Here is a 461,373-nt window from a genome sequence, read left to right as displayed (position 1 = left end):
TACGTAATAAAATACTAGCTAAAGCACCAGCACCACCACCACCTAACAGTTCTCCAACCTCAATTTTTTTATTACCTGTAACTAGGGAAATCAAAGCCGCTGCACCAGCACCATAAGCTGCATCTGTGAGAATCTCACCAGTTTTTGCACCTCTTTGAACTTTTTCTGTGCGGGTAATGACATCAGAAGATGCATTAAAATTTTGCTTTTGTCCAGAGGGATACTCTATTTCTCTAGCTACAAATTGCGCTCCCTGTTGAGAAGAACGATTTGATGGCTGAATTTTCCCCTTAATTTTACTGTCGCGGGGAATCAAAATATTTCCTTGAGAGTCGGTTATGTTACTAGCCACCTTCAGTGTGATGTCTGTTGTTTCTCCCTTTGCCACTAGGATTTTGTCTTTGTCGTATGTGGTAGGAATTCTTGCACCAGAACTGATTGTGATATCACGAGTTCTATTTTGAGCAGTCCGAAATTGAGCGTTTGCAGGGGACAGTATCAACAAGGGAGCAATAGCACTTGTTGACATCATCATAGCCATCAATGTGACTGTTCCTGTTTTCAAGCGGTGAAAGCGTTTCATACTAAATTCCTTATGCATCCTTTGCTTTATTGTGAGAATGACGCGGCGCTAATAGGTTTGTTTCTGAAATTAATTAAACCTGTCTGTTGGTGTATTTCTAAAAGTAGATAACTGTAGTGGAACTGTGGCAGGTTACATGGAATCTCACTAATTGAGGGGCTTGGAAATTTCAACACAATTAACAATTCTTAATAGTACTCTTATATTTCTGTTAAGTAGTGGTTCAAATGACAAAAATTCCAGCACAATAAAAAGTATCAGCTTTAGCCAAATCTCAACCATCAATTAAAAACTGATTTGGTTAAAGTGTTACTGCGTAAAGGTTCTACAGTTTCGATTCATAATATCTCTGTGGTTTTCCGGTAGAATCATCCAAAATTTGGCATACTTCTGTGGTTTGAGGGGCTATTAACAAACCTATTAGGAATAGTGAGGCAATTTATGGATACCAATACCCTCCTAAATCGTTATGCCGCAGGCGAACGAGATTTCAGTGGAGTGATTTTGCATCAAGCTAATCTAGCAGATGCTGATTTGAGAGGTGCGAATTTTGGCGGTGCAGATCTGAGCGGCGTTAACCTGAGTCATGCTAATCTTGCTGGTTGTGTTCTCAATCGCGCCAATTTAACAAACGCCGAGTTGAGCGGGGCTAATTTAAACCATGCCAATATGAGTGATACTAACTTAATTGGCGCTCAATTAATCCGAGCTAATTTAGAAGCTGCTCATTTGATTCGGGCTGATTTACGTAGTGCTAGCTTAATTTTGGCGAATTTGACCCGTAGCAACCTGAGTGAAGCAGAATTAAGCGGGACAGATTTTAGTGGGGCAATTCTTTCTTATGCGAATTTGACTGCAACTAATTTTAATGAAGCTGAAATTATTGGGGCTGATTTAACTGGTGTAGTGATTTCTCAGATGGAAATGAGTAGTGAAAGAACCCATCCAGGTTTGTCTCACAAATGGGTAACTTGGGCTGGTTGAGATGATACCAGACGCTAACATGCGGTGTGAAGGGAAAAAGCGATCGCGCGATCGCTTTTTCCCTAACATTACTAAATTAAAATGACTTTATCTGAAGTTGGGGCTATGGCGAATTAAATTCATAAATTCTTCGCGGGTACGTCCATCTTCAGCAAATACACCGCGCATCGCACTGGTTACTGTCCAAGAACCAGGCTTTTGCACGCCGCGCATAACCATACACATATGAGTCGCTTCAACCACAACTGCTACACCTTGGGGTTTTAGCAATCCTTGGAGTGCGTCTGCAATTTGGATAGTTAAACGTTCTTGAACTTGTAAGCGTCTTGCATACATTTCACAAATTCGAGCTAGTTTCGATAAACCGATTACTTTACCGTTGGGGATATAGGCGATGTGGACACGACCAATAATTGGTAGGATATGATGCTCACAAGAACTAAATATATCGATGTCCCGAACCAATACCATCTCATTGGCATCTTCGGTAAATACTGCTCCATTTAGGAGTTCATCCAAGGACTCATTGTACCCTTTTGTCAGAAACTTGAGGGCTTTCATTACTCTTTTTGGAGTATCTATTAGCCCTTCACGATCGGGATCTTCCCCTAAACCAATTAGTAAAGTACGTACGGCTTGCATCATTTCTGCATCCGTAACTTTAGGCTGATCTTGCTGCTGTTTGGACAAAGACGAAATAATCTGATCGGCAGAGGTTAACTCGGGACGAATCGATAAAGTCATATTCGCGAATAACTATGATTTGTTGATTGTTAGGTGCTGATTCTTCAGTGGTTGATGCTATCAGACTAGTAATTTGTCAATTTCAAATTCATTAGTTTGGGTCTAAGGTGGGTGATATTGGTCAAAGTTGATTCGACAGAATACTGGTCACTAAGCAGCAACTACTAATAATTGCTTAACATTTCTTAATCATAGCAAACATTTGTAGAGCTGGGAACTTATTTGATCCCCATTTAAGTTTCTACCAATAAAGACGATCTGATTTTTTGGGGATGTAGTCCAAGCGTCCCCGTGTAAATCGTAACGTTGACCACTGAGTTGAAAAATGTGCCGTAGTTCGCTATCACTAAACCAGAGAATACCTTTAGCCCGAAAAACCTGCTCAGGCATTTCTTCCACAAGGAACGTTTCAAACTTCTGTACATCGAAAGGGCGATCGCATTGAAAGGAGAACGACACAAAACCGTCATTATCTAGGTGATTTGAATGATGTTCATGCTCATGATGTTCATGGTGAGCATCCTCATGGTGATGATGTTCATGCTTATGATCTTCATGGTGATGATGTTCATGATGTTCCGACGAATACTCATCATGGGAATTTCGGTTCACACCCAAAATCAAAGGTAATGGAACCTCACCATAGGAAGAATGGAGAATCTTTGCGCCGCTTTTAACTGTAAATATATAATCTTCCAAAGCTTTGAGCTTTTCTGTGCTAACTAAATCTGTTTTGTTCAACAGAGTGATATCAGCGTATGTAAGTTGCTTTAAAGCAGCTTCGCTGTGAAAATGTTCAGCATCAAATAGTTCTGCATCCACTAGTGTAAGCACTGAATCTAAGCGTGTTAAATCCCTTAATTCTGTCCCTAAAAATGTCAAAATAATTGGTAATGGGTCAGCAACTCCAGTAGTTTCAATTACTAAGTAGTCAATTTTTTCTTCACGTTCCAAAACACGGTATACAGCATCAACCAAGCCATCATTGATCGTACAGCAAATACAGCCGTTAGTCAGTTCCACCATATCTTGTTCAACCGAGACAAGCAGCTGACTGTCAATATTTATATCACCAAATTCATTCACAAGGACAGCTATTTTTAAATCCTGCTTATTTTTCAAGATTTGATTTAATAGCGTTGTTTTTCCACTACCTAGGAAACCTGTGATAATAGTGACAGGCATTCCCCGTTTTGGTAACTCTAAATCTAGCTTATCAACTGGTGTAGTAGTTGTATTCATATTTAGCCATAATGAGAATCGTTATCATGTTAACGCAAAAAACTCCAACTTTAACAGCCATGATTTTGCGCTCGCTCATTTGGTCTCAATTTATCCCTGTGCTCTCTTATCATTACAATCAATTACAAATGGTTCAACCTCCCAATGATGCCATTTTTGCCGATACCATTCAGCAATCATGGGACGGATCACAAACTTCGGCACGCTTCCAGATTGAACATCAATTCGTAAACATGAATAAGGTCGGTGACGATGGGAACCTTCACCATTTCGACCAACAAAAAGTTGAGACTTAGCTACCAAGCGCTCTCGTTTTTCACCCTCATCATCAAATGTTTCCGATATATCTCTACCTTCATTACGCTGACGACGTAAACTAAAGCCACTTCCACCGCAAACAATCCAATCAATATAGGAATCAGCATGTCCAGTATCAAGAGTTTGCAAATGTTCCAGGCAATGTGCATGTCCATTCAGCACTAAATCAACAATTTGCCTGTCAATTTTTCCCAAAACTTCAGCAACATCATCAAAAACACCACGTAAACGCTGTCTAACAGCCTTTGTCTGTGCCTGATTCCACTTCGTAGCTTCAGTAACGTAAGGTGGATGATGAAAAAAGATGATTCTGCCGCGAACTTCCGAGGAATTCCACGATTCAATTAACCTGTTTTTCAACCATTCTAATTGTTCGGTATCAGTTACTGTTTGCTGATTGCTGTTAAGCTGTTTTTCGATATCGACAATCATCTCTTCGATTTGCGATACTTTGGCATAGCAATCATCAAGTTGTTCAGCTTGATCTGGTTTATTTAAATCAAGTTGCGTTAAAGTTTGAAGAATTACATCTCTTTGCTGTTGAAGACTTTGACGACGTTGCTCTATTTTTTGACGATAATCTGCACCTGCCTGATTTTTTGGTATGGGATCTGGGTCGTTGAAAGTATTAGAATCAAGGGCAAAAAAGTCAATACCCCCATAACGAAAAGTATAGTAACGGTTAGGTAAACGGGTGAATTCCCCTGGTGTATAACGTAAACATCGTCCTGTATGGGTTTGACCAGTGTAATATTGATCAAGATGCTGGGTTAATTCTGCGGGTAAATTATAAGCTTTGAGATAATCAAGAAAAGCTCTAGCATAAGCATCACCTTGGTATGAGCCATGTAAACCCACATCTAAATCAAATCTAGATTGAATGAGGGGTCTAAGTGGCATAGTTATAAATGATATTATCTGCCACAAAGCAGGTAGGTCGTAGTAATCGTGATTACCTAAAACTGGTAGAATAGGCTGTTGAAAGCAGATCCTATCGTAGCGAATATCTTTGTGATTTTCACCACCAACAATAAACTCTCGATAGGGTTTAATGAAATTTTGGTGGTAATATTCCTTAGAGCCAACTAAGTAAACAACATCACCAGTGTGAATCATGAAACGGCATTCTTGGTGATGGGGAATCATTAACTTAGCAACTTCACGTTGAGGATTATGTCCTCGGTGGGAACCAGAACCGCTATCTCCAGCAACTAAAAAGGAAAATTCCGGATTTTTATTGTCACCATCTTCTAGTACCAAACTTGTTTGGTCAATTCCCCGCTCAACAATGAGCGGATCTTGCCAGCGCACACGCTGTTGCATCTTGTTTATTTTATCTGCGATCGCTGGGTCAAAAACAAGTTTCATAATTGAGCATCAGGAGTTGGGAATCTTTGATTTTGGATTAAATTCTATCTCTTGGTCAATGGTTATTTTTTCTTCTCCCATTTTTCCTCAGTTATTATCTCATAAATATCTTGTTTAACTTGGTAGAAATGCAGATCACGGATTCCCCAGAGTTTCAAAGTTCCTGCTTTAAAAGCATCAGTGAAAGTGATGTACCTGCGGTCTGGGGAAAGTCGCCACCCACAGATTTTGTATTCTACAGTTCCGTTAGCCTACGAAAGCTTGAGGCAGGGGTATTACAGCGATTCGATAAATTCCTGAATTTGAGCAATATCATCTTCTATACAAGTAACTAATTGCATCATATTTTTAGTTTGGGATGCAAAAGCTAATTGTTCAAGTTTCTCAGCAGTCAACTGTACCTGTGAAGCACCAATATTCCCTCCCGAACCTTTGATATGGTGAGCTTCCTGTTCTATCGATTGAAAGTCATCACATGCGATCGCGTTTTTCAGTGATTTAATATGAGCCGGTGCATCATTAACAAATATTTGCAAAAGTTCCAGTTCAAATTCTGAGTTATTTTCAGATAATTGATGCAGGTGTTCCCAATTGATAATTGAGTCAATCGATCTTTTTTCTTGATTCAAAGAGTTATTTGTATCAATTACTTCTGAAGAGCATATTTCATAATTTTTCTGAATAAAAGAATTCCATCGCTTCAGTACATTTGCTAGTTTATCTTTTGATACAGGTTTGCTAATATAGTCATCCATGCCAGCATCAAGACATCTTTGCTGATCTTCTTTCATTGCGTTTGCTGTCATTGCGATTACTATTGGACGACGACGAGCAGCAAATGTATTTTCTTGCCAGTTTAAGATTTCTCTAGTGGCATCAAAACCGTCCAGAATTGGCATCTGGCAATCCATAAATACTAAATCATAGGGAATTTTTTTGAGCAGTCGCAGAACCTCTTGACCATTTGCAGCAATATCAGCTTTATATCCAATATTTTGTAATTGTTTCAAGGCAACTTTTTGATTTACAACATTATCTTCAGCAAGTAAAATTCTCAGTTTAGAAGTATTTAAAATAGCATTTTCTTCTAGTAACGAAGTTTCCTTATTCTTCAAATAAGTAAATTTTTTTGACTCCAAATCAAGCTTTTTGGCTAAAATATTCATAATATTATCCAGTAGACGTGAATGCTTGACAGGCTTGACTAAATATGAATAAAATCCAATCTCAAGTGCTTGTTTGACTTCATCTCGACCATTTGTGGAAGTCAGCATAACTAATGGTATTTCTGAAATTGCTGAATCGGCTTTAATTTTTGCTCCTAATGTAATGCCGTCTATTTCTGGCATTTGCATATCAATAATTACTAGATCATAGAGAATATTCTCTTTGGCAGCAGAGTGAAGTAATTGCAAGGCAACAATTGCATTTTCAGCTTGATCTACTCGCATTCCCCAACTAGTAGCTTGATGATAAATAATTTTGCGATTCGTTGCATTGTCATCAACTACAAGTAAGCTGCAATTAGCTAAAATCTCTTCCTCTAAATTAGATTGAGGTAAGAGAGGTTGTAATTGCTTTTTAAAAGGAATCTTAAACCAGAAATTTGACCCCTTACCTACTTCACTTTCAATTCCTATTTCCCCACCCATGAGATGCACAAGTTGTTTACAGATAGCCAATCCTAAACCTGTTCCTCCATATTTACGTGTAGTTGAAGCATCAACTTGTATAAATGCTTTAAATAGCTTACTTTGATCTTTTAGACTAATGCCAATACCAGTATCTTTAATATTAAATAAAATTATTGCATCAGTGGAAGTTTGTGACACTAACTCTAAACCTAATACGACTTCACCCTGACTAGTAAATTTAATTGCATTATTAGTCAAATTGACAATAATCTGGCGCAATTTACTAGCATCACCTTGAAGAAAAATTGGTACACTAGAGTCAATTAAAGCTGCTATTTCTAATTCTTTACTATGAGCTAAAGGAGCTAAAAGGTCTAAAATATCTTCTACGCAGGTAGATAAATTAAAATCTAATGTTTCTAAAGCCATTTCCCCAGCTTCAAGTTTAGAAATGTCTAAAATCTCATTAATTAGTGTTAATAGTTCATCTCCACCAATTCTAATAGTTTCAATAAAATCTCTTTGTTCCCGGTTTAAAGTAGTTTCTAACAACAAACCAGTCATCCCCAAAATAGCATTCATTGGAGTGCGAATTTCATGACTTATATTTGCCAGAAAAGCACTTTTTGCTTGCGATGCTTGTTCTGCTTGATGACGTGCAACTTCAAGTTCTTGACGTTGATGAGTCTCTGATTCTAATAGTTCTGCTTGAGTAAGAGCAATACCAATTTGATCTGCTAATTGTTCTAATAATTCAACTTCCCAAGCAGTCCAATAACGGGGAGAATGACATTGGTGAATAATTAGTAATCCCCAGAATTGATTTTGCAATAAAATGGGAACAACTAAATTAGCTTTGACTGCAAATTGTTTGAGAAATTCAATATGACACTGTTGAATATCTGATTTATCAATATCATGAATTACACTAACCCATCCCTGTTTATATTTTTCTATATAAGTTTCTACTAAGCAAGGATCATTGATATTTTGCCCTAAAACAATAGGTAATCCAGGAACTACTACTTCTTCTATAGGTATTAAAGAATTATCCGCTTGTAAGCGTAAAACAAGGACTCGATCGGACTGTAAAAGTCTTTGAACTTCTTTTACACTAGTTGAAATAATTTCATCTAGTTTTAATGTTTGACGAATTTTATCACTGACATCAGCTAACAACCACAACTGCAAATTTTGTCGTTGTAATTCTTCCTCTGCTTTTTTTCGTTGAATAAACTGACCAATTTGATTACCGATAGAGGTAATCATCATCATTAAATCAGTCTCAGATTGTCTAATTTCCCGACAAAAAAAAGTCAAAACACCAAGTATTTTGTTTTCACTATAAATAGGAAAACCAAATGCAGTATTTAATCCTATCTGTTGTACGAATTCTTGTCGTAAAAAACCATCTTGTTGATGTAAATTTGTCATCCATATAGGTTGACTTGTTGACCAAATATGACCAGGTAATCCAATTTCTGGATAAAAATTACTTTTTAAAGTTTCAATTTTAAATTCTTCAGCTACTATAGATTCACCATGCCAAACTTCAAGACATGTAAGTATATTTTTAGACTCATCAACAATCCAAAATTCTCCCCAATCCCATTTTAAAGTTTCGCATATCCCTTCTAATATACGTCGTATTGCCTCAGTCATTGTAGTGGACTCAGCAATTGCACATGTTGTTGCATATTGTGCAGTTAGATGCTTTTCTGTACGATCCCGCTCTGTAATATCAATCCCAGTGATAGTTGTGTATTGATACCCTAGTGCGTTTTCTATATTTTCTAAAATAGCACTTGACCAAGCTATTAAAAGCTGACTTCCATCCTTAGTTACCCAATAGTCTTCCTGATTACGTAACTTATTAATATTTAATCTTATTTCTGAAATTTGTGACAAATTCTCCACTTCTTTTTTTGGTAGAAACACGGAATAAAAGTTTTTGCCTCTCACTTCATTAAATGTATAACCTAAAGCTTGTTCGCAAGCTTGATTGAAACGAATAATTTGACTGTGTGAATCCAGTACAATTACAAATGTATTTGCATTATCTAGAATTGTAGAAATAAGATGATTTTCTTGATTTAATTTATCTTCTATTAGGTTTGTTTTGATCAGCTCTTGATAAATTAAATGGTAAAAAAGGATAGGTGTTATCAAATTCAAACATATACCAAAGATGATACTTAAAACTGTATTTCTGAAACTAATATTAATATCCGCAGACTGCTTAATAATTAATTTCTTTTCTTGTTGTTCCATACCATGAATGATATTTTTAATATCCTTCAAAATATTTTCAGTGTTATTATAATATTTAAATATTTCTAATCCTAAGTCCGATTTATTTTGTTGATTCAAATCAATGATTTGATGAATTTGTTTAATTTTTATAGCGACTAGATTTTCTATAATTGCAATTTGTTTTTTCTGATCCAAATTTGTTGCAATTGCGTTCAATGCTTGAATTTGTGGCTGAATCTGGCTGATAGCAGTATTATAAGATTCAAGAAATTGTGATTGACCTGTGAGAAGATAACTATTCTTTCCGTGTTGTGCTTCTTTGATATTACTTAATATTTGCAGATGAATTTTAATTTTTTCTTGAGTTATACTGTGTTGATTATTAATATTAATAATCAAACTAATATTTTTATAAAATCCTAGACCTATCACAATCAAAATTATTGATGCAACTATAAACCAAGTTGCAATTTTTTTGAATAATAGTTTCTGAACTTTATTCTTTGCTTTCTTTATATTGCTGAAAAATCCTTGAAAATTCAACTTCCGTCGCAACTCAAGCAACTTGATTACCTGTCGGGATATTGTACGTAATGCTTCTAACTGTTCTAAAGTTAGTTCTCTCGGTTTTTGATCAATAACACAAAGTGTTCCTAAAGCTTGTCCTTCTGGATTAATTAGGGGTATACCTGCATAAAAACGGATATATGGCTCACCAGTCACTAATTGATTCTGAGCAAAACGTCCATCTTCTTTAGTATCAGGAATAATAAAGATATCTTTTTGTAGAATTGCATGAGTACAAAATGCTAAGTCACGAGATATTTCACATGTTTCTAAACCAATTTTTGATTTAAACCACTGACGCTTATCATCAACAAAACTAATTAATGCAATTGGGGCATCGCAAATATATGCAGATAATTTAGTCAAATCATCGAATGCTTCCTCTGTAGATGTATCAAGAATTTTATACTCTAAAAGTGCCTCGATTCTTTTTGCTTCATTTTCAGATTTGGGAGCAACTATCATGATTTTTTATTATTCTCTGGTAAAAGCAAAGATTCTGGCGATGATTGTCAATCTTTTAAATTAGTAACAACTATTGATCTAACATGAATACAGTAATTTTACCAGTTAGTTTTGACAGAGCAAAAAATAACGTAAATTATCGCTGCAAAGTAGTTGAGAAGGTACAACTTTGAAAAAAATATAAATACTTAAACAAAACAAACAAAATATTTTTTTATGTATACATGAACACAATCAATCTTGTTGCATAATGATTAGATAGTGTTATTTTAGTTATGCTTTCATATTATTTCTTAGCTGGCTGCCTTTAATTATATTTAGTTTAATTAAAAAAAATTTGAATAAGAAAGAAGAAAGAAGGAATAAGGGGGTTTTGAGATGGGGATTCAGACCTCAATTCAAAACTGGCGATGCATAGGCATCGGGGTATTAAACCCCCTAATCTTGATAATTAAAAAATGTACAAATATTGAAGATTGGGAAAATTTTTCTCAAATTATAGACAAAGAATAAATAAAATTAATAAATTACACACATGGTAAAAATTGTAATTATTGATGATGATCCAATTGTCAGAACCGTATTGAAACGAACCCTAGAAAATCAAGGTTATCAAGTCACGATCGCAAGCAACGGAGAAGAAGGAATTCGATATGCAAAAGAAATTCAACCAGCATTAATTATCTGTGATTGGATGATGTCTTGCATAGATGGTTTAGAAGTTTGTCGTCGGATCAAAGCAGAACCAGAATTATCAACAACTTTTTTTATATTATTAACAGCAAAAGGGGCACAACGGGGAGAAGAAGAAGATAGAGTACGTGGATTAGATGCAGGTGCAGATGAGTTTATTTCCAAACCAATTGAAATGAACGAACTAAAAGCCAGAGTTCGTGCAGGATTGAGATTGAACCAACTACATGAGGATTTAAAAGGACAAAAACAAACTTTAGAAGTATTAAACAAAAATTTGCGAGAAGAACTAGCAGAAGCTGCGGATTATGTACAGTCACTATTACCTTCACCATTAACAGGAAAAGTTAACACTGACACATTATTCATCCCCTCTGCCCAATTAGGAGGTGACTGTTTTGATTATTATTGGATTGATGATGATAATTTAGTTATTTATTTACTTGATGTTTCGGGACATGGGGTAGGTTCCGCTTTGCTGTCGGTATCGGTTCTAAATTTATTGCGATCGCAATCATTACTTAACACCGATTTTCGTAAACCTGGTGAAGTCTTAAAAACACTAAATCAGAACTTTCAAATGAGCGCTCATGGTGATAAATACTTCACTATCTGGTATGGAGTTTACAACTACTCAACACGACAACTGATTTATGCTAGTGCGGGACATCCATCTGGTGTTTTATTGCACCAGACTTCTAATCAAGTCGAAGTTAAGCGGTTAGGTTCTCTAGATTTACCGATTGGCTTTCTGCTAGATATCAATTTTGAGGAAATGAAAATTGATATTGTCCAAAATAGTAGTTTGTATATATTTAGTGATGGAGCCTATGAAATATTACAACCAGATGGTCAATTGTGGAGTATTGATGCTTTTATTGATTTATTATTAAAATCTTATCAAGATTCTTTGGATGATATTTTAGATAAGATTAAGTGGATAAATTCGCTGACAAATTTTGATGATGATTTGTCTTTACTGCGAATAAAATTTTAATGAATCAATGAAAAAATATATACAAATAAATGTTATTTATCCAGCTTTAACGGGAATAATAAATATTGATATAGGACTCATATTTGATTTCTGTTGGCGTAGCCTGCGCTTGCGCTTAAAAGCAAATTGGCTAGAAGCTTACCGTATAAAGGTTTATTTCTCAGTATACTTAGCAAGATTCAAGTACGATTCCTATAGATAAATTGTATTGGATATTCCTAATCTGTTATTTGCAATAATTATATAGTTAAAATTGTTTCTAAATATTGATGTAATTTCAATGTGTGAATTTCATAATTTACTTTTATTGTAAATAAAAAATTCATAGAAAGAAAATTATATATATTACAAACAACAAATGGATCTCCAACTTAAGCTTTGCGAACAAAAATTTATCATGTAAGATTTATGATTTATTGAATAATGTAACAACCCTATGAAAATGGACAAGGTATTCCTTATGAAGCCAGGGAATTTAATAATTATGGTGCGAATAATTATGTCTTGAGCAAACCATACATTCTTGACGGGATAGAAACCGGTTTTAAATCATTACCGAAGGTATATCCCGGATTTCTCACCACTTAGATATGCTTACTTGGTCGAGTTTTTCCCACGTATGTAGATCTGTCGCTTCGCTTGTGATAAATGCGGACTAAATACCAAAATAAACGACAACAATGGAGATTAAATATATGTCATTCACAATTGTTCCTAAGCCAGCACTCAACAAAGATGGTTATGCAAAAGTCACATTCAAAGGCTATGAGGAAATAGCTGCCCAATATGACTCGGATACAGGTGAAGAAATAAAACGAGCCTACGTCAAGTTGGCATTTGAAATTATGGATACAACCCGTAAATCACCCATCAAAGCAAATATAATTGGTGGAGCCATTACAGGCAGATTTCAAACGACTTTAGCGGTACTTGGGTTTGAACTACCGGAAGCTGCGAGTGGTGAAGATTCCGACGGTTTCAGGATAGAAATAGCAGGTCAAGAAGGAGCAGATGGTTTTGAAATAGAGGTAATAGAAGAAGAGCAAACATTAGATTTGTTACGTGAGCAACTAGATTCTGCTGTTGGTGTATCATTAATCGCCAAGGTTGTTAAGAACAAACGTGGCTACTGGGAAATAGAAACGGATACTTTCAAACCCTTGCCAATCAAATAGCAAATATTCAGCCTGACTGTTTGTGGTATGAGTAGCGTTGGGAGTAGTCAAAAATTGTGTTGCTCCCTACTAATCGATAAATAGGCATATGACGTAAGATTTTATTAGACTTATGGCACTTCCTGCTATTACACAGTACAGTTTTCTCCTTACCCCTCTCCTACTCACAGTTTTCAGCTTTGAGTATGTACCTCATAGCTACCGGAAGTGCTATAAAGTTTAAATAAAAGTTCTTTTTATTGCTACAAAATCCAAAATTTAAATTATGAATATATACAAAATTAACAAAAAGAACATTGCACCTTCCAGCAAATAAGTGCAAAATAATAATATCTATCATCTTGAGAATCATGAATTCATTGACCGATAATTATTATCGATCAAACACTTCCTTTTGAAGTGTTTTTTAATTAAATATTGCATTTGATTGTATCCACATTTTTGAGTAAGATTTGTACAAAAACCACAATACTATTACCTAGGAACTACAAATATTTTATGTCTACAAATACAAAAATTATCCAACCATCCGGAATATTGAATGCAATTGGCGGAAATCAGCTACGTCGAGATATTAATGATTGTGTTGCTACAGGAGCTAAGATAGTATTGGTTGACTTGCAACAAATTGATTTTGTAGATAGTTCCGGTCTTGGTGCATTAGTTGCCGCAATGCAAATTGTCAAATCATCAGATGGACAAATGTTTATTTGCTCGCTTAATGAGCAAGTAAAAATGTTATTTGAATTAACAAAAATGGAAAGAATTTTTAAAGTTTTTGCGAATCAAGAGGAATTTAAAAAGAATTTTTTAGCAATTGAAAAATAATATATTAATAGTCAATTCTAGTACTACTTTTTCTGAAAGTAGATGAATTTATGAACTTGCGGAAAAATGAATATAGATTTCATCAACATCAATCAAAGAATATATCTGCAAGCACCATCAGATATTACTGCTTCTGAGGAAGTTCTATCTTGGTTTGAGCAGATTAACCAGCCAGCTATTTTAGATAAAAAAGTATGGTGGGAATGCCAAACTCTCTTAATTGAAGGTTTCATCAACATTGTTGAACATGCCCACAATAGCTTACCATCTGAAACACTGATAGACTTAGAAGTAATTCGGTTCAATGAGCATATTGAGATTCGGATTTGGTCAAGGTCAAATGGTGAAGTATTTGACTTGGATAAAAAATTAAGTGAAATCTCTGAATTTGATGATAATTTTGACGAAAGAGGTCGTGGTTTAAAAATAATGTCGGAGATTGCAGACAAAGTAACTTATGAGGCTCAAGATGATAATCGTTGTTGTTTATTTATGAGTAAGAAAATTTAATTAAATATAAAATTTTTTACCAAATCCCAGATATCAAAAAAGCTGATATAGTCAATCAAATTGTTATATCAGCCTTTTTATTTGAAAATGTCACAGATATTGTGTGCAATTTTAGCTCCAAAAAAGCACAGACTCAACAGCCTATTAGTAGTCCAATTAATCCTCCCGTTTGTGTTGCTACTCCTGCGGAATAACTTTTTAGATATTCTACAAAGGATTCTTCACCTGCTTTAACGCTAAGAGCGTTTCTTGTATGCCGTAGGCTTTACGCAATGACATGCAAAAGTGGGATGCTCCCAACTACCTTGCCTTTACTTGTTTTTTAAATTATCAAAAATAATAAAGATAGGGTATTTTTCGATCTATTAAGATGAGATTTTAAAGCTAATTATATCCCTCGATGAAATTAATAATAAATTAGGCATACCTCATTTTATTAGGAAACCCCATACCAGTATTTTTACGATTTTCAATTATAATTGCAAATCTAGTGCAGTTTGGCGCAAGCAAATAAAGCTAGCATACTCTACAAGAAGCTGCTACCCTAGCGGGAACGCTAAGAGCGAACGCGTCTATAAAATGGCTAAAAAGCTTATAGAAAGATCTTTATTCCTTTTGCCTTGTTGCACTAGTAACACATATTTTTTTTACTTATTTAATGTTTGCATTGTATATTTAATTTTCATTGATAACGTTTTCATTGATTGTTTTGTTTTTAAAACAAGCACAATGATTATCTAGAAGATAAAATGCTGATATGGTGTTCAAGGAGATTGGAAAATTCTGCCATATATCAAAAATAGTTCTATTTAAAACCCTAAATTTATATAAACAAAATATCGCCTAATTCCTGTGTATTCTTGGAACAGACACTAAAATGATTCATAGACATAGACTGAAATTAACAACCAAATTTAATATCCTACTGCTCCTAATTCTAATTATCGGCTGTATAGTTAGCGGTTTGACTTTATCCGCAGCTATGCAAAATAGAGCTGAAGTGGAAATTATGGATAAAGCAGAAATGCTAATCGAAAATATGAATTCCGTGAGAACCTATACGAGCGAACAGATACAACCATTGTTATCGGATAGGCTGAAAACAGACAAAAAATTTATTTCAGAGACAGTTCCAGCTTATTCTGCACAAAAAGTTTTTGAAAATTTTCGTAAACAACCTGACTACAAGAATTATCACTATAAAGAAGCAACATTAAATCCCACAAATCCTAAAGATAAAGCTGATAAGTTTGAATCTGAATTGGTAAAACAATTTAGGCAAAAACCAAATTTAAAACAATTGACTGGCTATCGAAATATCTCTGGAGAAGATTTATTTTATATTGCTCGACCTTTAAAAGTTACTAAAGCCAGTTGTTTGCAATGTCACAGTCATCCAGATGTCGCACCTAAAAGCTTAATTGATACTTTTGGTTCTGAAGGTGGTTTTAATTGGAATTTGAATGAAATTATCGCATCTCAAACTATTTATCTTCCAGCTAAAAATGTATTTGCAAAAGGGCATGAATATTTATTGTTGGTAATGAAAATTTTTACAAGCATTTTTATTGTTTTGCTATTTGTTATTAATTTATTATTGAAACAATCCGTAGTCAACCCAATTAAAACTATAACTAAACTTACAAAAAAGCTCAAAACAGGAGAGGTTGTAAATTTTGCCTCAGAAAATAATACAGAAGCCATTGCCTTGAAATTAATTGCTCAACGTCGTGATGAGACAGGAGAATTAGCAAAAACATTTGAACACATGGCTCAAGAAGTTTTGAGTCGAGAATACGATCTGAAGCAAGCACAAAAAGAAATTAAGCGCAGTGAAGAATATTTTCGCTCACTAATTGAACAAGCTTCTGATGTAATTTTAATTCTAAATCGAGAGATGAATATTCTTTATGTTAGTTATTCAGTTAAACGTGTTCTAGGATATGAAATTGAAAAAGTTCTAAATCAAGATATTATTCATTTTATTCCTTCAGAAGAAGTGAGTAGGATATGTCAGTTTATTGACAAAGTTATCTATAGCCCTGGTATTTCAGCATCGATAGAATTAAAATTTCGCCATCAGGATGGTTCTTGGCGAACTATGGAAGGGGTTAGTAAAAATCTACTGGATGATTCGATTGTTGAAGGTATAGTTTTAAATCTACGGGATTTAACTCAGCGGAAGCAAGCAGATGAAAGATTACGCTTATTAGAATCAGTTGTTGTTAATTCTAATGATGCAATTGTTATTACAGAATCAGAACCTATTGATATTACTAATGGACCTAAGATTGTCTATGTGAATGAAGCATTTTGTAAAATGACGGGCTATAGCTTGCAAGATGTAATTGGTAAAACACCTCGGATATTACAAGGAAAAAATAGTGATCGCATTGCCTTGAAAAAAATTAGAAATGCATTAGAATCATGGCAATCAGTCAATGTAGAAATGATTAATTATCGCAAAGATGGGACAGAATATTGGGTAGAAATAAATATTGTTCCAATTGCCGATAAAAGTGGTTGGTTTACCCATTGGGTAGCGATAGAAAGAGATATTACGGAACGGAAACTAGCAGAAAAGGAATTGCGAGAAAGTGAGGCATCAATTAGAACTTTATACGAAGTCACAGCCAATATTGAACTGAGTTTATCTGTGAGAGTCCAACAGATGTTGCAAATGGGTTGTCAACAATTTGATTTAGAGGTTGGTACTCTCAGTAGAATAGATGAGGATGATATTGAAGTGATGAATATTTATTTATCAGATAACTGTCCTCTAACTATTCGTCAAGGTGACATTTTTAATTTGAACGAAACGTTTTGTTATGAAACTATACAGGTAAATACAGCAATTAGTATTGTCAATGCTAGTAAAAATAAATGGAAAAATCATCCTTGTCATGTCCATGGACAAGTAGAAAACTACTTAGGAACAAGAGTGATTGTTGGTGGTAAAGTTTATGGAACTCTGAATTTTTATGGAACTAATTCTAGATCTTCGTCTTTCAAATCCTTACAGATAGAACTTTTGAAATTGATGGCTCAGTGGGTAGGTAGTGAAATTGAACGCCAGAATTTTCATATAGCCTTACAGCAACAGCTACAAAAAACCATATTGCTGGAAAAAATTACTCAAAAAATTCGTCAAAGTTTAAATACACAAGAAATTTTACAGACAACAGTTAATCAATTAGGTCAATCTTTAGAGGTCGATCGCTGTGTAATTCATTATTATATTGAAGAGCCTAATCCCAGACTACCTTGTGTGTCGGAATATTCGACATTAAGCACAAAATCAATGCTGAATTTAGATATTCCCGTAATTGGTAATGCCCATGCAGAAAAAGTTTTAAATCAAGACAATGCTGTTGTTTCTGATAATGTTTTCACTGATCCGTTACTAATTCCATCTGCAAATCTATGTGTGGAATTAAATATTAAATCAATGTTAGTTATTCGTGCTTCTTATCAGGGACAAACAAATGGAGTACTAGCATTACATCAATGCAATTATCAACGTCAATGGCAACAAGATGAAATAGAATTACTCGAAGCTGTTGCTGCTCAAGTTGGTATTGCTCTTGCCCAAGCACATTTATTAGAACGAGAAACAAGTCAACGAGAATTATTAGCTCAACAAAACCAGGAGTTAAATATAGCTAAAAAAGATGCAGAAGCAGCAAATCGCTCCAAAAGTGATTTTCTTGCCACAATGAGTCACGAAATTCGTACTCCAATGAATGCAGTAATTGGGATGACAGGATTGTTGTTAAATACAAAATTAACTCCATCACAAGAAGATTTTGTGGAAACAATTCGTAGTAGCGGAGACTCTCTTCTAACACTAATTAATGATATTCTCGACTTTTCTAAAATTGAAGCTGGTAAATTAGATTTAGAAGAACAGCCATTTGAATTACGTTCTTGCGTTGAAGAAGCACTAAATTTAGTAGCTAATAGAGCCTTAGAAAAAAAACTAGAATTAGCATGTTTAATTGATCCAACAACTCCCAACATAATTGTGGGAGATGTCACACGCTTACGACAAATTTTAGTGAATTTACTCAGTAATGCAGTTAAATTTACAGCCAATGGAGAGGTTGTCGTCTTTGTCAATACTCGTTCTGTGAATAGTACAAATAGTAATAGCGATCGCAACCTTTATGAAATTGAATTTGCGGTGAAAGATACAGGTATTGGTATTCCCGCAGATAGGATGAATCGTCTATTTCAATCCTTTAGCCAAGTAGATGCTTCTACCACTCGTCAATATGGAGGTACTGGACTAGGTTTAGCAATTTGTAAACGTTTGTGTGAAATGATGGGAGGTAAAATATGGGTGGAAAGTGAAGCAGGAGTCGGTTCAACATTCTCCTTTAATATTTGGGCAGAAATATCAGAGAATCAAGCATTTCAGGAAGAAAGTGCCGATAACGAATTTCTCGGAAAACGAGTCTTAATAGTAGATGATAATGCTACTAATCGACAGATACTTACCCTACAAACACAGTCATGGGGAATGTTTAATTGTGCCGTAGAATCAGGCTCAGAAGCACTGAAATTATTTGATCAAGGGGTATCTTTTGATTTGGCAATTCTTGATATGCAAATGCCAGAAATGAATGGGATTACCCTGGGTGAAAAAATTCGTCAAAAGCCTAACTGTGAAAACATGCCCTTAGTCATGTTAACTTCTATTAATGCACAAGAAATTAGCACGCAAATCAATAATGTAGAATTTGCTGCTATCATTAACAAGCCGATTCAACAGAGACAACTTTATCGAACACTTGGTCATATTCTGGGTGGTAACTTAATTAAAGTTAATCAATCTACTACTCATCTTCAGAATGATCAAGAGCAGCTTTCGCAAAATCTGCCTTTACGAATTCTTTTAGCAGAAGATAATACAGTTAATCAGAAAGTTGCATTATTGACCCTAGAGCGTATAGGATATCGTGCAGATCTAGCAGGTAACGGTTTAGAGGTTCTCCAAGCTCTGCAACGTCAACCCTATGATTTGATTTTAATGGATGTACAAATGCCAGAGATGGATGGATTAACAGCAACACAAAGGATTTGCGAGCAGTTCCCAGACAGTCAACGCCCACGAATTATTGCCATGACTGCAAATGCAATGCAGGGAGACAGAGAAATATGCATCAAAGCTGGAATGGATGACTATATTACCAAACCTATTCGAGTTAATGAGTTAAGAAATGCACTAAGTAAATGTCAGCCATTAAATTATAATCTGGAGTTATTGGAACCTGTAAAAAATAATCAAATTGAAGAAGTTGAAAAAATTGAGGTAATAAAAGTGATCGATGAAAGTGTCTTACAAGAATTAAAGGATATGGCAGGAGAAGATTATGTAGCATTTTTAACTGAAATTGTGGATGCTTTTGTGGGGGATGCTGCTACAAGTATTGATGCGATCGCATTGGCAATCGAGCAAGCAAATCCAGTAGAATTAAGGGAAATCGCTCATGGACTCAAGTCTGCAAGCGCTTATTTAGGAGCAATCCAACTTTCTCATCTTTGCCAAGAACTAGAAACTTTAGGTCGCAATGGTGCGATCGCAGGTGCATTGGAAATATTCACCCAACTACAACAAGAATACAAAAGAGTTGAGACTGCATTATTATTGGAATGTCAATAGTTGTAATAATATTTACAGCATCTTTCGACAAAAACCACTAAAAAAATCAAGTTTAAAATGAATTCTAGCATTGGTTTATTTTTTATCTATGGCATGTTTAAAGGCAATTTGCTGTAGCTAGATTAAGTATATTTATGTTAGTTCAACTATGCTTCTCCAAGTAATTTTACAACAAAAGTGCAAAACATGTTAACTATTAATGAACTCAAAAATGACAGTAACTTACCAGTAGTTATTGCCAATGATCAAGGAATAGTAATTGATATCAATCATCATTTTGAAAAAGTCTTTGGTTGGAATCAAGAGGAACTTGTTGGTCAGATGCTTAGTATTATTTTGCCGTCATATTTTCGAGATGCACATCATCTAGGATTTTCCCGTTTTAATACTACTGGCAATGCAACAATATTAAATCATCCTCTTATTCTTAAAGCTGTCACGAAAGATAATCGAGAGATTGAATCAGAACATTTTATCATTGCTGAAAAACATGAAGATAAATGGATATTTGCTGCTTCTATTCGTCCAATTGCAGAATGAATACTTATCATGATGATCGACTTAAATCAGCAAATTCAGGAGTTACGTGGCACATTAGGAAAAATGGAAATTGCCCTAGGATCTGTCGATGAAGGAATTGTCTGGACAGATGAGCAGGGTAGAATTCAATGGTGTAATAGTACTTTTGATAAGTTAGTTAAAAGAATACATATTTTAATTTTAGGTCAACAACTGATAGATTTATTACCGTTGTCACAAAGTGATGTGAATTTAGATAAAAAATTACACCCTGTAATGCAAGCACTAGAAACTAAATCTAAAGGTAAAGACCAGTATGAATTCGACAATGATAATTGTCGTTTAGTTTTAGAAATATCTTGGTCATATTTACAAATACCGAGTTCTTTACAACCAGATAACTATATTAGTTCCGCAGTAATTGTTATTCAGGATATTACCGAACGCAAGGCAGCAGAAATATTTTTACAGCAGGCAAAGTATGAATTAGAGCAAAAGGTAAAAGAACGGACAGAGGAATTATTTTCAGTAAATCGACAGCTATGTGAACATAATATCGCACTTGAAGAAGCAAAAAAAATTGCAGAAGCTGCAAGCAAAATAAAAAGCGAATTTCTGGCAACAATGAGTCATGAAATTCGTACCCCTCTAAATGCAGTTATTGGTTTGACAGAATTACTATTGAATACAGAATTAGATGTAACACAAGCAGATTTTGTTAGTACTATCCAAAGTAGTGGTGAGATGTTACTCACTCTAATTAATGATATTTTAGATTTTTCTAAAATTGAGACAGATCAATTAAAACTGATTCAAGAGCCATTTGAATTAAAATCTTTAATTGAGAATAGCATTGATATTATTAATTTTCAAGCTGTAGCAAAAAAAATTAAATTAAATTATTTGATTGAGCCACCAATACCAAAATTCATTATTGGTGATGTAAATCGTCTAGCTCAAATATTATTAAATATTCTTAATAATGCCATTAAATTTACAGAAATAGGTGAAGTTTGTGTTTCATTAAAATCTAGAAAATTGAATAGTTTTAACAATAATCTACATATTTCGGAAGATCCAATTTACGAATTAGAATTTTGTATTATAGATACAGGTATTGGTATATCTAGTAAGAAAATTAATCAGCTTTTTAAACCTTTTAGTCAACTTGATACTTCCATGAGTCGCAAGTATGGAGGTACAGGACTTGGTTTAGCTATTAGTAAAAGATTAGCAGAAATCATGGGCGGAAAAATTTGGGTAGAAAGTGAAGAAGGTGTTGGTTCTAAGTTTTTTTTCACTATCATTGCTTCAGAAGCTCCACAATTAGCGATGACAAGCCTTAAAAATCAGGAAGAAGAAAAAAAACATCACCTCAATTTAGCTGGGAAACAAATACTAATCATAGATGCTAATCGGACAACCCAACAAACTATAATTCAAGAAACTCAGTCATGGGGGATGTTAAATTGTGCGGTTTCTACAGGGAAACAAGCGTTAAATTTAATCACAAAAGGAATACATTTTGATTTGATAATTTTAGATTTAGAATTACTTGATATGGATGGTGTTTCTTTAATTAGAGAAATTCGGCAGGAAGATATATTGAAGCAATCGCCAATAATCATATTCTATTCCCCATCTCAGCCAGAATTTAATATACCTAATAATTATGCCTATGGTGTAACAACTCTGAAAAAACCTATTCAGGAATCACAGCTATATGAGTTGTTTGAAAAAAGTTTTACTGAGGGGAAAATTAAACCAAACCAAATTGCTAATTCTGAAATTCTTGCAAAATCTACATCCACAAATTCTCAAAATCCATCTCTACGTATTTTGTTAGCAGAAGATAACTTAGTTAATCAGAAAGTTGCACTGCTAGTTCTCAAGAAAATTGGTTATCATGCAGATATAGCTAATAACGGCTTAGAAGTCCTTAAAGCATTACAACAACAAACCTATGATGTGGTGTTGATGGATGTGCAAATGCCAGAGATGGATGGACTAACCGCAACACGAGAAATTTGTCAAAAGTGGTCGAATTCAGAACGTCCACGAATTATTGCTTTAACTGCTAACGCAATGCCAGGGGATAGAGAAATTTGTCTTAATGCTGGAATGGATGATTACATTACCAAACCAATTCGAGTGGAAAAGTTACAAACTGCACTCAGAAAATGCTACTAAAAAATAAAATCATTTCATGAATTTAGCACATCTCCATCTTATTTATAGCTGTAGCCATTTTGATCAGGATATTTATCTGTTCCCTGTTGCCTTTTTAGATAAAAACATCGAATCTTATCCATAATCGCAGAATTGTGCCACTATATCAGTGTCTTTTCCCAGTGTATAGACATGACTCAAATTCTGTACGTAAATCCTACCAGTGGTAATAATGGTAATACTGGTAGCGAACAAGCACCAGTAAAAACCATTGCGAAAGCGCTCCAGTTAGCTACCGCAGGAGCGAAAATCCAATTAGCATCGGGAACCTATAATGCTGCTAGTGGTGAGATTTTTCCCCTATCTGTACCCCCAAACGTCGCTATAATTGGGACTGAGAATAACAAAGGTAGCGCTATTTTAATTGAAGGTAGTGGAAATTACCTGAGTAGAACTTTTGCTGGTCAAAATGTCACTTTTGTGATGGCAAGTAGTGCAGAATTACGGGGTGTTACCGTTGTCAATCAGGCTAGTCGAGGGACGGCTGTCTGGGTAGAATCCACATCACCCACAGTTGCCAATTGTACGTTTATTAGGTGTAAACGGGAAGGTTTATTTGCTACAGGAGACGCAAATCCGGTGGTAATAGACAATGTTTTTACCGAAAACGCTGCAAATGGTATTTCTATTGCCCGTAATTCTAAGGGAGATATTCGTGGCAATATTTGCTACAAGACAGGTTATGGAATTGCCATTAGTGATAGTGCAGCACCAACCCTAACTGATAACAAAATATCGGAAAACCGATCTGGGATAGTAATTTCTGGAAGTGCGCGTCCTGTACTGCGGAGTAATTTATGCGATCGCAATACAGATGACGGTATTACTATTATCTCTAGTGCGCTACCTGATTTGGGTACGAATACTTCCCCAGGTAACAATATTTTACGCTCTAACGGCAAGTTTGATATCCAAAATGCCAGCAGCAATAAAATCATCGCCATTGGCAACCAAATCGATCCTAGCAAGGTTTCGGGAAATGTTGAGTTAATTAATAATCAATCACCATCCCCATCTCCAATTCCTACACCGTCCCCAACTCCAATTCCCACACCGTCCCCAACTCCAATTCCCACACCATCCCCAACTCCAATTCCCACACCGTCCCCAAATCCTGAACCCGAACCAAATCCTGAACCATCTCCAATCCCCACACCATCCCCAACTCCCATCCCCGTACCGACACCATCACCAACTCCCACACCAGTACCTGGAGATTTAACTGATATTTCGGGGCATTGGGCAGAAGCATTTATTCGTGAATTAAATAAACTAGATATCATTACCGGGTTTAAAGATAAAACCTTCAAACCCGACGCAACCATGACACGCGCACAGTACGCGGCTTTATTAGTGAAAGCTTTTAATCCTAGTGCGAAACGTCAAGCCAGTAAATTTAGAGATGTACCTGAAAGCTTTTGGGCATATAAAGTCATTCAACAAGCATATCAGGGACAGTTCCTCTCAGGTTATCCGGATAACTCATTCCGTCCCAACGAAAATATTCAACGGGTGCAAATCCTTGTTTCCCTAGTTAACGGTTTGGGATTAACCACAGCAACCAAAACCACCAAAGCATTCGACGATCAAAATAAAATCCCTAACTATGCTTTAGATGAAATAGCGATCGCATCATCAAAGCGCATCATAGTTAATTATCCCAAAATTAGTCAACTCAACCCCACTCGTGATGCCACCCGCGCAGAAGTAGCAGCTATAGTTTATCAAGCTTTAGTTGATGCTGGACGTGTAGCAGTAATCAACTCACCATACATATTTGTCTAAGTTTATACTATGCCTACATTTTTCCTATGTAAAAACATTGTGACTCTAATGTCAACCTAGTAATCTGTCAGGCTGAAAATGACGATTGTAGAGACGTAGCATTGCTGCGTCTCTATTGGGGTATGTATGTATACATAGTGGGATTTTAACTGCGAATTCTAATGATTCTGTGGTTTTTCAATTTGTCAATTGATCAAAAACTAAACGTGACATTTGGGGAAATGCTTTTTTACTATCACCGTAAGCTTTATCATCCCCAAAAATAGCTAATATGTAGCTTGCTTTTCTATCTTTACTGACTATATAGGCAACTTCCTGTCGAGAGGTAGTAGTCCATCCGGCTTTAGAATAAAATTCAACTCGATTAGCAGGCAATTTTTCGCCAAATAAATCCCGTACAGGATCAAATTCTTCTGGATTAGGTGGTTGAGATTGCCAATATCCTAAGTCTCTTTTGAGTAAATTTAGCATCGATTCTTGAGATTCTGGTGCTACTGCTTCACCTCTAGCAATTTCATACATTAGTCTTGCAGCTTGATATGTTGTGACTTTATTCCGTCTAGGACTATTGGGATTGTCACCACGTATCTGTGCATCTGCACCTTTTGGTGCTTGAATATTATGTAGAGGAAGAGGAAAAGTTTTTTGGCTGATATTAATATCTTTATAACCAGCTTTCTGGAAAAAATCATTTAAACTTTGTCGCTGATATTTCCATGTAGCAAATTCTTGTTGTTCTAACTTTTTATCAGAAGATTTAGTATTAGTAATTGCATCTATCACATTACTAGCAGCATCGTTATCTGATTTCAACATCATTGTATTCAAATCATTATAAACTGCTGCAAATTGTACTTGACCCTGTTTAATTTTTGCTTCTAATGCAACCATCCAAAATAGTTTAGCAACACTAGCTGGGTATCTCGGCTTATCTTCTTGATATGCAGCGGTTGTATTTTTGTTTAAGTCTATTAATGTAACGGATAGAGAACTTGTAGGTAATTTATTCTCTTCAGCATAATTGACTATACTCTTGACAATTTTGTCTAGCTTTTTATCACCTTTGGTTAACTTAGGGGACGTTACTATATTATAAGTAAATTCTGAAGTATTCGATAATAATAGAGGATTAGAATTAAGGGGGACAATCCCTTGATTCTGGCTGGGAGTATTAACTGAAATAGGAAAAGCAGTTGTTAAAGTTGGTATTGCTTGCGCTGTTGGGGGAGAAGTATTTTTTCTCACTTCAGTCTTTTTTAAACCATCTCGACGGGAGAAAAAACTGCTCAAACTAAATATAGAAATAATAAGCAACACAACCGAAACTGTAAGTGCATAAAATTGGAAATGAGATAGCTGAGAAAATCTATATTTACTCATTGATACACCTTTAGTTTGATTAGTTGTCGTTTGAGGTATACGAGTAGTAGCACCAGTTAAGGAATTAGTTGCCTGTTTTTTTAGTTCAGTATTTTGGTGCTGGAGGCTAGTAATTACTTGATTTGCAAGTTTTAGCTTATTTTCAAGCTCACTAATTTCCTGTTTGTGTAAGTTTTGGTTTTGTTCTGATTTTTCTTCCACAAATCTATACCTTTTCTACTTTCTCATACACTACATGGTGAGCATTTGGAGATTATTTTTTATAAAACAATTAATCGACTCCCTATATTAATTGTAGTTAGATATCTTTACCTGTCCATCTTCATAAACTAAGTCATAACTAACTGTGGAAGTAAACAGACCAGATTGGGTTCTATCGACATTCCCTTTGCTATTTATAAGGGTACGTTGTTCTGTGACATTAACTACAAGTGTTGCTTTATCTCCGCTGGGTTCAAACCTATTTACACCATTAATCCGTTGCACCCCATAAGTCCAATGAGAGTTATTTCTAACTAACCATTGAACTGAACTTAAACAATCATCTTCATCTCTCCCAGATGCTATACAAGATTCTGGATCTGATGATTTTTCAATATTTCTTTCATAGGCAGAACCAGTTAATAATTGTCTGCCTTTATCTGTTACGTAGGGAGGGGCAAAAATTTCTCCTTTGGCTTTAATCCAACTTGTAACGGTATTAACCGCTGCTTCTTGAGAAATCAGATTATTGGTGCTTTGTATGGGTTGAGAATTGTTATTACTGGAGTTGGTAGAAGATGAACTACTTGATTCTCTTCGAGAATTGTTATTAGAGTTATTGCTATTATTCCCAGATGAAATTTCAATGGGTGTAGATATTGGTGTTGATGTAGAGGTGGATATGGGTGTTTCAGTAACGTTGTTTGTGTTTGCTTGCTGATTTCCTGATTGATGCATTTGTCCCATTACCCACCAACCACCAACGAGAATTGAACCAATTACACCACCAACAATGACAGCTTGTTGCCAAGTTCCGGAAGTGTTTTGTGTTGGTTGTGCTGGTGTTGGTTGTTGATAATAATTTGCTTGTTGCTGTCCACCTGGTTGATAGTGTGCAACTGTTGGAGGTTGCTGTTGAGGTGTTGGTGTGGAGTATTGTGTGGGTGCAGATTGTACGGGTTGTGGTGGTGGATTGTATTGCGGTGGAGTGTATTGTGGTGGGTTATATTGTGGTGGAGTATAGGGAACTGTCGGTGCAATCTGGTTTGGCACAGGTTGAAGATCTGCTAACATGTCCCTTGCGCTGGGATAGCGATCGCGTGCTACTGGTAATATGCATTTATCCAATACCATCGCCAAACTTGGACTCACATTCAAAGCATATTGTCGCCACAAAATTTCACCCGTGTGGGGGTTTGTTGGCAATTCTTGGGGAAGCTTCCCTGTAAGTAGATAAATTGCTGTTAATCCCAAGCTATACAAATCACTACTAAATTGGGGTCTACCTGCTGATTGTTCCATCGGCATAAATCCAGGTGTCCCAATCACGATGCTTCTGGCAGAGTTCCCAGAATTTGTTATCACTGTTCCCATGGTTTCTTTCACGGCACCAAAGTCAATTAAAATGGCTTTGCCGTCGAAATTGCGAATCATGATGTTATCTGGTTTGATGTCCCGATGCACTATGTGTTTGCTGTGGACATAGCTTAATATTGGTAAAATGTCAATTAAAATTGATTTAACTGAACTTTCACTCATGGAACCCTGCTGTTGCAGTCTTTGAGATAGGGTTTGCCCCTCGATATATTCTTGAACTAGGTAAAATTCTCCGCTTTCGTTAAAGTAAGCATATAACTTGGGTATTTGTGGGCTGTTTTCTCCCAATTCTTCCAAGATGGCTGCTTCTCTTTGAAACCGCTCCTGTACTAACTGATGAATTTGCGGGTTATTATTAGCTACAGGCTTGAGTTGTTTAATTACACAACGACGACCGGATGGCATTTGGGTATCTTCTGCTAAGAATGTATCTCCAAATCCACCACTACCCAGGACACTCAGAACTTTATAACGGTTATTTAAAAACGTCGGTGTGATCATAATCTTAGCCGATCGGTATTGTATTTATATACTTAGAATTAATACAGCTTTATACCCAGATATTTCGGAAACTCAGTAAATTATTTAACTTTTCGTATAGAAGTTTGGTAAAATATCAGTGTATAAAATGATTAATTTTATACTCATTTCCAAATCCATCATACCTGTCAAGGGATCAACAGTCAAAAATATAAATGCACGGCAAAGTAGAACCCCGACTTATTGAAGTCGGGGTTCTGAGGAATCTAGTTAAATTTGAGTTTAATGTACTAAACCAATAAAATGTAACAATCCTTGACCTGTCATCATCTCAATAATCAAAGCGATAAAGCCCAGCATGGCAATTCGTCCATTCCAAACTTCGGCACTGGTGGTAATTCCCCATTCCCAAGCTTCAGGGGGATACATTTTTGTTCCCTTTTTCATTTGTGCGACTTCCGACAAAGCCACTTTGGGAGATTTGCGTGCATTGACAACTAAATCAGCTAAAGCACGAATGAATGTGGGATGGGTATTGAGTGCGGGGACACGACGGAAATTGTGAATACCAGCTTCTTCGGCAAGTTCGCGGTATTCCATATCAATTTCTTGCAGAGTTTCGATATGTTCGGAAACAAAGCTGATGGGAACCACCACTAAATCCTTGATACCCTTTGCACCTAATTGCGCGATCGCATCTTCAGTGTAAGGCTTTAACCACTCCACAGGACCTACCCGACTTTGGTAAGCTAGGGTGTGCTGATTTGGGCGGTTAAGGGTACGCATGATCAATTCGGTACATTCCTCAATTTCCCTTTGATAGGGGTCTCCAGCTTCCTCCACGTAGCTTTTGGGGACACCATGAGCGCTAAAGAATATATGTGCTTCTTCAGAATTAGGAATTTGATCTAATTCTTGGGCAATTAAATCTGCCATTGCTTTGAGATATCCTGGTTCTTTGTACCAGGAAGCAATGACCGTGTATTTCACTGGTGCTAGTGCAGGATCTTCCTGCCAAAATTTCTCTAGCATTCGGAAGCTGGAACCACTGGTGCTGATGGAAAATTGGGGATACAAAGGTAAAATTACTAGTTCCTTAATTCCATCTTTGGTGATGCGCGCGATCGCTTCTTCGGTGAAAGGGTGCCAATAACGCATCCCCACATAAATTTCCGCATCCTCTCCCATTTCCCGCAACTTGTCCCGCAAAGCTTCACCCTGAGCTTCGGTGATACTCCGCAAGGGGGAACTTCCACCTATCTGTTTGTAGTTCTCTTGCGATCGCTTAGTTCTTCGGGAAGCTATAAACCATGCCAAAGGCTTTTGTAACCAAGGAAATGGCAAGCGAATAATTTCTGGATCGGAAAATAAATTATACAGAAATGGTCCGACATCTTCCAACTTATCGGGACCACCGAGATTGAGTAATAATACGCCTACACGATCCATAGCAGTTATTTTCCCCCAACCTCTTTCATGTTTTTTACTTATGTTAACAATATATCTTTAATTAAAGATACGATTTATTTGCAAGGAATAGATACAGTGGCAACAATATTGCGCGATTTAAGTTATCGCTATCAATGGCTTTACAACGGTATATCTCGCTTGGCGGCTTTGAGCGTTGGTGGCGAATCTAAATTTCGACAACTTGCTTTGCAAGACTTAACACTTTGCTCAGATACAAAGATTTTAGATTTATGTTGTGGCAGTGGTCAAGCAACCCATTTTTTAGCTAAATATTCCCAACAAGTTACAGGACTCGACGCTTCTCCACTTTCTTTAAAAAGAGCCAAAAACAACGTGCCCCAAGCAAGCTATATAGAAGCATTTGCCGAAGATACTAACTTACCTGATAGTACATTCGACGTTGTTCATACTAGCGCGGCACTCCATGAAATGCAACCCCAACAATTGCAAAAAATTCTTAAAGAAGTATACCGAATCCTCAAACCGGGGGGAATATTTACCCTAGTAGATTTCCATAAACCCAGTAATCCCTTGTTTGTTCCGGGTTTATCGGTATTTTTCTGGCTATTTGAAACCGAAACCGCTTGGGAATTGATTAAAACCAACTTGCCAGAATTATTAAAAACAAACGGTTTGCAAATTAAATCTCAAAAGTTTTATGCTGGTGGCAGCTTACAAGTAATACAAGCAACCAAGCCAAGCTAGAGTTAGGGGGTTAAGTGTGAGGTGTAAACAATATTGGCACCAAAACAATCTCCCTCAAAATCTGGTATTATCGCCCATCTCAAAGCAACATTACTGCTTTTCGGTCAGGTAATGCTGCATCTATGTCAAGGCAAAATCTACCATCGCATCGTTTTGGAACAAATGTTCAAAGCTGGACCTCTTTCTATTTCACCAGTTTTGCTAGTTAACTTATTTGCGGGGATGATTTTTACTATCCAAACAGCCCGTGAATTAGCAAAATTTGGTGCAGTAGATCAGGTGGGAGGTGCCTTTGCCTTAGCTTTTTGCCGCGAACTTGCACCAATCCTCACAGCTAGCATCATGGCAGGACAAGTGGGTTCAGCTTTTACCGCAGAATTGGGGGCAATGCGAATTTCTGAGCAAATTGATGCACTGTATATGCTCAAAACTGACCCCATTGACTATCTAATTTTGCCACGAGTCATCAGTTGCTCTGTGATGATGCCTATTTTAACGATTTTTGCCTTAGTTATAGGTGTCTGCGGAGGAGTATTTGCTGGTGCACAACTATATCGTTTGGAACCGGAGGTATTTTTGGGATCAGTTCAAGAGTTTCTCAGCATCAACGATTTGCTGGTGGTATTACTCAAAGCTTTAGTGTTTGGCATCATGGTAGCCGTTAATTGCTGTAGTTGGGGGTTAAATGCTTCGGGGGGTGTTAGGGGTGTGGGAGAAGCTACAACAGCAGCAGTGGTGACAAGTTGGGTGGCAATTTTTATTCTTGATTTATTGATTTCTTTGTCTTTGTTTGAAACGCCGGTACTTTAACGGTTAATCAGCATTTACCTTCCTAATTCAAAGGCTACAATCGCCTGTTTCTCGCCGGAGAAAAATTTGTTTTTTTTTCTGTCCATAGCTAAAATTGAAACATCTTCAATTCACTTCCTAAAGTCACTCTAAAACTGGATATTTAGTGATGCCAAAAATCTGCAAAATGTTCCCGTCCAAATCAATTATTTTATTTTTGGGTATGGGGCTAGCTCAATTTCATCCCGTCTTAATTCCAACTTCACAAGCACAAATAGTTACGGCTCAGAAACTTTCAGAAGCACCATTAGATTTAAAATTCTTAAATAGTCCTAATCCTCCCAGCGGAGTTTTGACATCGAGAACCATTAATCAAAATGGTCTGACTGCACCAAGTTTGTGGTGGATTAAAGAGAACTTTGAAAAAAAACTCATGGATAATTGGATTGCTTATCCTCAGTTAAAAAGAGTAGATGTAGTTGTTAATCAACAGTTTTGGAGTATATTTGATTATTTAGAACGCTATAACTTTATTAATAGAGTTGGTGCTAATGCCAAAAACTTTGGTTACAGCACTAGGGTTTTTAATTACCAAGAAGAACTTTTAGGAACCTACACTTGTAATTTTCAAATAGCCGATAATAGGACAAAGACTGTCAATCAAACAAACTCTTTTGAGCCAGTGGATTGTCGAATTAAAATGAACTCAGAAAATCGCTTGGGTGTAGAACCAATAGAAACGGAAAAATAGCTTTTAGGTAATACCAATTTGAAGAAATAATGCGACAGATGGGTTGGTAGGGGTAAAGCGCATTCCTCATTGGTGTCAACTTAACGCGAAACTTATAGTCCGACTGGGAATGAATTTCTTCCTATCCCCTATCTATTAACCCGTCGAAATTCGCTAGGAGAGACTCGCATAGGCTTCTCTGGGTTCCAAATTCCCTTACCCATAAGTCTCGCCCATTGTTGAGCGCGTTCGAGTTTTAGGTCATACTTATGATTAGGCGATCGCGCAATGAACAGAGCGCTACCATTACGTACCATTTGCTCGTTTAATAGTATTTTGTCTTTCCAGATGTAAGCTAAAGTCCGTCCAATTTTATCTTTTGCTTCCACATCAAATTCTAAGGTTACAGGTTGTTCAGCAATTAACGACTCCAAACTGGTTTTAGAGTCATCCCCCCAAGGACGCTGACGTAAATCGGGTGCTTCAATCCCAATCAACCGAACTTGTGATATTAAATTTGGTTGATCCCCCATACCCAAAACTTCAAAGGTTTGTCCACTGACAACTCGTACCACTTTCACTTGTAGCGGTGGAGTTTGAGCTTGTTTTTGTGGTTGACAACCCACAGCTAAAAATAGTAGACATAGTAAGAATATACTAAAAATGGTTGAAAAGTATACTTTTTGAATATTTAAAATCTGGCTCTTAACCCTCTCTCTGCACCGGGGAGAGGTTTGAAGAGGGGTTCTATATTTGAACCGTTCGGAGTATAGTTTTTGGATCATTTGGCAAAAGTCAAAATAATTCTCCCAAATCCCCGACTTTGGAAAAAGTTGGGGATCTAATGTTTCCGTTTATTTACTAATCTTCATCTAAAGGGAAACCCGCACGAACCCTACCCTTGGCAAAAAAGCGTCCGAACTGAAGTTCGTAAACTTCATCCTCATCTTGGGTTTCCACTTCCAAATCAGAGCGTGCATAGCTCACGCATAACAAAGCATAACCTTGTTTACGCAACTCTGGCGATAAACCGATGGCTTCTGGTTGGTGAATTTCACCGGAGATAACTCGTACCGCACAAGTGGTACAAGCACCATTCCGACAGGAAAATGGTAATTCAGAACCTTGGTGTTCGGCACTGTGAAGAATGTAGCGATTCTCAGGTACTTCAAGAATATGGGTTGTACCCGTAGCGCGATCGCGTACTGTAATTGTATGTGTTAGTGGCATTTTTGTATTTTTTGATGTCAAATTCAAAATTTCAGCTAAAAATGATTGCGGTTTCTCTAATTAGATTGTATAGTGAAAACTTGTGACATCTGGAGAGATGGCCGAGTGGTTTAAGGCGCAGACCTGGAAAGTCTGTTTGGGGGAAACCTCAACGAGGGTTCGAATCCCTCTCTCTCCGTTCCCTATTTCAAGCTCTCAGTAAAGGCTAGTTTCTCATCAGTTAGCTCAACCGTTTGCTATCAGAAAGCTTTTTGTCTCGAAAAAGGAAACAAAGGACTATAATTTTGACGCTTAACTGCCTTGAAAAAACGTAAAATTATATTTCCTTTAATTTAGTTCCCTGAAAGGTTACTCTATAACTATCGATTTTAAATATATTTAAGTCGATTTAATTCTCCTGTTCAATTTTGCAAATTAAATAGTCAGTAGTCATCAAGTTCATAACTTTATCTAAAAATTGATAAATGGTATACAATTGAACTGGCTCTATCACCAGTTATGAATCAATTTCCAACACCTCAAAAACCTGAAAATCAAATAAATCCTTCTGCAATTAGCTTAGAAATAACCGAGGATTTTTCTCAAAATAATCTAACGCAGCAAAAAAACAGCTATTTACATAATTCGCTCGAATCTTACGAGCCTTTTATTCAACAGCTGATGAAGGATCTTGACTTAGTAGATAATCATTCAAATCAATCAAAGAATATATTAGAAACGATTCGACATATATCGAATGCAGAATTTGTCTGCGTTCTCAGTTGCGATGAGCATAATAACTGGCATTTGTTTAGTAAATGTGACTCTACATTAGATTTGGACAAAAATTTATCCATTGAGGAACTAGTATCTAAGCTAATTCCAGACTTGGCTTTAAATTCTGTGTTCAATCCAGCTTACTGTGGTAATTACATTCGCCATCAACAGTTAGAAAATATTTCACCAAATAATATAGTTATATTGCCAGTTAAACAGCTACCTAATCCTGAAGTGATGCTGATTTTTGGCTTACCAAACAATAGTTATTTTTATACAGATATCTACGGCAAGATAATTTCCAGCTTTTATCAGGCAATCCAAAATAAAATATTAGAACCATTGTTAATTGAAGCGGCAATTATAGACGAATTAAAACAGAGTTTTGGATTTGTTTCTTCATCTTTATATGAACGCAGGCTCAAACTATTTTGCCAACGCTTACAGCAAATGGTAATTTATTTTGAACCAGTTTTGCATTTAGGTCGTGATGACATATTTATAAGTGGTTGGGAAGCTTTAGCCAGAAATCCAGAAAGCCTTAGTTCTCCTTCTGAACTATTTAAAGCTGCCGAACTATGGGGTTCAAATTATATTCTCAAATTGGATCAATATTTTTTGATAACTGCTGTCCAAAGTTACCGTCAAGCAAGAGATCAAAGACAACGCCGACCAAATGATATCGTACCTTTATCAGTAAATGTCTACCCGGAAACTCTGATCAGAAAAGAGTATTTTGAGACGTTGAATCAACTCATCCAGGAAGATGCGATCGCACCACGAAATTTAATCCTGGAAATATCAGAGAAATCAGAACTACCTCAATTTGAAAATGGAATACGTCTGGATAACCCCCTAAGCTCATTTAAAAAATGTTTAGTTCAATATGTCCAAAAGCTGAATATTCGGTTTGCTATCGATGATTTTGGCGTTGGTTATGCGTCAGTATCGCGGTTAGCAGGATTAAATCCGTCCCATGTCAAAATTGACCGCGAAATTCTACATCACGAACCTTGTCATGTCATTATTAAGTTTGTCCATGAAATGGTTGGAGTTAATAATCTGAATCCTGCAAGTGTCATAGTTGAAGGAATTGATGAAAATTCACCAGTCAGCTTACGTTTGCTAAAAAAATTAGGCGTTAGTTATATTCAAGGTCATATTGTTGGTAAATCTCAACCAGAAATATATAGGCTGACACAGGAGAAAATTGAAGAGTTAAAAAGACTAATTGTTTAAACATCTTTGTTACAAAATCAAAATCGTCGTAGATCCCTCTAAAACCATGCCACATGCTACAAGTCGGCAACCCAACCGACGCAGTGGCTCTTTTTCGTTTTCCGGAAAGCAACGGTATGGAACTGATGTAAATAAGTGTACATCTTAAAATTCAGGAATTTACCTGAGTCAGAACAATGATTGATACATCTTCAGTAAAACTAACACTTGCTTTTACAGATCCAGATTTAGCAGATCAACAGCGAGAACAGCAAATAGAGGAACTACAAGCCGGAATTGCTGATTTTGCGACAGTGAAAACAGTTGGTAGGATGACAGGTTCAGCAGTCCCCGTGGGAAGTAGAGCATTTGCCAGCTTTCTAACCGGTTTATTGATGGCAGAAGTGAATCCAGAGAACATTAAAAAGCTATTTGGGTTCTTAAGCGATCGCTTCGGCAATCAACCCCTAGAAATTAACCTAGAAAAAGCTGACGGTAGCAAACTTTCCCTCAAGGCAAATAGTCGAGAAGAATTGGAATTTTTGTTCAAACAAGCTCAAGAATTTATCAAAGGTTAATTTGCTAATAGTGAAAACCCTTAATAAAGCCAATGACTTCACTTACCGAAAATGGTATTGACTCAATCTCTTGCAACTCATTGTATGTGTTAATTTCATCCTCAGAACGATTACTTAGTTTTTTACCAAAGTTGGGATGATCGTGAATAATTAGCTCTTGAGCGCTAGAATTAGTCAATATTATTTGGGTTGGTGCTTGGAAAAAAGCCATGCGACTAGGTAACTCGAGAATCTTATCGATTTGTCTGATTTCATCGATTCTGTTTAAAGCTTCATCGAGAAGTTGGCTAAATTTTTGAATCCGAAAAAAGGGAATGCTACCGTCATTACAGGTATCTTCACTTTTGAGCATTTCCACAGCAGTACGCAAATTTTTCCGAATATTAGGTGCATCTTCAAAAGGTAAAAGAGTACCACAAGCGGTTGGTAATAATCCTTCATCACTGTCAATGCGAAAAGTTAAAACTGTTCGTCTTCTACCAATTTCTGTACTGGGAGGTTGTTTGAGTAGCCGATATTGTTGAGAAATCTGAAAATAAGCTGCTGCCATAGCATAATTCGCTTCATGATCTAACGGTCTATCAACGATAATACGGATATTTGGGGGTGTTTCGTTAAAGAATTCCCGCGAGTCTTGAGAGGTGAAATACTTGATAATTGAAGAGTCACCCATCGGACTAAGATCCAACCATTCACAAGTAATACCATCTGCCTTTAAGCCAAATCGAGAAGTACCATATAACTTTGCTCCAGTTAAGCTTGCCCCACTTAAATCTGCACCAACCCATTCGGTTTTGATTAATCTAGCTTGATGCAAATTTGCATGAACCAAAGTACAATTACTGAGGTTGGCATTACTAAGATTTGCCCCAGTTAGATCAGCACCGCTTAATTTTGCTCCAGTTAAATCAGCCCAGCGAAGATTTGCTCCAGTTAAATTTGCCCAGCGAAGATTTGCCCCAGCTAAATTTGCCCCACTCAGGTTTGCCCGACTGAGATTTGATTGTTTGAGTTCAGTATCGCGGAGATTGGCACCACTTAAATCGGTGCGAGAAAGATCAGTTTTGCTCAGATTCGCTTGTTCTAGATTAGCCCCAGTTAACAAACTGCCTTTTAAATTTACCTCACTCAAATTCGCTTGACGGAGATTTGCTTGACGCAGTGTTGCTTCTCGCAAATCGGCATTTTTGAGATTGGCAGCAATTAAAGTAGCGCGACTGAGGTTAGCACGAATCAACTCCGAGCGAACTAGGGAAGCTTTGGAAAGTTCAGCATGACTTAAATCAGCCCGAACCAAATTTGTGACATTTAGGCTAGCACCCTTTAGATTGGCATTGGTAAGATGGACACCACTGAGTCTGGCGACATTCAACTTAGCAAACATTAAATTGGCAGAAATCAGGCTAGCACCGCTGAGATTAACCACGTTTAAGTTGGCTTGACTCAGATTGATATCGTCGAGTTTGGCACCACTGAGATTGCTTTCTGAAAGGTCAATACCGCTAAAATGACGCACCCCGGCAGCATATTTTTCGAGGAATTCCTCCACCTTCATTCGCAATACCTCTTGTGTTGATAACTTGCAGAGTTGGTCATGAACGTAGAAATAATATTGTTATTAAGAAGCTAATAGTTATAGATAGAACTAATGAAAATCGGAATTGTAGGGTTGGGATTAATTGGTGGTTCCCTTGGTTTGGATATGCGATCGCATCATCATACCGTTGTCGGTGTTAGTCGTCGAGAATCAACCTGTCAAAAAGCTGTCACCCTCGGTTGTGTAGATCAAGCCTCTACAGACTTAAGCCTCCTTGCTACTGCTGAAGTGGTTTTTATTTGTACACCTATCGGACTTATTATTCCCACAATGCAGCAGCTAATCACGGTTTTACCTGCAAATACTATTGTCACTGACGTTGGTTCTGTCAAAACACCAATTGTTGAAGCCATTAGCCCCCTGTGGCACAACTTTGTTGGGGGACATCCCATGGCTGGAACTGCTGATAGTGGCGTAGAAGCAGCATTAAGTAACCTATTTGTCCAAAAACCCTATGTATTGACACCAACCCCAACCACCCCCAATTCTGCCGTAGTTTTATTGGAAGAGTTGCTCAAAGAACTTAGTGCTACTATTTACCACTGTACTCCCCAAGAACACGATCGCGCCGTCAGTTGGATTTCCCATTTACCAGTCATGGTAAGCTCTTCCCTAATTGCTGCCTGTACGGATGAAGCGGAACCACAAGTATTAAAATTAGCTCAAAATCTCGCCAGTTCTGGCTTTAGAGATACCAGCCGTGTTGGTGGTGGAAATCCAGAACTAGGGGTGATGATGGCAAAATACAACCGAGAAGCTTTATTGAAGTCACTAGAAGTCTATCGTCACAATTTAGACGAATTAAAGGATTTGATTGAACAAGAAAATTGGACAGATTTGGCAGCAAAATTGGAGCATACCCAAGCTGTGAGACCTAATTTTGTCCAATAGTAGCTATATTTTTTGGTTTCAATTTCTGTAACAGCACCAGATTTTGAATAAATTCGAGTAACTATAAAAATAGAAAAGCCTTATAGTTTGCTTTCAACGAAAAGGCAGCTACGGTATACACACAAGTCCCGTTTGCCTTTCCTAGACAAGCCCACCCTTGCAGGACGCTCTAAAAGAATGCGGAATCTGAGAGAACTTCTCTCCCCTGCTCCCCCTTACTCCCCCTGCTCCCCCTGCTCCCCCTACTCCCCTACTCCCCCTGCTCCCCTACTCCCCCTACTCCCCTACTCCCCTACTCCCCTACTCCCCTACTCCCCTACTCCCCTACTCCCCTACTCCCCCTACTCCCTGCCCCCTTGCTTCTTTTCACCACCAAGGTTTATTCACACAGATGCCATGTAATTGCAACAATATCTCCACAACCACTGTCTAAACTGAAGATAACTATAGAAATACCAGTTTATTGCAAATGTTAAACAAAGATAGTCACGATAATTTATCTAAAAATTCTTCACAACAGCCCAAACCCTGGCGGAAAAAAGCGATGAATCTATCGCTACTATTAGTGGGTTCTGGGATGACCTTTGCAGGTGGTTACATAGCTCAAAATCAACAGCAAATTGCCAATATTGCCGTTGGTTCTGCCAAAGCTGCACCCCTAGTTGCTCCAAGTGATTCCAACTATGTCACTAATGTAGTTAAAAATGTTGGTTCGGCAGTAGTTAGAATTGATGCTTCCCGAACCGTTAATAGACGAGCATCTAGCGAATTTAGTGATCCATTTTTCCAACGCTTCTTTGGTTCCCAGTCTCAATTACCGTCAAGAAGACGTGTAGAACAAGGAACTGGTTCTGGTTTCATCATCAAAGCTGATGGTAGTAGTGGGGAAATCCTCACAAATGCCCACGTTGTTGATGGTGCAGATACTGTCCGTGTCACCCTCAAGGATGGACGCAGTTTCCAGGGTAAAGTAATGGGCAAGGACGCATTAACTGATGTTGCTGTGATCAAAATTCAGGCAAATAATTTACCTGCGATGAGCTTGGGTAATTCTGATCGATTAGAACCTGGTGAGTGGGCGATCGCTATTGGTAATCCCCTCGGTTTAGATAATACCGTAACTACTGGAATTATCAGTGCAACTGGACGTAGCAGCAACCAAATTGGTGCCCCTGATAAGCGGGTTAATTATATTCAAACTGATGCCGCAATTAATCCTGGTAATTCTGGAGGACCTTTGCTAAATGCCAGTGGTGAGGTAATCGGGATGAATACTGCAATTATTCAAGGTGCCCAAGGTATCGGTTTTGCCATCCCCATTAATACCGCTCAACGGATTGCATCTCAATTAATTTCCACTGGTAAAGTTGAACATCCCTATCTGGGAATCCAAATGGTGGGATTAACTCCAGAATTAAAGCAAAATATCAACTCTGATCCTAATAGTGGTTTCAATATCACTGAAGATAAAGGCGTTTTGGTGGCTAAAGTTGTTCCCAATTCCCCTGCTGCTAAAGCCGGAATTAAAGCTGGTGACGTAATTTCTAAGTTGAATGGACAACAAGTGAGTGATCCGAATGCCTTACAAAAAATAGTGGAAGATAGCCAAATCGGTAAGAACTTAAGTGTAGAGCTGCGTCGTAACGGGCAAAGCGTAAGTTTAGCAGTTCAACCTGGTGCTTTCCCCACACAAATGTAGTGAAATTCTAACACTTCTGGTTTAGGAGTATTCCAAGTAAAAAAATGTCCAATTGTCATTGCGTAGCTTGCGAACCCAAGGTTGGAGGAACGACGTAAGCGCAAAGCGCAGGCTTCACCAACGCGTAGCGTTGGTGAAGCCTCAGCCGTCGTGAAAGCGATAGGGGCTTCTCTTTGAGTGGCAAGCTTTGTCTGTATAACGATACCCTTCCAGGGCATTGATTCAAAAAGTGAGATGTTCCCTTCGTTAGTTACCTTACTTACGAACTACTTCACGCTCTTTATCAACAACTTGATTATCTGCTTCTTTATCTTTAAACATATTACTTGCGCTCAATAACAAATCTCGAAGCAAATGTTTAATCTGGCGTTCTTTCCGTGCTAAAGCGCTTCCAGCTTCCGCTAATTTTTCATCAAGTTGTAAGTGCTTTTCTTTCACTTGTTCTACAATTACTTCCGGTTGGGGAAGGGTTTTGTTATACCATTGTTTTGCATCTTCCAAATAGCCGTTAATCTCTTCTGTGCGTCCACCATAACGTGCGCTGAGATTTGCTTTAGCTATTGCTAACTGAGATTGTAATTGGGCATAGCGTTTCTGTAGTAGGGCGAATTCTTCACTATTTTTGATGCTTTCCACTGCTGAGTCAATTGCGACCTTAGCTTGTGATGATTTTGTTTGTCCTTTTTCTTGAATTTCTCTTAAAATTTCATCTACTTCCTGATTTATATTCGCTTCTTCTGTGTCTAACTTAGATTGAAGTTGTTTGACTTCAGCCTGAGTTTTGGCAATATTTTCATGACGCTTACTATTAACGGCTTCTAAAGCTCCTTCAATCGAAGCTGTTACTTCTTCCTTAAATTCTTCGCCACGCTCTTGGAGAGTTTCAGTTACTGCTGTCACTGCATCGTTAACGATCCAGCGAGCATCGTTTGAGCCTTGTTTTAGTTCAGATATAACTCCAGAAACCGCTAATCTGACGATTTCCCGAATTCTTTCAATCCGTAATTGCCCGGTTTCTTTTACTTGCTGAAGGTCAGTTTTTATTTGCTCTTTGATATTGTTAGCCATATTGAATCTACTTCAAGTTACTATATCCTATGAACTCATGATGACTCAATGAAGATAAAATGTATTACATCGAAAGGTAGAAAGATCGTCAGCTTAAAAATATTTATGTCTTCAGATGTAGAGAAAGAATATAAAATCTTTAAACATCTGCCAAAAGGTATAGATTTTAAAAAATAAACAAAGTAATCATTTTAATTCGGAGAAACAACTTGAAAAAACTCTCACAAGTATTGATTTTAATACTGTTTATGGTGTTATTTACGGTTGTTCAGCCTGTAACAGCCGATACCTTAAACTCAAATGGGGCAAAAATATTTGAGAGCAACTGTGCAGGGTGCCATATAAACGGTGGTAACATTATTCGGCGCGGTAAAAATCTAAAACTCAAGGTATTACGAAAAAATAATATGGATTCTGTGGATGCCATATCAGTAATCGTTGCTAATGGTAAAAATAATATGTCAGCATATCAAGACCGTCTCACAGTTGAAGAAATTCAAGCTGTGTCCACCTATGTCTTACAACAAGCTGAAAATAATTGGAAGTAGAATCGGTAAAGTAATTATTCCCAAATCAAATAATTGTACCTGGAATTAGTCGTGGTCAAAAGAAGCAAGAGAGCATGGAGCAAGGGGGAAGACTGAGACGCAGAACTTCACGCATTCTTTTAGAGCGCCCTACAAGGGCGTAGCTCTCCTACCCATGCTTTGCTTCTATTCGAGACTCTGCCCGTAGCTTGCTTCCACGAAGTGATACGCTCCGCGCAGATGGGAAAAGTCAACAGCCTATCCCCTTCCCCTCTGCCTCTTCGGTGACTAAGATAAGTATCGATAATTATTTAGCTTTTTTTCGAGGGGATAGAAATCACAAACTCAGATCCATTTCCCAGGGTAGAATTACATTCAAGCTTTCCCGCATGAAGTTCCACAACATGTTGATAACTAATAGATAAACCCAAGCCTGTTCCTTTGCCAATGTCTTTAGTTGTGAAGAAGGGATTGAATAATTTAGAGCGCACTTTTTCGCTCATTCCTAAACCATTATCTCTAATTCTAACCACAACCCAATCATCATTAATAGTCTCAGTAATAATTTCAATAGTCGGTAATCTAGATTTTAAATTAATGTTTGTCTGTGTTGTTTCCAGCATTTCTTCTAATGCATCAATTGCGTTAGCAATAATATTCATAAATACTTGATTAAGCTGACCAGCATAACAATTAATCAGAGGTAATTTGCCGTAATTCCGAATTACTTCAATTTGCCTGGAAGACTCTGGGATAAATTTTAGACGACTATTCAAAATAACTAATGTACTGTCAATTCCTTCATGAATATCGATTTTTTTAAGTTCGGCTTCATCTAATCGAGAAAAAGTCCGTAGTGACTTAACGATTTTTTCTATTCTATTTGCTCCCATACTCATTGACTTAAATAGTTTCTCTAGATCTTCCTTGAGAAAAGATAGTTCAATTTTTTCAATTTTTGCTTTAATTTCCGAGGCTGGTTCAGGATAATAATATTGATATAAATCTATAAGTGTAATTAAATCTTGAAAATAACGATGAGCATGGAATAAGTTTCCATATATAAAACTAACTGGATTATTAATTTCGTGGGCAATTCCAGCAACTAAGACTCCGAGAGCAGACATTTTCTCAGACTCAATTAATTTCATCTGCACAGATTTGAGATTAGTTAGTGTCGTTTCTAATTCCTCTGTACGTTGTTTTAGAGAAACTTCAGATGCTTCCAAATTGCGAATTACACTTTTGAGGACTGATTCCCTCAAATCACTAGCATTTTCTAATTGTTGTCGATCTATTTCCGAACGTTCCAATTTTTTTTGGAGAATTCGGACGCTTTTTTCTAATTCCTTAATTCTGCTCTCGTAATCTATCGGTTCCATGGAAATCTATTTTGTTCCCAATAGCAAAGTCACAAATGTTTCTTGATGGTAGTAGGTTTCACCACCCGATTCTAAGGGTGCAAATTCACCATATGTATAAAACCCAGCAATCGGTATATTTGGGGAAACTGTTTCTCTAACTAATTGATACTCTTGCTTTGCTCTTGTACCTAGAAGCCAACGACGACAGCAGCAGGAAAAGATTAAAACTATTTCTGGTTCGGTTCCTGGATAATTTTCTAAGGCAGTTTGAAATGAAGTTTTAGATGCTGCGATAATTTCATCCCGATTAATATTGGTCATTTTGATCATTGATTGTTCGGGAACATTACCCAAAAATTTGATGCTACCGTTTGTGCGATCGCATAAGTTGGGCACTCGCATATAATAACGTTCTGGTAAGTCAGTGCGATCGCTATCTCTCTCATACACTGCTAATGGATTTTCCGCAGTCGGGGGACGATTACCTAAATAATGCTGATAAAACTCCAGTGCTGGTTTCCCATCTATCTCATACAGTGTAGTCCCCTCAGATTTGGTTATAACACCAGCAGAACCTAAAGGCTCCCAACCGCAACCAGTACCATAGGAAAATAAAATATCTCCATAAAAAACCAAAATGGGTAATGTATCGTTTAGAATTTCTGTACCAAAGAATTGATAAGTATTTTTAAAGCGATATTGATCCCCAGCAGTACCACCAATAATTGGTACCTTCTCACCTAAAGCTTGTTTTAATCCTTGAAGAATTAATTCCCCATTAGTTGTTGTCCCATCTGTAATATAGCTGGCAGGCAGAAGAATACACAATTTGGGAACATCCTGATTTGGATTTGCTTTCTCAACAGCTTGGTGAGCAGCTGCAATGGGGTCTTTACTAGCTTCATACCCGATACCAACCTCAATCCCAACATCATCTGAACAAAACAACATCAAGATTAATGAATCTTGTTGAAATCCTAAGACTGAAGACATCTCTCCATCTGTGGTACAACCAATTAAATCAAGTCCAGGAAATGCCTGATCAATTTCTTTGAGAATAACGGCATGATCAAAATCAATAGCATTAAGTAATATCCCAGCTTTAGGTTCTATTTCTCCAAGAGTTTGACGACATTGATCTAAAACATCTTCAATCGCTCCCTCAGAACTTGGATCATCGCTATGACCAATGACAACCTTCAACATATATTTCTCCGCTTTATATTAAATTAAATAAATTCAGATTACTCAGTAAGTCGGCACAAATAAACACAACTGTGTAACAAAGTGTAAATTATACTCAAAATCCTGACCAATACTCACTATTCGCTACTCACTCCCCATAACGACTATTTTTCCTACCCACCTACTTAACTTAAGTTAACAATCAGCTTCTACCAGGCTTCTGATAAAAGTCCTAAATTCCACCTATGTCTTACTTAGCAACTACTTTCTCTAGCCAATTTAAAAATATGGCTAACATAGCTTGCTGTAAATTGACGGATGATTAGAAGTTACCGAAATTTTTTGATTTACAGATATGTAAAATGAGATGCAGATTGAGGCTGCACAGTAATATCAATCAGGTAACTAACCTAAGATTGCCCATGATGCTCTGATAAATCACAATAGCTACATAAATTTGGCAATATCAATATATTAATTTAATTTTTTCTGCAAAATATATGGCTTGCGTATACGTAGTATATCTCTAGCATTAAGTTATAGATGTGAGCGCTTCTAAAAAACGAAAAGTAAGTAAATTAATACTTAGGGCTTGCTGTATAGCCCTTTCGGGCATCCAAGAAACGCGCAGCGCAGCACGGCGTAAATAACCAGGTCATTATTTAACTCTGAAAACCCCCAGTAATAAGAGGCTTTACCCCACTGCCTCGACGTACTAGCTATTTCTAATCTCCTTGGGGATATTCTTGCCACAGATTTGTAATTTCCCGCAAACTCTGATAGTTGCCATCACCTAAAATAATGTGATCCAGTAAGGGAATTGCGAGGAAATTTGCCCCCTGCAATAGTTGCCGAGTTAAATCAATATCTGCGGAACTTGGTTCTACATTTCCAGAAGGATGGTTATGAGCAATAATCAAGCGGGTGGCATTTTGTTTAATGACTTCCCGGAAGATTTCACGAGGTGGTGCTAAAGTTTCGGTAGCAGTCCCAATCGTAATAATTTGTGTTCCCAATAAGCGGTTTTTCACGTCTAGAAGTAAAACAGCGAATAATTCTTTGGTTTGCCACATCAAATCCTGACTTAAGGCAGCAGCAGCAGAAGCAGGACTATCAATGGTTGTTTTTTCACCGGGACGTGATTGAAATGTCCGTTTACCTAGTTCCACAGCAGCTAAGATTGTGGTCGCTTTGGCTGGTCCGACACCATCAATTTGCATCAATTCAGCAGCACTAACATCACGCATCACTACCAAAGCATCCTGTTGATGTTTTCCTAATTCTTGCAGGATATATTGTCCTAAACCGACAGCCGAAAGTTTTCCTGGACCTTGACCTGTGCCTAGTAAAATAGCAATTAACTCGGCTGTGGATAGTACTTTTGCTCCATGGGCTAATAAACGTTCTCTTGGACGTTCATTTTCCGCCATATCAGCAATTCTTAGGCAGTAGGTCATAGGAAAATCAGGAATAGTGGCGACAGATGTACCTCTTTTTAGTTATCTCCTGTTTTTCTCTAAAAGTAGTTTAATTTGATGAAATCTTTAATTTTGCCAAAGGTGGGAACGGGGAGTATTCAGCTTTTGCTCTCAATTTCCCTCAACTTTGGGGATACAAAACACCGGGCTTTTTTCACTTTTGTCTGTTTCCCGTTCCCTGTTGCTATTAACAAAGCTATGCCAAATATTTTCTCCAAATTTCCAATTGATTTGGAGAACCATACCAAATTCCGGGACTGCGAGGGGAGTGCTTAACCCCTTCAATGATGATATTTTCTGCACCTTCTAAGTGTGCGGCAGCGATTGGTGTGATTCCATCTCCCCAAGTATTACCGATACCACATGTAAGTTGATAACTACTATAAGCTAACCAACTACCTGGCTGTCTTTTACCAAAAATTGTCTTGCCAGCAACACAAATGTAGCGGGTATTTGTGTAGAATGCTCCAGGATAGTTTTGATTTACAAAGTCAAGATTCCAGCGTGTCCAGCGTTCCTGGCTCACATGTGGAGTTCCTAAGGTAATTAGGGTATTAATTTGGGGATGTGCTTGCCAGAGTGTGGAGTTTTTCTCTCCTCTACCAGAATAAGCTGTTTCCCCCATGTATATGCGGGATATCCATCCCCCAGCAGAATGACCGATCAAGTTTATTTGTGATGCATGATGTTCTTTTAATAGATGTTTTACAGTGCGATCAATTTGTAGAATAATTGGTGTGACGGCTCTACCCCCAAGAGTGGGAAACCAATCTTGTCTTTTTAGAGGTACTGTTAGTGTTGGGTAGCCTGATTCTTGAAGTGATTTTTCCAGCGGATAATAGGCGGCTGCACTTTCTAAATATCCAGGTACAATCACAGTAGGTAGTGGCATTTTAAGAGTTTGGTTGAATTAGGATAATTGTTTGCGGACTGAAAAATTTATTATTTGTTCCAGTTATAATTTACCGAGCTTTGAGTTTTAAATCTATAATTTACTGACCAGTCTCGAAGTATAATAGGATTAAAGATGATTAAAAAATAAAGTTTGTCAATAGTTGTCAATAAGTTTATGTATAATAATTTTTTGATGATAATAATAAGCATATACGCAAAGCTACTATATATCCGGTTTTGAAGTGTTAGGTAGGAATTATTGATTTAGGTAGTGATGTATTTTTAACTAAGATTACTGAGATATTAAGTTGAAATCGCAAAACAGTTAATTCAGTCGTTGTCGTTGTGTGGAGTGAAAGTTGAATCCTATGTCTTATATTACTGTGCTCAAGAGTGTTCCGGAAATTCTTAGTCAACCAGCGGGTATCGCGGCGATAGCATCCTTGGGAATTCACGGTGCGATCGCACTATTGCTGCCGCTAATGCCTGTGGACTCTGCTAAGTCAACGAAACAAGCACCTATTACTAAGCCACTGGGTTTGGCAGAGTTAACCCCTTTTGAGCAAAGCCGCATACCGCAGGTGGCAACGCTACAACCAGGTGCTCCCAACGCACTGCTACCTTTACCTGCCCAAGGTCAAATTTCGGGACAAACCGGGCTTCCAGGTATGCCCAATTCAACTGGTTCAACTACCCTCAATAGCTCCAATTCCTTTGTTAGCCCACCATCGGGTGCCCCATTTGTCTCTTCCACTACCCCACCTTTGCAGCCGTTCCAACAAACTACAGGGTTTTTAGTTAATCCTTTGCCCAATCAAGGAAAAGTTGTCAATTCCAGAACATCTAGACGTACAAGTTCTTCACCAGACTATAGCAACATCAACTTCAACAACTCAAAACCAGTTATACCTCCCAATAAAATGCGTGGTGTAAATCCTGGACAAGAAATTAGTTTTCCCCAGACTCAACCTATTTCTCCTACTTTTACACCCGGTAATAATGCACAAACTCAACCGATGGGTGAGGATGAAGGTAAAGGTGTTAACTTAGCGAAGGATCCCTTTGCTAATATGAATAACGGACAGCCAGCGGGTAACGCTGTAGCGACGAATCCTGATGGAACGCAGGCATTTGCACCACTGGAATCAATTAATAATCCTGAGATTAAAACTTATGGTGGAACACCTGCCAATCCTGTGGTAAGTAATCCAACAAATGTCAATAATTCTTTATCTGGCACTTATGCCAGCAATCTCAAAACTGGTGATAGTATAATCAACCAAATTACTAAGTTTAAAACACAGTACAAAGATTTAGTTACTGCTGCTCCCATTACTCTAACTTCTGATAGTAATAAGATTTCGGGGATTGTGGACGGTGGTATGGTGATCAAGAATAAAGCGGGTGAAGTTGATGCTATCGAACTTGCAGATGGTTCTCAACCACCAAAAGAAGTCAGAGATGCTGTACTTAGTTATCTGCAAAAAAGTCCGATTGCAGCAATCAACGGTAAACCAACTTATGTCTCTTTCCGAATTTCTCCTAAGTCTGGTGATGCAGCAACTCAAACGCCTGTAAAATCAGAGGATAATACAGTTCAAAAACCAGTTGTTCTGAAAAATATCACGGAAACATTAAAACCTGTTTCTAACCAGCTGCAACAACCTGTGATTCCTAGTTCTACAGTTCCAGGTACAAACAAACCTGTAGAGATTAAGCCTGTACAACAAACTAACTCGCAGACTACATCTGAAGTAGTAAAACCCATTGATAAGTTGCGTCAACGGATGCGGACGTTGAGTCAATCCTCAGAAATGGAATCCTCAAAAACACAAGTATTTACGCAGGAAACGGGCAAACCAGAATCTGAAAAAGCAACTACGAATTCTGTATCTACAGATGGAAAACCATTTTTGAATGAGTTACGCAAGTTTAGAGATCAAGAAAAAAAATAAGAGAATATTAGGACTTACGCACTGTACAAAAGAGCTATGTTGTGTATCAACGTAAATACGTTGTTTCACGCTTTCATAAATTACCCTTTCTTGGTTTTTTTCCGTTAATGGGTAATTCCTAAATATTTATTTTTAACCTCTTTCGCGGAATTCCCCATCCCTCTACAGGGTGGGGATGAATAGCGGACAAAAACGAGACCCACCCTAATCAATATCAACCGCAGGTTGTTGAGAGAGGGCTGTAGTCGAGTTTTTGTCAATCTCCAATGTTGGCAGTCGGTCAATATAGTCTTCAATTATTTGAGTCACTGTTTTTTCCTTCGTCGCGGCATAGTTTTTTAGTTTATTGAAACGCCTTTGTGATATGCGAATATGTACTTCTTTTGTTTTCATAGGCATGTCCACAACATAGGCATACTTATGCTACTATATAAATGGTTGTTGACCCACCCACACGGCTCATAACAAACGGTCACAGTAGCGGTAGTATGCGCGACCTCGTCTAAGAGCGTGAGAAAGGGGGAAAGACCTCGGTCACTGGTTCGCATCGGTTACGCCCTGCGGTAAAAAAAATAAGCCACACAGAGGTGTACGAAAAAGAAATAAAACTGCCTGCGGGAGGCGGGCGGCTGCGCGGGTTCTCCCTTGAGGAGATAAACGGTGCAAACCGAGAGACGCTGTGTAAGTCCAATCTGTACTTGTACAAGGAGGCTGCGACGAATGAGACGCGAAACAATGATGGTTGCTTTGAGGAAGCTCCGGCTTCAGCGAAGCAAGCCGGAGTACTTCACTATTTGTACCTTCACGCTACGATGAAGGTACTTTTCAAACATCCTCTAAGAATTGAGAGTTGTATCAGGTTTGACTCCGCTTAATCTCAAGACATCAGTCATTGTCGCGCAATGGTTTGGTAGTTTAAAGCTTGTGGGATTGGTGATGGGATGATAGGTAAAATGGCGATAATTCATGCAGAATCTATCCCATGCTGCCATTTGGATGCGAAATACGACGATGATAAAGTTAGCTAGGGATGTGGATAGGGGGATACGGAAACTGATTTTTTTTCCTAGGTAATGACAAAGTTCTTCGATAGCTTGGTTTGCTGTGAGTTGAGTTTGTCCTAAGACGATTTGACGTGATTCTCCAGTTTGGGGAGGGTGATCGATGAGGTGTTTAATTACTGTGGCAATATCTTTAGCATGAATGAAGTGAAAACTGCCGTCTGCTTTGAGAAACTTAATTAAATTTGCGTATTTTGTAACTTCGGTAATTCCTGTGGTTACGGGTGAGTAGGGTTTGTTGTTGTCTCCACCTATCACCAGGGTGGGAAATACTGTTGTAATCTTAGACGCGATCGCGCTTTTGGATTTATCCTGTAAACACTGATATTTGCTGCGGATGTAATCTGTTCCAATTTCTCCTGCTTCTTTGAGGGGTTGGTTGTTACTATCTAAGACGCTGGCTGTGGAGAAGTATATCACCTGTTGACAGCGCTCTGGATCTAGCAAGTTCATTAGTTGTAAGGTTTTGGTGACGTTGACATCAAAGGTGATGTCTCCTCCCCATGCTGTTGCTGTTAAAACTGCGATGTCGATTGTTTTTAGGAGATCTGATAGTTCTCCTATTAATTGCATGTCTCCTTGGATGATGGTGGTGTGGTTTGAGGTGGTTGTGTCAATTTTAAGTTTTTCGGGGTTTCTGACTAGTAAGAATAGTTCATATTCGTTTGCTTGGATGAGTAGTTCGCTAATGTAATGTCCAACACATCCACTTGCGCCTGTGATTAATATTCGTTTTTTGGACATAAAGGAATAAATTTAAGAGTTTTAACGCAGAGTGACGCGGAGTTAAGCGCAGAGTTCCGCAGAGGAGAGAGAAGAAAGAGAAGAGAGAGAAATGCAGGAGAGTTTGCGGAAGAAGCATCTCCCGCAAAGCTTCTCTCTGGGAAAAACTATACTGTGGCTAGTTTTAGCTGTTTGGCTGTTTCAAAGAAGAAGGCTACGTTTTCTTCTGGGGTTTGTGGTAAGACTCCGTGTCCCAGGTTGAGGATGTGTCCTGTGTCTCCGGCTTTGCGTACTGTATCGTATATGCGATCGCGGATGAATTCTTTTGAACCAAATAAAACTCCAGGATCTAAGTTTCCTTGAACTTTCATTTGTTTGCCTAAGCGGATTCTCGCGTCTGCCATGTCTACTGACCAGTCTACTGTAGCAATGTCTGCTCCTGATTTTGCCATACGTTCTAAGACACCGGCGCTACCACTAACTAATAAGATTAATGGGGTGTCGGGATGGGTTTGTTTTACTTTGTCAAATACCATTTTTTGGTATGGTAGGGCAAATGTGTCGTAGTCTTGAGGACTAAGTTGCCCTGCCCATGAATCAAACATCTGTACTACTTGCGCGCCGCTGTCAATTTGGTAACGGATGTATGTGGCGATCGCGTCGGCGAATTTGGTCAAGAGTTGGTGTAATATTGTGGGGTCGGAGAATGCCATATTCTTAATTACAGAATAGGTTTTGGAACCTTTGCCTTCAACTACATAAGCTGCTAAAGTCCAAGGGGCACCAACGAAGCCTAAAACGGTTGATTTATTCCCAACTTCTTGTCGCAAAGCTTGCAAAATTGTTTTGATAAATGGTAGCGACTCTTCGGGGTTGAGAGGGATTAAACTATCAACTTGGGCTTGGGTACGGATAGGTGCATGAATAATTGGTCCTTTTCCTTCCGCAATATCCATGTCAATCCCTAAACCAGGGAATGGTGTGACAATATCGGAAAACAAGATGACACCATCGGGTTGAAATGCTTTCCAAGGTTGGAGAGAAACTTCGATAGCGACATCGGGAATTTCCGAACGTTCGCGGAAAGAAGGATATTTCTCCCTTAAATCACGGTAAGCTTTCATGTATCGTCCAGCCTGCCGCATCATCCACACGGGAGGACGATCTACAACTTCACCACGAGCAGCCCGTAAAAGAAGAGGCTCATTTGCGGAAATACCCATTAATACTACATCCTATATTACTTTTTTATGCCAATTTAAAGCTTACCAGGCAGAGGTAGGGAATAGGTGATTCAGGCTAGATTATTGGCTAGATATCAGGGTTTAGCTTAATATCTCTTAACTTAATTGAGATTTTTTGAGGTTCCCAAATGCCTTGTTTGTTGATGTTGTTCTGAATACAGGTTCCCATTTTCCCTGGGACTTTGTTATATTTACGCAGTCGATTATGTGTCAAAATATTCTCACAATTTAATCAGTTAATTTTATTAAATTTATCTTGCTTCACAACAGAAAATCTGTATGCAAACTGAATCCCATGATCCAATCAACGCAGAATGTACCATTTATCTGATTCCGCGATCGCATCGACGAAAATTCTTTATTCAATTCACTGTGATGACGGCACTGGGTTGGGTTGTTGGTGGTGTTGTTAGTATTGTGTTTGATAAATTGGTGACAGATAAGCTGTTATCTACATTTACGCCACAATTACTAAATTTATGGTCAAATTGGGGTAGTTATGCCAGTTTGGGGCTATTCGCGGTCATTTTTGCCGCAGATCAAGCAATTATTCTCCGTAAATATGTCTCTGGTTGGTTGTGGATTCTAACTACTAGCTGCGGGTGGTTGATTGCTACACAGGTTTCGACTGCTTGGATTAATTATATTTCTTCACTGGCGGAGTCTTTACAAAGAAATCTTTTGCCCAAGGAGATCCTGATTATTGGTATAGTTTGTACAGGCGCGTATATAGTTTCTGGCGTTTGGATGGGATTTACTCAATGGATAGTTATTCGACGCTACACTATTGAAGCTTGGTGGTGGAATTTTCTTCCGTCGATTGCTTTTTTTGTAATCAGTCTTTTGGTATGGTTATTATCTCTAGCATATGATTTATTTCCCACAATCTACCGCGACCAAATATTGGGCTACGGTGAACAAGGTTTAACAGCTTTAACTTTGGGAATCGTTCCCGCAATTGCTTTGTGTCGTTTGAAGACAAAGGGAAAACCTACAACTACATGAAAATTACAAATATGGACTAACTAAGAATAGCTTTTGAAGCATTTTAATGAAATTTTTAGGAATTTTGCAATCTGAACTAAAAAGCAGACTTGGAAATTGCGAGTCTGCGGCAAGTCCCTTTGGATCTACTTTACATTGCAATGATGTAAATTTTGTTGATTCCGTAAGTCATAATTTTATGAGCTTTTGACTAATAGCTAATATGTCGGAGGATAACATTATTAATTAATATTATCTGGCATTTGTAGTTCTCCATTTAATCTATTAACGGTCTAATTTCTATCCATGAGTCCCAATCCTAACTTTATTTCTCCAATCGCCAAAAAAAAGCCAGAAATTCTCGAATTACATGGAGATAAGCGCATCGACAATTACTTTTGGATGCGTGATATTGAAAACCCCGAAGTTACAGCTTATTTAGAAGCTGAAAATGACTACGCGAATGCAGTCATGAAACCAACTGAAGTTTTACAAACACAGCTTTATGAGGAAATGCTTTCCCGCATCAAAGAAACTGATCTTTCGGTTCCCATTCGCAAAGATGATTACTACTATTATTCTCGTACTGAGGAAGGGAAAGCCTATGCAATTCATTGTCGCAAGAAAGGTAGTTTGGATGCACCGGAAGAAGTATTGATTGATGAAAATCAATTAGCAGAAGGTGAAGACTTTTTCAGCTTAGGTATTTTTGCAGTTAGTCCAAACCATCAAATATTAGCCTATTCAGTTGATACCAATGGTTCTGAACGTTACCAACTTTATTTCGTTAATTTAGTAGATCATAAATTCTATCCTGAAACTATTCCTGATACATATTATTCCTTTGCTTGGGCAAATGATAATCGAACAGTTTTCTATACTAAAATCGATGATGCAAATCGCCCTTTCCAGATTTTAAGCCATCAATTAGGAAGTTCTGCCGAGACAGACATATTAATTCATCACGAACCTGACAATTCTTACTTCTTATCAATCGGCAAAACTCGAAGTGATGCCTATATATTACTCAATTGTGGCAGTCAAATTACATCTGAAGTGTATTACTTAGATGCAAATCAACCCCAAGAAACATTCAAACTTTTCCATCCAAGAATACATGGAATTGAATATGAAATAGATCACCATGGGGATTGCTTTTATATAGTTACCAATGAAGACGCAATTAACTTTAAGTTGATGAAGACTTTGGTAAGTAAATCAGCTAAAGAGAATTGGCAATTAGTCATTCCCCATCGTGAAGATGTCATGCTATCAGGAATTAGTATTTTTGCAAATCACTTGGTAATTTACGAGCGGAAATTTGGATTACCTCGTGCCAGAATTCAAAATATAACTACAGGTGTCGAAAACGATATTCAGTTTCCAGAACCTACCTATGCTTTCTTTGAAGGTGCAAACCCAGAATTTCATACCAACATTCTCAGATTTACCTACACTTCCTTAATTACCCCAGCTTCGGTATTCGATTACAACATGGATACCCAAGAAAGGGAACTCAAAAAAGAAACTGAAGTGGTAGGTGGTTATGACAAAACCCAATATAGAAGCGAAATGTTGACAGCTACAGCGGAAGATGGGAGTCAAATCCCAATTTCCATCGTATATAAGCAAAATATACAGAAAAATGGCATAAATCCGTTATTTCTCACAGGATATGGTTCCTATGGATATCCTTATCCGGTGTCATTCTCTTCCAGTAATTTACCATTACTTGAGCGGGGAATTGTTTATGCGATCGCGCATATTCGCGGAGGGGGTGAAATTGGTAGAAAATGGTATGAAAATGGTAAATTCCTCAATAAAAAGAATACTTTTACCGACTTTATTACCTGTGCTGAATATCTAATCGAACAAAATTGGACATCACCCCAAAACCTAGCAATCTCCGGAGGAAGTGCAGGGGGTTTACTGATGGGTGCAGTTATTAACATGCGTCCCGATTTATTTCAAGCAGTAGTAGCAGATGTCCCCTTCGTCGATGTTATCAGCACCATTATTGATACATCCCTTCCCCTCTCAGCAATTGAATGGGAAGAATGGGGCAACCCCAACGACAAGATTTATTACGACTACATCAAATCCTACTCACCCTACGACAACGTAGAAGCAAAAGCATATCCCCACCTTTTAATTACAGCAGGTTTAAACGACCCCCGCGTTAAATATTGGGAACCTGCAAAGTGGACAGCGAAACTGCGTGAACTCAAAACTGACAATAATATACTTCTACTCAAAACTAACATGGGTGCAGGACATGGGGGAGCATCCGGACGTTACGAAAGTTTAAAAGAACTTGCATTTGAATACGCTTTTGTGTTTCAAAGGTTGGGAATTGAAATCGGGGAACAGTGAACAGTTAACAGTACTTGATACTCGACTTAACAGATGCGGCAACTCGCTGCGGTGTGAAGTTGTTCGTTGTTGATAGGGGACATGCATAGGCAGAGGTTCTCATCCTCCTGCGCTATCCTGGTAGAGGATAGCGATATTCCTACAGAACCCTAAAAGCGAACCACCTAAATCGCGCTAGCTTCGCATGATTTCTGGAGATACTCAAATTGCCTGAAAAAATTCGTTCCACTCAACCACCCCTCAAATTCCTCCCCCCAAAATTCAACCCTTTCATCCACCAACTTACCAAACTGGCTTTTCCCCTGCTTCTACGTTTTCGGTTTCGTCCCTGGTTGCCTTCGGGAATCTCTAACTTTGAGACGGAGAATGTTGTAGAATTAGTCAAACTTTATCAACAATTCCAAGCAGGTAAAGTTCGCTTTTTAATGGCATTTCGTCATCCAGAAGTTGACGACCCCCTCAGCATGTTCTACTTACTTTCCCGTGCTGTTCCCAAAGCTGCCAAGCAACACAGTATTTTCCTCCAAAAACTCACCCACAGCCACTTTATTTACGACAGAGGAATGACAGTCTGGGCAGGTGATTGGTTAGGTTGGTACTTCTCCAAGTTGGGGGGAATGCCAATTCGTCGTGGTAAAAGAATTGACAAACGTGCTTTACAAGTAGCTCGACAATTATTTACCAATAGTAACATGCCTCTAAGTATCGCCCCCGAAGGTGCAACCAACGGTCATAGTGGTATAGTTAGCCCATTAGAACCTGGTGTTTCCCAATTAGCATTTTGGTGTATCGAAGATTTAATCAAGGAAAACCGTTCAGAAGAAGTATTTATTCTCCCCATCACCATCAAGTATAGTTATCCCAAACCACCTTGGAGAAAGTTAGATTGGTTGTTAACTAAATTGGAACGAGAAAGTGGTTTAGTTACTATCTCATCCAATAATTTGACTAATCAAAATAAAGAAGAAATATACTATCAACGAATTTTAAAATTAGCAGAACACCTAGTTGTACAGATGGAAGATTTCTATCAACGCTTCTATCACATCAACTTTGAACCAATTGAAATTGACTCTGAATTCGAGCCAAATACAGAATTTATAAAACGCCTACAACGCCTTTTAGATAAAGCTTTAACAGTAGCAGAACAGTATTTTTCTGTCCCGCCTCAAGGAACCCTCATCGATCGCTGTCGCCGCTTAGAGGATGTAGGGTGGAGTTACATTTATCGGGAAGATTTAGCAGACTTAAACACCCTAGCACCCCTAACTAAAGGGCTTGCCGACTGGGTAGCAATAGAAGCAGATCAAAGAATGAAACACATGCGATTAGTGGAAAGTTTCATTGCTGTGAGTGGCAACTACATCACCGAAAAACCAACATTTGAAAGATTTGCAGAAATGACATTACTCATGTTTGATCTGATTTCCCGGCTTAAAGATAATACACTTCCCGGTCGCCCTCGTCTAGGGTGGCGACAATCTCACATCAGCGTCGGCAAACCAATTTCTGTCACCCAACGCTGGAATAAATATAGTGAAAGTCGTCATTCAGCAAGGGAGGAAGTGAGTAATTTGACTCAGGAAATATATCAAGAATTGAAAAATATGATTTAGCAACTATTTAGACAATTAAACCCCTATTTAAAACCTCTAAATCTTCCGCATCTAACTCGACAGGAATTCCACTCCTAATTAACTCCGAAAAGTCCTCATTAGGAACCATAACTGTTAATGTGTAAAGACGCGAAGAACCAGTATTTTGAATCATGTGAGTTCCTGTTGGTGGTACTAATAAGCTATCACCAGCTTTAATGACAACACTTTTACCATCACAAAGCGCAACACCTTCACCCTTGAGGATAAAAAACATTTCTACTGCCCATTGATGACGATTTGGTGGTGTTTTTCCTCCAACATCAAATATTTCAATACAGCAAGTTAAAGACGTATTAGCATTAGCTGTATCAAATACAATCGCCAGACGATTAGTATCATCTGGACTAATGCGAAATACTTGATAATCTTGCGGAGATTTGATAATAGGAATTACACAGCTTTTGATTTGCATTGGATCTCCTATTAGGATTTTAATAAATATTATCTATTGCTTTGAGCATCGCTTGAGAATCACTGACAAATCCAAAACATTGCTTAACGTTATATAAAGTTGCCTGCCAACAATATTCAGGTGAAGTTGTAGCGGTGCAATCTTGGAGTAAGATGCAGTCATAGCCTAAAAAATGAGCATCTTGCAAACTTGTCATTACACATTGATCGGCATTAACACCTGTAAAAAATAGAGTTGTACGTCCTAAGTTTTTAAGAATACTATCCAAAGCTGTATCCCAAAAGCCACTCATTCTGTATTTATCAATACATATATCTTCAGGCAATTGTTCCAATTCATCAACTACATTTGCCGCCCAACTATCTTTCATTAATACCTTTGCGCCATTTTTAGGCAAAGCATCACCTAAGCCAATTCCCTCCCCCGTTGGGTTGTAAACATGACTTGCTGCGGCACTGATATTTAGCAAATCAGGACGATTCCCCCAGTTTATCCAAATAATTGGGATATTTACCTCCCTTAGTAGTGGTAACAGATGTTTTAGTGGTGCTATTGGTTGTCTTGCTGGTGTAATATCAACACCAATGTGTGATAACCAGCCATCTGGATGACAAAAATCATTTTGCATATCGATGATTAACAAGGCAGATTTTGCTAAATCGATGCGTAAGGTTTTGGTTTCTGTTGCTAAGATAACGGGTTGTGGGTTGAGAGGAGGACGAGTTATATCTGCAATTTCGCTATTCACTGTCCAAGCATTGGGGGCAATTCCTAGTTTTTTTAAGGGTAAATCCATAATGAATGCATTAATTAATATTGATCTTGTATTTACGGCAGAATAAAGGAGTTAAACCTCATCCATGATGAAACCCCAAAGTTTTTTAGGACTTAAAGCCGTCATTGCGACGTAAAGTAGCCGCAAAGGGGCTTCTTGCACAGTAGCAATTTCGAGGTTCTTGTGGAAAACTAAGGTTCTCAAGCTAGAAAAGGTTTAGTTAACTTTAGGCGATAGTTTTATACTCTACGTACTTATTTAATTTAAGGTTAAGCATCGTGAACTTTATCATCCAGAATGCATTAGTTGCCACAAACGACAATTACACAACTCAGGATATTCAAATTGTAGATAAAAACATCAGCGTAAGCTTCGCATCTCAACTGGAAACTCCTGAAACTGTAGTCAATGGTGAAAATAAGCTGTTACTCCCAGGTTTTATAAATGCCCATACCCACTCCTCGGAAATGTGGCAACGGGGTATTATGTCCATGTTTCCCCTAGAACTCTGGTTAGCAGAACTTTATGATTTTGCCCCCCTAACTACCGAAGAAGTCTATCTGAGTGCTTTAGGGACAGCAGTAGAAACTCTCCTTTCTGGTGGTACTACTGTTGTAGATCACTTAGTATTGATTCCTGGGAAAGAATTAGAAACCATCGCTACCGCTGTACGTGCATACAAAGAGGTAGGAATTAGGGCTTTTATTGCCCCTCTAATTCAAGATGAGTCAATTGCGGCAGGGATTCCAGCGGGGGATACTCAACAAACCTATGAACCCTATTTTCGTTCTACTCAACAAACTCTTGATATTATTGAAGATGCTGTAAAACAGTTTCATAATTCAGATGCGGGGATAAATATTGTAGTTGCACCTACAGGAATTCAACTGTGTAGCGATGCTTTATTTCAAGGTTGTGCAGAATTAAGCAATAAATACAATCTTTGCCGACATTCTCACCTGTTGGAAACCAAAGCACAGGAGAAACTAGCATTAGAAAAATACGGTTGTACAGCAGTTGAACATTTACAGCGAATTGGTTATTTAGATTACCGTACATCTCTAGCACATTGTGTCCATTTAAATGATGCTGATATTGAAATTTTGGCAGAAACCAAATCTACCGTGGTTCACAATCCTCTGAGTAACCTGCGTTTGGGTAGCGGCATTGCCCCAGTTATCAAATATCGGCAAGCAGGGGTAAATGTTTCCTTTGGGTGTGACGGTGCATCTAGTAATGATTCACAAGATTTATTAGAAGCCATTAAAATTGGTTCTATTTTGCATAATGTCACAGACTTGGATTACCAGCATTGGATTACACCCCGTGATTCAGTAAAAATGGCGGCTTTGGGTGGTGCAATTGGGTTAAATATAGGTGATGTTCTCGGTTCTTTAGATGTAGGGAAAAAAGCTGATTTAGTGCTTTACGATTTGACCAGTTTATCATTGTTACCCCGCACCGACCCCATTGGGTTATTGGTTTTAGGTCGTCCAACTAATATAGTTAATAGTGCTTGGGTGGATGGAAAACAAGTTGTTGCGGATGGGAAAGTCACAACTATTGATGTGGATAATTTACGACAGGAATTATTTCAACGCAGTCACTGGCAAAGCCAGCGAAAATCGAAAACTGCCAAGGAGTTGGAAAGTCATTACCGTGCAGTGATGGGGATATAACTTATACCTAATAAAATAGCGAACTGACAAAAGCCCTTCGGGCATCCAAGAAACAGCGCTAAGTCCCAAGGGGACAGGCTACGCCAACGCTATCGCACTCCCAAACCAACCCTAGCTAAACCGCGCAAGCGATCGCATTCCTAAACCAACACTTACCAAAGCGCGAACGACTTTCGTCGCGCAAGCTACGCATAACAACTCCCATGAAGTATTACAGAGAATCCATGAAGCATACATTTATCGTAAGCTAATACATGCTGCTTACAGTGGTGCGTCTTTGAGCAATGAAAACAGACACAATTTTCTATACCCTTCTACAAAATCTTCCCAGTGTTTTATTTGAACTGTTAGAACAACCTTCAACTCTTGCGTTACGCTACGATTTTTCCTCTGTAGAAATCAAAGAATTAGCACGACGTATTGATGGAGTATTTTTACCTAAATCTGACTTTCTTGAAGAACCAATTTATTTTGTCGAGGTACAATTTCAGCCGGATGAGGATTTGTATTGGCGATTAATTACCGAGGCTGCTGTTTACTTAAATCAATATAAACCAAATCGAACCTGTCAAGTTGTAGTGCTTTGGGCAAAACGTAGCTTCGATCCTGGTGTTCCTCTGGTATATCAACCTTTATTTCCTGCTGGATATATTCGGATCATTTATTTAGATGAGTTAGCTGAAGTTTCTGGTTCGTCAATTGGTTTGGGAATTATCAAGCTGGTGGTTGCACCTGAAAATGAAGCGGTACAACAAGCAAGAAGTTTGATTGAAGAAGTTAAACAAGTAGATGCAGGAAACCGTCGCAATCTTCTAGAATTGGTAGAAAGGATGTTGGTTTACAAGTTTTCGTCCTATAGTCGTCAGGAGTTAGAAGCGATGTTTGGGTTAAGTGAATGGAAACAAACCCGTTTTTATCAAGAAGTTAGGGAAGAAACGAGACAGGAACTCAAAGAAGAAGTTAAGGAAGAAACACAGATGGAAAACATTCCCCGGCTGCTTAAAATAGGTCTAACGATAGAACAAATAGCACAAGCACTTGAGCTAGATATCGAAGTGGTACAAGAGGTTGTTAATAAGCAAAATAAATAAGGTTTCAATCGCGATCGCATTTCCAAACCGATACCTACTAAAACAGCGATCGCATTCCCAAACAAACCCTCATTACAAAGCGCGAACGACTTTCGTCGCGCAAGCTTCGCATACTCAAACCAACCCTAACAAAATCGCATTCCCAAAGCAACCTAACCCAGACAGCGAAAGACTTTCGTCGCGCAAGCTTCGCACTAATCTCAATCGAAATTAATCTAAGCCTAAATGTAATTTTAATGCAGTATCAATCGCAATCATTAATTCTGCACTTAAACTACCTACAACTTCACTTTTGATTCGCTCTTTAGAAATAGTTCTTATTTGTTGTGCTTGTACTTTAGAGACTTTTGATAAGCCACTATCTTCTGAGTTAATCAAAACCTCAAACGGATAAACGCGAGTAACATTAGAAGTAAGCGGTAAAATAGTTATCGTAGTAGAAGCACGATTATTGGCATTATTACTTACTATCAGCACAGGACGTTGCTTATCCATTTCCGAACCCATGGCAGGACTTAGATTAGCATAGAAAATATCACCACGTTTCATCTGTTAATCCATCTACAATAGTCACATCCCAAGCGCTGTCAACTTCCTGGGAAGCTAATCTATACGCTCCTTCTAGCTCTTGGTTTCGCAATAATTCTAATGCTTTCTCAACTACTTGAGAACGAGATTTGCAACCTTTTTCTAGCTTGTAGTTCTCAATAAACCCAACTAAGGATGCTGGTAAAGAAATCGATAGCTTTTCGACGTTCATATTCTTACCATTGGTAGTAAAATTATTCCTACCAATATCTTAACCTAATTAATGTATGGCGCGATCGCATTCACAAACCAACCCAACAAAAAGGGCGATCGCATTCTCCAACGAACCTAACAAAATCGCACTCCCAAAGCAACTCCTAACAAACAGCGATCGCACTTCCAAACCAACCCTTATCACAAAGGGCGATCGCATTCTCCAACGAACCTAACAAAATCGCACTCCCAAACCGACACCTACCAAAGCGCGATCGCATCTTTAAACAAACCCTAGTTAAATCGCATTCCTAAACCAACACAACCAAAACAGCGAACGACTTTCGTCGCGCAAGCTTCGCACTCTCAAACTGCAAAGCCTCCACCCAACTTACAAGAAATTGCCATGAAAACCCGCATGATTACGGTAGTCGTTCAGACAAGGTTTAAGCAGATAATTGAAATAAAGAGGATTTATGAATTATGGAAAGCGCTCTTGAGCAAACAATAGCTTTACAAAAAAAATTTAATATAGTATTTCGCGAAATTATATTCTTAGAGTCAAAAATCAACGAAAAAAGAGGATTTTGGTTTTTTGAAACTCACGTTTACTCAAAAGAAACATTATTCAATTCAGAGCATCACTCTAAAATAGATTCAATTACAGAAAAGATAGGAAGTGACGTAATTAGTTGGAATAAATTTGGGAAGCTTACAGAAGAGGGCAGATCGGTTTACGAGAATATGAAGAAAGAAGTTAATGATAAGCTAGAAGAAGTAGGAAAGATTATTGCTAATAGAGAACCTACTTGGTGGGAAGGAATAGAATCTTTCTTTGTAGAATTTATTCATAAGGTAGTAATTAATAATATGCCAGAAATACTAATAGAGAATCTAGCCTTTCCTCTCTTCAGTAAAATACCAATTTTATCTGGAGTTTTTAAGAGAATACCGAAGCTTTTAGGTGGAAGATAGAATTAAGATACTGGAAGTTATATGTTGGGTTACGCTTCAACTAACCTATAAAAAAGGATGAGCGCGATCGCACTCATCCTCAAAGCTATAAAATTCAACTATTTATTTAGCAGCTAAAAGTTTTTAAAAACCCTTAATTACTAACTTTCAAAGAATTAAGTTCCCGAAGTCCAGGAATTGCTGTAATCGATTTGATCTTGAGTCAAGGTATCAACAGTAATACCCATTGCTTGCAACTTCAAACGTGCAATTTCCTTATCTACATCCGCAGGAATCGAGTGAATCCCAGCAGCTAATTTACCTTTGTTCTTAACTAGGAACTCTGCACCCATCGCTTGGTTAGCAAAGCTCATATCCATAACTGCGCTGGGGTGTCCCTCTGCCGCAGATAGGTTGATCAAACGACCTTCACCTAGTACAACTACGGATTTACCACTCTTGAGTTTATACTCTTGGGTGAAAGGACGAACGTCTTTAACTTCTGATGCTTTGCTAGCAAGTGACTTGAGGTCAATCTCAATGTCGAAGTGACCAGAGTTACAAACCATTGCTCCATCTTTCATCACGTCGAAGTGTTCGCTACGGATAACGTGCTTGTTACCTGTAACGGTGATGAATATGTCTCCAAGTGCTGCTGCTTGTGCCATTGGCATGACGCGGAAGCCATCCATGACTGCTTCGATTCCCTTCACGGGGTCGATTTCGGTGACGATGACGCTTGCACCCATACCGGATGCACGCATTGCTGTACCTTTACCGCACCAACCGTAACCTGCTACCACTACTGTTTTACCAGCGAGGAGGACGTTGGTGGCACGAATAATGCCGTCGAGGGTGGATTGTCCGGTACCGTAACGGTTATCGAAGAAATGCTTTGTGTCTGCGTCGTTGACGTTCATTGCGGGGAATGTCAACACACCATCTTTTAACATCGCTTGTAAGCGCACAATACCTGTGGTGGTTTCTTCGGTGGTACCAATCAGGTCAGCGATTTGATGGGGACGTTGTTGAATTAATGTTGCTACTACGTCGCAACCGTCGTCAATGATGATGTTAGGACGGTGATCTAGGGCGACTTGGACGTGACGGCTGTAGGTGGCTTCGTCTTCACCTTTGATGGCGAATACGGGAATTCCGTAATCTACTACTAAACTTGCAGCTACGTCATCTTGGGTGGAAAGGGGATTACTCGCAATCAAAATTGCATCTGCACCACCAGCCTTGAGCGCGATCGCTAAATGGGCGGTTTCGGTTGTAACGTGACAGCAAGCAGAAATACGGATACCAGCAAAGGGCTTTTCTTTTTCAAAGCGATCGCGTATTTGTTTGAGCACTGGCATTTCGCGTCCAGCCCATTCAATACGCTGTCTTCCCAAGGGAGCTAGGGCGAGGTCTTTAACCTCGTGCTTTAATCGGGGAGATGTTGCAGTCATTAATATACTTCCTTAGTAAGGTCAAAGTGTTACGTAAATAAGTAAACAAATAAATATTTACGTACTCTACATAGCTTATGCTACCACTGCCTATATTAACAAAACTTGTTGATGTTAGCTTGGTGGCACTGTCAACTAGCTTGACTTTTGATGACTTCCCTGTCAATGCGTTAGTGTTTTGTTTGCGGTAACTTTAGGTTTGCAGGTTGTTAAGGCTGTAATAGCTTCATGAAAGCTTAATAATTGATCCGTATTTATTGCTAGTTTATATACTTGATAATTTTGATACCAAATAGCTGAATAAAACCAAAATTAAGGCTTTCTAAAATTTCTCTGATTTATGGTTAATTAGTTGGCAATTCAGTACATCTGTACTATAATAATATTAGCCTCTAGAAAGCCTGGTAATAGGAGGGTTAGTTCCATGATGAAGCACTATATTCTCAGTTTAAATCCCACTGCCAAGCATGAATGGGATAGATGCATATTGCGTGACCCCCTCACCGCGAAACGCCCAGATATCGCCAAAATGGTAGCAGAAGCGATTGGCACGAATGGGGGTAGTTATTTGGTAAGTGTAAATATTGAGATTAAGGTATTAGAAGAAGCATCTATGCCACAATTTGATCAGTTGAGCTTGAATATTACAGAAGTCATGGAGAAGCCACAGTTGCGGGAAGCAGCTTAGGGAAGAGGCAGCGGAGCGGGGGGACAAGGGGCAGGGGGAAAAGAAGTGTGTCGAAAATTCTTTGTTTCCTGTATAAAAAAACAGTCTGATTGCAACTATCAAAATTCTACCTCTCTCCCTCCCCCTTGCTTTACTTCTTCTCGGCGGGTGCTGGTTGCTGTTTAGCTGGACGTTGAAGGGATGCGTTGTAGAAGTAAACGCGATCGCAGTATTCCTTCTCGCTGCTACAATTGGCTTCGATGGCAACATTGGCGGCATTTGTGACATCGATTGTGACATCAGCTTGTTTTGATGGGGAAATAGTGCGTGTTTCTACTTGTTTCCCATCTACATAGATCACTACATTCACACTGGCACTCCGATTATCGTTGTCACGCATTCCAAATCCGAGGTTGAGAGTTTGGAAAATGGGTTGATTATTATCTGGTTGAATTTTACAGGTAATGGCGGCGGAACGATAGCCAGGACCAAGGTAAAATCTACTACTATATACTCCTCTACCGATAGAGACATTCATATCTTCTTCACGAGCGCTACCAAGTCCGCTGTTAACGCATTTTGCCCTTAAAAGTGAAACTGGACGTTGTGCTGTAGCAGTATTCTCGCCTCCAATGGTGAATAAAGGCAAAATTACAGCGCTAGCTAGTAATGAAGCGATGAATTTAGTATTTTGCATATCTAACAGTTATTGATACAAAGCTAACAAATAAAAGCCATGATTATCATACGCGATCGCTCTCCATCTTGAGCGACTGATTTTTGGTTGTTCTGTTTTGATATGAGGGTGTATCTCGAAATACCTACCAAATTGGATTTAAGTCCAAGGCAAAACCAGGTAAAATATCTTCTCCGCTTAAGGTTGTGGGATTTTCTAATTCTTCCACAACTGTATGAGGACGATAAACATAAACTTTGCGCTGAACTCGATCAATTAACCAGCCTAAGAGGGTACCATTTTCGATATACTCCTCCATCTTATTTTTTAACACCTTCAAACTGTCTGACGCTGACCGTAATTCAATCACAAATTCCGGACAAATTGGAGCAAATTTTTGACGTTTTTCTAGGGGAATTGCTTCCCAATTTGTTTTTTTGATCCAAGCAGCATCAGGTGAACGTACCGCACCTGATGGTAGCGTAAAGCCTCCACTGGAACCAAATCCCACACCTGTACCATCCTGCTTTGTCCAGATACCCAATTGCACAATTAGATCAAAATTACGTTGATCAGTTTCCGAACCTGTGGGGGACATAATGATGATCTCTCCATTAGCTTTACGTTCAATCCGACAATCTCGATTTAGCTGACAAAAGTCAAATAATTGGTCATCGTTGATGCTAATAACAGGATGAAACTTCAACTCTATTGGAGTAATTTCTATTTCAATCGGTAATTGTGTAGTCATATCTAACCTCGGTGATTTTTCAATGACAAAATGGCTTTTAGTGGTTAGTAGCTAGCTTTTGTCCCTGATACATTTTGACTCATATTAATTAATTGTGACGCGAAAACGCACAAAACCCACGTTTCCACCGGGAAGCACTCCCAAATTCACTAAGACTGCACCGTTAGTGTTGTTCGCAGGGCAAATATTGCTAAAGTTATCAACCGGAGTTAGGGGACTGAGATACCTACCATTGTCACCACCGTTGCCTGCACCGTTTACAGTGAGACTATTGTTGGTAAAAGTCGTTCCTTGGGGAATCAAATCGCAGAATCGGATATTTTGCAGGTTTTCGCCGCCTTCGGTAATAAAGTAAATAGTGTATTCAGCTTCGTCACCGCTAGTTAGAGGTGTGCTTAGATTAGGAACACCTCTAATTAATTGTCTTTGAGCATCATTGAGGGAATCATCATTGTTGCTATTAGGATCAGAGGTAAAAGTATTAAAATTAACACCTGTTACTGTCTGACCATTTCTCGAAGCGCCAGTAATTCGTTTGAGGAGGCGAATATTTGGTGAATCTTCAGCCCCAACTCCAGTAGATTGAAAACCAAAGTCGATAGTATCAGTGTTGGGGTTATTTTGAGTCAAATTAGCTGGGAGTGTTGTCCTAGTCGTGGGATTGAAATTATTACCTGGTCTAATTGCTTCTACAGTATATTCACCCAAGGGAATCCCAGGAAAACCATAAATACCATTGCTATTAGTTGTGGTTCTGGCGATTTCCTGGTTACTGGAATTTCGTAAAATTAAAGTCACATTGGGAATACCTACTTCCCCATTATCAGCAACTCCATTGCGATTGCGATCGCTAAATACAAAATCCCCAATAGAACCAACCTGTCTTTGATTAAATCCAAAATCAACGGTGTCTATTTTCTGTCCAGGTGTGAGGGTGACGGGGTTATTGGGGACTTGGGTTGGTGTAAAGCCGGAAGGTGGAGTATTTACTGTAACTCGATAGTTCCCACCAGGTAATTCTGTGAAGCTATATTTACCATTACTGTCGGTGGTAGTTGTTCGGGTAAAATCATCACCTGTCCCAAACTGCCCATCAGAACCTGCACCCACCAATGTCACGGGTACATTGCCAATTCCGACTTCTGCGTTATCTTGGGTGCTATTACTATTGGTATCATTATAGACAGTATCCCCAATGGAACCAGCAGGAGCACAAATAGTAATTTTGGCAACCCCAATACTTTCATCCTGAGTTGGAGTACCATATTCTTGACCTGGTTCGTAAAGGATGCGAATTTGGCTAACTGCTCCAGAGGGAACAACTTCGATATTACCATCGCTGCGATCGGGAAACGAGTTTTCGTTAATACCTTCTGCCAAATTCCCCGTAAGTCTAACTGTTGAAGGTGAACCCAAAGTTCGAGTATTTACACTCACAGGTGAACCATTATTAAAAGCAGTCACAGTTACACGATCTTGGTAAATAAAACCCAAATCACGTTCCCCATTGCGGTCAATATCCATCAGAATCAGGGGAGAAGCCAAAGTCACAGGTTGGGAGAAAGTAATATTAAGAGTAGCACCACCAGGGGCAGGAGTTTTCTGGGGACCAATATTAAAAAATAGATTTGGTGCAGGTAAACCACCATAAACACTATTGAGAATTCGAGACTCCTCAGTATCAATTACTCCCGAAGTACTCTCAGTAAATTCAAACCTAACCCCCACACCTTCAGCATTCAAACTTTGCCGCAGAAAATCGGCGAGATTGTTGCTAGGAGTCCAATTAAAGGTAGCTGGGATAGTTCCCGCTGGGCAACTTAGTTGAGTTTGGGCTAAAACTTTATTTTCTTGATTGAAACCAATTCCAGCAACCTGTGGAGCCGCAAACATCAGCACCATCAACCCAGATTTTAAAGATTTAGTCGGTAAATTTTGTAAGTATCTAAATAATAATTTCATATAAGTACCCAAATAATGAACCACACATCCACTTGGTAACGAACTCTGCGTAACTTCGCGCTTTACTCTGCGCTTCTCTGCGTTTATTTCTTACTTAATACAAAGGAAAAGCTTGACTTGAAATATCTCTCAAACAAGCTTTATTCCTTCCTATCTCCTACCCCCACGACGTTGTTCAATTTGTAAATCGCCTTCCTGTTCCTCGATGATGATTTCCACACCTCGGATATCCTTAAAGACAATTTCCGCACGGCGATTGCGGGCGTAGTCAACAATATCTGTACTATTAGGCACCTTCAACTGCGATTCTCCAAAGGAGCGAATCGTCATCCGCTCTGGTTTTACACCTTTACGTAGTAGATAATTTCTGGTGGCTAAAGCCCGTCTTCTACCGAGTGCCAAATTATAAGCATCACTAGCACGGGGGTCAGTATGACCTTGAATTTCGATGACAATAAATGGATATTGTTGGAGAACCTCGGCAATTTGATCTAAAACCTTGGCACTGGCGGGACTCACAAATGATTTATCCAAAGCAAAGTGGATATTCTTGGGAACCCGTAAAGTAATTGGTGGTGGCGGAACCTCTGGTGGAACTTCTGGTGGTGGAATCTCTGGTGGTGGAATCTCTGGTGGTTTCGAGGTACATTCGGGAGGTTTGATGGGAATAGATGGTACTGTAGCTGAAAGGCTTGTTATTGTGCCTTTCTCGCCAATTACAGCCGCAATTGCTGGCTCAGAAGTTCCATATTTGGGGTCAGTAGCGATCGCGCTCACGGCATCCCCGACTTTGATATTATTAATTTGGGTACTAAAGTTACCTGATTTATCCGTGTTTACCGTCACTATTGGTTGATTTAATGCCCCATAACCAATGTCATAAATAGCTGATTTTCCTCGTTGATAGTCACTCAAGCGGTAAATTGTCACTTCGGCACCGGGATCGGCTTTCCCTTCAATTGTTACAGTGCTACCACTAGGCGCAAATGCCCTAGTTGTAAATTCTGGAGCATTCACAGCCCCATTTCCCGTATCCAGTCGCCGATTTTGCGAATTTCGTTTCGGATTGGCACCATCACCCCGCTGAAAGTCACTCACGCCCAAATTACGCTGTGTATTCAAGTCGATACTCAAACCTTCCAAGGATGCAAATTTGTTATCACGGATGACATTATTGGCACCAACATTACTTTTCCCCACATCGTTACGGGGGAAAGCCGAAACCACCACACCAGGTCCCGCTTGATTATCAATTTCATTCCCCAATACCTGATGGTTACTACCCATCAAGTACACTGCTGCCCTTCGCAACCGCCTACCGTTGTAGGTAATTTTGTTATTTTGTAGCAGCAAATCCCCATCTGGTTTAAATAAATACACACCTGCGCCATCATTAGCACAGATTAAATTGCCTGTAACTTGGGATTTAGTTATTACACCTTCAAATCTCAAGGCATCCGGCATCCCCGCCAAGCCATTTCCCACAATTATGTTTTCTGTAACTATAGTGTTTTCACTACGAACAGAAGTAATAATTGCACTTCCATCATTATAGGAAATTCGGTTGCGGCGAATTGTTGCCCCTTGGGAATTAAATACATACACCCCAAATGCCGAGGTTTTTTCCGGCATCTTCTCATCCACCGTTAATCCCAGCCAGTTATTTTCAATGGTGATATTTTTCGGTGGTACATCTTTTTTGCCAAAAGGAAAATTCCCATTTGGTGGTTGCTGTTTACTCACATCCGGTGGTGGAAAACGGTGGGCAATCACAATATCACCGGGAGGAGTAGTTAGGGTTACAGGTTTAGGATTACTATCGTAAATCAATAAATTACCCAACTGTTGTTTGATGGGTTCAGGATTGAAACCGTAGATATTCAAACCGCGAATTGTGATGTTATCAGCCGTTACCGTCAACCCCCGCAACACATCTTTATCGGTGGTAATTGTCACCACTGGTACCGGAATCGGAATCTCCGCAGTGGCAGATTTTGTTCCGTCATATCCTGGTTGAGTTGTACCGTCGATGGTTAAACCGGGACTGATTAAATCTGGTAGCTGCTTTTGCAGTTGAATTACAGTTGCACCACTGGGCAAATTAAACTCAATCTGTGAACCGGAAACCGTTTGTGGCTGTATCTGTGCTTGTTCTGCTGGGCTGAGTTGTTCCGGTTTGAGAGTCCCATTTACAAGTTCAACAGCTTCCCTGAGAGTTAACTGGTTATCAGCTTGCACCTCCCCATCTTGGTTACTATTTACTACCACCTTAATATTGGGAATTGCTATTGGGGTGACAGTTGGTTGCTGGGCAATTGCAGCAGCTACAAAGCAAAAACCTAAGGAGATATTTAACGGTAGAAAGTAGTAATGCCAATTTTGAAAACCCTTTCCTAACCTCCCCTTCGCAAGGGTTAATTGATCGTGAGATGATATTTTCGGCAGACTTTTCTGCTTTTTTCTCAACCTTGACATTATCCTCACTCCTCCACACTTGGTACTGATTGTTTTAGCCGCTGAATCAGTTGCTGTTGACTGGTTTGATTTTCTAAAGTCTCTACATCTGTTTTCAACTGCGGCTGTTGAATCTCATTAACTTGAGTTCCGGATAACGGCAATACTGGTTGCTGAAATGTTTGCTGAGATGTTTGCTGTAAATTGCTGCCAAATCCACCAGCATTTTCTAAAAGAGGTTCTTGTGCAGGGAGAGAATGAGTATTCACCCCTGCTTCTTGTTTATCTGGTGGTGATGTTTTTTGCTTGAGTCTATCCCTTAGAGTTGGGGTTGATGGCTGAATAACTTCTGTTGTATTGCTTTCAGTATTTCCTGGCTTTCCTAACTCTGGTGATATTTGTGACTTTGGACTTTCCTTAGTAGTGGTATCTCCAGGTGTTATTTGTGGTTGGGAATTAGTTTCTGGAGTCACTGGAGTATCAACAGGTGGTGTAGTTGGTTGAAACTCAATCTGTTGACTTTCAGAAGAATTCACTGGTTGTAAAGCTGTGTTGGGTTGAGGAACTGATTCTTGTTGTTGCTTAGGTGCTGGTTTTTGTAATCCGAAACCACCCAAGAGTTCATTCAACTTCAAGCTGATATTCAGATACAAACCACCTTCAGAACGGTATCCAGAAAAATCTCGATCTCCATTCACATCAACACTACCAAAGCTATACCCAGCAGCAACTCGCAAGTCTGGTGTCACATAGTAACCACTTTCCACAGCTAATCCAAATTCGTTGTAGCCATTATTACTATTGGAATCTTGACCAATCCAGCGTCCTTCCACAGCTAAGTCTGTGCGGTAGCCAAGTTTATAGCTGGCACGTAACTGAGCTAACTTAGCTGTACCATCGAATCTATCCCCATTGAGGAAGGTGACACCATTCCGTAAAGCCATCTTTCCATATAACTCCCAGCGCCAATTAGGTGCGTATATACCCTCAGCCGAGAAAGTATGACCAGTTACAGTGGAACCAACTAACTGTGTTTCGGGGATTGAATCATAATTCTGTCGCCACTCATACTTGAGTAAGCCGTTAAATTTATCATTAGTCGGGTCACGGTATGCTAAACCAATTTTTAAGTTGGAAGTATCACCCAATTCTTGGAGACGAATTCCCGAACTGTTGATTCCGCTATCTGTAGGTAAATAGACATTCGCTTCACCAGCTTGCTGATACCGAACCAAGGCTGTCAAAGCTGGAGTAATTTTCCCGGCAGCAGCAGCAGATATGACTAAATTATTACTTTCATCACCATCACGATATTCAAACCTACCACTTGCCTGGAAATTCGGGTTGTCGGTATATTCCAATCCTAAGCTATATACAGAACCGGAGAAGAGTCCTAGTGAAGAAGCAGATTGTCCAACTGCGTAATATTGCTCGTAGCGTGGACCTGCGGCGGTAGCATTGAATAGATTCTTGAAGACATATTCATAACCCAAACTCATCCGCAATCCAGGGGAAAGTACGAGCTTCTGATTCAATCCCACTGCACCTTGTCCCTGCAACCCGTTATATGCCGATAACACCGAATAACGTCCAGTTATCGCGGTATTTTCGGATATTTTACTATCCAAGAGAGTATCAAAAGTGGTGATTGAGTTACCCCGAATCAGTTCACTACTATCAAAGAATTGGTGTCTGAGGGCGAAGGTGACACCGGGATATGCTTTCCAATCTAGCCCTAAGGTGGTGCGGTTGGGATAAAGTGGATCACTACCATCCAAATTCAGCTCATTCTGGGCGCGAAATAGGAGTGATTCTCCCAGGGGAACTTTGGCTTGGGATACCAGTTGATTCGCATCACCGTTGAATCGGTTATTGACTCGATCATCACGGGAACGATTCACATATTCCAAACTCAATTCTGGACTCTGGGAAGTTGTACCCAACCTTTGGAGAATTCCAGCCCGGAAAGTCCGCAATTTGTTACTCACAGCTTCACCGGGTCTGGCTTGGGGTTGAGGATTGAATAAATCGAAGAAATCTACAACTCTACTAGGTGCTGTACCGTAGTTTTCCTCAAAGTCGTAACCAAATCGCAAACTAGTGGTGTCGGTAACTTTTGCCAAGAGTGATGCACCATAGCGAGTTTGTCCAGGAGAATAACTAGTGGTGGCATTGTTAAGGAAATTAGGTTCTACCCCTCGGTAGTAGGCATCAGCAAAGAAATTATCGCTGAATTTTGTGGTGGCTTCTAAACGATAGGCGTTACCATTCACACCTCTACCTGTATCCAAGTCACTAGTAGAACGGGCAAATTCTCCGACAATTTTACCGTTGTTACCCAGAGAAACTAAAAAGTCAGCACCGTAAAGTTGAAAATTGCGATCGCCTTGATCTTCCGATAGGTAACTTCCCGCTAAAAATGACCGATTTTGGAAGGTGGGGGAAAAATTATATTGCAATCTGCCAGCGTATAAACTGGAGTCTTTACCCCCTTCATTTTGGTAAGAAACCACAATTCGTCTTACCAAAGTCGCACCAAAGGGGTTTAAATCGGTGGCTTGAAAGGGACGACGAAATATTAAGGTGCCTCGGTCGTAGTCTATTTCGTAATCTTGGTCACGGTATAATGGTTTTCGCTCAACAACTGTACCGGGACGGTTGATTTCCTCGGCTTCCACATACACCGTCTCACTTCCCGGTATCAACAACCGCTTGGAAAGGAAGTAATTCCCACTAGTACCGTTAGGAACAAAAGTATCCCGCTGAAACCCTTCGATGTTGTTTGCATACATCCCAGTAAATTGCAAGTTCCCAAAGTTGTAATTCAGCTTCAAACCATGCAACTGGCGGGAGGTTGCCGAATACAACTGGGATTCACGGGCAAATTCCGAAGTGTTGTAGTCACCCCACATCAAGAAGTCAGGATCAGCACCGGGGATTTTAGGCGATCGCTCAAATCGCGCATAGACGCTATCAATAGATGGGGTGGTAGGTGTCACCGTCGAACTATCCCCATACACTGGGTATTGCTGTTCACAAAATTGGGTGCTACCAAAGAGGCGATTTTGCCCTTCGCAATCTTGGTTCAAAGGACGATAACTGTTGTAAGCACCCGTAAACAGCCATTCCCCTACTTGTCCAGTGGCAAATGCCGCAGCTTTAAAATCTACCCCTGTACCGCTTCTTCCTGGTTGGAGGAAATCACTAAAACTGCCCCAGTAATCAGTTCCCCTCGCACCAATTCGCAGGTTAATTATCCCGGTTGCCAAAGATGGACGTAAAAAGGTGACAAACTCAACCTGGGTATAGGCTTCTAACGGTGAATCCACCAGTTTGTCGTAGATGGTGGTGTCATTTTGTTGGGGGAAAGGCTCACCAGGTGCAGGGTTAATACCATTTGGACGACTAGGATTAGCCCGGATTTTATCCACTGCTGCCCTAATTTTCACCTGTTGCGGCTTGATATCCGATTGTAAGGTTGCCAAAAACTCCCCATCCCTAGCAATCACTTGGAATCCACCTTGATCTGGACTTTGATCTGCCCCAACAAATTTACCAGCACTACTGGTTAATGTCACCACCACATCACCGGGAACAAGTTGTCCATTCTCGTCGGTGAGTTCACCCCGCAAGCGAATTGTAGAACGTCCATCTGCTTGGACTTGGGGGTTATCTGCGGGGGAAATATCCAGCTTGATTTTTTTGGATTTTAGAGGTGAAGTTGTAGGTGTTTGCCCGGTTTGAGTTGGAGTTAAAGGTAATTTTTGAGAATTCTCCGGAGGAAGAGAATCAATGTTGGAAAAAGGTGATATGGGAGAAATAAATTCCGGATTAGTAGGAACAAAATCACGGTTTTGGTTAGGTGTTGGTGCTGTTGGTAAATTGCCAAAATCAGCCTCGGCAACTAAAGTTTCACCATGGGAACTAGTTGAAAAAATTTTCCCCCTGCTCCCTGCCCCCTGCTCCCCTGCTTGCCTCCACCCGACAATCATACTTGGAGATGAAAGTGTGGCAGCACGGACTGGACTGGCTGAAAACGGCAAAGCGATGCCTAAGGCAGGCGAAGCGATCGCGCAAAACGCTGCGAGAACTTTTCCGTTACCTTTGCTCAACAAAACCAATATCGTAATCCAATCAATCAAACTTTGGTTTGTTTTACCCTGTAGGGTTTCACCCCTTTGACTTTTTTGGGAGTTTAACAGCAATATTCTATAAAGATAGAACTTTAAATTTCTTGTTTTCATCGCCTTTCCTCTGAAAACGCGGGCGTAACCGCAAAATTAACTCGCCCCATACTGCCAGGTGCTAACCGCACCATCCGCGAAAAACTGTTTTTCTCGATAAAATATTTATTAGGAGCTAGTGCATATCCTGGTAAACTTGTCAAGTCTAAAGTAGCTGAACGATACCCAGAGATGACATTTGATAGCGAATATAAGCCATTAGCATCGGTGATAATCCGATTACCATCGTCCATGTAAATGACGGCATTTGGCACTCCCGGCTCATTGCGCTGTTGTTCACCATCAAAGTTTTTATCGATAAAAACTCGACCAATTAGAGTTGCACAGTCGGAAACAATTCCTTTCCGAATTTGCAATCTATAACTGGCTTGATTACTACCGAGGTTCCCAGCCCTTGCTTGCGCTAAATTAATTCCATTACCTCTAACTGCATCTGGGGTAACTTCAACCGCATAAACTACATTGAGAATTTGGTTTGGTTGTAGTTCTTGCTGTGTAGTAATTGTCACGCTTCTATTTGAAGCCGGACTAATTGTTAAATCGATACTTTGATTGCCAATACTGCCTTTAACTGATTTATTGATGAGTGTTAAACCGATGGGTAACCTGTCAGTTACACTCACATTTCTAGCAACAACGTTACCAGTATTGCGAATTGCCAATCGATAAACCACCGTATCACCAGGTTCAGCTGCAGCGCGATCGCCTGTTTTAATTGTCTCTAATGCTGCCTGACCTGCTCGTAGCGTCACCGGATTAGAATCCACAACCCTGCCACCTGGAAGGTTATCAGCACCCACACGGGCAGTATTACGTATATCCGTTTGAGCAAAGGAAGGTGACAGTGTATACGTAATCACACTGAGAAAAAAAAATGGAAAAAGGAGGCTCTTATGCCTCAGCCATAAAAACATAGATGTCATTGCTAGGCATCAACTAATAGCAGAGGTTTTCTTTAAATCAAACACTTTAATATCAAAAATCAAATTCTTCTTCGCATGATGATTTTTCTCAACTTTCAGCAGTTTAAGTTACTTTGTCCTTTAAACATTTTTGCTGAATTTGATTAGTCATCTCACAGTTTCAGAGTAAGTTAGTAATTTTTCTTGATCAGAACATAATTCTCAAAAAAAATTGTTTGAACAGTATATAAAAGCGGTTTAGCTGTAATTAAAAAGAGCAAGCCTACAGTCTAAAAATATATGTCTTTAGAAAGATGTACCTCATGAATCATGAATTTTACTCGGATTCAAATAACACTGCCAGCTTATGATTGGAGTTTGTAGTTAAGCAACCATACCATCTTTTCTCTTGAGAACAGATAATGGTTGTATTTACCATATAGCTACCCATTTAGTAAATACTTATGGACTTATGGCTGAATTCTACTACAGCTAAAATCGAATCAGCTTTAGTCCCAAGTATTGGAAATAAAACCGAGGTTCTGAGTTTATGCAGATCCAAAATTTACCATACTTATCTTGAATCAGCGATAAAAATTTGGCGCTGCTTTAATTAAATTTATGAAAAAAATAAATTGCCGAGTTTAGATATTGTTGGGAATATTTCAGTAATATTACCCAGAATTTATTTTTCGGGAAAGGGGGTTACAAAAATATTTTAAGTATGTTTTTTTATATTCAGATCTACCAAAAATGAGTTATAACGCGTACGTGTATGCCCTTTAATTTTCTGATAGTAGAATATATTTTATACTGATTTTTGTGAAGAAATATTTCATATTGCAATGTTAGCTCAACTAGCTGATTTGCCCTAAATAATAGATTTTGATAAATGGCAACATGGAATTACTTGGGGTGCAACTGAGGGTTAATGATCTAAATACCCTACTGTCAGAAGCTTATACCTGTAGAGATTCCGCCAACTTTCCGTCGCATGAAGTTGAAATATTTAGGGTTATAACTATCCGCAATTGAATTAGTAAATCGGATATTGATAATTTTCAATCATCCCCTAAAACAAACGTTGTGTACAATCATACCGATTATAGACTGAAGGTTTGAGAAGCGATTGTGTAAAGTGAGGTAAATGTCAAGTATTCTAAGTTACATTAGTCATCACACCAAGCAACAAAAACCCTACTGGAAAATAATTTATCAAAAGAAAAAAAATATACAAACATCAGGACTATTGCAGAAGACACTTCCTGAAGTGTCATATTTGCAAAATGTCCCATACACCATGTATCTAGCTTTATTTATGTGTGTAAATGTATGTAAATTTATATAAATTCAACAATGTAGACATATAAACATGCCAAGTCGCCAGGTGATAGCCAATGTGTTATTGAGCAGAGATCTATCACCCGAAGCATTCTATCTCTATTTAGTTGTTAAGTTATTTAGTAAATATCATCATATTCGGGAGACTCAACACGTCTAACTTCGTTTCGAGGTGGCAAAAACTCAGTCCGACGAGTTGGAACAAGTGGAGGTGTGGGACCTGTATAAGGATGAATGACCTGAACGGTACGGCTTTGGCGTTGTTTTGGCGAGAAAAGGGCTGATACTCCAGCGACAACAATACCACCACCAACAGTTAAAGCCATTCCCCCAACTGCCCAAATAATGCCAGAAGACCACCAAGGGGTTTGTGGTTGTTGTGATTGCAACAACTGATTCTGGCTTTGATCCCTGATGGCGTTTAATTGGGCTTGGTTATTGTAGTTTTGGAGTTGGAACTGGAGTTGTTGATTTTCAGCTTTAATGCGGTCATTTTCGCGCATCAGATTGTCCATCTGCATTTTGACACGCTCATTATCGATCCGTAGTTGAGTGCTATTGGGATCTCCAGGTAACAAATTTGGCGATGTTTGACCAACACCATATTGACCTGGCTGAATTACTGGTGGTGTAACTACTTGGGGTGGCAACTGCGATGGCAGTGTAAAACCAGATTGAGCAATGGGGCTAGGATTCCCTCTCAATAGTACGAGGGCTGCGAGACCAGCGACAGCAACTCCGCCGATAAATGCCATACTCTCACTCATCGCCTTCTCCTTTTAGCTGCGATGGAATAACAATTTTCAATAACGGAAATACTCTCACACTCATATAATATACGCTTGTATCCTGTTTGACTTCACATCATAGCTGAATCTCAATTGCTTGAATCAACTGGTTACTTTTTGCCCGACATATGCTTTATACATTCAAAACGATATCCGTTAAATTGTCTACCAAGATGGGCGAGAAATAAATAGTTATTACACTTTTTATCATCTCGCTTGCCTAGATAATTTTAGCTGAGACTTTGAGGATTTCGATGATAACCCAATATTCACAGTATTGGCTGTGGCAACTGGTAATTCAGCGCTAAGTCCTTAAAGGGTAGCCTATGCCAACGCGATCGCATTCTTGATTTGATGGCAAAATTCACCAACAGCATCTAATCCTTGTGCGGGAGTACCTTCAGCCAAGCGTTTAACTACGGCACTACCAACAATTACAGCATCAGCACCCCATTCCCTCACTTGGGTAGCGTGTTCTGGCTGGGAAATTCCAAAACCTACCCCTATTGGTTTATCAGTATAACCACGAATTTGTTTAAGTATATCGGATACTCGTGTTTCAATTTGAGTTCTCATACCAGTCACACCCGTGACACTCACAAGATAAATAAAACCTTGAGAAGCGCGGGCAATGGCTTCAATTCGTTCAGCAGAGCTAGTGGGAGCAACTAATAAGGTGACATCAATTCCAATTGCCGCAGCTGGTTCTAATAGTCCCCGTGCTTCTTCAAGAGGTAAATCAGGAACCACTAAGCCAGATACCCCAGCTTGCTTAACTTGTTCTAAAAATTGTTCAATCCCACGATTTAAGATTGGGTTGTAATAGGTGAAAAGGATAATAGGCGATCGCACATCTGGAATAGTTGAGGTCAGCATCTCTAAGACCCGATCCAAAGTTGTCCCTCGCTGTAGTGCCCTTGTGGCAGCAGCCTGAATTACAGGACCATCAGCCAGAGGATCTGAATAGGGAACCCCTAGCTCAATTATATCCGCACCACTGTCATCAAGTAGGCGCAAAGCCTTAGCGGTAGTCTCCAGATCAGGATCACCAGCTGTAATAAATGGAATCAAAGCACATTCACGACGTTGTGCCAGATTTGCAAAACATTCAGAAATTGGAGTCATTACTTCTTGTTTTTGGCTAAAAATCAAAGGTCATACATCAAGAGTCACAGATACAAACTTGACTCTTGACTTTTGACTGGGGACAAATAACCAATTTACACCTGAGTTTGTCTTTCCTGTTCAATTTCTGCCTGGATTTGCGCCAGTTCTTCTGGTGTCATTTCATCCAGTCGCTTTTGCAAGAAAGCATCTTCGTATTTTCGCCGCTGTTCGTGATAGGTCATTTTATTGCCCACAGCACGGAAAATATAGGTGACAAGCCAGCCAATCAAGCCAGCCACCAACAAAGCCTGACTCCAAATTCCCGCAGATTGGCTATCTAATCCCGATACTTGGAATCCCAAGTACAGCAAACCACCTGCTACAAAAACACCCAAAGTGATTCCCAAAGCATCGATACGTCGCATTTTATCGTTATAGTCCCGCAAATTTATTAAGCTTCAATTTGTCGTCGTCGAGGTCGGAAGTTTAAAATTGGCGACAGCACTAACATTCCTGGAAAAAAGAAAAACACCAAAAAGTACATAAATGCACGCTCGAAGGAGGTAGCAGTGTACCAGCGAAACTTGAGATAGAAAATTACAAACACTGGCATCACTAAAAGATAAGTTCCAGCCAAACTCACATATAACAGCGGTACAATCATGGTTTTTCCTTTGTCTGATGGCACTTTCGGCGCTTCCTGATAATTGGTATTTCACCAAATCGCAAGAAAATAATCGCCTGTCACTTTCTATATTATGCTAGCGTTTGCGACTCAAACTCTAGCAATCACATCAGGAAATCAGGCTGATTTCTATAGAATTTACAAATGTTGAAGAAATTTCTCGGAAAAATGTTGGACAAAATACACAAATGATGTTCAAATATATGAGGGGCATTTAACTGCCTCAAAAAACCAAACAAGTCCTAGACAAGTTTGGGGGTGTGGCGGAATGGTAGACGCTGCGGACTTAAGAAATTGAGCCTTGTTGGAGAAACCTGACAAGTGGATGCTCTCAAATTCAGGGAAACCTAAGTCTTTTAAAGAGATAAGGCAATCCTGAGCCAAGCCGAAACAAATTGAGCACAAAGTTAGCTTTGCATTCAAAACTGTTCGGAAGGTGCAGAGACTCGACGGGAGCTACCCTAACGTAAAGCCGAGGGTAAAGAGAGAGTCCAATTCTTAAAGCCTCAAGTGTAAAGGTAGCAGCGAAAGCTGTAAAAGGATGAAAATCCGTTGACCTTAAAAGTCGTGAGGGTTCAAGTCCCTCCACCCCCATTTTATTTTCATAGTTGATTCAAAACATTTCGTATTCAAACTGAAGAACCGAGTTTCTTCAGATTTAATACGAAATGTTTTTGTGTTGAGTCGAGGAAAACCGGGTTTCGGTTGTTAGTTCCTAAGTACTTCACAAGGGCTAGTTTGACTTTGCTCACTTCGACTTCGCTCAGTAATCACGGCGATGAATGAGAGCTATTTTCAGCTAAGTAGACCACGCTGTAGGGGTTTAGCAACGCGCTTTACCCCTACGTTTGATGTGGTTCAAATAGCTGAAAACTGGTCTAATTACTGATTCCTGGAAACTGGCATCGCAGGAGGAGAATAAGCCGTTAGATTTGGCACTTCGACTACTAAATATAGTGTACCATCAGCACCCCTAACTATTGCTTATGGTAAAACTCCGCGATCGCGTTGGTTACAACTTGACCCATATCGAGGGTTCTGCATTTTATTAAATTGACATTCCTAAAAGTAAATTTCCTAGTTTATTGATACTGAACTTACACATTGATCGTATATTTTGCTACTGTAGATAATTTGTAAATACTTAAATAAAATATGTTTTTTGATTAATTTTTCAGTATTTATTCTGAAAAATTTTAAACAAATAATATCGATGATGGCACAATTATCAAATTTGTGTAAAATCAATGTTGTTTTTAAATATAGTGCATTGATAGTAGAGTAAACCAAGGTTAAGCTGAAAAGAAACTCACAGCAAACTGATAGGTCTTGAGAATTACAATGACCGCGAATAGTTTACTATATAGCCAGGGTGATCAGTATCTACCTAAATCACGTAAGAAACAACAAAACTTGCAGGATGCACAAGATAAAATTTACAGCTTTTTGCTGGGAATTATCAAAAGCAAACAGGCAGAAGATGTTTTAAGTGAATTCAGGCGTTTATTTATAGATTGTTTAGAATCACAATCTTCCAGTCGTAGTTTGGGAATTTATGGAGCATTTAGTGAAAATGATGAACAAGAATTTCGCTATACCTTAAAACGGTGTTGCTATATATTGATTAATAATTGGGAAAGCCATCGAAAGTATAAATATATTAATGATTTAGTTAATATTTTTACCGATTATAAATTTGCAACCGAATCAAAAGTAGTTTCCAGAAAGAATATATATAGAAGTTGGTTAGTCAAGTTCCTTAATAGTGATGACTATCAAGAGTTAAAGCTATTTGTAAATCGATATGAAGAACAGACAAAAGGACCTTGGGTAAATCGCTATAGTTCATATTTGTTGTTAGCTCAGTCTTTGAATCAAGATAATCCCCGCGAACAACAAGAAGCTGCTAGAAGGATGTCTAGGGTTCTCAAGGACAAATTTAAGTTTGATTTGGCGATGTATATTGCTAGATCGCAGTCGGGAAGTACAAATCTGTGTCGCTCTAAAAATCCCACTATTTTGGGGGATAATGTAATTCGTTTAATTAAAGCGATAGTAATTAGAAAAGGTGTGTTTAGTTATGAGAATATTGCCAATATTTTTATCAAACAAACACAAAATCAATGTTTAAAAGAATTTAAAATTAGTTTGCAAAAGTATTTGTTTTTTTCTGTTCAACAGAAAGAGATAACTGAAGCTTTGAAACAGCAGTTACTAGAGCAGCTTAGTTCATGGAAAGAAGATAATCATACAGAGACTATTAATAAAGATTGGCTACTGAGAATTTGCAATAAATTAGTAGATTCTCTAACGACTGAAAATGGACGGGAACCTTCTTCATTGTTCGTGATGTTGCTATCTCAGGGAAACCCATTAACTTTAGTGGTTATCCTCCTCAAAATTATTTTGATTAGCAGGAATTCGCGCAGTCATTTAGAGTTGCGAATAGCTGAATTAATTAGATATTACAATAATTATCCAGAAGCAGAATGTTATTGGGTAATCAATTTTATTGAAATTTTCAATATTACTTTTGCAATTTATGCTGAAAATGTTGAATATAACCTAATTAGAATGAAGGGAGAAGAGTTAGCGGTTCAGCCCCAATATCATTTAGATAGTTATCGAGTTTTTTCTCAGTTGAAATCAGAAAAAAGTAAACTTGCTTAATGAGCTTATTTTCTTGCGGGTAAATGTTGGTCAAGCCATGCAAGTCCAGCACCTGCAATTTCAGCTAGGATACTAATTAAGCGGTATAGTCCGATCGTGCTGAGGATGAGCGCAGGGGGAAAGCGATTATCGAGTAATGCGATCGCACTTGCTTCAAACACCCCTATTCCTCCAGGAGCACCGGGAACAATTAGTCCTAGTAACCAGGAAAAGCTAAAAGCACCAAGCAACAGTGGGATTTGATTCAACTCCAAAGAGCTTAAAGCAAACATAGTTAAAATAAATCCGCTTCCTCTCAACCCTAAAAAAACTAATTCACCCAGCAAAGGTATTATGGGATATCGCTCCAAGTAGAAATCACTGCTTGGTGTTTCGCTTGGGCTAGATTTTTTTGATTTTAATTTTCGTAAAAAGCTAATTAGGGGATTTAAAAATCTCGGATGAATCGCACAAAGTAGTCCAATCAAACTTAATATTTGAAATGCCCGAACGAAAGAATTATTTTGGATTGGTGTAAAGTTACTACCTAAACAAATAATCAGAATTAGACCCGCCGTAGCCATTAATAAAGGTTCTAAAAGTACACTAAAGGTTGCTGCACTGTTGGAAACTTGAGCCTCTTTCGCTGCCAGGATGCGCCCATAATAGTGCCATATATTACCAGGTAAGTACTTAGCAATATTAGTTTTGAGGTAGACTTGGATAAAATGCGTTCTTTCTACAGGTTGATTTAATCCCCGTAAAATTAAAGTCCAGATCCAACCAGCCCATATATGGGCAAATAGCGTAATGCCACATGCGATCGCTAAAATTGCCCAACCCACCTCATCAATACGAATAGCCGTCACTTCTAGCCAGTTGTCTTTAAGGGTTTTAGCCAAGAAAAATAATGTCAGCCCTAAGATTAACCATCGGAAAATATTTTTCATCTAATTCTCAAATTTTGAGTTGTCTAAAAAATAAAATTCTACTTTTAAATAATCCTCTTAAAATAGTAAATTTACTATGAGAATATATCAAGTATTCGCCGGAATTCACAATAGTTATCTAAACTTATATCTGCCCTAGGTTAGATAAAGTTACTTTGATTTCCCAAATATAATACAACTTTTGCCAGATATACATAGAGTATCTTATTTACTAACATAAATGGGTATCTTGGTTCAATACACAGTTTGAATTAGCCAGTCTCACATCAACCAATTACATGGTTGACTGACACGACTACCAAAGTTTTGGACAATCCCTATTTTTAACTTTGTTGTTCCACATCACCTGTAAATGAATCTCGTCCGTCATGAACAGTGGAGTTTTTCTATTGCGTAGAGACGCAGCGGCTTCCTGGAGGGGCGTAAGGAAGGAATTTCACGACCTGAAGTTACCAACTACAGTTATCAAAATGGACAAGGTTTATGTGGTGGGTTTTTAACAAACTTAAATCTAGGAAACAATCAACTAAATTAGGAGCGAATAATGAATAATTTTATTTCCAGAGTCAGATCTATTATTCCTGCAAAGGCTTTTTTTGCATTTATTCTTGGTGGTTTGCTATTAGTTTCTCAAGCCTGTAGCTCTGTTGCAGCAACTACTCCATATAGAGACGCAAGCAATTCAGGAACAAAAACCACTAATCCATATAATAAAGATGCTAAAGCAGAATTAAAAAAAATTAATCCATATAACGATGGTGCAAACTCAGAAATTAGAGTGCCTAAAGGAGCAGATATTAATTCTCCTTACGAAGGTGGCATGAACAACTATAGTGATGTTGATCCCCGTTCAAAAGCTGCCATCGATAAAAGCAATACGAAAGCTGAATATTTAACTGAAAATGCTAAACGTAACCTTGCAAAGGAAAAAGAATCTTTATCTGATGTTGCAGAACGTGGCGCGAAAAATTTTAAGACCACTGCTGATAACATCAAAAGTACTTTTGAAAACGAAAAAGAATCTTTCTCTGATGGTGCAGAACGTGGTGTGAGAAATCTGAAGGAAAACGCAAAGAATGCTGCTGATGCAGTCAAAGATGCCACCAATTAGTGATATGTAGTATCACCAGTTTACTGTAAATATCATCTTGATGTAGAGACGTAGTAATGCTGCGTCTCTACAATTGTTAAGTTCTAGTCGATATTTTCCAAAGATGAAAGTAGGAAGCTAATTTATTTCAGATTCACTATTTTCTAAATACCAAATGTTCTGCGCTAATCTTTGAATCTCCCGCCAGGAGATATTATGCTGACGTGCCAATACGGCACAATCTTCGTATTCTGGTTGGGCATTCGTGATGATTTTATCTCCACCTGTTCCAATCCATGCAACTTTTACAGATACTACTCCATAAGGTGTTTCTACAGTTTGCATTTCCCGCTCCAAGATTGTCCGCTGTTGAGTAGAATGACGAATACCCAAAGTTGTGGTTTCACGGAAGATCATTGTTTGACATTGCTGGATATTTTCAGGATGACAAATCACAGTCAATAATATGCCTGAGCGAGATTTTTTCATCCCTATAGGTTGAGTAAATGCATCCAGTGCTGCACCTGTAGAAAGTAAAGTTTCCAACAAATAACCAATAGCTTGGGGATTCAAATCATCAATTTGGGTTTCTAGGACAGAAATTGTTTCCACCCCCAAGTTGCTGGTTTGGCTACTTTCCTGAATTTCAGCGGCAACACCTAGCCAAAGCTGTAAAACATTGGGGATAGACAAATTGAGACTGCCAGCCCCTTGTCCAATTTGTTTGATGGACATAGGCGGAGGTGAACCAAATTCTAATCCTAGCGCGGTAGCGATCGCGCATCCGGTGGGAGTCACTAATTCTTTATCAATGCCGTTACTGTAAACCGGGCAGCCACGGATTTCCCACAATTTCAACACTGCTGGTACAGGTACTGCCATCACACCATGTGCCGCTTTGACTGTACCCCCACCGGTGGGAAATGCCGAACAATATAACCTTGGCAAACCCTGGGGAGTACTGGCAATTCCCAACCAATCTAACCCCAAACAAGTCCCAACTATATCCACAATGGCATCTACCGCACCAACCTCGTGAAAATGAACTTTTTCCGGGGGAATGCCATGAACAGCACCTTCAGCCACAGCTAACTGCCGGAAAACAGCTAAACTCCAAGCTTCTGCCCTAAGTGGCAACTTCGCTCTGAGAATCATCCCTTCAATTTCTGGCAAATGCCGTCCATGGTGGTGATGGTGTTCTTCATGATGATCATGGTGATGGTGGTGATGTAAATCCACATGTACCTTGATTGCCGTTTGTCCATGACGCTGAACCGACTCAGCCCGTAATTTATACTCATGTTCAATTCCTAGGCAATTGAGTTTTTCTGTTAGATACTCCAAAGGGACACCCAAACTTACCAAAGCACCCAGACACATATCACCAGAAATACCCGATGGACACTGAAGATAAGCAATTTTATTCATAATTTTAGATTTTGGATGAGATTTTACATGAAATTTTGGATTTTTAGGTAACGTAGTTGTGATATTGCAATAACCCATCACGGCAGGGATGAGATAATACCCCATACCCTAATTAACAAATTTCTTTATGGCAAAAATTTTTTCAATCCATCCCGACAATCCTCAAAGCCGCCGAATAGAGGAAATACATACCGAACTGCAACGTGGCGCAGTCATGCTTTATCCTACAGATACAGTTTATGCCATCGGTTGCGACTTGAATGCAAAATCAGCAGTTGAACGAGTGCGACAAATTAAACAGCTTGCAAACGATAAACCTCTGACTTTTTTGTGCCCCTCACTTTCTAACGTAGCAACATATGCGTTTGTGAGCGACGTTGCCTACCGCATTATGAAAAGTCTAATTCCAGGACCTTATACTTTTCTTTTACCTGCGACAAAATTAGTACCTCGCCTAGTGCAGAGTCCTAAACGGAAAACCACAGGAATTAGAGTGCCAAATCATATTGCTTGCTTGGCATTATTAGAAAGCTTAGGCAACCCGATTATTTCCACTTCGGCACATATCCTACTGGATGAAGAAGATGATAATTGGTCAGAATCTCCAGCAAATATGACACAGGTGGAATTGTTTGATCGCCTAGAACCCATGGTGGATCTAATTATAGATACTGGTGAGGAACCAACATACAAGGTTTCCACAATTCTAGATTTGACCGCAGAACAACCTGTGATGGTACGCAAAGGTTTAGGTTGGGAAGAAGCAGATGCCTGGATGTAGTTGTTGATGCAGAATTTTCTTTAGCATCAAGAGATGCTAATAGCTTCAAAAATCACTAGATTTTTGATAAACCCAACTAAACGCACGACAACCTTGAAATCAGTTCACCTTAGCTTGTTTTTTATTCCTAAAGCGAAAAATCTTGTCAGATCCACTTTTAAAATTGTCATACCGAAAAAGCCAGAACCTAATCCCGGCGATATAGCCACAAACCCTTTACCAGTAAGAGTTTAAAGTAATTTTAGACAGTGGTGCTTCCCCTTGTGCCACTGCCCGTTTGGTTGCGGATGAAAAAACCGACACAGTGAGGTAACTGTAACTTTTAGAAGTTTTCTACAGTCATAAATATCAGCGGTACTTGAGATGACTTGCCTATCTAAAGTCTGCCGTGGTCAAATGACCGTGGTGAGATTTGCATGACAGCCGAGGTTAGCTTAAGTATTTTTACCAATGTTTCGGTGCTATCTCCAGGAAAAAAAATCATGAAAACGAATCTTGCGAATCTACCTACCTCTGTTTCTGCTGCGAAGTCTGCTAATCGTGGTGATGACTCCGCTAATCGCTCCTTTGCTAACAAGACGCAACTAGCTCTAAATCCTGAAGTCCTACAAAATCTCCTTTACGAAGAACTACAAGCACAAGTTAAAGCTTCAGTCGGCTGTGTTCAAGCTGTGACTAATCGTATTACTAAAGAAGTTGAACGGATTTGTGATAAAAGTTCTCGGATTCAAACTTCTGGGGAAATAAATTCTTGGCAGTTAACTTTGGCACGTCATCGGATTCAGAAGTGCTTACGTTACTACCAATTGGGTTCTCAGCGGGGTCGGGTAGAATTACATAGCAATTTGGGTGCAATGGTTTACCGTCATGTTTCAACTCCTGGTACACAATTGGGATTTGATGCTCGTTACAACTTGATTGAAGATTTTTTACAAGCATTCTACATTGAGGCAATTAAGGCATTCCGCCGGGAAAATGAATTACCTGAAGATTATTCTCCCCGCACCCAGTTACAATTAGCCGAGTATATGGCGTTTACTGAACAATACGCTAAACGTCGGATCAATTTACCTGGTGGTTGCAATCAACAATTGGTCATTTTACGCGCTCAAGGGTTTAGTCGTCGTCAACCTCAAGAAACCACCGTTGATTTTGAAGCTGCATTAGAATCTTCTAGAAGTGAAGAGGGGGAAGCTTACCAACGGAGTTCGGCTGTACAACAATTGCGATCGCAGTTAGTCGCGCAAAGCAGTTTTGATCCGGCAGAAGATAGCGAACGCGATCGCGTCATCTCGGAATTGGTCGCATATTTAGAAGCACAAGGTCAAAAAGATTGCGCTGATTACCTCGTTTTGAAGCTGCAAGACCTATCTGCACCCGAAATTGACAAAATTCTCGGTTTGACCAGCCGCCAGCGTGATTACCTCCAGCAACGCTTTAAATATCACGTCGAAAAGTTCTCACGCACCCACAATTGGCAATTAGTTCATCAATGGTTAGGTGCAGGTTTAGAGCAGAAATTAGGACTTTCTTCTCAACAATGGGATAAGTTTATCAGCCAGCTAAATGAACAAGAACGTCAAATTTTACAACTCAAAGCTGCCCGTCATAGTGATCAGGTTATCGCCAAAACCGTAAAATGTACTCCTAAGCAGTTACAAAAACGCTGGACTCAACTATTGGAAATGGCGTGGTGTATTCGTAATGGTAATGCTGAAGCGCAAATTGGTTAATGGTTCGGCTATGCCGAATATTCAAGCTAAGTTAGGCTTTAATCCAAATGTTATTGCTTCTAGAATTATTCAATATATAAATTCACCTTCGTTTTCAGTCAACAGTATGTTTGGTATTTACTCCCATCAAAAAAGTTATCCTCAATTTTCTCGTTTCTGGGAAAATTGAAGGGAGACTTGGGGGAAATTCCAAAAGTTAAAAATATTAGGTGAGTATGGTTAAATTTACAATCGAAATCAATTCAAGAAACCTGGCTGATTTATCAAGCCGGGTTTTGTGTTGCTTTTAGCTACGATTTCCGAAAGTAGCCTCTTCTTACCAATTGCCAAGCTTGCTTAACAAAAGTAATTCAGTCTATTTCTTTTTCATCCTAATTAGCGATTCCCCTAATTTCCGCTTCCGATAAACCTGTTAACCCCACTACCTGTTCCACAGTCATTCCCTGCTGCAATAAATTTGTGGCAACTTGCTTGAGTCGAGATTCAGCATTATCAGCACGAAGTTTCTCTTGTTCTGCACGGAGTTTCTCTTTTTCCGCAATTTCTTCAGAACTTGGTAATAACTCTCCCTCTAAGGTTGCCCAACGCAACCAAGTTGTATTGATCCCTTTGTAAATACCTTGCCAGCGCACCAACGCTAACCCCAAAGTTTGGCTGACTAATTTACCTTGAAAATCTTCCATCAAGGGTTGATATCCACGATTTTGTAGCGAAAAACCTGCCAATTCACTGGGGTTAAAAGGATCAAACCAAAAATATTCTGGTACACGCATCTGATTTTGATAAATTAATTTCTTCTCATTTTTATCAGCAGATGCCGTACTGGCAGAAAGCAATTCAATTACCACATCAGGTGCTTTCCCTTCTTCCCAAACTACCCAACTTTTTCGCTCACCTTTAGGTACATCCAAAACAGCGAAAAAATCGGGACCTTTAAAATCGCGGTTTTTCACCTGTTCCAGGCTGTAATACACAAACATATTCCCGCCAACATAAGCATCTTCTCGCTGATGGAGCCAAAATGATAAAGTCTCAATCAGCAATTCCATCTGTACCTTATGTCTTTCGCTTTCCATCGTCGTATTGTCATCGTAGGGTAGTTCTGCCTGGGTGGGAGGCAGGGCGACGCTGGTTTCAGCTATGGTAGTTTCTGACATGGGGTTTTAGTTAGCTGCGCGTGCGAGTTTACTTATATCTATAATAATAGCTATAACTACCTTAAGCTTTGCTAACAGGTTTCTACTCTTTTAGAGAATACAAAATTCAGTTTGGAAAAATTATTTATCGTCAAGGCTTTTAATCAACTTAAGTCGGGAGGAAAAATTATCGTTGTGGGGAGTGAGTAGTATTAAGGGTTTAAGCTAAGTTTATATTTCGCTTATTTCTAACCATCTACTTATATAGTTAGTTGTTTGATTTACGCGATCGCTATCTTGCCGTAATATAGTTACGGGCATCGACGCAAGCAGCAAGTTACCAAAATTGGTAGTTGCTACCTACTCATAATTCATCATATTTGACCAAATTGCGAATTCTAGTTTTCCCTAGAATCTGTTCACAGAGCGTTCCTAAATTTATAGACATATCAAGAATTAGCAGCAATAGCTTGTGCCTGCATTAAATACATCAAGTCATTGACTCCTTTTTGCAAATATCTGGTGACAGTCATCGGACTAGTACCAATATTTTTAGCTGCATCCTTACGGGACAATTCCTTCAAAAAGACTAATTCAACAGCCATCCGAGGTTTTTCTTCCAACTGACAAATAGCACCTTGGAGATGTTGACGTTCTTCCTCATCCATTTGGGCAATTGCTGTACGGGGACAGGGGAGTGCCTCACCCAGAGTAATTTGACAATCTACATAGTGAACTACAGTTGCATCCAAACTCAAAGGCATTCGATTTTGAGATGCCAACTTAGTTTCCTGCCATTCTTGCACAGATACCTTGAGTTTACTGGCAATTTCGGCATCCTTGGGTGGACGACCAAACAATTCAGCCAACTCTTTACGAACTTTTTGACCTTCGTTGTATAATTCTTGCCAACGACGGGGAATCTTTAGTAGTGTACTGCGATCGCGTAAAAAGTGCAGCATTTCACCTCGGATGTAAGGAACTGCAAAAGAACTAAAAGCATACCCTTGACTGGGATCAAAACGCTCAATCGCTCGAATCAATCCAAAATAACCAATTTGTTCCAAATCTTCGTATGGCTCATTACATTGGTGACTGAATTTGTGTGCCATTTTACGCACCAAACCAGTATGTAACTGTACCAATTCATTCCGAAGCTTAACAGAGGGATTTTGATGATAGGAACGTAGAAGTTCCATACTATCAGACCGCACATAGGACTGACTCGTTGCCATAAAAATATCCTTATTTAGTTAACCCCTTGTTTTTCAAACACAAGAGCTGCGTAAACTTTCATTTGAGATGTCATTATTTTCCTTATTGATGCTTTTAGACACCATTCGTTGTTCTACTGAACTTAAAAGGGGTCTTACCCAACAGTCCAGTATTATTACGGATATTTTTTTTAGAGTTTTCTGTCTTAAATGGGTTTTTGAAGCGCCATGATTAACCAAATTCAGATGTTTTTGTGTGTTGAAGGAAGGTTTTAAAACCAGTCAATTATTCCTGAAGTGCTGATTATGACTTTGTTTGAGCCAGTGGCATCCTGTTTATATATTTCCTTCCTACTTGTTGTACCCAAAAAAAGACTCAACCTTGCATTTAGGGTTAAAAATCTCCAATTATTTTGAAAATATTGATGTTTATGAATGTAATACCCCCCAAAAACGACTTCAACTATTGAAGGAGACCAAAAATAATTAGACTGGTAAGGCTGATCAAATAATTTTCATCCTGATTTACCTTCTTGCTCTAGTCTTCATACATTTCTGTTCAAACATAGTAATAATACTGATATGATTTGAAAAAAAACTCAGCCTCACTGTGATGAATAAAACCCAATTGACCGAAAATAATGGGATTTAGTTATTTGCTCAACAAAGGTTAAGATATAAGTCTTCCCCAGCATCAAAATCCTCAACTTGTACTAACTCAATCAGACCCTATGGACGTTTTAGAAATTAAACGGGAAATTGAAGCGCTCTCTCGCCGCCTGGGTAAAACCCAGGACTATCTTTGACATTCCCGCACTCACCGCGAAAATTCAAGATTTAGAACAAATATCTGCCCAACCAGAATTTTGGAACGATCAAACTGAAGCCCAACAGACATTAAGAGAATTAGACGAACTCAAAGTACACTTGTCGCAATACCACGGCTGGTTATCGAGTGTAGAAGACACTAGGGCTGTTGTGGAACTACTAGAACTAGAAACAGATGAGGGGCTGTTAGAAGAAGCCACATCCACTGTCATCAGATTAAACCGCGAACTAGATCAGTGGGAACTAGAACAATTACTTTCCAACGAATACGATCATCTTGGTGCAGTTCTCACCATCAACGCTGGTGCAGGTGGTACTGATGCCCAAGACTGGGCAGAAATGTTACTGCGGATGTACACTCGTTGGGGCGAGGATCACAATTACAAAGTTCATTTAATCGAAATTTCCGAAGGTGACGAAGCTGGACTAAAATCAGCCACAATCGAAGTTACTGGGCGCTATGCCTACGGATATTTGCGCTCAGAAATGGGAACACATCGATTGGTGAGAATCTCCCCTTTCAACGCCAATGGCAAGCGACAAACTAGCTTTGCAGGGGTAGAAGTAATGCCACAAATTGATAGTAGCGTCCAATTAGATATCCCGGAAAAAGATTTGGATATCACCACCTCCAGGGCTGGGGGTAAAGGCGGACAAAACGTCAATAAGGTTGAAACTGCCGTGCGCGTTGTTCATATCCCCACAGGAGTCGCTGTACGCTGTACAGAAGAACGCAGTCAACTCCAGAATAAGGAAAAGGCACTTGCTCGTCTCAAAGCAAAGCTGTTAGTTATTGCTAAAGAACAGCGCGCTAAGGAAATTGCCGAAATCCGTGGTGATATGGTGGATGCTTCTTGGGGTAATCAAATTAGGAACTATGTGTTTCACCCTTACCAATTGGTTAAAGATTTACGAACTAATGTGGAAACCACAGCTATTGGTGATGTCATGAATGGTGAACTGGATCAGTTTATCCAAACTTACCTGCGTCAAGAAAATCAATTAGTGGAGAGTGCGTCTTAGTTATTTTTACCCATGCCAAGATGGCACTCTAAATCTCAACAAACTGTTACAATCAAAAAAAGATTTGTTAGCAAATCATCATGAGTAATTCTTCTACCGACGAACCTAAACCAAGCTACGTAAAATTAGCCATGAGAAATATGGTGCAAAAGGGAGGTACTTCTTTGAAGCACTTCGCACTTTCTGCCGTAGGACTTATGGCTGTTTTAATTGGACTTGCCTATCTCACTCGCTGATCAAGAAATTTTTAAGCTTTAGCTGTTGAAGTATTCAGGAGATTTTGTCACTGGTGCTAGTTGAACTGTGTGTGCAAGACTATTTCAATTATTCATCCCTCGGAAAAATAACTACTCCTATCACAGAAGAAACTTGGGAGGAGTGGTTTTATAAATGGTTTAACACATTGCAGCCAGATATTTCTTCAGCACCAATTTATGAAATTGGGCTGCGGTTTACTAATGATGCTGAAATTCAGGAACTAAATGCCCAATTTAGACATCAAGATCAGCCAACGGATGTTTTAGCTTTTGCTGAGTTGGAAGTTGACTGTCCCCAGGTAGCAGAAATGCTGGTTGACTTACCGCTGTATTTAGGCGATATCGTAATTTCAGTTGAGACAGCTAACAGACAGGCACAACAACAGGGTCATTTGCTATCTACCGAGTTAGCATGGTTGGCTTGTCATGGTTTATTGCATTTGCTAGGTTGGGATCACCCAGACGATGAAAGTTTAAGTCAAATGCTAGGGCGGCAAGTACAATTGCTGAAGACAATTGGTATTACTATTGACATAAAATAGTTTGGGCGACTTTGTTCAGATATGCGATCGCTCTGCAAATCTTTAAGAGTATCGGTTAATTACTAAAATAACCACTATTCCAGAAAATTTTCCCAAAATTCATCATCCTACTCCCAATTAACCCAATATATTAAATAAAGCCTATGTCCCAACAAATTTCCTCACCACCAAAGCCCAATCTAACTGAATCCGTGATTGGTAAAGAACGTCAGCTATCTTGGAAAATTGCCTCAAATATTTTCATTAGCTTCAAATATGCCTGGGCAGGAATTAGCTATGCCTTTAGAACTCAACGCAATTTTCGGATACATGTGGCAGTTTGCCTACTTGCGGTTAGCTTAAGTGTTCTTTTACATTTGCAACCTGTGGAAATCGCGGTTATCGCCATCACCAGCGGCTTGGTTTTAGCCCTAGAACTGCTGAATACCGCAATTGAATCCCTTGTAGACCTCACCGTTAAACAAACCTACCACGAGCTAGCAAAAATTGCTAAAGACTGTGCAGCAGGTGCGGTGTTAGTGGCAGCAATGGTCGCACTTATAGTTGCCTCAATTCTGATTCTTCCTCCCTTATTTGTGATCTTTGCTTCTGCGCTTTAATTATAGTTTTCACATAGTTTTTACATTTGACACTTGACATTAGTAGGTTACTTCCGGCAAAAATCAATCACAATTAAAAAAAGCGAACTAACAGCTAAGTCTGAAACTGACAGGCTATGCCGAAGCGATCGCACCCGGAGTCAACATGCTAATAGTCATAGATAATTACGACAGCTTTACCTACAACTTGGTGCAATATTTGGGAGAACTAGCAGCAGAATACCCTGTTGCATCCGAAATACAAGTCTTCCGTAACGATAAAATCTCTCTCCCCGAAATCCTCAACCTCAAACCAGATGCAATCGTCATCTCACCAGGTCCAGGTCGTCCAGAGGATGCAGGCATCTCCCTAGAATTAATCGAAAAATTTGCCTCACATCTACCAATTTTAGGGGTATGTTTGGGACATCAAAGCATTGGTCAGGTATTTGGCGGTAGAATTGTTTCTGCCCCAGAATTAATGCATGGCAAAACTTCCCTTGTATCTCATACTGGGGTGGGAGTTTTCCGAGGGATCGAAAATCCAATGACTGCAACCCGCTACCATAGCTTGGTAATCGATCGTGACACCTGTCCAGATACACTAGAAATTACTGCTTGGATCGAAGATGGCACCATCATGGGTGTGAGACACCGGAACTATCCTCACATTCAAGGAGTCCAATTTCATCCAGAGAGTGTCCTGACAACCTCAGGAAAACTACTATTACGCAATTTTCTAGAACAATTACAGGTGAGAGAGTAAGGTCATGAAACGACGACAGTTAATGAGCTATGCTGGTGCAGGAATAGCTACAGCTTTGATTACGACTTTGAGTTCTGAATCTCGCACTAATGCCCAATCTGGCAGTTCATTATCAGTTAAATGGTTGGGTCATACTTGCTTTCTTTTCAGTGGAGGAGGTGTGCAAATACTGGTAAATCCATTCCGAACTTTAGGTTGTACAGCAAAGTATCGTTTACCTAAAGTTGCAGCAGATTTAGTTTTGATTAGTAGTCAATTACTAGATGAAGGGTCGGTAGACAATTTACAAGGAAATCCGAAGCTAATTTATGAGCCGGGTGTTTATGACTTTAAAGGCATAAAATTCCAAGGAACTAGCATACCTCACGATCGTAAAGGTGGTAAACAATTTGGATTTAATGCAGCTTGGAGTTGGAAACAAGCTGGAATAAATATTGTACATTTGGGGGCACCTGCTGCACCCATTTCCTTTGAACAAAGAGTGTTGATGGGGCAGCCTGATATTGCTTTTATTCCTGTAGGTGGTGGACCTAAAGCTTACAATGCCCAAGAAGCAAAGCAGGCAATCGATGTGTTGAAACCCAAGTTAATTGTTCCAACCCACTACCGTACCGCAGCAGCTGACAGCGCAACTTGTGATATTGCCCCTTTAGATGAATTTTTGAACGTTATGCAGGGTGTTCCTGTCCGTCGCAGTCCTGGAGATACTTTGGCAATTAGTCCTAACAGTTTGCCCGCAAGTAGCACAATTCAAGTTTTTGCATATAAGTTTTAGCTAAAACAGAAAGAAGCCTCTCACCTACCTGTTCGCGCAGCGTGCCGTAGGCATAGGGAGGTGATGAGATGAATTTTTGGCGGCGACGAGTTGACCGCTAACTATTCAACTTAGCTATGTATCCGCTGATCTTTTTTTAATAAATATTCAGGGTTTAACGAACTTTGAGGGTTTAAGTCCGGTGCCTCTACAGGCAGTCCGTTTTGTTTCGGGGTGGTACGTTTGCGGAGTCGGATGAGCGCGCAAATCCGCCTTGTTAAACGCCCTTACAAAATATACTTCTTACTTCTTACTTATTCTCTAAAGGAGAGGTGATGCATCTGCGTCTTCTGGTGTTAGATAGAATCTGTCCAGGGGCGGTGATACATCTAAGCCCGAAAAAGTATCTTGAAATTGATAACTAATTTAAATAAATAATCAATCATCGAAAATGTATTATTGTTGACAGACTTTTCTCTAGATTCTGTCAATATTCGTAAAAACTGTCTCACTTTGTGGAGACAGGAGAACACTAAAAAACAAGGTGATGTCAATGGCTGAATCTCCCATTGGTCAAATGACTTGGAAAGTCCCCGGTTCAACGGAATCTGGTTTACATTTACGTCAAGATTCTTCTCAACCTTGGCGTTCCTATAAGGAGTTTCCTGAATATGTTCTCCCTGATCCTGTAGGTTTTTCTGAAGGTTATGCAACCTTCTTGGCGTTACTGAAGAAAAACTGGGAATCACTATAGGTCTTAGTTTCGAGCTTAAAGCGATCGCGTATCTTAATCACAACTGCTATACAGTTTTTAATATTAGACTTAATATTAAAATATGTTAATCTATTAATGTATAGCTTGACTAAGCACAGCAATAGTGCAGTTATCATCCTGAAAGAGGTTAAAACTTGATGGCATTCCCCGTACAAATTGCACAGAATACATCAGAATCGTTAGCGGAGGACTTTTTTCGTCATTCAGCAGGTGACTGGCGTTCTGAGCGAAGATATTACACACTCAAAAGTGGCGAAATTGAAGAAATCGTCAGTTACATCACCGTTAAATATTTGGAACAGGGAAGCATAGAGTTGGTAGAACTGGCTAAGATGCACCAGCTAGATGATGAGAAAATGATTATTGCTGGTGCCAAAAGCACCTGGGAAAGCAACTATTCCCAAGCAGGGAAAAAACCCACTACAGGCTCAACAATCTTTGGTATTCAAGGAAATATTCTATTACGCGATCGCGGTTTCGCTACACCTAAACCAGTGACGGCAAAATATAATTTCCGCGACACCAAAACAATGCATCTACGAACCGAATACAATGGTTCAGTATTTGAGGAAGAATTAAAATTAATCGGTACTAATTACCGTACCCGTCAAACCATTATTTCCCGCGCTGGGGAAGAAATCATGATTGGGCAATATTTGGAAACCAAAGTAGAAAGTTAAATGTGAATTTGGTTAAAAGCTATAGATATGGAGAGACATATGGTGTTTCTCTATATTTTTTGTGTATATGTTTAGCTGTTAATCTATTATCACTGGGTTCAGGACATGTTGACGATTTGCAGAAATTATGATATCAACCAATGAAGAGAATAGTATTGCTTTATAAATTTTCTTACGTTCTGCCTTCATGTACTAGGTTAATTACTGTGCGAGTGGTGAGTGCAGTTAACTTAATTAAACACTTGTGATATACTTTATTGGTCATAAAAGTCTGAGACTAATAACTTAACAAAAATACAGTGATAATTTGAATATTTTCTTTTTTTAAACAACATTCCCTGTGCTTTATATTACGGAATGTTGCTTTGTTTATAAGATTTGAGACGTGTTTGGTTTCAATCCTTTATTTTCAAAGGAAGAAATCATAAATAATTATCTTATGTATAAGCCGTTCCTAGAGTTTTTGGAAAAAGAACTATTTCAGCGCTTTGATTTACAAAGTCGAACTATCCCAAATGGTCTAGAAGTTAATGTTAGCGATCGCGGTCGGAGTCCAGCTACCATTAGAAGTTGGTGTTATGAATGTCCACAGCTTCGCAAAGCTCGCTACACTTACATTGATGCTGGGGAAAGCGCTCAAATTTTTAATAGCGTTATCTATCCAAGCCACCAGTATAATTTACCTTTATTGGGAATAGATTTTTTATCTTTCGGCAAAGTCAAGAACTTGATTGTACTTGATTTTCAACCATTATTCCAAGATGAAGCATATATAAAAAAATACATAGAGCCATTAAAATTTTTACATGAGAACTATCCAGATTTAGCGCAAAACTTAGAAATGAAGTTTTACGACGCTAATCAATATTTTTCTAAATATCTCTTATTTGCTAAAACTGACCCCGCAACTGTAGCTACAAGGGTATTTGCAGCTTTTCAAGATTACCTAAAGCTTTACTGGGAAATGTTAGCACGGGAGCCATTATTAACAGATCCCGAAGATATTCAGCGAGTGATCAAAGCTCAAAAAGATTACGATCAATATAGTGCCGATCGTGACCCAGCCTCAGGTTTGTTTAGCAGCTATTTTGGTCACGAATGGTCAGAAAAATTTCTTTATGAATTCTTGTTTGAAGATGCTGTTCCGCTTGCACATGCCGTCAAAACTGTCAAGGTTTAAGTTGGAAATCCCAAAAGTCTAGATTATTATGCTCTACCAGCCATTCTTAGATCACGCGATCGCTTACATGCGATCGCGTTTACCAATTTCAGCTTATCCTATTCCCCCAGGCTTTGAATCAAAATCAGCCGAAACTGGAAAAGGAAAAAACCTGGAAACAGTTCTCACCACCAGTTATGCTTTTCAAACACCAAAATTACGCCAAATTCGCGCAGCACATGTCCAGGGTGGTAAATCACTACAGGTTCTGAACTTTGTGATTTTTCCTCACCTGAACTACGATTTACCGTTTTTTGGTGCAGATTTAGTGACTTTGCCAGGAGGACATTTAATCGCTTTAGATATGCAACCTCTGTTTCGGGATAATGCTAAATATCAGGAAAAGTATACTCAACCCATCCTCCCTATATTTGAGCAGCATAAGGAAAATTTACCTTGGGGTGGAGATTTTCCCGCTGAAGCACAGCAATTCTTTTCTCCAGCTTTCCTGTGGACTCGTCTCCAAGATACCAATGTTGTTGAAACTAGCGTATTCGCAGCTTTTAAAGATTACTTGCAAGCATACGTAGATTTTGTAGATCAAGCTGAACCAATTAACGACCCAGATAGGTTAGCAGAAATTGAGCGATCGCATCTACGATATCTTCACTACCGTGCCGAAAAAGATCCCGCTAGGGGAATGTTTAAACGCTTTTATGGAGAAGAATGGACAGAAGAGTATATCCATGGTTTCCTGTTTGATTTAGAACGGCAAATGGTTCTAGCAGCAGGTCAATAATTTTGCCTCATTACGTAATTAGTACGTTAAGGCAGTAGTAAGTAGGCAGTGGGGGAAAGGCTTTTATTACTGGGCTGCTGTACTAACAGAGGGAACAGTTAACTCAAATATTAAGTTTTGCAACAGTTTAATGCGACATCACAATAATTTTTAATAAAAAATGAGCCTATTGCATTGTATAAAAATAAATTGAGGGCAAAAGTAAGGACTGGGGTTGACTAAAGTCTTGATTTTAGAGATTTTCAGGTTTTTGTCGAAAGGTAAAGTTTTGTTAAAAAGCTTTAATGTAAAAACCTAGAAGATATTAATATGTATCATAGATGTCTGTTTTGCCTTTTCAATACTGCAATTGCAGTCTGACATCGGAAAGCGGCTAGATTATTCTAACCGTAAAGCGAAACAAAATCTAAACCATGTAGATTAGGAGATTGGATAAATGTTAGATGCGTTTGCCAAAGTAGTTTCTCAAGCTGATGCGCGTGGTGAGTACCTCAGCGCTAACCAACTCGACGCTTTGTTAAACATGGTTAAAGATGGTAACAAGCGTATGGATACCGTTAACCGCATTACCAGCAATGCTTCCTCAATCGTTGCTAACGCGGCTCGCGCTTTGTTTGCAGAACAACCACAATTAATTGCTCCTGGTGGAAACGCATACACCAGCCGTCGTATGGCAGCTTGCCTACGCGACATGGAAATTATCTTGCGCTACGTTACCTACGCAATCTTCTCTGGAGATGCTAGCGTACTTGACGACCGTTGTTTAAACGGTTTGCGTGAAACCTACTTGGCACTTGGAACTCCTGGTTCTTCAGTTTCAGTAGGCGTTCAAAAGATGAAAGAAGCAGCATTAGCAATTGCTGGCGACACCAACGGTATCACCAGAGGCGATTGCAGCGCTTTGATGTCAGAAGTAGCTAGCTACTTTGACCGTGCAGCTTCCGCTGTTGCATAATTTCGCATAATCTCGCACCAGCGAAAACCTGACTTTTGTCAGTTTAAATTTCACACAAAATAACTTTCAAACAAAAAGTTTGTAAAAGGGAGATACCAAACCGATGAAAACTCCTCTAACCGAAGCAGTATCAGCAGCTGATTCACAAGGGCGTTTCTTAAGCAGCACAGAAGTACAAGTTGCATTTGGTCGTTTTCGCCAAGCAAGTGCTAGCTTAGAAGCAGCTAAAGGCTTAACTTCAAAAGCTCAATCTTTGGCTGAAGGTGCTGCTAATGCAGTGTACCAAAAATTCCCATACACCACCCAAATGCAAGGAGCAAATTTTGCTTCTAGCTCAACTGGCAAAGCTAAATGTGTTCGTGACGTAGGTTACTACTTACGCATGGTTACATACTGCTTGGTAGTTGGTGGAACAGGTCCATTGGATGACTACCTCATCGCTGGAATTGCTGAAATCAACAAGACATTTGATTTGTCTCCCAGCTGGTACATTGAAGCTTTGAAATATATCAAAGCTAATCACGGTTTGAGCGGCGACCCTGCTGTTGAAGCTAATTCATACATTGACTACGCAATTAACGCTCTAAGCTAAGAGCTTTGCTCGGAAAATTAAGCAGCTTTGCTGGCATGAAGTTAGGAGTTGCTTATTTTTCCGGGCACGTTTTTTGATAATCTAAGTTTCCGAATTATTAAATAGCTGATAAAAATTAATTATGATTTACCCAGAACCCATGTAGAGACGTAGCAATGCTACGTCTCTACATGTTTTTAGGCGATTTTGGCTGGCAAGCACTTTGTCGTATTACATATTTGAAATAGCCCTGCACTTACAACGTTCCGTTGTGTGACACTCCAATCATATTTGAGCGTACTAATGAGACTTATAGTGTCACACACCAAGCGTGATTGTGACACTTGCGTAAGTCCTAATAGTATTCTTTATTCCCGCTGTCAATTCGCTACCTCAGTTGTGGGAAGATTATGGATGGGTTACACCCAGTTAAGATATTTGATACTGTTGTGTTTGAGCCATTCCATGTTTAATTTATTAAAATCCCGACTAAAGAAGACCCTGGTTGCACTGCTATTGGTAGCATTATTTTTAGGCATGTCAACCCCTAGCAGTTACGCTGGATTGCCGTCTGGAAATGCCATCACCGATGGTAAAGCATTATTACGTTATGCTCTACCCATTGATAATAAGCCTGTACGACAGCTACAAGGTAGTTTAGAAGATATTTCTAATCAACTAAGAGCTAATAAACGCTGGAGCGCGATCGCATCTGACTTGAAAAAGGCATCCCGCGTCATCGATGCACCCGACAAATTACTAGCTAGCATTCCCGAAGCAGATCAAAGCAAAGCTAAAATTATAATTGAGCAAATCAAAACAGATATCGAATCCCTGCAACAAACTGCCGAAACCAAAGACAAAGAGAAAACTTTGATACAACGCGCTCACGCTCTGAATTTGGTTGGCGAGTTAGAACAGATGATGGTCAAAGGTTTCCCATACGAGATTCCTACAGAATATAGTAATTTGCCGCAACTAAAAGGACGTGCAACTGTAGCAATAAAAACTAATAAAGGCGATCTTACGGTAGTTGTAGATGGCTACAGCGCACCCGTTACATCCGGCAATTTCGTTGATTTAGTTAAACGCGGTTTTTATGATGGTTTAGAGTTTACCCGTTCTGAAGAATCCTATGTCCTTCAAACAGGAGACCCCGCAGGTAAAGAAGTTGGTTTTATCGATCCAAAAACTAAACAATACCGAGCAATTCCTTTTGAAGTATTAGTAGAAGGAGATAAAAAACCCACCTACGGTACCACACTAGAGGAAGCTGGACGCTATACAGATATGCCAGTATTACCATTCTCCTCCTTTGGTGCTATGGCTTTAGCACGTCCCGAACGTGATGTAAATGGAGGTTCTTCTCAATTTTTCTTCTTCCTTTTTGAACCGGAATTAACCCCTGCTGGACGCAATCTTTTAGATGGACGTTATGCGATTTTTGGCTATTTAACTGAAGGTAGAGATGTATTGGATGCACTCAAAGCCGGGGATAAAATTGAATCAGCCAAAGTTATTGATGGTTTAGAAAATCTTGTAGAACCCACAGCATAAAACAATTTTGATTTTAACTAAATCAAATAATTTTTCATTACTTAGTAGAGATGTTAAATTTAGCATCTCTACTGTATTTGTTTCTGATGATTTAAGTCTTTAGAAATGCTTGCAAATTTGATTAATTGTAATTATGAAAGTTCAAGACATCGGTGAGCAAGGACTTCTAAAAATCGTCCAACAGTTCTGTCCTCCGGAAATTATTGGTGATGATGGTGCGGTATTGGTGACAGAAGCAGAAAAATCATTGGTAGTCACCACAGATGTGTTAGTAGACAACATTCATTTTAGTGAAAATACTACTAGCCCTGAAGATGTGGGGTGGCGTTCAGTAGCTGCAAACCTCTCAGATTTAGCTGCAATGGGGGCTACACCTTTAGGAATTACTGTAGGTTTAGGATTGCCAGGTCATACCCAAGTTGAGTGGGTAGAAAAACTATACCAAGGGATGAGCCAATGCCTAAAAAAGTATAACGGTAGAATAGTGGGCGGTGATATAGTGCGATCGCCTACCACGACAATCTCAATCACAGCCTTTGGGCAAGTTTACCCTTACCAAACTATCTATCGTCATACAGCTAAAGTTGGAGATGCAATTGTCGTCACTGGAATACATGGAGCATCCCGTGCTGGATTAGAATTACTCTTACATCCCGAATCTTATGGTGATCTGAGTCAACGCCATCAACAAAAACTCATCCAAGCCCACCAACGTCCCCAACCCCGTCTTGATGTCCTTCCCATTCTCTGGGATATCATCTCCCCAGAATCAGACATCCGCATATCGGGAATGGATAGTAGTGACGGTTTAGCTGATGCTGTGGTGCAAATTTGCCGTGCTAGTCAAGTTGGTGCCACCTTAGAATGGCAAAATATTCCAACTTCAGAAATTTTATCTACTTACCTCAAGTGCAACCAGATATTAGAATACACATTATATGGTGGCGAAGATTTCCAGTTGATTCTCTGTTTACCAAAGAAATTCGCTGAAATACTAGTTCATCGATTGGGTCAAAATGCTGCAATTATTGGTAATATCACATCTGGGTTAGATGTAACGTTACAAGATCAAGCAAAAAAAATCCCAGACCAAGTTTTGACACTTAATCAAGGATTTCAACATTTTTGAATTATCAATCACTCAAAATTAAATAGGGCTTGCTGTATAGCCCTTTCGGGCATCCAAGAAACGCGTAGCGCAGCGTTAGCTGTAAAAGTCTTTTAGTGGGGGTAGGGAACACTTCGGCAAGCTCAGTGCGTCGCGGGGAACAGGCAACAGGGAAGAGTTTTACCTTTATTTTTTCGTACTCCAATAAATCTGAATGCAAGCTTTTTAAACCTCAAATCCTTATTTCCTTGCACTTTCCCCGGAGAAAAAATCCCGAAAGTGTTGATAAATAAATGTTTTATAGTTATTCAGCAAGCCCTAAATATTTTTTTGTGATGTTAAGTTTAGTTAATCGAAGATGATTGAGGTAAAACTTTGACAGCTTGTTGGGAGTCAGATATCAAGTTAGGTGTTAACTGAAAATACTTAACCGGGATTTATTCCAGAGGATTGTATACCCTCTGGATGATTACAGCTTGTGTTTTTTAACCTAGAATTAAAGCTCTAAGCCCACTTGGTGGCAACTAATTCAGCTAAATCAAGTACGCGTTGGCTGTAGCCCCACTCGTTATCATACCAAGCCATGACTTTTACCATGTCGCTACCCATGACCATGGTCAAGCTAGAATCAACAACAGAAGATTCATCGGTTCCTTGGTAGTCAGAAGAGACCAAAGGCAAATCACTATATCCCAAAATACCTTTAAGTTCATTTTGAGATGCTTGTTTGAAAGCTTCGTTCACTTCTTCGGTAATTGTTCGTTTTTCAACTTGAACCACAAAGTCAACCATCGAAACGTTAGGTGTAGGTACGCGCAGCGCCACACCATTTAATTTACCTTTTAAATCTGGCAATACCAAAGCCACAGCCTTCGCAGCACCAGTAGAAGTTGGAACAATATTCATTGCCGCAGCCCTTGCACGTCGCAAGTCACGGTGAGAAGCATCAAGTAAACGCTGATCACCAGTGTAACTATGGGTGGTGGTCATCACACCCTTAATAATACCGAATTTTTCATTCAATACCTTCGCAATCGGAGCCAAACAATTAGTTGTACAGCTAGCGTTGCTAATAATGTGATGGGTATTATGATCGTAATCGTGGTGGTTAACACCGATTACAAACGTGCCATCTTCATTCTTACCAGGAGCGGTAATTAGAACCTTCTTCGCACCTGCGTTTATATGTCTAGAAGCTCCTTCCCTAGATATAAACACACCCGTAGATTCGATTATTAAATCGATACCCCACTCTTTCCAGGGCAAGTTATCGGGGTTCCGATCGGATACACATTTAACTGTTTTGCCATTGATGATAATTGAGTTATCATCGGCAGAAATGTCAGCATTTCTTAACTTCCCAAGCATTGTGTCATATCTGAGAAGATGCGCGTTAGTTTTTGGATCCGACGTGTCGTTGATGCCAACAAGCTCGATATTGCTGTTCTCTCGACCCACCCAACAACGCGCAAAGTTACGCCCAATGCGACCGAAACCGTTGATTGCAACTCTTATCACAGCGTCTTGCCCTCTGTATTAAATACCTAAATTAAATCAAACTTATGAACCCAATCATATCGCAAAGGGGGGAGTATTTATAACTATGGAGCGTTCGTTTCTCAAAAAAATTTAATCTTTTATTCAGATTGAGTTATTTAAACTTCAATATGCCAGCTGTGCGATCGCTTAAAGTACCCAAAATCAACCTCCAGATTTTGAACCTAAGTAATTATGTACTATTGATATGGGTCGAAGTCAGTGTGAAATTTGCATCAGCAAGAGAATTTACTCGTAACTGCTTTCCACAAAATTCCATAAATAAACGGTTTTTACTATTAAAGACTATTTTTGACTTGCAGATTGTCTAACTTTAAGTTATGTTCTCACCAGCAACAGATCAAGTTACGTTACGGCATCTAGCTAAAGCAAGATTTTCGATATCCTAAATCAATTATCTCAGTAACGTCATTGTATCTTTGCAATATTAGTAAAATCAATTACCAGTAAATGGGAAGACTATTGAGGAGGAAAATAAATTCATTTCAGGTGGGGTGTAATGGGCTTAGAGATTAACATAAGTAACGCAATAGTTATTCGCCTCTAATTAGTAATGACTCTCATACTCACTACTAATACATTTCTCAGTCCAGCGGTAATTAGGAAAAATTTATACAAATTGTGCTGTTGTAACTGAAACCAGGATGCAGTTAAATTAGAAGGCTCAACTTATTTGAGGTTAAAAGACTTGCAGTTGACCACAAATACATTTATAGTCCAAGTAAAATTAATTCAAGAACACCTGATTTTTAGATATCTAAAAATTTTCAGGTCATTGAATTCAATAGTACTGATTAGGAGCAAAGGATAATCTTAGCCAAATTACGCAATTTAGCTCAAAATATGTATTTGCAACTACAATTGTTATTTTCCCGATTTTACTGAAAATATTCAGAATAAACATAATATTAAATCAGTAAAAGAAAAAACACTTGTAAAGGTACAATCTTTCCCAATAGTAAATTCTATGGAGTCCAATAAAAAAAGTAAATAAAATTTAAATCTGAGATATTCAGAATACGTGAACGCTGTATCGATAATAATCCAATACCTGTTATGATACGCGTGTTAATTATGATGATGGTGTGATGTGGTGTTAAAGGAAAAATCTCAATGAAAAAAGCAGTAGACTTCAATGGTAAACCATTCCACTTCATCGGAGTTGGTGGAATTGGGATGTCAGCTTTAGCTTACGTATTAGCGAAACGTCAATTACCGGTATCCGGTTCAGATCTACGTCCTAATCAAATTACCCGTAATTTAGAGGTAATTGGCGCACATATATTTAGTCAGCAAGAAGCAAGTAATCTGGAATTCTTCCGTCCCAATGTCAACGGAAATGAAGTCATATTAAATACTAGTAATGATGCAGAACAAAATGCATTGAGAGATTTGCCTCAAGTTATTTGTTCAACTGCAATTAATGGAAATAATTTAGAATATCAAGCAGCATTAGAATTAGGTTGTCCAATTCTACATCGTTCGGATGTGTTAGCTGCATTAATTGATGAGTATCATAGCATTGCTGTTGCTGGAACCCATGGCAAAACAACAACAAGTAGTATGATTGGTTACATGTTGCTCCAGGCAGGTTTAGATCCAACAATTTTAGTTGGTGGAGAGGTAAATGCTTGGGAAGGCAATGCAAGATTAGGAAAAAGCCGTTATTTGGTAGCTGAAGCTGATGAATCTGATGGTTCTTTGGTGAAACATGCAGCTGCAATTGGAATTATTACTAATATTGAATTGGATCATCCAGATCACTATCAAAGTCTAGATCAAGTGGTGGATATTTTCCAGACTTTTGCAAAAGGTTGCCAGCAGGTAATTGGTAGTATTGACTGTGAGACAGTACGCGATCGCATTCAGCCAAGTATCACCTATAGCTTACAAAGTAACACCAATGCTGACTACTATGTCACCGATGTCGAATATCGGGCTGATGGAACCAAAGCACTGGTTTGGGAGAAAGGTGAAGCTTTGGGTATTTTAGATCTACGTCTTCTGAGTCGTCACAATTTGAGTAATGCTTTAGCAGCAGTTGCTGTAGGGCGTGCTGTCGGCTTAGAATTTGGGGAAATAGCTCAAGGGTTAGCAACATTTGATGGAGCAAAACGACGCTTTGAACTCAAAGGTGAAGTAAATGGCATTAGCTTCATAGATGATTATGCCCATCACCCTAGTGAAATTCGTGTCACCCTTGCCGCTGCTAGATTACAAGCACGTCCAGGACAGAGAGTCGTGGCAATTTTTCAACCGCATCGCTACAGTCGGACTCTCACATTTTTAGCAGAATTTGGCGAAAGCTTCACCCATGCAGATTTAGTTATTATTACGGATATATATAGCGCTGGTGAAGTAGATACTGGAGTTATCAGTAGTGAAAAATTGGTAGCTGAAATCACCAAAAATCATATCCAGGTAAAATATCAGCCCTTGAATTCAATGTCTGAATTTTTATCTCAAACTTTGCGCTCTGGAGATTTGGCTTTATTTTTAGGTGCCGGAAATTTGAATCAGGTTATTCCCGAAGTCATTGCAACACTTTGTCAACCTGTGCAAGTCACATCCTAAACTAATGTCTGTATATTGTCGGGTGCTTCTGAATTTGATGGATGTAGTTGAATTCGGGTGAGTTCAGTTAACCGTATATTTACGGTGTAAAAGTAAAAATTATCTAAATTAAAGTAAAAATGACAATCTCCCAGACAGCAGTAAATGTCTGCGATATTTCAAAGGAAAGCGCAGACAGCCCCACAATTTTCAATTCAAGTAATAGTAATGCCATTTACTTAGGTCATGGTTGTACCATTAAACCTCATGTATCCTTAGCTAACTTCACATCATATCGAGTTGGTGGTCCGGCTGAGTGGTATGTCGCACCTCGAAATATTGATGCGTTACAGGCGAGTATTCAGTATGCCAAAGCAGAGAAATTACCAGTCACAGTGTTGGGAGCAGGCTCTAATTTGTTAATTAGCGATCGCGGTTTACCTGGATTGGTGATTAGCACCCGTTACTTACGTCACAGCCACTTTGAAGAAGATACAGGATTACTCACAGTTGCTGCTGGTGAAGCGATACCCTCATTAGCTTGGGAAGCCGCAGCACACGGCTGGGAGGGCTTAGAATGGGCAGTAGGTATCCCCGGAACAGTTGGGGGTGCAGTGGTAATGAATGCAGGAGCGCATCAAGGTTGTATTGCAGATATCTTTGTCAATGCTGAAGTGTTGACACCTGAGGGAACTTTAAAAGTTTTAACACCAGAGGATTTGCGCCACACCTACCGTTCTTCTGCTCTTCAAGGTAGTCAGTATATTATTACTAAGGCTACTTTCAGACTTCAACCAGGCGCTGATCCTGTAAAAGTAAATTCAGTTACCAAAGAGCATAAACAACACCGTCTTTCTACGCAACCCTACGATAAACCAAGTTGTGGAAGCGTTTTTCGTAACCCCAAACCCTATGCAGCAGGCTGGTTAATAGAACAAAGCGGTTTAAAGGGTTTCCAAATTGGTAAAGCTCAAGTGGCATCCCGTCATGCTAACTTTATTATCAATTGTGGTGGAGCAAGTGCTGGTGATATTTTTAGCCTGATTCGTCATATTCAACACCATGTTCAAGAGAATTGGTCTGTATGCTTAGAAACCGAAGTCAAAATGATTGGTGAGTTTCAAGCAGCATAAACTAAGCTGGATATAGCTGTGCAAAAGATTTAAAAGGGTGCCATTCAGTATTCAGATCCCCAACTTATTCGGAAAATTGGGGATCTCTAACCTTATACCGATTCAGAAAATGTTTGCAATATATCCAGAATATGAGACACAATGTATCGCGTCTCCACAAAATTTATCCCTCACATTCTTTTTTCCAATTGATGTTATGTCCTGAAACCAAACAACTATCCTATTTATTCAACCAAATCGTGTTTCATGGCAAAACGTACAAGTTGAGCGCGGTTTGTCGTATCAGTTTTCCGAAGTAAACTACTTACATATTTTTCTACAGTTCGAGGGCTGAGATAAAGTTTATCGCCCATCTCCACATTTGAGAATCCATAAGTTAGAAGTTTGAGTACTTCCTGTTCACGACGACTTAAAGAAGCTAGTACCTGAGATGTTTCAGTTTTAAGTGCAGTATGAGAAGCTGATTGCTCGGAAATCAAGACACGACATTCCGATTGTATCATTTGCGATCGCTCTAACAGATTACGGATTGCTGCGGCTAGTTCTTCCAATTCAAAAGGCTTTGGTAAGTATAAATCGCAGCCTGACTGGTAGCCCAGAATTCGCTCCTGGGTTTTTGTCCGTGCTGTTAATAAAATTACAGGTAAAAGACGAAAAGCGGGAGCCGAACGTACCCGACGCACTAACTCATAGCCATTCATTCGTGGCATCATGATGTCAGTAACCAATAAATCAGGGTGACATTCCTCAACCATTGCTAACGCCTGTTGACCGTCATCAGCTGCAATTACCCGATATCCACATAACTCCAAGTAATCACTAATTGATAGGCGAGTGCCCAAATCATCATCTACAATCAGAATACTCAAGGGCATAGGCTTTCAACCCTTTGCATGTTTATTAAACCAAAAGTTTGCTTTTACAAGCACTATCTACAACCACAAACAAAATTTGCGCCTACATTCTTAATAATACCCGACAGAAAGCGTAGAAATCTGATTCTAAAGGGAGATTATAAAATACTAACGGGTAATGTGATGTGTGCTTAATAACCATCGGCTAGATTAGGAGGTAGAATTATGTCTCCTATCTTGGCGTATATTAATATTAACTGTTATAGTGACGCGATGGCGGCAGCCACTCTCAAGGAGAGTATCGCATTAGCATTTTGTGAACGATCTTACATCACCTTCACTGCCAAGCATGGCGGATATCTGGCAGCAAACCCTAAATTGGCAACCAAATAGCCAACAACAACAATTATTTCAGCAACTTTATGAGTTGATTTTAAGCGGGAATCGGCAATTAAATTTAACTCGGATTACCAGTCCTGATGATTTTTGGGAAAAGCATTTGTGGGATTCTTTGCGGGGAATTTCCCCTTTAATGACTCAGCTTCCAGAGAATTCCCCCCAATTCAAAATCATTGATATTGGTACAGGTGGAGGTTTTCCCGGTATTCCCGCTGCTATTACATTAGCAAATAGTAGCGTCATGTTACTAGATTCAACTCGCAAAAAAGTAGCTTTCTTAGAAAACATCATCCCGCAACTAAATTTAACCAATGTCACAACAGCTACAGGTAGGGCTGAAGTCATTGCCCAAGAATTTCAACACCGTAACAGGTATGATGTTGCCCTCACCCGTGCAGTATCGACAGCTTCAGTATGTGCAGAATATAGTTTACCGCTGCTTAAACCTGGGGGTTTAGCGATTATTTACCGAGGTAATTGGACAGAGGAAGAAAACCAAGCTTTGGAGAAGACAGCGCAACGACTCAATAGTCATATCGAAAAAATTGATCAGTTTACGACACCACTTAGTCATAGCATTCGACATTGCTTGCATTTACGCAAAGGAACCCCAAGAAGTCAGGGAGGTGTTAGGCTTAGGAACCCAAACCCACTATCTGACTCCAATCAGGGTTAGTCAACAGGTAAACGTTGCTTTTGGGCTATACATTCGGAGGAAGTGGGGGACTTGCAACTCTTTTGTCCCCGATAACTTTTAACTGATAACTCTTAATTAACTATTTCGCGTAAGCGTAACGTTGGTTAATTTCGTCCCAATTGAGGACATTCCACCAAGCTGTGAGATACTCAGCGCGGCGGTTTTGATATTTTAGGTAATAGGCATGTTCCCAAACATCGTTACCCATAATGGGATATTTACCTTCGCTGAGGGGAGTATCTTGGTTAGCAGTTGTGATGATTTCCAGTTTGCCGTCCTTGCCATGGATTAACCAAACCCAACCACTACCAAAACGCTTTCCACCTGCTTCATTGAATTTTTTCTTGAAATTATCGAAGCTACCAAAACTATCTTTGATTGCAGATGCGATCGCACCATTGGGTTCACCCCCACCACTTGGTTTCATAATTCGCCAAAACATGGAATGGTTAAGATGACCCCCACCATTATTCTTGATGACTCCACGAATATCTTCGGGAATACTGTTGAGATTTTGTAACATCGACTCAATGCTTTTACCTTTGAGTTGAGGATATTTTGCTAAGGCATCATTGACGTTTTTGACGTAGGTAGCATGGTGTTTATCATGATGAAACCTCATGGTTGCTTCATCGATGTGGGGTTCTAGTGCTTCATAGGCATAGGGCAATGGTGGAAGTTGAATTGCTCCTGGTGGGTTAGCACTGATTTCTGTGGGAGTGGCTGTTGGGGTGGTGGTGCTGGTTGGAGTGGGGGCTGGCTGTTTTTCAGCCAACGCACAACCATCTAAGGCAAAGGCTCCGGTACTCACACCAAGTAAATATAAAAACTGACGACGTTTTAGATTCATATAGATTTCAATTGGTTAATTAGATTTAATTTTCTCGGATTGGGGATTTATTATTGCTCGGTTGTAATAAATGTTGGTGTTTGGGAGGAGAATAAAGGATTTTTTAACGCAGAGTGGCGCATTAGACGCTTTTGCGGCTTCCCGCAGGGTAGGAAAGCGCAAAGTTACGCAGAGAGGAAGAGAGTGATTTATTCCCCCTGCTCCCTGCTCCCTGCCCCCTGCTCCCTGTCCCCTGCCCCCTGTCCCCTGCCTCATTCCCCAAGTAACGTTTTTTGCCCTTGGGGGGACGTTGCATAACCGATGAATGCTTGGACTCCTGGGTTGGCTGGCTTTTTATAGACGTAGTAGAGGTTGCGGCGGTATGGATAGGCATTGACATCTGGGGTTAATCCGTCGATGGGAAGTACCCGGATGGTTTGTTGGTTACGAACTTGATCAAAAGTGGCGTAACCGATGCCGTCGTTGCCTAGTGCTTGGAGAAGGGGAGTTGTGGCATCTCGCTCTAGGGTTTTGATGTTGGGTGTGGTGCCAAAATTTGCGCCTTTGAGGACTTGTTCTTGGAAGCTTTTGTTGGTGCCGCTAACTGCTGGACGATTGATGACGCGGATAATACTGTTGGAGCCTCCCACAAGTGACCAGTTGTTAATTTTACCTTGAAAAATATCAGATACTTGGGTGGATGATAGCTGTTGAGTAAAGGGATTACCCTTGCCGACGACAAGTGCGATCGCATCTGTGGTTATGGGTATTGCCACTAAGCCCTGATTCTGTTCTTGGGGGTTTAGTGTGCGGGAAACAGCTGCAATATCAACGGTATTTCCTAAAAGCGCTTGGAGTCCTTTGTCGGTTCCTGTGGCTTTAATATCGATGGTTGTCCCCGGAAACTGGTTTTGAAATGCTTTTTTCAAATTTTCATTAATTGTCACCATGCTGGTGGAACCATCAACTCGAATAATGGTACCAGATGGCACACTACTGGGTACGGTAAATTGTGAGTTGTTTGATGTGTTACTTGTGGAATTTGGAACCGGATTGGATGTGGTGCCGGGATTAGATGGGGGAGGTTCAGCTACTTGGGATTGTTCTCGTTTAAAGAACCACCAGTAAGCAGCACCAGCTAAAAGTAAAAATAAAAGAATGAAAACAATTGGTGGTGGACCGCTTTTTTTACTCATAATATTCAAATAATATTCAAATTAAAATTAGTCTGAGGGAAAGTTTTTGAGTTTTTCTAAGCGCCGCGATACTTCATCATTTAACGCCATGTTTTCGATATCCGCTTGTAGTTTATCACCAGAGTTTTCGGAAAGTTCAGCTAATGCTTGTGCCGTAAAGTTGCGACGTTCTACTGCATCTTTGGCTTTTTCAAAGTCGTTCTTTGCTGAACCAATATCAAACTCATTATTTACTTTGGCGATTTCTTCTAATGCAGCGTTAACTTCTGATATGTCCCGCATGTTCTGCATTTCTGCTTTGTAAGTCTCCAATTTGAGACGTTCACGGTTCAGTTTATCTTTGGATGCACCTACTGCTCGTTCTGCTTGGAGTACCATTTCTTCTAATCTTGGCAAAATTTGTTCAGTTTGAATTGCCATCATCATGGCTAATTTTGCATCTTCTTCATCACCACGATTTTGAGCCGCAATAGCTTTGTTTTCTAAGCTTTTTAGTTCTCTAGCTTTTGCTTCGTACTTGGTTTTTGCATTTTTATATGCTGCTTCCTGTGTTGCCACAGCTGTTGCTAAACGATGTACTGCTTGCTGCATTGATTGCAATGAATCTTCGGCAACGGCAACAGCTACTTTTCCCCCAGACTCAATCGGAATCCCCCACAACCAATTCCAGGTTGCGATTATGGTGCGTCCAGCCTTTTCACCCATCAACCAGTAAACTGCTTTTTTCATTGGGGTTTTCCTTTTTCGTCTGCCAACCGGAAACTTATTTATTGTCGCCTTTTATATCTGTTATACACAATAATCTAGAATAGTCTTTTATCTAAAATTCAGCAAAAAACAATTCAAAAAAAATTGGGAACCATTACTTTGATGGTTCCCAATTTTCTATTTTGTTATGGCTCAGGTGCGACTCGAACGCACGACCAAGGGCTTATGAGTCCCCTACTCTAACCAACTGAGCTACTGAGCCAAGTTAATCTAAATCAATATTGACTATACCATAAAAATTTGGCTCTGACTAGTCACTTTCCTGACTTTCTTGGTAGATTGCCAGGTAATTGGGTGAATCACAGGGAGTAAGGAACCATCGCAAACGGTACCTTACTCGCGGATAATTCACATTTTAAGTTATTTGTCCCATTTAGCTTTGCGACTATGACTATAGACGTGCAGGTAATAAAGCTATGGGGTTAACCGCACCTTTTCCAGAAGGGTGGATTTCAAAGTGGGTGTGGGGACCAGTACTAAAGCCTGTGCTGCCCATTAAAGCAATGGTTTCACCTTGCTGTACTTGTTGTCCTGGTCTGACTAAAAGCTTACTATTATGGGCGTAACGAGTTAAGCTGCCATCAGGGTGACGGATATCAACTAAATTTCCGTAACCACCGTTATTCCAACCTGATTTTTCAACTACACCAGGTGCAGATGCGTATATAGGTGTACCTGTGGAGTTGGCAACGTCAATACCTCTATGTGCTCGTCCCCAACGTCTACCGAAACCGGATGTTAAAACACCTTTAGCGGGCCAAATATAACTGCTAGCAACACCAGGTGTGAAAACGCCGGGATTAATCGCAGGAGATGTGTTGTTATCAACCGCTCTGGGTAAATAACGATCTACTGCTGCCAAAGGAGGTAGCTGTGGTGATACAGATGTGCCTCGCATATTTGATAAAGCTTCAGAAGCAGTAACTCCAGTTGGAACGGGGATTGGGGTGCTTCTTTGGTTCCGGGATGGAGACCACTCTGGGTTAATCGGTTGAGCGGTGTAACTAGGTGCCATTGGTTTGGGAACTGGAATGGGAACCGCAAAGTTACTGGGTCTAGATTTTCTGGGAACGGTTGGTACAGAAACGGTATTTTGCTTGTATGTGGGAACGGGAATTACCACATTTTGAGTATTTCTTTGCTGTATTGATTGATTACTGGAGATACCAGATTGCTGATCACGGTATTTTTGGCGTAGTCGTTCTATATCAGCTTGTAAACTGCGAAGACCTGGATCTTCTTTGAGATTTTTGGTTTTGGCACCTCTTCTAGTTGCTTGCTGCATTTCTGCAAACACTTTAGGTACTGGTGAATCACCACCAACACCAACAGCCGGAGCCGTTGGGACTGTAGGAATTTGAATTGCGGTCAAATTACTAGCAGTAGTAGATGGTGAGGTTACATCTTTGTTTTCTCCTACTAGCTGATCCTTCACATCAGTTGTAGAAGATGCAGAAACAGGGGTATCAACAGTGGTTACTACTGTATTTTTCTCAGCAACTGGTACATTCAGTTTTTGGCTGATTTTGAGTTGATTGGGATTGTTAAGGTTATTTGCTTTAACAAGTTCGGAAACTGAAGTTCCGTAATTATTGGCAATTGTTGCTAGGGTATCCCCAGATTTGACTTCATAAACTTTCGATGCAGTAGTAACTGGCATCTGAGATTTAAGAATATTTTTTTGCTGCTCTGGTACAAGGTTAATGTTGTTGACAGTCCCTACAGATGATGATTGCTGATTGTCATTATTAGCATTAATTGTAGTTGTTTCTGATAATTCTTTGGTCTCCCCAGACCGCAACTCCGCCAGACTTGCTCTTAAACGGCTCGATTTTTGCTTCAAGCGATTGACTGCTAGTTCTTGCTGTGCTTTTAGCTGAAAATCGGCATTATCAATTGCTGGTAGTTGAGTAACTGCTGATGCTGCTACTGTTTGTTCAGTTGGTTGGGCTGATTGGATTTTAGCGATCGCGCCTGCAATCCGTTCGCCTTTTGTAGCGGATGTCGCATTAACCGCTGTAATTGAAGCAGTTTCACTGAATGCTACTTCGCTGGTGGCTACTTGCCATTTAGCTCCAAGCCCAGGTACCTGTGATATTGCTGTTGGTTCCAAAATTATTGGGCTGGGACTTTCCGGTGCTTTCACTGATGTGATGCCTGAAGATTCCAACTTGTTTTTGGTAGCAAGTTTAATTTCGGTGTTGTTGGCAGAAGTCGCAGAGGCAGTATTTTGATTACCTGCTGGTTCAGCTGCTTGGGCTTGGTCGCTTTGCCGAGTCACCAAAAGACTGGTTGCTCCCATTGATATTGCCAAGCCAATCATTGCTGCTTGTTTCCGCACTCGATGCTTGCCTGTCAAGCTAGCAATATTTACTTTTTTCACTGGGGCATCCTCGCTGGGAGTATTTTCTATCACAACCTTTACTCTCTTTTTCAATGCTCGTTTCAAAGACGACCTCCTAATGATCGCTAGCGCCTAAATGACCTGGATTTTCTCGGTCGGAACTAGTCAATGATTTAAATCACTACGAACGATAGATCAAGATCACAATCACCAGAGATACTTAGGCAACATTAACCTGGTTCTCTGATTTAGACAAGTTTACATCACTTATAAAAAATTAAGCTTTGCTTTACTTGTCTTATCACACATTACCGAATGCTAGATTCTTTACCCTTTACTTTTAGGACTTTTTATGCTGTTTTCGGGTAGATTTCTCCAAATTTTGTCTTGGTGGCTTCTAGATTTACCGAGCAGCAATCAGGTGTCCAACGTTTGCAGATGAGGTATTCATCTTCTGTAAACATATTCAAGCTTCAAACAATGAATCCGTCTTCTCACTAGGAGAATTTACGTTGATTGTTCCCTAAAAGGCAACCGTAATAACTCGTAAGGGGTTTTTGCCCCTATTTGACTAATTCATTGTTGTGGAATTGTCTAAATGCTTGATATGACTGCTTTATGATCTATTTGTTTCTAATTTTGTGTGAAGTTTACTTCATAAAAATCTATGCCTCCACTTCGGATTTTTTACATTTTTTATATATCAATTTCTTATATAAGTTTCCGAGATGATTTCTGTGTTTTCAACCAGGTTACATAGTCTAACTAGGAAATAAAGTGTACTAGCCTACATTTTTTTTGCTGAGGCTATGGCATTTTTGCTGAGGTGTTGATGTAAGCGGATTCATGCTGGATATCTAGCATCAGTGTTATTGCTGAAATACTGACTGTTTTTTTACCTAATTAGCAATATTTTTATGCTAGTTTTTACAAATAACCCAGTTGACGGCGTGATTCAAATAGGCTCACAGCAACGCTTACAGAGAGGTTCAAGCTTCTCACATTTGGTTCCTGCATGGGAATGTATATTAATTCATCGCAGTTGGAGATTGCACTTTCTGGTAAACCTGTGGTTTCACTGCCAAATATCAGCCAATCGTCGGGGAGGTATGTGAATTTGGCATAGTTATTTGTACCTCTGACACTGAACCCAAGACATCTACCTCCGCGCTGTTGTCGCTGGTTTTGGAAGGCTTCTAAGGATTCGTGACATTGTAGTTTGACATAGGGCCAGTAGTCTAAGCCAGCCCGTTTGAGATAGCGATCGCTTAATTCAAATCCGAGAGGAGCAACTAGATGAAGTTCCGTACCTGTGGCTGCACAGGTACGGGCGATGTTTCCGGTATTTGGCGGGATTAGAGGATGAACTAGAACAACTTGAGGCATGAACAAAGAATTAGGAAAGATTCAAAATAAGCAAGGTGTTTTTTTACAAATAGCTCTTAATTTCAAGTTATAGCTATAGCTTTTATTAATCATTGCCTAAGCAAACTGATTGATTAGAAATTTAAAACTAAAATAACTTTTTTTTGGTGGATTTTCATCAGAAAAAAATATTTTTTTCTTAAATAGTTTAGTTTAGCTTATAACTGTTATTTGCAATTTGCATAGGTTTCGGATAGAGGATCAGGGACTTCCAAAGAATAAATTAATCACTTCTCTTTTTCCAGGTAGCGATGCATTACGGCGTGAACTACCCACACTGACTTGGAGTACCAAGTACAGTGTCGGCTTCTGTAATCACGGGGGAATGCCCAAACCTAGACTTTCGTCCAAGTTTAGGACTGACTTCCCCTCCTACAGCAGAAACGGCTGAACCTTCCGCCTTTATCATTCTGATGCCTTCGGCTCTAATATTTATGGCTGCGTTTCCATCACGGTCATGATGAGTGCCACAATGAGGACAAGTCCACCCCCTCACCTCTAAAGGCATCTCACTTACTTGATAGAAACAATTAGAGCAAAGTTTGGAACTGGGAAACCATCTATCAATTTCAACCAACTCCCCACCTTTGCGTTCTAGCTTATAGGCTAAAAAGTTGGTAAATGTTCCCCACCCTGCATCAGATATTGATTTCGCCAATTTGTGATTACGTACCATGCCTTTGACATGAAGATTCTCTACTATGACAGCTTGGCTATCGCTGACCAACTTATAACTAAGTTTATGTAGAAAATCCTGCCTGGAGTTACTAACCCGTTCGTACACTTTGGCAACAACTTTTCTATATCTATTTCTTGAGTTACTCCCTTTTTGTTTACGGGCTAACTTTTTTTGTTTACGCTTGAGATTCTTTTCGTACTTGGCAAGGTGTTTAGGGTTATCGTATTTGGATATCTTTTCACCATCAGTTACAACAGCGAAATGTTTCAAGCCTAAGTCAATGCCGTAAATCTTTCCTTCGGTAATAGCAGGAGTTTCCCCTTCTACTTCTGTCAGGATAGATGCCAAGTATTTACCTGAAGGAGTTTTACTAACAGTTACAGTCTTTATTTTCCCCTCAATCAGCCGATGTATTTTGGCTTTGATTATTCCAATGTTGCCTGGAAGTTTGACATCACCATCTATAATCTTGACGTTTTGAGGATACTGAATAGACTGTTTTCCATGCCGAGATTTGAATTTAGGGAATCCAGCACGTTTCTCAAAGAAGTTTTTGTATGCGGTGGTTAGATTCAGTGTTGTAGCTTGTAAAACTTGGCTATAACAATCAGCCAACCAAATAGTATCTTCTGCTTTTTTGAGGGTCGGGAGAAATGCGTTGAGTGCTGCACGAGTAAGCCCTTTCCCTGTTTCTTTATAAGTCTCAATTGACTTATTTAGGGCATAATTCCACCACCAACGAGCGCAGCCAAAAGCTTGAGCTAATTGAATTTGCTGTTCTTGTGACGGATATAAACGAACTTGTACTACCTTATGTGACACTCAACATCACCTCCTTGGTATATGTATCTTACCATGATATATATTTTCTGATAACCGATGGAAATCAAATAATTGTTGATTCGTTATACATCTAAATATTTGTCTTTGCTATGCAAAAAATCAATATTAGATGCAATCCTTATCAACCGCCTTATATCCCGCCACTGATTCTGGGTACAGAATTCAGATGGGGGACTTACGGCGTAACAGTTAAACTAAGCGAAAACCAAGCTAATAGGTATATGTTGCAAGAAAACCCTTCGACTTAGCTCAGGGTAAAAGATTTGGGTCTTGGGAACCAGGACTCTTGCCCTTGGAGGGAATGTTAGACCAATAGAACTACGAAGTCCTGGAGGCAGTTCCCGATGAATTGGGAAGCTCCGTCCGTCTCACGGCGGGGTAGTTCACTTTTGAGTCCTCTACACTTTGAGTTTGACGGATTGAAGTTACACTGCTGTGGAAGAGCAAATTTTGTTTTCTAGCTCGATTTCCCGCTCGTGGATAGCGCTAACTGCCTGTGTAATCACACTCCGACTACTAACTCCCAAACTGTGTAACTGTAGCCATTGTTGGGCTTCATTACCCTCCCTGAGAATTTTTTGTAAAGGTGAGAGGAAACAAGCAAAGCCGTGGCTTTTGGCAACTCCATAAACTTGCTCATAAATCTCATTAATCCAGTCACGGGCAATAATTTCTTTGCCATCTTGCCAATGAATTAGTTTAGCATCCAAGCTGGAGGTGGCTGCGGCGATTTCGTTGGAGGTGGTGATAGCTAAGAGTTGATCATGGGTCAAATCGCTACTTAGCAATGGGTCTATTTGAGGATCTGCTATTAGCTGTAATAATCTTGCCTCTAATAGGGCAGCAATCGATAGGAGCGCAATGGGATCGGTAACTAGGTCACAAATTCGCAACTCCAAGCGATTTAAGTCGTAGGGACGGCGATCCCCATTTGGTCTGACGGATGTCCACAGGTGGCGAACATTTTGCATTGTTCCGTTTAATAGTTGCTGTTCTACCCATTGAATGTGGTCAGCATGGCTTTTAAACAAAGGTACGTTTTGGGGTGTTTGGGGGAAGACTCGCCACCTGGTTGAGTGAAAACCTGTGGCGTTACCGTCGATAAATGGGGAGGCGGCGCTAAGTGCTAGATATAATGGTGCTTCTAAACGAATTAACCGACAGGCACGGATTAATGTGTCTGGGTCGCTAATTCCAACGTTAATGTGGATACTAGCGGTGACGACCTTAGTACCGTAGGTTTGTTCGATGTAATCGTGGTAGGGATTTGTGGGGTCGGATCGAAAGAAGCGATCGCTTCCACCCAAGGATAGAGTGCTGCCAGGAATTAGTGTATAGTCCCCTAACTGCTGTAAATATTTGCGTAACTGAATCCTCGGACGTAATAAGCTACACAATAGCTGGTCGTAGCTATAAAAGGGATCAGTTACATACTCAACGTTTCTACTATCTGGTTCTTTAACAAATCCTGGCAACTCAGCAGTAATTTTGTCGGAGAGACCGACGATATTACCATTAGGTGTACCTGTATAAATCTCAACTTCAAAGCCTTTCGATAGCACCACTTTAGTTTTCCTCGGCTCTCCTTTGACTTTTAAATTGTATCCAATTAGACGATTTCTTGCCTACATATTTAGGTGGACTTTATAGATCAGTTATTCAGTTCTGCACTATATGCCTAATCAATGTTCCCTGTTCACTGATAACTGATTTAAACCTCGTCTATCTTGGGAACTGTAGTTTTCCATCAAGACATTGAGATTGCTTCCTTACGTCGCAATGACGCATTTGAGTTGCTAAAAAAACTCCGGGTTTCATTATTGACGAGGTTTAACTCCAAGCTGGATGTGCAAACAATGAAGCAATTACCCGAACACCCCGCAGCTGATTAGAAAGGGGTAAATGTCCCTTGGGTGCGCTCAGATCCCAGGTAAATTTCCCAGGGTAGCGAGTCCAATTATTCCCGTCTTTCCAATCGATTTTTGTCCACAAGTTATCCCAATTTTTACCAAGGGATAGCCAAATTTCTCGTTGGACAGAAAAGCCAAATTTACCTTCTGAATGTACTAACCACAACTTGTTAATGGTTTGTAAGTCGGTGATAGGAAAGTTATCAATGTCAGTAAAATATAGCCATTTTCTTTGAACTGCGGTGCTTCCTGCCACTTCACACATTTTTTGGATTGTCAGCAAATCGGCAGCTTGAAAATCTTGTGCGGCTAGTAATTTTTGCAATGGGGTGTAATCGACATCTCGATCTGAGTTTAAGGGAACAACACCCTGGGGGAAGTGTGCCTGTAAAAAATCTTGGGCTTTGGGCAAGTTGGATTGGTAGAGAATTTGGTATGCTTTACCGTCGATCCAAGTAGCTGCTTGGGTGCGACGATTTAACAAAAACTCCATGAAAATATCTAAGCCCCCATCACCCAGTTGCGCTAACTGTGGAATGACCTGCTGTTGGACTTTTTCAGACCCATCTATTAACTGAAGGCGAAGGGCATCAATTTCGTTGGTACTGCCTGATAGAATCATTGGGTCTGTCATTTTAACGATCTTCAAAAGCGTATATAGAAGTTTACATTAGACATTAGATTGATGTACCACCATTATGCTTCTTGTTCAAGTTGGGATATTTATCTCCGCCAGCCTCAGAGTTAGCAAATGCCCCGCTTGTCTGATAGAAGAGGTACTTCAAGGCTTTTTGCATTCGTGAATTATACCATTTTCCCGGTAAGACAATGCACAGTTGCTTGAATTATCGATAAAATCTGAATATTTGGCTTTTGGTTTAACTAGTTACCAGTTACCAGTCAAGAGTGATGTGTTTATCTTTGGGAATAAGAGTCCCCCACCATTTGCTGGTGGGCGTTGGTGGCGGGTTTAAATCCCCCACCATACCTCTTGATAGCTGTTCACTGATTTAATGGTTTTTGAGTTAGGCTAGACTCATGGGGAAGCCTCGTCCTTGTAAGGTTTTTTAATAAAAGCTGGACTTTGCCACATTAGGAAACGCTGATTGGGAAATGCTGTAAATTGTGTGAAGATAAGCGACAGGAAAATCTGCGTCATTTCTCATTAATCAAATTTAGTCCCAAATTCAAAGCTTAGGGGCTAAATCGTTGCAGCAAAGGTATCTGGAGTGTGTAATGTACGAAAAAATTCAACCCCCCTCAGCTGGGCAGAAAATCACTTTTATCAATGGTGAACCAGTGGTTCCCGATAATCCGATCATTCCTTTTATTCGGGGGGATGGTACAGGTATTGATATTTGGACTGCAACCGAAAAAGTCATTGATGCCGCAGTGGCGATCGCATACAGCAACAAACGTCAAATAAGCTGGTTTAAGGTATATGCTGGTGATGAAGCTTGCGATTTATACGGTACATACCAGTATTTACCCCAGGATACATTAACAGCTATCAAAGAATATGGTGTTGCCATCAAAGGACCTTTGACCACTCCAGTCGGTGGAGGGATTCGCTCTTTGAATGTGGCACTGCGCCAAATTTTTGACCTCTATGCTTGTGTGCGTCCCTGCCGTTACTATGCGGGTACACCTTCACCCCACAAAAACCCCGAAAAGCTAGATGTCATCGTTTATCGGGAGAACACCGAAGATATCTATTTGGGGATTGAGTGGAAACAAGGCAGTGAGATTGGCGCAAAATTAATTAAAATCCTCAACGAGGAACTAATACCTGCCACCCCAGAACATGGGAAAAAACAGATTCCCCTAGATGCTGGGATTGGGATTAAACCCATCAGCAAAACAGGTTCTCAGCGTCTTGTCCGCAGAGCCATGAAACATGCTTTAACCCTACCCAAGGCAAAGCAAATGGTGACTTTGGTACACAAAGGCAACATTATGAAATACACCGAGGGAGCTTTCCGCGATTGGGGTTATGAATTAGCCACCAGCGAATTCCGTAATGATTGCATTACCGAACGGGAATCATGGATTTTGGGAAATAAAGAGAAAAAATCTGACATTTCCCTCGAAGATAATGCCAGAATGATCGATCCTGGTTTCGATGCTTTAACACCAGAGAAAAAAGCGCAAATTGTCAAGGAAGTGGAAACAACACTTAATGAAATTTGGGCAAGTCATGGTGAGGGCAAGTGGAAAGATAAAATTATGGTTAATGACCGTATTGCCGATAGCATTTTCCAACAAATCCAAACCCGTCCCGACGAATATTCAATCTTGGCAACAATGAACCTGAACGGGGATTACCTCTCAGATGCAGCAGCAGCCATAGTTGGGGGATTGGGAATGGGACCAGGGGCAAATATTGGGGATTCCTGCGCCATTTTTGAAGCTACCCACGGTACAGCACCCAAACATGCAGGGTTAGATCGGATTAACCCCGGTTCCCTAATTCTTTCTGGTGTAATGATGCTGGAATACATGGGTTGGCAAGAAGCAGCCGACTTAATTAAGGGTGGATTAGCTAGTGCGATCGCTAACTCCGAAGTAACCTATGATTTGGCACGATTAATGGAACCACCAGTGGAACCATTGAAATGTTCTGAGTTTGCTGAGGCAATTATTAAGCGATTCTAATATCTTTGATCTCAATCCAAGATAGTGAAGTACCCCACCGTTTATACGGATGGGGTTTCTGCTGTTTAAGCTAAGGGAAATCTGTTCCACTCCCACATCACAAAATATTATTCTCACTTTTGACGGGATCAACAGCAGGCAAGTGAGCAAAGGTTTCTCCAACTAATTTCTTTGCCTTCTCATCCAACAAATTCCAATCGACTTCTCCCATTTCATCAATTAGATTAATATTGATGTCAACAACTTCTGTTCCCGGTAGGTAATCACGAAAACACAACTGATAGCACAATTCCCACAAATCTATACTCACCTGTTGATCTTGACGCTGTAGGCACAAATGATATCCTGGATGGGGTATAGGTAATTTTTCTAGGGTATCCCTAATTTCTGCAGCTCGTTGTGAAGTTGCCGTTTCCATTTCAGTAAGCAGTTCCATCACAATTGTTTTTGTCTCATCACTGGTGTCAGATGCCCAAACTAAAACATCCTGATAAGTTCCTTTCCAGGAAGAGGTATCAAGTTGTTTGCGGAAATTATCGATAATGCGGATGAAAGCTGGCTGCATCAGGATTTCAGCTTGCTGCCACAGAGAAGGATCGCTGATTTTAGGTAGCATGGGTTTGTGAAAATGAATATTGAAACAAAAATTAACAGACTATTGGGACTGAAAATCTGGATTTTTGACTAAATCTTTTCTCAAGATAGCGGATTTTACAGTGGAAAATTTGGAGATATTTATTATCACCCGATGCAGATGGGTGTAATCACTGGGGAGAAATTTCATGATTGGCAAGCTACTAGACTATCGTTATAAAGTTATCAGAGTCCTTGCCACGGGCGGTTTTGGCGAAACCTACATAGCTGAGGATACCAAGCGTCCTGGCAACCCCGTTTGTGTAGTTAAGCATCTTAAACCCGCTAGTAGTGACTCGAAGTTGTTTGATACGGCAAAGCGTCTGTTTCAAAGTGAAGCTGAGACTTTGGAGAAATTAGGCAGTCACGATCAGATACCTCGACTTCTGGCTTATTTTGTCGAACATCAAGAATTTTATTTAGTTCAAGAATTTATTGAAGGTCATACTCTGAGTGAAGAACTTGTTCCCGGTGAAAAATGGGACGAACCTCAGGCAACCTTACTTTTATATGAAATTTTAAGTATTTTGGAATTTGTTCACCAAGAAGGGGTGATTCACCGCGATATTAAACCTGATAATATAATCCGTCGCCGCAGTGACCATAAATTGGTTTTAGTGGATTTTGGGGCTGTAAAACAACTGCGTGGTGGCGCGGGATATCCGGCACGAGGTACAGTTATTGGTGGACAAGCTTCAGCTACTGTAGCTATTGGCACACCTGGTTATATGCCTACGGAGCAAGGGCAAGGTAAACCACGCCCTAACAGCGATCTTTATGCTTTAGGAATCATTGCTGCCCAGGCTTTGACGGGAATTGCGCCGATGGACTTACAGGAAGATATCCATAGTGGGGAAATTCTTTGGCAACATTTGACATCAGTAAGTCCGGAGTTTGCCGCGATTTTGAATAAAATGATCCGCTACCACTTTAAGGAGCGTTATCAAAATGCTACCCAAGCATTACAGGTTTTGCAGAGTTTGGGGGGAGTTGGAAAACCTAATCAATACGGATTAGTGTCGTCTTATCAAACTAGTTACCCCTTAGCTAGGTATACATCACTGCAATCGCGTCAAAAAACGGTTGCCGTCGCACCTGGGAATCAAATGGGTAAACCTGTAAATGCTGATGTTAAACCCATGCGTAAGGCAGCCACAGGTCCTGATTTGTTACAGATTTTTATTCTGTTACTATTGGCAGGGGGTGCGGCAGTGGTTGCACCTGCGGTTGTGAAAAATGTCCAGGGTTTAGCCACCAATTGGACAAAGGGAAATAACACTATAGTTTCCCAAAATTGCTTGGCAATGACTGACGAAAGTGCAAATATTCGTTCTGAACCCAGTTCTATTAGTGCAGACACTATATTACAAACGGTAAGCGATCGCACTGCCCTAGAAGTGACGGGAACCCGTACAAAACGCGGTTGGTTGCAAGTTCGGATGGATTCTGGCAAGATAGCTTGGGTTCATTCAGAGGTCATTGGCAATAATGAAGAGTGGGTGACTTGTCTGCGTGACAAGGGTATTGCCATGAAAACTGTAAATGATAATAACTTAATTGTTGATAATCCAACGGTTAAGCCTAAAACTAAGCCAGTTATTAATCTAAACCCATTTGCTCAAAATCCTGAACCTTTACCAACACCAACTCAGAAATCAGAAAAGCCCATAGATCCGGTTCAAGATACCCAAGTTGTTCAAGAAGCACGGGAGAAATATGAATCGGGTGATTTACAAGGTGCGATCGCACTCTTAAAATCAGTCCCAGCGGGTATAGAAGAAACTAGTAAGATGGTTTCCCAATGGCAACAAGATTGGTCAAAAGCAGAGGCTTTATTTAAAGATATCGACGCTGCCGTAGCAAGCGGTAATTGGGATCAAGTTAACTCCTATAAAGAGCATCCTGAAAAGTTACCAAATATTCAATATTGGCGCAACAAAATTGATCCTTTAGTTCAACAAGCTGCTGACAATATATCAAAGCAGGCTGAAAATTTAACTAAACAACAATTACCTAAAGTTATTGCACCAGTTAATAAAGAGAAGACTCAACAAGGTAATAGTAATCCAGAGAAAAGTAATTAAAAAATAAGTAATGAGTAATATAGCATTTCCCAATTGAGTGAAATACAACCCCACCCGCCCTAGCCTACGGTGTACACACAAGTCGGTAAATTCCTCACTCCGTCTCTTGTTGAAAATCCCAGTCTCACGGCACAAGCCCATGGAAATCGACTAAAAACCAAAAATATTCAGTCATCTTGCAGATGACTTTAGCTATTAGAGTACTCCAAGTAAAAAAATGCCCAGTTGTCATTGCGTTCGCTCTTAGCGTGCGCGATAGCGCTTACGTAACGAAGTGAAGCGTGGCAATCCCAAGATCTTGTAGATCATGCGATTGCTTCGTCGTTCCTCCTCACAATGACGGGTTTTGGATCATTTATTTGTTGGAACACTCTTAGACGGCGGTTTCAACCGTTGGCGAGCGTGGGATTATAGAAAATCTAGGGAATTCAAGACTTGTGTATACACCGTAGGCATACTTACTCTGGTTTTATCGTTTTCCCCAAACGAGTAAAGCGAATTTCAATGCGTCGTCGCTTTGGATATCAATTGCCAGTACTACGTCCCGTCCACCATGCAAACGTGATACCAAATTCTAAGCCCACTTTTTGTGCTGATGTTAGTGGTGTTGTCCCTGGAGTTACTTTGGTATTAGTCACAGAAAATACAGCTATTTATGTGTATATTTAGTTACACTTACTGAAATGATTTCAGAAAATGTAGTATTCAATCGAGAAATATGGCTTAATTATATTTAGTTAGTATTGGTCGAATAGAGCTAACATGCTTACATGTCATTATTGTATATAAATATACAAAAGTATGCACACCTGTGTGTTTAGAATAATGCATTTTTTCTAGTACAGCTAAATGATAATCAATTTAATCATCGTACTGGGATGCGATCGCTTCTAACTTTTTTTCCCAGACTTCCTCAAATTGCAATAACATAGCTGAATAAATTTACGCCATAGCTAGTTACAACAATACCCATGACCAAGGTTACATCAAAAGAAATAGCTAATTTTCGGACTCAGTTAGCAGATGACGAAACCGCCCTCGAAGCATTAGACTTAATCGAAGATTGCGAGGGTGACTTAGAAGATGCAGCAATGACATTGGCAATTAAAGCCGGACAACAACCTGAAAGCGCTAACTCAATCTGGTTAGATGCCTTAGCCAGACAATGGCGAACTATAATTTGCGAACCACAATTTCGGGAAGAAATGGAAAAAGACTCCATCAGAGGCATGATGGCATATCTCAAAAGCACTAGAGACTTTCCCCCAACTTTGGCAACACCAGTTTTACTATATGTTCTCAAGCAGGGTGTGAATGATTTTTGCTCATCTCTTGACTCAATCAAATAAAATTCCTAGAGACTGCTACCCTGGTAATTAATGAAATCAAACAGTGGAAACACATTTACATAACATCATGAATTATCTTGTTGCCGTCATGTCAGATCGAATTCAAGCTGAGGGTGCATACCTAGCTTTAGAAAAAGAGGGAATCAAATCCTCTATTTTGGGTAGAGGTTATAAAACTGCTGATGAGTTTGGCTTGATTGATCCGAAAGAAGAAGCCGGCAAACAAGCTAAATTTATGGCGATATGGCTAGTTCCCTTTGGATTTTTTGCTGGTTTCACCTTTAGCGTGATCACGGGTTTGAATACCTTTGCTTGGGCTGGCGAAATAGGTAATCATGTTGTGGGAGGATTACTTGGTGCTGTTGGTGGTGCTATGGGTAGCGTATTTGTTGGGGGTGGAGTTGGTTTAGTTTCGGGTGGTGGTGATGCCTTACCCTATCGTAACCGCTTAGATGCAGGCAAATATCTGATCGTAGTTCAGGGTGCAGAAAGTAATACCCGCGATGCAACCCGTGTTTTACGCAGGTTTGATCCTGAAAATATTCAAGGTTATGCCGACAAAATTAGCGCCTAAAAAATGAATCAAGTTTTATATATCGAAACACAGCGTCTGGAATTAATTCCCTGTTCGTTAGAGGTTGCCAAGATGGCAATTGCTAAAGATAGTCCGCTGTTAGAAAAACTTTTAACCGCATATGTACCAGAGGATTGGTATTCAGCAGATGTTCAGGGTTTTTTGCCAAAATATGTGGAAATGTTGGAAGAAGATCCGTCCCAGTTGGGTTATGGTGTGTGGTTGATGATTCGTACCCATGACTCAACATTAATTGGTGACTTGGGCTTTGTTGGCAAATCAGATGATGGTAAATGTTTAGAACTGGGTTATGAAGTTTTAGCAGATTATCGCAACCAGGGTTATGCAACTGAAGCTGTGGAAGTGCTGTTAAATTTTGCTTTGGTGCAGTTGGGAGTAGAAAGGGTGATTGTCCACATTCCCCAGGATAACTTAGCGGCAATTCGAGTTGCTGAAAAACTGGGGATGCAGAATTTGGGATTGGTGAAATTGCCGAATATACCGGGAGTAATGATGTTGGAGTGGGAGTTGGAGTTGCCTTAGAATGTTCATAATAGTATGTGAACTTATGCCGAGTGTCTTTGCTCTAACTCGTTCCTTGTCTCCGGCAAGGAACGCATATCCTTTGTCTCCCGTCTCCAGTCAGAATAAGAGGCGGAGCATCAAAGTCAAGGTTCCCAGGCAGAGCCGAGGAACCAGTCGATGACACAAAAACTGTATGAACAAAAAGCGCGAAAATGATATCAAAGTTTACAGCCTAGTACAAGAAGGCAGAAGGAATAAAGCCCATAAAACAAGCTTTTTGTCTGGTTACGATGGTAGGTTTATTTCCCCCGTGCTGTACTAGACAAAGCCTGCGGGGAAGAGTGCAAAACTGGGATGCTCCCCAAGCGATTGAATTCAAACCTGATTTCACTGATGGCAGTAAGGCAAATCTCGATGACGAAATACACAACTTATTGAGTGGATACAATCTACCTAACATTTTTAAAGCTTTCGACGCTATTATTAAACATATCTGCAAAAATAGACATCACAGTGCGATCGCGTATCTTAATATTAGTATTAACTCCCATACCTGACTGCAAGGCTATATTTTTACCATTAATAGTTAAATATTGAGTATCAAGCTCAATCTTTGCCGGAAATCGATAAAATGGATAAATTTGGTCTGGTGGCAGTGCATCCGAACCAATTGAGACTAATTTCCCCTTAATATCACCAAATTCACTAAATGGGAATGAATCAATACGGACATCCACTGTCATTCCTTCTTTCACAAAACCAATGTCTTTATTGGTAATAAATACTTTAGCAATTAACTTATCATTTGGTACTATCTTCAGTATTGGTTCTGTGGATGATGCTACGAATCCTGGAGACTTTGCCTTAAGCTCGAATACTGTACCGCTAGTGGGAGCTACAATTTCCTGATACCTCAAATTCATCTGAGTCTGACTAATTTGTGAATCAGTTTCTGCAATCTTTTTATTATTCTCAACAATTGCTTTGGTAAGTTGACTATCAATATCAGCTATTCTTTGATTATTTAAAGCGATTTTATCTAGCCAATCTTTGCGGGAACCAGCAACGGTATTTTTCAGTTTTGCCTGTCCACCTATAATTTGAGCTTCTAATTTTGCTTTTTCTTGCATCAACTGATCGACTTGAGATTGTATATTCCGTACTTCCTCTTGCTGTTTAAGAAATTGAATCTGTGATATTGCCCCAATTTTTGCTAACCCGCTAATATTATTCAGAATGCCTTGATTCATTTTCAGCGAGTCTGTATTAGAAATAATCTTAATATCATTTTGTTCAACTTGACGTTTTAGTTGTTCTATTTCCGCTCGTGATTCAGTCACTCGTGCGTCTAGTTCAATTTGACTAGAGGTAACTCTTTCTTTTTGTTCTTGAGATAATTTATTTGCAGAATTCCCATCAAATTGGGTTCGATAAACTTGATTTTCAGTTAATAATGCAGCCCGACTTTTAGTTAAGTCAATCATGGATGCTGGCACTTGTAAAGAGGTAAGATCCAAATCGATTTTATCTTTTAACTGCGATTCATAAAACTTATTTTCTTGCATTAAGCTAGCACGTACTTTTTGCAAAGATGCCAATTGAACTTTAGCAGTTGCATTGTCTAGAACAATTAGCTTATCCCCTTCTTTAATTTGTTCTCCATCTTCAACAAATACCTCTTTAACAACTCCACCAACAGGTGCTTGGACATCTTTAGTTGCACCACTTGCTTCCAGCTTGCCAGTAGCAGATACAGCCTCTTCAATCTTACTGAAATTTGCCCATGCGATCGCACCTACTGTTGAGAGGATTAATCCCCATAATATCGCCCTAGACCAGTTACGAGATTGCTTTAAGATTACAGGTTGCTCAAACTGGGAAATAGAACGTGGTACGTAATTAGGAATTTGAGGCTCAATTTCATTTTTCATAATTGTTATTTGTTATTTGTTAGTTGTTAACTTCAAATAGGTAATCTAAATAAGTAATGTTCTATTTATATATAATTAATTATTTTTTAAACATTTTAAACAATTTTACCTACAAAAATATATTGTTTAAAAGACTAAATAGCTCCAAGCCGAATTCAATATCATCACAGTCTAATACCTAGCATCTATTAGCTATTCTCCTGACAATTCTTGTTGTTGATAGAGACAATAATATAGACCCTTCATGGCAATTAGTTCATCATGTATGCCTTTTTCTGCAACTTTTCCCATATTCATCATTAAAATAGTATCTGCATTGCGAATGGTAGCTAATCTATGAGTAATAAATAACACAGTACGGTTCTTGAATGCAGATTGTAAATTTAAACAAACCTGTCGTTCGGTAGTATAGTCTAAAGCACTAGTAGCTTCATCTAAAATTAATAGAGGTGGATTTTGAAGTACAGTTCGAGCGATGGCAATTCTCTGTTTCTGTCCCCCTGATAATGCAGAACCCCTTTCTCCAACGCGGGTATTATAGCCTTGAGGTAAGTTCATGATAAAGTCATGAGCACAAGCAACCTTAGCTGCTTCTACTACTTCTTCCGGAGTTGCATCTGGCATTGTCAAAGCAATATTTTCCCGAACAGTAGTATCAAAGAGGAGGGTATCTTGCAACACCATACCAATTTGACAACGTAACGAATATAATTCGACTTTACTAATATCGTAACCATCAATTAAAATCCTGCCTGCATCTAGTTCATACAAGCGAGGAATTAATTTTGTTAATGTACTTTTACCAGCACCACTCTGTCCCACTATACCAATAAACTCTCCAGGACAAATATCTAAACTGATATTATCAAGTTGCGGTTTAGGACTTTTACTGAAGCTAAAAGTCACATTTTCATATCTAATTCCTCCGATAATAGCAGGTATTGGGATGTTATCCCGTCCAGCAATTTCTGATTCTTGAGGAGTATCAATAATATCTGCAAGTCGTTCCAAAGATAAAGCTGTTTCTTGGAAGTTTTGCCATAGTTGAATTAAGCGTAAAAGCGGACTAGTTGTATACCCAGCGATGATCCGAAAAGCTATTAATTCTCCTAATGAAATTTCTTTTTGAAGAACTAAATAAGCTCCCACCCAAAGTAATAGTAAACTAGATAACTTGTTAAGAAAAGCGCTTAAAGAACTAGCTGTATTTGAAACAATAACATTTTGAAAGCTAGCACTAATATATTTACTATAGCGATTTTGCCATTGCCACCGAGAACTAAGTTCAATATTTTGAGCCTTTACTGTTTGAATACCCGATACAACTTCAACTAAATAAGATTGTGTTGCTGCATTTTTCTCAGCTTTGATTCTTGTTTGTTTACGAATGATTGGAGCGAAAACAAATGTCAGGAGAGCGAATAGTGGTACTGTTGCTAAGGCAACGATTGTTAGCAACCAGCTATAAAAAATCATGACAGCGATATAGACAACAGAAAAAACTGCATCCAAGACTACAGTCAGAGCAGTTCCCGTTAAAAATGAGCGAATATTTTCTAACTCATTGATCCGAGAAGAAATTTCTCCCACAGGTCGCTTTTCAAAGTAACGTAAAGGTAATCTTAGTAAATGATCGATAACTTCTGACCCTAAAGATAAATCAATCCGATTAGTAGTATCAACGAATAGATTAGTTCTCAACCATGTGACAATACCTTCAACTAATGCTAATGTAACTAATAATCCGCCTAAAACATTTAAGGTGTTTATGCCATTTTGAATAATAACTTTATCAATAATTACCTGTGTAATTAGAGGGTTAGCTAGTCCTAATATCTGGATAAAAAATGAAGCGATAAATACTTCAATCAACACTGCTTTATGTTTTTTAATTGCTGGAATGAACCAGTTTAATCCGAAGCGTTGCTTAGGTGTTTCCAGCATTGTCTCCAGAAGGAGAACAGGCACTTCTTCCTCTAGTTTTTCAATGAATTTTGCTGGCTTTTCTCGAATAATACCTTTTTCAGGAATAGCAATTATTAACTCAGTTTCTGTTGCTTCATATACAATGACAAAACTATCTTGCCAAGGTAAAAGTACAGGAGTGGGAAGTTTGGAAATTGCTACCGCTGGAACTTGAACAAGTTGCGCTTTTAATCCGATTAATTCGGCAATTCCACCGCACAGTTCCATTGATACTTTTCCTGTGCGTTTGTAATTATCAACTAATGCGCGTTGAAGAACATCTCGCTTCCAAGGTATATTCCAGTAACGTGATAGCATTTGAAAACAGGCAAGAGTCCCATCAACTGCACCTTTACCATGAATATGTGGATATGCTGAGGAGAACTGCTGTTTTTTGACTTCCTTTTTAACTTCTGGTTTTTCCGGTGCAAAAGGAACCTGTTCCCAAGGATTGAGAACTATTTCTGACTCTAATTCAGTTCTCGTTTGGGAAGTTGCAGTTGTAAAAGATAAAGTAGGATCGTTCAATCCAATTAAGCGAACTTTCTTAGCTGTAGTAGTTTGGATATATTCTTGCTCACTATCAAAATTAATCTTGCTACCCACTGGATAGTTGCAACCATGACTGCTAACAAACCATAGTAGATTAATATCTAATTTATTTATTGGAGTTTTGCCTTGAGCAAGATTTAGTATAGTTACTTGAGGCAGAGCAGCAGTTGCTAATTCTTGAATGCGATCGCCTGCTAAACCGCGCCGTTGTATTTCGTGACTTAATATATCATAAACTTCTAACAAACTTGATTGATTATGAAAATAAGCAGCAATTTCAGGTTGAGTAGAAAATAAATCCTCAAAATCCTTCACAGCTAAGGTTAAACAAATTGATTCACAAGATGCAATCACAGTTTCACAAGGAAGATTTCTCAAAATTCCCACTGTCCCAATTATTGCACCTGGTTCCAATACCTTCAGTGTTTGGGGTACCTTCACACCAGGAGGGTATGCTAGTAATCTAGCTTTTCCCTGAAACAGAATTGCAATTCTTGCAGGCAAAGTCTCGTTAACGACGATAGCTTGTCCCATCCGATAGCGCAATGGTTCTAGCTGACTACAGAGTTTAGCGATCGCATCTGCGTCCAAACTGTTGAATGGTGGAGTTGTGGCAATAAACTCTTGATATGTAGTAGATGTAATTATAGTCATGCTATGGCGATCGCAGCTTTTGGTGTATCAAAAGGTGAGGAAAGGTTATTTGCAACTAATGACATTGGTGTCCGCTGCAATTGTTCGTTTAACCACTGTTCAAACAAATGATTGAGTAATGTTGTTTTCATTTCCTCGTCAAATTGTGCAGCAATTAATTTTTCTAAGCGCAAAATTACCACCCAATTTTCCAATTTCATTGGTGGTAATAAATATCCAGGTTCAATTTTTGCTAGTTTTTGAGCGATCACAGGATGAGGTTGATTAATTGCAACCGGTCCAATCAACCCCCCTGTTTGTGCTTCTGTACCTTGGGAGTACTGACTTGCACAATCAGCAAAACTTGATTCTCCTGATTGAATTCGGAAAAATAGTTCTTGCGCGATTTCCATCTCTTCAGTTCGTAAAAGAGAGTAAATAACTTTATCAAGTTGAGGTTTATGTTGAATAAAATATTGCTCTAATTTTCCTCCCCAGGTCGCTTTTTTAAACTTTTCTAGACGATATTCTTTCGTTGCTAACGCTTCTAGCTGCACCTGTGTTATGCAGTAATGCTTACTAATTGCCTCTATTGCTTCTGGTGTTGTTAATTTATGCTTGGTATAAAATTTATCTATTTCCTGATTCTTCTCAATAGTCGATAAATCAGTTGACGCGATCGCCTTTTCAATGATCAGTTCTCGGCATAACATTGGTAAAATTTGAAACTCTGCTAATTTAACCACTACTTCTGTAGCAGTCAGTATTTGGTCGCCAATTTTTAGAATGTTGTCCATCACAAATCACCAAATATAACAGCTAAAAGCTTTGCTACATCATATTCCATAAGCATACCTGTAAAATAATGCTACTTGAGCGAGAACTGAAACAATAGTAGTTATACTTAAATAAAGCTATCTGTAACTTTCAGGATCAGTTTTTATACTGATACATCTTTCAGCTTATCTCCATAAAAACAAGCTACATAGTTTACAATTTAACTACGTAGCTCGCTCCTGATGTAGCAAAATTACCTGCGTCAATCAAATTGGATATATTAAAAATTGCCAGGGCAGAATCAAGCCATGATTTGTACTTGCCGAATTAAAATAACCAGATCAAAGATGACATTAATCTGTTAACAGTGACAAATAATTAGTTAATGTACAACAAAAGGCGACACCCGGATTTGAACCGGGGGATGGAGGTTTTGCAGACCTCTGCCTTACCACTTGGCTATGTCGCCGGATTTTGATGCATACATGTTTTTGCTTATAACAAAACACATAAACGTCAATGTTAGTTAGTATAGCACAGTAACTGCTTATAATACAATTGTTGATTTAAATTTTTTTTTGAAGTCACAAAGATAAGTTTGATATGCATTGTTGACTACGAAGAAAAATTTTGGGGGTTGATAATTTATGAATTTTTCATCCCAAGTTTGCCAATTCCCCCAAAAAATACTAACCAAGTTATTACGACTATCCAATGAATCAAAACCACTAGCCACAGTGAACCTGTTATTCCGTAAATAATCGTACAGGTAGTTCCTAATAATCCAGCTAAAATCAAAAATACGGGGTTAAAAAATGTGAGCAATCCAGCTTTATAAAAATATTTAGCGTTTAGAGGATGGTAAACAATAAATAATATTAAACTGAAAGCTGCCCATAATGTCCATTCCCACCAATTTGTTGTTTCGCTTGGATGGGGTAATAGTAAAACCCGGAAGAATAATTCCTCCACAATGCTGGGTAGAAATAAGCAACGTATACTCAGTAAAGTTTTATCAACCCAATTTGCTGACCAAGTTTGAAGGGATAGAAAGCCAGATTTGAAGCCGAAAGTAATGGCAATAAGGCTATAGATTGCCAATGCGATCGCACTCGTTAAATAATGGCTGAATGTGGGAATTGATAGGGATGCTAAAATACGGTTGAGAATGATTGGCAGCGGTGATATATCGGTGAAGGGTATTTGAATTTTCCCGAAGAAAATTGTTGGTGCAATGGGTGTAATATCAGTTTGCCAGCCTCCTACCTGATTTGTTCGCAAAAAATGTACGATTGCCCCGTGTTTTAAGAATATCCTGGCGAGGTCATCATGCGCTTGTCGTGGCATCATTGTTCGCCATGTTGTCAAACCTGCCCAAATACTACCATCTTTAAATGGTTTGATGCTTTTTCCTGTTCCGGTACCTGCTAATATACTTGCTTGACTTTGCCAATCAGCACGGACTATTCCTAGGGGTGTTAATTGTCTTTCTAAGGATTGACTTAATTTAACTAGTTCTTGAAAGCGCAATGTTTGCGGATGCTTTGGGTTAGCTTTTAACCATGTTTGAATTTGCGGGTTTGTAGCGATTTTATTTTTGACAGTTAGTATCGTTACATACAATGCTTGGTTAGAATCTTGGACGCATGAAGTAGCAGGTGATACTGTTGCTCCACCAGTTCCATCACCACTACGATAACGTGCGATCCCAATCTGCAATTGTTGCTGAAATTCTTGTAATGGTGAAATTTTGACCCCATCAAAATCATAGTTTTGGGTTACGGGTTCATATTTGATTAATATATCAGATACTGGTCTTGTCGATAACCATCCACGTTGTAAATTACCCATATAGTTTGCCCATGTATGGGTTCCAGCAATAATTCCATCGGGGTTATGGGCATAAATTTGATGATATTGGATATCGAAGCGTAGTTTTTGAGTAAATTTGTCGCGGATAACTTCTGCGGTGCCAAAGGCAAAATGTCCGGTGATGGTTTCGACTACTCCCAGAGGTTCGGCTTTTTTTCCACCAATTCCACCATATAAGTGTAGTAGGATGGCTTTGTCGCCTTCTTGCCATTTTGATTGATTTGTTATTGAAATAGATACTGTATTTAAATTACCTTTATTTACTTCCGTATTTAGCCAGTTGAGTTTTTTTATATAATTCAGTCCTAATTCTTCACCTATAATCCTTTCATTTGGTTTAATTGAGAACAGGGAATAGGGTGCGATCGCTTGAACTGTAAACATATTATTTACATCATCTGCACCGTAAATATACCATCCATCTTTGCCTGCGGATGATTTTTCTATTTGTTGTGTGGTTGAAGGTGCAAAATTCCGAGTATCTCTTACTTGTTGAGGAATGCGAATTGTTTCTTCAACACCATCAAAGTTCTGGGAACTTGCATTGTAATGCTTTACTAAAAAGTAGTCATGATACTGTTTTTGTTTGGCTAATAAAAGAACTTTCGCATCTGATTTAATTCTAGGCTTTATTGGTTTTATAATTTTGACTAAACCGTAAAATCTACCAGTTATTAAAATAGGCTCACTATCTATTTTTAAAATAGATTTATCTTCACTATTAGCAATTATTGTATTGTCATTTAGCGCTACAATCGTATCATCATTTGGATTTGCACCAGCTAAAGAACGTAAAACACCTACTTGACGAACACCATTAAGTCTAAATGGGTGAATATTGCCTTGTTTTTGACTGTTGATAACTTCAGGAGTGAAATTTATATCTTTGGTGACAGCTTGAACAAGCATCAGCAAATCTTGATTTTTTTGCCATTCCAAACGTACAGTTTTTCCCAACAATTTTTCTGCTGCTGTTGGTGCATGTTCTACTTCCATCCATACCCAATCCAAACCATCTTGTAATTGTTCTGGGGTTGGTAAAATTAACCTCCCAATCCAGTTTCCAACAGGTTTGTAATTGTTTATCGAGATCTTTTGATTCAGGGGATAAAAGCTCGGCTGGTTAAAACCCTGATTTGTATGTATTGCGTAATTGCTGTTTTGCTGGACTAACTGTGGTTGTTTGCGAGATAGTTGTAACACCGCAAATACTGCGATAAATACTAGGATTATCAACACAAGCGATCGCAACTTTGTTTTTCGACCCAATTTACGTAATTATCTCCTTTTTCTAAGTCATTTTTTTGATTTTGCTCACACAGATTTTAGTTTGATGACACCACGATCAAAAACTCGATTATCAGTACCAATTCCTTGAATTTCAATTATATCTGGATATATTTCATAGCTAGCAAAGCTCAACTTTTCGGCTGAGTATTCTGTCCAAGGATTTTTACCCACTGGACGAGTTCCAGCACCACCACCACAAATTAAATAGGTAGTTCCATTAATAGCTGCTGTTCGTTCATAATGGTGTTCATGTCCATTAATATATAGTTGGACATTATATTTTTGAAACATCGGTGTAAATATTTGAATAAAGTCTGGATTACTGCCATATTGACCGGAAGCATAGATGGGATGATGTCCATAAACTATCTTCCAAAGTGCTTTAGACTTAGCTAATTCTTGCTCTAACCAAACTAATTGATTTTTCCAATCAGCATTACTATTAGTATCTAGAACAAAAAATTGGGCTTGATTGCGATTGTAGGTGTAATAACGACCTTTCATATTAAAGCCAGCATACTTCACCTGAAGATCACCATTGGCAGTGCGAATATCATGATTTCCCAAAGCCGCTCGAAACTTTACACCTTTTTTGAGCAACTTTCCGTAAGGACGTTCAAATACTTCGTTAATTTTTTCAAATTCCCCATTAGTATAGATATTATCCCCGGCTAAAACTACTAAATCATAAGGATTTTTAGTATGGTAGTTTGCCATAGCATTTGCCACAGCATACTGACCTTTAGTACCAGTTCCAGTATCAGCAACGGAAACAAATCTAAATAATAAATCTTTTCTCCGAGAGTTTGTCGGTTCCAAATTTTTTTTAGCCGTTACTGAATAGGCATAAAATATAGATGCAAACGCGCCTATCCCAGCTAATGACAAAAATTTACGGCGTTTTAGATTCATACAAATACTCGGTATGCGGGAAACTCAGCCACTTTAGTGCTGAGAGGGATGGTTCGACATGGCTCACCAGCCGCGACACGCAGCTTGCGTGCCGAAGGCAGTGGTTTTAACCACCGTGGATGTTAAAATCCAGATTTTTGATTGGAACCTGGAAACTAACTCCCTTTCGGGGTAATGTTAGCTAAGTCCCAAGGGGACACGCTACGCGAACGACCTGTTATAAGAGCTTGTTAGGCTTGCAACACTGTTCCAGTGACCTTAGAACTGTTTAATCACAAGCGACAGAGCAGGGGACTAGCTACGCATCCGCAGGGTGTCGTGACTCAAATAACGTTTACCTGTTGTCAGGTGGTCTGGTCAGTACAGCTTGCTTGATTTCTCAAACAAGCTCAGTCCCTTTAGGGCTGGGTTACTGACAAGTCTCCAAATGTAGAAATTTTAGCCGAAGTTAATCACAATAATAATATAGTCAGGCAGATAAAATATTATCCTAACTCGCAATAATTTTACTTGAGATCCTGAATAAACAAAGGGAGTGGGGGAATATTTGGATATGTTTGTGAGGATCAGGTGTTATTCCCAATTTCTCAACCGAAAGCGCACTGGCATTTTATCAGACGGATAAATTAACAGATTTTGTTGTAATTGTTCCACAGAAGAACGACCGTTGACCAATTCCCAGTCGAAGTAGCGGAGCAATAATGCTAACATCGTAGTTGACTCCAGCATTGATAGATGCTCTCCCAAACAACGATGAAGCCCTGAGCCAAAGTCTATCATTGGCAATGGACTAGTTTCTTTGCTCTTATCTAACCAACGTTCCGGCAAAAATTCCTCTGGATTAGCATAAACTTCTGGATCTCTTCCAGCAGCAAGCATCGACCATGATACTCCTGTACCACGAGGAATCTCTTTACCATCAATTACGGTGTCACGTTGAGTCTGCATCGAAGTTGAGCCTGATGCGACTGAATAAAGACGCAATGTCTCCTTAATAATTGCGCGAATATAAGCCAATTCCTTGAGGCTTTCTGCATTAATACCGCCAAAGTTGTTCCAAGTTTGATCAACAATGTCCTGTGCTTGCTGAAAAACTCTTGGATTTAAGCTCAACTCTGCGACTGCAAAGGATAAACTATGGGCTGTTGTGTCAGTACCAGCTATTAAGAGTTCAACAGATTCTGCTATTAATGTTTGGCGATCGTATTTTGCTTCTTTGGCAGCGATTTTAACTAACATTGATTCCTGGAACAAAGAACTTACCTGTGGTAAATCGGTTTTATTTTGTTGGCTTATCCGTAAAGCTAAGTCTACACGAGGAGTTATAAATTCCTCCAAATATCGCCTTGCTGCCCAATAATCTTGTGAATTTTTAGTTGGCAAATATTTCATCCATCTCTTCTCGCCAGTAGCTTGTCGTAGAAACCGATAGCCGACAACAGACATCGCTTCGTACATCTTCATCACTTCCAAGGGTGGACCTTCATTACTAGTGCTATTTTTATCCACAGGAATACCCAGCACTAGAGAAGAAATCACCCTCATTGTTAGTTCTACAAACAGAGGATCTACCTGAACTTCTTTTGGTGGAGATGCTTCCTTCAGTGTCTCAATGACTTGTTCGCAGGCTTGGCTAATAAATTCCGCGTACTTCGAGAGACTGCTAGAACTAAATTCTGGGTTCCAAGCCTTGCGTCGCCACTGCCACTCAGTCCCGGTTTCTCCGATCATAATCGGACCAATGATATCGTTCCAGGCTTGGCGCAATCGCTGAGTTCTGATTAGGCTACCATCTCTCATACCATTGACAATGGTATCTTCAATAACTTTGGGTTTACTTAAAACAACAGTTGGATGGCTGCCATTCCAAATAACATACATTGGACCTAGTTCTTGACTCCAATCAAAAAATAGCCGAAATAATTTCTTCTGTTTTACTGCTGCTAACATTTGCGGAATATTTCCTAACAACCAGTGTTGGGGAGGAGAAGGGAGTGATTGAAGTGATTTATATGTCTTCTTTTGTTTCCACCAGCGCCAACCAATTGTTCCTGCTATGCTAGTAATGCTTAGGGTTGTAGCTAAATATGCAAATGAGGAAGAATAAGCAATCTGACCAGTAATCTCTTGGAACATAAATCCACCTTTGTCCACCAAAAACTTCAGACTACCCAGATAGTACCTTATTGTTTTCCAATTCGCTCAGAGATTAGTTCTTTTCGGTCAAAATTTCATGTCACAAGGCAATCTTAACTCCCAACCTCCTAATTCTCCAGATCCGCGTCGAAAGCGCTACCCAAGACCTCAGCCATTTTGGAAGACTACAATTATCCAATTTTTGCGGGGAACAATTGGTGTTCTCGAAGTGACGGTGGATAAACTTGAAACTGAACCCAGTAGTGATGATTCTAGTGCTACAGTTAGCGGGGGAATTCTCAATGGAATCCGTTCGCTGTTACCTGTGGGTTTAGCTTCCCAACTATCAGATACTGCTTTGGGTGGAGCAATTGTGCTTGTAGCCGTGGTGTTAATATGGGGAACAACTTCTATATTTACTGGTAAAACTACTGAGATTGCTAAGGCACCAGAAATCGAACCTGTAACACCAACTATTTCTACCCCAGAAGCAACTATAACTCCCACAGTTTCCCCACCGATTGCTGTTGATATCGAACCATCACCACCAATAGTTGAAGAGACACCAGTAGTAGAAGCGACTGAGGAACCAATAGAGGAAGTACCAGAACCAATACCCACAGAGACACCAACACCCGTATTTGTCCCCCTCACACCCGAACAAACGCTAATTGCATCTATAGAAAACAGGATATCAGAAGTAAGCGATCGCGTTTCTTCAGGAATCATCAAATCAACTCAGGCAAACTTCGCTACCAGTAGCCTAGTGATTAAAGTCAGTGACCAATGGTACGATCTTAAACCTAGTCAACAAGACAAATTAGCATTGGAAATGTTTCAACGCTCTCAAGAGTTAGATTTTAGTCATTTAGAAATAGTTGATATTTTAGATAGGCTAGTAGCAAGAAACCCCGTAATCGGCACAGAAATGATCATTTTTAAACGCGATCTAAATCAACCTGAACAAGCATAAGTCATAAAATTAATTATTTCTAAAGTAATTCATCTAACTAAGTTTGATTTAGTACTATTAGTGAGTAAGTATTCGCAAAATTGGATAAAAAAGATGAAACTTAGTGCGAGAAATACACTTAAAGCTACTGTAAAAAAAATTATTCCTGGTACTGTTAATTCGGAAGTAATTCTTGAGTTGTCTCCAGGAGTTGAAGTTACCGCAATTATTACGAAAGACTCTGTTGAATCCTTAGGAATTGCCGAAGGTAAGACAGCTTATGCTGTAATTAAATCAACTGATGTGATGCTTGGTGTTGATTAAAAACGATTGCAGAACTTACGCATTGATCGAAGAAACGGAGGGGCAGGGGGTAGGGAGCGGGGAGAGCAAGCCCTGCCCTGGAGCGGAACATGGGTATCAAGCTCCGTCATTCCAGGACGCTCTGGACTGGTGGGAGTCTGAGCTTCCAATCCTCCCCTCTGCCCCTGCTAGAAAGCTTCCCTGACTTCGGCAGTGACAAAACGATCATGCCTCATTGTGGTAAACTGTGAGCCTTTTTGCGATTAAAGCGTAAATCTCTACTCCCAGTCGGAGATAATTTCTGTAACAATATGTAAAGAATAGACTTAAGAGATTTGCAGATATTGCATGGGAGCTAACGATGGCAACTTCACAAAACGAATTTAAGATCCAGAAGACAGATCAAGAATGGAAGGAAAGCTTGACACCAGAACAGTTTCAGGTACTTCGTAAACATGGTACGGAGCGTCCTCACACCAGCCCCCTAAATAAAGAGTATGGTGAAGGTACCTATGTTTGCGCTGCTTGTGGAACTCCCGTTTTTACATCAACCACTAAATTTGATAGTGGCACAGGTTGGCCGAGTTTTTATCAACCCATTGAAGAGGGAATAGACACAACTGTTGATCGCTCATTCTTCATGACTAGGGTAGAAGTTCACTGCAAAAATTGTGGTGGACACTTAGGTCATGTGTTTAATGATGGTCCAGCACCAACAGGTAAGCGTTACTGTATCAATGGTGTGTCTCTGAAGTTTGATCAACAGTAGAGATAACCGCGTATCCGCGACTTCAAACAGTCGCGGATCGGAGGCTATTTTCAGCGTCAAACTAATTATGCGATCGCTACTAGCTCAATATCAAAAACTAGATCCTCCCCAGCTAAAGGGTGATTTGCATCCAAAGTCACCAGAGACTCCTCAACCTTGGTAATCACAACTGGAATCATTTCCCCTGTAGGTTGCTCGAGTTGCAACTGCTGACCAACTTCTGGTTCTAATTCCGCTGGCATTTGTTCCCGATCGACTTCAATTACCATATCCGGATTATACAAGCCATAAGCCTGCTCCACAGGAATCTCTGCTGTTTTTGTCTCACCAGTATTCATTCCTACAACTGCGTTTTCAAATCCAGCTATTAGCTCTCCTTCGCCAAGTGTAAATTCTAAAGGGTCGCCACCGTTAGAAGAATCAAAAACTGTTCCATCAGACAGTTTCCCTGTGTAATGAACAGTAACAGTGTCACCAATTTTTGCTTGTGTCATTATGATCATCCTCGCACTTCTACAATTATGTGCTGCTGAATTTTTTACCGTCAGTATCAAATAAAATTTCCTTTCAAATATGCACCTTACCTGAAAATGATAATTAAGGGAATACAGAATTTGGTTGAAATGTGTTGAATAATAGAATAATTTGAGCTAAACTCGCGCTGTTAATGTCTTTGCGTGTAAAGTGTTTAGTAATACTACACTAAATATAAGTTGTATTGTTGTCTACTTTATTTAAGATGTCAGCTTAGATAGAGCGCAAGTCAATCTAAACCGAACGGACAAATCAACTGATAACAAACTATTCTTCTTCCTTTTTAGTTGGTACATCGTTTGGCGGTGGTTGTTGAACATTGATTACGTTTTGTACTTCAGAAATCATCACAAATTCAGTTTCTCTTTCTGCATCACTATTCCATTGATCCAAGATATCTTTGATCAGAATTTCCTGTACCCAAATTTTGGCAACTACAGTTAAAGGCAAGGCTAAAAACAGCCCCAAGAAACCAAAGAAAGTCACGAAAAACAGTTGAGAAATTAAAGTTACCGCAGGTAAAAGGGATACTTGACGAGCCATTACATACGGTGTAAGAAAATTACTTTCAATTTGCTGAATAACTAAATAAACAATGAACACAGCTAGAGATTTCCAGGGTGCATCTAATAATGCGATCGCCATTGCCGGAATCACGCTCATTGTCGGACCTAAATTAGGAATTAAATTCAAAAATCCTGCCAAAATTCCCAATGCTAAAGCCGCAGGTACACCGAGAATGGACAATCCCACCACACTCATAATTCCCACAGCACTCATAGCAATAAATGCACCAGTCACCCATCCTTCTAAAGACTCTTCGCATTTATCGAGAATGCCATCAATACGTCGGCGGTAAAATGAAGGGAATAAGCGGACAAATACTTTGCGGTAAGCTTTGGGATCTGCTAAGAACATCCCTGTTAAAACTAACACCAGTAATATTTTGAGTAAAGCTTCTAAAGAACCCGACAAAAAAGCAAAAGAACTCCCTAAAACCGGACTAATAAACCTCTGTGCTTCTTGAACCAAGCGATTAATATCAGGAATATATGTAATTAGTTGAGGAGGAATATGGGTTTTTTGTTCTAGTAACCAAAAATTCACACGCTGCAAACCTTGGGGAACTTTTCGTGTTAACTCTTGAAATTGATCAACAAATGGAGGCACAATCAACCAAAAGAATCCCACAACCAAGGCTATAAATATCAAAACAGAAATAATTACAGAAATCCCACGCTTCAATCCCAGTCGCTGGAAACGTCTAGATAGGCGATTAAGGGTAGTGGCTAGAACAACCGCAGCGAAAGCTAATAGTAAAGCTTCCCGTATCTGCCATAAAATATATGACGAAAGAACAATAGCTAATAAGCCAATCCATTGACCAAGTTTCACACCCTCAACCTCACCAGTATTAATTCAGCTAGATTAGCCGATTTCGATGATATTCGCCTGCATATTGTTAGGTAACTTTATTTGTCAATGAAGGCAGGAGGCAGGAGACGGGTTTTTGGAGGAAGCAAGAAAAGCCAAAGAACTTTTCCCCTTAAAAGGCTACGGTGTACACACAAGTCTTTTATAGTTGCGTCCCAGGCTTTTGATCCCCCAACCCCCTTACACTTGGCGTTCGCCTTTGGCGTGGCGAAGCCTCAGCCGCTCTAAAAGAGTTAGGGGGCTTTTTAAGGGGAGGCTTCCACCGGCTTTGGTCAAGAGTTTAATATCTTCAAGGATTCTTCCACATGTCCTTGAAAATTCAGCATCGAATCAAAAACATGTTTGACAACACCGTTGCCATCAATAATATAGGTAATCCGACCGGGAAATAAACCAAATAGTGACTTTGCACCATAAGCATTGCGTACTTTGTCACCTTGGTCACTTAGAAGTGTGAATGGTAACTGGTATTTTTCTGCAAACTTTTGATGAGATGCGGGAGAGTCCCCACTAATGCCGATTACTTCTGCACCTGCCGATTTAAATACTTCATACTGATCGCGGAAAGCACATGATTCTGCTGTACATCCCGGTGTATCATCTTTGGGGTAAAAATAAAGCACAACTGATTTGCCACGAAAATCTTGGAGGCTAACTGATGTACCATTTTGCGAAGGCAGGCTAAAATCTGGGGCTGCATCACCTGTTTTAATTGCCATAAAATTTCTAATTTTTTGTAGTTATTTGTTGGGAAGAATTTCAAACATCAGGGATAACTCGCTGTTTTAGGGCGAGACTTCCTCTAACTTGGTAAACAAATCTTGCGATCGCTTTACAAAATTTTATCTTAAATATGGCTCAACTATGGGTATTTTCTGTTCAATATCAGGGAAGATGAACTAAATCCAAAAATCAAATATTATCAATTAGTTTTAATCTATGCGCCTAACTTCACTGGATGTATTTCGAGGTGCCACCATCGCAGGTATGATTCTTGTGAATATGGTGAGTCTGGCAGAACCAAATGTTTATCCTGCTTTGCTTCATGCCGATTGGCATGGATGTACTTTAGCTGATTTGGTGTTTCCCTTCTTCCTCTTTATTGTCGGTGTGGCAATGTCGTTTTCGTTTGCTAAATACACCGACGTGATACCCAAGGTGGAAAAAGAAAAGGATGCGATTGGGGCTTTGCAGCAGTTTTTGGCTAAGGAAAGTTCTGCTGCTGGGGGTGCCAAACCTCCCTACAAGAAGATTTTTCGCCGTGGGGCAATTTTGTTTGCCCTTGGTTTATTCCTAAATCTATTTTGGAATAGTAAAAATTTACCTTATTTTGACTTTAGCACTCTCCGAATTATGGGGGTGTTGCAGCGCATCGCCTTGACATACTTGTTTGCTTCGTTGATTGTTTTGAAGTTACCGAAAAAAGCCCAATGGATTGTTGCCGGGGTGTTATTGGTGGGTTACTGGTTATTAATGATGTATGTTCCAATTCCAGAATATGGCGCTGGGGAAATCGGTACTCGCACAGGTAATTTTGCTGCATATATTGATCGTTTTATTATTCCAAAAGCACATCTTTATAAAGGTGATGGTTTTAATAATTTTGGTGATCCGGAAGGACTTTTCAGTACAATTCCAGCAATTGTTAGTGTTTTAGGTGGTTATTTTTCTGGTCAATGGATACGGAGCCAACCAGTAAAAACACGTACTAGTTTGGGTTTAGCTTTAGCGGGAATTGGCTGTTTAATTATTGCTTGGTTATTTGCTTTAGATTTTCCGATTAATAAGAAATTGTGGACTAGTTCCTATGTAATTTTTACTACTGGCTGGGCATTGTTGCTACTGGCTGGGTGTTATGAATTGATTGAAGTTCAAAAAATTCGGAGTTGGGCTAAACCATTTGAGGTTTTGGGGATGAATGCGATCGCTATTTTCACCGCATCTGTATTATTCATTAAAATATTGGCAAAAACCGTCATTGGTACAGGCGATACGGCGACGAACCTATACACTGTGATTTATAAAAATCTCTTTGCATCTTGGGCAGGTGGTTTAAATGGTTCATTTTTATTTGCTTTTGTTACTGTATTACTGTGGTTGGGGGTAGCTTGGATGATGTACCGTCAACGCCTATTTATCAAAATTTAGAATAGGGGTTTTTAGAGATATGCGATCGCATCTGCGATCCAATGAATGTAAAAAACAATATACCCAATCCAAGTTCAAATCCTTAGGGTTGCTTTTATTACTTAACTAAACCTAAATCATGTTTTCTCGATAACCTCCAGCATAGGTAATCACACACATCTGACGGTATTTAGCATGAATTCCAAAAGCAACTCCAGCTAATTTAAAAGCTGGATTAAAAATATTAACCCTATGACCTCGATCTGGAACTCCATCATCGATTATTAGCTGCATAATAATATCTTCTGGCATATAGGAGCCATAGCTAATATTTTCACCAGCAGTAACTAACCACTTCCCATAACGCTCCATCCGTAAAAATGGATTACTGCCATCACTGCCATTGTGACCTGTTATACCTTTTATCCCCTGATTTTTAACATGATCCTGGGCTGCTAAGGACATTCCCCTCGACACAGTTAGAGGAGGTGCTGGAGTAACTTTTTTGAGGTATTTAATTGCTTCATCCACAGCTTTAACTCCTTCCTGAGTTTGGAGATAAACATCTGAAGAAAGCCAAACTCGTTTTCCATCAAAGCGCTGTTTATAGCTCTCTAAAATTTCTATATAGGATCGGGAATGGGATGCTCCTTCATAATTACTACAAGAGCGTGCTTTGTTCATTTCAACAACCACTTGTTCCTCAAGGGGTGAAAGCCAAGGATGTGTTACAGTTTTCATCTTTATGGGAGCAAATATACGAAATACATATAGCTCCACAATCTCACAAAATATTTTCGGATATTTTTTTAGATTATTTTTGTTTGATTATTTTTTTGGATGGCAAATATGTATATGTTCAAATACCCGACTTATTTTACAATTCGGGTATCTAGTTTAGGGTATTGTTAAAGACTCAGCTACTGAGTCAGTAGTTGCACATTACTTAACTGTAATTTCCGTTTCTACGAGGACTACGGGCACCAGTAACAGCACCAGCAATTGAAGTGACTAAACCTAATATTGAGCCGAAGACAAACCACCACAAACTTTGACGAACTCCAGAGGCAAGCTCACGCGCTTGTTGAGCGCTAACATTTGTTTGGGGAACATCAAGAGCGCGTCCTTGTATTTGGTTAACAACTTCTCCCGCATTGGAAGCTGCAACACCAAATGCACCAGATACACCACTTGCTAATAGCCAAGAACTGACAGCTAAGGTTGTTGCCCAGAGGATAGCACCGTTGAGTATAGCGGTATTCCGATTCATCGGACCACAGGCGCGAGCTGTCACCCAGCCACCAGTAAATAGGGAAATTAATAGGGCGATTATTGACCAAATGCCCACACCACCAGCAACATCACCAGCAATTGTACGTGGTCTACCCGATGCTTCTATGTTACCTGCACCAATCGCTGCGAACATAGCGCTGAGAACCAGTTGAGTTGCTAATGCTACCAATAAACCAGAGATAATTGGACCCCAGCGAACCCGATCATGGTAATCTGCTACGCGAGCTACCACAGCTGGCTCGGAAATAACATCACCCTCATCCATTCTATTTACATATGACATAGAGTTTCGCTCCTTACTATTACCTAATTTTTGCTAAATAGTGCTTTTTAGTGAGTTCCTATTTGTTATACGATTAAACGCTAAATTAGGTTAGTAAATATCCATCAGTAGAAGTAATTTTCAACTCTATCTTTGGGGTGAAAACTGTTTATTTTCACGAAACAAGGGCTTTAATAATTAAAAAAACTTCATAAATGAAATTATTGACGAATTTTTACAGCGGTTCCTGTAGCTGTAATCAACATCAAGACTCCAGATTGATCGACATTAATTGTTCCAGTATCAACTGCAATCCCAATAACTGCATTTGCTCCTAAGCGTTTTGCTCTTTCTTGAAGTTCGGCTAGTGCTTTTTGTTGACCTTGTTCAAATAAGCGCTCATAGCTAACAGTTCTACCGCCAATTATGTCACGAATACTTGCTACAAAATCCCGTAGAAAGTTGCTGCCGTAAACTACTTCTGCTGTAACAATTCCCAGATAAGAATCGACAACTGCACCTTGTAATACATCTGTTGTGGTTAAAATCATATTTGTCAGTAATTTGTACTTTCTTATAGTATAGTCTGATGGTAAAGGTAATCATTTGTCGTATTTGAACAGTTGCTGGAGTCAGAAGGAGGGAAAATACACAATCAAATAATTGGAGCCTAGAATCTTAATTGAAATGCAAATTTAGTCACAAAATAGCCAAAATTACCAATATTCGTTTTTTCTGCCTAATGAGGAACTAAATCAAAAAAACATGAATCTTAGATGAAAGTGAATAGGTAGAGTTTGCAAATGAGAATATTTTTGTTTTAATAAACAAACGATTATGGAAATTTTAAAAGAAGTTGCAAAAACTTTTGGGTAATTACTGTGTACAATCGGATACAACTTATTCTTAGTATTCTTTTAGTTGGAAGCATTGCTACTACCGTGCCAACATTAGCTCAGGCACAAACACTTGTAGCACAACGCACAACCCAGGAAGTAAAGCAGATGCTAGAAGAAGGAAAAAGACTGGTGGATGCTGGCGATTATGGTGGTGCGATCGCTATTTACAAGGAAGCGGCAGCGGCAGACCCACGCAATGCGACAATTCAATCAGGAATTGGCTATCTATACGCGCAACAAGGAAATTTGCCCTCTGCACTCATAGCATATCGGCGTGCGGTAGCTTTAAACCCCAATAATGATGACTATCAGTATGCTTTGGGTTATGTGAGTGGAAATCTAGGAGATAATCGTGCTGCGAAGGATGCTTATCGAAAAGCAATTCAAATTAACCGTAACAATGCTAATGCTTATTTGGGGTTAGCAACGATTCTATTGCGCTTGGGTGAAACCAATAATGCCATGTGGGCAACTGAACAGGCAATGAATCTGGAACCAAATAACCCTCAAGTATTTGAGTTGCGAGGTACGTTCTTGATGAAACAGGGTAAATCGAAAGATGCGATCGCGCTATTCCGAAAAGCTCGTGACTTATACGAAAAACAAGGCAAGCAAGATAATGCGAACCGTGTCGAGGCAACCATCCGCAAAATTCGTAGTTAGCACTTGAGCAGGGAGCAGGGGAGGCAGGGGAAGTAGGGGAGGCAGGGGAAGCAGGGGAAGTAAAATACCTCTACTGCCTACTGCCTTCTCATAACACCTACTTACCCTAAACCCTGTTCCTGAGATTAAGTTAATCTATAACCACTGTGAGTATATTCAGAGGCTGCCAAAGCAGTCCAAACCCCAGTTGTATTATCCTGGGAGTATTTAGGTAGATAGTGGGCAAAACCATTCTCAGTAATTTGCGCGATCGCATCTATAAACCGCTGGCAATCTTCAAAATTATTAGATAGAGCAAAACTTGCCCGAATAATTGTCGGAATATTCCGAGTTATGCCCTGATCCACCTCCGCAGCAATCACTTCATCCTGTTCATCAGAAATACCCTTAAGTTTACGGATATATTCATAGGTACAGAAAGCACCTGCTCTGACACCAATTCCATATTCTTGAGCCAGAATTTCTGCAACTAAACGTCCATCAAAACCATCAATATCAAAGGGAATCACATGGGCAATACCATCACCAGCAATATGTATTCTTACCCCTGGAATAGATGAAAGTTGCTTAAAAGTATACTCCACTAACGAATGCTCATAATGAGCAATTTCTTCCCTTCCCAAACTTTCAATAATTTGGATGGACTTGGCAATAGCCACAGCACCCATCGCGTTTGGTGTCCCTGGATCATGGGCACGTTCGGTATAAAATCGCTTAATTTCTAAATTTCTGGTGATATATGGTAAATTTCCACCACCAATTTGGTAAGGATGAAACTGATCAAAAAAGTTCTTGGAACCTACTAAAATTCCAGTTCCGTAGGGAGCATACATCTTATGTCCAGAAAACGCCACAAAATCTAAATGGCACGGATCATTATCTGGTAGCATATCAACTCGATCATGCTGCACCAATTGACATAAATCTGCAAAAATTTTAATGCCGTACCGATGAGCTAAAGCCGCAATTTCATAAATTGGCGGTTTGTAACCTGTAATTGTCGAAGCTCCGGTAATAGTTAATAATTTAATTTGCTCAGTTACTGGTAAATCTTTATGCGCTACTAATATAGCTTCAATTTTAGCAATATCAACGCTACCATCGGCTTCTGTCCGATATTGAACCACCTCATTATTAACCACCCAAGGTAGTAAATTGGAAGAGTGTTCAATGTCCGAAACTAATATTTTACCGGGAATCTTTGCCCACAAAGTTGCTGCCGCGTTAATTGCTTCTGTTGTGTTTTTCGCAAATATGACATAGTTATTTTGGCTAGCACCAACAAAATTACGAATTACATCACGACTATTATCATATTCCCTAGTAGAGATTAATGATTTTTGTCCCGAACCACGATGGACGCTACCATAGCAGTCAAGCATCTCCTCAACATATCGCTTTACTGGTGCGAAGGGTGCAGTTGTTGCTCCGTTATCCAAATTGACATACCGCACTTCCTTTCCGTCTGTGGTTTTAACCTGGAAGCACAAGGATTCTTCTGTAAATAGAGGCTGAATATTTTCTTGCCAAAAATTATCAAGTTCGTTTTGTGACTTTGTAATGGGTTTGACTTGTAGTTGCATATTTCTGTCTCGATAAACTCTAAATGACTGTAAGATCCAAGTTTGATAATTGCCTAAAGTTCAGCAAGATTTTCCCTACATGCAACTACGCTAAAAATTAAATAGCATCAATTACCTGTTCATTAAATTTGACGGTTGTTTTCAGCAGTTTTAATGATTATTTATAGCCGCTGTGAACTTTGACAAACTGAGAGGATGTTTGAAAAGTCCTCTTGTGGGTAGCAAAACGTTCTAGATCCTCCCCCTAGCGCCCCTTTTTAAGGTGGATTTATGGGGATATCTAAGTAATTAAAATTACCGCTAACCACTTTTCAAACAACCTCTGAAATAAGTTTGCCGTTAAAACTACTAAACCGTTAAACCTAATAGAGGAAAATGTTGATAACTAAACTTTTGACAATTAAAAGTTGCTCCATCCTAATCAACTGCACCTAAAGATTTTTATGTACATTGATGCTTCTTTGAAAGAATATCTTGATTAAAAAAATAATCAAAAATATGCTGAGATATTAGAATGATTAATATTTTCAGCAGGCATCGTCAGAAAAATTTTAGGTATGATTGTTCTTCCACACATATATTTTCATTTTATAATCTATCCCAAAAGGAATATTTAAACAATTCCCTCTATGGTAGTTGTGAATGACAAAACATAAGTGATACTATTAAGTGTTGATAAATAATAAATATAAATAAGTGGCAAAAAAAGGCTTATAAACTTCATCAGTCCGTGATTGGGAAAATCAATTAAATATGTCGAAAATCGCTGATAATAAATGCTGATAGTTCGCCGTCAAGAGATAAATATTTTATAGACTTGCTTTTATTTGCTTCGCTTCGTGATATGTACTTCGGCGAAAACTTATGCAGACAAACACGTAATAATCTTTATTAGATGTATATTAAAATACTAAAAGATCTACTGAAATCACCAGTAGAAGATGACTTTGGTCATATAGGGCTGGAAAAAGACTGATGACTTTTGTCATATCGAAAGATTGGACTTTTTGTAAGATAATTACTAGCATATATTTATACGAATAGGACTGCCAAGTTATGGGTGCAGTGATAGATATTGACAGGATGATGTGGGCGAAATTAACTTGATTTAGTCAGCGAATATTCAGTTAAGAATCTAGCAATTCAGAATCTGGATCTTATTCAATTGTAAAAAGGCTATGACTTAGTGGCTAATTATTGCGATCGCAGAAATGAATTATGACTATCGATATCACTCAACCCAAAGATTCAACATCATCTGCCAAAATTCAGAGAAAAGGCAGAAACAACTGGCTATTATGGCTCTTAATTCTCGGTCTGTTGGGGGGAATTGGGGCATTGGTATATAGGCAAATGGTGGTTGTTCCCAAACAGGAAGCAACACAAAGAGTTGTCACAGGTTCTGTGGAGCGACGTAATCTAGCAATTGTGATTTCTGCCAACGGGACTGTGAAGCCAGAGCGCTCCATTAACGTTAGCCCGAAAAATTCAGGTATAGTCAAGAGATTATTAGTGAAAGAAGGAGATATTGTCCAGGCAGGTCAAATCATCGCCTACATGGATGATTCCAACTTCCAAGGACAACTTACCCAAGCAAGGGGACAGTTAGCACAAGCTGAGGCAAATCTGCAAAAAATTCAAGCGGGGAACCGTCCCCAAGACATTGCCCAAGCACAGGCACAATTAGAAGAAGTCCAAGCAAACCTTCAAAAAGCCCAAGCGGGGAATCGTCCCCAAGATGTTGCTCAAGCACAGGCAAGATTAACTAGCGCTCAAGCAACCTTAAATAGGACTGAAGATGACTTTCAACGCAACCAACAGCTGTATAGTTCTGGTGCGATCGCACTCCAAGTTCTAAACCAAAAACGCGCCGATCGTGATAGCGCTCAAGCTGCTGTTACAGAAGCACAACAAGCCTTAGCCCTCCAAAAAGCTGGCTCTCGTCCCGAAGACATTAGTCAACTCCAAGCTGTAGTTAGACAGAGGCAGCAAGCTTTAGCCCTCCTCAAAGCCGGAAATAGACAAGAAGACATTAATCAAGCCCGCGCTCAGGTAATTTCTGCCCGTGGTTCCCTGCAAAATATCCAATCTCAAATTAGCGATACCGTAATTAAAGCCCCCTTCGATGGCTTAGTCACCAAAAAATACGCCGATCCTGGGGCATTCGTGACTCCAACCACTGCTGCCAGTTCTGTTTCCTCCTCCCTCTCCTCTTCGATTCTCTCCCTAGCTACAGCCAACGAAGTAGTAGCCAACTTAGCCGAAACCAACATTGCCAAAATCCAACTTGGGCAACCAGTCACCATCAGAGCCGATGCTTTCCCCGGCAAAAGTTTTACAGGTAAAGTTAGTCAAATTGCCGCACAAGCAACAGTAGAGCAAAATGTCACCAGCTTTGAGGTGAAAGTTGCCCTTGATGACAAAGAGCGATCGCTACGGTCGGGGATGAACGTAGAAGCCGATTTTCAGGCAGGTGAACTGGAAAATACTTTGGTAGTGCCAACAGCAGCGGTGGTACGGCGGGAAAATTCTACAGGAGTATTTGTATCTGGAAACACTGCTCAACCAGTATTTAAACGGATTCAAACGGGCGTAACCGTCGATCGGTTTACCGAAGTCAAATCGGGACTACAAGGCAATGAAAAAGTCTTGCTGAGTTTCCCTCCAGGAACTAGAACCCAATCAACACCCAGGGGTGGAGTTCTCCCCGGTGGCGGTGGAGGCTCCCGCAGATGATCAAGCTCAAGCCGATCAACAAAAAAACTCCTAAGCCTATTGATACCCGTACAGTGCCGCTGCTGGAAATATTATCCATGGCGATAGAGACCCTGTGGAGTAACAAATTACGCACCGGGTTGACAATGCTGGGGGTAATTATTGGTATTTCCTCAGTGATTGCCATTACTTCTGTAGGGCAAGGTGTGCAAAAAGGAGTTGAGCAGCAAATCCAATCCTTGGGTACAAACGTATTGCAGGTATTAGCAGGTGCAGCCAGAAGCGGGAATAATATTAGCCAAGGACTAGGATCTAGTAGCACTTTAACCTGGGAAGACAGCAAAGCGATCGCCAAACAAGCTCCATCCGCTGAAATCGTTTCTGCTTACCTCCAACGTAGTGCTCAAGTGGTGTACGAAGGACAAAACACCTCAACCATAATTTACGGTACAGATTTAAACTACCCAGAAGCAAGAAACACCTTTACCCAACAAGGTAGATTTTTTACCCAAGAAGAATTAGATACCGCTGCACAAGTTGCAGTAATTGGTCCGACGGTTCAAAAAACACTTTTTTCCCAAGGTGCCAACCCCATCGGTGAAAGAATTCGGATTCGGGGAGAAGCATACGAAGTCATCGGAATTACAGAGGCAAAAGGTTCCCAAGGACCAATGGATCGAGATGACCAAATTTTTATTCCCCTCACCAGCATGTCAGCCAGATTAGTGGGAAATAATGCCCTAGCTGGGATTTCTGTAAACGGAATTTTAATTAAAGCCAGCGATCAACAAAAACTAGAAGCTGCTCAGTTTCAAGTGACAAATATCCTCCGATTGCGGCACAATATCTATCCTCCCCAACCTGATGATTTCCGCATCACCAACCAAGCAGATATTATTAGTACTTTTACAAATGTCGTGGGTTTATTCACAGTTATGGTAGTTGCCATTGCTGGGATTTCCCTAGTAGTTGGCGGTATTGGTATTGCTAACATTATGCTAGTTTCAGTTGTGGAACGCACAAGGGAAATTGGCATTCGTAAAGCAGTAGGAGCAACAAATTCGGCTATTCTCAATCAATTTCTAACAGAAGCAATCGTTATTTCCAGCTTGGGTGGTGGTATTGGGATTGCTATAGGAATAATCATTGCTTTTGCCGCTGCAACAGTGTTTAAGTTTCCTTTTGTCATCTCGCTACTTTCAATTATTGTTGGTTTTCTTCTTTCATTGATTGTCGGTTTAATAGCTGGGGTAATTCCAGCTAGGAACGCAGCTAAACTAGATCCAATCAACGCCCTACGCAGCGATTAAACCCCTCAATTCCTCTCCTCCGTCTTTCTTTGCGGTTTCTCTGCGTTAAACTCCGCGTTTCTTTGCGTTAAAAAAATTAATTACTACACAAACCAACCAATTAAAATGCCTACCATGATTTGGATGGAATCCATCACCAAAACCTATCAACTAGGAGAAGTTAGCGTTCCAATTCTCAAAGGAATCGAACTTGCCATCGAAGAAGGGGAATATGTTTCCATTATGGGAGCATCAGGTTCTGGTAAATCCACACTGATGAATATTTTAGGATGCTTAGATCGTCCTACAGGTGGAGACTATATATTTGAAGGTCGCAACCTCACCACCTTTAATGATGATGAATTAGCCTATATTCGTAACCAAAGAATCGGGTTTGTGTTTCAACAATTTAACCTGTTAGCACGGGCAACAGCCTTAGATAATGTAATGTTACCAATGGTTTACGCGAATTTACCCAAACCCAAACGTCGAGAAAGAGCCTTAGCAGCATTAGAACGGGTGGGATTAGCAGAGAGAACCACAAATCGTCCCAGTCAGCTATCTGGTGGGCAACAACAGCGAGTAGCGATCGCACGCGCGCTAGTAAACCGTCCAGCACTGGTTTTAGCAGATGAACCTACAGGTGCTTTGGATACGGAAACATCCCATGATGTGATGAAGTTGTTAACTGAGTTAAATGAACAAGGCATCACCATTGTGATTGTTACCCACGAACCAGATATTGCCGCCCAAACCAAGCGGATTATCCGGGTTCAAGATGGTTTAATTGTGAATTAGGAAGCAAAAGTAGAGGAAGCATTGACTCAATTTGCGGCAGGCGTGCGTGACGTAAGTCGTTTACGCGATGTTATGCTATATCCATTATAAAATAAGCTGTCCATGTAGCAATGAAGCTCGAATCGTGATCTGTTCATTACTGTGTATCTTGACATGACTTGGGAAACATTATCAGAAAACGGGGAATATAAGGTATCTGATTTTAAAGTATTACAGACAGCAGACATCCAGCATTTTTTGCCTTTGTTTAAAGAACTGACTGAATTTAACGAACGCTTTCTGCTTTCAATGCTAAGGTGGTGCGGTTATGGACGCAAACGAAATCGTGAAGTACCTGTGTGGAGCGTCTATGTGGCATTTCACTTGAATAAGCCTATTGGGGTAACAGGAGTTTACTGTGAGCAAGAAGATCCCTCTGAGCGATGTTGGTTAGGTTGGTTTGGAATCATACCCGATTACCGTCGTAAGAGAGTAGGTTCATATTTGTTCAATACAACTTGTAAAATCTCTCGTAGTAAGGGTTTCTCATCACTCTACATTTACACTGGAGGAAGCAATGAAAAAGCAATTTCTTTTTACGAGTCTATCGGTTGCAACAAGCTAGGATTTGGATACGAAGTCTTTCCAAACTCTTGTTTTGATAATTTTTCTAAAAGTAACATGATACTAGCGTTTGATTTGACCTCTACTGACAAAGTTAATTCAAAATCTTTTCCTTTGCTTCCGTTAGCAGATTCGTAGCTTAGGTGGAAGCACTTGGAGATTAGTTTTCTCAGTTACAGCACTTCCGGCTATTACACAGTAGAGTTTTGTCCTTGCCCCTCTCCTACTCATAGTTTTCAGCTTTAAGTGTGTACCTCATAGCTGCCCGAAGTGCTGTATGTTAGTTTCTGTACTCCCTGACACCGAATCTACGAGCGATTGCGTAGCTTGCGCGACGTAAGTTGTTCGCACTAACTAGGTTCTATTCTCATGAAATATCGCTCTATTTTGTGGCTTAACGGTTTATGTTTATTAATTGTCATTACTTTACTTGCCTATACCAAATATATTAATCCGCTAGCTGGTGCCTTATTCATGCCACCTCATTTTCCAAATTCTTTAACTGAGGGGCTATTAACAAATATTTTTCAGTTATTGTGCGCTGTTCCACCGTTAATTTGTGCCTTTAGCTTTATTGTTCTGAAAAAGATTGCTCCTCAAAATAAAAACAATCGATTTATTTTTTATTCTGCATTAGTAACTTTAGGGTTTTTAATGAATGAAAAATATAGAATTCATATAATATTCCTTGCAGATTTTGGCATTCCCAAATTCTTAACTATAGTGGTTTATGCTCTGATAGGTCTCTATTATGGAATTACTTTCAGGCGGGAAATAATCAAATCGACTCCTTACGTTTTACTTCTGATCGGTTTAGGATTACTAATTTCTGGTATCTTTGTGGATTTATTGCACTTAGGGAGCAGTTCTTCCAGTCCTTTGGAAGGAATTCCGAAGTTGTTCAGTGGAATTAATGTTGCACTTTATTATTGGCTTATATGTTACAAAGAGGTGGTAAATTCCTTTAAGTAAGGTTAAAATCACCACTTTTTAACAGCTTTGCGATATTCTCACCAGTGAGACTTCCGTACAAGCTGATGAACAAAATACGGAAGAATTAAAAATACTATTGATTATTTGAAAGCTATATATCAAGGCTTCTATAATGGTGATCTGCATCTCCACACTTCTGGCTTCCGACTAAAATTAACCTAGACTAAAAATCTCAAAATCTAAACCTAAACTTCTATGCGAAACTCTCTAGCTGCAAATGCTGCTCAAGCACGTCAAACTAAACAGGTATTTGCTCGACCGGAAGATCAGTTATCCTATGAATTAGGTAAGGCGGTACAGGAATTACCGCCTTTGTATACCAGAGTATTAGCAGGGACACTGAGCGCTGTAGTCTTTAGTGCGATCGCGTGGGCGTATTTTTCCCAAATTGACGAGGTTGCCACCGCACCAGGTGAATTGATTGCCTCAACCCAGGTACGTCCTGTTACATCCATCGGCAATGGTTCCATTGTTGCAGTCAGAGTTAAAGAAGGCGATCGCGTCACCAAAAATCAAGTATTGGTAGAACGAGATCCCGAATATCAACAATTAGATGTAACCCGTCTTTCCCAATCAGCCAAGTTAATTAAAGAAGATATCAGCCGTCTCAACGCTGAACGCACTGGAAATAAAGACGCTGGTAGTCAGATGCAAGACGAACTATTAAGCGCCCGCTTAAAGGATTTTGAATCCCGTCAAGCTGCCGCAGAAGCTGAAGCAAAACGCCAAACAGCCTTAATAGATCAAGCCAAAGTTCGCTTGGCAAGACTACAAGAAAACCTTACAAATGCTCGCACCAGCCAGGAAAATTCCAAAGCTAATTACGAAAACTCTCTTCTTCTTCGCACTAAAGTTGAAGAAAACCTGGCTTTAGCACAGAAGCGTGAAGAAAGTATGCGTAAACTAGTGGCAAGTAGCGCTGTACCTCGCCTAGATTATTTGGAAGCTCAAGATCGTCTCAACCGTGCCAAAGCGGAATTAACTAGGGCTGGAGACGAAATTATCAATTCCCAAAACAAAATTACTGAAGCTACAGATAAAGCCACTTCTTTAGAAAAGGACATCGCTGCCCAAGTACAGGAAGTTCGTCAAGCGCAACAGGCTTACCAAAGTGCCAAAAACCAATCTGATAGGGTGGCTTCTGAGCGTCAAAGTGAAGTTTTGACCCAAATGAATAAACGCCGCGAAGAACTCACTGATGTCAGCGGTAAGCTTGATCAGGCAAGGAAGCAAAGTGACTATGAAACTATTAAATCTCCTGTTTCCGGAACCATTTACAGCATCAAAGCAACCAAGGGACCTGTACAATCTGGTGAAGAACTCCTATCAATTTTACCAGATGGTGAGGAAATCCTCTTGGAAGTAAAAGTTCTTAACCGCGATATCGGCTTTATTCGTCAAGGCATGAAAGCTAAGGTGAAAATGGCAACATTCCCATTCCAAGAATTTGGCACCATAGATGGGGAAGTGGTCAAAATCAGCCCTAATGCAATTGTTGATAAGGAATTAGGCTTGGTTTTCCCCACCCGCATTAAGTTGAAAAAAGACAGGTTAACTGTAAGGGGTGAAGAAGTTGTATTTACTCCCGGTATGTCAGCAAGTGGGGAAATTGTCACCCGCAAAAAATCAGTGTTGACTTTTATTATGGAGCCAATTACCCGCAGATTTAGCGAGGCTTTCTCTGTGAGGTAAGATTTTCTGCAATTGCCAATTAAAATCAGTGAACAGTAAACAGTTATCAAAGTTTGAGTCAGGCATTTAACCCCCACTCAAACCTGCCACTTTTTCCCGAATGATCTGGGCAGAGAAAGCCCCTAAATTATATTTATGGGGGCTTGAAACTGTGAGTTTGCAAAAATATGTCAATTTTTGGTTAGTTCTGTATAGGTGTATTGAGCGGGTAAACTGATAGCTGTTAACTGTTCACTAATGATTACCATTTCAAAAATGCTGCTTCCGCTCCTTCTTCACGACGAATTCTTGCATCGTTTTCAAACCATTGAATAACTTGCTGCACCGTCAAATCTTCTATAGGCACATTATTCTCTTCTGCAACGTGTTTCAACAGCCTTAGAGATGAAATTGTGATTCTAGTCAAAAACTTTTCTGAGGAAGATAATAACGCAGCATCTACTTTCGCAGATTCTTCCGAAGTCAAAAACTGTGTCCCTGGTTGCTGGGGTTGTGAATCCATAAAATTTAGAAATGACGACAAAGTTTAACAATATCAGGACTTATGCAAGTATCTTGAAAAAATGAAGGAGGCAGGAGGCAAAAGGCAGAGGGCAGAAGGAACAATTGGGAGAGGATTCCGACCCCAGTGGGATCTTAAACCCTTGTTACCTTTGGTGACAGCAGAGGACAGAAAACAGTATTCTCTTCTGCCCTCTGCCTTTCCCGATAATGCGACAGATGGCTTGGTAGGGGTTTAGCACTGCTAAACCCCTACAGCTTGTTTATATGTTGCAATGATTTTTTCAATCGGTATAAGCTCTAATAGCAGATTTTTTTGCCTCCTGTTAGAATATCTACCCTGCCAAACTCTGAATCAAATGCCAATGACGGCTATGTTCGATTTCTTGCTTGATGAAGTCAAATACTTGTCGGCAGTGATTGTCAAGCTTAAGTGGTAATTCTGCACTCTTACCCACTAAAGTCATGCGTGTTTCTAAATCGGTAGCTGTGGTTTTATCGATTAAAATTTCTACCGTCACCAATTTAGGAAAATCAATACTACCAGGCGCTTCACGAGCCATGATATAGTCGGGGGTATAATATTGAACATCTAAACCACTACTTTCTAGAAGTTCTATCATTAGGGGTTGGAGATGATCAATGGCAACAGACACAATAAACGAACAAGTATAGCGAGCCATGCAAGCTCCACAGGTTTCAACACTGCGTCCATCCTATAATATTCGGTAGTAATAAAGCTAAGTCACTATAGATTAATTAAGATAGTTTTCTAATCAGTTAAGTAGGTGGGTGTTGAAAATTGTCGTTATAGCAAGGGATGTAAGTCAGTAATGGGTAGTAAAAAAGACACTTACATGTATACTGGTGATTTTTTTGATTTCGACTGGTTTGATTGACCAAAATTGTTTAAAAATCTGCTGATGAGTCCTGGATAGCCCTTAAAATAAAATTGAGACAGGAATTAGGGTTTGAAAAAGTTAAACAAATGAAAGTAGCGATCGCAGGAGCAACAGGGTTCGTAGGTAGTCGTTTAGTAGAGCGATTACACAAACAAGGTATGAGTGTAGTTGTCTTGAGTCGCAACACAACCCATGCTGAGAGGGTTTTTCCCAACACAGCATTTCCCAATGTCGAAATTGTAAATTGTGATAGTTGGCAGAACGCTATTGCCAGTTGCGATGGAGTGGTAAATTTGGCAGGTGAACCCATCGCTGAAGGACGTTGGACTCCCGAACGAAAACAAGAAATTCTCAATAGTCGCAAACAAACAACCCAAACTATTGTCCAAGCTATCAGCAACTCCAGCCAGAAGCCCCAAGTATTAGTTAATGCCTCAGCTATCGGTTATTACGGTACCAGCGAAGCCGCAACTTTTGATGAAAACAGCCCTGCTGGTCAGGATTTTCTGGCTGAAGTTTGCCAAACCTGGGAAAATGAAGCCAAAAAAGTTACAAATTCAGGGGTGAGATTAGTAATTCTCCGTTTAGGAATCGTCTTAGGGAATGGTGGGGCAATGGGTAAAATGATCACCCCCTTCAAACTATTTGCAGGTGGTCCCATCGGTAGTGGTAAACAGTGGTTTTCCTGGATTCACATTGATGATGTGGTTGGTTTGATTGTTGAAGCTTTAACCAAACCAGAAATGCAGGGAGTATATAATGCTACGGCTCCCCAGCCAGTAAAAATGACAGAGTTTTGTCAAGTAATGGGAAAAGTGATGAATCGTCCTTCATGGCTACCCGTCCCATCTTTCGCGTTGGAAGCGTTATTAGGTGATGGTGCCATCGTGGTTTTAGAGGGTCAGCAGGTTTTGCCCACTAGAACCTTGGCTAGTGGATTCGGCTACAAGTACGATAAGTTGCAATCTGCCTTAGTGGAAATAATCAAGTGAACCAGATGACAGCACTTCTATGAAATAGAAACGTTTACCCTGATCGCAGCCGTAGGGTGATCTGTCTCGTCTCTACGAGATTAATTAGTGATTACTCAAAAATTTCTTAGAAAACCAACTAATTATGCCACTAAGCAATGCACCACCCATTAAGATGCCGATAGCGGGGTTGAATAGAGGTTGCCAAAGTTGATGCCATAAATCTAAGCCGAGGTTGATTCCAGTGGCTTCACCAACAATAGCGATCGCAAACCAAATAAAACCCAGTAAAACTAGGAAAACATCAGCCACTAAAACGAGATTAAGCCAGTTTAGAAGTTTTTCTTTCATAAAATATACAAAAAATTGAAGTTAGCGAGAATTGTAGATCCCCGAATTTTTGAAGAAGTCGGGGATCTGGCTAGCTAAGATTCAAATAACCAGTTACTAACCTTCTGCAAGCTTTGCCAATCAGGTTTACGAGTTAAACCATCTTGAATACTAGCTTTAATTTCCTCGCGCCATTCTTCATTCACAAAAATTAACTGTTGAGCAAATTCCACATGTTCCCGTAAACCTTTTTGTTTGGTTTCTAACATCGCAACAGCTAGGTTTACCCTTGCTTGGGGATCTTGGGGATTGAGTTTCACAGCTTTTTGAGCAGCTTTTGTCGCAAGAGTTGCCTTATTATCCAACAGATACAGCCAAGCCAAACAAGTCCAAGCAGGGCTACTTTTGGGAGCGCGATCGCATACTTCCTGAAACACAGGAATTAAATCTGAAATCGGTTCACCTGCTTTGTAGCGCTCCAAACCTGTATCAAATAGAGTTTCTATTGTTTCAGTCATAAATAAAAATTAAATTAATCAACGGTCAATAAATAATAGTCAATGCTCTAGGGTCAATAGTCAACCCCTCGCGGAAATTCTCTAAACCCATAATCCCAGGCAACGAAGAGGAAAAGGGGCAGGGAGCAAGGGGAAGAACACCATATAGGAAAGTATAAATTTAGGGGATTGAAAAGACAGTTGGCAGTGGAATTTCAGAATCTTTCTCCCCTGCCTCCTGTGTTTTAACTTTAAACCCCGAAAGACTTACCACAACCGCAGGTTTGGGAAGCATTAGGATTAGTAAATTGGAAACCACCACCAATCATGGCATCGCTAAAATCTAACATCAAACCGTAAAGATATAATAAGCTCTTGCGATCGCAGACGATTTTGAAGCCATCATAATCAAAAACTTCATCATCAGGGTTAGTCTTACTAATATCTTCAAAGTCCATCAAATAGGACATTCCAGAGCATCCACCTTGGCGAACTCCGACACGTAAGCACAAATCTTGACCTTGTTTACCTTGCAACAATTTGACTTGTCGTAATGCCGATTCGCTTAATAAAATTCCTTTCTGTGCAGATTGTGTCTCTTGGGTTGCTTGTGTCATGTGATGATCTAACTCCGTTTTTTGAGAGAATATTACTTTAGAGGTAAGAAATCGAAAAATAACAATTTCTAATTGATATTTTCTTGCCTTTAGTCATAGACTGTAATACCTAGCTCCAGTCTTGCCCTAAATATGGCTGCAAGCACTAGCTAGCTAAAACTTGGCTTTCCTTATCCCAACACAAATTAATTTGATGCTTTTTACATATATTCTAACGATATTGGCTGCTGAAAGTTGTCAAATATAAATCTAAATACTTTGCCAAAAGCACTGCAAGATTTTTGTCCTAAAATTGGAAGACTCGCTGTGTTGCCATGTTCACCCTTGTACATTTTCTGCCATAGTTGACCAGAAGAGGTAGGGGAAAATGTGTCAGAGCTACGTCCTTCTAGGACACTTATACAAGATCTGAGTCCCGATCTTGCCACCTAAGCCTTTTCCTCTTGTTGACCAGTACAAGCAAACTTCTTTAAGTTTGTCATTTTTCCCAAATTAGTTTTTGCCAATTGCTTGTTTTGATTTAATTATATTTATGACAAGTTTTAATCGCTCTACCAGTCGTCGCTTGAAGAAATTAATCCAAATTCCTTCTGTGTGGGAGGGCGATCGTCGTCCATTGTCACCCTCGTCAAACCGTCTTGACGAAGAGGCAAAGGGCGAATGTATTCTCTGGGTTGATGGATCCCAGGGAATTGTCCGAGGGATGGATGTAGTTGCCACAGAAACGGGTCCAGAAGCAATTGTACGGACGTTGATGCGGGCAATGGAAAATCCCCATAGTCCGGCAAAACCAGGTCGTCCACAGCGAATTGTAGTCCGTGATCGGGAAATCCAATTTTACCTGCGTGGAGTGTTGCAAGATTTAGATATTGCCATCGACTATGTGCCAGAATTACCGCTAATTGACGAACTATTTCGTGGTTTTGCCGAAATTCTCGATAGCCAAGTTCCCGATTTGCCGCCAGCTTACGCCGAATTACTTCACGAAAAAGCTTATGCGATCTGGCAAGCAGCCCCTTGGGAGTTTTTGGAAGAACAACAAATCATCTCCATTGAGATTAACCAGTGGGATGTTGAGAAAGTTTATGCTTCAGTTATGGGAATGCTGGGAATGGAGTACGGGATTTTGTTGTACCGTTCTGAAGAATCCCTTAGACGTTTCCGTGCGAATGTCCTCCGTGAAGATGAATCAACCGAAGATTTGGAAGAAGCATTTTTAAAGCAGGATTGTTTATTTCTGACTTTTGAAAGCAATACAGATGATGAGGAAGACGAAGTAGGTGATTTGGCAGAATTACCTCTGGCGGAAATTGAACCAACATTTGGGAATATCCACCCCTTAGAAGGGCTAAGATCGGTATTGTATGACGAGGAAGCACAGGTAGTTTACACAGCCTTGGAAAGCTTACATCGTTTCATCGGCGATTACCGTCGGCAATTACAAAGTGATGAGTTTCCCAACCTCAGCCGTCGTTATCGCATCTCCCTCCCCGAATTGGAAGATGCAACCACAAACGTTAATGTCGTCGTTGCGACAATGCCAGAATTAGCCACCGAATTAGAAGAAATGGTGGGGGATGAAGAGGATGATCTAGACTCCGAAAACGAGATGTTTCAGTCGTTACGGGATGATTTGATCCCCGAAGATTCATTTCTCAGTTTGGGGGTAGTTTCTTGGGAAATGTTGGAATACCTCCACAAGGGGGTGACATGTCAACAAATTGGCGAAAAAATTAAACCTGTTGGGGATGGGTTGCCTGTAATTTTAGTTCAAACTTCTCGTCCTAAAGCCAAAATAGTGATTGAGAATTTAGAGCAAGCAGGTGGACTCAAGGCTATTTGTTTTAATCCTGGTGCTGATCCTTTTGGTGGAAGTCGCTACGATGTGGGATTATTGCAAACCCATAATGGTGAATTATTTTTGTTTGGTGAGTTTGAAGATGATGATCCCGTTCATGTGGAAGCGCGCAGAAAGTGGAATGAGCGATGTAAATTAACCAAAGGCTACTGCGGCTTAATTATTGCCAAAGGACTTACGGGTGCTTCGCGGGGTAATCCTCAAATGCGTGACATGATGGCTTTATTTGAAGGGCGATCGCTTGCACCAAAAGATCTAGGTATTGGGACACTGCAATTAATGCCTGAACTGCAACTTGAATGAATACACAATCTAGAAAGACGTTCCACTATAAATTAAACTAAAACAAAAGCCAGCTTTTCAATCAGTAAACAGGTGAGGCAGCATTATAAGTCGGGACTCTGACTCAAAACAGCATAATTAGTTTTTATTATGGTGGTAAAGCCTTGGCTCTAGCTGATAACTGGTAACTGATAACTGATTGAAAATCCAAGTATGACGAGGGAGTCCCAAGTGAATAGTATCGAAACCAACAACTTCCTTTACCCAGAGGACGTAATGATTCCCCAGGCTCCTCCTGAATTCAAATCAGGATTTGTGGGTATAGTTGGGCGACCTAATGTCGGTAAATCTACCCTGATGAATCGATTGGTGGGACAAAAAATTGCCATCACTTCACCCATTGCCCAAACCACGCGCAATCGGTTACGGGGAATTTTAACGACACCAGCAGCACAAATTATTTTTGTGGATACCCCAGGAATTCATAAACCGCACCACCAACTAGGTGAAGTGTTAGTTCAGAATGCCAAAGCAGCTATTGAATCAGTTGATTTAATTCTGTTTGTTGTTGATGCATCGACAGTCTGTGGTGGAGGCGATCGCTATGTGGCTGAATTACTGAATAAAAGCCAAACTCCTGTAATTTTAGGCTTAAACAAAACTGACCAACAACCCCCAGAATCAGCCGATAAAATTGATGAAAGCTATACCCAACTAGCAAGTACAAATAACTGGAAAATTGTCAAGTTTTCGGCAATAACTGGGGAAGAATTACCACAACTCCAAGATTTGTTAATTGAAAAACTGGAAACAGGTCCCTATTATTATCCACCAGATTTAGTCACCGACCAACCAGAGCGGTTTATTATGGGCGAACTAATTCGGGAGCAAATATTATTACTCACCCGTGAAGAAGTTCCCCACTCGGTAGCAATTGCCATCGATCAAGTTGAAGAAACACCCAGCATTACCCGTGTCCTAGCCACAATTAACGTCGAACGGGATTCCCAAAAAGGAATTCTCATCGGCAAAGGTGGCTTAATGCTCAAAACCATTGGTAGTTCTGCCCGTGAGCAAATTCAAAAGTTAATAGCTGGGAAAGTCTATTTAGAATTATTTGTCAAAGTTCAACCAAAATGGCGACATTCACGGATTAGATTAGCAGATTTGGGGTATCGTATCGAACAGTAGATGTCTGGGGTAGGAAACAAAACTATCGAAAGACGTGACATGTCACGTCTCTACATTATTGCCTTTGCCTCTCGGCTTCCCCAAAAAATGGGCAAATAGCACATGACATCTATAATTAAATTTGATTTGTTTTTGATCGTATAGGCGGACACTGAATTATGACCGGAAAAGGACAAGGATTTGGCTTTGGTTTAGGTAAAATGAAGGAATTAGCAGATGCCTTCAAAAAAGCTCAACAAGTTCAAGAGGGTGCCAAAAAACTCCAAGAAGAATTGGAGGTAATGGAAATTCAAGGTGAGGCTGGTGGTGGTTTGGTGAAAGTTGTAGTCAGTGGAAACCAAGAACCTAAGCGGGTGGAAATTTCTGCTGAGGCAATGAATGAAGGTGCTGATGTACTTTCTGACTTGGTGACAGCAGCGATGAAGGACGCTTATGTTAAGTCTACGGCGACAATGCGCGATCGCATGGAAGAACTAACCAGCGGATTAGAACTACCTGGGTTTTAAAACCAATCCCTTATAATCATTTGTGATTTGTCCTTAGTTTTTGGACTTGGGACAAATGACAGGTGATCAGATATCAAGATTTGTACTTTAAGATTTGTACTTTAGTTATGGTTTACAAGCTTCTATTTGTTTGCTTAGGAAACATTTGCCGTTCTCCAGCAGCCGAAAATATCATGAACCACCTGATTGAAACCAGCAGTTTAAGCGATAAAATTATCTGTGATTCAGCCGGAACAGCAAGTTATCACGTTGGTAGTCCCCCAGATGCCCGTATGAGCAAAGCTGCATTACAGAAACTGAATATTACAATGCAAGGTAGGGCACGTCAATTTCAAAAGTCAGATTTTCAAGACTTTGATTTGATCTTAGCCATGGATAAAGATAACTATGCCAATATTCTAGCTGTGGATAAAAACTCAGAATATGGTGAAAAAGTCAAGTTAATGTGCGATTTTTGTTCTCGTCATACCCTCAAAGAAGTACCAGATCCTTATTATGGTGGTACCGAAGGTTTCAATCAAGTCATAGATTTATTAACAGATGCTTGTGAGGGTTTATTAAAGGATGTTAAAAAACAAGTAATGAGTAATGAGTAATAGACATCTCCGAAAAAGACGTAGAGACGTAGCATTGCTACGTCTCTACAAGGGTTTTGAGTAACGCATAATTAATTATCTGGAGATGTCTAATGAGTCTGTTTTGTAACGGGGAGAAGTTGGCGCTTAGATGTTCTTCCCGTCAAACTAAGCCGTAAGAGGGCAGGTTATACCTTCTGGAAAACTAAAAAACTTTTTTAATGTCTCCAATCACGGGTTGAGAAGTTAAATTTTCTAAATCAACGCTCTTTAATAAACTAAACCAATCGTGAAATAAACTCCGATTTTGTGGTTGGTGGGGATAACTTTTTGCTAACTCACTAACAGCTTCATACCAAATATTGTTTTGATAGTATATGCTGAAGCGCTGTTGAGGTGTTTTAGCAATTTTTAATTTTTTTTCTATTTCTGGATTAGTTGTTGTTCTTTTAATCAAGCCTTTAACGAATATTGGGTTAGATAATTTTTGTTGTGAACAGTAAAGTTTAAAGTACCACTGATAGGTTGTATTTGTTTGTAAAGATAGGGATTTTTTTAAATCAATACTAACGATTCCTGGTTGATCTGGGGGGGTAAAATTGGTGCGGTAAATATCATTATCTTTTTCATCCTGCAAAACAAATTCACCTGCGACAATATCAGCAGATGTATAAGGAACAAAAACCCAAACATTGGGATGTTCTGACAATGTTAAAGCTTGATTATTTTCAGGAATTAAAGCAGTTAGGGGGATATTTACAGGGGGACAGTCACCACGACTGCCAGTACCTTTCCTAGTGCTTGGTCTGCCACGGCTAGAACCATCTGGTTCTGATTGCTTTGGGGATGCTTGATTAGATTGGGCAATTGATGGAATCCAGCAGATGATCCACAGGAACAATGCAAAAAAAATTGTAATTTGAGGTTTGAGACTGTTTTTGATCTGACTCATGGGTTATAACAATTTTATTCGTGTATATTTACTCTTAGCAAAAAAATAAAATTATGTATACTTTGTATTAAGTTTTATTATGATTGTTCGTAAATATCCCAGTTTTTATTGACTGTTTGATATTCGGTGTAGATTATTAGCATTGCAGCGCTTCCCAATAGAACTATGGCTGATGGAACTGAAGGTATCCAAACACCTTGAACTAATAGGAAAAGACAAGTAATATATAAAGCTCCCGATCCGATTATTAAACTGATAACTAAGTGCCATTTAGATTGAGAATAATAAGCAATTAAACAGCCAATAACAGACCAACATCCAACCCAGATGAATTCTGCCCATTTAGGCAATACCCACAACAGGGGACGATTATCTAAGGTAGCACTAAGAATCTGACTGATCATGTGGGCTTGGACGACTACTCCTGCTACTTGTTTATAGGGTAATGAGGCAGTAGTATAGGGTGTAGACCAACGTTCATCATTAAAACTTTCGGCTATTGTTCCAATTAGAACAATCCGATTTTTAACCAAGTCGGCAGTTAGTTGATTGTTTAAAACTTCTCGAACTGTAACTCGCTTGATAAATGGATTAGCAGCTCGCCAATTGAGAAATACTTGATATCCTCGACTGTCTATTTGATGATATCCACCGCTATTTGCTTGAACACTTTGAAAAACTTTTGTACCGATCAACCAGTTATCATCTGGTGTTAGCTTTGCTGTGATGTTTTGAGATTTTAAATAACTAGTGGCAATGCGATAATTGAAAGACTTATCTGTTTTGCACGCGATAGCAGGGTCGGTAGGTGGTGCCATCGCTAATAATTGCCGACGCACGATTGTATCTGCATCAGGTACGACATCGCTAAAACCTAGGCTTTGTGGGGGAACTCCTGGTGGTGGGGGAACTCCTGGTTCTGTCTCGTCTTCACCAGCTTTGCAAATCACAACGAAGCGATCGCTTGTTTGCATGAATGCCTTTAATTTCTGGTATTCTGGGGAAACAGGATTTTCGTGATAGATGTCTAAACCAACTACGCGGGGATTAAGTGGCTCTATTTTTTCGATTATTTGAGCTAAAGTTTTATCTGATAAAGATGCACCACCCCTTTCTGCTGCGGGTTGTGCTTGAACATCAGCTTCTGTAACTGTGACAAGTATAATTCGATTATCTGGTGTTTCTGCAGGACGCGATCGCATGATGCTGTCAAAGGCAGATAATTCCCATGATTGCATCCAACCTAAGCTTCGCACTCCCATCACTAGGGCAGTGATGGATATACTTGTTTGTACCCCCAAGACAAAAGCTTTTTTGCTGGGGATAAAACTTCTCTTTACTACTGCAACAGTATTCTTTGACTTCTTTCTCCAAACTAAGGGTTGGGCAGCTGGATTTTGACAAATTACTGGCAACCAACTCGCACAAGGAAACTCATCTTCCAAACCCTGTAATCTAGCTTGTGCTTCTCGCACCGAAAGATACAAAGATTCACCAGTTGCAAATGCTTGAATAAAATACTTTAAAAATGTCTGTGCGACTGCATCTGTTACAGGTTCACGCATGACTATTATTTGCGGAATGTGTAATGATGCCAAATCCTGTGCTAATCCTAAACCATCACAGGAATTAAAGATTACTAAGCCCAAACCATGAGAAACTGCTGATTTTAAGCCGTTTTTTAACTGGGAAATTTTCAGACTATCTGTTTTATTAATATAGATTTTACCGCTTTCACCATTATATTGGCTATAGCTATGTCCCGCAAAAAAAATAATATCCCAGCCTTGTTTATCCCATAAGCAATTATCTAATTCTCTACGGGTGGGTTCCACTAAAAAGAGTGTTTTTGCCCCTGATATGGTTTCCAAAATTTTCCGATCTTTTTGGATGTCAATTCCATCGCTATTTCCCAAAATCGCTAAAATCCTCATGCTACGATTTGGATTTTTTGTAGTGGTTTTGGGGTTTTCAAACTCGGAACTGCCTAAACATGCTACAGCATATTGATAATCTTCAAATAAGTCCCATAAATGCCAAGGAATTTGACGAACTTGCTCGTTTTCGGTTTCAATGATGAAGCGGATTTCATCTGATAATGCTAATTTTGTCCGTAACTTTTGTTCGATATGGATGAATGATGGAGATTTCAACCAAAGGTTAATTTGTTTTTTTAGTTCATCACACAAGTCATCAAATTCCATTAAAGATATATTCGTGATATCTTCTTCTTCAATTTCTACTTCCGATTCTTCGTCGAAAGTTACACTGTTACCTCTTATAATTGCCTCATTTAGTAAACAATAAAGTAGTTGCCAGCGTCGATACAGTTCTGGAATTTCTGAGGTTGGGGGTAAGCTAGCAAGGAGTTGAACCGGAATGCGATCGCTATTTTCCCATAACTGGACAGTAACAGTGGAAAATCCCTGTCGAAAATCTCCTTTTCCTAAATTTAATACCACTAACTTAGTCATGAAAGTTTTCCGAGAAGCTGATCTAGGATAAAATCTTCTTTTATATTCACATCTCCCAGCACCATTTGGATGCTAAAAGATTTCCCCAAAGGAAACTTAAACCTTTTTAGTTGTACATAACTATCATGGCTACGAGAAATTACCTCTTGTAGTAGCATACCCGACTGAGAAAGTAAGGCAAGCCGCATACTGGCAGGTAAATAAGATTCTTCATCTGCTGGATAAAGCTGAACCCTAATACTAATTCTATCATCTATCTCTGGGGATATTCCAACTAATAGAACTACACTTTGTTTTCCTAGTTGCATTCCCAGATCAATTAATTTAGCCCCTTTTACACGAGATTTATTTAAGGCTATATCGCTTCTAAATTGAGAGACAACAGTTTTTTTCTGCAAGTTCAATAGTGCATCAACATTTTGCCATCCTGCTGTAAACCTATTTTCTACCCATTGGCTAAAACTGACAACCTGGTGTAAGGAAAGCTGCTTTTGATGTTCACTAAAGTTTTCACATCTTCTCTGATATAATTGATTTCGTAAATTATCCGAAGAAATTAGAATCTCCCACTCCTGAAAATCGGCATATAGACGCGGTGAAACTACATTTTTACAACTTAAATTTTTCAGCAAAACTTCTGAAGATCGGATATTTGAAACATTCGATACTTTTGTTCCTAATTTATTGTTAAACATTTGTTGAGGACAAAGTTCTCGTGCTACCCACATAATATTTAAATCTGAAACTAGTTCCTCTCTATCTAAACAGTAAGTTTTATTTATTTTGTTATATTCTGCTTGATTCGCAATTTGCTGGTGGGTTGCATATCCCCATACACGTAGCCAAGAATCCTCTAAGTTTACCTGCATAGCTAGATAGTAATGCGGAGTAAATTTTGGAATATCAACCCACTCTTGGGGAATCTCAATTTTCATCGGGTGACTTTTTTCTGTGGGTACAATTACTAACTTTGTCTCCCCTATAGTGATAATTGAACCATTGACAAATCCCCAAAAATTAGCATCTTGATATTCAGGAAATGTATTTAAATCCTGCTGAAAATCTGGATCACATTTCAACCATTTTAAAAATTCATTTTGACATAAACAATTAATAAATATTTGCCAACTATTGGGATGATTTATATCAAATTGTTGAAAAGTTTTTTTCCATGCATCTTGTTTTTGTTCAGGTGATAATGTTAACCATAAATTTTCTGGATATATTTCCTCTAGTTCATTTAACTGGAATGTCATAATTTCCACCTTATTCATTTGATATAATTAATGTCATGATTATGGAGATATTCGGAGACAAACATGCCGATTTTCCGACTGACACAGCTTAAAGATTTTTCTTTTAGCTGCATAGTGGATTCTATCTCCGTTTGAAATTTATTAATTAAGTCATCGTTTAAATCTCCTAATGATAGGCTGAGATCAAATTTATGCTCTTTAATTACCTTAAATAACATATCAGTGAATATTTGCTTATTTAAGATCTGTAAACAGCTATTCATCCCATCTTTGATTTTTTCCAGATCTTTGTCATCATTAATTTGAACTTCTGGATAAATTTTTCGCCACTCATGTAAGAATTTTTTTAATAAGTGACTTGCATGTTTACCTAAATGTCGAGCCACTTGATACTGCTTTTGAATTCCTGTATATTTAAATTTGAGTACATTTGCAATTTCGGTTTGAGTTAAGTTCAAACCACACCAAAGGTTAAACATAATTTGTTCTGATTCTGCGAGTTCAAAAAATAAATTTTTAACGATTGATTTCACTTCTTTCCACTCTTCTTCCTCAATTAAATCGTCTAATAAACTTGGAGTTTTGTCTCTTAAATTGGTGTAATCATCTATTGGGTAAAATCTCTTTGTCCGATATTCACGAGCTGCTTGAATACAGGTAATTAAAATTAGTTGAATTATTTCTGTAGATACTGCTGCAACTTTCAGGTTTAGGCGATTGCATAACTGCTTATACAAAATTAAAATTTCTGATATTTGTGTTTCCGATAATTGAGAACTATCTTTATTTTTCTCGTGTTTATAATAATAAATTTCATCAAAACATTGCCAAACCAAGCAATATTCATTAATCTTAGTTTCTGGTATTCCTTTTGAAACCAAAGCTTCTTTCAATTCCTTAGCATTTAAATCTTTTAAAAGTCCATAATCAGAGAATTTTGTTCTTTTAGCTTCAATATCTTGAGCATAAATAATATTTTGTATAGAACGAACTAAAGCTACTTTCGTATAAGCTTCTATATTATATTTAGGATGTTTTAAATCAAAGCTTTTAAATAGTTTTTCCGGTTGATTAATATTAGTATTAGCAATTTGGAATAATTCTTCCAAAGGGTATCGATGTCGAAGAAAACTAAATTTTTGATAACATCTATAGGCTGCCCAAAAGGAAGCTTCTTGTAAATAGGAAGATAAATGCATTCGAGCTTGATCCAAATTAACTGATGGTGATATCTGGAGAAAATCCGCTTCGGTATGAACATAATTACCTTCATTTAGTAGCGACGAATTTGTAATATTTTTTGTCTTTGATATTTTCAGAAAATAATGTGCCCAATATTCAGATTTAGCTGCTGGTTCTAATTGAATTAAGGTTTTAATATTATGTTCTAACCTTAAATCTGTTTTCCAGATCAAGCTAGTATTTTTTCTGTTACTTTCTAACATCAAAAATGTTGAAAATTTCTGAATGATATCTTGTCGCTTCTTCATCTTATCCTCTCAGCCCATTAAAACTATCTCCGCAAGTATAATTCCTTAGAAGATATGATTTCTCGGGAAAAGTGTTCTTTCCATTTATTTTTTTATGAATAGCTATTTCTAAAGCCTTTAAAAATTGTCCAAATTTTTTTTGAGTTTTTTTCTGTGTCATACTTTATTTTGTACATAGTGTAGTTTTCAAGTTCCATAAGTAGTAGTGCAAAATTAATCATGCATTCCGAAACGCTCAAATTTTTGGGATTGCTTCATCTCACCCTACGGTTCGCAAGCTACAGAATAACAATATATATTTAATTTTGCGTAGCCACTTAGTATATATAATTAGAGAAGAGAGACTGTTTGGTACTAACTTATGCTTCCTTCCAGCCTATACTAGGCAGCGACAATATACATTGAATTTTGTATAAACACTTACATTGCCTCAAGCTGTAGTCAACTTCAAGCTTTAAAACTCTTCTTTGTAGAAAGCATAATTTTTTCATATCCTTACTAGAAGTTGTAATTGGCTAAACAATATCTTGACTTCGGCAATCTAAATAATGAAACCTAGCCATAGATATACTGTATGTCTATGGGTACTACGAAGGGATAATTATGCATATTCAGGCAATTTAATTTTGATTTAATTCAGTTTGTCCATAAAACAATGCATGTTTTGATTATTTTAATGTCACCAATACCCAGAGCCTGGAAATGAGATTTCAAGAGCTTTTTAGCTGAAGTTGACACCAATAGGCATTGCGCTTTACCCCTAGAAACAATCTGTCGTATTCTTTGTGTGAAATTGGTATTAGCTGAGAATTACAGAAAAATTTAACAGATCCGACAGCACGTCAAGCATGTCAAGATAAGAAATATAGCCTACCCTCAAAGTAGATATGCCAATTATGCAACGTTAAAGTTTTTTAGTTGACTTAAACAATTTGCCATGCAACTTCTTCCCAAAACCGAACAACCGCAGACTATTACCGTGAACACTAAAGTTATTCTTGATGTAGGGGGGATGAAGTGCGCTGGCTGTATGCGAACTGTCGAGCGTCATTTGAGTCAATATCCTGGAGTAAAAACAGCTGCTGTAAATCTGGCAACTGATGTGGCAGTGGTTGAGTATGAAACTGGAACTGTTGACGCTGATGCTTTAGCGCAACATTTAACATCAGTTGGCTTTTTAACCCAAGTTCGTCAGGGAAAACAAACCGCTGCAACCCTCAACACCAAGCGTCATCATGAAATGCGTTCGGCTAGGCAGCAATTAGCGATCGCTAGTTTATTATTAGCCTTATCGGTCATGGGTCATGTCAGTAGCATCTTAGGTTTTAGTGTGCCGTTTCTCCACAACATTTGGTTACACTTTGCCTTAGCAACTTTAGCAATTTTGATTCCTGGTCGTCCTATTTTAGTTGATGGGTGGCTGAGTTGGTGGCGCAATTCCCCCAACATGAACACCCTCGTGGGTTTAGGAACTTTGACGGCATATACTGCCAGTGTAGTGGCGCTGCTATTTCCTCAACTAGGCTGGGAATGCTTTTTTGATGAGCCTGTGATGATTTTAGGTTTCATGTTATTGGGGAAAACCCTAGAACAAAGTGCAAGGGGAAAGGCAGCATCAGCATTTAGAAAATTATTGGCACTGCAACCTCAACAAGCGAAATTAATTGGGAAACCGAAGAAGAAGCAGGGAGCAGGGGGAGAAGAATCTGGTACCATTTTCCCAATTGCCCTAAATCTCTTTGAATCAGTCGTGGAAATTCCTGCCGAACAGGTGCGAGTTGGTGAATGGGTGCAGGTATTGCCGGGGGAAAAAATCCCGGTTGATGGTGAAATCATTTATGGACAAAGCACGGTAGATGAAGCGATGTTGACTGGTGAATCTGTCGCCCTGTTGAAGCAAGTGGGGGATACTGTCACGGCTGGTACACTCAATCAATTGGGTATGCTGGCTATCGAGGCGAATCGTACTGGTGATGATACTACTATTGCCCAAATTGTCGCTCTGGTGGAAACTGCCCAAAACCGCAAAGCCCCGGTTCAGAGGTTTGCTGATATTGTTTCGGGTTATTTTACCTACTTTGTTTTGGCTGCTTCTTTAGTAACGTTTCTGTTTTGGTACTTTATTGGGGCAAATCTTTGGGGTAATATCCCGATGTCCGACGGCATGGGAATGTCACACCAGGTGGGAGTTGAGCATTCCCCCTCCAATTTGTTGCTGAGTTTGAAATTAGCCATCGCTGTTATGGTTGTAGCCTGTCCCTGCGCGCTAGGATTAGCAACACCCACTGCAATTATGGTGGGAACGGCAATGAGTGCCGAACGGGGTTTGTTAATTAAAGGTGGTGATGTCTTAGAAAAAGTACATCACCTAAAAACTATTGTCTTTGACAAAACAGGAACATTAACTACTGGTAAACCTACGGTAACGGATTGTATTTCCCTAACTTCAGAGGAAGATTCCCAGTTATTGGAATTTGCATCTGCTGCCGAAAGTGGTACTTCCCACCCGTTAGCGATCGCTATTCAGGCAGAAGCCGCAAAACGAAAATTAATCATTCCCCAAGCTGAAGATTTTTATACAGAGCCGGGACTCGGTGTCTCGGCTGTGGTGCAGGGAAAAACCATCCTTTTGGGAAATGCCGATTGGTTAAGTTGGCATGGAATTAGCTTGAATCAACAAGCCGAAACCATAACTCAAGAATTGGCACAAGCTGGTAAAACAATTATTTACTTAACAAAAAATGGACAACTAGCCGGAATTATCGCCGCAACCGACACCCTCAGAAGTGATGCCCAAAACACCATAAAACACCTACAGAAAATGGGTTTAAGGGTCATGCTACTCAGCGGAGATCGCCTCGAAGCCGTGAATGCGATCGCGCAGCAACTAGGCATCAACAAAAGCGATATTATTGCGGGTGTTCCCCCTGCTAAAAAAGCCGCCATCATTGAATCTCTCCAAAAAGGTGAATTTCATCCCAATTCTCCCCAAAAATCAATTGTGGCGATGGTGGGTGATGGTATCAACGATGCTCCCGCATTATCCCAAGCTGATGTCGGTATTTCCCTCCATTCTGGTACCGATGTCGCCATGGAAACCGCCGAAATCATCTTGATGCGAGACGAATTAACTGACGTGATCACCGCCATCGAACTCAGTCGGGCTACATTTAGTAAAATTCGCCAGAATTTATTCTGGGCTTTTGCGTATAATACAGTTGGCATACCTTTGGCTGCTGGTGTCATGCTACCAAGTCTAGGCTTTATTCTCAGCCCAGCAGGCGCAGCCCTGCTAATGGCTTTTAGTTCAGTAAGCGTGGTGACAAATTCCCTACTTTTAAGATGGTTTACTTACAAGCGCTAATTTTAAGTAGACTTGATAAAATTAGTATTGTGAAATATCTAGTTTAACTAAACTCAGGTTAGACTGTGGTGATAACAACATCACATCCAAAATATATCAAAAAATACTTAATTTTACGCTAGTTTTTCTAGTTTTCTAGTAAAGAAAATACAATGTGTGGGTACAGTCTATTGCAGCCCTAACCGCAAACCTACTTAAAAGTGGCTAAAAAGTGCCTAAAGTCGCTATTAATGCTAGGGAAAGTAAACTTCAAGTTACTTTCTTTTTCTTTAACCTATAAAACTGCTTAATTTAGCCCCCAAATCGTCTTTCAGCAAAAACTATAATTCAGAGAATGGCAGGAAAAAACAATCAACAAATTTTAGTTAATCAGAGTTCATCCGTCGTGAGCAACGATTCCTCAATGACACCAGAAACTAACGAAAATCATTTACTCATATTACAGGATGAGCAGGGACGTAAGGAATTTACCCTGGAAAATCATGTCTATTCCCTTGGTAGAAACCACAGTTGTGATATTCGCTTAGTGTCGCAATTTGTCTCCCGCTGTCATGCCAGACTAGTTAAACTTCCACGGGAAAATAATCAAAGCTACTATTATCGGATTGTAGATGGTGATGCTAACGGAAAACCCAGTGCCAATGGTCTGATGATCAATGGACGAAAGATGTCAGCACATGACTTGAAAAATGAAGACGAAATCATTTTTGGTCCCCAGGTACGGGCAATTTACTATCTGTTGAAAGATACCACCAGAACTAATCAAACGGATTCCACTGAGTACGATATTACACTCATAAATCCTGGTATGGCTGAAGACTTAGAAGATTAATTCACCACGTTTGGGTTTTAAGTTTAGGCTGTTGACTTTGATCTGATTTTCAACATACAGTTTTTGTATCATTGACTGGTTCCTAGGCTCTGCCTGGGAACCATGACTTTAAGGTGGAGCCTCTTATCTGCACTGGAGGCGGAGCCTAGTCTATTGACTTTGATGTAATTTTCACGCTTTTGATTCATATTGTCGAAGATTTATCACAAGCCTTATTTTTAGGGGGTTAATTGGACGTGTATTTTGGACAGAAAAGCTAGTACATTAGTTCGCCTTGAAAGGACTGGCTCCACACTCCTACGGAGAAGCAAACTACAGAATGATAAATTATACCTTCTAAAACTTTTCAAACATGCTCTTATATAGGTAAAATCGTGTTCATAAATATACCTGAACTGTTCATTGTTTATGTTTGCCAGAATTAACCGTTTTTTTCGTCAATTTTTTCATCGAAGCAGAACAATCAATAATGAACCATTAAATAGAGTTAGTTTGATTGTTATTGTTTTAATTGATATTTTTATCCTGAGTAATGTATTTTCTGGACTAGATGATATTAGCAGATGGCATTTTAGTCCGACTGAAGCTTATCCTTGTTATTCACAATGGCAAAATTATCGGAATGAAACCAAGAAAAATAAAGACTTTGAGATTATCAAATTAGCCTTAACACAACAAAAAGATAATCTTTCATTCCCACAGCAAGCGCAACAATCTCGTTTGGGTAAGTTATCAGAAATATGTTTGAGTTTTGATGGAATCAAAAATAAAGTTGCCAATACGGAAAACAAAAAGATTCTTGAAAATATTACTAGTAACCAATCCAAAATTAGTAATTTAGAGCAGGCAAATAGGACTATTCGTAATCAATATGATTCCTCACTCTTAGAGAAAATTGCTGGACAACCTCGGAATCAATCGATTAATACAGTTGGCGCAGAAAAAGCCAAACAAGATTTAGATAAAAATACCCGCAATATCGCTACTCTGAATCAGGAAAATTCTAATTTTCAAAATCAATTACTCACAAACCCAGATAGTTATACTTTTTTAGTATTTTTAAAAGATAACGACAAATTCACGGTAGTTGAAAAGGGCTATAATCAAGCTGCTTTTTGGTATCCTAGTATTCAACTAGCTTTGCAGTCTTTCTTTCTGCTACCACTAATTATTGTTGCTCTATTAGTTGATAAATTTGCTCAACGTCGAAGATATGGACTTGTTTCTCTGATTAGTTGGCATTTACTAGTCATATTTTTTATTCCCCTCATTCTGAAAATATTCGAGTTTCTCCAAATTGGAATAATATTCAAATTTATCTTTGATATTGTTAGCAATATTCTGGGTGGTTTGCTTTTTCTTGTCAATTATATTTATATCTTACTAATTCCCTTAATTGGTTTTGGAATTATCAAACTTGCTCAAAAATTCGTTTTAAATCCCAAATCCCAAGCAAGTAATAGAATTCAAAAATCACGCTGTGTCAATTGTGCAAAGAAAATCAGACACAACGATGCTTACTGTCCCCACTGTGGTTATTATCAATATGTTGAATGTCCTAACTGTCACAGTATGACTTATAAACATTTATCTTATTGTAAAGAGTGTGGATATTCTCAAGAATCAAATAATTCTGATTGAATTTTTGATGTTTTAAGTATCATCTAGGGTTGACGTAGAGACGTAGCAATGCTAGGTCTCTACAGGGGTTTCAGGTAATGAATGTTAATTTCAGAAAGTTCGGAAATTTCTGGAGATGTCTATTATTTGACCTTCCCTCGGAAACGAATAAATCCGTAGGAATTAATTGGTGTACCTGGTGCTGTTGCATTAGGTAAATTTCCCAAATTTACAACTACAACACCATTGGTATTAGAACCATCACATTTAATAGCAGGGTATTTACTCACAGGGTCAATTCCTGGGGCTAAATATTCGGCTGTATCACCATCCTTGGTATTGGTGAGGGATTCAGTTACACCATTATATTGCCAAACAATACCGCGATCGCTTCCGGGAAGACCACTGCTATTTTTGGTTGCGAAACTATTGAATGCAGTCGGCATAAAGGTGACATTTTCGGGAACGCGATCGCATATTAAAACTTTGCTTGCTGTTGTGTCACCTGCTGATAAGTAGTAAATGGTGTATTCGATTTCATCGCCGGGTTTGACGTTCCCGCCATTTATACCACCAATTAGAAAGGTAGTCGGGTCAAGCCAATTTTCTGTATCTGCGGGTTCTACTGGTGGATTGGGGTTAGTAATAGTTATATTGTTGTCATCGTAGGGGTTAGTATCTTGGTCTTTGTATGCTGCCAGATTATCACTACCTGAATTTTGAGTTTGGTTATTAACAGATGTAATCCGCTTCACCAACAACACATTTGGGTAAAGACATTCAGCCCCTGGTTTGACTCCAGCTGCGGGAATAGTTTTCTGTTCAAATAAACCATTAGCACCAGCAGTTGCACCATAGGGGTCAGGGTTCGGGTTCACAGTACCCCCAGCTTTATCATTACCAGGTTGACCAGCGCTGACATCGGTAGTAGGTGTTATACCTTGGAAAGCGATGTAACCACCACCACCACCACCACCGGGACCATGTTCAAAGTAGCCAGAATCCAGACCTTTTCCACCTCTAGCATTAATTGCCAAATTCGGGGTGGATGGAGTCACAGATTGAATTATTACAGTACCACCTGCACCACCGCCACCACCACCATCAGTACCATTCGGTTCTACACCCTGAAACCCATTCGCTTCAATGGTGCCAGTACCTGAAATTTTACCAGCGCGCACCATCACGATACCGCCGCCGCCACCACCGGAAGGAACATTTCCAGTCACTGAGTTATTGGAGGTACCAGCACCACCGCCTCCTCCCAGAACGATACGATTAACTGTAGTGAGGAAAGCTTGACCACCAAAACCACCTACAGGTTGACGACCGTAACCATCAGTCCAGGAGTCACCACCCTTACCACCGAAACCACGGTTAGCACCACCACCACCACCAGTGTTAGCAGAGTTCTTTTCTATGTTAGGGTCTGTGGAACCTCCACCTGCGTTACCGGGAGCACCTCGACCAAAGCTACCATTGGGATAACCTTCGTCAGGATTAATAGTTACAGATGTCGTAACATCATTTCTAATATATTTGGGTGTTCCGGCAATACCTTCACCTTTAGAACCGTGATAGGGATTAGTTGACAGACTTACATAATCTTTATTTCCTGGTAAAGCTTGGGGTGTACCACCTGTACCAGTAGTGTTTCTACCACCACCCCCTCGGAAACCTTGACCGCTAACGTCTATTTTTCCGGCTCCAGAGAATGTCAAGGTATCTGCTACGTCCACTGCCACAATCCCCCCGGAACGTCCATTCCAAGGTGCTGCTGTAACTGTACCGCTAATTGTAGTATTGCGATATTGAGGTAAACGAATTACCTGAAAACGTCGCTGTCCTCTGCTGCTGGTCGCATCAGCATTAGTAAAAGTATAGGCTAAAGATTCTTTGATTTGCAGATTACCCCCCGTTGGTGCGACAGAATTGTCGGCAACTACATATTGGTAATATCCTGATCTGTTAAATACTGTTGAACCACTACCTGCACCTCCTGGATTACTATTTCCATAACTATCGGTGTTAGTAGAGTTAATTTCCGCATCCTGCATTTGGATGATTAGCAGCTTATCTCCTTTTTTGATGGCAGAGTTGAGTCCGGTGGCAGCACCTATAGTAATTTGGGTTGCACCTATACTTGCTGATTGAGTACCGGGATAGTAAGTATTAACGACACCGCTAATAGTCGAAGTCCCATCCGAACCAGGTGCAGCACAAATACCTGCGGGGGGATTAGGTTCTGCATCTGGGGTTGGGGGATCGGGTTCAAAGCTAACTTGAGCGCGATCGAAACCAAAGTTGATATTATTAACCGCAGCAGTAGAGACGTTAACTGTTAAATCATTTGATGTGCCTAAGGTCAAGCCGTTGGGTATATCATTATCGCTAGTATCTACTTTGACTTTGTATGTACCAGTCGCTACGTTAGTAAATGTGTATTGCCCTTGGTCATTAGTTGGAATATTTGTGACTTCTTCACCTGTATCCACAGTGTTGTTGTTATTGTTATCTTTGTATAAAATAACTTTTACTGCTGCGGGTAATTTCGGTTCGCTGGCATCGAAATCATCTCCACCGTCTGTATCTTCATAAAGAGTACCGGAAACATCATAGAAGGCACAACTAGGGTCACTACCGGAGATGCTTGTGGTTAGACTACTCGCTGTAATTGTCTGATTAATACCCGTCAATCCAGGTGTTGCGCTATTAGATGTATTATTTCGTACCTGACCGTTGACAATTAATCCAGCTACACCACCACTAACATTTACAGTCGCTCCACCACCAGTTGTGTAAACTACACCACCGCCACCACCTGCTCCAGGACCATCCGTTTCTGTTGTATTATTTTCGTTTAGATCACCACCAATACCACCTGTAGCATTAATAGTTAACCCCGATGCATTTCCTGTTGCCGTTGTTACCAAGACGGTACCACCTGCACCACCTCCACCACCCGCGTCAGGTAAAGCCCCAGCAGGACTGTCAATTCCATCTGCTCCTTTAGCATTGATAGTACCTGAGCCACTAACACTTCCGGCTCGAATTAAAACCATACCACCGCCACCACCACCAGCTCCAGATGGTTTAGCTTGGTCGTTAGTATCGCCAGCACCACCACCACCACCAAATATTAAACGAGTCGGATCAGCAGCAATTGGAGTTCCTCCGAAACCACCTACAGCAGCATCAAATGTAGGTTGTGTAGTGTTACCCCATTGTGAATCCCCATACGATCGCCCACCTAATCCCCCTGCACCCCCGTTGGCACCACCACCACCACCAGAGTTGTGTTCGTTTCCACCACCACCTGCGTTCGCTGGCGCACCACGACCCTCATCACCATTGGGATAGCCCGGTGTACCCAGATCATCGGTGACTGTTGTAGAACGAACATTAAAACTACCAAAAGGTTGGCGTGCCACAAATCGGGGTGTACCAGCAATCCCTTCACCTTTGGGTCCATCGATTCCTGCTAGTGAGCCTTGACTAGTGGTTCGGAAAGTTGAAGTTGAACTACCAGAATAACCATTCGGGTTAGATCCACCTCCCCTAAAACCAAGACCATTAACATCAACTACACTGCCTGCACTGAAATTTAATCCTTCTCTAACATCCAGGGCAACAATCCCCCCCGAACCCCCATTCCATTGTGCGGCTGTTGTTAACGTACCTGTTATTGTTGCTGTTGTATATTGAGGGACTCGCACCACCTGAAATGACCGCACCCCCTCAGAACTCGTGGCGGCAGCAGTACGATAAGAATAGGTAGTACCTTTGGTCAATGGAATAACACCACCGGAGACAGGACCATTGGCTACGGCATATTCGTATCTTCCAGCGTTATTGAGGCTGGTATATCCACTTGCTGCCAAAGGGGATGGCACAATGTTTGTATTTGAATTGACATCGCCACCGACACCGTTTCCATAGGCATCAGTATTAGTGGAATTAATATCCGCGTCTTGCATTTGAATAATCAATAGCAAGTCCCCTTTGGCTATTGGCGTAGTATTACCATTAGGGTTTATAGCTCCTATGCTCACAGAAGTTGAGCCTGCATTCACTGTTCCTGTTCCTGGATAATAGGTATTGACAATTCCACTAATAGTTGCCGTTCCGTCTTTGCCTGGTGTAGCACAAATTCCTACCTGCTCGGCTCGCACTGGGGCAGGCATCACTAAAAACTGGGGTGCTATTAACGCTCCAGCAGTGAACAAAGCTACACCAGATGAATATTTATTCTTTTTCTTGACTGAGGCGATCGCGCTTAAATTTTTAAATAATGATTTCATGATTTAGTTCCAGTCAAAATACATAGTTTGTAAGTAATAATGTTGAGTTTCTAAATTTATAGATACTAAGATGAAGATTAAAGCATCTTTTCACTAGGTTTGAAGTTGATGAAAAGTCGTTATGCTATATAGTATTCCCACGGATAATGATTAATTAGTTAAGTAAAATCACGCAAATTATTGGTGTTTTTAATTTGTAGAGACGTAGCACTGCTACGTCTCTACATTAGTTTGGTTTTTACCGCTCTATTTGTAAATCCTCATCCTGTGATTCCAAAATAATTTCCACACCACGAATATCAAAAAACATCACTTCAACACGACGATTTTGAGCATGTTCAACTCTATCTCTACCAGGTGTTTTTAATTTTCTTTCCCCAAAGGAACGAAGTGTCATTCTTTCCGGTGCAATTCCTTTTTTAATCAGATAATTTCTGGCATTTACCGCACGTCGGAATGCTAAATCTTTGTTGTAAGCATCGCTAGCACGGGAATCTGTGTGTCCTTGGAGTTCAATGACAATTGTGGGATATTGCTGCATCACCGCAACGATTTTATCTAATACTTTGCCACTTTCAGCACTAATAAAGTCTTTATTGAGTGCATAGTGAATATTATTAGGAACCCGCAAACGAATTACTTCTGGTGGTGGTTCTGGGGTTGGTTCAACTGGTGGTTCAGGGACGGGTTCAGGTGGTTTGGGAGTTGTACAATTGGGAATTTCTCCTACTGGGTTTGCAAGTTCGTCTTGTTTTTCTATAAGTGCAACATTTTTACGAATTTGAGCCATTTCTTCGGGGTTGGTTGATGTCACCAAAGCCGAGTATGCTGGTTCCGAGGTACCGTATTTGGGATGAGATGCGATCGCACTCACCACAGAACCCGGTTTTAGATTTTCTAAGGTTGCTGCAAATTTGCCTTTTTCGTCTGCTTTTACGGAAGTTAAAACCTGATTTAACCCACCTTCAGCTACTTGATAAATTTGGATTTCTGAACCTGGTTCAGCAATTCCATCAATGTTAACTTTGCCGTTGATGTTTAAAAATTCTGGGGAAAGAAATTCAGGTGAATTAATTCCCGCATTCCCAGTATCTAAGCGACGATTTCCTGTATCCCGACGCGGGTTTTTGCCGTCTCCCCGTTGAAAGTCTTGGACATCAGCATGTCCTCTGGTATTTAAGTCGATGCTGAGTCCTTCGATTTTGGCAAAGCGGTTATTTTCTATTTGGTTGCGAACAGATACACCGTTGTTAAATGAACCCTTGGGAGGAAATGCTGTGACTACAACACCGGAACCTGCTTGATTTATAATTTTATTATTGGTGACTTTGTGGTCACTTCCCATCAAATATACTGCTGCACGTCGCAATCTGCGACCGTTATATCTGATATCGTTGTCTTTGATTTCCACTGCACCTTCAGGTTTAAATAAAAATATTCCACTACCATCATTTGCACAGAGTAAATTAGCATGGATTTCTGATTTATCGACTTTACCATCTAAGCGGATAGCATCTGGCATTCCTGCTAAACCGTTACCAATAATTATATTTTCGATAACCTGGGTTTTTTCTCCCCGAAATCCGGTAATAATTGCGCTACCGTCGTGGTATGATATGCGGTTATTTTTAATAATTGTCCCCACTGCATTAAATACTGATACCCCAAAAGCTGAAGGTGTCTCTGGCATTTTTGCATCGGGTGTGATTCCCAACCAGTTATTTTCAATAACTACGTTTTTGGCTGGGTTCGTATGGTTTTTGATGTCACTGGATGCGATGAAGATATCAGCAGGAGGAAGACTTGCAGTAGTTTGATATTTGGCAGTAAAGCCGTACAGACTTAATCCGCGAATGGTAATGTCATCTGCAACTATAGATAGTCCGCGAAATACTTCTTTTCCAGGTGCGGGAGTAATTGCCACAACTGGAGTTGTGGGTAATGGGGGGACAAAATCTGTTGCGTTTGCAGGTTGTGTGCTGTCGTAACCTGGTTGGGTTGTTCCATCAATAATGGTACCAGGGGATGTTAAAGCTGGTAAAATCTCCGTGAGTTGGATGGTGGTTTGTTCCGCAGGGAGGTTAAATTCAATCCGCGAATTTCCACTTGCTGGTTGAACTTGATTTTTTTCGCTCTCACTAAGTTTATCTATTAATAGGGTATTGTTGGCAAGTGCGATCGCTTCTCGCAATGTAACCCTATCATCTGGTTTAATTTCGTCTGCGTTGCTATTTACTGTGATTTTTAAAGTGTTTTGAGTTTGTGCAGCAGCGATGTTAGGAATGGAAGCGAATAAGAAATAAGGAAGAATAAATAAACTAATTCTTTCTTTTATTTTACCATTTCCCCCCTGCTCCCTGCTCCCTGCCCCCCTGCCTGTTTGTTGAACAAAGTCAGGGAGAGGTCTTTTATTTTCTTCGTGTTTCATATTCCTTTAACCTCACTTTGCAGCTGCGAAGTTGTCTGATTTTTGTGTTTTCGCAGTGCTTGCACCACGGATTCCTTCTGCTGTCTTGGTGGACGTTTTTGCATTCCAAATCCGTCAAAGAGTTCGTTCAGCTTAACTGTTAACCCCAAGTAACCACCTCCAGCAGATCTGGTACCGGAAAAATCGCGGTCATCAACTTTACCAAAAACATAGCCAGCAGACAGTCGCAAATTTGGGGTGAGGTAATAACCTGTTTCCACAACAAATCCGGTTTCGGTGTTGTCCGATTGCCCAATCCACCTCGCTTCACCAACTAAATCCATGCTGTATCCCAAGCGATACGTAGCTCTAACTTGTGCCAAATTTATACTACTACTGCCAAGTAAATCGCTTGCTAAGAAAGAACTGCTATTGCGAAGAGCATATTTTCCGTAAAATTCCCATTGCCAATTTGGTGCATAAATAGCTTCGGCAGCAAAAGTGTGGTCTTCAGAACCAGTACCACTACCTAAGAGGATTGTATCGGGAATGATGGAGGGATTTTTACGATATTCATACCGCAACAAAGCGTTAAATTTATCGTTATTGGGGTCACGGTAAGCTAAACCTAGTTTGAGATTTGCGGTGTCACCTAAAGCTACTAATTTCTGATTAGATGCATTTGCTTGTTGGTAGCGTGCTAAAGCCGTGAGTGATGGTGATAATTTACCAGTAATGCCTGCGGTAATAACTGAATTATTTCCAACTGAGGAACTGCGATGTTCGTATTTAGCACTTGCTTGGAAGTTGGGATTGTCAGAATATTCTAAACCGATGCTGTAGCTATCACCACCATTAAAGCCGATGGAGGAAGCTGCTTGTCCAACAGAGAAAGGTTGGGCAAATTGCTGTCCAGTTGCATTTCGTGCTTGGAAATTACCAAAAATATGTTCGTAAGCGAGGTTAAGACGCAAACCTGGGGAAATTGTCCATTTATTATTTAAACCAATTGCACCTTGGGTTGTAAGTTCATTAGCACCTCCCAAAATCGAATAGCGTCCAGTAATTGACGTATCACTACCAAGTTTGTGTTCTCCGTTGACGCTGAGGGATGTAATCGAGTTACCTTCAAACTGTCCCCCATGGTAAAACTGCTGTGCAAGGCTAATATTAACTCCCTGAAGTACATTCCAATTTAAACCAAAGATACTTCTGTCAGGGTAAATGGCATCTTTTTCGGAAGATAGGGTCAGTTCGTTTTGTGCTTGGAAGGTGAGATTATTAGTAATGGGGACAGTGAGACGCGATCGCAGTTGGTCTGATTTGCTGTTTAATGCGTTGTTGGGAATCCGATCTTTTCTGTCTCGATGAATCCAATCTAAATCAAAGATACTGCGACCAAATTTTTGTTGAACTCCCGCAGATATGGTAGTCAGGGAATTATCAACCTTGCTACCGGGAACAGCTTCCAAACGAGGTGCAAACAAATCTTCAAAAGTATCTAATGGTTGCGGTGCGATGCCAAAATTATCTTCATGGTCATACTGGAAGCGCAAATTTGTACTTGATGACAGTTTACCTGTTACTTGTGCGCCGTAGCGAGTTTGTCCCGGAACAAAACTAATTGTGGCATTATTGGCAAATCCTGTATCCGCAAAACGGTAATATGCACGTCCTTGAAGATTCTTAAAAATTTGTCCTTCAGCTTCCAAGCGGTAAGCATCACCACTAACATTATTCATTAGTTCCGAGCTATTACGCGATCGCGCAAACTCTGCAATGAATCTACCTTGGTTCCCAAAGGAAATTAAAGCATCTGCACCAAATAATTCAAAGTCCCGTACACCTTGATCTTCTTTTAAATAAGTTCCAGCTACCCAGCTTTCACTATTTAATCCTCGTGCCAAATTATACTGTAATCGTCCCGCATAAATATTACTGTTGGCATCTTGACTATCATATTGATAGCTAGCAACAATTCTCCGAACTAAAACCTCACCATTATTACCAATGTCAGTCCGTAGAACTGGTTCACGGAATAAAACTGTCCCCCTGTCATAATCAATATCGTAGTCAGCACCGCGATTTAACTGTTTCCTCTCCAATACAGTACCGGGACGGTTAAGTTCTTCCAACTCCAAGAAAATATTTTCACTTCCAGGAACTAGAATCCGTCGGGAAAGGAAGTAAAAACCACTAGTTCCATCAGGTGCAACAGTATCCCGTTGGAATCCTTGAACGTTATTCCCGTAAAAACCCGTAATTTGCAAATTTCCTACATTATAATTGGCTTTAAAGCCGTGTAGCTGACGTGCGATCGCTGTAAACTGTTGGGAAGTGCGATTAAATTCTTCAGTGTTGTAATCACCCCACATTACATAGTCAGATGCTGCACCAGGAATCTTGGAAGAACGTTCAAACCGCAAGAATAAGCTATCAGTGGAAGGTGTAGTTACATCAACTTTAGAACTATCTCCATAAACTGGATAATTCTGTTCATTGGATTGATAGGTTTTAAATAAACGATTATCGCAATTACAATCCTCATTCAAAGAACGGGAAGTATTCAACGCACCAGTAAATAACCATTCACCTACTGTCCCAGTGGCAAAAACAGCCGCATTGAAATCTAACTGAGTACTTTTATCTTTATCTGGACGCAGAAAATCGCGGTAACTACCAAAATAGTCAGTACCCCTAGCACCCAAACGCAAATCCACGACACCAGTCACTAAACTTGAACGTAACGCTGTTTCAAATTGTAATTGTGTATATGCTTCTAAATCATTGCTATTTGCTCGAATTCTGACAGTTTGCGCTTTCAAATCAGATTTCAAGGTTGCAGTAAACTGTCCATTTTTCGCTTCCACCTGAAAACCAGGTTCATCTGGTTTAAAATCAACACCAACAAACTCCCCAGATGTTGCATTTAAAGTAACAATTGCATCTCGATTAGAGCGATTACCATTAGCATCAACTAATTGTCCTTTAACGTTTGCAATCGAACGTCCATCCGCAGGAATACGAGCTTCAACTGTATCCAATTTTAAACTAGTTGGCGCACCCCTAACTTCAACTTTCACCGTAGATGCAGACTCAGATGTACCTACAATCTGTGCAGTAATGATATTTTCGCCTTCTTTGAGGGAAATACCATACCAAGTTTGTGTCACCAAATTGTTGCTAGAGTCAGTTTCTGTGCGTCCAATAGAGTCGCTATTAACCAACTCACCATTCACCCGCAACTCAATATTTGCATTCACAGGGAACTGCAAAACAACCGTCGCTGCGGGAATATCAGCAACTGAATCAGGAGTAGGAGAAAGGATTTTGATTTGAGTAGTGGGGGAAGATGGGGAAGAAATTGGCTTTTGTTCTTTCTGCTGTGCATCTATGGAAATTTCACTTGCGACAACAGGGAGAACCCCAGCTTCTTCTTTTTTATTCTCAGCTAATTTTTGTATACTTGCAGGTAATTTAACCTCCTTAGCAGGTTGGAAAGGCTGAATACCCTCTTTTAATGGTTTTTGATTCAGAGCTTTTTCTAGTCTTTTAGCCGTTGAGACGCTACCGGAACTAGTTACTGTAGGTGCAAACTCAACCTCTGAAAAAACATCAATGTTAGGCAAATCCTGTGATTGACTAATAAGTTGGGTGGTATCAGTTTTTTCCTCTAGAATTACCTCTTCCTTTGCAACTTTTTCAATTCCAAAATCTTCGTGTGCTTTATTAGACTCAGAACTCAATAAATTATCAGGAGAATTTATTGATTGTGCTTTCGCTATAGTGGGAGCAAAAACCAAGCCAAACGCGATCGCAAACCGTAGGTTAATCCCATTCACAAATGCTAGGTGAGAACGGTTAACTGCCTTTCTCAACTTAGACTTTGAAAGATCATTTACAACTTCAACCTGATAGCGGAACACTGGTAAATTTGTACTCTGCCTTTCCTGATCTTTCAACTCCGAAGCAGAATCAGATGTAATATGCAGTCGATGTATCATTTTCCTTCCTCCTGGAAAGTGGGGGTGACTGCAAAATTCATGCGTACCGTTCCACCTGGTTCCAACCGCACCAAACGCGATTGGCTATTACGTTCTTTAAATTTGGTATTAGGTGCGAGGGTATAACCGGGAAGACTACTTAAATCTAAAACTCCCGTATGACTCCCTGGTTTAACATTGGCTACAGAATACAAGCCATTTGGGTCAGTAGTAATACGGTTCCCATCTTGCATATAAATTACCGCATTTGGTATTCCTGGCTCCCCTGCTTGCTGCTCACCATCAAAATTTTTATCAACAAACACACGACCGATAACAGTACCGCAATCTGATGTGATTCCTGGTCTAATTTTTAACTGATGTATTGCTGGACCATCCTTAGAAGCAAAACCATTATCTGCACGTTGTGCATTGACGATTGCACTGTTCCTACCATCTCCCCGTACAGCATCGCTTGTAAGTTGCGCCGCATAGGCAATATTTAATACCAGACCCTGGGGAATTGCGGTATCAGTACGGAATGTCACCGTTGAACCTTGACGTTCTGCCGTCACATTGACAGCTTGACCGTTAATTTCGCCTCGTACCGATTTTGAGATAAAATTGAATCCCAAAGGTAAATTGTCAGTAGCAACAACATTATTTAAAGCAACATCAGAAAGATTTTTCACCGAAAGACGATAAATTGCTGTATCACCAGGTTCCGCAGTTGCTCTATCCCCAGATTTGACAATTTGCACCTGTTCTGGTTTACACATTCCCGTTGTAAATTGGAATGCTAATAAATCGAGTCCCACAGTTTCCGCATTCGGAACGAAAGCTATAGTATCCGTGAAGTTTGTACCACCAGTAGTGGTAATTGGTTGACCATCAAGGGAAGTAGCAATATATCGAACAATATTATTACCAATTCCACCTGTACTATCAACAATTTGCAGCTTGATGCGTCGTTGAGTGAAAATCGAATCTTTTGGTGGATTAACTACCAAAATATAAGTCTTACCAGGAGCAATTTGATTTTTATTAGGGTCGAATAAAAAGTTATAGGTACCTTTAGGTTCCTGGTTAGTCACAAAATAAGGATTACTATTTTCGATATTAGGTTTGAGTCCAGCCGGAACACCATTATTTTGAATATCGGGTAACTCAGTTCGCGTCAGAGGAACCAAATTACCTAACTCAGTTCCCGTCGGATCATTGGGATTTGCTTCATACATGCCGACAGAAAAACCTGTGTAATCTGGTAAAAGTTCACCACCACATCCTAAAATGCGTCCTAATGGATCAACCAAGGGTATTGGACTGGTATCTATCTGAGCAGATGTGCCTTGAAATGTAAATTTACTGGCAGGATCGCTATAAGAGTAACTGGCTTGATTATTAAGTAAAGGCAAGGAAGTTTTTGTTTCTATCTGCTGGGCGTTTGTTATACCTGTAGAACCATGAAAAACACTACCAATTAATAACGTTGTAGTTACCTTTTGCAACCATTTTCTATCGAGATATTTTCCTAAATATCTTCGTTTTTGGTGTTGCCGACGGTTCACTTAAAATTGCTCCTCAAAAATGCCATTATTCTATTAAGTAAATACACTTTTAAAACAAAATACTTTTGTTAAATAACTTCTAATTTTAGTCTTTCAACAAATCAAATATAGTAAACTATTTTTTACCCATAACCCTTGTAGAGACGTAGCAATGCTACGTCTCATGTCTATAACCTAAAAATTATTTAACCTTGACTTGATAGCTACCTTTAACAACACTCTTTGCTTCCACAGATGAAACCTTCATTCGCAGGTGGGTATAAGCATTTGCAGGTGCTGGTTTGGTTGCAACTTTGCCGTCGGGAAGAGTTACTTGCACGGTTGGATTTTCGACAAAATTACGTCCACCATCGATGCTATAAGTAACTTTTGAATTACTTTTATCATCTGCACTTGCAGACTTCAATACAAATTCCATACCTTGAGGAATTGGTTGATTAATAGTTAAGTTTTTAACTTGTTTGTCGCTGATGTTTTCGCCAGTAATTGTGTAACGTAATACATCTCCAGGCTGCACTTTAGCTTGACCCTTTAAAGCCAGCCAAGTCTTTGTTTGCTTACCTTGTTGATCTTGAGCAACAACTTGTTTCTCAGCATCAAGTTGTAAATTTACTTGCTGTTGTTTTTGAACGTTTTGCGCGTTTACACCCGACTGGAAAAAATTTTTAGCTGCGGGGACTTGAGCAATTACAGGTGCAATAGCGATGAATGCAACTGCTCCTAATCCTAACAATGAACTACGTTTCATAGAAAAACCTTTTGAAGTTGAAAAATACTTGATTCGTCGATTGCAAATTTAGATTCAGCTACCGTTTGTAAACACAACGGTAGTCAGAATCAAATGGAGAAACTGAGATTAATTAATTAACCTTGCGTTGGAAAGTAAATGTTCTTTGGATGCCAGGTGCTACCTGAACAGTAACTGTGTTTACATATTTGGTCACATCAGTACTGACTGTGGTTCCAGTTTGGTCGATACCAGAACTAGTAGCTGGATTACCACTGTAGAATTGAATCGTTGAAGCTCCAGAATCTTTCGCTGAACCAACGATATTGCTAGTATCAATTTGACCGCTACCATCGTTGTCTTTCGCCCAGTTATTCTTACCATCATTCGGGGTTGTACTCAGGGTACCATCTTCAGTAATTACAACTTTGTCAGCATTGAGAATTACGTTACCAGTTCCAGATTGAGCATCAGAAATATTTTTGTATCTGATTTGGTACTCAATGATATTGCCTGGAGCAGGTTTTCTGGCTACATCAGTAACTCCTGCGTTCGGGTCAATAACAGCGTTGGTGAGGGGATTTGTGTAACTTGGTGTAGATTCAAAGTCATCTTGACCTGCACCAACAGATGGACCAGTACCTGGCAAGACTCTTGACACTTTAATTAGTTGTAAGAAGCCAGTGTAAACGCGATCTATGGTGATGTTCCTCGCATCTGGAGCTTCAGCACCCAGACCAGGTGTCGAATCATCTATGAATGCTGTAATGGGTACGGGGAAGCCTTTTCCTGTGTCGGTAGATAATGGGGTACCTGTCGGTAAATTAATTTCCACACCGTAGTTCACGCTTGCACCTGGTGCAATATTGGGAACCGTGATGTATTCAGTAGTTGCATCGATTGGTGATTGGTCACCTTTTGTTGTTGGATTGCCATCAGCATCAAACACAAAAGTCGTTCCATTCCAGACATATTTCTTAGATTCTGATCCGTTCGTAATCGTAACTACGGTATCCACTGGTAAATCGCCAGGAGTTGCGGGTGGTGTGGGAAGAAGCGAAATACTGCTGGAGTTAGTACCGCTATTTTTAACTGTGTTGGTGAAGGCAACACCTGATGGATCTAATGTGGAACCAGGGGCTGTACCTGCTGGTACTAGGGAAGATTTGTTAGTGAAGTCATCGTTAGTTTGACCTGATGGACCGGTAGCATCTGCCTTGTTCTGAGGACCATTGAGTACTGCTGAAGCCACAGGTGCTTGAATCGTGAAGATGTTTGCTTCACCACCTGTTGATCCATCACCACTGTTGTTGTTACCTGTGTCAACACCAGTTTCAGGAGTTGTTGGTGCTACGGCATCAATGTAGCCATCATCAACGCTAGTATCAGGTAAGGTATCAGGAATACCATCACCATTGGTATCTGTTCCGGGAAAATCGATAGTAGCCGGGTTTCCGTCACTGTAATAGTTGCTAGGGCTTTGGTCACCCGATTCGTCGTATACTGGGGCGTTGGTACCAGGTGTTTGACCAAATAATTGGGCAATATTAGCAACGGTTAATGATGATGAAGTTACAGTTGATTCAACGGCTAACTGAATCGAGAAGCCATTCACCGTTGTACCGGGAGCGATGGAAGTAATAGTCGCTGGCTTATTGACGAAACCAACACGAGTTATACTTGTCAGAGTGTCAGTGCCTTTTAATGGGAAAGTCTTCCAATTAGCTGTATTAGCATCAGTTGTAAGCAAGTCGGTAGTGTAGACTGCTTGCCAACCAGGAGGTGCGGTTGGTGCTACTGCCAAATCTGTACCCGCAGGAATGGCATCAGAAACTAAGATATAGTTGGCAGGAGTTGTACTATCAACTTTAATGCTTGTACCTGTCAAAGCTGCTGGGGTAATTCCTTGTCCTGTGGGGTCAGTGGACTCAACCCGTAAACTCAAATCGTAGGTGAGTTTGTCATCTGTAATGGGGGTTGTTGTACCAGCATTGTTGTAAGCACTGCGAGTTTTAAGAATGGTGGCTAAAGCGAATGTCTTCAGCGTCGAAGCAACCTTAATTTGCTGAGTTGAACTAGCTTCACGAGTACCGTTAACTGGTGTACCATCTACTTCACCAGGGGTTTTATCAGCGTTATCTACAGTATAAATGTCACCACCATCTGGACTTCTTAGTTGGTTCTGAGCATCACCGGGGGTGTCACCTAGGGTAACGGTAATGATGTCATTGGCTTGAGCACCAGCTTGGACGGTAACTGGTACACGAACTAATACACTACCACCAGGGGCAATGGAGGGTATGATTACCTCAGCACCAGTGATATTTTGCCAAGTTGTGCCACCATCAATGCTGTATTGCAGATTGTTGGGTGTACCACCATTTGGTAACGTGCCGGAAACTGTTCCTGGACCTGTTGTTTTCGCTAAGTTAGGAACCCGGAATTGGGTTGCGTCGTTACCGACGTTGGTCAAAGTATAGGTGTATGCGAGTACATCACCAACTGCAACAGTACCACCATTGGCATCTGTGACTCCAGATGCAGTGACAGTGATACCAGCAACTTCTGCGACGCTAACAACGACTGTATTGGAAGTGGCATTGATAGTTGTCCCTGGGGTGTTGGGATCTTCGTAAGTAGCTGTTGCTGTGTTGCTGATGGATGTACCCGCAGCGGTACCTTCGGCTAATACAGGTGCAATAAATTGGAATAGGCTGCCAGCAAGTAATGCTGTTGCAACTATTGAACGGTAAGATTTTGATTGTTTGTGATTCACGTTTTGATGGTTGTTTTTTCTAGGGAGTTTTATGTCTTTTAGGTAGTTGCTCATGGGAATTAACCCCTGATTTAGTAGCAGGAGTTAACGTTGTTTGAGTCTGTGAAACCAAAATTTTAATTATCTATTATTCATAGACAAACAAACTATTAGCTAAATTTGATATGTTTCGGCTGAATAAATAGCTTGATTTTAATGCTATCAATGCTCTTATAATAATCCTAAATAATTCGTGAAAATCCTATGGATCGTAGGGCATAAATTGCTTCTTAGTAGAAGTATTGAAGTTCACCTTTCCGGATATTTGGTTTAAAAAAATATTTTTATTTTTCACAAATCATATAGGAGTTCTATATTTGATAGACATTGCCTCTTTTAAAGATGGAAGAACATAAGCTTTTATTCCTGCTTTTACTGTGTTATTCGTTACATATCTTCAGTCACTCTAGAAGATTTGGTTTTATTTTGTCTTCAGTATAAATATGGATAACTAAGATATTTCGTTCATCCATCAAGTTAATCAGGAATAAATAATTTTTTTCTCAAACAAAATATACAAATTACTGTATTTTTTTTGTATCTTACATGTTACATAAATTGTGTTTTTTGATTTGTTTGGCATGAATATTTATTGTCGAATCTAATTGAGAGCACTTATCAAAATTAACTACTGTTAACTAATAACAGAATCTTGATTGGAAAAAATCTCAGAATGTAAGTAGATAATAGATCCCTGAATGATTGAAGGAAATTGGGGATCTAATCATACTGGAGAACACTATGAATAAAAAGTTTGCAACTATTGACGGAAATGAAGCGGTTGCCCGAATTGCTTACAAGTTGAGCGAGGTGATTGCTATTTACCCAATTACTCCGTCTTCGGCTATGGGGGAGTGGACTGATACATGGTGTGCAGATAACCGTAAAAACTTGTGGGGGACAGTTCCCAGTGTGATTGAGATGCAGAGTGAGGGGGGTGCGGCTGCGGCTGCACATGGCGCTCTACAGGCTGGTTCCTTGACAACTACCTTTACCTCTTCTCAGGGGTTGTTGTTGATGATACCTAATCTCTATAAGATAGCTGGTGAACTTACTAGTATGGTAATTCACGTTGCTGCTCGTTCTTTAGCTACCCATGCACTATCCATCTTTGGTGATCATAGTGATGTGATGGCAGCTAGGGCAACAGGTTTTATACTGTTATGTTCGGCTTCGGTACAGGAAGCACATGATTTTGCTTTGATTTCTCAAGCTGCAACATTGAAAGCAAGAGTTCCATTTATGCACTTTTTTGATGGGTTTCGGACTTCCCACGAAATCCAGAAAGTGGAATTGCTACAAGATGATGAGATGAAAGTGTTGATTGATGGGCAAGCTATATTAGCACAACGCGATCGCGCTTTGACTCCAGACCGTCCTGTGCTGCGTGGTACGGCACAAAATCCGGATGTTTATTTCCAATCGCGGGAGGGTGCGAACCTCTACTATGAGGCTTGTCCAGGGATTGTACAGGGGGTGATGGATGAGTTTGCAACGCTTACTGGTAGAAAATACAAAATATATGAATACTACGGTGCTGCGGATGCCGAACGGGTAATTATTATCATGGGTTCGGGATGCGAAACAGTGCATGAAACGGTAGATTATTTAACTAGTAAGGGTCAAAAAGTCGGTGTTGTGAAGGTGCGGTTATATCGTCCTTTTGATGTGCAGAGGTTTGTGGAAGTTTTACCCAAAACTGTGAAATCTATAGCTGTTTTAGATCGAACTAAGGAACCAGGAAGTGCTGGTGAACCACTGTATTTGGATGTGGTGATGGCAATCCATGAAACTAGTTTTGAATCTCCACTTAGTAATTTAAAATCTATAGTTGGTGGACGTTACGGACTGTCTTCTAAAGAGTTTACACCTGCAATGGTGCGGGCTGTATTTGAGAATTTGGCAAACTCAAAACCCAAAAATCATTTTACTATTGGTATTAATGATGATGTTACCCATACTTCTCTAGAGTTTAATCCTAGTTTTTCCACAGAATCACTCCAGGTTGTGAGGGCAATGTTTTACGGTTTGGGTTCAGATGGAACTGTGGGTGCAAATAAGAATTCTATCAAAATTATTGGGGAAGAAACTGATAATTTTGCTCAAGGTTATTTCGTTTTCGACTCGAAAAAATCGGGTTCGATGACTGTTTCCCATCTTCGCTTTGGTTTACAGCCAATTCGTTCAACCTATTTAATTGAACAAGCTAATTTTATTGGTTGTCACCATTGGGTATTTTTAGAACGGGTAAATGTTCTGAGTAGTGCAATGGATGGGGCTATATTTCTCCTCAATTGTCCATACAATGCCGAAAGTGTTTGGGAATATTTACCAAATTCTGTTCAAAGAATAATTATTGATAAAAAACTCAAATTTTATGTCATTGATGCCAGTAAAGTAGCCCGTGAAAGTGGAATGGGGGGAAGAATCAACACAATTATGCAGGTGTGTTTCTTTGCCTTGGCTGGTGTATTACCACAGGATGAAGCTATTGCTAAAATTAAACAATCCATTGAAAAGACTTATGGGAAAAAAGGGACAGACGTTGTTAAAAAGAATTTGGATGCAGTAGATAATACGTTAGCTAATTTAGAAAAGGTAAAAATAGGCAGTTTAGATGCGCCATATGCGGCATCTATAAAAAATCCCCTAATTTCGGCACCAGAATTTATCCAGGAAACCTTGGGTAAAATTATGCTTGGTGAAGGTGATAGTTTACCTGTGAGTGCTTTACCTGCGGATGGAATTTTCCCCACGGGAACCGCGAAATGGGAAAAGCGGAATGTGGCGGAATTTATTCCTGTGTGGGATGCAGAGGTGTGTGTGCAATGCGGGAAATGTGCAATGGTTTGTCCCCACGCAACTATTCGGGGGAAGATGTATGATGAGTTGGAATTGAATCAGGCACCTGCGACTTTTAAATCCACAAATGCTAAAGATAAAGACTTTGCGGGACAAAAATTTACGATTCAGGTAGCACCAGAAGACTGTACGGGTTGCGGGATCTGCGTGGATATTTGCCCTGCCAAAAATAAAACGCAACCGGAACGCAAAGCGATTAATATGGAATTACAGTTACCTTTGCGGGAACAAGAACGAGAAAACTGGGATTTCTTCCTGAATTTGCCTAATCCCGATAGAACCAAACTGAAATTAAACCGAATTAATCAACAACAACTCCAAGAACCACTATTTGAATTTTCCGGTGCATGTGCAGGTTGTGGAGAAACACCCTACCTAAAACTATTATCTCAGCTATTTGGCGATCGCGCTTTGATTGCAAACGCCACTGGATGTTCTTCTATTTTTGGTGGTAATCTTCCCACTACTCCCTACAGTACCAATTCTGATGGCAGAGGTCCGGCTTGGAGTAATAATTTATTTGAAGATAATGCTGAATTTGGCTTGGGTTTCCGGCTATCTGTGGATAAACATGCTGAATATGCAAAGGAATTATTGCAGAGATTGGAAATTGCTGATGGTGAGTTGGTAAGTTCAATTTTGAATGCACAGCAAAATACGGAAGCTGATATTTGGGAACAGCGGGAACGGGTAGAATTATTAAAGCAATATTTGGCAACTTTAAATAACACCAGTGAAATCCAAAATCTTAAATCCCTTGCTGATTACCTCGTGAAAAAAAGCGTCTGGATTGTTGGTGGTGATGGTTGGGCTTATGATATCGATTTTGGGGGATTGGATCACGTTTTGGCAAGTGGACGCAATGTTAATGTGTTGGTAATGGATACAGAAGTTTATTCCAACACTGGGGGACAGTCTTCTAAGTCTACACCCAAAGGCGCGATCGCTAAATTTGCCGCCAGCGGTAAACCTTCGGGAAAAAAAGATTTGGGACTAATTGCCATGACTTATGGTCACATCTATGTAGGTAGTGTGGCAATGGGTGCGCGTGATGAACATACACTCAAAGTCTTCATGGAAGCCGAAGCTTACGAGGGACCATCACTAATTATTGCCTATAGTCATTGCATTGCCCACGGTATTAATATGACCACAGCCATGAGTAATCAGAAAAACTTGGTAGAATCAGGACGTTGGTTACTATATCGCTACAATCCCAACTTGGTAAAACAAGGCAAAAACCCCTTACAAATAGATATGCAGCAACCAAAACAAGCGGTGGGAGATTCAATGTATCAAGAAAACCGCTTTAAAATGCTGACAAAAAGTAAACCGGAACTTGCCAAACGTTTCCTTGATGAAGCCCAAAATGAGGTTAACGCACGTTGGCAAATGTATGAATATTTAGCAGCAAGGCAATTAAAGCAAGCTACAAAATAGAACGGATTTAGTGGCTATTTTAGGTTACGCGATCGCTTCGTGAGTCAATTGTAGCTATTTAGCGATCGCATTCACAAAAAATTCCCTCAAATTAGGCTGGAATACCGTAGTTTTTTTTGATTAGGCGATCGCTATACCCTTTGTGGTGCGGGCAAGATGCCCGCTTTAGATATACAAATTAGGCGCTTAACAGCTTACCTAAAACCCTATCACTGTCTGGGTGGGCATCTGTTAGTTGCCGATTATGGCACTCAGTATTTTACCTCTCAAACCATCCACTGTGAGTGTTGTTCGAGTCGCACCCAGAAAAACGGTACTGTTTTCAAGTGGACTCCCTCCAAAGATTTGATGACTATTTTCAAAGTCCGTCCATCGAAAGATGAGGTTATGTGTTTGTTTTTCTAGGCTAGTTACAGAAATCACAAATATTTTGACATCTGTATTAAACCTATGAGTACTCAAAAGCACCCCGAAACAAACCAGTCAGAAAGCGTTGACACAGAAATTAGAGAAGAACCCTCAGTTAAAAAAAGAAATTTGACGGCTAATCCGGGGGATAGAATTGCTGATGAACCCCAAACAATTGAAGAAAAGGCAAAGCAAGTTGCTGTAGATGTTCCTGACATTACAGGTGATCATGTAAAGGTTCCAACCTACTTTGTTGTCGAAGAACCAAATGGGGAGAAAAAAGCACTCCACCACGTTAAAGATGCGGAAGAGATTTCTGATGTAATTCGTCAAGCACGAGTTGACGAAAACGGAAATCGAATTTGGTGATAATAGTTAGAATTTTTAAGCAAACTTCAGACTCTTGGGGAACTATGGCAAGCAATCCACTGTTAACTATTAAAGATTATGGTCAAAGTATCTGGATGGATAATTTGACCCGTGATTTGATTCAATCTGGTGAACTCAAACGGATGATTGAGAATCAGGGAATCCGAGGTATCACCACAAACCCGGCTATTTTTGAGAAAGCGATCGCTAGTAATGCTTTGTATGAAACTAACATCAAAGCCGGATTTGATGCGGGTTTATCTGTTGAGAAAATCTACGAATCCTTAATCTTTGAAGATATCCGTAATGCTTGCGATCTTTTCCGTCCAATTTATGAAGAGTCTGAAGGATTAGATGGCTATGTCAGCATCGAAGTTCCGCCAACTATCGCCAATGATACCAAAATCACGATAGAGGAAGCCCAGCGCTATTATCGGGAAATTGGTCGGGAAAACGTCATGATCAAAATCCCCGGTACACTTAGCGGTGCGCCAGCCGTAGAACAGGTAATTAGTCAGGGAATTAGTGTCAACGTTACCCTGTTATTCTCAATTTCCAGCTACGAAGAAGCAGCTTGGGCATATATCCGAGGTTTGGAAACAAGAGTCAAGCAGGGTAAAGATATCACTAAGATATCCTCTGTTGCCAGTTTTTTCCTCAGCCGAATTGATACTAAGGTTGACCAGATGATTGAGGACAGAATGCACACCATCGGTACAGAAGGTTTGCAGATGGCAGCACGGTTAACTGCGGTGAAAGGCAAAGTAGCGATCGCTAATGCGAAAATAGCCTACCAAAAGTACAAGGAAATTATTCAGAGCGAACGTTGGCAAGCTCTATCACAAAAAGGCGCAAATGTCCAGCGATTACTCTGGGCTTCTACCAGTACCAAAGATCCTGCCTACAGTGATGTCATGTACGTCAACGAATTAATAGGCGCGGATACTGTCAATACTCTTCCCCCTGCCACAATAGAGGCTTGCGCTGATCACTGCGATGTTGCGAATCGACTAGAGACTAGGATCGAAGAAGCATATACCTTGATGGATAGTCTGAAGGAGCCAGATATTGATATCAATATCGATCAAGTAATGGCAGAGGTTTTGGATGAAGGTATAGATAAATTTGTTCAGCCTTTTGAATCACTGATGGAATCAATAGAGCTTTTGCAAAATAAGTTAGTAGCGGCTAAATAATATAGCTCATATCCTGCACCACAGTCACAACAACCGATAAGGGTTTAGGTGCAAGATATCAGATAGGACGCAATCTGTCGGGAAAATCAAGGTTTTGAGATTGCGACTCTCCGTAGCTTGCTTCTCCGTAGGAGTGGGAGTGAAGCCGCCGTGCGTCTACGCAATGACAGAAATGTCCACTTAAACATAGGAGATTCTACCATGGGATTTCAGGGCGTAATTTTGGATGTAGATGGGACTTTAGTTCTCAGTAACGACGCTCACGCTCAAGCTTGGGTAGATGCCTTTGCCAAGTATGATTACCAAATCAACTTTGAGGAAGTTAGGCAAATGATTGGGATAGGTGGTGATCAAATTATCCCTAAGTTTGCCCCGGGACTTTCCGACGCAGAAGGAAAGGGAAAAGAAATCATCACTTACCGAACTCAACTTATAGTAGATAAATTTGCCCCAAAGGTATCTCCTGCAAGTGGTGCGAGAGAATTGGTAGAGAAGATGCAGAATGAAGGTTTGCATCTAATTATTGCTAGTTCTGCCAAAGCTGAAGAATTGGGAGTTTTGTTAAAAGCGGCACAAGTAGATGACCTGTTGAACCAGGATGAAGCGACAACATCTAGTGATGCTAAGAATTCTAAACCAGCACCTGATATTGTGGAAGTTGCTTTGAGTAAACTGAATCTGCAACCAGAGAATGTGGTGATGTTAGGTGATACACCCTATGATGTTGAATCTGCTAACAAAGCTGGTGTTGAGGTGATTGCATTTCGCTGTGGCGGTTTCGATGATAGTTTGTTGGAGAATGCGATCGCTATTTACGATCATCCCGCAGATTTGCTCCAAAACTACGATAATTCTCCCCTCAGTAAGGTCTAAAGTTCCAGCCCTTTCAACGCGAACAAATGAACTACACTCCCCTTTTTAATGATTAGAGTTGTAAATTGCAAGAAAAAAGGTATTTTTTAGCAATTACAAATGTTTAGGCTATTGAATTATATAATCTTAGACACGAACTGATGAAAGTTGGGGAATACAATCATCGATTAAGAGATTGCAGCAGCTAAAATCATGATTTTTACAAAAAATAAGCAATAAGCTATCTCTAGCTATACCAATTTTCCACATCAGGTAAGCCAGTGTGTTTAATCGTTTTATTAATTGTGATTAACTGCTTTTTTTGTTTTGATTGTACTGCTCTAAAAGCCGAGTTGTTGAAACATGACCTTGTTTACTATCATAAATCACTGGAACTTTCGGTTTCTTTGTTCCTCTAGTCGCTTTTAAAAACTGTTTGAGATTAACACCTGTTGATAATTGTTGTAGAAGTTGTGCCATTTTCTCTCTTGAAAAAGTTTGGAACATTTCCCACTCCGAACAAGGAATTGCAATCATCATTCCCCTGTACGTGCCTTGAATTTCATCAACTAAGTAAAAATCAGATAAACCAGCTTCAATTTTATCTACTCCATGTACACCTCCTAAAACACCTCTTAAAGTTGCAAGTATGTTATAAGCAACTAATGCCATTGAAAACGAAAACAAAGCAGCTTTCGGATAAGCTAGAGTCTGAATTTCTCCATGAAAATTCTTAGTTACTGTTTGAACTAAGCTTTCTATACTCCACCGTTTACGATATATTTCAGCGATTTTTGTAGCTGGTACAGATCCTGGTAAATTGCTGAAAATCGCTATTTCCCATTCTTTATCTCGTGTTGGGACAAATAACTTTAATACGATGCGTCTTAATATTAATTCTTTTCCTTCGTAATTTATTTCGACCTTCTGTTCAAATAATTCCCCTGTTTCCATTGAACCAAGTGGTTTTAATTCTTCTAGTTCTTTAAACCCCATACCTCCATGTTGCCTAATCACAAAAAATGCTTTTTTATCTTGTATTGTAAATAAAAACTTTAATGTACAAAAGTTTCTATCTCCACACCATAAATCTTGCGGTTTTACTTTCTTTAAGACTGCATCAAACTCCGAACGTTCTTGTGCATGACCATCTTCAATTAGAACAATATCTGTGATAATTTTTGACTGCTGTTCTAATACTACTATCGCTTTTCCTGGTAGTGCAGATGCTGCCAAATTTCTAATTGCTTTTAGTCTATGGTCTGTTCCTTTCAGACAAGTCCCATCCACTACTTTTATGCAATAACCTGGTAGTATATTTTTTTGCTCTCCACCTACTAATTTCACTAATTCTGCTAAGTCTTGTCCTGTTTCTCTTACTAATGCTTCGCTTACACTTAGCTCAACACCACAAAGTTTGTTATATAGTGCTGTTGTGCTTACGCTTAAATTTTCTGCCCTGGCTTTGTATGCTGCATGAACTGATTTCTGGACTCCACACACTACTAAACTCATTAAATCTACTTGAGAAGAAAATAGCAAATCTTGTTGATACTGCACTTGTGCATGTTTTGTAAATAACCTGTCCATTCTCTCCGTTGCAAATATATGCGACATTAAGGCTCGCATCATTATGCTTACTGGACTTTCTTTTACAAATTGCTCAAAGATAAAAGACAGCATTTTCAAGCACCCTAGTACTAATATTGCCCAGGATACCTTGAATTCATCATTAATAACCTATATTGGGAGCGGGTTTCAGCCTTTATTCCAGTAGTTCATCTGTTCGCGTTGAAAGGGCTGGGGTTTAGCATTGCTAAACCCCTACAGGTTGTGATGCGATCGCGTTTATTAGGGTTGGGAATTAGTGCTAAGGTTGCATGACGAGAGTCGTTCGCGCTTTAGGCTCGTGTTCGGCACCGCTTCAGTTACAATACCATAATAGCTTTGGCAATATTTGACTTATGCTGATACAGAAGATTGTCCAAGAACTGCAAGATATTCCCGAAGATAAACTAGCACAGCTTTATGATTTAATTCATTACTTTCGACTAGGTTTAGGTCAGGAACATACACAACCCCGCACTCCTGGTTTATTGAAAGGACAACTCGGTGATGCTTTTTTTGAACCACTACCAGAAGAGGAACTCCAGCAATGGGAATGAGTTACCTCATTGACACCCATATTTTTCTATGGTGGCTCTTTAACGACTCAAAACTCAACACTAGTTGTAGAGAAATCATTCACAACTCAAGCAATCGCATCATTGTCAGCAGTGTTTCTGCTTGGGAAATTGCCACTAAATACCGTATTGGGAAACTACCCGAAGCTAAACAGCTTATTGAGGAATATTCACAGATATTACATAAAGCTAGATTTATTGAGCTTGCTATCACCACTGAACATGCACTCAGAGCAGGAAGCCTACCAATTGACCACCGAGATCCTTTTGATCGTATGATTATGGCTCAGGCTGAAATTGAAAACTTGCCTATTATCACCTACGACACAGCCTTTCACACTGGACTAATTCAGGTAATTCCCAACTTCAAGTGAATTCTACATCACGAAACTGAATATCGAAAAGACGCAGATGCGAAATTTGCGCGGCGAGATGCGAAGCTTGCGCGACGAAGTCGTTCGCGTATTTGTTGAGTTTGATAATTTAAGCGATCGCATTTATTAGGTTTGATAGTTTATGCGATCGCGTTTATGGGGGTTTGGGGAAATAGTGCGATCGCGTTTATGGGGGTTTGGGAATTAGTGCGATCGCATTTATTAGGTTTGATAGTTTATGCGATCGCGTTTATGGGGGTTTGGGGAAATAGTGCGATCGCGTTTATGGGGGTTTGGGAATTAGTGCGATCGCGTATTTAGTAGGTTTGGGATGGAATGCTAAGGTTGCATGACGTTATGCGATCGCGCTTGAGAATAAAATATGTTGAGATTGCTTTCTTACGTCGCTGTTTGACATAAATGTATAATCTGTATCCATAATTTATACCTCTTCTTCAGACTGGCGACGTTCATTAAAATATGTTAATTGCAGCTTATTTTTGTTCAATTATTTATTGTATTAATTTTATCTTCATCACCAGATTGATTTTAAGTATTATTTGTCTAAAACCCTATATAAATGTATTTTTATTCTATAAATAGGTTGTATATTTTATTATTTATATCATTAAAAAATGAGATTTTAGATATATTTAGCAATATACTTGCTCTAATTCATGATGTGGGTATATCCTAGTGGCTTGGTTGCTTAAGCCTCTACTTTGAGAAAATTTCTGTACCTGATGAACATAATCAAAAATTTATTTAATCTCTGACTAAGTTAACTTTAGCTATTACCTAAATCATTGATTACACGGTTAAATTTATATTGCTTATAAATTTAAAATATTGCGGAAATACGGAAATTTGTCTGTAAGAAGTTAATAAATTGTCCACTGATAACCGATTGCATTAATTAATTAAATATCTATAGTAAAAAGCCGAAGTAGCAGGAATTAAACCGCTGCTGAATTTGTCTTGAGGAAATGAGGGGAAATATGACTTGGGAAGAAGTAAGTATGACAAGCGACTTAGCAGTCGAACAATTACGACGCTATAAGGAGTATGGGGAATCGGTTTTGCAATATTTGAGTTTGGTTGCCGAAAATCCTCCTCCTAAACAGAGTTGGGTACATACTTCCATGGGTGAAATTCTTCAGCGATTGGAGCGTTGTGCGCGAAAAACGGTGGAAATTGCCACTTCCCCGGTAAAAATTGGGATTATGGGTGAATTCAGTAGTGGTAAAACTCTGTTGCTGGGTAGTTTAATTGGTTTTGCTGATGCTTTACCTGTGAGTGAAACCCCAACAACAGGGAATGTGACAGCGATTCGTTTGGTGCAGCAACCAGAATTGCAAACTACTAAGGTTGGAGATTTTACCGTACAGTATCTTTCCCATGAGGGGGTACGGGAGTGTTTGCGGTTTATGTTGAAGGAGGTGGAATTGCGGGGAAGTGCTGCAAGTCTCCCCCCTGCACCCTTAGCGACATTACGGAGTTTGCAACCGACGACGTTTGTAGATAGTAAAAGTATCCTCACTTGGTGTGAGCAAGCTTGGAATCAGACGCAAAGTTTGGAATTGCGATCGCTTCTGCGAGAATTAGTAGTGTTTGTGCGGACTTATGTCACTTTTGGGGTGGATATTTGCGGAAAAAGCTACCAAATTGACCAAATGACGGCAAAAAGGGGTTTAAGACTTGCTGAACCTCCGATGAATATCCTAGAACTGAGTTTTGAGCGGATTCCCAGTCAAGTTAGACAATTGGATAGTTTACCGCTTCCCAGTGCTGAGGATTTACAGGCAAGTTTTGCTTTGGTGAGTCGGATTGATGTGACGGTGGAGGTATCTCCAGAAATTTGGGATTTATCGGGGTTGCAGGGAAGTAATGAGTTTGTGCTGTTGGATTTTCCCGGTTTGGGTGCAGCAGATTCCAGTGTTCGGGATACCTTTTTATCGCTGCGGGAACTTGCGGAGGTGCAAACTATCCTGTTGTTACTAAATGGGAGATATCCAGGGGGTGCGACTGCGGCAAAAATCCGCAGTATGTTGGAGCGGGATAAGGGGGAGGATTTAAAGGATCGGATTGTTGTGGGGGTGGGAAGGTTTAATCAGTTACCTTTGAGTGCCAGTGATGAACGGGTAATTGATAAGTTGTTGGAAATGTCTCAACTCAGTAATGATACTGTTTTTTCGGTGTATGATGAGGGGTTGACGGAGGAGGAACTGTTAGAAAAGTTACCCATCCTGCAATTGAGTATTGCCAGTGCCAGCAATTTAACTACAGAAAAGAAGAATATTGTTTTACTGTCACAGATGTATGGTTTGAGCAAATTGGCGGAAATTTCCCGGTTGGTACAGGTTTCCTCACCGGAGTTTTTACCTGATTTGGAAGCACCAAATAAACCAGAGGAAGTGCAGATGCGGGAAAAATGGCAACAATTGAGCGAATTGTTACCAGCATCTAGTAATCTCCATAAACAATTGCGAAACTACGCAGATGATGGGGGTATTAGCAGATTGCGATCGCTTCTGAAGGAACATGTAGCTGTACACGGGATGAAGCAGTTGGTGGAGGATACTCAACGTTCTGTGGCAGCGTTACGGCAGGAACAGCTTAATCTGCAAAATTTACTACCTGAAGTTACCGCATATTTACCAGTTATTGAAAATCCCCATTTCCTCTCGTTACGGCAAGCGGTTGAGAATTTGGTGACTACTTACCGGGATTTTCATGAGGATTTGGAAAGACAACCGATTTTAACTAATCGTTTAGGGGTTCCAGTAAGTGAGTTGGTGAAGGATGAGTTAACTTACAAGATATTTTTTGATTGGAGTGAGTGGAATCTGCTATTAGATAGAACTAAAAATGGCACGATTACTTTGGAGAAATCGGAGATATTTTTTGAGGAGGATGAGGTTGATGATTCAATTCCCACTCAAAGTGATGATTTTTATCCGGCTTTTATCCAAACAATTCAAGAAATGCAGGGTTTTGCCCACGATTGTACGACGGAAGCTGTGAGTGATTTATTTAATAAGTTATCTCGGAATGTGGAGTTGGAGAGGAGTAAGATTAATTCGGTTTTGTTGCCGGAGATGGAACAGTATATTCAACACAATTTTGGCAATAAGCAAGCGCGTCTTTATCGGAATTTAATTAGGGCAATTGATCCAATTAATAAGTGGCAGAAGTTAATTATTGAAAGAAGTGGTTTGTTGGGAAATAATATGCCAATTAATGTGGATAATTTGTTCCCTTTAGCACATCAAGATAGTCAGCATCAATGTGGACAAATTTTTGATTGGAGTCCTCATAAGAAGTTTCCGGTGGTTCCCCGTCCTTTTAATCATCAGGTTGTGGTTTTGAGGTTAAGGCATGAAATTACGGCGAGTACTAGTTTACATTTGGTGGAGTATGTGAGTCAGTTGACTAAGGTTGTGAAGTCTTCTTTTTCGATTGCTACTAAGGAAATTAATGATACTTTGCAGGAACTTTTGAAGTCTAAGAATGAGCCGCTGTTGAGGTATATTGCTTCGGCTGAGGAGAGGACTGGGACTCCTTTACCTGTTTGGTTGGAGATTTTGACGCAGATTATTTCTATTTCTGATCCTGGATAGTTAATGTAAATAAATAAAAGATTTTTAACGCAGAGGGACGCGGTAGACGCTTTGCGGCTTGCCGTAGGCTGGGAAGCGCAGAGTTTCGCAGAGAGAGGAAGAAGAGAGGAATGTAGAGACGAGATATATCGCGTCTCTCTATGTTTTATTTATATTTTTAGGAAGTTGATCAATATGCCTGTGAAGATTGAGTTACTTAATCGCTATCAGTTGAGAATTAAGGATAGTAATTTACTGGTTTTACCGATTATTGAGATTAAGCCGACTGATATTGTTAATGTTCCCCATGTTTCTGCTGTGAGGATTGTGGTTACGGGGATGCCTTTGGATTTGGTGGCTACTATTCAAGGTGCTTATAAGGGTGCGAGTTTTGAAGGTAATCAACTTTTGAAGCTTTCGAGTCCTCAACGGTTGAAACAAAGTGATTGTGTTTGGGATAAGTTACTGATTTCGGGTGTTAATTGTACGTTGACTGTGACTGTGGAGTATTTTAATTCGGATAATTTTGGTAATGCTGATTTGTCTGTTTCTAAAACTGCAATTTCGGAGTGCAATATTTGGACTTTTTCACCGGATTCTTCTTTGTTGACTACTACTTTGATTCCTCAATTATCTGGTTCTGAATCTGTGAAACCACAACTTACTTATCCTGGTTGGTTTGCGATTGATTTTGGTACTTCTAATTCGACGATTACTCTTTATGATCCGAAGGTGATTGTGACTCCTGATACTCTGCCTATTGAGCAGGAAACTAGGTTACGCGATCGCTTAACTGCTTGGATCAATTCACGCCCTATCGATGATATCACGTCTATTAGTCGCGGTGCTTGGGATGGGGAGTGGCAAAAGTTTTTGTCGGAACTCAGTAAGGATGCTGCTAGTCATCGCCAAAATCTAGGGGAATATCTGATTCAGGGGGTGAGTAGTGTCCAGCTGTTGGAGACTGTTCGCCAAATTGAAATCTGTCTCAGTAAGCGCTTGGATTGGTTCCGTCGTGCTGCTAGTAAGCATCTTAACCAAATATATCATGAGGCTTTCCGGGTTCCGGCGATGGAATGGCAAAGTTTGATACCTGCGGAATTGGATAAGAATCGCCGTCAATGCGAGATTCCTAGCGAGTTGGAGGTGACTAGTTTGGAACCCAGTATTGTTAATGGTACGGTGAGTCAGGTGAAGGTGATTTTGGGGGAACAGGCAAAGCAGCACCGTTTGAATGCTATTAGGCATGGTGAGGCGATTGAGGGCAGGTTTTTACATTCGCCGAAGCGCTATTTTGGACAGGATAAAATGTGTAAAATTACACTAAATAATGAGACGGATACTCTCCCTGTAAATACGCTGCTACAATCGGCTTATGCCCATCTAATTGAATTAACTGAGAAGTACCGTCAAAGTAATCCGGGCAGGTGTTCTGAGGGCAAATTCTACCGGGCTGTGGTGACTTATCCCACTATCGCTTCTCCGTTTGTGCGGCGGGAAATTGAAAATTTGGTGAGAAAGCTGGATATTGCTGATGTGCAGATGGCTTATGATGAGGCTGTATCTGTGGCGATTTTCTTTTTGTGGCGAGAATTTGGTGGTGATTTGAATGTAGGGATTGAGTCTTTTAAGAGTCGCTGTCGCTATGATGGGGATAAGTGGTGGCAGAATGTGTTAGTTCTGGATATTGGTGGGGGAACTACGGATTTAGCCCTAATTCGCCTAACTTTGACGGAAATTAACCCTTTTGAACCGGGGGAAGATCGAGGGGATGGGGGACGCTATTATAAGTTAACTCCTAAGTTATTGGGTTCTTCGGGACATTTGCAGTTGGGTGGGGAGTTAATTACTTTAAAGCTGTTTTTGCTGTTGAAGGTGGCAATTGCTGACAGTTTGTTGAGTGCTGTGGCTGGTGATAAATTGGGAAAAGATGTCCTGAAAGTACATCCGGAGGAATTAAGCGATCGCTTTCTGGAAAATGGTAAGTTTATTCCTGGGAAACTCCTAGCTTGTGTTGATAAGGAGAATCGGGAAGATGAGGCTTATCGGGAAGCTTTAAATGCTGCGGAAAAGGTGATTTCTACCCGGTGGAAAAATTCTCCGGCACGCGCTCAAACATTTTACACTCTTTGGGAACATGCTGAAGATGCGAAGTTGATTTTGGGCAGGAAGAGGCAAAAGGATTCTCCTGAACCTGTATATATGTTAAATGGGCAAAAGATTTCTGAACTTTTAGCCCAAAATGATATTAAGTTACCTGCGGTGATGATTGATCATTTGAGTGTGACTCTCACTGTCCAACAATTTGAACGGGCAACTCTTCCAGTTGTTAGTGAAGCTGTGGCAATTGCCCATGGTTTGGTGGGGAATACTTTATCTGATAAGTCTCAGCAGCAAAGTCAGAAAAATGAACAGGTGGATTGGTTAATTTTATCTGGCAAAACCTGTAATTTGGATTTGGTGGAGAAGGAACTATATAGAGTATTTAGTAAGTCTGATTATTTTATTTGGAATAAGGAAAGAGTCACCTTTGAACCGGAATTTACCAAGTTAGCGACATCGGCAGGCGCTTGTTTTGCGGAAAAACTGCGACAGTTGGGTTTTTCACCGAAAGAATCGAAAGATTTACTTCGTAAAGGTGCTAATCAACTTTATATTGATGTCAAAAATCTCTTTTATTTTCTTCCCTGTTCTTTTATTCGAGAAGTGATTAGTGCTAGTCCAGAACCAATTTTTAAAGCTGGGCAAGAACTCTATCAAATTAAGTCTGGTGAAGCAGTTGCGAAATTCCGAAGTAATTGGCAAGGGATGCAATTAACAAATAATATTATTCGTCAAGATTTTGAAAATATTAAACCTCAGCTATGGGGAAGTTATAACGGTGATGCTTTACGAAAAAAATTAGATATGAGTGAGGATGAATTTAAAAATCGCATCAAAATTCAATTTGAAATCAACCAGAGATTGGAAATAGATCTATTGCTATGTCATGGAAATCCCCATTATCTAATTAATCCAAATATTCTCTATTTAGATGCCGGAACAATTCTAAATTTACCAACCATAATTGATGAAAATGGTAACTTACTAGGACATATTGCCGTCAACGTAGTAGAATCAGCCAGTTCCTTAAAAACAGATGCCCATACAGTATTATTTTCTAGTGAAGAAAACCATAGCCAAAACCTAAAAACTTTCCGTGACAATTCTGGAAATATCCAAACATCAACAACCGGATTAATTAGTGAACTTCCGGCATTTCCCATCAGCGGTAAACATCACTTCTATTTTCAATTTCACAACCCCAAATCCAATAAATGGGAATTAATTGGAGAATTACCCCAACCAGAAATTAAAAGCGAATATCCCTGCAAATATTATGTAACTCTCAGTGCCAAAGGCATCATTAGAGTACATGCATTTGAAGTTCCCTATTGGGAAAGCCTAAATTCCGAAGACTTACAACAGGAAGGTTGTGTATTTCGAGATACACTCCAAGCGCAACCCAATGATATTGAAGTCAAACGAGATCCATTTTCTGGAGAACATTAGGAATGAGGAATGAATAATGAGTAATGAGTAATGAGGAATGAGGAATGAGTAATGAGTAAAATTTTAGATGGTAGGTTTATTCGTGCCCAACTGTACTAAGAGTAGTTTTGTAGGTAAATATCATAGATTCGGTTTCTTGATATCAATATCAAACTCTGTTTTCACATCCAGAATGATGACTTTATGGCAATATGGATCAGTTTAGCAAATTACTCACAACTGAAAACTCACGTTTAGCTTGGGTACTAAAACTAGGTTTATCTGGTTTACAAACCCAACTTGAGGAAGCACTCAAAACAACAGAAGAGGATGCAGGTAGGGAAACTTGTCAAGAATTAGTCAAACAACTAGATATCCTACTGAATCAGCAAACTATTAGCAATTCTGACTCCCATAAAGATATTCTTGAACCAGTGGATGTAGAATTAAAATTACAACCCGTTGCTGAAATGCTGGAAAACGATCCAGAAACAGCCAAATATTTACATCAAGAAGAATTTCGCAGTACCAAAGACGCTGACTTATGGAACGAAATTCAGAGATTTTTGCTACGTATCCCCGAAAGATCATCTAAACTGTGGCGCGATCGCATTCTCAAATTTACCACCGAAATTGGTGCATCCGAAGATAAACTTCCGCGTAAAGTCCTACCCTTTTCCCGTAGCGAACTAATTTACCCAGGTTTAACAGGAACACTCCAAACCACCGGACTTTGTTTAAGCGATCGCATTCCCATTTCCACCCAGATTATCACAAGCAAAAACGACAGCGACCTTTACTTTCTCGCGGGAATCCTCTCAACCTGCCTCAAATTCATCCAATTCGATTCTTCCCTACACCATGCCCTTAAAAGTGTAGATCGATTTGGTATCCGTCCCCTCAACTCCACCAACGAACGTACCAAATACGTCATTGCCCTCCTCGAAAGATTCCGTCGAGTCCAAGCAACAGCCCAAAACACAGACACCATCACCACCCTCAAAGCCAGACTTGACTTTGATGAAGCCATCCATTCCCTAGTATACCTGCCATCATGCGATCGCTATTCCTGGTGGGGTAAACTCCAACAAGAAACCCGTCGCACCCTCGATTCTAGCGTCGAAAAAGCCCGTCTTGCCGGACATCAAGTACAAATTCGTCCACTTTGGGGAACATACGCTGACATCTATACTTACTCCAAAGACGACCTCCAACTCGACATTGGAGGAATTAGCGGAGAAGTATCCGCCTGCCTAAGAGTATACGCCAAAATCAACGAAGAAATCCTTCCAGGGCGCGTCCTCTTTCGAGGAATCACAAATTGAATCAAGGAACAGAAGTCTTGCAAACTTTACTCTCTTGACTTTTCTGCAACTTCTCGTAATTGTTTGGTAACTTGTTCTACAGTATCAACACTAGTGGGACTAATCAAACCATCGTGATGGAAAGTATATACTTGATTAGTTTGAACAGCTTTTAACTTATTCCAATAAGGAAGCTTTTTAAATTCTTCAGGGTTGAGATTTCCAGATTCAATCAGAAAAATTTTATCTGGATTTGCTTCCAATATTTTTTCCTGAGAAAGAGTTAAATAACCAGGAAAACGACCATTTGATTCTAAATCTGCCACTAGATTTTTATAGTTGAATTTTGTTAATAAATCACCAGCCCAACTATTTTTATTTGGTGATGAAGTGGGTTGAGGACGAGCTAAAACTAAAACTTTTTGACCATTTTGAGGAATATTATTTAAGTAAGATTCAAATTTATCTAAAATTGGTTTAGGGTCGGTTCCAGTTAGTTTTGCTATTTCTTTTGTTTGATTATTTAGGTCTTGCCAACTACGAATACTGCCAGTACGAGTCTGTATTCCTAATTCTTTTAATTTACCCAAAATCTGGTCATGGAATCCTTCTGAACCGATGACTAAATCGGGTTTTAGAGAGACAATTTTTTCTATATTAATTGCTGTATTTCTCCCAACTCTAGGAAAATCCGCAAATTTAGCTTTGGCAACTACATCTGTATACCTACCACTAGGAACACCAACCAATTTAGTTTTATCTAGTTTATAAATCAAGTCTGCTGCTAATGGTGTGAGCGCAACGACTCTTTGGGCTTGTTGAATCGGTGTTTGCGTATTAGTTAAACTTTCAGTTTTATTTATAGTTGATTTTTTGTCAGTATTGGAACAGGCAAATAGATTAATGCTAAGTAGGGCTGCAAATATCAAAATTAAAGTTTTCTGATTCATGATTTTCTGGGGTTAATGTTAATAAAAAAAATATGAATAATGGCATCTGAATATTTATTGAAGATGCCATGTTTTTCGCTAAAATAACTAAAACTTCCAACTCAATCCAACTGCAAAATTAGTACCTGGTTGAGCATACCTCCCCCTCTGTGCTGCAAATGTAGCTGACCTTGCGTCAATAGTTCTCATATCTGCATATTGATAATATTCAGTATTAAAAATATTATAAACCCCCGCAGTCAAACTCAAATTCCTACTAATATTATAGTAGCCAATGAAATCAAACAATGCATATCCATCAGGCTCATAAAAATCTGTTTTCCGAGTAGGAACACCCCCATTAACGACACTAGTTTGGTTATCAACAAGAGATAATTCTCTAGCTTTAGCAACAAAAGTACCAATGAATTCTGCACCCCATTTATCCGTAGGTGATTGATATCCTAAACCAACAACTGCTTGTAGTGGTCCAACACTTGCAAGGGTTCTATCCCTAGTTAAATCATTCCCAACTTGCCATCCCAAAGCACTCTTAATACTCAATCCTCCAGGTTTGGAACTAAAGCGATATGCTGCTTTTAGTTCTACACCATAAATTTCGACATCGGGGATATTTTGAGCTTGGAAAACCTGGAAAGGTATGCGTCTTCCTCCACTGGGAATACTACCAAAATCATTCTGATCAAAAGAGACAAATGCCGAACGTTCGATGAAATTGCTATAGCGATTGTAGAATCCGGTGACACCAAAATCAAATTGTTGGGAACGACTACGCAAACCTAATTCAAAGTTGTTACTTGTCTCTGTTTCTAGGTCTGGATTTGGTATACCTTTGTGGGGACGAAGGGGAATATCTGCTCGGAAAGCAAAGTTTAATTCATCGTACAGTGGGGGACGAAAACCACGGGAATAACGCGCAAATGTAGTCGTTCCTGGGCTAATTTCATAGGTTAAACCCAAACTAGGATTAATTCCCGATGCTGCATAATCAACAGCTGGTCTTCCTTGGTTTTTCCGGGTAAATTCAAAGTTATTTTCTGCTTGAAGATCGTACACATCAAACCGCAAACCGGGGATGATTTTAAATTTACCATCACCCAAGGCAATTTCATTTTGTAAAAATGCTCCAAAGCGAAATGTCATACTATCGGGAAAATCTTTCTGGGGAAAGTTAGGTAAATTAACTCTTGCTCCAGTTGTGACATTAAAGTTCAGATAGTTTCGTTCGTTATAGGTGCTAGAAACATCAAATCCGTAGGTAAGACGGTTATTAATATTTCCTAATTTAAAGTCGCTACGAAGTTGGAGATTTCCCCCAAAAACTTTGTCGATCAATTCTTTATCTGCTTCTTCTTTTTGGATAGCACCACGACTAATAATACTGCGTTTACTATCTTCCTGAATTTGTGCATCTTGATAGTAAATAATTGCCCTAGCAAATTGTAACCATGATTTACTATCAGGATTATTCAACTGATAAGCTAAACTAAATCTCGTCCTATCGGTGGTAACTTCTTCCCGTAATGCTCTTGTACTACCTTCAAAAGCAAGTGAAGGGAAATTATCAAGGGAAAACTTAGTATCTGCAACGTTATTAAAGTATTCTCCAGTGAACTCTAAAAAACTAGTTTTATCAAAATTGTAAGTGACTTTACCCAAGAAATTATTCCGGTTGATATCCTGATTATCTTGATATTTACTATTTCCTCCCCCAATTTGTACTTCATTGCGATCGCGTCTGGTATAGATAAACAATGTATCAAGTTTATCGAAGCGGTTTGCTTGAGTAATTGTCCCTACAACTCCGGTATCTTTACTACTGTATTGTATACGAGCATTCGTAAATGAGTCTTTTCCTAATGTATCCAGTAAATTACCAGCATTGGCAGTATTGAAATTAACAGTTCCCCCTAATGCATCACTATTCAATATCGCAGAATTATTCCCTTTGAAAATTTCCAAAGAATTTAAAGTTTCGATATCAACATAGTCACGTCCAACTCTGGTGGTTCCATAGCTATATTCAGAGGGAAGACGAATTCCATCAACTTGCATATTCACCCGGTTTCCATCCAATCCCCGCACATTTACACCCTGCAAACCACCACGGGAATCATTGGGTACAGAAACTCCAGGTTCATACCGAATTAAGTCTCGAATATCCCTTGCTTGTTGTTTCTGAATTTGTTCTCTATCGATGACTGTAATTGTTCCTGGTGCTGTTTCTTCAGGGTTTGCAGTACCTACGACAGTTAACTCTATATTTTCCTCTGTTGTTTCCTCTGTTTTTTCTGGGTTTTGAGAAGTTGTATCTTCTGTTGGTTGCGTCGGTTCCTTCGCAATAGTTACTTCAGGAATAATGGTAAAGAGTAATCCTTTGCTATTTGGAAGTTCTTCAATTTTGGGTAATTTTTTATCTCCAACAATCTTGATTTCAACTTCATTTTCACTGCTTTGGGTGACACTAACTAAATTTATTCCTGGAATCGGATTAGTTTTGGAAAAATTTCTACTACCAGAAAGCGTGAGTTTTGTATTGTTTAATTTGACAATAGTATATGTGTCATAATCAAGGATTTCCCCCTCTGGATTTGCACCCCTAACGGTGTCTATAAATAAATTTAATCCTTTTTCAGTATTAACTAGATTTACTCCGGTAATTTCCACTAACCGAGAATTTTGGGCAATTTCAAAAGAGGTATTTTTGACTTTTATTTCCGTCCCATTTGCAGTCAGAGGAACTGTCAAAGCAATGGACAAGCTGATGGTAATTATTTGAAAATATTTTTTGGACATGGATATGTTTTTAGTTAAGGTTAGCTAGAATTAAAAATCAAAGTGTTCTGTATGCTGTGAAACTAATAAATTTATTAGAGTAACAATAATCATTCTCATCATGAATATATGATTTTACTGGTTAAAAGCTTTATTTTCTCAGCTTAACTAGTTGACCTATAGAGATGACATTGCACAAACCTGTAAACCAACAGGAGTATCAATAATTAGAGCTTCAACATTAAAAACCTGTGCGATCGCATCTGGGTTTAAAACCTTTGCGGGTGTTCCCACATCCCACAGATGACCCTGTTTAAACAAAGCAATCCGATCGCTATATCTAGCGGCTAAATTTAATTCATGTAGTACGGTGACAATAGTTAATTGCTGTGTTTGGTTTAATTCTTTGAGTAATTCCAGTAATTGTAATTGATAGTTAATATCTAAGTAAGTCGTGGGTTCATCTAACAACAAAACCTTTGGTTCTTGTGCTAAAGCTAAAGCCAAAAAAGCCCGTTGTCTTTCTCCCCCAGAAAGATTTTCCACAGAGCGATCGCTAAAAGCTTCTAACTGGGTTTTTTGAATTGCTATTTCGACTTTCTCCCTATCTTCTGAAGCTAATTCCCATTGCCACCAAGGTTGATGGGGTGTGCGTCCTAAACTAACCAATTGCCTGACTGTCAAACCAGCAGGAACTGTTTGTTGTTGGGGTAATAATGCCAGCTTTTGTGCGACTACATTTGCAGGTTGGGAATGAATGATTTTCCCATCTAATAATACGGCTCCATGTAAAGGTGAAAGTATGCGAATGAGTAACTTTAAAAAAGTTGACTTCCCTGAACCATTTGCACCAACTAAACTTAACCATTCTCCAGTTTGTAAACTTAAATTCACATCTTTGACAATGGGAATCGTGGTGTAACCACCTGTTAAATTTTGAATTTCTAAAGGCATTTTTGTTTTGGATTTTGGATTAATTAGGCAAATTAGCTATCAGCAGATACATACAAGTAGTGGAAATGAATAATCACAAATTAGTTTTACGCTGATAGAGTAACCAGATGAATAACGGAGAACCAATCAGCGCAGTCACAGAACCAACAGGTAACTCAATCGCATTTAGTCGGGAAAGCAAATCTGCAAACATTAATAACCAAGCTCCCCCCAAAGCCGACAATGGTAGTAAAATTCGGTGGTCACTCCCAACCATCAAGCGAATTCCGTGGGGAACCACCAAACCAATAAAACCCACCAACCCACTGACGCTAACTGCTCCTGCTGCGAGTAACGTTGCAACCCCCGCGATTAAAAAGCGCGATCGCACTAAATTTACTCCCAAACCCACCGCTAGATCATCTCCCAATGCCAGCAAATTTAAGGAACGTGCTAACAAACACCCCCCAATCAAAGCGATAATTACATAAGGTGCTGCGGTTGTCACTTCCCTCCAACCTCTTCCATTCAAACTCCCAATCAACCAGTTCAATGCTTGTTGAATTTGTCCATCTTCTGCAAGCAAAAGTAAGGTACTTTGAACAGCACCAAACAATGAACTAACAGCAACTCCACCTAAAATCAACCTTTCCACCGAAATTTTATTACCCGAACGACCGAGAAAAATTACGATGGTTGTTGTCACAATTGCACCCACCCAAGCAGCAAGAGGAATCCAAGCTTGGAAAACCTGTAGTACCACCATCACAATTACAACTAAGCCAGAACCCGCTGAAATCCCCAAAATAAAAGGGTCTGCGAGACTATTCCGTAACATTCCTTGGAGTAATGCACCAGACATCCCTAAAGCCGAACCTACTAGAATCGCTGCTAAAATCCGGGGAATACGTAGATCCCACAGTATAGTTTGTTGAAGTTGATCGCCTTGACGAAGTAGTGCTTGCAACATCTCCTCAAAAGTCAACGGAACCGCACCTTGGGAAAGTGACAGCAACAACGTCAAAAAAAGTCCAGTTATCAGAAATCCCACTGCAAACAGTACACGATGTTTTGTGAAAACTGCTTGAATTTGCTTGTGAAAGGATGGTGACAATATATTCATTGACTGAAAATAATACCTGAAAACTTCACGATTTTATGAATAGTATAAATAAAATCTCCCTAATCGAGAGCTATTACTAGCTATACCATAAAATCTAAGTATTTTTTCGCACAATTAATACATTTTTCTGATTTGCTAATATGACAGCATGTCGTATTTTGTAGGCTTTCAGCAACTACAGATAATTTATTCAAATTTTTTTCATTCAAAATAAAGCAATAGCTTTAATAGATATTTTTCTCAATAATTTTCCTAAAAAAGCGATCAGAATTGAAGAGAAGCTAACGACTGAAAAGAATGTTTCTTCAGTTTGAATACGCAAAATTTTTGTCTTGAGTCGAAAGAAACCGGGTTTCTCGGCTAAACGAAAAGTTTTGAACAACGTCAAATCAAGCTTTTTACATTACCACCTTGAAAGGGCTAGTCATAAGGACTTACGCGATCGCTAAGGATTAACAAATGCCTATAATAAAGTGCCATTACAGTTTAAAGTCTTGCCAGGTGTCCGAGAAAAGCTCAAAACGATACCGAACGTGGCAAGACAAACTTAGGAATTATGTTGATGAGTTAATTAAAGATATTGACAAAAAGTAAGCTCTGTCTAGTTATCGGTAGAAATTAGTTAACAGTCACTAGCCCTTCTTCCGTTGAATCTCCTCCCGAATCTCCTCCAAATCCGTAAAAGAATCAGCAACATTAATCAAAGTATCACTAGTCATGGAAGTCAAACTTACCACCTCAACCTGTACCCCTTTATAAGCCACAGAATTGACAGCATAAGCCAAATCTCCATCACCACTCAACAGAATCACCGTATCGCAATACCGAGCCAAAGTCAGCATATCCACAGCAATTTCCACATCCAGATTAGCCTTTTTAGAACCATCAGGAAACTGGATTAACTCCTTACTGACAACACGATAACCATTACGACTCATCCACAGCAAAAAACCCTGCTGCTTCTCATTCGTACTATCGCAAGCACTATAAAAATAGGCACGAACCAGATTACGATCCTTAACTAAGCACCGCAGCAACTTAGCATAGTCCACCTCTAAATTTAGCTGCATAGCCGCATAAAATAGATTAGCACCATCAATAAAAACCGCTACGCGTTCGCGTCTTGTTTCCTCCTCTTCCCTTCTAGTGCGCGAAACATTTGTTTTATTAACTATCCTTAACCCAGGTTGTTCCTGGTTTTGATCAGATTCTAACTTTAAACGTAAACCGTTATTCATCTGAGGTCTTGGAAGTAGCTGCATATCCGATACCGCTCCTCAGTACATATTATTGTTATCAAATTCAACAGGAAAAATTACTATCCGGATTTAGTTCCATGGTTCGCTATAGTCTGCCGCTAAAAGCATCTATTTTGCCCATATCTAAATAAAAGCTTAAGAAAGTTAACCAGCCTTTTACCTCACTAGAATTTAATTGACGCATTTTTTAATATTTTCTTTACTTTTTACAATATTTTTCCCGCAGAATAATCATCAAAGGTAAAAAATATACTTTTTGTAATATTTGTTAACATTCTTTTTATCAAAAGTTAAAAATAAAGCTGTTAGCTGCGCCTTGCCTTAGTTACTTGCCGTGATGCTCAAATCAGAAACCGAGACTTTACCTTAAACAGCAAGAAGGTTCACACTGTACCTGTACTCAGGTCAGTGTTGAGATGCGAAAATGCGGCAAGCAGAGCTACACCGCATTTTCGCTCATGAATTGCGCGTGAGTCGAGTTGCGTAGTCTTGACGTTTTTGTAGCTTGCTTCTCGCTCTGCGAGTACAAAATATTTCTTTTTTCTGATAGCGCAATCATTTAAAAACCTGTTATCATAAATATAGAAACGCGGTAAGGTCGATACCATGTATAGAGCAATTAAACTTAGGATTTATCCCACTGATGAGCAAGAATCATATTTAGCTCAATGTTTTGGCAATACTCGTTGGTTGTGGAATTATATGCTTAATGCCACTACTGTCGCGTATAAAGAAACAGGGAAAGGATTTTCTAAAGCAGCAATGGATAAGTTGCTTCCAGGGTTGAAAAAGGAATATGAATGGTTAGGACTCGCATACAGCCAAGTGTTGCAACGAGTCACATTCAACCTTTCAAGTGCTTTTGTCAACTTTTTTGAAGGACGTACTAAATTCCCTAACTTTAAATCTAAGCATGGTAAACAATCAATTCAATATCCCCAAAATGTGAAATTGATGCCAGAGGATTCTGTGATTAAGTTTCCCGGTAATTTGGGGTTAATCAAAACCGTGTTTCACAAAGAACTGCCAATTGCAAAGTTCACAACTGTAACAATATCCAGAAATGCAGACGGTAAATACTACGCTTCTATCCTTTTTAATCAGGAAGATACGCCAGTAGTAGCAATTAGAGACGCTATTGGTGTTGATTTGGGATTAAAAAACTTTGCTATAACTTCTGAGGGTTCAAAATATGACCTGCCTAAAAAGCAATTAGCAAAGTTAGAGAAGAATAGAAAACGCAAACAGAAGAAATTGGCTAAGAAGACAGATAAAACTTCTAATAAACGTCGTAAAGCCAAACGAATAGTAGCCAAAGTCTCTAGCAAAATAGCTAGAGTAAGAGAAGACTTTCTACACAAGCTATCTCGCAAAATAGCATACGAAAACCAAGTTATTTGTGTAGAAGATTTGGCAGTAAAGAACATGGTTAAAAATCCCAACTTGGCAAAATCTATATCAGACCAAGGATGGGGGATGTTTCAAACTATGCTCAAATACAAAGCTGAGAGATTTGGTCATACCTACCAAGAAATAGGACGTTTCTTACCATCTTCTCAACTTTGTAGCAATACCCTACTACCAATCCCAATGCTACAGAAAGGATATGATTCATTGGGTGTCAGGTTTGTAGATTGTCCTCACTGCCTGAGTAAGCATGATAGAGATATCAATGCGGCAATAAATATTAGAAATGAAGGTTTGCGACTTTGGGCGTTAGGAACTAGCGCTTCTGCCCTTGGAGGGGATGTAAGACCAAAGTCTTCAGGACGTAAAAAATCCATGAAGTCCGAGGCAATCCCCTGTGAATTGGGAAGCCCACACCCTATCTGTACTCAGATGGGTGTTGGGTAGTTCACTTCACAACAGATACATCTGCTGCTAAATCTTGAAACATCGCAGTAGTTAAATATCTTTCTCCAAAAGAAGGTTGAATTACCACAATTAGTTTGCCAGCATTTTCGGGACGCTTACCAATTTGGATAGCTGCGTATAGATTAGCACCAGATGATATTCCTGAAAGTAAACCTTCTTCCCTTGCTAATCTGCGTCCATACTCCATTGCCTGGTCATCACTGACCGGAAATATCTCATCAATTAACTCAGTACGCATAATATCGGGAATAAATCCAGCACCAATACCTTGAATTTTGTGAGGTCCAGCTTTGCCACCAGCAAGTACAGGGCTATTAGCAGGTTCCACAGCTACAGCATAAAAAGTGGGTTTTCGATCCTTAAGAATTTCTGTAATTCCTGTAATTGTTCCCCCAGTACCCACACCAGCAACCACCATATCTACAGTTCCATCAGTGTCATTCCAAATTTCCTCAGCGGTGGTTTCGCGGTGAATTTGGGGGTTAGCGGGGTTACGGAATTGTTGCAACATGTAAGCATTCGGAGTGCTTGCTACCAACTGCTCTGCACGGTTAATGGCACCTCGCATTCCTTCACTTCCTGGGGTTAATTCCAAAGTAGCACCATAAGCACGTAACATCGAACGACGTTCTAAACTCATGGTTTCCGGCATTGTCAAAATTAACTTATAACCCCGTGCAGCTGCCACCATTGCTAGGGCAATTCCAGTATTTCCAGAGGTGGGTTCGACAAGAATTGTTTTTCCTGCTTGGATTAATCCTGCTTCCTCAGCAGTTTTCACCATATTCAAGCCGATTCTGTCTTTTACTGAAGCTGCGGGGTTCATGCCTTCCAGTTTGAGGACAATTCGGGCAAGACAACCATCAGCTTGGGGAATGTGATTCAGTTGTACTAGGGGAGTTTTGCCAATTAACTCAGTTACATTATTTGCGATTCGCATTTTCTCAAAACTCCTTAAATCCTAAATTTACTACATAACTATTGTTCAACAGACTTTAGGGAATTTTTCCCATCCATTTGATTGAGTACATAAAAATCAGCACCCCATCTCAATAAATCTCGTCCCCCTACCCCAAATTACCCGCACCCTTACCCCAAAAAAAAATGAGAATATCTACCAAATATAAAGGTTAGAGCGTGAGTGCGATCGCAATCAGTCTAATCATCTTAATCCACCGTTCAAAAATGAGTACTCACCAAAGCAACTGATATAACAGCTATAGGATTTACGCAGAGATTCCCCTCTACCCCTCCTCGTAAGGGGAGGGGACTTCTTACCTCCAATCTACATTCGATAAGTTAAGAGCGTCATCCCCACAAATATTAAGTTATCAAAGTACATTTATTTAACTTTATTGATTCAAGACACATCAATCAATATTCGGAAAATAATCATATCAGCAAATCAAAGGAAGTTCCTCGTCATTGCATGGCGAGTTCTATTTGAATTGCCACGATTTGCCTCAATTATAAACTACCAAAACGATAATTTCTCCCATTCAATCACTTATCGTCTCACTCGCTACAACTTATCTAGCCAGAGAGAAATAATATGAAAATTAAGCTTCAGAAAATTTTCATAGTTTGTTTAGTAGTTATAGCAGTATTTTCTCCTGGATTAATGGTATTCAATATCATTTGGCAGCGACATTTGGAGTTGATACAATCACAAATTACTACTCAGCATCTGAACCTTAGTTCTTACCAAAATTATCATGCACCCGATGACTCATCAACATCAATTATAGACCTATTTCAACAACCGCATCTCGCCATATTTATTCAATGGTTGTTTGTCGGCGTTCCCGTATCAATTGGAGTTATCCTATTTCTCTACGATAGATATTTAATTCATCGTGCGACTACCCATCAGCAAAATGTTGATATGTTAGAACGTCTGTATCAACAAAATATCAAAAGATAGAGTATTTTTTCTAATTAACTATTAAACCCAAAACCATGACCGATCAATTCTCATCACAAATCAATCAAGAAGAATCTCCAGAACAACTAGAAGATTATTTTGGACTAATTGATAAATTGTTATCTTGTCCAAACGGTCAGGAGCCAGAAATAATTAGAGAAAATCAATCTTTAATAGATGCAGATTTTATCAAAGCAGCATTAAAAGTTGCAACCATTTTTGCCCATGAAGGTAATCAAGAAGGTGCTGAGTTTTTAGTTCATATTGCGCGTGAACTATCAAAGGAATTAGGCTACTACCCTAATGTTGAAACTAAGGAGTAGAAATGCTATTAAATGCAGCAGAGGCTAGCAAAATAGCGTTAGACTTCCTTTTTGAAGAGTGGACGATTGATCCAGAAGAAAGAGATTGGTTTGCTATCATTAGTTGTCGTCCAGTTGGTGAAAGTTGGTACATAGTGGAGATAGCTGTTCAAGGATTTCCCGACCGCTGGTTTATTCAAGTGTATGACAATGGAGAATGCGATCCAAATTACACTTTCATGTCACCAGTTGATGGACTTCAGACTTCATGTGATATGCAAAATATACCCACGATTATTGCTGAAGTACTAGTGTCAGAACGCAAAAATCGTTAAATCCTAATACTTGCAGCTAATTGATCATAAATCCTCTGTCAATCAAGGTAAGAGGCGGCTTTTTGAAGGGAGCAAAAAAGCGAAAATAAAAACTTTTCCCTTAAAAGGCTAGGCTTCTGCTAGGTTTGCTATGGTCAACTATAAATATAGCAAATAGCGATTTCAGTGATGGTAAATAAAATCTGACTTCTAATTAGACTTTGTGAATTTAGCGCAAAGTCTTTTTGTTTTACAGTAACATTTTAAATAACTATAAATATTACCTTTTTAGCATTTTATATCAATAAATATATGCTATGTTTATAACGTGATAGACGCTACGGTTTTTTCCAATGAATACAGAAGACCTCCTAGCTAAAGAATTCACGCGAATAATCCAGGAATATTATCCAGCTGTCGGGGAACTTTTGGATGGCTGTTACGTGAAGATAATTACCTCATATTGGGGACGACCTCCTAGACGTTTACGATATGTCGGTATCTACTGCACAATGGATATAATGCCTTATATCCAAGCTAGAAAAGAAGTATTTCGAGAGATAGCAGATAATATGGGATTAATGCAAGTAGTGTTCTTAAATGCAACAAGATTATTACGCGATCCAAAATCCACATTAAAAGATTCTGATCCACGTTTATGGTTAGAATTACATCTAATTGCAGCATAGAAAAAATCTTAAGTGAATCTCTCTTTAAAATATAAAATATTGGTGCTAATTGTGATTCACGAATTTGATCCTTAAAAGATGTAAATTCATTTCAACCTACTGATTTTCAGTTGAGTAGATACAGCATATTTAAAGTTGATGAAATACAGTTTTAAAAAATGCTGTAAGTGCTAGCCTCAAACAAAAAATGGCTTGTAAAATGAAAAAATCAACACTTCCTCCAGATGATATGCCTCCGGCAAAAATCACACAGCAAGATAGAATTATCCAGGTGGAACTAGAACGTTCCATCGGGAGATGTGTTCTTGAATCTTGTGATCAAATAACCCAGGCATTACTCACAAATTGCCAGTGGTATATCACGACAAATGCATCAACGGTGAAAATTGTTATTGACTGTCCAGACATCATTAGCTACTGGCATATAGTTAGTAATATTCCCCAAATTGGTAAACAACTAGAAAAATTTTCAGGTGATGCCAAAATCCGCGTTTATCCACCCACTGGAAAAGGAATGCCATTTGAAATTAGTGTCAATGAAATTACAGCTTATCGTGATTGGCTGTAACCTTGAGCCAAATGCATCAAACATCCATTAAGCATCAAATTATAAGGGGTTTTATATCCCCGATTTCTTCAAGAAGTCGGGGGTATATATTTTTTGGGAATCAAGTATAATTAATCTATTAATATCATTTTTAATAATAAAAAGTATATTCTGGTGAAACAACAATCTAGCTGGATACGGATACTGGAAATAGCGAAATTTAAGACAAATTTAAATATTATCACTACTTATAAAGTTAACTTTATTGCTGTCATTATTTGCTCTTTCATGATAGTGATGCTCAAGCCTTGGTTAGGATATGCATTAATGCCAATATCCACTTATAAAAGTTACTCAATCCAAGGCTTTACAGTTCTTTTCAGCCAAGAATTACTCCAACACCAATCCCAAGCTAATGAAGCACGCAAAGAATTAAAGTCACAACTACAAAAAATTCATGATGTGATGCCAGTAAAATCATGGCACGCTTTACAAAAAGTGAAAATATGGGTTGAATGGCAGCGAAAAAGTAATAGTGCTGCTGAGTTTCATATTTCTGCTAAATGGCTTCAGCTAAATGGTTATCATCCACAAAAAGCAGGTAGTGTAGAAATTTCCAATGCAGATAATTTTGTACAATGGTCGCGTCTAGATCAGCCTTGGATGATACTACATGAATTGTCCCATGCATACCATTTTTTAGTATTAGGTGAATCCTACAATGGGATTATACATGCATATCAAGAAGCTGTGAATCATCATCTGTATAAATCTGTTGATTATGCCAACGGTACAAAGAGAAAAGCCTATGCATTAACCAATGCTATAGAGTATTTTGCCGAGCTTTCGGAAGCATATTTCGGCAATAATGATTTTTATCCTTTTACGCGTCGGCAATTAGCAGAATATGATCCTGTCGGTTTTCGACTAATGCAGCAAGCATGGGAAGAGTAAGCTATTGTTGAATGGTAACTTTCGGTAGCTTATTTTGCTGCAACCCCCTCCAAAGCCTCATCCGTTACATCATATAACTGCCGTAATTTCTCCAATTTCTCTGCATCTGCGTCCCAAAAACCCCTCCCATTTGCTTCTAACATTCTGCCAATAATATTGCGAAAAGCTTCAGGATTTGCTTGACGTAATTTATCTGCCATCTCGCTATCAAAAGCATAGGTATCAGCAGCTTGTTCGTAAACCCAGTCATCTGTAAAATCGGCAGTACCCCCCCAACCAATTAATGCTGTCATGCGCTGAGAGACCTCATAGGCACCGCCGGAACCTTGATTTACCATTGCTTCCGCCCATTTAGGATTTAGTAATTTGGTACGGTATTCCATCCGGAGTAAATCATCTAAATCACGAGGTGTTGTATCCTTGGAAAAACTTTCCACAAAGCTAGTTTTTACCTTTTTTTCACCTTGTTTTTCTGCTGCTTTCTTTAATCCCCCCGTATTCGCGTAGTATTCTTGAATATCAGTTAATCCATATTCCACAGAGTCAATTTCTTGAACTATTTGAGTTGTGGTTTTTAGTAATGTTTGTAAAATTTCTGGACGTGCTTGTCCTTTATCTTTTCTGCCATAACTAAAACCGTTACGACTTTGCCAGGTATTTCCCAATTCATCACCATTTTCCCAGTTCCCATCCACAACTTGATCATTAACTAAAGATCCAAAATCACCTGCGGGGTTAGAAAACAATCTGGCGGAAGCATTCTCCACACCTTGAGATTTTAAAGCCAAAGCATGTTTTTTAATAAAGTTCTCTGTCTCTGATTCATCTGCATTTGCTGCACGTTCAAATAAGTCATCTAATAGTTCAATAATATTCACAAAACTATCACGAAAAATCCCTGATAAATTAGCTAAAACATCAATTCTGGGATGTCCAACTTCTGCTAAAGGTTTTAATTCATATCTAACTATTCTTCCTGTTCCTTCCTTTACAGGTTCTGCGCCAACCAATTCTAAAAGAATCCCCAAGGATTCACCTTTAGTTTTGATTGCATCTAAACCCCACAACATAACTGCTACAGTTTCCGGATATTTGCCGTTAATTTCCAGGTTCTGCTGAAGGATTTTTTGAGCTATCTCCCTACCCCTTTCATATGCAGCAGGAGAAGGCATTCGGTAAGGGTCTAAAGCATGAATATTTCTTCCAGTTGGTAATACACCTGCCCCATCTCGGAGTAAGTCACCTCCAGGGGCTGGGGGAATATATTCGCCATTTAAACCTCGAAGTAAGTTGGTGATTTCATCAGTGTTTTGGGATAGTAATTGTCGAATTTTATTTGCTTCTTCCTCGTGATATCCTTCACTAAAATATGCATCTAAATATGACTGCATTGATTCTTCGTTTGGTGCTTCACCCAAGACATGTAAACCAGATGAGAATAAACGATTTTCTAAAAATTGTAGATATTCGTATAAACTTACTAAGTAATCATTAAATGCATGATTACTAAACATCTTGATATTCTCAGGTGTTAAAGCAATGCCTAGTTTCTTACCTTCGGTAAAGGGGTAGTCGGCATCTAAACCTGTGTCGAGAATTTTCTTACAAATACCTTCTTTAAGTAGGTAATTTTTTTCCGGATCTTCTCGATACTCACTAATTAAATCTCTTACAGTTAACAACTCCTTATATAAACCCGCACGTCCATAGGGAGGAACATTATGCGAAATTAATACCCCATAACCTCGACGTTTAGCTAAGATTGATTCTGAAGGGTTGTTTGCGGCATAGATATATAAATTTGGCAGATTACCCAATAAGATATCAGACCAAGAATAACCTGTATTTCCTAACGGAGAACCGGGCAACCATTCCACTGTTCCATGCATTCCAAAATGCACAACCGCATCAGCTTGGAATTCATTTTGTAACCATTTATAATAAGCCGCATATTGAGGATGGGGTGTCATATCCCGTTCAAACATCAACCGCATCGGATCACCGTTGATTCCTAAAGGTGGTTGAACTCCAATCCAAATATTTCCCAACTCCAATCCACCTACTTGTAACTCGTCTCCAAAAGTCTTTATGCCGCTTTTATTTAGAGATTGCCATTGCTGCTCAATCCGCTTAGTTTGGAGATAACCTAGCCATTTTTCCAAGGTTCTCACATTAACTGTAGTAAATTCTCCCTCATCCTTTTCCTTCACCAAGCGAATCAATTCTTCCCCATCTTCCGGCAAATTAGGGATGTCATAACCTTGAGTTTTCAAAGCTGTTAAAAACTTAATTAAACTCTTGGGAACATTTAATAAAGCTGCGGTTCCGGTTGCCCCATATCCCGGTGGAAAACCATAGAGAATAATGGCAATTTTCCGCTCACTGGGAGCTTTTCGGTGCAAATTGATCCAACTTTTCACCCTACCAATTAACCGCTGTACCCTCTCTGGTACCAAATAAATATCTTCACCTACCAAACCACCCAAAGGTACAGTATCAATTGCCCCATCAAGTTCGGGTAATGAGTATAATACGACGCTTTGTAAACCCCCAATACCTTGCCTTGTCCAGGAGTGAATATCTTGAATTAGCAGGGGTGCAGCGACAAAGTACGGAACATTCTTAGCTGAGAGAATATTTTTTGCTACTTCTACTTGTCTACCAGCTTCCATAGAACCTGCTGGTCCCCCAACTAGCGGAAAACCAATGGTGGAGACAATTGCATCAACTTTTACTGCTTGCTTGGAAAGGGAAAGAGTGGCATTATTTCCCTGAAGTCTTTGTTGTGTTTCATACTCAGTCGTCATCAAATCCCGCACTGCAACATGTCCCTCCACTCCGTTGATAAAAATGGGGAGGGGAATTAAACCTGCATCCTCGAAGTTGCGAATTAGTTGGGGAATATAAGGTTGCTTGGTAATAACATGTTTGCGGTAGAGGAGAATCCCAATTATCGGTTTTTGGTGAGGACATGGAGAATTATCCCTGTGTTGATACCATTTTAAGTAAGCTTGGGGGGATTCAAAATAACCTTGATATTCAGGGTGGAGTAAACCTATATTGGGGGTTTCTATAACTGGGGGAATATCCCCAACAGGTAAATTTAGATATTTCTCGGCAAGCACCCAAAACAAAGCTGCAACATTCTCTGTTCCCCCTGCATTCCAATAACCGTAGACAATTAGCCAGTTGCGGAGATCCTGTACTTTGCCAAACGGTAAGAATTTGAGTAATTTAGGTCCTATTTTCAGGAAACTAATATAGCCTGCAAGCTTATCCTCTTCCTTGCCATTACTAAACTTATCTAAAATAAACTTAACAGGTTTGGGCATTCCCTTGGGTTTGTCGCCAATGGCAAAAGCACCAATTTTGGTACAACTCATCAATTCTAAGGCTGATTCAAACACCAAACGTATGGGTATTTGGGAAATGCGATCGCGTAACCACATTACCTGGTCATAATCAAATAACAAACTGCCAAAAAATACATCCGCACCAACTAAAGCTTTTTCTACTTCCCCCGGTTTGCTACTAATATCCCTGTCAGTAAAGATGTGGATATCTAATTCTTGACAACGAGAAACCCCTAACTGTGCAGCTTTTCGGTACAAGTCAGCATTAAATGATTCAAAACCAGCGATTAAAACGATGCGTTTCATACCTAAAGTAAAGAAGAGTAAATTTTTCTTTACTTTTATTCTAGATGGATTAGCTGGTGGGTGCAGATTTTGGGAAATATTTGGATATTGAATACCATAGTCGGGAAGTATGTCAATAACGCGGTAAACTATTCCGCAGATTAGAGGCTATTAATTGTCGATTCAATCCCACAGGCTTTATTTCCATAACCAGCTTTATTCAGATTATTTTTCAGCTTTTCCAGGAGTAATATATCCTGGGGTTGCCAATTTACTTGTTTTTGGGAAACCACAATCGAAATTTTCTCGGCTAAATCTTCCCGCAATCGTTCTAAATCTTGGCTGGGTTGCCAAGCTTTGGTAAATACCTCTAAGGTTTTAATGGCTTCATCACGGTTAAGTTTGGTGGGCATAGATTTGGGTTTGGGTAAACCAACCCATTTCAACAGGGTTTTGCTGTCATCGCTACCACCACCAAGCAAGTAGCTAAGAAAACGCCATTGATGAAATTCCGATTCTCCGGCATAGTAGATATTATCGAGGACTACGACAAGATTATTAACTTGTAATTGTTCGATTTTCCCCAATGCGATCGCAAAACTACTCCGAACGTGAGAATGAAAACTTCTGTCTTTAATTACATTCAGGATATCTTGAACGTATGGTTTGGCTAACTTACCTAGATTTCCTAATGCTGTGGCAGCACTAGAGTTAAGATTAATGTCTTCAGTTTTATCCTTGCCAATATCGAGAATATCTTTAATGTAGGGTGTGGCTGCATCCCCCAATTGCCAAAATATATCAGCAGCACTACGGCGAATATCGAGGTCAATATTTTTATCTTTAATAATATCGACAATATCTTTGACGTAGGGTTTAACTGCATCGCCTAATTTCCCCAATTTATAGGCAGCACTCATGCGAATTTGATAATCAATATTTCGATCTTTAATAATTCCCAAGACTTCAGGAATATTAGTGCGAGTATTGCTATTAATGTTATCATCTTCGATGAAATCAGGAATATCGCTAAGATAGGGTTTAGCTGTATCTCCTAATTTACTCAATGCATACACAGCATTAATTCGGAGATTGTTATCAACATTTTTCTCCTTCAGAATATCAGCAATATCCCTAATATAGGGTTTAGCTGCATCTCCTAAATTTCCCAACGCAGATGCAGCACTAAAGCGAATTTCGTTATTAGCAGTTTTATCCTTGAGAATATCAACGATATCTTTGATATATGGTTTAGCTGTATCCCCTGAATTTCCCAACGCAGACGCAGCACTAGCACGAACTTCGTTATTAACAGTTTTATCCTTGAGAATATCAGCAATATCTTTGATGTATGGTTGAGCTACATCTCCCAATTCACTTAATGTATACACCGCACGACTACGAAGATTAGAATCGGCATTTTTATCTTTGATAATGTCAGCGATATCTTTGATATAAGGTTTAGCTGCATCCCCTAAATAGCTCAACGCAGATGCAGCATTAGCGCGAACACCAGGGTGAAAACTTTTATCTTTAAGAATATCGGCAATATCTTTAGTGTATGGTTTGACAGCATCCCCTAAATTATTTAATCCAATAAAAATATCATAGCTAGGATCGGAGTTATCAAAATCAATATTTTTATCTAGAAGGAGATTAATTGCTTTCTTGGCGAAATTATCAGCTTTCTGCTTATCTAAATCTTTAAGTTGATATTCTGCGATTTCCCGAAATCCCAAAATTTGCACTTCTGGATATCCATCATTCAGTGCTGCAACAATTCCATTGATCTGCCAATCTTGCGGTTTTATTTGTTCTGGTTCCTTCGCATTTACCCAAGGTAGGGAAAAGGAAATAACCAGGATAAATGTCAATGGGAAAAGTAGAAAGCGGTGGAATTTACAGTGTTTGTGGGGCATAACTGGGAAGGAATGCTACCAAATTATACTAAGGCTGTTGATTCAAGCTTGTAGAAAAGATACATTTTATTTAATGTTTTTCTGCAATAAATTCTGTGGGGACTGGATGTAATCTGAAAGTTACGTTTCCCTAGTTTGCGCTATGCTTAGGTGATTTATCGGACTCATATTTGATTTATGAAACATACTTAGGGGAGCCAGCACCTTATGTCGGGGAACCCGCCAACAGGTGACTGGCGTTGTGTTGTCACGAAATGTAGCGTACCATCTTCCGAATTTTGGTGCGTTAGGCTAAAGCCATAACACACCCTACATATACTTAAATTTTTAAGTGCAAAGCACAGACTACGCCAACAATAATCAAATAGGATTCGTATATATAAATTATTAAGTAAATAACCTATTAAAATAATAAGGGCAAACGGTTGTTTGCCCCTACGGTGCAATCAAACTAATAATTCCGCTTTAATAAGCCACTAAACAAATTAAATCGTTTATCGATGGCACCCACTAATTTAAATAACTCGGTTACGTTCTGGGGTGTTTTCGAGATCAATGTATCTTCTGCAATCAAGCGACTAAAATCTACTTTAATTTCTCCAGTTCGCTCAGTTTTCCCGTCTTCCTGATAAAACTTAACCCCGGCTTTCTCCATAACCTTAATCACTTCCTGCGCCAAAATCCCATAACCAATAGTTGTGGGGTGAATCCCATCTAGGGAAAATAACCCCCCTTGAGTGCGTCCTGTGGCGTTAGATTCAAACATTTGCGACGTTGGAAATGGTTTTAATTGCTGAATCTCTGGTGGTAATTTATACTCTCCTCCAACTTCGTCCCACCAATCAGGACGGGCTGTATGATCTTCGATGTAGCGGCGTGATGCCAGTCTATCTAACAATCCGGCAGTTTCTAGCAGATACCAATCACGACCTTCTAAGCGAGCTTGCCGGACTACCTCAGTAATGTGATCATTATACTGGTCGATGGCGCTATCAATTGCCCTAGTTTCGTTTTCGGTAATGCAGGGGTGTTTTTCGGGGTTAAAATCCTGGTCTTGGATCCACGGTAAAGTATAGTGGGGGAAATAACGCGATCGCTTCCGAGCTTTATCCCCCACTCCACGGGCAAAGGGGGCAATGGTAATGTGGGGTACTGTTGATAAAATTACATGTCTAGCACGAATTTTCTTAATTTCGGCAACCATCAAATCAAATTCCGCTTTAAAATGAATCGGTCGCCAAACAGTATACTTATCATTCACACTCATATCATCGTAGCCTTCGCCACTCCATGACACATTAAATGTCAAAATTGAACCGAGAGCATTATTAGAGCCAACCATTACGATTAATGTCTCAATACCTTCGGTTTCGTCGTTTCCTTCTTCACCTAAAGCAGTTGCAGCTTGTAGCGGTGTTAAGGGTGTTCTCTTGGCATCACGGGCAGTATTTAATACCCGAATTGCTGCCCGTTCATTATGATTAGTTGGAACTTGCCGCCAAAAGTCGTCCTTAGCTTGATCCTTCTCCAAGACATCAAAACATGTACCAACAGTGCGAGAAAGGGTATTTCGTAAATCCCAACCATATATTGCCAAGTTATGGTTGATTTTTCCTTGGGGTGGGTAAAATTTTTCCTGTTCACGTTCCCAATAATTTTCATTTTGACCCATTAAGCTGCGACCAAGCAACACAGCAGGAAGGAAATCCAGCCAATTTACACTTTCTCCAAATTTACCCTGCAATTGATTTGCCAAAAATTCTAAATTTAATGGCAATCCATCTCCAGGTCCATCATAAATTGGATAACGTAGCTCTCCCCAACCCATTTCCCGCGCCACTATTGCCGGATATGATAAATTCGTTTTAAAAATCGCCCCACTTTGAAAACCATGTGTCAAAGAATCCCCAATTGTGACTAAACGATTGTGGGGATTACCTATTTTCGGAACTGTTACAGCAATACCTAGGGTTGGATCTAAGATTGGTTTTCGTGCCTCAAAGCGGATCTTTACATCTGATGGCGTTTTCGGATCTACCATTGAGTCTGATAGTGCTACCATATCTTTTACCCTATATAACTATATTCGCTAAGTATCAAATAAAACTTAGAAAACACCACGATCAAAACTATTTAGCTAAAAATCAACTCAATAGCAGATCAAGATGCTCTCATTAGAACAATTGCTACTTTATTAGCAAAGCTCTCAAATTGCTAGCATATATAAATTATTGTCATATAATTTACAAAGATTTTTGATCATCCTCATGAGCAAAAAATAAGCATTTAAGCAGATATAAGTAAGGTTTGGCGGGTTTTAGCATCAAGAAAAAAAGATCAAAGATCGTATGTTTGATACTAATATTTTATTTTGCTGATTTAAGTCGGAATGAATATCAATGTATAATTTTAAACCATGTTCTTGAGTATTTTGTGAGATGAACGGATTTTATTTAATCTTGGCTCAAAACCTTACTAATCTCTAAAAGTATATTAGCTTACACATAGATTACTTAGATTTCTCTAATGAGTGACAAATTTTTCTGGAAACACAAAATGTTAAAAAAATCAATATGAATTTATAATTTTGGCAATGGCTAAACTTGAGTAAACTGATCATCATTTAATCAAAGTTAAGCTTTATTTGGTATATGTAAATAGTCGCAAGCAAAACTTTGAAGAGGATTTATTGGAATAATTTGCGACTATTCACTAGATAAGATTCAGAGAAGAACCAAGGTGTTAATTATGAGATATGGAATCGATATTGGACATAATTGTCCTCCAGATACAGGTGCAAGGGGGATAAAATTTGAAGATAATTTGACTTTAGATGTGGGTAATCGTGTTATTTCTAAATTAAGAGCATTAGGACATGAAGTTATCGAATGCAAACCAAGTAGAGCAAGTACAGTTAAAGACTCATTAACTGCTAGATGTGCGAGAGCTAATTCTAGTAAAGTTGAAACATATGTCTCCATTCACTTTAATGCATTTAATCGGCAAGCTAATGGAACTGAAATCTTTGCAGTTGGGGAGAAAGGAAGAAAAATTGCTAAAAATGTATTAGATGAATTTGTGAGACTAGGTTTTTTTAACCGTGGGGTCAAAAATGGTTCTCACTTGTTTGTGCTGCGGAACACTGAAATGACTGCAATTTTAGTAGAATGTTGCTTTATCGATTCGCAGAAGGATATGAAACTCTATAATCCAGAGAATTCAGCAAATGCAATTGTTAAGGGTTTAACCGGGAAATTACCTGAGCAAGCAGTAAAACCAATCCCTGATGAAGAAGATAATGTTGACACTTCTATTCTGCGTTTACAAAGGGCATTAAATAGACTCAAAATTACCAGTAAGAGTGGTAAAGTGCTAATTGAAAATAATATTAACGATGCAGAAACCAAGACAGCCGCAGAAAAATTACAAACTATCTTAGGATTGCAAGCTACAGGAATTGTTGGTGCGACAACCTGGAATGCAATTAACCAAATTTTAGCCAAAAGAATTATTCGACCAAATCATGCTGGAGGTCCAGTTATGCGATATTTACAATATCGTGTCAATGTACCAATTGATGGTGTTTATGGTCCCCAAACAGAGGAAGCAGTTAAAAAGTTTCAGCGGCAAAATGGTTTATTAGCTGATGGAATCGTTGGTGCATTTAGTTGGCAAAAGTTGATTGGCTAAAGATAACTTTTCACTTTAGTTTACATACATATATCATATCCCCGAATTTCCTGGTTTGAGAAATCGGGGATATTTAATTTGGAGCAAATTAGCACTTAAAATCAAAACTTTGTCAACTACCGACAGAAATAATTAAGTTTGTAATTTATAAGACCATGATATAGAATTTTTACCTCTAAAGATATAAATTCCTAAATGGAGCATGATTTGTAACAGATTATTAATTAATATCAGATAGATTATGATGTAAACCTCCGTCAATTTGAACAAAGATGAGGTTTAAAAATAAGTAATGAGTAATGAGTATGTTTTATAATGCTGATTTAACAAGGCAGCTTTGCGGGGTCATCCGACGGGAGGAAACATCCTGCCGTCCTTGATTACTGGGAAATTAAACCCTGAATATTTTTTAAGTTTAAAGAAATTATATCTTTGGCAATTTATGCTCATAATTAGTATTATACTTAAGATAATTTATAAATAATTATACTCAGTAATTTATATGTTGGGTAATTTTAGGATTGGGACGAAAATAGGTATTAGTTTTGCTGTAGCTTTGTCGGTACTCACGGGTTTAGGAATTGTTGCCTATCAAGCTACATATAATTTAATTGAAAATTCTAAATTACAAGCCCACACCTATCAAGTCATAATACAGATACAAAAATTAGTTTCTCAAATCAATGATGCTGAGGTATCTCAACGGGGTTATTTGATTACAAATGAAAAAAGGACTCTAGAAGCTTATGAAAATTCACTACCACTGATTAATAAGAGTATTGAAGACCTCAAAAAAATAACTGAAGATAATAAAAATCAACAGCGAAGATCTGAGGCTTTAGAACCAATTATTAATAAAAGATTAGATGTAATTAAAAATAGAATTTCAATTTTAGAGACTGAAGGGTTTGAATCAGTTAAAAGATCAATACAAACAGATGAAGGTAGAGCCTTAACAGATAAAATTCGCCAGATACTGGGAGAAATGGAGTTAGAAGAAAATCAATTATTAAAAAGCCGAACGCAAAAAACAGAAGTTGCTACTAGACGAGCGCTTAATACAATTATATTTGGAATTCCTTCAGCCTTTCTATTATTAATTTTAATTGGTATTTATCTAAATCGAGATATTTCTGATCCGCTGTCTGAGATTTATGCAGCTACTAAAAAGTTGGCAGCAGGAGATTTATCTGTAAAAATGTCAGTAGATGGTCGTCGTGATGAGATTGGCAAATTAAAGCAGATTTTTAATCTTATGATTAACAATCTGAGGGAAACAACGCAAAGAAATCAGGAACAGAATTGGCTAAAGTCAAATCAAGCAAGATTTACTCAAATTTTACAAGGTGAGCGTCAGTTAGAGACTGTTGCTAGGATAATTCTAAAGGAACTTGTCACTGTTGTCAGCGCTCAATTAGGTGTTTTCTACGCAGTTAGTGTGGTGGATGGGGAAAAAGTCCTAAAATTGATGGGTAGCTATGCGTATCAGAAGCGAAAAAACTTAGGAAATCAGTTTGCATTTGGTGAGGGTTTAGTTGGACAATGTGCCTTGGAGAAGCAAAAAATTATCCTGACTGATGTTCCAGATGATTATATTCAGATAAATTCGGGTTTGGGTGCTGCTAAACCTGTAAATATAGTTGTTTCACCAGTATTATTTGAGAATGAAGTAATAGCAGTACTGGAATTAGCTTCATTTCAGAGTTTTGGGGAAATGGAACTGTTGTTTTTAGACGAAGTAACGGAAACAATGGGTATAGTACTAAATGCGATCGCGTCTGACAAGCGTACCCAGGAATTACTTCAAGAGTCCCAAGCTTTAACCCAACAGCTACAACTTCGACAACAAGAACTCCAAAATGCTAACCAGCTTTTAGGAGATCAAACTAATACCCTTCAACAATCGGGAGAACTTTTAAGACAGCAGCAACAAGAATTACAGCAATCAAATGAAGAATTGCAGCAATTGAATGAAGAATTGGAGGAGAAAGCACAACTTTTAGTTTTACAGAAAAAAGAGGTTGAAGGTAAAAATAGTGCATTAGAAGTAGCAAAGATATCTTTAGAAGAGCAAGCACTTCAATTACAACGTTCGTCTCAATACAAGTCAGAATTTTTAGCGAATATGTCCCACGAATTACGGACACCGTTAAATAGTCTATTGATTTTGGCTAAGTTATTAAGTGATAATAACCAGGATAATTTAACTCCTAAACAAGTTGAATATAGTCAAACCATATATAGTGCAGGAACTGAACTCTTAGAACTGATCAATGATATTTTGGATCTAGCAAAAATTGAATCTGGAACATTGTCATTAGAGTTGCAATCTTTTAATTTGAATCAAATTGAAGATAACTTAGAGCGGATTTTTACCCAAGTTGCTCAAAATAAAAATGTAGATTTTTCAATCAGTTTAGATCCTAATTTGCCACCATTCATCAATACCGATGTTAAAAGGTTACAACAGATATTAATTAATTTGCTAGGAAATGCTTTTAAATTTACCGAAAATGGAGAAGTAAGTTTAATTGTGAATCTAGCTACTCAAGGATGGAATCCTCAACAAGGAAAATTAAATAGTGCAGATAAGGTTATTTCTTTTGCGATTAAAGATACAGGTGTTGGTATCCCTGTAGAAAAACAAAAAATAATTTTTGAAGCTTTTCAGCAAGCTGATGGTAGTACCAGCCGTAAATATGGTGGTACTGGTTTAGGTTTATCAATCAGTCGTGAAATCGCTCGATTATTTGGGGGAGAAATAACTTTAGAAAGTCAGTTAGGAGTGGGAAGTACTTTCACTTTCTATTTGCCATTACTTCCTCAGAGTTTAGAAGTCTCAAATCAAGAATTAGTTACAACTAATCAAGATTTAATGTCTCGAAATCAAGATTCAATTATTAATATTATTAGACCATCTATTCAAGATGACCGCAATAATTTCCAATCTCAGAAGTTAAGTTTATTAATCATTGAAGATGATATTAATTTTGCGAAGATTCTCATTGACACAGCTAGACAGTATGGTTTTCAATGTATTCATGCCCAAAATGGTAGTGATGGTTTAAAATTTGCCCAGCAATTTCAAGCAAGTGCTATTTTCCTAGATATTGGATTATCAGGGATAGATGGTTGGACTGTACTTGATAGATTAAAACATGATTCCAAAACTCGTCACATACCTGTAAATGTGATGACTGTTAGCGAAGAAAAACAACGTAGTTTAGAGTTTGGTGCTTATGGATATTTGCAAAAACCCATTTCCATGGCACAAATTAGTGATAATTTAGTTAAGATTAAAAGCTTTATTGAACGTCCAGTTAAAAAACTATTAGTTGTGGAAGATGATCCAACTCAAAGACAAAGTATCATCGAATTAATTGGTGGTAATGATGTGGTAATTACAGCAGTTGAAACTGGACAGCAAGCGCTGATTGAAATTACTAATGAAGCTTTTGATTGCATGGTACTGGATTTAGGGCTAAGTGATATAGAGGACTTGCAATTAATTGAGCAAATTAAGGAGAAGGAAAACGGTGAAGCATTGCCCATAATTATTTATACAGGCAGAGAGATTTCTAAAACACAAGAAACTCAACTAAAACGCATGGCTGAAACAATAATTATTAAAGATGTACGTTCTCCCGAAAGATTACTAGATGAAACGGCTTTATTTTTGCATCGTGTACAAGCACATTTACCAGTACCCAAACAAAACATCATTAAACAAGTACAAGCGAATGATTCTACTTTGACTGACAAGAAAATCTTGATTATTGATGATGATATGCGTAATATTTTTGCTCTAACAAGTGTTTTAGAACGCTATCAAATGCAAGTATTATATGCAGAAAATGGTCGAGAAGGAATAGAAGTTTTGACTAATAACCCAGACGTGAATATTGTTTTAATGGATGTGATGATGCCAGAAATGGATGGTTATGAAACTACACGTCAATTAAGACAGAAGCAGCAATTTCAAACTTTACCCATTATTGCCCTGACTGCAAAAGCAATGCCAGGTGATAGAGAAAAATGTTTAGAAGCTGGTGCATCAGATTACATTACTAAACCTGTTGATATTGAACAATTAATTTCGCTATTGCGTGTTTGGTTATATCAAAGGTAATGGAGAATGGACGATGAATTGGGAGAGATCGAAATAGATTTGTTGTTAGAGGGAATTTTTAGATTATATGGTTGTGATTTCCGAAGTTATGCTCGTTCTCATCTCAGACGTAGAATTGGATATTTGGTAACCTATTTAGAGCTAAATACTATATCAGAGTTACAAAATAAAGTTTTACATGATCATAAATATTGGAAGCAATTTTTAGCTAACTTCTCGATTCATGTAACATCAATGTTTCGAGATCCTAGCTTTTATTTGGCTTTCCGGAATCAGGTGATTCCCATTTTAAAAACTTACCCCTATATTCGGATTTGGCACGCTGGATGCTCGACTGGAGAAGAGGTTTATTCAATGGCTATTTTATTAGAAGAAGAGGGAGTATATCACCGTTGCAGATTATATGCGACAGATTTAAATGAAACGCTGTTAGCTCAAGCTCAAGCAAGGTTACTTCCTTTGAATTTGATGCAAGATTACACAATAAACTATCACAAGGCTGGGGGAAAAAAATCTTTCTCTGAATATTATACTGTGATAGGTGATAATGTTGTCATTTCTGATTTGTTAAAAAAGAATATTGTTTTTGGACAGCACAATTTAGCTATAGATGCATCATTTAATGAATTTAATGTCGTAGTTTGTAGAAATGTCTTAATTTACTTTAATACTTCTCTCCAAGGGAGAGTACATAACCTGTTTTACGAGAGTCTAGCTAAATTTGGAATTTTGATCTTGGGAAAGCAAGAAACTATTAGATTTACACCCCATGAGCAGAATTATAAAGCTTTGAACGCAACCGAAAAGATTTACCGTAAGATTTGTTAGATTTGTGATGTGAGTGAGAGTTAAGAGATTTGGGAATATGCTAATCTCGCCAGAGAGCAATCCCACCAATTAAACCGCTAATATTGGGGATAATTTTTGTATTTGCTGGAAGTTGAATTTTTACCTTTGTAGCTTCACCACCACCAATGTAAAGGTAGTCGTAATTAAATAGTTTATTTAAAGACGCGATCGCTTTCTCAATCCGACGGTTCCATTTCTTAGATCCTACCCGATTTAGAGCGTCACGTCCTAACTGTTCTTCGTAAGTTTGGTTTTTGCGAAACCGATGATGTCCCATTTCCAAATTTGGTACCAGCTTCCCATCCAAAAATAAAGCCGAACCAAATCCAGTGCCCAAGGTAATCACCAACTCCACACCCTTACCAGTAATCGCACCTAAACCCTGCATATCAGCATCATTAATTACCCGTACAGGCTTCCGCAAAATCTTACTTAACTCAGCAGCTAAATTAAAACCAATCCAGCTAGGATTGAGATTTGCCGCAGTTTCTACAACTCCACGACGCACCACCCCAGGAAAACCCACCGATACCCGTTCAAATTCTCCTGCCTCCGCAATTAATTTGGCAATGGTATTAATTACAGCTTCCGGTGTTGCAGGTTGAGGGGTTTCTAAGCGCAGTCTCTCACCTAAAGGATTTCCTTGACTATCGAGAATCATCACTTTTATCCCACTACCACCAATATCAATTGATAGTGTTCGCACTTGATAATGTTCTTCCATCTCATATTAATCTGAAGTTGATAGTAATATTTGTAACTCATAACAGATGACTTTGGGCTTTCCACTCCCTTCCTAGTTATTCCAAAGCATGGTTAAATAAGCCGTAAAACCCCCATTACCTAAAATTATGCACAGTTTTATTCCCCCAGAACGGTACTTTCCCTATCTGAGTTGGACAGATATCCAGGATTTACCAAATAAAGAGAATATTGTAATTATTCAACCAGTGGGGGCAATTGAGCAACATGGTCCCCATTTACCATTAATTGTTGATGCAGCAATTGGTGTAGGAGTACTGGGGAAAGCATTGACAAAACTCGATAGCAATATCCCGGCTTTTGCATTACCAATGCTTTACTATGGTAAGTCAAATGAGCATATCCACTTCCCTGGTACCATCACTTTAAGCACAGAAACACTCTCATCAATTTTAATGGAAGTTGGCGATAGTATTTACCGTGCTGGTTTCCGAAAATTCGTATTAATGAATTCTCACGGAGGACAACCGCAAGTAATGCAAATGGTAGCGCGAGATTTACACGTTCTATATGCTGACTTGCTAGTATTTCCGCTGTTTACTTGGCGCGTTCCCCATATCACCAAAGAGTTGCTCACACCCAAGGAAGCACAACAAGGAATGCACGCCGGAGACGCTGAAACCAGTATTATGCTGTCGTTGCTGCCTCAACAGGTCAAAATGGAAAAAGCTATTGCCGAGTATCCTCCGGAACATGCAGAAGCCACCTTGATTAGTTTGGAAGGAAAATTGCCTGTATCTTGGACTACAAAAGATATTAGTAAAAGTGGAATAATTGGAGATGCAACAACTGCTACAAAGGAGAAAGGCGATCGCATCCTAGAGTCAGTTTCTGATGGTTGGGTGCAAGCAATTAAAGATATTTATACCTTTCGATTGAATAATTAAATGTTCCATTTTAAAAGGATGGTTGTAAGATAGAACTCAATTCAAACTTGGTGGTGTGTTAACTGATTGATAGTAGATGTCTAAGTGATTGATAAAATGCTACATTTCTCTAAAATGTAAATGCATTTTAACTTTACTTGAGCATTTATGCGTTTGATAATGTAACTTTAATATCTTAGTTGAGCCAGGGTTGAAATCATGGAAAACCGTAGATTTGCTCAATTTGTTCGATTTTTAGAAGCCGATTTAGCAATACCAACGTCAGATTTGTTACTGGCATTACGCCACTCTGAGCAAAATCTCAGTATATTGCCAATGATTCTTTGGCAATATGGATTAATTAGCGTGACTCAGTTGGATCAAATTTTTGACTGGCTGTATGGCAATGTTTAAGTAGGGGTTAAGCACTTCCCTCAGCTAAAACCATGTTTCTCTCTACATCTGTGTAAAGAAAACTTATCGCTAATAATCAAAAATTGCATTAATAAAGAGAAACTATATAAACCTCGTCTATTTTCAGAACCAGCTGCTTACTGGTGCGAAGAAGTGAAGTTGCTTTTGTTTGATGCCTTAAGACTTTACGCATCTGCGTAATTACAAAACTACACTTTTGATCATGGACGAGGTTTAACTAGTTTCCTTTTGGCTTCTGAATTTCTGTGGTGCGGATATGCGTAATCAAATATAGTAAAACCGAACAACACAGTAAAAAGTCTATTTGCTAGGCTAGTTAGGGGGATGATTGAGAAATCAAAGTATCTCTGTTAACTTATGTCAAATTTATTGACATTTAGACATCTACTAAAATTTTTATTAATCATTCAACTTGAATTTAGCAATAAGTAAAAGTTATGACATCTGAAAATAATCAAAATCGTTCTTATAGCCAAGAAGATATTCAGCAGATTCTCCAGATTGCGATCGCGCACCAGGTGAAAGACGATAATAAGGAGTTCTCTTATCAGCAGTTAGCAGAAATCGCTGGGGAACTGGAAATAGCACCGGAGTTACTCCAAAAAGCTGAATCTGATTGGTTATTCAATCAGAGGGAAAATCAACAAAGACAAGACTTTAATAACTTTCGTAACTACCGATTTAAAAAGCGCTTCGTTAAGTTTGCCATAGTGAATACTGTTTTATTACTACTGGATTTAATTAGCGGCGGTGGTTTATCCTGGTCACTATATATCTTAGTCTTTTGGGGATTGGGAATTAGTCTGAATGCTTGGAATACTTTCCAGTTACAGGGAGAAGACTACGAATTTGCCTTTCAGAAATGGTATCAGCAACGTCAGCTAAAACAATCTTTTGGGAAAGTCTTCAATCGAGTTTTAGCGGCAGTGAATCGTTAAATGTATTTAGAATACATGTATAAAATCCAAAACATCCGTAGAGACGAGACATGTCGGGTCTCTCTTTATTTATGTTATTTATATTAGTTATTTATATAATTATCAATTACTTGCCAAATACTCCACCGCTGCTTCTAACTTAGAAGGATACTGTTCTGCAAACCTTTCAAACCAAAGTCCTTCCGAAGAAAGCGGATCCAAATTTTTTAACCAATCCTCAGCTTGCTTTTTAAAAACTTCTGCTTGCTGAATCTTTAATTGTTCCTTTTTAATTCTTTCTGCTTCTATTTGCTGTTTATGCTGCAATTCTTCAGCTAAATCTTTCTCTTGAAAATCTGCTTGCACCTCTGTCAAAAGTCTATCTACCGAATTTGAACCAGACTTTTTTGGTGTAGAACTAGCAGATTTGTTTTGTGGTGTCTGAGAATTTGAATTTGGTAGCTTAGGTTTAGGTTGTGAATACTCTTGCTGAATTTCTGCAAGCAGTTTATCTATCTCATCCATTTGTTTAACTAACTTTGTGAATTTAATTTTCCAGCTTTGTTACTCGCAGGTTATATATTAAGTTTAGATCAACTCCACCTGGAACAGCTTGTATTTTCAAAGGCAATCAGCATCCAGAGTTTCAACTATTTAGCTTCCTGTAGTAAAGCTCTACCATACCTGACGAATCTGAATTTGCATGAATCAAATCGAGCTTTAATTCGGGAACCAATTGATAAAGTGAAATACCTGCTCCCAAAATAATCGGAATAATAGTAATGATATATTCATCCACCAAGTTATGCTGCATGAATGCCGATGCAACTTTTCCACCACCGATTACCCAAACTCGTTGATATCCTTTCTGATTTATCTCCTTTATAACTTCTTCAATACCACCCCTAGCAAAAAATATATCAGTACGGACTGTTGATAAATTTCGAGATGTCAAAATATAAGAAGGTTTGCCAGGATATACCCAATCTCCAAATCCCAAAACTTGTTCATAGGTTGTTGAACCCATAACCAGCGCATCAATTGAGTCATAAAACTGAGTGTAACTGTTACTTTCTCCCATTACTTCAGGAGATGGTAGCCAATCTATCCCTCCATCTAATTTTGCAATGTAGCCATCAAGGCTAGTAGCAATGTAAAGAATAAACTTTGTTGCCATAGCACTTCATCAATAATTACGGGTGGGTATTCGGAAGAGATGAATTGAAAGCAAATAAGATAGATTGTGCTTCATCGTACATGCTTCCAAGTTAAGGATCGATTGCTAAATATGGCTCCTTTGTGTTTTAATCATTCACGATATTTAGAACCGATTTTTAATCAGTTATTGCATTCATTAATACTTCCGATAAACTAATATCTTCCATATCATCCATAGTTATGGTGTCGCAAATATCAAACTTTGCCCCGGCACTTTGCAATTCATCATCCAAAACTTTTAAAAAACGTGTCGCTTGTGGATCATTTCCAACTTGGATGAAAGAAATTGCTAATTCTTCATCACGTTCCATTTGGCGAGATGCTTCAATAATTACCCGCATCACTGCCTTACGATCATCTGGTTCCCCATCGGTGATAACTAATATAATTTCACCATTTGGTTTTGATTCTTTGTTGTTTTTGCGAGCAAAATAACTATCAGTAGCATGTTTTAAAACTCCTGCCAAATCTGTTGTTCCCGATGGATCATTTTCCTGAAAAATCTGTGATACTTTTAACGATGTGACATTTTCATAACGCTTAAATTTTCCTGAGAAAACGTATACTGTAATCCCATCAGGATCGAACTGTTCGCACTTACTAGCTAAAGCAAAAGTTGACTCTTGTGCAGCAGACCAGCGATTTTTACCTCCCTTTTGATCAGGAGTTGCCATGCTACCGCTTTTATCAATAATTAGGGTATAGTCACGATTTTCTAACATTTTCAACCTCAATGCTTTCTAGAGTTCATAATCTACAATTGAATCATCTTTTGTGATTGATGATTTTGTTGAATTCATTCATTAACTGACGTTCCTCTGAACTGGAAACAGAATACATCGCTCAATAATTATGGTTATTATGCTTAATCTGTAATTGCATTCATTAATATATCTGCAAGGCTCATATCTTCCATATCATCTAAAGTTATGGCATCGCAGATATCAAATTTTGCCCCTACACTTTCTAACTGATCATCCAATGCTTTAAGAAATTTAGTTGCTTGCGGATCTTTGCCAACTTGAATCATGGAAATAGCTAATTCTTCATCACGATCCATTTGTCTAGTTGCAGTAATAATGACCTCAAATACTGCTTTCCGATCATCCGGTTCCCCATCAGTAATAACTAATATTGTTTCACCATTGGGTTTAGTTGTCCCCGCAGTTTTTCGCTGAAAATAGTTATTAACTGCGTCCTGCAAAACACCTGCTAAATTTGTTGTTCCAGCAGGATCATTCTCCATAAAAATCTGTGCAACTTTATCTGCGGTGACATCCTCGTAGCGTTTAAATCTACCGGAAAATACATATACAGTAATTCCATCTGGGTCAAATTGCTCACATTTTCTTGCTAAGGCAATGGTGGATTCCTGAGCAATTTCCCATCTACTTCTGCCACCCAACTGGTCAGGAGTGGACATACTACCACTTTTATCGATAATTAGCGTGTAGTCTCTGTTACTAGCCATATCATTTCCCATAAGGTTGCTGTTGTATCGTTAAAGGATGATTTCCCTTGCTGTACTAGTGTAACCGCTAGTCAATCTAACGGCATTGAATTGGAATGGTTTTTCATAAAATTTATTCCTTGATGGTTTGGGGTTTTAGTATTCAATCTTTTTGTATATAGTCATATAGTGAGATTTCTGCAAGTTTGACAAAGCTTCTCTTTCTTAAGAGGTAGAAAACAAAAATTTATAGATCAATCTATCTGATAATTCTGATAATATCTATTTCTATCTAAAGCCAGATAATTCTATTTATCTAATTCGGGAACAAATAATTAAGCTACTATTCAATAATTAATACTTGACGGTAGAAAATAAAATCTATCGATTCTCAACGAGTGAGTATAGATAGATACTAAAAAAATACTGTCGTTTACCAAGGATCAAACAGCTTAAAATCTAATGCTTGTGAATAAAATAATACATCATCAGTTTTCATATTTTATCGTCTTAATAGGGATGATTATTAACTACCAAACACCAGCTTTAGGGAGATATTCCACTGAACAAATATATAATTCGGTAAATCCAGAAAAAATATCAAATAAACTATTCAGATTCATTCAAGATGGAAAATATGGTTTTATAGATGAATATGGAAATGTTGTTATTTCACCTCAATTTGATTTAGCTGATGGTTTTGTTGGTGGATTAGCCCAGGTGAAAATTGGTGAAAAATATGGATATATTAACCGCATAGGTAAAAGAGTAATTCCACCAAAATATCGGTCATCATCTACTTTTGAAAATGGTTTGGCAGTGGTGACGATTGATTCTAAATATGGGTATATTAATGGAACGGGAACAACAGTAATATCACCTCAATTTGAAGATGCCATGGGTTTTAAAAATGGGCTTGCACCTGTGCAAATTGGTGACAAGTGGGGTTATATTACTTCAGATGGAAAGTTCAGAATTCAACCTCAATTTGAAGCAGCATTACATTTTTATGAGGGTTTAGCAGCAGTTCAAATAGATGGTAAATGGGGTTATATTGATATTGATGGGAAAGTCGTCATTCAACCAAAATTTGAAAGTAGTTTTCGCTTTTCGGAAGGTCTAGCCGCAGTTCAAATCAATGATAAATATGGTTATATAAATACTGCTGGATATATTGTAATTCCAGTTCAGTTTCAAGATGCTGAAGAATTTTCCAGCGGACTTGCTGCGGTGCAAATTGGTGAAAAATGGGGATATATTAACCCACGAGGTGAAAATGCGATCGCATTCGAGTTTAACAGGGCTGCAACTTTTTCTCAAGGCTTGGCAGCTGTGAAGGTAGGGGAAAAATACGGATTTATCGATAAAACCGGAAAAATAGTCATTTCACCGAAGTACGAATTAGCACTCAGCTTTACGGATGGTTTAGCATTGGTTTATGTACGCAGTCGTAGTGGTTATATCAACCCTGAGGGTAAATTCGTTTGGAAACCAACTCGGTAGGTTGATTAACGTCGGGAAAACTCAATTTCTTTTTCTAAAATTTTGATGTCATAGTTACCAAAGAAATCATGACCTAATAATCCTACTTCCCCTCTGGGTGCGATCGCTACTTCCACATTATTGACTATTGCACCGTTGACAGCGATGGATTCAACTAGACCTGTTTTAAATTGAACTTGACTACCATCAGCAATACTAGCATTCACAACACCAGAGGTTTTTATTTGTAGAGATTTTGCCATTTTTTCGGTGACAAGAGTCCCACTCGCACCTGTATCAACAATCATCTCAAAAACTTGATTCCCGTTAAATGTGACATCAATTACGGGAGTTTTTCCACTGCGTCGTTTGATTGGTACCCGAAAATTCCGGGTATCTGCTGTGACTTCTCCGCAAAGTTTGCCGAGGTTGATAGTTCTACCGGAGGATGTCACCATAAAGCAACTATTTACAACTTCGGCTTCTGCTACTGATGGTAATATGGATAGGGCTACAGGGATGAAAGCGATCGCACTCAGCCAATTTTTTAGCATAACTTTCATATTTATACTTTCAGACCTGGTTTGATTTATCTATATTTAGATTACCCAGAGAAGTTCTGACAACGTAGAAAAATGTCTCTGCTAAAAGTAAAATTCATAATTCCTTTAAATTAGAACCCTGTACGTAATTAAATTACCTATCAGTAGGGTATTACAGGAAATTTTAATACCGATTTGAAAAAACAACGCGACAGATACATATTTGTAGAGACGTAGCACTGCTACGTCCCTACCGTTGCATGTGTTGCAATCATTATTTCAATTGGTATAACTTTCTAAGGTACAAAAATACTCCATCGGCACCATCACGTATCAGGAATGTACCACTTGCAAAATGCTGTATCTGCCAGACATGGTAAATTATAATGATATTTTCACTGCAATAACCCGAATCCGACGATAATCAGCTATCCATTGTCCATTTTGATAAAGTGTCGGTTTAAGTTGATTTACAGCAATTTGAATCACCTCATCTTGCTGTTGATTTGATAACTTCGATAAAAAACCACTGGCAAACATTTTCAACCAATTACTCATCCCATTTTCACCTGCTTCTAGAGGTGTAGGACGATCGAATAAAGTTGCATATATAACTTCAAAGCCGTTATTTTCTAATTCATGAGTATACTCACTAATACTGGGAAAATACCAATATTCATTCATATTTCCCACATCTAAATCTTTTGCAGCTAAAGCATACGTAACTGCTTGAGTAACTAATTTCATATTTCCTTTTCCCCCAAATTCAGCAACAAAGCTACCTCCAGGTTTAAGAACTTGGAAAATACTCTGAATTACTAAATCTGGCTGATTAATCCAATGTAATACGGCGTTAGAAAAAACTTTATCAAAAGACTTTTCTAAGTTAATATTACGGGCATCAGCAACAGCAAAGCTTAAATTTGGATAATTCAGCTTTGCTTTTTCAATCATCTTAAAATCGGCATCAACTCCGAAAACATTCGCACCAGCTTCAGCGATTTTTGCAGTTAATTGTCCAGTTCCACAACCAATATCTAAAATCTCTTCTCCTGCTTGAGGAGATAATAAGTTGATTAAATCTTCGCCATATTTCCATACAAATGCATGTTTATCTTCGTACAAATTTGTATTCCATTGATTTGTCAACATAAATAACTTTCCTTAGTAAACTTATACTTCCGAAATATCCAATTGATTATCCAGACGACGAAACAAATATATCCAAAGAGGTAACGAACAATTAATGGCAATTAACCTAACTAAATGACCTACAGTAACAATTTCAACATTATGATCCATTGTTAAAGCAACTAAAATCATTTCAGTTGCACCACCAGGTGCCGTAACTAACAAACAAGTTAACCAATCCCACGTAGTTAACTGCATTGCAATTAAAGACGCGATCGCACCTGCTGTCAAAGTCATGATAGTGGATATAATTGCATAAAATATACTCTTTTTCCCAAAAGCTGGTTTTTCACCCCAATATTCCCCAATGGTAATACCCAAAAGGGTTTGACCGATAATACTGATTAATTGTGGAGGGTGAAAGCTGCTATAACCAAACATTGGCAGCATCTCCAGCAGATTGTTAAAAAAGAGACCTACAACTAAAGCACTAAACAAGTAGGCAGCAGGTAACTTGATTTTTACAGCTAATTTTAAAACTAAGCTACAAATCAAAAATAAAACTAATAATATTGCTAAATATGCAGGTTCGATGTTGAGTAAATTTGCTGGATTAAAAATTCTCTGGGGACTTACATAAGTAACACCATATACGCGAGCTATCAATGGAATCAGCAATACTACGCAAGTTACACGAATCACCTGCACCAATGCCACCAAAGTTACATTTTTACCATAATCAGCAGCAATAGCAGCCATCACACCCACACCACCGGGAACCGTTGCCAGCATTGAAGTTAAAATATTCGTCTGACTTAACCGCGAATAAGTATAACCAATGCAACTACCACTTATTAAAAGAAATAATGTGAGGAAGACGAAAACCGGAATTCCTGAAGCAATGTGAGAAAAATTAGCTCCTGCGTTAGAAAAACCGATTGTCAAACCCACTAACATCATACCAATTTGTCGAGCATGACGATTTGGTTTGCTTGTATATCCATAAAAAATTCGGCAAGCTTGTAATATAACAATACCTGCTCCAATACCACCAAAGAGCCAGGACATACCCCCAATTTTTAGCCGCGTTAATATCAAACCGAAAGGTAACGCTAGCAGCAGTTCTAAAAATAAAACAGTTAGTTGTTTAAGTTGTATCTTGGATTTTGACGCAGAAATTTCCTGATTAATGCATTCCTTTTGAGGGGAAGCAACAGTTAAAATTGAATTTGTTAACACTTCTTAATTAAATCATTTGATTATACTCTCCTCTAAACGTAGCGCGATTATGTTCCACAAGCACCTATTATTTGTAAGATTTTGCACAAGTTTTTGCCGCTACTAGCAACTCAATTCATAGAAAAAAAGCTAACTGTCAATTGTAACCACACAATCAACAATTAGCCAGGAGCAACCAGGAACCCTGTAGTTAGGTAATTAACATTCGTCTTCAGTGTAGATGCGATGATAGCAGTCACTCTCTGTGAGAGCATTGCATTCGTAATTACCTCGAATTTCGGCATTAAAATATCTACCTATAGAATCACTTTCGTGGAGTTCCTCCCATATCTGTGGTTCAACTCCCGAAAATTGATAGGTAGCACCGTTATAAAACTCAACCTGCAAAACTTGATTTTCACTGTCATACCCCACCGCATTTGCCATAGACGAATCCACAGGAAGCATTGCTATCGGTTCGGGTTGTGATGGAAGAGTTAAAACATCCGCAACCATCTCATTGAGATGTTGCAATCCCTCAAAAGCTGCCAGTGGTGCGGGAACTGCCAATAGTTCTAACTCGTCACCTCGGTTCAACAATAATTGTAAGTGTTCCTCCGAGTATGCGATCGCAACTACACTACTTAAGTCCAGCTTCGATAACCTCATCACTTCCACTCCTATGGATTAGGCATGTACAATATGCAGCTTCGGTAAGGCTATACTTTTATCCAACACCAAGCCACCTATAAGTACAAAAGTACCATAGAGTGATTTTGTGGTCAAGTAATTTGTGATTAGAGATCAAAGGTAATATAAGTTATGGGTATGAACTTTCGTCGTTTTTTGGGATTAGGCATTGGTTTTGCAACCTTTCTAGTCGTCGCTACAGGTACTCGATACGTATATGGTCAGCTACAAAAATCACCAACACAACAAAATGCTGTCGTTACAAAAAATCATCTAGCACAGCAACCATCAACAACACCCTACCAAGTCATTGATGAAGCCAAAAATCCCAAGTACCAAGTTAATCCCAGTCAGATTTTTACTTCAGCAAAACTACCATCAACCAAAGTTAATTTTAATTCAGCAGATTTATTAACAGTTTTAGTCAACACCCGCAAGTACTATCAAGATTATTCCGGCGCAGATCCAGATATATCCCGCAAAGGTATTTTAGAAAGTCAGGGAGTTACTGTTAGCGATATCTTGAAAACTTTAGATTTTATGATCTTGGTTCTCCAAGAAGATATCAGCAATAAAAGACCAACCCGTTTGCAAGATCCAAACTTTATCAATCAAAACTTTAGAGTAATAAAATGGACTGCAAATAACCCCCAAAAACCGAACCAAAGCAAAATCAGACTAACAAAATATGCAGTGTTTAAACATGCTGGTTCTAGAAAAAAAACGAAACAATATAATATTCCTATTTATAGTTTAAAAGACAACAACCCGCAGAATAAATTCTATACAAAATACACAAAACAGGATGTTCTCTCTGGTATTTATGAACCTGGGGGAAAAGAATATGGCAAAGTTGAAGCCCTAGCCTACTTAACAAGAGAAGGACTAGAAGAAGCTTTGATGGAAGGAACAGTATTAATTAACTTTACCGATGGAACTCAAGCATATTACAATGTCGATCGAAGTAACGAAATCCCATATGTCAAAAAAGTAGCACCTCGCAATCAAAAAAGATATTGGTACTTCCGGAAAGTCGATGCCATCAAAGGGTATGGATATAAAATAGATGCGAAAATATCCATTAAACCAGGGGTAACATTTGCGGGAGACGTTTTAAATATTGGCTTAGGTAGAATAGTGATTCTTGAATATAATAAAGCGGGAAGCAAAGCTTTAAGGATGGGAATTATTAGTGATACCGGTGGTGCATTTTTACCAAGTCTATATCAACTAGACTTCCTGGCTGGAATTTTTGCTAATAAACAAGAATTCAACAAAAATATTCGGAATTTACCAGAATATGCGACAGCATATATTTTAGTAAAAAAATAACAGCAATCGAATAAACTAAAAGAATCTCAAATGACTCTAATTAATCATCCTGCCACAGTTGCAGAAGTCACAGAATTATATTTAGAATACGAAGCGGCTTTGTGTAGTAATAACTTAAAAATCATGGACGAACTGTTCTGGAATTCAGCAGATGTAGTCCGATTTGGATTAGCAGAAAATCTCTATGGAACTGAAGAAATTCGTAATTTTCGCAATAACCGTCCTAGCTTTCAACTCCAACGGCAAATTTCCCATCTCCAAGTAATAACTTTTGGTAATGACACAGCATCAGTAACCTTAGAGTTTAAAAGAATTATTGACGGAGTTGAACGTTCTGGAAGACAAAGCCAAATGTGGTATAAATTTCCACAAGGTTGGAAAGTGGTTTCAGCCCATGTTTCCTTAATTGATTAGTAGTAGTCTGTCAATTTTATTTTGACGGCTACGTACACATCCACAATCCCGTAGAGACGTAGCAGTGCTACGTCTCTACAACCATCATTTTTATCTTGACAGACTAGTAGAGATACAGAGCATCTTTTACAGCCATTTTCAGGTAAATAGACTATAATTTAGGGGTTTAGCAATGCGCTTTACCCCTACAAATGATGTGCTTAAAATAGGTGAAAATTGCTGTCAGGTTGAACATCTAATGTTAGTCTTACACTGATGCAAGCATAGACTCTAAGCTCACTCAGGGACTCTTTTATGAAGGCTTAATAACTTAAGTAGGGATAATAGAGTTACATTCACCAACAATTAATGTAGGCGGATGCTGTAAACTTTCAGACGTACATAAATATCCCTCTAATTCTTGTCCTAAAGATAGCTTTTTATTAGAACGACACCAAATAAATTCTTCCGAATCATTCTCGTTATATTTAGCGAAGAGAACAAAATAAGTTCGATCAATCTTATCTTGCGCGATGATCCGAAACCGCTTGTAAATTAAGGATAAATCACTAAAATTACGCACTGTTGCACCCAAATGTAATGGAAGTAGATTTTCTAATTTTTACATTGAATTAATTTTTAATACCTCAGTGATTTTACTCAAAGAATAACCCGTCAATTTGCTGTTAAATCGAAGCCGAAGATACTCAACAGTATTTAAACTTATAGTTTTTTTGTCTCAACAGCACTTACGTAACCGCCATGGTAAAACAAGACTTCGAGTAAGTCCAGCCAGAGCGCCTTATAAGTGGTTATACAAAATTAAGTATATATTGTCATAAAGAATAAATATTGTTAGCTTTTACACTGGATTTATCTTGACAATAGAATGACTGTAAATGGATCCAGTATTTCATCATTCTGCTTTTAGCATTGGAAAAACTATCTGTAGAAGGATACCTATATAGGTAAACTGATGTATAAATTAGGTCTTACCCAAATACATATAGTTCTCAAGGAGATAATTAATGAGATTCAAGGCAATTCTGGAGCTTTTTCAAGAAACATTTTCTGAGTGGAGTAAAGATAAAGTTTCACGTTTAGCAGCAGCATTGTCTTACTACACAATTTTTTCCATTGCTCCATTATTAATTATTGTTATTGCCATTGCGGGTGCAGTTTTTGGGGAAGACGCAGCTAGAGGTGCTATAGAAAATCAACTTCAGGGTTTGATAGGAGATGGAGCAGCAGTCATCCAAACTGCCATAAAAAACGCAGATAAGCCTCAACAAGGAACGATTGCTTCATTAGTTAGTTTAGTTGTTCTTGTATTTGGTGCTACAGGTTTATTTGCAGAATTACAAGATTCTCTGAATACAATTTGGGAAGTACAACCGAAACCTGGGCGAGCTGTCAAAACAATTATCAGACAGCGTTTTTTATCTTTTACATTAGTATTTGGTATTGGATTTTTACTCCTAGTTTCTTTAGTTATGAGTGCGATTTTGGCTGCACTAATCGGATATTTTCAGAATATCCTCCCAGGTATAGATATTGTTTGGCAAATGGTGAATATCTTACTAGTATTTGCTGTTACAACTGCATTATTTGCATTAATTTTTAAAGTTCTTCCTGATGTTAAAATAGCTTGGGCTGATGTTTGGATTGGTGCTACATTAACATCACTATTATTTTCTTTAGGTCGGTTTATTTTAGGGCAATATCTTGGTAGAGCTAGCTTCAGTTCAACTTATGGGGCGGCTGGTTCTATTGTTGTAATTCTGGTATGGGTTAATTATGCAGCCCAAATTTTATTTTTTGGTGCAGAATTTACACAAGTTTATGCTCGTAAATATGGTTCACAGATAGTTCCGGACAAAAATGCAATTCCTCTAACTGAATCAGCCCGTGTAGAACAAGGAATGAACCCGAATAGAGAGCAAAGAATCGGACGCTCACGTCGAAAAAAACAAGGTTTATTTAGTTGGTTAAATCGTTCTGCTAGTAAATCGAAAAGGAAATAATTGGAATAATTATAAGTTTTTTGTCTATAATACCAATTCTTTGTGTTAGCGTTCAGCTAGCCCTTCTGGCAAGCTGCATAGAATTTAACCCCACCCTATAGGCGCGTAGCGGCTTCTCTTTGAGTACCCTCCCCGCTTGCGAGGCTACGGTGTACACAGAAGTCTTAAAATCCTACCTGGAAGGGAGTTTTAAACTCAGATAAAATCGCTCAAAACCTGTCATTGCGAGCGAAGCGAAGCAATCCCAGCACCTTGCGATTGCTACCCTGCGGGATGCAAGCAACGTCGTTCCTCCTCGCTTCGGACAATTTAAGGGGGTTGAAATCCCTGAAACGTATGCTGAGAGTACTTGTGTGTACACCGTAGGCTTGCGAGGAGGGAACATGATTTGACTCCTTATTACTCCCTCCCCGCAAACATACATCTCTGTACAAAATCAAAATCGTCGTAGATCCCCCTTTGCGCCTGCTGATTTTGTATTTAAATTATTTATTTTATTGTTGAATATACTGAATATTTTGCGGCTAATTAAATTCTGGATTTAAAGTATAAATTAATTCAATAGGTGAGGGGAGGTGCCCCTCTAACTCTTGATGGAAAATGGGTACTATGATTTGGGATGTATCTTTAAGATCCCAAGTGTTGCGGCTGAACGATGAGGAAGCTTCTCTGCTTTCGCTACATCTCATAATCTTGGTGAGTAAATTTATACTATAATCTTTTCTTTGATTTCAACTATTTACTCAAACTAGGTTGCATTTGTTTGTATTCGGGTTATTTGTAGCCCGAAAAAATTGTACATATTGTTCTGTTGTTCCCCATTAAGAGTTACTACCAATGAATTTAATTTTGTCTAGCTGCTTAACCTCTGTGAAATTTTCTGCTTTCGCTTCATTACAAGCTGGTAATAAACTGCTGAATTAGGCTGCTCAATTTTAAGTTTCTGCAAACATTCATTGCTTATCTTAAATAAACGCAATAAAAGTTATCAAGAACACAAGCCCTTGTTTAGCATCTATTAAACTGCTATTTATACTTTTAGTGGTTATTGGTTGTATAGCGATGAAAGCATGAATTTAGGTTGCAGAATATACACAAAAAAATAAATTTATAAAATAAGAACTCTTATGAATACAAATTCACAGGAATATTTAGTTAACGAATTACGTAGTAAACTAGCTAAAAATCTCAAAAATCTCTCAGTATATCCTCAAAATCTAAATTGCTTGAATCAGTTAGCAATTACTCATGAAAAATTATTTGAGTTTGCGGCAGCTTTGGATTACTATAAACAGCTTTTAGTGGTTTCTAGAGAGATAACAGCGAAGGAGTGGCAGGAGTTTGCTCTCTATAATATTGCCAGTTGTCACCTAAATTTGAATGCTTTCCGCGAGTCGATTGATTGCTTCTGCGAGTTAGCGCAAATTACCCGCGAAACTGGAAATCGGATTTTACAGATTGCGGCATTTTGGGGACAGGGGATAAACTACCAAAATATAGGACAATACGATCAAGCGATCGCGTGTTTCCAGAATCAGCTAGCAATTAGTGATGAGATTAACGAAAAAAGCTGGAAACAAAGTGCTTTGCTATCTTTAGGTAGTACTTACCAGTTTTTAGGAGATTACCAAAAAGCCCTTGATTATGAACACAGATCGTTACTCATAGCTTTGGAATTGGAAGATGTCAAAGCACAGGGTAATTCCTTAGCCAATCTTGGTTCTATACATGTACATTTGCAGAATTGGCAAAAGGCTAGTGATTTTTGCCACCAATCGCAAGCCATCGCCCAAAGGTTGTATGATAGAGGTTTGATAATTATCAATCTACATAACCTAGCTCAGATTTACAAAGGGGTAAATGAGTATGACGAAGCTAGGAAGCTATTTTTAGAAGCTTTGAAAATTTCGCAAGAAATCGCCGAAAAAAGAATCAGGAGTGCGATTTTACAGGGATTGAGTGATGTTTGTCTGCAAACTCAACAACTAGAACAGGCAATTAAATATAACTTGGAATCTTTGAGTCTTAGTCGGGAAATTGGCAATAGGTTCAGTGAGGCTGCGGCTTTATCACGAGTAGCGATCGCATACGAGCATTTGGGTAAGCCAGACCAAGCTTTATTATATTATCAACAATCACTAAAAATTCTTCAACAATTGGGCGCAAAACAAAGTCAGCAACAATTATTTTTGAAAATTGGTACTATTTACTACGTTCAAAAATCATACCCTCAAGCTATAGGTTTTTTCCGCTCGGCTGTAGTTTTAGCCCAAGAAATGCAAACCCCCACAGAAGAAGTGAAGGCTTTACTGGGAATGGCAACAATTTTCGCAAAGCAAAACCAGCGCTGTGAAGCTGCTTATAATTACCGTAATGCCTATAAAATTTACAAACAATTAGGTGATGACAGTCACGCTGAAAAAATGCTAAATACCATACATAAATTAGGTATGGAACTATGAGAGATAGCCTACCATATCGTAGTTGCTTCTCCGTTAGGAGCACGATTGTTCCCCCAAGCATAATTTCTGGGTAATGCATATTTAATTGTTGGAAATATTTTTTCCGAGGGGAAAGAAAAATACAGGCTGAAATTTACTCCTTTGCAAAAATCATTAAATGCTGCTGCGGTAGCAATCTCTGAGTCTCTTGCCACTGTAAACCAACCGCTTGCATTTCTTGCTTCACTTGCTTCTGTGTCATTTTGTGCAGTCCCTTAATGGCAATAAATGGATTTTCTCCTCGATATTCCACCAAAGCCACTCTACCCCCAGGTTTCAACCCCTGAAAAATCCCCTCCATCATCTCGCGGGGATATTCAAATTCGTGATATGCATCCACCATAATTGCCAAATCCACACTTGTAGCAGGTAAATTAGGGTTACTAATGCTTGCTAAAATCGGTTCAACATTATTTATTTGCTTTTCTTGCTTAAAAAACTCAATAATATCTAGCATCTCTGGTTGAATATCTACAGCCAAAACCTTACCCTGTGTTAGTGTGGGAGCAATCAGAAAACTCAGATAACCTGTACCTGCACCAATATCAGCAACAACATCATCAGGTTGCAAGTGCAAAGCGTCAACAATTTTACTAGGTTTTTCCTCAACTTCTCGACTAGGACGTTCTAACCACATTGCTCCAGTATGTCCCATAACATGGGCAATTTCCCTTCCCATATAAAATTTGCCAATCCCATCGGGGTTGTGAATCGTGCGCTGTTGATAAAATGTTTCTTGGATGGTAGAGGCTTCAACACAACGGAGGTTTGTTTCTCCAACTGGTAAAAGCCAGCAGTAGCAGAAAAACAAAATTGAAATCAACAGTTTTTTAATCACAATCAAAATTAGATTTCCGATATTTAAGAAATATTCTGTGATCTTTGCAAAGTCGTTGTCAAGAATTTGGGCATTTGGGCACTTGATCTGAAATTGGATTCACTTTATATTTTTGACTCAGTATACAATATCAAAAATTACTTGTATTACCTTCAATGCAGTCATCTACTTTACTCAAAAGTCTTGCTGTTGGAGTATTCAGCTTTTCAGCATGTTTCAGTATTACTCAACTTTCCACGATTGCAGATACATCAAAGCAGATAAAAATTATTACCAAAGCCAAGCTGACATTATCAGGACATACCGCACCAGTTCGTGCATTAGCACTTTCTCCAAATCAAGAAATACTTGCTAGTGGTGATGACAATAAAATCATCAAGTTATGGGATGTAAAAACAGGAAAAAAACTATTTGATTTAACTGGACATGTAGAAGCAATTAAATATTTAGCTTTTACTCCAGATGGAACAATAGTGGCTAGTTGCGACAACCAAACAATTAAATTTTGGGATAGTAGAACTGGAAAAATTATCAGAAATCTAGTGGTGCCTAAAAGTAATATTTCATCATTTGTTATCACTCCAGATGGAAGCAGATTAATGAGTAGCAGTGAAGATAAAATAATTCGTTTTTGGGATATAAAAACAGGCAAAGTTCCGCTAATTTTAAAAGCAGAAGCAAGAGTTTTAGCAATTAGTCTAGATGGAAAAAAATTATTCAGCGGCGGTGAAGCAAAGGGCAAAGTTCGTGTTTGGGATATTGCTACAGTTAAGCAACTTCAAACTTTTTTACCACCAGTAAATAAACAATCTTCTCTCCCTGCATCTGCTAGTTTATCGCTAGCAGTCACCCCAGATGGAGAAACATTGATGAGTGGTGGTTATAATGATGATTTTCAATCTACTCCATTACAACAGACTGATGGGAAAAACCTCAAAGCTTGGAATTTAAAAACAAGTAAACTAAATTATAATACATCTGTAAATAGTCCCGGTGTCGATAGTTTAGTTATTAGTCCAGATGGAAAAACATTCTTTGCCAGTGGTTTGAATCAACAGGCAATGATTTACGACATTAAAACGGCAAAACCATTAATATCTTTACAGGGACATGCAGGGGGAATATATGCTTTTGTCTTCACACGCGATCGCACAACTGTATATAGTGGTAGTGGTGATAAATCCATTAAAGTTTGGCAGCTACCTAAATAAGCCATAAGATTACACTGGGCGCGATTGTTTGCGCCCACAATATTATATCCCAACTACTATTATCTAAATCAACTCCCATTCCTTAGAAACAGTAATTATCGAACTACTGGAAGCTGTAGTATCATTCACAAACCAAGCAAAATTCTCACCAGTTTGTCTATTACGCCAGAAAATATCAGTCTTGCCGTCATTATTTAAATCACCAATACTATACTCTAAAGCAGCATCAGTTTTTGGTAAAAATGCAGAAGTTGAAACACTGGTACCATCCATCAACCAAGCATTATTTTCGCCAGTTTTTTCATTTCTCCAGAAGATATCAGTCTTCCCATCTCCGTTGAAATCGCTAATTGTTGCTTTCCAATCAGAACTCACATTACCTAATGTTCCTCCGAAGATGAAAGTTCCATTCATCAACCAAACAGTATTTTCTCCTGTTTCTTCATTTCTCCACAAAATATCTGTTCTCTGATCACCATTAAAATCCCCAGTAGTGTAGTTCCAAAAAGTATCAACTTTCTGTAGGAAAGAAGCATTAATTTGTGTACTATCCATAATCCAAGAGGCAGTTTCTCCCGTGCTATTATTCCGCCAAAATAAGTCAGTTTTGCCATCACGGTTGAAATCAGCAGTTGTAAAAGACCAAGATAAATCAGTTTGCGTTAAATAGGCAGCAGTAGTTACTTTTGTGCCATCGATTAACCAAGTTGCATTTTCTCCAGTGGTGTTATTGCGCCAAAAAATATCACTTTTGCCATCACCGTTGAAATCAGTAATAGTAGAACTCCAATTACCATCAATTTTTTCCAAATTTACAGTGGAAAAAACATTAGTTCCATCAATTAACCAAACAACATTTTCTCCTGTTTTTTGATTGCGCCAAAAAAGATCGCTTTTACCATCACGATTAAAATCACCTAGCTGAAAATTCCAATCAGAACTAACTTGAGGTAATATAGTCCCATTTACATTAGTTCCATCCATTAGCCAAATGGCTAATTCTCCAGTTTGTGAATTTCGCCAAATTTTATCATTTCTTCCGTCACCGTTAAAATCTGCATAAGTTGAAGGACTACTAAACATCGGATTAGGATTAGGATTACTAGCAGGAAGTGCTGCTTGTTCTGATGCGCGTCCAAAATCGGATAATGTGTTTAAATCATTTTGACTATGTGGAGACGAATGAAGATAGTTGGATGAATTATTTGTAACTGCAACATTCAAGGGGTTTTCTGATGCAAACATGATGTTTACTTATTCCTAACATTTATCAAAATTTTATCTTTTCTGATAATTAAATCTGTTCTAAAATAACAAACAATTTATCCTGAAATGTATCTTATATACATATTATTTTTATATCAAAATTAAATGTTTTAAGTAGTGAGAAATATTGATAGATCCTCGATTTAAAATAAACCGAGGATCTATCTCACTCATATTTCATGAAAGCTGGAACTTATTAGTATGTTATCCATCCCTTAGGAGTAGTAACAGTATTAGTGCTGATGGGATTTCCTTGATCATCAACAGACCAGATCATGTTCTCACCTGTGTCAGCATTATTCCAGAATATATCTGCTCTGCCGTTACCATCAAAATCACCAACACTATACTTCCAATTTGATCCTAGTTGGGGTACATCTTGCTCAGTAACAGTAGCACCATTCATCAACCAAACCTTGTTTGTTCCGGTGCTTTCATCACGCCAGATAATATCAGTTTTACCGTTACCATCAAAATCTGCAATACTGTACTTCGAGCCAGCACCCATAGTTGCCAAATCTGACTGAACAGCAGCACCAGTAATATCAAATGTCCACAACTTGTTTTCACCAGTTTGGTTATTGTGCCATAAAACATCAGTCTTCAAATCGCCATCAAAGTCACCGGAAGTCAAATCCCAACCAGCACCAAAGCTTTGTAACCCGGCACCATTAACTTTGGTTCCATCCATGTACCAGATAGCATTTTCACCAGTACTCTTATTGTGCCATAGCAAATCAGTCTTACCATCGCGGTTAAAATCGCCAGCGCGGGAAGTCCAATTAGAATCAGTCTTGGTGAGCATTTCAGCAGAGGTAATAGTGCCACCATCCATCAACCAAACAGCATTATCACCAGTTTGCTTATTATTCCACACTAGATCAGTTTTGCGATCGCCATTTGTATCCGCGATACTAAAATCCCAGGCTTTATCTAGAGTTGCTACACTAGTTTGGGAAACAATATTTGCGCCATCCATCACCCAAACAACTAATTCACCTGAGTTTTTGTTACGCCAAAATAAATCGGTTTTGTTATCACCATTGACATCAGCAATTTTCATATCCCACTCAGCAGCGCTTTGTGGAAGCATCACACCATTAGGATTGCCACCATCCATCAACCAAATTGCAGTTTCGCCAGTTTGAGTATTAAACCAAATCTTGTCAGTTTTGCCGTCACCATTAAAATCTGGATTAATAGCAGCACTAGTTACATAAGGATTAGGATTAGGATTAGCACTAAATAAAGATGATTTACTGATACTAGAAGTCGTATCTAATTTATCTGTAAAACCACCAGAACTTTGAACATAAGCAGATTGTCTTGCATCCGTAGAAAGCTCTGAAGATTTGTTTGATTCAAACATAGTTTTTGTTCATTGACAATGTTCATCAACCTTTTTACAACCTATTTGCAACTAGATTTGTTAGTTAATAACATCTACAATGTTTTTGGGACTTTTTTCTAAATTTAATTAGTTAACTAGTAACATTGATTAAAATAAACAAAACTAGCTCATTTTAGTCATCAAATCCACATCATTGCTGACAAGTCTACCGTCCTCCATATAAACAATTCGATCAGCAATATCCAGTATTCGATTATCGTGAGTCACCAACAAAATAGTACAACCTTGTTCCTTTGCCAACTTCTGCATCAACTCCACCACATCCCTTCCCGACTTTTTATCCAAAGCTGCTGTCGGTTCATCAGCCAAGACAATCTTGGGACGACTTACCAAAGCACGGGCAATCGCTACCCGCTGTCGTTGTCCCCCCGACAAATTTTCTGGGTAATAATCAACACGTTCACCTAATCCAACATGTTCCAAAATTTCCACAGCAACGGCATTTAAATCCTGGTGTAAAAACTCCTCATGCAACTCCAAAGACATCCGCACATTTTCCTTAGCAGTCAAAAACATCATCAAATTGTGCGCCTGAAAAATATAACCAATATTGCGACGAAGTTGCGTTAACTCCCTTTTATTCGCACCACAAATTTCCTGACCTAAAATATTTAAACTGCCCTCCTGCGCTGAACGCAAACCACCCATCAAAGTCAATAAAGTAGTTTTACCCGAACCCGAAGGACCAGTCATAATAATAATTTCCCCCGCCTGAATCTGCAAATTGATATCAGACAAAGCCTGCTTTCTTAAACCTCCCTCCCCAAAATAGTGATTGAGATTACTAATAGAAATAACCGCCATATATTGACCCCCTTTTTATTCCTCTCTTGTATTTCCCTCTTGTATTTCCCTCTTGTATTTCCCTCTTCTCTTTCTCTTTCTCTCTTCTCTCTTCTTCTCTGCTACCTCTGCGCTTCCCAGCCTACGGCAAGCCGCAAAGCGTCTACTGCGAAACTCTGCGTTAAAACTCTTATATTAATTTCCCATCAAAAAATATCAGCAGGATCAGCACTCCTCAACTTACCCATCGCCACAAACCCCGAAATGCTACACATCACAATCGTCATCACAAACACCGTCACAGCCCTTTCAGCCGTCATCACAATCGGCAACATCGTGGCATTCGCCGCCAAAACATACAAACCAGACACCACAAAAAAACTAGGAATATAACCCAACACAGCCAACAACAAAGCCTCCTGCATCAGCACCCCAAACAAATAGCCATCGGTATATCCCATCGCCTTCAAAGTGGCATATTCAGGTAAATGATCAGAAACATCAGAATAGAGAATCTGATAAACAATCACAATCCCCACAATAAAACCCACACCAACACCAATACCAAAAATAAAACCAATAGCAGTACTATTCGCCCAATAGGTTTTTTCAATTTGAGCAAACTCTTCAGTCGTCAACACCGAAACATCTTTTGGTAGATTTGCGATCAGTTGTTTTTGTATCCTTTTAACATCGCTTCCCGGCTGTAAATTAATTAAACCCAACTCAATTTTTTCCGATTTTCTATCAGCAAAAAGGTTCAAAAAAGTGGAATCACTAGTAATTATATTTCCATCTGCGGCAAAAGAAGCCCCATTAATAAACAGACCTTCAACATTTACAGATTTACTATTCAATTCAGTTTCAAAAGTTAAAAAATTCTCCTTAGTTACTCCATAATCTGGTCTGCCAGCAATATCAAATAACACGGTATTCAATTGTTTTATTTGACCCAAATTCTGATTGACCTCTGGCATTTTGAAAGTCTTCAGCAGCGGATCTACACCCCAAACTAAAATAGTTCTTTCCAAACGGGTTTCTGGATTGCGCCATTGTCCAGAGGCAATATAAACAGGAGTAGTAGAAACAACCCCCTCAGATGCCAAAGTTTGATATAACCGTTCACGGGGAAAACTTTTCACGGCAAAAAGGGTTTGCATGTAAGGATCAATTAACACCAAATCGGCATTTAATTGACGGTGAGGCAAAATTGAAGCATCATATAATGCACTCTCAAAGCCCATTTGGAGCAGCATTAAAATGTCAGCGAAGGCAATACCTGCAACGGCAACCAAGAGGCGAGTTTTCTCCTTCATTAGTTGTCGCCATGCAAGCGGTGTTTTCTTGAATATTTTCGGTGGCATAATATAGGAAGAGAAATAAGATAATTAGATAGGAGTGATGATGCTTTGTTGATGATGAAGATGTTTTTGCCGCATTAATAAGAATACGGGAAGACTAAAAGAAATTCCTACTACTAAACAAAGTATAGGAATCCATAAGTTTCGCATTTGGATTCTTGTACCTTCGGCAAATATCATAACTATGACAACAACTGCGGAAACAAATACATCCATACCAAAAAATGTAGATATTCGATTAATAAATAATTGATGGATGAAAAGTTCCAGATTTAATCCATGTTCCACAAGGAAGGGAATAAATTGTGATATTGGCAGAGTAAATCCGAGAAGGCAAAGTAAAAAGTAGGTTAATTGCAGCATGTAATTGTCTCCTTGGAATTTTCTAAAACAAACATCCGTTATAAATAAAAGCAAAAGATCTATAATTCAATTGCAGTTTGTACTTGTAAATTAGTTAACCCAGATACACGATTCACATCCTCCTGATTTATCAAGATTTTGACTTCGATAACCCTTCTATCCATGTTTTCACCAGGTTGGTTAGCAAAGGTATTTTGACGGTTCACCTGTAATCCAATTTGTGATACTGTCCCTTTGACTTCCCCTGTGAATGCTTGTCCAGTGATTATTGCCTTTTGTCCCAATTTCACCTTGGCGATATCACTTTGATATACCTCTGCAACAGCTAGCATTTGCTGATTCTGTGCCATTTCGGCAATGCCATCATCCGAAATCTTCTCACCAGGGCGACTATGAATTTTGAGGATTTGTCCTGCCATAGGGGCGCGAATATATGCTTCTTCGGCTTCAGTCTTAGCTTGCTGCCAAGATGCAGTAGCATTTTCAATTTCGGCTTGTGCTACCGTGATATCTACATTCCGAACTTCAGCAATACTACTTAATGTGGCTTTAGCTTCAGTTACTTGTTTTCCACCTGTGGCATTGATACGACTTAGGGCAATCTTGGCTTCACTTATTTGCTTGGAATTAGTGGCATCAATCCGAGTTAATACTGTTCTGGCTTCACTTATTTGTTTATTTCCCGTCGCCTCAATTCGTGTCAAAATCGCTTTTGCCTCACTCAACTGCTGACGGGCTGTTTCCACACTCAACCCCTTACTATCAAAGAGGGAAGCGGAAATCGCACCCTGTTGGGATAACTGTCGGTAACGCTCATATTCAGCTTCGGCGTTTTTTAATTCAGCGGAAAGCTTGCCAATTGTCGCTAATTGTGCATCTCGATCTCCCACTAGCTGTGCCGCCAATCTATCAATTACTTCCTGCTGCCCAACTCTATCCCCTTGCCACTGTGCTTGGAGACGAGCGATAGTTTCTTGCTGCCCAATTTTATCACCTTGAGTTTGCGCCTGAAAACGTCCCACTGCTGCCTGCTGTGCCCGAATATCCCCAGTTTTAGCACCAGCTTTGACTTGGGCGAGTTTTGCCTTTGCCATGGCAACCTGTTTTTCGGCAACTAGGGCTGCATCCCGTAAGCGATCGCGTGAATCCAGAACCGCAATAATTTGCCCTTTACTCACCTTATCACCTTCAGCAACCATTACAGCCAGCACGCGATCGCCATCCAAGTTGCTGGGTGCAGATAGTTGAATTACCTTCATTTCCGGTTCCAACCGTCCCAAAGCTGTCACCTTTTTGATTTCTGGCAGGGTTTCTGCTTTTGGAGATGTAGCTTTGCCGATGATGCCAAACTGCGAAACCCCATAATAAATAACTCCCCCAGTAATTACTATTGCCCCAATAATTAGAGCAATCATTTGTTTATTTCCGGGTTTTGTAAATAAATTTAATGTCATCAAGATTCCCCTAGATAGATTTTGAATGATTTTTGGATTACTTTTTTAAGTTATTCACATATAAACTCAACATTTTTCCCAAAAGTTGACATTGTTCATTAAAATCAACCATTTCGTTAGCTAATATTTTTTCAATAATGATGCCATCAATAAATGAAATTACAAAATTTGCTAATATTAAATCTTCCACGCCTAATAAGTCATAAACCAACAAAACAAATCTTTGTAAAAGCCGCTCCCAAAAATCATTCTGCCTAACTTCCTCTGCATCTTGGGTTTGGAAGAAATCAACCATGATATACATCCATTTAACTTGGTAATCTTGGTTTTCAGTTAAATATCTACCCACAAAATTGAGTTTATTTTCTATTCCTTCGATTTCTTTAAACTCAGCAGATACTATTAAAATATCCCTAGTTGTCTCCTCCTCGACTAACTGCTCGAATAAAGCCCTTTTGCTAGGAAAATAGTGGTATAAGGTTCCTGTAGAAACCCCTAACCCTTGAGAAAGATGGCGCATCGTGACTGCACCATATCCCCTCTCGGCGAATATGTTGAAGGATTTGGCGAGTAATTCTTTGCGATACTGCTTATGATCTACTATTTTTGGCACAGCACTGTTTTTATTGAACGCTCGTTATTTTATAATGTTACAGATTAGTGCAGATAAGTCAATAGTTGCAAAATCAGTCCGTAAATCCCTGCCTCAATTTGGGAACAATAGATGCGAAAGGTTTAAACATTCATCAATATGCTTACCACTCAAGTCAATATTCCTGGATATCAAGTTGACAAACAGATATATAACGGTTGTAAAACCATAGTTTATCGCGGGTATCGAGAAAGTGACTCATTACCTGTGGCAATCAAATTATTGAAAAATCCTTATCCGACTTTCAGCGAACTGGTACAATTTCGCAATCAGTATACCATCGCTAAAAATATCAACTCATCCCTAATTCTGCAAACATACAGTTTAGAAACATATAAAAATAGCTACATATTAATAATGGAAGATTTCGGGGGAATTTCCCTGAATCAATGGGAAGGGAAAGAGAAAATATCAGCCAATTTAGTTGATTTTCTGCAAATAGCGATCGCACTCACCGACGCTTTAGATATTCTCTACCGCCACAACATTATCCATAAAGATATCAAACCAGCGAATATATTAATTAATCCAGATACAAAAAAAATTAAATTAATTGACTTTAGTATTGCATCATTGCTACCACGGGAAACTCAAATACCAACGAATCCCCATGGGTTGGAAGGAACACTAGAGTATTTATCTCCAGAACAAACAGGAAGAATGAATCGCGGGATTGATTACCGAACTGATTTTTATTCCCTTGGGGTCACTTTTTACGAATTACTCACCGGAGGATTACCATTTCAGTCAGATGATCCCTTGCAATTAGTCCATTGTCATATTGCAAAACAACCACCACACACAGCACATAACGGCGAAATTCCTCAAGTTTTGTGGGACATCATCATGAAATTGATGGCAAAAAACGCCGAAGATCGTTACCAGAGCGCTTTAGGGCTAAAATGCGATTTAGAAAATTGCCTATCTCAGATCAAAGAAGCAGGTAAAATAGAAGACTTTAAAATCGCGCAGTGGGATTTATGCGATCGCTTTATCATTTCAGATAAGCTATATGGACGGGAAGCAGAAATAGCGACATTATTAACAGCATTTGAGCGTGTTACCTGCGGTGCGACAGAAATTATGCTAGTTGCTGGTTTTTCAGGTATTGGGAAAACAGCAATTGTTAATGAAATTCATAAGCCTATCATCCAACAGCAAGGCTACTTTGTCCAAGGGAAATTTGACCAATTTAATCACAATATTCCTCTATCTGCTTTTGTTCAAGCCTTACGAGATTTAATGAGGCAATTGTTAAGTGAAAGTGATAGCAAAATTGAGTATTGGAAGAGTCAAATACTATCAGCTATCGGCAACAATGGACAGGTAATTATCGAAGTAATTCCCGAACTAGAACAAATTATCGGATCACAACCTATAGTTCCCCAACTTTCAACGAATGCTGCCCAAAATCGGTTGAATTTGCTCTTTCAAAAGTTGATTGCTATCTTTACAAGAAAGGAACATCCACTGACAATTTTTTTCGATGATCTACAATGGGCAGATTCAACATCTTTAAATTTAATCAAACTTTTAACCACCGAAATCACTCCAGGATATCTATTTATCATCGGAGCTTTTAGAAATAATGAAGTATCTAGTAATCATCCGTTAATTTGCACTTTAAATGAAATTAAAAATGCTGGCATAACTATTAATACTATTACTTTATTGCCTTTGAGTGTTTCCGACAATAATCGTCTAATAGCTGATGCCCTTAAATGCACTTTAGAAGAAAGCTTAGATTTAACTAAATTCATATATCAAAAAACCCAAGGCAACCCATTTTTCAATAATCAGTTTCTCAAATCTCTCAAGGAAAATGGATCAATTACATTTAATATGGATGCCAAAGCTTGGGAATTCGACATTAATCAAATTTACACATTAGACTTAAATGATGATGTAGTTGATCTCATCGTAACTCAATTAAAAAACCTTCCTCAATCAACTCAGAATAGTTTAAAATTAGCCGCCTGTATTGGTACCTCTTTTAAGTTGAAAATATTATCAATTATTACTGAAAAATCGCAAATTGACACAGCTAATGATCTCTGGCAAGCTTTAAAAGAAGGTTTTATTTTGCCTAGAAACGAAGCCTCTAAATTTTCTCAATCTAATATTGTCCAGGATAATAACAAATTAGACAATATTTTTATTTTTGAGGATTGTGAATATAAATTTTTATATGATCGTGTACAACAAGCAGCTTATTCTCTGATTCCAGAGGAAGAAAAACCAGCAACTCATTTAAAAATTGGACAATTAATCATAGAAAACAACTCTCCAGAAAATTGCCAGGAAAATATTTTTGAAATTGTTAATCAATTAAACATTGGACGGGCTTTAATTAATCAAGAATCTGAGCGAGAGCAACTAATTATTTTAAACTTGACTGCGGTACGTAAGGCTAAAGCCGCAACAGCTTATAGTGCAGCAAGTAACTACCTAGCAATCTGTATTGAATTATTACCATTTGATAGTTGGAACTCTCATTATGACTTAACTCTTAAGTTGTATGAAGAAGCTGTAGAAATTGCATATTTAAATGCAGATTATCAGCTAATGGAAGAAATGATAGAAATTGTTCTATCTCAAGCAAAGACTTTAATTGATAAAATTAAGGTTTATGAAACTAAAATCTTAGCTATTAAAGCTAAAAGCCAACTTAGAGAATCAATTGAAGTTGGATTAGAATTATTGAAATTATTAGATGTCGAATTTTCTAAACAACCAACTTCCGAAGATATTGGAGAAGCATTAACAGAAACCTTATTAGCGTGGAAAGAGATTTCTATTCCTAGCTTGCTGGGGGCAAAAGAAATGAGTGACCCCATCAAATTGGCAGCAATGAGGATTCTCACGCAATTGACACCATCAGCCTACCAGGCTTTTCCAAGTTTAATGCCATTACTAATTTTTAAGCAGATTATTTTTATAATTGCTGAAGGTAATTGCCCAATTTCTGCTTTTTCCTATGCAGATTATGGTTTAGTACTTTGTGGAATAGTTGGTGATTTAGATGCTGGGTACAAATTTGGTGAGTTGGCTTTAAATATTATCGATCGCTTTCAAGGCGATTTCTATAAATGCCGCACATATTTTATTGTTTATTCTCACATTCATCATTGGAAATCGCCTTTGAGTGCATCCCTACCTTTCTTTTTGGAAGCATATCAAGTTGGTTTAGCACATGGAGATTTAGAAAGTAGTGCATTAAACGCTCAAATGTACTGTTGTCACGCTTATTTTGTCGGAAAAGAGTTAGTTGCTTTAGCATCGGAAATGGATATTTATAGACAGGCAGTTGAGGAACTCAAACAGCAAGGAGCTTTAACTTCTCTTGAAATTTGTCAACAAACAGTTTTAAATTTATTAGGGCATTCTGACGATCCTTGTCAATTGGTGGGAGATATATATGACGAAAACGAGTCATTACCCTTACTCAAAACACTTCATAATCGTGCAGCTATTTATCACCTTTATTATCACAAAACTGTTATTTCCTACTTGCTAGGAAAATATCAGCAAGCTGCATTTTATGCATCGTTAGTTGAATCCTATGCCGATATAATGCCAGCAGCTTTTACTATACCACTATTCAATTTTTATAATTCTTTATTGTCTTTACAATTATATACATATGCAGAAACAAAACAAGAAAAAAATAACTATTTAAAGAAAGTAGTTACTAACCAAAGACAGCTAAAACAATGGTCTAATTCTGCACCGATGAATCATCTCCATAAGTTTTATTTAGTTGAGGCAGAATATCATCAACTATTAGCTAATTATCAAGAAGCAATCGAATATTATGATCGCGCTATCCGATTAGCTCAAGAAAACAAATACATTCAAGATGAAGCCCTGGCTAATGAACTTGCAGCAAAATTTTATTTGACATGGGGTAAAGAAAGAATTGCCCAATCTTATATTATTGATGCTTACTACTGTTATGTTCATTGGGGTGCAAAAGTCAAAATTGAGGATTTAGAACAGCGTTATCCACAATTACTAGCGCCGATTTTACAAAAGCAGCAACAATCACTTAATGCAAATGAGATCATCCCAATTGCTTCCTTTCACAGCAGCAAAGCTGCTACACTTGGTATCAATAGCATCTCAGAAACATTAGACTTAGCAACAATTATTAAAGCTTCTCAAACCCTATCGAGGGAAATTGAGTTAGACAAACTACTTATTGCCCTGCTGGAAGTTCTGTTGGAAAATGCTGGGGCTGATAAGTGTGTGTTGTTGTTACCCAAAAACGAACAATGGGTGATTGAGGGAATTTGTCAACTAGGACAATCCCCAATTGTCTTACAATCGATACCGATGCAATTAGGTCAATATTTACCAATATCCCTAATTAATTCAGTTAAGCATTCCCTCAAAGCATCTGTGATTTTCAATGCTGTGGCACATGCCAATCTTGCGGTTGATCCTTACGTTCTACATCAACGCCCCAAGAGTGTGCTTTGTACGCCAATTTTGAATCAAGGTAAATTAGTTGGAATTTTATACTTAGAGAATAGCCTGACAACTGGGGCGTTTACAAGCGATCGCTTAGAACTTCTAAACCTAATTTGTACTCAAGCAGCGATCGCATTAGAAAATGCACGAACGTATCAACAGGCACAAAACTACGGAAAACAATTGGAACAATCCCTAGAAGCCCTCAACGCTAGCGAAGCTCGTTTCCAAAAGCTGGCGGATAATATTCCTGGAGTAATTTACCAATTACGTTTGAATCAAAATGGCTCTTTCTCCATGTCCTATATCAGTTCTGGTTGCTATGAATTATATGAAGTAACAGCCGAAGAACTAATATCTACTGGAAGAAGTATCCGTTCTTTTGAGCATCCTGAAGATGTAACAAAAATCGATGAAGCTATACTCAATTCAGCCCAAAATCTCACCCCATTTCAGTATCAATGGCGGATTATTACCCCCAGCGGTCAAATAAAATGGATTCAAGCGCTGTCGCAGCCAGAACGGCAAGAAAATAATGAACTAATTTGGGATGGTGTAATTCTCGATATTAGTCAAAGGCAAGCGGCACTCCAAGAACGCAAACGTGCAGAAACCGAGCGCCAAAAAAAGGCAGAAGCACTGGAAACCGCTTTACAAGAATTGCAACAAACTCAAATTCAGCTTGTACAAAATGAAAAGATGTCAGCCCTAGGAAACCTTGTAGCAGGTGTTGCCCACGAAATTAATAATCCCATCGCTTTTCTTGGTGGCAATATTCAGCCTGCTTTGGAACATATTCAGGATTTGTTTGGGTTAGTGGATTTGTATCAAGAAAAATATCCACATCCAGAAGCTGAAATTGAAAACGAAATCATAGCTATTGATCTGGATTATATTCGTGAAGATTTACCTAATCTAGTTGGTTCTATGCGCGAAGGTGTGAAACGGATTTGTGAAATTAGTAATAGTTTGAGAACTTTTTCCCGCAAAGATAGTAATTGTCCCGTTGCTTGTAATCTCCACGATGGCATTGATAGCACAATCATGATTCTCAAACATCGCCTCAAAGCTTCAGATAGCCGTCCCGAAATTCAAATTATTAAACAATATGGCGAAATTCCATCCATTGAATGTTTTGCTGGGCAGTTAAATCAGGTTTTCATGAATCTGTTGGCAAATGCTATTGATGCATTAGAGGAGTCTAATATTGGATATACCTATGCACAGATCAAGGCAAATCCTAATTTAATTATAATTACAACTCAAATCGCTGATAATCCACGACAGATAATAATTAGTATTAAAGATAATGGCAAGGGAATGACACCAGAGGTCAAACAAAAGATTTTTGATCACTTATTCACAACTAAATCCGTTGGCAAAGGTACCGGATTAGGTTTAGCGATCGCTCGTCAAATTGTTGTGGAAAAACACCACGGAGCAATAGATGTTAATTCTACACTTGGAGAAGGCTCCGAATTTTTAATTAGACTTCCTTTTTAACCTGGATTTGTCGCCAAGTCATCACTTTGGTACGCGATACTCAAAGCCTCGTCGCTAGATTCAAATATGATCCTAATTTGACACACCCTGCCGCACTGACAACTCAAATCAAAACCTGATAAAAACAACACTTTCAAGCTTTTCCCTACTATAAATATACATTTTTGCAGAAAAATAGGCACCATTAGCTTATTTTTTGCGTCAATTTTCTTGTTCAATATTACATAGATAGCCAAGAGCCTGGAGAAAACAAAGTAAAGCACTTAATCAGATTTTGCTTTACAAGTTGCAACTCCTATCTGTTGCCTTCTATTTTTTCATGGCACCCAATTACTATTTCACTTTTTTGCAAGCGTAGATAACTAAGACGACATGACGATTAAATTCCATCATAACAATATGCGGTGGCTGAATTGGGTGAAAAACTCATTCCTCAAACCAGCTAAATTCAATTTCATTGTTCCATGGTGGGAGCGAACGATTCATATCTTGCCAACTTCGCTTAAGTCTATTGCCCCACTTCTGTTTATATTGTCTTTAATTTCTGTGTTGCTGCTCAACAGTTTCACACCTGTAATCGCCCAACAAAGCCGTCCCGAAATTCGCGGCGTTTGGATGACCAATAACGACTTTGATATTCTCAGAGATCGAGCCAAGGTGCAAGATGCAGTCACCAAGCTTCGTCAAATGAACTTTAACACAGTATATCCAGTTGTGTGGAATTCTGGTTATGCGATGTACCCTAGTGCTGTTGCCCAAAAAGCCGAGATTCAGCCTTTTGTATATAAAGGGACAGATGGACACGATATTATCGCTGATTTAACTAATCAAGCACATCGCCAAGGTTTATTAGTGATTCCCTGGTTTGAGTTCGGTTTTATGGCTCCCCCCACTTCGGAATTAGCCCTAAATCACCCCGAATGGTTAACTCGCAAACGTGATGGCACTGATACATCTATTAGTGCTGGTGGTGAAGTAGTTTGGTTGAATCCCTTTCATCCAGAAGTTCAAGAGTTCATTTCTAATTTAGTCCTAGAAATTGTAACTCAGTACGATGCTGATGGGATTCAATTTGATGACCACATGAGTTTACCCTATGAATTCGGTTACGATCCATACACGATAGCTTTATATACTCAAGAAACCGGAAATCCTCCCCCAAGTAATCCTCAAGATCAAATGTGGATGCGTTGGCGTGCAGATAAAATTACCACATTTATGGTGCATCTAAATCAAGAGGTAAAAGCAAGGAAACCCAATCTAATTTTCTCGGTTTCTCCCAACTATTATGACTTTGCCTATAAATTCCATCTCCAAGATTGGCTGACTTGGTTACGCTTAAATATTATCGATGAGTTAATTGTACAGGTGTACAATCCCAACTTACAAAGCTTCACCAACAATATTTCCCGTCCGGAAATGCAAGAAGCGCTGCAAAGTATCCCTACTGGCGTTGGAATTATGACAGGATTAAGAAATAGTCCGGTTCCGATTCAACAAATCCAATCTCAGGTAAGGCTGGTTCAAGAACGAGGATTAGGTGCAGTCTTTTTCTATTATGAAAGTTTGTGGGATTCTGGTTTAGAATCTGCAAGCGAGAGAAAATCAGCCTTTCAGGCACTTTTCCCTAATCCAGCGTTTCGTTCTGCAAACAGGCAGCAGTAATTTGTTTAGTACTATTTATTTACGAGAGCGATCGCTCTCGTTCTCTAATCTGCTAAACATAAGGTATGAATCGATCGGGGTAGTTTCCACAAAGGTTTCAGGGGCAACGCGATCGCGTTGCCCGAAAATGCCCTAAGGCATAGAGTTACTGTAGGAGTATGTCACGTCTTTAGATAGATTTGATTAGCTTTGGCAACATAGACACTATATATAATAATTTAGCTTTGCCTCGTAATCAGAGAGTCAAAATAGCAAGTTACTCCCAGACAAATTTGTCATAGATAGAGGCTTGAATATTATTAAAATTACTTCAAATTTAGACTTATCAAGCATTCACAAATAATGTTCCTGAAGTCTATTCACTTGATAATTCTATTTTTCTGCACTTTAATCTATTCGCACTATAATCTAGCAATTTTTGGGAATAAATCTATCATGAAATTGACGAAAACAATCACAGGAAAATTACTAATTAGCATTCTTTGTCTGGAAATAATTTCTTGCACCTCACCAACATCTGAGTCGGCAAACGCTAATAATCAGCAAGCAGAAACAACAAAACAAGTTAGTCAGCAAACTAATAATAATCAAGCCTGTACTTTAGTAGAAGATGGTTTTGGTACAGAAGGAAAGGTCAACATCAAGGTTGAAGAAGTGGTGACAGGTCTTGAAGTTCCTTGGGGCATAGCTTTTCTGCCAAATCAGGATATGTTAGTTACTGAACGACCTGGACGAGTTAGGTTGGTACGGGACAGTAAACTTGTGGAAAAACCAGTAGCTACTATAAATGTTACAGAAAGTGGTGAAGATGGTTTACTGGGAATTGCAACCCATCCCGACGTTGCCAAAAACCGACTTTTTTATGTTTACTATACTACCGATATAAATGGGTCGCAGGTTAATCGCGTTGAACGATGGCGACTATCGGAAAATGGACTTAGTGCCTCATCAGATCGGGTAATTTTGGACAATATTCCCGTAGCACAATTCCACAACGGTGGTCGTATTCGCTTTGGTGCTGATAGAATGCTGTATATAGGTACTGGTGATGCCAGAAATCCCCAAAGTTCTCAAGATGTTAATAGCCTTTCGGGAAAAATTTTACGTGTAACCCCCGATGGACAGGTACCCCAAGACAATCCATTTGCCAAAAATCCCGTGTATATCACTGGTATTCGTAACACCCAAGGGTTTGATTGGAGTGACAAATCTACACTGTGGGTGACAGACCACGGACCTAGCGGTGAATTGGGTAGAAGTGGTCACGATAAAGTCAGTGTAGCAAGAGCAGGCGACAATTTGGGGTGGCCCACCACCTACCGCTGCGAATCAGGGAAAGGACTTGTGACCCCATCTATTGTTTGGCGTAACGCTCTACCCCCAGGTGGAGCAGCAATTTATACTGGTAATTCTATTCCCGAATGGAAAGGTAACTTAATTATTTCCACCCTCCGTTCGCAACACTTACAACGTGTTGTTTTTAATCCCCAGTCACCTGAACAAGTTCAATTGCATGAGGTGTATTTGCAAGGTAAATACGGACGATTAAGGGAGGCGATTATGGGATCAGATGGTGAGTTATATATTACAACTAGTAACTGCGATGGCAGAGGAAATTGTCCATCACAAAAGGACAAAATTCTGCGCATTACCCGATAAAAGAATAGAGATAGATAAACCCTAACTTGTTTGACTGAGATTAGGGTAGTTTATTTATTTGATGATAGGGTTAATTATATAAATGTAGTTTTAGTAGTTTTAAAACTAAGAATTTCCATGCTGAAATTTTACTACAACCCCGTTTCGACTAACGCTCGCCGTGTTTGGGTTGCATTACTGGAAAAAGAAATTCCCTTTGAAGCAATTTTGGTGAATTTAGACGGGGAACAATTGGGTGATGAATTTACAGCTATTAATCCACTGCAACGTATTCCCGTAATTATTGATAATCAACTGCGGGTAGTTGAGTCTTTAGCAATTCTGGATTATTTAGAAGCAAAGTATCCAACTCGATCCCTAATGCCAAATCAAGCTGAAGATATTGCGACTGTGCGGATGGTAGAAACAATCGCAGTTAATGAACTTCAGCTGGCGACGATTCCTTTCACCTGTCAGTTGGTGGGACTGGAGGTTGACGATCGCAAAATAGAGAATGCTCGACAACGAATTATCGCTGTGATGGAATTTTATGAAAATTTGTTAGATGGGAATACTTATTTTGTTAACAACAAACTTACCCTAGCCGATATTGTTGCTGGAACCCTTGTACCTTCATTGCCTCATTTTGGCTTTTCTCTGAATACTTACCCAAATTTAACAGCGTGGTCGCAAAAGCTTCTTGAGAGGGACAGTTGGCAACAAACAGATTTGAAAGCAGATGCCATCGCGTCTGCTATTCCTAGTATTCGGGCAATTTTAGAAAGACGATCTTAGCTATACATCTCATGTGAGCTGTACGCGATCGCTATTCCTCAAGAGAGGTGTATTTATAGTTAAGTAAAGGCAAAATAGTTATATCATCCCTCCCAGGAGATAACTATGGCATCAGGAATAATGGTTGCAGGTAAATGGATAACCGATGGGAATCAGCCAAATCCAGATGGTGAGTTCCGTGAGATACCAACAACATTTCGCCATCGCATCACCGCAGATGGTTCTAGTGGATTTAAGGCAGAATCCGGACGCTATCACCTTTATGTTGCTTTAAGTTGTCCTTGGGCGCATCGTACCTTAATTATGCGGGAAATTAAAGGGTTACAAGATGCTATCTCTATTTCTATTGTTGACCCTGTGATGAGTGACAAGGGCTGGATGTTTTCCGAAGCACCAGGAAGTATTCCCGACTCAGTAAACCACGCAAAATATTTACAACAAATCTACCTCAAAGCCGAACCCAAATATACAGGACGGGTCACGGTTCCGGTGTTGTGGGATAAGCAAACTCAAACCATTATCAATAATGAATCCCGCGAAATCATGCGGATGTTGGATGTGGAGTTTGCCCAATTGACAACGCATAAAATAGACTTATATCCAGACGATTTGCAACCGCAAATTGATGAAACTATCGATTTAATTTATACAGCAATTAATGCCGGGGTCTACAAAGCTGGTTTTGCGACTTCGCAAGCAGCTTATGAACAAGGGGTGACAGAACTTTTTGAGGGTTTAGATCGATGGGAAACTATTCTCAGTCAGCGGCGCTATTTATGTGGTGATCGTCTCACGGAAGCCGATATTTGTATGTTTGTGACGCTGTATCGTTTCGATGTTGTATATTACGGTCACTTCAAATGCAATTTGCGGCGAATTATCGACTATCCCAACCTCTGGAATTACCTTAAAGCCCTGTATCAGCGTCCTGAGTTCAAAGCAACTTGTAATCTCGACCATATCAAACATGGCTATTACATGAGTATGACCGATATTAATCCTAATCGAATTGTACCCAAAGGACCAATTATCGATTTTGATGAAGCGTGCGATACCTACGGTGGTAAACCACGCTCTTGGGGTTAAGCTTTGTTTTACCGAAGTAAAGAGTCTTGAAGTGCGATACCTACGGTGGTGAACTACGCATAATTATCAGCAGTCGATCGTTATTAGTAATAGTACTCTAATCGAATATTTATTTTGATTTTCATGGAGTTGTACTCATGATTCTGCATATTTCGATCGATGCTCATAATCCATTGCAAGTTGCTACTACCCTAGCTGAGGTTTTAAATGGCAAGATATATAAATTTTTCATTCCTGGTAGTTATCTGGTGATGCCCTTTGACAACTATGGTACTCACATTGTGGTGTTTAAAGAGGGTGATGTATGGGTTCCAGGTAATGATGTCAAAGCAGCCCAGGTACTTTCAGCAGAACCAAGCAAATTAGTGGCTAACCATACAGCGATGGTGGTTCCCACAACCCAAGAACAAATCCAGCAGATCGGTAAACGTGAAGGATGGCGGGTTTTGACTCGTAAGCAAGGAGAAGGGGTTCCATTCAGTGCCATCGAGTTTTGGGTGGAAAATCGTATCCTGTTTGAGTTCTTAACACCAGAATTTGTACCCCAATATTTACAGACTATGCAACCAGAGATAATTGAGAAAATGTTTGGACTGCCAATTCAGCTGGTACCAGCTTAAAGCTGATCGCTGATAACCGGAAGAGGCAGGGGAAGCAAGCCCCGTCCCGGTCTTCCCCTTGCTTATAGATAACTCCTCGCAGTATAAAGAGTAAATAATCATGATTCATCATATTTCCGTTGCCGCTCATAACCCACAACATGTTAGCCAGGTATTAGCAGAGATACTACAGGGACAATCTGTGCCATTTCCCAGTCATTCTGGTAGCTATGTAGCCTTAGCATTCGATTCTCAAGGGACAATGATTGAGGTTCACCCATTGGGAACTACTCTATTTCCTAGTAACGAAGTCAACGAGGCTGTTGAACTTCGACACAATTCAGCCTCATCAAATCACACTGCCATCCATGCAGCTATTTCTGTCCCAGTTAGCCAAGATCAGATTCAAGCGATCGCTGATCGTGAAGATTGGCGAATGGTACGTTGTCATCGTGGTGATTATTTTGATGTGATTGAGTTTTGGGTAGAAAATGAATTGCTGTTAGAGTTCTTGCCTCCAGAAATTATCCAGCAATATCTCTCTTTTATGGAACCGCGATCGCTACAACAACAAGTAGCACAATCGGCAGCGAAATAAATAATTGCTACAAGTAACACATCACAAATTTTCAAGGGTTTGGTGCGTTACGACGTTCCGTCTTTAGCGCAGCCATGCCCGTAGGGCTATACACAACCTACAATACTTAAATTTGTAAGTGCAAAGCACAGGCTACACCAACAAAAATCAAATCGGATTCCTATATAATTTCTAAAAAGTAGTAAAAGAAATATTTATGTTACTTTTTCAACCTGGAATCGGCTGCACATATTAGGTTTCCCACTTAACTACTGGCAAAATGATCAATAGTTAGCAGTCTACAGTCAAGAATTCTCAGTTTTTAGTACAATTAACTAAAGCATGTGTGTGAGAGCGGTTGTGTCCCACGGAAACAAGAGTGCGATTCACTGCATAAATCCCGACTGTAAACGTCCGTTTCCTCAACCCTGGGGAAATCGGTTTTGTAATAGCTGTGGCGCACCGCTACAGTTGAACGATCGGTATGTCCCTTTACAAACCCTAGGTTCGGGTGGGTTTGCTCAAATTTATACAGTTTGGGACTTACAAACACAAACAGAGAAAGTGCTGAAGATTCTGGTGGAAACCTCTGTCAAAGCACTGGAATTATTTGAACAGGAAGCCGCAGTTTTACGTCACTTGCGACATCCGGGGGTTCCCAAGGTGGAATCTGATGGTTTATTCAAGCTGGAATTATGCCATCCTCAACCCCGGCAGTTGCACTGTTTGGTGATGGAAAAAATTGATGGGATGACATTGGAGGAAATTCAAAAAAAATATCCTCAAGGTTGTCCCCAGGGATTAGTGTTGAATTGGCTAATCCAATCAGTAGAAATACTGAAGCACCTGCACGAGTGTAAAATCATTCACCGTGACATCAAGCCGTCAAATATGATGTTGCGGACTGCTGCCTTTTCACGGGGGGCAGCACAAGGTGATCAACTAGTATTAATTGATTTTGGGGGAGTGAAGCAGTTTAACTCTAACATGCGCCGTCCTCCCAATTCCACACGGTTATTTTCCTCTGGTTATAGTCCACCAGAACAATTAATTGGGGGAAATGTATCCCCAGCTACGGATTTTTATGCCTTGGGTAGAACTATGGTGGAGTTACTCACGGGGAAAAATCCAGCCGATTTGGAAGATTCTGCTACAGGGGAATTGCAATGGCGACATTTAGTCACAGTCAAACCGCAGTTAGGGGATTTACTAGATGAGATGATCAAACCAGATGCGCGATCGCGTCCGGCAACAACTGCTATGATTCAAAGGCGATTGACGCAAATGTCACAAATATCGGTGGCAAATGGCAGTATCTCCCAGTTGCAACAATCCATCAGTAATGTGACTCAACAAATTACCACAGCCGTAAAAGTGTCACCACCACTTTTCTTTTCCCAAGTCTCCGCAGGGGTGATACAAGCAGCAAGGTTTGTGACTCAAATGGTTTCCACAGCAATACTTTTTGTGCTGCAAACAGTCACCACAACAGTATTAGCTTGTTTAAGTACAATTTGGGCAATGTTACTTACAGGTAGTGGCGCAGCCCTTGGTACCATGATTGGGGCATTATTAACCTATCAAACAGGTTGGGGTGAAGAATTTGCCACATTAGTTTCTAACCAACTCATGTTAGTGCTTCCTAACAACTCACCCCTAACCGCATCCGACATCTTATTATTTGCCAGTGCTGGATTAGGAACAGCTTGCGGATTCACAACATCCGGAGTATTTAACCAACAAAGACGTTATGCGATCGCATCAATCACCAGTATCATTGGTTATTGTCTCTCTTGGTTTGTCCTCCAAGGTATAGCCACAAGAAGTCTACCGGAAGCAATAACAGGATTAATTTTAGTCGCTGTCACTTTTCTTACCCTCGGCTTAGGGTTTCGTAGTCATCATATCGTCTATTCCATCATTACTGCCTTTGGGACAGCCCTCAGTTTTGCATTTTTAATTAATCTGAATCTATTTCCCATCGATATTTTTGATCCACAAACCGTAACAGTATCAAACTTAGTTCTGAAAACCTTCTTTTTCACCTTTGTTGGGGTGCTAATTAGCTTTTTTGTCGCTATTAGTCACTACACAATCATTCCCTGGTTACGTCTGCTAGGTTGGAAATAATCAGTTATCAGTGTAGGTTCTGTATAGCCTTGCGGCATAACCTACGGGAAGCAAGCTACAACAAAAGACGCACGATTACACTCCTGCTTGAACGATAATCTAAATGCGTCGTAACACACCAGATACATGGTGCGTTACGAACTTCGTTCTTTAGCGCAGTCATACCCGGAGGGCTTTACACACCCTACTTAAGATTTATTTTATAAACACCCTCTTAGCTAAAATCTAACAGCTAATAGCTCACACAAATACTCGGTATGCGGGAAACTCAGTGTCTTTAGACCTGAGAGGGAAGCGACACGCAGCTTGCGTGCCGAAGGTAGGGATTTTAATCCCCGTGGATGTTAAAATCCAGGTTTTTGATTGGAACCTGGAAACCATCTCCCTTTCGGGGTAATGTTAGCTCCGACCTGTTATAAGAGCTTGTTAGGCTGTAAGCACTGTTTCAGTGACTTTAAAACTGTTTAACTTACAGCGACAGAGCGGGGAACTAGCTACGCATTCCGAGGTGTCGTGACTCAAATAACGGCTACCTATTACTAGGTGGTCTGGTCAGCACAGCTTGCAATTTCTTACAAGCTCAATCCCTTTAGGGTTGAGTTAGTGACTATTTCCCAACATCAGCACAAGCGGAAACTGTAGGACGAGAATTAGGTCTGACAGTCGGTGCTTTATCCACTAAATATAATATGCCATCAGCACCCCTAACTATTGCTTGAGCCTCCACAATTCTATTAGGTTCCGGGTTTTTTACCATCAAACCATCAGGAATTGAACTCAATTTAGTAGTAGCATTACTCTCATCCAAAGTAGCAAGTTCTGAATAATCAATTTCACCTTGCATCAAATTTATAATGGGATTAGATGGTATGGTTCCATTTCTACCAGTAACAACAAATCTACCTAGAGGTTTTTTACCCCTACCGCATAATTGATCAATTTGATCACTTTGATCCTTTAAACCTTCACGTAACTGGATAAAACCTCGACTGGGGTCTGTGTCGGGACTGATAATTTCCACCTTACCACTTAATTCTGGACTCGCTCCGGTAGCTGTAATATCACTTTCATCTGTTAAGGAATTTCGGAATTGAGTACCAATAATGCCTTCAGCGTTAATAAATACTTTACCACCGCGAAAATTTGCAGAGTTAGCACTGATATCACTATTTTGAAGTGCGGCTAAAACCTCCGTGTTGATATTAATATTACCACCAACAACATTGCTACCAGATGCGTTAGTTGTAATTTTGGCACCTCTAAATAAAAATAGATTCTGTGACTGTATATTAATAGTCGCTTGTTCAGAATTTAGATCGGAATTTCTACTGCCAGTGTCAGCAGTCAGACTAGAACGATCCAAAATAAAAGTACCAGCATTAATATTTGCATTGCCTGCACTTCCCAAACCATCGCTAGTAACAGTTAGTTTTGCATGATCTCTAACTTCAAGACTATTTGTATTAATAGTTAAATCTCCTCCTTGACCAATAGAACTATCAGATGCATCGGCAAAAATTCCACTAGCTGAATTAATAGAACCAATTTTAATTAGCGCTTCATTCTTTAGTTGAGTTGCTGTTTTTGGCACCTTATTACCACTAGAATCAGCTAATATTTTGGCAACAACTTGTTTAAAATCTTGGTCATAGTCGGGATTAAAACCAGATATATTAGCTTGGTCTTTGATGTTAAGAGTAATATTACCAGCATCCCCTTTACCGGATGTAGTGGTAATAATTTGTCCTCCACCTATCAGTTCTAATACTTTCGCATCTACCGTAATATCACCACCCTTTCCAGGACCGCGAGTATTTGCTCGAATATGCGCTCCATCTGCTAAACGCAAAGTATTGGTAGAAATATAAATATTCCCTCCATTTCCAATTGCTTTTTCTTCGTTACTTGAAGTGACAGAACTATATATATAATTGCGTGGACGATAACCTCTTGGTATTGGAAATATACCGTTACCTGATACTTCCACAAATTCTGGTGCAATAATTTTAATTTCCCCAGAATTGCCACCTGCAAAAGAGCTAGATTTTATCTCTGTTCCATCTTGAATCATCACTGACTGACCAGATATGGTGATACTCCCTGCATTACCTAATGATGGTTGATTGACAGCAATATCATTAGCTACTTGAGTATTTATTTTACCTGTTCTTAGTAGTATGGGACCTTGCGAGGATAATGAAATATCTCCAGAATTACCGCTAACAAAACTGATTGAATTGATGGCACTATTATTTATAAGTGATATGGATCCATTCCCACGCAAGGTGACATTTCCCGCACCATTTCTACTAAAACTACTGGTGACAACATAAGCATTATCGAACAAAATTGCCCCGTTAGCAATGAGTGAAATACCTCCACCTCCGTTACCTCCAGAACGATTATAGGTAGAAATAACTTTGTTTTCCTCATCTATTCCTAGACCAATTAAAGTAATTGAATTATTGGCATTGAGAGAGACATTTCCACTTCTACCTCTACCAGAATTAAGGGCATCATTTGTATAGTTGCTTGCATCAAGTGCTGGTTTATCTTCAAGTCTTGTATCACGACCTGGCATTTTATAAGCAGGATTATTAATGTAAATATTATCACCTATAATGTTAATGTCTCCGGCATCACCGTTTCCTGATGTGCGGGTACGAATGATTCCACCAGTTACTTCTACACTGTTAGCATTAACATTAATATTTCCGGCTTTTCCATTACTACGAAAATTTGCCATATTTGCAACTATACTATCGCCACTTATCTGGAATTTGTCCGTTACATTAATGTTAATATCTCCGGGTGAGGGAACTCCTGTCAACTGTTGAGTAATACCTGCTGCAATTACACTACCTGTAGTTATTTGTAAATTTCGACCTGTTAATGCCACAGTTCCGCTACCATTTCCAGTAACATCAATCTTGGCATTATTTGTAAGAGATATATTTGCTCTTTCTGAATTGTTTGGAATGAGGCTAAATTTATTATTTTCTACCGCCAATCCAATACTTCCATTATTCTCGATTCCTGCTAATTCAATTTTTCCTCCCGGTGTTTGCAATTTGGAATTGTTTAAATTTACATCTCCACCCACCAAGAAGATACTTTGATTAGCTGGTACTGATAAATTACTATTATTTACCTGCACCTGTTGTTTCATTTGATTGAAGAAAAATACCGAAGGATTTATAGTGAGTAACTCTGATGGGGAATTAGGATTGACAGCGCTATAAAATCCCAAATTACCGAATTGTAAACTATTTGCGGTTGTAGCGAAAAATGAACCACCAATCTCTAATTTTGCACCATCCCCAAAAAGAATCCCATTGGGGTTAAGGATAAAAAGATTAGCATTGCCGCTAGTTTTTATTAACCCATCAATTGTTGATGGAGATACACCAGTAACGCGATTAATAATATTAACTATACTAACGGAGTTATTAAAGTTGGCGGAACCATTTTTAGGAATAGAAAATTGCTCAAAGCTATGAAAAAGATTATTGCCAACTTGAGTTCCCCCTGTGATATCACAGTTATTGCATCCAGGTTGAGATATTTTGCTGTTTTGGGGTAAGGTTTGATCTGGAATAATTTGCGCTTTGACAGGTTGCGTCAAAGTGAGTGATACAGCAAATGTAAATACTATTTTTCTGGCTATAATCCAATCCATAAGCGTTTTTTTAGGCTTTGATGAGAGATTACAGAAGGTCTATTGATGGGATTTTGCTAAGTATTGTCGAAGCAAATATGTCGTTAATCTGCGTGTTCTGATTGTAAAATGAATTACAGATTAAATTAGACAGTTACATAAAAATTAATGGCGACCTAATCACACTATACGGGAATTTATCACTAAATCTGGGTATTTACTGAGACTTTTACAGTATTTATGCTCAAAATTTATCCCCCCAGTCAAGTTTTTCTTTACTGAGGGGATTAATAGTTATCGGCTTATATGATTTTCGGTATAGCTCTTAAGTGATTACATCATAGCTACGCTATGTTGCTTTTGGCAGCTTCTGATGATTTATTTTATCGTATTTTCACATAGTATTCATCAGTTCTTCACTTTCGTCACATCGAACTATCAGTGATATCAACAATGGACTTTAGTAGACTGAGGAATTTCCAAGTAAATAATTCCCTAATCAATCCATTGGTGGAACAGGGTTCTAGCCTATTTTGTGTAGGCTAGAAGCCCGCACCAGATGAAGGTTTTTTAAATTGGAAGTGACTTAGCGTAACAATTATAAGTTCCCAAACTACCAATAAATTAATTTTACGATAATTTACGGGTTTTTTGCAACTTCTTCATCCGTACTTTATTCCTATTTCTTCCCGTATAAGGTCGTATATGTAAGTATGGCAATAGAAACATAGGTAATACCGAATGAACTTCAGGATTTTGACAACTGTCGCGGCACTGCTTTATTTTGGATTGGCTGGACAAGCCCAAGCAGAAAATCAACAAGACTTAGAACAACTTAAAGCCACTGGCAACTGTCCGCGCTGTGATTTAAGTGGGGTTAACCTTAGTGGGGCTAATTTAGGTGGGGTAATTTTGCGTGATGCGAACCTCAAAGGAGTTAATTTTACTGGTGCTAATCTCCGAGGTGCTGATTTAACTGGGGCAAACCTGGAAGGTGCTGTACTTAATAATGCTAATTTGTACGGTGCATCTTTAACTGGGGCAACTCTCAAAGCAGCTTCCTTTGAAAATGCCAATTTAAGTTTTGCTAGCTTGATGGGTACGAACCTAGAAGGAACTAACTTCAAGGGTTCAACACAGCAAATGACCAATTATCGAGGTGCGTACTTCCGTTTGACAACAACACCAAGCAGTGTTGTTACTTCTGATAAACCTTATGGATGGTCATTGCAACGAGATATCAAACGGGATTGTAATAAGTTTAAACTAGATGGTGCTAGTGGTAGTGTTTGTGCTACAGACCAAGCACCTGGTTCATCTATGCAACCCCCGCAGCAAGTTAAAAATTAGGTGAAAAATTAAATTAGGTAGAAGACAGGAGGAAGAAACTTAAAGTTGATTTGCCTCCTGTTATATTCTGATTCAAAAAAGTGTTGCAACACATAAACAATCTGTAAGGGTTTAGCAGTGGTAATGGGCTTTTCTCCACTGCCTACTGCCTTCATCTACTAGCCTAAAAATACCTGGTTGACAAAGTTTCCGTGTAATCCATAGGGAATATGGTGCTGGAGGTGTAATTTAGCAATTACGGTTAAGTTTTTGGCATCGAGAATTACCACATCCGAACGGTGATGTTGTGAATCGTATACTAATCCCAGTACCCAACCATCGTCTTCATTCGTTGCATTTGGACGTGGGACAAATATGGGTTCCCCAGTAAATCCTTGAGGTGCTGCACTCCAAAGTAGTTTTTCTCCGGTTTCTACATCTACTTTGATAAAAGCTTGTAATGGTGCATTACCAGTTTCTGAGTGTGCTGCACCTAGGTAGAGATAGCGATGCGATCGCGTGACGAGTTCAGGGTGTAAACTGGGAAATTCGCAAGATCTAGCTTCAAGTAATTTCCCTTGTACGGTTTGCTGTTCCAAGTTGAGATGAAAACGCCATAGTTGTCCCGGTGAAAGTGCATCAAAGTCAGTTTGACGGAAATCGCTTCCAGGTTCTACTTCGGGTAAATTTGCATAGCAAATCGAGTCAATGACGATTTCACCAGCTTTTTCAAAAGCATTAGCATGGTGAAATACAAAGCCTGATTGCATTTCTAAAATCTTAATTTCTTGATTTTTGGGATTTCGAGGAATAACTATGGCACGAGTCGGTTGATTTGGATCAAACTTAATACATTCCCCTGCACCACGCATTCCTAAAGCAAAGGGAATAGGATTAAATTTAACCGGATTTTGGAAAAAGACACAATAATTCTCGGTAATTACAAAATCATGGATAAAGCAAAATCCTGGGACAAAATGAGCGTGTTTGCGAATTACTTTACCAGATAAATCCAATTCAAATACTTTAATTGTGGTGGAAAGTCCTGGTGTAATTGAGAAATTCACCATGCAAGGATTTCCCCCATCCATTGCACAACTGGGGTCAAAATGAGGATGTGCGCTGAATGCTTCACCTTCAGATAGAACATTATTAAAGTACTCTTTTCCTAATGTTTCTAAGGTTATAGGATCCAAAATATGGGGTTCCGCACCTTCCCACAAGGCTAAGAGTTTTCCACCCCAGTAAATAACATTAGTATTGGCAATATTTTTTAATTTAAAATTAAAGATATTCGTCAGCATCCCACCTGGCTTCTGGGTACCGAATACGCCCCTATAAAGGATTTTCCCGGCTTTCTGCTCTTTGATATAGGCTTCGGTTTGGACAAAACGATTACGGAAATGGGCGCGTCCATCTGTAAATGTAATCTTACTAATCATCCCATCACCATCAAAAGGATGATGGATTTGCTGTTCATTGATATCTAATAAACCGGGACCATTTCTAAATAATGTTCCTGATAAATCTGGAGGAATTTCACCTTCAATATCTTCGATCCAGTAATCATATTCTTGCTTTAAAGATTTATATCCACCTTGCCAACTTTCAAGGCTGTAGGATTTTTCGGTGGTAGAAGATGCTTGATATGCTTGCATGTTTTAATTTGAAATATTCCTAAATACAAAGAGAGACGTGACGTGTCTCGTCTCTACAGGGTTACTGAATTTACCTGAAATTCACTATTTTTATTGATTAACGAACTTCGGGGGTTTAAAAACTCATCTCAAAATCCCCCTTCTTCCTTCTTCCTCGGTTTGGGTTGACGCAGAATTAATTCTGGGACAAATTCCGGTATTAATGATTGTTCGTGGCAATGAACAGCAGCTGGGGGGAGGTTAGCTGGATTTTCTTCGATGTCGCTACCAGGAAGCCAATTCAAAAAGGGTAAGGGCAAAAGTGTACTGAGGTTAGTAATTATTACTAGTACAGCTAGGTTATCAAAGTTACTTTCATTGATTCCCATCCAATGCATTAAACCTGCACCTAGTTCATAGGAAACTAAACTAGCTAAGTTAGAAACCGACATGAGGAGGGCAAAAAAGGTTGCTTCGACACCGGGAGGACATAACCTAGCAGCCAATACCAACACAGGCATGTAGGCTATTTGTCCCATGACGGTAAGTACTAAGCTGTCACCTAAGCTAAACCAGTGATCATCTATACCTAAGCTTCGGTTGGTATGGGTAACTAGGAGTAACATTGTCATTCCTAAAGCTGAAGAAAGTAAGATACTCCAGCCGAAGATGACGCGGAAAGAGACGGTTTTGAGGAATCTTTGGAAAATCCAAATACCGACCAAGGAAGCTAAACTAGTTACCAAACGCACACGCCCTAAAAACTCCGGTTCAAAGTGGAGTTCATTGGTGGTAAAGAAGAAAAACGCAGAATCTGCGGTAGGTGTAGCTTGCCAAATAAATACAAATGCAGTTGGAAGCCAGATGGATTTTTGCGTAATAGCTTGGCGTAACTGTTTAATTTGTTGCTTAATATCTATCGCTGTGTTTTCCGATTGAGTTTGATCTTTGTTGATCGGTGTTTCGGCAATCAACCAAGCAACACCAGAAACAATTAACGGAAACGTAGCAGTGATTAAAAAGATAGTGCGATCGCTAAAATACTGCAACAGCATTCCACTAAAGTAAGCTGTGATTAATCCCCCAACTGCCGAAGCACCCCAACACAAGGATTGGAGGGAACCAGCATCTGCTTGAGACTCACCCCTGGCACGTTCTACCACCAGGGAATCGACAATCACATCCGCCACAGCAACCGAAAGAGAACCAAGCGCGATCGCTATTGTGGCAGACACGGGACTATGAACGACAGTCGCCAGACATATCCAGGAAATTGTCCCCAACAAACCCGACAAAATCAAATAGGGGCGGCGACGATAGCCAAAAATCGGTAAACCATCGGAAATAAAACCAAACAAGGGCTTAATAATCCACGGTAAAGCCACAATTCCCAAAAGTGCTGAAACTTGCGCCGGACTTAGCCGCAGTTCGTCTTTGAGAAAGAAGCTGACGGCTAAACGCGCCAACCCCAAGATACCTTGGACAAAGTAAACAGTCAGAATGGCGATCAATTCAGCACTTGGCTCATTGCCAAAGAGAATTTTTTCCTTTACCAACTCTTTGACCTTGGAGAAACCAGAGGAGGAAACCAGCATTGATGAATAATCTTTAAGATTTATCTACTTTTATATCTTATCGAGTTTTTCGCAATTGCTGTAGATAGATGAGAGGATGTGATGACAAAGCCAGAGGGAAACTTAACGCAACTCGCTTCATCTGGTATAAATTCTGGGCTTGCAAGCAGTCTATTTCTTAACTTGGGACGTTCCTGGAAAGTAATTTTACGTCTCTAGTTTTTGGCGAATAACTCTTGGGAATAATAAATATGTGATTTTAGGCTATGTCTGATTTAACTTTTGACTTCAATTAGGCGATTTCCAACAAAGAATATACCCCAATACGATTCAGTTAACGTTCTAATCACAATATTTTTGTCTGCTGTAGAGAGGTAGCAGTGCTATGTCTCTACAAGATTTCTGGTTCTATCTGAATTGTATTGGAATATACCCAGGTTGAGCGTCATTCGACTTCGCTTAGAAGTCATAGCCGAAACCAACTCAAACGGTAGATTTATTAACCCAAATCACCTAGCACACAACGTCATATTTTCAGGTTGATAGGAAAAACTAATGTTTAAAGTTGCTACTGGTCATAGTATTGATCCTGATTCAGCATCCGCAATTGCCGAAGTGATTAAACAATGCAAACTAACTCTAGAGGGAGAATTGCCCCAAGCGGGTATTTTATTTGCGGCAATCGATTTTGACCACGCCCTAATTTTAAGCCAAATTCAAGATGCTTTCCCTGGGATTGAATTGATTGGTGGCACCACGAATGGAGAAATTTCTTCATCCATGGGGTTTCAACAAGATTCCTTAACTTTAATGGTCTTTGCTTCCGATGAAGTAGAAATTAAAGCTGGATTGGGAAAAGGAGTATCAAAAAATCCCATATCGATTACAAAACAAGCCATTGAGATGGCAAAAGCGAAGATTTCAGCCCCACCTCAATTATGTCTAACTTTCCCAGATAGCTTAAGTAATAACGGGGTTTTGATTTTGGAAGGATTAAAGCAGAGTTTGGGAGAGGAAGTCCCTATTATTGGGGGAATGACAGCTGATGACTATACGTTTTCTCAAACATACCAGTTTTTTCAAAATCAAGTTCTCAGCGATGCAGTCCCAATACTATTGTTTTCTGGCAATTTACAATTTTCCTTTGGAGTTGCTAGCGGTTGGACTCCTATTGGTAAACCTAGTTGTGTCACTAAAGTTGATGGAAATGTGGTTTACGAAATTGATGGACAACGCGCTCTCGATTTTTATCAGTATTATCTGGGTGCAGAAAAGTTTGCCGCCAACTATGCAATTCATGCATTAGCAGTTTTTGAAGATAGCGACCGCTTCTACATGCGAGCGCCGAATGGATATGATAATGAGTCTGGAAGCGTAACTTTCTTCTCAGCTATTCCAGAGGGAGCAATGGTTCAGATTACTGATGCATCCCGTGAAAATATTTTACAAGCCTCCGAGACATCCCTCAAAGAAGCTTTAACTAATTTTCCTGGCAAAAATATAACAGCAGCTTTCTTAGTTTCCTGTGCAGCTCGTCGGCGAATTTTGGGAACATTAACTAGCGAGGAGTATCAACTTCTGAAAAAGCATTTACCCCAAGTATTACCTTGCTGTGGATTCTATGCCTATGGTGAAATTGCCCCTTTAACTAGTAAAGGACAAACCCAATTTCATAATAAAACATTTGTGACACTGCTAATCGGAACAAACTAATTTATTTATGAATAGTGGAAATGATTCTGAGCGAGTTAAGGAACTAGAAAAAGCAAATCGTATCTTAGAAAAACAAATAGCTCGCTGTCAACGCGATCGTAAACAACTAGAAACCGATATTGCAGCTAAGGAATTTTTACTCAAGCAAGTAATTAGTGAATTGCAGGATTCGCAGTCAGCACTAGCAAGCAGAAGCGAAGAATTAGAAATTACCTTACAAAATTTGCACAACATGCAGTCACAAATGCTTCAAAGTGAAAAAATGTCGGCTTTGGGGCAAATGGTTGCTGGTGTAGCTCATGAAATAAATAATCCCGTTAATTTTATTTATGGAAATCTTGGTTATTTAGAAAGTTATAACCAAGATATGCTGCGATTAATTCAGCTTTATCGATGTTTTTTTCCCAATGCACCAAAGGAAATTGAAAAGCTTCAAAATGAAATTGAGATAGAATTTCTGCAAGAAGATGTAACAAAAATACTAAACTCGATGAATTTAGGAACCAATCGTATTCGAGAAATAGTTTTGTCGTTACGTAATTTTTCCCGTCTTGATGAAGCTGAATTCAAAGCCGTTGATATCCATCAAGGAATTGACAATACATTACTAATTTTGCAGCATCGCTTAAAAGCCACCTCAACACGTCTCGAAATTTTCGTTGTCAGAGACTATGCAATACTGCCAGATGTCGAATGTTATCCAGGGCAATTAAATCAAGTTTTTATGAATCTCTTGGCAAATGCTATTGATGCACTAGAAGAAGTAGATTTTCAACAGAATTTTGCCCAAATTAAAATTATTACATCAGTAGTAAATAGCCATTGGATCGAAATAGCGATCGCAGATAATGGAAATGGTATCCCTGAGTCAATTCAATCACAAATATTTAACCCGTTTTTTACCACAAAACCAGTCGGAAAAGGTACTGGAATGGGTTTATCAATTAGCTATCAAATTATTTGTGAAAAACACGGTGGTAAGTTCAATTGTTCGTCATCTATTGGTAAAGGAACAGAATTTACGATTCAAATTCCGATTAAGCAACCAAGTCATAATGCAAGCTAAGTTAACTAAACTTAAAATTTTATCTTGATTCCCTGCATTAGCGTTATTAGATTTTCAGGTTTGGCTGGAAACGCTTGCCAGTTAAGCTACTCCACCCGTTGTAATTGCGCTACTCTCGGATCAATAATTTTTGTCCCTAATGCAGCAAACTTCACCGCAACAGAAGTTTTACTGCCAGAGTCGAATACATGGGTAATTTCACCTATACCAAAGGAGCGATGTAATACTTGTTCCCCAACTTGCCAAGTTAATGTTTCACCTTCACTACTAGGTTTTGCTTTTGCTTGTTTAGTACTACCTGTTGAGGTCTTAGTATAACCTTGACGCTTACCACCCGGGGTAGCAATTAGCTCTGTGGGCAACTCATCCAGGAACTGCGATCGCATGGCTGGTTCTCTGCTACCATAGAGCCGACGTTCCCTTGCATGGCTAATAAATAATCTTTCTTGAGCACGGGTTATACCTACATAACAAAGTCTCCGTTCTTCTTCCAAGGATGCGGGATCTTGCATTGAGCGATAATTGGGAAATAGTCCCTGTTCTAACCCCACCAAGAACACTACAGGAAACTCCAAACCTTTGGATGCATGTAATGTCATTAAAGATACTGCACTTTCTCCTTCCTTCAAGTTATCTAAATCGGAACTGAGGGAGGTTTTTTCCAAGAATGATTGCAGGTTAACGTTTTCCTCTCCTTCGTTTTCCTCTTGGAATTCCAAAACTGCATTGTAAAGCGCTTGAATATTTTCGATTCTATCTGAAGCTTCATCAGTTCCCTGAGTATGCAAATCCTGGACATAGCCAGAATCTTCAATTACTCCCTGAACCAATTCGGCAACTGGAAGGGTTTCTATCTGGGTTTGCCATTTCTTAATGATTCCGGCAAAACTATTAATTGATTTTGCCGCACGTCCCGCTAATGTCGCAACTGATGTCTCATCACTCAGTATTTCCCACAAATTAGTTCCCAATTCTTGAGCTGCACGGGTTAAATTATCGGTGGTTGATTTGCCGATTCCCCGTCGAGGTGTATTAATAATCCGCAGTAAATTTACAGAGTCGGCAGGGTTTTGGATGGCTTTGAGATAAGCTAAAATATCTTTGATTTCTTTACGATCGTAAAATCTAAATCCGCCAACTACAGTATAGGGAATTTGATATTTAACCAGTAAATCTTCAAATGGACGGGATTGGGCATTTGTCCGATATAAAATTGAGAAGCTACCCCAATTTAAATTCGGGTGTTCTGTTTCCATCCGTCGAATTTGATTAATTACAAAGTCGGCTTCTACCACCTCATCATCAGCTTTAAATAAATAAATTTGCTCTCCGGCTCCCCTGGTAGGTTTGAGGACTTTATCAATCCGTTGAGTATTATTTTCAATCAGATGATTTGCAGCTTCTAAAATATTTTCACAAGAGCGATAGTTCTCTTCTAACTTCACCATTGTGCTAGTATCATCATCTGCTAAACCATCACCAAAGTCATCTTGAAAGCCTAGTAAAATAGTGAAATCAGCTTGGCGAAAGCTATATATAGACTGATCTGCGTCCCCCACGACGAAAGTCGAACGATTATTCCAATTCCAATCATTTTTAGATTGATTATTAGTGGAAAGTAGACGAATTAATTCATATTGAGTTTTATTTGTATCTTGATATTCATCAACTAATATATGGCGAAATTTGCCATGCCAATAATTTAAAAGTTGGGAATTTTGTTGAAATAATCGAGTTGGAACTAGAATTAAATCATCAAAATCAAGAGCATTATTTTCAGCTAACTTATCTTGATAAGCACTATAAACTTGAGAAATTACCCGACCCCGGTAATTAGGCTGATCTAATTCAAATTCCTTAGGTGAAAGTCCTTTATTCTTGGCATTACCAATTGCATACCTTACCGAACGCGGATCAAACTTCTTATCATCCAAATTCAGTTGTTTAGTAACTATTTCCTTAACTAAACTTTGGGCATCAGAATCATCAAAAATTGAAAAATTCTTCTGCCATTTTCGCCCATTTTCATCTTGATATTTCTCAATATCCATCCGTAAAATCCGTGAAAACAGACTGTGGAAAGTACCACACCACATATCTTTAATCACAGTTCTGTAAACACGCGATCGCAGTTTAACTTGATCGTACTCTGGCAACAGGTCAAATTTCTCCCCAAACTCCCGCATTGCCATCTGTTCAGCAAACAGCTTCTGAATCCGTTCCTTCATTTCCCTGGCAGCTTTATTTGTAAAAGTCACCGCCAAAATGTTTTCTGGATCGACACGATGTTGCAAAATTAAATTAGCAATCCGATAAGTCAATGCCCTTGTTTTGCCGGAACCAGCACCAGCAACAACAAGCAAAGGACCACAATAATGTTCAACAGCGCGGCGTTGACAGGGGTTGAGGTGACTGAGGAAGTCGATAGTTGTTGTCATGGAGCGAGGTTAGTCTCACGTTAATTAGATACGCTACACTATCCTACCGAATTTCCATCCATAAATATTGTCCTTCCCTAAGCTTCTGCCATCAGTGGCATATCCACAGTAAACACAGAACCTACTCCCGGTTCACTTTGCACCTTAATATCACCACCCATCATCTGACAAAAGTGACGACTAATAGATAAACCTAAACCTGTACCGCCATATTTTTTGGTGGTGGAAGCATCTCCTTGGGTAAAGGGGATAAATAACTGTTGTTGTTGATGGTATGTCATCCCGATACCCGTATCAATAACAGTAAAAATAATTTTTTCTACAGGAAAGTCTTTTCCTTTATCTTCTTTTTCTGTCCAGACCTTGAGAGTTACTTTCCCATTTGTTGTAAATTTAGCTGAATTACTCAGTAAATTCAACAGTATTTGTCGCACCCTTGTTTGGTCAGCATACATTGTTCCCAGTTGTGGATCACAATCAATATCCAAGCTATTACCATTTTTTTCAATGCTCGGTTTCACCGTCGAAACCACATTGTTAATTAATGTTGCAATTTCAAAGTTCTCCGGGTAGAGCGTCATCTTTCCCGCTTCGATTTTGGATAAATCGAGAATTCCATTAATCAATTCCAGCAAATGCCTGCCTGCTGAGTTGATGGTTTCCAAATCGGTGAGGAAATCTTCAGACAAAGCCAAATCAGTTGCATCGTCTTTTAACAATTGACTCAAACCAATTACTGCATTTAGGGGTGTGCGTAATTCGTGGCTCACATTTGCCAACAATTGGCTTTTTGTCTTATTTGCCGCTTCAGCCTCTTCCTTTGCCTGTTGTAGCTCTTTGGTACGTTGCGATACCCGCTCAATCAATCGATTCAGTGATTTTGCCAGCAAGCCAATTTCATCTTCAGTGGTGACGGGTGCGCGTAAATCAAAATTTGACTTCCTTGCTACCTGTTCAGCAACTTGGGTTACAGTAATCACAGGTTCAGCGATCGCACGAGAAGTACGCCATGCCACAGCAGATGCGATCGCAACAGACACCAACATACTCATCAACGCAATCAATCGCTCAACTGTCTTTGCTTGTTGAGCATCTTCAATCTTTTCCTTTTCCTTCTCTTCAGCCGATTGCAAAATATTAGACAACTTCTGACTCAGTTCATCTAACTGCATACCCGTTTCACCACGCATCACAGCCAGCAAGTCATCACGGATACCTCGAAATTCTTCAGGTCTATCTCTACCGTCCAGCGACTGCACCACAGATTCTATCTGTCCCACATAAGAATCTAAATTCTTACTATAATCTGCCAGCAAAGTCTCTAAATTTACTTGAGTTGCCGCTAAAACCTTAGGATTACTAGCAATAAAATCACTTACTTTCTGTCCTTCTCTTTTTGCCTTCTCTACATCTCGCAAAAACTCACTTTTTTTAACTTCTAAACGCTCAGGTTCCTCTACCAAAGCTACCAAATTAAAGCTATGCAGCTGCGCTCCCACAACTGCATCTCTATAATCCGAAAGCACTTGAGTCTGCCTGTGTGCTTGATCCAAGCGCACAACCTCTTTTCCGCGATAATAGTTGGCAACTACAAACCCAGTCAACGAACCAAAAAAACCAATTCCAATCGCCAAAAAGTAACCATAACCGATCTTTTGATGGATGCGCCAAGAACTCGCTTTTAACTTCCTGCTAGAGGGAAATTCGATTGTTGGGAGTTCGTCACTCACAGATTGCTCAACTGGCACTGCTCTATATTCTAAACTTTTACTCAAAGCGGTTGGGTTGTGAGTCTGCATCCCTTAATTCTCCTTGACCTACCGCGAAAATAACGGATTATACTCAGTGCTCTACTTTACCTAATCGCTAAATTAATCTTGACTTAGTTGGTACAGCTATTCCTATTTATAACAACAGCACAGTTTATTTACTATATACTTCGCAAGAGTTTCATGATAATTTAAACAGTCTAAATATAAGTTTATATTTACCTCAATTTTCACTCAGTTGACAAAAAGTTACCCTCACAATACCAAACCCTTAACTGGTTAGGATTTGGATCACCTAAAAGCCTTAATAAATCCAGAAAATAACTGCTTCTGCTCCGTAAAATTTCACCCATTCAATCCTCTAAGTATCTACCTCAGCGAATACCCAAAGTTAGAAGGTGATAAAAAAGAAAATTATTGTAGGGTGTGTAAGACGCACGACTGTACTTCTGCTTGAGCAACAATCTAAATGCGTCGTAACGTACCAGCTATTTGGCGCGTCACGACAAACTCTTCACTGTCTCAAACCCCCAAATCCTTACGTAGTCGTAACACACCTACTTAATATTTATTTAATCAAGACCCTCTTAGAGGATTTTTGAAAGTGTTTGGCTGTGGTTTTAAGCATTGAGAGATAATGCCCATCTGCCGCATTCTGATTTTTCCTCAGTACCTTGCTCCCGGTTAGAAAGCCTGTTTTCAATAAACTAAAAACCAAAAAATCGGAGCATCAGCCCTAAGATTTTACTTATGACTCACACTCCGATTTTTATTTTCTTCAAGTCATCTATACCGCAGCAGCAGCCAATTTCGCTGCATTCTTCAGCAACTCTGCTTTATCGGTGCGTTCCCAAGGTAAATCTAAATCATCTCTACCAAAGTGACCATAAGCCGCGATGTCCTGATAAAAACGTCCGCCTCTTGCACTTGGTAAGTTTTTTAGATCTAAAGTGTGAATAATACCCGCCGGACGTAGCTCGAAATTTTGCTTAACTAACTCCAGCAAAACTTCATCGCTAACTTTACCAGTACCAAAAGTATCAACAAAGATACTAGTAGGACGAGCAACACCAATCGCGTAGCTTAACTGTACTTCACACTTGTCAGCTAATTCTGCTGCCACAATATTTTTGGCAACATAACGGCAAGCATAAGCCGCACTACGATCAACTTTTGTGGGGTCTTTACCAGAGAAAGCACCGCCACCATGACGTGAGTAACCACCGTAGGTATCCACAATGATCTTACGTCCAGTTAAACCAGCATCACCTTGGGGACCACCAACCACAAACTTGCCAGTTGGATTGACCAAAAAGCGAGTCTCTGTATCAGGTTTAATCGTGATATCACCAAATACAGGTTCTACCACTGCTGTCCACAAATCTTCCTTGATTTTTACCTGCACTGCTGCTTCATCGGTAATGTCACCAATTGCTGCATCATGCTGGGTAGAAATCAAAATGGTATCGATCCCAACAGGTCGTCCATCTTCATAGATGACGGTGACTTGAGTCTTGCCATCAGGACGCAAATAGCCTAAGCCTCCATTTTTCCGAACAGATGCCAATCGGCGAGCAATTCGGTGAGCTAAACTGATGGGCAAGGGCATTAATTCAGGAGTTTCGTTACAAGCGAAACCAAACATAATACCTTGATCGCCAGCACCAATTTTGTCGAATAGCTCCTCGCTAACTAGCTCACGGGTTTCCTGAGCAGTATTTACACCTTGGGCAATATCGGGTGATTGTTCGTCCAAAGCCACTAAAACCGAGCAACTTGTCGCCGAGAAACCATTATCTGCATCGGTATAACCGATTTCAGCAATTTTCTGCCGTACCAGCTTTACATAGTTGACATTCGCTTTGGTGGTGATTTCCCCTGTAATCACTACCATGCCAGTATTTACAACTACTTCAGCTGCAACACGACTTTGGGCATCTTGCGTGAGCAAAGCATCCAAAATCGTATCCGAGATTTGGTCGCAGACTTTATCTGGATGTCCTTCGGTGACGGACTCGGAGGTAAAAAGATAACGACGTGACAATTTTGATTCCTCCTTCGTTAGCTTCGGCTGCAAAATTCAAATTTTTATCAAAACTTTATTTTGATAATTTTTTAGCAGCTTCAATCTGAGATCATATCAATATTTTTACGGTGATCACTGAGGGTTTTGTGATCTTCATGAAAATCAATCAATTACGGCTAAGTAATTTTAAGGAAAAAATAAATTAAATGATTTTATTTCTCGACAAAAATGTATGTGTACAAAAAAAAAGACACCAGGAGGTGTCTTAAAGTATCAAAAATAATTATTCATCGGAAAATAATCTCACGAATAGACTATACTTCAACCGCCATTTTTGCTTCCTGGGAAGTTAGTTGTTCATAAGTTGCCCGCATCTTCAAGCCAGTCAACACTTGGAATAAACCTGTACCGTTGTTGGAACCTGGATATTCTCGGTGTTGTAGTAATAAGTGAGTCATTTCACCTTCATACTTGGTGGATGTCTTGCTGAGGTGACTTTCAATATAAATCACTTCTTCTAAGTTATCGAATTGACCATCAACTTCAAGTACGGAAACGTAACGTCCATAGTAGACATCAGAACCGTAGTGTAACTGCATTCCAGGGTAAGAACAAGTTAATTTACGTCCACAAGGAGTCCAGTTAATGGTTGATCCTTGATCAAATAGGTAGGCTGGTTCAAAACCAGCTTTGTCTTCACGCTGAAGCATCCGGACGCGGAGAACTTTACGTTCTTTATCGTCTTTGATTAAGTTGGTAGGTAGTACCTGAAGAACAACGTCTGCGAATTCCCGTTGAGGTTCAATATATTTCTCAAAATCGGGTTTGCGAGAGTTAATTGCTTGGAGAACATCGTCATAACTGTGACCGCGTTCTGCCATGTCACGCTGAACTTTCCAAGCAATTTTAACTTCGTCACTGATATCAAAATAAACACTAAAGTCTATTAATCCACGTACACGCTCATCATATAAAGGATGTAGACCTTCAACAACAATAATGTGGTTTGGTTTAATTAATTCTGCGGGGTCAATAGCACCGGTTTCGTGGTTGTAGATCGGTTTCATGATCGATTGACCTTCTTTGAGAGCTTTGATTTGCTCATACATGAGGTCAAAGTTATTTGCTCTGGGGTCAAGAGCTGTGATTCCTGTCTCTTTGCGTTGTTTGCGATCAAGACAATGATAGTCATCAAGACAAATAACTGTCATGAACTCTTCGCCAAATAAATCAATCAGGCGACGCAAAAATGTAGATTTTCCGCACCCAGAGTCTCCAGCAACTCCAATCAATACCACGCGTTCCGGCTTGCTCGTCATAAGATTCCTCTAAATACTAATTAGTTAGTCAATCAATATTTCTTTTCCACAACAGATTTGAATCAGAACATTACCCTCTGGGTTAGTTCTATATTCGCTTTAGCTTCAACAGCACCATAAAGCATTGACGGGTAAACATTAAAGTTGTAATTTTTACCCGCCAGTATGATTTTAATTATTGCTGCTGAGTATTTAGTCCTAGTGTTATAAAGAATTTTAACAGAACGGTGTGCTCTATTCAAGGCTTACCTTGAGGAAGAATTATTCAAACCCAATAATCTTACTTAGGTTTATTGCTAAGTGGAACAGATTACAAACCCTAATCAAAATTCAAAAATTGAGCATTTTTCTTGACGATACTATAAAAATAATTTGCGATTAATCAGGTATAATGTTTAGCTCCAAATTCCCTCACTAGATCATGAATTAGACCAACCTCAAGCATTAGCTGACCTACTCTGCCAATTAGCTGGAATTACTTAAGATCTACTGAATATTCAATTCCATCAGGGGCAAATCATAGTAGTTGACAGATTTTTCACATCAAGTAAAACTTAATATTGTGGTTACTACTATCCCTAATTCATGAGAATATAGATTACTTGGACTTATCTTTTGCTGTGGAAGTCACTGCACTTAGGAAGTAGTCAAGTCAAAAATGTTCTTCGGTCGGAGTTGTAGAAGTAGCTCTAAGGAAATGCAGGGAAACAGGTGAGCGATCATAAACTCGTAAATTCGGAACAACTGCTGAGGTCGGGCTTCTAGGAGCGCTTTGCAGTTATGTACACGTCATCAATTGACGCTTCCTTCGTAAATTATGGATATTTATATCTCTTGCGGGGGAAGGCTTTCACGAAAAAAAGTTTAAATTGACTCATTATTAACATTCTCCAACAGACTTATCATCTACTTTAGAAGGTGAACAGGTGTGTTCTTTTGTAATACCTGCATGTCTTTGGCGAGTGGATAAAAAAGGCATTTATGATAATGATGCTGTTTTCCCAAAATGCTAACTGTTCAATAGTTAGCGGAATATTGGGAAAGTTTTTTAGGTAACGGTTAAGTAGATATCGGAGTGGTAAAGCGAATGAACAATCAAGGTGCTGTTGAAGGTGCTGCTAGTGCGGCATCAAGTAGCCGTATCTTCGTTTACGAAGTGGTGGGTCTGCGTCAAAGTCAAGAAAGCGCAGTTGCAAACTACTCAATTCGCAAAAGTGGCAGCGTATTTCTCAGGGTGCCTTACAACCGCATGAATCAAGAAATGCGGCGTGTCGCTCGTCAAGGCGGTAAAATTGTTAGTATTCAGACCGTTGAGGCATTTGAGCAAAATAACGGGAATGGAATTGCTAACAATCAGGGTAATGGAACAGCTACACCTGAAACAGCTAACAGTGGTGGAGAAGGCATTGCCGCAAAGCCAGCTGAGCAAAAGCCCAAGAAGACTAAAGAAGGCAATACCATGACTCAAGCGAAAGCTAAACATGCTGATGTTCCCGTAAATATTTATCGTCCCAATGCTCCTTTTGTTGGTAAGTGTATTTCCAATGAAGCTTTGGTGAAAGAGGGTGGAATTGGTTTGGTTCAGCACCTCAAGTTTAATTTGGAAGGTGGTGATTTAAGATACCTTGAAGGTCAAAGTATTGGTATTATCCCTCCTGGTTTAGACAAGAACGGCAAGCCTGAGAAGCTGAGACTTTATTCAATTGGTTCAACTCGTCACGGCGATGACATGAACGATAAAACTGTATCGTTGTGTGTTCGTCAGTTGGAATACAAGCACCCAGAAAGCGGCGAGACTGTTTATGGTGTTTGTTCAACTTACCTGTGTAATTTAAAACCAGGTGATGAGGTGAAAATCACTGGACCAGTTGGGAAGGAAATGTTGTTACCTGATGATCCAGAAGCTAACGTGATTATGATGGCAACTGGTACAGGTATTGCGCCAATGCGGACTTACTTGTGGCGGATGTTCAAAGATAATGAAAGGGCTGCTAATCCAGATTATCAGTTCAAAGGTTTTGCTTGGTTGATCTTCGGGATTCCCACATCAGCGAACATTCTCTATAAAGAAGAGTTGGAAGAAATCGAGAGTCGTTATCCCAATAACTTCCGTTTGACTAATGCCATTAGCCGTGAACAGAAAAACGCTCAGGGTGGCAGAATGTACATCCAAGATCGTGTAGCTGAACATGCTGATGAACTGTGGAACTTGATTAAGAATGAGAAAACTCATACTTATATTTGCGGTTTACGGGGTATGGAAGATGGTATTGATGCAGCACTAACTATTGCTGCGGCTAAAGATGGTGTAACTTGGAGTGATTACCAGAAGGAAATTAAGAGAGCTGGTCGTTGGCACGTTGAGACATATTAGGATTTTTGTGGGGGGAAACCCTTGTGATCCAAATTTTGTTTTTTCATGCTTTCCCTACTCTCTCAGGTTGGTTTTAGATTTGGGATGATGAATCGAAGTATCTAAAACTTGGAATTTAAGATTTTGCTAAATAATATTTAGTGACTATGTAGGGGTGTAATATATTACGCCCCTACAATTGTTTTGCTGGAAGATTTTGCTTTCTTTTAGAAGCCTGGATTAAATAAAGTACAAAAGTAGGGTGTGTAAGCGGAGCGTAACGCACCATTTCATTGTCTAGCAAAATTGCACGTTATTAAATTCCCGTTCCTTATATGCCAGTGGACATGTCCCTTACGACATAAATGTTTGTCTAAAAGGGAACAGGAAATAAGTAAATCTCCTAACAAAAATGGCTAGAGATATGTACATGTCTTGTAGGCTTATAATTGTTTTGTTGTGATGGCGTGAAATGTGAGTTTTCGGAAATATCATTATTTTGTATATTAAAGTCGAATAATTCAAGTTCTATAATTGGTGCAATTACAGTGGGAATTAAATTAGGAATATTAGGTTTAGGAACTGTTGGGACTGGTACGGTTGAACTTTTACAGGATTATTCTGGTCGTCATCCGTTGTTGAGGGAGGTGGAGATTCGTCGGGTGGGAGTGCGATCGCTTGAATTACCCAGGGCTGTAAAATTGGTTGATGGAGTACTTACTACAGATTTAGATTCAATTGTCAATGATCCAGAGATAGATATTATTGTTGAGGTGATGGGGGGATTGGAACCAGCTAGGGAATTGATGCTGAAGGCAATCCACAATGGAAAACATGTGGTGACAGCAAATAAAGCGGTGATTTCCCGGTTTGGGGATGAGATTTTTACCGCTGCAAATCAAGCCGGGGTGTATGTGATGGTGGAAGCTTCGGTATGTGGGGGGATTCCCATCATTCAACCATTGAAGCAGTCTTTGAGCGTGAACCGGATTACTGCGGTGATGGGGATAGTAAATGGCACTACAAACTACATTTTGACCCAGATGCAAACCGTAGGTAGTAGTTTTGATGATGTATTAGCTGATGCTCAAAAGTTAGGTTACGCAGAAGCAGATCCCACAGCAGATGTGGATGGGTGGGATGCAGCGGATAAAATCACAATTTTGGCATCTTTAGCATTTGGCGAACGTGTTAACCGTCAACAGGTACATTGTGAAGGAATTCGCCAAGTTAGTAAAACAGATATTGCCTATGCTGATAAGCTGGGCTTTGTGATCAAACTGTTAGCGATCGCTAAAACCAATGATTCTTTACTTTCGGTACGGGTTCATCCTACCCTAGTTCCCAAAATTCATCCCCTTGCCAGTGTGAATGGGGTGTACAACGCAGTTTTGGTGGAAGGGGAACCTTTAGGACAAGTAATGTTTTTTGGACCAGGTGCAGGTGCAGGTCCCACAGCCAGCGCGGTATCATCTGATATATTAAATCTGGTGGCTCGTCTCAAGACTGAATTGGCAGAGTCTAAAACTCGCAATTCATCCAGCGTTAATTTAGATCCCTTATTTGCTTGTTTACACGAAGGTTTTGCAGAAATTTGCCCAATTTCCGAACTTGTCACCCGGTTTTATGCCAGATTTTTAACCCAAGATGAATCTGGGGTAATTGGCAAATTGGGTACTTGTTTTGGCAAGTTTGGGGTTAGCTTAGAATCGATTGTGCAAACAGGTTTTCAAGGTGAAAGGGCAGAAATTGTTGTCGTCACCCACAATGTGCGAGAAGGAAATTTCCGCCAAGCTTTAGCAGAAATTGAGGCAATGTCGGAAATATATAGTATTCCTAGTTTGTTACGGGTTTTGTAGGTAGCGAGTTTGAAAGTCGGAACTAGCCCTTTCAAGGTGGGTAGCGACTAACGACCGAAATCTGGTTTCTTCAGTTAGAATACGAAAGATTTTTGTATTTATTCGAGAGAAACCGGGTTTCTCGGCTAAACGAAAAGTTTTGAACAACGTCAAATCAAGCTTTTTACATTACCACCTTGAAAAGGGTATTCCTAAAAGTATTCAATTTTGTCTTTAGGCAAGTCAAACAGCTAATGATGTAAGGACATTTCCCATATTTTCTCAGACTTACAAAAACAAATAGGTCGCTTTATGCAAAACTCACAGCATGTTTCTCTATTAACAAACGGACAAGATCAAGTTCTAACCATTCCTCATGAACTTGCCCTATCAAGTACAGAGGTTTTGTTACGCAAAGAAGGTAATCGCTTAATCATTGAGCCTATTCCTTCCAGTTCTCTGCTTTCATTGCTGACTACGTTGCCAGATATTACAGATAATTTTCCTGATATAGATGAGGGCTTACTTCCCCTTAATGACATCACACTTTAGTAGCAGCCGATGACCTATCAATACTTACTTGATACCAACATTCTTTCAGATTTGGTCAGGCATCCTCAAGGTCGAGTTTTTCAGCGTATTGCTGCTGTTGGGGAAGACAAAGTTTGCACAAGCATTATAGTAGCGTGTGAACTGCGATTTGGATCTGCGAAGAGTGGCTCCTCTCGTCTTTTTCATCAACTAGAATGCATTCTTGCAATCTTAACAGTTTTGCCCTTGGAGTCAGATGTGGATCACCGCTATGCTTCAATTCGTACCTACTTAGAGCAAGCAGGAACCCCAATCGGTCCAAATGATTTACTGATTGCCGCTCATGCCCTATCTCTTAATCTAACTCTGATTACAGCCAATACTCGTGAATTTCAGCGTGTTCCTGCCTTAAGCTTAGAGAATTGGCTGCTTTGATGAGTTCTAAATACCCATAACTACCCCTGTTAAGGTGAAGTTTTTTGCAACCTAAAAACAAAGGTTTCAGCTTGCGACAATTAAAATCTGATAGCAAAAAATAATGTTTGCGATCGATTTTAGGGTCAAGCGATGGGGTGTGTAACGTAAGAATAGGACTTCTAGCTAGTACATTCTTGGTACACCTTAACAGGGGTAATACCCATAACTTAGGATGGATCCCAATTTTTATTTTTCCCTAAAATAATAACCTGTCATTGCGTAGTTTACGAACCGAAGGTTGGAGGAACGAGGTTGCTTGCATCCCGCAGGGTAGCAATCGCATTAACTCGTTCTGAGTGAGAAATTTTGCGATTGCTTCACTCAACTTGGTTACGTAAGCGCTAGCCCTTTCAGGGCGGCTTCGCCTACGTGCACGCTAAAGCGTTTCTTGTATGCCGTTAGGCTTTACGCAATGACATTCAAAAAGTTGGATGCTCACGACAAAGCATGGAAATATATGTTGTAGTTTGCTAAATATAATACCATTTTGAGAACATCGCCGCATGTCCACAACGTTGTTTATCCTCGTTTAAAACAGTCCAAAGGGTAACATTATCAATTTGAAAACGTTTTCCAGTTGTAGAAGTTCTAATTCCACCATAATTTTCGACAAAACCCTTAGCAACTGCTTCTTCCAATAATGCTTGTCGTAGTAGTGTTTCTTTGTTTCCTTCTTCAATCTCTCTAACTGATTTGCGGGAAGGCATTTTGGTAAAATCTTCCCAAGATATCTCCCATAAATTTAACGCTTGGGCATTTCCATAGTTATAAATTGGATCGGCTTCCATACCATGGGAAAGCACCACAAATGGAGCTATAAATAGGTTTTCAGCCAGTTCTTCTGCTGGCATGTCAAGATTAAATAGTAATTTCCCTGTCCAATGTTGGTAACTGCACAGTAGACGTTGCGTATGAAGAATAATCGCTTCTTGTTGCCAAGGGTGAGGAATTGTATTAGTCATGGGAGGGAGGTAGAAGTCGGAAGCTAACGGTTAAACGAGAGAGAGGTTATGTTTGAAGGATAACAAAATACTACAATATTTATTTACGCAAGTCAGATTTGCCAGGAGACGATAAAATTGTGCAGCCAGATTTAATCGGTTTAGAAATCAGTAAAGGGGAACTTCGACGCTTAACTGGTTTCGATCCTGATGATGTGTTTCGTCCTTCGATTTTCAAAGACAAAAAAAAGCGATTAAGCTTTCTTGCCAATGAGGGAGTGGTAGCGGTTGCTTTAACTCCAATTATTGTAGGGTTTATTTATGCTTTCCTGATTTTGCCGAGAATTGGATCATCTATTCTATTGGGATTAATTTTACTAATTTTGGTACCAGTTGGGGTAATTTTGGGACGTTGGATGTGGCGGAAATTTACTTGTCCCCAAGCTTTGACAATGCTTTTGGATGAAGTTGACAGATATCACACAATCGTGAAAGCTGTGGATATCAATGACGAATTAACGGCTGTTGGGAATGTTCAATTGGCAAATGACCGGATAAAAGTTGTAGAAGCCTTAAAATTAATTCGGGAAGATTTGGTAAGAGCGTTAAAAACGGAACGGGTTTTACGCGATAATAAAAATTTGCTGGCAAATAATCAGGAATTATTAACGAATAATTTAGCTAACCTCCAGGCTTTACAAGTGAACAATCAAGCGAGTGAATATGCTCGACTTCTGAATCAATCTTTGCAAATTGCTGTGGATGTTCAAGCGGAATTAAAAAAAATACAGTCAAATTAGTTCTATTAAATCAAATTTGCTGGATTCTCAGATCTGCGCCTTCTTAAGTAAGTCGCAGATCTAAATGCCTAACAATCCTCAATTCCCAGGGTAAAAAATGACAACTACACCAAAAATAATTGTCCTTGATGATGATCCTACAGGTTCCCAAACAGTTCATGGTTGTTTGCTGTTGATGCGCTGGGATGTGGATACATTGAGGTTGGGATTGCGTGATAGTTCACCGATTTTTTTTGTATTAACTAATACTCGTTCCCTAACCCCAGAAGATGCAACTGCCGTCACTAAAGAAGTTTGTCAAAACCTAAAGGTAGCAATTGCTGCTGAGAATATTCAAGATTTTTTAGTTGTTAGTCGTTCAGATTCAACTTTACGAGGACATTACCCTGTAGAGACAGACGCGATCGCATCTGAGCTAGGATCGTTTGATGCTCACTTTTTAGTGCCTGCATTTTTTGACGGTGGACGTATCACCCGTGACAGCATCCATTATCTAATTGTTGATGGTACACCTACACCTGTTCATCAAACCGAATTTGCCCGCGATTCTGTTTTTGCCTACCATCACAGCTACTTACCAGATTACGTCGAAGAAAAAACCGACGGGAAAATTACCGCGAATCAAGTTGAAAGATTTTTACTAGATGACATTCGCAACGGTTCTTTAGAACGTTTACTGAAACTGACTGATAATCAATGCTGTGTGGTGGATGGTGAAAACCAAACAGATTTAAACCGCTTTGCCCAAGATATTCTCACCGCAGCTAGTCAAGGTAAACATTTTTTGTTTCGCAGTGCTGCCAGCATCCTAACAGCTTTAGCAAATTTACCTCCACAACCAATTTCCGCCGAAAACATGGCAGAATACGTTCGAGATGGCAAACCTGGTGCAGTTATTGTTGGTTCCCATGTCAAAAAAACCACCCAACAATTAGAAAAACTTCTAGAAGCAGAAGGTACGGAAGGAATTGCGGTAGATGTCAGCGAATTACTTGGTGAAGGTAGCGATCTATCTGCTACACTTCTATCCAAGGTAATGAAACAGATCGAAGAAGCATACAATGCCGGAAATACACCTGTAATCTACACTAGTCGCAAGGAAATTAATTTTGAAGATATTAAAACTAGATTAGATTTTGGCACACAAGTATCGAATTTATTGATGGATATTGTCAGGGGTTTACCCTCAGATATCGGATTTTTAATCAGCAAAGGTGGTATTACATCTAACGATGTTTTGAGTAATGGTTTAGCGCTGACTTCTGCCAGATTATTAGGTCAAATATTAGCAGGTTGTTCAATGGTAATAACTTCCTCCGAACATCCACAATTTCCTAATTTACCTGTAGTATTGTTTCCTGGCAATGTTGGTGATGAATCAGCTTTAGCTACGGTTTATCAAAGGTTAGTTAAAACAGTAAACAGTAAACAGTAAACAGTAAACAGTAAACAGTTACAGATTTTGTCTACTGTATCCGATGTTTCTGATGTAGAACGCAATTATTTTTACTTACACTCACACCCAAATTAATTATGGCTGATGATTCTGTGACTCGTGATATAGAACCAAAAGAAATAGAATCAAAGGAAGCAAATTACCATGTTGTGACTGAAGATGTCTTTTCTGATGTCGAGATTGATACTGTACTAAATTTTATTTCCAGTCCCAATCCTAATCAAGTTCCCATAGATACTAGTCCTCATTTTATTTCGAGTATCGCTAATACCTTAAGTGCTGTAGAACCTGTTTCTGAAAATAGCAATATTGCTGAAGAGGTAAACCTGAAAGCTGATAACAATATATTGATTTTTTCATCTTCTAGTTTATCAATTGATTCTCTGGAAACAAATGGTGGTGAAATAGATGTTGCAGATGTTTTTATAGATATTGAATCGGCAGCCGAAATTAGCTTGGAAGAACTTAACGAACCTGTGAAAGAATTGATTATAAATGGGAATTGGAATGCGGAAGCTGGAATAAATCAAGTTACAGAAACTAGAGAACCAGAAATCAACCCAGTTACAGAAGATATCAAACCCGATATCAAACCCGATATGAAACCTGTAGTCGCAGAAAAAAGCGAAACTAATGATTTAGTAACTTCGCTCAATGGAATTATTACAGATGATACACCCGATGCAATAGTTACACCTGCGAATCATAATATACAAGTAAAATTTCACAATGAGCCAGAAAGGCTTGTAATTACATTACCAGGTGACTCGCAATCTAGTAATATTGATTACACTTGGTCAGAAATTTGGCAACAATTGAAGCAAAGATTAAACGCAGGCGATCGCTTGCGAGTGGCGAACACCAATGTACACTTAGTAGTAGGCGATCGCTTACTGGATGCAAGGCAACTTCAAGAATTGGCAGAATCCTTGAGTGAAGTTCAACTTCATTTAAGATCAGTATCTACCAGTCGGAGACAAACAGCGATCGCATCTGTCACAGCAGGCTATTCTGTCGAACAAAACAAGCTAACACCAAAAAATTTACTTTCAGCCGATTCCAGTACTAATGTATCTCCCTTATCGGAACCGTTATACATGGAAACCACCATCCGCTCAGGAGTTGAAATTCGTCACCCCGGTACAGTTACTATCCTCGGAGATGTCAACCCAGGTGGTACCATAATTGCCGATGGCGACATCTTAATCTGGGGACGTTTACGGGGAATTGCCCATGCTGGAGCGAGGGGTAACAGCGAGTGCTTAATTATGGCACTGCAAATGGAACCAACCCAGTTAAGAATAGCTGATGCAGTTGCCAGAGCGCCCGAAAAAGCTCCAAAACATCTTAACCCAGAAGTTGCACATATTACACCCCAAGGGATTCGGATAGTCAAAGCATCTGACTTTTCTCGCAACAAGGTGAACCCCACCCCCTAACCCCCTACCTTGCGGTGAGTCCACTCGGCGGCTTGCTTCTCGCGGAGCGAGTAGTGGCGAACGCGCTTCGGGGAGGGTTAGGGTGGGGTTCTTGATTTTAATGCGATTCGAGTATTGTGTGTACACCGTAGATTGAGCGTAGTCGAAACCTGCGCCTGATCATTTGTTGTTACGTTTGATTCCCGACACTTTAAACTTTATACTTGATCCTTCATACTTTATACTACCCAAATAGTCTGTCAGCTTGAAATCAAAAAGTTGAACTACTAATTCTTGAGTCCCCACCGAGCGCTTATATTTAATCATGACTCGCATTATTGTTATTACCTCCGGTAAAGGGGGTGTCGGAAAAACGACAGTTTCAGCAAACTTAGGAATGGCTATCGCTAAAATGGGGCGACAAGTCGCGCTAGTTGATGCCGATTTTGGTTTGCGGAACTTGGATTTATTATTGGGTTTGGAAAACCGGATTGTTTATACAGCGGTTGAGGTTTTGGCACGGGAGTGTCGTTTAGAACAAGCCTTAGTCAAAGATAAACGTCAACCAAATCTAGTGCTATTACCTGCTGCCCAAAACCGGACAAAGGAAGCAATCACACCCGACCAAATGAAGCTATTGGTAAATGCACTGTCCCAAAAGTTTCAATACGTTATCATTGATAGTCCAGCGGGAATAGAGAACGGATTCAAGAACGCGATCGCACCCGCCAAAGAAGCCTTAATTGTCACGACTCCAGAAATATCTGCCGTCCGTGATGCTGACCGTGTGGTTGGGTTATTAGAAGCACAAGGAATTAAAAAACTTCATCTCATAATTAACCGCATCCGCCCCGCAATGGTACGGGCAAATGATATGATGTCGGTACAAGATGTTCAGGAACTCCTGGCTGTTCCCCTAATTGGTGTTATCCCCGACGACGAGCGTGTAATTGTTTCCACCAATCGCGGCGAGCCTTTGGTGTTATCTGATACACCTTCTTTAGCAGGTACCGCAATCGATAACATCGTCCGTAGATTAGAAGGGGAAACCGTCGAATTCCTAGATCTTGACTCACCCCACGAAAATATCTTTGCCCGCCTCCGCAAGCTGCTGTGGACAAAGATTATCTAGATTATCTAATTCCCTCAGCACCGCTTGTCGCAATGATCCTTGAACTCTTAGAAAAACTATTTTTCCGCACCAACGATACCAGTCGCAAAGAAGTTAAACGTCGCCTGCAACTGGTAATAGCACACGATCGCGCCGATTTGAACCCGCAAATGATTGAAAAAATGCGGCAAGAAATCTTAGAAATCGTCTGTCGCTATGTCGAAGTCGAACCTGAAGGCTTGGAGTTTTCCCTCGAAAGCAACCAACGTACCACAGCTTTGATTGCCAATTTACCTATTCGCCGCGTTAAAACTGAAATTCCAGAGGGGGAAGCAGTTACAGAACCCCATTAAAAAAAGTAATGAGTAATAACTAACTCGACAAAATTAAATATATATTTGTCATTGCGAGTGAAGCGTTCGCTTTTAGTGTTCCCCTAGCGTAGCGAAACGAAGCATAAGTCCTTCGGACACACTTCGCTAACGCAAGGTTATCACCTAAATCAAATTCACTCGCAATAGTATAAATATTTTTGCCTTTGGTGCGGATATCAAAACCGCAGGTACAGCTAGTTTACTTATTAGCTTACCAACCGTAATTGTTGGAGTTGCGCGTTATGCAAAATTTGGGGCTTTTATAGAGCCAGAAGTATTCGTTAATACAGTCGCGCCTATGGGTGTAGGATCAGTAATTGTTGAGGTTATTGGGGGTATGTTGATTGGAATTATTCCACCTGCTGTACTAAAAATTACCCTTGGTTTAATTTTGAATATCTCAGCATTTAAAGTTTTTCGCAAAACCCATTAAATTCCTGGAAATTATCACAAGACTATAACTTACGCATTGAAAGAAAATGCAAAATATGAGAATGGGAAAAGCCACATCCATCGTAGGGATACGTAGGGATAAAGCGCATTGTTCATACATGTCAAGTAGGGGAGGGGTTGGGCGTTAAGTTAGTGTATTGGATGCAACCGATAACCGCTATAACTTCAGTCATTATTCAAAGAATGCCTCATTTTGTTCAACCAATCCCTGATTTCATTTTTTAACCATTCACGTTCTAAAGTGTTTAAATTACAGTACTCATCGAAATTGAAAACAACCCTATTTCCATGATACATAAATAAATTTTCTTTAACGCCAGTATTATATTTATCAGAAATCATTTTGACATGAATTACCTGATTCATCTTAATTATTTTCTGACTCCATTTAAACCCTAATAAATGATGAATTACTGTCAGATATCCATCATTCAATTGTAAATGAGCGCGCTTAAAAATAGCAGCAAGAACTAGAAATAAGATAAGTGCGATGGCGCTTCCCTGCAAAAGCCAGAAAAAACCCGAAGCCAATGTATTTGTTGCTAATGCCCTATTGAGGGAGTCTAATCCTTGGCTTAAAAAAGTAATGCCAATTGCAAATGGAGTCAAACAAGAAATTAATACAATTAACCCAATTCCAAAACCTGTAGGAGGTAAAATAATTTCTAATCTATCTGACGTTTTAATTAAATTAATACTACTTCCTTGAGGTTTACTTAAAGCTGGATTTAATTCCTGTATAATCTGTCTTCTTTGTGGTGGATTTTCAATTGCATCTAGGGCAATTTGTGCAGATGTAAAGCGTTGTTCCAAACTTGGTTCTGTCATCCATTCCAACCAATCAGCAAACTTTCGACTAATATAACCAGCTTGAGGGAATTTAATCCGTAAATCTTGTTGTGGTAGTTCTGTGGGATGCAACCCAGTCATAACATAAATTAAAGTCGCACCCAAACTATACAAATCTGATGCGGGTTTTGTTCTCCCACCAAATTGTTCGGGTGGCATATATCCGTATGTCCCCACAACTGTAATTGTACCGCCTTCCTGCGCCGCAATATTTTGGACTGAGCCAAAATCAACTAAATAAACTTCACCAACACTATTCCCAGAACGATTACTAAGTAAGATATTACTAGGTTTAATATCGCGGTGAATAATAGCTGGTTGTCGCTGATGCAAATAATTCAGAATTTCTAAAAGTGATATTGCTAACTCTTTGATTTCAGACTCACTAAATCTTCGTCCAGCTTGTAACTGTTCTTCTAATGACTTTGCTCCAACATAGGTTTGCACCAATCCAAACCCTTTATCATCACTCGTTTCAAATTCAAAATAGTCAAGATAACGAGGAATTTGTGAATGTTCTAAAGTTTTGAGTGTCTCAGATTCCCGTTGAAATAACTTTAAATCTTGCCAATCAAAATCTTGTCCTAAATAAAGAACTTTGACAACTACTTGCTGTTGGGTTTGTAAATCTGTAGCTAATAGGGTGCGTCTGCCAGTTTGCCTACCCAATTCGCTGACAACTTCATATCTTTCGTTTAATATTTGCTTTGATGTATTTTCATTCATAGGTAAAATATTCAATCAGTAATCAAAAAAGTTTCGATTCCCAGCTTCTGACAATAAAACAGAGATATGATTTGACAAATTTATTTTTTTAAATACTTTTTAGATTGACCTTCCCTTTCATACCATTGAGCAAAGGATTTACTGACAGCACCCATACTCAATCCCGTAATTATAGAGGGTGCGATCGCATAAAATAATAAGGATTGAAGAGTACTGTTTGTCCCACCCAACAAGACTCCTGAAAACTGTGCAAAGTAAATGATACCAACAGCAGTACCAATAATTGTACTAGTCATACTGACAAGAAGTCGATGACGACGAGCATTTTTTAAAGGATAGAAAAATAACCTCGTAATTAACCCAACCAAAATTCCATTACCCAAACCAAGGGGAAAACCAAGCATTGCACCAAACATTCCACCTATTACTGTCCCGGCTAATGGGATGACAACACTACCGTATAACCCGGCAGACATCATCACAACTGCACCTCCCAAAAAGGTACTACGACATAGGGAAACCAGAAATAGTAACCAAGTATTTACGGTTTTTCTCGGTGTTTCTGCACTAGTTTGGGAAACTCGAAGTTGTCCGCTTTTTACGGTTATTAATGCTTCTGCTGCTGAATTTAACCTACGTTCAACACTCGGTTCAGTTAACCATTGCAACCACTCCATAAATGAGGGACTCAAACTAACCAACTTGGCAAAATCCATTCGCATCCCCTGTTGCGGTAAATCAGCAGGATGAATCCCCGTAGCTAAAGCAATCAGCGTTGCACCCAAACTATATAAGTCGGATGCAGGGGTTGCATAACCGCCAAATTGTTCGGGTGGCATATATCCGTATGTCCCCACAACAGTGACTGTTTTACCCGCCTTGCTAGCTAAAGTTTGAACGGAACCAAAATCGACCAAATAGATCTTGCCAATGCGTTGATAGCCGTTTTCGACCAAAATAATATTACTGGGTTTAATATCACGGTGGATTACTGGGGGATGTTGGGAATGTAGGTAAATGAGGATTTCTAGTAATTGGGATGCGATATTTTTGAGTGCTTTTTCATTAAACACTCGTCCTGCTTTGATGTGTTCTTCCAAGGATTTACCCTCCACGTAGCTTTGGACGAGTGCATAACCTTTACCAACAGTATCCAATTCAAAATAGTCAACATAACTAGGAATTGCTGCGTGGGTGAGGGTTTTGAGGGTTTCTGCTTCCCGCTCAAATAGCTTTAAATCTTCCCAAGCAAAATCACTACTGAAAGTCAGTAGTTTAATAATGACAGTTTGTTGGGTTATGCGATCGCTTGCTAATAGCGTTCGTCTTCCTGCCTTTTTTCCCAACTGTTGTTGAATTTCGTAACGCTTTTCCAAAGTTTGCTCATTCATCCCCAACCCCACATCATAATTGTTCTTTTCTAACAAAGTTTTCCTACAAGCTACATTGGGAAAACTACTAATTCCGTAATTTTCAAATCATCAATAACAAAATCCCGCTTTTATCAAATGTTAAAAGCGGGATCATATTTTTATATACATCAACGACAATGGATTCAGTTAGCGATAAGCAACCTGGGGACCAGCCCAAACATCTGAAACACGATTGCCAAAGGTGACAGGTTTATCTATATCAGCAGCACCTGTAGTTTTGCCTTCATCAGAGACGGTTACAAGGGGCCAATCTTCATCACCTAATTCACCAGTACGGAACATGACATGATTCGGTTGGGTTTTACTCCAGCCCAGCAAAATTGCAATTTTCTCATGTTCTTCTCCCTTACGGGTAGGCTCTACAGTATTTGTGCGATCGCGTTCACGATGCCAGATAACTGCGTAGTCAGAAATATCTGACGTATTCATTACCCCTTCAAATCTTCGCGCCAAGAAGCGATCGCCTTTTTCTGACCAACTGACGGGTACTAAAACCCCAATCGTTCCCTCTCCGTTAGCATCAGGTGCAGCTTTAGTATTCACCAACACATCGTTGTTACGTGATGTGGAAGCCACTACCCGCAATTTTTTACTTTGTTTATCTTCAATAAACAAGACGCTACTAACGCGACTATTGTATTGCTCTGGCTTTACTTCCAATTGCACGCGGCTGTAAACCCGATATCTCCCGTCAGGTGAATTTACAGGGGAACTGCGATAATAACGCACACCGCCACCTGTTGCTCCAACTGTTTCCTGAGTCTGATTAATCCACTTCATCGGAATTGGATAGGGACTATTTAAGGGATCCTCGGATGCTTGTTGCATCTCGGCATCAGCTTGATTATTATTCTCTTGGCTAAGATCTTGATCAGCTCCCCGCAGTTGGGGATCAATTTTCACTGCGTACAAATTAGTATTATTTGCTACTCTAATTTGATCTCGTGCAGCCTTAATTTTTTCAATTAAAGTTTGCTGCTGTAATCGTGAATCAGCAGTACTATTGTTTGGAGCTACTTCTACTTTGGCAAATGGATCACTTTCAGTATGAAGTTCGGAGTTCTCTACTCCTGATTGTGAGAAATCTTCCTCTACTCCCAGTAATTTCGGTTCAACTACAATAGCCACTGTTGATGGCTGAGAATTTGAGGTACTCGCTGTTAATCCGGATGTATCGCGGATTGAATCTAGGTCGCTGGCAACGCCAATTTGCGTTGAAGCAATACTTGATTCGCTCTCAACAGCCGCACTGGCAACTACTTCTGATTGTGTTGCCGAAGTTGCATGGTTACTTGCTGCCATTAGGGGAGCAATTAACATGACAACAACAACATATTTAGCAAACGGTTGTGCGTGGAACCATCCCGACAACAAAAGGGTTTTTAACATCTGTTGACTCTCTAGAAGGGGGTTGCTGTGTGAAGAGCAGTACACCTATAAATCGGATTAGGTAGATGGTGGCTACTATATGTATAACAGTGAACCTAATCTTTCAATGAGGTAACTTAAATAAATTTTGCCATCTTTAACAAAACTTACGTACTTTGGGTTACTACTTTACTTAAGTAATCCGTGATATGGTGCAAGTCTTTCAGAAAATACGACTTACTACAACAAACAAACGCTTTAAGACAACGGCTCAAAAGTTTGAAGTTATACATTTATCAATAGCGAGTGATTAGATATCACTATGCATTTACCAGCTTTACGGCTATTTGTACTTATAATTCCCTGTATACTTATCACAAACATTATCAACTACACTGAGGATGCGTGAGCAAGGTGTGTGACAGTTGTAAAAGCTACAGCGAAAAACTCTGATCCGTTAACTTTCGTAGTTTCGTAATTCTAGCCAGTATGAAATACAAGTCGAGATAAATAGGAAGACACTTAACTATAGGGATAAAAATGTGAGTTTCACTTTGCTGGTTTGAAGTTAGGTTAGTTGGTTAAAGATATACTTAAATCCAAGCTAATTTTCTGTTAACCAGTATTGGAAACGATGAGTAAGTTTTACAGATAGGTAGGCACAAAGCTTGTTCCCCACGAAACAAGCAATCGTTTCAACATCATAGCTTATCACCTTGCATTTTGCCGCATCTTTCGTCAAGATGGGTTGGATGATTTTGCTAACAATTACCTAATCTATTTTAAAAAATGCGATCGCTCAACCGCAAAAGCACCACATTTGGATATCCTTTACACCTATTCATACTTAAATAGTACAAATACTCATTATTAGCGAATTTATGAAAGTTGTTTTTTTTGGTACACCAGATTTTGCCGTACTGACATTAGAAAGATTGGTTAATCACCCTAATGTTGAAGTAGTAGCCGCTGTCACCCAACCTGATAAACGAAGGGAAAGAGGGAATCAATTAATACCGTCAGCCATCAAAAAACTCGCACTAAATTACAATATCCCAATCTTACAACCAGCACGAATTAAGAAAGATGAAGCAAGCTTAACTCAACTTCAAGAATATGGTGTTGATGCGTTTGTAGTTGTTGCTTACGGACAAATTCTTTCCCAAAGAATTCTAGATATGCCAAAATTAGGCTGCATAAACGTTCATGGTTCTATTTTGCCCCAATATCGGGGTGCTGCTCCAATTCAGTGGTGTTTACACAATGGTGAAGCGGAAACTGGAATTACCACAATGCTGATGGATGCGGGAATGGACACGGGTGCAATGCTACTAAAAGCGACTACGCCAATTAGTTTACTAGATAATACGCAGACTCTAGCCGAGCGATTAGCTCTAATGGGTGCAGATTTACTGATAGATACTCTATTCAAGTTGGAATCTGGGGAAATTATTGCTACTCCTCAAGATAACTCTGAAGCAACATACGCACCTCTGATTCAGAAACAAGATTATAGTATCGATTGGTCGAAAAGTGCATTACAAATACATAATCAAATTCGGGGTTTTTATCCCAATTGTGTGACAACTTTTCGTCAACAACCTTTAAAAGTTACAGGAACACTTCCTTTCACAGAAATTAATTGGAGTCAGCTACCCAAAGAATTACAGGAATTGGAAAATCGGGTAGCAGATTTATCGACATTGACAGGGAAAGTTGGGGAAGTAGTGAGTATTATTAAGGGAATGGGAGCAGTAATCCAAACTGGGTTAGGTCATTTACTATTGCGTGAAGTCCAACCAGCGGGTAAGCGATCGCAATCGGGATGGGACTTCGTAAATGGTGTTAGAATTACAGTGGGGGAACTTTTGGGTAGCTAGAAATGCTTCAAAACCCTAAAAGCTTTTTGTCTATGTACTATGAGTCAGAAATTTTTTCGTAATAATTGCAGGATTCACACAAACTTTCTGGATTTACAGCACACCTAAGAATCTCAGAACGAGCATTATATCGGCAAGTTGCATCACCTATTACCCAGCGTCCACTCACCAAAGTTTTTTCAACTGGACGTTGTGCTGACTGCACGTAAATAGCAATTTTATGTAGATGATAACGTCCCAATTTTAGCTGATACCGGTGTCGGCGCTCTAAGACGGCATAGGTTTTTCCCTCTAAATCGAGATAATTTCCAGGTTGTGGTGTCCAATCGAGTTGTACACTACCCAGTGACTGACGGGGGTGGGTGAGAATGACTTCAGTTGGTAAAATATTTGGATTCATAGGCTGCTATAACGACTTTGATATATCTAAATATTCTAGATACCTATTAGGATGTTAGCGCACTTGTTACGTTAACTCTTAGTCTAGCTTAATTATTATGTCCAAATTGCAGTAGTAGCAATACCAACCCAATCACCTTCTTGTGTTTGACCTATATTATATAAATAATAAACTGCCATTCCGCCCAAAACATATTCTCTTAAATTACTTAAATTTGATTCAAGGAAATTATCCAAGGATTGGTACTGTTGATGTATTTGTCTAATTTGTTCCAAAAATTCTGGATTATTCAGATAATCTTTCTCATCAAAATCTAAATAATCACTAAACTTCTTAAAGTTGCATACTTTCAGAAAACCCAGAGAATCTAATAACTTGTAAATAACATCTGACTTTGTTGCGGCTATCTCTAGAATAAAACCCTGTTTGATTTGATTTGGTTCGTAATATTCAGTCACAATAAACTTTAATTGACTTAATAACAGTTCCAATTTACTTTTAAGTTCTATTGCACTTGGAGAAATTTGCGTATTATCTGTAATTTGTATTTTTTCTGAACGTCTACTGGATGGTTCAGCCTCAATTTTGGGTGCAAATCCTAGCCAATCTCCGTTTTCAGTTTGGATGATGAATATCTGAAAAGCTTCATATTCACCAGATTCATCATTAATTTTAATCTGATAAATTTCTAATTTACTGGCTGTTGATTCAATTAAATCTATTATTTCTCGGTAAATTTGAGTAGTTTCCGGGGCAATTTCCCTAACTTTTTCTAAAACATCATCCCTATCTACCAAGTTTAAACAATTACCTGCCTCAAGAAGTTTTTCCACTGTCAACTCACCTTGAGTACTTACTTCGTGGACAAAAATATCGAAAGGATAATCACTCTCACTCACAAATGATAAATCTTGGGTTACTGATTGGAGTTGAGCAATTAATTCTGCATTACTAAGTTTGATCATTTTATAGTATCTAGAATCTCAGCTACAAGTTCACCATAGCGGGATTCAGGTAAAACCGCTACCGAGTTTTCTAAGTAAATTTCTGATTCTAAATCAATCCATGATTTACAACCACCATATTGAGTTAGATAGGGAATTTCATGGATTTTAGGTAGGTTGTAGACTTTTAACAACAATATGTATAGTGGTTGATGTGGTTTCCATTTTAAACGGTCGCATACGAAGTTAGCGCCCCAAATATGGTAGGGTTGCAATTTCTCAACCATGCCAGCATCACTCACAGGTATTATATGGGTAATTTTTGCCCAACTATGAATTTTGACGGTTTCTGGATGCCATCCGGATATAACTGACTGTACAAGCTTGGCATAATCTGGTTTTAGCAGAGAAGCTTGTTGATGTTCGTATGTCGGATATAGCAAAACCTCTGTTTGAGTAACTTCAAATTTTCCGTTTTGTTCTTTGATACCACCTTTCCGTAGCAACATGATGGTTTTTGCTGTTGCTAAAGCATCAATAACAACAGACCATTCTTTGAGTGCGTGTAGAGTCATGATCCGTAGTCAGAAAATAGTGAAGTGTACGATTCAGCAATATTTACATTGTCAATGCGATCGCACTCTGAGTATAACAGTGTTGTTTTCCCAGTATCTAAATAATTATCTAAACTATTATGGGCATTGCATATAAAGAAAAGCTGAATCATCCACTTGCTAAAAACATCAGTAAAGTTTTAATTATCGCTTGTAAAGAACAGACACAACAACTTGAAGCAGTATTTACCCAAGAAGGTTTTGAGTGTCAGGTACTCAGACAAGAATTTAAACCAGAATATGAGAACTTTTCTCGCAGTTATTTGTGCTTAATGAATCATACTCGTGCCTGGGAGATTGCTGATAAAGAAACCAAACCCACCATGATTATCGAAGCTGATTTTGTTCCTGTGATGGGCATTGGCAAGCTTCCCCTGCCATTTAACCCCAAACAAACAAACGTTGGAATCAGTTGGTTATATACCTGTGCATCCCAAGTATATAGTGTTTCTGATGAAGGCTATGCCGAAGGATTTTCCACTGCTGCGGTAGCTTATATAGTTACACCCCAAGCTGCTAAAAACCTCCAAGAACTTGCCGTAGGGATTACCGAGAAATATGGAGCAACAAATTACTCCACTTGGGATTCTACCATCGATACATTTTTACGCGATCGCAAGTTCAAAAATTATATCCCTTGGCGTAATTATGGCGAACATGGTGGCGCACCAAACCCTGAACATAAGCAAAATAAACTTGGTAACGTTCATCGCGCTGATGTTCTCTATGGCAAACTTGCATTTATGCCGATATATGCAAACAGTCAAAAAAGCCAAACCATGACTCTGTTTTTCGTGCGTTTACAAGCACGTCTTAAAGGCATTGCCCGCGTGCTTTCGGGACGTTTCCTGCGTCCCCAAGTAATTCAGGGTTCCAGCGTACCCACAAGGTTGATGAGTTTTGCATTATTGCGGCATTTTAACTGGCAACCATAATTAACAGTCAATCCTGAATATCTACAGTGATAGGATCGAAAGTGCGATCGCATAATTCTACAAACCCACAAAAGCAAATGCGATCGCACCTCACAAAAAGCACTTCAAATCAAATGCGATTATTTTAAAATAATCGCTTTGTCTTAACAATCGCGTTATCAAAATATACACCAACTGTATCATCATCTTCTCTTGCTGATATAAATCCAATTTGTCCTGAAGATAATGGGTTAGAGTTATCCTCAAACATTCCAACTCTTTGTTCATTAATCCAAGCAATTACTTTTTGCTCATTGCAAACAATTCTCAGCCTATTAATTTTATTACCTTGATGAATAACATTAGATTTTTTCCAACCGACTTTATTATCCCACTTATTAAATGAAGAGAATTTGCCCATTGCAAATTTTCCATCTCCCCGAATAAGTAAATAGTAAAAAGTGTTACCATTAGGTTTATTTTGATGATTATATCTACTAATTAAACCAAATTGCAACTTATCAGAACCATCATTTTTCTTGATATCTGCGGAAAAATTAACATTAGTCATTATGTTATCTTTCCCATGAAATATGGATGTGCTGGCATTGTTTTTTTCTGCTTCTCTATGAAATAATCCTCCATTTTGAAATCGAGCAGATTGGGATATTTCCCAATTATTTGATAGATAGTTAAAATCTTCCTGAATCAGTATATTTGAAAAATAATCTTTTTGAGGTTGAGTAGTAACTATTATACTACTAATGAATAGTAGTGATAAAACAATAGCAAACGTAAGCTTATATGTTTTAGGTAAATAAGAATGTTGCTTTATGCGTTTGAGTGCTTGAATAAGTCCTAAATTTCCACCAGCTAAACAACCTAGTATAAACCATCCAACCATTGGTTTTTTAACACCAATAATAGTAAGTGGATACACTATCAAATCAAGAATAAGAATGAAGCTTGAACCTATCAATGCAAAGATATTTACTAAAAAATTAATAATAATACCTATAATAAACCAAGCTATCAACAATAGTAAACCGATTACAGCAATCATCAATAAAAACGTTTTTATGTGATTTGTTTGATATGCTCTGCTATTACGATATATCCATTGATCTTTTAGTAATGTCTCAATATAATCATCATTATCTCTATCTATTAATTTATTGATATGACTAAAAAATAACCTTGTCTTAGCATTTAATTTTTCGTTAAATTCTTTAAATTCATAGCGATATGAAATTTTTATGATTAAATAAATAACGAAAGTTAGCACAAAGCCTAATATTGAATATGCAAATAGAACATTTGGTATCTCAGAGATTTGATTAAGAAAAATTGGTTTAAAAAAATTAGATTTACTTATTTCAGGTGGGTACGATAAAACCCAACTATCATTTAAGCCTACTGATACAACAGTATCGATAGTATAGCGAATACAGTACATAAGTAATCCAGTTGGAATACTTATTCTGGCAGTCCATTTAGCAAGTATATCCCATCGAAATGTTTTTCTAAAAGAAACTGGTACTTGAAATTCACTATTATTAATTTGTATGTGAATTATATCCTGATATAAGCCTGCTTCTAGTGATGTTGTATCTACGCTTAAAGATAGCTCTAATAAAGAGCTTTCAAAATAAGATGGTATAACTTGTAAATAAGCTTTATCAGTTGAAGCATAACCTCTAATTTTTGTATTATAATTTTCACTATTAATTTTCAATAATCCAGAGAGAGAATATTCACCATGTGCTATCTCTCCTAAATTTAGAGATGATGGTTCAATAGATACTTTTAATGGTACGACTACATATTTTATATAAAATTTAAGTTGTCGATTAATATTTTCTAATTGAATTTCTATATAGCCGTAATACTTTCCTGGATTAGTCTCAAAAGTATCTAATTTTATCTCAAATATATTATTTTGTGAATTAAAAGTATCTGAAAAAGTTATACCTGGAAGACTATTATGAAGTGTGGTATTTCCCCATGCGAAACCACGCTCTTGATTCACAACTTTTAAATTATAATCTTGTTGATATCCAACTGGTATTTCACCAAAGTCTATTTCATTCGGCTCAAAAAATATGGTGGGATATGGATTTTTTCCTATAGACTCGCACATTCCTCGTACGAATATCTCTAACCCTTTTAGATTTTCGGCTTGATATAAATTGACAATTTTTCGTGACAAATTAGCTAAATCATTCTTGCCTTCTCTTTTCAGCCATTCTTCAAAATACTCATTAAATAAATAATCTTGAGCTTCTTCAAGATATCGATCACACAATAAAATAAGTTCTTCTACCGAGGAAGCTTCACCATTTTTAAAATTAAAATTACGTGTATTAAGACGCTTTTTATCTTCTTGCATCTCCAATTCTAAGCTGGCAGTTAAAAATTGATTGTCTTCACTACTTAAGTTTTTCCCTGCTGCCCATTTTTGTGCTTGCTGTAATGATTTTCCACGTAATAAACATGAAGAATCTTGATATTGAGATTTAGCCCATGATGTTATTGCTTGATTATAAAAATCTGGACGTAAGTTAGCTAATGTTTTTGTTAACCATTCTTGATCGAATACATTTTTATAAATTTTATTATATATCGATAATTTACCTAGCTTTCTCACAACTAAACCAGTAAGTCTTAGTTCCATCTGCACCTGACTATCATCAGTCTCTAAGCTATCTTGTTTTAATATCTGTTGATACAATCCTAATCGCTGGCTGACATTTTTATCATCACTTAAAATTCGATTACGTATAGTTCTTAAATGTTCTTGTTCGTCCTGTGATTCCCAATTATTAATTATTTTGGATTGTACCAATTGTTTTATACTCAATTTTTCTTGATTATTAGTGATAAGATTACAAACTTTCTGAGTGAGAAAGGGCTGCCCACCAGTAAAATCCAAAATCTCTTGTAGTATTTTCTGGGGATAGTCTACTTTCCCCTCTAATCCTTTAGCTAATGCTTCTGCTTCTTGTAAATCAAAACCACTTAGTTCTATTGCTAGACCAATATTAAATGGCGTACGTTTTTTATCTTGAATCAAATCTGATGGAGTCGCAACCCCAAGCAAGCAAAAAGTCATACGATAAAACGTATCATTATTGGAACGTTTGTCATAAAACGATCTAACTAATGCAAAAAAATCATCTATTGAAAAATTCAGGCTAAGAACACTATCAATTTCATCAATAAAAATTACTATCTGTTTTGAAACATGAGTTAAAAGAACTTCTTCAATGAAAATATTTAGTTTTTGTAAAGGAGAAATATGATCGTGTTCCTTCCACCAACTGCGTAAATTAAACTTGTCTGCAAACTCAAAACTACTTACCAAACTCCGCACAATACCCGCATACCACTGTTCTGCTGTTATATTCTGACTACCAATACTGGTTAAATCGATCGCAGCACAAGCAACACCTTCATCCTGCAACCGCTTCATCGTCTGCACTCGCAAACTCGATTTTCCCATCTGTCGGGAATTCAACACGTAACAAAATTCCCCAGCTTTCAATGCTGCATACAAATCATCATCAGCTTGACGCTTGACATAACTGGGAGCATCAACAGGTAAACTTCCACTAAACTGATATTCATAAGCTGGGTTGACTGGATTCATTCCCTAACCTCCAGATGAAACTACTTTACAGATGGGATGAGATGGATAACGCTATAAGCGATCGCGGAAATATTGACGGTACAAATCGCAACGTGGTGTAACATCGTTACCTTGGAGATGTACCAAACCCATACTTAGCAACTGAAAGCATTGTATCGAATCCAACCTGATTGGTGTTGTCACTGTCACAATCCTTTTAAAAGCAGTGGCTAAATCTGGACGCTGTTCTAGGTTCCACAAATGACGACGCAAATGGTCTCCGTAAAGTCCTGCTTCGGTTGGTGCTGTTTGTAAAAGTTCGTTGAGGGTATTATCTCGTCGAGCAATGCGATACATGGCAACCCTGACTAAAAATGGATGTCCTCCCACCATTGCCATTAATTGCTCAATTTCGGTATGACTCCAGTTAAGTCCATGTCGTTGTGCTAAATCCTGTACTTGTTCTGGGTTCAATTCCGGTAATTCAATCGGTAAACCCACATTAAAGGGCGATTGATTGATATTCATGGGAATATAAACTTCGGTGGAATGTACCACTACCAACCGCAGTTTTTTCCAAATATCGCGGTTTTTAGCGTCTTCATGCCAAGCACGTAACAATCCAAAAAAATCAGCCGCAATTTCGGGATGTTGAAAGACTAAATCGACTTCATCCAAACCTAAAACTAGGGGTTGGTTGATTTCCGTTAATAAATATTCTTCAAAATAAGCAGTGCAATTATCTTTACTGCCAAAAATCTCATCCCAGTAATCTGCTAATTTATTGCTTAATTTCAACCTACGTCCAACACTTGCAGAAAACCACCGCAAAAATTGGTCTAAATCTGTAAAAACCTTGCCATCAGCTAATTGAAAACTCAAAGGAACAGTCAAACAACCATTTTGTGAAGCATGGTAAAGAATCCTTGCCATCAGCGAGGTTTTACCCATTTGTCGAGGTGCTTTAATGCGAATCAAAGAACCCGGTTTAATAATTGCTTCATAGCACCGTTCCTCAATGCGATCGCGGTTTACATAAAATACTGATGCTAAATCAACTTGTCCTTCTGGTAATTCGGGTTCAGCAACGGGTAACGGTGGATTCTCCAAACTCTCAATCATACAGGATTTCAAAGCCTCCCCTGTGGGGGAGAGGTTTGGAGAGGGGTTTTCCTCAGCTAGCAGCGTCAAAACCTCTTGTAAAATCTTGGCAGTGTCGGCAGAAGACTTCCATTCACGTTGTTGAATTTGATTTAAATAACCGCGTAAATCGTAGTTTAATGGCGAACTTATGGGAAAATTAACCCGAATAGGTAAAATTCCCGGTTTCTTTTCCGGACGTAAATCCTGTAATTCCTTTGCCCGTCGAACTTCCTCCGTCACCATTTCGCTGGTTGCTGACTTTGACGACAAAAGTAAGAGAAAATAATCGCAACTTTCCAATTCTCTATCAATACGTTTTGCCCAATTTTCCCCTAAACGAATGCTTTCCCCTGCCATAAAAGCTTGATGTCCAGCATTTCTAATTTCCTCATAGAAATTCTGTGCCAAACTTAAATCAGGGTCTTCACTGCGATAACTAATAAAAACCCTTTTAATCTCACTTGCTGGAAGTGGTGGGACAACAGGCAGAATATTGATAAACCGAGAAAAATTAGACCATTGCTGACTAACAGTCGATAATGGAACAGCCAAAGCACCATCAGAATTATCGTAAGCTGCGATCGCGCCAATTACTTGCTGAGTTTCGGCATTAAATACAGGAGAACCACTGTAACCCCCTTGAACCTGCTGGGAATTGGCTTTAACCCGCAACCGCAACATTGGTAAATTGCTAAATTCCAACTGGGGATTAACATCAGTAATAGTCCCATCAATCGACGCACCTTGAGGAAAATCCAAACGTCCATAACCCACAGACAAAAACCTGTCCATCGGTTGAAAATCCAAAGACAAAGGAACCGCATCACCTTGATAATGAGGTAACTTCAAAACCGCAAAATCATCGCAATTTCGATTCCCCAAATAAACCAACTCCACAGCTTCCCCATTCACCCGCACATTTTCCCACCCACCAGTCTCCTCAACAACATGGCAGCAAGTGAGTAAATGTCCTTCCTGTGAAACAAAAAAACCTGTACCCCGAACATCACCAGCAGGATTGGAGATTGCCACAGTACAAGCTTTAACTAAATCCCAACTCATTTGATTTTGGATTTTGGATTTTACAGCAGATCAGATTCCCGACTCTATTGAAAGAAATCGGGAATCTTACCCAATAAAAACTATACTTGTTCCTCCGCCTGCGGAACAGCTAAATTATGATTCTGTGGTGCTAAATTCCAAGTAATTTTCACCTTTAAAGAAGCCTGTCCAGTAGATTCCACCACATAAACCGAACCCTTAGCAGTAAAATTTACCCCAAACTCAACTTCCGCAAACGCAGGTTGAGACTCTTTCTGCAAAGCTTCAAAAGCCTGTGTAATTGGACGACAACCACGTATAATCAAATCTTTAACGGCTCCAAAACTGCTATCCACTTTCTCTATTGGGATATCACCAGGGGAAGATACTCGCCCAACGGATGTTTCCGGTACATCCACAGCAACTAAAATAGTCTTGCCGTCTCCTGCATCCAGTTCGATTAGTTTGCGTGCCATGTTCCGTTACTTACCAACATATTTAAGATAAGTTTGTGACATAATCCCACACTGACGCAAGCTTACAGTGTGGGCAAGCCGCAAAGTCAACATATATACTATTTTCTCAAACTAATTTGAGCTTTCCATCACCCCTTTTAAACCATTATTATTCAAAATCCTCAACATTTGCTCGGCATTAAAAGTACTACTAAAAGCACCAACTTGAAAGACTTCCTGTCCTTTCCAAACGGTACGAAAAGCAGTTGGGGATAAAAAGCGAATTATTTCTTCATCACGCTGATTTCCCGCTGGTACGATGATGCGATAACGCAGTTTTGCAGAAGTTTGATTGCTGCTGTATGCCAGTGATGGCATGTTGTTATTGTTGCCAGTTTGCATGAGATTAGCAGCACCACCAGAAGGTAAATTTTCCTGTTGTAATGCTGCTGAATTTGGCGATTGAGGGGCTGTAAACTCGATTGTCCCCGGAGAAATCTTGATGTAATTTAGTTGTGGCAGTTCACCTGTTGCTGTTTGGGAATTCCCTAAATTAGAGGGAGTTGAAAACAGATTATTTTTAGCGGCAGGTGGAGTCAGAATAGCTGCCTGTGGTGCTGCTATTTGGCTTTGTAAAGCTGAGGGAGAGATATTTGGCGCAATTCCTCTCGCCAGAGTTTTAGGGGTATTGTTACTCAAATTGGGAGCAGTAGGGGCAGTAAAGGTGATTTCATTTTTGAGGGCTGTTACTTCTCGACTGGGCTGAGTAGTTTGAGCGATGGGTGTGCTGCTACCACCAATTTGCACCTTCCCAGCAATGCGTGAGGCATCATTTTTGATGATGTTGCCATATGCCGAAAAAACCTGTTTGTTAGCAGTGGCATTGATATCGTAACGGGTGTTGTTACGGAATTCATTTCCCCCGGCTTCTGTGGCAGTTCCCAAATCTGGCATTGCTTGGGCAATTGCCACCAAACCATCTTCCCGATTGCCTTGAATAAGATTACTACGTAATATAGGGCGGGCATTTGCTTGAACAATCACTCCTGCCCGATTGTATTGAATTTGATTACTAATTATGCTTGGTTCGGCACTTTGGGCAATATTAATCCCAAATCCGGTTTGCTGAAAGGTGTTTTCCCGAACTTCTGGACGTGCATGTCCGGAAATTGTCATCCCATTGGCACCATTACGATAAAAATAATTTTTACTGATAATTGCCTTACTATCGCCGCTGACGGAAATTCCATCTTGGGTACTGCCAACAAAGATATTTTCGCTCACTGTTGGGTTGGTGGATTCAATCCACATTCCATAACCGCGAGGATTGGGATTTGTAATTGTGACACCTACTAAAGCAGATTCGTTAGCACCAACTATAGTGATGTTTTGTCTGCCATAGCTGCGGCTGAGGTAATCGTTTCCACCTTGAATAATAATATTTTTTCCCTTGCTAGCGGGATCACCTTGAAGTGTAATTCCAGGATGAAGTATTAAAGGGAACGACTCACCATTTTCTTGGCTGTAGGTACCCTTGCCGAGGGAAATCACAATATTGCCCTTAGCTGCCTGCAACGCCTGAGTAATAGTTTTAAACGGAGTGCGATCGCTTCCATCACCCGTCTTGTCATCTCCGATACTTGGGTTGACAAACAGTGTCTGAACCTGAGACATTGTTTTTTCACCCATAGGTGTTTGCTGCGAACTTTCAGGAGTTTGGGCAATGGCAATTTTCGGATCTAAGTTCTCCATCACCACACCGGCTAATCCCCAGCCGAGGGTAAAAAATACAACCGATGAACGCAAAACTGAAAATAACAAGACTTTGAGAAATAAATGGGGGCTACCATCACTAGCAAGCAATCTCAATGAGATCCGACTTCTTTGAAACAAACCAGAACAGGGAAGGTGAATCAATTTAACTGCACTCCAAAAGATAACAAGACTTTTTTATACCTTTACGCTCAATATGTCGAGAATATTTTCCAAATTATATTGACAAAATCTCGATTATGGGGTCTTAGTTCTTTTAATTAGCAAAATTTAAGGTTCGGAGTACCCAACCTTGCTCACGGCTTTAGCCATATTGATTAAAAAACACTTGAAATATCAAAGATATTGCCAATATGAAACAGTCTGGCTGTTACGATATAAGCACTAATGGGGTTGTTGCGATGGTCGAGCCACAAAGCCAAAAAGGGCAGATTCAGCAGATTGTTTATCGGATTTTAGATGCGAATTTAGATCGCGCCCGCGAAGGTTTGCGGATTATTGAGGAATGGTGCCGCTTTGGGTTAAATAATGCCTCCATGTCAGGAGAATGTAAGCGACTTCGACAAGAAGTTGCTATTTGGCACACAAACGAACTTAGAGCCGCACGGGATACCCAGGGTGATCCCGGAACTGAGTTGAGTCATGCCCAAGAAGAAGAACGTTCCAGTATCAAAACCTTATTGCAGGCTAATTTCTGTCGCGTGCAAGAGGCTCTGAGGGTACTTGAAGAATATGGTAAACTCTATAACTCAAATATGGGTAAAGCATTTAAACAGATGCGTTACCAAGTTTATACCCTAGAAACGAACTTGATGGGCTACGAGCGGCAGCAAATGCTGATGCGATCGCGTCTTTATCTGGTGACTTCCCCAGAGGAGAAAATCTTAGAAGTTGTGGAAGCTGCACTGAAAGGGGGATTAACCCTGATACAGTACCGCGATAAAGAGACTGATGATACCCAGCGCTTGAAAATTGCCAAACAGCTACGTCAGCTTTGTTATACCCACAATGCTCTATTGATCATCAATGATCGCGTAGATTTAGCTCTGGCTGTAGATGCCGATGGTGTCCACCTCGGACAACAAGATATGCCCATTGCCATCGCCCGTCAACTTTTGGGACCACAACGTTTAATTGGTCGCTCTACCACAAACTCCCAAGAAATGCAACAAGCGATCGCTGATGGTGCCGACTATATTGGTGTGGGACCTGTTTACGAAACTCCCACCAAAGCCGAAAAAGCTGCCACAGGCTTAGAATATGTCCGCTATGCCGCCAAAAATTCATCAGTACCGTGGTTTGCCATCGGTGGTATTGATACAGCTAACATTAACGATGTAATTGAAGCTGGAGCCTATCGTGTCGCTGTCGTGCGAAGCCTGATGCAAGCTGAACAACCCACCCTCGTGACACAATATTTACTTTCCCAACTAAATCTTGCCCCATCTGAACCGAGTCAATCCCATGTCTGAGCAAATTGACATCCATGTAAATGGTGAATCTCGTAGTTGCGCCAAACAAACCCCTTTACCCCAATTACTTCAACAACTAGGCTTTAACCCCCGCCTAGTTGCAGTGGAGTATAACGGGGAAATTTTGCACCGCCAGTACTGGGAAAGTACATTAATTCAATTAAGCGATCGCTTAGAGGTTGTAACTATTGTTGGCGGTGGTTGAAGAAGGCAGTAGGGGTGTTTTGAGATGGGGATACCCTGCGGGTAGACACGGAGTGGCTTCTGGAAGTAGCAAGCTACAGACAAGGCAGGTTTTCGCGGGTAGAAGCCCCCGAAAACCTGCCGCCCCAACTAAAAACTAGCGATGCTTCTGCATCGGGGTATTAAACCCCCTAATATTGATAAAGTGGAGACGTAGCAATGCTACGTCTCTACGAAGTTGTGAACCTAGTCCATTTCAATGGACTAAAAACCAAAAATATTCAGTCATCTTGTAGATGACTTTAGCTATTAGACGGCGAGCAGCGCGTTGCGGGGGTTCCCCCCCGTTGTAGCGACTGCGGTGGGTTTCAACCGTTGGCGAGCGTGGGATTAGAGAAAATCTCGGTAATTCAAGACTTGTGTGTACACCGTAGCTTATCCGCACTGGAGGCGGAAGCCTCCAACACATGCGCCCCCACGCAGAGGATGGGAGCGAGATTGGGCAAGGCTTGCACCTTAAGTTGACACCTATGAGCAATAGGTTACAATGTCACCGTATAAGCATCACGAATACCTTGAACTTTGGTGATTTCGGACAAAATACCATCGGGTAAAGGATCATCAATACTCAGTGCCATAACTGCATCACCGCGCACGATTTTTCTGCCTACCTGCATACTGGCAATGTTGACATTAAAGCTACCTAGAAGCGAGCCTAATTTACCGATAATCCCTGGCATATCTCGGTGTAGGGTAAATACCATGTACTTGCTGGGGGGAACGTTGATGGGAAAGCCATCCATGTTTGTGAGACGGATTTCTCCATCTCCCAATAATGCGCCTGTTACTGAATGTGTTCCCAAATTTCCGGTTGCTTCTAGGTGTAATGAACCGGGATAATCTTTGACGGCTTCGTCTCTGGTTTCAATCACACGGATACCGCGTTCTTTGGCTTCAATGCTGGCATTGACGTAGTTAACCCGTTCTCGCAAAGCTTGGGAAAGCAAACCTTTAAGTGCCGCGACAACTAATGGTTGACTCTTATTGGTGGCTAATTCACCTTGGAGTCGGATGTTGAGCAATTCTACTCGTCCACCTGCAAGTTGTCCGACCAATTTTCCGAGGGTTTCGGCTAATTGCATGTAGGGTTTGAGTTCTTCCAGGACATCGGGACCAAAGCCAGGAATGTTCACGGCGGAGCGTGCTGGTAGTCCAAGTAACACATCTCGGATTTGTTCAGCTACGTCAATTGCTACATTTACCTGAGCTTCTGTAGTGGAAGCACCAAGGTGAGGAGTAATAATTATACCTTTGCCTAGATCCCGGAGGGGTGATTCTCCTAGAGGTTCCGACTCAAACACATCCAAAGCTGCACCAGCGATTTTACCCTGTTTGATGGCATCTGCGATCGCATTCTCGTCAATAATCCCACCACGCGCACAATTGACGATTCTGACGTTGGGTTTCATCTTCGCCAACATCTCGGCGTTAATTAGATGGGTGGTTTCTGGGGTTTTGGGGATATGTAGAGTTATATAATCGGCTTGCTGCACTAACAAATCCATATCCACCAACTGACAGCCAATTTGTTCAGCCCGTTCAGTGGAAATAAATGGATCATACGCCAGTAACTTCATTCCCATCGCTTTGGCAACAGCTGCCACATGGGAACCGATTTTACCCAAACCCACAATACCCAGGGTTTTTTTATAAACTTCTGCACCCACAAAAGTTTTGCGATCCCATTCACCTCGCTTTGTGGAAGCATTGGCATCAGGGATATAACGGGATAAAGACAACATCATCGCCAAAGCATGTTCAGCAGCCGCGATTGTGTTACCTTCGGGGGAATTGACAACAACAATACCTTTGCGAGTCGCTGCGGGGACATCTACATTATCCACCCCAACCCCTGCACGACCAATGATTTTGAGATTGGTACCAGCTTCGATAATTTCCTGAGTCACACGAGTCCCAGAACGAATCATCAATGCATCATAGTCACCAATAATCTGGATAATTTCTTCCGGCTTTAAATTTGTCTTGACATCAACAGTAGCGACTTGGGAGAGAATGTCAATTCCAGCCTGGTCAATTGGATCGGATACGAGAACCTTAGACATGATTACTTGATTTTACCGCTTGAGGTGTTTAGGGCAAGATTTATCAGTTTAGAATTAAATGCTGCCAATTTAGCAGGAAAAAATTAGCGCTTATTTATATTTGCCGTGAATTTAGTGTGATTTTAAAGGAAAATGATTCGGTGATGCGCCTAAGGGATAATTCCCCAGGTAGTTAACATCATCTCTCCAAATCCTGTCAAACACAAAATCTACTCACTCGTTCAGAGAGACCTGGCTGTGAGACAACCAAGTTTTCTCTAACTTCGTCAATATAAACTATTCCTAGCCCTAAACCTCCATCTGTTCATAAAAATTTCTTTCTCGAAATCCTATGAATCTATATTCGGTGATGCTTTTTACACGAAATGTTGTGCAACTTGTATAACTAATGACAATCGCCAACTTTATGTCAGGTTGAATTTCGTAGATGCGTGGTTTACCACCGCAGGCATCGCATGTAGCTTATAATTTGTAACCATAACTATAATTTAAAAATATTTTTAAATATTTTTAAAAATATGAGATGAGCGGATAAAGAGCACCGCCATAATTAGACTGACAGTGTAATCTCTTCTCCGCTCAAACGACTTTTTATACAATAAAATAAAGATTCAATATTTCCCTGTGATTAGGGAATTTCGTTACTTCAACGGACAGATTTTTTGAATGCCTCTCATATAACAACCATCTGTATACCCTGAAGGAGCTGCAAAAGCAGGACTTGCAACACCCAACAACAATAATACAGAAACAAATAAACGTAGCTTCATAAAACATCCTTTTTCGAGTTTAAACAAACCTATAGACGTATACGAAGTATAGATTGTTCCAAAGCAAGTTCGTATTTTTAGGTTTGCAGTCGGAAATCTGATTGCTAGTACATGAAGGCAGTATTGAGTAGGGGAAAGCTGATTATTACTAAGCTTTTCAGTATTCAGATTTATTAGAATACAAAAAAACAGAAAAAATAAAAGTAAAACTGTTTGTTGCCTGTTAAGAGTTCCTTACCCCCACTAGAAGACTTTTACAGCTAGCGCTGCGCTATGGGAACAGCAGATCCTAAATAAATCTCGGCTACCTTGAGAACTGTATTTTTCGCCAAGATTTCGAGAGGGTATTTATAAAACAAATCAGGGGAATAACTGTAAAAAATTATCCCCCTGACTTTAATTTGTACTATTCAGCTTTACAAGTTTTTACTCGTTCATGTTGGAATCATTCAAGCTAGGAGTCTCATTAGCTTGTGCATATAAGTTATTCGGTTGTTCACTCGCTAACACTGGTAATGCTTCCCTTGCGTGTTCAGCAATTTCCACTGTTTTCACATCGTAGGCTTGTGTAACTAATTTAGGATACAAACCAACAGCTATGATGGGGACAAATAAACATGCAGTGATAAACAACTCACGGGGTTTAAGATCAAATGTTGCACCCTCGAAGTGTAGTTCTTCGTTTTGCTTACCGTAGAACACATTGCGTAACATTGACAGTAGATAAATTGGGGTCAAGATCACACCAACTGCACTCAACAAGACAACTACAATCTTAAAGCTAGAACTGTAGACATCGCTGGTGGTAATCCCTAAGAACACCATCAATTCTCCGACGAAACCACTCATACCAGGTAACGCTAAAGAAGCCATGGAACCCACTGTGAACATAGCGAAGGTGCGGGGCATTACTTTTGCCAAACCGCCCATTTTGTCCATCATCAAGGTGTGGGTACGTTCGTAAGTTACACCAGCTAAGAAGAATAAAGCAGCAGCAATTAAACCATGGGAAACCATTTGTAACATTGCACCGCTGATACCAACTTCTGTGTAGGAAGCGATACCAATTAGCACAAATCCCATGTGGGCAATTGAAGAATAAGCCAAACGACGCTTGAGGTTTGTTTGAGCGAATGCACAACATGCACCGTAAACAATGTTAACTACACCTAAAATTGCCAACACAGGGGCAAAATAAACATGGGCATCAGGCAACATTTCCATGTTGAAGCGAATCAACCCGTAGCCACCCATTTTTAACAACACACCAGCCAAAACCATGGAACCAGCCGCAGGTGCTTCACCGTGGGCATCAGGTAACCAAGTGTGGAAGGGGAAGATAGATAGTTTGACACCGTAGGCAATCAAGAAGCCAGTATAGATAAGTAATTCTAAGTTTCGGGGATATTCTTTCAAACCGAGTTCCACCATGTCAAAGGTGAAATTATCGCCATAGAAAGCCATTCCCAAACCTGCAACCAAAATAAAGATAGAAGCAGCGGCTGTGTAGATAATAAATTTAGTTGCAGCGTAGCGACGTTTCTCACCACCCCAGATAGAAATTAATAGATAAACAGGAACCAATTCAACTTCCCACATTAGGAAGAATAACAACATGTCTTGTGCCGCAAATACACCAATTTGGGCGCTATACATGATTAGCATCAAACCATAAAATAATCGCGGCTTGTTTGTAACTTTCCAAGCCGCGAATATTGCGAGGGTATTGATTAAACCTGTTAATAAGATTAGGGGCATGGATATGCCATCAGCGGCTAATGACCAATTTAAGCCTAACTGTGGAATCCAAGGATATTTCTCTACAAGTTGAAATGCAGAGTTTTGGAAATCGTAGTTTTGCCAGAAGGCAATTATCATCAGGGCAAAATCTGCGAAGGCTATTCCTAATGTGTACCAACGGACAGTTTTACCTTCTTTATCTGGGATTAAGGGAATCGCCAGCGCCCCAATTAGGGGTAAAGCAATTGTGGCACTCAGCCATGGAAAATGTGAAACATCCATTAATGACAATCGTTTTTCGTTTTCAACTTTAATTACATTATATGAACTGCCATTTACTTTTGTAAACGGAATAAATCCCTATAAAACTCTAGTTTGGCGATTTTTAGTCATAAATACTCACCATTTATGGTGCGAATCCATTCTAGACATTAACTTTTGTTAAGTCAATAGAGTTATGACTCAAGTCATCTTCATATATCTTTACACTTTGCGTTTTTTGAGGCTAGGGTATATCTACCAAAATGAGTATAAATGCCGTGTAAATGGTTCAGAGAGTTCCCCTGACTTCGTAAGCGATCGCGTAATGCTAACAGAGTTGATATTTGAGGGAAATTACTCTTTCTCTTTGTCGCTTATTTAATTAAGAAATATTTAAATTAAGTAAAAAAAGTTACTTTCCTTCCATATTCGGGAATTCTACCAATATGGTTCAGTTAATACTTCTTGTGTGACTTCCTAAGTAGTACGTGAACCCTATTGTGAAATTAAACACCATTGGGAGTTTTGAGAATTGGCTATGGATAAATCGATTATTCAATTGGTTGACGAGTTACCTTCGGATAATATTACCGTCAAAGTCTTAAAGGCTCTTGACTTTGTTGCACCAGGTGAATGGAATAATTCTGTTGGGTTTGATAATAGTATCCGCACTATTACAGGCGAAACCGATGCTAATGTAATTCAGAGAATTAGCGATCGCGCAACGACTCTATATAATGATCCACAACAGGGTTATCAAACAGCGGTCAAACTCTATCAGACCATTGATAAAGCTGATATGGCAATGGCAACAGCAGCTTTAGCGAGTAAAGTTGGTGAAAAAATCGGCTTTCTCTCTTTCTTAAGCAATATCACCCCCAAGGCAGATGTCACCCAAACTATTGATTTAGTCCTGAAAATTGCCATCGAAATTATTGCCTTCTCCAAACTCAATGGGATTCCTCAACCTAATCCCCAGGAATTTGCCAATTCTCTCGGCAGCCACTACCAAGATGCATCTTTAATGCGGATGGTTGCTTTGGTCTGCCTAGATGGAATTTTACCATTAGGTCCTGACTTTTTGGGCAAAATCCAATCAATTATGACTAGTGCAGATACAACTGCAATTACTAGCAATCCTCTCTTCTCAACTGTAAGCGCTACTCTGCCAGGTAGTAACCCCACCGACAAACTTGGTTTTATTACTCAGGGTTTTAACTCGGTGCAAGGTTGGATGAGTGATTTAGTTTCTAAAACAGGTGTAACACCCCAATCCATTTCTAGCAATCTTGGTAATTTTATTCAGATTGCCGATGATAACTTAGATTTTGTCGCTGCATTCTTAGATCAAACTACCAATTATTACGAACATACGGGAATCCAAACCGTAGCTAAGAAGTTGATTTTGCAAGCTCACACCTTAGTTAAAGCAGAAATTGCCGCAGCACCAAAACCCGAAGCTGATACATTTAAAGCTGCAAAATCAGATACAACCGATGCTTCTGCTACTGCTGTCAACTCAGATAGTAATAAGTATACAGTCGGACAAACAATAGAAGTTTGGAACTCAGAAGAAGAAGATTGGTATCGAGCCACAATTGAGAAAGCTTCAGAGAAACGGTTCTTTGTCAATTACATTGGTAAAGGTTCATCGAATGATGAATGGGTTGAAGAGGATAATATCCGCATTCGCGATCGCAGTTCTGCTGATGAAAATGGATATGCAATCGGTAATAAAGTCAAGGTTTGGGACGAAGAAAACGAAGATTGGTATTCGGCAATTATTGGTAAAACTCAGGGGAATCAATACTTTGTGCATTATGTTGATTACGATTCGTCTTATGATGAATGGCTTGATCTAGAAGAAATTAGCTAAATAGCTAGTCGTCATAAAATTAGGGCAAACAGCCGTTTGCCCTTACCCAATATTTTCTTTTGCACCACAGATTTTTCATGAATTCATAACCTCTAAAACCCACAGAGTCAACAGCCTAGGCAAAGTCTGTTTTCACAAGTGGGGGATCTTAAAATCAATACCTTTTGACTCCTGAATCCCATAATTTACCCCAGCCATTCCGGGTTTTTGGCAGTACTATCAAACTGGCTTGTCGTTTTAAATAATTCATATTCACCTTTGACTGCTGCCGAACGGGTTCGATTGAGCAAATCTATCACCATCTTTTGGCTCATAGGTGTAAACGTACGGACTGCCTCAAATGCTTGCTCTAAAATTTCCATACTCTCAATTCCGGTAATGACAGTTGAGGTAGGTAGATTCATTGCATAATGTAAGCATTCGATCGGTTTAACAGTCTTACTTTTGAGAATATTTTGGTCTCCCATCGATTTCATTCCCAGCACCCCAATTTGATTCTTCACCAAAACAGGGAGAACTTGCCGTTCAAAACTTCTAAAATGGGCATCCATCACATTTAGAGGCATTTGTACAGCATCAAAGCGGAAATTATTTTGGGCTGCAAGGTCAAGCATTCTGAGATGAACCAAAGGGTCTTTATGTCCTGTAAAGCCGATGTAGCGAATTTTTCCGGCTTTCTGGGCTGCAATTACAGCTTCCATTGCCCCACCCTCTGCAAAGACACGATCAGGGTCTTCCATACGGATAATTTCATGGTGTTGTAGCAAATCGATGCGATCAGTTTGTAAACGTCTGAGGGACTCGTCAATTTGCTTTGTTGCGCTTTCTTTAGTACGACCATCAATCTTGGTCATCAGAAAAGCTTTATCTCTATATCCACCCTGTAAAGCTTTACCCATACGGACTTCACTACCTCCATTGTGGTAATCCCAGCAATTATCCATGAAGTTGATACCGCGATCGATGGCAGTACGAACCAATCGTATACCTTCTTGCTCGTCTTTTGGTCTACCGATGTGGTGTCCCCCTAAGCCGATAACAGATATTTGTTCGCCAGTACGTCCGAGAGTTCTATATAACATTTCCCCTTTCCTAATTTGGTTTAAAACTGGTTTATTTTGAGCAAATGTTGGTTGTAAAAGTTCTTTCGATGCTGCTAACCCTGCTGCAATCAAACCTGACGTGGAAACAACCCTTAATACATCTCGCCGACCTATACCCATATAAAATTTTCCAAAAGCCCGAACTTGCTTTCACAATGTTGCACGGGCAGAGAATACAGTGCATCTAACTATCGAAAGATTAGGAGATGCGATCGCTTCAGTTCCGTGACGATATTAAGGTTATTTCACCTTTGCAAATATAAACGATACTTCTTTGGAAAGACGTAATCAAACTATTCGCTTCTTAATATTGTGGGCGTTAAAAAGGAACATTATTTGCTGATTGCCCATGAACGAACCAATTAAAGTTGAAAAAACACTGACGATTAATAAACCAGCAGCAGAGCTTTATCGCTTCTGGCGTAACTTTGGAAACTTACCCCACTTCATGAAGCATCTTAGAGATGTGAAGGTTTACGACGCGAAGCGATCGCATTGGACGACTAGTGGACTTTTAAATACAACTATCGAATGGGATGCAGTCATCACTGAAGATCGGGAAAACGAATTGATCGCCTGGGCTTCGGTTCAAAGTGCAGATATCGATCACTCTGGTTCTATCCTTTTTCAGCCAACCGTGAGTGATCGTGGGACTGAAGTCAAAGTTGTGATGGAATATAAGCCACCTGGAGGAGTAATTGGAGATACCATTGCCAAGCTCTTTGGTGACTCACCAAAACAGCAACTTGGTGATGATTTACGCCGCTTCAAAATGCTGATGGAAACTGGTGAGATTGCTACAACCGAAGGTCAATCGAGGGGACATAGCTAATTATGTTGCTGTTAGCACCAAATTTCAACTATCAATTCATCGATCCAAATTGATCTCAAATTGATCTCCAGTTTACGTAATATCTCACAACTAATTAACAAAGGACAAGCAAGAATGAAAGCAGTTTGCTGGCACGGTACAAACAAGGTACAAGTTGAAACGGTTCCCGATCCCCAAATTCTTAATCCCCGTGATGCGATCATAAAAATTACTTCAACGGCGATTTGTGGCTCTGATTTACACCTTTATAACGGCTATAACCCAACGATGCAAAAGGGGGATATCCTCGGACATGAATTCATGGGGGAAATTGTTGAGCTAGGTAGTGGTGTTAAAAATGCCAAAAAAGGCGATCAAAGTACATCTCTGGCTGTTGGCGATCGCGTAGTTGTTCCTTTTACTATTTCCTGTGGATCATGTTTCTTTTGTCAAAGAGATTTATGGTCACTGTGCGATAACTCCAATCCTAACGCTCCGATGGCGGAAAAAATGCTTGGTCACTCCCCATCGGGTTTATTCGGCTACTCCCATTTAACAGGGGGTTATGCTGGGGGTCAAGCAGAGTACGCTCGCGTTCCCTTCGCTGATGTTGGTTTGTTTAAGATTCCAGATGGACTTACCGACGAACAGGTATTGTTTCTGACTGATATTTACCCTACTGGATATATGGCAGCTGAAAACTGCAATATTCAACCTGGAGATACTGTTGCTATCTGGGGTTGTGGTCCGGTTGGACAATTTGCGATTAGAAGTGCATACTTGCTGGGTGCAGAGCGTGTCATCGCCATTGATCGCGTTCCTGAACGCTTGCAAATGGCGAAAGAGGGTGGAGCAGAAATTCTCAACTATGAGGAAGTCGAGGTGGGTGAAGCCCTGAAAGAAATGACGGGTGGGCGTGGTCCTGATTCAGTGATGGATGCTGTGGGTATGGAAGCTCATGGTTTGGGTTTGGAAGGCTTCTATGACAAAGCAAAGCAAGCAGTACGCCTAGAAACTGATCGCCCAAATGTGTTACGTCAAGCAATTGTCGCCTGTCGCAAAGGTGGCACCGTCTCTGTTCCTGGTGTTTACACAGGCTTTGTAGACAAAATACCAATGGGGGCTTTTATGAATAAAGGCTTGACGATGAAAACAGGACAAACACACGTTCATCGGTATTTGCGTCCATTACTGGATCACGTTGAAAGTGGGAATATAGATCCATCATTCGTAGTTACCCATAGCTTGCCGCTAGATCAAGCACCGCAAGGCTACGAAATTTTTAATAATAAGCAGGATAAATGTATCAAAGTAGTGCTAAAGCCAGGTTAAAATAACCACTCTATAGCTATACTGAAAACGGTTCAAAATTGGACTTTTCAAATAGCTATTAGCCTTTCTTGTATTAAGTTTTGGCTAATAGCTAACCCCCCAAAAGTATAAAATAAAGCTAAACAATCCGGTTGACAATTGTCCAAACTTCCCCATCAGAACGAACATAGGGGACAGAAATGGTTTTAAAGCCCGTAATAAAGGGTTTGTAATAGATTTGCCAATACAGGGGACTAAGTTCATCAGCACAAGCTTTGAGTTGCCGGATTTCGGCGGTTAACTCAGCAGCTAATTCGTTGATGAGTTTGGCATGGATTTGAGCTTCTTCGCGGGCAATTTCTAGCTGTTCTTCTTGTAAAGAGCGTTTAACTTTTACAGGCAGACGTTGTAACTGGGATTGCTTTTGTTTCAGTTGTTTTTCCAAGAATGCGATCGCATCATCGATCCCTTTAACTTCAGCGGCGAGTGCGGGGTTTTCTCTAGCTTGGCGGCGATAGGCGGCAACGATGCTTTCGAGTGAGTCGTCACTACTATCGAAGTTAACAGACGTTAAGGTTTCACGTTCTTCTAGTAAAGCCTGAATTTGGGCATTGAGTGCATTAATTTCGGCTGAAATTTGTTCCATAACTATGATTCCCCACTTTCTGGAATCACGACTGCACCTTGATTATCGATAGCAAGCGATCGCACTTCGGCTTTAACGCCTAATTTTTGCCAAGCTGTTGCCATTGCTGCCACTACATCTAATGTATAATTCGTATCAGTTAGTGCTAACAATGTTGGACCTGCACCACTAATTACCATGCCATAAGCCGCAGCATTAATAGCTGCATCCGCTACGACATCAAAACCTTGAATCAGTGACTTTCTGTAGGGTTGATGTATTTTATCTTGCATAGCTCCTTGGAGCCAACTTTTTTCACCTGTTGCCAAACCCCGCAATAATAATCCTAAATGTGCAGCATTAAAAATCGCATCAGCGCGACTATATTCGGTTGGTAACACCCTTCTTGCTTCTGCTGTGGAAAGTTCAAAATCTGGAATTGCCACAACTGGAATAATACTTTCATGCCAGGGAATATCACAAATTTCCCAACCATTTGCACCCGTTGCCGCCAATCGACAACCACCAATCAAAGCTGGGACAACGTTATCGGGGTGTCCCTCCATGGAAATTGCCAAATCCATTACCTGCTGTTGGCTTAAAGGTTCACCTGCGAGAATATTTGCGGCAACCAACCCCCCGACAATCGCCGTTGCCGAACTTCCCAAACCTCGCGCTAGGGGAACACCCAATTTAATTTCAATTTCTACAGGTGGTGGTGTTTTACCTAGATGTTGGAATAACTCTAAGAAGGCTTGATAAAGTAGATTTTTCCCATCAGTATCCACCCGTGCAGCCTCGGCACCAACGACACGAATCACCGTTTCACCTTGGTTGAGGCAAGTAAACTTAAAATCGTTGTAGAGCGTCAAAGCTGCACCGATACAATCAAACCCAGGACCTAAATTCGCAGTAGTAGCGGGAACCCTAACCGAAACTGAAGATGTAGACATCTAGAAATATATCGCTATCAACCAACTAGCATCCCATAATTTGGGTACTTTCATCACAGAGATTTTTACTAGATTGTAGCGAGAGAGCGATCGCTTGTCCTTAAATCCAGGGGTTTAGATCCCCGACTTTTTTAAGAAGTTGGGGATCTTGTTATTCACGGTGGCTTGGCTTATTTAAAAATTATCGCTATTTGGAAACAGTGTACAATTTGGACTGGCTCACCGAACAAGGTTTGATACTGTTAGAAAATGCAGATTTAGTCCAGGCAATTGAAAACCTGGAACCAGTGGGAGTAAAGAGTGAAATCATTAGATAATAATTCCCGTGAAGTTGGATTGGGTAGGTTGTGGCGGGAATTTTTACCTTTGTCCCTCAGTGATGTCACTATGGCATGTGGTGATCCGATGGTGACAACAGCCTTGGCTTATTTGCATGATGCCCGGATGAATTTAGCAGCATTGGGAATTGCCAAGTCTTTGGCAATATTTTTTGAAAGCCCAATTATTATGATTCTCCATGCTTCCAATGCCTTAGCCGCTGATCAAATATCTCGAAAAGCATTATGGCGCTTTACTTTGATTGCCGGGGGTGGACTGAGTTTTCTTTTAACCCTGCTTTCGATACCAATATTTTTTGAAGCAGTAGGAAACCGTATCTTAGGAGTACCTCCGGAATTAGCTGCTACCGTCCGCCAAGTCCTATTTTTAATGGGTGGTTGGGCTTTTGCGATCGCATGGCGGCGCTATTTCCAAGGTTTGCTGATTTTTCAAGGGCAGTCTCACGCTATCGCCAAAGCCAGTATGACACGTTTACTGACCCTAGGATTGGTGTTGGCAGTAGGTTTTGTCTCAAATGTACCCGGTGCAATTTTGGCAGGGTTAGCGTTAATTATTGGGGTCATTGTCGAAGCAATTGTAGTGACGATTTTTGCCTATCGCAGTGGTGCAACCTTGCCTCCACCCCCCACAGAAACCACCCCCACAGAAACCAAATTACCCCAGAACTTACGGCAAGTATGGCGGTTTTATTTTCCCTTGGGAAACACGATGATGGTAGTGTGGGGAGGACGCGCTTTATTAATGGGAATCATAGCCCGTGCGGGTGATGCCGAAATAGCGATCGCATCTTGGTCTGCGGCTTGGGGTTTGGTACTGGTAATTGCCAACTCAACGCGGATGATTCAACAAATTATTATTAAATATCGCGGTAAAGCCACCGATAAGCTACTGTTTTCCTTTGCTGTGATGGTGGGTGGTATTTGCTCGTTACTGTTGCTGCTGATGGCTTCCACACCTCTAGGAAATCAAATAGTACGTAGCTTTATTGGTAACGATAGTGATCTCATCGCAGCCATCAAACCTGTTTTATTGGTATGTACAGGAGTTCCCCTGATGGTGGCAATGCAAAATGCGACACAGGGCTTTTTAGTGAGCGAAGGACGCACAGGTAGCGTTAATCTTGCCACTTGGATTAGTACCGGAGTCTTATTGATGGTTGCAACTTTGGCTGTAAAGTTTGGTATTCAGGGAGCAACAGCCGCTGCAATTGCCATGGTTATCGGGATGCTAGTTGAAATTATTTGCTTGTTGTGGAAGCGCCGACTGACTTAAATCCCGTGGTAAGCTTGACCTGTTATTAGAAACAAATATCACTGATTTCCAGCTAAATTAGGGATATGAAATAACATGGAAGATGTTGAAATTGTATCCGCTCGGTAAATCGGGGTAAAAAGAAAAAATCAGAATGTCGATTGGTACACGTCTTTGACTTTTATTCTTGACAGCAATTTAACCATGACATGAACGTTCGGGTAGCGTCGCTATTTTCACCAACGATTGATGGTGCGTGACACGACAAACCCTTATTTACCTAACATGTTCACTCAAAGTGTCACACACCCTACACCTATTCACTTGGTATTCAGCTTACTCTTCCACAATCAAGCTGTGTTTCATCAAATGTCTTTGTGCAGCAATAGCTACAGCAGAAGCGCGAACGACTGCCGTCGCGCAAGCTTCGCTTACTTCCAGATTTAACTAAAACAGCATCGATAGGTACCCGAAACATCAATAATTAATCTTGGTATTGTATTTTCCTGAGGCGTTTTGTTCTTTTAGAGGTAGTTAATTGTTAATTGTGATTTGTGGTGCAACAGCCACGGGAAAATCTGGTTTGGCGATGATTTTGGCGCAGCGCTTGGGTAGCAGAATTTTGAGTGCAGATTCACGCCTAGTTTATCGTGAGTTTGATATCGGGACAGCAAAACCAAGCAAAACCGAACAAGCATTAGTTCCTCACCACCTAATTGATATCTGCGAACCTACAGAAATTATGACTTTGGCTGATTATCAAGAACAAGCACAAGGTTTAATTGAGCAAGCAGAAAAGCAAACTTTACTGGTTGGGGGTACTGGTTTATACATTAAATCTATAGTTAGGGGGATGAAAATACCAAAAGTAGCCCCTAATTATGAACTGCGATCGCATCTCGAATCAATTGGACAAATGCAGGCATATCAGATGCTGCAACAGGTTGATGCTATTGCTGCTGAAAAAATCCACTCCCATGACTCTGTACGCACATTACGCGCTCTAGAAGTCTACTACATTACCGGGATTCCCATTTCTCAGCAGCAAGGAGAAAATCCACCAAGTTACCCAATTATCCAAATCGGCTTAGATTGTGACCCCCAACACCTAATTCAGCGTATCGCTCAACGCACCAAAAAAATGATTCAAGATGGATTTGTTGAAGAAGTGAATTATTTGAGTCAAAAATATGGTAAGGATTTACCGTTGTTAAATACCTTGGGGTATCAAGAAATCAAACAGTACTTAGCTGGTGAGATTTCCTTAGAGGTAGCTGAAGAATTAATTACTTTACACACCCGACAATTTGCCAAACGCCAAAGAACCTGGTTTCGCGCAATCCCTGAAATCCAATGGTTTGATATTACAAGTGATAATTTAGTAGATGATATCTGGCAACATTTAGAGACTTTTAACTACAACAGATGATTTGAGGCTTCAACTCCCCGATTTATTAAAACAAGTCGCAAGTCGCAAGTAAGTTCATCGACTGGTTTCTAGCCACAGCCACCCCAAATGTTTCCGCTTACCCCTACTCACCATTCGCTACTCACTACTCACTCCCTACAACGACAATTTTCAACACTAAACTAACTTATGTTTACCCAATACTCCACACTTGACGGCAAACACCACTTCAAATTTACGGTTCACGCGAATTACTTACAGTATTAATTCCCATACATTAGACAGAGTAACCTTAATGAATTGACAAAGAGCCAATTGGATAGCTAGTGAAGTGTAACCGTCCAAACAAAGTTCGGGAAACCACCCTTCATAGATAGGCTACACAGGCTCAGAATTACAAAGTAAAGTATTCCCAAAAGCATTTTGCTCAGGGACAGGGGCGTTGTAGTTCACCCAGTAGGGATAAAACCTTACAAACTTAGGGCATGAGATAAATATTTATGCTTTTTGAAACTATATATATCAGCATAATTTGGGATGTATTTCCCAAAAAATGATTAACCAAAGGTTATCATGCTGAACTGGCTGCCCTCTGAACTCAGTTAGTTCAAGACCTCTAGCATTTAATACACTCATTCTTTTTTGTAGTTATACACGGAGCCAACACCCAAAATGGCAAAAGTAGTTGGAATAGACTTAGGAACAACGAACTCCTGCGTGGCAGTCATGGAAGGTGGTAAACCCACGGTTATTGCCAATGCAGAAGGATTTCGCACAACACCTTCAGTTGTTGCGTTTGCGAAAAATGGCGATACTCTAGTTGGACAAATCGCTAAACGTCAAGCAGTAATGAATACTGAGAATACTTTTTACTCAGTAAAGCGCTTTATTGGTCGTCGTTTTGAGGAAGTTGGCAACGAATCCACTGAAGTTTCTTACAAAGTGCTTCAAAGTGGTGGTAACGTCAAACTGGATTGTCCTCAAGTCGGTAAACCTTTTGCACCGGAAGAAATTTCTGCAAAGGTTTTGCGGAAGTTGGTTGAAGATGCCAGCAAATACCTGGGTGAAACCGTTACCCAAGCTGTAATTACTGTCCCCGCTTACTTCAACGATTCCCAGCGCCAAGCCACCAAAGATGCTGGTAAAATCGCTGGTATCGAAGTACTTCGCATCATCAACGAACCAACAGCAGCTTCCTTAGCGTATGGTTTCGACAAAAAGAGTAACGAAACTATCTTAGTATTTGACCTTGGTGGTGGTACCTTTGACGTATCAGTACTAGAAGTTGGCGAAGGCGTATTTGAAGTATTAGCAACTTCTGGAGATACTCACCTTGGTGGTGACGACTTCGACAAAAAAATTGTTGACTTCCTCGCAGCAGAATTCCGCAGTGCTGAAGGCATTGACTTACGTAAAGATAAACAAGCTTTGCAACGTCTGACAGAAGCCGCAGAAAAGGCAAAAATTGAACTTTCTAGCGTTACTCAAGCAGAAATCAACCTCCCCTTCATTACTGCCACCCAAGACGGACCAAAGCACCTCGATACAGTTCTGACTCGTGCTAAGTTTGAGGAAATTTGCTCCGACTTAATCGATCGTTGCCGTACTCCCGTTGAAAATGCACTTCGTGATGCCAAATTAGACAAAGGTGCAATTGACGAAGTGGTATTGGTGGGTGGTTCAACCCGAATTCCCGCAGTTCAGGAATTGGTGAAACGCGCTTTAGGTAGAGATCCTAACCAAACCGTTAACCCTGATGAAGTTGTAGCTGTTGGTGCTGCAATCCAAGCAGGTGTATTAGCTGGTGATGTTACTGGTATCTTGTTGCTAGATGTAACACCACTATCTCTAGGTGTAGAAACCTTGGGTGGTGTTATGACCAAGATTATCCCCCGTAACACCACAATTCCCACCAAGAAATCGGAAGTATTCTCCACCGCAGTTGACGGACAAACTAATGTGGAAATCCACGTTCTTCAAGGGGAACGGGAAATATCTGGTGACAATAAGAGTCTGGGAACTTTCCGCTTAGATGGTATCCCTGCTGCACCTCGCGGTGTACCCCAAATCGAAGTTGTATTCGACATCGATGCTAACGGTATCTTGAACGTAACTGCGAAAGATAAGGGTACAGGTAAGGAACAATCCATCAGCATCACAGGTGCTTCCACCCTCGATAAGACTGATGTGGAACGGATGGTGCGTGATGCAGAACAAAACGCAAACACAGACAAAGAACGTCGAGAAAAAATCGACCGCAAAAACCAAGCTGATTCCCTCGCTTACCAAGCAGAGAAGCAAATCCAAGAACTTGGTGACAAGGTTCCAGAAGCTGACAAAACCAAAGTTGAAGGTTTAGTCAAAGACTTGAAGGAAGCGGTTGCGAAAGAAGATGACGATCAAATTCAGAAGTTAATGCCAGAATTGCAACAAGCACTGTTTGCAGTGGGTAGCAACATCTATCAGCAACAAGGTGGTACACCTGATGCAGGTATGGGTACAGAACCTACTGATGGTGCTGCACCTTCCGGTGGTAGCGGAGATGATGTGATTGACGCTGACTTTACCGAAAGTAAGTAAATGGTACTTAGTAACTGCTAAGTAGGAATTAACTCCGACCTCTAAATGAGAGGTCGGAGTTTTTGTTTTTTCTCCCCAAACCAAACATAGTAGAAGTCTCCCCTTTTAAGGGGAAAAGTTTTTGCTGGGAGTTCAAGCTTCCTCCAAAAACCCCTCTACTGCCTACTGCCCTCATTGATCGAAGAGGCAGGGGGAAAAGGAGCAGGCTTCCGCCGTGAGCGTCATGGGTACAAGCCCCGCCCTTACAGGGCGGGGCTTGTCGGACGGCATACGCTCCGTTCCAGTTTTCCCCCTTGCTCCCAGCAAGAACTGCCCTTTTTCCTCTTCTTGACGCTGTTCCCTGCTTTCTACTTCTTCTTCCCAGGTGATGGACTTGCTGATTCTTGATGTGGTAGTTGTGGGTGATCGGCGGCATATTGAGAAACTATTTTGGAAGTTTCTGGACTGTATAGCCGCAAATAGTTCCAATAGTTGCCTAATACCTGACGGACATAGTTTTTAGTTTCGTCAAAGGGGATATTTTCAACGAAATCGTCGGGGTCATCCTTGGGGATAGTTGTCAACCATTTGGAGACGTTTCCAGGTCCTGCGTTGTAAGATGCGATCGCTAGTAAGGAATTACCTTGATATTGGTCATGGGTATGCCCTAAATACCAAGTTCCCAGCATGATATTATCTTCTGGTTTCTCCAGGTTGATATTCTTCATATCCTGTTTGATTTGGGGGGCAATCCATTTAGCGGTTGCTGGCATTACTTGCATTAAACCTGTGGCACCTGCGGTTGATTTGGCTTTGGTTTCAAATCGTGATTCTTGACGAATCAAAGCTGTCACCAACAAAGGGTTTACTTTGTATTTTTGGGCGTTTTTCTCCACTTCATCCACGTAGGGGAAAGGGTAACGTGCTTGCCAATAGGCGATTTTCTTGCTAAATTCCCGATATTCGGCTTCCTCTTCGGGTGTTTCTCGATCTTCTAATTTAGAAACTTTATCAATCCCAATTAGATTTTCACCCTTAGCTAACCGCATCAACCCTTCAGTATACTGTTCGGGAATAGTGGGTTGCATTTTGTTTTGAAATTCGGTTTGCCACTGCCACCAAGCATCCCGATCTTGTCCTAGCAAGTATAATTCTTTGAAGGTATCAGAACCTGCTGTGGGTAAAGGACGTGGTAATTGGACAATCAAGGGAAGAGTGTTACGCAGACTGTTAAAATTCCCTACGTTCAACCCTAAAAGACTAGCGGAACGCCAAGCATAGTAAGAATATGGAAAGTTACTCAACACATATTCATAAGCTTGCTTTGCTTGTTGATTTTGAGCCAATTTCGTCGCCCATTTCCCTACCCAAAAGCCGGCTCTAGGTGCCAAAATGCTATCAGGGTTATTGGTGGGAATTGGTTCTGCCCATTGCCAAGCGGCTTTGTAGTCTTTGGCTTTTGCTTTTTCTTGGGCAACCTTCCAACGGTATGCGGCGGCTTCTTCTGTTTTGCCAAATTTGGTAATTAACAGCTTTCTGGCGGCTTCTGCACCTTTGGCATCATTTTGAGATTGGAGAATTTTGGCTTTTTCCGTCAGTGCAACCCCGGCTTTATTGGGGAATGTGGCGACTACTTTGTCAAGTAATGGCAATGCATCTTTACGAGATTTCTGAAGTTCTGCTAGTCGTAATAGTGCGGTAGCGGTTTCTGGAGCTTCAGGAAATTCCTTGATTAGCTGTTGGTAGATTGCCACAGCTTGCTCTCGTTGTCCACTGACTTGTAAACCACGTCCAGATCTGTATACATTGCGTGCTGTAGGGGTTGCTTTGCTATAAGCTGTGGCAGCTTTACCAAATTCGCTATTTTCCCAGTAAGCGCTGCCAATTACTTCAAAATCTTCGGGTTTGAGGGTGGTATCGCTGACAAGTTGATCAAGTACACCTACTATACCCGGTTGATCATAAGCATACTTTGCCAAATTAAGTTGCAGTTGCGGTTGTTTGGGGTCTTTGTTTAAGCGTTGACGGATAATTTCCCAAGTTAGAGGGTGTGAGGGAAATTGCGCGATCGCTTTATCTTGGTATTGGGGGGTACCAATTAGATACAATGCCCTAACGGCAGCAGGTTGAGTGGGATAATCTTTGACAACCCTTTGCCTGATATCGGAAGCTTTTGCTTCTTCTTGTAGCAAGTCGTATGCTGCCGCTTGCCGTAGCAACACATAAGGTGCTAGGAGAGGATAATCACGTTCTAAACCATCCAGTAATTTGAGAGCAGACTTTGCGTCTTTTTTCTCAATCAAATCACTTGCCAACAGATAACGTGCGCGTTCACGATCTGGTGACTGGGAATTTTTGGCAAGAGCCTCTAATTTTGTCGCTCGTTCCTGGGGAGATTGCAATACCAGCGGTAAAACGGCTGATTTTGCTGTGGTTTCCTCAGAAAGTTGTTCTGGTTTGCTATTACCAGTTTTTAACCAACTACCAAAATTCCTACCAATCTCTGGTGCTGAAACCATTGCTCCAGCTAGAAAGGCACATAAACCGGCACCCGCAATTAGGGAGATTTGCTTTTTTTGCAGCTTCTTCAGCATCGATACCCGCTGAAAATCACATCAATAACTTTGAAACTGTAACACTGTTGGTGGTCAATAGAGCAACTTTTACAGGTTAGTTTTCGATTTGCTACCCTCGATTAATGAAGATTTGGGATCATCATTTGCCTGAAGTATTTATCTACACTGGATTTGAGGATTTTGAATTTTTTTCGGAAAAAAACCGGATTTTTTGCCAAATTTAATTTTATCAATACCTTCGCCAAAATCCGACACCCTTCCAGGGTGCGGCTATACGAAGATAGACGCATAGCGCCTTCCCGGAGGGCAGGCTGCGGACACAGCCTCTAATAAGTAGTCAGACAAAATTAATTACACAAAAATTTGGACTTAAGGCGTTTTACAGAATTGGCGAAGGTATTAATTTTATTTAATATTGATTTCCAGGTGAAGTGTTTGCTGATGGCAGATTTTTTAAGCAATCTCAATTAATCGCTTTCTGTTGAGCAATTTTTGGCGTTTTTCCTAATAGTCCAATCATCAGTTTTAGTGAAAATACTTTGAGTACAGGAATGTAGCGCATTGCTTGTAAACCCAAGCGACGCAACAGGACAATGGGGAGGAAGTTGTTAGAAAATACCCGGTCTAGAATATCAGTAAAACCTAAAATTGTGAGGTTTTCCAATTTACGCCACTTTTGGTAACGTTTGAGAACTTGAATATCACCAATATCTTCACCTTGGGTATGTGCTTCTTCAATCACCTGTGCTAAAGCTGCCACATCCCGAATGCCTAAATTTAACCCTTGTCCACCCACAGGATGACAATTATGTGCAGCATCCCCAACCAATGCTAAACGATTGGATACATACTTACTGCTTTGCATCAACTGCACTGGGAAGATAAAGCGATCGCCTAATAACTCCAACCTACCCATTTGGTGTCCGTAGCGGTTGGTTAATTCGACTAAAAATTGCTCGTCATTCAGTGCTAGTAAAGCTTTTGCCTCTTCATGTGGTGCAGTCCACACAATTCGGCAACGATTCCCCGGTAAAGGTAAAATTGCAAAAGGTCCACTTGCTTGGAATTTCTCATAAGCCGTTTGATTGTGAGACTTCTCAGGCTTGACAAATGCCACAATACATGATTGCCAATATTTCCAACCTTGAGTTTGAATTCCGGCATTTTCACGAATACGCGATCGCGCTCCATCGGCAGCTACAATTAAACGGCTGCGAATTAGTTGGGTTTCTTCACCGACTCTTAGTGTCGTCACTGCTGCATCTTGGTGATATTGGGTTTCCACCACCTCAGCCGGACACAAAACGGTAACGTTGGCACATTCTTTCACAAAACTTTGCAAAGGATATAACAGCGCTTGGTGTTCTGCCACATAACCCAAATCATCAGCAGCAATATCTTGGGTACTAAATTCCACCGTCCCCGAATAATCACCATCCGACAACTTTACCCGACGATAGGTTTCAATTTGGGGCAATATTTGCTTCCAGACCCCAATTCCCTGGAAAATCAAAGCTGAAAGCATATGTACAGCATAAGCTTGTCCCTTCATCGCTGCTGCCGACTCCAGCTTTGCCTCCACCAACAACACAGTTAATCCCGAATTTTTTAACGCACTAGCTAAAGTTAAACCCGCAATTCCACCACCAACTATGACCAAATCATAATCATATCCCAGCGGTTGCGTCGTGGCTGGGGGTGCTGCACTGCTTTGGGGAATTTGAGTCAAAAGTTGCATTGTTAAGAGATGTTTACAAGGTTTTAATCCTATTTTGACGCAACCTACCCGCTTTGAGCAAGTATTAGCAGGGTTTTTCACCGTGACGAGTTTACTAGGTATTCCCAACAGAAGCGATCGCTTTTGCGGGTATCGCCTGTCCCATGTAATCTAGAATTAGAATATAAGCCTTCATTTTGGGATAGTCGTTACTGGTATCCAAGTAAAATTGAGCAATAAGCAGCTATTTGAATCACCCCGATAGAGTGCAGCTTTTCAATAGCTTCCTGTTGATTTTCAATCCTACCATTAACCAAAATTTGGCTGGCATAACCTCTAATATCTACTGTTAAAAGTTCTATTTCCTCTAAAACAGTAAATTCATCCTCAGATGCAACTAACAACGAAGCAATCTTTTTTCTTTCTTCCTTCGTATTTTTATAACTTCAAAGCTTTGAGTATTCAGTTTCAACTCCAGTTTTAGAAGATATTTATGGTCTAGAATCAGAATATGTCGATTATGGCAGTTGCCAGTCCATAAATTTCATCGAATTGAATTACCAGCACTTTCCAAATTAATTACTTTCTCTGCTGCGAAGGTTAAAACCTCATCCATCCATGCATTAATACTTTTACCTGTTTTTTTGGCAGCAATAAATATTTTACGATGATTTTCGGGAGTCGTCCGAAATGGCAATTTCCCAGAAAAAGATTTATCTGGTTCCTCTCCCAAGTCTTCACAAAAAGACAAATAATCATCTACTGAATTGTAAAATTCTTCCCTGGCTTCATCAACAGTTTTACCTTTGAATGTGATGACATCATTAATATCTAATACTCTTCCAAACAAAATTCCTGCTTCTATATCAACTTCGATAACTGCTGTATATCCCTTGTAATTCATCATGGTAGTTAATTATTTATCTTCCGAGCTATTTATATCTTCTATGTCTTCTATTTCTTTTTCTACTTCAACTCCAGCTTTCAACAAAAACTCTCTAACTGATTTTACTGCTCCTCTATTTGTCTCTTTTTCGGGATGTGGTTCATGAAAAACTGCCCTAATTCCATCTAATTTAACCCTAACCCGTGAACCTTGTCCTTGTGTAACCTCCGCAGCAAGTGCTTTTAAAAGACTTTCAATATCTTTCCAAAGAATATCTGCTGGAACTGGATTTGTAAAAATCAGCTTTAATACTTTACGTTGTTTACTATTGAATTCGATGCACCGTATCTTAACTGAAAAGTATAATCCACTTAACTATGATATCATATTTTGATATCATACTTGATGACTTTGAGATCGCATAATTTCTTCACGAAGCATTTGTGACAAAAGAATGCGAGACATCGGTAGGGGTTTAGCATTGCTAAACCCCTACATATAACTGGTATGTTGCAAACATTATTTCAATCGGTATAAAAAACCTGATTTATGAAGTTTTCGGATATCTTTTTTACCAAATCACATCCAAATTCAATACAAACCCAGGCAAAATATCTTCACCCAACAAACTGCTAGGATTATCTAAAACTTCCACTTCTTTCCCAACTCGATAAATCTCAACTTGTCGCAACTTCCGATTTATCAACCAACCCAAACCTACACCATTACTTTGATATTCTTCCATCTTTTTCTGAGTTACTTTCAAACTATCACTTGGTGAAAGTAACTCAATTACAAAATCTGGTGCAAGAGGTAAAAATCTAGTTTGTTGTTCTGATGTTAATGCATTCCACCTTGATAATTTTACCCAAAAAGCATCAGGAGAACGTTCTGCACCATTAGGTAATTTAAAACCTGTAGATGAATCAAAAGCTATACCAGTATTATCTATGTCTGACCAATTAAATAATTGTTGATTAACTCTACCATTTCTATTTCCTGATTCTCCCCCAACTGGTGGCATAATAATTAATTCCCCTGTTGCATTGCGCTCAAATCTGACATCGGGATTTGAGCTACACAATTGATAAAATTGCTCGTCTGTTAATTCAATAACTGATTTGAAATCTACTGTTAAGGCTTCCATAGAGCAAACTCTGACTCAGCAACAAGGATTATACAAATTTTATGCTGACATCAAGCGAAAATGTCGGTTTAAAGCCCCATCTTAGGATTATTTTTAACTGAACTTTGAAGAGATTAGTTCACTTTTCGTTGTATGCTGCTTATTTGTGTTGCCAGATCCTCGATTTATCTGAAAAAATCGGGGATGGAATGAGAAATAATATCCTAAACTCCTATGTCCCCCATCATCGGTATTATTATGGGTAGTGATTCTGATCTGCCCACAATGAAAGACGCGATCGCTATCTGCGAAGAATTCAATATATTAGCTGAAGTTGCCATAGTCAGCGCTCACCGTACCCCTGAAAGAATGGTGGATTATGCCAAATCTGCACATGAAAGAGGCATCAAGGTTATCATTGCTGGTGCGGGAGGTGCTGCACATCTTCCGGGGATGGTGGCATCTCTCACCCCTTTACCTGTAATTGGTGTACCGATTGCTACTCGTCACCTTCAGGGTGTTGACTCGTTATATTCAATTGTGCAGATGCCAGCAGGTATACCTGTAGCCACTGTTTCCATTGGCAATGCTAAAAATGCTGGGCTTTTGGCTGTACAAATTATTGCCTGTAGTAATCCGGAATTACTCGTAAAGGTGCAAGAATATCGGAAAAATCTTTGTGACTTGGTGATGTCGAAGCAATCAAAATTAGAGGAATTGGGCTACACAGAATATTTAAAGGCTATGGAATAAAAAATCTCCAAAACATTATCTGCCATACCTACGGTGGTAAACTACGCCTAATTAATCTACAACTGACTTTACCGTTTGTTCACCAGAAAAATAAATTTACAAAACTTTACTACTTATTCAGGGTTTTAGTTACAAAGTCACGAAACCCTGATTTTACTGGCTCTATTAGCTTTGGGGACTGAGTATTATGCTCAGGAATAATAATCAAGCAAAGATAAATTGTATTTAAGATTACAGAATTTTAGAGTTTACAAATACACAATCTATACACATTTACTTGCATCGGCAAATTGTTTACTCAGGAAATACTAGCTTTTACTGAAAATAATTTAGTTTGTGCAGTTAATGTATCTTTAAATTCATGCAAGAGCCATTATTTTGTATCTAATAATACATTTATGAAATAAGTAGATAGACCTCATGTATTAAGCTCGATTAATAATTATGAAAGAACCAATCAAAAACACTCAATTACCATAGAAACTGCATCATAATTGTTTCTTAATCAACAATTAAACGTTAGGATGTTCCCAAATTTCCTATTATATTTTCACGAATTAAGAAGGAAATTGTTTCTGTGGTTTGTTTTCGAGAAGGTAATGACATAACTGACTAAAGTTTGAGTTTTTTGTTTACATGACGAGCATTTTTTAGACTAAGAACAGTTTGGAGTAAAGCGTTGAAATTAAAACAAAATCGGAACTGGAACCGAAGAAGTCATCATCACTACAAGACACCAAGCAACCATGCTGCAAAATCTAGTTTCCAACTAGAAAAATTAGCCCAAAGCATCAAAGGCTTATCTTGGGGTTGGCAAGCTTGTATTCCCCTTGCTTGCCTTCTGGTACTGGCTTGGGGCTATACTGCGTTCGCGCAAACACCAGCAGCCCCAACAACTGGGGAATTAAAAAATTCTATTGGTGATTTAAAAGTTGCCATTGACACCCTTTGGGTAGCAATCGCGGCTTTTTTAGTCTTCTTTATGAATGCCGGATTCTGCATGTTAGAAACTGGTTTTTGTCGCCAGAAAAATGCTGTTAATGTCCTCTCCAAAAACTTAATTGTATTTGCCTTAGCCACTGTTGCCTTTTGGGCAATTGGTTTCGGGTTGATGTTTGGAGATGGTAATGACTTCATCGGTTTGACAGGATTTTTCCTCCAAGGTAACGATAATAGCCCCGCAGTCGGTGATGCTTACAAAGGCGTTTTCGGTTCCCTGAATTGGACTGGTGTACCTCTAGAAGCAAAATTCCTCTTCCAACTAGTATTTGCTGGAACTGCTGCCACCATCGTTTCTGGGGCAGTTGCAGAAAGAATTAAATTTGTTGATTTTCTGATTTTCAGCGTTTTATTGGTGGGAGTTGCCTACGGTATCACCGGACACTGGATTTGGGGTGGTGGTTGGTTATATAAAGCTGGCTTTTGGGACTTTGCTGGTTCTACAGTTGTTCACTCAGTTGGTGGTTGGGCTGCTTTGATGGGTGCGGCATTCTTAGGACCCCGCATTGGCAAATACCAAAACAAGAAACCTGTGGCAATTCCTGGTCACAATATGAGTATTGCCACCCTTGGCTGCTTGATTCTATGGTTGGGTTGGTTTGGCTTTAACCCCGGTTCAGTCATGGCTGCTGACCCCAAAGCAATTACCCACATTGCTTTGACAACTAACATGGCTGGTGCAGTTGGTGGAATTGCGGCAACTGCTACTGCATGGTTTTATTTGGGTAAACCAGATTTATCAATGATCATCAACGGCATTTTAGCTGGTTTGGTGGGTGTTACAGCTTCCTGCGCTTGGGTAAGTATTCCCAGTTCCATTGTTATAGGTTTAGTTGCAGGAATTATTGTAGTCTTCTCTGTCACCTTCTTTGACAGATTGGGTATTGATGATCCAGTTGGTGCGACATCCGTACACTTAGTTTGCGGTATTTGGGGAACTTTGGCTGTAGGTTTGTTCTCGGCAGGACCTGGTGCTTATCCTTGGATGGTGGATTTAGCAGGTAAACCAGTGGGACCCCACGGTTTATTTATGGGTGGCGGATTATCTACATTGATTCCCCAGATTATTGGGATTGTTTCTGTTGGGGGAATCACAGTTCTTCTCAGTACCATCTTTTGGTTAGCCCTGAAAGCTACATTGGGTATTCGAGTATCGGCTAATGAGGAAATCGAAGGCTTAGATATTGCTGAACATGGTATGGAAGCATACAGTGGTTTTCTGAAGGAAGGTAATGTATTTACAGAATCTTCCAACTATGATCCGATGCCACCACAAGGTGATGTACCAAGTAGATACTAATTGACCTCTTTATGTCTGAAGTCATTCGCGTTTTTATATTTACAGCAGTTTTCACCTATTTGAACCACGTCAACCGGGTTTAGCATTGCTAAACCCCTACAACCTGGTCTATTTACCTGAAAATAGCTGTAACTTACAGTTTCACACCCTTTCCTTGGAGAGGGTTTTTTGCTTTTATGGTTCAGTTAATGGTGATGGATAGTGGCGTAAAGTATGCAATTTAATCATATCAATTATTTGTTTATTGCATATTTAGATACCATTTTATTCCTGTTCATAATAGGATAATGGCTCTACATCAGGTTGTTCTGAATACACAATTAATTAATAAAAACAACTGCATTAGGGATTATATTTTTATTAATCTTTCCTCAATTTCATAATTTGAGTAACTTTCAATACCGAGCGAGTATGAAAAAATACTCAAAATTATGTAAATCAGACAACACCCTTAGACTTCCAGGAACGAAAACGAAGTGTTGAAGAAAGTGACAATCGCAGTAGCGATCGCCTTGTTAGTTTTTGGCGATCCTCTGACAGGAAATGCTCTAGCTCAAACAGTTACAGCTGATGACTTGAAGAAAGTAGCAGATGCCGCAGCAGCGGCTCAATCCGCAGGAGATACAGCATTTATGCTAGTGTCATCGGCTCTAGTTTTGTTGATGACACCGGGCTTGGCTTTCTTCTATGGTGGATTTGTGCGATCGCGTAACGTCCTCAATACACTTATGATGAGTTTTGTCCTCATGGGGATAGTGGGTGTCACCTGGATTTTGTGGGGATATAGCCTTGCATTTTCTCCAGGTAATGGCATCATTGGGGGCATCCAGTGGGCATTCGGAAATGTAGGCTTGGATGTGAGTGGTTATTTGCCCCACATGGCATACGAAGATGCTCTCAAAGCTGCAAACCCCAAATATGCTGACGTGGCTTCCTATGCAGGAACCATTCCTCACCAAGCATTCATGATTTACCAAGCAATGTTTGCCATTATTGCCCCGGCTTTGATTTCAGGTGCGATCGCTGAGAGAATGAGCTTTACTGGATACTCCTTATTTGTTCTTTTGTGGTCAACATTTATCTATTCTCCTTTGGCACACATGGTATGGGCTAAAGGTGGATTTTTGGGACTGTATGGTGGTTTAGGCGCTCTAGACTTTGCAGGTGGTACAGTTGTCCACATCAGTTCCGGCGTTTCTGCCCTTGTTGCCGCAATCGTATTAGGACCTCGCAAAACCTATCCGGAACGTCTCAGCCCACCCCACAATGTACCCTTCATCCTTTTAGGTGCAGCTTTGTTGTGGTTTGGTTGGTTTGGTTTCAATGCTGGAAGTGCTTTAGGTGCAAATAGTGTTGCTACGGTAGCATTTGTCGCCACTAACACAGCAGCAGCCTCAGCAGCTTTGATGTGGTTAATTTTAGAAAAAGTCTTACGCGGGAAACCCACCGCAGTTGGTGCAGCCACAGGGGCTGTTGCTGGCTTGGTTGGGATCACCCCTGCGGCGGGATTTGTGACACCTGTTGCAGCAATTTTGATTGGTGCCATTACTGCCTTTGTTTGTTTCTACGCAGTTAGCTTTAAGCATAAAGTAAACATTGATGATGCCCTTGATACCTTCCCTGTTCACGGTGTCGGTGGAACAGTGGGAGCAATTCTTACAGGGATATTTGCCACCACAACAGTGAATGCCGGGGGTGCAAACGGCTTACTCTACAAAAACCCTCAGCAATTCTTAACCCAAATTATCGCCATTGTCATTGCCTATGTAGTCGCTGGTGTTGGAACTTGGGTAATTCTCAAGATTGTTGATGCTACCGTTGGATTACGTGTCAAAGAAGAAGTTGAATTCCAGGGTATAGATATCAACGAACATGGTGAAGAAGCTTACAATGATGAATTTGGCGATCGCATTTCTGTCGTGAATAAACAATAAAATCGTTGCCCAAATAACTAATCTAGGAGCAAGGTTTTGATTTAGTTGAAAATCGACATAAATACTGAAGTCAATTTTACTGGTAAAAAAGAATAATTGTTTATAAGGATTTTCTCAGGGTGCATCGACTACTTTCTCAAAATATTTGGATGCATTTACCACGGCTTCTACCATGTCGAAAAAATTTTATGTTCATCACTCTAACAGTGGTTTTACACTATTGGAGGTTTTGGTGACGCTTTTAATGCTGGGAATCTTGAGTGCGATCGCGCTTCCTAGTTGGCTGAGTTTTATCAATACTCGTCGTCTCAGTACTGCCCAAAATCAAGTATACCTGGCAATGCGTCAGGCACAAAGTCAAGCGAAGAAGGAAAAGGTAATTTGGCTAGCAAGTTTTCGTGAGCAAAATAATCTGATTGAATGGGCTGTTCACTCTGTGAATCAGCAACCGAGTGCTGGTATGTGGAATCAATTGGAGTCGGGTATTTACATTGATGCTGAGACAAGTTTGAGAAAAGTTAGTGTTTCACCTCAGCAATATCAAGTCAGTTTTGATTATCGAGGTCAGGTAATCCCCCAATTTGGCAGAATTACTCTAATTGGACAACATTCTGGGTACGCGAAAAGATGTGTAATTGTTTCGACTATTTTGGGTGCAATGCGAACTGGTAAAGAACATCAACAGGCTGATGATAGTGGAAAGTATTGCTATTAAATCAGCAGCTAAAAATATTGTGATTAACTCAACCCTATTTGCAACATAAGTAGGTGGGCGGGAAAATTTACAACTATGTAACAAAATGTAAATAGCTCAAAACCCTTGCGTAAAGCCTACGGCATTTAAGAAAGGCGTAGCCTGCCCGGAGGGCTTATGCTACTCTGCGAGAACGCTTTCAGCGAACGTCGTGCTTCCAACCTTCGGTTCGTAAACTACGCAATGACAAAGTATAGTTCTGTTTATTTATGCCCACCTACTTAGCCTGCTGTACAAGTCTTGTGGGGAATTTTCCCCACAAGATTGCCTAAAACTTCACTTTGAAGTTTTAGGTACTAAAGTATTTTGCTACCGGGTGATAACAAATAATTGCAGTTGTACTCTGCTCCGGATATAGTTGTTCACTCTCATCCATATACATATTCATCCTGTCAACACCTAACAAATCTAATTGCTTATGTTGATCCTGAATATTCGGACAAGCAGGATAGCCAAAACTATACCGAGAACCTTGGTATCTCTGTGCCAACATATCCCGAATGTTGTCAGGTTCACTACTTCCAAAGCCCAATTCTCTGCGGATTTTGGCATGTGTCCACTCAGCTAGCGCTTCAGCAACTTGGACAGCCATTCCGTGAAAATACAAGTAATCGGTGTATTGGTTATCAGCAAAGAGCTTTTGAGCGAATTCTGTGGCAATTTCACCCACTGTCACCGCTTGCATGGGGAATACATCAACAATTCCTGATTCTTTGGTTGCAAAGAAATCCGCAATGCAAAGACGACGGAGGGATTTTTGCCGAGGAAACTCGAAGGATGTGACTTGTTGTGAGTGATTTTCGGGGTTGTAAATATGTAATGTGTTGCCCTCTGAGTTACAGGGAAAATATCCGTATATTACCTGGGGATGTAATAGTTTTTCCTCCAAAACTCGCGCTTTCCAAGTTTCTAGAATTGGATGAACCTTTGCTTGTAGGAAAGCTTGATATTCTTCTTTACTTTGTTCCTTGGGTTTGCGAAATTGCCACTGTCCCGCGATTAAAGCTTGTAAATCCATGTGCCAGAATAATTCTTCCAAAGAAATTTCTTCTGGTTGAATAAACTTACTTCCCCAAAACGGAGGCTGTGGACGTGTAATCTCAATATCCACTGCTTCTGAACGTTTGGTATCGATTACCTTGGGTTCATCATCTTTAACTTTTTTGTCTTTCTTTTCTTTGACTTGTTTATGCCCATTTTCGCTTTCTCCCTCAGCGAATTCTCCTAAAAACCCTTGGGAATCATCCCACTGATTTGCGGATTTTGCGGGCATTAATTTGTCCATGAAATTTAAGTCGGAAAAAGCATCTTTGCCATACACAACTTTCCCTTTGTAGACATTTTGGCAATCTTCATAGACAAATTTGGGAGTTAGTGCAGCACCCCCCAAAATTACGGGAACAGAAATGCCTTTCTCGTTGAAGGTTTCTAAATTCTCCTTCATGAATGCGGTAGATTTGACCAACAAACCACTCATGGCAATACAATCAGGTTTGTGCTTTTCATAAGCTTCGATGATATTCTCCACAGGCTGTTTAATTCCCAGGTTAATCACCTTGTAGCCGTTATTGGAGAGGATGATATCTACGAGGTTTTTACCAATGTCGTGAACATCACCTTTGACGGTGGCAATAATAAATCTCCCTTTGGAATTATCTTCTCCTGATTCGTTTTTCTCCATGTGGGGTTCCAAAAATGCCACCGCTGACTTCATGGTTTCGGCTGATTGTAAAACGAAAGGTAGCTGCATTTGTCCAGAACCGAACAATTCCCCAACAACTTTCATCCCATCTAGCAAATAGATGTTAATAATATCCAAAGGTGGATATTTTTCCATTGCTTGCTTCAGTGCATCCTCTAAACCGATTCTCTCACCGTCAATTACGTGACGCTTCAATCTTTCTTCTACCGGGAGACTGACATCTAGACCCTTATCACGTTTGGTTGTGACTCCTTCAAATAGCGTGGTGAGTTCCCCTAAAGGATCATAAACACAAATGCCATTTTCAAATCTCCGGGAATCATAGATTAAATCCCGGCAAACCTGTTGATGTTTTTCCTCAATTTTGGATAGGGGTAAAATCTTATTTGGGCTGACAATTGCCCCATCCATCCCCGCTGACATTGCCTCGTTGAGGAACATGGAATTCAAGACGATGCGGGATGCAGGGTTTAAGCCAAAAGATATATTTGATACACCCAACATGAAATGACAACCAGGTAATTCTTGGCGAATGCGGCGAATTGCTTCTATGGTTGCTTTACCATTTTCGCGGTCTTCTTCTATCCCCGTGGAAACTGGGAGAGCAAGAGTATCAAAAAAAATCTCATGAGCGGGAATACCGTATTCCAAAGCTGCCCGGTAGGCACGTTGGGCAATTTGGAATTTTTTCTCGGCAGTTCTTGCCATCCCCTCCTCATCAATGGTACCGATGACGACACCCGCACCATATCGCTTGGCTAATTCCAACACCTTGAAGAAACGTTCTTCCCCATCTTCAAAGTTGGTGGAGTTGAGGATACATTTTCCCCCAGCTACCTTTAACCCGGCTTCCATTTTCTCCCACTCGGTGGAGTCCAACATTAAGGGTAAGGTGACATTGTTGACGATGCGGGAAACTAATTCTCGCATATCCCGCACGCCATCACGCCCTACATAGTCCACGTTAATATCGAGGATATGTGCGCCTTCTTTAACTTGCGCCCTTGCCATGGAAACCAATCCGTCCCAATCTTCGGCGTTGAGCATATCTCGGCATTTTTTGGAACCGCTGGCGTTGAGACGTTCCCCCACAATTAAGAAGGAATTATCCTGTGTATAATTTTGGGTTGAGTAAATAGATGCTGCCGCTGGTTCTAATCGCGGTGTTCGCAGCTTTGGTTTTAACTCCTTGGTAATTTCTGCTAGTTGTTGAATATGTTCTGGACGTGTCCCACAGCAACCCCCAATCACTTGGACACCCAAATCTTCAACAAAATGCATGAGTGACATCCGTAATTCCATCGGTGTCAAACGGTAATGTGCTTTACCTCCGACGTTTTCTGGTAAACCCGCATTGGGTACACAGGAAACCACGAAAGGTGAATGTTCCGACAAGTATTTGATGTGTGGTTTCATCAAGTCGGGTCCTGTGGCACAGTTTAAGCCAAGGATATCTATTTTGTAGGGTTCTAAAATTGTGACGACGGCGTTAATTTCTGTCCCTACCAACATTGTCCCCATGGTTTCCATGGTGACAGAAACCATTAAGGGTATTCTTTTGCCCTTTTTGGTGAATACTTCTTCCACCGCATTTAAGGCTGCTTTGATTTGCAGCACGTCTTGGCAAGTCTCGATGATGAATAAATCTACTCCGCCATCCCAAAGGGCTTCTGCTTGTTGGACAAAATCGTCCTTTAAGGTGTCGTAGTCGATGTGTCCTAGGGTGGGCAATTTGGTAGTTGGTCCCATGGAACCCGCAACGAAGCGGGGTTTTTCCGGTGTGGAAAACTCCGCTGCTACCCGTTTTGCTAATTCGGCGGCAGTTTTGTTGAGGTAGTAGGTTTGGTCGGCAAGGTTGTATTCGGCGAGTACAATTGGTGTACCACCAAAGGTGTCAGTCTCGATGACATCCGCACCTGCTGCTAAGTAGTCTCGGTGGACTTTCTCTACTGCTTCCGGTTTGGTGTGGACGAGATATTCGTTACAACCTTCGTATTCGGCACCACCAAAGTCCTCTGGAGTGAGGTTTTGGGTTTGGAGGTGGGTTCCCATACCACCATCGAAGACGATGACGGGACGTTCTGGACTATGGAGTCGTTCTAAAAACGGATGTTTCATACTTTCCCAGAAATTGAGTTGGTGAGGTGTTTTCACCTACATTTAGTATTTTCCCAAATTTCTGGTGATTCTGAATGGTTTGTGTAGTTAAATGCTGTTGAAGATTTAACCTCTTTCGCGGAATTCCCCATCCCTCTACAGGGTGGGGATGAATAGCGGACAAAAACGAGACCCACCCTAATCAATATCAACCGCAGGTTGTTGAGAGAGGGCTGTAGTCGAGTTTTTGTCAATCTCCAATGTTGGCAGTCGGTCAATATAGTCTTCAATTATTTGAGTCACTGTTTTTTCCTTCGTCGCGGCATAGTTTTTTAGTTTATTGAAAGGCCTTTGTGATATCCGAATATGTACTTCTTTTGTTTTCATAGGCATGTCCACAACATAGGCATACCTATGCTACTATATAAATGGTTGTTGACCCACCCACACGGCTCATAACAAACGGTCACAGTAGCGGTAGTATGCGCGACCTCGTCTAAGAGCGTGAGAAAGGGGGAAAGACCTCGGTCACTGGTTCGCATCGGTTACGCCCTGCGGTAAAAAAATAAGCCACACAGAGGTGTACGAAAAAGAAATAAAACTGCCTGCGGGAGGCGGGCGGCTGCGCGGGTTCTCCCTTGAGGAGATAAACGGTGCAAACCGAGAGACGCTGTGTAAGTCCAATCTGTACTTGTACAAGGAGGCTGCGACGAATGAGACGCGAAACAATGATGGTTGCTTTGAGGAAGCTCCGGCTTCAGCGAAGCAAGCCGGAGTACTTCACAGAGTCTGTACACACAAGTCTTTTAGAGTTGCCTAGCAGTCTTTTTGATCCCGCAACCCCCTAGCTCTTTTAGAGCGGCTTCGCCAAGAAAAAGGGGGCTAATGCCTTTATAAGAGGCGGAGCCTCAGAATCAGGGTTCCCAGGCAGAGCCTAGGAACCAGTTGATGACACAAAAAGGGTATAAACAAAAAGCGTGAATTATTCTAATACTTTTTCCCAGGAAAACTCAACTGCTTAATCATCGGTTTTGTCCATTTCCCTGGTTGAAAATCGTGGAGCAAAATGTACAAACAAGGAATAATAAATAGTGTCATCAAAGTGGCGATCGCCATCCCAAAGAAAACGGTAATTCCCAAGGGTTGTAAAAACTCGGAACCCTCACCGATGCCCAATGCTAGGGGAAACAGTCCTAAAATGGTGGTGACTGTTGTCATCATAATTGGTCTTAGGCGTTGGGGTGCTGCTTGGAGTATGGCAGAGATGCGAATTTCTTGGGATGAGGCTTTATGGGGATAACTTTCTTCTTCTTCTCTAATTTGGTTGGCTAATTCCACCATCAAAATTCCCGCGTTAACAACAATCCCCACTAGTAACACCACACCCACAATTACTGTGGCACCGATGGCTGTTTTGGTGATGTAGAGTCCGAAAATACCTCCAGCCAAAGCTAGGGGGACGGTAAACATAATCACAAAGGGGTCGATCAATGAGTTGTATTGTACAGCCATGACGACAAAGATGAGAAAAACCGCTAAACCACCCAAGGTTTTCAGGGCATTTTGCAGTTCTTGATTGGTTTGTTGAGCAGAACTAGGGACAATGGAGACACCTGAAGGTAATTCTATATTTTGCAGTACTTGGTTTACTTGAGCGATCGCTTCCCCCAAACTTGCCCCTTCACTCAAGTTCCCAGCAATAATAAAAACCTGACGTTGATTAATTCGTTGCACCTCACCGGGTGCTTGTCCATCTGCTATGCTGGCAATATCTGAAAGGCGAATTTGTTGATTATTTTCGGTAAATAACGGCAATCCCTGTAGCTGAGAAGGACGCTCAATTGCGTCATTATTCAGTTGTACCCGCACATCAACTAAACGATTACCTCGTTGAATCTGCGTTGGAACTGAACCTTCAATTGCCGTTTGAATGGTGTCACCAACGTCTTGGGTTGTCAATCCCAAAGCTGAAAGTCTTTCCCAATCGGGACGAATCTGAATTTCTGGTTGCAGAGGATCTGCATCTGCTCGAAATCTGGCAAATGTTGCCTTTTCATCCAAAGCTGCTAATACTTGCGTTCCTGCTTGACGTAATTTTTCTTCGTCTTCACCTTGGAGAATCACGTCAATTTCCGAACCTTGAGCGGGGGTATTACTGAGGATTAAACCCCTCACTTGTCCTGGACTTAAGCGGATTGTAATCCCGGCTAAATTTAGTTTATTAACTTCTATGGTAACTTTTTGCACATATTTTTCAACATCTGTACCTGGTTTCAGATTGATTGTACTATTTGCTCTCAGGGGGTTTTCGGAAGTTGTATTGCCAAATAAAGAACCCCCCACTGTTGTAAAAGCATATTCGGTTTCTGGTTGTTTGATTAAAATGTCATCTACAACTTGCATCACTTTCTCGGAAGTTGCTAAAGGTGTACCAGGAGGAAACTGCACCCGTAAATTGGCTTGTCCAGTGCTAATGCGGGGGAGAATTTCCTGGGGAATTTGACCTACCATGAAAAAGCTACTACCACCAAGAATGACTAAAGCTGCAACAACTACAAATAAGCGATACCGTAAAACTCCACTGAGGATTCTGCCGTAGGAGCTTGTGGCATCTGTAAAACGACGATTAAATTGTTTAATCAACCAAAAATTATTAATCCCACTAGACCAGCGAATTGCTAGCAATCGAGAAGCCAACATGGGTACAATTGTCACGGCTACAACTAGGGAAGCGGCAACTGCGAAGCCAATTGTCAGGATTAGTTCATTAAATAACAGAGAAATAAATCCGCCAATTAATAGAAACGGCACCACAGAAACCAAGTTAGCAGCGGTGGCAGCTACTAATGCTGATTCTACTTCCTGGGAGGATGCTATGGCGCTTTCGATCATCTCCTGTTTCTCGACAAATTTTTGATCAACTTTGCTATTCTTTTCGGAAATATTTTCTAAAATCACCACCGATGTATCAATTGCTTGACCGATTCCTAAAGTTAAACCTGCTAAACTAAAAACGTTTAAACTTAAACCGAATAATTTCATTAATGCGATCGCTGCTAAGGTGCAAAGGGGAATGGCGATGCTAATAATAAATGTTTGTCGTAGTGAACCTAAAAATAATAGTACCGCTGCGGCTGCTAATAATGCCCCGGAGACTGCTGAAAAAATCACATCATTGAGAGAATTACTGATGAAACGCGATTCATCTGTAGTTGGGGTCAAAGTCATGTCCGCAGGAATCAAACCTGATTTCTGTAACTGTTCAATTTTTTGCTTTACTGCATTCACAACCGTAATAGTGTTAGCATCCGGTTGTTTTTGAACTGAAAGTTTTATAGAGGGCTGACGGTTGAGATACACAGATACACGCTGGTCTTCTGTACCATCAATCACCTCGGCAAAGTCTCGTACATACACACGACGATTCGGGGAAGGATTATTACCAGAAGTGCCAGAAGTGCTGGAATTGGATTCCACAGAAAGATTGCGTATTTCCTCAGCAGTTTTAAATCTGCCTACCGTCCGGGTTAAAGGTTCCGACTCTCCTAAAATCCGACCCCCCGATATATCCTGATTGCGATCGCGTAATTCATCCAGGACATCATTTAAGCCGATTCCCAATGCTTGTAAACGTGGTAAATCAACTAACACCCGAACTTCTTCCTCCGCGCCCCCAGATACATCTACCGCTGCAACTCCCGGAACAACCCCCAATTCCCGCGATAGGGTTTCATCCCCAAATACGCGTAAATCTTTACCTGGGAGTGATGGTGATGTCAGTGCTAATTCGTAGATAGGTAATTGGGAGGGGTCGAATTTAAATAACCGTGGTTCCTCAATTGTATCTGGTAATTGCCCCCTACCCCGGTTAAATGCGGCGGTAGCATCGTTTAGAGCCTGGTCTATGTTTCCCCCAGGTTTAAAGAACAAATCAAGATTAACCTGCCCTTCACGGGTGCGAGAGACAACTTGGATCACATTTTCAGTGGCAGATAAAGCTTCTTCCAAAGGTCTGGTGATTTCATCCACTGCCACCTCTGGAGAAACCCCCGGTGCTTGTAAGCGGACACCAATTCGGGGATAAGTAATTGCTGGTAAAAGGTCAACTTGAATCGTAGTGCTGAAATATACCCCCAGTACAATTACTGCCAGGGTCAACATCAATGTACCAATATGTTGGCGGATAGCGATCGCGCTAATACTAAAACCGCCTACTTTAGTTTGCTGCATTTGGTCGCTAAACTCCAATTAAATCAGTGAACAGTGAACAGTTATCACGTTTTCAGTCGGGGATTTGACAATAACACTGAAAGCTATGACTTAAAACTTACAGAAGCTGCACTTACAAAAGTCACTCCGTGCCTACCGCGTCTACTTACTTCTGCCTTCACGGACTAGGGATTTGTGAGAATTTTCAGTCATCTACCCTTCGGGAACACTTCGTGTATAGATGACTTTTGCTATGAGAATGGGAATTCATTCCCAGTCGGGGTATGAGTTTCGCGTTAAGTTAGCACAAATGATCATTGCTAAACCCCTACGGTTGATGTGGTGCTGTAATTTACTTGTGAACTAGATTGCGTCTTTTCTGAAAGAACTGACATTCGCACAGTTTCCCCATCTTTTAATGGTTTTCCACTGCGGACTACATAGGATTCTCCTACTGCTAAACCGGACAAAATTTCGACTTTGCTATCGGCTTTTTCCCCTAGGGTGACGGTTTTGGCAGTAACTTTGGGATTACTTTCTGTATTGCTAACTACAAATATTGTGCCACTACGACTTTCTTGACTATTTTTATCTGCTTGAATCGCTGTTTGCGGTACCACTACTCGCTGTTGGGTAGCACCTTGGAAATTCACCCGTGCTAATAATCCGCTACCTATTTTGCCGTCGCTATTGGCAATGACGACTTCAACCGGGATTAAACGCGCTGTGGCATCGGCAGTAGGGGAAATCCGGGTAACTCTCCCAGTATATTTTTGATTGGCAAAGGCATCCAAACTGACTTCCACAGATTGCCCTACTTGAATATTAGAAAGTTCCAACTCCGAAACTTGAACTACGACTTTGATGCGGCTAAAGTCACCAATCTTGACAACTTCATTACCTGGTTGGAGAAGATTTCCAGGTTCCGTGATTTTCTCCGTAACTACACCGGGAATTGGAGATATTAATTTAGCATAGGAGCGGCGTTCCTTCGCCTCCGTCACCAATGCCTGCTGTGCTAAAACTCGACCTTGGGCAGCAGCAACAGCTTGTTGTTCTGTTCTGACTCGTTCCGTAGCAGCACGTAGAGCTTGGGTAGCAGTTCTGGCTTCGGTTTGCGATCGCTCTGCGGCTTGTTGCGCGATCGCACCTGCACTCAAAAGCTCTTGCTGCCGTCGGGAGTCTGCCTGCGACTGGACTAATTCTAATCTCAGCCGTTCAACCTCGGTGCGGGCATTACTGATTTGTGTTGTTGCCCTTGCTACTTCTGATTTCAGGGCTGCCAATTCAGCTTCTGCTTGTTTCAACCCTGTTAACAAGATGGCATCATCTAATTGTCCAATAGCTTGTCCGGTTTTGACGGCATCACCCACATCTACATTTAAAGATAGTACTCTGCCTTCCGCTTGCGATCGCACTGAAACAACCCGGTATGGTGTAGTTGTTCCAGTATACTCCGGCTGCTGACGTAATAGTTCAGTTCGAGCGATCGCTACATCCACTGGTGTCACTGCATTAGCACTTCTTCCAGCACCCTTAGATTCTGCTTCAGCAGATTCTTTGGGCAATGAACCGCAACCCCCGATTAATATTCCAACAGTTACCACGCAAGCAGTTAAGCTGATATGGCGACGTAAAAATAAGCTAGGTTTTGGAAACAAATAGTCTCCTATTCCACCATCTCCCTGTTTGCACATCTTACTCAGCGGCATATTTCTATCCAAAATCGAGCTATGTTTACTTTGGTTTTGAATTTGGGCTAAAACAGCCGCTTGCTATCAAGTGGTTTTTCCCTATAAAAATTAAATTTTTAGGCGATATTTTAATTTATTTGTGAGGAAATATTTTACATTCTTTTACTTAATAATTAGCTAAAATTTTCAACTATTTATTTTTTAAAATTACCAATGGGAATAAAGTTAAGTATAAATATTTTGTAACAAAAATTCACTCTGTCCGAAGTCATAAAATTTAGACTCCTAATTCATGACTTTTTTCACTTCTGTTTTAGGAGTTTAAATTGTATGTGAACCTTATCCATAATGAAGCAGAGTTAAACGGGGATTGTACCCTACTATTGAGGGAATTGTTCTCAATGTTGATTTACAGCAGTTTTCATCTATTTTAGCCACATCAGCCATAGGGGTTTAGCATTGCTAAACCCCTACTGAAAATAGCTGTAAGTGCAGCAGCGAAATACTAGAAAAAGGATAGGCAGGCACAGCTATGATTAAATTTAGCCCAGGCTTATAGGGTATTATTGACTGTGCCTACCAGATTTCGCATCTGGAAAACCAAAACTAAAAAGCAAAACACCCTGGCTTGAGTCAGTTTGTTTTGCAACTGTTGAAAATGTCCGTACATTTATGTCGGAGAGAGATCAATTCTCTTCCGATTTTTTATTCTGGTTCAGGCAGCGTTCAGTCGAATGCTGCCTATTCCACAATATTGAATCATCTTTTTTGTGGAGTTATCTTATTACTCATTACTCATTACTTATTACTTATTTTTTAATTTCCCTTACATTGAATACCTTGAGGAGTGGCATCTGGATAATAGGTGACAATGGCACCTTCTTTCCTGACAAAAACACTAGGAATAGTTGTTCCGGTTTCTATATCCTGGACTTTAGCAATACAAGCACCTTCAAAAGTTCCTTGCTGTTTAAATAACCTGGTTGTATCCACCAACATTTCCTCTGCATTGCTCAAATACCCATAACCTTTAAGAGTATCTGTAATTGTTTTATTACCCTGCTTAATTACCACACCCAAAGTGTATATTGAACCAGGAACAACCTCTTGACGTGCTTGATTATTCGGTAATATTCCCCCAATCCCTTGATTTTGCAATTGGAGATATCTTCCAGCGAAATGCAAACCCCCAATTTTTTGGGTACTTTTAATTTCTCCACAAAAAATATGCTCAAAACCTTTGCGCTGAAACCAAATATTGGTTAAATCCTGGATAAACTCCGAGTTACTTTTTCTTCCAGGACGTAATTCCCCTGCGGTAACTTCCTGAATTTTCTGTAAAATGACAGGATGCGATCGCATTAATTGTTTAAAGCGCTCTGGGCTGACATTTGTCCCAATATTACCGCAAGCTTGCAACACTGCTTGATCAAATTCATTTAGTTGTGGTGCTGCTGGTGATATATCTAATTTTTGTCCCCGTGGGTAAGCAACAGAAACTGGATTGTTCTCACTATCAAAAAAAGGAATCAGTTTCTCCCCTTGCCTTTGGGAGTAAACAGGAGATGTCAATCCTACTAAACAGATAAATAATCCAGTATTCAATAAATAAGTCAGGCGTTGTTTCATATATTCGACATAATTTGTAACAAATGACACCGTATATTATTACACCATTTTTCAGAAATTATGAATAATCTGCTGAATACTCATTGCAGCAATTTCAAATTAAAAAGCAAGCCGTTACTTATCCCTTACCCCCCTACTCCTCATCAAGGTGTTCTGCCACCGCTTGGTAAAGATGCAAAACATGACTATCATGAAGACTGTAAAAAACATTTCTACCTTGCTTACGGTAACTAACAAGCCGCATTGCCCGGAGATTTCTTAACTGATGTGAAACGGCAGATTCACTCATCTCCAATACATGAGCTAAATCCCTCACACACAGTTCTTCGGTTGCCAGTAATGACAAAATTCTTAAGCGATTTGCATCCCCTAAAAAACTAAAAAATTCTGCCATTCGTTGGGCTTTATCAGTAGTAATTAGATCTAATGACGGCTGTTGCAATTGACTATTATTAATACTATGTTTAAAACTAGACTCATTTATTTTAGTCTCAGAAACGCAGTTATGAACATGAACGGCAAATATTTTTATAGAAGACATATACTTTCAATTTTCACTCAACATCTTATGCTCTAACTCCTTCCTTGTCTCCCAACTCAAAACTGGCGATAGATAGATTTGTTTGCACGCGGATATTACAGATGAAACATGTAATAATTAAAAGCAGATTTTCAGTATCCCGATTTATGGAAAACCCCAACAGCATTTGGATTGTCACCGATGATATCCCTCAAATATCCATTCCCGACGGGAAAAAAGGTGGAAGTAATAGAAGTGGTGGAGATTGGGGAGAAGAAACAAAAACCCCCGACGCAAAAATTCCAGAAAATGCAGTTCCAGTTGATGCTGAAAAATTAGAGCAAGAAATGAGCCGTTTTTTGCTAGTTGTAGATAAAGTTTTTACCCGTGCAGAACAGCAAACCCAAGCAAAAGCAGGTGCTAAATCCGGAATGCAGCTTGATGAAATTGAATTAACAGTAGAAATTAATGGCGAAGGGCAAGTAAAGTTACTTGGTAATGGTGTCAAAGCTGGGGGGAAAGGAGGAATTAAGCTGACATTTAAAAGAAAACCAGAAGGTTAGAACAAAAATTCAATATAAAGTTCGTACTAATTACGCAAAATTAAATATATTGTAATTGCGACGTAAGGTAGACGCGTAGCATAGCATGTCGTTTTACGACATAGCGGCTTGTCGCAGACTAGCAATCCCAGGGTTTTTGACTTTTCGCAATGTACAAATATTTTTACCTTACTACATACAAGCCAAAATCTAAAATCTCAAAGGGAAATGGCAAAAAACTGGGCAATTACCATTGGCGTAAATAAATACGATTACCTGCAACACTTGAACTATGCCAAGCAGGATGCACAGTTGATGCATGATTTTCTCGGCAAAGAAGCTAGTTTTGAGCAAGTTTATTTTTTCACTGATGACTCACCCGATATAGCTGGAAAATCCACACGTCCAAATCGGGCAAATTTGCGGCACTTTTTGCTAACTCGCTTTGAAAAGCCCTTTATGGAACCGGGGGATAACTTTTGGTTTTTCTTTAGCGGACATGGAATGCGTCATGCTGACAGAGATTATCTGATGCCGAGTGATGGAAATCCTGAAGATGTGGTTGATACAGCTATTCCCATAAATTTTATCAGCGAACGCTTGCGAAGGTGCGGAGCAGATAACGTTGTTTTAATTTTAGATGCATGTCGCAACCAAGGAACTCGCGGTGAAGGATTGGGAAGGCAAACAGCCGAAGAAGCACGACAAACGGGTGTAATTAGTATTTTTTCTTGCAGTCCTAATGAGTATTCCTACGAAATCGAAGCATTACAGCAGGGTGCTTTTACCAGCGCGTTGTTAGAAGGTTTGGGGATGCAGGGACGATGTGCGACAGTGGAACGATTGAATCAATATTTAAGCTTTCGTGTACCAGAAATAGCACGTCAACATAACAAAGCCAGACAAACACCATATATTATTGCTGAACCCGTTACGAAATCCCATTTAATTCTTGTACCAAAATATGCGACTTTAGCGGATATTTCCACGTTAAAAAATGATGCTTTTGAGGCAGAAGTTGAGCAAAATATTGATTTGGCTGAACAACTATGGATTCGGGTTTTAGTTGCTTCTAGCGGAACAGATACAAAAGCAATTCAAGCGATTCAACGTATAGCAATAAATAGAAATTTGCCAAATATACATGAGCAAAAAGAACATTCAAACATTCAACAAGAAAAAATTACTCAAGAAAGTAAAGATGATGAGGATATTTTAGATGAACTAACTGATGAAAGTGATGAATACGAAGTCAACAACAATCGGATTCCAGATCAATCGATAGACTATAAACAACTACGCGAACTATTAGAATCGGGTAAATGGAAAGAAGCAGATAAAGAGACAAAACATATATTGTTGAGATTAGCGAATAGAGAAATACAAACCTACTTAAGCTTTGAAAGCGCTTATAATTTATCTAATCAAGACATATATCAGATAGATAAGCTTTGGCAACATTACAGTAGCGGACATTTTGGATTTAGCATTCAAAAGCAAATTTGGCAGGGACTTGGGTACGACATCGGTAAATATGATGAAGAAGCTTGGTTTAAGTTTGGAGAGATTGTTGGTTGGAGAAGTCAACGAAAGCATCAAATTTTATTTGCTAATTGGACTACCAGGGAATGGTCTTATTATTCAGATATTAAGTTTAGTCTTGATAGTCCAAAAGGTCATCTTCCCAGATTATGGGATGAATGGAGGGGTGGTATAGAATTATCAGTTATCTTTTCAAAAATTTAAGCATGAGGACACTCATATTGATAGTGTAGAGTTATCGTGAGTGTGTTAGAAGTAAAGCGTGATGTCTGAATAAGAAGCGATCGCATTCGCGTTTGAAGAGTGTATGCGATCGCATATAATCAGTTTGATTCGCCCTCAAAATTTAGCTTCACGTCGAGTTGACGAGAAATTAGTTGGCAGTACTGAGGTTTCGGGCAATGAAGCAGTTATTTATAAAATTACTCCAGAAGAATGGTTACTGAAGCAGATGCATAGTGACCATAATTAAAAGGATTGAGTTATGGTGATCAGACTATATCTCTGATGTTTCATTCTTAAATATATAATATGTTGAACTATCAGCTTTTCCTATTTGTAATATTCCAATGAATAAAATAAAAAATTTATCAGTTAGTAAAACATTGAAATCAACAAAAATATTAGTAATAATAGGAATTGTAACTAGTATATTAACGGTTATATTCATTCCTAAATTACAAATTGGTCATCTGAAGTTAAGTAATGAAAAACGTGTTGAACTAGAAAATGCTAATCGTAGTACTTTAGTTCAATTTTTAGGAGGATTATTTTTCTTTAGTACAGCATATTTTAGCTGGCGTAGTCTTAAAGTTTCAGAACAAAATCTAATAATAACTGAAACAAGTAATAAAGAAAAACAAATTACAGAAAGTTTTGCAAGTGCAATTAATTTGTTAGGAAATGAAAGCATTCATTCTCGTATAGGCGCAATTTATATATTAGAGAGAATAGGAGCGGATTCCAACAAAGATTTATGGCAAATTATAGAAATTTTGACTGCTTATATAAGAGAAACATCCCCTAATAATAATTCATCCTCTACTTCTACACATGCCGACATAAAAGCTGCTATTAATGTTATTACTAGACTTACAAAGAATTTTGAATTTAGTGACAAATATTTTTTGGATTTCAGTAACTCTAATCTTAAAGGTTTAAATTTATCTGGTGCTAATTTAAATTATGCTAATTTTGAAAAAGCAAATCTTTGTGAAATAAATATGCAGAATGCAAAACTCAGTAATGCTGATTTTTGTCTTGCATATGTACATAAATGTAATTTTAAAAGAGCTACATTAATTGAAGCTAACTTTAATTCTGAAGTGCCTGATGATATTGATTTAGACTATGGATTAGATTTTTTATCGGATGACGTATATACGCGTATTCTTTACTGTAATTTTGAAGAATCTAATCTTGAAAATGCTGATTTAACTTATGTTAGATTAGAAGGATGTGATTTTAAAAATGCTAATCTTAAAAATGCACAATTAAGGGCTGCTAATTTAGTACCAAATTATCCAGAAAATTGGACAAATGAAGATATTTATTCAGATACATATCATTACAGTGCAGATTTTTCTGGTGCAGACTTAGAGCAAGCTGATTTGATAAATGCTCGATTTGAAATCGGACAATTAGAAAAAGCAAAAAATTGGGAAAAAGCTATATATAATTTATCTTTAGATAATTTAGATGACGATAACTAGTGGAATCGCAATTCCTCGTAGGTTGGGTGGAGTGAAATGCAACCCAACATTTTAATTTTGATATTTATAGTAATTGAAAATTTATTAGTTTTGTCAGTTAGTTATGTTGGGTTACGCAAAGCCTCCACCCAACCTACATTAAAACCTTTGTAGAAGAGAGACGCGATATATCGCGTCTCTACATGCAGCAGAATCGGAATCTAAACTGTACAGTTTAATTCGCCAGATTTTTGTGAGAATTTAGCATTTTCCCGATAATCCACAGGACAATCAATGACTGTTGGGACATCTTGCGCTAGTGCTTCTTTTAAAATTGGCACTAAATCGGTAGCAGATTCAACTCTATAACCTTTTAATCCCATACTTTCAGCAAATTTAACGAAGTCTGGGTTATTAAAATGTACAAAAGATGAACGTCCTTTACCAAAGTGGTTTTCTTGCTTCCACTCAATTAACCCATAACCACCGTCGTTAAATACCAAGGTGACAAATGGTGTACCCACACGTAAAGCTGTTTCCAATTCCTGGCAGTTCATCATAAATCCACCATCCCCGGTTACTGCCACTACTTTGCGGTTGGGATGCACCAATTTCGCGGCTAAAGCCCCAGGAATGGCGATACCCATGGCGGCAAAGCCATTGGAAATTATACAGGTATTGGGGCTGTGGCAATGGTAGTTCCGGGCAATCCACATTTTATGTGCGCCAACATCAGATATCACGATGTCATCAGGTCCCATGACTTGCCGCAAGTCGTAAATTAGTTTTTGCGGTTTGATAGGGAATTCGGCATCATTAGCATGTTGTTCGTAGTCAGCACGAATATCTTCCCGTAAACTCAGGGAATAGGGTTTGGCTTTTCCTTGTCTGTCGGCAACTTTGAGGATTTCAAATAGTGAGTCGGAAATGTCACCCACAACTTCCACTTCGGGAATATAACTACTATCAATTTCCGCAGAAATTGCACCAATGTGGATGATGGGAATTTTTCCGTCTGGATTCCACTTCTTGGGTGAAAACTCAATTAAGTCATAGCCGATGGCAATAACTAAATCGGTATTATCAAAGCCACAATTCACAAAGTCCCGTTGTTGTAACCCAACTGCCCACATTGCCAAAGGATGCGTATAAGGAATTACACCTTTCCCCATGAAAGTATTGGCGGTGGGAATATTTAATTGGGTAGCAAATTGGGTGACAGCATCGCTAGCTTGGGCGCGAATTGCTCCATTACCCACTAAGATGATGGGGTTGACAGCTTGGGAAATGGCACCAGCAGCAGCGCGAATACTGGCAAAAGCAGCGAAGGTTTTTTCAGCTTTACCAATTTGTAGGGGTTTTCCTTCCACTGGCATCGCGGCGATGTTTTCAGGTAAATCTATATGAACTGCCCCAGGTTTTTCACTTTGCGATCGCTTAAATGCTTTACGCACCAATTCTGGTGTAATACTAGGGCGGACTATTTGTTTACTCCACTTAGTTACTGGAGAAAACATTGCTACTAAATCTAAGTATTGGTGAGACTCAATATGCATTCTATCAGTTCCCACCTGCCCGGTAATTGCCACTAAGGGCGCACCATCCAGGTTTGCATCGGCAACACCTGTCATTAAATTAGTGGCACCGGGACCAAGTGTAGATAGACACACTCCAGCTTTCCCTGTAAGTCTGCCATAGACATCTGCCATAAATGCCGCACCCTGTTCATGACGGGTGGTAATAAATTGGATGGAAGAATGTTTGAGTGCTTCTAAAACATGTAAGTTTTCTTCTCCAGGAAGTCCAAAAATATATTGAACTCCTTCATTTTCTAGACATTTAACTAATAGTTCTGCTGTATTCATAGTTGATTCTCGGTTATCAAATTATCTTTTGAGACTTGAGTTATATAGTGATGAATTAGAAGTTGAGAGTTAATTTTCAATTTCCTGACTCCTAATTTCGTTGTCCAAAGTGGCAAAAATAAGTAACTATCTCAGAATTAGGAAAAGTTACTTAATCAATAGACATCTCCGGAAATTAATTATGCGTTACCCAGAACCCTTGTAGAGACGTAGCAATGCTACGTCTCTACCTCTTTTTCGGAGATGTCTAATATTTTGAATTTTGTCCAGCCTTATTAGTCTTCCCAATTCTGAATCACTTTACCCACACTGTTTTAATATTTACAAACTCATGTATGCCCTGAATACTTAATTCTCGACCATATCCAGAGCGTTTAATACCCCCAAAAGGTAAACGGGGGTCGGATTTGACCATGGTGTTAATGAATACAGCCCCCGCTTCAATTTCGTTAATTAGGCGTTGTTGTTGGTGAGAATCGGTTGTCCAAGCACTAGCGGCTAAACCGAAGGGGGTATCATTTGCTAGCTTGATTGCCGCATCAATATCGGGGACAGGAAACAACATTGCCACCGGACCAAAAAATTCTTCTTTGGCAACGGGGTTATCTGGAGAAATATTACTAATAATGGTTGGAGAATAAAAATTACCTTTGGCTAAGGATGCATCTTCACAGGTTGCAGTACTACCACCTATGAGAACTTTTGCACCTTTATTTACGGCATTTTGTACCTGCTGATCTATTTCTTGGAGAATATTTGCAGTTGCTAAAGGTCCAATGTCGGTATCTGGTAACATCGGATCACCAACTTTGAGATTTTGGAATTTCTCTAATAATAGCTGTTCAAACTGGGATGCGATCGCGTCTTCCACAATAAAGCGTTTTGCGGCAATACAGGACTGTCCATTATTTAACATTCTGGATGCTACTGCTGTTGTGGCAGCAACTTCTAAATCTGCACTTGCCAAAACAATAAAAGGATCGCTTCCCCCCAATTCCAAGACGACTTTTTTAATTTGGTTTCCCGCAGCAGATGCGAGAGACATTCCCGCAGGTTCACTCCCTGTCAGGGTTGCAGCCATTACTCGGTGATCATTAATTAAATCCTTAACTTTTGCTGCACCAACTAACAAGGTTTGAAATACACCTTGGGGAAAACCTGCACGGTGAAAAATATCTTCAATTGCTAAAGCACATTGAGGAACATTAGAAGCATGTTTGAGTAGACCTACATTCCCCGCCATCAGGGCTGGTGCTGCAAACCTAAAAACCTGCCAAAATGGGAAATTCCACGGCATGACAGCCAAAATAATCCCCAATGGTTGATATTTTATATAGCTCTTGGTGGCATCGGTTTCTACATAACTATCAGCGAGAAATCCCGGCGCAGATTCAGCATAATAACGACAGACAATAGCGCATTTCTCCACTTCAGCGATCGCGCTTTTGTAAGTCTTGCCCATTTCCAATGTCATCAGCTTGGCAAAATCAGCTTTTTCCTGTTCTAAAATATCAGCCGCTGCGTTTAGAAAATTTGACTTCAATTCAAAACTAGTTAAGCGATAATCTGCAAATGCCTCCTCTGCTAAATCTAATTTTGCCGTAACTTCTGCATCACTCAAAGGTTCAAACTGCTGAACTAATTCCCCTGTAGCGGGATTAATGGTGGCGATAGCCATAACCTAAACTCCCGTTGAAAAATATACGATGGTGTATCCTTGTTTTAGCAAAACTTTAGTGGAAAGCCATCATTTAAATTGTAGCTACACAGCCAATAATTATCAGTTAAAGCTTAAGTTTTCGCAAAAATAAATGAAATGAAATATATTTTTTTCTAGATCATCAATGAGCATTAATACTCATGGCTATGATTTTTCTCTATCATTCAGAACTCAGGTATTGACAGAAAACACAAAACATGTTTTCACATTTGAGTCAAATATAATTTGTGATTGTTTTCGCTATTCGCTCTATAGGACAAACCTGGAGGTAATTTGTATTAATCACTCCGGTTCCTCTTGCTTCTACGCTGTGCAACGGATACAGTTACCAATAAGAGGCTTATCAGCTAACTTCTCACAAGCCCACGGCATATTTTGATATCCTGGCAAAGGTAAGATACTAAACTGTTGTCATGTTAAGAGCTGGGATTGTCGGACTGCCCAATGTGGGAAAATCAACTTTATTTAATGCCTTGGTGGAAAATGCTAAAGCTGAAGCCGCAAACTTCCCTTTTTGTACGAAAAACCCAAATATTGGCATTGTTTCGGTTCCAGACGAACGTTTAAACGTCCTGGCAAAAATTTCCGCAACTAAACAAATTGTTCCTGCACAGGTGGAGTTTGTTGACATTGCTGGTTTAATTAAGGGTGCTAGTAAAGGTGAGGGAATGGGTAATGCGTTCCTTTCCAACATCCGCGAAGTTGATGCCATCGTTCACATGGTACGCTGTTTTGATAATGACGATATTATCCATGTTGATGGTTCGGTTGACCCGGTGAGAGACATTGAAATCATTAATTTAGAGTTAGCTTTGGCTGATTTAGGACAGGTTGAAAAGCGTATAGAAAGAACTAAAAAATTAGCACGTACAAGTAAGGAAGCACAAGCAGAGTTAGTAATTTTAGAAAAATTAGTAGTTGAGTTAAATACAGGTAAATCTGTACGTCAGTTGGGTTTAACTGCCGAGGAAAGCGAAACAATTGCATTTTTACAATTACTAACAGCAAAACCAATCATCTTCGCAGCTAATGTTTCCGAGGATGATTTAGCAACCGGGAACGAATATGTGGAGAAAGTCCGCAAAGTAGCCGCACAAGAAAATGCTCAAGTTTCCATTGTTTCCGCACAGGTTGAATCAGAATTAATTGATTTACCATCAGAAGAAAGAGCCGATTTTCTCGCTTCTTTAGGTGTAGAAGAAGGTGGTTTAAAATCTTTAATTCGCGCTACCTACACTTTGCTAGGACTGCGGACTTATTTCACCACAGGGGAGAAAGAAACCCGTGCTTGGACAATTAAAGCCGGAATGTCTGCACCCCAAGCAGCAGGTGTGATTCATAGTGATTTTGAGCGCTGTTTTATTCGTGCGGAAACAGTCGCTTACGAGGATTTAGTCAGTAATGGTTCAATGAATGCTGCTAAGGGGAAAGGTTTAGTTAGGAGTGAGGGAAAAGAGTATATCGTCAAAGAGGGGGATGTGATGGTGTTTTTAACTAGCGCATAGAAATATAGCCCACGTAGAGACGCGATATATCGCGTCTCCCTAGATCAATACAGGGGTGAATAAGGTGATTATCCGACAGCAGTGGATGCGATAATCGCATTCTCCACTGCCTCCAGTGCTGTAGCCACTTCTTGTTCTGTAATAATCAATGGTGGTACAAATCGAATCACTTTTAATCCTGCTGGTACCAACAACAAACCGTTATCTATAGCAATTTTTACCACATCAGCGGCTGTTAGCTGAATATCTGCTTGCAGTTCCAAACCATTAATTAAACCCCAACCACGAACATCACTCACAACATGAGGATATTTAGCAGCTATTTGTTGCAAACCTGCACGTAACTGTTTACCCCGTGCTTCAACATTTGCCAAAATATTTTCCTTTTCTATTGTTTGGCAAACTGAAAGCGCGACACCACAAGCAAAAGGATTTCCTCCAAATGTACTTGCATGTTCTCCCGGTTGAAAAATATCACAGAACTTCTTACTAATCATTGCTCCGATGGGAATACCACCACCTAAACCTTTCGCACTGGTAAAAATATCGGGTTCCACTCCCAAATGCTCGTAACCCCACATCCTACCACTACGTGCCATCCCCACCTGCACTTCATCAAAAATCAATAAAATTCCAGTTTCGTCACAAATTTTTCGCAGCTTTTGGAAGTAAGTCACATCACCTGGACGTACACCACCTTCCCCTTGCAGTGGTTCAATTAAAATAGCTGCAACCCCATAATCACCCTCATCCAACTCGCTAATTGCCTCTTCCACCGCGTTGATATCATTGTAGGGAACGTAGTGAAAACCAGGAACTAAAGGACTAAAGTTTTTTTGATACTTCGGTTGAGCCGTAGCTGTAACGGTTGCTAATGTTCTCCCATGGAAACTAGAGTGTGCCGTGAGAATAATTGGATGTTCAATATCTAATACTGTGTGCCCGTATTTTCGCGCCAGCTTAATTGCCGCTTCGTTTGCTTCTGCTCCCGAATTACAGAAGAACACCCGATCACCACATGAATTGCGTACTAGCCACTTAGCTAATTCACCTTGTTCTGGAATGTAATATAAATTAGATACGTGATGCAACTTCTGTATTTGTCGAGTTACAGCCTCCACCATTGCTGGGTGGGCATGTCCTAAAGTGCAAGTAGCAATTCCGGCAACAAAATCCAGATACTCTCGTCCTTCCGTATCCCAAACGCGGCTACCAGCACCTCTTTCCAATGCAATTTGATAGCGTCCGTAGGTTGACATCACAGCTTGATCAAATTCATCTTTATCAAAGCTGTTGGCTGCAATTGGATCTGATGTTGGTTGTAAGGTTGCGAATTCGATGCTCACTGCCTGACTTCTCCTATAAAATCAAAATCACCACATTTGACAACCAGCGCTGTGAATAGACTGACAAAGTTGTTGTAATGCTTTCCAGCTATCCGAAAATTCCAAAAGGTTGGGAATTCCTGGTCTTTAATATTGTTTCAACTATTTTCACGATCCTAACCTAAAACCCAAGAGATTTAAAGCACTACATAAATTTCACTCAAGCTGCAATCATACTCAGAACTATATGCTTGTGAGTTTATGCCAATCTTACCGACTCAGAAGCGAGACTTTATTTAGGCTGTTGTTAACTCCGTGCTTTTTGAGAATTTAAATTTTCTTTCGTAGGTAGTAGAACGAAACCAAAACAACCTACGCCTCGCTTGAGTGGAAGATTTATGTGGAAATCAATCATGACAATCTTCTTATTGACATGCTAGAAAGTATAAACATTTACTAAATCTAAACTTTAACTACCTTGCTTTACTCACTGCTTGACTCACAATGGGTGTAAATATCTTTGGTTATCTAAACTAAGTCGGCAGGTATAAACAGAACCATTTGAAGAAGGAACAAGAAACAAGGAAAAGGGGGTTTTGAGATGGGGATTTAGGCTAGGCTGTTGACTCTGTGCCTTTTTCGGGATTTCATCCATGCAAAAAACGTGGGTAGTCACGATGGCTGAAAGCTTGATTTTGATAGGGTTTTAACAAGAGATTAAACGCCACGAACAAAAGTAGCAAAAATCGCCTAATTTTCAACAAAGTCAACAGCCTAGGCACAACCAGCCCAAATGTTTGCGCTTATCCCTACTGACTTGTAGGTGGGTGGGAAGTAGTGAGCGGTAAAAATACACATACATGTGTGCTGGTGATTTTTTTCCATTTGGACTGCCTACTGCCTTCTGCCGATTCCAATAATCAACCCCAATAAAACCTTAATAAAAATAAATTAATTTAACTATGATGCAATTATCTTCTCACATATCTCCATCACAAGATATTGTTAAAGTCAAGCTGCTTCTGTACGGAGGACACGAATACACAGTTCGTCTTAAATCAGATGAGCCTTTACTACATAAGCTTTTAACAACAATAGTTGCTCGCGCTTACAAGCAAGAACCTGTGGAACATAACTTGTTTCAAATCCCCATGGATGAAGGTAATTCTGTTTTATCTTTTCCAAGTGAGCATCTTGTTGGGGTGATTACAGAACCTCCCATGCTAATTGAGCCGATAAAACTAGAAAATTATCAGAATATTAATTCTCAAAGTCTAAATTCTCAAGATATAGAGATTTTGGATTCTTATTTTGTCCAAATAGATGACTTTTTTACCCCTCAAGAACACGAAAATCTAATTAGATACGTTCTTCAGCAAGAATCAAACTTTGTTTCTACCAAAACCTCAACCAATGAGATAGATTACCGTAGATCAATGGTTCTGTATGATTTTCCAGAATTTTCTCAGCTAATTATTCAAAAAATCAACGCCATACTGCCAGATATTAGAACCAAATTAGAATTACCAGAATTTCCCATATCTCAAATTGAGTGTCAAATGACATCTCATAACGATGGAAATTATTACAGAATTCATAATGATAATGGTGGCACTGATACCGCAACTAGGGAACTAACCTATGTTTATTACTTTTACCGAGAACCAAAAATGTTTTCTGGTGGCGAACTTGTAATATACGATAGCAAAGTTGAAAATAATATGTATGTGAATGCAGAATCATTCAAAACAGTTGAACCTCGTAATAATAGTATTGTTTTCTTCCTGAGTCGCTACATGCATGAAGTTTTAACTGTCAATTGTCCATCTAAAGCCTTCGGAGATAGCCGTTTTACAATTAACGGTTGGGTTCGTAGATAAAATACTTGAGTATAAACAGTTAAAAATATTACTTTTATCAGCAAGAGGGTGCATATCCTCTTGTTTTTTTATGCATTTAATAATCTGGAAACCCTTTGAACATCATACTTTGATTGATAATGTTTTATTTTTCGACCTTTTTATAGTATTTTTATTTCAAAATAAACTATTGCAGAAATCTGTATTTACACTGAATATATGTGAATTTTCTATTAAGATAAAGCGAAAATCTTTAAATTAAATTTTCTATGAACTTGCTACATAAACGCAAGACAAAAAGATTTTATTCTGCCAAGATTTTATTTATAAAGGGTTATCGCCAGTATTTCTTGTTCATAAAAAAAACATTTGTCTTACGATCTTAGGAGATTTTAAAAATGCCTTACCAAAATTCAAAGAAAATAATTAGCTATATCAGTATTGGCTTGTTGTCATTCACTATGGCTTTAGGAACACAAATGTCAGAAGCATCTGCAAAGAATGCCAATAAAAATGGAAATGGAAATGGAAATGGCAATGGAAATGGTAACACTACATCCACACCAGTAGCTTCTACACCTACTCCTGGCAGCACTACATCCACACCAGTAGCTTCTACACCTACTTCTGGCACCACTACATCCACACCAGTAGCTTCTACACCTACGCCAGTAGCTTCTACAACACCTGTTTTAGCACTTTCACCAGCAACCGTTGTTAGTTCTACAGCAACCTGTAGCGTGACTAACGTATCGCTTGGAGGAACTACAGCGACAGATTGTAAGGGACCTTTTCAAGGTAATGACACAGGTAATCAAAGTACGCTGCTGAGTACTTTGAATAGTCAGAATGGCAGTGGTCTGTTTGATCTTAATGTTGGTTCTAACGTTCAGTGGTCATTAGCTGGAAAATCAGACGACGGAGGGAATAGTCTTGGTTTCAAAGCAGCGAATGATTTCAATACAGGTTCTTGGAGTTTAAATAATCCTTTTACGATTAACCCAACTAGTAACTTGAGTACCTTTGTCATCAGTCTTAAAACCAGCACGGCATATAGTACTTACCTTTTTAAAGAAGTTGATTTTTCTAAAACAGGTTTAAAAGGAATCTTTGATACCATTGGTGTTGCCTTAGATGGTAGCGGCAAAAATGGTAAAGATCTATCCCATGCTTCTTTGTTTGTAGCTTCATACTATAAACCCAAGCCGCCAGTGACAAAAGTTCCAGAACCTGCTGTTAATTTGTCTCTTGCCCTACTAGCTTTGGGTGGATTTAAAATTCTGAAAAGGAAAAATTTGGAAACTGCCGAAAATTAAGCTCTTGAGGTAATTTGGAGTGCAAAGGGTATTTAGATCGAATATTTTAAATAATTAGGAGATCTAAATACTATAGGACTTACGCATTGACAGAAAACAATAAATATATGTTGCGGGAAAACCATATTTCTCGTAGGGCTTTAGCAATGCTAAACCCCTACCCCACGGTTAATTTATCGCTAAAAACAAATTGGTCAAAGTCTGAAACAAGCTATTTCGGTGAAATCATACCATGACTAATTTGTACAGTGCGTAACTCCTATACTATTAATTAATCCCAAGTTTCTAATATTTTTGCTGTAAACCTCGCCTATCTTGAGAACCGTAATTTTCCGTAAAGACCCTGGATTGATAGTGTGCGACGAGTCGCTACCCTAACGGCTAGACAGGGAGCGGCTTCTGTAAGTAGGCTAAGAAGCATATTCGTCTATTTTACCAAGACGCAAGCTACGCAATGACAAAACTCCACTTTTCATAATGGATAAGGTTAACATCCGCTAAAAGCGCGATCGCATTCTAGAATTAAAGGGCATTAAATCAAAAAAAAACAAAATATGACTGCCAAAGTTGAGATTTACACCTGGAGAACTTGCCCTTTTTGTATTCGTGCTAAAAGCTTGTTGACACGTAAAGGGGTGGAATTTACTGAGTATAGTATTGATGGAGATGAGAATGCGCGCAGCAAGATGGCACAACGTGCAAATGGAAGACGCTCGCTACCACAGATTTTTATCAATGATACTCACATTGGAGGCTGTGACGATATTCACGATCTTGAAGCTGAAGGAACATTAGACAGCTTACTGGCGTGATTATCAATAAAAATCCCTAGTACAGTTTTCTCAAAGACCCTCATCAGGAGATAATCAAAGGAGCGAATAATTTTGAAACATCCTGGCTATTGAGGCAGAAAGCGTGAAACTTGCTTTTATCATTGACCCAATTTCAAATCTCGACCCATGTCATGATACAAGCGTGGCTCTCATGGAAGCTGCGTATGTATTAGGACATGAGGTTTGGATTACCCAAGCAAATCAACTAAGTGTAGTTGCAGGAAAAGCTTGGGCTGTTTTGCAACAGGTGGAGTTAACACCAATTGAGTTGGTAAATGAGCGTTGGGTTGCTGCAAGTCAGTGGTATAAACTAAGGGAACCGACTCCCTGTTGTTTGGAAACGATGGATGCGGTATTTATGAGAACTGATCCCCCTGTCAATGTTCCATACTTATACGCAACTTATATTCTTGATTACATTGATCAAAGTAAAACATTGCTTGTCAATAATCCTAACGGGATTCGGGCAGCTAATGAAAAAATGTATGCTTTGCAGTTTACCGAGGCAATTCCCGAAACCATAGTTAGTGCTGATAAACAGGTTATTCGAGAATTTGTTGCCGCCAAAGAAGCCGCAGTTTTAAAGCCTTTGGGAAATAAAGCCGGGGAAGGAATCCTATTTCTGGAATCAAGCGATCGCAATTTCAATTCTATCGTTGAATTAAGCACCTCACTGGGTCAAATTCCCGTGATGGTACAAAAATATTTACCCCAGGCAAAAGCTGGCGATAAACGGATTATCTTACTTAATGGTGAACCCATTGGCGCACTCAACCGCCTTTCTGCTTCCGGAGAATTTCGCAACAATATGGCTGCGGGTGGGACAGTTGCCAAAACCGAAATTACACCCAGAGAGTATGATATTTGTCAACAAGTTGCCGATACTTTGCGCCGAGATGGTTTAATTTTTGTTGGAATTGACGTTATTGGCGGCTATTTAACTGAAGTTAATGTTACTAGTCCTACGGGAATTAGGGAAATTGACAAGTTTGAAGGAATTCGTTTAGGACAAAAAGTTATTCAATGGGTAGAGCAGGCAAAATAAATAGACCATTATTTAATCCTGAAAAGCCGAGTAATAATAGGTTTTCTCCCACTGCCTACTGCCTTGAGGTACTAGTTTGAAAATAGGGAACTTTTAACAGCGAATAGAAAGCATATATCAAGCAAATTAGCAACCCTACACTGTGCAAAAAGATTCAGTGTAGGATTTCACTGCTAATTTAACGCGGGGGTTGCTGAGTACGTCTGCGGAGAAAGTCAGGAATATCTAAACCTGGTTTTTCCTTGGGTTGTTCGGGTGGTTGGATTTGAGTGGGCTGATTTGCGGATGGTTGAGGCATTGGTCGCCGATTTTGGGGTGTAACAATCCTTTGGTTGGTTGTGCTTTGCTGCGCTGCCCCTTGGGTTTCTCCGGTGAAGCCAGTGGCGATTACAGTTAAGCGTACTTCTCCTTGGAGTCGGTCATCGATGACTGCACCAAAAATAATATTGGCGTTGGGATCAACTACTTCGTAGATGGTTTCGGCTGCTGCATTGACTTCATGCAATGTTAAATCACTGCCACCAGTAATGTTAAATACTACACCTCTAGCCCCTTCGATGGAACACTCTAATAGGGGTGAAGAGATTGCAGCGATCGCTGCTTCGCGCGCGCGGGATTTTCCGGAGCCAATACCAATACCCATCAATGCTGAACCTGCATCAGCCATGACTGCTCTTACATCTGCAAAGTCAACGTTAATTAATCCCGGAATCGTAATAATATCCGAAATCCCCTGTACCCCTTGTCTGAGGACATCATCAGCATAACGGAATGCCTCTTGCATGGGGGTTTGTTCGGGGATCACCTCTAACAGTTTATTGTTAGGAATAATAATTAGGGTATCTACCCGACTTTTTAGTCCTTCAATTCCTTGCTCTGATTGGCTAATCCGTCGCCTACCTTCAAAGATAAATGGACGTGTTACGACACCTACAGTTAAGGCTCCCATTTCTTTGGCAACTTCTGCCACCACTGGGGCTGCACCAGTACCTGTACCACCACCCATTCCCGCAGTGATAAATACTAAATCTGCACCTTCTAAAGCTGCTGCTAGTTCATCGCGGGATTCTTCTGCTGCTTTTTGACCAATTGCTGGGTTTCCACCAGCACCTAAACCTCGTGTTAATTTTTGACCAATTTGCAACCGACTAGGAGCGTCAGCTAATGTCAAGGCTTGAGCATCGGTGTTAATTGACCAAAATTCAACTCCATTCACATCGGAGGCAATCATGCGGTTGACTGCGTTGCTGCCACCACCACCAACGCCAATCACTTTAATATTTGCAACCCGACCGGGTACGATATCACCAATACGGCTTTCTTCAATGGGAGTTTTGCGGCTGTCATTATTACCAAAATTTAGCCCAGAATGACTAAAAGGATTGGTAGAGTTTGATGTCAGCGATAGTCCTGGTTGTCCTGGAGACTGAGAGTTTCTATATGTAAACCCTTGGTTATTATCAAGTGTCATTGGTTTGTGGTCATGTGGGTAAACGACTTTTACAGGTGCAATTCACCTAAGAGTCAACTCGAATTGGAAGTTACCATTTCGCAGATAGCATTGTTCTTTCTTTTTCGCATTACTTATAAACCTTACCGGATAGGAGATGTAAAGTTTACTATGGAATGAGTCATCCAGGAACCGCATGTGTTTGCAGGCGAACAAGCAATTACATCGCTTATTATTTAGAACTATACATAGTACTTTGATAGAGCTTTTATGTATAACTTAAACCAGACATTAATACAATTAATACCTTTGTGGCAATGCTATCTTGCTTTTTCAGTAAATCGATAGTATAATTTATTACTTAAGATACTTCATTCTGAATTAACATTTGTCGTTAATATTACATCTGAATATGTAATTTTTATAGATTTTATATAAACAATGTCTAATTCATCATATCGATCTTAGAGGTATTTATCTATCGAAACATTATTGTGCGATGTTTTTTCCAATAATGTCACTTCCGGATGAGAGAGTTTTCAACGCTATTGCTTTTAGGGAGCATCGTCCATCGCATAAAGCGAGTATCCCAGAAAAATGGTTATAAACTCCAAGTTAACTGGAGATATTTCAATCTCAGAAATTATTCTTCAAAATTAACGAGCTTTGTGTTCTGCAATTGATCAAAGTTATCATAAGCTATTATTACAACTTGATAAACTTTTATTGAGCATATCTTATAGTTCGATTGTTTTTAAGCAAATAGTTTTTCCAAATAGTTTTGATGCTATGTTCTCATTTTAATTAGAAATTAACATCGGTTTTCATTTGATTAATAACAAACTTAAAACCCATAAATTCACTAACTGGGGATAAATATCATCTATTACTGATTTACTTTGATACTTCTTTTTACAGACTCTTCCTCCATATACAAGATGAAAATATTTATTTAACTTTCTCTGACAAAAGCTTTGCAGACTTTGAACATTGCTTTATAAACTCACACTTAAGTATTCTATCTCTATAAATTTTACCAGCTTTTTGAAAATTCCTATTTTTGTGAATTTAAATTCTTTTTAGGAATTTTTTGATTCATTTGTACTAAAGGGGAGTCAGGATTTTTCAAATCTATGTACTCCATTTTATTAGGATTGACTTTGTTTGGTAGATGGCGCATTTTAGCAAGAATTTTGATTTGTTCCTCCAGACGGGGAGTTGGTGCGCCAAGATGGACTAATCCTAATTCAGTTTTTAAGATCAAATTAGATGAATCTTGATAATCAATCTCTGTGATTAAGACTTGACTTTGACTAACTGCGCGATAAAACGAACTCCAAAATGAAGCATATTGTTGCGGTGAACCGATAACTTTTAAAGTTGGCATTTTCGCATTAGGGTTCATAGTTATATATTTATCAATAGGTATCCAGGTACCATCTGCATCTAATAAACCCTTTTTGATTTTCTTGGCTTCGGTAGGATTTAAGCTGGTGTTGGGATCATTGTCAAATGCGATCGCAACTGGAACTTTCTCCTGTATCTGAATCACTAAACCTGGAGGAAATAGCCGACGAGAAACCACAGCATCGGCAATAATCGGTTGATGCTTCAAAGATTTGGTTATCGCCGATGGTTGGATACGCCACAATGAGCGAGGGTAAACCAAACCAGTCTGTAACTGAACAGCTTCAGATGAGAGTAACTGATTACCTTCTACCTCTATATCTTGGTAATTTTTCAAAACCCACATCGGCTGAATTGCCAGCCACCACAAGCCACTTGCCAAACTTCCCACAGCGAAGGTTTGCCAAATCAACTGAATAATTCTGACTCGCCTCTGGCGACGTAATTTCCGTCGTCGCTGGGCTAAATCAATACGGGAAACTGTCACCATAATTATTTCAACCCCTTTAAGATTTTGAGTTTAATCTTCAGCGCACTCCGGTTATTGAATAATCAAACTTAATTTCAGCTATCAGTAACTTTATCCTGATCTAATCTGCTTTGTTACAAAATGTAAAACTTGGTCTGGGGAAAAATGAATTGTTACAAGTTTATTGCTACTACAGTGATCCAGGAGCCATAATTTCTTAATTTTAAGGTTTCTGTTTGACAAGTTTAGCTGAACATACAACACCTCCAATTAATAGACTCCTCATTTAAAAGCACCATTTTCATCTAAATGTAGCTTTTTGACTGTGGGGTCTTAGCCATCTTTACAAAAAGCATCTCATACAAAGCTAGGAAAAGAAAAGTTTTATGGATTAGTAAATGAGAATGATTGGTATATTTTCAATTTGCGCTAATTTTTGCTAAATATTATACCTAATGAATATCGACAAAAAAAGTCTTTTGTGATATTTCAACCTTGTATTTTTGATTTAAAGATTACAATGGTAAACTCAAATCCTTATCACGACTCACTATTTGCTACTTACTACTCACTCCCCACAACGACTATTTTTCCCACTCACCTAGTTATATGGGCTTGATAAATAGCTTTAGAGTGGCAGGTGAAAAAAAACGAGTATACACTTACGTAATCAGGAATAATACTCTCTGTCCTCTAATGGCAATTACTGAAGACTCAGGATACACAGATAGAATGGCACAAAATTATTTACTGCGTTAATCTATCTTCTCTCTACTGGGTTTTAGTCAGTCAAAGTGAAAATAAAGTATATAAAAATACCAACTATCTAGCATCTACATGAAAACATCTCTGAACTTATCACGTTTTTTTAAAGCCTGTAACCCAAGTAAAACATTGGTTATGGGCGACCCTATAGATCGGCAGTACTATATTGATTTTGCAGATGTTCGTGGGTGTAAAATTGTTGAGGAATTGCAGCGAACAATCGTCCGCATTTCGCCAGATGATCCAACTTGTCAGTTATTCACAGGTCATATTGGTTGTGGTAAATCTACGGAGTTACAAAGACTCAAAGCCGAACTGGAAATATCAGGTTTCCATGTAGTTTATTTTGAGTCGAGTCAAGACTTGGATATGGCGGATATTGATGTGAGTGATATTCTGCTGAGTGTGGCACGGCAAGTTGCAACAAGTTTAGAAACAGTGGGAATCAAGACAAAACCGGGCTATTTTGGTAGCTTATTTAAGGAAATTGGCGACTTTTTACATACGCCCATTGAATTTACCGGTGAAGCTGAGTTTTCTTTGGGAATTGCCAAAATCAGCGCGAGAACTAAGGATAGCCCACAGTTGAGAACACAATTGCGGCAATATTTGGAACCTCGCACAAATAGTATTTTGCAAGCGATAAATGAAGAGCTGTTGGATCGGGCAAACGAACAACTAAAAGCCCGTGGTTATAAGGGTTTGGTGGTGATTGTCGATAATTTGGATCGTGTGGATACACGTCCTATGCCATCAGGAAGACCCCAAACTGAATATTTATTTATTGATCGTGGAGAACAGTTGCGTCGTCTCAAATGCCACGTTGTTTATACAATTCCCTTGGCGTTAATTTTTTCCAATGAATATGAAACCCTGAAGAATCGTTTGGGGGGAGGTATTGCACCCAAGGTTTTACCGATGGTGTTGGTGCGGCAACGGGATGGTAGTGATAATGAGCCGGGGATGTCGTTATTGAGACAATTAGTTTTAGCTAGGGCTTTTCCGGAAGTGGGCTTTAATCAACGATTGGGGATGATTTCAGAGTTATTTAATGAGGTAGAAACACTAGATCGTTTATGTCGAGTTAGTGGTGGACATATTCGGCATTTACTGGGAGTACTTTATAGTTGCTTACAAAGACAAGATCCGCCATTTTCCGCAGATTGCCTGGAATCGGTAATTAAGGATTACCGGGATGATTTATTACTGGCAATTAAGGAAGAAGAATGGGAATTGTTGTACGAAGTTCTGGAAAAACAAAGCCTCAAAGGTGAATCTGACTATCAGCGTTTGCTTCGCAGTCTATATTTGTTTGAATATCGGGATCCCACAGGAAGATGGTTTGGGATTAGTCCGACTTTGGCAGAAAGCGAGAAAGTTCTGACTTGGCAGCGGCAGAATTTAGAAGTCAGAATCAAGAGTTTCGAGTAATTAACGAGAACTGGGAAATGATAATTCCCAGTTATTCAGTATTTATACAGTGTTAATTTACATGCTAATGAGTGTACGGCAAAAGTATCAGTATTTATACAGTATTCATTAGGACTTGACAATGCCAAAATCTAGTTTCGTTTGTTCCGTTCATCTTTACTTCGCTGCTATTGTTATTTTCTAGACTGGTTTTGAGTTATGACAGAGTGGCAATTTACGACTGCGATCGCTACTGCAAACCAACGCTCATTACAGCGTTTGATTCGGGCGGTTGCTCTCTCTAAGGGTCAGTTTTCACTGATTCTAGTTCGGTGTAACTACGGTTATCTACGTCAACAGGTTGTAGATCATCTTCGCACCTTAACTAAAGATATTAATTTGCGGGAGGTAGAGTTATTACCTAACACCACCACAAATTTACACAACACTATTGTTTCAGAACTATATTTGGATATCCCAGCTGTCAAAAGTGATTCTTCACCTTCGGCACTGATGGTATTTGGCTTAGAATCGGTAATTGCCATTGAAGATTTACTGACTGGACTCAATCAGGGGCGAGATATCTACGCTGATACTTTTGGATTTCCTGTGGTGTTGTGGTTAAAGGATGAAATTGCCACTTTGTTATCGCGGCTAGCACCTGATTTTAAAAGTTGGGCAGCAACCACAATTAAATTTGAAATGCCGAAAGATGATTTGCTTGATTTAATTCGCAAGGAAACAGAAACTCTATTTAATAAGGTTTTAGATAGTGGGGCAGAATATTTTATTTCCAATGCGGCTTTGGAATTAGACCCCAAGTCACAACACCGCTGTGAAATTGAAGCCGCCCGCAGTGATTTACTCCGTCTGTATAATGTTCAACTGGAATCGGATTTGGAAGCAAGTTTAGAATTTGTTTTAGGGCGTGATGCTTATGCTAATGACGATATTGAGGAAGCATTAGCACACTATCAACGTAGTTTGGCTTTGTGCCAAGAAGAATTAGGCAATGGTGAGGTTACAGAAGGAAAACAGATTCAAGATTTTGTTCAAAATTTTGAATATGCAGAATTAGAAGCACTATCAACGGCGAATCTGAGTTATCCCCCCACTTCTTTAACTCCGAATTCCTTAGCAACGGTTTCCGAACCTACTATAGTTAAACCTCTGTTGCGGCAAATGCTGGTTTTATTCCATTTGGGAATGTGTTACCGACGTATGGCAGAGTTGCGTCCAGCTTTGAATCGTAGCTACTGGCAAGAGGGATTGTTTTGGTTTCAACGTTGTTTGGGAATTTTAGAAGCTGCCAATCGTCCAGATTTGCTAGCTAAGTTTATTGTTCCTACATGTGAAATGCTGCAACGTTTGCAAGCTTGGGAAGACTTGGAAGAAATGGCGCAGAAGGCTTTAGAAGTTCATGAAAAATATGGAACAAAAGCTCAGGTAGCCCAAGATTATGGATTTTTAACTACCGTTGCTGAGTCCAAATCTAATTGGATACAGGCACATGAATTCGCCAGTACTGCCCATTCCATCGCCGAAACAGCCACAGGGGTATCACGTCAGCAGGAAAGCTGGTATCTGTTATTGCTAGGTAGGGCGCAACGTCACTTAGGGGAATGGGAAGAGGCAATTAGTAATTTGGAATGGGCAAAGGTTGTTTGTGAGCTTCAATATGAACCATCACTGTATTTAGAGATTGTAGAGGAATTGCGATCGCTTTATTTTTTCGAGCGGCATGATTACGGTGAAGCTTTTAATTTGAAGCAAGAACAGATTCAAATTGAGCATCAATATGGTTTTCGGGCTTTTATTGGGGCAAGTCAACTGCAACCGCTGCGTTATACCCAACGTTATCAAGGGAATCCGTTAGGAGGAACATCAAAGTTTCCCTACATTCCGGAGGAAGTGGCACAAGAAATTGCCGCTTCCGGCAGATCAAAAGATGTGAATCGGCTGATTGAAAGGATTTCCCGTGCTGATTGTAAGTTAACCATTGTTCATGGACCTTCTGGAGTTGGGAAAAGTTCGATTCTTAAAGCTGGTTTGGTACCTGCACTTAATGATAAAGTCATCGGCGATCGCATTGCCCTGACGTTGGTATTATCTACCTATAGTGAGTGGATTTTGATTTTAGGACGTAGTTGTAATCAGGCTTTAGCACAAGCCGATTTGCCAGTGTCGGTGAAGTATACAACCACGGTTTTAATCGATAAATTACGTGCTTTAGCTGATCACAATTACACTGTAATTCTCATATTTGATCAATTAGAAGAATTTTTCTTTGCTATCCAAGATCAAGCACAGCGGATTGATTTTTATCGCTTTGTCAGTGATTGCTTGAATATTCCCTTTGTCAAGGTGATTTTTTCCTTGCGGGAAGATTATTTACATTATTTGTTGGAATTTGAACGTCTTAGCAGCGAAAACAACCAACATAGCTACGATTTAGGCGTTATTAATAAAAATATCCTTGACAAAGATATCCGTTACTACTTAGGGAAATTTTCCGTTCACGATGCCATCGGTGTAATTGATATTTTGACAGAGCGATCGCACTATGAACTCAGCAATGATTTAATCAATCAGTTGGTGCAGGATTTGGCTGGGGAAGTTGAGGAGGTTCACCCCATTGAATTACAAATTGTTGGTGCCCAACTCCAAGCTGAAAAAATCACCACTTTAGATGAGTATACCGAATCTGGTGGTTCCGAGAAGCTAGTTGAGCGATGGTTAGAGGAAGTAATTAAGGATTGTGGACGGGAAAACGAGCAAATTAGCTGGAAACTATTATTTGAACTCACCGACGAAAAAGGTACACGTCCTCTACGTACCAAGGTGGAGTTAGCCGTTGCCTTAACCAAAAATATTGCCCAAAATGGTGGAACTCATGATAACTTTGAGTCGATTTGGGAACTAATTTTAGATATTCTAGTGGGTAGCGGCTTGGTAATTAGGCTGCGGGATGAAAATGGCGATCGCTATCAGCTGGTACATGACTATTTAGTGGAACCAATTCGCCAAAGAAACAATTACGGTATTGTTGCCGAACTAGAAAAAGTTCGCTTTGAAAAAACCCGCGCTGAAGTAGCCCAAAAACTTAGCCAAGAACAACTAAATGTCATGCTGCAACGTCGTCTCAGGGAAGCCCGCATAGCTGGTACAGTTTTGGCGATGATGACAGCCACAATTGGCGGGCTGTGGTGGCAAGCTGATATGCAAAAGCGTTCGGCAGTGCGGCAAACTCGGCGGGCAGAAAGTAGCGAAAATAACTTAAAAATCAGCGCCATTAGTGCGGCAAGTGAGGCTCTATTCGCTTCCAATAAGGAATTTGATGCCCTCGTTGAAAGCTTACGGGCTTGGCGACGATTAAAATATACCAACGAAGTTCAACCAGATACCAAAATTCGAGTAGTTGCCGCCCTCCAGCAGGCTGTGTATGGGGTAAAAGAGTTAAATCGCCTGGAGGGACACACAGATGTTGTTTGGAGTACTGTATTTAGTCCAGATGGGCAACTCCTGGCATCTGGTAGCAACGATAAAACTATCAAAATTTGGCGACAAAATGGTGAACTCCTCCAAACCATTAACGCCCATGATGATGCCATTACTAACTTGAGTTTTAGCCCAGATAGTCAAAAGCTTGCCACCTCTAGCTTAGATCGCACCATCAAAATTTGGCAGCGCAACCCCACCACCGGAGAATTTGAAACAGAACCAACCCATACTTTGGATGGACATAGTGACGGGATTTTCAGTGTTAACTACAGTCCCGATGGACAAATGTTGGCATCCAGCAGTAAAGATAAAACCGTCAAACTGTGGAACAGTGATGGGAAGTTAATGCAAATTCTGCGGGGTCATAATGCCTGGGTGAACTATGCCACCTTTAACCATGATGGGCGATTTGTTGCCTCAGCAGGTGAAGATAAAACTGTCAAAATTTGGCGACGTGATGGTAGTTTGGTGACAACCTTAACTGGACATACCGATGGTGTCACCTATGTTGCCTTTAGTCCTGATGGCAAAACCTTAGCATCCGCCAGTCGAGATCAAACCATTAAAATTTGGCGACGCAAAAGTACTCAAAACTCCAGCTTTATCCTGGTGCGAACTTTAAAACAACACCAAAAAGTGATTTGGAGTCTGACATTTAACTCCACAGGTGAACAACTAGCATCAGCTGGTGCAGACAACATGATTCACATTTGGAATTCCAGTGATGGCAATTTGGAACAATCCTTTAAAGGACATAATGATGCTGTTGCCAGTATTGCCTTTAGCCCCGACGATAAAACCCTAGTATCCTCAAGTTACGACAAAAGTATCAAAATTTGGAGTTTAGAAGCACCCAAATTACCTGTACTTGAAGGACATAGCGATCGCGTTCTCAGTGTAAGCTGGAGTCCTGATGGTAAAATGCTGGCATCCGGTAGCCGCGATCACTCCATTAAGCTGTGGCAGCGGGACAACAGCACCAATGTCCCCGAAGCTAAACTCTATCGGACTTTAATTGGGCATAATGCCCTTGTATCAAGTGTCGCTTTTGACCCGATGGGTAAAATCTTGGCATCAGCCAGTTACGACAAAACCATCAAATTGTGGCGGCGTGACGGCTCTTTGCTCAAAACCCTCAGTGGACATACTGACAGTATTATGGGTGTCAGTTTTAGCCCAGATGGACAACTATTAATATCTGCCAGTAAAGACAAAACCATCAAAATGTGGAACCGTGAAGGGGAACTAATCAAAACCCTCACGGGACATCAAGGTTGGGTAAATAGCGTCAACTTTAGTCCCAAAGGGGAAATGTTCGCTTCCGGTAGCGATGACAAAACCGTCAAATTGTGGCGACGTGATGGTACTCTCGTCAAAACTTTTACCCCCCACGAAAGTTGGGTGTTGGGAGTCAGCTTCAGCCCCAAAGATCAAGTCATAGCCTCCGCTAGCTGGGACAACACAGTGCGTCTATGGAACTGGGATGGCAAAGTCTTAAAAACCTTACTCAAGGGGTACAGTGATAGCGTCAGTGCCGTTAGTTTTAGTCCCAACGGGGAAATTATTGCTGCTGCTAGTTGGGATAGTACAGTCAAACTGTGGAGTCGAGAAGGTAAATTAATTAAAACCCTCAACGGACACACTGCACCAGTTCTCAGCGCCAGTTTCAGCCCTGATGGACAAACATTAGCATCAGCCAGCGATGATAACACCATCATTCTTTGGAATCTAGATTTTAAAGACTTACTCAAACGCGGTTGCAGTTGGGCAAATGATTACCTCCAAAATAACCGTAACGTTGATTCACGCGATCGCACTCTCTGTGAAGATATTGGAAAATAACGATTGAGTTCAGCGGCGGCTATTAACCTTTGTATCGTAACCGACCGTCTTTATTCCGCAGCAGGTAAGTAGGTGGGTGTTGAAAATTGTCGTTGCGGGGAGTGTGGACTGGATAGTGCCGACACTTCCAGGGTGAAGCAGGAAGAAAATGTTAGCGTTTGTTAGCATTTTTATATCGGATTTCTGTACTTAATTTTGAACATAATCAGTTAAGTTGACAATACCCAAGCGATTCAGGTCGCGTCGTCATCAAGATGAACAGCTATAGTGCGATACGCCACCAACGCTAGAAAACGCCTTGGGTTTTAGGCGATAGTATTTATCTTCTACTCCTTGTGATTGCTCATCATATGGATAGCTCAGTATTTCTTGCAACTCTTTAATTAACGTGTAGTTGCCCTGCATGGCTTGTTGATAGGCAGGGACAACCAACCACTCTCGCCATGCGTATTTTGGGTTAGTCTGTTTCATATTTGTTGATATCTCAGCCAAATTGCCGTCCTTAATGACGAGGTTACGCCAGCTTTTTAGCCAAAATTGCCATTGTTCATCGAGTTGGGGCGAAGTTTTAACGTAGAAGCTCTTTTTCAATGCTGAAACATCGTCTGGTATATGGGATAACTCTCGGAAGAAGATGGTGTAATCTACCTCTGACTGGGACATTAACTGCATTAATTCCTGAAATAGCGTTGGGTTAAATTCAGGCAAACCAAGTTTGTCCGCCCACATTTTTTGGATTTGTTTTTGCATTGCTTCTGCAAAGCCATGGCGTACTTGGTCAAAATGTTCTAAAGCTTCGGCATCTTCTGCAAGCAGCGGTCTCACAGATTGCCAAAACATATGATAATTTGCCTCTGCTGCGATCGGCTGATTGAAGAATGAAAAGTGTTTGCCACCACCAGTCCAAGGTTGAAACCAACGGTCAAAAATTTCACAAAATCCAAATGGTCCATAGTCGAGAGTAAAGCCACCCGCAGCACAGTTGTCACTATTAAAATTACCCTGGCAGTAACCAATCCGTAGCCAATTAGCCACCAGTGAAGTCAGACGCTGGCGAAATAACTTCGCTAATTCAACCAATTGATCTGCAAAACTAAGATTTTGATCAATGTCGCTTTTATATTCTCGCTCAATTAAATGCGACACTATCATGCTCAACTCTTCTAATGCTCTTGGATGAGCGTTGCTGCGAACACGGCGGGCAAATAGCTCTAGCTGACCAATCCGCAAAAAGGATGGTGCAACGCGAGTTGAAATAGCCACAGGATTGTCCACCAAAACATCAGGGTCGATGGAGTGGGAGTCTTGAGAATACCAAGGTCGGGTAACGGTGTCAGATTTAGAAACATACAGTGTCAAAGAGCGCGATGTTGGAACACCTAAAGCCTGCATATATTCTTGCGCTAGAAACTCACGCACACTTGAACGGAGCACTGCGCGCCCGTCGGCACCACGGCAATAAGGCGTTGGTCCACCACCTTTCAATTGCATTTCCCAGCGCTGTTCATTGATGATTCCTTCAAACACAGAGATTGCCCGACCATCGCCATAACCATTGCCAGTCCCGAATGGACATTGTTGGGTATATTCGGTGCCATAAATCGACAGTGCATAACCAGTTGCCCAGCCAAACGAACGCATAGGCTCATGCGCTACAGAAATGTCACCAGAAAATAGATGGCGAAATTTTTCATTAAACGCCAACTCATCGCTCAACCCAAGTTCCTTAAAAAAAGTGCTGCTATGGGTTACGTATTCTGGTTCTGCAAGCGGCGTGGGTGTCACAGGTACGAAATGACCAGAAAAAACCTGACGGGGACGGCGATCATCACCATCGATCGTGGCATCAGGATCGGGATTTAAAGTGTTCATCAGAGAATAGTCTGCCAATTGCACAAACTCATCGAAGGTCGTTACGCAAGACTCGGCAGATGGTTTAGATGAATATGACATTGTTGCTAGCGCCCGTATTGTTGGGAAAGATTCATGTTTTAATTGAGAACCTTCTAGAGGCTAACATAATAGCTGCACCAGTTTTCAGCGAGAGTTTTAGCCCTGATGGAGAAAATTTAGCCTCAGCTAGCGACGACAACACCATCATTCTTTGGAATCTAGACTTTAAAGACTTACTCAAACGCGGTTGCAGTTGGGCAAACGATTACCTCCAAAATAACCGTAACGTTGATTCACGCGATAGCGAAGCGCTGACTAGTCAGTTCGCACTCTCTGTGAAGATATTGGAAAATAACGATTGAGTTCATCTGCGGCTATTAACCTTTGTATCGTAACCGACCGTCTTTATTCCGCCCAGTTTTCTAGAGATAGACTGGCAATGCGTGAAAACTCTCGCACATCAGCGTGACACCAAGGCTCAAGGCATGGGCAGCAATCAGCATGTCCATTGCCCCGATCACAAGTCCTCTACTTTCCAGATCGCTTCTAATTGCGCCATAAAGGGTTGCAGCAGCTTGATCAAACTCAACGATTTCTAAAGGGATTAAAAATTGCATCAAGGCACTACGATTTTTCTCTTGCTGTTGGCTCTTGCAAACGCCATATTCTAATTCCGCTACGGTGATGGAAGAAATACCAATATCTGACAAGGCGAGGGTTTAGAATCGCGCCAATACCTTGGGAGGTTTTTGCTTAATCAAATAAATACAAATGTTGGTGTCAAGCAGGTATTGCATCTAGAACGCCTCTCGAACGTCCAGGGGAGGCTGATCTCTAGTAGTCATGAAATCATCAGAAAACTGCTCTAAGCTTTCAAACAGAGATTGCCACGGATGATCTTTGGCAATCAAAACGATCGCATTCCCAACTTTTTTAATGTAAACCTCAGTACCCGCCATCTTGAAGTCTTCGGGGAGTATCACAATTTGATGGGTGCCATCGGTGCTAATTTGAGCGGTATTCATGGTAAAGATCCCTAGTTTACTTTGATAGTTATATTGGCTGGATTCAACGCTATATATTTTTCCATGGTTTCCGATTTATACTTGGGGACGTACCCGATTTTTATCGCTGCTGAGTGCGATCGCACTCAGCAGCGAAGGAATTGGTAAATAACGTTCTGCTTCATCCACCGCTAGCAACCTGTCAAACTCAACCGACTAAGTCTATACAGTCAGCGTGTAAGCAGATTGTTAGAGAAATCCACAGAATGATTGATCCAAAAGCTGTCATTGCTTAATTTCGCTTTGCTACATAAAGCCCTACGGGCATGGCTTCGCTTAACGCAATGACCATTGGGCACTTCTTTTTGTGGAGGTCTCTTATGTCCTTGGAACTAAACTAGCGAGGGATATGAAAACCTCCTCTAAATCCGTGTGTGGGATCTCGTCTAAATCCATAAGTGCATAATATCTCTTTCCCAGGGAAGTAAGTTCCATCTTTTGTGGTTCTACATTATCCCAACCTAATAATGCTTTAAAATGACCTGCTGGACTAGCTTGAACCCCTGAAGGTACAAGTCTACATCCTACAAGTCCTAAGTTATACAGTTGATATATCTCTTGCAGAGTGGAAATAGTTTCATAAGGAATAAAACCTTGAAACTCACTATAGTCATCTTCTTGCAAGACTACATCTTGCATTTTAGGCTTCTGATGAAAAAGTGAAAGAAGACATATCTGACGATACGTTAGATTCTCTATAGTTTGCAAAATATGATTTGCTTCTCCAACTTTCACATCAGGAGCAAAAGCAATACTTGCAAATACATTCGCAAATATTTTGACTTTCTTTTCTTCGTGCTCATTTTTGCTCTTTAACAAAACTCCCTCAAAAACTTCCTCAGCATCGGGGCGTGAAGCATTTTTTCGAGTCTGGAAAAAACCATCATTGCGTGGTTTTTTTCCTACATCTAACTTTCCTTTAATTTTTTCAATTGCTAACGTTGTTACAGCACCAATACGAACTTGTTCTCTATGCGATAACAATCGATTAGCAACATCTGTTAAAACTTTCGACGTTGATTTTGATATTGCTACACCGACAGCACCTCCAGCAGCAGCACCGGCAGGACCACCTAGGAAAAAACCGAGAACTCCACCAGTGGCAGCACCTGCCATCTCACTCCCAGTCGAGATAATTGACTCTATTTTATCTTGGTCACTAGCCATAAGTATTTGATACTCACTTATATCCTTTAATGCAGTGCTTATAAAAAGTAGCTGCTGGAAACAGCCGAAATTACGTAACTATTTATTAACCTGAAAGTTTCCGTCTATCATACCAAGCGTTCTAGTAAAATAAAGCATTACAGGCAATTTACTCATAATATCAAGAACTTTTCTGACTATCATCTTTTTGTATGTAAGTACAAGCTTTTCAGTAGATTTATCGCTGATATCCAGAAATTTTACACATAACATCCGAATTAAGGCATTAAATAGAATTTTCAGGATATTTTTACCGTGGAACAACGCCCAAAAAAGTTGATGGAACAGGTGCAAGATGCAATCCCGCTTAAATATTATTTATACAAAACAGAAAAAAGTTATATTGGCTGGATTCGACGCTATATATTTTTCCATGGTTTCCGATTTATACTTGGGGACGTACCCGATTTTTATCGCTTCTTAGTGCGATCGCACTAAGAAGCGAAGATATTGGTAAATAAGCTGCTACCCAGCTAAATCCTATAAATTCAAAAATCATAGCCTTTGTGGTGCGCTTTAGATATACAAATTAGGCGCTTAATAGCTTAAATGTATCTGAATCAAAATAGGAAATAACGTTGTGCCATTGGTAAAATTGTTGCAGGTTCGCAGGTTAGTAACTCACCATCTGCCCGAACTTCGTAGGTTTCGGCATCAACTTCGATGTGGGGCATAGCATCATTTAACTTCATATCCCGCTTAGTTAAACTGCGAATTCCCGAAACAGCGATCGCACTTTTTTTCAAACCCAGTTGCTGCGGTATTTCCCTTTCTAATGCAGCTTGGGAGAGAAATGTCAAGGAAGTCGCATGACAAGCACCTGAAAAGCTACCAAACATCGGACGCATATGCACAGGTTGGGGTGTGGGAATACTGGCGTTGGCATCACCCATTTGTGACCAGGCAATCATTCCCCCCTTAATTACCATTTCTGCTTTCACACCAAAAAAAGCGGGTTTCCACAAACATAAATCAGCCAGTTTTCCTTCTTCCACTGAACCTACATACTGGGAAATACCGTGAGCAATTGCCGGATTTATTGTATATTTAGCAACGTATCTTTTTGCCCGATGGTTATCAGCTTGCCCATCCCCCGTTAAGCTTCCCCGCTGTACCTTCATTTTATGTCCAGTTTGCCAAGTGCGAATGATTACCTCTCCCACCCTTCCCATGGCTTGGGAATCGGAAGAAATCATACTAAAAGCGCCTAAATCATGCAAAATATCCTCAGCAGCGATTGTTTCTCGACGAATCCGGGATTCAGCAAAAGCCACATCTTCGGGAATATCCGCATCTAGGTGGTGACATACCATCAACATATCCAGGTGTTCATCCAGGGTATTCACCGTGTAGGGACGGGTAGGATTAGTAGAAGAGGGTAAAACATTTGGTTCCCCGCAAACTTTGATAATATCGGGTGCATGTCCTCCCCCTGCACCCTCTGTATGGTAGGTGTGGATAACGCGATTTTTGAAAGCGGCAATGGTTTCTTCCACAAACCCCGCTTCATTCAGGGTATCCGTGTGAATTGCCACCTGCACATCAAACTCATCGGCAACAGTCAAACAAGTATCAATTGTCGCTGGAGTTGTTCCCCAATCCTCATGTAACTTTAACCCCATTGCCCCCGCATTAATTTGTTCAATTAGTCCCTGGGGTTGACTACTGTTACCTTTACCCAAAAAACCCAAATTCACCGGGAAAGCATCAGCAGCTTGCAGCATCCGGTACATATTCCACACACCCGGTGTACAAGTTGTAGCATTTGTACCAGTCGCCGGACCCGTACCCCCACCAATCATGGTTGTAATTCCCGATGCGATCGCTACTTCAATTTGTTGGGGACAAATAAAATGGATATGGCTATCTATACCACCAGCCGTTAGGATCATTCCTTCACATGCGATCGCTTCTGTCCCCGGACCAATAATAATATCTATATTGTCTTGAATATAGGGATTTCCAGCTTTCCCAATTTTGTGTATTTTCCCATCTTTGATGCCAATATCAGCTTTGACAATTCCCCACCAATCGAGGATCAAAGCATTGGTAATCACCACATCCACCGCACCATCAGCATTGGAAATCGGCGATTGTCCCATCCCATCGCGGATGACTTTACCACCACCAAATTTGACTTCATCACCATAGGTTGTGAAATCCTGTTCTACTTCGATAAATAATTCGGTGTCTGCAAGTCTAACTCTATCTCCCACAGTGGGACCATAAGTCTCAGCGTAAGCACGACGGGACATTCTGTAAGGCATAATGCACTTTTAGTAATGGAGGATAGAATTGAGTTTAAACGCAAAGGGTAACGCGAAGGTACGCTGATTATGGATGAGAATTAGTAAAAGGTTTCTGCTATATAGATTGGACATTACTGTCTTTTGGATACTCAGGTATGGATTTGAGAGAGGTTTTAAGCAAAATCCAATCTAGATAGAGAACGAGTAACTTCATTTTCAATAATTTACGATTGCGCTTAAAGTGAGCATCACTCAATACCCAAGTCCAGATTTTTTCTAGCAACAGTCCCAATATAATTTCAGCAGATTTGTAGAGTAATAGAGGAATTAGTGTTTCCAGCACGACAAGTACTCCAGTAAGTAATAATTTTCTTTTGCCCTTATAAAATCTCTCAAATGTTGTAATTGCTAGGCTTTTGTAATGTGTGAGTTTTGTATGATTTTGGTATAATTAGTAAAAAGTTTGTTGTTAGAATATGTCGCTACAAATTTCCCCAGAAAGAATAAAAGTGGCAAAAAATGCTTTAATTAGTACTTCTTTAACTCAGCAGCAGCTAGCTGATGTATTAGGGGTGACTCGTCAACCGATCAGCAAGTTTTTTTACCTTAAGCCGATTAAAAGTGACTTGTTTGTACGGATTTGTCAGAAGTTAAACTTAGATTGGAAAGCGATCGCGCTCGATATTGATGAACCTACTACACAGGCAAGTGCGGAAAATGTTTTTGACAGCACAGACGACAAGGAAACTGCATCTATCCGATATTTTCTAAACTTAGAGATACAGCAAGACTGTTATTTACTTCAAACGCTTCTCGATCTGGGTAATGAAGTGTATTTATCCGAAACATGGCAATCATGCTTTAGCCAAAATCGCGGTGTATGGCAAGATATGCGATCCCGTTTATCTGTAGCTCAGAGTAATAAAACATTAATACAACATATCCAATATTTTTATCAACAGTTGGATGATGTCGAAGAGGTTTGTAAAAAATTACTTACTTTTAAATCAAAAGCTTTATCTATTGAATCGAAACCAAAACGTCAAGGTGGGGTTCTTGTGTTTGGAGCAGAACCACCAGCTTGGGCTGATAAATATGTTACGCTTTCAGAACATCTAGAACTCGTTGCCATCAAAAAGATTTATATTATGAAAATCCAGAAATTAAGAGAAACTATTCCTAAATTAATAGATACTGGTAATCAAATTATTAATGAATTAAATTAGTCATGAGATTATGCGATCACGCTTTGGATAATTTAGGTTTTTGAACTTGTGCGATTTCTACGGAAGCTAAGTAATCAATCAAAAATATTTACACCTTATTCCTAATCTGGATAAGGGTTTCAATTGAAAAATCTCTGTAATTACAGCAGATTCTAGATTTATGAGGTACACAAATCAAAAATGCTGTCATTGTGTTGAATTTCTTATGCGATCGCATTTGACGTAAACTTAAACAAGACGAACGAAGTTGCTATAATGCTGATTCCAAATGCCGAGAATGCAGTCGTTGATATTCGCAAACTACGAGACTACTGTTTAAATCCAGACCATGACGAAGGGAAGCATAAAGCTAGACTATTTTCATCAATCATAGGTATGACGGCTGAAAATGCCGAAGAGTTACGCCAAATTATTCTCGAAGTTGTCAAAACAAACGCAGCTAAATTGGGACGATGTGATGAATTTGGACAACGCTACACCCTCGATTTCCGGCTTGAATGGCAAAATAGAAATGCGACCATTCGCACAGGCTGGATTATTGAGCCTGAGTTAAATATTCCCAGATTAACAACCTGTTATCCCCTTTAATATTTTAGAGGTAATCATCAATGACAACAAACACACCGAAATTACTTGATGTAGTCGCACTAATAGTTGACCTTCCTGAGTGTAACTTGTGGCGTGGACAAGTTGGTACAGTGGTCGAAGTTTTGGCTAATGGTGCTGCATTTGAAGTCGAATTTAGCGATCGCAACGGACGAACTTACGAATCTCTAGGTCTAAGGATGGAGCAATTTATGGTGTTGCATTTTGAACCAGCATCACCCGACTCGGAAAAACAGATGGTTACAGCATAAACTAGACCAATACCGAATAACTTAAGTTTGTAAGGTTTAGTGATTGTTTTAGAGCTTGTTGTACAAGTCACTGAAGAACAGATGCTAAAGTACCTAATTTTTTCTGAAAAACTGAATCATTAGAAGATAATTACATCATTTACGTATAAGCACCCAAGGTGATTATTCTTTTTCTAGAGTAAAAAGTAAATATTAATAAATATATCCATTAAATACGTTTTTCAAAAACCATGAAAAAAGCACTTCTTCTCGTGACACTGTTCAGCGTTACCATACCTACAGTTTTACTTTCTAGTCCTTCTTTGGCTTCTGTTTATATGAAATACTATAATAAGGACTCGAACAAGCATGTAATGAAAGTTCAGATGGATGGCTCAACCAAAGAAGTTACATTCAACGGTAGCACCACTGGAGCCGCAACCATACAAGGTAGTGGTAAAAATGCTGTAATTGAAACATCTTGTGGAAAAGTCGAAGTCAAAGATGATTCCAAAATCGAAATCAAAGATGGCTGTATCAAAGTATTATAAGCAAATTAAACCTTGTCTATGATGAACACAGAGTTTTTTTAAACGATTGAAATGTGTCATTACAACGTAAGGAATCAATCTCAAATTAGATTGATTGCACACTATCTTTGTAGGGATACAGCAGTGCTGTATCCCTTCCATTTGTGTGTTCATTTAAAAGAATTTGATATCGTAGTATAATCGCTATAATTCCTCGAAATCTCAAGAACCATAATTACACTTAGCATCACTAAATTGAGCAAATTTTATTCGATACTTTTCCGGAGTATAAATATCTCCTGCTTGTTGTGGTGTGATTTTCTTTAAGCAAATTAAACGATAAATTTCTAGTACTCCATAGTGGCTAATCGGATTGATTTCATTCTCTTGTTCTTTACCCTCAATTGCCATTCTTTTGTACCAAAATAAAGCTTTTCCTATATTTATAGAAGTTCCTAAACCTTGTTCGTACATCTGACCAATTTTTTTCCAAATATAAGCGTTATCACTATGAATTAGAATCGACAATGCTTCGGTATAGCGTTTCGCTTCATACAGCGAATTGCCGTATCTATTTATTATCCAGCTATCATTAGGACTTAATACATATGCTTGGCGGAGATATTCAATATAATTAGTATTACTTTTGGTAATTGATGGTAGTTTTAAGTCTTTTGCATTTGGATCACTAAAACCAACAAATTCCATGAGGATTTGTGCGAGAAGTTTTCCTGAAGATGTTTCCTTGGCTTTATGCAACCATTTACTCGCTTCATTCTCGTCTTTTTTCAAACCCATAAATCTATAAAAATAGGCATTGTAAAGAAGATATGATGCAGGAGCGTAATTAAGTCTTGCTGCTTGTTGATACCATTTTAGAGCTAATGGACGGTCTTTCTCCTTCCCAATGCCAAACTCATACCAATCGTAGGTTTTAGCTAGCCAGTAACAAGCAACTGCATCATTTTTATCTGCTAAAGGTTGCAGTTTTTTACGTAAAGCGATCGCTTTTTGGGGATTAAATTTCCCAAACTCAAAAATTTTATTGAATTCGATAATTTCTGCTGGAGAAATTTGAGTTACCAGAGGATATTTTTTGGCTTGTGATTCTACAGAGTAATTAGTTTTGGCTTGAATAGGTTGGGTAAAAGCTATTTGGAAAACTGTATAAATAACTAACCATAAAATAGCAATATATCTAAGACGAAAAAAATATTTCATATAACCCAATAAAATAGATGAAATCCCCGACTTCTTGAGAAGTCGAGGACTAGGTTTAACAACAAATGCTGTGGATGTGGAATTCTAGATTTGAAGTGAATCTAAAATCTATCTCTTCACAACTTATCAGTTGGTTCTGCAACTACACTCACTTGAGATTTGCTGAGTACAGCGGTTTGCAACATTGGTGTATTAGAAACTGAATTATTAGCCAGGGTAAAGAGTGGATTCGATAAAATCCCAGCTAAAGATGTAGCAATCAAAGTTACGATTAAACCCACTTGTAAAGGTCTAAATCCTGGTAAATCCCAACGAACATCTGGGTAGTTTTTCACCACTTCAGACATTTCTTGAGGTTCTTTGACAACCATCATCTTGACTACACGAATGTAGTAATAAATGGAAATAACGCTGGTGACTAAGCCTAGTAATACTAAGCCATAGAGTCCTGCTTGCCAACCAGCCCAAAATAGGTAAATTTTACCAAAGAAGCCTGCTAAAGGTGGAATACCGCCTAAAGATAATAAAGACAGGCTTAAACCCAATGTCAGTAGGGGATCTTTTTGATACAAACCTGAGTATTCGGCGATTTGATCTGTACCTGTTCTGAGGGTGAATAGAATCACACAGGTAAAACCACATAGGTTCATAAACAGGTAAATCAGCAGGTAAAAAACCATACTGGCATAACCGGCTTGGGTACCAGCGATTAAGCCAATCATCACAAACCCGGCTTGGGCAATGGATGAATAGGCTAACATCCGCTTCATACTGGTTTGTGCCAGGGCGACGACGTTACCCAAAATCATACTCAAGATGGCGAGGGCTGTAAAGACAAAGCGCCATTCGTCAGCAATCAGGGGGAAAACGACAGTTAGAAGGCGGATAGCTAGGGCAAAACCAGCGGTTTTGGAACCAACTGACAAAAAGGCAATAACTGGTGTTGGTGCGCCTTCGTAAACGTCGGGAGTCCACTGGTGGAAGGGTGCGGCGGAGACTTTGAACCCAATCCCAGCAATGACGAATACTAAAGCGATTACCAAACCCAAAGATTGGGAGATATTTGCCGCTTTGATTCCTTGCGCGATCGCATTCAGTTCTGTGTTACCACCAGATAAGCCGTATAGTAATGAAACCCCATATAAAAATACACCTGTACTAGAAGCCCCAATTAATAAATATTTCAAGGCGGCTTCGTTGGAGCGGGGGTCACGCTTGGTGTAACCTGTGAGCATGTAGGAGGAAATACTCAAGGTTTCTAGGGAGATGAAAATCATTACCAACTCACTTGCCCCGGATAAAAACATCCCTCCCAAGGTAGCGGTGAGCAAAATAGCGATAAATTCTGCCAAAGCTGTGCCACTCTGCTCAATATAGCGAATGGACATCAAGACGGTGACAGCGCTGGAGAGGGCAATAATACCGCGAAAAACTATGCTGAGGTCGTCACTATTAAACGAACCTGTAAAACCAACGGGATTAGTGCTATCCCATTGAAAAACGAGGGCGATTATGGCAGCGAATAATCCTGCAACTGCCAGATATCCAATCCAGCGTGATGAGGTTCGCCCCAAAATCAAGTCAACAATCAAAACCCCCATGAGGGTGACAATGACAATACCCTCTGGTAGTATCGTGCCAGCATTTAGCTGGGCTGCAAGATTTGCAAAATCCATGAGCGGTATTAGGTTCTAGCTATGAAAGATTAAGGAACCAACTTTGTTAATTCTATTGTTTTTTAGTTGACTTGCATGAATCGAATTTATCTTTATCAACAATTACATGAGATTTATCAATGGTTTCAATCAGTTCTTCAACTGAACCCAATTTAATCAGGAGCTATTTTTTATTACAGCATCTCACTCAACATGTTTGCTCTAAATCGTTTCTTGTCTCCGGCAAGGAATGCATATCTGGAGGCGGAACTTCAAAGTCAGGGTTCCCAGGCTCTGCCTAGTAACGAGAGATGACACAAAAACTGAATTATTAATTTTGAATCTGCAACTGAACAAAAACAAGCTATCCTTCGGTACATTGGTAACGATAGATAACTTGCTGAAAATACAAAAAATAATTAAATTGAGCCTAGAGGCTTATTGATGATAGGTTTAAAGACTTTAGATATTAGTATCGCCTGGAGTATCCGTCGTCTCCACCTCGATCATTCCCACGATTTCCCCAGTTTCCACCGCCAGAGCGTTGTTTACCGCCGTAGCCATCGTTCTTTTCTTCCTTTGGTCTTGCTTTGTTAACTTTCAAAGCTCTTCCCATCCATTCCGCACCATCCAACGCACTGATAGCGGCTGTTTCCGCAGCTTCGCTTTCCATTTCAACAAAACCAAAGCCTCGCACGCGACCTGTTTCTCGGTCTGTAGGTAACTGCACACGCGTTACAGTACCGTACTCAGAAAAAACTTTAGTTAAATCGTCTTGCGTGACGCTGTAGGATAAGTTACCTACGTATATTGACATGAAACTCTCCAAAATCCTGTGATGCAGAGACGTTCACTCGGAGAGCAACTTGCTACTTGGTGTAAAAACAAGAACCCTACCGTAGAACTCTATTCTCCAAAACTATCCTAGCACATCTTTATTTTGGCAACCAAGGCTAAATTTGTGCGTATGATGCAAAGATGAAATTTACTCATCATCAGGAGTTTTATGAGTCCTTTTTGCCACTTTCTTCAAATTTTATGTCCACCACAGGAAATAATTTTCCACACTGTTAGTCGCCAATCATGCAAGATATGAGTTAAAGATGGAAATAGGTTAAGCGGTAAGCTACCAACAAGCAAAACTCCTAACCCTGAATCCACCATGCTGAACTTGATAACCTCAAAACAGCTAGTTGAATCAGATAAACCTGATCTACTCCCGTCGCCCAACCTTCGCAAATTTTTTCCAACTCGCCTTTACAGGCTTCTTAACGTTAAACTCAAATCTTATTATCAAATTGCCTGAGATAACGAACTTATATCTTGACAACTAGTTGAAATTACTTCAACTTCATTTTTTAGCCTAGCAGCTTTTCTTTTTTTTGAAATTTCCATGTCAACTCTCGTCATCGTTGAATCTCCAACTAAAGCTCGCACCATTCGTAACTACCTGCCACAGGGCTATCGGGTAGAAGCGTCAATGGGACATGTGCGCGATCTTCCTCAGTCAGCTACTGAAATTCCCGCCGCTGTCAAAGCTGAAAAGTGGGCACAATTGGGAGTGAATGTAGATGCCGATTTTGAACCGCTATACATCATTCCCAAAGACAAGAAAAAGATCGTCACCTTACTCAAAGATGCCCTAAAGGATGCCAAGGAACTAATTCTGGCAACTGACGAAGATCGGGAAGGTGAAAGTATTAGCTGGCATTTATACCAAATACTTAATCCGAAAATACCAACTAAGCGGATGGTATTCCATGAAATTACCAAGGAAGCCATTCAAAAAGCCCTAAAAAATTGCCGTACCATTGATGAACAGCTAGTTCGCGCCCAAGAAACACGCCGGATTTTGGATCGACTGGTGGGGTACACACTCTCACCATTGCTATGGAAGAAAATCGCCTGGGGATTGTCTGCTGGGCGAGTTCAATCGGTAGCTGTTCGCTTACTGGTAAATCGAGAACGGCAGCGTCGAGCCTTTCGTGAAGGTGCATATTGGGATCTCAAAGCTGATTTACTCCATGAAAAAGCTACATTTGGCGCTGTCTTAACCACATTGGCAGGAACTAAAGTTGCCACTGGTAGCGATTTTGATTCCACCACTGGGCAAATCACCGCTGGACGCAATGTTGTTTTGCTTAATGAGGAACAAGCAACAGCTTTAAAGGAACGTTTAACTGGTAAACCCTGGTCTGTGAGCGACTTAGAAGAACGTCCCGTCACTCGCAAACCATCACCCCCATTTACCACCTCAACCCTACAACAGGAGTCAAACCGGAAATTACGTCTTTCGGCACGGGACACAATGCGGGTTGCCCAAAACCTGTATGAGCAAGGTTATATTACTTACATGCGTACCGACTCTGTACATTTGTCGGAACAAGCCTTAATAGCTGCCCGTGAATGTGTAGAAAAACTTTACGGTCAAAATTACTTAAGTCCCCAGCCACGGAAATATACCACCAAATCTAAAGGCGCACAGGAAGCGCACGAAGCTATTCGTCCCGCTGGTAGTACTTTCCGAACTCCCCAAGAAACTGGTTTGGGTGGTCGAGAATTTCAAGTTTATGATTTGATTTGGAAGCGGACTGTGGCTTCACAAATGGCAGATGCCAATCAAACTCAAATCACTGTCCAATTACAGGTTGAAGATGCTGGTTTTCGTTCTTCTGGCAAGCGGATCGATTTTCCGGGATTTCTCCGTGCTTATGTGGAAGGTTCCGATGATCCAGATGCTGCATTAGATGATCAAGAAGTGATTTTACCTAATCTTAAAGTTGGTGATCATCCAGAATGTAGCCAACTCACAGCAGTGGATCACGAAACTCAACCCCCAGCTAGGTTTAGTGAAGCAACTTTAGTCAAAACCTTAGAAAGTGAAGGAATTGGTCGTCCTAGTACATACGCCAGCATTATTGGGACGATTATTGATAAGGGATACACACAGTTGACAAATAATGCCCTAATTCCCACATTTACGGCGTTTGCTGTCACGGATTTGTTAGAAAAACATTTCCCTGATATTGTCGATCCGAGTTTTACCTCCAAAATGGAACAAACTTTGGATGATATTTCCACCGGAGAAGCAAAATGGCTTCCTTACCTCAAGTCATTTTATTCCGGGGAAAAAGGACTTGATACCTTAGTTAAAGAGCAAGAAAGCCAAATAGATTCGGCTCAAGCTAGAACTGTAGACTTAGAAATTCCTGATGTCAAAATCCGCATCGGTAAATTTGGTGCCTATTTGGAAACTGGGAATGGTGACGATGTTGTCACTGCATCAATTCCGAAAGATTTAACTCCAGCTGATTTGGACTTAGGAAAAATCCAAACCCTACTCAAACAAAAAATTAGCGGTCCCGATCAGTTGGGAAGGCATCCAGAAACTGGTGAACCGATTTTTGTTCTGCTTGGTCCCTATGGTCCCTATGTGCAGTTGGGTGAAAAATCGGAGGAAAATCCTAAACCAAAACAGGCTTCATTGCCCAAAGGTGTCACACCCGAAACAGTGACTTTGGAGACGGCTGTAGGATTATTGGCACTTCCACGACTCCTGGGTACACACCCGGATACGGGTGCTACCATTCAAGCTAATTTGGGTCGATTCGGTCCCTATGTTGTTCACAATAATAAGGAAGGGAAAGATTACCGCTCACTGAAGGCTGCTGATAATGTCTTGACAGTTTCTCTAGAACGTGCTTTAGAATTACTGGCGGAGCCGAAGAAAGGACGTGCTAGCAGTGGCAAGTCTAAGGCAGCCCTCAAAGAGTTAGGGGCACACCCGGAAGATGGGGAACCCGTAAATATTTACGATGGACCATATGGAGCATATATTAAGCATGTCAAAACCAATGTGAGTATTCCTGAAGGTCAAACGGTGGAGGATATGACACTGGATACGGCTGTGGAATTACTATCGAGCAAGGCATCCACCAGCAAATCGACTCGGAAAAGTAGTAAATCTCAGGGTGCAGGTGCTAAATCTACTACTAAAACCACTAAGACCACTAAGACTACTAAATCATCTTCTAGTAAATCCTCAACTGCTGGAGGTAAGAAAAAATAAGCCTGAAAACAGTGATGCGATCGCCTACGGAAATAAATCCCGGTTTTGAGGTCACGCACCCACAAATAGCTTAAAACTCAACTTCTAAAGGTCATTTAACGCCGTTTATAGATAAGCTATATTGCTATATCCCCATAAGCAGCGTTTATGACTTTTTTTGATACAACAAACTATTCCCACGGAAGATGCGATTCTATCCGTTGTTCATGTAATAATGTTAATATTAGGGGAAGAAAACACTAAAATTTAGGAAACAATCACTTGTCGTTTACCGATAAATATTGTTAGCCTATTTTTAATTAGCAAGGTGTACAGGCACCCTACCTACTCCATAGCTGTTAACCAATATTATAGGTAGATATCAGGAGCGGTCAGTTTAAATGGACTATATAGAAAAGGTGCTGGAAAAGCTCAAAGAGTTAGCTCGTAAATTAGTCGAGGCTCTGCTAGGACCAGAATGTGAACCGGAGCCAGAATTAATTCCAATTCCTGTGGATGATCGTTCACGGCGACGGCGCTAGCTATCAAGTCTGTATCGGAAATTGTTAGATGTGAAAATACAGCCTCCTTTGAGTATTTTGGTGCTACATGGACCAAATCTCAATTTGTTGGGACAGCGTGAGCCACAAATCTATGGAGCGCTGTCGTTAGCAACTATTGACAGCCGCTTAAAAGCAGAAGCGGCGCTTTTATTGGTGGATATAGTTACGGCTCAGTCAAATCATGAAGGTGTCTTAGTAGACAAAATTCATGAGGCTTTAGGGCGGCATCAAGGAATTTTAATTAATCCAGGGGCTTATACTCATACTAGTGTGGCACTACGTGACGCGATCGCGGGTGTGGGTTTACCGGCAGTAGAAGTCCATTTAAGTAATGTGTATCGTCGTGAAGAGTTTCGGCATCACTCCTACATTGCCCCAGTAGCTGTTGGGCAAATTAGTGGGTTTGGAGCTAATAGTTATTTGCTCGGTCTTCGCGCCCTAGTGTATCATCTGCAAGAAGGGCAAGGAGAAGGAAAGGAGCAGGGGAAAAGTTAAGTTCAAAAATTAAGTTCAAAAATTAAGTTCAAAAATTAAATTGTTTTTTGCAATACTCGCTTCACTAAAGCAATATGCTTGTAATTTGCATTACTTATGTATGGCAATAGGGCTAACTAGCAAAAGTTTTCTCCAACTCTGATTCTTAGATCTATAAATTTTTATGCGCTACTCTTTGGTGAATCGGTTTAGGGGTGCTTTGCTAGGTGCATTAGTCAGTGAGAAAAAACTACTTGGTGTTACTTCCCTCAGCAAAGCTGTAGTTGCCAGTTGTGAAAGTCTAGTAAAATTGGGAACCTTAGATGTAAATGTTTGGCTAGAGTTGAAGTCAGATAAATTTGTCAAAGACAACGAAGTTATTAACTACCAAGTGAAGTGGATTTTGACGACATTGCCAGTAGCATTGTTTTTCCACGAAAACCCAATTAAGCTGCGGCAAAACTTAGTAAATGTAGCGCAAATATGGGACGATGAACCGATATTACGAGATGTAGCCTTAGTTTTTGGTTATGCGATCGCATTATCCCTGGAAGCAAGATTTACACCAAGTAATTTAATTCCCCAATTGCTGACATTTTTGGGGGAAACCTCTACAGACTTACCAGAAAAGCTATTAAAAGTTCAGGAATTGTCCCTACGAAGGGCAAGTTTAGAACAGATCAAAAGCGAATTAATACGACATAATCAGCTTTCTGAGATGATAGCCATCGCACTCTACTGTTTAATCACTTCTTTGGAAGATTTTCCCACATCAGTGTTGCGAGCATCCCAAAATGAACAATTATCCCCAGCCAGCAGTATAATTACCGGGGCATTATCAGGTGCATACAACAGCATCAGCGGAATTCCAATTTCGTGGCAAGTAAATCAACTAGAACCAGATTTTAGAGAGATAATTGCACTGTCAGACCAGTTATTTGCAGCATGGTCAGGAATATATGACTTGAATAGTTCAGCAAACCATGACACAGTTGAGAAATTTGCTGTTGTATCTGCACGAATCGTAAAGTGGATCTGATTTATTCGTTCAAGAAGGCAGTAGGGGCATTAAACCCCCTACTATTGATCAATTAGGATATCGCTGACAATTCTATTGAAGTCATTAGTTGAGAACAGTACAAGCAAGTGAAGATATTATTAATACTGAAGCTCTTGATAACATTCATCCATTTGCCTCAAGTCAGAACTAAAAAAGTCTGAATTAGTTAGCTTTAGGGCAATTATTTTTTAAGCCACTACTTACCTTTATGTTGTATATTAAAATTTGACAGTCAAGTATTTGTCCAAAAATACCAGGTGACAATTGTGAAAAACCAGCTTAATGGCTGTTTTCATCAGCAATTATCTGATTTTATACTGCCAAAGTAATAACTGCGATTACAAGGAATGAAGCAAGTGCCATTTTTCGAGTCCTTGACGCAGAAATTAAAGTACTGGCAGCGAATCTGCAAATTGCGATGCCGGAAGTTTGTTTTACATGCACAGGCAGTATGGAAATCTCGAAATAAGGTTTTACAATCAGGAATCAAATTAGTTAAGACAAGTACCCAAATCAAGTCTTTTGATATCAGTCGAATAGTACAGCGCTCATCTGCCATAGCCATAATTGCAATTTTATCCCTCACCAGTGTGATGGGACACAAATTATATAATCAACCTCAACTTCTGGTTGGTAGTATTGCACCTCAAACATTTTACGCCGCAAAAACACTTACAATCGAGAATAAACAAGAAACTCAGCAAAGACGGGATATAGCAAGTCAGGATTTGGTACCAGTGTTAATGATTGATGTGATGGTCAATCAAAGAATCGAGCAAAATCTCCATCAATTGCTAGAACAAGGTGATAAAGTTCGGGATGTAGCTGGTGAATTTCCATTTTTTGACACGTTGTTGTTATCTTATCCCACACAGCGCTATCTGCGTTCTACATCGGAATCAGAGTGGCAATTGTTTGTGACAACTATTAATAATTTGCAGCAAAAACAAAAAACATCTAAAACCAAATTACCATTAGTGATTGGCAAAGACCTTCAGTCAATCCCTAGAAATGCTAATTTGGAATTTGCTACTGCTGTGAATGAAATTCAATCATATCGCCAAACAACAGCCGAGTCGAACTTTTCAGCATTAATTAGCCATATCAGCAGAATCAGGAATGGATATATTGAAGCTCGTGTCAAGCTCAAAGAGTTAATTGAACTTAACCCTAATATTCCTTACACCGATACTTCCATTCTTAATTTATCCAGTGATAACTGGAATGAAACCAAGCTAGGAATTCAACATTGTATGGAAAGAATTCTAGCTCAAGGTTTGCCCCCAGGACTCCCAGATAATATTTTACAAGATGCTGTTAACCTGCATCTACGTTCACTTGTTCCGCCAGAATCTCAAGCCTTGGCAAGTAAAATATTAACAAGCGTATTGCAACCAAACCTGAAAAACGATGCAGCGAAAACACAAATTAGGGCTCAGCAAATAGTAGATAGAGTCACACCTGTGATGGTGGTGCTGGAAGCAGGGGACATTATTGTTAATCAGGGAGAAAAAATTAACTACTTAGATTACCAAGCTTTGGAAGCTTATCATCTAATTCAGCGTAAGGCTAATTGGTGGGGTTTATTAGCCTTGAGCTTATTAATTACCACTGCTATTGGTATTTATGCGGTAGTTGAACGACAAAATAAAGCAAAATTTCGGCAACGCGATCGCTTATTGATTTTGCTCCTAGGAATTAGTACACCACTAGTATTACTAATTACTCCTTACACCAGTTGGAGTGCTGTGGGGCTATTGCTGGGAAGCTTTTACGGAGCGACTATTAGCACTACGGTGATTGGCTTATTGGTGGTGTTGTTATCTGTAAGTATGGAAATTAGCCGCATTGCCTTGATTTCTGGGGCAGCAGGAGCCTTACTTGGAGGGGTCATTGCCCACCGAATGCGATCGCGTGAAGAATTAGCGCTATTGGGAATCGGGATTGCCCTCACCGAAGGAGGACTATATCTATTACTTAAGCTTTTTTTAGGCAGAATATTTGTTCCCAATTGGTATTTAGTTTTTCAGGAATCTCTATTATTTGCTGTCTCTGGATTAATTTGGACTATTGTGGCATTGGGTTTAAGTTCCTATTTAGAACAACTATTTGATATAGTTACACCAATTCGCCTCGCAGAATTAGCAAATCCTAATCGCACCCTCCTCAAACAACTGGCATCTAAAACTCCAGGAACCTTTCAGCATACCCTATTTGTTGCCAGTCTTGCCGAGGCAGCAGCCCGTAAGCTGGGTTGTAATATCGAATTGATTCGTGCTGGGACACTATACCACGATATTGGAAAAATGCACGACCCAGAAGCTTTTATTGAAAATCAGATGGGTAGACCCAACAAACACGATACCAAAATTAAGGATCCTTGGAAAAGTGCCGCCATCATTAAAAAGCACGTAACTGAAGGGTTAGTAATGGCAAAAAAACACCGCTTACCCAGTGCAATCCAAGCATTTATTCCCGAACACCAGGGAACCATGCAAATCGCCTATTTTTATCACCAAGCGCAGCAGCTTGCCAAAGAAAATCCCGAAATAACTGTTGATATTGCTGATTTTAGCTATGACGGACCGATACCGCGATCGCGTGAAACCGCAATCGTCATGTTAGCTGATTCCTGCGAAGCAGCACTACGTAGTCTTAAAGACACGACACCGGAACAAGCCCTAAACATGCTGAATAACATTCTTCGCGCTCGTTGGCAAGAGCGACAACTTGTTGATTCTGGACTTACAAGGGCAGAAATGACCGAAATGGCTGAAATATTTGTGGAAGTTTGGCAACAATTTCATCATAAACGCATCGCTTATCCGAAAACGAAAGTTAGCAATGATTTATAAGCAATACTGATTCTTTTCACTCCCCCATGTAATAAATTTATCTAAAAAAGGGAAAACTATAATTACTTGTTTGGCAAGAGTCAAAGAATCCTGCTGCACGAGTGACATTAACGTTATTCCTAAATTAGAAAATGATTCACAAACGTTTTTTTTACCCCTTAACCTTAGGGCTTTCCCTAGTACCAGCACTATGTCTTGTAATACTAACATCGCCAAAAACTTACGCACTTCCTGGACAAGCAACTGAAGAAGTAGAAGCTTGGATAAAATCCCATCCCACCTTACTTCCTAACCCCGGTGAGCGATTTTTTATTCAAAAAAGTGATACCGCAGCACAGCGCTTTACTTTCCAAGCATCAGTTTTGGCACCTGGAAAAGCAGGATTTGTAGGGCAGCGTAATACAATTCGTAATGAGCGGATTGCCATGTATGATGCTATTAATGGAATGAGCTTCAATCGTTTACAAGAATCACTACGAATTATTTACGGCTTAGATATTTACCAAGATTTTGAGCGCGCCCAAGTCATATATGATTACCCTAACCAAAGTGCAATCAATTCAGCGCGATTAGCAAAAACACCAATTCGTGAAGCACTGCAAGGGGAATTACGTTTAGGCGATCGCTATGGGTATTGGATGGAGGTTGCCCAGCCTAAAAATGGTAAAGCATATACAGGACAAATGCTAGTTTTTCTGAAAACTGATCTTGATAAGCTAGAAGCCGAATTACGAAATCGTTAAGAAAAAACTTCTAAACCCGAACAATCAAGTCATAACCCGTAGAGACGAGACATGTCACGTCTCTCTATATTTTCACGTAAAATAACTGTATATTTATTCTCAAAGTCTTGACTTAGGCACGATTCAAGCAATCTAACTAAATTTAAGTTTGCCAAACACCAGAAAATATACTCTCACAGGCAGATGCTATTCTGAGTAAATCTTCCTTAAATAAGGGGGGCCAATCGACACCATTTTTACGCCCGATAGCAAATAATTGTTGTGCCTTTAAAGTCAGTGAGTATAAGGCATAAGCTAATTCTCTATCTATATTTGTGGCTTCTTTTAACCCTTCAAACATCACCTTTAATGCTAACAAGATGGATGTAATTTGACCGGGTATAGGGGGTTTTCCCTGCTGCATACGTAACAACAAGGCTTCTGGATTTTCATCTGTTGCTATTGTCTGATCAATTAAGATTTTGCGTGCGGTTTCGTAATTCATAAGATCTAGAGTACCGTAGATCCGTAACCGGAAGGGAATTTAAAGTAGCCGTTTTTAGTTTCCCACATAAAATACACATAGTAAGCTACAACGCATCTAATTTGTATGTAAAACGCCGGCAGGACTTCGGCGTGAGCGCTTAGTCCTTACCTCCGGTACACTTCGTTCCGACAGGCTCAGGAACCATCGAACGCTGCCTGCACTAAAATCATTTTGTGTTTTTGGCTTATATTTTGACCTATATAATTTACCGCCACATTAGCTTATAAGTTAAAAAATGACCTTTCCTTACAAATCCCCAGGAAAGGTCATGCACAAAAAGATAAATTTGTCAACTTCTACTTAAGAAGCTGCAACTTCAACAGCAGCTACTGGAACAGGATAAACGCTAACTTTTTTACGGGTTTTACCTTTTCTTTCAAAAGCCACCACTCCATCAACTAAGGAAAACAAAGTATCATCCTTGCCGATACCAACGTTGTTACCGGGGTGGAACTTAGTACCGCGTTGACGAACCAAAATATTACCAGCGCGAACTGCTTGACCACCGTAACGCTTAACACCTAGCCTTTGAGCATTAGAGTCTCTACCGTTACGTGTACTACCTGTACCCTTCTTATGAGCCATAATTTCCTCTTTTGTTCGTCTTAGTGTTTTTATTTAACTTAGCACTTAGAGTTGAGAGTCAGAAGTGATAAATACAGATTCTGACTCGATATTCCCTGCTTTTTACTCAGCAGCAACATTAGGAGTTTCTACAGGTACCTCGGTTGCTTCAGCAATCACCGAACCATTCATGCTGATAGAGTTAATCATCAACCGGGTTACTTCTTGACGATGACCACGTTTTTTACGGGTTTTCTTCTTCGGTTGCATCTTATATACTAAGACTTTGCGATCGCGGAAATGTCGCATTACGGTTCCTTGGATCGTTGCTCCTGCAACCAAAGGTTGACCAATTGTGGTCTCACCATCGTGCTGCACCAGTAACACCGCATCTATAGTAATACTTTCTTCAGGTTCGTGATGAAGTAGTTCAATGTCGTAAAAACGACCTGGCTCAACACGTATCTGTTTACCACCAGTTTCAATAATTGCGTAAGTCATGAAATCGCCTTTTGAGTTTGCCGTACAGGTAGCTGGCTAGGGTTGCTATTGGCAAAACCCAAGCAAACTTATGTTTGTCAGCCAGCTTTTGTTATGTGTCTACCTGATCCGAGCAGGAATATAGACAGACAAACTCCCATCATATTTCGCAGGGTATAGAATGTCAATCAATATTTGGGCATATATTTTAAAAGTACGATTAAAAGTACGATTAAAATTACATAAATCTATAGTCTCAAAAAAACTTAAATGCGATAGCTTGCGCTGTTTCTTGGATGCCAGAATGGCTTTTGTCACTTCGCGTGAGCGTTCCGTAAGAATATTGCGTAATTTTGATATCTGCCGTTGTATCTACAAATTGACACAGAACAGCACCAGGTTCGAGTGACTTTTAGAGTAACTCGGACTTTTTCTTTTTTTTGAGCCTAGTTGAGCTAGGATGGCGTTAAAAAAGGAAAATATCGATAATGCAACGCGTCGAAGTCGAAAAAAGAAGCATTTTGATTGGTTTAGCGGGTAGTCATGGTTATGGGTTAAATCGTCCAGATTCGGATTACGACTATCGGGGAATTTTTATTGCTCCCAAAAAATATTACTTGGGTTTCGATAATGTTGAGCAGAAAGATAGTGGATGGGAAGATGAACCGGGAATATTGCCGTTTTTGGACGGGAACAAAGATACTGTAATTTACGAACTACGTAAGGTGGTACAGTTGCTTTCCGGTGCGAATCCTAATGTTTTGGAACTATTGTGGTTAGATAATTACCCCTTGTTGACTCCTGTTGGACAGAAATTAATTGAGCATAGACAATTATTTTTGAGCAAAAAAGTAAAACATACCTACTCCGGCTATGCTTTTGCCCAAATTAAAAAAATGGAAAGTCACCGGAAATGGTTATTACATCCACCACAAGCAAAACCATTACCTGCTGATTATGGGATTGGGGAAGATGAAGCACTTAGCAAAGAAGAATTAAATGCCTTTTTGGAATATCTATATTTAATTATTCGTGGCAAAATTGAGTTTCTGGAAGAGTCAGAACAGCTATATAAGTTGTTAACGGCTGATGTTGACTATAAAGGTGTACTAAAGCAATATACTTTAGCTGATGATATCTTAGGCTATACTCAAAAACTCACCAATAGCAGGAAAGACTTTATTCGGCTACTACAAAAAAGCCAAGCTTATCAAAATGCCCTACGTGAATGGAAAGCTTACCAATCTTGGCTAACTAACAGAAATCCAGCTAGGGCAGAAATGGAGAAAAAATCAGGTTTTGACCTCAAGCATGGGATGCATTGCATTCGTTTGTTGCGGAGTGGTGTGGAAATATTGCGAAGGGGAGAAGTCGTTGTTAATAGATATCAAGCAGGTGATGCGGAAGATTTAAAATTAATCCTTCGGGGTGAACTTTCCTATGAACAAGTGATGGAAATGTCACATAATTTAATGGCAGAAATGGAGAAAGTTTATGAGGAATCAGCCCTTACCCATCGACCAAATTTAGTAGAAATCAACGAATTATGTATGGAATTAGTGGAAATGCAAGGGTGGTAAATCAGTTATTAGTTATCAGCGAACAGTGAACACCGAACAGTTATGAGTTGTGTAGGTTGGGTGGAGGCTTTGCGTAACCAAACATTTATCAATAGGCAAAATATGAATTAGTGTGAATTTTGCTTGTTGATTAAGATATTTATAGTAAGTTGAAAATTTACTCGTTTTTCCAGTTAGTTTTGTTGGGTTACACTTTGTTCCAAGCAACCTACGGTTCTATTGCGATCGCACTGCTCATTTTACCCAGTCTTTGTGTATTCACCAAAAAAGACCCCGCTGTATAACAGGATTCTACTACGATCATAATCTTCACGAGAACTAATAGCGAAATTAAGGCACAATAGAATAAACAGCGACAATCCCACGCTATTATTCATGAGCTACTGCCTGAATCCCCTTTGTCCCAAACCTCAAAATACCAATGACGGTAAATTTTGCTTAACCTGCGGCTCTAAACTACTTCTCAAAGATAGATATCGTGGAATCAAACCCATTGGGCAAGGTGGTTTTGGGCGAACTTTCTTGGCAATAGATGAAGATAAGCCTTCTAAACCCTATTGTGTAATTAAACAATTTTACCCCCAAGCACAGGGAACCAGCACCATCCAAAAAGCTGTGGAATTGTTCAACCAAGAAGCGATGCGCTTGGATGAATTGGGTGAACATCCCCAAATCCCTGATTTATTAGCATATTTTACCCAAGATGACCGCCAATATCTAATTCAGGAGTTTATTGAAGGGCAGAATCTAGCGCAGGAACTAGGAAATAATGGCGTATTTAATGAAGGACAAATCCGCCAAATATTAAATGAATTATTATCAATATTGCAATTTTGTCATACCAAACAGGTAATTCATCGAGATATTAAGCCAGAAAATATCATTTGGCGGAGAAACAATTTTGCCAGTAATAATACTTTAGTTTTAGTTGATTTTGGTGCTTCTAAAGTTGCCACCAATACAGCTTTAAATCGCACGGGAACGAGTATTGGCAGTCCAGAGTATGTTGCACCTGAACAAATTCGCGGTAAAGTTTTATTCGCTAGTGATATTTTTAGTTTGGGTGTAACTTGTTTGCATTTACTCACAGGAAAATCGCCCTTTGATTTGCATGATGCAAATACTGATACTTGGATTTGGCGACAATATTTACAAAGTCAAAATTCTGTCAGTGCAGAATTGGAAAAAGTTCTTAACCACATGACAGAAAGTATTCCGGCAAAACGTTATCAGCAAGCCGATGATGTGATTCGGGATTTAAATAAACTCACACAAATTAGTGTTAAGCCAAGTAATCATAGTCAAGCAGTCAAACCTGTTCAAATATCACCAAATCAACCAACTAATCAACCACTCAATTTAGTTGAGCAGGAATTGGAAGAGATGAAAACGGCATTTTTAACTGGTGGAAATAAGAATACTCCTAATCCTCCATCCCAGTCACCAACTGCCTTACCTGCCAACAAAAGCAAAATTGATGAGGAATTGGAAGAGATGCGAAGCAAGTTTTTGGGGAATTGATGGGTTTGGAGTTAAATTCGTAGGGCTGTAACAAATGCATAATTCGTTGATTTCTCCCGTAAAGTTAAAACAAAAACAAATTTAACAGGAGGTTATCGAGATGCAGAAAATTTTATATAGTCTAATGATCACAAGTTTAGTTGTTATAGCTCCTGGGAATATAAATACCCTAACACGCGGTCAATCTCCTGAAATATCTACATCTCAGGAAACTGAACAGTTTCTAACTAAGAATGAATTATATTTCGGCTTATCAAAACCAACAGGTGCAAAAATTTCTGAATTTGAATGGCAGCAATTTCTAAATACCGTCATTACACCTGGTTTCCAAGAAGGACTAACCGTTATTGATGCCAACGGACAGTATCTAAATAATGTAGGTAAACTCACTAAAGAAAAAACTAAGTTAGTGATTTTGATTCACGAGAAGAATCCAAGCAAAAACAAAATGATTCAAGAAGTTATAGCCAATTACAAGCAAAAATTCCAGCAAGAATCAGTTTTACAAGTGACAAGCGATGTTAAAGTATCCTTCAATAAATAGCAGTAGAGACGCGAAATTTCGCGTCTCTACAATTCAGTTAAACCCGAAATAAAGGGGGTTTTGCCAAAACTCAGTTATTTCTTCGCTTCAGTAATAGGTACCCATTCAGTATGGAAAGTACCAGCTTTGTCAGTACGCAAATAGGTATGCGCTCCAAAGTAGTCGCGTTGTGCTTGGGTGAGATTTTGGGGTAAGCGATCGCGTCGATAGCTATCGAAATAGTCTAAGGAAGCACTGAAAGCGGGAACGGGAATACCCAATTGTGCCGCAGTCATGATCACTTCACGCCAAGCAGTTTGACGATCTAGGATTGTTTGCTTAAATTCTGGCGCTAACAAGAGGTTTGCCAAAGACGCATTTTCATCGTATGCGTGTTTAATTTTATTCAAGAAACCAGCCCGAATAATACAACCACCTTTCCAAATTCGAGCCAATTCACCCAAGGTCAAATTCCAGTTATAGGTATTAGAAGCTGTACCTAATAACGCCATCCCTTGAGCGTAAGAACAAATCTTCGAGCAGTAAAGAGCATCCCGAACTTTGTTGATAAATGCCTTAGTGTCACCACTAAATTTAGCAGAAGGACCAGTTAACTGCTTCGATGCGGCAATCCGTTCATCACGGATTGAAGATAAAATACGGGCATTTACAGCCGCGATCATTGTGGGGACAGCAACACCCAATTCTAAAGCGGTTTGAATTGTCCAGCGTCCAGTTCCCTTTTGTCCTGCTGCATCCACAATCAACTCAACCAAGGGTTTCTTGGTATCAGGGTCGATGTAGGGGAAAATGTTAGCAGTAATCTCAATCAAAAATGAATTGAGTTCGTCGGTGGTGTTCCACTCAGTAAACACTTGGTGTAACTGGGTATGATCCAGTCCAGCCACGTTTTTCAATAGGTCATATGCTTCTGCAATGAGCTGCATATCACCATACTCAATCCCGTTGTGAACCATTTTCACATAGTGACCCGAACCACCGGGACCAATGTAAGTCACACAAGGACCATCATCGACCTGAGCCGCGATTTTAGTCAAAATAGGGGACAAGAACTCATAGGAGCTTTCTGTGCCACCAGGCATCAAGGAGGGACCATTCAGCGCACCTTCTTCACCACCACTAACGCCCATGCCGATGTAACGTAAACCAGTTGGTTCAAGTTCCTTAGTCCGACGGTCGGTATCTTCAAACCAAGAGTTACCACCATCGATAATAATATCGCCTTCATCCAACAACGGCTTGAGTTGCTCAATCACCGCATCAACTGGTTTACCAGCTTGTACCATCACCAAAATTCGGCGAGGACGTTCTAACAAAGCGACAAACTCCTTCAGATCATAAGCCGCTTTGACGTTACGACCCCCAGCACGATTTGCCATGAAGGCATCAGTTTTTTCTCTTGAACGGTTGTAAACGGCGATTGGGAAGCCATTTCGCTCTACGTTGAGGGCAATATTTTCCCCCATTACGGCTAAACCAATCACACCAAAGCTTTGCAATGTCATAATCTTATTGGCTAACTCTTGCGGTTCCTATCATTTTTAGGGTAGTCCGAGATTTTCAGTTCTTCCCTAAAGAAGACATTAAGAGTTTAACCGAAGTGCAAAAATAGGCAATCGATACAAATAATTAATTTTAATTTGTGTCTGAATCTACAATTAGGCTTGCAAAACCTGAGAAATTGAATTAATTAAATGGGGAAACGGGAATGGAAAGACTAAAATTACGGCTAATTTTGAGTTGCATCCTACATTTCTAACTAAGTAAGTCGGCGAGAAAAAACAACCATGTAACGAAAAGTAAAATCTCTGTATTTGCCTCGTAGTTGTAATTTAGTGCTATAGACGCGCAGCGGCTTCTCGCAGAGTAGCGCAACTACAAACCAGTGATAATTATTTACGCCGACTTACTTATTAATCGATTCCCAATTTCCCATTCCCAGTTTCCAGAATTTAGTTTCAGGAGTTTAAAATGCTTGCATATGTTTTAGCTTTGTCAGTAGGTCTTGGTAGCATAGCTGTTTATATGACGGCTTTCTTTTTTCCCGAAATTCACCGCAAAAATGATTTTATCTGGAGTGGTGTCGGTTTATTCTACGCTCTAGTGATCTGGATCTTTGCGCGGCGTATTAGTGGAGGTCTTTTACTCGGTCATGTGGCGAGTATTTCCCTACTATACTGGTTCGGCTGGCAGACTTTTAGTTTACGCCGCCAAGTGACACCAGCGATACAACAAACTCCTGTACCCAGTACTGAACAATTACAAAGTACTATTACTGACCAGGTGAACAAGTTATCGCTTCCCGATAAATTAACGGGTTTAAAATCTAGCTTTAGTCGAGTTTTTGGTGGTGTTCAAGATAAAATCAAGGATCGTACCAGTGCCTCTAAACCTGTGAAGACACCCACAACTACACCTGTTATTGTGGATACACCCACTAAGATTCTTGATGAATTGAGTGATATGGTAGCTGAACCACCTGCGGAAGTAGTGGAGACTAAGAGTGAAGAGACGGTTGTGGAAAATCCTGTGACAGATGTTGTAAATGTTCCACCAATCGTCGTCATCGACAACACTACGGCAGATGTTCCGTCATCAGCAGTGGTGGAAGAATCCCCCGAAAATGGTGATTCTAGTCATTCTTAGGGGTAGCAGTCTGTCGATTTTGTGTTGACGGTTATATGCTACTGCAAGCGGTTAGCTTTTAGCCTTTAGCTATTAAGTTTAATCCAAAGGCGCTGTAGTAATTTAGGAAGTCCACTTTCTAGCCGTTTTTGGTATAATACCAATTTTAAAAAACAATGCGACAGAATAGATATTTGTAGAGACGTAGCACTGCTACGTCTCTACCGTTGGATGTGTTGCAATCATTATTTGAATTGGTATAACTAGAAAAACTCTAGAAAGATTGTAGAGAGGTTCCACTGGAACCTCTCTACAAGGTTTGTAGCTAAATGATATGATCAGCAGTTTTCAGCTATTTGAACCACATCAACCGTAAGGGTAAAGCCCATTGCTAAACCCCTACAGGATGGTCTGAAAATAGCTGTAACTATTCTACTTCCTGGTATATCTGTGTTTGACACCTATGGGAAAATACTCTGTGTCACCATGTGCTTTTAATGTAACTTGCGGGGTTTGATATTCGGGAGGAACATAATTGGCAAACTCACTATTTAGGCGCTTGAGTTGTGTCACTATTGAAGTTGTAAGTAGTTGGATTTTTTCCTGACTTTCTTCAACTCCCGATATTAATTCCACAGTGACTGACAAAAATCGATTTTTGTCTTCGTTTTCAAGCACTTGTAAGACAAACTTTCCTGTCACCCATTCCCGAATTCCAGGTTGTTCTAAACCCACTGAAATATTCTCAGGGTAAATATTGGCACCAAAATAGGAAACGGTGAAATTTGAGCGCCCGAAAACATAGACAAAGGGTAAGGGACGAATACCCCTCTTAGATGTAGATAATTCTGGGTGGGAGATGGGATTAAAGCCCCACTGTACCAAAAATTCCAGCATGGCATCGTAAGTAATTATCCCACCACTATCCAAAATATTATACCGAATTAGGGGGATACCATTATTACCAGAAAATAGTAACTTGCCCTCCTCAACTTCAAAAAAGCGACTGATGGGGTCATACTGAAGCAAGGTTGGTAATCGTGATTCTCCAAATAAACTGCGTGCAGCTTCGGGATTTTCCGAGAGAAAGCGACGAATACAGATACTTAAGGGTGTTTCGTTTCCCAAGACTCCCGCATCTGCGGTTCCATAGAGTGATGCAAAGTCGTAACAGGGATTTTGAGAACCGATTCTTTGAGATACTAAATTTCGCCATTCTTCGCTAAATACTTCGCCCGCTGTCACCAGTTTAATGTTGTATTGCTGCCATTCCACGCCTGTTGTAATGCCTGTATCAATAACATCTTTGACGAATGGTGGATAGCCTAATAATACGACTTGCTGGAACATGGTGCCAAGTTCGCCAATTACACGTAAAATTTCAGCTTTATTATTACCAGGAGTAATGACGGTGAGGGGATAACCTTTACTAGCAAGGTAGCGACAGCAGGTAGTTGTAAACATTCCCCCCACCCAGGTACCGAGGGTAAAACAAATGACAGCTAAGGTGGATTTGGTATCGGCAAAAAAGCTGTCGTGGAAGATTTGCTCAAAACGAGTAGTAATTTCTAGTTCATCGCTGAAGCTGCGACACCAAAAAGTCGGTTTACCAGTGGATCCTGATGAGACAGCGATCGCATCACTTGTTTCAACCCTACCACTGCGACATAAACTAGGAAGGGAATGACGTTGAAGGTAGTTTTCTTTGGTTAGGGGTGGTAGGGTCTGAAAATCGTCGAAGGTTTGGATATTGCTGGAATTGATGCCGTTTTCCGTCAAAAAAGCATGGTATGCGGGTACTGTTGCCGCAACATCGTGGAATAATTCGATTACCGCTGCTGTGGGTTCGGTATCATAGTGTTGTTGCAGATGAGTATCAACGGAATTATTTAAGAAGTTGCTAAATGCAGTAAGATCATGTTGGCGTTTTGCTTCGGAATCGGTCATCATATTACACCCATTCTACTTTTTGCCGTTCTTCTATCACACGCTGATAAACTTGTTCGGTTTGGTGAGCAAGTTTTGTCCAATTGAAACGTCGTGCTAAATCTTCATAGGCATTATCAATCAACCATTGGGTATAACCGGGATTTTTCAATACTTCCAAAATTCCCCAAGCTAAGGAATCGGGGTTATTTGTATAAGTGATAATACCAGTTTTGCTGTGACGTACAACTTCTGGAAAACCACCAGTATCAGATACGACAACCGGGACGCGGGAAGCAAAACTTTCTAATGCTACAATTCCAAAGGGTTCATACAAACTGGGAAAAACTGCACAATCGGCGACTGTTTGAAATTTGTCTAAGTACTCATCGGAAATGAAGCCTGTAAAATAACAGTTGTGCCAAATTCCCAAATCCCAAGCTAGCTGCTTGAGGTTATCGGTGTTACCACCACCAATAAATATAAATTTGACATTTCCACCCATTTCCCAGAGAACTTGAGGTGCTGCATTTAAAAGTACCGATACACCTTTTTCATAGGTCATCCGTCCGACATAGTAAACTATTTTTTCCCGATCTTCAGCAAAGCAACGACGGAAATCTTGAGAGTGAAAATTTTGGTGATGTTGTTTTTTTTCGGCACGGATGCCATTATAAACCACATCAATTTTATCACCGGGGCTATGTAATGCATACTCAACTTCCCGCCGCATATAGTCACTACAGACGATAATTCGCCAAGCATTAAATGCTAATAGCTCTTCTTTACCCTGAATATAGTTTTGAATTTCGGAATGAATCCCATTATGCCGTCCATGCTCAGTCGCGTGAATTGTGGCAACTAGGGGAATCTTGAAGTTGTGCTTGAGTGCGATCGCGCAATCACCAACAAGCCAATCATGGGCATGAATTAAATCAAAACCACCTTCTTCTAAAATCACTTTACCACCATGTTGTCCCATGCTTTGATTCATGTTCACAACCCAATGGAAAAAATCATTCCCCGGTGCAACTGCAACCCGATGTACCTTCACCCCTTCCACTTCTTCATATTTCGGTGCTTGCCCAAATTCGGTGGTAATTAAAAAAACTTCATGTCCCAGTTTCACCAATTCTGGATAAAGTTCACCCACATGACGCGCAATTCCACCCACGATACGCGGCGGAAATTCCCAAGTCAACACCAATATTCTCATAGTCCTTTCACTCCCCACCCGTTACAAATCTCTATATATAGAAACATCTGAAAATATCAGTTTGGCAAGAAAAGTTAATCTTATAGTGGTAAAATTTATTGTTTCTTAATATTGTGTCTCTCCAAATCTGATTCTATAATTCACATAGCTATGCTCCTCAATTAGTAACTTTACTTTTTTATCAAGTAAAACTCTAGCTTTTTGACAAACACCTCTTTATTATCACTGGTATGTGATCAAGCATCTCTAATTTTCAGCTTGCAGTTTGGTTTTGCTACGAAACAGGTAAATTTAAATTTATTGAAAATTTTCCACTATTAACTTCAATACATTATTGATGGTGAATCATGCCAGATAAAAATTTTCTTCCCATGATCTGTAAGGGATTGACAAAATCAACGATCTTTTGGTTAATCTTAAGCCTTGTATTTTCAATATACTACAGCTGTTTGGGATTACAGAAGGCATTTTCTAGCCAGTATGTCATTCAAGATGATGCTAGAGCGTATGTGATTTGGATGCAAAGATTTATAGATGCAAATCTGCTACCAAATGACTTAATTGCAGATTACTTTCAATCCATCACACCCACAGGATACGCACTACTATATAAATCTTTGGCGATTTTGGGAATAAACCCATTATTTACTAGTAAGATATTACCTCTTTTCTTAGGTCTAATCACAACTATTTATTGTTTTTTATTTTGTCGGCAAATCTTGACGAAACCTTCTACAGCATTCATGGCAACTTTGCTCTTAAATCAAAGTTTATGGTTCAAAACAGATTTAGTTTCGGCAACACCCAGAAGCTTTATTTATCCGTTGATGTTAGCTTTTTTTTACTATTTAAATCGTCAATCTTGGTTTGCAGTTACCTTAATAATTATCCTAGAGTCTCTATTTTATCCACTGGCAGTCTTTATTTCGGCAGGAATATTATGCCTCAAACTATGGAGAAAATATATTTTATTACTAAGTATATTGTGTATCGGTTTTTTGGCAATGCTACCGTACATCATATCCTCTTCGGAATATGCTCCTGTAGTGACAGCCAGTCAAGCGTGGAATATGCCGGAACATTGGGTAGAAGGAAGGCATCCTTTTTTTAATCAGAATCCTTGGGTATTTTGGTTAATTGGTCAGCATAGTGGAATTTTACCACCTTTAATGCCGCCTTTGATTTGGTTTTTTTTGCTTTTTCCTTGGATGCGACAAAAATCATCGAAATGGCGATTTATTCAAAGTATTAACCGAGAAAACATTAATCTATTTTGGCAGATAGCTATAGTCTCATTATCTCTTTATTTTGCTGCACATATTATTTTCTTGAAGCTATTTTTTCCAACTAGATATATTTTACATACAGCTAGAATATTATTTTCAGTTCTGAGTGCCATTGTTTTGACAAATATTTTTGATAAAGCAATCAATATATCTAAAAATAATCGCAAATTTGGTTTTATCAACCAGAGAATAGGCTTGAGAATTCTAGCCAGCATATTGCTGATTATCTTACTATTTTATCCAAATTTTCTCAAAACCTACCCCAAAACAGATTATAGAGTTGGGAGACAGGCAAATTTATACGAATTTATTCAAAAACAGCCAAAAGAAACTTTAATTGCTACCCTTGCAGAGGAGGGTGATAATTTACCGATATTTGCTCAAAGATCAGTTCTAATTGCCAAAGAATATGCTTTGCCGTTTCATCTAGATTATTACTCAAAAATTCGTCAACGAAGTCTCGATTTGATCCAGGCACAGTATACTGATAATGTTGCAATCATCCAGCAATTTATCAAAAAATATGATGTAGATTTTTGGCTTTTGGAAAAAGGTACTTTTGAAGTAGAATATTTGATAAGTAAGACCTGGCTTAAAAGTTTTCAACCGCAATTTAATCAAGCATTAACTAATTTACGGCAAACAAAAGAATTACCTTTGAGTCAGCTGATGCAAAGTTGCCACGTCTACCAAGATAATCATTGGACTTTAGTATCAGGTAAATGTTTGATTCAGCAGACTGACAGTAAGTAAACTTAGCCTGTATTATTCTGTGTATTCTTATCTAAATAAATCACAATATATCAAATTATTTATAATTATCAATACTATGACTACTAAAATAGCTGATATCCAAAACTTACTAGCTGATTTAATCTCCCGTTATGGTTCCCTTGTCGATTATCTCATAATTCGTTTGGAAGAATCTGAAGGGACAGATATTGTACTACGTGGTGATAAACTAGAAACCCTCAGTGAAGGTGTTTCCATTGGGGGACAAATTAGAGCATGTTATAAAGGTGGCTGGGGATTAAGTAGTTTCAACCAATTAGCAACAATTACAGATCGGATTGAAGAAGCGATCGCAGCTGCGAGAATGGTAGGTGATGAGGAAACCATACTAGCACCTGTAGCTCCTGTCCAAGCGATATGTCATCTACCACTAACTGGCAGAAATCCCCGACAGATTTCCATTATCGAGAAAAAACAATTATGCGATCGCTATAATGATTTACTCAAGGATATAGATTCTCGAATCACTACCACCTCTGTACGCTATGCTGATAGTTCACAACGGGTAATAATTGCCACCAGTGAAGGTTCCATGATTGAACAATCCTGGGTAGACATGGAAATGCGGTTTGCCGCAACTGCCAGAAACGGGGAAACGGTGCAAACTGGCAGAGAAACAACTGGTTCTCGCAAAGCATTTGAAGATTTAACAGATTTAGATAATCAAGTAAAAAGTGCTGCACAACGGGCAATTTCTGCTTTATCTTTACCATCCATTAAAGGTGACATTTATACCGTAGTTATAGACCCTATACTGACAGGTTTATTCGTCCATGAAGCCTTTGGACACCTTTCAGAAGCCGATATGGCATACGAAAACCCTGATTTTCTAGAGGTTATGACCTTGGGAAGGAAATTTGGTCACGAAGAATTGCAGATATTTGATGGAGCATCTCCAGAAGGACATCGTGGTAGTTATTTTTACGATGATGAGGGCGTACCTGCAACAAATACGCAGTTGATTCAAAACGGTATTTTGGTGGGAAGACTTCATTCCCGCGAAACTGCTGGAAAATTAGGTGAAGCAGCAACAGGCAACGCTAGATGTCTAAATTATCACTATGCACCCATTGTGAGGATGACAAATACCTGGATTGAAAGGGGGAAAACTCCAGTGAAAGACTTATTTAGTGATATTAAACAGGGAGTATATGCCCGTAACTGGTTGGGGGGAATGACAAACGGTGAAATGTTTACATTTAGCGCTGGAGAAGCTTGGATGATTCGCAACGGCGAAATTGCTGAAGCAGTTAAGGATGTCACCCTTTCAGGCAATGTCTTTCAAACTTTAGCTGACATTGAGGGTATAGGTGATGATTTTTACTGGGATGAATCGGGAGGATGTGGAAAAGGAGGGCAAAATGGTTTGCCTGTGGGTTGTGGTGGTCCTAGTTTAAGGATACGTGATGTGGTAGTTGGGGGAGAATAATCTCACCCTACCTAAGCTGGTTTTTCTCTGCCTCCTTCTGGGCAACTTCGCTATATTGTTGATACAACTTAGCCCTAATTTGGGCTTCTTGGTACCGACTATAATCTGGCTGTACTTTACCCATCAAATCTGATGCCCTTTGCCAATTAGCAGCCAATTCTAACCATTGAGTTTTATTCTTTGCAGTCTTTCCAGTAATCGTCGCATCATTAGCAATTCGCACCGCAGCTAAAAAATACTCCTCGGAAGTTCTAATACTGCCGTTATTTGTAGAGTTTTTTGTTACGGCTTTAATTGGGGGTGTAATTGTGGTATAATTTGCATCTCTATTTTTCAATTTAAATTGATTCGCAAATAAAATATAAAATCCCCAACTTGTAGCACCTAAAAATGCAGATACAAACAGGATTGTTAGTAGCCAAGTTAAAAGTGATTTTTTTCTCTTCTTTTTATTATTAATTACAACAATGCTGGAGTTGTAGGTTTTAGGTAAATTAACCCTGACAATCTCTGATTTACGTTCTGGAAAATTTTGAGAAAACTGCTTAAATATGCCAGGTTTTTCTAAATAAATCTCTTCACACCATAACAATTGATTTTCCCCGTCTCGGTGAATTTCATCTAGCCAAAGTAACTGCTGTTCTCGGACAATTCGGCTATTGATATTTACCCGATGAATGTTACGTGGTGCAATTGATTCGAGAGTTTGCTGAATTTTGGAAACTAAACTTGATTTTTCCAGGTTTTCTGTTGTTTGGGCTTCGCAAAGCAGCTGTAACACTCCATCTGCAAAGACAGCCCTAGTTCTCACACCTGAATCAGCTAGTTCCTGATTCAAAATCTGAATAATTGCTGCAACACTTCCCTGACTAGCCTGCCAAGCAATATCATTTATTCGGTCTACCATTATTGGCATCTTATTTATAACGCTCTAACCCTAAACTGTTAATAAGTTTATTTACTAAATAGATTGATGTCGATGATTACAAAACGTTACTGAGAGATTTTATACAACAAATGCTTGAGTTGCCAAATTTTTAGAAGAAACCAGTTACATCCCTATCAGGAGTACAGAATTCTTTTAAATTTGGATTTCCTTGAGATTGGAATCATGTCAAATCAGCATAAATAAGCAGTTAAATATCTATTATAGTGTATGGGATGTAGCACCAAGTGTCAGTAGTTATTTAGCCTAGATTTTAAATCCTTACAGGGTTTGCAATCTACAGGTAAGTTGGGTGGAGGCTTTGCGTAGCTTCTTGCCAACTTTGGAAGCCAATCCGTGTCTACTCATAGAGTACCCAACAGTTATACTTTGAATTTTCCCCAAATATTTTGATGTTGGGTTATTACGCAAATGAGGTGATGAAGTGAACCCAAAAATCGTCGTGCGTCTCAACCCAAACTACAATCCGATGTACTACTTGTTCTTCGGAATTTGTTAACTGTATTGAAATAGTAAATTACTTTTGCAAGGATTCAGATTGATTTTGAGTAGATAGCAAAAAGCGCCTGGGAGTGTGACCGTGTTTCCACCCCAAGCGCTTTTTGTTTTCAACTTACTCCTCACACACCTCTATAATATAGGATGACTTTGGGAAAAGCGCAAGTGTTTTCAATAAAATTTTATATTTGACAAAATTTAGACCAAAAAATCTGGAAACAAGAGTGCTGAAGCGCAACTACATACCTGACAATCAAGACCACATTAACTTTTATGTGGTTAAAGACACGCTCATTTCCCACATCCGGTGAAGTCTTATGAAAATTTGAACCAATATTTTTATATAAACAGCAAAAAGCACCTGGGCGTGTGACCGTGTTTCCACTCCAGGTGCTTCTTGTACTTTCAACTTACTCCTCACACTCCTAGATAGTAAGTTGATCTGAGATAAAATACAAGTAGTTTGGGTGACAGTTTGAAAATTGGTCGATTGAAGTTGGGAATCATCTCCTCAATTCTCCTGTCGAAAGCACCTATAATTTACCAATGCAGTAATATATCTATAATTTCATCATTAAATTTGACTATGACCACCCAACCCCGCCGCTACCACATTACTACCTTCGGTTGCCAGATGAATAAAGCCGACTCGGAACGTATGGCTGGAATTTTAGAGGAAATGGGTTTCGAGTGGTCTGAAGATCCTCATGAGGCAAATTTAGTTCTGTTCAACACCTGTAGCATCCGCGATAATGCTGAACACAAAGTATATTCTTACCTGGGAAGATTAGCACGACGCAAGCATGACGAGCCAGATTTAACTTTGGTGATGGCTGGTTGTGTGGCACAGCAGGAAGGTGAATCTTTACTGCGACGGGTTCCGGAATTGGATTTGGTGATGGGACCTCAACATGCCAATCGGTTGAAAGATTTACTCCAACAGGTTTTTGATGGTAATCAAGTTGTAGCAACTGAAGCGGTGTATATCATGGAGGATATTACCAAACCTCGCCGCGATAGTAGTGTGACATCTTGGGTAAATGTAATCTACGGTTGCAATGAACGCTGTACTTATTGCGTTGTCCCTGGGGTACGTGGTGTAGAACAGTCGCGGACACCGGAAGCAATTCGGGCTGAAATGGAGGAATTGGGAAGGCAAGGTTACAAGGAAGTAACTTTGTTAGGGCAAAATATTGATGCCTATGGACGGGATTTACCTGGCACAACTCCTGAAGGTCGTAATTTGCATACTTTGACGGATTTGCTGTATTTTGTGCATGATGTGCCGGGAATTGAAAGGATACGCTTTGCGACATCTCATCCCCGTTATTTTACTGAACGCTTAATTAAAGCCTGTGCAGAATTGCCTAAGGTTTGTGAGCATTTCCATATCCCTTTCCAATCTGGTGATAATGAAGTGTTGAAACGGATGTCACGAGGTTATACACACGAAAAATACCGCCGGATTATTGATAAAATCCGGGAATATATGCCAGATGCCTCAATTAGTGCAGATGCAATTGTGGGTTTCCCTGGGGAAACAGAGGCTCAATTTGAAAATACACTGAAATTAGTTGCAGATATTGGCTTTGACTTGGTAAATACTGCCGCATATTCTCCACGTCCAAATACACCCGCAGCTTTGTGGGATGAGCAGTTGAGCGAAGAAATTAAACAAGATCGCTTGCAGCAACTTAACCATTTAATCAATGTTACAGCATCAGAGCGATCGCATCGCTACTTGGGACGGGTTGAAGAGATTTTGGTGGAAGAACAAAACCAAAAATATGCGAATCAGGTGATGGGAAGAACAAGAGGTAATCGCTTGACTTTCTTTGATGGCGATATTAACGAGTTGCGAGGTAAGGTAGTAAAGGTAAAAATTACCGAAATCCGCGCTTTTAGCTTAACTGGGGAAGCTGTAGAGGTGCGAGAAGTTGTTTCGGTGTAGAAGTAAAGCCAGATTCGATCTAAGCTAAAACATTGTTGGCTCTAGGCAGAAAATAAACATAATTATATGGCGAACAAAGATATCATCCCGGTGATTGTGAATGGTGCAGCGGGTAAAATGGGGCGTGAAGTGATTAAAGCGATCGCACAATCACCAGACATGCAGTTAATGGGTGCGATTGACAATAATCCGGCACACCAAGACAAGGATGCGGGGGAATTAGCTGGGTTAAGTGAACCCTTGGAAGTGCCAATTACCAACCAATTGGAACCGATGTTGGGATATGTTGCCGGAGAAAGGCAAATGTCACCAGGGGTAATTGTGGATTTCACCCACCCAGATGGAGTATACGATAATGTTCGCAGCGCGATCGCATACGGCATCCGTCCCGTAGTGGGAACCACCGGACTCAGTACAGAACAACTCCAAGACTTAGCCGATTTTGCCGACAAAGCCAGTACAGGTTGCTTAGTTATTCCTAATTTCTCAATTGGGATGGTACTTCTACAGCAGGCAGCAGTTACCGCATCTCGATACTTTGAAAATGTGGAAATTATTGAGTTACACCACAACCAAAAAGCAGATGCACCAAGCGGTACAGCGATTCAAACCGCTCAAATGTTAGCAGAACTAGGTAAACCATTTAACACACCATTAGTAGAAGAAACGGAGAAAATTACCGGGGCAAGGGGTAGCCTTGCAGATGAAGGAATTAGAATCCATAGTATCCGCTTACCTGGTTTAATAGCCCACCAAGAAGTGATTTTTGGCGCTGCCGGACAAATATATACCCTCCGCCATGATACAAGCGATCGCGCTTGCTATATGCCCGGTGTATTACTGGCAATTCGCAAGGTTCTTCAGCTAAAGTCATTAGTATATGGGTTAGAGAAGATACTCTGAATTACACTAGGGATGGGAAATAGAGAATTATCATCTGTCGGTAATTAGCAGTTAGAAACACTTAACTGCTGTCTCCTTCCTCCCATCTCCTGCATTCCGCCATATATTATTTACCTTTAATCCAAAATTACTAATGCTTGTCCCACTGACTCGCCAAAAATTCGAGCAATTAATTCCTACCATTGCCACTGGTCCGCAGTACAAATATTGCTGGGGAAAATTTACTGATTTTTTACGGCGATTATTAATATCCGTAGTAGCAGCAATTGTACTTCTGATAGTCAGATCACTTCTCGGAGATTTGGGTTCCTTTGTCTTTGTATTCGGCTTCTTTGCCGCCCTATATTGGTTGTGGGGTCCGGTATTTATTGCCAGTATCCGAAATCTCAAATGTCGTCGTTATAAATACAGTGGTTTTTTCCAAGGCAGAGTTTTAGATTACTGGATTTCCGAAGAATTAGTTGGTAAACAAGAAACTGTTAATAACAAAGGTGATTTAGTCATCGTTGAAAACCGCGAAAAACGGATCAATTTAGAAATTGGTGATGACAGCGGATTCACTGCCGAAATTCAAGCACCGCTAAGAGTTGCCTATAAAGCCATTGCCCTGGGGCAAATCGCCGAAATGATTGTCATGTCAAATCGACCAGATTTAAGCCAAATCGAAGAAATTAGCGATGTTTACATCCCTAGTCGGGAAATCTGGGTCAGTGATTATCCTTACTTACAGCGTAATTTCTTTATCGAAGTTGGTCTACGTTTGCGTGATGATAACCAAAACCTTCCCCGTCGTCCCCGTCGTGATGATGAGCAAAGAGAAGATAACCCACGTAATCCACGTAACCAGCGACAAAGACGCAGAAATCAAGATGAAGAATACGATTATTAATCAGGTTCATTGTGTTTTTCATGGGGATTTTTAGTTGATTTAAAGATTATTCAATTGAAGCATCCTTGTAGAGACGAGACATGTCACGTCTCTCTTTGTGTATCATCGTTATTTCAGATCCCCGACTTTTTCAAAAAGCCGGGGATTTAAAATCCTTATCGCCATTCACCAGAGACGGTGAAAGCTGACCAATAATAGGGACTTTGCCATTTGGGATCCTGGGATAACTTGATTTGTGCGGCACGCATTGCCGCAGCCGGGGTTTTATTTTCCTGTAACATCTGTTTATAAAATTCCTGCATTAATACTGATGTTCCTTCGTCGTCTACACTCCACAGGGAGACTGCAACTCGTTCTGCACCTGCATACATTAATCCTCTTGTCAACCCAATTAAACCTTCACCGCTGACGTTTTTTCCAAGTCCTGTTTGACAAGCACTCAAAACAACTAATTCGGCTGGGTAATCTCGGTCGAATAAATCCCCCAAACTCAGAAGACCCTTTATTTGCTTGCCTTGTTTGTCAACTAGGGATAGGATAATGCCTGAATTTTCTGGCTTTTCCCCGTCTGCAATGCCGTGGGTAGCAAAGTGGAGAATTTTGAATTGGTTGAGTGCGGGATTAGTTGCCCAGTTGTAATTTGCCTCAAAGTTGAGCGCTTCTAAGATATTTGGAGACTTGTTTAAGGATTTGACAAGATCTAAAATTTTCTTGGCTTCAATTCCACTATTGGGAAGTCTACGCCAACCATTGCGGTTAAGCTTTTTCGCGGAACGTTCTAAAGTAGAACGTTCAACTTCCAGTCCAGAAGTGAGTTGAGATTTTGCTCTTGATGCGGAATTTTGTCTCACACCTTGAAGTTCTGGTGCAAGTTCATCCTTGCAATTTGGATCTGGATTAGTTAAGCGACAGTCGGTATCACTATATACAGGGTCGGCAAGAATAGCTATGGTTTTCGGTGCGGGTGTGCGGTTTGCCAGTTCTTTTCTTTGGGTTGCAAGGGCTGTAACTGAGGGCAAATTGACGATTTCATGATTAATCATCAAAGGTTGGTATGGGGTTGATTTTTGGGTTTGTTTTGTGCCAACGTTTGGGTTTTGTAGAGACGCGAAATTTCGGGTCTCTACATTTGCCTGTGGGGGATTTATGTCAGGTAACGCCGCAAAGGAAACAGTTTGCAATGCACCATCAGCAACAATTAGCAACCGCTTTTTCCCTAACTTGTTAGCGACAGGTGCGAGAATCATTTGACTCAGTTGGGAAGCTGTTTGACTGATTTCATCAGGATGATCTTTGCCATAGGGAGTAGGACTAGCGAGAATCGCATCTCGGAATTTTTCTACTGCTTTTTCAATATCTTTAGCTTTGGGGAGTTCGTAAACTTGGAGTGAATCGGGTGTAACTAACCAGAGATAACTACGTTTCTCTCCAAGGGAATATTGCAACAAGATAGTGTCTTTATCCAGTTGTTGCTGAATTTCAGGTAATTTTAAAATGTCCTTATTCGGATCTGGGTTGATTAATTGAGCATATTTCGGGTTAGAAATTCTGATTTTGGCTTGCAGTTCTTTGTATTGATTGCGAAGATCTACAATTTCTGTGGTGAGTCTTTGAGTCGCATTTTTGATGATGAGTTCGTTTGTATTGGGTGATTTTCCTAAGTTTTCTAGTAGTGTTTCTCTGGCGTTAATTTGTTGTAATAAACTAGTTTCTTGTTGTAATAGTTCTGGGTTTGCACCTTTACGGATTTTGGCGTTGGATTCTTTGAGTAAATCTACTAAACTTCTAGCGCGGGAGCGTTCTGATGTGTTGAGTGCTAATGCATCGTAGCCTTTTGATGGTTGTTTTTTGTGGAGTTCCATCAATAAGTCGATTTTGAATTTGTAGTAATCTTGTTTAGTGGCAAAATAAGAAGTACGCAAGTCTTTGTCATCAACTTTGTTGCGAGAACTTTCAATGATGTCGGTTGCTTGTTGAATATCTTCTAGGGCAACTGTGAGATTACCTCGATCTCGTTCAACCTTTGCCATTTCGTATAAAATGATAGCTTGCTCTGTTGTATTTTTAGTTTTCTGCCGCAGTGCCAAAGATTGTTTGAAAGCTTCAATCGCCTTTTGTGGCTGTTTTATCTCGGCATACACTTTACCCTGGATTCGGTATGCGCTAGCTTGATATGATATGTCTCCAGCTTGACGTGATAGGGATATTAATTGATTGATAGTTTCCAGGGCTTCTGGATATTTTCCTGCGGCTTGATATGCCGAACTCAAATTGTTCAGCGAAAGACGTTCCCCGAATTTAAGTTTCTTTTTACGACATAATGCTAAAGCTTGTTCGGCAGAATCAATTGCTTGTGGATAATTTTTGAGGAATTCATATACTCTGGAAATATTTGTAAGTTTGATGATTTCTGCATTCGCGTTACCTTTTTCATAATTATATTTCAGCGATTGCTGCAAATATTTTAATGCTTCTTTATAATCAATACTTGCTTCATTTGTAGAAGAATTTACTTTTTCAGAAAATTGCCCTCTTATAAAATAAGTCTTAGCAATACCAAGTTTAATTATATCAATAAATGTATCAAACTTTATCTGTTTAGATATCTTCATCGCTTCTTGAAAAGTGCTAAGGCTTTGCTCGTAGTCTCCTAAATCTCTATAAAGACTTGCTAGAGAATACAAAACAGAAACTTCTAGTGTACGGTTTATTTTACTAAAAATATTTACTGCTTTTTTAAAAGCATCTATTGCTTGCTGATATTCGCCCTTAGTCTGATATAAACTACCTATACTTTCAAGAGTAGATGCTACTGATGATGGATTATTTAGGGTTTGAAATTTTGCCAAAGATTTTTGATAAATATCCAGCGCTTTTTCAATGTCACCTAAGTTCGCATAAACACCACCAAGAGCATCCAAACTATTTGCTTCTTCCAGTGGTTCTCCTAATTGATGGGCAAGGGTTAATTGTTGATTTGAATAAACAAGTACCTGTTTATAGTCAAATAATGTGAGATAGCTAGTAGAAATTTCTCGACGATTTAAATACTTTTGAAAAATCAACTTTTTTTTTGTAATTACAGTACATTCTGCTTTCTTTATTTGGCGTTCTTGTTCTGGAACTTGATCTAAATTACAATCTGGAACAATAATTTCTGGATGCTGCTGTATTTTTTGCTCTATTTCGCCTTCTAACTTTAATACTTGCTGAACATATTTATCTACCTGCTGAACTTCGCCTTTCCTAGCGTAAACTGAAGCAATACCAACTAGATTTCCTGATTTTCCTAACAATTTGTTTATTTTTTCATTTATTTCTAATGCTTGCTTGTAAAAATGAATAACTTTATCAGATTCTTGTAATATGCTGTATGTCTGAGCAATTAAAGATAGGATATCTGCTTGTTTTGGTAAATTATTTATATTTTTTGCTATCTCTAAGGCTTCATTATAATATTTGAGCGCCTCTTGAACCTCACCATGTTGAAAATGGATACCAGCTATATAGAATAACGTATCCATTATATGATTTGGGTTATTTTCAGTCCGAGCCAATTTTAATGCCTCGTTGAGAGAATTAAAAGCTTTTTGTTTTTCTCCTAATTCTGTATACACTTGAGCAATTCGCTCCAGAGCCATATTTAGAAGCTCATTATCTTTTAATTCGCGGAAAACGACTAAGGAATTTTCAAGATATTCCACAGCCTTTTTATTTTCACCCAACTTTGAATATATACCTCCAATAGCTAACAGCAAGACAGCTTCAGTTTCACGAACTTGATCAAAAGCAACTTTCACATCTTGTCGCTGATGAATTTTTAATGCTTGTTTGTATTTAGCTATAGCTTGTTTTCGAGATTCTAATGTTCCTTGCTGCTGTAGATTTTGCCCTTCTTTCTGTAACTTGTGTGCTTCCTCTAACAATGCTTTCAACTTAGGATCAACATTTCTATTTACTGGGTTCTCTTTCTTTGTGGCTGGCTGCTGTGCTATTTGTAACTCTGCAAGTTTAGTTCTTGCCCCAACTGAATCTGAGAGAAAAACCATGCTTAATAGACAAATTAAGCTGTAATAGTTGATTTGGCGTAGCGAAAACTTGATAAATCCCTGGTTATTTCTGCACCTATTCATTTTTGAGCCTCAATCAAGATTTTTGGTCGTAGCAAATTAGACCGTATAAATACGGTTATTGGGACAAGAATAATTTTTCTATTTCCGGAGATATACTGAATTATATAGTGGTCAGTTTAAAGCTAAAGTGAAGAGTCAGTAAACCTGGTTTCAGTTTTTGCAACAGGATTTAGATCCCCGACTTCTTGAAGAAATCGGGGATCTTGTGGTACGGGATAAATCTCGTGGCAGCTTAACCTTGCGTCGGTGGTGGAAACCCGGTTTCTTTGGTGGAGGATGAAAAATTGTGGTGTTGAAGGTGGTGAAACCGGGTTTCTGAGATGCTGCTAAGATTAGCGATACCTACGGTGGTAAACTACGCGCTTTACTTAAACCGTAGGAATATTAGGTTATAGGACTTACGCATTGACAGAAAACAATAAATATATGTTGCGGGAAAACCATATTTCTCGTAGGGGTTTAGCAATGCTAAACCCCTACCCCACGGTTAATTTATCGCTAAAAACAAATTGGTCAAAGTCTGAAACAAGCTATTTCGGTGAAATCATACCATGACTAATTTGTACAGTGCGTAACTCCTAGGTTAGTAGTCTTTATGTTAACTTTTTGAAGTTTTCGAGATGAATTCATAATTACTTTATAGTCATGGATTGTTATTTAGTGAAAATAACGAGAAGATGAGGATCTAAAAAATTTCGTCTGTTCCGGAACACCGATAAATACACTTGTATATCAAAAACAAATGTACAGTATCTGAGTTCAATAATCCTATACACCAATGAGTTTTGCATGATTCGACAAACTGCTTTTTGCTTCGCTTTAAGTACGCTTGTCTTTGCTAGCGGGTTGACGGCTAATTCTATCACCAGTCAATCTCAATCCAGTCAATCGGATCAAAGCAAGTCGTTATCAACAGCGTCAAGTAAAGTTGCACCTATTAATAATTTTAAAACTACGGATTTAGAAAAATCAGTTTTTGAGCAAATTAATCGATATCGGGTTGCTAAAGGCTTATCTAAATTAACCCTTGATGCCAGAATTAGTAAGCAAGCCAGGATTCACAGCCAAAATATGGCAGTTGGGAAAGTGCCTTTTAGTCATAAAGGCTTTGAAAAGCGAGTAAATTCAATTTCTATCGGCTATCAAAGTGCATCTGAGAATGTGGCATTTAACCAAGGGTATGATGATCCTGTCGCAGAAGCGGTGAGTGGGTGGATTAAGAGTCCTGGACATTTGGTAAATATTAAAGGGAATTATAATCTGACGGGAGTTGGAGTGGCGGTAAATCGTGAGGGTGAGGTTTACCTAACTCAACTTTTTCTTCGCAGTCGATAGTTTAAGCAAATTTTTGCACAATAAAGTAGTGTTTGCTGGATACTAATGATCTGGTGGACACTATATTTATTTTTGAAGATTCATGACATTATCAGATTTTCAGGCTTGCGATCGCGATCTCGATGAAACTACACTAACTGCGTACCTCCAATCAGATGCCATTGCCGTTGACACGGAAACTATGGGGTTAATTCCCCAACGCGATCGCTTATGCTTAGTACAGCTATGTAATCCGGATGGTAACGTTACAGTCATCCGCGTTGCTAAGGGGCAAACCGCAGCACCAAACTTGAAAAAGCTGCTAGAAGCGGAAAATATTGTCAAAGTTTTCCATTTTGCCCGTTTTGACTTGGCAACCTTACGTCGCTACCTTGATATCTTTGTACAGCCTGTTTTTTGTACCAAAATCGCCAGTAAACTTGCCCGTACCTATACCAATCGTCACGGATTGAAAGATTTAATTAAAGAATTAGAAAAAGTAGAACTTGACAAAACTGCCCAAAGTTCTGATTGGGGAAATGCAGCAAATTTGTCTGACGAACAACTAAGTTATGCCGCCAATGATGTACGCTACCTTTTAGGTGCTAGGCAAAAACTGATGAGTATGCTGCAACGAGAAGAACGTTGGCAATTAGCAGAGGAATCTTTTAAATGCTTACCCACCATAGTTTCTTTGGATTTAAACCAATTTAGTGATTTATTTGAACATTAGGAAAACAGGGAACAGGGAACAGTAAACAGTGAACAAATTTGATAACTGGTAACTGATAACTAGTAACTGATAACTAGTAACTGGTAACTAGTAACTGATAACTGATAACTAGTAACTGGTAACTGATAACTGCTAACTTTTATTACCCATGATGAAATTAATTGCTTTGATTTTTTGCTTATTGTTGGCGTTGGGTTGGGGACAACCTGTAATGGCGCAAACTCAGCCGACGCAGGTGACTCAAGAAGAATTACAGCGCTTGAATGATGTTACGAATCAAGCCTTTGCAGCCACTGACAAGGGGGATTTTGTCACAGCGGAGAACTATTGGACACAAATTCTCGAAGAGTATCCTAATAATGCAGCGGTTTGGAGTAATCGCGGTAATTCGCGGGTAAGCCAGAACAAATTAGAGGCAGCCCTAGGAGATTATAACCGCGCAGCAGAACTAGCACCAAATGTTACAGACCCCTACTTAAATCGAGGTGCAGCGTTAGAGGGCTTGGGTCGGTGGGAAGATGCGATCGCCGATTATAATCATGTATTGGAGATAGATCCCAAAGATGCGATGGCTTACAACAATCGAGGTAATGCCGAAGCTGGATTACGTCAATGGGATAAAGCAATTGCAGATTATCAAAAGTCGGCAGATATTGCCCCTAATTTCGCCTTTGCCCGTGCCAATTATGCCCTAGCATTATACGAAACAGGTGAGAAAGATGAAGCAATTCGTCAAATGAGAAATATTCTGCGTAAATATCCCAAATTTGCAGATGTTCGTGCCTCAATTACCGCAGCACTGTGGGCAAAGGGTGAACAGGGAGAAGCTGAAAGTAATTGGGTGGCAGCAGTAGGATTAGATCCGCGCTACAGAGATATCAATTGGGTAAAAAATACCCGGCGTTGGGCACCTAGTATGGTAGCAGCTTTAGATAAGTTTTTAAAGCTACAGTAATATCAGCTTGGTGAATGATTGTTCATTAGGGTGTAAAAGATTACACCCTAGTTTTGGATAATTAACTCATCCCTAAAAAAAATAGTACCAGTCGAAAAAAAGAATTTTTATGATTCCGAACTGCTGCTAACTTGTTCCAAAAGTGCAGCAACATCACTACGACTGAGCTTTTCCTTGCCCAGTGCGATCGCATCCAGGGTACCATAGGCTAAAGCTAAGGGAATCTGACAAAAATCCAAGGCTGGACCCTTGGGTAAAGACTGGGTATAAGCATCTGCTAAAATTAAATTTCGTCTTGCATAAGCTTGGATTGCCGAAGCATCCCAACCTGAAGGCATAAAATTTACTCCCCTGCTAAAGTCTTCGTTATGGTTACGAACAATATTCACCGCTTGCAAACCTCGTCCAAAGCCGATAGCATGGGTGCGGTTGGTTTTTGTACCATCAAACCAACTCCACAAATCGGAAAGCATTAAACCCACAGCACCTGCAACACCAAAAGTATACCGATCCAAATCGGCTTCATTATCAATTCTCCAATTGCGTTCTGCCCAATATGCCATTCTTTCAGACATTGCGGCTGTTGCGTCCCAGATCCGTGGAGCAATAGTTTCTGGTGCCAGAATTGACCACTCCCGAATCCGTAATGTTACTTCGGGCAAAATGTCTTCATAACCATAAAAACTATCAGCAAATGCATCCGCGACAAAGCCGTCAACACCTGCTTGGAGAGTTAAACTAATTTTTCTTAAGATTTTTGCTTTGGATTCAACATCAAGGGTAGGATGATCTTCAACTTCATCGATTGCCCGCATACATAAATAAGCTGAAGCAACTCCTTCCTGTAAGCATCTTGGTAAACGCACAATGGGAATATAAAAGGTTCTGCTGGTTTCTTTTAATATTTCTAAAGCATCATTGCGTAAATCCATGTTTCACACTCCTCACAATTATTGTCCCCTCAGTCTGAAGTTTCTAGCCTTCTGGATAATGTCTATTTATTTTTAATTAAAATTTAAGAGTTGATTCGCGTTTACTCAAAGTATAGGATATTGGAGGTAAATTTCCATGTGGATATTCCTTCTAAGCTGTATTCAAGTTTGGCAAGTTTAGAACTAAACTTAATTGGTTTTGATGTCCATCCAATTTTTTGTAAAAACCATATCAGCATGTGTATCTTTAACAACTAGAAAAAGCAAATTTTCGTCTTTAGTTTTAGATAATGCCTAATTTGTCAAGGTCAGTTAATTGTATTGTTACATTTTGTATACATCCAGATTTCAAATTTAGCTTCTGAAGCCAAAACCGTTTCCAACGAACCATATTGTTGAATGCAAAATTTCTCAAATTCTGTGATTACCTGTTCAAAGATATTATCAGATATTTGCCAACATAACCCATAAGCCCGTAATTTCAAACACCTGAGTAATTCCTCAACTGTATTAGTAACTAACCATTTTTTCGCAATCGAGTAGTTTCCTTGATATCCCTGACTTTGGAGGTAAGCATCAACGTTGATTTCAGTAATTGAGTTAGGTGATTGTTGTCTTGAGAAAGGTTGATATTTAGCCAATATAGCCCGAAAGTGGTTTTCAAACTCCAACCTAGCTAGAGGTGTCAACCATTGACAGTTAAGATAAAATCCCCCTATTTTAGTTATCTGCATTACTTGATTGAGAAACTCTTGCCAGTTATGAACAGCATGAATCATATGGCAAGTTATCACAACATCAAAACTCTGATTCGGAAAAGGTAATAGTGATGCGTCTGTCTGGATTAATGTTAAGTTATCAGGAATTTCCTGGAACTTATAGCGAAACTGATTCAACATTGATTCAGATATATCAACTCCTGTAACTGGATACCCAAGTTTCACTAAAGGAAAAACATTTAAACCTGTACCCACCCCTGGTTCTAAAAAGGAAGTGTCAGGAGTTGCATTCACCAATTTGAGTATATAGTTGATGACATCTTCGGCTATTGCTGCTGTTAACCATCGAGTCTCGTCGTAAATATGGGCAATATTGTTATAGTAGTTTGACTTTTGCACCATAATTTTAGATTTAGTTGGCAATTGTAAGTTCTAAAATAAACGATTAAAGTCGATAAATCAGGATATTTACATCTGAATAATCGAAAATAGTTACAGAATGCAGTAGAAAATAGAATTGTGTGCTAATTATTATTGTTCAAAATTTTTCTGTTGACTTAATTTCTCGCAAATCTGCTGTATACCTTCCTAATGCCAATAGGGGAAAATATTGCTGGTACATATGATATTTCAAATAAAAATGACAAGGGAAACCTGTTCCTGTGAATTCTGATTCGTACCAACTTCCATCTTCCTGTTGTGTGTCTAATAAATAATTAATTCCCCTCTCAATTGCCACCTTCATCCAATCTTCTGTTATCACTTCGTCTGCGGCAATTAAACCCAAGATTGCCCAAGCTGTTTGAGATGCAGTACTATTACCTTTTCCTTTCAAACTTGCATCGTTGTAACTACGACAGGTTTCACCCCATCCCCCATCAGGGTTTTGACATTGAATCAACCAAGTAGCACCTCGCTGGATATTTGCTTGATGCTTGTGAGGGTTTACCAAAGCTAAAGCGGCTATGACTCCGCTGGTACCATATATATAGTTAACTCCCCATCTCCCAAACCAACAACCTTCAGATTCCTGTTCTTTGATCAGGTATTCGAGGGCGCGTTCCAAGTTAGGATGGGGAATAGATAGATGACATGCACCCAACATCTCAATTACCCTAGCTGTAACATCTGCTGTATTGGGGTCAATCATTGCCTTCAAATCGGCATAGGGTAATAAATTCAGCCAATCTTGGTTATTATTCAGATCAAAAGCTGCCCAACCACCAGCTTCACACTGCATAGAAGCTACCCAATCTAAAGCACGTTCGATTGCTGCTGTTTTTAAGTTTTCATTTGGTAACTTGGCAACATCCAATGCCATTACCACCACTGCGGTATCATCAACATCAGGATAGAAACGATTTTCAAATTCAAAAGCCCAAGCACCAGGTTTTCCATGACGGTTTTTTACAGCCCAATCACCATAATCGAGAATCTGTTTTTGCAGTAACCATTCACCAGCCTTAACTATCGCCGGATGATCTGATGGTACACCGGATGCAACAAGCGATCGCATTACCCAAGCAGTGTCCCAAACTGGTGAAACACAGGGTTGTACACAATAACTCGAATCGGTTTCGATGGCAAAATTATCAATTGCTGTTAGTCCCCGCTGTACAATCGGGTCATTGACATCGTAACCCAAACTCCGCAACGCCAAGAGTGAATTTAACATGGGGGGAATTATTCCCGCCCAATCCCCTGTAGCTTCTTGACGTTCTAAAATCCATTTCTCGGCAGCTTCTATTCCAGCTTTTCGCAAAGGTACCAAATTCCAGCTTTCGGCAAATTTAAAGACTTGATCTAACCCCAAGAATACATCAGTCCAATCATAGTTTTTTGGGATTTCATACTTAACATTTTCAATCCCTTCTGTGTATAGTTCATCCAGGGTAATCCCCGGATTTGTAACATACACAGGCTTTTTGTCAAAAACAATCAGTAAAGGTACCGTACTAGAACGTGCCCAGCTTGATAATTCATAAATACTAAACCAGGGATTATCTGGTAGTAGCATCACCCAAGGAGGCAAAGAAGGGACACCACGCCAACTGTAGCAGCCAATCAAAGCTAAGTGAAACTTTGTAAAGATGCGAGTCTTAGAAATACCACCATGTTGGAGAATAAAATCACGGGCACGGATCATGGCTGCATCGTCTGCCGTGACTCCCAATAATTTCAGCGCCATATAAGCCTCCACCGAGGTGCTAATTTCGCCCCCATCACCATAAAATAACTCCCATCCACCATGTTCCCGTTGTTGAGAACGCAGATATGCTTCAATTTTGTTCAGGGGTCTAGATGTATCAGTTCCCCAGATTTTGTGGAGAAGCACAGCTTCAGCAGTAATGGTGACATTAGATTCTAATTTTGACCACCAAAAACCATCCCCATATTGGCGTGATAGCAAATAGTTTTGGCTAGATGCGATACTTTGGGAAAGTCGTAAAGCCAATTGACTCTCACTCTGTAACGGTGTTTGATGATTACTTTCCCTGTCTTGAATTTGCATGTAGGGATTACTCAACCTGAAATAATAGTGGGAACATTGCACTACTTCGGTGACATTGTATTTTCCTATAGAAACAGTATATTTGGCAAGATATTTATGAATACAATGCTGGTGGCTGTAGCTTTTTTATCTTTATTGATTTGGCTATTTTTACTGTTTTTTCGTGGTAGATTCTGGGATGCAAAGACGATTTTGGAAAAGGAAGAGATTAGAGAAAATACTGAATTTATAAGCAATCAAGTATTAAATAATTTCAAGTTTCAAAAACCTTTGATTTGTGCAGTAATTCCAGCAAGGAACGAAGCAGAACTAATTTCAGCTACAATGGGTTCACTTTGTGACTCTTTGAAAGTATTGGGAGATATATCTACCAAAATTTACCTAGTAGACGATCACAGCACAGATGAAACAGCTAAAATAGCCAGAGAAACCGCTGCAAGTCTAAATCAACAAGAAAATTTCCAAATTATCTCCGCAGAACCCCTTCCCCCCGGTTGGAGTGGCAAACTATGGGCAATGGAACAAGGTATTCAAGCTGCAAGCAAAAATACACCCGATTATATTCTCCTTACCGATGCTGATATTCAACATCATCCAGATACCATTCAGCGGTTAATCAACAAAGCTGTAATCGAAGACTTGGATTTGGTTTCCGTGATGGTGCAACTGAGATGCGAAAGCTTTTGGGAACAGCTTTTAATACCTGCATTTGTCTTTTTCTTCCAAAAACTTTACCCATTTTTCTGGGTAAATAATCCTAGTAAATCCACTGCCGCAGCCGCCGGAGGTTGTATATTAATACGCCACCAAGCCCTCGAAGGAATTGGCGGAATTCAGGTAGTCAAAGAAGCCCTAATTGATGATTGTTCTTTAGCGACTGCCATCAAAAAAAAGGGGAAAATTTGGCTAGGACTTAGCACCTCAACCCTGAGTTTACGTCCCTATCCACATCTCAGTAATATTTGGGATATGATTGCCCGTACAGCATTTACTCAACTCAACTATTCACCACTATTATTAGTTGGTACTGTAATTGGGATGGTGATCATTTATTTAGTTCCGGTATTTGCCTTAGGGTATGGGATTTTGGCTGCAAATTGGTTATTGGCAGCCAGTGGTTTAGGCACATATATGATCATGATCATCGCCTATACTCCCACAATCCGACTGTATAAATGTCCTCCCCTATTTAGCCTCTGTTTACCAATCATCGGATTTCTTTACACCTTGATGACAATAGACTCAGCATTTCGACATTGGCAAGGGAAAGGAGGTGCATGGAAAGGCAGAGTTTATCAATCAACAACACGCTGAAGGTGATTTATTTTACATTCTTTCTAACACCCGAATTCCTAACAAAGATAAACCCAGTTTTAGCGTTCTCGCGGTTAAATCGCATAATGCTAACCGCGAGGTGCGTACAGGTTCTTCCGATTTCAAAACTGGGCAGTTTTCATAGAACTTGTTAAATTTATCACTGAGATTGTATAGATATTCACATAGACGATTTGGTAATAGTTCTTGCTCAACTTCGGCAATGACTTGATCCAGTTGTAATATGTGCTTTGCCAGGGTAAATTCAGCTTCTTCCTTTAAAAAGATTTTGACATTTGCTCCCAAATTGAGAAAATCTATATTACCTTCCCTAGCAATTCCTTGGGTGCGGACGTATGCGTAAAGCATGTAGGGTGCCGTATTCCCTTTCAATGACAACATCCGATCAAAGCTAAATTTATAGTCGGTGGTGCGATTTTGACTCAAATCAGCGTATTTCACAGCGCTGATACCAACCACCTCAGCAACATTACTGATAAATTCCTCAGTTTCTTGGCGTTCCTCTGCCTGTAAACGGGCTTCCAAGTCGGCACGCGATCGCGCGATCGCTTCATCTAACAAATCCCGTAACCTTACCACATCCCCAGAACGGGTTTTAAATTTTTTCCCATCTTCCCCCAACACCAAGCCGAAGGGTACATGAACTATTTCCACATCATCGGGAATCCATCCAGCTTTGCGGGCAACCTGAAATACACCAGTAAAGTGTCCCGCTTGTCCAGAGTCAGTAACATAAATTAACCGCTGTGCCTGATCCTGTTGCAAGCGGTAACGCAATGCAGCTAAATCGGTAGTGGCATAATTGTATCCACCGTCTGTTTTCTGGACAATTAGCGGTAGAGGTTGACCCTCTTTATTGGTGAAGCCTTCCAAAAATACAACTTTGGCACCTTGGGATTCTTCCAGCAAACCAGCTTTATCTAAATCTGCAACTACAGCAGCTAAGTAGGAGTTGTAGAAAGATTCTCCCCGTTCTTTGACGTTAATATCCAAAATATCGTAAATAATTTGGAACTCTTGGCGGGATTGTTCACACAGCAACTTCCAAGCCCGAATTGTATCTTCCGCCCCAGCCTGTAATTTGACAACTTCCTCGCGGGCTGTTTTTTGGAAGGTTTCATCCCCATCAAACCTGGCTTTTGCCTTTTTGTAGAATTCCACCAAATCCCCAATATCCAAAGCATTAGCAGTTGTCAACGCTTCGGGGCAAACTTCCCGCAGATATGTAATCAACATCCCAAACTGCGTACCCCAATCACCAACATGATTTAGCCGCAACACATCATGTCCTTGGAATTCCAAAATTCGGGCAATACTATCCCCAATGATAGTTGACCGCAAATGCCCAACGTGCATTTCCTTAGCAATATTGGGGCTGGAAAAATCCACAATTTCCCGCTTTGGGTTTTTGGTGATGGGTACACCCAAGCGAGGATCAGTTTGAATGCGATTAAGTTGAGCTTCTAAATACTCAGTTTTCAGGCGAATATTAATAAAACCAGGTTCTGCAATCTCCAACGCTTCGCAAATATCCGACACATCTAAATTTTCCACAATTGCCGTTGCCACAGCACGGGGTTGTTGTCCGAGTTTTTTTGCCAATGATAAAGACACATTGGACTGATAGTCACCAAACTTAGGATTATTTGTCGTCATCAACATCGGATCAGCTTCAGCATACTCCGCGCCAAAAGCCGTTCCCATCGCTGCCTTAATTTTTAACTTTAATTGTTCTTGTGTAGCGTTCATGTCTATTAATATCACACTACAGGGAATTCTATCCTGAATTACACCATCGCAACATCATCACGATTCACCAAATATTAATGTGTTTTCCAGTTAAGCGATCGCAAAGCAGCAACACTCTTGCAAAATCAAATAAATAGCCCAGAATCGACATGAAAAAACTCCCCTAAAGCTTTAGCCTGGGTTTTGCTAATTTCTCGCTTGCCATTGACAACTTCCGAAGTCACTCCACTGGAACCCAGAACCCCTACTAAATCAGCTTGTTTTAAATTACGAGCTTCCATCAAATGTAGCAGCATGGAGTGGGGATTTGATTCACCCATTGGGTATTGTTCATCTTCATATTTTTCAATTAAAGCGATCAAAAGTTCATACAACACAGATTCTTCCGCCGTTTTGTTTTGACGGTGTGCTAGTTTCTCAGCGAGTGCGATCGCATGTTCGTTTTCTTCGTCTGTTTTAATGACTTTCGGCTGGTACTCTACCAGTAAATTAGCATAAATGTCGGGATTAATAGTAAGGGTCATTTTTCCACTTATCTTTGTCGTATTCGGCATGAGTTAAAATATATTTGATAAAAATTGTGGCTTCATCATAGACAATATCTACTATCAAACGGTAATTATTGCCTTTGATATTAAAAACTGTAAAATTGCCTACTGCCTCTGCTGTTGAGTAACTTGCTTGTACTTCAGCCAGATTCGACCACTCAGCCTTTGTCGCAACCTTATACCAATTATCGAGTGCATCATAGGAATCTGTATGTTGTTCCCAGAATTTTCTCAGTTTTTTACGACTGATTACGTGCATTAAACTATTAACTTATTTTTATTTTAGAGTATTTATTTTTATTTTAGAGTATATGCTCTCATTATGAGAGGAATAAAGTCAAATATTTTTAGCATTTGCGTAGCCACTTCCTGTGTAGTATCACACAAAATTATCAATGTTGCCGTTTCAACTCTAGCAAAGGACAATCCACAGGGAGCATCTGACTTTTTCACTTGTCATTGCGATCGCTTAAGCAGCTCAACGTTGGTGTTTAGCTGGCAAATCCGGGTAGAAACGAATAGCACTTTGCACATCTTAACTATGGAGTAAAATGAGAATACTCCCAGATGAATCAAGTAAGTTATGTCAGCGAAGGACAAATTTCACGGTATTGTGAGATTCGCTTTGGAAAAAGACGGGTGGAATATTACAAACGACCCTCTATATATTGATTTTGGTCAAGTTCAGATGCGTATCGATTTGGGAGCAGAGAAGTTAGTTGCAGCAGAAAAGGAAGGGGAAAGAATTGCTGTTGAAATCAAAAGTTTTCTAAATCCATCAGCTATCACCGATTTTCATCTTGCTCTCGGACAATTCCTTAACTACCGTACTGCTCTTAGGGAAAAAGAACCAGAACGTAAGCTATATTTAGCTGTTGATGCAGAAACCTATAATGATTTTTTTACGCTTCCGTTTCTACAGCTTCAAATTCAAGAATTTCAATTAAAGCTGGTAGTTTACGATACTGAAACTCAGGAGATAGTAAGATGGATAAGTTAGAAAAATATAGGGAGTACATTCAGCAACTTTTGACAAAATATGGTAGTTATAAACCTTCCTATGGCGATGTAGAAGTAGAACAAATATTTGATACTGTACGCGATCATTATCAACTTGTTAATGTAGGCTGGGAAAATAAACGTCGTGTATATGGCTGTTCAATACACATTGATATCAAGGATGAAAAAATTTGGATTCAGTGGAATGGAACCGAGATAAATATTGCGGAAGAGTTAGTTTTAATGGGAGTTCCAAAACAAAATATTGTGATCGGATTTCATTCACCTTATAAAAGACAATTTACAGATTTTGCTGTTGGTTAGGAAGTAATGAATAAAAGAGCGATCGCTCAAACAGCTCAACGGCTAAAGTGAGCGGCGATAAATATGACTTAAACAAAGCGAAAAGGCTCTGCTCGTCCGCTCCACTACGTTGTTAGACATGGCTACTTGTCCTCACTCAAACTCGGTTTCATTAGCGCCAATCATCTAATATAAAAACGTCTGGTCGATTGTAACCAGGCTCGTTTGGCTTGTGCATGACGACACCGATGATTTCAGCACGAAAACGTCGAGCAACCATCCTGGAATAGGCTGCATCATGGCTGGTATTTACTCCAGCGACGAGACGCAACATTTTTTGAGTCGCCCCATACACTTCACACAGATCGAGTAACTGTTCAAACTGTTCTCCTGCTTGTATTCCTGGGCGTACTGCTCCAAACTTGATATAGCATACATCGCTACCTGCCTCGCTACCTGCACCACAATGACAAATCGCAAATCCTACTAGATCTGTCTCATCCCACAGCAAAACCGTATCCCCTAAATTTTGCGTATGTACGGCTTCAATCTCACGCGATAAATCTAGCCCTGAATAAATCACATCAGTGAGGGTAGAACACGCTTTGAGACAATCCAATCGCTGCTGAGGATTGAGCTGCGAGTAAGTCGTTGCGAGTAAGTCCTGCTGAACTGCCTGAATGGGTTTTGCCATAATGAAGGTCAGAAAGCGTGGGTAAAACCCGAACTTCTGATAAAGCGCGTGATGCTTTGGACTATTTGGAAAAGTCAACAACCCAGCCTGTCGCGTTCCCCATTGAGCAAATTGAGCCATCACAGGTTCCATTAGACGTTGAGCAATGCCTCGATCCCAGAAGTCAGGGTGAACACTGAGCGGTCCAAAAGTACCGATACTACCCCAACAAGTAGCGATGTTGGAGCCAACTAGTTGCCCATCAACCTCAGCCGCAAACGCCGCTGTTGGGTCAACTTTCCATCGGGGTTGAACATAGTTCGCATCACCGCCAAAATCGGTTGGTTGAGGCAATCCAATAAACGTGCCAAAGGCGAGTCGAAAGAGATGTTCAGCCGTCGATAGCTCATGTTCTTGAAGGAGTCGAATTGAGAGGTTCATGAGTAGTACTTTCCAGTCTTTAGTTTGAAAAGTTTAACAATAAATCCTTGCAAACTTAGAACAACCAATTCAATCTTTACCAAGAGCCATCAACTTCTGAGGCTCAAGGGAGAAGAGAAGGTCTAACTATTTATTAGACCGCAGACTGGTCAAAAGGGTCTGTAGGCGTACCCTGATGAAACACCATTCGCCAGCCTGTCTAGGCTAGGTAAGCGTTTCAAGTCTAATTTTTTGTAATTAATTCTGTCTGACTACTTACTGTTTTAATGATTTACACAAACATTATTTGTAACAAGCTTTTTCACTTTTAAGGTGTTGTTTCTGGGGTAAGGTCGAGGTTTCGATAAACTTGTTCAATTGGAAAACTTAGATTGATACTTTTGAGTTCTACGGTGTCGCCTGCTTGGTAGTTAATGATGAGCCATTCGCCTGTATCTTTTTTGTGATACAAATCTATTTCAATGCTGGTGGAACTGACTAATAAATAATCTTGTAAAATTGGATTTTTGCGGTACATTCTAAATTTGCCACCTCTATCGTAGGATTCGGTGCTAGGAGAAAGAACTTCAATGATTAGGCAGGGGTAGGTAATATATTGGGTGGTGGTTTTATCTCGCTCATCGCAGGTGACACTAACATCGGGATAGGTGTAGTTATTTGTGCCAGCAATATTAACTCTCAGGTCTGAGTTAGCTGTTATGCAACTACTAGTATCTAAATGGGTATCAACCATAGTCGTAAATCTAATTGCAATGCGGCTATGATTAACGCTGCCGCCGCTCATGGCGTACACTTGACTGTCGATCAATTCGTGTTTTTCTAGTTGTTGTTCTTCCCAGGTAAAATATTCTTCAGGGGTCATTGGAGGAAGCTTTTCCTTAATGGCAATCATGGGAAATTACTCCTTGGTTTTGGTATTATTTTAACGATTTACACAAATACAGGTGTTTTAGGTGTGTTGCGGATTGGATTAATACGGCTGGTAGCGGTAGATTTGAATCATGCGATCGCATAAGCATCTCAACGTTTTACTCGCCCCAGTCTAGTTGGCGTTGGGATGCCAGTTGAGCATCAATTTCGTCACGAGTTTGGTAATCCTTGCTAGCTTGCTCAAACTTGCGTAATTCCTAGAGAGGCAGTCCAGTAGAAGTGATTGACAAGTAAATATGATTATGCAGTTGTTCCGATTGGGTTGATAAGTAGGATTTGAGCTAAAACATGAAGATTATGAACAACCGCCATACGTCGTAAATCAAAAAGATTCTTGCGTAGACCGATGTAACGAGCTTGCTCACCTTGCCACTGACCGATTTTAGCTAAACAATGTTCGACGGAAACACGTTCGCGGAGTTTAGCCCTCCCTTGGGGTGTGTTTTGGCGCTCTCTTAGTTCTTTTAACAATAATTCGTCGGCATGAATCGAAACACTACGACCATTTTGACTTTCCGTGCATTGTGAATGTAGAGGACAAATATTACATTCATGTTTTGGGAAATGGACTACTTGTCCTTGCACAAAAGGTAAGCTGATTCCATTTGGGCAAAGAATTTTCGAGTTATCCCAATCTAAGATAAACGCATTTTTATCAAAGAGTTGACCGTTTCGTACTCGCCATGATTTGCAGACAATCGTCAAATCTGAGTCACGTTGCTTAACTAAATGACTAGTTAAATACGCACGGTCAATTTGTAATTCTTCTAACTTTCACCATCAAGACAATTTAAAACCAATTGCCACCGTCTATCCATCACCATTGCTTCTATGGCTTCGTCGTCACTTACTCCCGTATAGGCTTGTAGTATGATGGCAAGTGCAATTTGTGCTGGTGGTACTGGACATAAGCCAACGCTACTATCTTTGAATACTTTAGCTAGCTCAATTTGAAATTCTGCATCAAATAACTCGTGGCGTATTTCCCTCAAAAATAAGAACAGCTTGGCTTTACGAATACGTTGAGCCACTTTTTGCTCGCTTGCTGATAGTTCGATGGGAGGATTCCACATGGGGGGACGCATAGCTACGCACTCCTGATATTACGTTCACCTACATACAAATTAGCCTCCGCAAAAATTGTACCTTTTGTCAACTACTTCCACTGGACTGCCTCTCTAGGCGATCGCCTAGCTCAAAAGGATTTCACAGACTCTACCAAAGGCGAGTAACGCCGTAGGCATCAAAAATTACATCAGCACTGACAATGGGAATAGTCTCGACAAGCGACTGAGCAATGAGCAGCCGATCGAATGGATCTTTGTGATGAAAAGGAAGCGTGATGACGGCAGCGGAATGAGCGACTTCGATGGGTAAAATCGCCAGTTCATTAATTTGAATTTGATCATTCATCCAATGTTCAAACTGACCAGGAATTCGATATTTTCCGATGCTGATTTTGATGGCAATCTCCCAGTGGGATGCTGGACTGAGGAAAATATCATTTAAAGGATCAATTATCAGATCACGAGCGATTGGACTGAGCGAGGAGTCGTTTAGGACAAACCAGAGGAAGGTATGGGTGTCGATGAGAAGCTTCATTGCATGTAGTCGCAAAAGTCTTCTAGATGCTCTTCGTCATCGGCGATGATGGTGAATGTTCCGATCGCGCTTCCAGGTTGCCGAGGTTTTCGGGTTGTTCGAGGTTCGATGATCAGACGGGCGATCGCCCGCTCATTTTGGCAGATCTGGATCTCTTCGCCCGGTTTGAGGTTGGCGATCAGTTCTGGGAGATGCTGCTGGGCTTCGGTGAGGCTGATTTGGGTCATGGGGTTGGAGTGGGCTGCGATCGCTCCCATAATTATAAGCTATGCCAAAGAGCGATCGCTCAAGTCCCACAACGGCAAGCATAAATCTTGAACTTATCACCAGCGGCTTTCTTCAGTCTGCTACAACGCAATTGTTAGACAGCACCACTGCCCAACCTAGAATAACCGATCTAAATTAGTTGGAATGCAATACAACAAAATACATTACATAGTTTAGGCTCTGTAATACTTGCTGCTAAATCCTACAGATAGTGGTGCACCCTCATACTGACAAGATACACCGATCTTTAACTTTCTCTTATGGTCGTAATAGGTGTGGAAATGTGTCTGTTTGCGGGCTAGTTCTAACTCAGATGGGTTAATGCTAAGTACTCCTAAAATTGCTTCCGAATCAAACGGGCGGCTCAGGCTCCAAGGTGCAGTTTTTTTTAGTTCAATATCTACATAATTAATAAAATTTCCTTCTACCTCTAAGAGCATCTCAGATTGCTCAGAATCGATGATAATATTACCTGCTTCATTAGGTTTACCGCCGACTACCCTTGCCGCATCTGCGATAGACATTCCAATATATTGAAAAGGGCGATGGAAGGGTGCCTTCAGCACATATAATCCATAATCAATAGCCCTATTTATGGCATCTCCGAGTGTCAATGTTCCAAGATAATCACCATTCTGCGGAGTCGCAGATGCATGTGAATTGACTATTGAAACTAGTTGGATAGGTAAGGCGTTTATGTCTTGCCCAAACCGATTTTGGACAGTAACTGGAATTGAGACTGTTTGTTGTTCTTGCCAACTTTTATTAAGTGAACTGAGAAAATCCTGCGGGAAAGACCAATAAAACAAACCGTTTTGGCAATCAACAACAATTAAGAATGTTGGATTTGATTGAAGTAACCAATAATTGAGAGTCGTAACTTTAATAGAAACTGTAATTGAATTACCTTCTACTTTAGCTTCTTCTTTCCCCTTACATTGAATATTAAACAACTTTCCAGTTGGGTGTTCTCCCTGCATGATTTCACAGATGAAGTCAATGCCAAGATCTCTATCTTGAGGGACAGGAATAACGTTGCAAAATTCAGCAAAAACATAACTGAGGAGATCGGCAGCACTTACACCAACCTTTTGAGACTTAGTACGTTTAGGTAACTTGGTCATTGCGATGCTAGAAGTTTTCCCACAATCTTACCTCAACTTCGATTTAGGGGCGTTTCCGAATCTTCCAAACGTCGCATCATTTCCTGAAAACTGCTGGCATCTCGAATGACAATCTCTGATTTCCCATTGACTTTAAGTACAAGGGGAGACTTTGTAGCTATATAATGCGCTCTATAAACTGTTTGAGGTTGTGTTTAAAGTCTGTGAGAGGATAGGTATTTTCTAGGTTAATCATAGAGTAAGTATTGCTGAGTCGCCGACCGCTGTAAGCATCAACAATAACTGAACTATAGCTGTACAGATCGAGTTGACATCCTCCCCGGCATAAATGCACGGGGATTCCAAGAATCACTTCTTGGGTTTCCTCTTTCCACGAGTTGATTTGCTTGGAGGAGTTTCCCCACCCAAGTATTGATCAGTCTCTCCAGAGGCTTTAGTTCCGACGTGACCCGCCGTACTTAATGCTTTTTCCAGTATATTGCGTGCTGCGTTCCAATCTCGGTCTTGGGTATGCCCACAATGAGGACAAATATGAGTTCTAGTGCTAAGAGTCTTCTTGACAATTTGCCCACAATTCGAGCAATTTTGACTGGTGTAGTGAGACGACACAGCAACTGTCACCACCCCAAAGACCTTGCCAAAATACTCAACCCATTGACGAAACAGCGACCACGACGCATCACTAATCGACTTAGCCAAGCGATGATTCTTGACCATATTTCGCACCATCAAATCTTCATACGCCACGAGGTCGTTAGACCTCACTACGCACCTTGCTGTTTTTACAGCAAAGTCTTTACGTTGGCGACTTACTTTGAGATGCTTACGCGCAAGTTTATTTCTAAACTTAATTCTGTTTTGAGACCCTTTTTTAGTCTTGGACATCCGGCGCTGCAACCGTTTCAAAGACTTCTCGGATTTACGCAGGTGTCTAGGATTGGTGACTGTTTCCCCATTGCTATCTGTATAGAAATGGTTCAACCCCACATCAATACCAATAGTTTTACCCGTTGGTTCTCGCCTTTCAACCCGTTGGTGATCAATGCAAAATTGGGCATAATACCCATCGGCACGACGCACAACCCGCACTCTTTTAAACTGTTTGAGTTGGTAAAAGTGCAGGTCACGGGTTCCCCAGAGTTTAAAAGTTCCTGCTTTAAAACCATCAGTGAAAGTGATGAACTTGCGATCATCGGACAAACACCATCCAGTGGTTTTATATTCAACACTCCCGTGAGTTTGTTCTTTCTTAAACTTTGGAAATCCCTTCTTGCCTGGTTTAGACTTTTTGCAATTGTCAAAAAATCTCGCAATGGCAGACCATGCTCTTTCAGCACTAGCTTGACGAGCCATCGAGTTAAGTTTCGACACCCAAGGAAACTCGGCTGCTTTAGCAAGCACAGCACAATAAGCACTCAACTCGTACCTGCCGATACTTTTGTGAGGCAGTGCGTTGGGCGGGTCTCCCGACTTGTTCGCTGAAAGCGTTCCCGCAGGGTAGCACCTGCCGTTGTCCATCCAGTATCTGATACAAGCATTGCGGACAAAACGAGCAGTTCTAATTGCTTCATCTAGCAACTGATACTGCTCTTTAAATCCCTCAAGCTTTGCCTCAAATACCAGCATATTTACGTTGGATGT

353 protein-coding genes, 3 tRNA genes and 4 pseudogenes (1 of these 360 running past the window's edge) are annotated in these 461,373 nt (G+C 39.6%); 180 read left to right on the top strand and 180 right to left on the bottom strand.

The features are described from left to right. Positions 1-583, bottom strand: partial view of a hypothetical protein gene (locus CAL6303_RS19945; RefSeq protein WP_015199641.1) — the 5' portion only. The gene continues 98 nt to the left of window position 1, outside the view; 583 of the gene's 681 nt are visible here — the first part of the coding sequence; the start codon lies at positions 581-583; its stop codon lies beyond the left edge, outside the window. 441 nt (positions 584-1,024) lie between these two features. Here CAL6303_RS19945 and CAL6303_RS19940 point away from each other — a divergent pair, with 441 nt between their 5' ends. Then, the gene (locus tag CAL6303_RS19940; protein ID WP_015199640.1) at positions 1,025-1,567 is read left to right on the top strand and encodes a pentapeptide repeat-containing protein; all 543 of its coding nucleotides are present in this window, start codon (positions 1,025-1,027) and stop codon (positions 1,565-1,567) included. 87 nt (positions 1,568-1,654) lie between these two features. On the opposite strand, the gene folE is transcribed toward CAL6303_RS19940, so the two are convergent. From folE to CAL6303_RS19920, 5 genes and pseudogenes are all read right to left on the bottom strand, one after another. Further along, the gene (gene folE / locus CAL6303_RS19935) at positions 1,655-2,311 is read right to left on the bottom strand and encodes a GTP cyclohydrolase I FolE (protein ID WP_015199639.1); all 657 of its coding nucleotides are present in this window, start codon (positions 2,309-2,311) and stop codon (positions 1,655-1,657) included. Positions 2,312-2,500: 189 nt separating this feature from the next. Continuing rightward, the gene (locus CAL6303_RS19930) at positions 2,501-3,553 is read right to left on the bottom strand and encodes a CobW family GTP-binding protein (protein WP_015199638.1); all 1,053 of its coding nucleotides are present in this window, start codon (positions 3,551-3,553) and stop codon (positions 2,501-2,503) included. A gap of 90 nt (positions 3,554-3,643) precedes the next feature. Then, positions 3,644-5,239, bottom strand: a complete 1,596-nt coding sequence (locus CAL6303_RS19925; RefSeq protein ID WP_015199637.1) for a metallophosphoesterase family protein — start codon at positions 5,237-5,239, stop codon at positions 3,644-3,646. 110 nt (positions 5,240-5,349) lie between these two features. Further along, positions 5,350-5,487: pseudogene (locus CAL6303_RS31265) on the bottom strand (RNA-guided endonuclease TnpB family protein); the annotation flags it as partial. 27 nt (positions 5,488-5,514) lie between these two features. Continuing rightward, positions 5,515-10,158 carry a GAF domain-containing protein gene (locus CAL6303_RS19920; RefSeq protein ID WP_015199636.1) on the bottom strand — a complete coding sequence of 1,548 codons (4,644 nt, stop codon included), beginning with the start codon at positions 10,156-10,158 and terminating at the stop codon, positions 5,515-5,517. A 535-nt stretch (positions 10,159-10,693) separates the two neighbouring features. Here CAL6303_RS19920 and CAL6303_RS19915 point away from each other — a divergent pair. The 9 genes and pseudogenes from CAL6303_RS19915 (at position 10,694) to CAL6303_RS19880 (ending at position 24,559) form a co-directional block, all read left to right on the top strand. Beyond that, complete coding sequence (locus CAL6303_RS19915) at positions 10,694-11,848, top strand: SpoIIE family protein phosphatase (protein WP_015199635.1); 1,155 nt, start codon at positions 10,694-10,696, stop codon at positions 11,846-11,848. Positions 11,849-12,292: 444 nt separating this feature from the next. Then, positions 12,293-12,415, top strand: a pseudogene (locus CAL6303_RS30025) (DUF3131 domain-containing protein); the annotation flags it as partial. Between the two features lie 128 nt (positions 12,416-12,543). Then, positions 12,544-13,023: a hypothetical protein gene (locus tag CAL6303_RS19910; RefSeq protein WP_015199633.1), complete on the top strand. Its 480-nt coding sequence runs from the start codon at positions 12,544-12,546 to the stop codon at positions 13,021-13,023. A 498-nt stretch (positions 13,024-13,521) separates the two neighbouring features. Next, a complete protein-coding gene (locus tag CAL6303_RS19905; protein WP_015199632.1) occupies positions 13,522-13,851 on the top strand; it encodes an STAS domain-containing protein in 330 nt (109 codons plus the stop codon). Between the two features lie 66 nt (positions 13,852-13,917). After that, positions 13,918-14,361 carry an ATP-binding protein gene (locus tag CAL6303_RS19900; protein ID WP_015199631.1) on the top strand — a complete coding sequence of 148 codons (444 nt, stop codon included), beginning with the start codon at positions 13,918-13,920 and terminating at the stop codon, positions 14,359-14,361. A gap of 982 nt (positions 14,362-15,343) precedes the next feature. Then, positions 15,344-20,026: a response regulator gene (locus CAL6303_RS19895; RefSeq protein ID WP_238993720.1), complete on the top strand. Its 4,683-nt coding sequence runs from the start codon at positions 15,344-15,346 to the stop codon at positions 20,024-20,026. A 186-nt stretch (positions 20,027-20,212) separates the two neighbouring features. Further along, on the top strand, positions 20,213-20,566 hold the full coding sequence (locus CAL6303_RS19890; RefSeq protein ID WP_015199629.1) for a PAS domain S-box protein: 354 nt from the start codon (positions 20,213-20,215) through the stop codon (positions 20,564-20,566). 9 nt (positions 20,567-20,575) lie between these two features. Further along, entirely contained in the window at positions 20,576-22,735 is a 2,160-nt protein-coding gene (locus CAL6303_RS19885; RefSeq protein WP_015199628.1) for a PAS domain-containing hybrid sensor histidine kinase/response regulator, read from the top strand. A gap of 171 nt (positions 22,736-22,906) precedes the next feature. Further along, positions 22,907-24,559, top strand: a complete 1,653-nt coding sequence (locus tag CAL6303_RS19880) for a DUF1565 domain-containing protein (protein WP_015199627.1) — start codon at positions 22,907-22,909, stop codon at positions 24,557-24,559. Between the two features lie 177 nt (positions 24,560-24,736). Here the strand turns inward: CAL6303_RS19880 and CAL6303_RS19875 are convergent, their stop codons facing one another. From CAL6303_RS19875 to hemH, 3 genes are all read right to left on the bottom strand, one after another. Further along, a complete protein-coding gene (locus CAL6303_RS19875; protein ID WP_015199626.1) occupies positions 24,737-26,140 on the bottom strand; it encodes a serine hydrolase in 1,404 nt (467 codons plus the stop codon). An 87-nt stretch (positions 26,141-26,227) separates the two neighbouring features. Further along, positions 26,228-28,018: a protein kinase domain-containing protein gene (locus CAL6303_RS19870; protein ID WP_015199625.1), complete on the bottom strand. Its 1,791-nt coding sequence runs from the start codon at positions 28,016-28,018 to the stop codon at positions 26,228-26,230. 261 nt (positions 28,019-28,279) lie between these two features. Continuing rightward, positions 28,280-29,446, bottom strand: a complete 1,167-nt coding sequence (gene hemH / locus CAL6303_RS19865; RefSeq protein WP_015199624.1) for a ferrochelatase — start codon at positions 29,444-29,446, stop codon at positions 28,280-28,282. A 96-nt stretch (positions 29,447-29,542) separates the two neighbouring features. Here hemH and CAL6303_RS19860 point away from each other — a divergent pair, with 96 nt between their 5' ends. The 3 genes from CAL6303_RS19860 to CAL6303_RS19850 all read left to right on the top strand — a co-directional run bounded on the left by CAL6303_RS19860 (position 29,543) and on the right by CAL6303_RS19850 (position 31,712). Beyond that, positions 29,543-30,172, top strand: coding sequence for a class I SAM-dependent methyltransferase (locus CAL6303_RS19860; protein WP_041740798.1), 630 nt, complete (start codon positions 29,543-29,545; stop codon positions 30,170-30,172). Positions 30,173-30,205: 33 nt separating this feature from the next. Next, a complete protein-coding gene (locus CAL6303_RS19855; protein ID WP_015199622.1) occupies positions 30,206-30,982 on the top strand; it encodes an MlaE family ABC transporter permease in 777 nt (258 codons plus the stop codon). Between the two features lie 148 nt (positions 30,983-31,130). Further along, positions 31,131-31,712, top strand: a complete 582-nt coding sequence (locus tag CAL6303_RS19850) for a hypothetical protein (RefSeq protein ID WP_015199621.1) — start codon at positions 31,131-31,133, stop codon at positions 31,710-31,712. 128 nt (positions 31,713-31,840) lie between these two features. Here the strand turns inward: CAL6303_RS19850 and CAL6303_RS19845 are convergent, their stop codons facing one another. Together CAL6303_RS19845 and CAL6303_RS19840 are read right to left on the bottom strand one after the other, a co-directional pair. After that, complete coding sequence (locus CAL6303_RS19845) at positions 31,841-32,476, bottom strand: thermonuclease family protein (RefSeq protein ID WP_015199620.1); 636 nt, start codon at positions 32,474-32,476, stop codon at positions 31,841-31,843. Between the two features lie 76 nt (positions 32,477-32,552). Further along, the gene (locus CAL6303_RS19840) at positions 32,553-32,921 is read right to left on the bottom strand and encodes a 2Fe-2S iron-sulfur cluster-binding protein (protein ID WP_015199619.1); all 369 of its coding nucleotides are present in this window, start codon (positions 32,919-32,921) and stop codon (positions 32,553-32,555) included. 91 nt (positions 32,922-33,012) lie between these two features. On the opposite strand from CAL6303_RS19840, the gene CAL6303_RS19835 reads away from it, so the two are divergent. The 3 genes from CAL6303_RS19835 to CAL6303_RS19825 all read left to right on the top strand — a co-directional run bounded on the left by CAL6303_RS19835 (position 33,013) and on the right by CAL6303_RS19825 (position 35,473). After that, positions 33,013-33,099: transfer RNA gene (locus CAL6303_RS19835), tRNA-Ser, on the top strand. Positions 33,100-33,419: 320 nt separating this feature from the next. Next, positions 33,420-34,916, top strand: a complete 1,497-nt coding sequence (locus CAL6303_RS19830) for an EAL domain-containing protein (RefSeq protein ID WP_015199618.1) — start codon at positions 33,420-33,422, stop codon at positions 34,914-34,916. Positions 34,917-35,092: 176 nt separating this feature from the next. Continuing rightward, entirely contained in the window at positions 35,093-35,473 is a 381-nt protein-coding gene (locus tag CAL6303_RS19825; RefSeq protein WP_015199617.1) for a hypothetical protein, read from the top strand. 4 nt (positions 35,474-35,477) lie between these two features. Here CAL6303_RS19825 and CAL6303_RS19820 read toward each other — a convergent pair whose 3' ends face one another. Next, on the bottom strand, positions 35,478-37,028 hold the full coding sequence (locus CAL6303_RS19820) for a pentapeptide repeat-containing protein (RefSeq protein WP_015199616.1): 1,551 nt from the start codon (positions 37,026-37,028) through the stop codon (positions 35,478-35,480). A gap of 93 nt (positions 37,029-37,121) precedes the next feature. Between CAL6303_RS19820 and CAL6303_RS19815 the strand changes: the two genes are divergently transcribed. Together CAL6303_RS19815 and CAL6303_RS19805 are read left to right on the top strand one after the other, a co-directional pair. Continuing rightward, entirely contained in the window at positions 37,122-37,961 is an 840-nt protein-coding gene (locus tag CAL6303_RS19815) for a prephenate/arogenate dehydrogenase (RefSeq protein ID WP_015199615.1), read from the top strand. Positions 37,962-38,430: 469 nt separating this feature from the next. Then, on the top strand, positions 38,431-39,660 hold the full coding sequence (locus CAL6303_RS19805) for an HhoA/HhoB/HtrA family serine endopeptidase (RefSeq protein ID WP_015199614.1): 1,230 nt from the start codon (positions 38,431-38,433) through the stop codon (positions 39,658-39,660). Here CAL6303_RS19805 and CAL6303_RS30450 read toward each other — a convergent pair. Next, entirely contained in the window at positions 39,630-39,878 is a 249-nt protein-coding gene (locus CAL6303_RS30450) for a hypothetical protein (RefSeq protein WP_015199613.1), read from the bottom strand. The two genes, CAL6303_RS19805 and CAL6303_RS30450, sit on opposite strands and share 31 nt — an antisense overlap. Positions 39,879-39,915: 37 nt before the next feature. Further along, positions 39,916-40,728, bottom strand: coding sequence for a hypothetical protein (locus tag CAL6303_RS19795; RefSeq protein ID WP_015199612.1), 813 nt, complete (start codon positions 40,726-40,728; stop codon positions 39,916-39,918). A gap of 248 nt (positions 40,729-40,976) precedes the next feature. Between CAL6303_RS19795 and CAL6303_RS19790 the strand changes: the two genes are divergently transcribed. After that, the gene (locus CAL6303_RS19790) at positions 40,977-41,276 is read left to right on the top strand and encodes a c-type cytochrome (protein WP_051036708.1); all 300 of its coding nucleotides are present in this window, start codon (positions 40,977-40,979) and stop codon (positions 41,274-41,276) included. Between the two features lie 290 nt (positions 41,277-41,566). Here the strand turns inward: CAL6303_RS19790 and CAL6303_RS19785 are convergent, their stop codons facing one another. From CAL6303_RS19785 to CAL6303_RS19770, 4 genes are all read right to left on the bottom strand, one after another. Further along, entirely contained in the window at positions 41,567-42,637 is a 1,071-nt protein-coding gene (locus CAL6303_RS19785; protein ID WP_015199610.1) for a sensor histidine kinase, read from the bottom strand. Between the two features lie 6 nt (positions 42,638-42,643). Next, complete coding sequence (locus tag CAL6303_RS19780) at positions 42,644-43,825, bottom strand: FIST signal transduction protein (protein ID WP_015199609.1); 1,182 nt, start codon at positions 43,823-43,825, stop codon at positions 42,644-42,646. Between the two features lie 704 nt (positions 43,826-44,529). Beyond that, complete coding sequence (gene radC, locus CAL6303_RS19775; RefSeq protein WP_015199608.1) at positions 44,530-45,261, bottom strand: RadC family protein; 732 nt, start codon at positions 45,259-45,261, stop codon at positions 44,530-44,532. A gap of 217 nt (positions 45,262-45,478) precedes the next feature. Further along, complete coding sequence (locus CAL6303_RS19770; RefSeq protein WP_015199607.1) at positions 45,479-46,174, bottom strand: esterase/lipase family protein; 696 nt, start codon at positions 46,172-46,174, stop codon at positions 45,479-45,481. Positions 46,175-46,544: 370 nt separating this feature from the next. Here CAL6303_RS19770 and CAL6303_RS19765 point away from each other — a divergent pair, with 370 nt between their 5' ends. Further along, positions 46,545-48,131, top strand: a complete 1,587-nt coding sequence (locus tag CAL6303_RS19765; protein ID WP_015199606.1) for a hypothetical protein — start codon at positions 46,545-46,547, stop codon at positions 48,129-48,131. Between the two features lie 204 nt (positions 48,132-48,335). Here the strand turns inward: CAL6303_RS19765 and CAL6303_RS19760 are convergent, their stop codons facing one another. The 3 genes from CAL6303_RS19760 to hemE form a co-directional block, all read right to left on the bottom strand. Then, complete coding sequence (locus CAL6303_RS19760; protein WP_015199605.1) at positions 48,336-48,524, bottom strand: hypothetical protein; 189 nt, start codon at positions 48,522-48,524, stop codon at positions 48,336-48,338. Between the two features lie 443 nt (positions 48,525-48,967). Next, the gene (locus tag CAL6303_RS19755; protein WP_015199604.1) at positions 48,968-49,936 is read right to left on the bottom strand and encodes an NAD-dependent epimerase/dehydratase family protein; all 969 of its coding nucleotides are present in this window, start codon (positions 49,934-49,936) and stop codon (positions 48,968-48,970) included. A gap of 146 nt (positions 49,937-50,082) precedes the next feature. Continuing rightward, entirely contained in the window at positions 50,083-51,138 is a 1,056-nt protein-coding gene (hemE, locus tag CAL6303_RS19750; protein WP_015199603.1) for a uroporphyrinogen decarboxylase, read from the bottom strand. Between the two features lie 300 nt (positions 51,139-51,438). Between hemE and CAL6303_RS19745 the strand changes: the two genes are divergently transcribed. From CAL6303_RS19745 to CAL6303_RS19735, 3 genes are all read left to right on the top strand, one after another. Then, on the top strand, positions 51,439-52,164 hold the full coding sequence (locus CAL6303_RS19745) for a hypothetical protein (RefSeq protein ID WP_015199602.1): 726 nt from the start codon (positions 51,439-51,441) through the stop codon (positions 52,162-52,164). A 285-nt stretch (positions 52,165-52,449) separates the two neighbouring features. Further along, the gene (locus CAL6303_RS19740) at positions 52,450-54,516 is read left to right on the top strand and encodes a S9 family peptidase (RefSeq protein ID WP_015199601.1); all 2,067 of its coding nucleotides are present in this window, start codon (positions 52,450-52,452) and stop codon (positions 54,514-54,516) included. A 206-nt stretch (positions 54,517-54,722) separates the two neighbouring features. Further along, positions 54,723-56,132, top strand: coding sequence for a 1-acyl-sn-glycerol-3-phosphate acyltransferase (locus CAL6303_RS19735; RefSeq protein ID WP_015199600.1), 1,410 nt, complete (start codon positions 54,723-54,725; stop codon positions 56,130-56,132). 7 nt (positions 56,133-56,139) lie between these two features. On the opposite strand, the gene CAL6303_RS19730 is transcribed toward CAL6303_RS19735, so the two are convergent. Continuing rightward, the gene (locus CAL6303_RS19730) at positions 56,140-56,586 is read right to left on the bottom strand and encodes a cupin domain-containing protein (RefSeq protein ID WP_015199599.1); all 447 of its coding nucleotides are present in this window, start codon (positions 56,584-56,586) and stop codon (positions 56,140-56,142) included. Positions 56,587-56,605: 19 nt separating this feature from the next. Beyond that, positions 56,606-57,382: a cysteine hydrolase family protein gene (locus CAL6303_RS19725; protein ID WP_015199598.1), complete on the bottom strand. Its 777-nt coding sequence runs from the start codon at positions 57,380-57,382 to the stop codon at positions 56,606-56,608. A gap of 257 nt (positions 57,383-57,639) precedes the next feature. Between CAL6303_RS19725 and CAL6303_RS19720 the strand changes: the two genes are divergently transcribed. Further along, positions 57,640-59,040, top strand: a complete 1,401-nt coding sequence (locus CAL6303_RS19720; RefSeq protein ID WP_015199597.1) for an amidohydrolase — start codon at positions 57,640-57,642, stop codon at positions 59,038-59,040. A 111-nt stretch (positions 59,041-59,151) separates the two neighbouring features. On the opposite strand, the gene CAL6303_RS31520 is transcribed toward CAL6303_RS19720, so the two are convergent. After that, complete coding sequence (locus CAL6303_RS31520; protein ID WP_255348429.1) at positions 59,152-59,277, bottom strand: hypothetical protein; 126 nt, start codon at positions 59,275-59,277, stop codon at positions 59,152-59,154. Between the two features lie 47 nt (positions 59,278-59,324). Here CAL6303_RS31520 and CAL6303_RS19715 point away from each other — a divergent pair, with 47 nt between their 5' ends. Continuing rightward, complete coding sequence (locus CAL6303_RS19715) at positions 59,325-60,131, top strand: Rpn family recombination-promoting nuclease/putative transposase (RefSeq protein ID WP_015199596.1); 807 nt, start codon at positions 59,325-59,327, stop codon at positions 60,129-60,131. A 210-nt stretch (positions 60,132-60,341) separates the two neighbouring features. On the opposite strand, the gene CAL6303_RS19710 is transcribed toward CAL6303_RS19715, so the two are convergent. Genes CAL6303_RS19710 through CAL6303_RS30445 form a run of 3 tightly spaced genes read right to left on the bottom strand, consistent with a single transcriptional unit; the run spans position 60,342 to position 61,077 of the window. Further along, positions 60,342-60,680 carry a type II toxin-antitoxin system PemK/MazF family toxin gene (locus tag CAL6303_RS19710; protein WP_015199595.1) on the bottom strand — a complete coding sequence of 113 codons (339 nt, stop codon included), beginning with the start codon at positions 60,678-60,680 and terminating at the stop codon, positions 60,342-60,344. After that, positions 60,667-60,891, bottom strand: a complete 225-nt coding sequence (locus CAL6303_RS19705) for a type II toxin-antitoxin system ParD family antitoxin (protein WP_015199594.1) — start codon at positions 60,889-60,891, stop codon at positions 60,667-60,669. Before CAL6303_RS19705 ends, CAL6303_RS19710 begins: the two co-directional genes overlap by 14 nt. A gap of 48 nt (positions 60,892-60,939) precedes the next feature. Continuing rightward, the gene (locus CAL6303_RS30445) at positions 60,940-61,077 is read right to left on the bottom strand and encodes a hypothetical protein (protein WP_158333168.1); all 138 of its coding nucleotides are present in this window, start codon (positions 61,075-61,077) and stop codon (positions 60,940-60,942) included. A gap of 278 nt (positions 61,078-61,355) precedes the next feature. Here CAL6303_RS30445 and CAL6303_RS19700 point away from each other — a divergent pair, with 278 nt between their 5' ends. Then, positions 61,356-61,847, top strand: a complete 492-nt coding sequence (locus tag CAL6303_RS19700) for a hypothetical protein (protein ID WP_015199593.1) — start codon at positions 61,356-61,358, stop codon at positions 61,845-61,847. A gap of 155 nt (positions 61,848-62,002) precedes the next feature. On the opposite strand, the gene ahcY is transcribed toward CAL6303_RS19700, so the two are convergent. Continuing rightward, positions 62,003-63,280 carry an adenosylhomocysteinase gene (gene ahcY / locus CAL6303_RS19695; RefSeq protein WP_015199592.1) on the bottom strand — a complete coding sequence of 426 codons (1,278 nt, stop codon included), beginning with the start codon at positions 63,278-63,280 and terminating at the stop codon, positions 62,003-62,005. A 424-nt stretch (positions 63,281-63,704) separates the two neighbouring features. Here ahcY and CAL6303_RS19690 point away from each other — a divergent pair, with 424 nt between their 5' ends. Further along, the gene (locus CAL6303_RS19690; protein WP_015199591.1) at positions 63,705-63,968 is read left to right on the top strand and encodes a hypothetical protein; all 264 of its coding nucleotides are present in this window, start codon (positions 63,705-63,707) and stop codon (positions 63,966-63,968) included. A 130-nt stretch (positions 63,969-64,098) separates the two neighbouring features. On the opposite strand, the gene CAL6303_RS19685 is transcribed toward CAL6303_RS19690, so the two are convergent. The 10 genes from CAL6303_RS19685 to ndhL form a co-directional block, all read right to left on the bottom strand. Continuing rightward, a complete protein-coding gene (locus CAL6303_RS19685) occupies positions 64,099-64,644 on the bottom strand; it encodes an NPCBM/NEW2 domain-containing protein (RefSeq protein ID WP_015199590.1) in 546 nt (181 codons plus the stop codon). Between the two features lie 124 nt (positions 64,645-64,768). Further along, positions 64,769-65,374, bottom strand: coding sequence for a Uma2 family endonuclease (locus CAL6303_RS19680; protein ID WP_015199589.1), 606 nt, complete (start codon positions 65,372-65,374; stop codon positions 64,769-64,771). An 84-nt stretch (positions 65,375-65,458) separates the two neighbouring features. Further along, positions 65,459-67,336 (bottom strand): SdrD B-like domain-containing protein, encoded by a 1,878-nt coding sequence (locus tag CAL6303_RS19675; RefSeq protein WP_015199588.1) that lies wholly within the window; start codon positions 67,334-67,336, stop codon positions 65,459-65,461. 150 nt (positions 67,337-67,486) lie between these two features. Continuing rightward, a complete protein-coding gene (locus CAL6303_RS19670; RefSeq protein ID WP_015199587.1) occupies positions 67,487-69,811 on the bottom strand; it encodes an OmpA family protein in 2,325 nt (774 codons plus the stop codon). Between the two features lie 5 nt (positions 69,812-69,816). Beyond that, a complete protein-coding gene (locus CAL6303_RS19665) occupies positions 69,817-74,034 on the bottom strand; it encodes a hypothetical protein (protein WP_015199586.1) in 4,218 nt (1,405 codons plus the stop codon). Next, on the bottom strand, positions 74,031-74,957 hold the full coding sequence (locus CAL6303_RS19660) for a DUF11 domain-containing protein (RefSeq protein ID WP_015199585.1): 927 nt from the start codon (positions 74,955-74,957) through the stop codon (positions 74,031-74,033). Before CAL6303_RS19660 ends, CAL6303_RS19665 begins: the two co-directional genes overlap by 4 nt. 1,439 nt (positions 74,958-76,396) lie before the next feature. Then, positions 76,397-77,044: a hypothetical protein gene (locus CAL6303_RS19655; RefSeq protein ID WP_015199584.1), complete on the bottom strand. Its 648-nt coding sequence runs from the start codon at positions 77,042-77,044 to the stop codon at positions 76,397-76,399. A 345-nt stretch (positions 77,045-77,389) separates the two neighbouring features. Beyond that, positions 77,390-78,190, bottom strand: coding sequence for a tryptophan synthase subunit alpha (gene trpA, locus CAL6303_RS19650; RefSeq protein ID WP_015199583.1), 801 nt, complete (start codon positions 78,188-78,190; stop codon positions 77,390-77,392). A gap of 95 nt (positions 78,191-78,285) precedes the next feature. Continuing rightward, positions 78,286-78,597 (bottom strand): DUF3007 family protein, encoded by a 312-nt coding sequence (locus CAL6303_RS19645; protein ID WP_015199582.1) that lies wholly within the window; start codon positions 78,595-78,597, stop codon positions 78,286-78,288. Positions 78,598-78,623: 26 nt separating this feature from the next. Beyond that, a complete protein-coding gene (ndhL, locus tag CAL6303_RS29435; RefSeq protein ID WP_083866330.1) occupies positions 78,624-78,836 on the bottom strand; it encodes an NAD(P)H-quinone oxidoreductase subunit L in 213 nt (70 codons plus the stop codon). A gap of 1,362 nt (positions 78,837-80,198) precedes the next feature. On the opposite strand from ndhL, the gene CAL6303_RS19640 reads away from it, so the two are divergent. Beyond that, positions 80,199-81,527: a hypothetical protein gene (locus CAL6303_RS19640; protein WP_015199580.1), complete on the top strand. Its 1,329-nt coding sequence runs from the start codon at positions 80,199-80,201 to the stop codon at positions 81,525-81,527. 5 nt (positions 81,528-81,532) lie between these two features. Here CAL6303_RS19640 and CAL6303_RS19635 read toward each other — a convergent pair whose 3' ends face one another. Then, entirely contained in the window at positions 81,533-82,456 is a 924-nt protein-coding gene (locus CAL6303_RS19635; RefSeq protein ID WP_015199579.1) for a lysylphosphatidylglycerol synthase domain-containing protein, read from the bottom strand. Positions 82,457-83,000: 544 nt separating this feature from the next. Here CAL6303_RS19635 and CAL6303_RS28625 point away from each other — a divergent pair. Next, positions 83,001-83,567 (top strand): hypothetical protein, encoded by a 567-nt coding sequence (locus tag CAL6303_RS28625; RefSeq protein ID WP_015199578.1) that lies wholly within the window; start codon positions 83,001-83,003, stop codon positions 83,565-83,567. Between the two features lie 117 nt (positions 83,568-83,684). Here CAL6303_RS28625 and larC read toward each other — a convergent pair whose 3' ends face one another. Continuing rightward, positions 83,685-84,974 carry a nickel pincer cofactor biosynthesis protein LarC gene (gene larC, locus CAL6303_RS19625; RefSeq protein WP_041740792.1) on the bottom strand — a complete coding sequence of 430 codons (1,290 nt, stop codon included), beginning with the start codon at positions 84,972-84,974 and terminating at the stop codon, positions 83,685-83,687. 127 nt (positions 84,975-85,101) lie between these two features. On the opposite strand from larC, the gene CAL6303_RS19620 reads away from it, so the two are divergent. From CAL6303_RS19620 to CAL6303_RS19610, 3 genes are all read left to right on the top strand, one after another. Beyond that, positions 85,102-85,755: an L-threonylcarbamoyladenylate synthase gene (locus CAL6303_RS19620; RefSeq protein ID WP_015199576.1), complete on the top strand. Its 654-nt coding sequence runs from the start codon at positions 85,102-85,104 to the stop codon at positions 85,753-85,755. A 482-nt stretch (positions 85,756-86,237) separates the two neighbouring features. Further along, positions 86,238-87,488, top strand: coding sequence for a HetZ-related protein (locus CAL6303_RS19615; RefSeq protein ID WP_041740791.1), 1,251 nt, complete (start codon positions 86,238-86,240; stop codon positions 87,486-87,488). Continuing rightward, complete coding sequence (locus tag CAL6303_RS19610) at positions 87,466-87,657, top strand: hypothetical protein (protein WP_041739791.1); 192 nt, start codon at positions 87,466-87,468, stop codon at positions 87,655-87,657. The genes CAL6303_RS19615 and CAL6303_RS19610 overlap by 23 nt, the downstream gene beginning before the upstream one ends. 202 nt (positions 87,658-87,859) lie before the next feature. On the opposite strand, the gene CAL6303_RS19605 is transcribed toward CAL6303_RS19610, so the two are convergent. Further along, a complete protein-coding gene (locus CAL6303_RS19605; protein ID WP_015199573.1) occupies positions 87,860-88,645 on the bottom strand; it encodes a Uma2 family endonuclease in 786 nt (261 codons plus the stop codon). 428 nt (positions 88,646-89,073) lie between these two features. Beyond that, positions 89,074-89,859 (bottom strand): RNA polymerase sigma factor SigF, encoded by a 786-nt coding sequence (locus tag CAL6303_RS19600; protein WP_015199572.1) that lies wholly within the window; start codon positions 89,857-89,859, stop codon positions 89,074-89,076. Positions 89,860-90,569: 710 nt separating this feature from the next. On the opposite strand from CAL6303_RS19600, the gene prfB reads away from it, so the two are divergent. The 14 genes from prfB (at position 90,570) to thiL (ending at position 102,211) form a co-directional block, all read left to right on the top strand. Then, a protein-coding gene (gene prfB, locus CAL6303_RS19595; RefSeq protein WP_015199571.1) for a peptide chain release factor 2 occupies positions 90,570-91,689 on the top strand; the annotation gives its coding sequence in 2 pieces (ribosomal slippage) (positions 90,570-90,641 and positions 90,643-91,689; 1,119 coding nt in all). Positions 91,690-91,769: 80 nt separating this feature from the next. Beyond that, positions 91,770-91,925, top strand: a complete 156-nt coding sequence (locus CAL6303_RS28855; RefSeq protein ID WP_015199570.1) for a DUF3285 domain-containing protein — start codon at positions 91,770-91,772, stop codon at positions 91,923-91,925. Positions 91,926-91,978: 53 nt separating this feature from the next. After that, positions 91,979-92,488, top strand: a complete 510-nt coding sequence (ybeY, locus tag CAL6303_RS19590) for an rRNA maturation RNase YbeY (protein ID WP_015199569.1) — start codon at positions 91,979-91,981, stop codon at positions 92,486-92,488. Between the two features lie 143 nt (positions 92,489-92,631). After that, positions 92,632-93,087, top strand: coding sequence for a diacylglycerol kinase (locus CAL6303_RS19585; protein ID WP_015199568.1), 456 nt, complete (start codon positions 92,632-92,634; stop codon positions 93,085-93,087). 145 nt (positions 93,088-93,232) lie between these two features. Beyond that, entirely contained in the window at positions 93,233-93,832 is a 600-nt protein-coding gene (locus tag CAL6303_RS19580; protein WP_015199567.1) for an anthranilate synthase component II, read from the top strand. A 4-nt stretch (positions 93,833-93,836) separates the two neighbouring features. Further along, positions 93,837-94,607, top strand: a complete 771-nt coding sequence (locus CAL6303_RS19575; protein WP_015199566.1) for an MBL fold metallo-hydrolase — start codon at positions 93,837-93,839, stop codon at positions 94,605-94,607. A gap of 532 nt (positions 94,608-95,139) precedes the next feature. Continuing rightward, positions 95,140-95,340: a hypothetical protein gene (locus tag CAL6303_RS19570; RefSeq protein WP_015199565.1), complete on the top strand. Its 201-nt coding sequence runs from the start codon at positions 95,140-95,142 to the stop codon at positions 95,338-95,340. A 158-nt stretch (positions 95,341-95,498) separates the two neighbouring features. Beyond that, a complete protein-coding gene (locus CAL6303_RS19565) occupies positions 95,499-96,041 on the top strand; it encodes a phycobiliprotein lyase (protein WP_015199564.1) in 543 nt (180 codons plus the stop codon). Positions 96,042-96,480: 439 nt separating this feature from the next. Further along, on the top strand, positions 96,481-97,221 hold the full coding sequence (locus CAL6303_RS19560; RefSeq protein ID WP_015199563.1) for a 15,16-dihydrobiliverdin:ferredoxin oxidoreductase: 741 nt from the start codon (positions 96,481-96,483) through the stop codon (positions 97,219-97,221). A gap of 28 nt (positions 97,222-97,249) precedes the next feature. Next, positions 97,250-97,999 carry a phycoerythrobilin:ferredoxin oxidoreductase gene (locus tag CAL6303_RS19555; protein ID WP_015199562.1) on the top strand — a complete coding sequence of 250 codons (750 nt, stop codon included), beginning with the start codon at positions 97,250-97,252 and terminating at the stop codon, positions 97,997-97,999. Positions 98,000-98,435: 436 nt separating this feature from the next. After that, positions 98,436-98,954, top strand: coding sequence for a phycocyanin subunit beta (locus tag CAL6303_RS19550; protein ID WP_015199561.1), 519 nt, complete (start codon positions 98,436-98,438; stop codon positions 98,952-98,954). Positions 98,955-99,057: 103 nt separating this feature from the next. Continuing rightward, positions 99,058-99,546 carry a phycocyanin subunit alpha gene (gene cpcA, locus CAL6303_RS19545; RefSeq protein ID WP_015199560.1) on the top strand — a complete coding sequence of 163 codons (489 nt, stop codon included), beginning with the start codon at positions 99,058-99,060 and terminating at the stop codon, positions 99,544-99,546. A gap of 444 nt (positions 99,547-99,990) precedes the next feature. Next, positions 99,991-101,082, top strand: coding sequence for a peptidylprolyl isomerase (locus tag CAL6303_RS19540; RefSeq protein ID WP_015199559.1), 1,092 nt, complete (start codon positions 99,991-99,993; stop codon positions 101,080-101,082). A gap of 133 nt (positions 101,083-101,215) precedes the next feature. Next, entirely contained in the window at positions 101,216-102,211 is a 996-nt protein-coding gene (gene thiL / locus CAL6303_RS19535; protein ID WP_015199558.1) for a thiamine-phosphate kinase, read from the top strand. A gap of 483 nt (positions 102,212-102,694) precedes the next feature. Here thiL and CAL6303_RS19530 read toward each other — a convergent pair whose 3' ends face one another. Next, positions 102,695-103,708: a type I glyceraldehyde-3-phosphate dehydrogenase gene (locus CAL6303_RS19530; RefSeq protein ID WP_015199557.1), complete on the bottom strand. Its 1,014-nt coding sequence runs from the start codon at positions 103,706-103,708 to the stop codon at positions 102,695-102,697. Positions 103,709-104,860: 1,152 nt separating this feature from the next. On the opposite strand from CAL6303_RS19530, the gene murC reads away from it, so the two are divergent. Next, positions 104,861-106,321, top strand: coding sequence for a UDP-N-acetylmuramate--L-alanine ligase (gene murC, locus CAL6303_RS19520; RefSeq protein ID WP_015199555.1), 1,461 nt, complete (start codon positions 104,861-104,863; stop codon positions 106,319-106,321). 119 nt (positions 106,322-106,440) lie between these two features. Further along, positions 106,441-107,433 carry a UDP-N-acetylmuramate dehydrogenase gene (gene murB / locus CAL6303_RS19515; RefSeq protein ID WP_015199554.1) on the top strand — a complete coding sequence of 331 codons (993 nt, stop codon included), beginning with the start codon at positions 106,441-106,443 and terminating at the stop codon, positions 107,431-107,433. A 224-nt stretch (positions 107,434-107,657) separates the two neighbouring features. Here the strand turns inward: murB and CAL6303_RS19510 are convergent, their stop codons facing one another. After that, complete coding sequence (locus tag CAL6303_RS19510; protein ID WP_015199553.1) at positions 107,658-108,308, bottom strand: response regulator transcription factor; 651 nt, start codon at positions 108,306-108,308, stop codon at positions 107,658-107,660. 204 nt (positions 108,309-108,512) lie between these two features. Here CAL6303_RS19510 and CAL6303_RS30585 point away from each other — a divergent pair, with 204 nt between their 5' ends. Further along, positions 108,513-108,680, top strand: a complete 168-nt coding sequence (locus CAL6303_RS30585) for a hypothetical protein (protein WP_015199552.1) — start codon at positions 108,513-108,515, stop codon at positions 108,678-108,680. Next, the gene (gene rsmG / locus CAL6303_RS19505) at positions 108,637-109,362 is read left to right on the top strand and encodes a 16S rRNA (guanine(527)-N(7))-methyltransferase RsmG (protein WP_015199551.1); all 726 of its coding nucleotides are present in this window, start codon (positions 108,637-108,639) and stop codon (positions 109,360-109,362) included. The genes CAL6303_RS30585 and rsmG overlap by 44 nt, the downstream gene beginning before the upstream one ends. A 100-nt stretch (positions 109,363-109,462) precedes the next feature. On the opposite strand, the gene CAL6303_RS19500 is transcribed toward rsmG, so the two are convergent. The 9 genes from CAL6303_RS19500 to CAL6303_RS19455 form a co-directional block, all read right to left on the bottom strand. Then, positions 109,463-110,233, bottom strand: coding sequence for a superoxide dismutase (locus CAL6303_RS19500; protein ID WP_015199550.1), 771 nt, complete (start codon positions 110,231-110,233; stop codon positions 109,463-109,465). A gap of 251 nt (positions 110,234-110,484) precedes the next feature. Then, positions 110,485-111,408: a phosphate ABC transporter substrate-binding protein gene (locus CAL6303_RS19490; protein ID WP_015199548.1), complete on the bottom strand. Its 924-nt coding sequence runs from the start codon at positions 111,406-111,408 to the stop codon at positions 110,485-110,487. A 27-nt stretch (positions 111,409-111,435) separates the two neighbouring features. Beyond that, on the bottom strand, positions 111,436-112,137 hold the full coding sequence (locus CAL6303_RS19485; protein WP_015199547.1) for a PspA/IM30 family protein: 702 nt from the start codon (positions 112,135-112,137) through the stop codon (positions 111,436-111,438). A gap of 167 nt (positions 112,138-112,304) precedes the next feature. Then, positions 112,305-112,378 (bottom strand) — tRNA-Met (locus CAL6303_RS19480). A gap of 189 nt (positions 112,379-112,567) precedes the next feature. Then, positions 112,568-114,592 carry a peptidoglycan DD-metalloendopeptidase family protein gene (locus CAL6303_RS19475; protein ID WP_051036706.1) on the bottom strand — a complete coding sequence of 675 codons (2,025 nt, stop codon included), beginning with the start codon at positions 114,590-114,592 and terminating at the stop codon, positions 112,568-112,570. Between the two features lie 855 nt (positions 114,593-115,447). Further along, the gene (locus tag CAL6303_RS19470) at positions 115,448-115,906 is read right to left on the bottom strand and encodes a tRNA (cytidine(34)-2'-O)-methyltransferase (protein WP_015199545.1); all 459 of its coding nucleotides are present in this window, start codon (positions 115,904-115,906) and stop codon (positions 115,448-115,450) included. A 307-nt stretch (positions 115,907-116,213) separates the two neighbouring features. Then, positions 116,214-117,446, bottom strand: a complete 1,233-nt coding sequence (locus CAL6303_RS19465; RefSeq protein WP_015199544.1) for an RNA-guided endonuclease InsQ/TnpB family protein — start codon at positions 117,444-117,446, stop codon at positions 116,214-116,216. 446 nt (positions 117,447-117,892) lie between these two features. After that, complete coding sequence (gshA, locus tag CAL6303_RS19460) at positions 117,893-119,032, bottom strand: glutamate--cysteine ligase (protein WP_015199543.1); 1,140 nt, start codon at positions 119,030-119,032, stop codon at positions 117,893-117,895. A gap of 265 nt (positions 119,033-119,297) precedes the next feature. Beyond that, on the bottom strand, positions 119,298-120,011 hold the full coding sequence (locus CAL6303_RS19455; RefSeq protein WP_015199542.1) for a GUN4 domain-containing protein: 714 nt from the start codon (positions 120,009-120,011) through the stop codon (positions 119,298-119,300). A gap of 602 nt (positions 120,012-120,613) precedes the next feature. Here CAL6303_RS19455 and CAL6303_RS19450 point away from each other — a divergent pair. Then, on the top strand, positions 120,614-122,032 hold the full coding sequence (locus CAL6303_RS19450; protein WP_015199541.1) for an NADP-dependent isocitrate dehydrogenase: 1,419 nt from the start codon (positions 120,614-120,616) through the stop codon (positions 122,030-122,032). A 97-nt stretch (positions 122,033-122,129) separates the two neighbouring features. Here the strand turns inward: CAL6303_RS19450 and CAL6303_RS19445 are convergent, their stop codons facing one another. Then, positions 122,130-122,648 (bottom strand): hypothetical protein, encoded by a 519-nt coding sequence (locus tag CAL6303_RS19445; RefSeq protein ID WP_015199540.1) that lies wholly within the window; start codon positions 122,646-122,648, stop codon positions 122,130-122,132. A gap of 166 nt (positions 122,649-122,814) precedes the next feature. On the opposite strand from CAL6303_RS19445, the gene CAL6303_RS19440 reads away from it, so the two are divergent. From CAL6303_RS19440 to CAL6303_RS19425, 5 genes are all read left to right on the top strand, one after another. After that, a complete protein-coding gene (locus CAL6303_RS19440; RefSeq protein ID WP_015199539.1) occupies positions 122,815-124,749 on the top strand; it encodes a serine/threonine protein kinase in 1,935 nt (644 codons plus the stop codon). A 504-nt stretch (positions 124,750-125,253) separates the two neighbouring features. Further along, entirely contained in the window at positions 125,254-125,418 is a 165-nt protein-coding gene (locus CAL6303_RS30440; protein WP_015199538.1) for a hypothetical protein, read from the top strand. A 302-nt stretch (positions 125,419-125,720) separates the two neighbouring features. Further along, positions 125,721-126,098, top strand: a complete 378-nt coding sequence (locus CAL6303_RS19435) for a hypothetical protein (RefSeq protein WP_015199537.1) — start codon at positions 125,721-125,723, stop codon at positions 126,096-126,098. A gap of 67 nt (positions 126,099-126,165) precedes the next feature. Next, entirely contained in the window at positions 126,166-126,672 is a 507-nt protein-coding gene (locus CAL6303_RS19430) for a hypothetical protein (RefSeq protein WP_015199536.1), read from the top strand. Between the two features lie 3 nt (positions 126,673-126,675). Further along, positions 126,676-127,215 (top strand): GNAT family N-acetyltransferase, encoded by a 540-nt coding sequence (locus CAL6303_RS19425; RefSeq protein ID WP_015199535.1) that lies wholly within the window; start codon positions 126,676-126,678, stop codon positions 127,213-127,215. Positions 127,216-127,646: 431 nt separating this feature from the next. Here CAL6303_RS19425 and CAL6303_RS19420 read toward each other — a convergent pair whose 3' ends face one another. The 7 genes from CAL6303_RS19420 to CAL6303_RS19390 form a co-directional block, all read right to left on the bottom strand. After that, entirely contained in the window at positions 127,647-129,128 is a 1,482-nt protein-coding gene (locus CAL6303_RS19420) for an HlyD family efflux transporter periplasmic adaptor subunit (RefSeq protein WP_015199533.1), read from the bottom strand. 192 nt (positions 129,129-129,320) lie between these two features. After that, positions 129,321-132,299, bottom strand: a complete 2,979-nt coding sequence (locus tag CAL6303_RS19415) for a peptidase domain-containing ABC transporter (RefSeq protein WP_015199532.1) — start codon at positions 132,297-132,299, stop codon at positions 129,321-129,323. Beyond that, entirely contained in the window at positions 132,296-133,075 is a 780-nt protein-coding gene (locus tag CAL6303_RS19410) for a peptidylprolyl isomerase (protein ID WP_015199531.1), read from the bottom strand. The genes CAL6303_RS19415 and CAL6303_RS19410 overlap by 4 nt, the downstream gene beginning before the upstream one ends. Positions 133,076-133,452: 377 nt before the next feature. Continuing rightward, positions 133,453-133,524: transfer RNA gene (locus CAL6303_RS19405), tRNA-Cys, on the bottom strand. A gap of 176 nt (positions 133,525-133,700) precedes the next feature. Beyond that, a complete protein-coding gene (locus tag CAL6303_RS19400; RefSeq protein WP_041739783.1) occupies positions 133,701-136,196 on the bottom strand; it encodes a type II CAAX prenyl endopeptidase Rce1 family protein in 2,496 nt (831 codons plus the stop codon). 45 nt (positions 136,197-136,241) lie between these two features. Then, on the bottom strand, positions 136,242-137,129 hold the full coding sequence (locus CAL6303_RS19395; RefSeq protein WP_015199529.1) for a metallophosphoesterase family protein: 888 nt from the start codon (positions 137,127-137,129) through the stop codon (positions 136,242-136,244). A gap of 573 nt (positions 137,130-137,702) precedes the next feature. Then, entirely contained in the window at positions 137,703-139,265 is a 1,563-nt protein-coding gene (locus CAL6303_RS19390; RefSeq protein ID WP_015199528.1) for a cytochrome P450, read from the bottom strand. Positions 139,266-139,362: 97 nt separating this feature from the next. On the opposite strand from CAL6303_RS19390, the gene CAL6303_RS19385 reads away from it, so the two are divergent. From CAL6303_RS19385 to msrB, 3 genes are all read left to right on the top strand, one after another. Beyond that, positions 139,363-140,238 (top strand): hypothetical protein, encoded by an 876-nt coding sequence (locus tag CAL6303_RS19385; RefSeq protein ID WP_015199527.1) that lies wholly within the window; start codon positions 139,363-139,365, stop codon positions 140,236-140,238. 93 nt (positions 140,239-140,331) lie between these two features. Further along, entirely contained in the window at positions 140,332-140,541 is a 210-nt protein-coding gene (locus CAL6303_RS19380) for a TOBE domain-containing protein (RefSeq protein ID WP_015199526.1), read from the top strand. Between the two features lie 340 nt (positions 140,542-140,881). Next, on the top strand, positions 140,882-141,289 hold the full coding sequence (msrB, locus tag CAL6303_RS19370) for a peptide-methionine (R)-S-oxide reductase MsrB (protein WP_015199525.1): 408 nt from the start codon (positions 140,882-140,884) through the stop codon (positions 141,287-141,289). A gap of 65 nt (positions 141,290-141,354) precedes the next feature. Here the strand turns inward: msrB and CAL6303_RS19365 are convergent, their stop codons facing one another. The 3 genes from CAL6303_RS19365 to CAL6303_RS19355 all read right to left on the bottom strand — a co-directional run bounded on the left by CAL6303_RS19365 (position 141,355) and on the right by CAL6303_RS19355 (position 143,976). Then, positions 141,355-141,783: an FKBP-type peptidyl-prolyl cis-trans isomerase gene (locus CAL6303_RS19365; RefSeq protein WP_015199524.1), complete on the bottom strand. Its 429-nt coding sequence runs from the start codon at positions 141,781-141,783 to the stop codon at positions 141,355-141,357. 307 nt (positions 141,784-142,090) lie between these two features. Beyond that, a complete protein-coding gene (locus CAL6303_RS19360; RefSeq protein ID WP_015199523.1) occupies positions 142,091-143,218 on the bottom strand; it encodes an AI-2E family transporter in 1,128 nt (375 codons plus the stop codon). Between the two features lie 311 nt (positions 143,219-143,529). Then, positions 143,530-143,976, bottom strand: a complete 447-nt coding sequence (locus tag CAL6303_RS19355) for a peroxiredoxin (RefSeq protein ID WP_015199522.1) — start codon at positions 143,974-143,976, stop codon at positions 143,530-143,532. A 220-nt stretch (positions 143,977-144,196) separates the two neighbouring features. Here CAL6303_RS19355 and CAL6303_RS19350 point away from each other — a divergent pair, with 220 nt between their 5' ends. Beyond that, a complete protein-coding gene (locus CAL6303_RS19350; protein ID WP_015199521.1) occupies positions 144,197-145,405 on the top strand; it encodes an acyltransferase family protein in 1,209 nt (402 codons plus the stop codon). A 111-nt stretch (positions 145,406-145,516) separates the two neighbouring features. Here CAL6303_RS19350 and CAL6303_RS19345 read toward each other — a convergent pair whose 3' ends face one another. From CAL6303_RS19345 to CAL6303_RS19335, 3 genes are all read right to left on the bottom strand, one after another. Beyond that, the gene (locus tag CAL6303_RS19345; RefSeq protein WP_041739778.1) at positions 145,517-146,125 is read right to left on the bottom strand and encodes a CAP domain-containing protein; all 609 of its coding nucleotides are present in this window, start codon (positions 146,123-146,125) and stop codon (positions 145,517-145,519) included. Positions 146,126-146,330: 205 nt separating this feature from the next. After that, entirely contained in the window at positions 146,331-146,960 is a 630-nt protein-coding gene (locus tag CAL6303_RS19340) for a hypothetical protein (RefSeq protein WP_015199519.1), read from the bottom strand. 200 nt (positions 146,961-147,160) lie between these two features. After that, positions 147,161-147,490 carry a YbjQ family protein gene (locus CAL6303_RS19335; protein ID WP_015199518.1) on the bottom strand — a complete coding sequence of 110 codons (330 nt, stop codon included), beginning with the start codon at positions 147,488-147,490 and terminating at the stop codon, positions 147,161-147,163. A 330-nt stretch (positions 147,491-147,820) separates the two neighbouring features. Between CAL6303_RS19335 and CAL6303_RS19330 the strand changes: the two genes are divergently transcribed. Then, complete coding sequence (locus CAL6303_RS19330) at positions 147,821-148,501, top strand: tetratricopeptide repeat protein (RefSeq protein ID WP_015199517.1); 681 nt, start codon at positions 147,821-147,823, stop codon at positions 148,499-148,501. Positions 148,502-148,626: 125 nt separating this feature from the next. Here CAL6303_RS19330 and CAL6303_RS19325 read toward each other — a convergent pair whose 3' ends face one another. Continuing rightward, entirely contained in the window at positions 148,627-150,084 is a 1,458-nt protein-coding gene (locus tag CAL6303_RS19325; RefSeq protein ID WP_015199516.1) for an aminotransferase class V-fold PLP-dependent enzyme, read from the bottom strand. A 1,218-nt stretch (positions 150,085-151,302) separates the two neighbouring features. Between CAL6303_RS19325 and CAL6303_RS19320 the strand changes: the two genes are divergently transcribed. From CAL6303_RS19320 to CAL6303_RS19295, 6 genes are all read left to right on the top strand, one after another. Next, on the top strand, positions 151,303-152,820 hold the full coding sequence (locus CAL6303_RS19320; RefSeq protein WP_015199515.1) for an efflux RND transporter periplasmic adaptor subunit: 1,518 nt from the start codon (positions 151,303-151,305) through the stop codon (positions 152,818-152,820). A 77-nt stretch (positions 152,821-152,897) separates the two neighbouring features. Beyond that, positions 152,898-154,109: an ABC transporter permease gene (locus CAL6303_RS19315; protein ID WP_203225930.1), complete on the top strand. Its 1,212-nt coding sequence runs from the start codon at positions 152,898-152,900 to the stop codon at positions 154,107-154,109. 105 nt (positions 154,110-154,214) lie between these two features. After that, complete coding sequence (locus CAL6303_RS19310) at positions 154,215-154,886, top strand: ABC transporter ATP-binding protein (protein ID WP_015199513.1); 672 nt, start codon at positions 154,215-154,217, stop codon at positions 154,884-154,886. Between the two features lie 153 nt (positions 154,887-155,039). Then, positions 155,040-155,627 (top strand): GNAT family N-acetyltransferase, encoded by a 588-nt coding sequence (locus tag CAL6303_RS19305; RefSeq protein WP_015199512.1) that lies wholly within the window; start codon positions 155,040-155,042, stop codon positions 155,625-155,627. Positions 155,628-155,858: 231 nt separating this feature from the next. Further along, on the top strand, positions 155,859-156,461 hold the full coding sequence (locus tag CAL6303_RS19300; RefSeq protein WP_015199511.1) for a hypothetical protein: 603 nt from the start codon (positions 155,859-155,861) through the stop codon (positions 156,459-156,461). A 216-nt stretch (positions 156,462-156,677) separates the two neighbouring features. After that, complete coding sequence (locus tag CAL6303_RS19295; RefSeq protein WP_015199510.1) at positions 156,678-158,174, top strand: HlyD family efflux transporter periplasmic adaptor subunit; 1,497 nt, start codon at positions 156,678-156,680, stop codon at positions 158,172-158,174. Between the two features lie 241 nt (positions 158,175-158,415). On the opposite strand, the gene CAL6303_RS19290 is transcribed toward CAL6303_RS19295, so the two are convergent. Then, positions 158,416-158,676, bottom strand: a complete 261-nt coding sequence (locus tag CAL6303_RS19290) for a hypothetical protein (protein WP_015199509.1) — start codon at positions 158,674-158,676, stop codon at positions 158,416-158,418. Between the two features lie 61 nt (positions 158,677-158,737). Between CAL6303_RS19290 and CAL6303_RS30435 the strand changes: the two genes are divergently transcribed. Continuing rightward, entirely contained in the window at positions 158,738-158,914 is a 177-nt protein-coding gene (locus tag CAL6303_RS30435; RefSeq protein ID WP_015199508.1) for a hypothetical protein, read from the top strand. A gap of 96 nt (positions 158,915-159,010) precedes the next feature. On the opposite strand, the gene CAL6303_RS19285 is transcribed toward CAL6303_RS30435, so the two are convergent. Further along, positions 159,011-159,358, bottom strand: a complete 348-nt coding sequence (locus CAL6303_RS19285) for a hypothetical protein (protein WP_015199507.1) — start codon at positions 159,356-159,358, stop codon at positions 159,011-159,013. Between the two features lie 305 nt (positions 159,359-159,663). Between CAL6303_RS19285 and CAL6303_RS19280 the strand changes: the two genes are divergently transcribed. Continuing rightward, entirely contained in the window at positions 159,664-160,569 is a 906-nt protein-coding gene (locus CAL6303_RS19280) for a TIGR01777 family oxidoreductase (RefSeq protein ID WP_015199506.1), read from the top strand. Positions 160,570-160,653: 84 nt separating this feature from the next. Here the strand turns inward: CAL6303_RS19280 and CAL6303_RS19275 are convergent, their stop codons facing one another. The 3 genes from CAL6303_RS19275 to CAL6303_RS19265 all read right to left on the bottom strand — a co-directional run bounded on the left by CAL6303_RS19275 (position 160,654) and on the right by CAL6303_RS19265 (position 161,992). Then, the gene (locus tag CAL6303_RS19275; RefSeq protein ID WP_015199505.1) at positions 160,654-160,899 is read right to left on the bottom strand and encodes a hypothetical protein; all 246 of its coding nucleotides are present in this window, start codon (positions 160,897-160,899) and stop codon (positions 160,654-160,656) included. Between the two features lie 74 nt (positions 160,900-160,973). Next, entirely contained in the window at positions 160,974-161,396 is a 423-nt protein-coding gene (locus tag CAL6303_RS19270) for a tetratricopeptide repeat protein (protein ID WP_015199504.1), read from the bottom strand. Positions 161,397-161,626: 230 nt separating this feature from the next. Next, positions 161,627-161,992, bottom strand: a complete 366-nt coding sequence (locus CAL6303_RS19265) for an iron-sulfur cluster assembly accessory protein (protein WP_015199503.1) — start codon at positions 161,990-161,992, stop codon at positions 161,627-161,629. Between the two features lie 532 nt (positions 161,993-162,524). Between CAL6303_RS19265 and CAL6303_RS19260 the strand changes: the two genes are divergently transcribed. From CAL6303_RS19260 to CAL6303_RS19245, 4 genes are all read left to right on the top strand, one after another. After that, entirely contained in the window at positions 162,525-164,153 is a 1,629-nt protein-coding gene (locus CAL6303_RS19260) for a DUF6930 domain-containing protein (RefSeq protein ID WP_015199502.1), read from the top strand. 192 nt (positions 164,154-164,345) lie between these two features. Further along, entirely contained in the window at positions 164,346-165,323 is a 978-nt protein-coding gene (gene era / locus CAL6303_RS19255) for a GTPase Era (RefSeq protein ID WP_015199501.1), read from the top strand. Between the two features lie 158 nt (positions 165,324-165,481). Further along, entirely contained in the window at positions 165,482-165,829 is a 348-nt protein-coding gene (locus CAL6303_RS19250) for a YbaB/EbfC family nucleoid-associated protein (protein WP_015199500.1), read from the top strand. Positions 165,830-165,936: 107 nt separating this feature from the next. Next, complete coding sequence (locus CAL6303_RS19245; RefSeq protein ID WP_015199499.1) at positions 165,937-166,425, top strand: low molecular weight protein-tyrosine-phosphatase; 489 nt, start codon at positions 165,937-165,939, stop codon at positions 166,423-166,425. Between the two features lie 184 nt (positions 166,426-166,609). Here the strand turns inward: CAL6303_RS19245 and CAL6303_RS19240 are convergent, their stop codons facing one another. The 4 genes from CAL6303_RS19240 to CAL6303_RS19225 form a co-directional block, all read right to left on the bottom strand. Next, positions 166,610-167,356, bottom strand: coding sequence for a DUF928 domain-containing protein (locus CAL6303_RS19240; protein WP_015199498.1), 747 nt, complete (start codon positions 167,354-167,356; stop codon positions 166,610-166,612). Between the two features lie 77 nt (positions 167,357-167,433). Continuing rightward, positions 167,434-169,830 (bottom strand): CHASE2 domain-containing protein, encoded by a 2,397-nt coding sequence (locus CAL6303_RS19235; protein WP_015199497.1) that lies wholly within the window; start codon positions 169,828-169,830, stop codon positions 167,434-167,436. After that, positions 169,827-171,086 (bottom strand): DUF1822 family protein, encoded by a 1,260-nt coding sequence (locus CAL6303_RS19230; protein WP_041740783.1) that lies wholly within the window; start codon positions 171,084-171,086, stop codon positions 169,827-169,829. The genes CAL6303_RS19235 and CAL6303_RS19230 overlap by 4 nt, the downstream gene beginning before the upstream one ends. Before the next feature lie 14 nt (positions 171,087-171,100). Beyond that, positions 171,101-172,576, bottom strand: a complete 1,476-nt coding sequence (locus tag CAL6303_RS19225) for a hypothetical protein (protein WP_015199495.1) — start codon at positions 172,574-172,576, stop codon at positions 171,101-171,103. Between the two features lie 937 nt (positions 172,577-173,513). On the opposite strand from CAL6303_RS19225, the gene CAL6303_RS19220 reads away from it, so the two are divergent. From CAL6303_RS19220 to CAL6303_RS19210, 3 genes are all read left to right on the top strand, one after another. After that, positions 173,514-175,940: a heavy metal translocating P-type ATPase gene (locus tag CAL6303_RS19220; protein ID WP_015199494.1), complete on the top strand. Its 2,427-nt coding sequence runs from the start codon at positions 173,514-173,516 to the stop codon at positions 175,938-175,940. 334 nt (positions 175,941-176,274) lie between these two features. Beyond that, positions 176,275-176,772, top strand: a complete 498-nt coding sequence (locus CAL6303_RS19215; RefSeq protein ID WP_015199493.1) for an FHA domain-containing protein — start codon at positions 176,275-176,277, stop codon at positions 176,770-176,772. Between the two features lie 408 nt (positions 176,773-177,180). Then, entirely contained in the window at positions 177,181-178,413 is a 1,233-nt protein-coding gene (locus CAL6303_RS19210; protein WP_015199492.1) for a zinc ribbon domain-containing protein, read from the top strand. Between the two features lie 122 nt (positions 178,414-178,535). Here the strand turns inward: CAL6303_RS19210 and CAL6303_RS31515 are convergent, their stop codons facing one another. From CAL6303_RS31515 to CAL6303_RS19180, 6 genes are all read right to left on the bottom strand, one after another. Further along, on the bottom strand, positions 178,536-182,693 hold the full coding sequence (locus CAL6303_RS31515; RefSeq protein WP_015199491.1) for a hypothetical protein: 4,158 nt from the start codon (positions 182,691-182,693) through the stop codon (positions 178,536-178,538). Between the two features lie 238 nt (positions 182,694-182,931). Beyond that, positions 182,932-185,121, bottom strand: coding sequence for an OmpA family protein (locus CAL6303_RS19200; RefSeq protein WP_015199490.1), 2,190 nt, complete (start codon positions 185,119-185,121; stop codon positions 182,932-182,934). Next, positions 185,118-189,104, bottom strand: coding sequence for a hypothetical protein (locus CAL6303_RS19195; protein ID WP_015199489.1), 3,987 nt, complete (start codon positions 189,102-189,104; stop codon positions 185,118-185,120). Before CAL6303_RS19195 ends, CAL6303_RS19200 begins: the two co-directional genes overlap by 4 nt. Beyond that, positions 189,101-190,651: a DUF11 domain-containing protein gene (locus tag CAL6303_RS19190; protein WP_015199488.1), complete on the bottom strand. Its 1,551-nt coding sequence runs from the start codon at positions 190,649-190,651 to the stop codon at positions 189,101-189,103. The genes CAL6303_RS19195 and CAL6303_RS19190 overlap by 4 nt, the downstream gene beginning before the upstream one ends. Positions 190,652-190,832: 181 nt before the next feature. Next, positions 190,833-191,399 (bottom strand): DUF11 domain-containing protein, encoded by a 567-nt coding sequence (locus tag CAL6303_RS19185; protein WP_015199487.1) that lies wholly within the window; start codon positions 191,397-191,399, stop codon positions 190,833-190,835. A gap of 112 nt (positions 191,400-191,511) precedes the next feature. Further along, positions 191,512-194,208, bottom strand: coding sequence for a beta strand repeat-containing protein (locus CAL6303_RS19180; protein ID WP_015199486.1), 2,697 nt, complete (start codon positions 194,206-194,208; stop codon positions 191,512-191,514). 726 nt (positions 194,209-194,934) lie between these two features. Here CAL6303_RS19180 and nifJ point away from each other — a divergent pair. The 5 genes from nifJ to CAL6303_RS19160 all read left to right on the top strand — a co-directional run bounded on the left by nifJ (position 194,935) and on the right by CAL6303_RS19160 (position 201,341). Further along, positions 194,935-198,495, top strand: coding sequence for a pyruvate:ferredoxin (flavodoxin) oxidoreductase (gene nifJ, locus CAL6303_RS19175; protein ID WP_015199485.1), 3,561 nt, complete (start codon positions 194,935-194,937; stop codon positions 198,493-198,495). Positions 198,496-198,651: 156 nt separating this feature from the next. Continuing rightward, entirely contained in the window at positions 198,652-198,900 is a 249-nt protein-coding gene (locus tag CAL6303_RS30430) for a hypothetical protein (RefSeq protein ID WP_158333167.1), read from the top strand. A gap of 45 nt (positions 198,901-198,945) precedes the next feature. Further along, positions 198,946-199,272 carry a hypothetical protein gene (locus CAL6303_RS19170; RefSeq protein ID WP_015199484.1) on the top strand — a complete coding sequence of 109 codons (327 nt, stop codon included), beginning with the start codon at positions 198,946-198,948 and terminating at the stop codon, positions 199,270-199,272. Positions 199,273-199,316: 44 nt separating this feature from the next. After that, the gene (gene tal, locus CAL6303_RS19165) at positions 199,317-200,468 is read left to right on the top strand and encodes a transaldolase (RefSeq protein WP_015199483.1); all 1,152 of its coding nucleotides are present in this window, start codon (positions 199,317-199,319) and stop codon (positions 200,466-200,468) included. A gap of 201 nt (positions 200,469-200,669) precedes the next feature. Next, positions 200,670-201,341, top strand: a complete 672-nt coding sequence (locus CAL6303_RS19160) for an HAD family hydrolase (protein WP_015199482.1) — start codon at positions 200,670-200,672, stop codon at positions 201,339-201,341. Positions 201,342-201,629: 288 nt separating this feature from the next. On the opposite strand, the gene CAL6303_RS19155 is transcribed toward CAL6303_RS19160, so the two are convergent. After that, entirely contained in the window at positions 201,630-203,003 is a 1,374-nt protein-coding gene (locus tag CAL6303_RS19155; RefSeq protein WP_015199481.1) for a transposase, read from the bottom strand. Between the two features lie 281 nt (positions 203,004-203,284). On the opposite strand from CAL6303_RS19155, the gene CAL6303_RS19150 reads away from it, so the two are divergent. The 6 genes from CAL6303_RS19150 (at position 203,285) to CAL6303_RS19130 (ending at position 212,332) form a co-directional block, all read left to right on the top strand. Next, positions 203,285-203,485: a hypothetical protein gene (locus CAL6303_RS19150; protein ID WP_015199480.1), complete on the top strand. Its 201-nt coding sequence runs from the start codon at positions 203,285-203,287 to the stop codon at positions 203,483-203,485. After that, positions 203,476-203,877, top strand: a complete 402-nt coding sequence (locus tag CAL6303_RS19145) for a type II toxin-antitoxin system VapC family toxin (protein ID WP_015199479.1) — start codon at positions 203,476-203,478, stop codon at positions 203,875-203,877. The genes CAL6303_RS19150 and CAL6303_RS19145 overlap by 10 nt, the downstream gene beginning before the upstream one ends. Before the next feature lie 132 nt (positions 203,878-204,009). Then, positions 204,010-204,198, top strand: coding sequence for a hypothetical protein (locus CAL6303_RS30425; protein WP_158333166.1), 189 nt, complete (start codon positions 204,010-204,012; stop codon positions 204,196-204,198). A 698-nt stretch (positions 204,199-204,896) separates the two neighbouring features. After that, positions 204,897-207,497 carry a dynamin family protein gene (locus tag CAL6303_RS19140; RefSeq protein ID WP_041740779.1) on the top strand — a complete coding sequence of 867 codons (2,601 nt, stop codon included), beginning with the start codon at positions 204,897-204,899 and terminating at the stop codon, positions 207,495-207,497. Between the two features lie 174 nt (positions 207,498-207,671). Beyond that, positions 207,672-211,028 carry a hypothetical protein gene (locus CAL6303_RS19135; RefSeq protein WP_015199476.1) on the top strand — a complete coding sequence of 1,119 codons (3,357 nt, stop codon included), beginning with the start codon at positions 207,672-207,674 and terminating at the stop codon, positions 211,026-211,028. A 191-nt stretch (positions 211,029-211,219) separates the two neighbouring features. Next, a complete protein-coding gene (locus CAL6303_RS19130; protein WP_015199475.1) occupies positions 211,220-212,332 on the top strand; it encodes a hypothetical protein in 1,113 nt (370 codons plus the stop codon). Positions 212,333-212,358: 26 nt separating this feature from the next. On the opposite strand, the gene CAL6303_RS19125 is transcribed toward CAL6303_RS19130, so the two are convergent. The 5 genes from CAL6303_RS19125 to CAL6303_RS19105 form a co-directional block, all read right to left on the bottom strand. Next, positions 212,359-213,261, bottom strand: a complete 903-nt coding sequence (locus tag CAL6303_RS19125) for an ABC transporter substrate-binding protein (RefSeq protein WP_015199474.1) — start codon at positions 213,259-213,261, stop codon at positions 212,359-212,361. An 87-nt stretch (positions 213,262-213,348) separates the two neighbouring features. Next, positions 213,349-216,057 carry a TonB-dependent hemoglobin/transferrin/lactoferrin family receptor gene (locus tag CAL6303_RS19120; RefSeq protein WP_015199473.1) on the bottom strand — a complete coding sequence of 903 codons (2,709 nt, stop codon included), beginning with the start codon at positions 216,055-216,057 and terminating at the stop codon, positions 213,349-213,351. A 156-nt stretch (positions 216,058-216,213) separates the two neighbouring features. Beyond that, complete coding sequence (locus CAL6303_RS19115) at positions 216,214-216,990, bottom strand: ABC transporter ATP-binding protein (protein ID WP_015199472.1); 777 nt, start codon at positions 216,988-216,990, stop codon at positions 216,214-216,216. 73 nt (positions 216,991-217,063) lie between these two features. After that, on the bottom strand, positions 217,064-218,092 hold the full coding sequence (locus CAL6303_RS19110) for a FecCD family ABC transporter permease (protein ID WP_015199471.1): 1,029 nt from the start codon (positions 218,090-218,092) through the stop codon (positions 217,064-217,066). Between the two features lie 632 nt (positions 218,093-218,724). Next, positions 218,725-219,354, bottom strand: a complete 630-nt coding sequence (locus CAL6303_RS19105) for an NYN domain-containing protein (protein WP_015199470.1) — start codon at positions 219,352-219,354, stop codon at positions 218,725-218,727. 603 nt (positions 219,355-219,957) lie between these two features. Between CAL6303_RS19105 and CAL6303_RS19100 the strand changes: the two genes are divergently transcribed. Further along, entirely contained in the window at positions 219,958-221,205 is a 1,248-nt protein-coding gene (locus CAL6303_RS19100) for an RNA-guided endonuclease InsQ/TnpB family protein (RefSeq protein WP_015199468.1), read from the top strand. Position 221,206: 1 nt separating this feature from the next. Here CAL6303_RS19100 and cysK read toward each other — a convergent pair whose 3' ends face one another. Further along, positions 221,207-222,166 carry a cysteine synthase A gene (cysK, locus tag CAL6303_RS19095; RefSeq protein ID WP_015199467.1) on the bottom strand — a complete coding sequence of 320 codons (960 nt, stop codon included), beginning with the start codon at positions 222,164-222,166 and terminating at the stop codon, positions 221,207-221,209. Between the two features lie 612 nt (positions 222,167-222,778). Between cysK and CAL6303_RS19090 the strand changes: the two genes are divergently transcribed. The 6 genes from CAL6303_RS19090 to CAL6303_RS19065 all read left to right on the top strand — a co-directional run bounded on the left by CAL6303_RS19090 (position 222,779) and on the right by CAL6303_RS19065 (position 225,956). After that, on the top strand, positions 222,779-223,150 hold the full coding sequence (locus CAL6303_RS19090) for a hypothetical protein (RefSeq protein ID WP_015199466.1): 372 nt from the start codon (positions 222,779-222,781) through the stop codon (positions 223,148-223,150). Positions 223,151-223,185: 35 nt separating this feature from the next. Then, entirely contained in the window at positions 223,186-223,473 is a 288-nt protein-coding gene (locus CAL6303_RS19085) for a hypothetical protein (protein WP_015199465.1), read from the top strand. 2 nt (positions 223,474-223,475) lie between these two features. After that, complete coding sequence (locus CAL6303_RS19080; protein ID WP_015199464.1) at positions 223,476-223,787, top strand: hypothetical protein; 312 nt, start codon at positions 223,476-223,478, stop codon at positions 223,785-223,787. 332 nt (positions 223,788-224,119) lie between these two features. Continuing rightward, a complete protein-coding gene (locus tag CAL6303_RS19075; RefSeq protein ID WP_015199463.1) occupies positions 224,120-224,455 on the top strand; it encodes a hypothetical protein in 336 nt (111 codons plus the stop codon). Between the two features lie 199 nt (positions 224,456-224,654). Beyond that, a complete protein-coding gene (locus CAL6303_RS19070) occupies positions 224,655-225,023 on the top strand; it encodes a hypothetical protein (protein ID WP_041740776.1) in 369 nt (122 codons plus the stop codon). Positions 225,024-225,299: 276 nt separating this feature from the next. After that, positions 225,300-225,956 carry a hypothetical protein gene (locus CAL6303_RS19065; protein ID WP_144051066.1) on the top strand — a complete coding sequence of 219 codons (657 nt, stop codon included), beginning with the start codon at positions 225,300-225,302 and terminating at the stop codon, positions 225,954-225,956. Positions 225,957-225,985: 29 nt separating this feature from the next. Here CAL6303_RS19065 and bchH read toward each other — a convergent pair whose 3' ends face one another. From bchH to CAL6303_RS19050, 3 genes are all read right to left on the bottom strand, one after another. Further along, positions 225,986-229,615 carry a magnesium chelatase subunit H gene (bchH, locus tag CAL6303_RS19060; protein WP_015199460.1) on the bottom strand — a complete coding sequence of 1,210 codons (3,630 nt, stop codon included), beginning with the start codon at positions 229,613-229,615 and terminating at the stop codon, positions 225,986-225,988. Between the two features lie 140 nt (positions 229,616-229,755). After that, positions 229,756-231,513: a HEAT repeat domain-containing protein gene (locus CAL6303_RS19055; RefSeq protein ID WP_015199459.1), complete on the bottom strand. Its 1,758-nt coding sequence runs from the start codon at positions 231,511-231,513 to the stop codon at positions 229,756-229,758. Positions 231,514-231,964: 451 nt separating this feature from the next. After that, on the bottom strand, positions 231,965-233,575 hold the full coding sequence (locus tag CAL6303_RS19050) for a hypothetical protein (protein WP_015199458.1): 1,611 nt from the start codon (positions 233,573-233,575) through the stop codon (positions 231,965-231,967). Positions 233,576-234,261: 686 nt separating this feature from the next. Between CAL6303_RS19050 and CAL6303_RS19045 the strand changes: the two genes are divergently transcribed. From CAL6303_RS19045 to CAL6303_RS19035, 3 genes are all read left to right on the top strand, one after another. After that, the gene (locus tag CAL6303_RS19045) at positions 234,262-235,203 is read left to right on the top strand and encodes an N-acetylmuramoyl-L-alanine amidase (protein ID WP_015199457.1); all 942 of its coding nucleotides are present in this window, start codon (positions 234,262-234,264) and stop codon (positions 235,201-235,203) included. A gap of 502 nt (positions 235,204-235,705) precedes the next feature. Beyond that, complete coding sequence (locus CAL6303_RS19040; RefSeq protein WP_015199456.1) at positions 235,706-239,332, top strand: response regulator; 3,627 nt, start codon at positions 235,706-235,708, stop codon at positions 239,330-239,332. Between the two features lie 6 nt (positions 239,333-239,338). After that, complete coding sequence (locus CAL6303_RS19035) at positions 239,339-240,160, top strand: CheR family methyltransferase (RefSeq protein ID WP_015199455.1); 822 nt, start codon at positions 239,339-239,341, stop codon at positions 240,158-240,160. Positions 240,161-240,200: 40 nt separating this feature from the next. On the opposite strand, the gene CAL6303_RS19030 is transcribed toward CAL6303_RS19035, so the two are convergent. Next, positions 240,201-240,905: an ROK family protein gene (locus CAL6303_RS19030; RefSeq protein WP_015199454.1), complete on the bottom strand. Its 705-nt coding sequence runs from the start codon at positions 240,903-240,905 to the stop codon at positions 240,201-240,203. A gap of 127 nt (positions 240,906-241,032) precedes the next feature. Between CAL6303_RS19030 and CAL6303_RS19025 the strand changes: the two genes are divergently transcribed. The 3 genes from CAL6303_RS19025 (at position 241,033) to CAL6303_RS19015 (ending at position 243,182) form a co-directional block, all read left to right on the top strand. Continuing rightward, entirely contained in the window at positions 241,033-241,830 is a 798-nt protein-coding gene (locus tag CAL6303_RS19025; RefSeq protein WP_015199453.1) for a creatininase family protein, read from the top strand. A 198-nt stretch (positions 241,831-242,028) separates the two neighbouring features. After that, a complete protein-coding gene (locus tag CAL6303_RS19020; RefSeq protein WP_015199452.1) occupies positions 242,029-242,223 on the top strand; it encodes a DUF2949 domain-containing protein in 195 nt (64 codons plus the stop codon). A 458-nt stretch (positions 242,224-242,681) separates the two neighbouring features. Then, positions 242,682-243,182, top strand: a complete 501-nt coding sequence (locus tag CAL6303_RS19015) for a 2TM domain-containing protein (RefSeq protein ID WP_015199451.1) — start codon at positions 242,682-242,684, stop codon at positions 243,180-243,182. A gap of 102 nt (positions 243,183-243,284) precedes the next feature. Here CAL6303_RS19015 and CAL6303_RS19010 read toward each other — a convergent pair whose 3' ends face one another. The 4 genes from CAL6303_RS19010 to CAL6303_RS18995 all read right to left on the bottom strand — a co-directional run bounded on the left by CAL6303_RS19010 (position 243,285) and on the right by CAL6303_RS18995 (position 245,850). Further along, the gene (locus tag CAL6303_RS19010; RefSeq protein WP_015199450.1) at positions 243,285-243,686 is read right to left on the bottom strand and encodes a salt stress protein, Slr1339 family; all 402 of its coding nucleotides are present in this window, start codon (positions 243,684-243,686) and stop codon (positions 243,285-243,287) included. A 121-nt stretch (positions 243,687-243,807) separates the two neighbouring features. Beyond that, complete coding sequence (locus tag CAL6303_RS19005) at positions 243,808-244,338, bottom strand: dihydrofolate reductase family protein (protein WP_015199449.1); 531 nt, start codon at positions 244,336-244,338, stop codon at positions 243,808-243,810. Between the two features lie 157 nt (positions 244,339-244,495). Next, positions 244,496-245,101 (bottom strand): vWA domain-containing protein, encoded by a 606-nt coding sequence (locus CAL6303_RS19000; RefSeq protein WP_015199448.1) that lies wholly within the window; start codon positions 245,099-245,101, stop codon positions 244,496-244,498. A 143-nt stretch (positions 245,102-245,244) separates the two neighbouring features. Continuing rightward, the gene (locus tag CAL6303_RS18995) at positions 245,245-245,850 is read right to left on the bottom strand and encodes a vWA domain-containing protein (protein WP_015199447.1); all 606 of its coding nucleotides are present in this window, start codon (positions 245,848-245,850) and stop codon (positions 245,245-245,247) included. A gap of 447 nt (positions 245,851-246,297) precedes the next feature. Between CAL6303_RS18995 and CAL6303_RS18990 the strand changes: the two genes are divergently transcribed. Further along, a complete protein-coding gene (locus CAL6303_RS18990; protein WP_238993719.1) occupies positions 246,298-247,332 on the top strand; it encodes a WG repeat-containing protein in 1,035 nt (344 codons plus the stop codon). 5 nt (positions 247,333-247,337) lie between these two features. Here CAL6303_RS18990 and CAL6303_RS18985 read toward each other — a convergent pair whose 3' ends face one another. From CAL6303_RS18985 to CAL6303_RS18970, 4 genes are all read right to left on the bottom strand, one after another. Continuing rightward, positions 247,338-247,874 carry a TIGR02281 family clan AA aspartic protease gene (locus CAL6303_RS18985; RefSeq protein WP_015199445.1) on the bottom strand — a complete coding sequence of 179 codons (537 nt, stop codon included), beginning with the start codon at positions 247,872-247,874 and terminating at the stop codon, positions 247,338-247,340. Between the two features lie 360 nt (positions 247,875-248,234). After that, positions 248,235-249,005 carry a class I SAM-dependent methyltransferase gene (locus tag CAL6303_RS18980; protein ID WP_015199444.1) on the bottom strand — a complete coding sequence of 257 codons (771 nt, stop codon included), beginning with the start codon at positions 249,003-249,005 and terminating at the stop codon, positions 248,235-248,237. Between the two features lie 21 nt (positions 249,006-249,026). After that, positions 249,027-250,223: an AbrB family transcriptional regulator gene (locus tag CAL6303_RS18975; protein ID WP_015199443.1), complete on the bottom strand. Its 1,197-nt coding sequence runs from the start codon at positions 250,221-250,223 to the stop codon at positions 249,027-249,029. A gap of 198 nt (positions 250,224-250,421) precedes the next feature. Then, positions 250,422-250,871 (bottom strand): KTSC domain-containing protein, encoded by a 450-nt coding sequence (locus tag CAL6303_RS18970; protein WP_015199442.1) that lies wholly within the window; start codon positions 250,869-250,871, stop codon positions 250,422-250,424. A gap of 153 nt (positions 250,872-251,024) precedes the next feature. Here CAL6303_RS18970 and CAL6303_RS18965 point away from each other — a divergent pair, with 153 nt between their 5' ends. Next, complete coding sequence (locus tag CAL6303_RS18965) at positions 251,025-252,224, top strand: hypothetical protein (RefSeq protein ID WP_015199441.1); 1,200 nt, start codon at positions 251,025-251,027, stop codon at positions 252,222-252,224. Between the two features lie 30 nt (positions 252,225-252,254). Continuing rightward, positions 252,255-252,638: an oxalurate catabolism protein HpxZ gene (hpxZ, locus tag CAL6303_RS18960; RefSeq protein WP_015199440.1), complete on the top strand. Its 384-nt coding sequence runs from the start codon at positions 252,255-252,257 to the stop codon at positions 252,636-252,638. 310 nt (positions 252,639-252,948) lie between these two features. On the opposite strand, the gene CAL6303_RS30015 is transcribed toward hpxZ, so the two are convergent. After that, a complete protein-coding gene (locus CAL6303_RS30015) occupies positions 252,949-253,200 on the bottom strand; it encodes a hypothetical protein (protein ID WP_015199439.1) in 252 nt (83 codons plus the stop codon). A 445-nt stretch (positions 253,201-253,645) separates the two neighbouring features. Here CAL6303_RS30015 and CAL6303_RS18955 point away from each other — a divergent pair, with 445 nt between their 5' ends. Together CAL6303_RS18955 and CAL6303_RS18950 are read left to right on the top strand one after the other, a co-directional pair. Then, positions 253,646-254,641: a YihY/virulence factor BrkB family protein gene (locus tag CAL6303_RS18955; RefSeq protein WP_015199438.1), complete on the top strand. Its 996-nt coding sequence runs from the start codon at positions 253,646-253,648 to the stop codon at positions 254,639-254,641. A 1,127-nt stretch (positions 254,642-255,768) separates the two neighbouring features. Next, complete coding sequence (locus CAL6303_RS18950) at positions 255,769-257,103, top strand: tetratricopeptide repeat protein (RefSeq protein WP_015199436.1); 1,335 nt, start codon at positions 255,769-255,771, stop codon at positions 257,101-257,103. Between the two features lie 133 nt (positions 257,104-257,236). Here the strand turns inward: CAL6303_RS18950 and CAL6303_RS18945 are convergent, their stop codons facing one another. After that, positions 257,237-257,884 (bottom strand): class I SAM-dependent methyltransferase, encoded by a 648-nt coding sequence (locus tag CAL6303_RS18945; protein WP_238993836.1) that lies wholly within the window; start codon positions 257,882-257,884, stop codon positions 257,237-257,239. A 251-nt stretch (positions 257,885-258,135) separates the two neighbouring features. On the opposite strand from CAL6303_RS18945, the gene CAL6303_RS18940 reads away from it, so the two are divergent. After that, on the top strand, positions 258,136-259,191 hold the full coding sequence (locus tag CAL6303_RS18940) for a WD40 repeat domain-containing protein (protein ID WP_015199434.1): 1,056 nt from the start codon (positions 258,136-258,138) through the stop codon (positions 259,189-259,191). Between the two features lie 63 nt (positions 259,192-259,254). Here the strand turns inward: CAL6303_RS18940 and CAL6303_RS18935 are convergent, their stop codons facing one another. The 7 genes from CAL6303_RS18935 to CAL6303_RS18905 form a co-directional block, all read right to left on the bottom strand. Continuing rightward, positions 259,255-260,436: an FG-GAP repeat domain-containing protein gene (locus CAL6303_RS18935; RefSeq protein WP_015199433.1), complete on the bottom strand. Its 1,182-nt coding sequence runs from the start codon at positions 260,434-260,436 to the stop codon at positions 259,255-259,257. Between the two features lie 217 nt (positions 260,437-260,653). Next, the gene (locus CAL6303_RS18930) at positions 260,654-261,826 is read right to left on the bottom strand and encodes an FG-GAP repeat domain-containing protein (protein WP_015199432.1); all 1,173 of its coding nucleotides are present in this window, start codon (positions 261,824-261,826) and stop codon (positions 260,654-260,656) included. 144 nt (positions 261,827-261,970) lie between these two features. After that, positions 261,971-262,672 (bottom strand): DevA family ABC transporter ATP-binding protein, encoded by a 702-nt coding sequence (locus CAL6303_RS18925; RefSeq protein ID WP_015199431.1) that lies wholly within the window; start codon positions 262,670-262,672, stop codon positions 261,971-261,973. Positions 262,673-262,857: 185 nt separating this feature from the next. Continuing rightward, entirely contained in the window at positions 262,858-264,015 is a 1,158-nt protein-coding gene (gene devC, locus CAL6303_RS18920; protein ID WP_015199430.1) for an ABC transporter permease DevC, read from the bottom strand. A gap of 24 nt (positions 264,016-264,039) precedes the next feature. After that, a complete protein-coding gene (locus CAL6303_RS18915) occupies positions 264,040-264,375 on the bottom strand; it encodes a DUF2834 domain-containing protein (RefSeq protein ID WP_015199429.1) in 336 nt (111 codons plus the stop codon). Between the two features lie 59 nt (positions 264,376-264,434). Then, positions 264,435-265,829 carry an efflux RND transporter periplasmic adaptor subunit gene (locus tag CAL6303_RS18910; protein ID WP_015199428.1) on the bottom strand — a complete coding sequence of 465 codons (1,395 nt, stop codon included), beginning with the start codon at positions 265,827-265,829 and terminating at the stop codon, positions 264,435-264,437. Positions 265,830-265,866: 37 nt separating this feature from the next. Next, a complete protein-coding gene (locus CAL6303_RS18905) occupies positions 265,867-266,442 on the bottom strand; it encodes a TetR/AcrR family transcriptional regulator (protein ID WP_015199427.1) in 576 nt (191 codons plus the stop codon). 138 nt (positions 266,443-266,580) lie between these two features. Between CAL6303_RS18905 and CAL6303_RS18900 the strand changes: the two genes are divergently transcribed. From CAL6303_RS18900 to CAL6303_RS18860, 8 genes are all read left to right on the top strand, one after another. Then, on the top strand, positions 266,581-272,457 hold the full coding sequence (locus tag CAL6303_RS18900) for an AAA family ATPase (protein WP_015199426.1): 5,877 nt from the start codon (positions 266,581-266,583) through the stop codon (positions 272,455-272,457). Between the two features lie 372 nt (positions 272,458-272,829). Further along, positions 272,830-274,122 (top strand): glycoside hydrolase family 10 protein, encoded by a 1,293-nt coding sequence (locus tag CAL6303_RS18890; RefSeq protein ID WP_041739768.1) that lies wholly within the window; start codon positions 272,830-272,832, stop codon positions 274,120-274,122. A 435-nt stretch (positions 274,123-274,557) separates the two neighbouring features. Next, the gene (locus tag CAL6303_RS18885) at positions 274,558-275,781 is read left to right on the top strand and encodes a PQQ-dependent sugar dehydrogenase (RefSeq protein WP_015199424.1); all 1,224 of its coding nucleotides are present in this window, start codon (positions 274,558-274,560) and stop codon (positions 275,779-275,781) included. A 117-nt stretch (positions 275,782-275,898) separates the two neighbouring features. Beyond that, entirely contained in the window at positions 275,899-276,555 is a 657-nt protein-coding gene (locus CAL6303_RS18880; protein WP_015199423.1) for a glutathione S-transferase family protein, read from the top strand. A gap of 105 nt (positions 276,556-276,660) precedes the next feature. Then, positions 276,661-277,641, top strand: coding sequence for a glutathione S-transferase family protein (locus CAL6303_RS18875; protein ID WP_015199422.1), 981 nt, complete (start codon positions 276,661-276,663; stop codon positions 277,639-277,641). Between the two features lie 137 nt (positions 277,642-277,778). Continuing rightward, the gene (locus CAL6303_RS18870; protein ID WP_015199421.1) at positions 277,779-278,261 is read left to right on the top strand and encodes a hypothetical protein; all 483 of its coding nucleotides are present in this window, start codon (positions 277,779-277,781) and stop codon (positions 278,259-278,261) included. Between the two features lie 100 nt (positions 278,262-278,361). After that, entirely contained in the window at positions 278,362-278,838 is a 477-nt protein-coding gene (locus CAL6303_RS18865; protein ID WP_015199420.1) for a hypothetical protein, read from the top strand. A gap of 321 nt (positions 278,839-279,159) precedes the next feature. Next, on the top strand, positions 279,160-280,947 hold the full coding sequence (locus CAL6303_RS18860) for a serine/threonine protein kinase (RefSeq protein WP_015199419.1): 1,788 nt from the start codon (positions 279,160-279,162) through the stop codon (positions 280,945-280,947). Between the two features lie 607 nt (positions 280,948-281,554). On the opposite strand, the gene CAL6303_RS18855 is transcribed toward CAL6303_RS18860, so the two are convergent. Then, complete coding sequence (locus CAL6303_RS18855; RefSeq protein WP_015199418.1) at positions 281,555-284,626, bottom strand: filamentous hemagglutinin N-terminal domain-containing protein; 3,072 nt, start codon at positions 284,624-284,626, stop codon at positions 281,555-281,557. Positions 284,627-285,346: 720 nt separating this feature from the next. Here CAL6303_RS18855 and CAL6303_RS18850 point away from each other — a divergent pair. Continuing rightward, positions 285,347-285,955 carry a pentapeptide repeat-containing protein gene (locus CAL6303_RS18850; protein WP_015199417.1) on the top strand — a complete coding sequence of 203 codons (609 nt, stop codon included), beginning with the start codon at positions 285,347-285,349 and terminating at the stop codon, positions 285,953-285,955. A 158-nt stretch (positions 285,956-286,113) separates the two neighbouring features. Here the strand turns inward: CAL6303_RS18850 and CAL6303_RS18845 are convergent, their stop codons facing one another. Beyond that, positions 286,114-287,592, bottom strand: coding sequence for a carotenoid oxygenase family protein (locus CAL6303_RS18845; protein ID WP_015199416.1), 1,479 nt, complete (start codon positions 287,590-287,592; stop codon positions 286,114-286,116). Between the two features lie 128 nt (positions 287,593-287,720). Next, entirely contained in the window at positions 287,721-289,166 is a 1,446-nt protein-coding gene (locus tag CAL6303_RS18840) for a folate/biopterin family MFS transporter (protein ID WP_015199415.1), read from the bottom strand. A gap of 534 nt (positions 289,167-289,700) precedes the next feature. On the opposite strand from CAL6303_RS18840, the gene CAL6303_RS18835 reads away from it, so the two are divergent. Together CAL6303_RS18835 and CAL6303_RS18830 are read left to right on the top strand one after the other, a co-directional pair. Beyond that, positions 289,701-290,858: an FIST signal transduction protein gene (locus tag CAL6303_RS18835; RefSeq protein ID WP_015199414.1), complete on the top strand. Its 1,158-nt coding sequence runs from the start codon at positions 289,701-289,703 to the stop codon at positions 290,856-290,858. 7 nt (positions 290,859-290,865) lie between these two features. Further along, entirely contained in the window at positions 290,866-291,924 is a 1,059-nt protein-coding gene (locus CAL6303_RS18830) for a sensor histidine kinase (RefSeq protein WP_015199413.1), read from the top strand. Positions 291,925-292,010: 86 nt separating this feature from the next. On the opposite strand, the gene pcrA is transcribed toward CAL6303_RS18830, so the two are convergent. From pcrA to CAL6303_RS18810, 4 genes are all read right to left on the bottom strand, one after another. Next, entirely contained in the window at positions 292,011-294,362 is a 2,352-nt protein-coding gene (gene pcrA / locus CAL6303_RS18825) for a DNA helicase PcrA (protein ID WP_015199412.1), read from the bottom strand. Between the two features lie 77 nt (positions 294,363-294,439). Further along, positions 294,440-296,161 carry an ATP-binding protein gene (locus CAL6303_RS18820; RefSeq protein WP_015199411.1) on the bottom strand — a complete coding sequence of 574 codons (1,722 nt, stop codon included), beginning with the start codon at positions 296,159-296,161 and terminating at the stop codon, positions 294,440-294,442. 757 nt (positions 296,162-296,918) lie between these two features. Beyond that, the gene (metK, locus tag CAL6303_RS18815) at positions 296,919-298,175 is read right to left on the bottom strand and encodes a methionine adenosyltransferase (protein ID WP_015199410.1); all 1,257 of its coding nucleotides are present in this window, start codon (positions 298,173-298,175) and stop codon (positions 296,919-296,921) included. A 296-nt stretch (positions 298,176-298,471) separates the two neighbouring features. Beyond that, positions 298,472-299,476 carry a phosphoribulokinase gene (locus CAL6303_RS18810; RefSeq protein ID WP_015199409.1) on the bottom strand — a complete coding sequence of 335 codons (1,005 nt, stop codon included), beginning with the start codon at positions 299,474-299,476 and terminating at the stop codon, positions 298,472-298,474. A 1,087-nt stretch (positions 299,477-300,563) separates the two neighbouring features. On the opposite strand from CAL6303_RS18810, the gene petH reads away from it, so the two are divergent. From petH to CAL6303_RS18790, 4 genes are all read left to right on the top strand, one after another. Then, the gene (gene petH, locus CAL6303_RS18805; RefSeq protein WP_015199408.1) at positions 300,564-301,850 is read left to right on the top strand and encodes a ferredoxin--NADP reductase; all 1,287 of its coding nucleotides are present in this window, start codon (positions 300,564-300,566) and stop codon (positions 301,848-301,850) included. A gap of 527 nt (positions 301,851-302,377) precedes the next feature. Further along, positions 302,378-303,688: a homoserine dehydrogenase gene (locus CAL6303_RS18800; protein WP_041739766.1), complete on the top strand. Its 1,311-nt coding sequence runs from the start codon at positions 302,378-302,380 to the stop codon at positions 303,686-303,688. Between the two features lie 291 nt (positions 303,689-303,979). Continuing rightward, a complete protein-coding gene (locus CAL6303_RS18795) occupies positions 303,980-304,219 on the top strand; it encodes an antitoxin (RefSeq protein WP_015199406.1) in 240 nt (79 codons plus the stop codon). Between the two features lie 9 nt (positions 304,220-304,228). After that, the gene (locus CAL6303_RS18790) at positions 304,229-304,633 is read left to right on the top strand and encodes a type II toxin-antitoxin system VapC family toxin (RefSeq protein ID WP_015199405.1); all 405 of its coding nucleotides are present in this window, start codon (positions 304,229-304,231) and stop codon (positions 304,631-304,633) included. A 512-nt stretch (positions 304,634-305,145) separates the two neighbouring features. Here the strand turns inward: CAL6303_RS18790 and CAL6303_RS18785 are convergent. Then, positions 305,146-305,637 (bottom strand): MEKHLA domain-containing protein, encoded by a 492-nt coding sequence (locus CAL6303_RS18785; protein ID WP_015199404.1) that lies wholly within the window; start codon positions 305,635-305,637, stop codon positions 305,146-305,148. Positions 305,638-305,756: 119 nt separating this feature from the next. Here CAL6303_RS18785 and CAL6303_RS18780 point away from each other — a divergent pair, with 119 nt between their 5' ends. The 6 genes from CAL6303_RS18780 (at position 305,757) to CAL6303_RS31510 (ending at position 311,208) form a co-directional block, all read left to right on the top strand. After that, on the top strand, positions 305,757-306,416 hold the full coding sequence (locus tag CAL6303_RS18780; protein ID WP_015199403.1) for a hypothetical protein: 660 nt from the start codon (positions 305,757-305,759) through the stop codon (positions 306,414-306,416). A 97-nt stretch (positions 306,417-306,513) separates the two neighbouring features. After that, the gene (locus CAL6303_RS18775) at positions 306,514-307,851 is read left to right on the top strand and encodes a four-carbon acid sugar kinase family protein (protein ID WP_015199402.1); all 1,338 of its coding nucleotides are present in this window, start codon (positions 306,514-306,516) and stop codon (positions 307,849-307,851) included. Between the two features lie 620 nt (positions 307,852-308,471). Then, positions 308,472-309,311: a septum site-determining protein MinC gene (gene minC / locus CAL6303_RS31255; protein WP_051036817.1), complete on the top strand. Its 840-nt coding sequence runs from the start codon at positions 308,472-308,474 to the stop codon at positions 309,309-309,311. Between the two features lie 304 nt (positions 309,312-309,615). Then, the gene (minD, locus tag CAL6303_RS18765) at positions 309,616-310,422 is read left to right on the top strand and encodes a septum site-determining protein MinD (protein ID WP_015199400.1); all 807 of its coding nucleotides are present in this window, start codon (positions 309,616-309,618) and stop codon (positions 310,420-310,422) included. Positions 310,423-310,454: 32 nt separating this feature from the next. Further along, entirely contained in the window at positions 310,455-310,754 is a 300-nt protein-coding gene (gene minE, locus CAL6303_RS18760; protein WP_015199399.1) for a cell division topological specificity factor MinE, read from the top strand. 319 nt (positions 310,755-311,073) lie between these two features. After that, positions 311,074-311,208, top strand: coding sequence for a hypothetical protein (locus tag CAL6303_RS31510; protein WP_015199398.1), 135 nt, complete (start codon positions 311,074-311,076; stop codon positions 311,206-311,208). A 185-nt stretch (positions 311,209-311,393) separates the two neighbouring features. On the opposite strand, the gene CAL6303_RS18750 is transcribed toward CAL6303_RS31510, so the two are convergent. From CAL6303_RS18750 to CAL6303_RS18740, 3 genes are all read right to left on the bottom strand, one after another. Beyond that, positions 311,394-312,803 (bottom strand): serine/threonine protein kinase, encoded by a 1,410-nt coding sequence (locus tag CAL6303_RS18750; RefSeq protein ID WP_015199397.1) that lies wholly within the window; start codon positions 312,801-312,803, stop codon positions 311,394-311,396. An 80-nt stretch (positions 312,804-312,883) separates the two neighbouring features. Further along, positions 312,884-314,194 carry a bifunctional serine/threonine protein kinase/MFS transporter gene (locus tag CAL6303_RS18745; protein ID WP_041740766.1) on the bottom strand — a complete coding sequence of 437 codons (1,311 nt, stop codon included), beginning with the start codon at positions 314,192-314,194 and terminating at the stop codon, positions 312,884-312,886. Between the two features lie 168 nt (positions 314,195-314,362). Next, on the bottom strand, positions 314,363-315,625 hold the full coding sequence (locus CAL6303_RS18740; protein ID WP_015199395.1) for a hypothetical protein: 1,263 nt from the start codon (positions 315,623-315,625) through the stop codon (positions 314,363-314,365). A gap of 860 nt (positions 315,626-316,485) precedes the next feature. On the opposite strand from CAL6303_RS18740, the gene fmt reads away from it, so the two are divergent. Then, positions 316,486-317,484: a methionyl-tRNA formyltransferase gene (gene fmt / locus CAL6303_RS18735; protein WP_015199394.1), complete on the top strand. Its 999-nt coding sequence runs from the start codon at positions 316,486-316,488 to the stop codon at positions 317,482-317,484. Positions 317,485-317,521: 37 nt separating this feature from the next. On the opposite strand, the gene CAL6303_RS18730 is transcribed toward fmt, so the two are convergent. The 3 genes from CAL6303_RS18730 to CAL6303_RS18720 form a co-directional block, all read right to left on the bottom strand. Then, a complete protein-coding gene (locus tag CAL6303_RS18730) occupies positions 317,522-317,884 on the bottom strand; it encodes a DUF6464 family protein (protein WP_015199393.1) in 363 nt (120 codons plus the stop codon). Positions 317,885-317,979: 95 nt separating this feature from the next. Further along, entirely contained in the window at positions 317,980-318,849 is an 870-nt protein-coding gene (locus CAL6303_RS18725) for a nuclease A inhibitor family protein (RefSeq protein WP_015199392.1), read from the bottom strand. After that, positions 318,846-319,403, bottom strand: a complete 558-nt coding sequence (locus CAL6303_RS18720) for a DUF1802 family protein (protein ID WP_015199391.1) — start codon at positions 319,401-319,403, stop codon at positions 318,846-318,848. Before CAL6303_RS18720 ends, CAL6303_RS18725 begins: the two co-directional genes overlap by 4 nt. A gap of 119 nt (positions 319,404-319,522) precedes the next feature. On the opposite strand from CAL6303_RS18720, the gene CAL6303_RS18715 reads away from it, so the two are divergent. Next, positions 319,523-320,377, top strand: a complete 855-nt coding sequence (locus CAL6303_RS18715; RefSeq protein ID WP_015199390.1) for a hypothetical protein — start codon at positions 319,523-319,525, stop codon at positions 320,375-320,377. 124 nt (positions 320,378-320,501) lie between these two features. Here the strand turns inward: CAL6303_RS18715 and CAL6303_RS28620 are convergent, their stop codons facing one another. From CAL6303_RS28620 to CAL6303_RS18695, 4 genes are all read right to left on the bottom strand, one after another. After that, the gene (locus CAL6303_RS28620) at positions 320,502-324,005 is read right to left on the bottom strand and encodes an AAA-like domain-containing protein (RefSeq protein ID WP_015199389.1); all 3,504 of its coding nucleotides are present in this window, start codon (positions 324,003-324,005) and stop codon (positions 320,502-320,504) included. A 51-nt stretch (positions 324,006-324,056) separates the two neighbouring features. Beyond that, positions 324,057-326,189, bottom strand: coding sequence for an AAA-like domain-containing protein (locus tag CAL6303_RS18705; protein ID WP_015199388.1), 2,133 nt, complete (start codon positions 326,187-326,189; stop codon positions 324,057-324,059). An 80-nt stretch (positions 326,190-326,269) separates the two neighbouring features. After that, a complete protein-coding gene (locus tag CAL6303_RS18700; protein ID WP_015199387.1) occupies positions 326,270-326,644 on the bottom strand; it encodes a CU044_2847 family protein in 375 nt (124 codons plus the stop codon). A gap of 111 nt (positions 326,645-326,755) precedes the next feature. Further along, complete coding sequence (locus tag CAL6303_RS18695; protein WP_238993718.1) at positions 326,756-328,492, bottom strand: DUF1565 domain-containing protein; 1,737 nt, start codon at positions 328,490-328,492, stop codon at positions 326,756-326,758. Positions 328,493-328,749: 257 nt separating this feature from the next. On the opposite strand from CAL6303_RS18695, the gene CAL6303_RS18690 reads away from it, so the two are divergent. Both CAL6303_RS18690 and thiS read left to right on the top strand, forming a co-directional pair. Then, positions 328,750-329,868, top strand: a complete 1,119-nt coding sequence (locus CAL6303_RS18690; RefSeq protein ID WP_015199385.1) for a thiamine phosphate synthase — start codon at positions 328,750-328,752, stop codon at positions 329,866-329,868. After that, on the top strand, positions 329,861-330,073 hold the full coding sequence (gene thiS, locus CAL6303_RS18685; RefSeq protein ID WP_015199384.1) for a sulfur carrier protein ThiS: 213 nt from the start codon (positions 329,861-329,863) through the stop codon (positions 330,071-330,073). Before CAL6303_RS18690 ends, thiS begins: the two co-directional genes overlap by 8 nt. Before the next feature lie 520 nt (positions 330,074-330,593). On the opposite strand, the gene serA is transcribed toward thiS, so the two are convergent. Further along, positions 330,594-332,174: a phosphoglycerate dehydrogenase gene (serA, locus tag CAL6303_RS18680; RefSeq protein WP_015199383.1), complete on the bottom strand. Its 1,581-nt coding sequence runs from the start codon at positions 332,172-332,174 to the stop codon at positions 330,594-330,596. Positions 332,175-333,370: 1,196 nt separating this feature from the next. Beyond that, a complete protein-coding gene (locus CAL6303_RS18675) occupies positions 333,371-334,966 on the bottom strand; it encodes an NAD(P)H-quinone oxidoreductase subunit 4 (RefSeq protein WP_015199381.1) in 1,596 nt (531 codons plus the stop codon). Between the two features lie 517 nt (positions 334,967-335,483). On the opposite strand from CAL6303_RS18675, the gene CAL6303_RS18670 reads away from it, so the two are divergent. Further along, positions 335,484-336,821, top strand: coding sequence for a Tudor-knot domain-containing protein (locus CAL6303_RS18670; RefSeq protein ID WP_015199380.1), 1,338 nt, complete (start codon positions 335,484-335,486; stop codon positions 336,819-336,821). Positions 336,822-337,006: 185 nt separating this feature from the next. Here the strand turns inward: CAL6303_RS18670 and CAL6303_RS18665 are convergent, their stop codons facing one another. Next, positions 337,007-338,044 carry an aldo/keto reductase gene (locus tag CAL6303_RS18665; protein WP_015199379.1) on the bottom strand — a complete coding sequence of 346 codons (1,038 nt, stop codon included), beginning with the start codon at positions 338,042-338,044 and terminating at the stop codon, positions 337,007-337,009. Positions 338,045-338,273: 229 nt separating this feature from the next. Between CAL6303_RS18665 and CAL6303_RS18660 the strand changes: the two genes are divergently transcribed. Together CAL6303_RS18660 and CAL6303_RS18655 are read left to right on the top strand one after the other, a co-directional pair. After that, complete coding sequence (locus tag CAL6303_RS18660; RefSeq protein WP_015199378.1) at positions 338,274-338,756, top strand: SRPBCC family protein; 483 nt, start codon at positions 338,274-338,276, stop codon at positions 338,754-338,756. A gap of 114 nt (positions 338,757-338,870) precedes the next feature. Then, a complete protein-coding gene (locus tag CAL6303_RS18655) occupies positions 338,871-340,067 on the top strand; it encodes a zinc-dependent alcohol dehydrogenase (RefSeq protein WP_015199377.1) in 1,197 nt (398 codons plus the stop codon). 118 nt (positions 340,068-340,185) lie between these two features. On the opposite strand, the gene CAL6303_RS18650 is transcribed toward CAL6303_RS18655, so the two are convergent. Both CAL6303_RS18650 and thrB read right to left on the bottom strand, forming a co-directional pair. Continuing rightward, positions 340,186-340,692, bottom strand: coding sequence for a hypothetical protein (locus tag CAL6303_RS18650; RefSeq protein ID WP_015199376.1), 507 nt, complete (start codon positions 340,690-340,692; stop codon positions 340,186-340,188). Positions 340,693-340,694: 2 nt separating this feature from the next. After that, positions 340,695-341,624 (bottom strand): homoserine kinase, encoded by a 930-nt coding sequence (gene thrB / locus CAL6303_RS18645; RefSeq protein WP_015199375.1) that lies wholly within the window; start codon positions 341,622-341,624, stop codon positions 340,695-340,697. Between the two features lie 300 nt (positions 341,625-341,924). Between thrB and CAL6303_RS18640 the strand changes: the two genes are divergently transcribed. The 3 genes from CAL6303_RS18640 to dnaK all read left to right on the top strand — a co-directional run bounded on the left by CAL6303_RS18640 (position 341,925) and on the right by dnaK (position 347,202). Beyond that, positions 341,925-343,235 carry a hypothetical protein gene (locus CAL6303_RS18640; protein ID WP_015199374.1) on the top strand — a complete coding sequence of 437 codons (1,311 nt, stop codon included), beginning with the start codon at positions 341,925-341,927 and terminating at the stop codon, positions 343,233-343,235. Positions 343,236-343,803: 568 nt separating this feature from the next. Then, entirely contained in the window at positions 343,804-344,643 is an 840-nt protein-coding gene (gene miaA, locus CAL6303_RS18635; protein WP_051036816.1) for a tRNA (adenosine(37)-N6)-dimethylallyltransferase MiaA, read from the top strand. 651 nt (positions 344,644-345,294) lie between these two features. Further along, positions 345,295-347,202 (top strand): molecular chaperone DnaK, encoded by a 1,908-nt coding sequence (dnaK, locus tag CAL6303_RS18630; RefSeq protein ID WP_015199372.1) that lies wholly within the window; start codon positions 345,295-345,297, stop codon positions 347,200-347,202. Between the two features lie 347 nt (positions 347,203-347,549). On the opposite strand, the gene CAL6303_RS18625 is transcribed toward dnaK, so the two are convergent. From CAL6303_RS18625 to CAL6303_RS18605, 6 genes are all read right to left on the bottom strand, one after another. Then, on the bottom strand, positions 347,550-349,775 hold the full coding sequence (locus CAL6303_RS18625) for a transglycosylase SLT domain-containing protein (RefSeq protein WP_015199371.1): 2,226 nt from the start codon (positions 349,773-349,775) through the stop codon (positions 347,550-347,552). A gap of 445 nt (positions 349,776-350,220) precedes the next feature. Further along, positions 350,221-351,495 carry an FAD-dependent hydroxylase gene (locus CAL6303_RS18620; protein WP_015199370.1) on the bottom strand — a complete coding sequence of 425 codons (1,275 nt, stop codon included), beginning with the start codon at positions 351,493-351,495 and terminating at the stop codon, positions 350,221-350,223. A 188-nt stretch (positions 351,496-351,683) separates the two neighbouring features. Continuing rightward, positions 351,684-351,878: a hypothetical protein gene (locus CAL6303_RS28615; RefSeq protein WP_051036704.1), complete on the bottom strand. Its 195-nt coding sequence runs from the start codon at positions 351,876-351,878 to the stop codon at positions 351,684-351,686. A 140-nt stretch (positions 351,879-352,018) separates the two neighbouring features. After that, entirely contained in the window at positions 352,019-352,381 is a 363-nt protein-coding gene (locus tag CAL6303_RS18610; RefSeq protein ID WP_015199369.1) for a type II toxin-antitoxin system HicB family antitoxin, read from the bottom strand. Positions 352,382-352,390: 9 nt separating this feature from the next. After that, positions 352,391-352,618 (bottom strand): type II toxin-antitoxin system HicA family toxin, encoded by a 228-nt coding sequence (locus CAL6303_RS29425; protein ID WP_415748907.1) that lies wholly within the window; start codon positions 352,616-352,618, stop codon positions 352,391-352,393. 313 nt (positions 352,619-352,931) lie between these two features. Continuing rightward, positions 352,932-353,507 (bottom strand): Uma2 family endonuclease, encoded by a 576-nt coding sequence (locus CAL6303_RS18605; RefSeq protein WP_015199368.1) that lies wholly within the window; start codon positions 353,505-353,507, stop codon positions 352,932-352,934. 213 nt (positions 353,508-353,720) lie between these two features. Between CAL6303_RS18605 and purE the strand changes: the two genes are divergently transcribed. From purE to CAL6303_RS18585, 4 genes are all read left to right on the top strand, one after another. Continuing rightward, a complete protein-coding gene (gene purE / locus CAL6303_RS18600) occupies positions 353,721-354,239 on the top strand; it encodes a 5-(carboxyamino)imidazole ribonucleotide mutase (protein WP_015199367.1) in 519 nt (172 codons plus the stop codon). Positions 354,240-354,918: 679 nt separating this feature from the next. After that, entirely contained in the window at positions 354,919-356,538 is a 1,620-nt protein-coding gene (locus CAL6303_RS18595; RefSeq protein WP_015199366.1) for an ammonium transporter, read from the top strand. Between the two features lie 476 nt (positions 356,539-357,014). After that, positions 357,015-358,472, top strand: a complete 1,458-nt coding sequence (locus CAL6303_RS18590; protein ID WP_015199365.1) for an ammonium transporter — start codon at positions 357,015-357,017, stop codon at positions 358,470-358,472. Positions 358,473-358,644: 172 nt separating this feature from the next. After that, positions 358,645-359,187, top strand: a complete 543-nt coding sequence (locus CAL6303_RS18585) for a Tfp pilus assembly protein FimT/FimU (protein ID WP_015199364.1) — start codon at positions 358,645-358,647, stop codon at positions 359,185-359,187. Positions 359,188-359,515: 328 nt separating this feature from the next. On the opposite strand, the gene metH is transcribed toward CAL6303_RS18585, so the two are convergent. From metH to CAL6303_RS31250, 5 genes are all read right to left on the bottom strand, one after another. Continuing rightward, the gene (gene metH / locus CAL6303_RS18580; RefSeq protein ID WP_015199363.1) at positions 359,516-363,046 is read right to left on the bottom strand and encodes a methionine synthase; all 3,531 of its coding nucleotides are present in this window, start codon (positions 363,044-363,046) and stop codon (positions 359,516-359,518) included. A 966-nt stretch (positions 363,047-364,012) separates the two neighbouring features. Then, complete coding sequence (locus tag CAL6303_RS18565; RefSeq protein ID WP_015199361.1) at positions 364,013-367,255, bottom strand: efflux RND transporter permease subunit; 3,243 nt, start codon at positions 367,253-367,255, stop codon at positions 364,013-364,015. A gap of 299 nt (positions 367,256-367,554) precedes the next feature. Then, positions 367,555-368,946 carry an efflux RND transporter periplasmic adaptor subunit gene (locus CAL6303_RS18560; RefSeq protein ID WP_015199360.1) on the bottom strand — a complete coding sequence of 464 codons (1,392 nt, stop codon included), beginning with the start codon at positions 368,944-368,946 and terminating at the stop codon, positions 367,555-367,557. A gap of 798 nt (positions 368,947-369,744) precedes the next feature. Further along, a complete protein-coding gene (locus CAL6303_RS18555; protein ID WP_015199359.1) occupies positions 369,745-370,557 on the bottom strand; it encodes an EndoU domain-containing protein in 813 nt (270 codons plus the stop codon). Between the two features lie 133 nt (positions 370,558-370,690). Then, a complete protein-coding gene (locus tag CAL6303_RS31250; RefSeq protein ID WP_015199358.1) occupies positions 370,691-371,098 on the bottom strand; it encodes an ArsR/SmtB family transcription factor in 408 nt (135 codons plus the stop codon). A 101-nt stretch (positions 371,099-371,199) separates the two neighbouring features. Here CAL6303_RS31250 and CAL6303_RS18545 point away from each other — a divergent pair, with 101 nt between their 5' ends. The 4 genes from CAL6303_RS18545 (at position 371,200) to CAL6303_RS18535 (ending at position 374,873) form a co-directional block, all read left to right on the top strand. After that, the gene (locus CAL6303_RS18545) at positions 371,200-371,640 is read left to right on the top strand and encodes a hypothetical protein (protein WP_238993717.1); all 441 of its coding nucleotides are present in this window, start codon (positions 371,200-371,202) and stop codon (positions 371,638-371,640) included. Positions 371,641-371,847: 207 nt separating this feature from the next. Continuing rightward, positions 371,848-373,365 carry a GUN4 domain-containing protein gene (locus CAL6303_RS18540; RefSeq protein WP_015199356.1) on the top strand — a complete coding sequence of 506 codons (1,518 nt, stop codon included), beginning with the start codon at positions 371,848-371,850 and terminating at the stop codon, positions 373,363-373,365. A 103-nt stretch (positions 373,366-373,468) separates the two neighbouring features. Further along, positions 373,469-373,633, top strand: a complete 165-nt coding sequence (locus CAL6303_RS30420) for a hypothetical protein (protein WP_015199355.1) — start codon at positions 373,469-373,471, stop codon at positions 373,631-373,633. A 97-nt stretch (positions 373,634-373,730) separates the two neighbouring features. Beyond that, on the top strand, positions 373,731-374,873 hold the full coding sequence (locus CAL6303_RS18535) for a pentapeptide repeat-containing protein (protein ID WP_015199354.1): 1,143 nt from the start codon (positions 373,731-373,733) through the stop codon (positions 374,871-374,873). A gap of 200 nt (positions 374,874-375,073) precedes the next feature. Here the strand turns inward: CAL6303_RS18535 and CAL6303_RS18530 are convergent, their stop codons facing one another. Next, positions 375,074-376,717: an acetolactate synthase large subunit gene (locus CAL6303_RS18530; protein ID WP_015199352.1), complete on the bottom strand. Its 1,644-nt coding sequence runs from the start codon at positions 376,715-376,717 to the stop codon at positions 375,074-375,076. A gap of 295 nt (positions 376,718-377,012) precedes the next feature. Continuing rightward, complete coding sequence (locus tag CAL6303_RS18525; RefSeq protein ID WP_015199351.1) at positions 377,013-378,395, bottom strand: NAD-dependent succinate-semialdehyde dehydrogenase; 1,383 nt, start codon at positions 378,393-378,395, stop codon at positions 377,013-377,015. 455 nt (positions 378,396-378,850) lie between these two features. On the opposite strand from CAL6303_RS18525, the gene ychF reads away from it, so the two are divergent. Then, the gene (gene ychF / locus CAL6303_RS18520; protein ID WP_015199350.1) at positions 378,851-379,942 is read left to right on the top strand and encodes a redox-regulated ATPase YchF; all 1,092 of its coding nucleotides are present in this window, start codon (positions 378,851-378,853) and stop codon (positions 379,940-379,942) included. A 68-nt stretch (positions 379,943-380,010) separates the two neighbouring features. Here the strand turns inward: ychF and CAL6303_RS18515 are convergent, their stop codons facing one another. After that, a complete protein-coding gene (locus CAL6303_RS18515; protein ID WP_015199349.1) occupies positions 380,011-381,288 on the bottom strand; it encodes an aspartate aminotransferase family protein in 1,278 nt (425 codons plus the stop codon). A 941-nt stretch (positions 381,289-382,229) separates the two neighbouring features. On the opposite strand from CAL6303_RS18515, the gene CAL6303_RS18510 reads away from it, so the two are divergent. The 4 genes from CAL6303_RS18510 (at position 382,230) to gshB (ending at position 386,320) form a co-directional block, all read left to right on the top strand. Continuing rightward, positions 382,230-383,147 (top strand): 2OG-Fe(II) oxygenase, encoded by a 918-nt coding sequence (locus tag CAL6303_RS18510; RefSeq protein WP_015199348.1) that lies wholly within the window; start codon positions 382,230-382,232, stop codon positions 383,145-383,147. Between the two features lie 377 nt (positions 383,148-383,524). Further along, on the top strand, positions 383,525-384,442 hold the full coding sequence (locus tag CAL6303_RS31245) for a hypothetical protein (RefSeq protein WP_015199347.1): 918 nt from the start codon (positions 383,525-383,527) through the stop codon (positions 384,440-384,442). A 554-nt stretch (positions 384,443-384,996) separates the two neighbouring features. Further along, the gene (gene grxC / locus CAL6303_RS18500; protein WP_015199346.1) at positions 384,997-385,254 is read left to right on the top strand and encodes a glutaredoxin 3; all 258 of its coding nucleotides are present in this window, start codon (positions 384,997-384,999) and stop codon (positions 385,252-385,254) included. A gap of 103 nt (positions 385,255-385,357) precedes the next feature. Beyond that, positions 385,358-386,320 carry a glutathione synthase gene (gene gshB, locus CAL6303_RS18495; protein ID WP_015199345.1) on the top strand — a complete coding sequence of 321 codons (963 nt, stop codon included), beginning with the start codon at positions 385,358-385,360 and terminating at the stop codon, positions 386,318-386,320. Between the two features lie 178 nt (positions 386,321-386,498). On the opposite strand, the gene ftsZ is transcribed toward gshB, so the two are convergent. Continuing rightward, complete coding sequence (ftsZ, locus tag CAL6303_RS18490; RefSeq protein WP_015199344.1) at positions 386,499-387,791, bottom strand: cell division protein FtsZ; 1,293 nt, start codon at positions 387,789-387,791, stop codon at positions 386,499-386,501. Between the two features lie 1,033 nt (positions 387,792-388,824). After that, on the bottom strand, positions 388,825-389,667 hold the full coding sequence (locus CAL6303_RS18485; RefSeq protein WP_015199343.1) for a cell division protein FtsQ/DivIB: 843 nt from the start codon (positions 389,665-389,667) through the stop codon (positions 388,825-388,827). Between the two features lie 816 nt (positions 389,668-390,483). Here CAL6303_RS18485 and CAL6303_RS18480 point away from each other — a divergent pair. Together CAL6303_RS18480 and CAL6303_RS18475 are read left to right on the top strand one after the other, a co-directional pair. Beyond that, the gene (locus tag CAL6303_RS18480; protein ID WP_015199341.1) at positions 390,484-391,842 is read left to right on the top strand and encodes an ATP-binding protein; all 1,359 of its coding nucleotides are present in this window, start codon (positions 390,484-390,486) and stop codon (positions 391,840-391,842) included. A gap of 198 nt (positions 391,843-392,040) precedes the next feature. Continuing rightward, a complete protein-coding gene (locus CAL6303_RS18475) occupies positions 392,041-397,164 on the top strand; it encodes an NACHT and WD repeat domain-containing protein (RefSeq protein WP_015199340.1) in 5,124 nt (1,707 codons plus the stop codon). 249 nt (positions 397,165-397,413) lie between these two features. Here CAL6303_RS18475 and CAL6303_RS18470 read toward each other — a convergent pair whose 3' ends face one another. Beyond that, the gene (locus tag CAL6303_RS18470; RefSeq protein WP_238993716.1) at positions 397,414-398,949 is read right to left on the bottom strand and encodes a protein adenylyltransferase SelO family protein; all 1,536 of its coding nucleotides are present in this window, start codon (positions 398,947-398,949) and stop codon (positions 397,414-397,416) included. Positions 398,950-399,191: 242 nt separating this feature from the next. On the opposite strand from CAL6303_RS18470, the pseudogene CAL6303_RS18465 reads away from it, so the two are divergent. Continuing rightward, positions 399,192-399,419 (top strand): annotated as a pseudogene (locus CAL6303_RS18465) (hypothetical protein); the annotation flags it as partial. A gap of 60 nt (positions 399,420-399,479) precedes the next feature. Here the strand turns inward: CAL6303_RS18465 and CAL6303_RS18460 are convergent. The 3 genes from CAL6303_RS18460 to CAL6303_RS18450 all read right to left on the bottom strand — a co-directional run bounded on the left by CAL6303_RS18460 (position 399,480) and on the right by CAL6303_RS18450 (position 401,288). Further along, complete coding sequence (locus CAL6303_RS18460; RefSeq protein WP_238993715.1) at positions 399,480-399,767, bottom strand: type II toxin-antitoxin system VapC family toxin; 288 nt, start codon at positions 399,765-399,767, stop codon at positions 399,480-399,482. Positions 399,768-399,854: 87 nt separating this feature from the next. Continuing rightward, positions 399,855-400,082 carry an antitoxin gene (locus tag CAL6303_RS18455; RefSeq protein WP_015199338.1) on the bottom strand — a complete coding sequence of 76 codons (228 nt, stop codon included), beginning with the start codon at positions 400,080-400,082 and terminating at the stop codon, positions 399,855-399,857. A 357-nt stretch (positions 400,083-400,439) separates the two neighbouring features. Beyond that, positions 400,440-401,288 carry a hypothetical protein gene (locus CAL6303_RS18450; protein ID WP_015199337.1) on the bottom strand — a complete coding sequence of 283 codons (849 nt, stop codon included), beginning with the start codon at positions 401,286-401,288 and terminating at the stop codon, positions 400,440-400,442. Between the two features lie 318 nt (positions 401,289-401,606). On the opposite strand from CAL6303_RS18450, the gene CAL6303_RS31760 reads away from it, so the two are divergent. After that, positions 401,607-401,765, top strand: coding sequence for a phage integrase N-terminal SAM-like domain-containing protein (locus tag CAL6303_RS31760; protein WP_415748906.1), 159 nt, complete (start codon positions 401,607-401,609; stop codon positions 401,763-401,765). Positions 401,766-401,887: 122 nt separating this feature from the next. Here CAL6303_RS31760 and ureC read toward each other — a convergent pair whose 3' ends face one another. Both ureC and CAL6303_RS18440 read right to left on the bottom strand, forming a co-directional pair. Then, entirely contained in the window at positions 401,888-403,594 is a 1,707-nt protein-coding gene (gene ureC, locus CAL6303_RS18445) for an urease subunit alpha (protein ID WP_015199336.1), read from the bottom strand. A gap of 97 nt (positions 403,595-403,691) precedes the next feature. Beyond that, positions 403,692-403,919 carry a hypothetical protein gene (locus CAL6303_RS18440; protein WP_015199335.1) on the bottom strand — a complete coding sequence of 76 codons (228 nt, stop codon included), beginning with the start codon at positions 403,917-403,919 and terminating at the stop codon, positions 403,692-403,694. A gap of 133 nt (positions 403,920-404,052) precedes the next feature. On the opposite strand from CAL6303_RS18440, the gene CAL6303_RS18435 reads away from it, so the two are divergent. The 4 genes from CAL6303_RS18435 (at position 404,053) to CAL6303_RS18420 (ending at position 406,189) form a co-directional block, all read left to right on the top strand. Next, positions 404,053-404,802, top strand: a complete 750-nt coding sequence (locus tag CAL6303_RS18435) for a hypothetical protein (protein WP_015199334.1) — start codon at positions 404,053-404,055, stop codon at positions 404,800-404,802. Positions 404,803-405,057: 255 nt separating this feature from the next. Beyond that, the gene (locus tag CAL6303_RS18430) at positions 405,058-405,390 is read left to right on the top strand and encodes a DUF6883 domain-containing protein (RefSeq protein ID WP_015199333.1); all 333 of its coding nucleotides are present in this window, start codon (positions 405,058-405,060) and stop codon (positions 405,388-405,390) included. A gap of 20 nt (positions 405,391-405,410) precedes the next feature. Further along, complete coding sequence (locus tag CAL6303_RS18425) at positions 405,411-405,659, top strand: DUF4926 domain-containing protein (RefSeq protein WP_015199332.1); 249 nt, start codon at positions 405,411-405,413, stop codon at positions 405,657-405,659. 353 nt (positions 405,660-406,012) lie between these two features. After that, positions 406,013-406,189 carry a hypothetical protein gene (locus CAL6303_RS18420; RefSeq protein ID WP_238993714.1) on the top strand — a complete coding sequence of 59 codons (177 nt, stop codon included), beginning with the start codon at positions 406,013-406,015 and terminating at the stop codon, positions 406,187-406,189. 201 nt (positions 406,190-406,390) lie between these two features. Here the strand turns inward: CAL6303_RS18420 and CAL6303_RS18415 are convergent, their stop codons facing one another. The 3 genes from CAL6303_RS18415 to CAL6303_RS18405 all read right to left on the bottom strand — a co-directional run bounded on the left by CAL6303_RS18415 (position 406,391) and on the right by CAL6303_RS18405 (position 409,861). Further along, the gene (locus CAL6303_RS18415) at positions 406,391-407,389 is read right to left on the bottom strand and encodes a tetratricopeptide repeat protein (protein ID WP_015199330.1); all 999 of its coding nucleotides are present in this window, start codon (positions 407,387-407,389) and stop codon (positions 406,391-406,393) included. Positions 407,390-407,505: 116 nt separating this feature from the next. Continuing rightward, positions 407,506-409,065, bottom strand: a complete 1,560-nt coding sequence (locus tag CAL6303_RS18410) for an NAD(P)H-quinone oxidoreductase subunit N (RefSeq protein WP_015199329.1) — start codon at positions 409,063-409,065, stop codon at positions 407,506-407,508. Positions 409,066-409,513: 448 nt separating this feature from the next. Next, complete coding sequence (locus CAL6303_RS18405) at positions 409,514-409,861, bottom strand: RNA recognition motif domain-containing protein (protein ID WP_015199328.1); 348 nt, start codon at positions 409,859-409,861, stop codon at positions 409,514-409,516. Positions 409,862-410,437: 576 nt separating this feature from the next. Here CAL6303_RS18405 and topA point away from each other — a divergent pair. The 6 genes from topA (at position 410,438) to CAL6303_RS18375 (ending at position 418,787) form a co-directional block, all read left to right on the top strand. After that, a complete protein-coding gene (gene topA / locus CAL6303_RS18400; RefSeq protein ID WP_015199327.1) occupies positions 410,438-413,113 on the top strand; it encodes a type I DNA topoisomerase in 2,676 nt (891 codons plus the stop codon). Between the two features lie 380 nt (positions 413,114-413,493). Then, positions 413,494-413,634, top strand: a complete 141-nt coding sequence (locus CAL6303_RS30820; protein ID WP_015199326.1) for a hypothetical protein — start codon at positions 413,494-413,496, stop codon at positions 413,632-413,634. Between the two features lie 30 nt (positions 413,635-413,664). Next, a complete protein-coding gene (gene aroQ / locus CAL6303_RS18390) occupies positions 413,665-414,150 on the top strand; it encodes a type II 3-dehydroquinate dehydratase (RefSeq protein ID WP_015199325.1) in 486 nt (161 codons plus the stop codon). A gap of 163 nt (positions 414,151-414,313) precedes the next feature. Continuing rightward, the gene (locus CAL6303_RS18385) at positions 414,314-415,168 is read left to right on the top strand and encodes an ADP-ribosylglycohydrolase family protein (RefSeq protein ID WP_015199324.1); all 855 of its coding nucleotides are present in this window, start codon (positions 414,314-414,316) and stop codon (positions 415,166-415,168) included. Positions 415,169-415,536: 368 nt separating this feature from the next. Further along, positions 415,537-418,044: an HD family phosphohydrolase gene (locus CAL6303_RS18380; RefSeq protein WP_015199323.1), complete on the top strand. Its 2,508-nt coding sequence runs from the start codon at positions 415,537-415,539 to the stop codon at positions 418,042-418,044. 131 nt (positions 418,045-418,175) lie between these two features. Further along, entirely contained in the window at positions 418,176-418,787 is a 612-nt protein-coding gene (locus tag CAL6303_RS18375) for a hypothetical protein (protein ID WP_015199322.1), read from the top strand. A 142-nt stretch (positions 418,788-418,929) separates the two neighbouring features. On the opposite strand, the gene CAL6303_RS18370 is transcribed toward CAL6303_RS18375, so the two are convergent. The 3 genes from CAL6303_RS18370 to rplU all read right to left on the bottom strand — a co-directional run bounded on the left by CAL6303_RS18370 (position 418,930) and on the right by rplU (position 420,378). Then, positions 418,930-419,271, bottom strand: coding sequence for a hypothetical protein (locus CAL6303_RS18370; RefSeq protein WP_015199321.1), 342 nt, complete (start codon positions 419,269-419,271; stop codon positions 418,930-418,932). Positions 419,272-419,613: 342 nt separating this feature from the next. Beyond that, complete coding sequence (gene rpmA, locus CAL6303_RS18365; protein ID WP_015199320.1) at positions 419,614-419,898, bottom strand: 50S ribosomal protein L27; 285 nt, start codon at positions 419,896-419,898, stop codon at positions 419,614-419,616. Positions 419,899-420,000: 102 nt separating this feature from the next. Next, the gene (gene rplU / locus CAL6303_RS18360; protein ID WP_015199319.1) at positions 420,001-420,378 is read right to left on the bottom strand and encodes a 50S ribosomal protein L21; all 378 of its coding nucleotides are present in this window, start codon (positions 420,376-420,378) and stop codon (positions 420,001-420,003) included. A gap of 467 nt (positions 420,379-420,845) precedes the next feature. Between rplU and CAL6303_RS18355 the strand changes: the two genes are divergently transcribed. The 3 genes from CAL6303_RS18355 (at position 420,846) to CAL6303_RS18345 (ending at position 424,002) form a co-directional block, all read left to right on the top strand. Beyond that, positions 420,846-421,937 carry a DNA polymerase beta superfamily protein gene (locus CAL6303_RS18355; protein ID WP_015199318.1) on the top strand — a complete coding sequence of 364 codons (1,092 nt, stop codon included), beginning with the start codon at positions 420,846-420,848 and terminating at the stop codon, positions 421,935-421,937. A gap of 375 nt (positions 421,938-422,312) precedes the next feature. Further along, entirely contained in the window at positions 422,313-423,458 is a 1,146-nt protein-coding gene (locus tag CAL6303_RS18350) for a serine/threonine-protein kinase (RefSeq protein WP_015199317.1), read from the top strand. 100 nt (positions 423,459-423,558) lie between these two features. Further along, the gene (locus CAL6303_RS18345) at positions 423,559-424,002 is read left to right on the top strand and encodes a DUF3574 domain-containing protein (protein ID WP_015199316.1); all 444 of its coding nucleotides are present in this window, start codon (positions 423,559-423,561) and stop codon (positions 424,000-424,002) included. 74 nt (positions 424,003-424,076) lie between these two features. Here CAL6303_RS18345 and gndA read toward each other — a convergent pair whose 3' ends face one another. After that, complete coding sequence (gndA, locus tag CAL6303_RS18340; protein ID WP_015199315.1) at positions 424,077-425,507, bottom strand: NADP-dependent phosphogluconate dehydrogenase; 1,431 nt, start codon at positions 425,505-425,507, stop codon at positions 424,077-424,079. A gap of 466 nt (positions 425,508-425,973) precedes the next feature. On the opposite strand from gndA, the gene CAL6303_RS28610 reads away from it, so the two are divergent. Beyond that, entirely contained in the window at positions 425,974-426,648 is a 675-nt protein-coding gene (locus CAL6303_RS28610) for a Ycf66 family protein (RefSeq protein WP_015199314.1), read from the top strand. 411 nt (positions 426,649-427,059) lie between these two features. On the opposite strand, the gene CAL6303_RS18330 is transcribed toward CAL6303_RS28610, so the two are convergent. Both CAL6303_RS18330 and CAL6303_RS18325 read right to left on the bottom strand, forming a co-directional pair. Further along, positions 427,060-428,577 (bottom strand): phenylacetate--CoA ligase family protein, encoded by a 1,518-nt coding sequence (locus tag CAL6303_RS18330; protein WP_015199313.1) that lies wholly within the window; start codon positions 428,575-428,577, stop codon positions 427,060-427,062. 1 nt (position 428,578) lies between these two features. Continuing rightward, positions 428,579-429,769 (bottom strand): glycosyltransferase family 4 protein, encoded by a 1,191-nt coding sequence (locus CAL6303_RS18325; protein ID WP_015199312.1) that lies wholly within the window; start codon positions 429,767-429,769, stop codon positions 428,579-428,581. Between the two features lie 449 nt (positions 429,770-430,218). Here CAL6303_RS18325 and CAL6303_RS18320 point away from each other — a divergent pair, with 449 nt between their 5' ends. Both CAL6303_RS18320 and CAL6303_RS18315 read left to right on the top strand, forming a co-directional pair. Continuing rightward, complete coding sequence (locus CAL6303_RS18320; protein WP_144051063.1) at positions 430,219-431,808, top strand: hypothetical protein; 1,590 nt, start codon at positions 430,219-430,221, stop codon at positions 431,806-431,808. A 76-nt stretch (positions 431,809-431,884) separates the two neighbouring features. After that, positions 431,885-433,276, top strand: a complete 1,392-nt coding sequence (locus CAL6303_RS18315) for a TldD/PmbA family protein (RefSeq protein WP_015199310.1) — start codon at positions 431,885-431,887, stop codon at positions 433,274-433,276. A 7-nt stretch (positions 433,277-433,283) separates the two neighbouring features. On the opposite strand, the gene CAL6303_RS18310 is transcribed toward CAL6303_RS18315, so the two are convergent. Next, positions 433,284-434,183, bottom strand: coding sequence for a hypothetical protein (locus CAL6303_RS18310; RefSeq protein ID WP_015199309.1), 900 nt, complete (start codon positions 434,181-434,183; stop codon positions 433,284-433,286). A gap of 1,123 nt (positions 434,184-435,306) precedes the next feature. On the opposite strand from CAL6303_RS18310, the gene miaB reads away from it, so the two are divergent. The 3 genes from miaB (at position 435,307) to CAL6303_RS18295 (ending at position 438,463) form a co-directional block, all read left to right on the top strand. Further along, the gene (gene miaB / locus CAL6303_RS18305) at positions 435,307-436,671 is read left to right on the top strand and encodes a tRNA (N6-isopentenyl adenosine(37)-C2)-methylthiotransferase MiaB (protein WP_015199308.1); all 1,365 of its coding nucleotides are present in this window, start codon (positions 435,307-435,309) and stop codon (positions 436,669-436,671) included. Positions 436,672-436,737: 66 nt separating this feature from the next. Then, the gene (dapB, locus tag CAL6303_RS18300) at positions 436,738-437,574 is read left to right on the top strand and encodes a 4-hydroxy-tetrahydrodipicolinate reductase (protein ID WP_015199307.1); all 837 of its coding nucleotides are present in this window, start codon (positions 436,738-436,740) and stop codon (positions 437,572-437,574) included. A 133-nt stretch (positions 437,575-437,707) separates the two neighbouring features. After that, on the top strand, positions 437,708-438,463 hold the full coding sequence (locus CAL6303_RS18295; RefSeq protein WP_015199306.1) for a hypothetical protein: 756 nt from the start codon (positions 437,708-437,710) through the stop codon (positions 438,461-438,463). A 155-nt stretch (positions 438,464-438,618) separates the two neighbouring features. On the opposite strand, the gene CAL6303_RS18290 is transcribed toward CAL6303_RS18295, so the two are convergent. Then, complete coding sequence (locus tag CAL6303_RS18290; protein WP_015199305.1) at positions 438,619-442,596, bottom strand: CHAT domain-containing tetratricopeptide repeat protein; 3,978 nt, start codon at positions 442,594-442,596, stop codon at positions 438,619-438,621. A 157-nt stretch (positions 442,597-442,753) separates the two neighbouring features. Between CAL6303_RS18290 and CAL6303_RS31505 the strand changes: the two genes are divergently transcribed. The 4 genes from CAL6303_RS31505 to CAL6303_RS18275 all read left to right on the top strand — a co-directional run bounded on the left by CAL6303_RS31505 (position 442,754) and on the right by CAL6303_RS18275 (position 445,598). Then, on the top strand, positions 442,754-442,876 hold the full coding sequence (locus CAL6303_RS31505; RefSeq protein ID WP_255348427.1) for a hypothetical protein: 123 nt from the start codon (positions 442,754-442,756) through the stop codon (positions 442,874-442,876). Between the two features lie 509 nt (positions 442,877-443,385). Further along, positions 443,386-443,931 (top strand): CAP domain-containing protein, encoded by a 546-nt coding sequence (locus tag CAL6303_RS18285; RefSeq protein WP_015199304.1) that lies wholly within the window; start codon positions 443,386-443,388, stop codon positions 443,929-443,931. 82 nt (positions 443,932-444,013) lie between these two features. Continuing rightward, positions 444,014-444,643 (top strand): ribonuclease H-like domain-containing protein, encoded by a 630-nt coding sequence (locus CAL6303_RS18280; RefSeq protein WP_015199303.1) that lies wholly within the window; start codon positions 444,014-444,016, stop codon positions 444,641-444,643. A 148-nt stretch (positions 444,644-444,791) separates the two neighbouring features. Further along, complete coding sequence (locus CAL6303_RS18275) at positions 444,792-445,598, top strand: tetratricopeptide repeat protein (RefSeq protein ID WP_015199302.1); 807 nt, start codon at positions 444,792-444,794, stop codon at positions 445,596-445,598. A 107-nt stretch (positions 445,599-445,705) separates the two neighbouring features. On the opposite strand, the gene CAL6303_RS18270 is transcribed toward CAL6303_RS18275, so the two are convergent. The 3 genes from CAL6303_RS18270 to shc form a co-directional block, all read right to left on the bottom strand. Further along, entirely contained in the window at positions 445,706-446,530 is an 825-nt protein-coding gene (locus CAL6303_RS18270) for a squalene/phytoene synthase family protein (RefSeq protein ID WP_015199301.1), read from the bottom strand. Positions 446,531-446,838: 308 nt separating this feature from the next. Continuing rightward, positions 446,839-447,651 carry a class I SAM-dependent methyltransferase gene (locus CAL6303_RS18265; RefSeq protein WP_015199300.1) on the bottom strand — a complete coding sequence of 271 codons (813 nt, stop codon included), beginning with the start codon at positions 447,649-447,651 and terminating at the stop codon, positions 446,839-446,841. A gap of 136 nt (positions 447,652-447,787) precedes the next feature. Beyond that, positions 447,788-449,761 carry a squalene--hopene cyclase gene (shc, locus tag CAL6303_RS18260; RefSeq protein ID WP_015199299.1) on the bottom strand — a complete coding sequence of 658 codons (1,974 nt, stop codon included), beginning with the start codon at positions 449,759-449,761 and terminating at the stop codon, positions 447,788-447,790. A gap of 96 nt (positions 449,762-449,857) precedes the next feature. Between shc and CAL6303_RS18255 the strand changes: the two genes are divergently transcribed. Then, positions 449,858-451,075, top strand: a complete 1,218-nt coding sequence (locus CAL6303_RS18255) for a glycosyltransferase (protein WP_015199298.1) — start codon at positions 449,858-449,860, stop codon at positions 451,073-451,075. 12 nt (positions 451,076-451,087) lie between these two features. On the opposite strand, the gene argS is transcribed toward CAL6303_RS18255, so the two are convergent. The 3 genes from argS to CAL6303_RS18240 all read right to left on the bottom strand — a co-directional run bounded on the left by argS (position 451,088) and on the right by CAL6303_RS18240 (position 453,652). Continuing rightward, the gene (gene argS / locus CAL6303_RS18250) at positions 451,088-452,845 is read right to left on the bottom strand and encodes an arginine--tRNA ligase (RefSeq protein ID WP_015199297.1); all 1,758 of its coding nucleotides are present in this window, start codon (positions 452,843-452,845) and stop codon (positions 451,088-451,090) included. 125 nt (positions 452,846-452,970) lie between these two features. After that, positions 452,971-453,369, bottom strand: a complete 399-nt coding sequence (locus tag CAL6303_RS18245; RefSeq protein ID WP_015199296.1) for a helix-turn-helix domain-containing protein — start codon at positions 453,367-453,369, stop codon at positions 452,971-452,973. Then, positions 453,353-453,652, bottom strand: coding sequence for a type II toxin-antitoxin system HigB family toxin (locus CAL6303_RS18240; RefSeq protein ID WP_015199295.1), 300 nt, complete (start codon positions 453,650-453,652; stop codon positions 453,353-453,355). Before CAL6303_RS18240 ends, CAL6303_RS18245 begins: the two co-directional genes overlap by 17 nt. 324 nt (positions 453,653-453,976) lie before the next feature. Between CAL6303_RS18240 and CAL6303_RS18235 the strand changes: the two genes are divergently transcribed. Together CAL6303_RS18235 and CAL6303_RS18230 are read left to right on the top strand one after the other, a co-directional pair. Continuing rightward, entirely contained in the window at positions 453,977-454,393 is a 417-nt protein-coding gene (locus tag CAL6303_RS18235; protein ID WP_015199294.1) for a XisH family protein, read from the top strand. Then, positions 454,381-454,716 (top strand): XisI protein, encoded by a 336-nt coding sequence (locus CAL6303_RS18230; RefSeq protein ID WP_015199293.1) that lies wholly within the window; start codon positions 454,381-454,383, stop codon positions 454,714-454,716. Before CAL6303_RS18235 ends, CAL6303_RS18230 begins: the two co-directional genes overlap by 13 nt. A gap of 151 nt (positions 454,717-454,867) precedes the next feature. Here the strand turns inward: CAL6303_RS18230 and CAL6303_RS18225 are convergent, their stop codons facing one another. The 7 genes and pseudogenes from CAL6303_RS18225 to CAL6303_RS18190 form a co-directional block, all read right to left on the bottom strand. Further along, the gene (locus CAL6303_RS18225) at positions 454,868-455,809 is read right to left on the bottom strand and encodes a GNAT family N-acetyltransferase (protein WP_015199292.1); all 942 of its coding nucleotides are present in this window, start codon (positions 455,807-455,809) and stop codon (positions 454,868-454,870) included. A 307-nt stretch (positions 455,810-456,116) separates the two neighbouring features. Next, the gene (locus CAL6303_RS18220; protein WP_015199291.1) at positions 456,117-456,701 is read right to left on the bottom strand and encodes a Uma2 family endonuclease; all 585 of its coding nucleotides are present in this window, start codon (positions 456,699-456,701) and stop codon (positions 456,117-456,119) included. Positions 456,702-456,979: 278 nt separating this feature from the next. Next, a pseudogene (locus CAL6303_RS29415) lies at positions 456,980-457,824 on the bottom strand (transposase). A gap of 130 nt (positions 457,825-457,954) precedes the next feature. Next, positions 457,955-458,341 carry a type II toxin-antitoxin system VapC family toxin gene (locus CAL6303_RS18205; RefSeq protein WP_015199290.1) on the bottom strand — a complete coding sequence of 129 codons (387 nt, stop codon included), beginning with the start codon at positions 458,339-458,341 and terminating at the stop codon, positions 457,955-457,957. After that, on the bottom strand, positions 458,338-458,568 hold the full coding sequence (locus CAL6303_RS18200) for a type II toxin-antitoxin system Phd/YefM family antitoxin (protein WP_041740753.1): 231 nt from the start codon (positions 458,566-458,568) through the stop codon (positions 458,338-458,340). The genes CAL6303_RS18205 and CAL6303_RS18200 overlap by 4 nt, the downstream gene beginning before the upstream one ends. A 213-nt stretch (positions 458,569-458,781) precedes the next feature. After that, positions 458,782-459,732: a DUF4365 domain-containing protein gene (locus CAL6303_RS18195; protein WP_015199288.1), complete on the bottom strand. Its 951-nt coding sequence runs from the start codon at positions 459,730-459,732 to the stop codon at positions 458,782-458,784. 348 nt (positions 459,733-460,080) lie between these two features. Next, the gene (locus tag CAL6303_RS18190; protein WP_015199226.1) at positions 460,081-461,358 is read right to left on the bottom strand and encodes an RNA-guided endonuclease InsQ/TnpB family protein; all 1,278 of its coding nucleotides are present in this window, start codon (positions 461,356-461,358) and stop codon (positions 460,081-460,083) included. Positions 461,359-461,373: the final 15 nt, after the last annotated feature.

It is taken from the genome of Calothrix sp. PCC 6303, from assembly GCF_000317435.1.
GTDB lineage: Bacteria > Cyanobacteriota > Cyanobacteriia > Cyanobacteriales > Nostocaceae > PCC-6303.
Note: the sequence above shows the minus strand (reverse complement) of the source record. Positions and strands in the feature narration are given on the sequence as shown.

What these genes read in the sequence shown, in the direction of transcription:
- CAL6303_RS19940 (WP_015199640.1), top strand. Translation starts at nt 1,025, where the DNA reads ATGGATACCAATACCCTCCTAAATCGTTATGCCGCAGGCGAACGAGAT.
- folE (WP_015199639.1), bottom strand. Translation starts at nt 2,311, where the DNA reads ATGACTTTATCGATTCGTCCCGAGTTAACCTCTGCCGATCAGATTATT.
- CAL6303_RS19930 (WP_015199638.1), bottom strand. Translation starts at nt 3,553, where the DNA reads ATGAATACAACTACTACACCAGTTGATAAGCTAGATTTAGAGTTACCA.
- CAL6303_RS19925 (WP_015199637.1), bottom strand. Translation starts at nt 5,239, where the DNA reads ATGAAACTTGTTTTTGACCCAGCGATCGCAGATAAAATAAACAAGATG.
- CAL6303_RS19920 (WP_015199636.1), bottom strand. Translation starts at nt 10,158, where the DNA reads ATGATAGTTGCTCCCAAATCTGAAAATGAAGCAAAAAGAATCGAGGCA.
- CAL6303_RS19915 (WP_015199635.1), top strand. Translation starts at nt 10,694, where the DNA reads ATGGTAAAAATTGTAATTATTGATGATGATCCAATTGTCAGAACCGTA.
- CAL6303_RS19910 (WP_015199633.1), top strand. Translation starts at nt 12,544, where the DNA reads ATGTCATTCACAATTGTTCCTAAGCCAGCACTCAACAAAGATGGTTAT.
- CAL6303_RS19905 (WP_015199632.1), top strand. Translation starts at nt 13,522, where the DNA reads ATGTCTACAAATACAAAAATTATCCAACCATCCGGAATATTGAATGCA.
- CAL6303_RS19900 (WP_015199631.1), top strand. Translation starts at nt 13,918, where the DNA reads ATGAATATAGATTTCATCAACATCAATCAAAGAATATATCTGCAAGCA.
- CAL6303_RS19895 (WP_238993720.1), top strand. Translation starts at nt 15,344, where the DNA reads ATGCAAAATAGAGCTGAAGTGGAAATTATGGATAAAGCAGAAATGCTA.
- CAL6303_RS19890 (WP_015199629.1), top strand. Translation starts at nt 20,213, where the DNA reads ATGTTAACTATTAATGAACTCAAAAATGACAGTAACTTACCAGTAGTT.
- CAL6303_RS19885 (WP_015199628.1), top strand. Translation starts at nt 20,576, where the DNA reads ATGATGATCGACTTAAATCAGCAAATTCAGGAGTTACGTGGCACATTA.
- CAL6303_RS19880 (WP_015199627.1), top strand. Translation starts at nt 22,907, where the DNA reads ATGACTCAAATTCTGTACGTAAATCCTACCAGTGGTAATAATGGTAAT.
- CAL6303_RS19870 (WP_015199625.1), bottom strand. Translation starts at nt 28,018, where the DNA reads ATGATCACACCGACGTTTTTAAATAACCGTTATAAAGTTCTGAGTGTC.
- hemH (WP_015199624.1), bottom strand. Translation starts at nt 29,446, where the DNA reads ATGGATCGTGTAGGCGTATTATTACTCAATCTCGGTGGTCCCGATAAG.
- CAL6303_RS19850 (WP_015199621.1), top strand. Translation starts at nt 31,131, where the DNA reads ATGCCAAAAATCTGCAAAATGTTCCCGTCCAAATCAATTATTTTATTT.
- CAL6303_RS19845 (WP_015199620.1), bottom strand. Translation starts at nt 32,476, where the DNA reads ATGATCCAAAAACTATACTCCGAACGGTTCAAATATAGAACCCCTCTT.
- CAL6303_RS19840 (WP_015199619.1), bottom strand. Translation starts at nt 32,921, where the DNA reads ATGCCACTAACACATACAATTACAGTACGCGATCGCGCTACGGGTACA.
- CAL6303_RS19830 (WP_015199618.1), top strand. Translation starts at nt 33,420, where the DNA reads ATGAATCAATTTCCAACACCTCAAAAACCTGAAAATCAAATAAATCCT.
- CAL6303_RS19825 (WP_015199617.1), top strand. Translation starts at nt 35,093, where the DNA reads ATGATTGATACATCTTCAGTAAAACTAACACTTGCTTTTACAGATCCA.
- CAL6303_RS19820 (WP_015199616.1), bottom strand. Translation starts at nt 37,028, where the DNA reads ATGAAGGTGGAGGAATTCCTCGAAAAATATGCTGCCGGGGTGCGTCAT.
- CAL6303_RS19815 (WP_015199615.1), top strand. Translation starts at nt 37,122, where the DNA reads ATGAAAATCGGAATTGTAGGGTTGGGATTAATTGGTGGTTCCCTTGGT.
- CAL6303_RS19805 (WP_015199614.1), top strand. Translation starts at nt 38,431, where the DNA reads ATGTTAAACAAAGATAGTCACGATAATTTATCTAAAAATTCTTCACAA.
- CAL6303_RS30450 (WP_015199613.1), bottom strand. Translation starts at nt 39,878, where the DNA reads ATGCCCTGGAAGGGTATCGTTATACAGACAAAGCTTGCCACTCAAAGA.
- CAL6303_RS19795 (WP_015199612.1), bottom strand. Translation starts at nt 40,728, where the DNA reads ATGGCTAACAATATCAAAGAGCAAATAAAAACTGACCTTCAGCAAGTA.
- CAL6303_RS19790 (WP_051036708.1), top strand. Translation starts at nt 40,977, where the DNA reads ATGGTGTTATTTACGGTTGTTCAGCCTGTAACAGCCGATACCTTAAAC.
- CAL6303_RS19785 (WP_015199610.1), bottom strand. Translation starts at nt 42,637, where the DNA reads ATGGAACCGATAGATTACGAGAGCAGAATTAAGGAATTAGAAAAAAGC.
- CAL6303_RS19780 (WP_015199609.1), bottom strand. Translation starts at nt 43,825, where the DNA reads ATGTTGAAGGTTGTCATTGGTCATAGCGATGATCCAAGTTCTGAGGGA.
- radC (WP_015199608.1), bottom strand. Translation starts at nt 45,261, where the DNA reads ATGACCTACTGCCTAAGAATTGCTGATATGGCGGAAAATGAACGTCCA.
- CAL6303_RS19770 (WP_015199607.1), bottom strand. Translation starts at nt 46,174, where the DNA reads ATGCCACTACCTACTGTGATTGTACCTGGATATTTAGAAAGTGCAGCC.
- CAL6303_RS19765 (WP_015199606.1), top strand. Translation starts at nt 46,545, where the DNA reads ATGTCTTATATTACTGTGCTCAAGAGTGTTCCGGAAATTCTTAGTCAA.
- CAL6303_RS19760 (WP_015199605.1), bottom strand. Translation starts at nt 48,524, where the DNA reads ATGAAAACAAAAGAAGTACATATTCGCATATCACAAAGGCGTTTCAAT.
- CAL6303_RS19755 (WP_015199604.1), bottom strand. Translation starts at nt 49,936, where the DNA reads ATGTCCAAAAAACGAATATTAATCACAGGCGCAAGTGGATGTGTTGGA.
- hemE (WP_015199603.1), bottom strand. Translation starts at nt 51,138, where the DNA reads ATGGGTATTTCCGCAAATGAGCCTCTTCTTTTACGGGCTGCTCGTGGT.
- CAL6303_RS19745 (WP_015199602.1), top strand. Translation starts at nt 51,439, where the DNA reads ATGCAAACTGAATCCCATGATCCAATCAACGCAGAATGTACCATTTAT.
- CAL6303_RS19740 (WP_015199601.1), top strand. Translation starts at nt 52,450, where the DNA reads ATGAGTCCCAATCCTAACTTTATTTCTCCAATCGCCAAAAAAAAGCCA.
- CAL6303_RS19730 (WP_015199599.1), bottom strand. Translation starts at nt 56,586, where the DNA reads ATGCAAATCAAAAGCTGTGTAATTCCTATTATCAAATCTCCGCAAGAT.
- CAL6303_RS19725 (WP_015199598.1), bottom strand. Translation starts at nt 57,382, where the DNA reads ATGGATTTACCCTTAAAAAAACTAGGAATTGCCCCCAATGCTTGGACA.
- CAL6303_RS31520 (WP_255348429.1), bottom strand. Translation starts at nt 59,277, where the DNA reads ATGTATGCTTCATGGATTCTCTGTAATACTTCATGGGAGTTGTTATGC.
- CAL6303_RS19715 (WP_015199596.1), top strand. Translation starts at nt 59,325, where the DNA reads ATGAAAACAGACACAATTTTCTATACCCTTCTACAAAATCTTCCCAGT.
- CAL6303_RS19710 (WP_015199595.1), bottom strand. Translation starts at nt 60,680, where the DNA reads ATGAAACGTGGTGATATTTTCTATGCTAATCTAAGTCCTGCCATGGGT.
- CAL6303_RS19705 (WP_015199594.1), bottom strand. Translation starts at nt 60,891, where the DNA reads ATGAACGTCGAAAAGCTATCGATTTCTTTACCAGCATCCTTAGTTGGG.
- CAL6303_RS19700 (WP_015199593.1), top strand. Translation starts at nt 61,356, where the DNA reads ATGGAAAGCGCTCTTGAGCAAACAATAGCTTTACAAAAAAAATTTAAT.
- ahcY (WP_015199592.1), bottom strand. Translation starts at nt 63,280, where the DNA reads ATGACTGCAACATCTCCCCGATTAAAGCACGAGGTTAAAGACCTCGCC.
- CAL6303_RS19690 (WP_015199591.1), top strand. Translation starts at nt 63,705, where the DNA reads ATGATGAAGCACTATATTCTCAGTTTAAATCCCACTGCCAAGCATGAA.
- CAL6303_RS19685 (WP_015199590.1), bottom strand. Translation starts at nt 64,644, where the DNA reads ATGCAAAATACTAAATTCATCGCTTCATTACTAGCTAGCGCTGTAATT.
- CAL6303_RS19680 (WP_015199589.1), bottom strand. Translation starts at nt 65,374, where the DNA reads ATGACTACACAATTACCGATTGAAATAGAAATTACTCCAATAGAGTTG.
- CAL6303_RS19675 (WP_015199588.1), bottom strand. Translation starts at nt 67,336, where the DNA reads ATGAAATTATTATTTAGATACTTACAAAATTTACCGACTAAATCTTTA.
- CAL6303_RS19670 (WP_015199587.1), bottom strand. Translation starts at nt 69,811, where the DNA reads ATGTCAAGGTTGAGAAAAAAGCAGAAAAGTCTGCCGAAAATATCATCT.
- CAL6303_RS19665 (WP_015199586.1), bottom strand. Translation starts at nt 74,034, where the DNA reads ATGAAAACAAGAAATTTAAAGTTCTATCTTTATAGAATATTGCTGTTA.
- CAL6303_RS19660 (WP_015199585.1), bottom strand. Translation starts at nt 74,957, where the DNA reads ATGACATCTATGTTTTTATGGCTGAGGCATAAGAGCCTCCTTTTTCCA.
- CAL6303_RS19655 (WP_015199584.1), bottom strand. Translation starts at nt 77,044, where the DNA reads ATGAGTGAGAGTATGGCATTTATCGGCGGAGTTGCTGTCGCTGGTCTC.
- trpA (WP_015199583.1), bottom strand. Translation starts at nt 78,190, where the DNA reads ATGACTCCAATTTCTGAATGTTTTGCAAATCTGGCACAACGTCGTGAA.
- CAL6303_RS19645 (WP_015199582.1), bottom strand. Translation starts at nt 78,597, where the DNA reads ATGCGACGTATCGATGCTTTGGGAATCACTTTGGGTGTTTTTGTAGCA.
- ndhL (WP_083866330.1), bottom strand. Translation starts at nt 78,836, where the DNA reads ATGATTGTACCGCTGTTATATGTGAGTTTGGCTGGAACTTATCTTTTA.
- CAL6303_RS19640 (WP_015199580.1), top strand. Translation starts at nt 80,199, where the DNA reads ATGACCGCGAATAGTTTACTATATAGCCAGGGTGATCAGTATCTACCT.
- CAL6303_RS19635 (WP_015199579.1), bottom strand. Translation starts at nt 82,456, where the DNA reads ATGAAAAATATTTTCCGATGGTTAATCTTAGGGCTGACATTATTTTTC.
- CAL6303_RS28625 (WP_015199578.1), top strand. Translation starts at nt 83,001, where the DNA reads ATGAATAATTTTATTTCCAGAGTCAGATCTATTATTCCTGCAAAGGCT.
- larC (WP_041740792.1), bottom strand. Translation starts at nt 84,974, where the DNA reads ATGAATAAAATTGCTTATCTTCAGTGTCCATCGGGTATTTCTGGTGAT.
- CAL6303_RS19620 (WP_015199576.1), top strand. Translation starts at nt 85,102, where the DNA reads ATGGCAAAAATTTTTTCAATCCATCCCGACAATCCTCAAAGCCGCCGA.
- CAL6303_RS19615 (WP_041740791.1), top strand. Translation starts at nt 86,238, where the DNA reads ATGAAAACGAATCTTGCGAATCTACCTACCTCTGTTTCTGCTGCGAAG.
- CAL6303_RS19610 (WP_041739791.1), top strand. Translation starts at nt 87,466, where the DNA reads ATGCTGAAGCGCAAATTGGTTAATGGTTCGGCTATGCCGAATATTCAA.
- CAL6303_RS19605 (WP_015199573.1), bottom strand. Translation starts at nt 88,645, where the DNA reads ATGTCAGAAACTACCATAGCTGAAACCAGCGTCGCCCTGCCTCCCACC.
- CAL6303_RS19600 (WP_015199572.1), bottom strand. Translation starts at nt 89,859, where the DNA reads ATGGCAACGAGTCAGTCCTATGTGCGGTCTGATAGTATGGAACTTCTA.
- CAL6303_RS28855 (WP_015199570.1), top strand. Translation starts at nt 91,770, where the DNA reads ATGAGTAATTCTTCTACCGACGAACCTAAACCAAGCTACGTAAAATTA.
- CAL6303_RS19585 (WP_015199568.1), top strand. Translation starts at nt 92,632, where the DNA reads ATGTCCCAACAAATTTCCTCACCACCAAAGCCCAATCTAACTGAATCC.
- CAL6303_RS19580 (WP_015199567.1), top strand. Translation starts at nt 93,233, where the DNA reads ATGCTAATAGTCATAGATAATTACGACAGCTTTACCTACAACTTGGTG.
- CAL6303_RS19575 (WP_015199566.1), top strand. Translation starts at nt 93,837, where the DNA reads ATGAAACGACGACAGTTAATGAGCTATGCTGGTGCAGGAATAGCTACA.
- CAL6303_RS19570 (WP_015199565.1), top strand. Translation starts at nt 95,140, where the DNA reads ATGGCTGAATCTCCCATTGGTCAAATGACTTGGAAAGTCCCCGGTTCA.
- CAL6303_RS19565 (WP_015199564.1), top strand. Translation starts at nt 95,499, where the DNA reads ATGGCATTCCCCGTACAAATTGCACAGAATACATCAGAATCGTTAGCG.
- CAL6303_RS19560 (WP_015199563.1), top strand. Translation starts at nt 96,481, where the DNA reads ATGTATAAGCCGTTCCTAGAGTTTTTGGAAAAAGAACTATTTCAGCGC.
- CAL6303_RS19555 (WP_015199562.1), top strand. Translation starts at nt 97,250, where the DNA reads ATGCTCTACCAGCCATTCTTAGATCACGCGATCGCTTACATGCGATCG.
- CAL6303_RS19550 (WP_015199561.1), top strand. Translation starts at nt 98,436, where the DNA reads ATGTTAGATGCGTTTGCCAAAGTAGTTTCTCAAGCTGATGCGCGTGGT.
- cpcA (WP_015199560.1), top strand. Translation starts at nt 99,058, where the DNA reads ATGAAAACTCCTCTAACCGAAGCAGTATCAGCAGCTGATTCACAAGGG.
- CAL6303_RS19540 (WP_015199559.1), top strand. Translation starts at nt 99,991, where the DNA reads ATGTTTAATTTATTAAAATCCCGACTAAAGAAGACCCTGGTTGCACTG.
- thiL (WP_015199558.1), top strand. Translation starts at nt 101,216, where the DNA reads ATGAAAGTTCAAGACATCGGTGAGCAAGGACTTCTAAAAATCGTCCAA.
- murC (WP_015199555.1), top strand. Translation starts at nt 104,861, where the DNA reads ATGAAAAAAGCAGTAGACTTCAATGGTAAACCATTCCACTTCATCGGA.
- murB (WP_015199554.1), top strand. Translation starts at nt 106,441, where the DNA reads ATGACAATCTCCCAGACAGCAGTAAATGTCTGCGATATTTCAAAGGAA.
- CAL6303_RS19510 (WP_015199553.1), bottom strand. Translation starts at nt 108,308, where the DNA reads ATGCCCTTGAGTATTCTGATTGTAGATGATGATTTGGGCACTCGCCTA.
- CAL6303_RS30585 (WP_015199552.1), top strand. Translation starts at nt 108,513, where the DNA reads ATGTCTCCTATCTTGGCGTATATTAATATTAACTGTTATAGTGACGCG.
- rsmG (WP_015199551.1), top strand. Translation starts at nt 108,637, where the DNA reads ATGGCGGATATCTGGCAGCAAACCCTAAATTGGCAACCAAATAGCCAA.
- CAL6303_RS19500 (WP_015199550.1), bottom strand. Translation starts at nt 110,233, where the DNA reads ATGAATCTAAAACGTCGTCAGTTTTTATATTTACTTGGTGTGAGTACC.
- CAL6303_RS19490 (WP_015199548.1), bottom strand. Translation starts at nt 111,408, where the DNA reads ATGAGTAAAAAAAGCGGTCCACCACCAATTGTTTTCATTCTTTTATTT.
- CAL6303_RS19485 (WP_015199547.1), bottom strand. Translation starts at nt 112,137, where the DNA reads ATGAAAAAAGCAGTTTACTGGTTGATGGGTGAAAAGGCTGGACGCACC.
- CAL6303_RS19470 (WP_015199545.1), bottom strand. Translation starts at nt 115,906, where the DNA reads ATGCCTCAAGTTGTTCTAGTTCATCCTCTAATCCCGCCAAATACCGGA.
- CAL6303_RS19455 (WP_015199542.1), bottom strand. Translation starts at nt 120,011, where the DNA reads ATGACAGACCCAATGATTCTATCAGGCAGTACCAACGAAATTGATGCC.
- CAL6303_RS19450 (WP_015199541.1), top strand. Translation starts at nt 120,614, where the DNA reads ATGTACGAAAAAATTCAACCCCCCTCAGCTGGGCAGAAAATCACTTTT.
- CAL6303_RS19445 (WP_015199540.1), bottom strand. Translation starts at nt 122,648, where the DNA reads ATGCTACCTAAAATCAGCGATCCTTCTCTGTGGCAGCAAGCTGAAATC.
- CAL6303_RS19440 (WP_015199539.1), top strand. Translation starts at nt 122,815, where the DNA reads ATGATTGGCAAGCTACTAGACTATCGTTATAAAGTTATCAGAGTCCTT.
- CAL6303_RS30440 (WP_015199538.1), top strand. Translation starts at nt 125,254, where the DNA reads ATGCGTCGTCGCTTTGGATATCAATTGCCAGTACTACGTCCCGTCCAC.
- CAL6303_RS19435 (WP_015199537.1), top strand. Translation starts at nt 125,721, where the DNA reads ATGACCAAGGTTACATCAAAAGAAATAGCTAATTTTCGGACTCAGTTA.
- CAL6303_RS19430 (WP_015199536.1), top strand. Translation starts at nt 126,166, where the DNA reads ATGAATTATCTTGTTGCCGTCATGTCAGATCGAATTCAAGCTGAGGGT.
- CAL6303_RS19425 (WP_015199535.1), top strand. Translation starts at nt 126,676, where the DNA reads ATGAATCAAGTTTTATATATCGAAACACAGCGTCTGGAATTAATTCCC.
- CAL6303_RS19420 (WP_015199533.1), bottom strand. Translation starts at nt 129,128, where the DNA reads ATGAAAAATGAAATTGAGCCTCAAATTCCTAATTACGTACCACGTTCT.
- CAL6303_RS19415 (WP_015199532.1), bottom strand. Translation starts at nt 132,299, where the DNA reads ATGACTATAATTACATCTACTACATATCAAGAGTTTATTGCCACAACT.
- CAL6303_RS19410 (WP_015199531.1), bottom strand. Translation starts at nt 133,075, where the DNA reads ATGGACAACATTCTAAAAATTGGCGACCAAATACTGACTGCTACAGAA.
- CAL6303_RS19395 (WP_015199529.1), bottom strand. Translation starts at nt 137,129, where the DNA reads ATGAATCTAAAACGCCGTAAATTTTTGTCATTAGCTGGGATAGGCGCG.
- CAL6303_RS19390 (WP_015199528.1), bottom strand. Translation starts at nt 139,265, where the DNA reads ATGTTCCAAGAGATTACTGGTCAGATTGCTTATTCTTCCTCATTTGCA.
- CAL6303_RS19385 (WP_015199527.1), top strand. Translation starts at nt 139,363, where the DNA reads ATGTCACAAGGCAATCTTAACTCCCAACCTCCTAATTCTCCAGATCCG.
- CAL6303_RS19380 (WP_015199526.1), top strand. Translation starts at nt 140,332, where the DNA reads ATGAAACTTAGTGCGAGAAATACACTTAAAGCTACTGTAAAAAAAATT.
- msrB (WP_015199525.1), top strand. Translation starts at nt 140,882, where the DNA reads ATGGCAACTTCACAAAACGAATTTAAGATCCAGAAGACAGATCAAGAA.
- CAL6303_RS19365 (WP_015199524.1), bottom strand. Translation starts at nt 141,783, where the DNA reads ATGACACAAGCAAAAATTGGTGACACTGTTACTGTTCATTACACAGGG.
- CAL6303_RS19355 (WP_015199522.1), bottom strand. Translation starts at nt 143,976, where the DNA reads ATGGCAATTAAAACAGGTGATGCAGCCCCAGATTTTAGCCTGCCTTCG.
- CAL6303_RS19350 (WP_015199521.1), top strand. Translation starts at nt 144,197, where the DNA reads ATGCGCCTAACTTCACTGGATGTATTTCGAGGTGCCACCATCGCAGGT.
- CAL6303_RS19345 (WP_041739778.1), bottom strand. Translation starts at nt 146,125, where the DNA reads ATGAAAACTGTAACACATCCTTGGCTTTCACCCCTTGAGGAACAAGTG.
- CAL6303_RS19340 (WP_015199519.1), bottom strand. Translation starts at nt 146,960, where the DNA reads ATGTCATATGTAAATAGAATGGATGAGGGTGATGTTATTTCCGAGCCA.
- CAL6303_RS19335 (WP_015199518.1), bottom strand. Translation starts at nt 147,490, where the DNA reads ATGATTTTAACCACAACAGATGTATTACAAGGTGCAGTTGTCGATTCT.
- CAL6303_RS19325 (WP_015199516.1), bottom strand. Translation starts at nt 150,084, where the DNA reads ATGCAACTACAAGTCAAACCCATTACAAAGTCACAAAACGAACTTGAT.
- CAL6303_RS19320 (WP_015199515.1), top strand. Translation starts at nt 151,303, where the DNA reads ATGACTATCGATATCACTCAACCCAAAGATTCAACATCATCTGCCAAA.
- CAL6303_RS19315 (WP_203225930.1), top strand. Translation starts at nt 152,898, where the DNA reads ATGGCGATAGAGACCCTGTGGAGTAACAAATTACGCACCGGGTTGACA.
- CAL6303_RS19310 (WP_015199513.1), top strand. Translation starts at nt 154,215, where the DNA reads ATGCCTACCATGATTTGGATGGAATCCATCACCAAAACCTATCAACTA.
- CAL6303_RS19305 (WP_015199512.1), top strand. Translation starts at nt 155,040, where the DNA reads ATGACTTGGGAAACATTATCAGAAAACGGGGAATATAAGGTATCTGAT.
- CAL6303_RS19300 (WP_015199511.1), top strand. Translation starts at nt 155,859, where the DNA reads ATGAAATATCGCTCTATTTTGTGGCTTAACGGTTTATGTTTATTAATT.
- CAL6303_RS19295 (WP_015199510.1), top strand. Translation starts at nt 156,678, where the DNA reads ATGCGAAACTCTCTAGCTGCAAATGCTGCTCAAGCACGTCAAACTAAA.
- CAL6303_RS19290 (WP_015199509.1), bottom strand. Translation starts at nt 158,676, where the DNA reads ATGGATTCACAACCCCAGCAACCAGGGACACAGTTTTTGACTTCGGAA.
- CAL6303_RS30435 (WP_015199508.1), top strand. Translation starts at nt 158,738, where the DNA reads ATGAAGGAGGCAGGAGGCAAAAGGCAGAGGGCAGAAGGAACAATTGGG.
- CAL6303_RS19285 (WP_015199507.1), bottom strand. Translation starts at nt 159,358, where the DNA reads ATGGCTCGCTATACTTGTTCGTTTATTGTGTCTGTTGCCATTGATCAT.
- CAL6303_RS19280 (WP_015199506.1), top strand. Translation starts at nt 159,664, where the DNA reads ATGAAAGTAGCGATCGCAGGAGCAACAGGGTTCGTAGGTAGTCGTTTA.
- CAL6303_RS19275 (WP_015199505.1), bottom strand. Translation starts at nt 160,899, where the DNA reads ATGAAAGAAAAACTTCTAAACTGGCTTAATCTCGTTTTAGTGGCTGAT.
- CAL6303_RS19270 (WP_015199504.1), bottom strand. Translation starts at nt 161,396, where the DNA reads ATGACTGAAACAATAGAAACTCTATTTGATACAGGTTTGGAGCGCTAC.
- CAL6303_RS19265 (WP_015199503.1), bottom strand. Translation starts at nt 161,992, where the DNA reads ATGACACAAGCAACCCAAGAGACACAATCTGCACAGAAAGGAATTTTA.
- CAL6303_RS19260 (WP_015199502.1), top strand. Translation starts at nt 162,525, where the DNA reads ATGACAAGTTTTAATCGCTCTACCAGTCGTCGCTTGAAGAAATTAATC.
- era (WP_015199501.1), top strand. Translation starts at nt 164,346, where the DNA reads ATGACGAGGGAGTCCCAAGTGAATAGTATCGAAACCAACAACTTCCTT.
- CAL6303_RS19250 (WP_015199500.1), top strand. Translation starts at nt 165,482, where the DNA reads ATGACCGGAAAAGGACAAGGATTTGGCTTTGGTTTAGGTAAAATGAAG.
- CAL6303_RS19245 (WP_015199499.1), top strand. Translation starts at nt 165,937, where the DNA reads ATGGTTTACAAGCTTCTATTTGTTTGCTTAGGAAACATTTGCCGTTCT.
- CAL6303_RS19240 (WP_015199498.1), bottom strand. Translation starts at nt 167,356, where the DNA reads ATGAGTCAGATCAAAAACAGTCTCAAACCTCAAATTACAATTTTTTTT.
- CAL6303_RS19235 (WP_015199497.1), bottom strand. Translation starts at nt 169,830, where the DNA reads ATGACTAAGTTAGTGGTATTAAATTTAGGAAAAGGAGATTTTCGACAG.
- CAL6303_RS19230 (WP_041740783.1), bottom strand. Translation starts at nt 171,086, where the DNA reads ATGACATTCCAGTTAAATGAACTAGAGGAAATATATCCAGAAAATTTA.
- CAL6303_RS19225 (WP_015199495.1), bottom strand. Translation starts at nt 172,576, where the DNA reads ATGAAGAAGCGACAAGATATCATTCAGAAATTTTCAACATTTTTGATG.
- CAL6303_RS19220 (WP_015199494.1), top strand. Translation starts at nt 173,514, where the DNA reads ATGCAACTTCTTCCCAAAACCGAACAACCGCAGACTATTACCGTGAAC.
- CAL6303_RS19215 (WP_015199493.1), top strand. Translation starts at nt 176,275, where the DNA reads ATGGCAGGAAAAAACAATCAACAAATTTTAGTTAATCAGAGTTCATCC.
- CAL6303_RS19210 (WP_015199492.1), top strand. Translation starts at nt 177,181, where the DNA reads ATGTTTGCCAGAATTAACCGTTTTTTTCGTCAATTTTTTCATCGAAGC.
- CAL6303_RS31515 (WP_015199491.1), bottom strand. Translation starts at nt 182,693, where the DNA reads ATGAAATCATTATTTAAAAATTTAAGCGCGATCGCCTCAGTCAAGAAA.
- CAL6303_RS19200 (WP_015199490.1), bottom strand. Translation starts at nt 185,121, where the DNA reads ATGAAACACGAAGAAAATAAAAGACCTCTCCCTGACTTTGTTCAACAA.
- CAL6303_RS19195 (WP_015199489.1), bottom strand. Translation starts at nt 189,104, where the DNA reads ATGATACATCGACTGCATATTACATCTGATTCTGCTTCGGAGTTGAAA.
- CAL6303_RS19185 (WP_015199487.1), bottom strand. Translation starts at nt 191,399, where the DNA reads ATGAAACGTAGTTCATTGTTAGGATTAGGAGCAGTTGCATTCATCGCT.
- CAL6303_RS19180 (WP_015199486.1), bottom strand. Translation starts at nt 194,208, where the DNA reads ATGAGCAACTACCTAAAAGACATAAAACTCCCTAGAAAAAACAACCAT.
- nifJ (WP_015199485.1), top strand. Translation starts at nt 194,935, where the DNA reads ATGAATAAAAAGTTTGCAACTATTGACGGAAATGAAGCGGTTGCCCGA.
- CAL6303_RS30430 (WP_158333167.1), top strand. Translation starts at nt 198,652, where the DNA reads ATGCCCGCTTTAGATATACAAATTAGGCGCTTAACAGCTTACCTAAAA.
- CAL6303_RS19170 (WP_015199484.1), top strand. Translation starts at nt 198,946, where the DNA reads ATGAGTACTCAAAAGCACCCCGAAACAAACCAGTCAGAAAGCGTTGAC.
- tal (WP_015199483.1), top strand. Translation starts at nt 199,317, where the DNA reads ATGGCAAGCAATCCACTGTTAACTATTAAAGATTATGGTCAAAGTATC.
- CAL6303_RS19160 (WP_015199482.1), top strand. Translation starts at nt 200,670, where the DNA reads ATGGGATTTCAGGGCGTAATTTTGGATGTAGATGGGACTTTAGTTCTC.
- CAL6303_RS19155 (WP_015199481.1), bottom strand. Translation starts at nt 203,003, where the DNA reads ATGCTGTCTTTTATCTTTGAGCAATTTGTAAAAGAAAGTCCAGTAAGC.
- CAL6303_RS19150 (WP_015199480.1), top strand. Translation starts at nt 203,285, where the DNA reads ATGCTGATACAGAAGATTGTCCAAGAACTGCAAGATATTCCCGAAGAT.
- CAL6303_RS19145 (WP_015199479.1), top strand. Translation starts at nt 203,476, where the DNA reads ATGGGAATGAGTTACCTCATTGACACCCATATTTTTCTATGGTGGCTC.
- CAL6303_RS19140 (WP_041740779.1), top strand. Translation starts at nt 204,897, where the DNA reads ATGACAAGCGACTTAGCAGTCGAACAATTACGACGCTATAAGGAGTAT.
- CAL6303_RS19135 (WP_015199476.1), top strand. Translation starts at nt 207,672, where the DNA reads ATGCCTGTGAAGATTGAGTTACTTAATCGCTATCAGTTGAGAATTAAG.
- CAL6303_RS19130 (WP_015199475.1), top strand. Translation starts at nt 211,220, where the DNA reads ATGGATCAGTTTAGCAAATTACTCACAACTGAAAACTCACGTTTAGCT.
- CAL6303_RS19125 (WP_015199474.1), bottom strand. Translation starts at nt 213,261, where the DNA reads ATGAATCAGAAAACTTTAATTTTGATATTTGCAGCCCTACTTAGCATT.
- CAL6303_RS19120 (WP_015199473.1), bottom strand. Translation starts at nt 216,057, where the DNA reads ATGTCCAAAAAATATTTTCAAATAATTACCATCAGCTTGTCCATTGCT.
- CAL6303_RS19115 (WP_015199472.1), bottom strand. Translation starts at nt 216,990, where the DNA reads ATGCCTTTAGAAATTCAAAATTTAACAGGTGGTTACACCACGATTCCC.
- CAL6303_RS19110 (WP_015199471.1), bottom strand. Translation starts at nt 218,092, where the DNA reads ATGAATATATTGTCACCATCCTTTCACAAGCAAATTCAAGCAGTTTTC.
- CAL6303_RS19105 (WP_015199470.1), bottom strand. Translation starts at nt 219,354, where the DNA reads ATGCAGCTACTTCCAAGACCTCAGATGAATAACGGTTTACGTTTAAAG.
- CAL6303_RS19100 (WP_015199468.1), top strand. Translation starts at nt 219,958, where the DNA reads ATGTATAGAGCAATTAAACTTAGGATTTATCCCACTGATGAGCAAGAA.
- cysK (WP_015199467.1), bottom strand. Translation starts at nt 222,166, where the DNA reads ATGCGAATCGCAAATAATGTAACTGAGTTAATTGGCAAAACTCCCCTA.
- CAL6303_RS19090 (WP_015199466.1), top strand. Translation starts at nt 222,779, where the DNA reads ATGAAAATTAAGCTTCAGAAAATTTTCATAGTTTGTTTAGTAGTTATA.
- CAL6303_RS19085 (WP_015199465.1), top strand. Translation starts at nt 223,186, where the DNA reads ATGACCGATCAATTCTCATCACAAATCAATCAAGAAGAATCTCCAGAA.
- CAL6303_RS19080 (WP_015199464.1), top strand. Translation starts at nt 223,476, where the DNA reads ATGCTATTAAATGCAGCAGAGGCTAGCAAAATAGCGTTAGACTTCCTT.
- CAL6303_RS19075 (WP_015199463.1), top strand. Translation starts at nt 224,120, where the DNA reads ATGAATACAGAAGACCTCCTAGCTAAAGAATTCACGCGAATAATCCAG.
- CAL6303_RS19070 (WP_041740776.1), top strand. Translation starts at nt 224,655, where the DNA reads ATGAAAAAATCAACACTTCCTCCAGATGATATGCCTCCGGCAAAAATC.
- CAL6303_RS19065 (WP_144051066.1), top strand. Translation starts at nt 225,300, where the DNA reads ATGCTCAAGCCTTGGTTAGGATATGCATTAATGCCAATATCCACTTAT.
- bchH (WP_015199460.1), bottom strand. Translation starts at nt 229,615, where the DNA reads ATGAAACGCATCGTTTTAATCGCTGGTTTTGAATCATTTAATGCTGAC.
- CAL6303_RS19055 (WP_015199459.1), bottom strand. Translation starts at nt 231,513, where the DNA reads ATGCCCCACAAACACTGTAAATTCCACCGCTTTCTACTTTTCCCATTG.
- CAL6303_RS19050 (WP_015199458.1), bottom strand. Translation starts at nt 233,575, where the DNA reads ATGGTAGCACTATCAGACTCAATGGTAGATCCGAAAACGCCATCAGAT.
- CAL6303_RS19045 (WP_015199457.1), top strand. Translation starts at nt 234,262, where the DNA reads ATGAGATATGGAATCGATATTGGACATAATTGTCCTCCAGATACAGGT.
- CAL6303_RS19040 (WP_015199456.1), top strand. Translation starts at nt 235,706, where the DNA reads ATGTTGGGTAATTTTAGGATTGGGACGAAAATAGGTATTAGTTTTGCT.
- CAL6303_RS19035 (WP_015199455.1), top strand. Translation starts at nt 239,339, where the DNA reads ATGGACGATGAATTGGGAGAGATCGAAATAGATTTGTTGTTAGAGGGA.
- CAL6303_RS19030 (WP_015199454.1), bottom strand. Translation starts at nt 240,905, where the DNA reads ATGGAAGAACATTATCAAGTGCGAACACTATCAATTGATATTGGTGGT.
- CAL6303_RS19025 (WP_015199453.1), top strand. Translation starts at nt 241,033, where the DNA reads ATGCACAGTTTTATTCCCCCAGAACGGTACTTTCCCTATCTGAGTTGG.
- CAL6303_RS19020 (WP_015199452.1), top strand. Translation starts at nt 242,029, where the DNA reads ATGGAAAACCGTAGATTTGCTCAATTTGTTCGATTTTTAGAAGCCGAT.
- CAL6303_RS19015 (WP_015199451.1), top strand. Translation starts at nt 242,682, where the DNA reads ATGACATCTGAAAATAATCAAAATCGTTCTTATAGCCAAGAAGATATT.
- CAL6303_RS19010 (WP_015199450.1), bottom strand. Translation starts at nt 243,686, where the DNA reads ATGGATGAGATAGATAAACTGCTTGCAGAAATTCAGCAAGAGTATTCA.
- CAL6303_RS19005 (WP_015199449.1), bottom strand. Translation starts at nt 244,338, where the DNA reads ATGGCAACAAAGTTTATTCTTTACATTGCTACTAGCCTTGATGGCTAC.
- CAL6303_RS19000 (WP_015199448.1), bottom strand. Translation starts at nt 245,101, where the DNA reads ATGTTAGAAAATCGTGACTATACCCTAATTATTGATAAAAGCGGTAGC.
- CAL6303_RS18995 (WP_015199447.1), bottom strand. Translation starts at nt 245,850, where the DNA reads ATGGCTAGTAACAGAGACTACACGCTAATTATCGATAAAAGTGGTAGT.
- CAL6303_RS18985 (WP_015199445.1), bottom strand. Translation starts at nt 247,874, where the DNA reads ATGAAAGTTATGCTAAAAAATTGGCTGAGTGCGATCGCTTTCATCCCT.
- CAL6303_RS18980 (WP_015199444.1), bottom strand. Translation starts at nt 249,005, where the DNA reads ATGTTGACAAATCAATGGAATACAAATTTGTACGAAGATAAACATGCA.
- CAL6303_RS18970 (WP_015199442.1), bottom strand. Translation starts at nt 250,871, where the DNA reads ATGAGGTTATCGAAGCTGGACTTAAGTAGTGTAGTTGCGATCGCATAC.
- CAL6303_RS18965 (WP_015199441.1), top strand. Translation starts at nt 251,025, where the DNA reads ATGGGTATGAACTTTCGTCGTTTTTTGGGATTAGGCATTGGTTTTGCA.
- hpxZ (WP_015199440.1), top strand. Translation starts at nt 252,255, where the DNA reads ATGACTCTAATTAATCATCCTGCCACAGTTGCAGAAGTCACAGAATTA.
- CAL6303_RS18955 (WP_015199438.1), top strand. Translation starts at nt 253,646, where the DNA reads ATGAGATTCAAGGCAATTCTGGAGCTTTTTCAAGAAACATTTTCTGAG.
- CAL6303_RS18950 (WP_015199436.1), top strand. Translation starts at nt 255,769, where the DNA reads ATGAATACAAATTCACAGGAATATTTAGTTAACGAATTACGTAGTAAA.
- CAL6303_RS18940 (WP_015199434.1), top strand. Translation starts at nt 258,136, where the DNA reads ATGCAGTCATCTACTTTACTCAAAAGTCTTGCTGTTGGAGTATTCAGC.
- CAL6303_RS18935 (WP_015199433.1), bottom strand. Translation starts at nt 260,436, where the DNA reads ATGTTTGCATCAGAAAACCCCTTGAATGTTGCAGTTACAAATAATTCA.
- CAL6303_RS18930 (WP_015199432.1), bottom strand. Translation starts at nt 261,826, where the DNA reads ATGTTTGAATCAAACAAATCTTCAGAGCTTTCTACGGATGCAAGACAA.
- CAL6303_RS18925 (WP_015199431.1), bottom strand. Translation starts at nt 262,672, where the DNA reads ATGGCGGTTATTTCTATTAGTAATCTCAATCACTATTTTGGGGAGGGA.
- devC (WP_015199430.1), bottom strand. Translation starts at nt 264,015, where the DNA reads ATGCCACCGAAAATATTCAAGAAAACACCGCTTGCATGGCGACAACTA.
- CAL6303_RS18915 (WP_015199429.1), bottom strand. Translation starts at nt 264,375, where the DNA reads ATGCTGCAATTAACCTACTTTTTACTTTGCCTTCTCGGATTTACTCTG.
- CAL6303_RS18910 (WP_015199428.1), bottom strand. Translation starts at nt 265,829, where the DNA reads ATGACATTAAATTTATTTACAAAACCCGGAAATAAACAAATGATTGCT.
- CAL6303_RS18900 (WP_015199426.1), top strand. Translation starts at nt 266,581, where the DNA reads ATGCTTACCACTCAAGTCAATATTCCTGGATATCAAGTTGACAAACAG.
- CAL6303_RS18890 (WP_041739768.1), top strand. Translation starts at nt 272,830, where the DNA reads ATGACGATTAAATTCCATCATAACAATATGCGGTGGCTGAATTGGGTG.
- CAL6303_RS18885 (WP_015199424.1), top strand. Translation starts at nt 274,558, where the DNA reads ATGAAATTGACGAAAACAATCACAGGAAAATTACTAATTAGCATTCTT.
- CAL6303_RS18880 (WP_015199423.1), top strand. Translation starts at nt 275,899, where the DNA reads ATGCTGAAATTTTACTACAACCCCGTTTCGACTAACGCTCGCCGTGTT.
- CAL6303_RS18875 (WP_015199422.1), top strand. Translation starts at nt 276,661, where the DNA reads ATGGCATCAGGAATAATGGTTGCAGGTAAATGGATAACCGATGGGAAT.
- CAL6303_RS18870 (WP_015199421.1), top strand. Translation starts at nt 277,779, where the DNA reads ATGATTCTGCATATTTCGATCGATGCTCATAATCCATTGCAAGTTGCT.
- CAL6303_RS18865 (WP_015199420.1), top strand. Translation starts at nt 278,362, where the DNA reads ATGATTCATCATATTTCCGTTGCCGCTCATAACCCACAACATGTTAGC.
- CAL6303_RS18860 (WP_015199419.1), top strand. Translation starts at nt 279,160, where the DNA reads ATGTGTGTGAGAGCGGTTGTGTCCCACGGAAACAAGAGTGCGATTCAC.
- CAL6303_RS18855 (WP_015199418.1), bottom strand. Translation starts at nt 284,626, where the DNA reads ATGGATTGGATTATAGCCAGAAAAATAGTATTTACATTTGCTGTATCA.
- CAL6303_RS18850 (WP_015199417.1), top strand. Translation starts at nt 285,347, where the DNA reads ATGAACTTCAGGATTTTGACAACTGTCGCGGCACTGCTTTATTTTGGA.
- CAL6303_RS18845 (WP_015199416.1), bottom strand. Translation starts at nt 287,592, where the DNA reads ATGCAAGCATATCAAGCATCTTCTACCACCGAAAAATCCTACAGCCTT.
- CAL6303_RS18840 (WP_015199415.1), bottom strand. Translation starts at nt 289,166, where the DNA reads ATGCTGGTTTCCTCCTCTGGTTTCTCCAAGGTCAAAGAGTTGGTAAAG.
- CAL6303_RS18835 (WP_015199414.1), top strand. Translation starts at nt 289,701, where the DNA reads ATGTTTAAAGTTGCTACTGGTCATAGTATTGATCCTGATTCAGCATCC.
- CAL6303_RS18830 (WP_015199413.1), top strand. Translation starts at nt 290,866, where the DNA reads ATGAATAGTGGAAATGATTCTGAGCGAGTTAAGGAACTAGAAAAAGCA.
- pcrA (WP_015199412.1), bottom strand. Translation starts at nt 294,362, where the DNA reads ATGACAACAACTATCGACTTCCTCAGTCACCTCAACCCCTGTCAACGC.
- CAL6303_RS18820 (WP_015199411.1), bottom strand. Translation starts at nt 296,161, where the DNA reads ATGCAGACTCACAACCCAACCGCTTTGAGTAAAAGTTTAGAATATAGA.
- CAL6303_RS18810 (WP_015199409.1), bottom strand. Translation starts at nt 299,476, where the DNA reads ATGACGAGCAAGCCGGAACGCGTGGTATTGATTGGAGTTGCTGGAGAC.
- petH (WP_015199408.1), top strand. Translation starts at nt 300,564, where the DNA reads ATGAACAATCAAGGTGCTGTTGAAGGTGCTGCTAGTGCGGCATCAAGT.
- CAL6303_RS18795 (WP_015199406.1), top strand. Translation starts at nt 303,980, where the DNA reads ATGCAAAACTCACAGCATGTTTCTCTATTAACAAACGGACAAGATCAA.
- CAL6303_RS18790 (WP_015199405.1), top strand. Translation starts at nt 304,229, where the DNA reads ATGACCTATCAATACTTACTTGATACCAACATTCTTTCAGATTTGGTC.
- CAL6303_RS18785 (WP_015199404.1), bottom strand. Translation starts at nt 305,637, where the DNA reads ATGACTAATACAATTCCTCACCCTTGGCAACAAGAAGCGATTATTCTT.
- CAL6303_RS18775 (WP_015199402.1), top strand. Translation starts at nt 306,514, where the DNA reads ATGACAACTACACCAAAAATAATTGTCCTTGATGATGATCCTACAGGT.
- minC (WP_051036817.1), top strand. Translation starts at nt 308,472, where the DNA reads ATGAAACCTGTAGTCGCAGAAAAAAGCGAAACTAATGATTTAGTAACT.
- minD (WP_015199400.1), top strand. Translation starts at nt 309,616, where the DNA reads ATGACTCGCATTATTGTTATTACCTCCGGTAAAGGGGGTGTCGGAAAA.
- minE (WP_015199399.1), top strand. Translation starts at nt 310,455, where the DNA reads ATGATCCTTGAACTCTTAGAAAAACTATTTTTCCGCACCAACGATACC.
- CAL6303_RS31510 (WP_015199398.1), top strand. Translation starts at nt 311,074, where the DNA reads ATGGGTGTAGGATCAGTAATTGTTGAGGTTATTGGGGGTATGTTGATT.
- CAL6303_RS18750 (WP_015199397.1), bottom strand. Translation starts at nt 312,803, where the DNA reads ATGAATGAAAATACATCAAAGCAAATATTAAACGAAAGATATGAAGTT.
- CAL6303_RS18745 (WP_041740766.1), bottom strand. Translation starts at nt 314,194, where the DNA reads ATGAATGAGCAAACTTTGGAAAAGCGTTACGAAATTCAACAACAGTTG.
- CAL6303_RS18740 (WP_015199395.1), bottom strand. Translation starts at nt 315,625, where the DNA reads ATGTTAAAAACCCTTTTGTTGTCGGGATGGTTCCACGCACAACCGTTT.
- fmt (WP_015199394.1), top strand. Translation starts at nt 316,486, where the DNA reads ATGAAAGTTGTTTTTTTTGGTACACCAGATTTTGCCGTACTGACATTA.
- CAL6303_RS18730 (WP_015199393.1), bottom strand. Translation starts at nt 317,884, where the DNA reads ATGAATCCAAATATTTTACCAACTGAAGTCATTCTCACCCACCCCCGT.
- CAL6303_RS18725 (WP_015199392.1), bottom strand. Translation starts at nt 318,849, where the DNA reads ATGATCAAACTTAGTAATGCAGAATTAATTGCTCAACTCCAATCAGTA.
- CAL6303_RS18720 (WP_015199391.1), bottom strand. Translation starts at nt 319,403, where the DNA reads ATGACTCTACACGCACTCAAAGAATGGTCTGTTGTTATTGATGCTTTA.
- CAL6303_RS18715 (WP_015199390.1), top strand. Translation starts at nt 319,523, where the DNA reads ATGGGCATTGCATATAAAGAAAAGCTGAATCATCCACTTGCTAAAAAC.
- CAL6303_RS28620 (WP_015199389.1), bottom strand. Translation starts at nt 324,005, where the DNA reads ATGAATCCAGTCAACCCAGCTTATGAATATCAGTTTAGTGGAAGTTTA.
- CAL6303_RS18705 (WP_015199388.1), bottom strand. Translation starts at nt 326,189, where the DNA reads ATGAGTTGGGATTTAGTTAAAGCTTGTACTGTGGCAATCTCCAATCCT.
- CAL6303_RS18700 (WP_015199387.1), bottom strand. Translation starts at nt 326,644, where the DNA reads ATGGCACGCAAACTAATCGAACTGGATGCAGGAGACGGCAAGACTATT.
- CAL6303_RS18690 (WP_015199385.1), top strand. Translation starts at nt 328,750, where the DNA reads ATGAAACAGTCTGGCTGTTACGATATAAGCACTAATGGGGTTGTTGCG.
- thiS (WP_015199384.1), top strand. Translation starts at nt 329,861, where the DNA reads ATGTCTGAGCAAATTGACATCCATGTAAATGGTGAATCTCGTAGTTGC.
- serA (WP_015199383.1), bottom strand. Translation starts at nt 332,174, where the DNA reads ATGTCTAAGGTTCTCGTATCCGATCCAATTGACCAGGCTGGAATTGAC.
- CAL6303_RS18675 (WP_015199381.1), bottom strand. Translation starts at nt 334,966, where the DNA reads ATGGATGTTTCACATTTTCCATGGCTGAGTGCCACAATTGCTTTACCC.
- CAL6303_RS18670 (WP_015199380.1), top strand. Translation starts at nt 335,484, where the DNA reads ATGGATAAATCGATTATTCAATTGGTTGACGAGTTACCTTCGGATAAT.
- CAL6303_RS18665 (WP_015199379.1), bottom strand. Translation starts at nt 338,044, where the DNA reads ATGGGTATAGGTCGGCGAGATGTATTAAGGGTTGTTTCCACGTCAGGT.
- CAL6303_RS18660 (WP_015199378.1), top strand. Translation starts at nt 338,274, where the DNA reads ATGAACGAACCAATTAAAGTTGAAAAAACACTGACGATTAATAAACCA.
- CAL6303_RS18655 (WP_015199377.1), top strand. Translation starts at nt 338,871, where the DNA reads ATGAAAGCAGTTTGCTGGCACGGTACAAACAAGGTACAAGTTGAAACG.
- CAL6303_RS18650 (WP_015199376.1), bottom strand. Translation starts at nt 340,692, where the DNA reads ATGGAACAAATTTCAGCCGAAATTAATGCACTCAATGCCCAAATTCAG.
- thrB (WP_015199375.1), bottom strand. Translation starts at nt 341,624, where the DNA reads ATGTCTACATCTTCAGTTTCGGTTAGGGTTCCCGCTACTACTGCGAAT.
- miaA (WP_051036816.1), top strand. Translation starts at nt 343,804, where the DNA reads ATGATTTTGGCGCAGCGCTTGGGTAGCAGAATTTTGAGTGCAGATTCA.
- dnaK (WP_015199372.1), top strand. Translation starts at nt 345,295, where the DNA reads ATGGCAAAAGTAGTTGGAATAGACTTAGGAACAACGAACTCCTGCGTG.
- CAL6303_RS18625 (WP_015199371.1), bottom strand. Translation starts at nt 349,775, where the DNA reads ATGCTGAAGAAGCTGCAAAAAAAGCAAATCTCCCTAATTGCGGGTGCC.
- CAL6303_RS18620 (WP_015199370.1), bottom strand. Translation starts at nt 351,495, where the DNA reads ATGCAACTTTTGACTCAAATTCCCCAAAGCAGTGCAGCACCCCCAGCC.
- CAL6303_RS18610 (WP_015199369.1), bottom strand. Translation starts at nt 352,381, where the DNA reads ATGATGAATTACAAGGGATATACAGCAGTTATCGAAGTTGATATAGAA.
- CAL6303_RS18605 (WP_015199368.1), bottom strand. Translation starts at nt 353,507, where the DNA reads ATGGAAGCCTTAACAGTAGATTTCAAATCAGTTATTGAATTAACAGAC.
- purE (WP_015199367.1), top strand. Translation starts at nt 353,721, where the DNA reads ATGTCCCCCATCATCGGTATTATTATGGGTAGTGATTCTGATCTGCCC.
- CAL6303_RS18585 (WP_015199364.1), top strand. Translation starts at nt 358,645, where the DNA reads ATGTCGAAAAAATTTTATGTTCATCACTCTAACAGTGGTTTTACACTA.
- metH (WP_015199363.1), bottom strand. Translation starts at nt 363,046, where the DNA reads ATGAAACATCCGTTTTTAGAACGACTCCATAGTCCAGAACGTCCCGTC.
- CAL6303_RS18565 (WP_015199361.1), bottom strand. Translation starts at nt 367,255, where the DNA reads ATGCAGCAAACTAAAGTAGGCGGTTTTAGTATTAGCGCGATCGCTATC.
- CAL6303_RS18560 (WP_015199360.1), bottom strand. Translation starts at nt 368,946, where the DNA reads ATGCCGCTGAGTAAGATGTGCAAACAGGGAGATGGTGGAATAGGAGAC.
- CAL6303_RS18555 (WP_015199359.1), bottom strand. Translation starts at nt 370,557, where the DNA reads ATGAAACAACGCCTGACTTATTTATTGAATACTGGATTATTTATCTGT.
- CAL6303_RS31250 (WP_015199358.1), bottom strand. Translation starts at nt 371,098, where the DNA reads ATGTCTTCTATAAAAATATTTGCCGTTCATGTTCATAACTGCGTTTCT.
- CAL6303_RS18545 (WP_238993717.1), top strand. Translation starts at nt 371,200, where the DNA reads ATGAAACATGTAATAATTAAAAGCAGATTTTCAGTATCCCGATTTATG.
- CAL6303_RS18540 (WP_015199356.1), top strand. Translation starts at nt 371,848, where the DNA reads ATGGCAAAAAACTGGGCAATTACCATTGGCGTAAATAAATACGATTAC.
- CAL6303_RS30420 (WP_015199355.1), top strand. Translation starts at nt 373,469, where the DNA reads ATGCGATCGCATATAATCAGTTTGATTCGCCCTCAAAATTTAGCTTCA.
- CAL6303_RS18535 (WP_015199354.1), top strand. Translation starts at nt 373,731, where the DNA reads ATGAATAAAATAAAAAATTTATCAGTTAGTAAAACATTGAAATCAACA.
- CAL6303_RS18530 (WP_015199352.1), bottom strand. Translation starts at nt 376,717, where the DNA reads ATGAATACAGCAGAACTATTAGTTAAATGTCTAGAAAATGAAGGAGTT.
- CAL6303_RS18525 (WP_015199351.1), bottom strand. Translation starts at nt 378,395, where the DNA reads ATGGCTATCGCCACCATTAATCCCGCTACAGGGGAATTAGTTCAGCAG.
- ychF (WP_015199350.1), top strand. Translation starts at nt 378,851, where the DNA reads ATGTTAAGAGCTGGGATTGTCGGACTGCCCAATGTGGGAAAATCAACT.
- CAL6303_RS18510 (WP_015199348.1), top strand. Translation starts at nt 382,230, where the DNA reads ATGATGCAATTATCTTCTCACATATCTCCATCACAAGATATTGTTAAA.
- CAL6303_RS31245 (WP_015199347.1), top strand. Translation starts at nt 383,525, where the DNA reads ATGCCTTACCAAAATTCAAAGAAAATAATTAGCTATATCAGTATTGGC.
- grxC (WP_015199346.1), top strand. Translation starts at nt 384,997, where the DNA reads ATGACTGCCAAAGTTGAGATTTACACCTGGAGAACTTGCCCTTTTTGT.
- ftsZ (WP_015199344.1), bottom strand. Translation starts at nt 387,791, where the DNA reads ATGACACTTGATAATAACCAAGGGTTTACATATAGAAACTCTCAGTCT.
- CAL6303_RS18485 (WP_015199343.1), bottom strand. Translation starts at nt 389,667, where the DNA reads ATGGTGACAGTTTCCCGTATTGATTTAGCCCAGCGACGACGGAAATTA.
- CAL6303_RS18480 (WP_015199341.1), top strand. Translation starts at nt 390,484, where the DNA reads ATGAAAACATCTCTGAACTTATCACGTTTTTTTAAAGCCTGTAACCCA.
- CAL6303_RS18475 (WP_015199340.1), top strand. Translation starts at nt 392,041, where the DNA reads ATGACAGAGTGGCAATTTACGACTGCGATCGCTACTGCAAACCAACGC.
- CAL6303_RS18455 (WP_015199338.1), bottom strand. Translation starts at nt 400,082, where the DNA reads ATGAATACCGCTCAAATTAGCACCGATGGCACCCATCAAATTGTGATA.
- CAL6303_RS18450 (WP_015199337.1), bottom strand. Translation starts at nt 401,288, where the DNA reads ATGGCTAGTGACCAAGATAAAATAGAGTCAATTATCTCGACTGGGAGT.
- CAL6303_RS31760 (WP_415748906.1), top strand. Translation starts at nt 401,607, where the DNA reads ATGGAACAGGTGCAAGATGCAATCCCGCTTAAATATTATTTATACAAA.
- ureC (WP_015199336.1), bottom strand. Translation starts at nt 403,594, where the DNA reads ATGCCTTACAGAATGTCCCGTCGTGCTTACGCTGAGACTTATGGTCCC.
- CAL6303_RS18435 (WP_015199334.1), top strand. Translation starts at nt 404,053, where the DNA reads ATGTCGCTACAAATTTCCCCAGAAAGAATAAAAGTGGCAAAAAATGCT.
- CAL6303_RS18430 (WP_015199333.1), top strand. Translation starts at nt 405,058, where the DNA reads ATGCTGATTCCAAATGCCGAGAATGCAGTCGTTGATATTCGCAAACTA.
- CAL6303_RS18425 (WP_015199332.1), top strand. Translation starts at nt 405,411, where the DNA reads ATGACAACAAACACACCGAAATTACTTGATGTAGTCGCACTAATAGTT.
- CAL6303_RS18420 (WP_238993714.1), top strand. Translation starts at nt 406,013, where the DNA reads ATGAAAGTTCAGATGGATGGCTCAACCAAAGAAGTTACATTCAACGGT.
- CAL6303_RS18415 (WP_015199330.1), bottom strand. Translation starts at nt 407,389, where the DNA reads ATGAAATATTTTTTTCGTCTTAGATATATTGCTATTTTATGGTTAGTT.
- CAL6303_RS18410 (WP_015199329.1), bottom strand. Translation starts at nt 409,065, where the DNA reads ATGGATTTTGCAAATCTTGCAGCCCAGCTAAATGCTGGCACGATACTA.
- CAL6303_RS18405 (WP_015199328.1), bottom strand. Translation starts at nt 409,861, where the DNA reads ATGTCAATATACGTAGGTAACTTATCCTACAGCGTCACGCAAGACGAT.
- topA (WP_015199327.1), top strand. Translation starts at nt 410,438, where the DNA reads ATGTCAACTCTCGTCATCGTTGAATCTCCAACTAAAGCTCGCACCATT.
- CAL6303_RS30820 (WP_015199326.1), top strand. Translation starts at nt 413,494, where the DNA reads ATGGACTATATAGAAAAGGTGCTGGAAAAGCTCAAAGAGTTAGCTCGT.
- CAL6303_RS18385 (WP_015199324.1), top strand. Translation starts at nt 414,314, where the DNA reads ATGCGCTACTCTTTGGTGAATCGGTTTAGGGGTGCTTTGCTAGGTGCA.
- CAL6303_RS18380 (WP_015199323.1), top strand. Translation starts at nt 415,537, where the DNA reads ATGAAGCAAGTGCCATTTTTCGAGTCCTTGACGCAGAAATTAAAGTAC.
- CAL6303_RS18375 (WP_015199322.1), top strand. Translation starts at nt 418,176, where the DNA reads ATGATTCACAAACGTTTTTTTTACCCCTTAACCTTAGGGCTTTCCCTA.
- CAL6303_RS18370 (WP_015199321.1), bottom strand. Translation starts at nt 419,271, where the DNA reads ATGAATTACGAAACCGCACGCAAAATCTTAATTGATCAGACAATAGCA.
- rpmA (WP_015199320.1), bottom strand. Translation starts at nt 419,898, where the DNA reads ATGGCTCATAAGAAGGGTACAGGTAGTACACGTAACGGTAGAGACTCT.
- rplU (WP_015199319.1), bottom strand. Translation starts at nt 420,378, where the DNA reads ATGACTTACGCAATTATTGAAACTGGTGGTAAACAGATACGTGTTGAG.
- CAL6303_RS18355 (WP_015199318.1), top strand. Translation starts at nt 420,846, where the DNA reads ATGCAACGCGTCGAAGTCGAAAAAAGAAGCATTTTGATTGGTTTAGCG.
- CAL6303_RS18350 (WP_015199317.1), top strand. Translation starts at nt 422,313, where the DNA reads ATGAGCTACTGCCTGAATCCCCTTTGTCCCAAACCTCAAAATACCAAT.
- CAL6303_RS18345 (WP_015199316.1), top strand. Translation starts at nt 423,559, where the DNA reads ATGCAGAAAATTTTATATAGTCTAATGATCACAAGTTTAGTTGTTATA.
- gndA (WP_015199315.1), bottom strand. Translation starts at nt 425,507, where the DNA reads ATGACATTGCAAAGCTTTGGTGTGATTGGTTTAGCCGTAATGGGGGAA.
- CAL6303_RS28610 (WP_015199314.1), top strand. Translation starts at nt 425,974, where the DNA reads ATGCTTGCATATGTTTTAGCTTTGTCAGTAGGTCTTGGTAGCATAGCT.
- CAL6303_RS18330 (WP_015199313.1), bottom strand. Translation starts at nt 428,577, where the DNA reads ATGATGACCGATTCCGAAGCAAAACGCCAACATGATCTTACTGCATTT.
- CAL6303_RS18325 (WP_015199312.1), bottom strand. Translation starts at nt 429,769, where the DNA reads ATGAGAATATTGGTGTTGACTTGGGAATTTCCGCCGCGTATCGTGGGT.
- CAL6303_RS18315 (WP_015199310.1), top strand. Translation starts at nt 431,885, where the DNA reads ATGACTACTAAAATAGCTGATATCCAAAACTTACTAGCTGATTTAATC.
- CAL6303_RS18310 (WP_015199309.1), bottom strand. Translation starts at nt 434,183, where the DNA reads ATGGTAGACCGAATAAATGATATTGCTTGGCAGGCTAGTCAGGGAAGT.
- miaB (WP_015199308.1), top strand. Translation starts at nt 435,307, where the DNA reads ATGACCACCCAACCCCGCCGCTACCACATTACTACCTTCGGTTGCCAG.
- dapB (WP_015199307.1), top strand. Translation starts at nt 436,738, where the DNA reads ATGGCGAACAAAGATATCATCCCGGTGATTGTGAATGGTGCAGCGGGT.
- CAL6303_RS18295 (WP_015199306.1), top strand. Translation starts at nt 437,708, where the DNA reads ATGCTTGTCCCACTGACTCGCCAAAAATTCGAGCAATTAATTCCTACC.
- CAL6303_RS18290 (WP_015199305.1), bottom strand. Translation starts at nt 442,596, where the DNA reads ATGAATAGGTGCAGAAATAACCAGGGATTTATCAAGTTTTCGCTACGC.
- CAL6303_RS18285 (WP_015199304.1), top strand. Translation starts at nt 443,386, where the DNA reads ATGATTCGACAAACTGCTTTTTGCTTCGCTTTAAGTACGCTTGTCTTT.
- CAL6303_RS18280 (WP_015199303.1), top strand. Translation starts at nt 444,014, where the DNA reads ATGACATTATCAGATTTTCAGGCTTGCGATCGCGATCTCGATGAAACT.
- CAL6303_RS18275 (WP_015199302.1), top strand. Translation starts at nt 444,792, where the DNA reads ATGATGAAATTAATTGCTTTGATTTTTTGCTTATTGTTGGCGTTGGGT.
- CAL6303_RS18270 (WP_015199301.1), bottom strand. Translation starts at nt 446,530, where the DNA reads ATGGATTTACGCAATGATGCTTTAGAAATATTAAAAGAAACCAGCAGA.
- CAL6303_RS18265 (WP_015199300.1), bottom strand. Translation starts at nt 447,651, where the DNA reads ATGGTGCAAAAGTCAAACTACTATAACAATATTGCCCATATTTACGAC.
- shc (WP_015199299.1), bottom strand. Translation starts at nt 449,761, where the DNA reads ATGCAAATTCAAGACAGGGAAAGTAATCATCAAACACCGTTACAGAGT.
- CAL6303_RS18255 (WP_015199298.1), top strand. Translation starts at nt 449,858, where the DNA reads ATGAATACAATGCTGGTGGCTGTAGCTTTTTTATCTTTATTGATTTGG.
- argS (WP_015199297.1), bottom strand. Translation starts at nt 452,845, where the DNA reads ATGAACGCTACACAAGAACAATTAAAGTTAAAAATTAAGGCAGCGATG.
- CAL6303_RS18245 (WP_015199296.1), bottom strand. Translation starts at nt 453,369, where the DNA reads ATGACCCTTACTATTAATCCCGACATTTATGCTAATTTACTGGTAGAG.
- CAL6303_RS18240 (WP_015199295.1), bottom strand. Translation starts at nt 453,652, where the DNA reads ATGCACGTAATCAGTCGTAAAAAACTGAGAAAATTCTGGGAACAACAT.
- CAL6303_RS18235 (WP_015199294.1), top strand. Translation starts at nt 453,977, where the DNA reads ATGTCAGCGAAGGACAAATTTCACGGTATTGTGAGATTCGCTTTGGAA.
- CAL6303_RS18230 (WP_015199293.1), top strand. Translation starts at nt 454,381, where the DNA reads ATGGATAAGTTAGAAAAATATAGGGAGTACATTCAGCAACTTTTGACA.
- CAL6303_RS18225 (WP_015199292.1), bottom strand. Translation starts at nt 455,809, where the DNA reads ATGAACCTCTCAATTCGACTCCTTCAAGAACATGAGCTATCGACGGCT.
- CAL6303_RS18220 (WP_015199291.1), bottom strand. Translation starts at nt 456,701, where the DNA reads ATGATTGCCATTAAGGAAAAGCTTCCTCCAATGACCCCTGAAGAATAT.
- CAL6303_RS18205 (WP_015199290.1), bottom strand. Translation starts at nt 458,341, where the DNA reads ATGAAGCTTCTCATCGACACCCATACCTTCCTCTGGTTTGTCCTAAAC.
- CAL6303_RS18200 (WP_041740753.1), bottom strand. Translation starts at nt 458,568, where the DNA reads ATGACCCAAATCAGCCTCACCGAAGCCCAGCAGCATCTCCCAGAACTG.
- CAL6303_RS18195 (WP_015199288.1), bottom strand. Translation starts at nt 459,732, where the DNA reads ATGACCAAGTTACCTAAACGTACTAAGTCTCAAAAGGTTGGTGTAAGT.
- CAL6303_RS18190 (WP_015199226.1), bottom strand. Translation starts at nt 461,358, where the DNA reads ATGCTGGTATTTGAGGCAAAGCTTGAGGGATTTAAAGAGCAGTATCAG.